This window comes from Flexivirga aerilata (assembly GCF_013002715.1).
GTDB classification, from domain to species: domain Bacteria; phylum Actinomycetota; class Actinomycetes; order Actinomycetales; family Dermatophilaceae; genus Flexivirga; species Flexivirga aerilata.
On record NZ_JABENB010000001.1, the window covers coordinates 1,135,121 to 1,582,539 of the forward strand.

General features: G+C 69.6%; 442 protein-coding genes, 8 tRNA genes, 4 pseudogenes and 3 riboswitches (2 of these 457 running past the window's edge). Of the genes and pseudogenes, 258 read left to right on the forward strand and 196 right to left on the reverse strand.

Going from position 1 to position 447,419, the window contains the following annotated elements; genetic code table 11:
- The 5 genes from HJ588_RS05335 to HJ588_RS05355 all read right to left on the reverse strand — a co-directional run.
- Positions 1 to 511, reverse strand: the 5' end (the start) of a protein-coding gene (locus tag HJ588_RS05335) for a class II fumarate hydratase (RefSeq protein ID WP_171155421.1). It extends 875 nt beyond the left edge of the window; only the first 511 of its 1,386 coding nucleotides appear in the window; its start codon is at positions 509 to 511; its stop codon lies beyond the left edge, outside the window.
- Positions 512 to 664: 153 nt separating this feature from the next.
- Complete coding sequence (locus HJ588_RS05340; RefSeq protein WP_171152756.1) at positions 665 to 3,040, reverse strand: glycoside hydrolase family 65 protein; 2,376 nt, start codon at positions 3,038 to 3,040, stop codon at positions 665 to 667.
- On the reverse strand, positions 3,037 to 3,774 hold the full coding sequence (locus tag HJ588_RS05345) for a beta-phosphoglucomutase family hydrolase (RefSeq protein ID WP_171152758.1): 738 nt from the start codon (positions 3,772 to 3,774) through the stop codon (positions 3,037 to 3,039). The genes HJ588_RS05340 and HJ588_RS05345 overlap by 4 nt, the downstream gene beginning before the upstream one ends.
- 182 nt (positions 3,775 to 3,956) lie before the next feature.
- Positions 3,957 to 4,742: a Clp protease N-terminal domain-containing protein gene (locus HJ588_RS05350; RefSeq protein WP_171152760.1), complete on the reverse strand. Its 786-nt coding sequence runs from the start codon at positions 4,740 to 4,742 to the stop codon at positions 3,957 to 3,959.
- A 68-nt stretch (positions 4,743 to 4,810) separates the two neighbouring features.
- Positions 4,811 to 5,017 (reverse strand): helix-turn-helix domain-containing protein, encoded by a 207-nt coding sequence (locus HJ588_RS05355; RefSeq protein ID WP_171152762.1) that lies wholly within the window; start codon positions 5,015 to 5,017, stop codon positions 4,811 to 4,813.
- A 280-nt stretch (positions 5,018 to 5,297) separates the two neighbouring features.
- Between HJ588_RS05355 and HJ588_RS05360 the strand changes: the two genes are divergently transcribed.
- Together HJ588_RS05360 and HJ588_RS05365 are read left to right on the forward strand one after the other, a co-directional pair.
- On the forward strand, positions 5,298 to 6,716 hold the full coding sequence (locus HJ588_RS05360) for a sugar porter family MFS transporter (protein WP_171152764.1): 1,419 nt from the start codon (positions 5,298 to 5,300) through the stop codon (positions 6,714 to 6,716).
- Positions 6,717 to 6,755: 39 nt separating this feature from the next.
- Positions 6,756 to 7,697, forward strand: a complete 942-nt coding sequence (locus tag HJ588_RS05365) for a GNAT family N-acetyltransferase (RefSeq protein WP_171152766.1) — start codon at positions 6,756 to 6,758, stop codon at positions 7,695 to 7,697.
- 3 nt (positions 7,698 to 7,700) lie between these two features.
- On the opposite strand, the gene HJ588_RS05370 is transcribed toward HJ588_RS05365, so the two are convergent.
- Positions 7,701 to 9,158, reverse strand: a complete 1,458-nt coding sequence (locus HJ588_RS05370) for an amino acid permease (protein ID WP_343036603.1) — start codon at positions 9,156 to 9,158, stop codon at positions 7,701 to 7,703.
- A 254-nt stretch (positions 9,159 to 9,412) separates the two neighbouring features.
- On the opposite strand from HJ588_RS05370, the gene HJ588_RS05375 reads away from it, so the two are divergent.
- Positions 9,413 to 11,950 (forward strand): S53 family peptidase, encoded by a 2,538-nt coding sequence (locus HJ588_RS05375; protein WP_171152773.1) that lies wholly within the window; start codon positions 9,413 to 9,415, stop codon positions 11,948 to 11,950.
- 12 nt (positions 11,951 to 11,962) lie between these two features.
- On the opposite strand, the gene HJ588_RS05380 is transcribed toward HJ588_RS05375, so the two are convergent.
- Complete coding sequence (locus HJ588_RS05380) at positions 11,963 to 13,024, reverse strand: 2-dehydropantoate 2-reductase (protein ID WP_171152775.1); 1,062 nt, start codon at positions 13,022 to 13,024, stop codon at positions 11,963 to 11,965.
- Positions 13,025 to 13,109: 85 nt separating this feature from the next.
- On the opposite strand from HJ588_RS05380, the gene HJ588_RS05385 reads away from it, so the two are divergent.
- On the forward strand, positions 13,110 to 13,667 hold the full coding sequence (locus HJ588_RS05385; protein WP_171152778.1) for a TetR/AcrR family transcriptional regulator: 558 nt from the start codon (positions 13,110 to 13,112) through the stop codon (positions 13,665 to 13,667).
- Positions 13,664 to 15,211 (forward strand): MFS transporter, encoded by a 1,548-nt coding sequence (locus HJ588_RS05390; RefSeq protein WP_171152781.1) that lies wholly within the window; start codon positions 13,664 to 13,666, stop codon positions 15,209 to 15,211. Before HJ588_RS05385 ends, HJ588_RS05390 begins: the two co-directional genes overlap by 4 nt.
- A gap of 66 nt (positions 15,212 to 15,277) precedes the next feature.
- Here the strand turns inward: HJ588_RS05390 and HJ588_RS05395 are convergent, their stop codons facing one another.
- From HJ588_RS05395 to HJ588_RS05425, 7 genes are all read right to left on the reverse strand, one after another.
- The gene (locus HJ588_RS05395) at positions 15,278 to 15,781 is read right to left on the reverse strand and encodes a GNAT family N-acetyltransferase (protein ID WP_171152783.1); all 504 of its coding nucleotides are present in this window, start codon (positions 15,779 to 15,781) and stop codon (positions 15,278 to 15,280) included.
- 53 nt (positions 15,782 to 15,834) lie between these two features.
- Positions 15,835 to 16,476, reverse strand: a complete 642-nt coding sequence (locus tag HJ588_RS05400) for a dihydrofolate reductase family protein (RefSeq protein WP_171152785.1) — start codon at positions 16,474 to 16,476, stop codon at positions 15,835 to 15,837.
- Positions 16,477 to 16,617: 141 nt separating this feature from the next.
- Positions 16,618 to 16,690: transfer RNA gene (locus HJ588_RS05405), tRNA-Arg, on the reverse strand.
- A gap of 86 nt (positions 16,691 to 16,776) precedes the next feature.
- A complete protein-coding gene (locus HJ588_RS05410; protein WP_171152788.1) occupies positions 16,777 to 17,646 on the reverse strand; it encodes an SMP-30/gluconolactonase/LRE family protein in 870 nt (289 codons plus the stop codon).
- Between the two features lie 25 nt (positions 17,647 to 17,671).
- Positions 17,672 to 18,247: a peptide deformylase gene (def, locus tag HJ588_RS05415; RefSeq protein WP_171152791.1), complete on the reverse strand. Its 576-nt coding sequence runs from the start codon at positions 18,245 to 18,247 to the stop codon at positions 17,672 to 17,674.
- A 55-nt stretch (positions 18,248 to 18,302) separates the two neighbouring features.
- Positions 18,303 to 19,073 carry a PH domain-containing protein gene (locus tag HJ588_RS05420; protein WP_171152793.1) on the reverse strand — a complete coding sequence of 257 codons (771 nt, stop codon included), beginning with the start codon at positions 19,071 to 19,073 and terminating at the stop codon, positions 18,303 to 18,305.
- 10 nt (positions 19,074 to 19,083) lie between these two features.
- Positions 19,084 to 19,257 carry a hypothetical protein gene (locus HJ588_RS05425; protein ID WP_171152795.1) on the reverse strand — a complete coding sequence of 58 codons (174 nt, stop codon included), beginning with the start codon at positions 19,255 to 19,257 and terminating at the stop codon, positions 19,084 to 19,086.
- Between the two features lie 156 nt (positions 19,258 to 19,413).
- Here HJ588_RS05425 and HJ588_RS05430 point away from each other — a divergent pair, with 156 nt between their 5' ends.
- From HJ588_RS05430 to HJ588_RS05445, 4 genes are all read left to right on the forward strand, one after another.
- Positions 19,414 to 20,469 carry a small ribosomal subunit Rsm22 family protein gene (locus tag HJ588_RS05430; protein WP_343036604.1) on the forward strand — a complete coding sequence of 352 codons (1,056 nt, stop codon included), beginning with the start codon at positions 19,414 to 19,416 and terminating at the stop codon, positions 20,467 to 20,469.
- A 316-nt stretch (positions 20,470 to 20,785) separates the two neighbouring features.
- Positions 20,786 to 21,361, forward strand: coding sequence for an ArsR/SmtB family transcription factor (locus tag HJ588_RS05435; RefSeq protein WP_171152798.1), 576 nt, complete (start codon positions 20,786 to 20,788; stop codon positions 21,359 to 21,361).
- A complete protein-coding gene (locus HJ588_RS05440; RefSeq protein WP_171152801.1) occupies positions 21,358 to 22,623 on the forward strand; it encodes an MFS transporter in 1,266 nt (421 codons plus the stop codon). Before HJ588_RS05435 ends, HJ588_RS05440 begins: the two co-directional genes overlap by 4 nt.
- An 84-nt stretch (positions 22,624 to 22,707) precedes the next feature.
- On the forward strand, positions 22,708 to 24,324 hold the full coding sequence (locus HJ588_RS05445; protein WP_171152803.1) for a M4 family metallopeptidase: 1,617 nt from the start codon (positions 22,708 to 22,710) through the stop codon (positions 24,322 to 24,324).
- A 90-nt stretch (positions 24,325 to 24,414) separates the two neighbouring features.
- Here HJ588_RS05445 and upp read toward each other — a convergent pair whose 3' ends face one another.
- On the reverse strand, positions 24,415 to 25,053 hold the full coding sequence (gene upp, locus HJ588_RS05450; protein WP_171152805.1) for a uracil phosphoribosyltransferase: 639 nt from the start codon (positions 25,051 to 25,053) through the stop codon (positions 24,415 to 24,417).
- Between the two features lie 16 nt (positions 25,054 to 25,069).
- Between upp and tadA the strand changes: the two genes are divergently transcribed.
- The gene (gene tadA / locus HJ588_RS05455; protein ID WP_425483529.1) at positions 25,070 to 25,537 is read left to right on the forward strand and encodes a tRNA adenosine(34) deaminase TadA; all 468 of its coding nucleotides are present in this window, start codon (positions 25,070 to 25,072) and stop codon (positions 25,535 to 25,537) included.
- A 2-nt stretch (positions 25,538 to 25,539) separates the two neighbouring features.
- Here tadA and HJ588_RS05460 read toward each other — a convergent pair whose 3' ends face one another.
- Entirely contained in the window at positions 25,540 to 26,031 is a 492-nt protein-coding gene (locus tag HJ588_RS05460; protein WP_212755303.1) for a MarR family winged helix-turn-helix transcriptional regulator, read from the reverse strand.
- A 282-nt stretch (positions 26,032 to 26,313) separates the two neighbouring features.
- On the opposite strand from HJ588_RS05460, the gene HJ588_RS05465 reads away from it, so the two are divergent.
- Positions 26,314 to 28,017, forward strand: a complete 1,704-nt coding sequence (locus HJ588_RS05465) for an APC family permease (RefSeq protein WP_212755304.1) — start codon at positions 26,314 to 26,316, stop codon at positions 28,015 to 28,017.
- Between the two features lie 153 nt (positions 28,018 to 28,170).
- Here the strand turns inward: HJ588_RS05465 and HJ588_RS05470 are convergent, their stop codons facing one another.
- The gene (locus HJ588_RS05470; protein WP_171152807.1) at positions 28,171 to 29,049 is read right to left on the reverse strand and encodes a crotonase/enoyl-CoA hydratase family protein; all 879 of its coding nucleotides are present in this window, start codon (positions 29,047 to 29,049) and stop codon (positions 28,171 to 28,173) included.
- Positions 29,050 to 29,238: 189 nt separating this feature from the next.
- On the opposite strand from HJ588_RS05470, the gene HJ588_RS05475 reads away from it, so the two are divergent.
- Positions 29,239 to 29,583, forward strand: coding sequence for a hypothetical protein (locus HJ588_RS05475; protein ID WP_171152809.1), 345 nt, complete (start codon positions 29,239 to 29,241; stop codon positions 29,581 to 29,583).
- Between the two features lie 17 nt (positions 29,584 to 29,600).
- On the opposite strand, the gene HJ588_RS05480 is transcribed toward HJ588_RS05475, so the two are convergent.
- The 4 genes from HJ588_RS05480 to HJ588_RS05495 all read right to left on the reverse strand — a co-directional run bounded on the left by HJ588_RS05480 (position 29,601) and on the right by HJ588_RS05495 (position 32,592).
- A complete protein-coding gene (locus tag HJ588_RS05480) occupies positions 29,601 to 30,275 on the reverse strand; it encodes a class I SAM-dependent methyltransferase (protein WP_171152811.1) in 675 nt (224 codons plus the stop codon).
- 68 nt (positions 30,276 to 30,343) lie between these two features.
- Positions 30,344 to 31,735, reverse strand: a complete 1,392-nt coding sequence (locus HJ588_RS05485) for an amino acid permease (protein ID WP_171152813.1) — start codon at positions 31,733 to 31,735, stop codon at positions 30,344 to 30,346.
- 54 nt (positions 31,736 to 31,789) lie between these two features.
- Positions 31,790 to 32,158 carry a CrcB family protein gene (locus HJ588_RS05490; RefSeq protein WP_171152815.1) on the reverse strand — a complete coding sequence of 123 codons (369 nt, stop codon included), beginning with the start codon at positions 32,156 to 32,158 and terminating at the stop codon, positions 31,790 to 31,792.
- Positions 32,155 to 32,592 (reverse strand): fluoride efflux transporter FluC, encoded by a 438-nt coding sequence (locus HJ588_RS05495; protein ID WP_212755306.1) that lies wholly within the window; start codon positions 32,590 to 32,592, stop codon positions 32,155 to 32,157. Before HJ588_RS05495 ends, HJ588_RS05490 begins: the two co-directional genes overlap by 4 nt.
- A 109-nt stretch (positions 32,593 to 32,701) precedes the next feature.
- Here HJ588_RS05495 and HJ588_RS05500 point away from each other — a divergent pair, with 109 nt between their 5' ends.
- Genes HJ588_RS05500 through HJ588_RS05520 form a run of 5 tightly spaced genes read left to right on the forward strand, consistent with a single transcriptional unit; the run spans position 32,702 to position 37,823 of the window.
- Positions 32,702 to 33,415: an ABC transporter ATP-binding protein gene (locus HJ588_RS05500; protein ID WP_171152820.1), complete on the forward strand. Its 714-nt coding sequence runs from the start codon at positions 32,702 to 32,704 to the stop codon at positions 33,413 to 33,415.
- Positions 33,412 to 35,418: an FtsX-like permease family protein gene (locus HJ588_RS05505; RefSeq protein WP_171152823.1), complete on the forward strand. Its 2,007-nt coding sequence runs from the start codon at positions 33,412 to 33,414 to the stop codon at positions 35,416 to 35,418. Before HJ588_RS05500 ends, HJ588_RS05505 begins: the two co-directional genes overlap by 4 nt.
- Before the next feature lie 48 nt (positions 35,419 to 35,466).
- Positions 35,467 to 36,045, forward strand: a complete 579-nt coding sequence (locus tag HJ588_RS05510) for a hypothetical protein (RefSeq protein ID WP_171152825.1) — start codon at positions 35,467 to 35,469, stop codon at positions 36,043 to 36,045.
- Positions 36,046 to 36,081: 36 nt separating this feature from the next.
- Entirely contained in the window at positions 36,082 to 37,182 is a 1,101-nt protein-coding gene (locus HJ588_RS05515; protein ID WP_171152828.1) for a sensor histidine kinase, read from the forward strand.
- A complete protein-coding gene (locus HJ588_RS05520) occupies positions 37,179 to 37,823 on the forward strand; it encodes a response regulator (RefSeq protein WP_171152830.1) in 645 nt (214 codons plus the stop codon). Before HJ588_RS05515 ends, HJ588_RS05520 begins: the two co-directional genes overlap by 4 nt.
- A 34-nt stretch (positions 37,824 to 37,857) precedes the next feature.
- Here the strand turns inward: HJ588_RS05520 and HJ588_RS05525 are convergent, their stop codons facing one another.
- Complete coding sequence (locus HJ588_RS05525) at positions 37,858 to 38,367, reverse strand: peroxiredoxin (protein ID WP_343036605.1); 510 nt, start codon at positions 38,365 to 38,367, stop codon at positions 37,858 to 37,860.
- 87 nt (positions 38,368 to 38,454) lie between these two features.
- Complete coding sequence (gene uppS / locus HJ588_RS05530; protein ID WP_171152832.1) at positions 38,455 to 39,174, reverse strand: polyprenyl diphosphate synthase; 720 nt, start codon at positions 39,172 to 39,174, stop codon at positions 38,455 to 38,457.
- Between the two features lie 146 nt (positions 39,175 to 39,320).
- Between uppS and HJ588_RS05535 the strand changes: the two genes are divergently transcribed.
- Positions 39,321 to 39,791, forward strand: coding sequence for a hypothetical protein (locus HJ588_RS05535; RefSeq protein WP_171152834.1), 471 nt, complete (start codon positions 39,321 to 39,323; stop codon positions 39,789 to 39,791).
- Entirely contained in the window at positions 39,788 to 40,312 is a 525-nt protein-coding gene (locus HJ588_RS05540) for an NUDIX hydrolase (RefSeq protein ID WP_171152836.1), read from the forward strand. Before HJ588_RS05535 ends, HJ588_RS05540 begins: the two co-directional genes overlap by 4 nt.
- Here HJ588_RS05540 and HJ588_RS05545 read toward each other — a convergent pair whose 3' ends face one another.
- The 3 genes from HJ588_RS05545 to HJ588_RS05555 are packed head-to-tail and all read right to left on the reverse strand — an operon-like array spanning position 40,313 to position 42,313.
- Positions 40,313 to 41,551, reverse strand: a complete 1,239-nt coding sequence (locus HJ588_RS05545) for a sigma-70 family RNA polymerase sigma factor (RefSeq protein ID WP_171152838.1) — start codon at positions 41,549 to 41,551, stop codon at positions 40,313 to 40,315.
- On the reverse strand, positions 41,548 to 41,934 hold the full coding sequence (locus tag HJ588_RS05550) for a YciI family protein (RefSeq protein ID WP_171152840.1): 387 nt from the start codon (positions 41,932 to 41,934) through the stop codon (positions 41,548 to 41,550). The genes HJ588_RS05545 and HJ588_RS05550 overlap by 4 nt, the downstream gene beginning before the upstream one ends.
- A 1-nt stretch (position 41,935) precedes the next feature.
- Entirely contained in the window at positions 41,936 to 42,313 is a 378-nt protein-coding gene (locus HJ588_RS05555) for a YciI family protein (protein ID WP_171152842.1), read from the reverse strand.
- Between the two features lie 182 nt (positions 42,314 to 42,495).
- Between HJ588_RS05555 and HJ588_RS05560 the strand changes: the two genes are divergently transcribed.
- Genes HJ588_RS05560 through HJ588_RS05570 form a run of 3 tightly spaced genes read left to right on the forward strand, consistent with a single transcriptional unit; the run spans position 42,496 to position 44,106 of the window.
- Entirely contained in the window at positions 42,496 to 43,152 is a 657-nt protein-coding gene (locus HJ588_RS05560; protein ID WP_171152844.1) for an isochorismatase family protein, read from the forward strand.
- Between the two features lie 21 nt (positions 43,153 to 43,173).
- Complete coding sequence (locus HJ588_RS05565) at positions 43,174 to 43,635, forward strand: phage tail protein (protein WP_171152846.1); 462 nt, start codon at positions 43,174 to 43,176, stop codon at positions 43,633 to 43,635.
- Positions 43,636 to 43,683: 48 nt separating this feature from the next.
- Complete coding sequence (locus HJ588_RS05570; protein WP_343036606.1) at positions 43,684 to 44,106, forward strand: mycothiol transferase; 423 nt, start codon at positions 43,684 to 43,686, stop codon at positions 44,104 to 44,106.
- Between the two features lie 66 nt (positions 44,107 to 44,172).
- On the opposite strand, the gene HJ588_RS05575 is transcribed toward HJ588_RS05570, so the two are convergent.
- The 5 genes from HJ588_RS05575 to HJ588_RS05595 form a co-directional block, all read right to left on the reverse strand.
- Positions 44,173 to 45,339, reverse strand: a complete 1,167-nt coding sequence (locus HJ588_RS05575) for a lysophospholipid acyltransferase family protein (protein ID WP_171152848.1) — start codon at positions 45,337 to 45,339, stop codon at positions 44,173 to 44,175.
- A gap of 18 nt (positions 45,340 to 45,357) precedes the next feature.
- Positions 45,358 to 46,278: a phosphatidate cytidylyltransferase gene (locus HJ588_RS05580; protein WP_343036607.1), complete on the reverse strand. Its 921-nt coding sequence runs from the start codon at positions 46,276 to 46,278 to the stop codon at positions 45,358 to 45,360.
- Positions 46,275 to 46,826: a CDP-alcohol phosphatidyltransferase family protein gene (locus HJ588_RS05585; RefSeq protein ID WP_343036608.1), complete on the reverse strand. Its 552-nt coding sequence runs from the start codon at positions 46,824 to 46,826 to the stop codon at positions 46,275 to 46,277. The genes HJ588_RS05580 and HJ588_RS05585 overlap by 4 nt, the downstream gene beginning before the upstream one ends.
- A gap of 137 nt (positions 46,827 to 46,963) precedes the next feature.
- Positions 46,964 to 47,383 (reverse strand): NUDIX domain-containing protein, encoded by a 420-nt coding sequence (locus tag HJ588_RS05590; RefSeq protein WP_171152853.1) that lies wholly within the window; start codon positions 47,381 to 47,383, stop codon positions 46,964 to 46,966.
- Between the two features lie 7 nt (positions 47,384 to 47,390).
- Positions 47,391 to 48,743, reverse strand: a complete 1,353-nt coding sequence (locus HJ588_RS05595) for an HNH endonuclease signature motif containing protein (RefSeq protein WP_171152855.1) — start codon at positions 48,741 to 48,743, stop codon at positions 47,391 to 47,393.
- Positions 48,744 to 49,129: 386 nt separating this feature from the next.
- On the opposite strand from HJ588_RS05595, the gene dnaK reads away from it, so the two are divergent.
- The 9 genes from dnaK (at position 49,130) to HJ588_RS05640 (ending at position 57,762) form a co-directional block, all read left to right on the forward strand.
- On the forward strand, positions 49,130 to 51,028 hold the full coding sequence (dnaK, locus tag HJ588_RS05600; RefSeq protein ID WP_171152858.1) for a molecular chaperone DnaK: 1,899 nt from the start codon (positions 49,130 to 49,132) through the stop codon (positions 51,026 to 51,028).
- Positions 51,029 to 51,086: 58 nt separating this feature from the next.
- Entirely contained in the window at positions 51,087 to 51,731 is a 645-nt protein-coding gene (locus HJ588_RS05605) for a nucleotide exchange factor GrpE (RefSeq protein ID WP_171152860.1), read from the forward strand.
- An 86-nt stretch (positions 51,732 to 51,817) separates the two neighbouring features.
- Positions 51,818 to 52,864 (forward strand): DnaJ C-terminal domain-containing protein, encoded by a 1,047-nt coding sequence (locus HJ588_RS05610; RefSeq protein WP_171152863.1) that lies wholly within the window; start codon positions 51,818 to 51,820, stop codon positions 52,862 to 52,864.
- Positions 52,861 to 53,289, forward strand: coding sequence for a heat shock protein transcriptional repressor HspR (locus HJ588_RS05615; RefSeq protein ID WP_171152866.1), 429 nt, complete (start codon positions 52,861 to 52,863; stop codon positions 53,287 to 53,289). Before HJ588_RS05610 ends, HJ588_RS05615 begins: the two co-directional genes overlap by 4 nt.
- Before the next feature lie 243 nt (positions 53,290 to 53,532).
- Positions 53,533 to 54,855, forward strand: coding sequence for an enolase C-terminal domain-like protein (locus HJ588_RS05620; protein WP_343036609.1), 1,323 nt, complete (start codon positions 53,533 to 53,535; stop codon positions 54,853 to 54,855).
- Positions 54,852 to 55,607 (forward strand): SDR family NAD(P)-dependent oxidoreductase, encoded by a 756-nt coding sequence (locus HJ588_RS05625; RefSeq protein WP_171152870.1) that lies wholly within the window; start codon positions 54,852 to 54,854, stop codon positions 55,605 to 55,607. Before HJ588_RS05620 ends, HJ588_RS05625 begins: the two co-directional genes overlap by 4 nt.
- A 3-nt stretch (positions 55,608 to 55,610) precedes the next feature.
- Positions 55,611 to 55,928: an L-rhamnose mutarotase gene (locus HJ588_RS05630; protein WP_171152873.1), complete on the forward strand. Its 318-nt coding sequence runs from the start codon at positions 55,611 to 55,613 to the stop codon at positions 55,926 to 55,928.
- Positions 55,925 to 56,917 carry an aldo/keto reductase gene (locus tag HJ588_RS05635; RefSeq protein ID WP_171152875.1) on the forward strand — a complete coding sequence of 331 codons (993 nt, stop codon included), beginning with the start codon at positions 55,925 to 55,927 and terminating at the stop codon, positions 56,915 to 56,917. Before HJ588_RS05630 ends, HJ588_RS05635 begins: the two co-directional genes overlap by 4 nt.
- Positions 56,914 to 57,762, forward strand: coding sequence for an amidohydrolase family protein (locus tag HJ588_RS05640; RefSeq protein WP_171152877.1), 849 nt, complete (start codon positions 56,914 to 56,916; stop codon positions 57,760 to 57,762). The genes HJ588_RS05635 and HJ588_RS05640 overlap by 4 nt, the downstream gene beginning before the upstream one ends.
- 78 nt (positions 57,763 to 57,840) lie before the next feature.
- Here HJ588_RS05640 and HJ588_RS05645 read toward each other — a convergent pair whose 3' ends face one another.
- Both HJ588_RS05645 and HJ588_RS05650 read right to left on the reverse strand, forming a co-directional pair.
- Positions 57,841 to 58,533, reverse strand: a complete 693-nt coding sequence (locus HJ588_RS05645) for an FCD domain-containing protein (protein ID WP_171152879.1) — start codon at positions 58,531 to 58,533, stop codon at positions 57,841 to 57,843.
- Between the two features lie 143 nt (positions 58,534 to 58,676).
- The gene (locus tag HJ588_RS05650) at positions 58,677 to 59,519 is read right to left on the reverse strand and encodes an SGNH/GDSL hydrolase family protein (protein ID WP_171152882.1); all 843 of its coding nucleotides are present in this window, start codon (positions 59,517 to 59,519) and stop codon (positions 58,677 to 58,679) included.
- 126 nt (positions 59,520 to 59,645) lie between these two features.
- Here HJ588_RS05650 and HJ588_RS05655 point away from each other — a divergent pair, with 126 nt between their 5' ends.
- The gene (locus HJ588_RS05655) at positions 59,646 to 59,918 is read left to right on the forward strand and encodes a ribonuclease E inhibitor RraB (RefSeq protein ID WP_343036610.1); all 273 of its coding nucleotides are present in this window, start codon (positions 59,646 to 59,648) and stop codon (positions 59,916 to 59,918) included.
- Between the two features lie 48 nt (positions 59,919 to 59,966).
- Complete coding sequence (locus HJ588_RS05660) at positions 59,967 to 60,971, forward strand: GNAT family N-acetyltransferase (RefSeq protein WP_171152884.1); 1,005 nt, start codon at positions 59,967 to 59,969, stop codon at positions 60,969 to 60,971.
- Between the two features lie 52 nt (positions 60,972 to 61,023).
- Here HJ588_RS05660 and HJ588_RS05665 read toward each other — a convergent pair whose 3' ends face one another.
- Complete coding sequence (locus tag HJ588_RS05665) at positions 61,024 to 61,914, reverse strand: LysR family transcriptional regulator (protein ID WP_171152886.1); 891 nt, start codon at positions 61,912 to 61,914, stop codon at positions 61,024 to 61,026.
- An 82-nt stretch (positions 61,915 to 61,996) separates the two neighbouring features.
- Here HJ588_RS05665 and HJ588_RS05670 point away from each other — a divergent pair, with 82 nt between their 5' ends.
- Positions 61,997 to 62,410, forward strand: a complete 414-nt coding sequence (locus HJ588_RS05670; protein WP_171152888.1) for a hypothetical protein — start codon at positions 61,997 to 61,999, stop codon at positions 62,408 to 62,410.
- A gap of 116 nt (positions 62,411 to 62,526) precedes the next feature.
- On the opposite strand, the gene HJ588_RS05675 is transcribed toward HJ588_RS05670, so the two are convergent.
- A complete protein-coding gene (locus HJ588_RS05675) occupies positions 62,527 to 62,991 on the reverse strand; it encodes an SRPBCC family protein (protein ID WP_171152892.1) in 465 nt (154 codons plus the stop codon).
- A gap of 253 nt (positions 62,992 to 63,244) precedes the next feature.
- Between HJ588_RS05675 and clpB the strand changes: the two genes are divergently transcribed.
- The gene (gene clpB, locus HJ588_RS05680) at positions 63,245 to 65,854 is read left to right on the forward strand and encodes an ATP-dependent chaperone ClpB (protein ID WP_171152895.1); all 2,610 of its coding nucleotides are present in this window, start codon (positions 63,245 to 63,247) and stop codon (positions 65,852 to 65,854) included.
- 70 nt (positions 65,855 to 65,924) lie between these two features.
- Here clpB and HJ588_RS05685 read toward each other — a convergent pair whose 3' ends face one another.
- From HJ588_RS05685 to HJ588_RS05695, 3 genes are all read right to left on the reverse strand, one after another.
- A complete protein-coding gene (locus tag HJ588_RS05685) occupies positions 65,925 to 66,758 on the reverse strand; it encodes a hypothetical protein (RefSeq protein ID WP_171152898.1) in 834 nt (277 codons plus the stop codon).
- Positions 66,759 to 67,161: 403 nt separating this feature from the next.
- On the reverse strand, positions 67,162 to 68,385 hold the full coding sequence (locus HJ588_RS05690; RefSeq protein WP_171152900.1) for an AGE family epimerase/isomerase: 1,224 nt from the start codon (positions 68,383 to 68,385) through the stop codon (positions 67,162 to 67,164).
- Entirely contained in the window at positions 68,382 to 69,233 is an 852-nt protein-coding gene (locus HJ588_RS05695) for an alpha/beta fold hydrolase (RefSeq protein WP_171152902.1), read from the reverse strand. The genes HJ588_RS05690 and HJ588_RS05695 overlap by 4 nt, the downstream gene beginning before the upstream one ends.
- 88 nt (positions 69,234 to 69,321) lie before the next feature.
- Here HJ588_RS05695 and HJ588_RS05700 point away from each other — a divergent pair, with 88 nt between their 5' ends.
- From HJ588_RS05700 to HJ588_RS05710, 3 genes are all read left to right on the forward strand, one after another.
- Positions 69,322 to 70,014, forward strand: a complete 693-nt coding sequence (locus HJ588_RS05700; protein WP_171152905.1) for a YdeI/OmpD-associated family protein — start codon at positions 69,322 to 69,324, stop codon at positions 70,012 to 70,014.
- 87 nt (positions 70,015 to 70,101) lie between these two features.
- Positions 70,102 to 70,821 carry an LppX_LprAFG lipoprotein gene (locus HJ588_RS05705; protein ID WP_171152907.1) on the forward strand — a complete coding sequence of 240 codons (720 nt, stop codon included), beginning with the start codon at positions 70,102 to 70,104 and terminating at the stop codon, positions 70,819 to 70,821.
- Between the two features lie 15 nt (positions 70,822 to 70,836).
- Positions 70,837 to 72,561, forward strand: a complete 1,725-nt coding sequence (locus HJ588_RS05710) for an MFS transporter (protein ID WP_343036611.1) — start codon at positions 70,837 to 70,839, stop codon at positions 72,559 to 72,561.
- 4 nt (positions 72,562 to 72,565) lie between these two features.
- On the opposite strand, the gene HJ588_RS05715 is transcribed toward HJ588_RS05710, so the two are convergent.
- From HJ588_RS05715 to HJ588_RS05725, 3 genes are all read right to left on the reverse strand, one after another.
- On the reverse strand, positions 72,566 to 74,053 hold the full coding sequence (locus tag HJ588_RS05715) for a flavin-containing monooxygenase (protein WP_171152913.1): 1,488 nt from the start codon (positions 74,051 to 74,053) through the stop codon (positions 72,566 to 72,568).
- 172 nt (positions 74,054 to 74,225) lie between these two features.
- Positions 74,226 to 75,818 carry an ABC transporter permease gene (locus tag HJ588_RS05720; RefSeq protein WP_171152915.1) on the reverse strand — a complete coding sequence of 531 codons (1,593 nt, stop codon included), beginning with the start codon at positions 75,816 to 75,818 and terminating at the stop codon, positions 74,226 to 74,228.
- The gene (locus HJ588_RS05725) at positions 75,815 to 76,732 is read right to left on the reverse strand and encodes an ABC transporter ATP-binding protein (protein WP_171152917.1); all 918 of its coding nucleotides are present in this window, start codon (positions 76,730 to 76,732) and stop codon (positions 75,815 to 75,817) included. The genes HJ588_RS05720 and HJ588_RS05725 overlap by 4 nt, the downstream gene beginning before the upstream one ends.
- 75 nt (positions 76,733 to 76,807) lie before the next feature.
- On the opposite strand from HJ588_RS05725, the gene HJ588_RS05730 reads away from it, so the two are divergent.
- Positions 76,808 to 77,290 (forward strand): GbsR/MarR family transcriptional regulator, encoded by a 483-nt coding sequence (locus HJ588_RS05730; RefSeq protein ID WP_171152919.1) that lies wholly within the window; start codon positions 76,808 to 76,810, stop codon positions 77,288 to 77,290.
- Between the two features lie 64 nt (positions 77,291 to 77,354).
- On the opposite strand, the gene HJ588_RS19275 is transcribed toward HJ588_RS05730, so the two are convergent.
- The gene (locus HJ588_RS19275; RefSeq protein ID WP_246242389.1) at positions 77,355 to 77,546 is read right to left on the reverse strand and encodes a hypothetical protein; all 192 of its coding nucleotides are present in this window, start codon (positions 77,544 to 77,546) and stop codon (positions 77,355 to 77,357) included.
- Between HJ588_RS19275 and HJ588_RS05735 the strand changes: the two genes are divergently transcribed.
- Positions 77,457 to 78,128: an SDR family NAD(P)-dependent oxidoreductase gene (locus HJ588_RS05735; protein WP_246242000.1), complete on the forward strand. Its 672-nt coding sequence runs from the start codon at positions 77,457 to 77,459 to the stop codon at positions 78,126 to 78,128. The genes HJ588_RS19275 and HJ588_RS05735 overlap by 90 nt on opposite strands.
- A gap of 3 nt (positions 78,129 to 78,131) precedes the next feature.
- Here HJ588_RS05735 and HJ588_RS05740 read toward each other — a convergent pair whose 3' ends face one another.
- From HJ588_RS05740 to HJ588_RS05755, 4 genes are read right to left on the reverse strand one after another with little or no spacing between them, the layout of a single operon-like run.
- Entirely contained in the window at positions 78,132 to 78,536 is a 405-nt protein-coding gene (locus tag HJ588_RS05740; protein WP_171152924.1) for a RidA family protein, read from the reverse strand.
- 9 nt (positions 78,537 to 78,545) lie between these two features.
- Entirely contained in the window at positions 78,546 to 79,250 is a 705-nt protein-coding gene (locus HJ588_RS05745; protein ID WP_171152927.1) for a dienelactone hydrolase family protein, read from the reverse strand.
- A gap of 17 nt (positions 79,251 to 79,267) precedes the next feature.
- A complete protein-coding gene (locus tag HJ588_RS05750) occupies positions 79,268 to 80,056 on the reverse strand; it encodes an exodeoxyribonuclease III (RefSeq protein WP_171152930.1) in 789 nt (262 codons plus the stop codon).
- A gap of 18 nt (positions 80,057 to 80,074) precedes the next feature.
- Positions 80,075 to 80,683, reverse strand: a complete 609-nt coding sequence (locus HJ588_RS05755) for an NAD(P)-dependent oxidoreductase (RefSeq protein ID WP_171152932.1) — start codon at positions 80,681 to 80,683, stop codon at positions 80,075 to 80,077.
- 90 nt (positions 80,684 to 80,773) lie between these two features.
- Between HJ588_RS05755 and HJ588_RS05760 the strand changes: the two genes are divergently transcribed.
- The 11 genes from HJ588_RS05760 to HJ588_RS05810 all read left to right on the forward strand — a co-directional run bounded on the left by HJ588_RS05760 (position 80,774) and on the right by HJ588_RS05810 (position 93,744).
- A complete protein-coding gene (locus tag HJ588_RS05760; RefSeq protein ID WP_171152934.1) occupies positions 80,774 to 81,148 on the forward strand; it encodes a winged helix-turn-helix transcriptional regulator in 375 nt (124 codons plus the stop codon).
- A gap of 49 nt (positions 81,149 to 81,197) precedes the next feature.
- Positions 81,198 to 81,965: an SDR family NAD(P)-dependent oxidoreductase gene (locus tag HJ588_RS05765; RefSeq protein ID WP_171152936.1), complete on the forward strand. Its 768-nt coding sequence runs from the start codon at positions 81,198 to 81,200 to the stop codon at positions 81,963 to 81,965.
- A gap of 7 nt (positions 81,966 to 81,972) precedes the next feature.
- A complete protein-coding gene (gene pyrE, locus HJ588_RS05770) occupies positions 81,973 to 82,533 on the forward strand; it encodes an orotate phosphoribosyltransferase (RefSeq protein ID WP_171152938.1) in 561 nt (186 codons plus the stop codon).
- Between the two features lie 182 nt (positions 82,534 to 82,715).
- Complete coding sequence (locus HJ588_RS05775; protein ID WP_171152940.1) at positions 82,716 to 84,146, forward strand: MFS transporter; 1,431 nt, start codon at positions 82,716 to 82,718, stop codon at positions 84,144 to 84,146.
- Positions 84,146 to 86,233, forward strand: a complete 2,088-nt coding sequence (locus HJ588_RS05780) for a molybdopterin oxidoreductase family protein (protein WP_171152942.1) — start codon at positions 84,146 to 84,148, stop codon at positions 86,231 to 86,233. Before HJ588_RS05775 ends, HJ588_RS05780 begins: the two co-directional genes overlap by 1 nt.
- Before the next feature lie 183 nt (positions 86,234 to 86,416).
- Positions 86,417 to 87,949, forward strand: a complete 1,533-nt coding sequence (locus tag HJ588_RS05785; protein ID WP_171152944.1) for an FAD-dependent oxidoreductase — start codon at positions 86,417 to 86,419, stop codon at positions 87,947 to 87,949.
- Positions 87,946 to 90,495, forward strand: coding sequence for a nitrite reductase large subunit NirB (gene nirB, locus HJ588_RS05790; RefSeq protein WP_171152946.1), 2,550 nt, complete (start codon positions 87,946 to 87,948; stop codon positions 90,493 to 90,495). Before HJ588_RS05785 ends, nirB begins: the two co-directional genes overlap by 4 nt.
- Entirely contained in the window at positions 90,492 to 90,875 is a 384-nt protein-coding gene (gene nirD / locus HJ588_RS05795) for a nitrite reductase small subunit NirD (protein WP_171152949.1), read from the forward strand. The genes nirB and nirD overlap by 4 nt, the downstream gene beginning before the upstream one ends.
- The gene (gene cobA, locus HJ588_RS05800; RefSeq protein ID WP_171152951.1) at positions 90,872 to 91,966 is read left to right on the forward strand and encodes a uroporphyrinogen-III C-methyltransferase; all 1,095 of its coding nucleotides are present in this window, start codon (positions 90,872 to 90,874) and stop codon (positions 91,964 to 91,966) included. Before nirD ends, cobA begins: the two co-directional genes overlap by 4 nt.
- Positions 91,967 to 91,970: 4 nt before the next feature.
- Positions 91,971 to 93,083 carry a uroporphyrinogen-III synthase gene (locus tag HJ588_RS05805; RefSeq protein ID WP_171152953.1) on the forward strand — a complete coding sequence of 371 codons (1,113 nt, stop codon included), beginning with the start codon at positions 91,971 to 91,973 and terminating at the stop codon, positions 93,081 to 93,083.
- Positions 93,049 to 93,744 carry a sirohydrochlorin chelatase gene (locus HJ588_RS05810; RefSeq protein WP_343036612.1) on the forward strand — a complete coding sequence of 232 codons (696 nt, stop codon included), beginning with the start codon at positions 93,049 to 93,051 and terminating at the stop codon, positions 93,742 to 93,744. The genes HJ588_RS05805 and HJ588_RS05810 overlap by 35 nt, the downstream gene beginning before the upstream one ends.
- An 89-nt stretch (positions 93,745 to 93,833) precedes the next feature.
- Here HJ588_RS05810 and HJ588_RS05815 read toward each other — a convergent pair whose 3' ends face one another.
- Together HJ588_RS05815 and HJ588_RS05820 are read right to left on the reverse strand one after the other, a co-directional pair.
- Positions 93,834 to 95,129 carry a hypothetical protein gene (locus HJ588_RS05815; protein ID WP_171152955.1) on the reverse strand — a complete coding sequence of 432 codons (1,296 nt, stop codon included), beginning with the start codon at positions 95,127 to 95,129 and terminating at the stop codon, positions 93,834 to 93,836.
- 152 nt (positions 95,130 to 95,281) lie between these two features.
- Complete coding sequence (locus HJ588_RS05820; protein WP_171152957.1) at positions 95,282 to 95,818, reverse strand: winged helix-turn-helix domain-containing protein; 537 nt, start codon at positions 95,816 to 95,818, stop codon at positions 95,282 to 95,284.
- Positions 95,819 to 95,981: 163 nt separating this feature from the next.
- On the opposite strand from HJ588_RS05820, the gene macS reads away from it, so the two are divergent.
- The 4 genes from macS to HJ588_RS05840 all read left to right on the forward strand — a co-directional run bounded on the left by macS (position 95,982) and on the right by HJ588_RS05840 (position 101,062).
- On the forward strand, positions 95,982 to 97,145 hold the full coding sequence (gene macS, locus HJ588_RS05825; protein WP_212755307.1) for a MacS family sensor histidine kinase: 1,164 nt from the start codon (positions 95,982 to 95,984) through the stop codon (positions 97,143 to 97,145).
- Positions 97,146 to 97,176: 31 nt separating this feature from the next.
- Complete coding sequence (locus HJ588_RS05830; RefSeq protein ID WP_171152959.1) at positions 97,177 to 97,836, forward strand: response regulator; 660 nt, start codon at positions 97,177 to 97,179, stop codon at positions 97,834 to 97,836.
- A gap of 147 nt (positions 97,837 to 97,983) precedes the next feature.
- The gene (locus HJ588_RS05835) at positions 97,984 to 99,720 is read left to right on the forward strand and encodes a DUF2339 domain-containing protein (protein ID WP_171152961.1); all 1,737 of its coding nucleotides are present in this window, start codon (positions 97,984 to 97,986) and stop codon (positions 99,718 to 99,720) included.
- A 133-nt stretch (positions 99,721 to 99,853) separates the two neighbouring features.
- Positions 99,854 to 101,062 (forward strand): MFS transporter, encoded by a 1,209-nt coding sequence (locus HJ588_RS05840; RefSeq protein ID WP_171152964.1) that lies wholly within the window; start codon positions 99,854 to 99,856, stop codon positions 101,060 to 101,062.
- Here HJ588_RS05840 and HJ588_RS05845 read toward each other — a convergent pair.
- The gene (locus HJ588_RS05845) at positions 101,049 to 101,726 is read right to left on the reverse strand and encodes a DedA family protein (RefSeq protein WP_171155442.1); all 678 of its coding nucleotides are present in this window, start codon (positions 101,724 to 101,726) and stop codon (positions 101,049 to 101,051) included. The genes HJ588_RS05840 and HJ588_RS05845 overlap by 14 nt on opposite strands.
- Before the next feature lie 150 nt (positions 101,727 to 101,876).
- On the opposite strand from HJ588_RS05845, the gene HJ588_RS05850 reads away from it, so the two are divergent.
- From HJ588_RS05850 to HJ588_RS05895, 10 genes are all read left to right on the forward strand, one after another.
- Complete coding sequence (locus tag HJ588_RS05850; RefSeq protein WP_171152967.1) at positions 101,877 to 102,824, forward strand: helix-turn-helix transcriptional regulator; 948 nt, start codon at positions 101,877 to 101,879, stop codon at positions 102,822 to 102,824.
- Between the two features lie 768 nt (positions 102,825 to 103,592).
- Positions 103,593 to 103,943, forward strand: coding sequence for a hypothetical protein (locus HJ588_RS05855; protein ID WP_171152970.1), 351 nt, complete (start codon positions 103,593 to 103,595; stop codon positions 103,941 to 103,943).
- A gap of 9 nt (positions 103,944 to 103,952) precedes the next feature.
- Positions 103,953 to 104,594 carry a TrmH family RNA methyltransferase gene (locus HJ588_RS05860; RefSeq protein WP_343036613.1) on the forward strand — a complete coding sequence of 214 codons (642 nt, stop codon included), beginning with the start codon at positions 103,953 to 103,955 and terminating at the stop codon, positions 104,592 to 104,594.
- Positions 104,595 to 104,696: 102 nt separating this feature from the next.
- Positions 104,697 to 105,053, forward strand: coding sequence for a YciI family protein (locus tag HJ588_RS05865; protein ID WP_171152972.1), 357 nt, complete (start codon positions 104,697 to 104,699; stop codon positions 105,051 to 105,053).
- A gap of 2 nt (positions 105,054 to 105,055) precedes the next feature.
- A complete protein-coding gene (locus tag HJ588_RS05870; RefSeq protein WP_171152974.1) occupies positions 105,056 to 105,418 on the forward strand; it encodes a YciI family protein in 363 nt (120 codons plus the stop codon).
- Positions 105,415 to 105,765 (forward strand): YciI family protein, encoded by a 351-nt coding sequence (locus HJ588_RS05875; RefSeq protein WP_171152976.1) that lies wholly within the window; start codon positions 105,415 to 105,417, stop codon positions 105,763 to 105,765. The genes HJ588_RS05870 and HJ588_RS05875 overlap by 4 nt, the downstream gene beginning before the upstream one ends.
- Positions 105,762 to 106,997 (forward strand): RNA polymerase sigma factor, encoded by a 1,236-nt coding sequence (locus HJ588_RS05880; RefSeq protein WP_171152978.1) that lies wholly within the window; start codon positions 105,762 to 105,764, stop codon positions 106,995 to 106,997. Before HJ588_RS05875 ends, HJ588_RS05880 begins: the two co-directional genes overlap by 4 nt.
- Before the next feature lie 114 nt (positions 106,998 to 107,111).
- Positions 107,112 to 108,140 (forward strand): class II fructose-bisphosphate aldolase, encoded by a 1,029-nt coding sequence (gene fbaA, locus HJ588_RS05885; protein WP_171152980.1) that lies wholly within the window; start codon positions 107,112 to 107,114, stop codon positions 108,138 to 108,140.
- Between the two features lie 15 nt (positions 108,141 to 108,155).
- A complete protein-coding gene (locus HJ588_RS05890) occupies positions 108,156 to 108,560 on the forward strand; it encodes a DUF3151 domain-containing protein (protein WP_171152982.1) in 405 nt (134 codons plus the stop codon).
- Positions 108,557 to 109,666, forward strand: a complete 1,110-nt coding sequence (locus tag HJ588_RS05895) for a substrate-binding domain-containing protein (RefSeq protein ID WP_171152984.1) — start codon at positions 108,557 to 108,559, stop codon at positions 109,664 to 109,666. The genes HJ588_RS05890 and HJ588_RS05895 overlap by 4 nt, the downstream gene beginning before the upstream one ends.
- Here the strand turns inward: HJ588_RS05895 and HJ588_RS05900 are convergent.
- The 4 genes from HJ588_RS05900 to HJ588_RS05915 are packed head-to-tail and all read right to left on the reverse strand — an operon-like array spanning position 109,590 to position 114,125.
- Positions 109,590 to 110,858, reverse strand: a complete 1,269-nt coding sequence (locus HJ588_RS05900) for a glycoside hydrolase family protein (RefSeq protein ID WP_171152986.1) — start codon at positions 110,856 to 110,858, stop codon at positions 109,590 to 109,592. The two genes, HJ588_RS05895 and HJ588_RS05900, sit on opposite strands and share 77 nt — an antisense overlap.
- 41 nt (positions 110,859 to 110,899) lie before the next feature.
- Complete coding sequence (locus HJ588_RS05905) at positions 110,900 to 111,760, reverse strand: carbohydrate ABC transporter permease (protein WP_171152988.1); 861 nt, start codon at positions 111,758 to 111,760, stop codon at positions 110,900 to 110,902.
- Between the two features lie 11 nt (positions 111,761 to 111,771).
- Entirely contained in the window at positions 111,772 to 112,731 is a 960-nt protein-coding gene (locus HJ588_RS05910) for a carbohydrate ABC transporter permease (RefSeq protein ID WP_171152992.1), read from the reverse strand.
- The gene (locus HJ588_RS05915) at positions 112,728 to 114,125 is read right to left on the reverse strand and encodes an extracellular solute-binding protein (RefSeq protein ID WP_171152994.1); all 1,398 of its coding nucleotides are present in this window, start codon (positions 114,123 to 114,125) and stop codon (positions 112,728 to 112,730) included. Before HJ588_RS05915 ends, HJ588_RS05910 begins: the two co-directional genes overlap by 4 nt.
- Positions 114,126 to 114,333: 208 nt before the next feature.
- Here HJ588_RS05915 and HJ588_RS05920 point away from each other — a divergent pair, with 208 nt between their 5' ends.
- Positions 114,334 to 115,842: an amino acid permease gene (locus tag HJ588_RS05920; RefSeq protein ID WP_171152996.1), complete on the forward strand. Its 1,509-nt coding sequence runs from the start codon at positions 114,334 to 114,336 to the stop codon at positions 115,840 to 115,842.
- A gap of 103 nt (positions 115,843 to 115,945) precedes the next feature.
- Positions 115,946 to 116,899 (forward strand): helix-turn-helix domain-containing protein, encoded by a 954-nt coding sequence (locus tag HJ588_RS05925; protein ID WP_171152997.1) that lies wholly within the window; start codon positions 115,946 to 115,948, stop codon positions 116,897 to 116,899.
- Between the two features lie 21 nt (positions 116,900 to 116,920).
- Here HJ588_RS05925 and HJ588_RS05930 read toward each other — a convergent pair whose 3' ends face one another.
- Entirely contained in the window at positions 116,921 to 118,345 is a 1,425-nt protein-coding gene (locus tag HJ588_RS05930; RefSeq protein WP_171152999.1) for an NAD(P)/FAD-dependent oxidoreductase, read from the reverse strand.
- 47 nt (positions 118,346 to 118,392) lie between these two features.
- Here HJ588_RS05930 and HJ588_RS19285 point away from each other — a divergent pair, with 47 nt between their 5' ends.
- The 5 genes from HJ588_RS19285 to lysS all read left to right on the forward strand — a co-directional run bounded on the left by HJ588_RS19285 (position 118,393) and on the right by lysS (position 123,568).
- Positions 118,393 to 119,781, forward strand: coding sequence for a TerD family protein (locus HJ588_RS19285; protein WP_171153001.1), 1,389 nt, complete (start codon positions 118,393 to 118,395; stop codon positions 119,779 to 119,781).
- 88 nt (positions 119,782 to 119,869) lie between these two features.
- Positions 119,870 to 121,174 carry an adenylosuccinate synthase gene (locus HJ588_RS05940; protein ID WP_171153003.1) on the forward strand — a complete coding sequence of 435 codons (1,305 nt, stop codon included), beginning with the start codon at positions 119,870 to 119,872 and terminating at the stop codon, positions 121,172 to 121,174.
- Positions 121,167 to 121,448, forward strand: a complete 282-nt coding sequence (locus HJ588_RS05945; RefSeq protein WP_171153005.1) for a hypothetical protein — start codon at positions 121,167 to 121,169, stop codon at positions 121,446 to 121,448. Before HJ588_RS05940 ends, HJ588_RS05945 begins: the two co-directional genes overlap by 8 nt.
- Before the next feature lie 45 nt (positions 121,449 to 121,493).
- Positions 121,494 to 121,817 (forward strand): hypothetical protein, encoded by a 324-nt coding sequence (locus HJ588_RS05950; protein WP_171153007.1) that lies wholly within the window; start codon positions 121,494 to 121,496, stop codon positions 121,815 to 121,817.
- An 11-nt stretch (positions 121,818 to 121,828) separates the two neighbouring features.
- Complete coding sequence (gene lysS, locus HJ588_RS05955; protein WP_171153009.1) at positions 121,829 to 123,568, forward strand: lysine--tRNA ligase; 1,740 nt, start codon at positions 121,829 to 121,831, stop codon at positions 123,566 to 123,568.
- A gap of 101 nt (positions 123,569 to 123,669) precedes the next feature.
- Here the strand turns inward: lysS and HJ588_RS05960 are convergent, their stop codons facing one another.
- Both HJ588_RS05960 and HJ588_RS05965 read right to left on the reverse strand, forming a co-directional pair.
- Positions 123,670 to 124,548 (reverse strand): hypothetical protein, encoded by an 879-nt coding sequence (locus HJ588_RS05960; RefSeq protein ID WP_171153011.1) that lies wholly within the window; start codon positions 124,546 to 124,548, stop codon positions 123,670 to 123,672.
- Between the two features lie 165 nt (positions 124,549 to 124,713).
- Positions 124,714 to 125,718, reverse strand: a complete 1,005-nt coding sequence (locus tag HJ588_RS05965) for a cation diffusion facilitator family transporter (protein ID WP_171153014.1) — start codon at positions 125,716 to 125,718, stop codon at positions 124,714 to 124,716.
- A gap of 88 nt (positions 125,719 to 125,806) precedes the next feature.
- Here HJ588_RS05965 and HJ588_RS05970 point away from each other — a divergent pair, with 88 nt between their 5' ends.
- The gene (locus HJ588_RS05970; protein ID WP_171153016.1) at positions 125,807 to 126,154 is read left to right on the forward strand and encodes an ArsR/SmtB family transcription factor; all 348 of its coding nucleotides are present in this window, start codon (positions 125,807 to 125,809) and stop codon (positions 126,152 to 126,154) included.
- 21 nt (positions 126,155 to 126,175) lie between these two features.
- Here HJ588_RS05970 and HJ588_RS05975 read toward each other — a convergent pair whose 3' ends face one another.
- From HJ588_RS05975 to HJ588_RS19935, 3 genes are all read right to left on the reverse strand, one after another.
- Positions 126,176 to 126,487 carry a chorismate mutase gene (locus HJ588_RS05975; RefSeq protein ID WP_171153018.1) on the reverse strand — a complete coding sequence of 104 codons (312 nt, stop codon included), beginning with the start codon at positions 126,485 to 126,487 and terminating at the stop codon, positions 126,176 to 126,178.
- A 58-nt stretch (positions 126,488 to 126,545) separates the two neighbouring features.
- Positions 126,546 to 128,774, reverse strand: coding sequence for a HelD family protein (locus HJ588_RS05980; RefSeq protein WP_171153020.1), 2,229 nt, complete (start codon positions 128,772 to 128,774; stop codon positions 126,546 to 126,548).
- A 117-nt stretch (positions 128,775 to 128,891) separates the two neighbouring features.
- A complete protein-coding gene (locus HJ588_RS19935; protein WP_171153021.1) occupies positions 128,892 to 129,911 on the reverse strand; it encodes a LuxR C-terminal-related transcriptional regulator in 1,020 nt (339 codons plus the stop codon).
- 305 nt (positions 129,912 to 130,216) lie between these two features.
- On the opposite strand from HJ588_RS19935, the gene purD reads away from it, so the two are divergent.
- Positions 130,217 to 131,488: a phosphoribosylamine--glycine ligase gene (purD, locus tag HJ588_RS05990; protein WP_171153024.1), complete on the forward strand. Its 1,272-nt coding sequence runs from the start codon at positions 130,217 to 130,219 to the stop codon at positions 131,486 to 131,488.
- Between the two features lie 81 nt (positions 131,489 to 131,569).
- Here the strand turns inward: purD and HJ588_RS05995 are convergent, their stop codons facing one another.
- On the reverse strand, positions 131,570 to 131,776 hold the full coding sequence (locus HJ588_RS05995) for a CsbD family protein (protein ID WP_171153026.1): 207 nt from the start codon (positions 131,774 to 131,776) through the stop codon (positions 131,570 to 131,572).
- A gap of 113 nt (positions 131,777 to 131,889) precedes the next feature.
- Between HJ588_RS05995 and HJ588_RS06000 the strand changes: the two genes are divergently transcribed.
- Positions 131,890 to 132,786, forward strand: a complete 897-nt coding sequence (locus tag HJ588_RS06000; RefSeq protein WP_171153028.1) for a phosphoribosylaminoimidazolesuccinocarboxamide synthase — start codon at positions 131,890 to 131,892, stop codon at positions 132,784 to 132,786.
- Positions 132,787 to 132,813: 27 nt separating this feature from the next.
- Here HJ588_RS06000 and HJ588_RS06005 read toward each other — a convergent pair whose 3' ends face one another.
- The 4 genes from HJ588_RS06005 to HJ588_RS06020 form a co-directional block, all read right to left on the reverse strand.
- Entirely contained in the window at positions 132,814 to 134,199 is a 1,386-nt protein-coding gene (locus tag HJ588_RS06005; RefSeq protein WP_343036615.1) for an MFS transporter, read from the reverse strand.
- A 45-nt stretch (positions 134,200 to 134,244) separates the two neighbouring features.
- Entirely contained in the window at positions 134,245 to 138,174 is a 3,930-nt protein-coding gene (purL, locus tag HJ588_RS06010; protein ID WP_171153030.1) for a phosphoribosylformylglycinamidine synthase, read from the reverse strand.
- Positions 138,175 to 138,259: 85 nt separating this feature from the next.
- On the reverse strand, positions 138,260 to 138,682 hold the full coding sequence (locus tag HJ588_RS06015; RefSeq protein ID WP_171153033.1) for a PPOX class F420-dependent oxidoreductase: 423 nt from the start codon (positions 138,680 to 138,682) through the stop codon (positions 138,260 to 138,262).
- Between the two features lie 34 nt (positions 138,683 to 138,716).
- Complete coding sequence (locus tag HJ588_RS06020) at positions 138,717 to 139,208, reverse strand: ArsR/SmtB family transcription factor (RefSeq protein WP_212755309.1); 492 nt, start codon at positions 139,206 to 139,208, stop codon at positions 138,717 to 138,719.
- A gap of 57 nt (positions 139,209 to 139,265) precedes the next feature.
- Between HJ588_RS06020 and HJ588_RS06025 the strand changes: the two genes are divergently transcribed.
- The gene (locus HJ588_RS06025; protein WP_171153035.1) at positions 139,266 to 140,123 is read left to right on the forward strand and encodes a S41 family peptidase; all 858 of its coding nucleotides are present in this window, start codon (positions 139,266 to 139,268) and stop codon (positions 140,121 to 140,123) included.
- Here the strand turns inward: HJ588_RS06025 and HJ588_RS06030 are convergent.
- The 5 genes from HJ588_RS06030 to HJ588_RS06050 all read right to left on the reverse strand — a co-directional run bounded on the left by HJ588_RS06030 (position 140,113) and on the right by HJ588_RS06050 (position 144,265).
- The gene (locus HJ588_RS06030; protein WP_171153038.1) at positions 140,113 to 140,949 is read right to left on the reverse strand and encodes an Fpg/Nei family DNA glycosylase; all 837 of its coding nucleotides are present in this window, start codon (positions 140,947 to 140,949) and stop codon (positions 140,113 to 140,115) included. The genes HJ588_RS06025 and HJ588_RS06030 overlap by 11 nt on opposite strands.
- A 3-nt stretch (positions 140,950 to 140,952) precedes the next feature.
- Positions 140,953 to 141,372, reverse strand: a complete 420-nt coding sequence (gene panD / locus HJ588_RS06035; RefSeq protein ID WP_171153040.1) for an aspartate 1-decarboxylase — start codon at positions 141,370 to 141,372, stop codon at positions 140,953 to 140,955.
- A gap of 119 nt (positions 141,373 to 141,491) precedes the next feature.
- A complete protein-coding gene (locus tag HJ588_RS06040; protein WP_212755310.1) occupies positions 141,492 to 142,544 on the reverse strand; it encodes an ABC transporter substrate-binding protein in 1,053 nt (350 codons plus the stop codon).
- A 31-nt stretch (positions 142,545 to 142,575) separates the two neighbouring features.
- Positions 142,576 to 143,469, reverse strand: coding sequence for an ABC transporter permease (locus HJ588_RS06045; protein ID WP_212755311.1), 894 nt, complete (start codon positions 143,467 to 143,469; stop codon positions 142,576 to 142,578).
- On the reverse strand, positions 143,459 to 144,265 hold the full coding sequence (locus HJ588_RS06050) for an ABC transporter ATP-binding protein (RefSeq protein WP_171153042.1): 807 nt from the start codon (positions 144,263 to 144,265) through the stop codon (positions 143,459 to 143,461). Before HJ588_RS06050 ends, HJ588_RS06045 begins: the two co-directional genes overlap by 11 nt.
- A 185-nt stretch (positions 144,266 to 144,450) precedes the next feature.
- Here HJ588_RS06050 and HJ588_RS06055 point away from each other — a divergent pair, with 185 nt between their 5' ends.
- Together HJ588_RS06055 and HJ588_RS06060 are read left to right on the forward strand one after the other, a co-directional pair.
- Positions 144,451 to 146,085: an ATP-binding protein gene (locus HJ588_RS06055; protein WP_171153044.1), complete on the forward strand. Its 1,635-nt coding sequence runs from the start codon at positions 144,451 to 144,453 to the stop codon at positions 146,083 to 146,085.
- A complete protein-coding gene (locus HJ588_RS06060) occupies positions 146,082 to 146,747 on the forward strand; it encodes a response regulator (RefSeq protein ID WP_171153046.1) in 666 nt (221 codons plus the stop codon). The genes HJ588_RS06055 and HJ588_RS06060 overlap by 4 nt, the downstream gene beginning before the upstream one ends.
- Position 146,748: 1 nt before the next feature.
- Here HJ588_RS06060 and HJ588_RS06065 read toward each other — a convergent pair whose 3' ends face one another.
- The gene (locus HJ588_RS06065) at positions 146,749 to 147,558 is read right to left on the reverse strand and encodes a fused MFS/spermidine synthase (RefSeq protein WP_171153048.1); all 810 of its coding nucleotides are present in this window, start codon (positions 147,556 to 147,558) and stop codon (positions 146,749 to 146,751) included.
- Positions 147,559 to 147,606: 48 nt separating this feature from the next.
- On the opposite strand from HJ588_RS06065, the gene HJ588_RS06070 reads away from it, so the two are divergent.
- Together HJ588_RS06070 and HJ588_RS06075 are read left to right on the forward strand one after the other, a co-directional pair.
- Positions 147,607 to 147,972 carry a sterol carrier family protein gene (locus HJ588_RS06070; protein WP_171153050.1) on the forward strand — a complete coding sequence of 122 codons (366 nt, stop codon included), beginning with the start codon at positions 147,607 to 147,609 and terminating at the stop codon, positions 147,970 to 147,972.
- Between the two features lie 10 nt (positions 147,973 to 147,982).
- Positions 147,983 to 148,861 (forward strand): LLM class flavin-dependent oxidoreductase, encoded by an 879-nt coding sequence (locus HJ588_RS06075; protein WP_171153053.1) that lies wholly within the window; start codon positions 147,983 to 147,985, stop codon positions 148,859 to 148,861.
- On the opposite strand, the gene HJ588_RS06080 is transcribed toward HJ588_RS06075, so the two are convergent.
- On the reverse strand, positions 148,854 to 150,485 hold the full coding sequence (locus tag HJ588_RS06080; RefSeq protein WP_171153055.1) for a glycoside hydrolase family 10-like protein: 1,632 nt from the start codon (positions 150,483 to 150,485) through the stop codon (positions 148,854 to 148,856). The two genes, HJ588_RS06075 and HJ588_RS06080, sit on opposite strands and share 8 nt — an antisense overlap.
- A 133-nt stretch (positions 150,486 to 150,618) precedes the next feature.
- The gene (locus HJ588_RS19740; RefSeq protein WP_171153058.1) at positions 150,619 to 152,346 is read right to left on the reverse strand and encodes a hypothetical protein; all 1,728 of its coding nucleotides are present in this window, start codon (positions 152,344 to 152,346) and stop codon (positions 150,619 to 150,621) included.
- Positions 152,347 to 152,673: 327 nt separating this feature from the next.
- Between HJ588_RS19740 and HJ588_RS06090 the strand changes: the two genes are divergently transcribed.
- From HJ588_RS06090 to purM, 3 genes are read left to right on the forward strand one after another with little or no spacing between them, the layout of a single operon-like run.
- On the forward strand, positions 152,674 to 152,958 hold the full coding sequence (locus HJ588_RS06090) for a hypothetical protein (RefSeq protein ID WP_171153061.1): 285 nt from the start codon (positions 152,674 to 152,676) through the stop codon (positions 152,956 to 152,958).
- 57 nt (positions 152,959 to 153,015) lie between these two features.
- Positions 153,016 to 154,605 (forward strand): amidophosphoribosyltransferase, encoded by a 1,590-nt coding sequence (purF, locus tag HJ588_RS06095; RefSeq protein ID WP_171153064.1) that lies wholly within the window; start codon positions 153,016 to 153,018, stop codon positions 154,603 to 154,605.
- A gap of 37 nt (positions 154,606 to 154,642) precedes the next feature.
- Complete coding sequence (gene purM / locus HJ588_RS06100; RefSeq protein WP_171153066.1) at positions 154,643 to 155,752, forward strand: phosphoribosylformylglycinamidine cyclo-ligase; 1,110 nt, start codon at positions 154,643 to 154,645, stop codon at positions 155,750 to 155,752.
- Between the two features lie 77 nt (positions 155,753 to 155,829).
- On the opposite strand, the gene HJ588_RS06105 is transcribed toward purM, so the two are convergent.
- From HJ588_RS06105 to HJ588_RS06115, 3 genes are all read right to left on the reverse strand, one after another.
- Entirely contained in the window at positions 155,830 to 156,027 is a 198-nt protein-coding gene (locus HJ588_RS06105) for a DUF3073 domain-containing protein (protein WP_171153067.1), read from the reverse strand.
- A gap of 179 nt (positions 156,028 to 156,206) precedes the next feature.
- On the reverse strand, positions 156,207 to 156,842 hold the full coding sequence (locus HJ588_RS06110; protein ID WP_171153069.1) for a copper resistance CopC family protein: 636 nt from the start codon (positions 156,840 to 156,842) through the stop codon (positions 156,207 to 156,209).
- A 135-nt stretch (positions 156,843 to 156,977) separates the two neighbouring features.
- Positions 156,978 to 157,223, reverse strand: a complete 246-nt coding sequence (locus HJ588_RS06115) for a DUF2630 family protein (RefSeq protein WP_171153071.1) — start codon at positions 157,221 to 157,223, stop codon at positions 156,978 to 156,980.
- A 96-nt stretch (positions 157,224 to 157,319) separates the two neighbouring features.
- On the opposite strand from HJ588_RS06115, the gene HJ588_RS06120 reads away from it, so the two are divergent.
- Entirely contained in the window at positions 157,320 to 159,170 is a 1,851-nt protein-coding gene (locus HJ588_RS06120) for a GMC family oxidoreductase (RefSeq protein ID WP_171153073.1), read from the forward strand.
- Between the two features lie 62 nt (positions 159,171 to 159,232).
- Here HJ588_RS06120 and HJ588_RS06125 read toward each other — a convergent pair whose 3' ends face one another.
- On the reverse strand, positions 159,233 to 159,988 hold the full coding sequence (locus HJ588_RS06125) for a DUF4352 domain-containing protein (protein ID WP_171153075.1): 756 nt from the start codon (positions 159,986 to 159,988) through the stop codon (positions 159,233 to 159,235).
- A 164-nt stretch (positions 159,989 to 160,152) separates the two neighbouring features.
- Here HJ588_RS06125 and HJ588_RS06130 point away from each other — a divergent pair, with 164 nt between their 5' ends.
- Positions 160,153 to 161,415: a sensor histidine kinase gene (locus HJ588_RS06130; RefSeq protein WP_171153076.1), complete on the forward strand. Its 1,263-nt coding sequence runs from the start codon at positions 160,153 to 160,155 to the stop codon at positions 161,413 to 161,415.
- Complete coding sequence (locus HJ588_RS06135; RefSeq protein ID WP_212755312.1) at positions 161,408 to 162,076, forward strand: response regulator transcription factor; 669 nt, start codon at positions 161,408 to 161,410, stop codon at positions 162,074 to 162,076. The genes HJ588_RS06130 and HJ588_RS06135 overlap by 8 nt, the downstream gene beginning before the upstream one ends.
- Before the next feature lie 114 nt (positions 162,077 to 162,190).
- On the opposite strand, the gene HJ588_RS06140 is transcribed toward HJ588_RS06135, so the two are convergent.
- The 4 genes from HJ588_RS06140 to HJ588_RS06155 form a co-directional block, all read right to left on the reverse strand.
- A tRNA-Phe gene (locus HJ588_RS06140) sits at positions 162,191 to 162,266 on the reverse strand.
- Positions 162,267 to 162,300: 34 nt separating this feature from the next.
- Positions 162,301 to 162,377: transfer RNA gene (locus HJ588_RS06145), tRNA-Asp, on the reverse strand.
- Positions 162,378 to 162,410: 33 nt separating this feature from the next.
- Positions 162,411 to 162,483: transfer RNA gene (locus HJ588_RS06150), tRNA-Glu, on the reverse strand.
- 103 nt (positions 162,484 to 162,586) lie between these two features.
- Complete coding sequence (locus HJ588_RS06155) at positions 162,587 to 163,633, reverse strand: PHP domain-containing protein (RefSeq protein WP_171153079.1); 1,047 nt, start codon at positions 163,631 to 163,633, stop codon at positions 162,587 to 162,589.
- Positions 163,634 to 163,670: 37 nt separating this feature from the next.
- Here HJ588_RS06155 and HJ588_RS06160 point away from each other — a divergent pair, with 37 nt between their 5' ends.
- Complete coding sequence (locus tag HJ588_RS06160) at positions 163,671 to 164,141, forward strand: hypothetical protein (protein WP_171153081.1); 471 nt, start codon at positions 163,671 to 163,673, stop codon at positions 164,139 to 164,141.
- Positions 164,142 to 164,180: 39 nt separating this feature from the next.
- Here HJ588_RS06160 and HJ588_RS06165 read toward each other — a convergent pair whose 3' ends face one another.
- From HJ588_RS06165 to HJ588_RS06175, 3 genes are read right to left on the reverse strand one after another with little or no spacing between them, the layout of a single operon-like run.
- Entirely contained in the window at positions 164,181 to 165,146 is a 966-nt protein-coding gene (locus tag HJ588_RS06165; protein ID WP_171153083.1) for a threo-3-hydroxy-L-aspartate ammonia-lyase, read from the reverse strand.
- Positions 165,143 to 165,652, reverse strand: a complete 510-nt coding sequence (locus tag HJ588_RS19300; protein WP_171153086.1) for a hypothetical protein — start codon at positions 165,650 to 165,652, stop codon at positions 165,143 to 165,145. The genes HJ588_RS06165 and HJ588_RS19300 overlap by 4 nt, the downstream gene beginning before the upstream one ends.
- A 28-nt stretch (positions 165,653 to 165,680) precedes the next feature.
- On the reverse strand, positions 165,681 to 166,934 hold the full coding sequence (locus HJ588_RS06175; protein WP_171153088.1) for an MFS transporter: 1,254 nt from the start codon (positions 166,932 to 166,934) through the stop codon (positions 165,681 to 165,683).
- A gap of 255 nt (positions 166,935 to 167,189) precedes the next feature.
- Between HJ588_RS06175 and HJ588_RS06180 the strand changes: the two genes are divergently transcribed.
- The gene (locus tag HJ588_RS06180) at positions 167,190 to 168,413 is read left to right on the forward strand and encodes a polysaccharide deacetylase family protein (protein ID WP_171153090.1); all 1,224 of its coding nucleotides are present in this window, start codon (positions 167,190 to 167,192) and stop codon (positions 168,411 to 168,413) included.
- A gap of 17 nt (positions 168,414 to 168,430) precedes the next feature.
- On the opposite strand, the gene HJ588_RS06185 is transcribed toward HJ588_RS06180, so the two are convergent.
- The gene (locus HJ588_RS06185) at positions 168,431 to 169,951 is read right to left on the reverse strand and encodes a glycerol-3-phosphate dehydrogenase/oxidase (RefSeq protein ID WP_171153092.1); all 1,521 of its coding nucleotides are present in this window, start codon (positions 169,949 to 169,951) and stop codon (positions 168,431 to 168,433) included.
- Positions 169,948 to 170,532: a TetR/AcrR family transcriptional regulator gene (locus HJ588_RS06190; RefSeq protein ID WP_171153094.1), complete on the reverse strand. Its 585-nt coding sequence runs from the start codon at positions 170,530 to 170,532 to the stop codon at positions 169,948 to 169,950. Before HJ588_RS06190 ends, HJ588_RS06185 begins: the two co-directional genes overlap by 4 nt.
- 56 nt (positions 170,533 to 170,588) lie before the next feature.
- Between HJ588_RS06190 and HJ588_RS06195 the strand changes: the two genes are divergently transcribed.
- From HJ588_RS06195 to HJ588_RS06205, 3 genes are read left to right on the forward strand one after another with little or no spacing between them, the layout of a single operon-like run.
- Complete coding sequence (locus HJ588_RS06195; RefSeq protein WP_171153096.1) at positions 170,589 to 172,163, forward strand: FAD-binding oxidoreductase; 1,575 nt, start codon at positions 170,589 to 170,591, stop codon at positions 172,161 to 172,163.
- Positions 172,164 to 172,200: 37 nt separating this feature from the next.
- A complete protein-coding gene (locus HJ588_RS06200; RefSeq protein ID WP_171153098.1) occupies positions 172,201 to 173,103 on the forward strand; it encodes a diacylglycerol/lipid kinase family protein in 903 nt (300 codons plus the stop codon).
- A gap of 42 nt (positions 173,104 to 173,145) precedes the next feature.
- On the forward strand, positions 173,146 to 173,457 hold the full coding sequence (locus tag HJ588_RS06205; protein WP_171153100.1) for a DUF1330 domain-containing protein: 312 nt from the start codon (positions 173,146 to 173,148) through the stop codon (positions 173,455 to 173,457).
- Positions 173,458 to 173,475: 18 nt separating this feature from the next.
- Here HJ588_RS06205 and HJ588_RS06210 read toward each other — a convergent pair whose 3' ends face one another.
- Positions 173,476 to 174,735 carry an isochorismate synthase gene (locus HJ588_RS06210; RefSeq protein ID WP_171155456.1) on the reverse strand — a complete coding sequence of 420 codons (1,260 nt, stop codon included), beginning with the start codon at positions 174,733 to 174,735 and terminating at the stop codon, positions 173,476 to 173,478.
- 92 nt (positions 174,736 to 174,827) lie between these two features.
- On the opposite strand from HJ588_RS06210, the gene HJ588_RS06215 reads away from it, so the two are divergent.
- From HJ588_RS06215 to HJ588_RS06315, 21 genes are all read left to right on the forward strand, one after another.
- Positions 174,828 to 175,532 carry a demethylmenaquinone methyltransferase gene (locus tag HJ588_RS06215; RefSeq protein WP_171153102.1) on the forward strand — a complete coding sequence of 235 codons (705 nt, stop codon included), beginning with the start codon at positions 174,828 to 174,830 and terminating at the stop codon, positions 175,530 to 175,532.
- A 371-nt stretch (positions 175,533 to 175,903) separates the two neighbouring features.
- Positions 175,904 to 176,782: a hypothetical protein gene (locus HJ588_RS06220; RefSeq protein WP_171153104.1), complete on the forward strand. Its 879-nt coding sequence runs from the start codon at positions 175,904 to 175,906 to the stop codon at positions 176,780 to 176,782.
- Positions 176,783 to 177,068: 286 nt separating this feature from the next.
- Positions 177,069 to 178,382 carry a geranylgeranyl reductase family protein gene (locus HJ588_RS06225; RefSeq protein WP_343036616.1) on the forward strand — a complete coding sequence of 438 codons (1,314 nt, stop codon included), beginning with the start codon at positions 177,069 to 177,071 and terminating at the stop codon, positions 178,380 to 178,382.
- 41 nt (positions 178,383 to 178,423) lie between these two features.
- Complete coding sequence (locus HJ588_RS06230) at positions 178,424 to 178,789, forward strand: NADH-quinone oxidoreductase subunit A (protein WP_171153106.1); 366 nt, start codon at positions 178,424 to 178,426, stop codon at positions 178,787 to 178,789.
- 12 nt (positions 178,790 to 178,801) lie between these two features.
- Positions 178,802 to 179,356, forward strand: coding sequence for a NuoB/complex I 20 kDa subunit family protein (locus tag HJ588_RS06235; RefSeq protein WP_171153107.1), 555 nt, complete (start codon positions 178,802 to 178,804; stop codon positions 179,354 to 179,356).
- Entirely contained in the window at positions 179,356 to 180,120 is a 765-nt protein-coding gene (locus HJ588_RS06240; protein ID WP_171153109.1) for an NADH-quinone oxidoreductase subunit C, read from the forward strand. The genes HJ588_RS06235 and HJ588_RS06240 overlap by 1 nt, the downstream gene beginning before the upstream one ends.
- 74 nt (positions 180,121 to 180,194) lie before the next feature.
- Positions 180,195 to 181,559: an NADH-quinone oxidoreductase subunit D gene (locus HJ588_RS06245; protein ID WP_171153111.1), complete on the forward strand. Its 1,365-nt coding sequence runs from the start codon at positions 180,195 to 180,197 to the stop codon at positions 181,557 to 181,559.
- Entirely contained in the window at positions 181,556 to 182,473 is a 918-nt protein-coding gene (nuoE, locus tag HJ588_RS06250) for an NADH-quinone oxidoreductase subunit NuoE (RefSeq protein WP_171153113.1), read from the forward strand. Before HJ588_RS06245 ends, nuoE begins: the two co-directional genes overlap by 4 nt.
- Positions 182,474 to 182,479: 6 nt before the next feature.
- Positions 182,480 to 183,805 carry an NADH-quinone oxidoreductase subunit NuoF gene (nuoF, locus tag HJ588_RS06255; protein ID WP_171153115.1) on the forward strand — a complete coding sequence of 442 codons (1,326 nt, stop codon included), beginning with the start codon at positions 182,480 to 182,482 and terminating at the stop codon, positions 183,803 to 183,805.
- Positions 183,802 to 186,348, forward strand: a complete 2,547-nt coding sequence (locus HJ588_RS06260; protein WP_171153117.1) for an NADH-quinone oxidoreductase subunit G — start codon at positions 183,802 to 183,804, stop codon at positions 186,346 to 186,348. Before nuoF ends, HJ588_RS06260 begins: the two co-directional genes overlap by 4 nt.
- Positions 186,345 to 187,718 carry an NADH-quinone oxidoreductase subunit NuoH gene (gene nuoH, locus HJ588_RS06265; protein ID WP_171153119.1) on the forward strand — a complete coding sequence of 458 codons (1,374 nt, stop codon included), beginning with the start codon at positions 186,345 to 186,347 and terminating at the stop codon, positions 187,716 to 187,718. The genes HJ588_RS06260 and nuoH overlap by 4 nt, the downstream gene beginning before the upstream one ends.
- A complete protein-coding gene (gene nuoI, locus HJ588_RS06270; protein ID WP_171153121.1) occupies positions 187,711 to 188,412 on the forward strand; it encodes an NADH-quinone oxidoreductase subunit NuoI in 702 nt (233 codons plus the stop codon). Before nuoH ends, nuoI begins: the two co-directional genes overlap by 8 nt.
- On the forward strand, positions 188,409 to 189,203 hold the full coding sequence (locus HJ588_RS06275; protein ID WP_171153124.1) for an NADH-quinone oxidoreductase subunit J: 795 nt from the start codon (positions 188,409 to 188,411) through the stop codon (positions 189,201 to 189,203). Before nuoI ends, HJ588_RS06275 begins: the two co-directional genes overlap by 4 nt.
- Complete coding sequence (nuoK, locus tag HJ588_RS06280; protein ID WP_171153126.1) at positions 189,200 to 189,499, forward strand: NADH-quinone oxidoreductase subunit NuoK; 300 nt, start codon at positions 189,200 to 189,202, stop codon at positions 189,497 to 189,499. Before HJ588_RS06275 ends, nuoK (HJ588_RS06280) begins: the two co-directional genes overlap by 4 nt.
- Before the next feature lie 21 nt (positions 189,500 to 189,520).
- Positions 189,521 to 191,416, forward strand: a complete 1,896-nt coding sequence (gene nuoL / locus HJ588_RS06285) for an NADH-quinone oxidoreductase subunit L (RefSeq protein ID WP_171153127.1) — start codon at positions 189,521 to 189,523, stop codon at positions 191,414 to 191,416.
- Positions 191,416 to 193,083, forward strand: a complete 1,668-nt coding sequence (locus tag HJ588_RS06290) for an NADH-quinone oxidoreductase subunit M (protein ID WP_171153129.1) — start codon at positions 191,416 to 191,418, stop codon at positions 193,081 to 193,083. The genes nuoL and HJ588_RS06290 overlap by 1 nt, the downstream gene beginning before the upstream one ends.
- The gene (gene nuoN / locus HJ588_RS06295; protein ID WP_171153131.1) at positions 193,080 to 194,624 is read left to right on the forward strand and encodes an NADH-quinone oxidoreductase subunit NuoN; all 1,545 of its coding nucleotides are present in this window, start codon (positions 193,080 to 193,082) and stop codon (positions 194,622 to 194,624) included. The genes HJ588_RS06290 and nuoN overlap by 4 nt, the downstream gene beginning before the upstream one ends.
- 10 nt (positions 194,625 to 194,634) lie before the next feature.
- The gene (locus HJ588_RS06300) at positions 194,635 to 195,645 is read left to right on the forward strand and encodes a polyprenyl synthetase family protein (protein ID WP_171153136.1); all 1,011 of its coding nucleotides are present in this window, start codon (positions 194,635 to 194,637) and stop codon (positions 195,643 to 195,645) included.
- Positions 195,646 to 195,730: 85 nt separating this feature from the next.
- Positions 195,731 to 196,381 (forward strand): TetR/AcrR family transcriptional regulator, encoded by a 651-nt coding sequence (locus HJ588_RS06305; protein WP_246241765.1) that lies wholly within the window; start codon positions 195,731 to 195,733, stop codon positions 196,379 to 196,381.
- Entirely contained in the window at positions 196,378 to 197,523 is a 1,146-nt protein-coding gene (locus HJ588_RS06310; protein ID WP_171153142.1) for an alanine racemase, read from the forward strand. Before HJ588_RS06305 ends, HJ588_RS06310 begins: the two co-directional genes overlap by 4 nt.
- Positions 197,516 to 198,814, forward strand: coding sequence for a D-arabinono-1,4-lactone oxidase (locus HJ588_RS06315; protein ID WP_171153145.1), 1,299 nt, complete (start codon positions 197,516 to 197,518; stop codon positions 198,812 to 198,814). Before HJ588_RS06310 ends, HJ588_RS06315 begins: the two co-directional genes overlap by 8 nt.
- 140 nt (positions 198,815 to 198,954) lie before the next feature.
- Here the strand turns inward: HJ588_RS06315 and rarD are convergent, their stop codons facing one another.
- Positions 198,955 to 199,950, reverse strand: coding sequence for an EamA family transporter RarD (rarD, locus tag HJ588_RS06320; RefSeq protein ID WP_171153148.1), 996 nt, complete (start codon positions 199,948 to 199,950; stop codon positions 198,955 to 198,957).
- Between the two features lie 385 nt (positions 199,951 to 200,335).
- Here rarD and HJ588_RS06325 point away from each other — a divergent pair, with 385 nt between their 5' ends.
- A complete protein-coding gene (locus HJ588_RS06325; protein ID WP_171153151.1) occupies positions 200,336 to 201,271 on the forward strand; it encodes a hydrolase in 936 nt (311 codons plus the stop codon).
- Positions 201,272 to 201,284: 13 nt separating this feature from the next.
- Here HJ588_RS06325 and HJ588_RS06330 read toward each other — a convergent pair whose 3' ends face one another.
- Both HJ588_RS06330 and HJ588_RS06335 read right to left on the reverse strand, forming a co-directional pair.
- A complete protein-coding gene (locus HJ588_RS06330) occupies positions 201,285 to 202,382 on the reverse strand; it encodes a 2-oxoacid:ferredoxin oxidoreductase subunit beta (protein ID WP_171153153.1) in 1,098 nt (365 codons plus the stop codon).
- Positions 202,379 to 204,250, reverse strand: coding sequence for a 2-oxoacid:acceptor oxidoreductase subunit alpha (locus HJ588_RS06335; RefSeq protein ID WP_171153155.1), 1,872 nt, complete (start codon positions 204,248 to 204,250; stop codon positions 202,379 to 202,381). The genes HJ588_RS06330 and HJ588_RS06335 overlap by 4 nt, the downstream gene beginning before the upstream one ends.
- Positions 204,251 to 204,394: 144 nt before the next feature.
- Here HJ588_RS06335 and HJ588_RS06340 point away from each other — a divergent pair, with 144 nt between their 5' ends.
- A complete protein-coding gene (locus HJ588_RS06340) occupies positions 204,395 to 205,786 on the forward strand; it encodes a chloride channel protein (RefSeq protein ID WP_212755313.1) in 1,392 nt (463 codons plus the stop codon).
- A gap of 34 nt (positions 205,787 to 205,820) precedes the next feature.
- On the opposite strand, the gene HJ588_RS06345 is transcribed toward HJ588_RS06340, so the two are convergent.
- The 3 genes from HJ588_RS06345 to HJ588_RS06355 all read right to left on the reverse strand — a co-directional run bounded on the left by HJ588_RS06345 (position 205,821) and on the right by HJ588_RS06355 (position 207,588).
- Positions 205,821 to 206,708 (reverse strand): sigma-70 family RNA polymerase sigma factor, encoded by an 888-nt coding sequence (locus HJ588_RS06345; protein WP_171153158.1) that lies wholly within the window; start codon positions 206,706 to 206,708, stop codon positions 205,821 to 205,823.
- Positions 206,660 to 207,103, reverse strand: coding sequence for a carboxymuconolactone decarboxylase family protein (locus HJ588_RS06350; protein ID WP_246241766.1), 444 nt, complete (start codon positions 207,101 to 207,103; stop codon positions 206,660 to 206,662). Before HJ588_RS06350 ends, HJ588_RS06345 begins: the two co-directional genes overlap by 49 nt.
- Before the next feature lie 83 nt (positions 207,104 to 207,186).
- Positions 207,187 to 207,588: a CoA-binding protein gene (locus HJ588_RS06355; protein WP_171155460.1), complete on the reverse strand. Its 402-nt coding sequence runs from the start codon at positions 207,586 to 207,588 to the stop codon at positions 207,187 to 207,189.
- Positions 207,589 to 207,693: 105 nt separating this feature from the next.
- Here HJ588_RS06355 and HJ588_RS06360 point away from each other — a divergent pair, with 105 nt between their 5' ends.
- Together HJ588_RS06360 and HJ588_RS20245 are read left to right on the forward strand one after the other, a co-directional pair.
- Complete coding sequence (locus HJ588_RS06360) at positions 207,694 to 208,422, forward strand: hypothetical protein (RefSeq protein WP_212755314.1); 729 nt, start codon at positions 207,694 to 207,696, stop codon at positions 208,420 to 208,422.
- A gap of 48 nt (positions 208,423 to 208,470) precedes the next feature.
- Positions 208,471 to 208,734 (forward strand): hypothetical protein, encoded by a 264-nt coding sequence (locus tag HJ588_RS20245; protein WP_171153160.1) that lies wholly within the window; start codon positions 208,471 to 208,473, stop codon positions 208,732 to 208,734.
- 93 nt (positions 208,735 to 208,827) lie between these two features.
- Here HJ588_RS20245 and lon read toward each other — a convergent pair whose 3' ends face one another.
- The gene (gene lon, locus HJ588_RS06370) at positions 208,828 to 211,230 is read right to left on the reverse strand and encodes an endopeptidase La (RefSeq protein ID WP_171153162.1); all 2,403 of its coding nucleotides are present in this window, start codon (positions 211,228 to 211,230) and stop codon (positions 208,828 to 208,830) included.
- A gap of 316 nt (positions 211,231 to 211,546) precedes the next feature.
- On the opposite strand from lon, the gene HJ588_RS06375 reads away from it, so the two are divergent.
- The 5 genes from HJ588_RS06375 (at position 211,547) to HJ588_RS06395 (ending at position 215,559) form a co-directional block, all read left to right on the forward strand.
- A complete protein-coding gene (locus HJ588_RS06375) occupies positions 211,547 to 211,948 on the forward strand; it encodes a DUF4186 domain-containing protein (protein ID WP_171153164.1) in 402 nt (133 codons plus the stop codon).
- The gene (locus tag HJ588_RS06380; protein WP_171153166.1) at positions 211,945 to 212,787 is read left to right on the forward strand and encodes an MBL fold metallo-hydrolase; all 843 of its coding nucleotides are present in this window, start codon (positions 211,945 to 211,947) and stop codon (positions 212,785 to 212,787) included. Before HJ588_RS06375 ends, HJ588_RS06380 begins: the two co-directional genes overlap by 4 nt.
- Positions 212,788 to 212,951: 164 nt before the next feature.
- On the forward strand, positions 212,952 to 214,310 hold the full coding sequence (locus HJ588_RS06385; RefSeq protein WP_171153168.1) for an HNH endonuclease signature motif containing protein: 1,359 nt from the start codon (positions 212,952 to 212,954) through the stop codon (positions 214,308 to 214,310).
- A gap of 40 nt (positions 214,311 to 214,350) precedes the next feature.
- Positions 214,351 to 214,830 (forward strand): VOC family protein, encoded by a 480-nt coding sequence (locus HJ588_RS06390; RefSeq protein ID WP_171153170.1) that lies wholly within the window; start codon positions 214,351 to 214,353, stop codon positions 214,828 to 214,830.
- A gap of 27 nt (positions 214,831 to 214,857) precedes the next feature.
- Positions 214,858 to 215,559 carry a hypothetical protein gene (locus HJ588_RS06395; RefSeq protein WP_171153172.1) on the forward strand — a complete coding sequence of 234 codons (702 nt, stop codon included), beginning with the start codon at positions 214,858 to 214,860 and terminating at the stop codon, positions 215,557 to 215,559.
- Positions 215,560 to 215,575: 16 nt separating this feature from the next.
- Here the strand turns inward: HJ588_RS06395 and pseI are convergent, their stop codons facing one another.
- The gene (gene pseI / locus HJ588_RS06400) at positions 215,576 to 216,625 is read right to left on the reverse strand and encodes a pseudaminic acid synthase (RefSeq protein WP_171153174.1); all 1,050 of its coding nucleotides are present in this window, start codon (positions 216,623 to 216,625) and stop codon (positions 215,576 to 215,578) included.
- A 152-nt stretch (positions 216,626 to 216,777) separates the two neighbouring features.
- Here pseI and HJ588_RS06405 point away from each other — a divergent pair, with 152 nt between their 5' ends.
- A complete protein-coding gene (locus tag HJ588_RS06405) occupies positions 216,778 to 217,653 on the forward strand; it encodes a LysR family transcriptional regulator (protein WP_171153176.1) in 876 nt (291 codons plus the stop codon).
- 46 nt (positions 217,654 to 217,699) lie between these two features.
- Here the strand turns inward: HJ588_RS06405 and HJ588_RS06410 are convergent, their stop codons facing one another.
- From HJ588_RS06410 to HJ588_RS06425, 4 genes are all read right to left on the reverse strand, one after another.
- Entirely contained in the window at positions 217,700 to 218,362 is a 663-nt protein-coding gene (locus HJ588_RS06410; protein WP_171153177.1) for a methionine ABC transporter permease, read from the reverse strand.
- A complete protein-coding gene (locus HJ588_RS06415) occupies positions 218,362 to 219,432 on the reverse strand; it encodes a methionine ABC transporter ATP-binding protein (protein WP_171153179.1) in 1,071 nt (356 codons plus the stop codon). The genes HJ588_RS06410 and HJ588_RS06415 overlap by 1 nt, the downstream gene beginning before the upstream one ends.
- The gene (locus HJ588_RS06420) at positions 219,429 to 220,400 is read right to left on the reverse strand and encodes a MetQ/NlpA family ABC transporter substrate-binding protein (protein WP_171153182.1); all 972 of its coding nucleotides are present in this window, start codon (positions 220,398 to 220,400) and stop codon (positions 219,429 to 219,431) included. Before HJ588_RS06420 ends, HJ588_RS06415 begins: the two co-directional genes overlap by 4 nt.
- A 92-nt stretch (positions 220,401 to 220,492) precedes the next feature.
- Positions 220,493 to 220,596, reverse strand: a riboswitch (SAM riboswitch).
- 70 nt (positions 220,597 to 220,666) lie between these two features.
- Positions 220,667 to 221,581: a DMT family transporter gene (locus HJ588_RS06425; protein ID WP_171153184.1), complete on the reverse strand. Its 915-nt coding sequence runs from the start codon at positions 221,579 to 221,581 to the stop codon at positions 220,667 to 220,669.
- A gap of 78 nt (positions 221,582 to 221,659) precedes the next feature.
- On the opposite strand from HJ588_RS06425, the gene pdxR reads away from it, so the two are divergent.
- The 14 genes from pdxR to HJ588_RS06495 all read left to right on the forward strand — a co-directional run bounded on the left by pdxR (position 221,660) and on the right by HJ588_RS06495 (position 236,502).
- Positions 221,660 to 223,162, forward strand: a complete 1,503-nt coding sequence (gene pdxR / locus HJ588_RS06430) for a MocR-like pyridoxine biosynthesis transcription factor PdxR (RefSeq protein WP_171153186.1) — start codon at positions 221,660 to 221,662, stop codon at positions 223,160 to 223,162.
- A 21-nt stretch (positions 223,163 to 223,183) separates the two neighbouring features.
- Positions 223,184 to 223,564: an NADH-quinone oxidoreductase subunit A gene (locus HJ588_RS06435; protein ID WP_171153189.1), complete on the forward strand. Its 381-nt coding sequence runs from the start codon at positions 223,184 to 223,186 to the stop codon at positions 223,562 to 223,564.
- Positions 223,561 to 224,148, forward strand: coding sequence for an NADH-quinone oxidoreductase subunit B (locus tag HJ588_RS06440; protein WP_171153192.1), 588 nt, complete (start codon positions 223,561 to 223,563; stop codon positions 224,146 to 224,148). The genes HJ588_RS06435 and HJ588_RS06440 overlap by 4 nt, the downstream gene beginning before the upstream one ends.
- On the forward strand, positions 224,145 to 224,675 hold the full coding sequence (locus tag HJ588_RS06445) for an NADH-quinone oxidoreductase subunit C (protein WP_171153194.1): 531 nt from the start codon (positions 224,145 to 224,147) through the stop codon (positions 224,673 to 224,675). Before HJ588_RS06440 ends, HJ588_RS06445 begins: the two co-directional genes overlap by 4 nt.
- A 117-nt stretch (positions 224,676 to 224,792) precedes the next feature.
- A complete protein-coding gene (locus HJ588_RS06450; RefSeq protein WP_171153197.1) occupies positions 224,793 to 225,758 on the forward strand; it encodes a complex I subunit 1/NuoH family protein in 966 nt (321 codons plus the stop codon).
- Between the two features lie 7 nt (positions 225,759 to 225,765).
- Positions 225,766 to 226,350 carry a 4Fe-4S binding protein gene (locus HJ588_RS06455; RefSeq protein WP_171153199.1) on the forward strand — a complete coding sequence of 195 codons (585 nt, stop codon included), beginning with the start codon at positions 225,766 to 225,768 and terminating at the stop codon, positions 226,348 to 226,350.
- Positions 226,347 to 226,877 carry an NADH-quinone oxidoreductase subunit J gene (locus HJ588_RS06460; protein ID WP_171153201.1) on the forward strand — a complete coding sequence of 177 codons (531 nt, stop codon included), beginning with the start codon at positions 226,347 to 226,349 and terminating at the stop codon, positions 226,875 to 226,877. Before HJ588_RS06455 ends, HJ588_RS06460 begins: the two co-directional genes overlap by 4 nt.
- Positions 226,874 to 227,179: an NADH-quinone oxidoreductase subunit NuoK gene (nuoK, locus tag HJ588_RS06465; protein ID WP_343036617.1), complete on the forward strand. Its 306-nt coding sequence runs from the start codon at positions 226,874 to 226,876 to the stop codon at positions 227,177 to 227,179. The genes HJ588_RS06460 and nuoK (HJ588_RS06465) overlap by 4 nt, the downstream gene beginning before the upstream one ends.
- Positions 227,179 to 229,227, forward strand: a complete 2,049-nt coding sequence (locus HJ588_RS06470) for an NADH-quinone oxidoreductase subunit 5 family protein (protein WP_171153203.1) — start codon at positions 227,179 to 227,181, stop codon at positions 229,225 to 229,227. Before nuoK (HJ588_RS06465) ends, HJ588_RS06470 begins: the two co-directional genes overlap by 1 nt.
- Positions 229,221 to 230,723, forward strand: a complete 1,503-nt coding sequence (locus HJ588_RS06475; protein WP_171153205.1) for an NADH-quinone oxidoreductase subunit M — start codon at positions 229,221 to 229,223, stop codon at positions 230,721 to 230,723. The genes HJ588_RS06470 and HJ588_RS06475 overlap by 7 nt, the downstream gene beginning before the upstream one ends.
- Positions 230,720 to 232,168 carry an NADH-quinone oxidoreductase subunit N gene (locus HJ588_RS06480; RefSeq protein WP_171153207.1) on the forward strand — a complete coding sequence of 483 codons (1,449 nt, stop codon included), beginning with the start codon at positions 230,720 to 230,722 and terminating at the stop codon, positions 232,166 to 232,168. The genes HJ588_RS06475 and HJ588_RS06480 overlap by 4 nt, the downstream gene beginning before the upstream one ends.
- 60 nt (positions 232,169 to 232,228) lie before the next feature.
- Entirely contained in the window at positions 232,229 to 233,110 is an 882-nt protein-coding gene (gene htpX / locus HJ588_RS06485; protein WP_171153209.1) for a zinc metalloprotease HtpX, read from the forward strand.
- Between the two features lie 567 nt (positions 233,111 to 233,677).
- On the forward strand, positions 233,678 to 235,678 hold the full coding sequence (gene pepN / locus HJ588_RS06490) for an aminopeptidase N (RefSeq protein WP_246241768.1): 2,001 nt from the start codon (positions 233,678 to 233,680) through the stop codon (positions 235,676 to 235,678).
- Positions 235,675 to 236,502: a serine hydrolase gene (locus HJ588_RS06495; protein WP_171153212.1), complete on the forward strand. Its 828-nt coding sequence runs from the start codon at positions 235,675 to 235,677 to the stop codon at positions 236,500 to 236,502. Before pepN ends, HJ588_RS06495 begins: the two co-directional genes overlap by 4 nt.
- A 5-nt stretch (positions 236,503 to 236,507) precedes the next feature.
- Here the strand turns inward: HJ588_RS06495 and HJ588_RS19745 are convergent, their stop codons facing one another.
- Positions 236,508 to 239,372 carry an AAA family ATPase gene (locus HJ588_RS19745; protein WP_171153214.1) on the reverse strand — a complete coding sequence of 955 codons (2,865 nt, stop codon included), beginning with the start codon at positions 239,370 to 239,372 and terminating at the stop codon, positions 236,508 to 236,510.
- A gap of 35 nt (positions 239,373 to 239,407) precedes the next feature.
- Positions 239,408 to 239,629 (reverse strand): hypothetical protein, encoded by a 222-nt coding sequence (locus HJ588_RS06505; RefSeq protein ID WP_171153216.1) that lies wholly within the window; start codon positions 239,627 to 239,629, stop codon positions 239,408 to 239,410.
- 125 nt (positions 239,630 to 239,754) lie between these two features.
- Between HJ588_RS06505 and HJ588_RS06510 the strand changes: the two genes are divergently transcribed.
- A complete protein-coding gene (locus HJ588_RS06510; RefSeq protein ID WP_171153218.1) occupies positions 239,755 to 240,417 on the forward strand; it encodes a VC0807 family protein in 663 nt (220 codons plus the stop codon).
- Positions 240,418 to 240,464: 47 nt separating this feature from the next.
- On the opposite strand, the gene HJ588_RS06515 is transcribed toward HJ588_RS06510, so the two are convergent.
- The 4 genes from HJ588_RS06515 to HJ588_RS06530 form a co-directional block, all read right to left on the reverse strand.
- Positions 240,465 to 240,917 carry a MaoC family dehydratase gene (locus tag HJ588_RS06515; RefSeq protein ID WP_171153220.1) on the reverse strand — a complete coding sequence of 151 codons (453 nt, stop codon included), beginning with the start codon at positions 240,915 to 240,917 and terminating at the stop codon, positions 240,465 to 240,467.
- Between the two features lie 3 nt (positions 240,918 to 240,920).
- Entirely contained in the window at positions 240,921 to 241,685 is a 765-nt protein-coding gene (gene fabG / locus HJ588_RS06520; RefSeq protein ID WP_171153222.1) for a 3-oxoacyl-ACP reductase FabG, read from the reverse strand.
- 78 nt (positions 241,686 to 241,763) lie between these two features.
- Complete coding sequence (locus HJ588_RS06525; protein ID WP_171153224.1) at positions 241,764 to 242,750, reverse strand: NADPH:quinone oxidoreductase family protein; 987 nt, start codon at positions 242,748 to 242,750, stop codon at positions 241,764 to 241,766.
- A 13-nt stretch (positions 242,751 to 242,763) separates the two neighbouring features.
- Positions 242,764 to 243,561: an SDR family NAD(P)-dependent oxidoreductase gene (locus HJ588_RS06530; protein ID WP_171153227.1), complete on the reverse strand. Its 798-nt coding sequence runs from the start codon at positions 243,559 to 243,561 to the stop codon at positions 242,764 to 242,766.
- Positions 243,562 to 243,739: 178 nt separating this feature from the next.
- Between HJ588_RS06530 and HJ588_RS06535 the strand changes: the two genes are divergently transcribed.
- From HJ588_RS06535 to HJ588_RS06545, 3 genes are all read left to right on the forward strand, one after another.
- Complete coding sequence (locus HJ588_RS06535) at positions 243,740 to 244,327, forward strand: TetR-type transcription factor C-terminal domain-containing protein (protein ID WP_171153229.1); 588 nt, start codon at positions 243,740 to 243,742, stop codon at positions 244,325 to 244,327.
- A gap of 127 nt (positions 244,328 to 244,454) precedes the next feature.
- A complete protein-coding gene (locus tag HJ588_RS06540; RefSeq protein ID WP_171153232.1) occupies positions 244,455 to 246,176 on the forward strand; it encodes a TIGR03767 family metallophosphoesterase in 1,722 nt (573 codons plus the stop codon).
- A 142-nt stretch (positions 246,177 to 246,318) separates the two neighbouring features.
- The gene (locus HJ588_RS06545; RefSeq protein ID WP_171153234.1) at positions 246,319 to 248,532 is read left to right on the forward strand and encodes a bifunctional metallophosphatase/5'-nucleotidase; all 2,214 of its coding nucleotides are present in this window, start codon (positions 246,319 to 246,321) and stop codon (positions 248,530 to 248,532) included.
- A gap of 206 nt (positions 248,533 to 248,738) precedes the next feature.
- Here HJ588_RS06545 and HJ588_RS06550 read toward each other — a convergent pair whose 3' ends face one another.
- Positions 248,739 to 249,695 (reverse strand): Dyp-type peroxidase, encoded by a 957-nt coding sequence (locus HJ588_RS06550; protein ID WP_171153236.1) that lies wholly within the window; start codon positions 249,693 to 249,695, stop codon positions 248,739 to 248,741.
- A gap of 80 nt (positions 249,696 to 249,775) precedes the next feature.
- Positions 249,776 to 250,273 carry a YajQ family cyclic di-GMP-binding protein gene (locus HJ588_RS06555; protein WP_171153238.1) on the reverse strand — a complete coding sequence of 166 codons (498 nt, stop codon included), beginning with the start codon at positions 250,271 to 250,273 and terminating at the stop codon, positions 249,776 to 249,778.
- Between the two features lie 163 nt (positions 250,274 to 250,436).
- On the opposite strand from HJ588_RS06555, the gene HJ588_RS06560 reads away from it, so the two are divergent.
- Positions 250,437 to 250,520: transfer RNA gene (locus tag HJ588_RS06560), tRNA-Tyr, on the forward strand.
- A gap of 77 nt (positions 250,521 to 250,597) precedes the next feature.
- Here HJ588_RS06560 and HJ588_RS06565 read toward each other — a convergent pair.
- Positions 250,598 to 251,413 carry a MerR family transcriptional regulator gene (locus HJ588_RS06565; RefSeq protein ID WP_171153240.1) on the reverse strand — a complete coding sequence of 272 codons (816 nt, stop codon included), beginning with the start codon at positions 251,411 to 251,413 and terminating at the stop codon, positions 250,598 to 250,600.
- Between the two features lie 125 nt (positions 251,414 to 251,538).
- On the opposite strand from HJ588_RS06565, the gene HJ588_RS06570 reads away from it, so the two are divergent.
- Genes HJ588_RS06570 through HJ588_RS06600 form a run of 7 tightly spaced genes read left to right on the forward strand, consistent with a single transcriptional unit; the run spans position 251,539 to position 257,674 of the window.
- Positions 251,539 to 251,841: an urease subunit gamma gene (locus HJ588_RS06570; RefSeq protein WP_171153242.1), complete on the forward strand. Its 303-nt coding sequence runs from the start codon at positions 251,539 to 251,541 to the stop codon at positions 251,839 to 251,841.
- A gap of 55 nt (positions 251,842 to 251,896) precedes the next feature.
- Positions 251,897 to 252,247 (forward strand): urease subunit beta, encoded by a 351-nt coding sequence (locus HJ588_RS06575; RefSeq protein WP_343036618.1) that lies wholly within the window; start codon positions 251,897 to 251,899, stop codon positions 252,245 to 252,247.
- Positions 252,240 to 253,937: an urease subunit alpha gene (locus tag HJ588_RS06580; RefSeq protein ID WP_171153244.1), complete on the forward strand. Its 1,698-nt coding sequence runs from the start codon at positions 252,240 to 252,242 to the stop codon at positions 253,935 to 253,937. The genes HJ588_RS06575 and HJ588_RS06580 overlap by 8 nt, the downstream gene beginning before the upstream one ends.
- Positions 253,938 to 253,954: 17 nt before the next feature.
- Positions 253,955 to 254,611, forward strand: coding sequence for an urease accessory protein UreF (locus HJ588_RS06585; RefSeq protein ID WP_171153246.1), 657 nt, complete (start codon positions 253,955 to 253,957; stop codon positions 254,609 to 254,611).
- A complete protein-coding gene (gene ureG / locus HJ588_RS06590) occupies positions 254,604 to 255,320 on the forward strand; it encodes an urease accessory protein UreG (protein ID WP_343036619.1) in 717 nt (238 codons plus the stop codon). The genes HJ588_RS06585 and ureG overlap by 8 nt, the downstream gene beginning before the upstream one ends.
- Entirely contained in the window at positions 255,289 to 256,005 is a 717-nt protein-coding gene (locus HJ588_RS06595) for an urease accessory protein UreD (RefSeq protein ID WP_171153251.1), read from the forward strand. Before ureG ends, HJ588_RS06595 begins: the two co-directional genes overlap by 32 nt.
- A gap of 55 nt (positions 256,006 to 256,060) precedes the next feature.
- Positions 256,061 to 257,674: a purine-cytosine permease family protein gene (locus HJ588_RS06600; protein WP_171153253.1), complete on the forward strand. Its 1,614-nt coding sequence runs from the start codon at positions 256,061 to 256,063 to the stop codon at positions 257,672 to 257,674.
- 36 nt (positions 257,675 to 257,710) lie between these two features.
- Here the strand turns inward: HJ588_RS06600 and HJ588_RS06605 are convergent, their stop codons facing one another.
- Positions 257,711 to 258,583 carry an EamA family transporter gene (locus tag HJ588_RS06605; RefSeq protein ID WP_171153255.1) on the reverse strand — a complete coding sequence of 291 codons (873 nt, stop codon included), beginning with the start codon at positions 258,581 to 258,583 and terminating at the stop codon, positions 257,711 to 257,713.
- A 78-nt stretch (positions 258,584 to 258,661) separates the two neighbouring features.
- On the opposite strand from HJ588_RS06605, the gene HJ588_RS06610 reads away from it, so the two are divergent.
- Entirely contained in the window at positions 258,662 to 260,116 is a 1,455-nt protein-coding gene (locus HJ588_RS06610; RefSeq protein ID WP_171153257.1) for an MFS transporter, read from the forward strand.
- Between the two features lie 192 nt (positions 260,117 to 260,308).
- Here HJ588_RS06610 and HJ588_RS06615 read toward each other — a convergent pair whose 3' ends face one another.
- Both HJ588_RS06615 and HJ588_RS06620 read right to left on the reverse strand, forming a co-directional pair.
- Positions 260,309 to 262,237 carry an acyl-CoA dehydrogenase family protein gene (locus HJ588_RS06615; RefSeq protein ID WP_171153259.1) on the reverse strand — a complete coding sequence of 643 codons (1,929 nt, stop codon included), beginning with the start codon at positions 262,235 to 262,237 and terminating at the stop codon, positions 260,309 to 260,311.
- Between the two features lie 32 nt (positions 262,238 to 262,269).
- Positions 262,270 to 262,980: a TetR/AcrR family transcriptional regulator gene (locus tag HJ588_RS06620; RefSeq protein ID WP_171153261.1), complete on the reverse strand. Its 711-nt coding sequence runs from the start codon at positions 262,978 to 262,980 to the stop codon at positions 262,270 to 262,272.
- A gap of 92 nt (positions 262,981 to 263,072) precedes the next feature.
- Here HJ588_RS06620 and HJ588_RS06625 point away from each other — a divergent pair, with 92 nt between their 5' ends.
- The 10 genes from HJ588_RS06625 (at position 263,073) to HJ588_RS06670 (ending at position 269,888) form a co-directional block, all read left to right on the forward strand.
- The gene (locus HJ588_RS06625; protein WP_171153263.1) at positions 263,073 to 264,350 is read left to right on the forward strand and encodes an acetyl-CoA C-acetyltransferase; all 1,278 of its coding nucleotides are present in this window, start codon (positions 263,073 to 263,075) and stop codon (positions 264,348 to 264,350) included.
- A 46-nt stretch (positions 264,351 to 264,396) separates the two neighbouring features.
- On the forward strand, positions 264,397 to 265,764 hold the full coding sequence (locus HJ588_RS06630; protein ID WP_171153266.1) for a 3-oxoacyl-ACP reductase: 1,368 nt from the start codon (positions 264,397 to 264,399) through the stop codon (positions 265,762 to 265,764).
- A gap of 78 nt (positions 265,765 to 265,842) precedes the next feature.
- Positions 265,843 to 266,712 carry a MaoC/PaaZ C-terminal domain-containing protein gene (locus HJ588_RS06635; RefSeq protein WP_171153268.1) on the forward strand — a complete coding sequence of 290 codons (870 nt, stop codon included), beginning with the start codon at positions 265,843 to 265,845 and terminating at the stop codon, positions 266,710 to 266,712.
- Between the two features lie 75 nt (positions 266,713 to 266,787).
- Positions 266,788 to 266,860: transfer RNA gene (locus tag HJ588_RS06640), tRNA-Thr, on the forward strand.
- 46 nt (positions 266,861 to 266,906) lie between these two features.
- Positions 266,907 to 266,980 (forward strand) — tRNA-Met (locus HJ588_RS06645).
- A 54-nt stretch (positions 266,981 to 267,034) separates the two neighbouring features.
- Complete coding sequence (gene rpmG, locus HJ588_RS06650; protein WP_171153271.1) at positions 267,035 to 267,205, forward strand: 50S ribosomal protein L33; 171 nt, start codon at positions 267,035 to 267,037, stop codon at positions 267,203 to 267,205.
- 194 nt (positions 267,206 to 267,399) lie between these two features.
- Positions 267,400 to 267,843 (forward strand): FAS1-like dehydratase domain-containing protein, encoded by a 444-nt coding sequence (locus HJ588_RS06655; protein ID WP_171153272.1) that lies wholly within the window; start codon positions 267,400 to 267,402, stop codon positions 267,841 to 267,843.
- Positions 267,836 to 268,297 carry a MaoC family dehydratase gene (locus HJ588_RS06660; RefSeq protein ID WP_343036620.1) on the forward strand — a complete coding sequence of 154 codons (462 nt, stop codon included), beginning with the start codon at positions 267,836 to 267,838 and terminating at the stop codon, positions 268,295 to 268,297. Before HJ588_RS06655 ends, HJ588_RS06660 begins: the two co-directional genes overlap by 8 nt.
- Positions 268,297 to 269,385 carry a UDP-N-acetylmuramate dehydrogenase gene (locus HJ588_RS06665; protein WP_171153277.1) on the forward strand — a complete coding sequence of 363 codons (1,089 nt, stop codon included), beginning with the start codon at positions 268,297 to 268,299 and terminating at the stop codon, positions 269,383 to 269,385. The genes HJ588_RS06660 and HJ588_RS06665 overlap by 1 nt, the downstream gene beginning before the upstream one ends.
- Before the next feature lie 41 nt (positions 269,386 to 269,426).
- Positions 269,427 to 269,888: a hypothetical protein gene (locus HJ588_RS06670; RefSeq protein ID WP_171153279.1), complete on the forward strand. Its 462-nt coding sequence runs from the start codon at positions 269,427 to 269,429 to the stop codon at positions 269,886 to 269,888.
- Positions 269,889 to 270,033: 145 nt separating this feature from the next.
- On the opposite strand, the gene HJ588_RS06675 is transcribed toward HJ588_RS06670, so the two are convergent.
- On the reverse strand, positions 270,034 to 271,074 hold the full coding sequence (locus HJ588_RS06675; RefSeq protein WP_171153281.1) for an adenosine deaminase: 1,041 nt from the start codon (positions 271,072 to 271,074) through the stop codon (positions 270,034 to 270,036).
- 70 nt (positions 271,075 to 271,144) lie between these two features.
- Positions 271,145 to 272,914 (reverse strand): RICIN domain-containing protein, encoded by a 1,770-nt coding sequence (locus HJ588_RS06680; RefSeq protein ID WP_171153283.1) that lies wholly within the window; start codon positions 272,912 to 272,914, stop codon positions 271,145 to 271,147.
- Positions 272,915 to 273,161: 247 nt separating this feature from the next.
- On the opposite strand from HJ588_RS06680, the gene HJ588_RS06685 reads away from it, so the two are divergent.
- From HJ588_RS06685 to rplA, 5 genes are all read left to right on the forward strand, one after another.
- Positions 273,162 to 273,234 (forward strand) — tRNA-Trp (locus HJ588_RS06685).
- Between the two features lie 36 nt (positions 273,235 to 273,270).
- Positions 273,271 to 273,516: a preprotein translocase subunit SecE gene (gene secE, locus HJ588_RS06690; RefSeq protein WP_171153285.1), complete on the forward strand. Its 246-nt coding sequence runs from the start codon at positions 273,271 to 273,273 to the stop codon at positions 273,514 to 273,516.
- Positions 273,517 to 273,877: 361 nt separating this feature from the next.
- On the forward strand, positions 273,878 to 274,804 hold the full coding sequence (gene nusG, locus HJ588_RS06695) for a transcription termination/antitermination protein NusG (RefSeq protein ID WP_425483545.1): 927 nt from the start codon (positions 273,878 to 273,880) through the stop codon (positions 274,802 to 274,804).
- A 100-nt stretch (positions 274,805 to 274,904) separates the two neighbouring features.
- Positions 274,905 to 275,336 (forward strand): 50S ribosomal protein L11, encoded by a 432-nt coding sequence (gene rplK, locus HJ588_RS06700; RefSeq protein WP_171153287.1) that lies wholly within the window; start codon positions 274,905 to 274,907, stop codon positions 275,334 to 275,336.
- A 248-nt stretch (positions 275,337 to 275,584) separates the two neighbouring features.
- Positions 275,585 to 276,313: a 50S ribosomal protein L1 gene (rplA, locus tag HJ588_RS06705; protein WP_171153290.1), complete on the forward strand. Its 729-nt coding sequence runs from the start codon at positions 275,585 to 275,587 to the stop codon at positions 276,311 to 276,313.
- 597 nt (positions 276,314 to 276,910) lie between these two features.
- Here rplA and HJ588_RS06710 read toward each other — a convergent pair.
- A complete protein-coding gene (locus tag HJ588_RS06710) occupies positions 276,911 to 277,303 on the reverse strand; it encodes a winged helix-turn-helix transcriptional regulator (protein ID WP_171153293.1) in 393 nt (130 codons plus the stop codon).
- Between the two features lie 153 nt (positions 277,304 to 277,456).
- Between HJ588_RS06710 and HJ588_RS06715 the strand changes: the two genes are divergently transcribed.
- The 3 genes and pseudogenes from HJ588_RS06715 to HJ588_RS20150 all read left to right on the forward strand — a co-directional run bounded on the left by HJ588_RS06715 (position 277,457) and on the right by HJ588_RS20150 (position 279,596).
- Positions 277,457 to 278,311 (forward strand): NmrA family NAD(P)-binding protein, encoded by an 855-nt coding sequence (locus HJ588_RS06715; protein ID WP_171153295.1) that lies wholly within the window; start codon positions 277,457 to 277,459, stop codon positions 278,309 to 278,311.
- A gap of 162 nt (positions 278,312 to 278,473) precedes the next feature.
- A pseudogene (locus HJ588_RS20145) lies at positions 278,474 to 278,920 on the forward strand (AfsA-related hotdog domain-containing protein); the annotation flags it as partial.
- Positions 278,921 to 279,158: 238 nt separating this feature from the next.
- Positions 279,159 to 279,596: an MFS transporter gene (locus HJ588_RS20150; protein WP_425483546.1), complete on the forward strand. Its 438-nt coding sequence runs from the start codon at positions 279,159 to 279,161 to the stop codon at positions 279,594 to 279,596.
- A gap of 67 nt (positions 279,597 to 279,663) precedes the next feature.
- Here HJ588_RS20150 and HJ588_RS06730 read toward each other — a convergent pair whose 3' ends face one another.
- The 7 genes from HJ588_RS06730 to HJ588_RS06760 all read right to left on the reverse strand — a co-directional run bounded on the left by HJ588_RS06730 (position 279,664) and on the right by HJ588_RS06760 (position 288,648).
- Positions 279,664 to 280,860 carry a GNAT family N-acetyltransferase gene (locus HJ588_RS06730; RefSeq protein WP_171153297.1) on the reverse strand — a complete coding sequence of 399 codons (1,197 nt, stop codon included), beginning with the start codon at positions 280,858 to 280,860 and terminating at the stop codon, positions 279,664 to 279,666.
- 13 nt (positions 280,861 to 280,873) lie between these two features.
- Entirely contained in the window at positions 280,874 to 282,208 is a 1,335-nt protein-coding gene (locus HJ588_RS06735; protein WP_171153300.1) for a lipase family protein, read from the reverse strand.
- A gap of 93 nt (positions 282,209 to 282,301) precedes the next feature.
- A complete protein-coding gene (locus tag HJ588_RS06740) occupies positions 282,302 to 283,207 on the reverse strand; it encodes an endo-beta-N-acetylglucosaminidase H (protein WP_343036621.1) in 906 nt (301 codons plus the stop codon).
- 143 nt (positions 283,208 to 283,350) lie between these two features.
- Positions 283,351 to 284,337, reverse strand: a complete 987-nt coding sequence (gene meaB / locus HJ588_RS06745; RefSeq protein ID WP_171153302.1) for a methylmalonyl Co-A mutase-associated GTPase MeaB — start codon at positions 284,335 to 284,337, stop codon at positions 283,351 to 283,353.
- A gap of 10 nt (positions 284,338 to 284,347) precedes the next feature.
- Positions 284,348 to 286,501, reverse strand: coding sequence for a methylmalonyl-CoA mutase (gene scpA / locus HJ588_RS06750; protein ID WP_171153305.1), 2,154 nt, complete (start codon positions 286,499 to 286,501; stop codon positions 284,348 to 284,350).
- Positions 286,498 to 288,207, reverse strand: coding sequence for a methylmalonyl-CoA mutase family protein (locus HJ588_RS06755; protein WP_171153309.1), 1,710 nt, complete (start codon positions 288,205 to 288,207; stop codon positions 286,498 to 286,500). Before HJ588_RS06755 ends, scpA begins: the two co-directional genes overlap by 4 nt.
- A 99-nt stretch (positions 288,208 to 288,306) precedes the next feature.
- Complete coding sequence (locus tag HJ588_RS06760; protein WP_171153312.1) at positions 288,307 to 288,648, reverse strand: hypothetical protein; 342 nt, start codon at positions 288,646 to 288,648, stop codon at positions 288,307 to 288,309.
- A gap of 311 nt (positions 288,649 to 288,959) precedes the next feature.
- Between HJ588_RS06760 and HJ588_RS06765 the strand changes: the two genes are divergently transcribed.
- Positions 288,960 to 289,160, forward strand: a complete 201-nt coding sequence (locus HJ588_RS06765; protein ID WP_171153314.1) for a hypothetical protein — start codon at positions 288,960 to 288,962, stop codon at positions 289,158 to 289,160.
- A 4-nt stretch (positions 289,161 to 289,164) separates the two neighbouring features.
- On the opposite strand, the gene HJ588_RS06770 is transcribed toward HJ588_RS06765, so the two are convergent.
- The 6 genes from HJ588_RS06770 to HJ588_RS06795 all read right to left on the reverse strand — a co-directional run bounded on the left by HJ588_RS06770 (position 289,165) and on the right by HJ588_RS06795 (position 296,137).
- Positions 289,165 to 289,986, reverse strand: a complete 822-nt coding sequence (locus HJ588_RS06770) for an ATP-binding cassette domain-containing protein (protein WP_171153316.1) — start codon at positions 289,984 to 289,986, stop codon at positions 289,165 to 289,167.
- On the reverse strand, positions 289,979 to 290,992 hold the full coding sequence (locus HJ588_RS06775; protein WP_171153318.1) for an oligopeptide/dipeptide ABC transporter ATP-binding protein: 1,014 nt from the start codon (positions 290,990 to 290,992) through the stop codon (positions 289,979 to 289,981). The genes HJ588_RS06770 and HJ588_RS06775 overlap by 8 nt, the downstream gene beginning before the upstream one ends.
- Positions 290,985 to 291,971, reverse strand: a complete 987-nt coding sequence (locus tag HJ588_RS06780; RefSeq protein WP_171153320.1) for an ABC transporter permease — start codon at positions 291,969 to 291,971, stop codon at positions 290,985 to 290,987. The genes HJ588_RS06775 and HJ588_RS06780 overlap by 8 nt, the downstream gene beginning before the upstream one ends.
- A complete protein-coding gene (locus tag HJ588_RS06785; protein ID WP_343036622.1) occupies positions 291,971 to 292,906 on the reverse strand; it encodes an ABC transporter permease in 936 nt (311 codons plus the stop codon). Before HJ588_RS06785 ends, HJ588_RS06780 begins: the two co-directional genes overlap by 1 nt.
- A complete protein-coding gene (locus HJ588_RS06790) occupies positions 292,903 to 294,597 on the reverse strand; it encodes an ABC transporter substrate-binding protein (RefSeq protein WP_171153323.1) in 1,695 nt (564 codons plus the stop codon). Before HJ588_RS06790 ends, HJ588_RS06785 begins: the two co-directional genes overlap by 4 nt.
- Before the next feature lie 109 nt (positions 294,598 to 294,706).
- Positions 294,707 to 296,137 carry an aldehyde dehydrogenase family protein gene (locus HJ588_RS06795; protein ID WP_171153325.1) on the reverse strand — a complete coding sequence of 477 codons (1,431 nt, stop codon included), beginning with the start codon at positions 296,135 to 296,137 and terminating at the stop codon, positions 294,707 to 294,709.
- A 426-nt stretch (positions 296,138 to 296,563) separates the two neighbouring features.
- On the opposite strand from HJ588_RS06795, the gene rplJ reads away from it, so the two are divergent.
- The 10 genes from rplJ (at position 296,564) to HJ588_RS06845 (ending at position 311,419) form a co-directional block, all read left to right on the forward strand.
- Positions 296,564 to 297,184 (forward strand): 50S ribosomal protein L10, encoded by a 621-nt coding sequence (gene rplJ / locus HJ588_RS06800; RefSeq protein WP_171153327.1) that lies wholly within the window; start codon positions 296,564 to 296,566, stop codon positions 297,182 to 297,184.
- A gap of 85 nt (positions 297,185 to 297,269) precedes the next feature.
- Complete coding sequence (gene rplL / locus HJ588_RS06805) at positions 297,270 to 297,659, forward strand: 50S ribosomal protein L7/L12 (RefSeq protein WP_171153329.1); 390 nt, start codon at positions 297,270 to 297,272, stop codon at positions 297,657 to 297,659.
- 181 nt (positions 297,660 to 297,840) lie between these two features.
- Positions 297,841 to 299,040: an acyl-CoA dehydrogenase family protein gene (locus HJ588_RS06810; RefSeq protein WP_171153331.1), complete on the forward strand. Its 1,200-nt coding sequence runs from the start codon at positions 297,841 to 297,843 to the stop codon at positions 299,038 to 299,040.
- A gap of 7 nt (positions 299,041 to 299,047) precedes the next feature.
- A complete protein-coding gene (locus HJ588_RS06815) occupies positions 299,048 to 300,145 on the forward strand; it encodes an acyl-CoA dehydrogenase family protein (protein ID WP_171153333.1) in 1,098 nt (365 codons plus the stop codon).
- Positions 300,146 to 300,329: 184 nt separating this feature from the next.
- Complete coding sequence (locus tag HJ588_RS06820) at positions 300,330 to 301,046, forward strand: S1 family peptidase (RefSeq protein WP_171153335.1); 717 nt, start codon at positions 300,330 to 300,332, stop codon at positions 301,044 to 301,046.
- A gap of 200 nt (positions 301,047 to 301,246) precedes the next feature.
- On the forward strand, positions 301,247 to 301,795 hold the full coding sequence (locus HJ588_RS06825) for an anthrone oxygenase family protein (protein WP_171153338.1): 549 nt from the start codon (positions 301,247 to 301,249) through the stop codon (positions 301,793 to 301,795).
- Positions 301,782 to 302,774, forward strand: coding sequence for an AraC family transcriptional regulator (locus HJ588_RS06830; protein WP_246241769.1), 993 nt, complete (start codon positions 301,782 to 301,784; stop codon positions 302,772 to 302,774). Before HJ588_RS06825 ends, HJ588_RS06830 begins: the two co-directional genes overlap by 14 nt.
- A 344-nt stretch (positions 302,775 to 303,118) precedes the next feature.
- A complete protein-coding gene (gene rpoB / locus HJ588_RS06835) occupies positions 303,119 to 306,613 on the forward strand; it encodes a DNA-directed RNA polymerase subunit beta (RefSeq protein WP_171153340.1) in 3,495 nt (1,164 codons plus the stop codon).
- A gap of 117 nt (positions 306,614 to 306,730) precedes the next feature.
- Positions 306,731 to 310,627, forward strand: a complete 3,897-nt coding sequence (locus tag HJ588_RS06840) for a DNA-directed RNA polymerase subunit beta' (protein ID WP_171153342.1) — start codon at positions 306,731 to 306,733, stop codon at positions 310,625 to 310,627.
- A gap of 84 nt (positions 310,628 to 310,711) precedes the next feature.
- Positions 310,712 to 311,419, forward strand: coding sequence for a TetR/AcrR family transcriptional regulator (locus HJ588_RS06845; RefSeq protein ID WP_171153344.1), 708 nt, complete (start codon positions 310,712 to 310,714; stop codon positions 311,417 to 311,419).
- 59 nt (positions 311,420 to 311,478) lie between these two features.
- Here the strand turns inward: HJ588_RS06845 and HJ588_RS06850 are convergent, their stop codons facing one another.
- From HJ588_RS06850 to HJ588_RS06875, 6 genes are all read right to left on the reverse strand, one after another.
- Positions 311,479 to 313,065 (reverse strand): DHA2 family efflux MFS transporter permease subunit, encoded by a 1,587-nt coding sequence (locus tag HJ588_RS06850; RefSeq protein WP_171153346.1) that lies wholly within the window; start codon positions 313,063 to 313,065, stop codon positions 311,479 to 311,481.
- 8 nt (positions 313,066 to 313,073) lie between these two features.
- Positions 313,074 to 314,600 carry a glycosyltransferase family 39 protein gene (locus HJ588_RS06855; protein WP_171153348.1) on the reverse strand — a complete coding sequence of 509 codons (1,527 nt, stop codon included), beginning with the start codon at positions 314,598 to 314,600 and terminating at the stop codon, positions 313,074 to 313,076.
- Between the two features lie 96 nt (positions 314,601 to 314,696).
- The gene (locus HJ588_RS06860) at positions 314,697 to 315,203 is read right to left on the reverse strand and encodes a GtrA family protein (protein ID WP_171153351.1); all 507 of its coding nucleotides are present in this window, start codon (positions 315,201 to 315,203) and stop codon (positions 314,697 to 314,699) included.
- Entirely contained in the window at positions 315,190 to 316,206 is a 1,017-nt protein-coding gene (locus HJ588_RS06865; RefSeq protein WP_171153353.1) for a glycosyltransferase family 2 protein, read from the reverse strand. Before HJ588_RS06865 ends, HJ588_RS06860 begins: the two co-directional genes overlap by 14 nt.
- Entirely contained in the window at positions 316,185 to 318,452 is a 2,268-nt protein-coding gene (locus tag HJ588_RS06870) for a hypothetical protein (protein WP_171153361.1), read from the reverse strand. The genes HJ588_RS06865 and HJ588_RS06870 overlap by 22 nt, the downstream gene beginning before the upstream one ends.
- Positions 318,449 to 319,141: a methyltransferase domain-containing protein gene (locus HJ588_RS06875; protein WP_171153363.1), complete on the reverse strand. Its 693-nt coding sequence runs from the start codon at positions 319,139 to 319,141 to the stop codon at positions 318,449 to 318,451. Before HJ588_RS06875 ends, HJ588_RS06870 begins: the two co-directional genes overlap by 4 nt.
- A 316-nt stretch (positions 319,142 to 319,457) precedes the next feature.
- On the opposite strand from HJ588_RS06875, the gene rpsL reads away from it, so the two are divergent.
- From rpsL to tuf, 4 genes are all read left to right on the forward strand, one after another.
- The gene (rpsL, locus tag HJ588_RS06880) at positions 319,458 to 319,832 is read left to right on the forward strand and encodes a 30S ribosomal protein S12 (protein WP_171153365.1); all 375 of its coding nucleotides are present in this window, start codon (positions 319,458 to 319,460) and stop codon (positions 319,830 to 319,832) included.
- Positions 319,832 to 320,302 (forward strand): 30S ribosomal protein S7, encoded by a 471-nt coding sequence (gene rpsG, locus HJ588_RS06885; protein ID WP_171153368.1) that lies wholly within the window; start codon positions 319,832 to 319,834, stop codon positions 320,300 to 320,302. Before rpsL ends, rpsG begins: the two co-directional genes overlap by 1 nt.
- 184 nt (positions 320,303 to 320,486) lie before the next feature.
- Positions 320,487 to 322,538 (forward strand): elongation factor G, encoded by a 2,052-nt coding sequence (gene fusA, locus HJ588_RS06890; protein WP_171155477.1) that lies wholly within the window; start codon positions 320,487 to 320,489, stop codon positions 322,536 to 322,538.
- 208 nt (positions 322,539 to 322,746) lie between these two features.
- On the forward strand, positions 322,747 to 323,940 hold the full coding sequence (gene tuf / locus HJ588_RS06895) for an elongation factor Tu (RefSeq protein WP_171153370.1): 1,194 nt from the start codon (positions 322,747 to 322,749) through the stop codon (positions 323,938 to 323,940).
- A 70-nt stretch (positions 323,941 to 324,010) separates the two neighbouring features.
- On the opposite strand, the gene HJ588_RS06900 is transcribed toward tuf, so the two are convergent.
- Positions 324,011 to 324,820: a TrmH family RNA methyltransferase gene (locus tag HJ588_RS06900; RefSeq protein WP_171153372.1), complete on the reverse strand. Its 810-nt coding sequence runs from the start codon at positions 324,818 to 324,820 to the stop codon at positions 324,011 to 324,013.
- A 70-nt stretch (positions 324,821 to 324,890) separates the two neighbouring features.
- On the opposite strand from HJ588_RS06900, the gene HJ588_RS06905 reads away from it, so the two are divergent.
- Positions 324,891 to 325,544 carry an ArsR/SmtB family transcription factor gene (locus HJ588_RS06905; protein WP_171153374.1) on the forward strand — a complete coding sequence of 218 codons (654 nt, stop codon included), beginning with the start codon at positions 324,891 to 324,893 and terminating at the stop codon, positions 325,542 to 325,544.
- Entirely contained in the window at positions 325,541 to 326,770 is a 1,230-nt protein-coding gene (locus HJ588_RS06910) for an MFS transporter (RefSeq protein ID WP_171153376.1), read from the forward strand. Before HJ588_RS06905 ends, HJ588_RS06910 begins: the two co-directional genes overlap by 4 nt.
- Here HJ588_RS06910 and HJ588_RS20155 read toward each other — a convergent pair.
- Positions 326,697 to 327,344, reverse strand: a complete 648-nt coding sequence (locus HJ588_RS20155; protein ID WP_425483530.1) for a DUF2785 domain-containing protein — start codon at positions 327,342 to 327,344, stop codon at positions 326,697 to 326,699. The two genes, HJ588_RS06910 and HJ588_RS20155, sit on opposite strands and share 74 nt — an antisense overlap.
- Between HJ588_RS20155 and HJ588_RS06920 the strand changes: the two genes are divergently transcribed.
- The 5 genes from HJ588_RS06920 (at position 327,229) to HJ588_RS06940 (ending at position 333,849) form a co-directional block, all read left to right on the forward strand.
- Positions 327,229 to 328,524, forward strand: a complete 1,296-nt coding sequence (locus tag HJ588_RS06920) for an aspartate aminotransferase type Ic (protein ID WP_171150733.1) — start codon at positions 327,229 to 327,231, stop codon at positions 328,522 to 328,524. The genes HJ588_RS20155 and HJ588_RS06920 overlap by 116 nt on opposite strands.
- Positions 328,525 to 328,585: 61 nt before the next feature.
- Positions 328,586 to 329,419 (forward strand): pyruvate, water dikinase regulatory protein, encoded by an 834-nt coding sequence (locus HJ588_RS06925; RefSeq protein WP_425483531.1) that lies wholly within the window; start codon positions 328,586 to 328,588, stop codon positions 329,417 to 329,419.
- 48 nt (positions 329,420 to 329,467) lie between these two features.
- A complete protein-coding gene (ppsA, locus tag HJ588_RS06930; protein ID WP_171153380.1) occupies positions 329,468 to 331,846 on the forward strand; it encodes a phosphoenolpyruvate synthase in 2,379 nt (792 codons plus the stop codon).
- Between the two features lie 99 nt (positions 331,847 to 331,945).
- Positions 331,946 to 332,629, forward strand: a complete 684-nt coding sequence (locus HJ588_RS06935; RefSeq protein WP_171153383.1) for a FadR/GntR family transcriptional regulator — start codon at positions 331,946 to 331,948, stop codon at positions 332,627 to 332,629.
- Entirely contained in the window at positions 332,626 to 333,849 is a 1,224-nt protein-coding gene (locus HJ588_RS06940) for a CynX/NimT family MFS transporter (RefSeq protein WP_171153385.1), read from the forward strand. Before HJ588_RS06935 ends, HJ588_RS06940 begins: the two co-directional genes overlap by 4 nt.
- 20 nt (positions 333,850 to 333,869) lie before the next feature.
- On the opposite strand, the gene HJ588_RS06945 is transcribed toward HJ588_RS06940, so the two are convergent.
- The 6 genes from HJ588_RS06945 to HJ588_RS06970 are packed head-to-tail and all read right to left on the reverse strand — an operon-like array spanning position 333,870 to position 339,200.
- Entirely contained in the window at positions 333,870 to 334,589 is a 720-nt protein-coding gene (locus tag HJ588_RS06945) for an ABC transporter permease (protein ID WP_171153387.1), read from the reverse strand.
- Positions 334,586 to 335,503 (reverse strand): ABC transporter ATP-binding protein, encoded by a 918-nt coding sequence (locus HJ588_RS06950; RefSeq protein WP_171153389.1) that lies wholly within the window; start codon positions 335,501 to 335,503, stop codon positions 334,586 to 334,588. The genes HJ588_RS06945 and HJ588_RS06950 overlap by 4 nt, the downstream gene beginning before the upstream one ends.
- Before the next feature lie 45 nt (positions 335,504 to 335,548).
- The gene (locus tag HJ588_RS06955; RefSeq protein WP_171153392.1) at positions 335,549 to 336,466 is read right to left on the reverse strand and encodes a hypothetical protein; all 918 of its coding nucleotides are present in this window, start codon (positions 336,464 to 336,466) and stop codon (positions 335,549 to 335,551) included.
- Positions 336,463 to 337,386, reverse strand: coding sequence for an ABC transporter ATP-binding protein (locus HJ588_RS06960; protein ID WP_171153394.1), 924 nt, complete (start codon positions 337,384 to 337,386; stop codon positions 336,463 to 336,465). Before HJ588_RS06960 ends, HJ588_RS06955 begins: the two co-directional genes overlap by 4 nt.
- A gap of 36 nt (positions 337,387 to 337,422) precedes the next feature.
- Positions 337,423 to 338,274: a DUF4873 domain-containing protein gene (locus HJ588_RS19940; protein ID WP_171153396.1), complete on the reverse strand. Its 852-nt coding sequence runs from the start codon at positions 338,272 to 338,274 to the stop codon at positions 337,423 to 337,425.
- Positions 338,271 to 339,200: an AurF N-oxygenase family protein gene (locus HJ588_RS06970; RefSeq protein ID WP_171153398.1), complete on the reverse strand. Its 930-nt coding sequence runs from the start codon at positions 339,198 to 339,200 to the stop codon at positions 338,271 to 338,273. Before HJ588_RS06970 ends, HJ588_RS19940 begins: the two co-directional genes overlap by 4 nt.
- Positions 339,201 to 339,270: 70 nt before the next feature.
- Between HJ588_RS06970 and HJ588_RS06975 the strand changes: the two genes are divergently transcribed.
- The 32 genes from HJ588_RS06975 (at position 339,271) to rplQ (ending at position 357,975) form a co-directional block, all read left to right on the forward strand.
- Positions 339,271 to 339,948, forward strand: a complete 678-nt coding sequence (locus tag HJ588_RS06975) for a TetR/AcrR family transcriptional regulator (RefSeq protein ID WP_171153400.1) — start codon at positions 339,271 to 339,273, stop codon at positions 339,946 to 339,948.
- A 484-nt stretch (positions 339,949 to 340,432) separates the two neighbouring features.
- Entirely contained in the window at positions 340,433 to 340,741 is a 309-nt protein-coding gene (rpsJ, locus tag HJ588_RS06980; RefSeq protein ID WP_006946210.1) for a 30S ribosomal protein S10, read from the forward strand.
- A 23-nt stretch (positions 340,742 to 340,764) separates the two neighbouring features.
- Positions 340,765 to 341,436, forward strand: coding sequence for a 50S ribosomal protein L3 (gene rplC, locus HJ588_RS06985; protein WP_171153402.1), 672 nt, complete (start codon positions 340,765 to 340,767; stop codon positions 341,434 to 341,436).
- Complete coding sequence (gene rplD / locus HJ588_RS06990) at positions 341,433 to 342,380, forward strand: 50S ribosomal protein L4, sunset domain variant (protein WP_171155481.1); 948 nt, start codon at positions 341,433 to 341,435, stop codon at positions 342,378 to 342,380. Before rplC ends, rplD begins: the two co-directional genes overlap by 4 nt.
- An 8-nt stretch (positions 342,381 to 342,388) precedes the next feature.
- Complete coding sequence (rplW, locus tag HJ588_RS06995) at positions 342,389 to 342,688, forward strand: 50S ribosomal protein L23 (RefSeq protein ID WP_171153405.1); 300 nt, start codon at positions 342,389 to 342,391, stop codon at positions 342,686 to 342,688.
- A gap of 45 nt (positions 342,689 to 342,733) precedes the next feature.
- Positions 342,734 to 343,570, forward strand: coding sequence for a 50S ribosomal protein L2 (gene rplB / locus HJ588_RS07000; protein WP_171153408.1), 837 nt, complete (start codon positions 342,734 to 342,736; stop codon positions 343,568 to 343,570).
- Between the two features lie 3 nt (positions 343,571 to 343,573).
- A complete protein-coding gene (gene rpsS, locus HJ588_RS07005) occupies positions 343,574 to 343,855 on the forward strand; it encodes a 30S ribosomal protein S19 (protein ID WP_171153410.1) in 282 nt (93 codons plus the stop codon).
- Position 343,856: 1 nt separating this feature from the next.
- Positions 343,857 to 344,261: a 50S ribosomal protein L22 gene (gene rplV, locus HJ588_RS07010; protein WP_171153412.1), complete on the forward strand. Its 405-nt coding sequence runs from the start codon at positions 343,857 to 343,859 to the stop codon at positions 344,259 to 344,261.
- Position 344,262: 1 nt separating this feature from the next.
- Positions 344,263 to 345,123, forward strand: a complete 861-nt coding sequence (gene rpsC / locus HJ588_RS07015) for a 30S ribosomal protein S3 (protein ID WP_171153415.1) — start codon at positions 344,263 to 344,265, stop codon at positions 345,121 to 345,123.
- On the forward strand, positions 345,123 to 345,542 hold the full coding sequence (gene rplP / locus HJ588_RS07020) for a 50S ribosomal protein L16 (protein WP_171153418.1): 420 nt from the start codon (positions 345,123 to 345,125) through the stop codon (positions 345,540 to 345,542). The genes rpsC and rplP overlap by 1 nt, the downstream gene beginning before the upstream one ends.
- Complete coding sequence (gene rpmC / locus HJ588_RS07025; RefSeq protein ID WP_171153420.1) at positions 345,542 to 345,784, forward strand: 50S ribosomal protein L29; 243 nt, start codon at positions 345,542 to 345,544, stop codon at positions 345,782 to 345,784. Before rplP ends, rpmC begins: the two co-directional genes overlap by 1 nt.
- Complete coding sequence (gene rpsQ / locus HJ588_RS07030; protein WP_171153422.1) at positions 345,781 to 346,092, forward strand: 30S ribosomal protein S17; 312 nt, start codon at positions 345,781 to 345,783, stop codon at positions 346,090 to 346,092. The genes rpmC and rpsQ overlap by 4 nt, the downstream gene beginning before the upstream one ends.
- 111 nt (positions 346,093 to 346,203) lie before the next feature.
- The gene (gene rplN / locus HJ588_RS07035) at positions 346,204 to 346,572 is read left to right on the forward strand and encodes a 50S ribosomal protein L14 (RefSeq protein ID WP_171153424.1); all 369 of its coding nucleotides are present in this window, start codon (positions 346,204 to 346,206) and stop codon (positions 346,570 to 346,572) included.
- 3 nt (positions 346,573 to 346,575) lie between these two features.
- Complete coding sequence (gene rplX / locus HJ588_RS07040) at positions 346,576 to 346,926, forward strand: 50S ribosomal protein L24 (RefSeq protein ID WP_212755322.1); 351 nt, start codon at positions 346,576 to 346,578, stop codon at positions 346,924 to 346,926.
- Positions 346,927 to 346,929: 3 nt separating this feature from the next.
- The gene (gene rplE / locus HJ588_RS07045) at positions 346,930 to 347,499 is read left to right on the forward strand and encodes a 50S ribosomal protein L5 (RefSeq protein WP_171153426.1); all 570 of its coding nucleotides are present in this window, start codon (positions 346,930 to 346,932) and stop codon (positions 347,497 to 347,499) included.
- Between the two features lie 2 nt (positions 347,500 to 347,501).
- Positions 347,502 to 347,687 carry a type Z 30S ribosomal protein S14 gene (locus HJ588_RS07050; RefSeq protein WP_171153428.1) on the forward strand — a complete coding sequence of 62 codons (186 nt, stop codon included), beginning with the start codon at positions 347,502 to 347,504 and terminating at the stop codon, positions 347,685 to 347,687.
- Positions 347,688 to 347,825: 138 nt separating this feature from the next.
- Positions 347,826 to 348,224: a 30S ribosomal protein S8 gene (rpsH, locus tag HJ588_RS07055; RefSeq protein WP_171153430.1), complete on the forward strand. Its 399-nt coding sequence runs from the start codon at positions 347,826 to 347,828 to the stop codon at positions 348,222 to 348,224.
- Between the two features lie 26 nt (positions 348,225 to 348,250).
- Positions 348,251 to 348,790, forward strand: coding sequence for a 50S ribosomal protein L6 (gene rplF, locus HJ588_RS07060; RefSeq protein ID WP_171153432.1), 540 nt, complete (start codon positions 348,251 to 348,253; stop codon positions 348,788 to 348,790).
- Between the two features lie 3 nt (positions 348,791 to 348,793).
- Positions 348,794 to 349,168 (forward strand): 50S ribosomal protein L18, encoded by a 375-nt coding sequence (gene rplR, locus HJ588_RS07065; protein WP_171153434.1) that lies wholly within the window; start codon positions 348,794 to 348,796, stop codon positions 349,166 to 349,168.
- A gap of 103 nt (positions 349,169 to 349,271) precedes the next feature.
- Entirely contained in the window at positions 349,272 to 349,946 is a 675-nt protein-coding gene (gene rpsE / locus HJ588_RS07070; RefSeq protein WP_171153435.1) for a 30S ribosomal protein S5, read from the forward strand.
- Positions 349,946 to 350,125, forward strand: a complete 180-nt coding sequence (gene rpmD, locus HJ588_RS07075) for a 50S ribosomal protein L30 (protein WP_171153438.1) — start codon at positions 349,946 to 349,948, stop codon at positions 350,123 to 350,125. Before rpsE ends, rpmD begins: the two co-directional genes overlap by 1 nt.
- Positions 350,125 to 350,583 (forward strand): 50S ribosomal protein L15, encoded by a 459-nt coding sequence (gene rplO, locus HJ588_RS07080; protein WP_171153440.1) that lies wholly within the window; start codon positions 350,125 to 350,127, stop codon positions 350,581 to 350,583. The genes rpmD and rplO overlap by 1 nt, the downstream gene beginning before the upstream one ends.
- 205 nt (positions 350,584 to 350,788) lie before the next feature.
- Positions 350,789 to 352,108 carry a preprotein translocase subunit SecY gene (gene secY, locus HJ588_RS07085; protein WP_171153442.1) on the forward strand — a complete coding sequence of 440 codons (1,320 nt, stop codon included), beginning with the start codon at positions 350,789 to 350,791 and terminating at the stop codon, positions 352,106 to 352,108.
- 2 nt (positions 352,109 to 352,110) lie between these two features.
- The gene (locus tag HJ588_RS07090) at positions 352,111 to 352,689 is read left to right on the forward strand and encodes an adenylate kinase (RefSeq protein ID WP_171153445.1); all 579 of its coding nucleotides are present in this window, start codon (positions 352,111 to 352,113) and stop codon (positions 352,687 to 352,689) included.
- Complete coding sequence (map, locus tag HJ588_RS07095; protein ID WP_171153446.1) at positions 352,689 to 353,531, forward strand: type I methionyl aminopeptidase; 843 nt, start codon at positions 352,689 to 352,691, stop codon at positions 353,529 to 353,531. Before HJ588_RS07090 ends, map begins: the two co-directional genes overlap by 1 nt.
- A gap of 230 nt (positions 353,532 to 353,761) precedes the next feature.
- A complete protein-coding gene (infA, locus tag HJ588_RS07100; RefSeq protein WP_006946284.1) occupies positions 353,762 to 353,983 on the forward strand; it encodes a translation initiation factor IF-1 in 222 nt (73 codons plus the stop codon).
- Positions 353,984 to 354,048: 65 nt separating this feature from the next.
- On the forward strand, positions 354,049 to 354,162 hold the full coding sequence (gene rpmJ / locus HJ588_RS07105; RefSeq protein ID WP_014742835.1) for a 50S ribosomal protein L36: 114 nt from the start codon (positions 354,049 to 354,051) through the stop codon (positions 354,160 to 354,162).
- Positions 354,163 to 354,378: 216 nt separating this feature from the next.
- Complete coding sequence (gene rpsM / locus HJ588_RS07110; protein ID WP_171153449.1) at positions 354,379 to 354,753, forward strand: 30S ribosomal protein S13; 375 nt, start codon at positions 354,379 to 354,381, stop codon at positions 354,751 to 354,753.
- A 63-nt stretch (positions 354,754 to 354,816) separates the two neighbouring features.
- Positions 354,817 to 355,221 carry a 30S ribosomal protein S11 gene (gene rpsK / locus HJ588_RS07115; RefSeq protein WP_171153451.1) on the forward strand — a complete coding sequence of 135 codons (405 nt, stop codon included), beginning with the start codon at positions 354,817 to 354,819 and terminating at the stop codon, positions 355,219 to 355,221.
- Positions 355,222 to 355,254: 33 nt separating this feature from the next.
- Positions 355,255 to 355,863 (forward strand): 30S ribosomal protein S4, encoded by a 609-nt coding sequence (gene rpsD / locus HJ588_RS07120; protein ID WP_171153454.1) that lies wholly within the window; start codon positions 355,255 to 355,257, stop codon positions 355,861 to 355,863.
- Positions 355,864 to 356,172: 309 nt separating this feature from the next.
- Entirely contained in the window at positions 356,173 to 357,195 is a 1,023-nt protein-coding gene (locus tag HJ588_RS07125; RefSeq protein ID WP_171153456.1) for a DNA-directed RNA polymerase subunit alpha, read from the forward strand.
- A gap of 51 nt (positions 357,196 to 357,246) precedes the next feature.
- Positions 357,247 to 357,975 (forward strand): 50S ribosomal protein L17, sunset domain variant, encoded by a 729-nt coding sequence (gene rplQ / locus HJ588_RS07130; protein WP_171153458.1) that lies wholly within the window; start codon positions 357,247 to 357,249, stop codon positions 357,973 to 357,975.
- Between the two features lie 76 nt (positions 357,976 to 358,051).
- Here rplQ and HJ588_RS07135 read toward each other — a convergent pair whose 3' ends face one another.
- Positions 358,052 to 359,713, reverse strand: a complete 1,662-nt coding sequence (locus tag HJ588_RS07135; RefSeq protein ID WP_171153460.1) for an HNH endonuclease signature motif containing protein — start codon at positions 359,711 to 359,713, stop codon at positions 358,052 to 358,054.
- 113 nt (positions 359,714 to 359,826) lie between these two features.
- Positions 359,827 to 360,984 carry an MFS transporter gene (locus HJ588_RS07140; RefSeq protein ID WP_171153462.1) on the reverse strand — a complete coding sequence of 386 codons (1,158 nt, stop codon included), beginning with the start codon at positions 360,982 to 360,984 and terminating at the stop codon, positions 359,827 to 359,829.
- Between the two features lie 81 nt (positions 360,985 to 361,065).
- On the opposite strand from HJ588_RS07140, the gene truA reads away from it, so the two are divergent.
- Complete coding sequence (gene truA / locus HJ588_RS07145) at positions 361,066 to 361,923, forward strand: tRNA pseudouridine(38-40) synthase TruA (RefSeq protein ID WP_171153464.1); 858 nt, start codon at positions 361,066 to 361,068, stop codon at positions 361,921 to 361,923.
- Between the two features lie 49 nt (positions 361,924 to 361,972).
- Here truA and HJ588_RS07150 read toward each other — a convergent pair whose 3' ends face one another.
- Together HJ588_RS07150 and HJ588_RS07155 are read right to left on the reverse strand one after the other, a co-directional pair.
- Positions 361,973 to 362,719 (reverse strand): CHAP domain-containing protein, encoded by a 747-nt coding sequence (locus HJ588_RS07150; RefSeq protein WP_171153465.1) that lies wholly within the window; start codon positions 362,717 to 362,719, stop codon positions 361,973 to 361,975.
- A gap of 65 nt (positions 362,720 to 362,784) precedes the next feature.
- Complete coding sequence (locus HJ588_RS07155; RefSeq protein WP_171153468.1) at positions 362,785 to 363,660, reverse strand: C40 family peptidase; 876 nt, start codon at positions 363,658 to 363,660, stop codon at positions 362,785 to 362,787.
- A gap of 157 nt (positions 363,661 to 363,817) precedes the next feature.
- On the opposite strand from HJ588_RS07155, the gene HJ588_RS07160 reads away from it, so the two are divergent.
- Positions 363,818 to 364,777, forward strand: a complete 960-nt coding sequence (locus HJ588_RS07160; protein ID WP_171153470.1) for an NBR1-Ig-like domain-containing protein — start codon at positions 363,818 to 363,820, stop codon at positions 364,775 to 364,777.
- Positions 364,778 to 364,780: 3 nt separating this feature from the next.
- On the opposite strand, the gene HJ588_RS07165 is transcribed toward HJ588_RS07160, so the two are convergent.
- The 4 genes from HJ588_RS07165 to HJ588_RS07180 are packed head-to-tail and all read right to left on the reverse strand — an operon-like array spanning position 364,781 to position 368,119.
- Positions 364,781 to 365,668: a 5-oxoprolinase/urea amidolyase family protein gene (locus HJ588_RS07165; protein ID WP_171153472.1), complete on the reverse strand. Its 888-nt coding sequence runs from the start codon at positions 365,666 to 365,668 to the stop codon at positions 364,781 to 364,783.
- Complete coding sequence (locus HJ588_RS07170; protein ID WP_171153474.1) at positions 365,661 to 366,335, reverse strand: 5-oxoprolinase subunit B family protein; 675 nt, start codon at positions 366,333 to 366,335, stop codon at positions 365,661 to 365,663. Before HJ588_RS07170 ends, HJ588_RS07165 begins: the two co-directional genes overlap by 8 nt.
- A gap of 1 nt (position 366,336) precedes the next feature.
- Complete coding sequence (locus tag HJ588_RS07175; RefSeq protein ID WP_343036690.1) at positions 366,337 to 367,083, reverse strand: LamB/YcsF family protein; 747 nt, start codon at positions 367,081 to 367,083, stop codon at positions 366,337 to 366,339.
- A gap of 43 nt (positions 367,084 to 367,126) precedes the next feature.
- Entirely contained in the window at positions 367,127 to 368,119 is a 993-nt protein-coding gene (locus HJ588_RS07180) for an alpha/beta hydrolase (protein ID WP_171153479.1), read from the reverse strand.
- Positions 368,120 to 368,261: 142 nt separating this feature from the next.
- On the opposite strand from HJ588_RS07180, the gene HJ588_RS07185 reads away from it, so the two are divergent.
- A complete protein-coding gene (locus tag HJ588_RS07185) occupies positions 368,262 to 369,635 on the forward strand; it encodes a WS/DGAT/MGAT family O-acyltransferase (protein ID WP_212755323.1) in 1,374 nt (457 codons plus the stop codon).
- A gap of 44 nt (positions 369,636 to 369,679) precedes the next feature.
- Positions 369,680 to 371,380: an ATP-binding cassette domain-containing protein gene (locus HJ588_RS07190; RefSeq protein WP_171153483.1), complete on the forward strand. Its 1,701-nt coding sequence runs from the start codon at positions 369,680 to 369,682 to the stop codon at positions 371,378 to 371,380.
- A gap of 10 nt (positions 371,381 to 371,390) precedes the next feature.
- Here the strand turns inward: HJ588_RS07190 and HJ588_RS19320 are convergent, their stop codons facing one another.
- Entirely contained in the window at positions 371,391 to 372,272 is an 882-nt protein-coding gene (locus tag HJ588_RS19320; protein WP_343036624.1) for an RNA polymerase sigma-70 factor, read from the reverse strand.
- Entirely contained in the window at positions 372,269 to 372,853 is a 585-nt protein-coding gene (locus HJ588_RS19325) for a carboxymuconolactone decarboxylase family protein (RefSeq protein WP_246241771.1), read from the reverse strand. Before HJ588_RS19325 ends, HJ588_RS19320 begins: the two co-directional genes overlap by 4 nt.
- 140 nt (positions 372,854 to 372,993) lie before the next feature.
- Between HJ588_RS19325 and HJ588_RS07200 the strand changes: the two genes are divergently transcribed.
- Positions 372,994 to 375,096: an acyltransferase family protein gene (locus HJ588_RS07200; RefSeq protein ID WP_171153488.1), complete on the forward strand. Its 2,103-nt coding sequence runs from the start codon at positions 372,994 to 372,996 to the stop codon at positions 375,094 to 375,096.
- A gap of 6 nt (positions 375,097 to 375,102) precedes the next feature.
- Here HJ588_RS07200 and HJ588_RS07205 read toward each other — a convergent pair whose 3' ends face one another.
- A complete protein-coding gene (locus HJ588_RS07205) occupies positions 375,103 to 375,675 on the reverse strand; it encodes a winged helix-turn-helix domain-containing protein (RefSeq protein ID WP_171153491.1) in 573 nt (190 codons plus the stop codon).
- A 215-nt stretch (positions 375,676 to 375,890) separates the two neighbouring features.
- On the opposite strand from HJ588_RS07205, the gene rplM reads away from it, so the two are divergent.
- The 3 genes from rplM to glmM all read left to right on the forward strand — a co-directional run bounded on the left by rplM (position 375,891) and on the right by glmM (position 378,414).
- Positions 375,891 to 376,340, forward strand: coding sequence for a 50S ribosomal protein L13 (rplM, locus tag HJ588_RS07210; RefSeq protein WP_171153492.1), 450 nt, complete (start codon positions 375,891 to 375,893; stop codon positions 376,338 to 376,340).
- 32 nt (positions 376,341 to 376,372) lie between these two features.
- On the forward strand, positions 376,373 to 376,882 hold the full coding sequence (gene rpsI / locus HJ588_RS07215) for a 30S ribosomal protein S9 (RefSeq protein WP_171153494.1): 510 nt from the start codon (positions 376,373 to 376,375) through the stop codon (positions 376,880 to 376,882).
- Between the two features lie 176 nt (positions 376,883 to 377,058).
- Entirely contained in the window at positions 377,059 to 378,414 is a 1,356-nt protein-coding gene (gene glmM, locus HJ588_RS07220; protein ID WP_171153496.1) for a phosphoglucosamine mutase, read from the forward strand.
- Between the two features lie 107 nt (positions 378,415 to 378,521).
- On the opposite strand, the gene HJ588_RS07225 is transcribed toward glmM, so the two are convergent.
- Positions 378,522 to 379,067: an NADPH-dependent FMN reductase gene (locus HJ588_RS07225; RefSeq protein ID WP_171153498.1), complete on the reverse strand. Its 546-nt coding sequence runs from the start codon at positions 379,065 to 379,067 to the stop codon at positions 378,522 to 378,524.
- A 117-nt stretch (positions 379,068 to 379,184) separates the two neighbouring features.
- Between HJ588_RS07225 and HJ588_RS07230 the strand changes: the two genes are divergently transcribed.
- Positions 379,185 to 379,787, forward strand: coding sequence for a TetR/AcrR family transcriptional regulator (locus HJ588_RS07230; RefSeq protein WP_171153500.1), 603 nt, complete (start codon positions 379,185 to 379,187; stop codon positions 379,785 to 379,787).
- A gap of 6 nt (positions 379,788 to 379,793) precedes the next feature.
- Here HJ588_RS07230 and HJ588_RS07235 read toward each other — a convergent pair whose 3' ends face one another.
- The 5 genes from HJ588_RS07235 to HJ588_RS07255 all read right to left on the reverse strand — a co-directional run bounded on the left by HJ588_RS07235 (position 379,794) and on the right by HJ588_RS07255 (position 384,690).
- Entirely contained in the window at positions 379,794 to 380,288 is a 495-nt protein-coding gene (locus HJ588_RS07235; protein WP_212755325.1) for a flavin reductase family protein, read from the reverse strand.
- Entirely contained in the window at positions 380,285 to 381,400 is a 1,116-nt protein-coding gene (locus HJ588_RS07240) for an LLM class flavin-dependent oxidoreductase (RefSeq protein ID WP_171153505.1), read from the reverse strand. The genes HJ588_RS07235 and HJ588_RS07240 overlap by 4 nt, the downstream gene beginning before the upstream one ends.
- Complete coding sequence (locus HJ588_RS07245) at positions 381,397 to 382,770, reverse strand: NtaA/DmoA family FMN-dependent monooxygenase (RefSeq protein WP_171153507.1); 1,374 nt, start codon at positions 382,768 to 382,770, stop codon at positions 381,397 to 381,399. The genes HJ588_RS07240 and HJ588_RS07245 overlap by 4 nt, the downstream gene beginning before the upstream one ends.
- An 11-nt stretch (positions 382,771 to 382,781) precedes the next feature.
- On the reverse strand, positions 382,782 to 383,987 hold the full coding sequence (locus HJ588_RS07250; protein ID WP_246241772.1) for an LLM class flavin-dependent oxidoreductase: 1,206 nt from the start codon (positions 383,985 to 383,987) through the stop codon (positions 382,782 to 382,784).
- Positions 383,988 to 384,054: 67 nt separating this feature from the next.
- Positions 384,055 to 384,165: riboswitch (SAM riboswitch) on the reverse strand.
- Positions 384,166 to 384,234: 69 nt separating this feature from the next.
- The gene (locus HJ588_RS07255) at positions 384,235 to 384,690 is read right to left on the reverse strand and encodes an RrF2 family transcriptional regulator (RefSeq protein ID WP_171153511.1); all 456 of its coding nucleotides are present in this window, start codon (positions 384,688 to 384,690) and stop codon (positions 384,235 to 384,237) included.
- Positions 384,691 to 384,828: 138 nt separating this feature from the next.
- Positions 384,829 to 384,941, forward strand: a riboswitch (SAM riboswitch).
- A 10-nt stretch (positions 384,942 to 384,951) separates the two neighbouring features.
- On the opposite strand from HJ588_RS07255, the gene HJ588_RS07260 reads away from it, so the two are divergent.
- From HJ588_RS07260 to HJ588_RS07285, 6 genes are read left to right on the forward strand one after another with little or no spacing between them, the layout of a single operon-like run.
- Positions 384,952 to 385,920, forward strand: coding sequence for an amino acid ABC transporter permease (locus tag HJ588_RS07260; RefSeq protein WP_171153513.1), 969 nt, complete (start codon positions 384,952 to 384,954; stop codon positions 385,918 to 385,920).
- 4 nt (positions 385,921 to 385,924) lie between these two features.
- Positions 385,925 to 386,683: an amino acid ABC transporter ATP-binding protein gene (locus tag HJ588_RS07265; protein ID WP_171153515.1), complete on the forward strand. Its 759-nt coding sequence runs from the start codon at positions 385,925 to 385,927 to the stop codon at positions 386,681 to 386,683.
- Between the two features lie 23 nt (positions 386,684 to 386,706).
- Positions 386,707 to 387,654: a transporter substrate-binding domain-containing protein gene (locus HJ588_RS07270; RefSeq protein WP_171153517.1), complete on the forward strand. Its 948-nt coding sequence runs from the start codon at positions 386,707 to 386,709 to the stop codon at positions 387,652 to 387,654.
- A gap of 15 nt (positions 387,655 to 387,669) precedes the next feature.
- Positions 387,670 to 388,467, forward strand: coding sequence for a DUF1684 domain-containing protein (locus HJ588_RS07275; RefSeq protein ID WP_171153520.1), 798 nt, complete (start codon positions 387,670 to 387,672; stop codon positions 388,465 to 388,467).
- Positions 388,464 to 389,597 (forward strand): LLM class flavin-dependent oxidoreductase, encoded by a 1,134-nt coding sequence (locus HJ588_RS07280; protein WP_171153522.1) that lies wholly within the window; start codon positions 388,464 to 388,466, stop codon positions 389,595 to 389,597. Before HJ588_RS07275 ends, HJ588_RS07280 begins: the two co-directional genes overlap by 4 nt.
- A gap of 24 nt (positions 389,598 to 389,621) precedes the next feature.
- Entirely contained in the window at positions 389,622 to 390,047 is a 426-nt protein-coding gene (locus HJ588_RS07285) for an organic hydroperoxide resistance protein (RefSeq protein ID WP_171153524.1), read from the forward strand.
- Between the two features lie 6 nt (positions 390,048 to 390,053).
- Here HJ588_RS07285 and HJ588_RS07290 read toward each other — a convergent pair whose 3' ends face one another.
- The 5 genes from HJ588_RS07290 to HJ588_RS07310 all read right to left on the reverse strand — a co-directional run bounded on the left by HJ588_RS07290 (position 390,054) and on the right by HJ588_RS07310 (position 395,972).
- Entirely contained in the window at positions 390,054 to 390,869 is an 816-nt protein-coding gene (locus HJ588_RS07290; RefSeq protein WP_246241773.1) for an MOSC domain-containing protein, read from the reverse strand.
- Entirely contained in the window at positions 390,869 to 391,753 is an 885-nt protein-coding gene (locus HJ588_RS07295) for an SCO6745 family protein (RefSeq protein WP_171153529.1), read from the reverse strand. The genes HJ588_RS07290 and HJ588_RS07295 overlap by 1 nt, the downstream gene beginning before the upstream one ends.
- Before the next feature lie 9 nt (positions 391,754 to 391,762).
- Positions 391,763 to 393,478: an APC family permease gene (locus HJ588_RS07300; protein WP_171153531.1), complete on the reverse strand. Its 1,716-nt coding sequence runs from the start codon at positions 393,476 to 393,478 to the stop codon at positions 391,763 to 391,765.
- A gap of 188 nt (positions 393,479 to 393,666) precedes the next feature.
- On the reverse strand, positions 393,667 to 394,296 hold the full coding sequence (locus HJ588_RS07305) for a carbonic anhydrase (RefSeq protein ID WP_171153532.1): 630 nt from the start codon (positions 394,294 to 394,296) through the stop codon (positions 393,667 to 393,669).
- On the reverse strand, positions 394,293 to 395,972 hold the full coding sequence (locus HJ588_RS07310; protein WP_171153535.1) for a fumarate hydratase: 1,680 nt from the start codon (positions 395,970 to 395,972) through the stop codon (positions 394,293 to 394,295). The genes HJ588_RS07305 and HJ588_RS07310 overlap by 4 nt, the downstream gene beginning before the upstream one ends.
- A 196-nt stretch (positions 395,973 to 396,168) precedes the next feature.
- On the opposite strand from HJ588_RS07310, the gene HJ588_RS07315 reads away from it, so the two are divergent.
- The 6 genes from HJ588_RS07315 to HJ588_RS07340 all read left to right on the forward strand — a co-directional run bounded on the left by HJ588_RS07315 (position 396,169) and on the right by HJ588_RS07340 (position 401,855).
- The gene (locus HJ588_RS07315) at positions 396,169 to 397,440 is read left to right on the forward strand and encodes an extracellular solute-binding protein (protein ID WP_343036625.1); all 1,272 of its coding nucleotides are present in this window, start codon (positions 396,169 to 396,171) and stop codon (positions 397,438 to 397,440) included.
- Between the two features lie 37 nt (positions 397,441 to 397,477).
- Positions 397,478 to 398,428 carry a carbohydrate ABC transporter permease gene (locus HJ588_RS07320; protein ID WP_171153539.1) on the forward strand — a complete coding sequence of 317 codons (951 nt, stop codon included), beginning with the start codon at positions 397,478 to 397,480 and terminating at the stop codon, positions 398,426 to 398,428.
- Positions 398,429 to 398,434: 6 nt separating this feature from the next.
- A complete protein-coding gene (locus tag HJ588_RS07325) occupies positions 398,435 to 399,295 on the forward strand; it encodes a carbohydrate ABC transporter permease (RefSeq protein WP_246241774.1) in 861 nt (286 codons plus the stop codon).
- A gap of 43 nt (positions 399,296 to 399,338) precedes the next feature.
- Complete coding sequence (locus HJ588_RS07330; protein WP_171153541.1) at positions 399,339 to 400,601, forward strand: ABC transporter ATP-binding protein; 1,263 nt, start codon at positions 399,339 to 399,341, stop codon at positions 400,599 to 400,601.
- A 62-nt stretch (positions 400,602 to 400,663) separates the two neighbouring features.
- On the forward strand, positions 400,664 to 401,383 hold the full coding sequence (locus HJ588_RS07335) for an SDR family oxidoreductase (RefSeq protein WP_171153543.1): 720 nt from the start codon (positions 400,664 to 400,666) through the stop codon (positions 401,381 to 401,383).
- Positions 401,384 to 401,387: 4 nt separating this feature from the next.
- Entirely contained in the window at positions 401,388 to 401,855 is a 468-nt protein-coding gene (locus tag HJ588_RS07340; protein ID WP_171153545.1) for a YbaK/EbsC family protein, read from the forward strand.
- 56 nt (positions 401,856 to 401,911) lie between these two features.
- Here the strand turns inward: HJ588_RS07340 and HJ588_RS07345 are convergent, their stop codons facing one another.
- Both HJ588_RS07345 and glpX read right to left on the reverse strand, forming a co-directional pair.
- A complete protein-coding gene (locus HJ588_RS07345) occupies positions 401,912 to 402,841 on the reverse strand; it encodes a PfkB family carbohydrate kinase (protein ID WP_171153548.1) in 930 nt (309 codons plus the stop codon).
- The gene (glpX, locus tag HJ588_RS07350) at positions 402,841 to 403,845 is read right to left on the reverse strand and encodes a class II fructose-bisphosphatase (protein WP_171153550.1); all 1,005 of its coding nucleotides are present in this window, start codon (positions 403,843 to 403,845) and stop codon (positions 402,841 to 402,843) included. The genes HJ588_RS07345 and glpX overlap by 1 nt, the downstream gene beginning before the upstream one ends.
- 144 nt (positions 403,846 to 403,989) lie before the next feature.
- On the opposite strand from glpX, the gene HJ588_RS07355 reads away from it, so the two are divergent.
- Complete coding sequence (locus HJ588_RS07355) at positions 403,990 to 404,673, forward strand: DUF4245 family protein (RefSeq protein WP_171153552.1); 684 nt, start codon at positions 403,990 to 403,992, stop codon at positions 404,671 to 404,673.
- 3 nt (positions 404,674 to 404,676) lie between these two features.
- On the opposite strand, the gene HJ588_RS07360 is transcribed toward HJ588_RS07355, so the two are convergent.
- A complete protein-coding gene (locus tag HJ588_RS07360; RefSeq protein ID WP_171153554.1) occupies positions 404,677 to 404,943 on the reverse strand; it encodes an exodeoxyribonuclease VII small subunit in 267 nt (88 codons plus the stop codon).
- Positions 404,944 to 404,952: 9 nt separating this feature from the next.
- A complete protein-coding gene (gene xseA, locus HJ588_RS07365) occupies positions 404,953 to 406,182 on the reverse strand; it encodes an exodeoxyribonuclease VII large subunit (RefSeq protein WP_171153556.1) in 1,230 nt (409 codons plus the stop codon).
- A 414-nt stretch (positions 406,183 to 406,596) separates the two neighbouring features.
- On the opposite strand from xseA, the gene HJ588_RS07370 reads away from it, so the two are divergent.
- From HJ588_RS07370 to HJ588_RS07380, 3 genes are all read left to right on the forward strand, one after another.
- Positions 406,597 to 407,559, forward strand: coding sequence for a phosphotransferase (locus HJ588_RS07370; RefSeq protein ID WP_171153559.1), 963 nt, complete (start codon positions 406,597 to 406,599; stop codon positions 407,557 to 407,559).
- A complete protein-coding gene (locus HJ588_RS07375) occupies positions 407,556 to 408,809 on the forward strand; it encodes an alpha/beta fold hydrolase (protein ID WP_171153561.1) in 1,254 nt (417 codons plus the stop codon). Before HJ588_RS07370 ends, HJ588_RS07375 begins: the two co-directional genes overlap by 4 nt.
- A 265-nt stretch (positions 408,810 to 409,074) precedes the next feature.
- Positions 409,075 to 410,130 (forward strand): 4-hydroxy-3-methylbut-2-enyl diphosphate reductase, encoded by a 1,056-nt coding sequence (locus HJ588_RS07380; RefSeq protein WP_171153563.1) that lies wholly within the window; start codon positions 409,075 to 409,077, stop codon positions 410,128 to 410,130.
- A gap of 36 nt (positions 410,131 to 410,166) precedes the next feature.
- Here HJ588_RS07380 and HJ588_RS07385 read toward each other — a convergent pair whose 3' ends face one another.
- A complete protein-coding gene (locus HJ588_RS07385) occupies positions 410,167 to 411,390 on the reverse strand; it encodes a DNA recombination protein RmuC (protein ID WP_171153565.1) in 1,224 nt (407 codons plus the stop codon).
- Positions 411,391 to 411,442: 52 nt separating this feature from the next.
- Complete coding sequence (locus HJ588_RS07390; protein WP_171153567.1) at positions 411,443 to 412,435, reverse strand: DUF389 domain-containing protein; 993 nt, start codon at positions 412,433 to 412,435, stop codon at positions 411,443 to 411,445.
- Between the two features lie 42 nt (positions 412,436 to 412,477).
- Between HJ588_RS07390 and ychF the strand changes: the two genes are divergently transcribed.
- The 4 genes from ychF to HJ588_RS07410 all read left to right on the forward strand — a co-directional run bounded on the left by ychF (position 412,478) and on the right by HJ588_RS07410 (position 414,713).
- A complete protein-coding gene (ychF, locus tag HJ588_RS07395) occupies positions 412,478 to 413,551 on the forward strand; it encodes a redox-regulated ATPase YchF (RefSeq protein WP_171153569.1) in 1,074 nt (357 codons plus the stop codon).
- 197 nt (positions 413,552 to 413,748) lie between these two features.
- Entirely contained in the window at positions 413,749 to 414,192 is a 444-nt protein-coding gene (locus HJ588_RS07400) for a helix-turn-helix domain-containing protein (protein ID WP_171153571.1), read from the forward strand.
- Entirely contained in the window at positions 414,189 to 414,530 is a 342-nt protein-coding gene (locus tag HJ588_RS07405) for a HepT-like ribonuclease domain-containing protein (protein ID WP_171153573.1), read from the forward strand. The genes HJ588_RS07400 and HJ588_RS07405 overlap by 4 nt, the downstream gene beginning before the upstream one ends.
- A gap of 75 nt (positions 414,531 to 414,605) precedes the next feature.
- The gene (locus HJ588_RS07410; RefSeq protein WP_171155487.1) at positions 414,606 to 414,713 is read left to right on the forward strand and encodes a helix-turn-helix domain-containing protein; all 108 of its coding nucleotides are present in this window, start codon (positions 414,606 to 414,608) and stop codon (positions 414,711 to 414,713) included.
- A gap of 34 nt (positions 414,714 to 414,747) precedes the next feature.
- Here HJ588_RS07410 and HJ588_RS07415 read toward each other — a convergent pair whose 3' ends face one another.
- From HJ588_RS07415 to HJ588_RS20160, 4 genes and pseudogenes are all read right to left on the reverse strand, one after another.
- Positions 414,748 to 415,362 (reverse strand): class I SAM-dependent methyltransferase, encoded by a 615-nt coding sequence (locus HJ588_RS07415; RefSeq protein WP_246241775.1) that lies wholly within the window; start codon positions 415,360 to 415,362, stop codon positions 414,748 to 414,750.
- A 78-nt stretch (positions 415,363 to 415,440) separates the two neighbouring features.
- Positions 415,441 to 415,953, reverse strand: a complete 513-nt coding sequence (locus HJ588_RS07420) for a VOC family protein (protein ID WP_343036691.1) — start codon at positions 415,951 to 415,953, stop codon at positions 415,441 to 415,443.
- Between the two features lie 31 nt (positions 415,954 to 415,984).
- A pseudogene (gene nhaA / locus HJ588_RS07425) lies at positions 415,985 to 417,544 on the reverse strand (Na+/H+ antiporter NhaA); the annotation flags it as partial.
- A gap of 79 nt (positions 417,545 to 417,623) precedes the next feature.
- A pseudogene (locus HJ588_RS20160) lies at positions 417,624 to 417,767 on the reverse strand (hypothetical protein); the annotation flags it as partial.
- Between the two features lie 75 nt (positions 417,768 to 417,842).
- Between HJ588_RS20160 and HJ588_RS07430 the strand changes: the two are divergent.
- A complete protein-coding gene (locus HJ588_RS07430) occupies positions 417,843 to 418,718 on the forward strand; it encodes an oxidoreductase (protein ID WP_171153576.1) in 876 nt (291 codons plus the stop codon).
- A gap of 35 nt (positions 418,719 to 418,753) precedes the next feature.
- Here HJ588_RS07430 and HJ588_RS07435 read toward each other — a convergent pair whose 3' ends face one another.
- The 4 genes from HJ588_RS07435 to HJ588_RS07450 form a co-directional block, all read right to left on the reverse strand.
- Positions 418,754 to 419,479: a maleylpyruvate isomerase family mycothiol-dependent enzyme gene (locus tag HJ588_RS07435; RefSeq protein ID WP_171153578.1), complete on the reverse strand. Its 726-nt coding sequence runs from the start codon at positions 419,477 to 419,479 to the stop codon at positions 418,754 to 418,756.
- On the reverse strand, positions 419,476 to 420,312 hold the full coding sequence (locus tag HJ588_RS07440) for a fumarylacetoacetate hydrolase family protein (protein WP_171153581.1): 837 nt from the start codon (positions 420,310 to 420,312) through the stop codon (positions 419,476 to 419,478). The genes HJ588_RS07435 and HJ588_RS07440 overlap by 4 nt, the downstream gene beginning before the upstream one ends.
- A complete protein-coding gene (locus HJ588_RS07445; RefSeq protein ID WP_171153583.1) occupies positions 420,309 to 421,448 on the reverse strand; it encodes a cupin domain-containing protein in 1,140 nt (379 codons plus the stop codon). The genes HJ588_RS07440 and HJ588_RS07445 overlap by 4 nt, the downstream gene beginning before the upstream one ends.
- A gap of 68 nt (positions 421,449 to 421,516) precedes the next feature.
- Positions 421,517 to 422,833: an MFS transporter gene (locus tag HJ588_RS07450; protein ID WP_171153585.1), complete on the reverse strand. Its 1,317-nt coding sequence runs from the start codon at positions 422,831 to 422,833 to the stop codon at positions 421,517 to 421,519.
- Between the two features lie 50 nt (positions 422,834 to 422,883).
- On the opposite strand from HJ588_RS07450, the gene HJ588_RS07455 reads away from it, so the two are divergent.
- Positions 422,884 to 423,681, forward strand: a complete 798-nt coding sequence (locus HJ588_RS07455; RefSeq protein WP_171153587.1) for an IclR family transcriptional regulator — start codon at positions 422,884 to 422,886, stop codon at positions 423,679 to 423,681.
- Here the strand turns inward: HJ588_RS07455 and HJ588_RS07460 are convergent.
- The 12 genes from HJ588_RS07460 to HJ588_RS07515 all read right to left on the reverse strand — a co-directional run bounded on the left by HJ588_RS07460 (position 423,659) and on the right by HJ588_RS07515 (position 434,356).
- Entirely contained in the window at positions 423,659 to 424,432 is a 774-nt protein-coding gene (locus tag HJ588_RS07460) for a DUF1295 domain-containing protein (RefSeq protein WP_343036626.1), read from the reverse strand. The two genes, HJ588_RS07455 and HJ588_RS07460, sit on opposite strands and share 23 nt — an antisense overlap.
- A complete protein-coding gene (locus HJ588_RS07465) occupies positions 424,425 to 425,741 on the reverse strand; it encodes a class I SAM-dependent methyltransferase (RefSeq protein ID WP_343036627.1) in 1,317 nt (438 codons plus the stop codon). Before HJ588_RS07465 ends, HJ588_RS07460 begins: the two co-directional genes overlap by 8 nt.
- Positions 425,738 to 426,997, reverse strand: coding sequence for an SAM-dependent methyltransferase (locus HJ588_RS07470; protein WP_171153589.1), 1,260 nt, complete (start codon positions 426,995 to 426,997; stop codon positions 425,738 to 425,740). The genes HJ588_RS07465 and HJ588_RS07470 overlap by 4 nt, the downstream gene beginning before the upstream one ends.
- Positions 426,994 to 427,713, reverse strand: coding sequence for a DUF1365 domain-containing protein (locus HJ588_RS19750; protein WP_343036628.1), 720 nt, complete (start codon positions 427,711 to 427,713; stop codon positions 426,994 to 426,996). Before HJ588_RS19750 ends, HJ588_RS07470 begins: the two co-directional genes overlap by 4 nt.
- A complete protein-coding gene (locus HJ588_RS19945) occupies positions 427,710 to 428,999 on the reverse strand; it encodes an NAD(P)/FAD-dependent oxidoreductase (protein ID WP_343036629.1) in 1,290 nt (429 codons plus the stop codon). Before HJ588_RS19945 ends, HJ588_RS19750 begins: the two co-directional genes overlap by 4 nt.
- A gap of 12 nt (positions 429,000 to 429,011) precedes the next feature.
- Complete coding sequence (locus HJ588_RS07485; RefSeq protein WP_171153595.1) at positions 429,012 to 429,440, reverse strand: NUDIX hydrolase; 429 nt, start codon at positions 429,438 to 429,440, stop codon at positions 429,012 to 429,014.
- Between the two features lies 1 nt (position 429,441).
- Complete coding sequence (locus tag HJ588_RS07490; RefSeq protein ID WP_171153597.1) at positions 429,442 to 430,215, reverse strand: anti-sigma factor; 774 nt, start codon at positions 430,213 to 430,215, stop codon at positions 429,442 to 429,444.
- A complete protein-coding gene (gene sigK, locus HJ588_RS07495; protein ID WP_212755326.1) occupies positions 430,212 to 430,772 on the reverse strand; it encodes an ECF RNA polymerase sigma factor SigK in 561 nt (186 codons plus the stop codon). The genes HJ588_RS07490 and sigK overlap by 4 nt, the downstream gene beginning before the upstream one ends.
- 81 nt (positions 430,773 to 430,853) lie before the next feature.
- The gene (locus tag HJ588_RS07500; protein WP_171153599.1) at positions 430,854 to 431,570 is read right to left on the reverse strand and encodes a fasciclin domain-containing protein; all 717 of its coding nucleotides are present in this window, start codon (positions 431,568 to 431,570) and stop codon (positions 430,854 to 430,856) included.
- A gap of 102 nt (positions 431,571 to 431,672) precedes the next feature.
- Entirely contained in the window at positions 431,673 to 433,193 is a 1,521-nt protein-coding gene (locus HJ588_RS07505; RefSeq protein WP_171153602.1) for a molybdopterin-dependent oxidoreductase, read from the reverse strand.
- Between the two features lie 46 nt (positions 433,194 to 433,239).
- Complete coding sequence (locus HJ588_RS07510; protein ID WP_171153604.1) at positions 433,240 to 433,860, reverse strand: SGNH/GDSL hydrolase family protein; 621 nt, start codon at positions 433,858 to 433,860, stop codon at positions 433,240 to 433,242.
- A gap of 7 nt (positions 433,861 to 433,867) precedes the next feature.
- The gene (locus tag HJ588_RS07515; protein ID WP_171153606.1) at positions 433,868 to 434,356 is read right to left on the reverse strand and encodes a glutathione peroxidase; all 489 of its coding nucleotides are present in this window, start codon (positions 434,354 to 434,356) and stop codon (positions 433,868 to 433,870) included.
- 61 nt (positions 434,357 to 434,417) lie between these two features.
- Here HJ588_RS07515 and HJ588_RS07520 point away from each other — a divergent pair, with 61 nt between their 5' ends.
- Together HJ588_RS07520 and HJ588_RS07525 are read left to right on the forward strand one after the other, a co-directional pair.
- On the forward strand, positions 434,418 to 434,945 hold the full coding sequence (locus HJ588_RS07520) for a CBS domain-containing protein (RefSeq protein WP_212755327.1): 528 nt from the start codon (positions 434,418 to 434,420) through the stop codon (positions 434,943 to 434,945).
- On the forward strand, positions 434,942 to 436,231 hold the full coding sequence (locus HJ588_RS07525) for an ArsB/NhaD family transporter (protein WP_171153608.1): 1,290 nt from the start codon (positions 434,942 to 434,944) through the stop codon (positions 436,229 to 436,231). The genes HJ588_RS07520 and HJ588_RS07525 overlap by 4 nt, the downstream gene beginning before the upstream one ends.
- A gap of 133 nt (positions 436,232 to 436,364) precedes the next feature.
- Here the strand turns inward: HJ588_RS07525 and HJ588_RS07530 are convergent, their stop codons facing one another.
- Positions 436,365 to 437,936 carry a DHA2 family efflux MFS transporter permease subunit gene (locus HJ588_RS07530; protein ID WP_171153610.1) on the reverse strand — a complete coding sequence of 524 codons (1,572 nt, stop codon included), beginning with the start codon at positions 437,934 to 437,936 and terminating at the stop codon, positions 436,365 to 436,367.
- A 163-nt stretch (positions 437,937 to 438,099) separates the two neighbouring features.
- On the opposite strand from HJ588_RS07530, the pseudogene HJ588_RS20165 reads away from it, so the two are divergent.
- Positions 438,100 to 438,192 (forward strand): annotated as a pseudogene (locus tag HJ588_RS20165) (hypothetical protein); the annotation flags it as partial.
- 611 nt (positions 438,193 to 438,803) lie between these two features.
- Positions 438,804 to 439,088 (forward strand): Lrp/AsnC ligand binding domain-containing protein, encoded by a 285-nt coding sequence (locus HJ588_RS07540; protein ID WP_171153613.1) that lies wholly within the window; start codon positions 438,804 to 438,806, stop codon positions 439,086 to 439,088.
- 11 nt (positions 439,089 to 439,099) lie between these two features.
- On the opposite strand, the gene HJ588_RS07545 is transcribed toward HJ588_RS07540, so the two are convergent.
- Both HJ588_RS07545 and HJ588_RS07550 read right to left on the reverse strand, forming a co-directional pair.
- Positions 439,100 to 439,807 carry a VIT1/CCC1 transporter family protein gene (locus HJ588_RS07545; RefSeq protein WP_171153615.1) on the reverse strand — a complete coding sequence of 236 codons (708 nt, stop codon included), beginning with the start codon at positions 439,805 to 439,807 and terminating at the stop codon, positions 439,100 to 439,102.
- A complete protein-coding gene (locus HJ588_RS07550) occupies positions 439,804 to 440,112 on the reverse strand; it encodes a 4a-hydroxytetrahydrobiopterin dehydratase (protein WP_171153618.1) in 309 nt (102 codons plus the stop codon). Before HJ588_RS07550 ends, HJ588_RS07545 begins: the two co-directional genes overlap by 4 nt.
- Before the next feature lie 91 nt (positions 440,113 to 440,203).
- On the opposite strand from HJ588_RS07550, the gene HJ588_RS07555 reads away from it, so the two are divergent.
- On the forward strand, positions 440,204 to 440,635 hold the full coding sequence (locus tag HJ588_RS07555) for an NUDIX domain-containing protein (protein WP_171153620.1): 432 nt from the start codon (positions 440,204 to 440,206) through the stop codon (positions 440,633 to 440,635).
- Positions 440,636 to 440,638: 3 nt separating this feature from the next.
- Here the strand turns inward: HJ588_RS07555 and HJ588_RS07560 are convergent, their stop codons facing one another.
- Both HJ588_RS07560 and HJ588_RS07565 read right to left on the reverse strand, forming a co-directional pair.
- Positions 440,639 to 441,283 (reverse strand): response regulator, encoded by a 645-nt coding sequence (locus tag HJ588_RS07560; protein ID WP_171153622.1) that lies wholly within the window; start codon positions 441,281 to 441,283, stop codon positions 440,639 to 440,641.
- Complete coding sequence (locus HJ588_RS07565) at positions 441,271 to 442,500, reverse strand: histidine kinase (protein ID WP_171153624.1); 1,230 nt, start codon at positions 442,498 to 442,500, stop codon at positions 441,271 to 441,273. The genes HJ588_RS07560 and HJ588_RS07565 overlap by 13 nt, the downstream gene beginning before the upstream one ends.
- 222 nt (positions 442,501 to 442,722) lie before the next feature.
- Here HJ588_RS07565 and HJ588_RS07570 point away from each other — a divergent pair, with 222 nt between their 5' ends.
- Entirely contained in the window at positions 442,723 to 444,846 is a 2,124-nt protein-coding gene (locus tag HJ588_RS07570) for an MMPL family transporter (RefSeq protein ID WP_212755329.1), read from the forward strand.
- Positions 444,847 to 444,997: 151 nt separating this feature from the next.
- On the opposite strand, the gene HJ588_RS07575 is transcribed toward HJ588_RS07570, so the two are convergent.
- The 3 genes in view from HJ588_RS07575 to HJ588_RS07585 are tightly spaced (at most 8 nt apart) and all read right to left on the reverse strand, a layout consistent with a single transcriptional unit that may run on beyond the window.
- Positions 444,998 to 446,182: an ABC transporter ATP-binding protein gene (locus HJ588_RS07575; protein ID WP_171153626.1), complete on the reverse strand. Its 1,185-nt coding sequence runs from the start codon at positions 446,180 to 446,182 to the stop codon at positions 444,998 to 445,000.
- Positions 446,179 to 447,213 carry an ABC transporter ATP-binding protein gene (locus HJ588_RS07580; RefSeq protein ID WP_171153628.1) on the reverse strand — a complete coding sequence of 345 codons (1,035 nt, stop codon included), beginning with the start codon at positions 447,211 to 447,213 and terminating at the stop codon, positions 446,179 to 446,181. Before HJ588_RS07580 ends, HJ588_RS07575 begins: the two co-directional genes overlap by 4 nt.
- An 8-nt stretch (positions 447,214 to 447,221) precedes the next feature.
- Positions 447,222 to 447,419: the 3' end of an ABC transporter permease gene (locus tag HJ588_RS07585; protein WP_212755331.1), read on the reverse strand. 777 nt of this gene lie beyond the right edge of the window; the window shows 198 of its 975 coding nt (coding positions 778-975); its start codon lies off the right edge, out of view; it ends in the stop codon at positions 447,222 to 447,224.

Here is a 447,419-nt window from a genome sequence, read left to right on the forward strand (position 1 = left end):
CAAACTCGCTCTCCTTGGCCTCCAGGGCTTCGGCGAGGTGCTCGAGTGCCGGGACCAACGTGCGTACGACGGCGCGGGTCGCGGCGATGTGGATCGCCGACGGGAACTGGTCGTTGGAGGAGAAGGGGTCGTTGACGTCGTCGTTGGGGTGCACCGGTGCGCCGAGCGACTCCTGCGCGAGCGAGGCGATCACCTCGTTGGCGTTCATGTTGGACGACGTGCCCGACCCGGTCTGGAACACGTCGATCGGGAACTGCCCGTTCCACTCGCCGCGGGTGACGGCCGCCGCGGCGTCGGCGATCGCCCGCGCCTTGTCGGCGTCGAGCATGCCGCGCTCGGCGCGTGCGGTGGCCGACGCACCCTTGATCGCGGCGAGCGCCGCGATCAGCTCCGGGTCGATGCGACGCCCGGAGATCGGGAAGTTCTCCACCGCGCGCTGGGTCTGCGCACGCCACTTGGCCTGGGCCGGCACGCGGACCTCACCCATCGAGTCGTGCTCGATGCGGGTCATCAGGGTGTTGGGGGTCCCGTCGCCCTGCGCGGTCTGCCCGCTCGGCTCACTGAGATTGCTCTGCGCGGTCTGGTCGTTGTGGTCGGTCTGCTCGTTCACGGGGGAGCGCTCCTCTTGGTCGACAAGCCTGCTCCCAGTCTGCGCCTGCCCGATCTAGTGCAGCGACCCGGCCACGATCGGCGCGCGACCGACCGGTTGCGTCGGCCGCGGGGTCAGCGGCTTCGGCGGCCGGGTCGGCTTCGACACCGGCTTGCCGGTGCGCAGCAGGAACTTCTTGCCGTAGTGCTTGACCTCGGTGTGGGCGTCCGGGCCGTCCTCGAGGTGGTAGGTCGTGTGGTCGTGGGTCACCTCGACCCGGATCTTGCAGCCGTGCCAGCGCACCGTGAAGGCAAGTCGCGTGATCGCCTCCGGCAGTGTCGGCGCGAAGCTGAGCTCGCCGTGGTAGTCGCGCAGCCCGCCGAACCCGCAGACCAGCGCGAGCCACGCGCCGGCGAGCGAGGCGACATGCACGCCGTCCTTGGTGTTGTGCTCCAGGTCGCGCAGGTCCATCAGCGCGGCCTCGGTCAGGTAGTCGTGGGCCAGCTCGACCTGCCCGACGTCGGCGGCGACGACGGCCTGGGTGCACGCCGACAACGACGAGTCACGGCAGTTGATCGCCTCGTAGTATTCGAACGCCCGCGCCTTCTGCTTGGGGGTGAATTCGTTGCCGCACCAGTGCATTGCGAGCACGAGGTCGGCCTGCTTGACGACCTGCTGCGGGTAGATGTCGACGTAGGGGTAGTGCAGCAGCAGCGGGTAGGAGTCGTTGGTGTAGGTCTCCTGGAAGTCCCACACTCGGTGGTTGGTGAAGTCGGCGTCCTGCATATAGACGTCGCGCTCGGTGTCGAACGGCATCGCGATCGTCTCGCAAGCCGCCCGCCAGTCGGCCACCTCGGCCTCGGTGACGTTGAGCGCCTTCGCCTGCTCCGGCCACCGCTCGGTCACGTCGGCGGCGTAGCGGAGGTTCCGCGCCGCCATCAGGTTGGTGTAGATGTTGTCGTCGACGATCGCGCTGTATTCGTCCGGGCCGGTGACGCCGTCGATGTGGAAGCGCCCGTCGTCGCCGTGGTAGCCGAGGTCGGCCCAGAGGCGCGCGGTGCGCACGAGCAGGGGCAGTGCGACCTCGTGGTCGAACTCCTCGTCGCCGGTCCAGAAGACGTAACGTGCCGCGGACACGGCGATGTCGGCGTTGATGTGGAAGGCGGCGGTGCCGGCCGGCCAGTATGCCGAGCACTCCTGGCCGCGGATCGTGCGCCACGGGAAGGTGATTCCCTTGAGCTTCAACGTCTTTGCGCGCTCTTCGGCGAGGTCGGCGATCGAGAGCCGCCACCACAGCGCGTCGCGCGCGGCGAGCGGGGCGGTCGCCGTCAGCACCGGCAGCACGAACATCTCGGTGTCCCAGAAGGAGTGCCCGTCATAGCCCGGCCCGGTCAGTCCCTTCGCCGGTATGGCGCGGCCTTCGGCCCGGGCACCGGCCTGCAGCACGTGCCACAACCCGAAGCGGACCGCCTGCTGCACGACCGGGTCCCCGTCGACCTCGACGTCCGCGCCGTCCCAGAACTCCTCGACATAGGCCTGCTGTTCGGCGACCAGTCCGTCCCAGCCGGTGTGCAGCACCGCGGACAGCGCGGCGTCGACCTGGTCGCGCAGAGCGGGCAACGTGCGCTGCGAACTCCAGCCGTAGGCAACGAATTTGGTCACCCCGACGGTCTCGCCCGGTTTGAGCTCGGTGCCGATGGTGGTGCGTGACCAGTTGGGTTCGACGTAGGTGTTGCTGTGCACCTTGTCGCCGTGCACGATGTGGTCGCAGGCGGCGGCCAGGCGCAGCTCACTCGCCCGGGTGCAGTGGATCAATGACGACCGGTTGCCGCTGAAGGAGTGCTCCTCCGGGACCAGCGGGTCCTTCAGCGCCGCAGCGACCCGCGGGTCCTTCGAGGTGACCGGAATCTCTTCGTTGGAAACCATTTCGGACTGGATGACCACGCGCAGCGGCTGGTCGACGGCCTCCACGGAGTAGTCGATTGCGAGGATCGCGCGCTGGGTGAAGGACACCAGCCGGGTGGACCGGACCCGCACCTTCTTGCCAGCCGTCGTCTCCCAGATCAGGTCGCGGTGCAGCAGCCCGGTGCGCATGTCGAGGGTGCGCTCCTGGTGCCGCACGACGCCGTAGCGCAGGTCGAGCGGCTGGTCGTCGACGAGCAGGCGGATGAGTTTGCCGTCGGTGACGTTGACGACCGTCTGTCCCTCCTCCGGGTAGCCGTAGCCGGCTTCGGCGTAGGGGAGGGGACGCTTCTCGTAGAACGAATTCAGATAGGTGCCAGGCAAACCCGACGGGTCGCCCTCGTCGTAGTTGCCGCGCACTCCGATGTGGCCGTTGGACAGCGCGAAGACGGACTCCGACTGCGCCAGGTTGCCGGGGTGCAGCCCGATCTCACGCACCCGCCACGGCTCGACCGTGAACTCGCTCTTGGTGTCGGGGCCGGTCGTCATGCGTTCTCCTGATCGATGAGTTCTGCGAGGTCCTGGACCACGATGTCGGCGCCGTTGCTGCGCAAGGCATCGGCGTGACCCACCCGGTCGACGCCGACGACATAGCCGAATCTGCCTGCACGCCCTGCCTGTACGCCGGAGACCGCATCCTCGAAGACGACTGCCTGGTCCGGCGTCGCGCCCGCGAGCTTCGCCCCGGCGAGGAACGAGTCGGGGGCGGGTTTGCCCTTGATGCGTTGCTCCGCGAGCGTCACGCCGTCGACGCGACCCTCGACATACTCGCCCAGCCCGGTGACGTCGAGGACCATGCCGGTGTTGGCGCTCGACGACACCACGATCCGGCGCAGGCCGGCCCCTTTGGCGAGCTGCAGGTAGCGGCGGCTGCCGTCGTAGACGGTGACGCCGTTCTGCGTGATGGTCGCCTGGACCAGGTCGTTCTTGCGGTTGCCGAGACCCCAGACCGTCTCCTTGGCGGGCTCGTCGTCGGGGTCGCCGTCCGGCAGCTGGATGTGCCGGGACGCCAGGAAGTCACGCACGCCGTCCTGCCGCGGCTTGCCGTCGACATATCGGTTGTAGTCGTCGTCGGTGAACGGCTGGAAGTCGTTGCCGTCCTTGCGTTTCAGGTAGTCATCGAACATCTGCTTCCAGGCGGTGCGGTGCACGCTGGCCGTGTCGGTGAGCACTCCGTCGAGGTCGAAGAGGCAGGTGGTGATGGTGTCCGGCAGACCGAGCATGGCGGCGGCTTCCCTGGTCGAGGCGTTCTTCCTGGGGCTGCCCGGAGTGAGGTCCGATGGAGCAGTCCAGCTGGCAGGCTAGCGCCGCGACCCGGGCCCGCCAAGGACGTGCGTAGCGTGGCGATGGCCGCGGTCGGCAGCGAACTGCCGAACGTGGCCATCGGTATGCCGGGGCGATCCGGTCAGGCGGTCGGCGCCTTGCCCGCGAGGTCGTCGGCATCCGTGATCAGCCGCTGCGGGTCGTCCGCGGTCTGCACCACCGCCGCGACGACGGGGTCTTCACTGTGCAGCAACGCCGAGAGCAGCCGCGCGCCGCTCATGCTCGGCGGCCGGCCGGTGCCGAGTCCGGCGACCGCGTCCGACCGGAAGTCCTCGCCGAGCCGGCGCATGACCTCCTGCAGGTGCGGATTGACGCCACCGAAGAACCGTCGGCTGCGCGGGCCCCGGCGGCCGCGGCCGCGGGGGCCGAAGTCGCCGAAGTCCTCCGCGAAGGGTCCCCACGCGGGTCCGGCGGGGCCGCGGTGCTGGTGGCCACCCGGACCGCGACCGCGCCCGCGGCCGCCACGCTCACCCGGTGCGCCGCGGCGCGGGCCGCGGCGTTCGCCCCAGCCCTGGGTGATGTCGTCGCCGAAGGTGTCCCGGACGGCGGCGCGGACCCTGTCGAGGTCGATGCCGATGGCGCGCAGCGCCTCCCGGTCGTCGTCAAGACTGCTTGACGCATCGTCGGACTGCGCATCGCCGTCGGTCGTCTCGTCGGGGTGCTCGTCGTGCGTGTCGATCACCACGGCGCGCGCGGACTCGTAGGTGACGCCGTGCTCGGTCAGCACCTTGTATGCCGATCCGCGCACGTTGCTCAGCAGCCCGAGCAGGAGGTGGTCGGCCCCCAGCTGGTCGTGGCCGAGCTCGCGCTGCTCGTCGGCTGCTTGCATCATGGCGATCCGGATCTCAGAGTTTGTTGGGTTGAACATGGTTGTGACTCCTTGAAGTTCGAGGTTTGCTCGGCGCTCATCGGCGCTCATCGGCGCTCATCGGGCGTTTATCGAGCGTGTTTCTGGTGGACGGCCTGCCGGCTCACGTGCAGCACGTCGGCGATCGCCTGCCAGCTCCAGCCCTGCTCGCGCGCATTGCGCACCTGCACGTCCTCGAGGCGGTCGGCCAGCGCTCGGAGCGCCCGCACCGCGGCGAGACCCTGGGCCGGATTGCTGCTGGCGGCTGCTTCGGCCAGTTTCTGATCGTCGTCCATGGATGTCAACTTATCCTGACGCCGCAGCGATGTCAACTAAACATGACAAGCAATCGCTAGCAACTCCTGCACCGACAGGCCCAACTCCGCATCGAGCGGCCCACGAAAACGGGCTCGCGTGCTGGGCCGGTCGGTGCCGTTGTGTGCCTGTCGAGACGAACGCCTGGGAGGTATGGCGAGGGCCTTCCCAACTGATGTCTCCCGTGCGGCCTACGGCGGCCGGTCCGTCGGTTAGCGTTGGCGGATCGAGCCGACCGGACGTGACCGAGGGGGACCTCCCATGACCGCGCAACCCTCCGACGCAAGTCGTGGAAAAGTAATAGCCGCAAGCGTTTCCGCCGCTGTCGGTGCCTTCCTCTTCGGTTTCGACTCGGCTGTCATCAACGGTGCCGTCGACGCGATCGGGAGCGGTTTCGAGCTCGGCGCGTTCATCAAGGGCTTCACCGTCGCCATCGCCCTGCTGGGTTGCGCGGCGGGCGCTTGGTATGCCGGTCAGCTCGCCGACCGGATCGGCCGCAAGAAGGTCATGCTCATCGGAGCGGGGTTGTTCTTCGCCAGCTCGGTCGGCTCCGGCCTGGTCGGCACGGTGTGGGAGTTGATGTTCTGGCGGCTCGTCGGCGGTCTCGGCATCGGCGTCGCCTCGGTGATCTCCCCGGCATACATCTCCGAGATCGCACCCGCCCGGATGCGCGGCGCACTGACCTCGGTGCACCAACTCGCAATCACCATAGGTATTTTCGCGGCTCTGCTGTCCGACGCAGTCCTCGCCAACTCCGCGGGCGACGCGGCCAACGAGCTCTGGCTCGGCCTCAGCGCCTGGCGGTGGATGTTCCTGGTCGGTGTCATCCCGGCGGTCGTCTACGGCGCGCTGTCGATCGCCCTGCCGGAGTCGCCGCGCTACCTGGTGCGCATCGGCGAGGGGCGCGAGGCGGAGCTGGTGCTCACCGACATGGGCGAGCCGCACCCGGCCCGCAAGGTCGAGGAGATCCGCGAGTCGATCCAGGCCGAGGACCGCACCAGCTTCGCCGACATCGCCGGCCCCCGATTCGGGCTGAAGCCGCTGGTGTGGGTCGGCATCATCCTCGCCGGTCTGCAACAGCTCGTCGGCATCAACGCGATCTTCTACTACTCCACCACCCTCTGGAAGTCGGTCGGCTTCTCCGAGGGCGACTCCTTCCGCACGTCGGTGATCACCTCGGTGATCAACGTGACCTTCACCTTCGTCGCGATCCTCTGGGTCGACCGGTTCGGCCGGCGGCTGCTGTTGCTCGTCGGCTCGGTCGGCATGACGATCGGGCTCGGGATGGCGTCGGCGGCCTTCTTCACCGCGCACAAGGTCAACGGCGAGGTGACCCTGCCGCACGGCTGGGGCATCGTCGCGCTCATCGGCGCCAACCTCTTCGTCATCTTCTTCGCCGCCACCTGGGGCCCGATCGTGTGGGTGCTGCTCGGGGAGATGTTCCCCAACACCCAGCGCTCCTACGCCCTGGCGATCGGCACGGTCAGCAACTGGCTGTGCAACTTCCTGGTCTCGGTGTCGTTCCCGTGGCTCTCCGACCGCATCGGGCTCGGCCTGATGTACGGCATCTACGCGGCGTTCGCGGTCGTGTCGTTCTTCTTCGTGCGCACCAAGATCCCGGAGACGACCGGTCAGGAGCTCGAGTCGATGACCGGGCAGACCTATCAGGCGCGCGCCTGATCAGTGGCGTGCAATAGACCAGTGCGGTAGACCACTGCCATGAGTGATGCTCGGTGGCGGCCGGTCGACGCGGCCGAGCTGCCGCAGTGGCGGAAGGCGGCCGCCGGGCATCTGCGGGCGGTCCGCCGCACCGCCGGCGAAGTCGGCTACGACCGCGCGGTCGACGACGCACTCGCGCGTGCGATCACCGCCGACGGTGGCCTCGCCCCCGAGCATGCCGTATGGCGGGTCACCGCCGCGGACACCGCGACCGGGTGGGTGTGGCTGATCCGCCGGCCGGACGTGGTCGTCGTCGCCGACCTGGCGGTGCCTGACGCGGCAGCCGCTGCCGTCGCGGAGAAACTGCCTGACGCCATACGGGATCTGGACCGAAATGCTCTCAGCTTCAGCGTGTTTCGCGGTGATCCGGTCAGTGCGGCTCTTCGCGCGCCCCACGACAAGCTGATCGCCTCGCACCAGCAGATCGACGTCGCCGGGGTGCCGCCCGCGGAGGGCCTCACGCTGCGGCCGATGACCCCGGCGCACTATGCCGACTTCGCCCGCTTCTCGGCCGACCACTACGCCCGGGAGCTGCTGGCCGCGGGCGCCGCGCCCAGCCTTGCCGCCGCGGAGAGTGCGGCGCGCGAGTCCTTCGCGCGGTTGCTGCCCGACGGTCTCGACACTCGCGGGCACTGGATGTGGACGGCCTTCGCGGGCGACGCCGCGGTCGGCATGCTCTGGATCGAGATGCAGCCCGAGCGTGCCTTCATCTTCAACATCGAGGTCGGCCCGGCGCACCGGCGCAAGGGGCACGCCACCCAGATCCTGCGCGCCGGCGCCGAGCAGACCCGCATCGCCGGCCGCGGCACGCTCGCGCTCAACGTGTGGGGTCACAACACCGGCGCGAAGCGGCTGTATGACGCGGCCGGTTATCTCACCACCGACCAGGTCTTCCGGCGCGACCTGCCGAAGCGGCCGCGCCGGAAGCCGGCGGGCGCGTAGGGGTCAGGCGACGCCGGAGCCCTCGTCGTCGAAGACGCTGGAGTCGATGCGTCCCCGCACCACGAACCAGCCGCCGACCATGGCCGCCGCGACCAGCGGCAGGGCCAGGCAGATCGTCCAGGTGCCGATGTCGCCGTCGGTGCCGATCAGCACCAGCACCGCCGCCAGGAAGACCAGCGTGACGATGTTGATCACCGGTGCACCGCCGAGGCGGAAGCCGGGACGTTCGATCTCGCCGCGTCGCGCCTTCCGGACGAACATCAGGTGGCTGATCATGATCATCGACCAGACGCCGATGATGCCGACCGAGGCGAGGTTGAGCACGATCTCGAAGGCCTTGCCCGGCTGCAGGTAGTTGACGACCACGCCGAGGATGCCGACCGCCGCCGTGGCGGCGATCCCGCCATACGGCACGTGGGTCTTGCTCATCAGTCCGGTGAAACGCGGTGCGGTGCCGGCGAGCGACATCGAGCGCAGGACGCGGCCGGTGGAGTAGAGCCCGGAGTTCATCGAGGACGCGGCCGCGGTGATCACGACGACGTTCATCACGTCACCGGCGCCGGTCACGCCGAGCTTGGACAGCACTGTGACGAAAGGAGATTCGCCGGAGCCGAACGACGTGTAGGGCAGCAGCATGCAGAGGAGCACGACGGAGCCGATATAGAAGATCGCGATGCGCCAGATGATCGAGTTGACCACCTTGGGCATCACCTTGCGCGGCTCCGGGGTCTCGCCGGCGGCGACGCCGACGAGTTCCATCGACGCGTAGGCGAAGACCACGCCCTGCATGAGCGCGAACATCGGCCAGGCGCCCTGCGGGAAGAAGCCGCCGTTGTCGCTGATCACCGAGAAGCCGGGTGCGGTGCCGCCGACGTGGTGGCCGGAGACGATGACGCCGATCGCGATCAGCATGAAGATCACGAGCGCGGCGACCTTGATGATCGCGAACCAGAACTCCAGCTCGCCGAAGAGCGCGACGCCGACCAGGTTGACCACGAGCACCACCACCAGGGCGACGAGCGCGATCAGCCACTGCGGGACGTTGTCGGAGAAGAAGCCCCAGTAGTGGAAGTAGAGGGCGATCGCCGTCGAGTCGGCGACCACGGTCGTCGACCAGTTGAGGAAGTGGAACCAGCCGGCGGCATACGCGCCCTTCTCACCGACGAACTCGCGGGCGTAGGACACGAACGCGCCGGACGAGGGCCGGTGCACGACCATCTCGCCGAGCGCGCGCACCACGAAGAGCGCGAAGACGCCGCAGATGGCGTAGCTGAAGATCAGGGAGGGGCCGGCGTCGTGCAGCCGGCCGCCGGCGCCGAGGAAGAGGCCGGTGCCGATGGCGCCGCCGATGCCGATCATCTGGATGTGCCGGCTCTTGAGGCCCTTTGCGTAGCCGGAGTCTCCGGCGTCACGCGGAGCGGCGGGCTTGTCGTGCTCGCGCTGGCTCGCGTCGATGCTCACTGCGGTGGTCCTTTCACACACGTCGACCCCGGCGTGAGTCCGTTGAGCGGAGCCGAGGTCGCCAGGCGACGGTACCCGGAAGTGACGCCGAACACGGAATCGGGCTGCTCCCGCACGAGGGCGAGGGGTGGTGGCGGCCCCATCTCGCGATGCGAGATTGAGGGGGACGAACCGGCCCCTGACGCCCGTCCGGGTCCATCGTGAAAACACACGCTGGTCTGGGGAGGCCGGCATCGGGCAAGAGGGGTCCGCAGATGTCCAGAAAGTCGCGCAGCTGGCTTGGTTGGTCGACGGCGGCGGTTGCCGCCGCCACGGCGGTCGGGGTGCCGGTGACCGCGTCCGCATCAGCATCGGCACCGGCATCGGCACAGATGCAGGTGCGGGTGCCGCGGGTGTGCACCGGTCAGTGGACGAAGGCGCCGATGACGGGGTTGGACCCGTCCTTCCGGGTGCGGTCCATGAAGGTCTTCGAGAGCGGCCAGGTCGTGGCCATCGGCCTCACCGGGCCGGCCGCGGACAAGGCGGCGGTCAGCCGATGGGACGGTGTCCGGTGGGTCCCGGTCGCTCCGCCCGGCATCGCTTTCCCGACCACGGTCACCGGCAGCTCGCCGAGCGACCTCTTCATCACCGGCATGAACGCCGAATACACCGATGTCGTCTCGCATTTCGACGGTAAGCAGTGGACGACGACGAGCCTGCCTCCGGCGTTCACCGATCTGGAGACCGTCACCAGTGCGGTGTCGAACAAGCCCGGTGAGCTGTGGATCGCCGGCGCGAAATTCACCAACGCCGGCGCCGCCCCGATCATCGCCCACCTGGCCAAGGGCACGTGGCAGATCGTGGAGCAGGACCTGGCCAACAGCCCGTATGCCGTGCCGCTCGCGCTCGACATCAGCCCCACCGGCGAGTTGTGGACGGTCGGCGAGGACGTCAGCTCGACGCCGGAGATCCCGATCGTGCGCACACCGTTTGCCGGCAAGCTGACCGGGCCCAACCGGATGAGCCGGGTCGAGCTGCCGCAGGTGCCCGGTCAGACCTCGACCATGCCGCAGGGCCTGGCCTGGAAGCCGGACGGGACGATGGTCGTCAACGGCTGGACCGGGGAGGACTGGGCCTTCCGCGGTTACCCCTACTCCTCGACGCGGAGTCCGTCGGGGCAGTGGTCGCTGCAGGCCCGGCAGGCGGTGACGCCGTCCGGGGTGATGCTCACCGGCGCCGCGCGCATCGGCAAGCGCGTCTGGTCGATGGACGACAACCAACTGCCGTTCTACGACTGGACCGTGCTGTCGGGGCTGGAGAGCAATGGCTGGAGCAGTCCGCAGAACCTGCGCGGCTTCGCCGGCCAGATCCCGGACGCCATCGCCGGGTCGCGACGCGGTGACGGCTGGCTGGCCACCACCGACGGCGAAGGGGACACGCTCTGGAAGATGTGCGACCCGCCCGCGCGCGGTGTGCCGCAGCCGGGCGCGACCGCGGGCGGATCATCCGTGGCCGCAGCGCCCTCCCGGCCGGCGCGCGCCTCCGCCGCGCCGCGCCTCGCCGTCTCTTCTCCGGAGAGCCGTCGCAAGCAGGTGGTCGGCGCGGCCGGTGCGCGGCAGGTGCCCGACGGGGTCGGCGCGGTGTCCGGGCGCGGTCAGAGCGCGAAGTCGCCGCTCGCCGGGCCGGGCATCAACAAGCTGCGCGTCGCCCAACGCGCCTCTGCCACAACGACTTACGTTGCCAAGGACGTGTGTCCTCCGACCGCGAAGGCGGGTGCGATGCGCTGTCAGGCGCAGGTCGTCGCCCGCCGGTCGGGCACGGCGACGACCGCGGCGTCGGCCGATATTCCTGCGGGGTATGTCGCCGAGGACTTCCGGGCGGCATACAAGCTGCCGAAGACCGGGGGTAAGGGCCGCACGGTCGCTGTGGTCGCGGCCTTCGGATATCCAAGCCTGGCAAGCGATCTGGCGACCTACCGGAAGGCGACCGGGCTGCCGCCGTGCACTGTGGAGTCCGGATGCCTGAAGGTCATGGGGCAGGACGGCGGCGCGCCGCCGAGCCAGGTCGACGAGGGCTGGGCCATCGAGCAGGCACTCGACGTGCAGGCGGTGTCGGCAACCTGTCCGGACTGCAAAATCGTTGTGGTGCAAGCAAATCAGCCGGACACGCCCAGCCTCACCGCGGCCAATCAGCACGCTGCCGCGCTGAAGCCGTTCGTCATCAACAACAGCTTCGGTGCGCTGGAGTCGAGCGACGACGTCGTCGGCGCGAAGGATCTTGTGCCGACCGGTGTGCCGCTCATCGCCTCCACCGGTGACGCCGGGCTGCAGCCCAACTTCCCGTCCACCCACCCGTCCGTCATCGGGGTCGGCGGCACCTCGCTGCTGGAGGCGCCGGGCACGGCGCGCGGTTGGAACGAGAAGCTGTGGTCGCTGAGTGGCGGGGGATGCTCGGCGATGCAGGCCAAGCCGGCCTTCGAGCGCCAATCCTTCTGTCTGCTGGGCAAATCCAGTGCTGTCAAGATCGCCGCGGACGCCGACCCGGCGACCGGCGCCGCGGTCTACAGCTCGCTCGGTCTCGGCGGCCAGCCCGGCTGGTATCTCTTCGGCGGCACCAGTCTGGCTGCACCGCTCACCGGGGGGATGTATGCCGTGCGCGGCATCCGTCCGTCGACCGCCGACCTGTGGGCCGGCACGCGCCGCACCAACCCGGTGATCGCGGGCGGCACCAACGGCTGGTGCAAGCCGGCGATCGAGTGCACCGCGTCCGGGAAGTTCAACGGGGCGACCGGATTCGGTTCGCTCGCAGGGTGATCGGGGCTCCCGTCATACGTCGGGGTAGAGGTGGTGGGCCCGGGCGAAGACTCGGGTGAGCCCCAGCAGCCCGTCGATGTATGGCGTTGGTTCCCCCACCGCGCGGGCGATCTCGGTCACCACACCGACGAGGGCGTCGAGCTCGATCGGGCGGCCGGCCTCCGCGTCCTGCAGCATCGACGGGCGCATCGCGCCCAGGCTGCGGGTGATCGCGTGCCGGTCGTCCGGCGCCATGTCGATCGCGAGGCCGAGCCGCTCGCCGACGCGTTGCATCTCGCGCATGCAGCGGCTGGCGAAGTCGAGCAGCTGCGGGTCGGCGAGCACCCGGTCGGTGCTGGTGCCGGTGACGGCGCTGAGCGGGTTCATCGTGAGGTTGCCCCACAGCTTGAACCACACGTCGTGCTGGATGGTGTCGCTGCGCCGGACGGTCAGGCCACCGGCCGCGAAGGCGGCGGCGACGCGATCGGCGACCTCGCTCGTGCGGGCCCGCGGTGCGGGCGAGCCGAGGATGAGTTCGTTGCCCGCATTGTGGTGCACGACACCGGCTTCCGGCCGGCTGGCCGCGAAGTGCACCACCGAGCCGAGCACCCGGTCGGCCGGCGCAACGGCACGCATGCCGGCCGGGTCCAGCGACGGGACCTCGGTCGCGTCGGGCGCGGCGGCCAGTCCGTCGAAGAACCACCACGGGATGCCGTTGGTGGCCGACATCACCACCGCGTCGTCGCCGAGACGGCCGGTGAGCGAGCGCGCGACGTCGGCGAGGGCGGTCGTCTTCACCGCGATGATCACCAGGTCCACGGAGTGCAGGTCGGCATCGGGGGCGAGCAGCTCCACAGGTATGACGCGCTCGGTTATGACGGGCTCGGTGATGACGGGCTCGGCCGGGCGCGCGTCGTCCGGTCCTATGTCGCGCAGTCGCGCGTCCCGCAGGCGCAGGCCGCCGGCGGCCCGGATCGCCTCGGCGTGCGGGCCGCGCGCGAAGGCCCGCACCTGCGCGCCGCCGTCGGCGAGGGCACCGGCGAGCACGCCGCCCACGCTGCCGAGACCGTGGACGAGGACGTTGAGTCGGGGCACCCGGCCAGGCTATTGCGCTCGGTCCCGGCCGACGGAGAGCGCGCGCGGGTGGACAATTACGTCGCACATGAGACATGATTGCCTCATGGAGACCAGTGAGCTGCTCGCCCGCGCAGTGGCCGTGCTCAATGCCAACCACGGTGCGTCGATGGCGACGATCGCCCAGCAGATCGGCATCAGCCGCGCGACGCTCAACCGGCGCTTCGCCTCGCGCGAGGACCTGTTGCGGCAGTTGGGTGAGCGCGCGTCGGATCGGTGGGAGCGCAGCCTGGAGATCGCCGACGCCGATGCCGCCGGAGCCTCGGGCGACCCGGCCCGGATCGAGCGCGCCCTGCACACCCTCCTTCGCGAATATGTCGCCGAGGCCGACGAATACGGCTTCGCGCTCACCGACGTCTTCCTCGAGCAGGTGCCCGAGCTGGCCGGGCGCTCGGAGGAGCTGACCCGGCGGGAGACGGCCCTGCTGGCCGCCGGGCAGCAGGCCGGACTGTTGCGCACGGACGTGCCGGCGCGCTGGCTGAGCTGGTCGATCTTCGGGCAGCTGGTCGCTGCACGCGATGCGGTGCGTTTCGGTGACCTTGGGCGTCGAGGGCTCGAAAACCTGGTGACCACAACGCTTCTCGAGGGGATCCGCCGGCGATGAGTGACGTCGTGACGGTCATGAAGGCCAGTGACGTGCAGGCCCATCCGCGGCGATGGGCCGGTCTGGTCGTGCTCGCCGGCAGCCTGCTGGTGGTCGCGATGGACATGACGATCCTCAATGTCGCGCTGCCGAGCATCGGGGAGAGCCTGCGCCCGAGCGCGACACAGACGCTGTGGATCGTCGACGTCTACTCGCTCGTGCTCGCAGGCCTGCTGGTCACGGTGAGCGCGCTCGGCGACCGGTGGGGCCGCCGCCTGATGCTGATCGGCGGATTCACCATCTTCGGTCTGGCCTCGATCGGTGCGCTGGTGGTCGACAGTCCCGCGGCACTGATCGCGCTGCGTGCGCTGCTCGGTGTCGGCGGCGCGATGATCATGCCCTCGACCCTGTCGATGGTGCGGGTGCTCTTCACCGACCCGCGCGAGCGCGCCACCGCCCTCGCGATCTGGGGGTCGATGGCCGCGGTCGGCGCCGCCGTCGGCCCGATCATCGGCGGCCTGTTGCTGGAGCACTTCAGCTGGCACGCGGCGTTCCTGGTTAACGTGCCGGTGATGGTGGCCGCCATCGTGGGCGCATTCCTGCTGCTGCCGAGCAGCGGGTCGGCCAGGCCGGCGCCGCTCGACCTGGTCGCGACCGCGCAGTCGATGGTCGGCATGGTCGCGCTGATCTACGGCATCAAGCAGGTCGCGAAGCACGGCCTCGACCCGGCCGGGGTCGTCGCGCTCACCCTTGCGGCCGTCGCCCTGACGATGTTCGTCCGCCGCTGCCTGCGCGTCGAGCGGCCGATCCTGCAGGTCCGCCTCTTCCGCCACCGCGGCTTCACCGCCGGCACCCTCACCGCGCTCGGCTCCACGATGGCGCTGGTCGCGGTGGTCCTGCTGGGCGCGCAGTGGCTCCAGCTGGTGGACGGTCGCTCTCCGCTCGAGGCCGGAATTGCGTTGCTGCCACTCGCGATCGGTGGCCTGGTCGGTGCCCTCAGCGGCCCGGCGATCGCGGCTCGCGCCGGCATGCGGTTGCCGCTCGCCGGAGGTCTGGTGCTGGCAGCGATCGGCTACCTGGTGCTGTATGCCGCGCCCGACCCGCTGCCCTACAGCGCCCTCGCGGTGGCCACGGCGCTCATCGGCGTCGGCGAGATGTCCCTCGCCGTCGGCTCGGCCGCGATCATGGCCAGCGCACCGACGCACGAAGCCGGCAGCGCCGCCGCGGTCGAGGAGAGCAGCTACGAGGTCGGCGCGACGCTCGGAGTCGCCGTGCTCGGCAGTGTCGCCGCAGCCGTCTACCGCGGCGAGCTCAGCACCGGGCACCTCGCAGAGCTCGGTGTCCCGGCCGACGCGGCCGGTGCGGTCCGCGAGTCCCTCGCGTCCGCAACCGCACTCGCGCCACAGCTCGGCTCCGGCCACGAGCTGCTGACCGAGGCTCAGACGGCGTTCACCCACTCGCTGACGACGACCAGCCTGTGGGCCGCGGTCGTGATGGCCGCCACTGCCGCGCTGGTGTGGTGGCTGACCCCGCGCGACCTGCAGGTCACCGACGGCCACCACTGACGCCCGGCCCCGGACGCGTCGCGGCGCGGCCGTCGGTCGGGAAGTGCGGCCGGTGCGGGGCTCCCGTCATACGGCCGGGAAGGCGGGGGCGTAACGGAACGCGCCGCCGCGCCGGTCGTCCCAGGCCGACAGGGTGCGCACCTGGAAGTGTGCGGCCCAGTGCGGGTTCGGCGGTGCGATGCCGACCTCGTTCGACAGGCGGAAGCCGAATCGTGAGTAGTAGGTGGGGCTTCCGAGCAGCACCACCTCCGGGAAGCCGAGAGCGTCGGCCGCGGCCAGCGCCGCGTGCATCAGCGCGCTCCCGACACCCTGACGCTGGACGGCGGGCAGCACACCGAGCGGACCGAGCCCGAGCGAGTCGTCGTCGCCGAGCTGCGCGCGGCTGACCACCACGTGGCCGACGGGCTCGCCGCCGGACTCGGCGACCAGCGACAGTTGCGGTATGACGTCGCCCGCGCTCCGCAGGTCGTCGACGAGCCGTGACTCGATCGACGGGTCGCCGTCGAAGGCTGCGTCGTGGATGGCCCGGATCGCGGGGGCGTCGGCGGGCAGCTCTCGGCGGATCAGCATGCGGGCAGGCTGCCGGACGATCCCGGTGGGGGCAACCGAATTGCCGCCGGGCGTCAGCGCCCCGTGCGGTTCCAGATCTGGTGGGTGCGGCCGCTCGGCGACGCGAACGTCTCGATGTCGAAGCGCTGCTCGATGCCGCCGAGGCCCTCCCACAAGGGGTTTCCGTGACCGAGCACGATCGGGACGGTGACGATGTGCATCGAGTCGACCAGGTCGGCCGCGAGGAACTGCCGGTAGGTCTGCGGGCCGCCGCCGATGCGCACGTCCTGCCCGTCCGCGGCCTTCTGGGCGAGCCGGAGCGCCTCGGCCGGGTCGGCGTCGACGAAGTGGAAGACGGTGCCGTTGTCGAAGGCGATCTCCGGGCGCGGGTAGTGGGTCAGCACGAAAACCGGTGTCCGGAAAGGCGGTTCGTCGCCCCACCAACCACGCCAGTCGTCCTCCGGCCAGGGCCCGGTCTGCGGTCCGAACTTGCCGCGCCCCATGATCTCGGCCCCGATGCCCTGCCCCCAGGTGGTGCTGAGCACGCGATCGAGCGTCACCGGGGCGTCCACCGGTCCGAGACCGTGGATGAAGCGGCCGTCGAAGTCCGCGAAGAGCGCCTGCGCGTCGCCGATCGGCTTGTCCGCCGTGACCTCCTCACCGGCGGCGTAGCCGTCGAGGGAGACGAAGAGGTTGTGGATCCTGCTCTTGGACATCGGCGGCCTCTCGCGGGCAGTGGGTCGCGATCTGCGACCAGGCGCACTCTAGCCACCGTCGCTGACCGCGCGGGCACAGCAAAGGCCCCGGTGAGCGCATCCGCTCGCCGGGACCTTCGTGCACTGTCTCAACTCAGTACGTGCACCCGTAGGGATTCGAACCCCAAACCTTCTGATCCGTAGTCAGATGCTCTATCCGTTGAGCTACGGGTGCCCGTCGCACGCTCACGCGGGCAACGACGAGACACTCTACCGGAGCAGTGGCGCAGGAACGAAATCGAGCCGGTGTGAGGGGTGACCTCAGGCTCCGAACGGGGCCACCGGCAGGCCGCCGACGCCCGGCTCGCAGCTGAACACGGCTCCGGCGAGCGGCTGCTCGCCGTCGGGCACGTTCTCCCGGCTGGTGGTGATGTAGAGCGTCTGCAGGTCGGCGCCGCCGAAGGTGCACGCCGTGACGTTGGTGACGCCCGGCACCTCGACGACCTCGGAGAGCTTGCCGTCGACATAACGGTGGACGGCCGAGCCGCCATACAGGGCGATCCAGACGCCACCCTCCTGGTCGACCCAGAGCCCGTCGGGGTTGCCCTTGACGTCGTCGGGCAGCGTCACCCACGGGCGGCGCTCGGTGAGCCCGGTCTCCGGCTCCCAGTCGAACGCGCTGACCGTGCGGGTCGGGGTGTCGTTGAAGTAGGCCGTCTCGCCCTCGGGCGACCAGCCGATCCCGTTGGCGATGGTGAGGTCGCCGAGCACCGGCGAGGCCATGCCGTCGGTGGTCAGCAGGTAGAGCGACGCGGCGCCCGGCGTCTGGTCGTAGGCCATCGTGCCGCAGTAGAAGTTGCCCATCGGGTCACAGCCACCGTCGTTGAAGCGGATTGCCGGATCGGACCAAATCGGTTGCATCACCTGCAGATCCGACAGGTCGTTGTTGTCCGACAGGGCGAAGCCGCGCTCCAGCGCGACGAGCGCGCCGCCCTTTCCGCGGGGCCGCAGCGCCGCCGCGATCTTGCCCACGTGCACCCGCTCGACGTCGTCTCCGCGCACGGTCAGCACGTCGCCGGCGAACATGTCGACGTAACGCAGCTCACCCGGCCCCTCCAGGGACCATTCGGGCCACCAGACCGGGCCCTCGGCGTGGAATGCGTGTGGTGTGGCGATCGGTTCGGCGCGCATGGTCACACCCTAAACCGATGGCAGATCAGACCTTTTCGGCTTCCTGCGTGGCAGGGTCCCACTTGGTGAGGTGGGCCGCCTCCCAGCCGCGCCGCTTGATCGCCTCACGCGCCTGCGTGCGGTAGGTGGGGGAGAGACGCTCGACATACAGCTTGCCGTCGAGGTGGTCGGTCTCGTGCTGCAGGCAGCGCGCGAGCGTGCCGCCGTGGCCCTCGACGACGACCTCGTTGCCGTCGAGATCGGTGCCGGTGACGCGCGCCCACTCCGAGCGCGCGGTCGGGAAGTGCTCGCCGGGCACCGAGAGGCACCCCTCGGCACCGTCCTCGGGCGAGGGGTCGCCCGGCGGCACGCTGCCCTTCTCGAGGACCGGGTTGATGACGACGCCGCGCTGGTCGATGCCGGAGTCGTCGGCGCAGTCGTAGACGAAGATCCGCAGCCGCACGCCGACCTGGTTGGCGGCGAGCCCGGCGCCGTTGGCGGCGTCGAGCGTGTCGAACATGTCCGCGACGAGCGTGCGCACCTCGGGCGTGATCTCCTTGACCTTCTTGGTCGGCTGATGCAACGCCTTGTGCCCGATGATCGTGATCGGACGGACCGCCATGAACCTCAACTCCTGCTGGTGAGCCGCGCACGCGCGCGGGTGTCGACACCGCAGATTAATCGTTGCGGGTGGTCCAGCCGGTGTCGCCCTCGTGGCCGAAGGGCACGTCGTCGTCCTCGGCGGGGCCGCGCAGGATGCGTCGCCGCAGTCCACCGCGCCGCGGCTTCTCCGGCCGCTGCACGAAAGCGCCGACCGGGCGCACCGGCACGTCGGTCGGGTCGTCACCGGTGTGACCCCTCCGGTTGCCGGCCAGCTGCAGGTGCAGATAGGGGTCGGTCGGGTCGTCCTCGTCGCCCCGGTCGTACGACGCCTCGTCCGGGTCGGGGTCGCCGAAGATCTCCCCGCAGATCCGCCGGTAGGTGTGCTCCGGGTCGCGGATGAAGTCGATCTGCCGCAGCGCCTGCTCCTGTCCGGCGCTCTCCAGCACGAACTGCCCGTAGCCGAGCGCCCTGCCGAGCGCGCTGCGATTGAACGACATGTCGGTGACCTTCGGCAGCGGCATCATCGCCACCCGGCGCTTGATCAGGCCGTAGGTGAGGATCAGCCGTTTGTCGGTGGCCGCGAACCAGTCGATGCGCCACATCAGCACGCGCGCCGCGGCATACAGCAGCAGGATGAACCAGAGCTTCCAGGCGAAGTCGGTGAGGAAGCCGAGGCTCGCGGGTGCGGTGAATCCGGCGATCAGCACGAGGAAGAAGCCGCCGACCGCCATACCGACCGGGCCGGCGAGGGACGCCCAGTGCTGCCCCTGCGCGACGACCAGGTGTTCGTCGTCGAGCAGGTAACGCGAGAGTGCGCGCTCGGCGTGTGGATCGACGTGATCCATGGGGGTGCGGCTAACGGTTGAGGATCCGGTCGAAGAACGTGCCGATGCTGTCGACGCCGTCGGACAGGATCTGCCAGATGCTGTGCACGATGTCGGCCGATCGGGACGGTGAGGTGAAGATCGCGTAGGCGATGAAGGCGACGACCACCCAGATCACGACCTTCTTGACCTTGTCCAGGGCCATGGGTTCCTCCGGGCGAGCGTGGTCGGTGCCTTCTTCGGGGGTGAGGCACACTTCGACAAGATTGTGGCAGATGTGGCGAAAGTGGCTAGGAGGCCGCGGCTTCGGGAGTGTCGCCCGAGCGTATGGCGCGGGCCTGCCGCTCAGTACGATGCCGCGGTGCCCGCAGAACCGCACCGATCGGCCGCGCTCCGGCTGCGTGACGCGCTGGAGGCGCAGAGTGCCGGCGTGCCGCTGGCCGCCCTCGCGGCGTCGGTCGACCGGCTGATCGGTCGCTACCGTGCCGGAGGTGCCGCGCAGGCGCCGATCCTCGCGTTCGACGTCGACGTGCTCGCCTACGCGCTCTACCGTATGCCGGCCACCTTCGCCGCCTGCCGCAATCTGTTGCAGCACAGCGCCTTCCGGCTGGGCCCGATCACCTCGGTCGTCGATCTCGGTGGCGGCACCGGCGCTGCGGCGTGGGCGGTCGCGCAGGAATGGCCGGACGCGACGGTGACCGTGCTGGACCAGGTCGAGGCGGCGCTGCGGCTGGGCGAGCAGCTCCGGGCCGGCGAGCCCGGCCGGGTGGACTTCCGGCGCTGGCAGGCGGGCGACCCCGTGCCGGCAGCAGATCTGGTGACGGTCTCCTACGTCCTCTCCGAACTCACCCCGGCCGATCAGCTGGGCGTCGCGCGTGCGGCGATGGGAGCGGCGCGGCGGGCGGTCGTGCTGGTCGAACCCGGGACGCCGGACGGTTACGCACGGATCATGGCGGTCCGCGACGAATTGCGTTCGGCCGGTTGGCAACTCGTGGCTCCCTGCCCGCATCAGCTCGACTGTCCGCTCGCGGCGCCCGACTGGTGTCACTTCGGCGCACGCGTCGAACGATCGGCGATCCACCGCCGGCTCAAGGGCGGCGAGCTCGGGCACGAGGACGAGAAGTTCGCGTATGTCGCGGCGCTCGCTCCCGACGCGGGCGGCGCGACCGAGGTCGCGGCTGAGGAGGCCGGGGAGGCCGAGAAGTCCGGGAAGGCAGAGGAGTCGGGGGAGGCAGAGGAGTCGGGGGAGGCCGGGGAAGCGCGGATCCTCCGGCACCCGGTGAAGCGGAAGGGGCTGGTGGAGTTGCAGCTCTGCCGCCCCGACGGCACCGCCGGCCGGTCCGTGGTGACCAAGCGGCGCGGCGGTGATTACAAGCAGGCCCGCGATGCCCGCTGGGGCGACGCCTGGCCAGTCTGACCCCTGTCTGGCCCGTCCAACTCATCTGGTCCGTCCAACCCGTCGGACCCGTTCCCGCGCTCCAGCGCTCCCCAGCACCCCTCGCCGAGAGGCTCACTTATCGCCGAGAGGCACACATATTTCGGGTCAGAACCCGCGAAATAAGTGGTCCTGTCGGCGATAAGTGGTCCGCTCAGCGGGGATTGGGCGGTCGCGGGGGTACTCGCCGGGGAGTGGGCGGTCGCGGGTGGGTGGCGGGTGCTGGCGGGGTGCGCAGGGGCGGCGCCGCCAAAGAAGTGTTTGACGGTATGCCGGGAGTCGCGTCATACTCCCCAACATGTCTTTGGAGGATGCCGACGCGAAGCGGCTCGGCGGGTTGCGCGCGGTCGCCCATCCGGTGCGGCTGCGGATGCTGTCCCTGCTCACCGGCGCCGAGTTGAGCGCGGCGGAGCTGGCGCGTGAGCTCGGCATCAGCCAGGCCAACGCGAGCTATCACGTGCGGATGCTCGCCGACACCGGCGAGGTCATCGTCGTCGGGACCGAGTCGGTGCGCGGTGGGGTGGCCAAGAAATACCGCTACAACTACCGCGACGAAGTGCGTTCGCACCGACGGCCGTCGGCGGGCGACGACGACGACCAGTTGTTGTATGCCGAGGCCGCCTATCAGGAGCTACGGCGCCGCCTCTTCCAACGCAAGCCCCGGACGAGGGCGATGAGTTCCGACGCCGAAGTCTGGCTGGAGCCCGAAACCTGGCAGCGCGCAATGGCGCTCGTGGACGAGGCCTCCAGGCTGGTCCACGAGCAGGCCCGGCCGCCACGCACCGAGGGCACCGTGCACGTCAACTTCCAGACCACGCTGTTCCAGCTCAGCGATGACACCGAGGACACCGAGACTCCCGGAGGCCGTCAGTGACCGGGCTGCGCGCATCGCTGAACGTCTTGCAGGAGAGGAACTTCCGCTGGTTCTTCGTCTCTCGCTCGATCAACATGCTCGGCAGCATGATGACGCCGGTGACGCTGGCCTTCGCCGTGCTGCACATCGACAACTCCGCCGAGTCGCTCGGCCTGGTGCTCGCCGCGCAGATGGGGGCCAACATCCTCTTCCTGCTCTTCGGCGGCGTGATCGCCGATCGGCTGCCCCGGCGCGCGGTCATGCAGGGCTGCTATCTCGCGATGGCGGCGATTCAGGCGACGATGGCGGTGTCGCTCGCGACCGGGTGGGCGAGCGTCGCTTCGATGATGGTCCTCGGAGCGCTTTCCGGTGGTGTCACTGCCTTTTCGATGCCGGCACAGCAGGGGCTGATCCCGCAGTTGGTCGACCGCGAGCAACTGCAGCAGGCGGATTCGCTGATGTCGTTCGTCCGCAACGGCGGCACCTTCGTCGGCCCGGTGGTCGGCACGATGCTCGTCGTGACGGCCGGACCGGCGCTCGCGATCGGCATCGACGCCGCGACTTTCCTCGTCGCGAGCGCGCTGCTGGCCAAGGTGGAGCTGCCGTCCGTGATCCGGCGCGGCACCCCGATGCTCACCGAGTTGCGTGAGGGCTGGAGCGAATTCACCTCCCGCACCTGGCTGTGGGTGATCGTCGCGGCGTTCGGTGTGCTCAACGCGATCCACATCGGAGCGTGGGTCGTCGTCGGCCCGGTCGTCGCCAAGAACGACCCGGACCTCGGCATCCGCGGCTGGGGTCTGGTCGTCGGCGCCGAGGCGGTCGGCATGCTGGTGATGTCGGTGATCCTGCTGCACTGGCGGCTGCAGCACCCGCTGCGCGCAGGTATGGCGGGGATGGCCTTCTTCGCAATCCCCCTGCTGATGCTGGGGATTCGGCCCGCGACGCTCCCGATGATGGCGGTCGCCTTCGTCAGCGGGATGGGCACACAGACCTTCAGCACCGGCTGGACGGTCGCGATGATGGAGCGCATCCCGAGCGAGGTGCTGTCCCGGGTTTCCAGCTACGACATGCTCGGCTCGTTCGTGGCGCTTCCGATCGGGACGCTCGCCTTCGGCTGGCTGGCCGACAACGTCGACGTGCGGACGCTGCTGCTGGTGGCCGGTGCGGCATACGCAACGCTCGCACTCGCGACCTTGCTCGTGCCGCAGGTCTGGGGACTGCGCCGACAGGGCGACGAGCCGGAGAGTTCAACGCTTCGACAGGACTTGACCAAGAAAGCGTAAAGACTTGCCAAGTCTGTTGTTTCGGACTCGCGGGTGCCACAGACTCAGCCCACCCCGATTCCGATCGACATCGATGGAGAACCCATGTCAGCACGACGTAACCGTCACGTTCGCGTCGCGATGGCGACCTGCGCCACCAGCGCAGTCGCCTTGATCGCAGCCAGTCCACTTGCCCTGGCTGCGCCGGGCAGCGGAAGCAGCAACGGCACGGACAAGATCACGTATGCCGCAGGTGGGGCGGTGCGAAGCATCACCCCGGGAGACAGCCGTCCGACCGTCGGAAACGCCGCTGTCTCCAAGGAACTCGCGGCGAAGTTCAACTCCGACAAGTCCGCGCAGTTCCGCAAGGTCCGCGGACAGGCACTCGGCAGCGGATCGGTCGCACGCTTCCAGCAGGTGATCGGTGGGCACGTCGTCTTCGGCTCCTCGATCACCAACGCGGTGGACAAGCAGGGCAAGCTCATCCAGTCGATGGGCAACGTCGCCACCGGCACCACCGGTGCGTTCCCGGCCGCGCAGACCCTGCAGAAGAACTCCGCCGCGGCCCAGCGCACCGCCAAGTCCGTCACGGAGGCCAAGGGCGCAACCGCCAAGGTCGTCGACACGGTGTGGTTCGCTCCGTCTGTCGCCGGCGCTGCCAGCGCGTCGGCACGCACCGAGGCCGAGCCTGCCTATCAGATCTCGGTTTCGGCGCCGAGCGAAGGCTGGAAGGTCATCGTGTCGGCGAACGACACCACCCGGATCCTCGCGGCCACGCCCACTCAGTACGAGATCAACCGGGCGGTCTGTGATGCCAATCGCTACCAGGCCATCGTCGTGTCCGACCTGCGGTGCGGGAAGGGCTTCCGCAACACGCTGACCCGGTCGGAGGGCTCGGCCCCCTCGAGTGTCGTCGACGCCAACTCGGTCTACACCTTCTTCGGCGACACGAGCTCCTTCTACGCACGCAACACCGCCGCCGGTGACCTGACCGCGTTGATCGGCGTCGACTACCGCGATGGCGTGGGCAAGGCGCTGCGGGCGAGTGTGCGGCAGTGCATCTCGGGTGAGGCCTGCCCTTACGCCAACGCGTTTTGGCGGGACGACATCTCCGCGATGGTGTACGGCGAGGGTGTCAGCACCGACGACGTCACCGGGCACGAGATGACGCATGGCGTGACGTCGAACACCAACGGCCTGGCCTACGAGAACGAGGCCGGCGCGATCAACGAGTCGATGTCGGACATCTTCGGTGAGTTCATGGATCTCGGCAACGGCAGTGCCGACGACACGGCAGCCAACCGGTGGAAGATCGGCGAGGGCAGCTCGCTCGGCGTGATCCGGGACATGAAGACCCCGACGTCTCACCAGCAGCCGGACACCTACAAGGGCACCTATTGGCAGCCCACCACCACCAACCCGACCGAGAACAACGACTACGGCGGTGTCCACACCAACTCCGGGGTCGGCAACAAGGCGGCCCAGTTGCTGGTCGACGGCGGCTCGCTGAACGGCACGACGGTGACCGGGATCGGCATCGGCAAGGCGTCTCAGATCTATTGGACCGCGCAGACCATGCTGACGTCGAACGCCACCTACTCCTCGCTCGGCACCGCGTTGAAGCAGGCGTGCTCGGCGAATGTCACCAACGGGGTGGCCGGCACGACGTCGGCCGACTGCACCCAGGTCGCCAACGCGCTGAGGGCGGTCAAGGTCGCCTGACCCGACCGGTCCGAAAGCAGCAGGCCGGGCGGCTCGCACACGCGAGTCGCCCGGCCGATCGCCGTCAATGCCGTTGTGGCAGAGGGAGATTCAGACCACGCCGTAGAGACGGTCGCCGGCGTCGCCGAGGCCGGGGACGATGTAGCCGTCGTCGTTGAGGTGGTCGTCGATCGCTCCGGTCACCAGGGTGACCGGCACGTGGATGTCGGCGAGCGAGTCTTCCAGGGCCTTGATGCCTTCGGGTGCGCACAGCAGCGTGACCGCGGTGATGTCGTCGGCGCCGCGGTCGACCAGGTAGCGGATCGCCATGGCGAGCGTGCCGCCGGTCGCAAGCATCGGGTCGAGCACGTAGCACTGCCGGCCGGACAGGTCGTCGGGCAGCCGGTTGGCGTAGGTGATCGCCTCGAAGGTCTCCTCGTCGCGCTGCATTCCGAGGAAGCCGACCTCGGCGCTCGGCAGCAGCCGCACCATGCCCTCGAGCATGCCGAGCCCGGCGCGCAGGATAGGCACGACGAGCGGCTTCGGCGAGGACAGCTTGATGCCCGTCGTCGGGCCGACCGGCGTCTCGATCTCGAAGGGCTCCACCCGCACCTCACGGGTCGCCTCGTAGGCGAGCAGCGTCACCAGCTCCTCGGCCAGCCGGCGGAACGTCGGGCTGTCCGTGCGCTTGTCGCGCAGATAGGTCAGCTTGTGGGCGATCAGTGGGTGTTTGGCCTGCTCGACGCGCATACCGCAGACTCTAGCCGTGACGATCCCTGCCGACGCCGGCCACTGGATGGAGGCCGCTCTCGCCCAGGCGCGCGACGCGCTGGCGACCGACGACGTGCCGGTCGGTGCGGTCATCGTCGACGCGGACGGCGCGGTGATCGGTGTCGGCCCGAACCGCCGGGTGGCCGACGCCGACCCGCTGGCGCACGCGGAGATCGTCGCGATCCGTTCTGCGGCAAGCAAACTCGGGCACTACCGCCTCGACGACTGCGCGCTGGTGGTGACCTTGGAACCATGTCTGATGTGCGCGGGCGCGATCATGCAGTCCCGCATCTCGCATATCGTCTTCGGTGCCTGGGACCCGAAGGCGGGCGCCTGCGGCAGCGCCTGGGATGTCATCGCCGACAACCCCAGCCCGCACCGGGTCGACGCCGTCGGCGGCGTACGACGGGACGAATGCGCACAGCTGCTCAGCGACTTCTTCCGCGACCGGCGTGGCCGCTGACGTCACCAGGCCGGACGGTGCGGGGTGGCCTCCGGTTCGCCCGCGGCGTCGTTGAACGCGAGGAGTGCCTGGACGATCTCGCGACGCCGGGACTGCGGCATACGGTCGACGATCCGGGCGAGTTCGGCCCGGCGCCGGGAGGTCGCCCGCTCGACGGTCTCGGCTCCGTCGGGGGTCAGGCTGAGGCGCACCTCGCGCCGGTCGTCCGGATTTTCGGTGCGGCTCACCAGGCCGGCCGCGATGAGCCGGTCCACCGTGCGCAACGCGGTCGAGGCGTTGACCCCGAGCGCGTCGGCGAGCTGGTTGAGCCGGACGGTGCCGGCGTTGGACAGCACCACCAGCAGACGGAACTGCGTCATGGTGAGCGACTCGGCGACGTCGGCGAGTGATCGGGCGGACACCCCGACCAACACCCGCGACGCCGTGAGCAGCGCGGTCACCAGTTCGTCGGTGCTGTCGGTCCTGTCCATCACGGAGTCGTCAATGTCGGACACGCCTGCATCGTACGATCCCGCGCCCGGCCGACCGCCGGATCAATTGCCGAGTGCAATTGTTGCGGGGAGATAACGTTTGGTGTGTAACTCCTGAGTACCCCGCGGGGCCGCGGCCCGGCGAGTAGCGTCGCCGTTCGGCATTGGCGGCCAATGGATTCGAGCGAACAGTTCGGGCGCGATCGGCGCGATCGACGCGATTGATTCGAGTTGTTCGAGGCATCCGGCAGGTCGCCCGTCTTCGAGCAGGCCACGGCATACGTGGCGGGAAAGGGATGAGTGCACTTGTCATCGATCCTTGACAAGGATTCACCCGGGGGCGCGAGCCCGGCAGACACCGGGGACACCAAACTCAATCGGCACGTCGGACGCATCGGCCTGCTCTTCGCCGGCGTCGGCTCGATCATCGGCTCCGGGTGGCTCTTCGGCGCGATGAACGCCGCCAAGACCGCCGGTCCCGCCGCGACGATCTCCTGGGCGCTCGGCGGTTTCATGATCCTGCTGATCGGCCTGTGTTACGCCGAACTCGGCACGATGTTCCCGCTGTCGGGTGGCGTGGTGCGCTTCCCGCACATCAGCTTCGGCTCGTTCGCGAGCTACATGACCGGCTGGATCACCTGGGTCGCCTGTATGGCGGTGGCCCCGATCGAAGTCGAGGGCGCGCTCACCTACGCGACCAAGTACGCCGACTTCACCACGGTCAAGTGCGTCGACGCGTGCAGCAGCGACGCGCCGGTGACGGTGCACACGCTCACCGGTCTCGGCATGGTGGTGGCGATCATCGCGATGGCCGTCTTCGTGGTGATCAACTACTTCGGCGTGCGCTGGTTCGCGCGGGTCAACAACATCCTCGTCTGGTGGAAGCTGATCATCATCGCAATCGTCATCGTGGCGTTCCTCGTGACCCACTTCGACGGTGGCAACTTCACCAGCAAGGGCTTCGCGCCGATGGGTGCACACGGCATGTTCACTGCCATCGCCACCTCCGGAATTGTCTTCTCCTTCCTCGGTTTCCGGCAGGGCATCGAGCTCGCCGGTGAGACCGACAACCCGCGTCGCAACGTGCCGTTCGCGGTGATCGGTTCGGTGCTGCTGTGCGCGCTGATCTACGTGCTCCTGCAGGTGGCGTTCATCGGTGCGCTCTCCGGCGGCGACCTCGCCAAGGGCTGGAGTCAGGTCAACTTCGCCGACGACTTCGGCCCGCTCGCGGCGATCGCGACGATCCTCGGCCTCGGCTGGCTGGCGACGCTCCTCTACATCGACGCGATCGTGTCGCCCGCCGACACCGGGCTGATCTACACCACGGTGACCTCGCGCATCTCCTACGCGATGGCGCGCAACGGCAACGCACCCCAGGCGCTCGCCAAGACCACCAAGAACGGCGTCCCGCTGATCAGCATGATCCTGGCGTTCTTCGTGGGGCTGATCCTCTTCCTGCCGTTCCCGAGCTGGCAGCAGCTGGTCGGCTTCATCACCTCCGCGACGGTGCTGTCCTTCGGCTCCGGCCCATTGGTGCTGATGACCTTCCGCAAGCAGATCCCGGAGCACGAGCGGCCGTTCCGCCTGCCCGGCGGCAAAGTCGTCGCGTTCTTCGCGTTCTGGTCGGCCAACCTGATCGTCTACTGGACCGGCTGGGAGACCAACTCCAAGCTGTTCATGGCGGTGCTGCTCGGTGTGGTCCTGCTCGGTGTCATGTATGTCGTCAACGCCGCGAAGGGCCAGCAACCGCAATGGGATTGGAAGGGCGGCAGCTGGTACATCCCGTGGCTCGGCGGCCTCGCGCTGATCTCCTGGCTGGGTGACTACGGCGGCGGCCAGGGTGTGCTGCACTTCGACACCGCGTTCCCGGTGACCTTCGTGTTCAGCATCATCGTGATGGCCTGGTCCTACTACGTGCAGCTGCCGCGCGACCAGGTCGATGTCTACATCGAGCACTCGCAGGCGGAGGCGCAGGCCGAGGAGGTCGAGCTCGGCGCGTCCGCGCACTGAGTGTCGTGTAACGCAAAGGAGCGCCCGGTGGCCGGGTGGCCGCCGGGCGCTGCGTCGTCGACTGACGTCGCTTGCAACGAGTGACGTCGGTGCAGCGTCGTCACTCAGTGCGGCGGACGTCACTCGCGGGAATGGGACGTCAGTCGCCGGGGCTCAGTCCTGCCACGGATAGAACGGCGGCATGTCGGTGGAGACCTTGGCGGTGAAGTCCGCGGGCCGCTTTTCGTTGAATGCCGCCACGCCTTCGACACCGTCGCCGAAGCTGGTGTAGTACATCGCCAGCGAGTCGACGCGGTGGGCCTCGACCGGGTGCGGCTGGGCGCTGTTGCGCCACATCATCTGGCGCGTGAGGGCGACGCCGACGGGGGAGTGGCCGTCGACGAAGCGGTGCGCCAATTCGTATGCCGCAGAGAGCAACTCGTCGGGTGCGTAGACGGATCGGACGAGACCCCCGTCATACGCCTCCTGTGCGGTGAGGATGTCGGCGCTGTAGGTCCACTCCAGCGCGCGCGAGATGCCGACGATGCGCGGCAGGAACCACGACGAGCAGGCTTCCGGCACGATGCCGATGCGGCCGAAGACGAAGCCGATGCGGGCCTTGTCGGATGCCAGCCGGATGTCCATCGGCAGGGTCATCGTCGCGCCGATGCCGACGGCCGGCCCGTTGATCGCGGCGATGACCGGCTTGGTGCAGGCGTAAATCGCCAGGCTGACCCGGCCACCGGTGTCGCGCACCTTCTCCACGATGCGCGGGTCGTCGAGCCGCTCCTGCATGTCCGCCATCGTCGGCTCGGGGTCGGTGCCGAGGCCGAAGACATTGCCCTCGACCGACAGGTCCATGCCGGCGCAGAACGCCCGCCCGGCGCCGGTGACCACGACCGCTCGCGCGTCGTCGTCGGAGTTGACCCGGGTGAACGCCTCGACCAGTTCGTTCGCCATCTGCACGGTGAACGCGTTGAGCTGGTCGGGCCGGTTGAGGGTGATCGTGCAGATGCCGTCGCTGACCTGGCAGTCGATCGTCTCGAAGCTCATGCGGCCCATCCTGGCGTATGCCGGGCCGAAGCTACGCTGCGGTCAGCCGGCGACTGACGCGTCGTTCGGCCACTGACGGTCGCATCGCGGGGTCAGTCGGCGAGGAAGCCGTCACTCGCGAGAGGGGCGGGAGGGGTTGGGGGTCGCGGGCGCGACGGCGCGGGAGGGGGCCGGGCTATCGTCGGGCGCATGGTCCAGGGGGCGCGGGGGTGGCACGACCGGCAGGTCGCGGAGGCAGCCGATGCGTGGCTCGCGGACGCGCGCGACGCCGCGGCCTATGGCCGGCTGGTCGACGCGGTGCAGCGGCGGCGGGAGTCGCTGACGCCGGTGCCCGATGTCGTGCCCGACGCGCAGCCGGCCGACCTGCCGACCGACGCGCAGCCGCCCGACCTGCCGACGGATCGGCCACTGACCATCGACGAGCTCGCCGACCAGCGGCCACCCAGCACGCTCGGCGACGTCGTCGGCGGCTCCGCGCTGGACGCCGACGGCGCGCGCGCCGCACTGGACCGGCTGCGCCGCGGGCTGGGCTGAGTCAGCGACCCAGCAACTCAGGGCTCGAGCACCGGCTTCTGCGCGAGCACGTAGGCGCGCTCGCTCGGGAACTCGGTGTCCGGGTGCGGCATGCGGGTGATCACCGACACGATGTCGAGGCCGGCGTCGGCGATCTCCTCGATGACCTCCTCCGGGTCGAGGAAGTGCCCCTCCAGGGCGACGGCGTGCCCGAACCAGGTGCGCACGTGATTGGTCTGGCCCGGCGCAAACTCCTCGCTGCGAATATGAAACGCCACCAACGCGATTCCGCCCGGGCGCAGCACCCGGGTCACCTGCGCGAAAGCGCGCGCCCGCTCGGCCTCGCCGAGGTTGATGATCGAGTAGAACAGCAGGGCCCCGGCCAGGCTGCCGTCGGCTTCGGACAGATCGGTCATCGACTCGACCTCGAACGGCACCCCGGGGTTGTCGGCGCGCGCAATCTCGATCATCGCCGGGGAGATGTCCAGGCCGATCACGTCGGCGCCGAGATCGGCCAGGTGCCGGGCGACGTGCCCCGGGCCGCAGCCGATGTCGGCGATGCGGCCGCCGTCGCACATCTCGGTGACCGCGGCGAGCAAGGCCCGGTCGAGCGGTTTGCCGCCGAGCTCGCCGCGGATCGCCTCGGCGTAGTCCTTCGCCACCGCGTCGTATGACGCAGCGACGTCCCCTGGGTCGGACTGTTCTGTGGTCATACGACGACCGTAACGCGGCGGGCCGGCAAGCGACCGCGACCGCGGTCGTGCCGACGCTTGCGGTCAGATCACGATCGCGCGTCCACCCGCGCCGGCGGGGTGTCCGCCCTCTCGCGCAGACCGTGCTTGACGATGCCCGCCGCGACCACGATCGCGCCCAGTGCGACCGACAGCCACAGCTCGAGCCGCTGGCCGTCGCGGACCGCCATCGTCACCAGCACGGCGACGATGAAGATCATCGTGGCGTAGGTGAGGTAGGGGTAGGCCCACATGCGCACCGGCGGCCGCACACCCTGCGCCTGCAACTGCCGGCGCATCACGATCTGCGAGCCGGCGATCACCAGGTAGACGAACAGCGCGATCGCGCCGGAGCTGGCCAGCAGGTAGCCGAAGATCTTGCCGGGCAGCAGGTAGTTGCCGATGACGCCGAGGAAGCCGACGACGGTGCTCATCGTGATCGCCCAGGCGGGGACGCCGCGTGAGGTGACCGAGGACCAGACCTTGGGCGCGTCGCCCCGGCGGGAGAGCGAGAACGCCATACGGGACGCGGTGTAGAGGGCGGAGTTGAGGCAGGACGCGACGGCGGTGAGCACGACGATGTCGAGCACCGTCGACAGGCCGCCGAGGCCCATCCGGTCGAGTGCGACCTGGTAGGAGCCTTCGCTGCCGAGCTTCGGGTCCTTCCACGAAACCAGAGCAACGACAACGAAGATCGAGCCCAGGTAGAACAGCGAGATGCGCCAGATCACCGAGTTGACGGCCTTGCGGATGCCGCCGACCGGGTCGGGCGACTCCGCGGCCGCGATCGTCACGATCTCGGTGCCCATGAAGGTGAACATCGTGGTCAGCATCGCGGCGATGACGCCGCCCAGACCGAAGGGCATGAAGCCCTCCGACGTCAGGTGCCCGACTCCGGAGGTGTGCGAGCCGGGCAGCACCCCGAAGATCGCGCACAGACCGATCGCGATGAAGGCGACGATCGCGATCACCTTGACCAGTGCGAACCAGAACTCGAACTCGCCGTAGTTGCCGACCGAGAGCAGGTTGCTGCCCATCAGCAGGGCGGTGATCAGCAGCGCGAAGATCCACTGCGGCCAGCCGGTCCAGTTGGTGAGGATCGCCGCGCCCGCGGTCGCCTCCACCGGGATGACGAGCACCCAGAACCACCAGTAGAGCCAGCCGATCGAGAAGCCGGCCCAGCGGCCGAGTGACCGGTCGGCGTAGGTCGAGAACGAGCCGGTGTCGGGCGAGGCGGTGGCCATCTCGCCGAGCATCCGCATGACCAGGATGACGAGGGTGCCGGCGAGCGCGTAGGCGATCAGCACGGCGGGGCCGGCGAGCTTGATGGCGCTCGCGGAGCCGACGAAGAGGCCTGCTCCGATGACTCCGGCGATGGAGATCATCGTGACGTGACGGGGTTTGAGGCCGCTGCCGAGGCCGTTCTCACTGGGAGGTTGCATCCGCACACGGTAAGCCGCGACTGATCAGTAGGGAGTGTTGGGCGTCACATCACTTCAGGAGGCGGCTATGGCTGCCCAGCCGAGGAGGCTCGCGGCGACCGCCAGGACCAGGCCACCGGCACCACTCAGGACGGCCACGGTGTAGCGGCGCTGCTCGATCAGCCGCATCGTCTCGTAGCTCGCGGTGCTGAAAGTCGTGTAGCCGCCGCAGAATCCGGTGCCGAGTATGGCGAGCGCGGACTCCCCGGATGCCGAGCGGTGGGCCCAGGCGGCCAGTCCGCCGAGGACGAGCGACCCCGAGACGTTGATCAGCACCGTCGCCCACGGCCCGTCCGGGAGCACGCGCCGGCGTAACTCGGCGTCGGCGACGAACCGGGCGACGGCGCCGAGCGCCCCGGCGAGGAAGGTGAGCACGAGGATCACCGTGCGCCTCCGCGGGCGGTGCGGGAGGCCACCATGAGGCCGAGCCAGGTGCAGACGAGGCCGGCGAGGACGGTGCCTGCGGCATACGCGATGCCGGCGGTGGTGCGGTGCCCGACCTCCCACAGCTGCACGGTGTCGGTCGCCAGCGCGCTGTAGGTGGTGAACGCGCCACAGAAGCCGGTGCCGGCGAGCAACCGGATCCGTCGGCGGCGTCCGTCGTCCTCGCCGGATCGTGCCAGGCCCTCCAGCAGCACGCCGAGGACGAACGCGCCGGCGAGGTTGATGCCGAACGTCGCCCACGGCACGCCGGATGCGCTGTGCGGGAACGCGTTCTGCACCAGGTCCCGTGCGGCCGTGCCGCAGAAACCGCCGACGAGCACCAGCGCGAGTGCCGTGGCCCGCAGGTGCGGCGGTCGCGCGGACTCGGTGCTCATTGTCTGCATCCTCTCGCGTGTCGGGTAGGCCTTTTGGCCGAGGTGTCGCCACGAAGACCGGCGATCTGGCCGATGTGGCGTGGGTATGCCGAAACCTACTGTCCCAGGCATGAATTCAACGAACACTGTGCTCATTGCGCACGGGATCGGTCACGCCTACGGCGGCCAGCCCGTGCTCCACGGCGTCGACTGCGTCATCCCGGAAGCGGCCTCGGTCGCCCTGATGGGTCCGTCCGGGTCGGGGAAGACGACCTTGCTGCACATCCTGGCCGGGATTTTGCGGCCTGATGCGGGGACCGTGACCTTCCACCCGCGCGGTCGCCGACGCGGCGCGGTCGACGTGTCCCAGCTCGGCTCCGAAGCGCGGGCCGCGTTGCGCCGCAGCGACTTCGGGCTGGTCTTCCAGTCCGGACAACTGCTGGGCGAGCTGACCGCCGTCGAGAACATCGCGCTGCCGCTGCTCCTCTCGGGTGTGTCGTATGCCGAGGCGAGTCGCCGCGCGCACGACCTCTTGGAGCCACTGGGACTGCCGGGGCTCGGCGACCGCCGCCCGGGCGAGCTGTCCGGCGGTCAGCAACAGCGGGTCGCGATTGCCCGTGCCGTGGTCACCCGCCCGGACGTGTTGCTCGCTGACGAACCGACCGGCGCCCTCGACCGGCGGACCGGCCACGAGGTGATGGACCTGCTGCACCGCACCCGGCGCGAGCTCGGCTCGTCGCTGGTGCTGGTCACCCACGACCCGGAGATGGCGGCCCGCTGCGATGTGGTGCTGCGCCTCACCGACGGACGGATCACCGACGTGCACGCAGGGGCGATGGCATGAACATCTCTGCTGTGCTCCAGCTCGCGCGACGGCTGCGCCGCGGTGGCGGGCCCGCCGACCGTCGCACCTGGTGGTTGTCTGCGGCGACCGTCGGCCTTGCTGTCACCGTCGCGCTGTTGACGCTGGGCGTCAACCTCGCGCTCGCGAACCGGGGCGATCGCACGGCGTGGCTGCGTCCGGCTGCCGCGTCGAATCCGGTTGCGACGCAGGTCACTTCGACGACATACCTCGACGAGAAGCCGGTGACCGTCATACGGCTCGCGAGCGACCGACCGCAGGCCGCGCTGCCCGCGCCGCCCGGGATGAACGCCTTCCCACGGGCCGGCACGACGTGGGTGTCGCCGGCGCTGGCCGATCGGCTGGCTGATCTCCGGGCGAAGGCGCAGCCCTTCGGGAAGGTCTCCGGGCGGATCGGCACCGAAGGGCTCACCGGTCCGGATCAACTGGTGGCCGTCGTCGGCACGACGACGGGCGACCCGACACTGCACGGTGCCGGCTGGAGCCTGGTCAGCTACCCCGGCGACTTCAGCGCGCCCACGCCCATCGCCGGCTTCACCGGCACGCCGGCCGGTGGCGGCAGCACGATCGCGCAGTACGTCGCGCTCGGCAAGGTCGCGACGGTGCTGCTCCTGGTGCCGGTGCTGACCCTGGTGGGTGCCGCCGCGCGCTTGGGTGCTGGGCGTCGGACCCAGCGGCTGGCGACGTTGCGGCTCGCCGGCGCCTCCCGTCGGCAGCTTGCCGGGCTGATCGTCCTGGAGGCGGGCGCGCCCGCACTCGCGGGTGGTCTCGCCGGGATCGTCGCATCGTGGTCCACGCTGCCGCTGCTCGCGCAGGTGTCGGTCGACGGTTCGCGACTCGAGGTCGGGCAGCTGTGGCCGGGGGTCCCCGGCACCGTCCTAGTGCTGCTTGGTGCCTTGGTCTTCACCGCTGCCAGTGCGCTGCTGCCGCTGGGCCGCATCCTGCGCAACCCGCTTGCGATCACCGCCGAGCACACCGCCCGGTTCCCGATCTGGTGGCGGATCCTCGCCGCGGTCGCCGCCTTCGGCGCATTCTTCGTGGTCACGCGGGACAAGGGCGCGGACCTCGCCGCCGTGATCGTCGTGTTTGCCGTCGTTTTCGCGGTGTTCGGCGCGATCGGTCCAGTGGTGCTGCGGCTGTGGGGAGCGTGGCAGGTGCACCGCGGACACCGCACCGGCAACGCCGCGGCCATGATCGCCGGCCGCCGGCTCCAGGCCGACCCGCGCAGCGGGTGGCGGGCCATCTCCGGTCTGGTGCTGGCCTGCTTCGTGGCCGGCTTCCTCGCGCTCTTCGCGCCGGCCGGCAACCAGGTGGTCTACGGCGCAGCCGACCGGTTGGACATCGCGGTCACCCAGTCGCAGACCGCTCCCGCGCTGACCACGGCACGGGCGGCGCTGCGGGACGCGGGTGTCGAGCCGCGGGTGAGTGCCGGGGATGGCTCCGGCGCAACGATTTTCGCTAGCACCGGTGACGGCGAGACGCGCTCGGTCATGGTGCAGCTGCCGCACGATCCGGTCGCCCAGCAGCGCGCGCGTGCCGCCATACAGCGGGCGTTCCCGGCGACACCGATGGCGACCGGCGCAGACGTCACTGCTCGGGATGCGTTCTACGGCAAGGATTTCCGCCGATCGAGTCTGGTCGTCCTCGGCCTGTCGTTCCTGATGGCGGCCGCCTCGACCGGCATCGTCGCGGCGGCGGCAGTGCTCGACCGACGGCGCACCTACCGCCGACTCTGGCAAGCGGGCGTCCCGCTGCGGGTCCTCGACCGGGCCCGGGTCGCCGAGAGCGTCGGACCCGCGGTGCTGTGCGCCGCGATGGGTATGGCGGCTGGCGCGTTCGTCGCGTTGCCGATCACCAAGGGCGAGGGTGCACTCGCCGGCGGCGGACTGCTGCAGCTCGCAGCCACTGCGACGGCCGGCGTCGCGGGGCTGTGCGTCGCGTTGCGCGGTAGCCGAGGGCTGCTGCACAAGACGGCCTCCGCCTGACCGTCGACTCATTCCAAACAACAATCACAACACTCTGAAGGACTCATCATGAAGTTTCGCTATTTCGTTCTGCCCCTTGCTGTTCCGGCAATCCTTGCCGGTGGTCTGGTCGGTGCCGAGAAGGTGTCAGCCGACTCGCTGACCGGTGAGCTGCGCAGCCGCATCACGCACACGCTGCCGGACAGCCGCGTCGAGGACATCAACCTGCGTGGCCGGCCCTACGTCGTGAGCCGTTTCAACGGTGAAGTGTCCACGGCATACCTGCGACTCAGTCCCCCCGAGGGGGTCTCGACCGAGCAACTGCTCGTGCAGGAGCTGGACCTGGAAACCGGTAAGGCGGAGCGGCTGACGTTCTTCGTCACCCTGCCCTACCCGGACGGATCTGCGGCAACGCCGGTGCTGCGAGCCGACGGCTCGTATACCGGGTTCGGCCGACTGAATGGTCAGAAAGTCTCCTATCCGGCGTCGCTGTACGATCGGCGTCTCACGGTTCGTCCCACGGCCGGTGCTGCACCGGAGGCGGTGCGGGTGCCCGCGGTGCCCGGTCTGCGGGTCGCACAGTCGTGGGCAGCCGAAGATGGCATCCACGTCGAGCTCACAGCCGACGACGTCGCGACCCGGTCGTGACTCGGCTCGCGGCCGCGTTCGTCATACCCTCCTGACATGCCCTGGTCGTTGCGTGTGCTTGTCGGTGCGCCGCTCGTGCTGTGCGCGTTGGTCGACCTGATCGCGAGTCCGGGTGTCGCTACGCTCTGCGGGGTCGTGCTGGCATTCGCCGTCGGCTGGCTTGCCGACCGGGTGGCGCGGGGTGCCGCGGTGGTGCCCGCATTGGCCGGCGTTGGCGCGGCCACTGCCGGCCTTGTGCTGGAAGTGGCCGCGGCCCAGGGCGGGTCCTGGTTGCTGTCGATCGGCTGGTCGCTGGTGGTGCTTGCCGGTTGTCTGGCATCGGTCGCGCGCAGCCGCGTCGCCTTCGTGTATGTCGGAATCATCGCCGCGGCAGGCATTCTCAGCCCGCTCGGTGTGCCGGACTTGAGCGTGTTGCTCGCCCTGGGTATGGCGACTGCGATGGCGACGGCTGTGGGCATTGGCCTACAGGTGCGCGCGTCGCGACAGCATGCGGAGGATGTGCGCCGTGAAGTGATGCTGCGCGAACGCACCGGTATGGCAAGGGAATTGCACGATCTCGTGGCGCACGAAGTGACCGGCATCGTGGTGTTGGCGCAGGCTACTCAATCGGTCACCGACCAACCAGTCGTGCGCCAGGCCCTGGCACGCATCGAGGCGTCCGGGCAGCAGGCGATGGAACAGATCCGGGGGATGGTGCAGACGTTGCGGACCGAGCCCACCGCGCCGCTGGAACTGCGTCCGACCGGCCACGGGACCTCCGGCCTGCGATCCCTCGCCTCGGATTTCACCGCGACGACACAGACACCGGTGGAGGTGGACCTTGCCGAAGTGGCTCTGTCCGCGCAGGTGGACGCCGCGCTGCAGCGAGTGCTCGCGGAGGCGTTGACCAACATTCGTCGGCACGCGGGCGCTGCTACGCGGGTGCGGGTGATCCTCACGGCGTTGTCAGCGGACGAGGCGCTGCTGCGAATCAGTAACGACGGCAGCGATGTTCGCGGGATCGGCCAGGGCAGCGGCTACGGCCTTGCCGGGTTGCGTGAGCGGCTGGCCGTCGTCGGTGGCTCGCTGTCCGCCGGACGACGCGACGGAGAATGGGTGGTCGAAGCGACGGTGCCGATCGGGGGTGACACGAGATGACGATTCGCGTCGTCCTGGCCGACGACCAGGAGATGGTGCGCATGGGCTTTGCGCTGATCCTCGAGGCGGCCGATGGCATCGAGGTGGTCGGGCAGTGCGGAGACGGCCTTGCGGCGCTGGAGGCAATCCGGCAACTGCGTCCGGACGTGGCTCTGCTCGACATACGGATGCCGAAGCTCGATGGTCTTGCCGTCACGCGGCAGGTCAGCGAGCTGACCAAGGTCGTCATCGTGACCACCTTCGATCATGACGAATATGTCGACACGGCACTGGAATACGGTGCTTCGGGCTTTCTGTTGAAGGATTCGGGCCCCGCGCTGCTGGTGGCAGCAATCAAGGCCGCGGCGAGCGGGGATGCGCTGATCAGTCCGGAGCTGACCGTCCGGCTGCTGCAGCGCACTCGCGCTGGTGGCGAGGTCCGCAACGTGCCCGGCGTCGACGATCTCACCGAGCGTGAGCTGGACGTCGCACGACTGGTCGCGCGCGGCCGGACCAATACCGAGATCGCCGCCGACCTGGTGATCGCGCTCGGCACCGTCAAGTCACATCTGACCAGCATCCAGACCCGGCTCGGCGTGCGGAACCGGGTGGAGATCGCGGCCCGCATGTGGGAGTCCGGTCAGTTGCAGAGACACCGATGACTTCCCGGGAGCCCGGTCAGCCGCGGAGTGCTGCCTACTTGAGCCGGGGCCACGCGCCGTTGCCGACAGCTGTGTTGTCCCGCAGCCACGAAACCACCTGCTCCGCGTGCGTGTTCGGCGGGAACACCGGATAGAACGCGTGCTTCACCTTCCCGTCCCGTATGACGAGGGTGAGCCGGCTATAGAGCCGCTGGTGACCCTCGGCGCTGAATGTCGGCAGACGGAGGGCGTCACCGAGTGCGAAGTCGGGGTCGGACAGCAGCGGGAACGGCAGGTGCAAGCGTTCCGCGACCTCGGCCTGGTAGTCGGTGGTCTGGCTCGACAACCCGAAGACGCGCTCGGCTCCGGCGTCCCGCAACTCCTGCAGATGGTCCCGGAAGCTGCACGCTTCCGGCGTGCAGCCACGAGCGCCGGGGATGTCGTCCCAGCCGGTCGGCAGATCGTGCCCGGGCTGGCCGGTCATCGGGTAGAGGTAGACGATCGACCGTCCGGCGCCCAACTGCGACACGGTGATTGACGACCCATCGGTGGCGCGCAGCGGCACCGACGGCACCGTGGCCCCGGGGCAGGTGGTCCGCCGCGCCGTCGTCCGTGGGGACCGGCAGGTCGGCGGGCAGATCCGTGTACTCGGTCATGGGTCTTCCTTCCGCCGGGCGTAGTCGGCGAGCGCCAGATCGAGGTCGTGCTCGGTGAACGCGGGCCACATCTTGTCGCTGAAATGGATCTCGGCACGTCCGCTCTGCCACGGGAAAAAGCCCGAGATGCGCCGCTCGCCGCTGGTGCGGATCACCAGGTCGATGTCCTTGATCGGACCGCCTGGCAGCGCCGCGGTGATTGCGTCGGGCAGGTCATCGGCTGAGAGGTTCCCGCAGGGGAGCAGTCGGCGTACCGCGTCGACGATCTCCTGCTGCGGGTCGTAACCGATGGCGAGCGTGAGGTGCCCAGGGCGATGCACCGTCTCGGCGACAGCCGCGTCGAGCGCGGCCCGGGACGCCACGGGAAGTAGGTCGAGGTCGCCGGCGATGTGCAGTTGCCAATGGCCGGATGCGCGAACCTTCTGCGGCACCACGGTTTCGATCAAGGTGAAGAGGTAGTCGAGCTCCTCACCTGTTCGTTTGCGGATGTTGTTCGCGGACAACACGTAGACACTCGCGTGGTCGATGTCGCGTGCCTGCAGCCATCCGAGCAGGTCTCCGAGGTGTTCGGCGCCCACGCGATGGCCGATGCTCGGACTCGCCATACCGGCCATGCGCGCCCAGCGACGGTTGCCGTCCATGATCAGACCGACGTGACGTGGTCGTGCTGCGGCAGGGGGCAGCTCGCGGTGGTAGCGACCTCGCAGATGGAGCATCTGGCCACTATCGCGCAACCACCCCGCCCGGGCCCGGCCGGCTGCAGAATGGCGGTGTGTTCCCGGAAGCGTTCGATGACGGCAGGTCGCTGTCGCTCGTGCCGCGACGGTCACCGCGCGTGCGCTGGTTCTGGAGAATCTTTCTGGTGTTCGCAGTCATTGTCGCGGGACGAGCGATCGTCACGCGAGATCCGGGCGCCCTCGTCAATGCGCTGATCATTCTCGCGCTTTCCTTCGTCGCCAACGTCGGTGTCGTCCGTGCCGCGATCACGCCCACCTTCTGGCGGCCGGCCGGTGCGTGGCGACGTCGCGCCTGGACCGAGGTCGACTGCGTGCTCGGCCCAGGGCGGTATGACGACACGACGGAGCTGCGGATGCGGGACGGTGCGGTCGTGTCCACCGGCTTCCCGGCGGACTTGGCGGCTCGCATCGCCGAGATCAGCGGCAAACCGCTGCAGGTGCCGGAGCCGAAGAAAGTGACGCCGGCCCAGGCGCCTTCGTCGCCGTGGCGACGGCCCGAGCCGACGATCCAGGAGCGAGCCGAGCGTCTGCACGCCCGGCATGTCGAGCTCATGAAGGATGCACCGCAGGGCACGCCGAAGGAGGACCAGACATGACCGCCGCACACCGCGCCGGCGACCAGCGGCTCGTCGCCGAGACCCCGGAAGCGCCCTGGTTGCCTCCGGGCAGCACGGCGGAAGTCTGGGCCGGGGCCGACTGCGACACACCCGACCCGAGCATCATCGTGCGCCTGCTGATCACCCGCCTCGGGGACGAGACCGAATTCTTCTGTGTGCCGACGCCGAAGGGTCCGGACCTGCCGACTCGGTTCCTCGGGCCTGGTGCCGAGCGCAGCTCCGCCGATGACGGCCTTCGGCACCTCCAGCAGGAGACGGTCGATGACGCCGAAAGCTCCACCCGTTGCGTGGGATTCGTGCGCAACGTCGTGCCACATCCCGATGGCGATTACCCGCACCCGACCCCGGACGCCTACGTGCCGGTCTTCGCGGCCGAGCGAGCACACCCGGTCGTCCCGGGCGAATGGTTCACGCTCGACTCGGCGCCCACCGCCCTGCACGGTCGCCATTGGTGGCCCATCGTGCGCCGCTATCTCGAGGCAGCGGGCGCCGGCCACTGATCAGCCCTCGAGCTCGGCCTGTCGCCGACTCAGGTAGGCGCGCTCGGCCGGGTTGCCGGCCAGCTCAATCGCCCGGTCGTATGCCGCGCGCGCCTCTTCGGTGCGCGACAGCCGGCGAAGCAGATCGGCGCGGGTCGCGTGAAACGCGTGGTAACCATCGAGTTCGGTTGCCAGAGAGTCGATTTCGGCCAGAGCGGACTCCTCACCAGCAACCTCGGCAACCGCGACTGCGCGGTTGAGCCGCACGATGGGCGAGGAGTCGAGGGTGAGCAGCCGGTCGTAGAGCGCGACGACCTGCGGCCAATCGGTCGCGGCAGCGGTGTCCGCATCGGTGTGCACCGCGTTGACCGCCGCGAGCAGCTGGTAGCGCCCAGGGGGTTCGGCTCCGGCGGCGACGGCCGCGATCCGCTCACGCACCAGCGCGTGCCCCTCCTTGATCATCGCCCGGTCCCACACCCCGCGGTCCTGCTCGCCGAGCGTGACGAGTGCACCGTCCGGTGACACTCGCGCGGCGCGACGGGCATCGGTCAGCACCATCAGCGCCAACAACCCGCAGACCTCACCGTTGTCCGGCAGCAGCGAGCGGAGCAGGCGCGTCAGCCGGATCGCCTCGTCGCTGAGGTCGGTCCGCACCGCGTCGTCGCCGGCGCTCGCCAGGTAGCCCTCGTTGAAGACGAGGAAGAGGACCGCGAGCACCCCGGCGAGGCGGGAGCGCACGTCCTCGGCGCTCGGCACCCGGTAGGGCACGTGTGCCGCCTTGATCTTCTTCTTCGCTCGCGTAATCCGTTGGGCCATCGTCCTTTCCGGGATGAGGAAGGCGTGTGCGATCTGCGCGACGGTCAGGCCGCCGAGCAACCGCAGAGTGAGCGCGACACGGGCGTCCATGGCCAGCGCCGGGTGGCAGCAGGTGAAGATCAGCCGAAGCCGGTCGTCCTCCACGGGGCCGGTCGGCTCCGGGACCGAATCGTCATACAGCATCTGAGCGGCCTGATGTTTGGTGTCGCGGTGGGATTCGCGGCGCAGCCGGTCGATCGCCTTGCGCGTCGCGGTGGTGGTCAGCCAGCCGCCGGGGTTCGGCGGTATGCCGTCAGCGGGCCACCGCTCTACAGCTGTCGCGAACGCCTCCGCGGCGGCTTCCTCGGCGATATCGAGATCGCCGAAGCGTCGCGCCAAGCCGGCGACCACCCGCGCCCACTCGTCCTGGTGTGCGCGGGCGACCGCCTCGTCGGCCGAGGTCACGAATCCAACAGACCCTGGAAGTCTTCGGCCGTCTGGAACGGTCGCACCTCGACCTTGCCGCGGCACGCCCGTGACGCCTCGGTAGCCAGGGCGAGCGCCTCGTCAAGGTCGACGGCCTCGATCACCCAGAACCCGCCGAGGTGCTCCTTCGACTCCAGGTAGGGGCCGTCGGTGAGCACCGGTTGGTCGGCCCGCCCGTCGACGACGGTAGCTGTCGTAGCTTCGGCGAGTCCGTCGCCAAAGACGAATTTGCCTGCCTTTTCGAGTTTTTCGTTGAAGGCACCAGTGTCGGCGAATGCCTGCAGCATCTCCTCCTTGGAGCCGTAGTCGCCGAACTCGGTGCGTTCGGTCGGTCCGAAGACCGACATCAGGTAGCGGGGCATGTCACTCACCTTCGTTGAGTTGCAGGATTTCTTCTCGACCGGGGAAGCGATGCACTTCCTGAGGCCAGTCCAGGGCGACCGCGAGCCGGCCGGCCCAGTCGCGAGCGGCAGCGTCGTCGTCGACCTTGATAACGCAGAAGCCGCCGAGGTGCTCCTTGGTCTCCACGAACGGGCCGTCGCTGAAGACCGGCTTGCCGTCCCGTGCCGACACGTTGAACAGCGCGGTCTCCGCACCGATGCCGCCGTCGCTGAAGACGAAGACACCGGCCTTCTCCATCTCGTCGACGACCTGCAGCGCCGCCTTGCTCTTGGCGCGCAGTTCCTCCAGCGTGTGTTCGCCCACCCACTCGTCGTTGAATGCGATCAGGTACTGCGGCATCTCGTCTCCTCTCCAAGCCCTCTCGCGGCCGGGTTGGCCGCCGTACATCAACTCCACGAACGCATGGTGCCGGATACGACACCTGTGCCCGATCCTTTCTCGGGACCGACGAGCCCGCCGGCGGCTAGGCTCTGCGACACCCGCCCCAGTCACAGTGTCGCCAGGATTGCCAGGAGATGACGATGTCCAAGACCGCACCCGAGCCGATCCGCGACCTGCAGACTGACCACCTGCTGACGCCACAGAACAGTGCGATCGTGCTGATCGACTTTCAGCCGGGGCAGTACGCCACCGTTGGTTCGGCCACCCGCGACGAGATCAACCTCGGTGCGATCACCCTGGCCAAACTCGCGCACGCCTACCAGGTGCCGACCGTGGTGACTACGGTCGCGGTCGACATGGGCGTCAACCAGCCGACGGTGCCGGAGCTGATGAACGAGCTCCCCGGCGTCGACCAGATCGACCGCACCGGCGTGAACTCCTGGGAGGACGCCGATTTCCGGGCCGCCATCGAAGCCACCGGCCGCAAGAAGATCATCATGGCCGGCCTCTGGACCGAGGTCTGCCTGGCGTTCCCGACCCTCGACATGCTCGAGGAGGGCTACGAGATCTACCCGGTCATCGACGCGGTCGGCGGCGTCTCGTCGGTCACCCACGAGTCGGCGATCACTCGCATGGTCCAGGCCGGCGCGCACCCGATCACCTCGCTCGCGCTCGGCTGCGAGCTGATGCGCAACTGGGCCCGCAGCGACGCCGACCTCTACCGCACGATCATCAACGACTACTTCCGCCGCAAGCGGGAGATCGGCGAGTCCAGCGGCGACCTCTTCCGGCGGTGACGGGCCGCTAGCCTGACCGTCATGTCGTATGCCGTTGACTTCCACACCGTCTCGACCGTCGGCCTGGAGTCGTCGCCGGTCACCGACGCACTCGCCGGGCTGCGAGCCAACGAGGCGCGCTACTTCAAGAACAAGTACGACCACACCTTCACCGTCGAGCCGGCCGCGGACGCACAGTCGACCGTCGACTGGGTGAGCGGCATCCTCAAGGACGAACGGGACATCGTCATCGCCTCGCCGGTGCTGGAGGCGACCGAGTTCGAGGTGGACGGCATCCGCATGGCCTACCTCTTCTACGAGAGCGGCTTGTCGATCAACGTGATGTACACACTCGCCGACGGGGGCAAGCGCGCCGTCGGCTTCAAGCTGTCGGACGGAATGGACGTGCCCGAGGAACTCGGCGCGTTCAAGTTCGCGCGGCAGAAGTCGAAGCTAGCCGGCACGATCCGTGGCTCCTACTTCGTGATCAAGGGCGAGCACTGAGCCCGTGGTCATCGCGGCGAAGGACGTCCTCAAGAACTCTCGCGTGCGATGAGTGCGTTCGAGGTGTTGGTCGCCGACGAGCGAACCCAGCTCGATGCGTTCGTCGAGGACTACCGCGGCATGATCGAGCACACCCTGGATGGGCTGACCGAGGAGCAGGTGCGCCGCCGCTTGGTGCCGTCGGCGACAACGCTGTTGGGAGTGGTCAAGCACGTGACGTGGATGCAGCGGGTGTGGTTCGAGGAGTGCATCGGCGGGGGCACCCGCGCGGCGCTCGGCCTGGTGCGGACGCCGGACCAATCCTTCCAATTGGCCGACAACGACACGATTTCCAGTGTGCTCGCCGCTCACCAGGACGCGTGTATGACGGCGCGCGCGATCGTCGCCGGCCGTGCGCTGGATGAAGTGGTGACCGGTCACCGATCCGGGCCACGCACGGTGCGCTGGGGTTTACCTCCAGGTGCTGCGTGAGCTCGCGCATCACGCGGCGCACGCCGACATCCTGCGGGAGCAGCTTCTCGCCGCCACCGATCAGGATCAGTGACGAACGAGCCTGCGCAGCGCTGCGGTGAAGACCGTGCCGGTGGCCGCCAGGTACGTCCCGTAGAACCGGCGTATGACGGGGCGCGGCGGGCGCTCGAGCAACATGATGAGTGCGGCGCACCCCGCCATACGGGCCGAACGCTCGGCTGCGGTGGCCGCGACGAATCTCGCTGTCGGTAGCCGGAGTTCGCCGGCCGCACGCGCGTAGACCTTGACCGGCACCCCACCGAGCGCCTGGTGCCAGATGCCGGCCGCACCGCCACGCAGGTGGTCGCGCGCGGCCGCACGCATCCTCGGGGTCGTCAGCGGCGCGGGTGGCAGGATCCCGCGCCGGGCGAGTGCGGCGGTCAGTGCCACTCCGCACACCGAGCCCGCGGCGGTCGATGCGGCGAGCACGGGAATGCGACGAGCATCTGCGACGCCGAAGAAGACCAACGCCATCTCGGCCATGATCGGCCAACTGATCGCCTCAGCGAATCCCCACGCGAATCCGACTGCAATTGCGCGGTTTCCGTCAACGAGATGCGCAACGGCGCGCTGAGCGGGTGAGGTGGGCTGCGCCACCGGGCCTTGCCCCAGAAGGCCGATCACAGCCTCGCGGAGCTGGTCGGCATCAGTGGTCGACGGGTCCAGCCGTGCTCCAAATCGCACTTCCATCGGGGTCGTGCGGAGTCGCCCGTGCTTGGCGAGCACGTCGCCGGTGCCGAGCAGTGCCACCGGGACGATCGGCACCCCGCAGTCCTGGGCCAAGCGCACCGCTCCGGAATGAAAGCGGCCGACCGACCCGTCGGTGCTTCGGGTGCCCTCCGGGTAGATGACCACCGTGCGGCCGTCCGCCAACGGTCCGCGCGCGGCATCGAGCAGAGCGGCGTAACCGCTGCCCCCGTTCCGTCGTACGGGCAGGCCGCCGGCCAGACCTGACATCAGTGCGCGCCGCCACCAGACGTCGAACCAGTAGTCGGCAGCAGCCGCGAACAACAGGCGGTTGGCGGCCGGCACCGCGGCCAGTAGCGCAGCGGTGTCGGCGTGCGAGGCGTGATTGGCGACGATGACCTGTCCGCCCGAACACCGTTGTGGCACACCGCTGGTCGTCAACCCACCAGCCAGTGAGCAGACGGCTCGCCACAGCCCGCGCCGCAGGACGCTTGCGATCGATGACATGAATGACTCCTCGAGTGGCTAGGCGAGTGCGACGGCGGCCAGGGGCAGGACGAGCAGGAGAGAGTCGATGCGGTCCAGCAGACCGCCGAAGCCGGGCAACCATTCCCCGGCGTCCTTCACTCCGGCCTGCCGCTTGAACATCGACTCCAACAGGTCGCCCAACACACCACCGAATGCGACTGCGAGCAGCAGGCCAGGTGTGATGGTGCCGAGCAGGGTCAGCACGATGAACGCGCCGATGACGGCGCCCGCGAGCCCGCCGACGGTCTTGTTGGGGCTGAGCGGGGAGAGCGGACGACGCGCCCAGCCGAAGCGACGAAATCCCTTGCCGCCGCACCACGCCGCGACGTCGGTGGCCGCGGCGGCGAAGCAGACCAGGAAGGCGTCACGCCAGATGAGCACCATGCTGGCGAGCGACCAGCAGATCCAGATCGAGCCGAATCCGGTGAATGCGGCCCGCCAAATGCCGTGTTCCAGATCCCCGGTCAGCACGGACGGCAGAGCGCACAACAACACGATGAGCGGCACCAGGTGCAGCAGGCCCGGTCGCAACCATGCGGCGAGTGGGTAGGCGACCGCCAGGACGTAGAGGATCGCCGTGTCCGCTCGGGGGAGCTGCACCAGCCGGACGTACTCCCGCACGGCGATCAGCGCCAGCACCGCGCAGAGCACCGCCGTCGGTCCCTTGCCGATCCAGATCGGGATGCCCACGACCGGCAGGATCAGCACCCAGGTCACCCACTTGGTGACCAATTCCCTCTTGCGAGAGGCGAATACGGCAATCCCGGCGACGGCCAGGATGCTGAGTGTGACCCAGAAGAAGAACACGCCCCGGCCGGTGATGTGCAGGTGCACGAACCAGATGTCGACGTCGAGCCGCATCGAGCGACGGTCGAGGTGCAGCACCCGCAGGTAGGTGTCGACCAGCCAGTTGTTCACCCGGTCACCCGCTCGATCAGCTCCCGGTGTGCGCCGAGCAGTCGAAGCGTCGCGGTGAGCAGAGAGCCGACGATGATGACGCCGCACACCCACCCGATCAGCGCTGGGAACGCGGTGGCGACAACCATGGCCAGGCACCGCTCGGTCTTGCCGAACGGACCGCCGTTGCGCCGCGTCGCACCGGCGCCGGCGCCGGCCAGGGAGGCAGTCGTGGGCAGGGTCGCGGCGACGGCGGCGGTTACAGTGAGCAGCGCGGACCAGCTGGGGAGGCCGTCGGTGCGGGCGGCCAGCGCGAAGAGCCCGGCGAAGACGATGAGATCCGAGACGCGGTCGCCGATCTCGTTGAGCACGAAGCCCCATGGCCGGCTGACACCTCGAGCCCGCGCGACCGCGCCGTCGAGATTGGCTCCGCCGAGGCGTGCCGCGAGCATCAGCAGTGCGGGCAGCCACCAGCCCATCGCGATGCAGATCGCGGCGAGCACGGCGCCGGCGACGCCGAGCAGGGTGAAGACGTCCGGCGAGATGCCTCGGTCAACCGCGAATTGCACTATCCGACCCAGGCGCCTGCTGTACCACGGCTTCAGTGCGTAGAGCCCTTGCACCGCCCCTCCTTGCGTCGCTTGGTCGCATACTGCCGGTTCCGACGTGGTGACGCGCGGAAGCGTTGCGTACCCGTCGTCTCGCTCTAGGTGGAGCCGGGTTCGCCGGTGCTCCCGGATATGAGGTCGATGGCAGTGATGATGTCGGGCAGGGACTCCGGGTGTGCGAGCTGCAGGTGGGCGAGCTCATCCGGCCGGCACCAGCGCAGGTCGTCGTGCTCGCCGGGCGCCAGGTTGGCTGGCTCACCGTCCCATCGGGTGACCACGAAGCCGTCTGTCGTCAGGTGCGGTGCGTGCACCGTCAGCGGCACCGGACGAGGATCGCGAACGTGAATGCCCAGCTCTTCCAGGCATTCCCGGACGACCGCATCGCGGGAGGACTCGCCGGGTTCGACGTGTCCGCCGGGGAGTGCCCACCGGTCGGGGTAGGCCTCGCGCGCCGGGTGGCGGTGTGTCATGAGCACACGATCATTGCGGACGAGCACCGCGGTCGCGTTCAGGATCATGCCGGGATCAGGCCGCCGTGTGCGCGTGGCCGGGCATGCGGCCGGGGGTGAGATCCCAGGTGACGCCGTCGGGACGGACGTGTGCCATGAACCCGTGTCGGTGGACTTCCTGATGATGTCGGCAGCACAGGATGGCCGAGTTGGTGAGGCTGGTTTCGCCGCCGGCCCACCAGGGTCTGACGTGATGGACTTCGCAGAAACCTGGCGGTCGATCACAGCCGGGGAAGGTGCACCCGCCATCGCGTATGACGACGGCCGCGCGTAAACCCTTGGTGACCAGGCGTTCTCGCCGGCCCACATCCATCGGTTGGCTGGGTCCGCCGAGGACCGCGGGGATCAGGTCCGCGTCACAGGCGGCGCGGCGGGCGGCTCCGGCATCGAGCACGTCACCGCCCGGGGTGGTCGCCCCGCCGAGCCCGTCGGTCAGCGACGTGAGGTCCATGGTCAGCAGGATTGTCGCCGCGGAGCCGACGGGCGCCACGTCACCGGCGGCAACCTTCGCGCCCGCAGCCACAAGCTCCATCAACGCATCCGCGCGGCGTTTGCCCGGAGGGCGTTCATCGCGCGCGGTTTCGCTGCGGCCACCCTCGGTGTCGACGGTGGCTGGTCGTGGTGCGGACCCGGCGGTGATCGCCGCCTTGAGCACCGCGGCATTCGCGGGTGCGAGCTCGGCCACGAGCCGGGTCATCCCGGTAGCGGTCGTGCCCCAGGTGAGGGTTTCGACCTGTTCGAGTTTCGCGTCCTGCACGGAGAGTGCTTCGGTGGCGTAGGTCGCCAGGATCTTCCGGGTCAATGCCTGCACGCCCTTTGCCCCGAGTGCCGGGTCCAGTTGCAGGAACCAGGCCAGCACCTCGCCCCGGTCGGCGGTCGGGATCACCGGCGCCACCTTGTCCGCATTGGTCAACGCCGCCCGCGCGGTCGACACCGTGCACGGCCCTCGTGCGACCGCTTCGGCGATGACGTCGCTCTTACGCTCCCGGCACGCCTCGGCCACCACCGCGATCGACTTCGCCTCGACCGGTTCGATGGGCACCCCGGATGCTTCGGCGTGACGGCATACCCACTGGGTGGTGTTCGCCGCCGTCGAGCCCGCGACCGCCCCACGCTCGACCGCGTCAGCGGTGACCACCGCGGCAATCTGCGCCGACCGCCCGTGCAACCGCAACAGCACCTGGGTCAGTGACTCCACCTGTCCGTCGCCGAGCTGGTGCACCACCTCCGGCACCTCATCCAGCAACGCGGCAAGCTCCCGCACTCGCTCCAGCACGGTCGGGCCACGCCCCGGCTCAGCGGGCGCGCGCAGAGCGCTATCCGACAACCCCGGACGCTCCGGCAGCGGCACAGCAGAATCGAGAGACATGGGTCTGAATCTCCTTCCGCCGCAATGCGTTTCGTCGTGTGATCAGGATACCTCCGACTGCTGACAATGTACATATGTTCGAGGAAATTCGGCACTGCGATCCGCGTGCCTCGCACCACCTGGGATTGGCCGCCGACGGGGGCTCGCGACACACGCCCGAGCCGTGTCGCGCGTGGCTCGACAAATTGTTCAGCCGTCCGGGAATGATCCGACCCATCCCAAAGTTGAGTCTAGTAAGCGCAACTTTTGCCGAGGGGTTTGACAAGCCGCCGAGACAAGAGTTGAGTCGGATGCAGTCAACCTCGCGAGGGCGACGGGGGGCGTACCGGCGAAGCGACATCCGGCATACGAAGACCGAAAATCGAGAACCAAGGGAGAACATCGATATGGGACGTGCGGTAGGCATCGACCTCGGCACCACCAACTCTGCGGTCGCAGTCCTGGAGGGCAACGACCCGGAAATCATCGCCAACGCAGAAGGCGGCCGCACCACGCCGTCCGTCGTGGCGTTCGCCAAGAACGGTGACGTCCTCTCGGGCGACATCGCCAAGCGTCAGGCGGTCACCAACGTCGACCGCACCGTCCGCTCCGTCAAGCGCCACATGGGCACCGACTGGAAGAAGGACGTCGACGGCAAGGAGTACACGCCGCAGGAGATCTCGGCGCGCATCCTGCAGAAGCTGAAGCGCGACGCCGAGTCCTACCTCGGTGAGCCGGTGACCGACGCGGTCATCACCGTCCCGGCATACTTCGACGACGCCGAGCGGCAGGCCACCAAGGAGGCCGGTGAGATCGCCGGCCTCAACGTGCTCCGCATCATCAACGAGCCCACCGCGGCGGCGCTCGCCTACGGCCTCGACAAGGGCAAGGAGGACGAGCTCATCCTCGTCTTCGACCTCGGTGGCGGCACCTTCGACGTCTCCCTCCTCGAGGTGGGCAAGGACGCCGAGGACGGCTTCTCGACCATCCAGGTCAAGGCGACCAGCGGTGACAACAAGCTCGGTGGTGACGACTGGGACGAGCGGATCGTCAACCACCTGGTCCAGCAGGTGAAGAACAAGACCGGCATCGACCTGTCCAAGGACAAGATCGCCATGCAGCGTCTGCAGGACGCGGCGGAGCAGGCCAAGAAGGAGCTGTCGGGCGCGACCTCGACCAACGTCAGCCTGCAGTACCTCTCGATGGGCGAGAACGGTCCGGTCCACCTGGACGAGACCGTCACCCGCGCCATGTTCGAGGACATCACCGACGACCTGCTGGCTCGCACCAAGGGCCCGTTCGAGCAGGTGATGAAGGACGCCGGCGTCACCATCAAGGACATCGATCACGTTGTGCTCGTTGGTGGTTCGACCCGTATGCCGGCAGTCACCCAGGTCGTGAAGGACCTCACCGGCAAGGAGCCCAACAAGGGCGTCAACCCGGACGAGGTCGTCGCGGTCGGTGCTGCTCTGCAGGCCGGTGTGCTGACCGGTGAGCGCAAGGACGTGCTGCTCATCGACGTCACCCCGCTGTCGCTCGGCATCGAGACCAAGGGTGGCCTGTTCACCAAGCTGATCGAGCGCAACACCGCGATCCCGACCAAGCGTTCGGAGGTGTTCTCGACCGCCGAGGACAACCAGCCGTCCGTGGAGATCCAGGTGTTCCAGGGTGAGCGAGAGCTCGCCAAGGACAACAAGCCGCTCGGCAACTTCGAGCTGTCCGGCATCGCGCCCGCCCCGCGCGGCGTGCCGCAGATCGAGGTCACCTTCGACATCGACGCCAACGGCATCGTGCACGTGTCCGCCAAGGACCGCGGCACCAACAAGGAGCAGTCGATGACGATCTCCGGCGGCTCCGCGCTCGCCAAGGAAGAGATCGACCGCATGGTCAAGGAGGCCGAGGAGCACGCGGCCGAGGACAAGAAGCGGCGCGAGCAGACCGAGGCGCGTAACACCGCCGAGCAGCTGGTCTACTCCACCGAGAAGTTCCTCGCCGACAACGGCGACAAGGTGCCGGCCGACTCCAAGAGCGAGGTCGAGGGTGCCCTCACCGAGCTCAAGGACGCGCTGAAGGACGAAAACACCTCTGCCGAGGACCTTTCCGCCAAGACCACCAAGGTCAACGACGCGTCGCAGAAGATGGGTGCTGCGCTCTACGCGCAGGAGCAGTCCCAGGGTGGCGCCGAGGGTGGCGACACCGCGGGGGCTGGTGCTGCCGGCGGTGCGGACGCCTCGGGCTCGTCGTCCTCGGGTGACGAGGACGTCGTGGACGCCGAGGTTGTCGACGACGAGGATGACAAGAAGTGATCACCCCACAAAGCTCTCCGCTCGTTCCTCGCTCCGATGCTTTGCGGGGGCCCCGATCATGACCGACCCCACCCAGGGTCCCCGTCCGGGCTCCTCTGCGGAGGAGCCCGGCGGGCGGCGCCCCGAGGAAGAAGAGCCCACCGGGCCGGTGATCCGCGACAAGCGACGCATCGACGAGAACGGCGAGCTCCGCGAATCCCCCTCGGACGCACCGCAACCCGAGGCCGCCGGCAGCGATGCCGGCGCCCCGGGCGCGGCCGGGGGAGAGCACCCGGACACCGTCCTCGCGGCCGAGCGACTCGCCGACCTGCAGCGGTTGCAGGCCGAATACGTCAACTACAAGCGACGTGTCGACCGGGACCGTGAGGCCAACAAGGACGCCGCGACCGCCCGCGTGGTCGAGGGCATCCTGCCGGTGCTCGACGACATCTACCTGTCCCGCCAGCACGGCGATCTCGAGGGCTCGCCCTTCGAGAAGATCGCCGACAAGCTGCAGGCCGCGCTGACCCGGCTCGGACTTGCACCGTTCGGCGAGGTCGGCGAGGCCTTCGATCCGGCCGAGCACGAGGCGCTCATGCACATCGAGGCCGAGGTGCCGGAAGGTTCCGAGGGCACCACGATCGTCCAGGTCATGCAGCCGGGCTACCGGCTGGGTGAGCGCATCATCCGTCCCGCACGCGTTGCCGTCGCGGATCCGTCCTGAGGCAGCCCAAGTCGACTTGATCGAGTGGGGAGTTGCCGCACGTGAATTCCCCACTCGATCAACGACTTTCATGAAGGAGCGATTGCATGGCTAGTCAGGACTGGCTGGAGAAGGACTTTTACAAGATTCTCGGCGTCCCGCAGGACGCCTCCGAGGCCGACATCAAGAAGGCCTATCGCAAACTCGCCCGCAAGTGGCACCCCGACCAGAACCCCGGGGACGAAGCCGCGGAGCAGAAGTTCAAGGACATCGGCGAGGCCAACTCGGTGCTGTCCGACCCGGAGAAGCGCCAGGAGTACGACCAGCTGCGCCAGATGGTCAGTGGTGGCGCACGATTCACGGCAGGCGGTCCCGGCGGGGCAGGCTCCGCCGGCGGCTTCGAGGACCTCTTCGGCTCGATGTTCGGCGGTGGCGGTGGCGGCAACGTCCGCTTCTCGACCGGCGGGCCCGGTGCCGGCGAGCAGATCAACCTCGACGACATCCTCGGCGCCTTCGGCGGCGGGGGCGGCGCGTCATACGGCTCGCCCTATGGCGGCGGTTATGGCGGCGGCTACGGCGGGTATGCCGCAGGCCCCCGCAAGGGTGCCGACCTCGAAGCACGCACGACCCTCAGCTTCCGCGACGCCGCGGCCGGCGAGACGGTCGAGCTGCGCGCCGCCGACGGGCAGACGATCAAGACCCGAATCCCCGCTGGGGTCAAGGACGGTCAGACGATTCGCCTGCGCGGCAAGGGTCAGCCGAGCCCCAACGGCGGACAGCCGGGAGACCTGCTGCTGCACGTGACCGTGCTGCCGCACCCGGTGTACGGCAGGGAGGGTGACAACCTCACCGTCGAGCTGCCGGTCACCTTCGCCGAGGCCGCGCTGGGTGCGACGGTCACCGTGCCGACGATGGACGGCAAGGGCGTGAAGGTGAAGATCAAGCCGGGCACACCCTCCGGTCGAAAGCTGCGGGTCAAGGGTCGTGGCATCAAGACCAAGTCCGGCTCGGGCGACCTGATCGTCACCGTCCATGTCGTGGTGCCCGAGAAGCTGACCGACGAGACGCGTGAGGCGGTCGAGAAGCTCGCCGAGCACGACCGTCAGCAAGGCACCGACCCACGAGCGGAGATGACGGCGAAAGCCGCGTCATGACAACCACATCCGACGATGCACCGGTCTACGCGATCTCCGCGGCAGCCAAGCTCGCCGGCATACACGCGCAGACGCTGCGCCAATACGACCGCCTCGGGATCGTGACTCCGTCACGAGCCCGGGGCGGTGGTCGTCGTTATTCGGTGCGCGACCTGGAGCTGCTGCGCGAGGTGCAGCGGCTGTCGCAGGAGGAGGGCGTCTCGCTCGCCGGCATCCGTCGCATCCTGGAGCTGGAGCACCAGATCGACGCCCTCCAGGCCCGGGTCGCCGAGCTCATGAAGGAAGCCGACCGGCTGCGTGACGACAACGCCGGCCGGGTTTTCGCCGCCGGCTCGGACGGCCAGATCACCGCGCTGCGCCCGGGGCAGCGTGCGCCCGTCAGCCGGGCGGACCGCGCGCTGGTGGTGTGGCGTCAGCGGAGCTGACTCGGGCTCGAGCCCGGTGCGGCAGTGATCGGATGTAAGTCCTGTCCCGTTGCTCCGCACTTCATGTCATGGACAGCCGCATCACGAGGTGCTACGTTGCACAGACCTCGAGAGATCGGATCTTTCGTCGTGGGCATGTGGGCGCAGCCCGCACGTCCTCTTCCACCCCACCTGGAGGAGTCGCCCGGTGCCTGCCTCGATCGCCCGTCAGCTCCTGACCGGCCACCACAGCGGAGCAAAACCGTGACGAGCACCGTAACGGCGTTGCGAACGCTCGATATTCGCTTCCCGACCTCGCGTGAGCTCGACGGCTCCGACGCGATGAATCCCGACCCCGACTACTCCGCGGCCTACGTGATCGTCGAGACCGATGCGCCCGACGGGCTGTCGGGCCACGGCTTCGTCTTCACCATCGGGCGTGGCAACGAGGTCGCGGTCGCCGCCATCGACGCCCTGCGGCCGATGCTCGTCGGTCACGACGCCGACGCCTTGCTGGAGGACCTCGGCGCCACCTCACGTGCGCTCATCGGGGACAGCCAGTTGCGCTGGCTCGGTCCCGAGAAGGGCGTCATGCACATGGCGATCGCCGCGGTGCTCAACGCGCTCTGGGACTTGCGTGCCAAACGGGCGGGTATGCCGCTCTGGCAACTCCTTTCGCGGATGACGCCGGAGGAGCTGGTCGCGCTCGTCGACTTCCGCTATCTGTCCGACGCGCTGACCCCGGAGGAAGCGCTGCAGCTGCTGCGTGCGGCCGAGCCCGGGCGTGCCGAGCGGGAGAGGCAGCTGCTCGAACGCGGCTACCCGGCATACACGACCACGCCCGGGTGGCTCGGCTACTCCGACGACAAGCTGGAGCGCCTGGCCAAGGAAGCGGTCGCCGACGGCTTCGGTCAGATCAAGCTCAAGGTCGGCGCGTGCCTCGAGGACGACATCCGGCGGATGAAGATCGCGCGCGCGGCGGTGGGCGCGGATGTCCGCATCGCGATCGACGCCAACCAGAGGTGGGACGTCGATGAGGCAGTCGAGTGGGTGCGCGCGCTCACGCCCTCCGACCCCTACTGGATCGAGGAGCCCACCAGCCCGGACGACGTGCTGGGGCATGCGCGCATCCGCCGCGGCGTCAGTCCGGTGAAGGTCGCGACCGGCGAACACGCCCAGAACAGAGTCATTTTCAAGCAGCTCCTGCAGGCGGGGTCGATCGACGTGCTGCAGCTCGACGCGGCCCGGGTGGCAGGTGTCAACGAGAACCTCGCGATCCTGCTGCTGGCGGCGAAATTTGGGGTGCCGGTCTGCCCGCACGCGGGCGGTGTGGGCCTGTGCGAAATGGTCCAGCACCTGTCGATGTTCGACTTCGTCGCGCTCACCGGGACGACGCAGGATCGGGTGATCGAGTATGTCGATCACCTGCACGGGGAGTTTGTCGACCCCGCCGTGGTCAGCGACGGTCACTACGTCGCGCCGACCGCCCCGGGTTTTTCCTCGCAGCTGCGCGACGACGTGCTGCGAGACTACGAATACCCGGCCGGCCCCGTCTGGCGGGCGATCGCCGAGGAGGATGCTCGATGACGGACTACGCCAGGATTCGCGCGCTGGTGACCGGCGGCGCCAGCGGCATCGGGAAGGCGGCAGCGCGGGAGCTGCAGTCACGAGGCGCTCAGGTCGCCGGGCTCGACCTCGACCCGTCCGGCGCGCCGGACGGCGCCATCGGGGTGCACTGCGACGTCGCCGACGACGCGTCGGTGCGAGCGGCCGTGCAGGAGGCGGCCGACCGGCTCGGCGGCATCGACGTCGTGGTCAACAACGCCGGCATCGGCGCCCAGGGCGCGGTCACCGACAACGACGACGACGAATGGCACCGGGTGCTCGACGTCAACGTGCTCGGCATCGTGCGGGTCACCCGCGCGGCGATGCCCCATCTGCAACAGTCGGACGCGGCTGCGGTGGTCAACACCTGCTCGATCGCGGCGTGGGCGGGGCTGCCGCAGCGTGCGCTCTACAGCGCGAGCAAGGGCGCGGTGCAGGCACTCACCCTCGCGATGGCCGCCGACTACGTGCGGGACGGCATCCGGGTCAATTGCGTCAACCCCGGGACCGTCGACACGCCCTGGGTGGGCCGGCTGCTCGACACGGCCGACGATCCGCGGGCCGAACGTGCCGCTTTAGAGGCGCGTCAACCGACCGGCCGTCTGGTGCAGCCGGACGACGTGGCCCGCGCCATCGCCTACCTCGCAGACCCGGCCCACGTGTCGACGACCGGCACCGTGCTCGCCGTGGACGGCGGCATGCATGGCCTGCGGGTGCGTCCTGCCCAGGCCTGAGCCATGGACCGGATTGCGTTGCACACCAAGGTCGCTCGCGGCAAGGAAGCTGAATACGCGGCGGCGCACGATGCGATCCCCACGGAGCTGGTCGACGCCCTGCGCGAGGCCGGCGTGCACACCTGGCGCATCTGGCGCGACGGGCAGGAGCTCTTCCACGTCATCGAGTGCGATGACTACGCCCACATGCGCAACTTCCTGCGCGATCACCCGGCCAACGTGCCGTGGCAGGCTCGCATGAGCGAGCTGCTGGAGGTGGAGGACGACTACTCCGGGGGCGACCGCGGCATCGTCCAGGTCTGGGAGCTTCCGGACGTATGACGCAGCGGCGCGCACCGTTGCCCCGTCGCCCGGGGGTGCAGTTGACCCGGCTGGGGCTCGGCGCGGCAACCCTCGGCAACCTCTACACCCCGGTGTCGGACGAGGCGGCGGATCTGACCTGCGCGGCCGCAGCCGAGGCCGGCATCGAATACGTCGACACCGCACCGCATTACGGCCTGGGGCTGTCGGAGCGACGAGTAGCTCGCTGGCTCTCCCGGGAGCCGGGAGTCGTCGTCTCGACCAAAGTCGGACGGTTGCTGGAGCCGGTCGATCCGCCCTACCTGCCCGACGACGAGGGCTTCGCGATCGAGGCGAGATTTCGTCGGGTGCGCGACTACTCGGCGACCGGGATCAGGCGCAGCCTGGAGAGCAGTCTCGAGCGCCTCGGCATCGATCGGCTGGGCATCGTGTTGTTGCACGACCCGGACGACGTCGAGGAGCAGGCGATGACGGAGTCGATCCCGGCGCTCGTGCGATTGCGCGACGAGGGGCTGGTCGACGCGATCGGCGTCGGGATGAATCAGTCGGCGATGCTCGCGCGGTTCGTGGAGCGCACCGACATCGACCTGGTCATGTGCGCCGGCCGCTTCACGCTCCTCGAGCAGGCGGCGCTCGGCGACCTGCTGCCGGCCGCGCTCGAGCACGGCGTCGGGGTCGTCGCCGCCGGCGTGTTCAACTCGGGCATACTCGCCGAGCCCAGGCCGCCGGACGATGCGACCTACGACTATTTCCCTGCGCCGAAACCCTTGCTGGACAAGGCTCGTCGGGTCGCCGCCGTCTGCGCCGACTTCGGCGTGAGTCTGCCGGCAGCCGCGGTGCACTTACCACTGCAGCACCCGGCGGTCGTGAGTGTCGTCCTCGGCATGAGGTCGCCGGACGAGGTGCGCGCCGATGCGTCATACGTCTCTGCGGAGGTGCCGGACGAGCTCTGGGCGGCGCTGGTGCGAGAGGGCTTGCTCCCGGACACCGTGCTGGGGAGCGGCGCATGACCCGAGTCGACGCGCACCACCATCTGTGGGATCCCGGGCGACGCCACTACCCGTTCCTCGACGGCGACGAGCTCGCGCCGATCCGCCAGGTCTTCGGACTCGACGAGTTGCGTGCGATGGCTGCCCAGCTGGGTGTCGACCACACCGTGCTGGTGCAGACTGTCGCCGACGAGAGCGAAACGCGCGAATTCCTTGCTCTTGCAGGGGCTTCCGGAGGGCTCGTCGCGGGTGTTGTCGGCTGGCTCGACCTCACCGCGCCGGACCTGGACGAGCGGATCGCCGCATTGCGGGCGTCGCCGGGCGGTGACCTCCTCGTCGGCATCCGGCACCAGATCCAGGACGAGTCCGACCCTCGGTGGGCGGAGCGGGAGGACGTGGTCCGTGGCGTCCGCACCGTCGGCGAGGCCGGCCTGGTCTACGACCTGTTGGTCCAGCAGCCGCAATGGGAGGCCGGCCGTCGACTCGTGGAGCGTTGCCCCGGCACGCGTTTCGTGCTCGACCATGCGGGGAAACCACCGATCGCATCGGGTGAGCTGGCCGCGTGGACGTGGTGGATCGCCGACCTCGCGAGGCTGCCCAACCTCGTGGTCAAGGTCAGCGGTCTGGTGACCGAGGCCGACTGGCAGCGCTGGACCGGCGGCGATCTCGCGCCCGTCGTCGATGCGCTCGTCCAGACCTTCGGACCGCAGCGGCTCATTCAGGGCTCGGACTGGCCGGTGGCCGAACTCGCCGGCCCCACCCCGACCTCCTGGGCGATCGTCAGTGAGCTGCTTGCGGCTGCGGGCGCTCAGGACGCGCTCGGTGACAACGCGGTCGGCTGGTACAGCCTCGCCGTGACGACGTGAAACCTATTGACTGACCTACGAATGCGGGAAATGCGTCGTGTCGGACCCGGACCTTGTCACCCTCGACCCGACCCGGACTCAGCTGCCGTCGCCGGTTGCGGCGGCGGCCTGCCGGAGCCACTCCTCGACACCGGCGATGTGCAGCGTCGCAGCCGCGTGTGCGACGTCCGGTTGGCGCGCGCGCAGTGCGTCCAGGATCTGCCGATGCTCCCGGTTGGTGCGCTCGACCGCCCGCTGCTGGGTCAGGCCGCGCCAGATGCGGGCGCGGTGAGTCGGCCCGGCGATGCTGTCGAGCAGCGACGCGAGCACCGGGTTGCCCGAGCCGGCCACGATGCGCCGGTGAAACTCGAGGTCTGTCTGCACGAGATCGTCGACCGACGCGTCCGCGGCCAGCGCGTCGAGGTGCTGCTCCAGACCGGTCAGCTCCTCGTCGGTCATCGCCAGGGCCGCCTTCGCGGTGGCGGCCGGCTCGAGGATGCGGCGCACCTCCAGGAAATTGAGCACGGTGTCGTCCTGGTGGAAGTCCACGACGAACTCCATCGCACCCATCAGCAGGGTGGGTTCGAGACTGGTGACGTAGGTCCCGTCACCCTGCCGCACGTCGAGCACGTGGATCAGCGACAGGGCCTTGACCGCCTCGCGCAGCGAATTGCGCGACAGACCGAGGCGGTCGGCGAGGTCGGCCTCCCGCGGCAACTTGCTACCGGGACGGAGCTCGCCGGTGACGATCATCTGCTTGATCTTGGTGATCGCCTCATCGGTGACGGCCACGAGCACCTCCAGTAGTCATTGGGTATCCACTCATCATGGCGCGCTGGGTGCGCTGGTGCCTGCCGGATCCGCAATGTCCGATCGCGGGCGCAGAACGCCCGAGCATGCCACGAACGGCTGGAAGGAGTGCGGCAGCCGCCGGATCAGGCTCGCCCCTGGTGCACGAGCGCCTCGGCGTGCACCTGCATTGCGTCACCGGCGCGTTCGCGGGCGAGCCGCTTCATGCCGTCGGCCGGATGCACCGGCTCGGGCCACTTCGGCAGCAGCGAGTCGCCCTCGCGCACCCCGCTGATCCGCCGCCGGAAGAGCGGGATGACCTCGTCGCGCACCCACAGCGACTCCTCGTGCAGTGCCTGCCGCCACGGGCGCGGCCGGAACGGCGGGAGCTCGGGGATCTTGAGCGTGTGCGGGATGCCGAGCTCCTGCAGCACGTGCCCGGCGAGCCGTTTGTGACCCGCCTTCGACATGTGGATCCGGTCCGCGCTCCACATGCGCCGGTCGTAGAACTCGGCATACTGCGCGTGGTCGACGAGCACCGCGCCGTAGTCCTTCGACAGGTCGCGGACGGTCTGGTTGAAGTAGACGAGTCGTCGGCGGACCGGCTCCAGCAGCGGTGTCGCCGTGGGGTCGAACGCCGTGAAGACGATGAGTTGCGCTCCGCTTGCTCGCAACCGGCGCACGGCGGCTTCGTAGCGCTCCATCACCGAGCCCATGTTGACCCGCACCGCGAGGATGTCGTTGCCACCGGCGTAGAACGACAGGTGTGTGGGCCGCATCGCTATCGCGGCGTCGAGTTGCTCGTCGACCACTTCGTCGAGCACCTTGCTGCGGATCGCCAGGTTGGCATAGCGCCACTCGTCGTCATAGCGTCCGAGTTGGCGGGCCATCCGATCGGCCCATCCGCGAACTCCGTTGGGGTAGAGGACATTCGGGTCCCCGACACCCTCGGTATACGAGTCGCCGACGGCGACGAACAGGCCAGCCATTGCAGGGCTGACAGTATGACGGCGCAGTCACGGCAGCACGAACCTCCCGTGGCCGTCCGGCGACGTGCACGCAACGGCTCGGTGACGTGCACCGCCCGGCACCGCGCTGCTGGCAGAGTAGGACTCGTGATCGAGTACTTGATGGTGTTCCCCGATCGTGATGCTGCCGAAGAGGTCGCCGAGGAGATCGCGGACGACGACTTCACGTCCGTGCGTGTCCTGTCCGAGGCCCTCGCCGGCGAGGATGATGCGGAGGACGTCGACTGGGTGGTCCATGTCGTGCAGGACACCGTCGACGACCCCGCGGGCGCGGTGGCACGCGCCTTGTCCGAGCGGTTCGCCGCGCTGGCCGAGGAGCACGACGGGTGGCTCGACGACGACCGGTCCACCGGCGACTGACCGAAAATCCGTTCGCCGCCCGGGTCGGGGATTGCCTACTGTGAGCAGGTGATTCGGCTTCTGGACGTCGCTGACGACGGCGAGATGCGATCGGCGTTCGACCTCGGGGTCGAGGTCGGTTCCGTGGACCGTCCGTGGTTCCGCCCGCCGGCGTTCGGGTCCTGGCTCATCGAGCGGCGTCAGCCCGATCAGGAGGAGCGGCAGGAGCTCTACGGAGTCTTCGACGGCGACCGGCTGACGGGCACGAGCCTGCTGTGGGTCCCGCTGACCGACAACCTCGACAAGGTGTATGCCGACGTGACCGTCCACCCGCAGGCGCGTCGGCGCGGTGCGGGCACCGCATTGGTGGGGCATCTCGTGGACCGTGTGCGGCAACTCCGGCGGCGGGAGGTCTGGGTCGAATCATTCGTACCCCCAGGCGATTTCGCATCCCATCCCTACAGCCGGTTTGCGCACGCGCATGGGTTCGAGACCGGGTGGGTGGAAGCAGTGCGGCACCTGCCGCTGCCGATGGCGCGGACCACGCTCGAGCGGCTCGCCGGGGCGGATGCCCCGTCATACGAGCCGGATTATGAGGTGCGCACGTTCGTCGGGCGCGTGCCGGACGCGCTGCTGCCCGGGCTGGCCGAGTTGATGAGCCTGCTCGCCGTCGATGCGCCGTCCGGCGATTTCGACTTCGAGGCGGAAGACATCACACCCGACCGGTTGCGCCGCGCCCACGCACGGGAGGAGCAGCAGGGCCGAACGCGCCTGTCCGCACTCGCGATTCATCGCCGGTCCGGGGTCGTCGCAGCGCAGTCAGACCTCGTTCTCGACGACGACCTAGCAGGGCCGGTGCGTCAGGAGGGCACGTTCGTGCACCGCGAGCATCGCGGCCATCGTCTCGGTATGGCGACGAAGGTCGCCAACCTGCAGCTCCTGCAACGGGCCAGGCCGGGGCGGCCCTACGTCGTGACGATGAACGCGGAGGACAACCAGCACATGGTCGACATCAACGTCGCGCTGGGTTTCGAGGTCGTCGAGCGTCTGGTCGAGTGGGTGCGGAGAGTCTGAATCTGCACAGTCTGAATGTGCAAGGCCTGAATCTGTAGGGTCTGAATCCGCCTCAGCCCGCGGCGATCTCGCGCAGCAACTCCAGGGCGCGGCAGGTCACCGGGTTGTTGCTCGCCGCGTCGCGGACATTGACCGCGATGCCTCGCCGCACCTCGGGGTCGCGCAGTGGCACTGCCTTCGCCGTGCGCGGGAGGGATCCGAGGGTGAGGGCGGGCACCAGCGTGACGCCGATGCCGGCCGCTGCCAGTGCGAACGTCGTGTGGTGGTCCTGGCAGCGCGCGACCAGGCGTGGGCGGATGCCGACCTGGTCGAGGGCCTGGCGCAGGATGCGCCCACAGGTCTGTCCCTCGATGCTCTCGTCGATCCACGGCTCGTCGGCGAGGTCGGCGAGGCTGATGGCGTCCTTCTGAGCGAGCGGGTTGCGCGCGTGCATCACCACGACATACGGCTCGGTGATGAGTGCGTGGCGGGTGTAACCAGCTGGGGACACTTGGTTTTCGCCGATCACCTCGGTGCGGATGTCGAGGTCGCACATCGGCTTGACGTCCTCGGTGAGCTCGTTGAGGTCGACGGTGATGAGCACGTCGCGAAACTCCCGCTGCAGTTTGGAGACCAGCTTCGGCACCCACTCCTCGCCGGCCGACGCGAAGCAGGCGATCGACAGGTTGCCGGTGCGCCCGTCGCGCAGGTCGGTGACGACGTCGTCGAGCCGGGCCAGTGCGCCGATCGCGTCATCGCTCCGGTCGGCCAGCAGGCGGCCCACCGGCGTCGGTGAGATGCCGCGGCCCGCCTTCTCGAAGAGGGTCAGCCCGGTCTCGCGCTGCAACTGGTTGATGTGCTGGCTCACCGCGGACGGCGTGTAGCCGAGGTGTGTCGCGGCGGCCTGCACCGACCCGCTGGCGACCACCGACCGGAAGACCCGCAAACGATGTACGTCCATCATGGGGCAAATCTACAGTGTTGCTTCACGGTTGTGAAGAAACATTCGCTGGTGCTTTCGGGTCGCGGCGGCCACGATGGAACACATGACCAGCGCACACACCTTCACCAGTCCCGACCCGATCGACCGCGACGCGGCCCGGGTGCGCCAGGACCTTCGTGGCCTGGATCGCACCGGTTCGCAACCGGCACAACGTGTTTCGGCATTGCGGCGGATTCTCTCCGCCGTGCGTGACGCCTGGCTCCAGCAGGAGGAGGCGCAGGAGCGGCTCGCCATACTCCGGGCGCCCTGGACCCATGACCAGGCCCACTGGGTGCAGGGGCCGAACGGTCCCGAGCTCCACGGCAGCATCCAGCCGCCCCGCGGCGGTCGTGGACCGGTCACCCGCGGTGGATGGTGCCCGTGCCATCTGCGCGATCACGACGCCTCCGCTGAGCAGGCGCGCCGCGCGGCGCGGCATACCCGCGGCAGTCGCCTGACCCTGGCCGGCGGTCGGTGACCCCGGGCCGAGCATGCCTCGGCGAAGAAGCAGCAGCGAAAAGGCGAAAAGGCGAAAAGGCCCGGAATGCACAGTGTTCCGGGCCTTTTCGCTCTTTCGCCTTTTCGCGTCGCGCCTCAGGACGAGACGAGCTCGGCGAGCTTGCCGAGCGTGTCGTCCATCTGCTCCTTGCTCACCAGCGGGAAGAGATTCTTGCTGAGCAGGTCCTTGTCGGTCACCTTGCTCCAGTCGTAGGTCTGCGTCACCAGGGTCTGGTCCGGGCCCTGGGGCTCGAGCTCCCACACCCACTCCCAGCCGGGCGGCTGGGTGCCGGCCGGCGCCGTCTGCCAGGCGAGCAGTTTGTCCTTGGCATAGCCGGTGACGTGGTTGTCGGTCCGGTACTCGCCGCCCATGTGGTCGCCCTCCATGTTCATCGTGAAGACGTCGCCGGTCGCCTGGATGCGCTGCGGGCGGTCGGCGCTGCGCACGAAGCCGGAGCCGTCGAGTCGCACATGGTTGTCGGGGTTGGTGAGCACGTCGAAGATCTGTGCCGCCGGTGCGTCGATGGTGCGCGAGGTCGAGATGCTGGTGTCCTGGCTCATACCTTCCAACCTGCCCCGGTCCGGCGAGCGATGCAATCACCCGATCGGGCGATGTCCGATAAAGTTGAGTGGAATAGACTCAACTTTACGGTCGTTGGCACTGGTGAGACGTGTTTTGCCAGTTCTCTTGCGGGCTGTCCGGGAAGGCGGAATGGTGGCGAGAGCCGGGAAGTCGCAAAGACCCCGCGGTCGGCATACGACAGTCAAGATTGCGTGAGCAGGACGTTCGAGGCGAGAAGGAGACCGATCAGACGTGGATCTGCAGCTGACCACCAAGGCCCAGGAGGCCCTTTCCGGCGCCGTGCAACAGGCGACCAAGAACGGCAACCCGCAAGTCGAGCCGGCGCACCTGTTGCTCGCGCTCGTCGACCAGACCGACACCACGACGGGCCCGCTGCTGGAGGCCGTGGGCACCACGCCGCAGGCGGTCCGCGCCACGGCGGAGAAGGCGATCCGTGCCCTGCCGAGCGTGCAGGGCCAGTCCGTCGCCCAGCCCAGCATGTCCCGTGCGCTCGCCAACGTGCTGGAGCAGGCACGCCAGGCGATGGCGTCGATGGGCGACACCTTCGTCTCGACCGACCACCTGCTGCTCGCGCTCGCGCGCACCGGAGAGTTCGGCCTCGACCCCGAGGCGATCGCGGCCGCGATCCCGCAGACGCGCGGCGGCGGCAAGGTCAACAGCGCCGAGCCCGAGGGCGCGTTCGACGCCCTGGAGAAGTACGGCACCGACCTCACCGCGGTCGCGCGTGAGGGCAAGCTCGACCCGGTCATCGGGCGTGACTCCGAGATCCGTCGCGTGGTGCAGGTGCTGTCCCGCCGCACCAAGAACAACCCGGTGCTGATCGGCGAGCCCGGCGTCGGCAAGACCGCCGTCGTCGAAGGCCTCGCGCAGCGCATCGTCGCCGGTGACGTCCCGGAATCCTTGCGGGACAAGCGATTGGTCTCCCTCGACCTCGGCGCCATGGTCGCCGGTGCGAAGTATCGCGGTGAGTTCGAGGAGCGGTTGAAGGCCGTGCTCGAGGAGATCAAGGCTTCCGAGGGTCAGATCATCACCTTCATCGACGAGCTGCACACGGTCGTCGGCGCCGGCGCGAGCGGCGACTCCGGCATGGACGCCGGCAACATGCTCAAGCCGATGCTGGCCCGCGGTGAGCTGCGGCTGGTCGGTGCCACCACGCTCGACGAATACCGTGAGTACATCGAGAAGGACCCGGCACTCGAGCGCCGCTTCCAGCAGGTGTATGTCGGGGAGCCCTCCGTCGAGGACACCATCGCGATCCTGCGCGGCCTCAAGGAGCGCTACGAGGCGCACCACAAGGTCGCCGTCTCGGACGCGGCTCTCGTTGCGGCTGCTGCGCTTTCGGACCGCTACATCACCTCGCGGCAGCTGCCGGACAAGGCGATCGACCTGATCGACGAGGCGGCGTCCCGGCTGCGCATGGAGATCGACTCCTCGCCCGTCGAGATCGATGAGCTGCGTCGCGGGGTCGACCGGCTGAAGATGGAAGAGCTGCATCTGCAGAACGAGACCGACGACGCCTCCAAGGATCGTCTCGCCAAGCTGCGCTCCGACCTGGCCAACAAGCAGGAGGAGCTGTCCGCGCTCACCGCCCGGTGGGAGCAGGAGAAGGCGGGCCTCAACAAGGTCGGTGACATCAAGAGCAAGATCGACGAACTCCGCACCCAGGCGGACAAATTGGAGCGCGACGGCGACCTGGGTGGCGCCTCGAAGATCCGCTTCGGGGACCTGCCCGCGCTGGAGAAGCAACTCGACGAGGCGCAGGCCGCCGAGTCGACGTCGTCGACCGCGGGCGGCGACGCCCCGATGGTCAAGGAGGAGGTCGGCCCGGACGACATCGCCGACGTGATCTCGTCGTGGACCGGCATCCCGGCCGGCCGCCTGCTCGAGGGCGAGACCGAGAAGCTGCTGCGCATGGAGGACTGGATCGGTGACCACGTCATCGGTCAGAAGCAGGCCGTGCAGTCCGTCGCGGACGCGGTGCGCCGCACCCGCGCCGGTGTCGCCGACCCCGACCGTCCGGCGGGCTCGTTCCTCTTCCTCGGTCCGACCGGTGTCGGCAAGACGGAGTTGGCCAAGGCTGTGGCCGACTTCCTCTTCGACGACCCGCGAGCCGTCGTACGCATCGACATGTCCGAGTATTCCGAGCGGCACGCGGTCGCCCGCCTGATCGGTTCGCCTCCCGGTTACGTCGGCTACGAAGAGGGCGGCCAGCTGACCGAGGCCGTCCGTCGCCGGCCCTACTGCGTGGTGCTGCTCGACGAGGTGGAGAAGGCGCACCCGGAGACGTTCGACATCCTGCTGCAGGTGCTTGACGACGGCCGGCTCACCGACGGCCAGGGCCGCACGGTCGACTTCCGCAACGTCATCCTCATCATGACCTCCAACCTGGGCTCGCAGTTCCTGGTCGACCCGACCATGGACGTCAAGGAGAAGCAGGAGGCGGTGATGGGCGTGGTGCGCAAGTCGTTCAAGCCGGAGTTCCTCAACCGGCTCGACGAGGTCATCATCTTCGACCCGCTGAGCAAGGACGAGCTCACCCGCATCGTCGACCTGCAGGTCGACGCGATCGCGATGCGCCTCGCCGACCGCCGCATCACGCTCAACGTGACCGCGCCGGCCAAGCAGTGGCTGGCCGACGAGGGGTACGACCCGGCATACGGCGCCCGACCGCTGCGCCGGCTGGTGCAGAAGGAGATCGGCGACCGGCTGGCCCGCGCGCTGCTCGCCGGTGAGGTGCGGGACGGCCAGATCGTCACCGTCGAGAAGAACCCCGACGGGGAGGGCCTCAAGCTCGAGTCCCCGGCGGAGGCCGCGGCCACCGCCGGCGCGGCCACCACCTGACCCTTCCCCGACAGGCCCACTTCCGCATCGAGGGGTACAGCAAAATCACCTATTTTGCTGTACCCCTCGTTCATGTCCTGTGCCGCTCGATCACCGTGACGTGCTTCGATTTTCGCGGGAGCGGCCCGTCGGGGATGGGCCATCCGTCGGATGCGCCGGGCCGTATGCCGGCAGCCGACATCAGGTCGTGGAAGCGCTGGACCGGAAGTGCGTCGTCCCAACCCCACCGGATCACCGCCTGCACCTTCGGGTGCCGACGCAGCCTGTCCTCGCGAGACTTCTCGGCGCGAAGTACCCGCGCAGCGGCCTCGCCGGTGTGACCTTCGGGCACGGCGTACTTGCCAGCGCCGTCCGCTTCCCCCACGATGCCGAGCTCGTCCCAATAGAAGTCGGTGCGTCCGATCAATCCCAGCGCATCGGTGAACTCCACCTGCAACTGCGGCATCGGCAGGTCGAGCTGGAACATCCGGATTCTGCTGAGGGACTCGAGCGGCGACTCACTGGCGCCGTCGGCGAGGAAGGTGGCGAGCTCCGCCATACGACAACCGCGCGAGCCGGCCGGGAGCGCTTTCGCGAACGCCATCAGCTGGGAACGCTGGGTGAGTTGCAGGTGCAGTGCGGCATCGCACATCGCCACGGCGGACTCGAGGCCGGCATACCGTGCGTGGTCGATGATCGTTTGCTCGACCGTGGTGACCTGGAGGCCTCCCAGGTCGGTTGTCACCGGCGGTTGCGTGTTGCGTCGACGGCGGGCTTGCGGTGACCGGCCACGCAACCCCGGCGGCGTCGCGTACTCCACCAGTTCGGTGCGCTCGCCGATCCTGGGCAGGCCCCAAATCGCGGCCGCTGTGCCCTGGGAGAAGATGAGCCTGCGGTCGGTCGACCGATCAATCGCGAGGGCCATCAGGATGATTCGTTCGTCCTGAGTCAGGGTGGCAGGGTCGCACTTGGCGAAGGCGGCTCTGCGAAGTCGGGTCCAGTGGACCGCGACTCCGCTCGAGCCCGGCATGCCGCCACTCTTCGCGTCGGAGACGAGTGTCAGCCGCGCGGACGGGACGGGCACCAGCAGCTGTCGCAGACGAAGCAGTGCATGCTCGCGTTCCGAGCGATAAGCAGTGAGCGGCGTCGGGCCTACCGGGTCATCGGTGAAAGACTCTATATGCGTCATACGTGAGGAGCCTGGCACCGAGCGGCGCCTCGCCCGCGAAGTTATCCACAGGCGGATCGATAGGCACACAAACGCATCGAGCGGACGGGCAAATCGGTGAGTTTTCGTGGGCCGGTCGGTGCGTTTGTGGGCCTGTCGGTCAGCGGCGGGCGAGGGCGGTGGCGAAGGAGGGTGCGAGGGGGAGGTGGTCGCCGACGAGGAGGCAGGCCTGGAAGGCGTGGTAGACGTCGGGCTTGCCCACCCACGTGTCGCTGGCGGGGGCATTGCGGGCGTCGAGTTCGTGGTGCCACGAACCGTTTTCGCGGTCGATCAGGTAGCGGTCTGCGTAGTCCCACCACGTCTCGACCGCGTCGTCCCAGCGCTGCTCGCCGGTCGCGATGCCCAGTGCGTATGCCGCGCCGATCGCCTCACAGACCACCCAGTGCATGCGGGCGTGGACGACCGGCTCGCCGGACCAGTCGGTCGTGTAGACGAAGCCGTCCGCGCCGTCCACCGCCCAGCCGTCGGTGACCGCGCGATCCGCCAATTGCGTTGCGGCACCCACCAGCCCGCCGTCGTATGACGCATCGGTCGCGCGCCGTGCGGCCCGCACCGACAGGGCCAGCCGCGACCACTCCAGCGCGTGCCCGACGGTCGCGCCGAAGGGCCGGAACGGGTCGGCCGGGCTGTCCCGGTTGTAGTCGGGCAACGGGATGGCGTCGAGGTCGAAGTGCTCGGGGATCCGCCAGTCGCGCTCGCGGGCCCACGACAGCACCTGCTGAGTCGTGGCTTCGGCGCGATCAAGGTAGGACTGCTCGCCGGTGACGTCGTGCACGGCGAGGAAAGCCTCGACCGTGTGCATGGCTGCGTTCACGCCGAGGTATGGCTCCGCTTCCACCCAGTCGGCCGAAAACCTCTCGTGCACAAGGTTTTTGTCGCCGATCCAGAAGCGCTGGTCGTGCACTTGGCGGGCCAGGTCGAGCAGCTCGTCCGCCCGTGGGCGGCGAGCGGCGACCGCGCTGCTCGCCGCCAGCAGCACGAACGCGTGCGCGTAGGCGAGCTTGTCGGAGTCGGAAGCGGCGCCGCTCGAATCGTCGATGGCGGCATACCAGCCGCCGTGCTCGGTGTCCTGGAAGTGGTCGAGCAGCGACGCGACCCCGTGGTCGGCCATCTCGGCGAATTCGCTTCTGCCGGAGAGTAGTCCGAGGGCCGCGACGTGGGTCATGCGGCAGTTGATCCACAACTCCAGCGGCCGGGAGATGAGCGCGCCGGAGTCGTCCAGCCAGCCGAAGCCGCGGTCGGTCCACGACCGTCGACCGAAGTCCAGAAGTCGATCGGCCTCCGCGCGCATCGCCCGGATCGTCTGCGGCGCAACGTGATTCATCGTGCGAGGGTGGTGATGGCCGTCGCCACGTCGTCGGATGCCTCCCAGGTGAGCATGTGTCCCAGGCCGTCGAACTTGGTCAGCTCCGCGTCGGGCAGCTCCTGGGCGAGCCGGTCGCCGAGCTTGTGCGGGGTCAGCAGATCGCGGGTGCCGACGAGGATGCGGACCGGCACCGAACGCAGCGCCGGCAGGGACGCGATCTCGTCGTGCTTCATGAGTGCACCGTAGAACCCACCGAGCACACTCGCCCGGGTGCCGCGCACGATCCTCGTCGCGTCGCGCACGTCCTCGGGTCGGGCGCCTTTGCCGAACGCCGTTCTGCGCTGGCCCTTTTCGGTCATCGCGCGCCCGAGCCGGAACGGCACGTGCCGCAGCGCGGCCATCAGGCCGGCCTCGCCCGCCCGGCCGGTGCCGCGCAGGCCGCCCGCTGCCGTGGACACCAGGGCGACGCCGCGCACCCGCTCGGCGAACTCGTCGGGGGCGACCCCGGCATACGCCATGATCGTCATGCCACCCATGGAGTGCCCGCCCAGCACGACCTTCTCGCCGTCGGGCACGGTCGCGCCGATCACCGCGGACAGGTCGCGGCCCAGCCGCTTGATCGACTCGTCGCCGACCTTGTGGCCACCGCCGGCGAGGGTCGAGCGGCCGTGACCACGCTGGTCCCACAGCACGACGCGCAGTGACGGATCGAGGCGATCGACCACCGGCAGCCACGAGCGGTGATCCAGGATCCAGCCGTGGCCGAGCACCACCGTCCCGCTCGGGTCGGCGGACGGCTCGCGCACGTAGACGGCGAGCCGCGCCCCGTCGTCGGTGGTCACGTTCTTCACCTGTAGTGCGGTCATCCCGCCATTCTGACCGAGATGGCCCACGCAGGGAGCGACTCCGGGGATACCGATCCGCGCGGGTTCACATTGCGAGATGATCGACCGCATGGTGAGCTCCTCTCCGCCCGGTCGGGCCGGTGGCACCCCCGACCGGCCCGCGATCTTCTTCGCCGACGCCGCGGAGTGGCGCGCCTGGCTGGAGCGCCACCACGCCACCGAGGACGAGATCTGGATGGGCCTGCGCAAGAAGCACGTCTCCGATCGCGGCCTGGAATGGGCCGACGCCGTCCGTGAGGCGCTCTGCTTCGGCTGGATCGACTCCAAGTCCGAGCGCATCGACGACGACAGCCGCCGCCAGCGCTGGACTCCGCGCCGGCGCGGCAGCACCTGGAGCGCGGTCAACATCGCCGCCGTCGAGGAGCTCCGCTCGCAGGGCCGTATGACGCAGGCCGGCCTCGACGCCTACGCGCGGCGCCGGCCGGAGCGCTCGGGCGTCTACTCCTACGAACAGCCGGCCGACGAGCTGCCTGCGGCATACGAGAAGCAGTTGGGCGGTGACCGGCGGGCGGCCGCGTTCTGGGCCGCGGCGACTCCCGGTTATCGCAAGCTCGCCATCCACTGGGTGCTGGGCGCGAAGCAGCAGGCGACCCGCGACCGGCGGATGGCGACGCTGGTCGACGACTGCGCGCACGGCCGGCTGATCCCCTCCCAGCGCTACGGCACCGAGCCGCGCTGGGTCGCCGCCGCCGCAGCCGCCGCCGCGGCGGCCGCAGCCAGCGACCCGCCCGGTCTCGCCTGATGAGTCAGGGGGAACCGGGGATGAATCTTCCGCGTCTATCGCACCGGCCCCACCACCCGACTCCAGATGGAAGATAGGTTGCCCTGCATGCGACGCACTCTCACCGCCACCGGCACCATCGCGGTCGCCGCATCCCTCGCGCTCACCGGGTGCAGCGGCGGTGGCAAGAAGAAGTCCGACGCCGCAGCATCGGCAGCCGCCAACCCGGCAGCGATGCTGGCGACGGCGAAGAAGACCCTCGACGAGACCGCCGGTGTGCACTTCAAGCTGACGTCCCAGAAGGTCCCCGACAAGGCGACCGGACTGCTCAGCGGTGAGGGCGACGGATCGCATGCACCGGCGTTCAAGGGCAGCATCAAGGTGCAGGTGCCGGTCGCGGGCGCGGTCGACGTGCCGGTCGTCGCGGTCAACGGCAAGGTCTGGGCCAAGACCCCACTCACCCCCAAGATGGCGCAGGTCGACCCGAAGCAGTTCGGGGCGCCCGACCCAGCGAAGATCTTCGCCACCGAGGGTGGCTTCTCCTCTCTGTTGACCGCGACGCAGAAGCCGAAGTTCGGTGACAAGACGCGCAGCGGCAAGGACGTGGTGCAGACCGTGACGGGCACGCTGCCCGGGACGATTGTGAAGAAGAACCTCACGATCGGTGTGGAGGCCGAGACCTACGACACCACCTACCTGATCACCGACAGCGGCGAGTTGCGCTCGGCGACGCTCACCGGGCAGTTCTACAGCCAGTCGACCGACACGTCTTACACGGTCGAACTCACCAAGTACGGCGAGCAGGTCACCGTCAGCCCGCCGTCCTGATCGGTGACCTCGGGGATGACGATGCAGCCACCTACTTCCGCACGCCCGCGCGCGTTGCTGGCGACCGCGTCGGTCGCCGTCGCGCTGGCCGCCGCCGACACGTATGTCGTGGTGCTCGCGCTCCAGGACATGATGAACGGCGTCGGCCTCGGCGTCGATGCCCTGCAGAAGGCGACGCCGATCATCTCCGGCTTCCTGCTCGGCTACATCGCCGTGCTCCCGCTGATCGGCAGACTTGCGGATCTCGTTGCGCGACAACGGATCCTGGTCGGCTGCCTGTTGCTCTTCGTCGTCGGTTCGGCGATCACCGCGATCTCGGTGGATCTGTCGGTCATGGTCGCCGGCCGCTTCCTGCAGGGCGTCGGCGGCGGTGGTCTGGTGCCCGCGACGCTCGCGCTGGTCGCCGACCTCTGGCCGCCGGGCAAGCGGGGCACGCCACTCGGCGTGGTCGGCGCCGTGCAGGAGATCGGCAGCGTGATCGGGCCGCTGCTCGGCGCGCCGATCCTCGCGGTCAGCGATTGGCGAATGATCTTCTGGCTCAACGCAGTTGCCGGTCTGGTGCTTGCCGCGGCAGTCCTGCTCGTGGGTGGGCGGGGGCAGTCCGACGCCGCCGACCGGTCGCGCGTGCCCTGGTGGTGGTCTGTGCTCACGGCGGTCGCCGCCCTCGCTGCCTTCGTGCTGCTGGGCCTCGCGCTGTGGGCGCCCGGCGCGCTGACCACCTCGATCCGGTGGGGCGGTCCCTTCGTGCCGTATGGCGACAGCACCGCCCGGCTGGCGACCCAGATCGGGGTGTGGGGTCTCATCGCGCTGGCCGTGCTGATCGCGCTCTCGGTGCGCTACTGGTGGCGGACCGTGCGTCGGATCGATGTGGTGGGAGCGCTGTTGATCGCGCTCGCTCTCGGTGCGCTCGTGCTGACCTTCGCCGCCTCCAATCCGGAGAAGCAGGTCGTCGGGCCGATGGGTTACTGGCTGCTGCCGGTGGCCGCGGTCGCCGCCGCGCTCTACGCCTGGCGGCAGCGCACCGCGCCCTCCCCCCTCATCGCGCGCGGCGTGGTCGTCGGCCGGGTGCGCCCGGCGCTGGTCGTGTCACTGTGCGTCGGGACGGCGATCGTCGCGATCGTGGTCGACATCCCCGTGCTCGCCCGGCTGACCGTCACCTCGTCGCAGACCGAGGCGGCGCTGATCCTGCTGCGGTTCCTGGTGGCGGTGCCGGTCGGTGCCCTGCTGGGCGGCTGGTTGCTGCGACGACTCGGCCCGGCATACGTTGCTGCGCCGGGACTGCTGCTGAGTGCACTCGCGCTCTTCCAGATGTCGACCTGGGGCACGAACACCCTTGACGCCTGGCCACTTCCGACCGTGATGCTCGCGCTGGCCGGTCTCGGTGTCGGCGTCGCGATCGCGCCCGTCAACGATGCCGCTCTGTATGACGCGCCGCGCTCCGCACACGGCGTCGTCTCGTCGCTGGTGGTCGTCGCCCGGATGATCGGCATGGTCGTCGGCCTCGCGCTGCTGACCGCGATCGGGCTGCACCGCTTCTATGCGCGGGTGCAGTCGCTGAGCAACCCCAGCGAGGAGACGGTGACGGCTGCGGGCATCGTGCAGGTGCAGACGGTCTTCCTCGGTGCGGCGATCGTCGCGCTCGTCGCGGCCGCGGTGGCGTTGCTGCTCGGCCGTCAGGTCAGCGAGGTCACCGACGAGCCCGCAGCGCGAGGCATCGGCGACGTCGCACTCGACGACTGACCGGTCACCGGTCGACTGCGCCGGTGAATTCGTAGTCGATGAGTTCGGGCTTGGCGAGCTTGCGTTCGTATTCCACGACCGAGCCGGGCCACAGGGTGCGGTTGCGGCCCTCCTCGTCGAGATACCAGCTGCTGCAACCACCGGCCTGCCAGACGGTGTGCTCGCTGCGCTGGTCGAGCTGCTCCATGTGGGCCGGCACGACCTGCGGGCGCACCGCGACGGCGGTCGCGCCGCGATGGTCGCGAGCGTCGAGCAGCTTTGCCACCAAACCGATCTGGGCCTCGATCATCAACACCACGGAGGTATGCCCGAGACCGGTGTTGGGGCCGAGCAGGAGGAAGAGGTTGGGGTAGTGGGGCACGGTGACGCCGTAGAAGGTGTCGATGCCGGCGTCCCAGTCGGCCTCCAGGGTGTGGCCTTCCAGGCCGGTCACGTTGAGGTGGCGGTAGGAGCCGCTGACGTCGAATCCCGTTGCCAGCACGAGCACGTCGAGGTCGTGGTGGGTGCCGTCGGCCGTGGTCACGCCGGTCGTGTCGGCGCTCGTGATCGACGAGGTCTCGACCGTGACGTCGTCCCGGGCCAGCGCCGGGAAGTAGGTGTTGGACATCGTGATGCGCTTGCAGCCCATCGTGTAGTCCGGTGTCAGCTTGGCGCGCAGCTCCGGATCCTTCACCGCCGAACGCATATGCGCCAGAGCGGCTTTGGATGCCGCCTTGAGGAGCATCGGCTGTTTGGTGAAGGCGAGCACGCGCAGCTCGTTGGCCGCCTTGATCTTGGCCCGGTGCGCCTTCATCAGCCACGGGCGCTTCTCGTAGGCGTCGACCAGCCACTCCGGGTAGGCCGGGTCGACCTTGGGCAGCACCCAGATCGGTGTGCGCTGGAAGACGGTGAGATGTTTGGCGTCCTCGGCCAGGTGCGGAATCGCTTGCACCGCACTGCAACCCGTGCCGATGATGCCGACGCGCTTGCCGATCATGGTCGCGCCGGGATCCCAGGAGGCGGTGTGCATCACCTCGCCCTGGAAGGTCCGAAGGCCGGGGATGTCGGGCAGCACCGGGTCGTGCAGCGCGCCCACGCCGAGCACGACCGCGCCGGCCACGATCTGGTAGCTGTCGCCGTCCGCGGTGCCGACCGTGACGTGCCAGGCGCCGAGACCCTCGTCATACGTCATGCGCTGGACGGTGCTGCGCAGCCGGATGTTGTCGCGGACGCCGTACTTCTCGACGCAGTAGAGCAGGTAGTCCTGGATCTCGTCGGACGTCGCGTAGGCCCGGGACCAGTAGGGGTTGGGCTCGAACGAGAACGAGTAGAGGTGGCTCGGCACGTCGCACGCGCACCCCGGATAGCGGTTGTCGCGCCAGGTGCCGCCGATCTCGTCGGCCTTCTCGAGGATGACGTAGTCCCGTCCGTCCCGCTGGGCGGCGATTGCCATGCCGATGCCGGAGAACCCGGATCCGACGATGACCAGGTCGTGGTCGACGCGCGCACTCATGACGTCAACGTTACTTCGCGGCGGCGGAGTCTCCGGGGAGGGCGCGGCTCGGGCGCCCCGTCGTGACCCTGACGGCGAGATTCACGTCTGACGGTCGAATGTGACCGTCAGATGTGAATCCGACCGTCAGGGTGGGTATGCCGCTGACCCGGGCGGCGCTCGCGGCGTGCCTCTAGCCCTCCGGGACCACATCACGGCGGGAGAAGAGCACGACGGCCGCCGCCGTGAGGAGGGCCGCGATGACGACGAGCAGCCCGAGCGGCACCAGATCACCGGCGGATGCCCCACCCACCGGCGGCAGGTGCCGGAACGGAGAGATGTCGAGCACCGCTTCCGGCAGCGAGACGACCGCGCCGAACCACTGCAGCGCGATCAGCAGGCCGAGGACGACGAGCCCGAGCCGGCCCCACCTGCCGCCGAGGCCCACGCCGAGCGCCGCGATGCCGGTCATCGTCCAGACCGCGGGCAGTGCGCCGAGCGACGTCGCGAGGATCGAGCCGACATCGCTGCTGTCGCCGCCGGCGAGCAGGTAGGCGCCCGCCAGGCCGGCGCCGAAGACCACCATCAGAGCGACCGCGCCCAGCAGCGCCCACGCGAGGTGACCGAGCAGGAGCCGGGTCCGCGGCACGGCCGCCGCCAGCACCTGTTCGGCCCGTCCCGATGCCTCCTCCCGGCTGAGCACGTCGAGAGCGAGCACACCGTGTGCGCTGAGCACGACGGCCGCGATCGGGATGATCGCCGCGAAGTAGACGTCGATCAGGCTCGATCCGCCGCCCATCCGGCGCAGGATGTCGACCGCCGAGCCGGAGTCCTTCAGCAGGGCGAGCAGGCCGGACGTGATCGCGCCGAGGGCGAGGCCCGCGACGAGAGCGCCGATCAGCCACGAAATCAGCGAACCTCGCTGCAATCTGGCGATCAACCCGGTCAGGCCGGAAAGGTCTCCGGTCGCCGGCCCGAGCCGCGGCTGCACCACACCGGCGCCGAGATCACGGTGCGACTCGAGCAGGAGCGCGACAGTGAAGAGGATCGCGGTCGTCGGCACGAAAAGCAGCAGCACGAGGGGGCGTTCGTCGGCATACGGCCTGGCCTGTTGCGCCCAGCCGATGGGGGAGAGCCACGGCAGGAAGCCGACTCGATCGTTGCTGTCACCGATCGCCCGCAGCAGGTATGCCGCGCCGAGCGTCGCTCCGACCACTCCACGCGCGGGTCCGACCCGCTCGAAGATCTGCGCTGCCACGGCGCCGACACCGGCGAAGAACAGCAAGCAGCCCGCCGCGCCGAGTCCGGTGATCAGCGATCCGCTGAGCGAAAGCCCCTGAGCCGCAAGCAGTCCCGCGGTGAACAAGGCGACCGCGAGTGCCCATCCGAGGCAGCTGAACGCGGTCGTCGTCAGTGCGGTATGACGGCCCAGCATCCCGGCGCGCAGCAACTCGGCCCGACCGGCCTCCTCCTCGGCGCGGGTGTGTCGCAGCATGGTGAAGCCGCCGACGAATCCGGCGAGGAGACAGGTGAATCCGAGCACTCGCCACGCCTGGAATCCGCCGGCGTTCGACAGGTCGAACGCCGGTCCGTAGAGCGCACGCAACGAGGGGTTGGCGTTGACCGTCCCGGTGGCGGCAGCCTGTTCGGCCGTCGTCGGATAGACGGTTTCGTAGGTGCCCACGGTCGCCGCGGGCATGGCGATCATGATCACCGCCCAGAGCGGCCACCAGATGCGGTCCCGGCGCAGCTCCAGGCGCAGGTAGGGCACGAATCCCGTTGTCATCGCGCCGAGTCCGACTCGTAGTAGGTCAGGAAGAGGTCTTCGAGACTCGGTGGCGTGCAGGTGAGAGTGTCCAGGCCGAGCGCCGACAGCTGGTGCACGAGCTGCCCGACGGCGGACGGGTCGGCCTGTGCCGTGATGGCGGTGCCGGTGCCGGCGCCTGCCGGCGCGATGTGGAGCTCGTGCACGCCGTCGAGGGCGCCCAGTGCGTGCGCGTCGGGTGGGTTGCGCACGACTGCGGTCACCGTCGACCGGCCGAGGTGGCGCAACTCGCCGAGCGTGCCGGTGTCGATGGTGCGCCCCGCGCGGATGATCGTCACCCGGTCACAGAGACGTTCGACCTCGGAGAGGATGTGACTGGAGAGCAGCACCGTGCGGCCGTGCGCCTTCTCCTCGGCGAGGGTGTCGCCGAAAGCCTTCTCCATCAACGGATCCAGACCGCTGGTCGGCTCGTCGAGGATGAGCAGTTCGGCGTCCGAGGAGAACGCGGCGACCAGGGCGACCTTCTGGCGGTTGCCCTTGCTGTAGGTCCGGCTCTTCTTGCGCGGGTCGAGTTCGAACCGCTCGATGAGCTCGGCCCTCCGGTCACGATCCAGGGTGCCGTGCATCCTGCCGAGCACGTCGATCACCTCGCCGCCGCTCAGCGTCGGCCACAGGCTCACGTCGCCGGGGACGTAGGCGAGCCGGCGGTGCAGGGTCGCCGCATCGCGCCACGGGTCACCGCCGAGCAGGGTCGCCGTGCCGTCGTCGGCCCGGCTCACCCCGAGCAGCGTGCGGATCGTCGTCGACTTCCCGGCGCCATTGGGGCCGAGGAACCCGTGCACCTCGCCGGTGCGCACCCGCAGGTCGAGACCGTCCAGGGCGGTGGTGCGGCCGAACCTCTTGACGAGACCCTGCACGTCGATTGCTGTCGTCATACTCCGACCGTAGCTATATTTCAGTAATTTGTGAAATATAGAAAATAACCGAAGGATCGCCTATCCTCCGCAGGTATGCCGCCCCGTAGCCGACGAACGCCAGCACCCGCCGCCGCGCGTCGTGCCTTCGTCGAGACGCTCGGCGACGAACTCACCCGCGCCGGCATGAACCGTATGGCGGCACGCGTCTTCGCCGCGCTCGTCTCGACCGACGAGGGCCGGTTGACCGCGGCCGACCTGCAGGAGTCGCTGCACGCGAGCGCCGGTGCGATCTCGGGGGCGGTGCGCTACCTCGAGCAGGTGCACATGGTGGAGCGCTCGCGCCCCTTGGGCAGCCGGCGTGACGAGTTCAGCGTCGCGGACGACATTTGGTACGAGGGGCTGCTGCACCGCGGCTCGGTGGTCGACCGGTGGCACGAGGTGATGGCCGACGGGGCGGTGCAACTCGGTGCGGACACCCCCGCCGGTGAACGTCTCGCCCAGATGGCGGACTTCTTCGCGTTCCTCCAGGTGGAGCTGCCCGCGCTGCTGGAGAAGTGGCGCTCGCAGCGCGACTGAGAGGTCTCGAGCGTCACGTCGCATTCGTGCCAGCGCTCCGCGTTCGGATCGGGTTCCATCGTCGCTAGTTGATGGTGCCGGAGCGTCCGGCCGCGGAGAGGCTGTTGTGCGAGTTGCGTTGGTAACCGGGGGAAACCGAGGTATTGGCCTCGAGGTGGCGCGGGGGCTGGCTGCCGCCGGTCATCATGTTGTGATCGGAGCGCGCAATGGTGCGACGGCTCAGTGCATCGCGGACGACCTTGTGAAACAGGGGCATTCCGCAACCGCAGTCCAGCTAGATGTGACGGACGAGAGCCAGGTTGTTGCCGCAGCCGAGCGGATCAGGCAGGCACACGGTCGGCTCGACGTGCTCGTGAACAATGCGGGGATTTTGCCCGAAGCCCGTGGTGACGCCGCGGAAATCGTCGACGCGCGGCTCTTCCGAGAGACGTTCGAGACGAACGTGTTCGGTGCCGTCGCGGTCACCGAGTCGTGTATGCCGCTGCTACGTGCGAGCGAGGGGGCGCGCATCGTCAACGTCAGCACGACGATGGGATCCCTGACGGATCAGACCGACCCGAGCTCGCCCTATTACGCATTGACGATGCCTGCATATCAGGCCTCGAAGGCCGCGCTGAACAACGTGACGATCGCGTTGGCGAAGCAACTTGCGCAGACGCCGATCAGGGTCACCTCGGTGTGTCCGGGTTTCGTGCAGACCGATCTGACGCCGATGAACCGCAGTCAGGCGCCGCTCACAGCCGCGGAGGCGGCCGAGGTCGTCATACGGGCGGCGACACTGCCGGCGAATGCGAAAAGTGGCACGTTCATCGATGCCGACGGTGTCGTCCCCTGGTGAAGCTCACGAAGGGAGTGCGGCGACTGCCTCGAGCTCCACCAGCTGGTCCGGATAGCCCAGCACGGTGACGCCGGTGAGCGTGCTCGGCACGTCGTGGTCACCGAATGCCTCCGCCACCACGTTCCACGCGCTGACCAGATCATCACGAGAAGTCGTCGCGACCAGGACCCTGGTGTAGATGACGTCCTGCAGTGTGACGTCGGCGTCCCGCATCGCGGTGCGCAAGTTGGCGAGGCACTGCCGCGCCTGACCTGCCACGTCACCGATCGCGACTGTTGCGCCGTCCGCATCGAGAGGACATGCACCGGCGAAATAGACCGGACGAGAAGGAGTTTCGGTCGTTGCGGCATACGCGTAGGGGACGGTGCCGGTCAGCGACGACGAACGGATCAGGTGCACCGGGCTCATGGCCCCAACTTAGGGATGCAGCAACTTCCGAGCGAGCCAATTGATCCACTCGGCGACCTCGGACTCCGCGACCGGCGTCGCGTGCGGTCCAGGCGTTTGGATCGCGCGTTTGCCGGAGCCGCCGAAGCACTCGAACAGCGCCACCTGGCCCTCCAGCGGGAAGATCTCGTCGTCCTGCTGCACGTGCAACAGCACCGGTGCGGTGATGCGGGTGGCGGCCTCCGCGTGCCGCCGCGGGGTGTCGAGAGCGGCCAAGGACGGCGGAGCTGCACGGAGGCCGAACTTGCCGAAAACCGCGCAACGCAAGCGATGTTCGAGGGCAGCCGCAAGGGGTATGCCGAAGCGCGCACCCATCGACAGGCCCACGACGCCGACCCGGTCCGGGTCGATCCTGCCGCGTGCGGCCAGCAGGTCGAGCCCGGTCAGCCAATCGCTGGTCATCCGGTCGAGCACGACGTCCATGCCGGTGCGCGCCAGCTGAGCCTGGTAGTCGCCGGACCCGGGCACGGCCGCGCGCTCGCCGTGCAACGGTCCGTCGATCGCGTATGACGCAACGCCCTGTCGCGCAAGGCGATCGGCGAGGTCCAGGTTGCGAGCCGACAGCTTGTGACCGCTGCCGCCGTGACCGAGCAACACGACCGGTGGGGGAGGAGCCGACGGGTCGGTCGAGGGTGTCCAGAACACCCCTGGCGCGGGCCCGTCGACCGCGTCCACCGGCTCAGTCCACCTGCTCAGTCCAGGGTGACGAGCACCGGTGCGTGGTCGGAGGCGCCCTTGCCCTTGCGCTCCTCGCGATCGATCTCCGCGTGTGTCACGCGCTCGGCCAGCGCGGGGGAGCCGAGCGCGAAGTCGATGCGCATGCCCTGTCGCTTCGGGAAGCGCAACTGCGTGTAGTCCCAGTAGGTGTAGACGCCGGGGCCGGGCGCGTAGGGCCGGACCAGGTCGGCGAAGCCGGCGTCGACGACCGCGCGGAAGGCCGCTCGCTCCGGCGCGGTGACGTGGGTCTTGCCCTCGAAGAACTCCACGCTCCAGACGTCGTCGTCGGTCGGCGCGATGTTCCAGTCGCCCGCGAGCATGATCTGCGCGTCGCCGTCGTCGGCCAGCCAGCCCTGCGCGGCGTCCCGCAGCTTGGCCAGCCAGTCGAGTTTGTAGGCGTAGTGCGGGTGTCCGACCTCGCGACCGTTGGGCACGTAGAGCGACCACACCCGCACGCCGTCGACCGTCGCACCGATCGCGCGCGCCTCGGAGACGGCCGGGTCGCCATACGCCGGCATCCCGGGGAAGCCGACCTCGACGTCGTCCAGCCCGGCGCGGGAGATGATCGCGACGCCGTTCCACTGGTTGAGGCCGTGCATCGCGACGTCATATCCGGCGGCGCTGAGCGGCAGCACCGGGAACTGGTCGTCGCGGCACTTGGTCTCCTGCAGCAGCAGCACGTCCAGGTCGTGCCGCTGCAGCACCTCGACGACGCGGTCGATGCGGGAGCGGATGGAGTTGACGTTCCAGGTCGCGATGCGCACGGCCCCAACCTACGTGGATCAGTTGGCGACGGTGAAGCGCGTCCGTCGGTGCTTCGGCTGCTCCAGCTCGTCGGCGATCGCGACCGCGAAGTCCTCTGCGGACACCCGGTCGCCGGCCGGGCTGTCGTCGCCCGTGCGGTAGGCGCCGGTGCGCTCGCCGGGAGCGATCTCCGGCGCCGGCGACAGGTAGGTCCAGTCGAGCGACTCCGGGGCGCGGCGCAGTCCGTCCAGCGCCTTGCCCTGGGTGACGGCCTCGGGCTTGTAGACCTCCGGGAAGCCGGGCTGGTCCACCAGCCGGGTGCCGTCCACGGTCAGCGAGCCCGCGCCGCCGACCACGAAAAGCCTTGTGCCGCCGATGTTCTGCTCGGCGCTGTGCAGCGCGTCGAGCCACTCCTGGTGGTCGCCGCCGGTGCGGCTCGGCCCGGTCGCCGACACGACCGCGTCGTTGCGCTCGGCCAACTGGCGGACGAAGTCGGCGTCCCCGAGATCGCCCGCGACGCTCTCGGCCGCCCCCGGCACCTGCGACCCGTGACGGGTGACGGCGGTGACCTGGTGCCCGCGTCCGGCGAGTTCGCCGGTGAGCCGGGACCCGATCATGCCGCTGGCTCCGATGACTGCGACCTTCATGGCTGCTCCTTACACATGGTGGGTATGACGACAACGGCCACGGTAACCATTGGTATCCTGGTACCTCAAGGTAACTAAGGGAGGGAATCCATGACCGATCCCGCATGGGTGGGCGACGGTTTCGATCCGGAGTGCCCCACCCGGGTGCTGCTCGACCGGGTCGGCGACAAATGGACCGTGCTGGTCGTCAGCGCCCTCGCCGACGGACCGATGCGCTTCACCCAGCTGCGCGATCGCATCGGCGGCGTGTCCGGCAAGGTGCTGACGGCGACGCTGCGGGCGCTCGCGCGCGACGGCCTCGTCATACGGACCGCCTATCCGAGCGTCCCGCCGCACGTCGAATACGAACTCACCGAGCTCGGCCGCTCCCTGTGCGAGCCGATCGACGTGCTGCGCGACTGGGCGGAGCAGCACATCGCGGCGGTCGTCGCGCACCGCGAGGGATTCGACGGCGTTTCCGCATAGACTCCCGGGCGTATCGACGCTGACCCGACAGATGGGCGGAGAAATCCCTATGGCGACCGCACTCGTCACCGGCGCGAGCGCCGGCATCGGCAAGACCTTCGCCACCGAACTCGCGTCCCGGGGACACGATCTGGTGGTTGTCGCACGCAACACGCAACGCCTCGAGGAGCTGAAGGCAGAGCTCGAGCGGCGGCACAACGTCGCGGTCGAGGTCCTGCCGGCCGATCTCAGCGAGCGACTCGACGTGCAACTGGTGGCCGACCGGCTTGCCGACCCGGCCCGACCGATCGACCTGCTGGTCAACAACGCCGGCTACGGATTGAAGAAATCGTTCCTGCAGAACGACATTCGCGACGAGGAGGAGCTGCTCGCCGTGCTCGTCCGGTCCGTCGTCGTGCTCTCCCACGCGGCCGCCACCGCCATGCGCGAGCGTGGTCACGGCGCGATCATCAACGTCTCGTCGGTGGCCGGTTTCCTCGCCTCCGGCACCTACTCGGCGGCCAAGTCCTACGTCACGGTCTTCTCCGAGTCCCTCGCCGGCGAACTCAAGGGCAGCGGGGTCACCGTCACCGCGCTCTGCCCGGGCTTCACCCGCACCGAGTTTCACGACCGGGCCGGCATCAAGGGCCAGGGCGCACCTGATTTCATGTGGTTGCAGGCGGATTCGCTGGTCAAGGAATGCCTCGACGACGTCGACAAGGGCAAGGTCGTGTCGATCCCCGGCGCTCAGTACAAGCTCATCGCCGGGGCCCTGCGCGTGCTGCCGCGCCCGATCGTGCGCACCGGCAAGCTCGTCCGCCGGCACCGTCCGAAATGATGCACCCATGACCGACAACGCGATTGAGACCATCCGCGACACCCTGCTCGAGCTGATCAAGCAGCAGGCGATCGTCCACCAGCGGGTCACGCTGTCATCCGGCAAGGAGGCCGACTACTACGTCGACCTGCGCCGCATCACGCTCTCCGGCGTCGCCGCGCCGCTCGTCGGTCAGGTCATGCTCGACCTCACCAAGGACCTGTCGTATGACGCAGCCGGCGGTCTGACCATGGGCGCCGACCCGGTGGCCACCTCGATGCTGCACGCCGCCGCGGCCGACGGTCGCGCACTCGATGCGTTCGTCGTGCGCAAGGCAGGCAAGGCGCACGGGCTGCAGCAGCGCATCGAGGGGCCGTCGATCAAGGGCCGGCGCGTCGTCGTCGTCGAAGACACTTCCACGACAGGCGGATCCGCGCTCGAAGCGGTGCAGGCCGTGCGCGAGGCGGGCGGTGAGGTGGTCGCCGTCGCGGTCATCGCCGACCGCGACACCGGGGCGCGCGAGCGCATCGAGGCCGAGGGCGTGACCTATCTCACGGCATACGGCCTGGCGGATCTCGGACTGGCCTGACCCGCGGCGTTTGCGCAGGTCAACGCCCCTGCTGCCCGACGTCTCACACGCCGCGCGGCACGGCCGTGAGGCAGCGGTGACGTCCAGGTAACACCAGCGCGACACCCGCCGAAACACGTCGTTCCTACCTTCGTCCGGCAAGAGCCCGTCACCCGACGGGCGCCTGCCTGACGGAGGACCACATGGCTGCGACGGCGCAAACGCGCACGCTGGCACCGCCCACTGACGACGGTCTGGTGCACGGCCCGGGCCGATGGATCAGCGGCTGGGACCCGGAGAACCGCGGCCAGTGGGAGACGGCCGGTCGCCGCACGGCCCGCCGCAACCTGACCGCCTCGGTCTACGCCGAGTTCCTCGGTTTCGGCGTCTTCGCGCTGTGGAGCATCGTCGTGCCGCAGTTGCCCAAGTACGGCTACACCGGCGCGGCGGCGCTCACCGACAGCCAGCAGTTCTGGCTGCTGTCGATCCCCACGCTCGTCGGGGCGACCCTGCGCATCCCCTACTCGCTCGCCGTTCCCCGCTTCGGCGGCCGCAACTGGACGGTCATCTCCGCGCTGCTCCTGCTGCTGCCGACGATCGGTCTGGCGCTCGCAATCGGGTCGCACGCCGGCTTCCCGGTGCTGCTCGCGATGGCCGCGCTCGCCGGCTTCGGTGGTGGCAACTTCGCCTCGTCGATGACCAACATCTCCTTCTTCTACCGCGATGCGGAGAAGGGAAAAGCGTTGGGCATCAACGCAGCCGGCGGCAACATCGGCACGGCCGCGGTGCAGTTCGCGGTGCCGGTCGTGATCACCCTGGGTGCGGCCTACTCGACACGCAGCCCGAACCTCCCGGTCGCCGGCTGGCTCTTCGTGCCGCTCGTGCTGATCGCGGCGCTCTGGGCCTGGCGCCGGATGGACAACCTCAGTGAGGCGCGCTCCGAGCCGGGCACGTATGCCGCGGCGGTCCGGGCCCGGCATACCTGGGTGCTGTCCTTCATCTACTTCGGCACGTTCGGCTCGTTCATCGGCTTCGCCGGCGCGTTCCCGAAGATCATGAACGACGCCTTCCCGGGCAACGGCAGCTATGTGATCCTCGGTGCCGGAGTGACTCTCGCCTTCCTCGGCGCCTTCGTCGGGTCGCTGTCGCGCCCGCTGGGCGGTGTCGCCGCCGATCGGCTGAGCGGCTGGCTGGTCACGGTCGTGTCGTTCGTGGCGATGGCCATCGGTGCCGTCGGTGTGATCGAGGCGCTGCAGGCGAAGAACTTCGGCTGGTTCATGGCGACCTTCCTGTGGATGTTCGTCTTCACCGGCATCGGCAACGGCTCGATCTACCGCATGATCCCGGCCGTATTCGCCGCAACGGCAACCGATTCGAGCGTCGCCGCACGCCATACGGCGCGAAAGGTGGCGGCCGGTGCGATCGGCATCGTCGGCGCGATCGGCGCCTTCGGCGGGTTCGTGATCCCGCAGGCGTTCTCGGTCGCGAAGTCACACAGCATCGACGCGGCGCACCCCACCGGCACGATCATCCCGGCGTTGTGGCTGCTCATCGTGCTGTATGCCGTGATGGCGCTCGTCACCTGGGCGGTCTACGGCAGCAAGCGCTCGTCCGTGGGCGGTGCGCGCATTTGATGACGCAAACCCATTGTCCCTATTGCGCGTTGCAGTGCGCCATGACCCTGACACCGCTGGCGGCCGGCGGGGTCGAGGTCGCGCCACGCGACTTCCCAACCAACCGTGGGGGCCTGTGCCAGAAGGGCTGGACATCGGCCGCGCTGTTGACCAGTGCCGACCGCATCACGACTCCCTTGGTGCGGGACGAGCAGGGCGAGCTGGCCCCGGCGACGTGGGAGGAGGCCTACGCGCGCATCGTTGAAGGTGTGCGCGCCGCGCAGGAGGCGGGCGGACCCGACGCGGTCGCCGTCTTCGGCGGCGGCGGTCTGACCAACGAAAAGGCCTACAGCATCGGCAAATTCGCCCGCGTAGCCCTTGGCACTTCCCGGATCGACTACAACGGCCGCTTCTGCATGTCGTCGGCCGCAGCGGCAGGAGGTCGCGCCTTCGGGCTGGATCGCGGATTGCCGTTTCCCCTCGAGGACCTCGCTGGCGCGGACAGCGTGATGCTGGTCGGCAGCAATCTCGCCGAGACGATGCCGCCGTCGGTGCAGCACCTGGCCGCCGTGCGCGAGCGGGGAGGATTGATCGTCATCGATCCTCGGCGGACGGCGACTGCCGCGCTCACCGAGGACGGCTGCGGCATGCACCTCCAACCGCTGCCGGGCACGGACATCGTCGTGCTGCTCGGTCTGCTGCACCTGATCGTCGCGGGCGGCGCCACCGACGACGCCTATCTCGCCGAGCGGGTCGACGGGTGGGACGACGTGAAGGCCAGCAGCGCCCTGTGGTGGCCGGAGCGGGTCGAGCGCGTCGCCGGCATACCCGTGGACGAATTGCGCGCTGCTGCAGAGCTTTTCGCGGCTGCCGCACCTGCGGGTGGTGGCGCCGGCGCCTTCCTGCTCACCGGCCGCGGTGCGGAGCAGCACGCCCACGGCACCGACACGGTCACGGCCGCGATCAACCTCGCCCTCGCCCTCGGCCTGGTCGGACGCACCGGCTCCGGCTACGGCTGCGTCACCGGTCAGGGAAACGGGCAGGGCGGACGTGAGCACGGCCAGAAGGCCGACCAGCTGCCCGGCTATCGCAGGATCGACGACCCGGCGGCGCGGGCGCACGTCGGGGCGGTGTGGGGGATCGACCCGGACTCCCTTCCGGGAGTGGGGCTTCCGGCCGTCGAGCTGCTTGATGCACTCGGGCGCCCGGGTGGTCCGCGTGTGCTCTTCGTGCACGGTGCCAACCCCGCAGTGAGCGGACCGGACGCCGGCCGGGTGCGGGAGCGACTCTCCGCGCTCGACCTGCTGGTGGTGGCCGACTTCGTGCCGTCCGAGACAGCGCGACTGGCGGACGTGGTGTTACCGGTCCCGCAGTGGGCCGAGGAGGAGGGCACGATGACTTCCCTGGAAGGGCGAGTGCTGCGGCGCCGCCGAGCCGTGCCGTCGCCGGACGATGTGCGGGACGAGTTGCAGATCTGGCACGACCTGGCCGAGATGCTCGGATCCCCAGTCGCATTCGAGACCGACCCCGAGCTGGTGATGCAAGAGCTCGCGCGAGCCAGTGCCGGTGGCGTGGCGGACTATGGCGGGGTCAGCCACGATCGCCTGGATGGCGAGGAGTCGATCTTCTGGCCGTGCCCCGACGGGCAGCACCCCGGCACGCCGCGTCTCTTCCTCGACCGCTTCGCGACCCCGAGCGGACGCGCCCGCATGGTCCCCGTGACGCCGCGACCGGTCGACGACGACCTGCGCCCCGACGCGCCGATCCACCTCGTCACCGGACGTCTCCTGCAGCACTACCAGTCGGGTGCACAGACCCGGCTGGTGCCGGAGCTGATGCGCGGCGAGCCCAGGGCATTCGTCCAACTCCATCCGGTGCTGGCCTCGCGCCTGGGCGTCGAGGAGGGCGCCGACGTGCGACTCACCTCGACACGCGGCACGATCACCGCCGCGGCCCGTCTGTCCGCCGACATCCGGCCGGACACGATCTTCATGCCGTTCCATTTCGCCGGCGAGCAGAGCGTCAATCTGCTGACCAACCCCGCCACCGACCCGATCTCCGGCATGCCGGAGTTCAAGGTCTGTGCTGTCGCGGTCACGACGGCATGAGCACCCCACGAAGTTCCTCCCCCGCTGCGCTCCTCCGGATACTTCGCGGGGGCCCCCGCATGAGCACCCCACGAAGTTCCTCCCCCGCTGCGCTCCTCCGGATACTTCGCGGGGGCCCCGCATGAGCACCCCACGAAGTTCCTCCCCCGCTGCGCTCCTCCGGATACTTCGCGGGGGCCCCGCATGAGCACCCCACGCATCGTCGTGATCGGGCACGGCATGGTCGCCGCGCGCCTGCTCGACCAGCTCACCCGCGAGGCAGACGCCGGCGCGCGCCTCGACATCACCGTGCTCGGCGACGAACCACACCGCCCCTACAACCGCCTCTTGCTCGGCGAGGTCGTCGCCGGCCGCGCCGACCTCGGCGGCCTGACCCTGCCCGAGCCGGCGCCGCACGCCGGCATCGGCGTGCGGGTGTGCCGCGGCGTCGCGGCCGTGCGGGTCGACCGCCCCCGTCGGCTCGTGTATGCCGACGACGGCAGCGTCCACCCCTACGACCGCGTCGTCTTCGCGACCGGTGCCGCACCGCGCATTCCGGTGAACAGCGAGCAACCACACGGAGTCCGGGCGCTGCGCGATCTCGACGACTGCCGTGAGCTGCTCGCGGCCGCCGCCCACCTGCGGCACGTCACGGTCGTCGGCGGTGGCCTGCTCGGCATCGAGCTGGCCTGCGCCCTGCGCACGCGCGGCCTCCAGGTGGCGCTGGCGCACCGGGGCGATCACCTGATGGACCGGCAACTCCCCGTCGACGCGGCGGTGGTCGTGCGAGAGCGACTGTCGCAGCTGGGGATTCAGGTCTTCACCGACATCGAGGAGACCACCGTCAGTCATACGCAGGACAGGCTCACCGGCGTCGTCCTGTCCGACGGCACCGCATATCAAACCGATCTCGTGGTCGCCGGTGCCGGAGTGCACCCGCGGACCGCGCTCGCTGCGGAGGCCGGGCTGCCGGTGCGGCACGGCATCGTCGTCGGTGCCGACCTCCACAGCCCTGCCGATCCGCGAGTCGCGGCAATCGGCGACTGCGCCGAGACGCCGGACGGTTGCCCCGGGCTGCTCGCACCCGGGTGGGAGCAGGCCGACCGCCTGGCCCGGGCGTTGCTCGGGCGCACCGATCAGGTGCAGCGGCAACCGGATCCGATGATCGTCAAACTCAAGGCCGTGGGCCTCGACGTGCTCACTCTGGGGCCTATGTCGCGCCCGCATCCCGATGCCCGCACGATCGCGCTGCACGACCCACAGGGCGGTCGCTCCGTCCAGGTGACCGTCGACGGTGAGCGCGTGCTGGCCGCGGTCTGTGTCGGTGCCCCGAAGGTCGCCGCCGAGCTCACGGTCCACTACGAGCGGGGCACACCGATCCCGGTCGATCCGGCGCTGTTGCTGGTGTCGGCGGCCGCCACCGCGGCCGTTCCGGTCAGCGACAACCCCACCACGATGCCGTCCGCCGCGACCGTATGCCGCTGCAACGGCGTCGACAAGAAGACGATCGTCGACGCGCACCTGGCCGGTGCGCGCGACCTCGACGCGATCGCCACTCGCACCCGCGCGACCACCGGCTGCGGCGGTTGCCGGGAGGTCGTGTGCGGTCTGCTCGCCTGGATGGACCAGGCCAACCCACCCGACCCGGATGTTGCACAGCCGAAACATGACGGCAACGGCAGTGGAAACACAGCGTTCGTAGATTCGCAGGCAGAGGCACAGGAGGCGTCCCGATGAGTGAAGTCGCACAGCACGTGGTGGTGATCGGCGGTGGCATGGTCGCCCACCGCTTCGTCGAAGCGCTGCGCAGCCGGGACGAGTCCGGCCGTTGGCAGGTGACCGTGGTCGCCGAGGAGCCGCGGCCGCCATACGACCGGGTCGCGCTCACCACCTACTTCACCGGCCGTGACCCCGAAGACCTCCACCTCGGCGACGACGCGCTCTGGCAGGACCCAAAAGTCAGTCTGCGCAAGGGGATCCGGGCCGTTGCTATCGACCGCGACGGCCGGCACGTCACCCTGGCCACCGGCGAGACGCTCGCCTACGACCACCTCGTGCTCGCCACCGGTTCCTACGCAGCGGTGCCGCCCGTCGAGGGCAGCGACCTGCAGGGCTGCTTCGTCTACCGCACCATCGACGACGTCGCCGCACTCCGTGGCTATGTCGAGGCGCTCCGCCGCGAGCACCCGGACCGACCCGTGCGCGGAGCGGTCGTCGGCGGTGGGTTGCTCGGCCTCGAGGCCGCGGGCGCGCTGCGCGAGCTCGGCGCGCAGAGCACGGTGGTGGAGTTTGCGCCGCGGCTGATGCCTCTGCAGGTCGACGACGGCGGCGGTGCCCAATTGCGTTCTCTCATCGAGGCGCTCGACGTCACGGTGCGCACCGACACCGCGACCGCCAAGGTGCTCGGCGCCCGGCGCGGACTGGTCACCGGCATGCGGTTTGCCGACGGCAGCGATCTCGACGTCGACGTGGTCATCTTCGCGACCGGTGTGCGGCCGCGCGACGAGCTCGGCCGCGGTGCCGGACTCGCTGTCGGTGAGAGAGGCGGGGTGGTTGTCGACTCTGATTGCAGCACAACGGATGCGGCGATCTCCGCCATCGGCGAGGTCGCCTGCATCGACGGCCGCGTGTGGGGCCTGGTGGCCCCCGGCTACGCGATGGCCGAGGTCGTCGCGGACCGGATGCTCGGCGGCACGGCGACCTTCCCCGGCGCGGATTCGTCGACCAAGTTGAAGTTGCTCGGTGTCGACGTCGCATCCTTCGGTGACGCCTTCGCCACCGCACCGGGCTGCCTCGAGGTGGTCTATGCCGATGCGGTCGCCGGCGTCTACAAGAAGCTGGTCGTCTCCGACGACGCGCGCACCTTGCTCGGCGGCATCCTCGTCGGCGACGCGTCGTCATACGCCGCCCTCCGCCCGCTCGTCGGCAGCGAGCTCGCCGCCGACCCCAGCGCCTACCTGGTGCCGGACAGCGGCGGCCTGCCCGCGGGCGACGACCTGCCCGACGAGGCGACCGTCTGCTCGTGCAACAACGTCAGCGCCGCGCAGATCCGCGGTGCCGTCACCGACGATGGCTGCTGTTCGCTCGCCGAGGTGAAGGGCTGCACGAAGGCCGGCACCAGCTGCGGATCCTGCCTGCCGCTGGTCAAGAAGCTGACCGACACAGCGCTCGAAGCGGCCGGTGTCGCCGTCAGCCGGGGCCTCTGCGAGCACTTCGAGCTGACCCGCGCGGAGCTGTTCAACGCCGTGCAGGTCACCGGCGCCCGCACCTTCAGCGAGATCGTCGAGCGGCACGGCCGCGGGCGCGGGTGTGACATCTGCAAACCGGTGGTCGCCTCCATCCTCGCCAGCCTCTACGGCGGCCACATCCTCGACGGCGAGCAGGGCACGCTGCAGGACACCAACGACCACATGCTGGCCAACCTGCAGAAGGACGGCACCTACTCGGTCGTGCCACGCATCCCAGGTGGTGAGGTCACGCCCGAGGGTCTGATCGAAATCGGCCGGATCGCAAAGGATTTCGACCTCTACACCAAGATCACCGGCGGTCAGCGCATCGACATGTTCGGCGCCCGGGTCGAGCAACTCCCGCTGATCTGGCGCCGGCTGGTCGATGCCGGCTTCGAGAGCGGTCACGCCTACGGCAAGTCGCTGCGCACGGTGAAGTCGTGCGTCGGCCAGACCTGGTGCCGCTACGGCGTGCAGGACTCGGTGGCGATGGCCATCCGGCTCGAATTGCGTTATCGCGGACTGCGGTCGCCGCACAAGCTCAAGCTCGGGGTGTCCGGCTGCGCACGCGAGTGTGCCGAGGCCAGGGGCAAGGACGCGGGGGTCATCGCGACCGACAAGGGCTGGAATCTGTATGTCGGAGGCAACGGCGGCTTCACCCCGCGGCACGCGCAGCTGCTCGCCGAGGACCTGGACGACGAGGGACTGATCCGGGCCATCGACCGGTTCTTCGTCTACTACATCCGCACCGCGGACCGTCTGCAGCGCACCGCGCCGTGGCTCGAGGAGCTGCCGGGCGGCATCGACCATCTGCGGGAGGTGGTCCTCGACGACGCGCTGGGGATCGCCGCCGACCTCGATGCGGCCATGGAGCAGCACGTTTCGTCATACAGCGACGAGTGGCGGGACGTGCTCGAGGACCCTGAGAAGCTCGCCCGCTTCACCTCCTTCGTCAACGCGGCCGACGTGCCCGACCCGTCGCTGCGCTATGAGCAGGAGCGCGGTCAGCGTCGGCCGGTGCTGGTGGCCGGGGAGCGGATCGAGGTGCGGCGATGACTACCGAGACCTGGCACCCGGTCAGCCGGCTCGACGTGCTGCCGCGCGACCGCGCGGTCCCGGCCTTGGTCGACGACCACCAGCTGGCCGTCGTGCGGCTGGCCGACGACCGTGTCTTCGCGGTCGACCACCGCGACCCATTCAGCGGTGCCCACGTGATCGCACGCGGCATCGTCGGCAGCGCCACGGTCGACGGGGTCGAGGTGCCGACCCTCACCTCGCCGATGTTCAAGCAGGTCTTCGACCTGCGCACCGGTCGCTGTCTGGTCGACGACAGCAAACGTCTCGCAACGTGGGACGTCCGTCTGCGGGATGGGATGATCGAGGTTCGGCCGCGAGCTTCCGGCGCAGCCGAGGACCAACCCGAGGTGGCTTCATGACCGAATTCGTCGCACTGGACCTCTCCGGCCGCCGCGCCGTGGTGGTCGGCGGCGGTCCCCGCTCCGCGCAGCGGGTGACCGCGCTGCTCGCCGAGGGCGCCGTCGTGCGGGTCGTCGCGCCCGCCCTCTGCGAGGAGCTCCGGACGAGGTATGCCGAGCCGACCTCCTTCGAGTGGACTGCCCGCGAGGCGGAGCCGGCCGATCTCGACGACGCCTGGTGGGTCGCGGCTCCGGAGGCGACCGACGCCGAGCGCGAGACGATCGCCGGGTGGGCGGCCGAGCGCCGCGTCTTCCTCGAGCAGCAGACGGCGCGGGTGCTCGACCAGGGCGACCTCGACACGCTGGTCACCGAGTCGGCGATCTCGCTGCGGCAGAAGGACTCCGGCGGGAAGGTCGTGCTCGTCGGCGGCGGCCCGGGCGCCGATGACCTGATCACGGTCCGCGGCCGGCGCGAGCTCGCCCGGGCGGACGTCGTGGTCACCGACCGGCTGGCTCCGGTCGGCCTGTTGCGTGAGCTCGGATCGACGGCCGAGGTCATCGACGTCGGCAAGACCCCGCACCATCACCCGGTGCCGCAGGCCGAGATCAACGAGCTGCTGATCGAGCGGGCGCGGCGCGGCGACTACGTCGTGCGGCTGAAGGGCGGCGATCCCTTCCTGCTCGGCCGCGGCGGCGAGGAGCTGCTCGCCTGCCGGTCGGCGGGGGTGTCCGTCGAGGTGGTGCCCGGCGTGACCTCGGCCTTCGCCGCACCGGCGGCGGCGTCGGTCCCGGTCACCCACCGCGGTGTCGCGCACGGTGTGCTGGTGATCTCCGGACACGACGACCTCGACGTGCCGACCCTCGCCGCGTGGCAGCAGACCATCGTGGTGCTGATGGGCATGGGCCGGCTGCGAGAGCTGGCCGCGGCCCTGGTCGGCGCGGGCAAGCCCGGGGACACCCCGGTCACCGTTGTGCACCGGGCCTGGACGCCGCAGCAGCGGGTGGTGACCGGTGACCTGCTCACCATCGCCGACCGGGTCGCCGAGGAGGGCGTCGGCAACCCGTCGGCCATCGTCATCGGCGATGTCACGCGAGTGTTCGACGAGGGCTGACCCGATGGCCGACCTGCAGGGCTGCCGGATCGTGCTGACCGGTCAACGTCGTTCCGCCGAGCTCGCCGCTGCGCTCGAGCGGCGCGGCGCCACAGTCGATCACGCGGCGACTCTGTCGGTGGTGCCGCACGTCGACGACGCCGAACTTCTCACTCGCACCAAGGAACTCATCGACTCACCACCCGACTCAGTGATCATCACCACCGGTGTCGGCTTCACCGGTTGGCTCGAGGCCGCGGATGCGGCCGGCCTCGCCGCGCCGCTGCTCGACCTGCTGCGGAGGGCGAGGCTCGTCGCGCGCGGACCGAAGGCGCGCGGTTCGCTGCAGGCAGCCGGTCTGACCGCCGACTGGGTCGCCGAGTCGGAGACCAGTGCGGAGATCCGCGACTTCCTGCTGACCGAGGGAGTGGCCGGCCGCCGCATCGCGGTGCAGCACCACGGCGCGGGCGCCGACGGTCTGGACGAGGCGTTCGACGAGGCGGGCGCCGACGTGTGCTCGCTGGTGGTCTACCGGTGGGGTCCGGCCCCCGACCCGGCCGCGGTCGTCGAAGCCGTGCACCGGGTCGCCCGCAAGGACTGTGACGCGGTCACCTTCACCGCCGCTCCCGGCGCCGTGGCCTTCCTCGACGCGGCCGAGCGCGAAGGTGTCCTCCCGGCTGTCGTGGCGGCGTTCGCCGACCCGGCGGGTGTGCTCGCCGCGGCCGTGGGGGACACCACCGCAAAACCGTTGCGGGACAAGGGCATCGAGCCGCTGGTCCCGGACCGGTTCCGGATGGGCGCGCTCGTGCGGGTGCTGGTCGCCGAGCTCGTCGAACGTCGCGGGCTGCGCGTGCAGACCAGTGCCGGAGAGCTGCGACTGCTGAGCGGTGCCGCACTGCTCGACGGGCAGGTGCTCGCGCTTTCACCGGCGAGTCTCGCCGTGCTCCGGGTCCTGGCGGAGGCCGGCGGAGCCGTCGTGTCGCGAGCCGACATCCTCGCGTCGCTGCCCGGAGGGTCGAGCGACCTGCACGCCGCCGAGATGGCCGTCTCGCGGCTGCGGGAGACGACCCGAGGGCACGACCTGGTCACTACCGTGGTGAAGCGTGGCTATCGACTCGACGTCCGCCGACCGGCCTGATCACGCGCTCGTCCTCGTCGCGCACGGTACCGACAACCCCGCCGGGCGCCGGGTGATCACGGACCTGCGCGACCTGGTCGCAGCGCAGCTGCCGCAGGTGCGGGTGCTCGACGCCTACGTCGACGTGCAGCAGCCCGCGCTGGACGACACCATGAAAATGCTTGCCAGCGAAGGGATTCCGACGGTTGTCGTCCCCCTGCTGCTGTCGGCCGGCTACCACATGCAGGTCGACGTGGCGGATGCCGTCGCCGGGCACCCTGCGGCCGTCGCCGCCACCTCGCTCGGTCCCCATCCGCTGCTCGCCGAGGTGCTCGCCGACCGCCTCGTGGCCGCGGGCGCCGATCGTAACGGGCCGGTGGTGTGCGCCGTGGCGGGATCCGCCCGGGCCGAGGGCGCGCTCGACGCGGAGCAGGCTGCGTCATACCTGCAGGAGGTGTGGGGCGGCCCGGTCAGTGTCGGATATCTCTCTGCCGCAACGCCTTCGGTGGCTGAGGCGCTCGCCGGCCAACCGGGCGCTGCCGTTGCGAGCTACCTGATCGGCCCGGGCTTCTTCCACGATCGGCTACGCGCCCTCGATGCGGTGGTCACCGACCCGCTCGGCGCCGACGCACGCATCGCCGCACTCGTCGTCGACCGCTATCGGACCCTCGCGGGCCGGTGAATCCGCCTGCGCGGTAACGACATACGAAAGCGGCGTCCACCGGGCCGAATCGGTGGACGCCGCTCGTTCGTGGAGGCCGGCCAGGCTCCTTACTTGGCGGCCGACCGGTAGGCCTCGATCGACGTCGGGGCGTCGGGCTTCACCAGCTCCGGCAGCACCTTGTCGAACTTCGTCGCCAGACTCATGCTCGGCAGCACCCGGTTGGGGTAGTCGGAGTAGGCGACCACGGCCGCGCCCCAAGCCGCGGCGGCCCTGCGCTGGTTGGGAGTGCCGTGGTGCCCGTCGTTGTCGAAGGCGCAGTCGCCGACGTCGTAGAACGACTCCTCGGTCTGCAGGATCTGCTTGGGCGTCATCGCCAGACCCTTCTTGTGGGTGACGAAGTAGGTGCCGAACGAGTCGGCCATCAGCTCGGTGCGACGGGTGGCCTCCGGCCCGGTGAGGTCGGTGTTGTCGAAGAGCGCGTCCTCGTATTGCACGTGGTGGGCCATCTCGTGGCCGAGCACCGCCTTCGGCCCGACCTGGTTGAGCCCGATCGCCTTCAGCGCGGCGAGGATGCCGTCGCCGAAGACCATCTTGTCCTTCTGCTTGCGGATCACCGGGTCGGGATCGCCCTTGCCGCTGAACGCGAACGCGTTCAGCGTGAAGATCGGGTTCTTCCCGTTCTTCAGCGCCGGGTCGGACCTGACCATCGAGATCATGTCGCGCGCGATGTCCTTCGCGTCCGCGGCGCCCACGCCATACATGTATTGCACGGTCGCGGCGAGGCGGTTCTCGTCGACGACCATCTGGCCGTGCATCGCCATCAGCTGCACGTCGTTCAGCCGCACGTCCCAGAAGCGCTGTGCGGTGCCGAAGGTCGAGGTCAGCGAGGTCTTGTATGCCGGGAGCAGCTGGTAGCCCGCGCCCTTGGCGGTGCCGAACAGGATGGCGTCGTAGGTCGGCGCGTCCAGCGCGCCGAGCATGCTGAGCAGCTGCAGGTTGCCCGCGTCGGTGCCCGCGAGGATCGAGTCGACGTAGGCGTCGAGCTTGGTCGGGCCGCACTGATATTGCGTCGGGTCGATCACGTTCGGGGTGCCCTTGCCGGCGGCTGCGGCCTTGGCCAGCTTGCTGCGCAGGGCGCGTTCGACCGGCGACTCGTCGATGTTGAGCTTGGTGCGGGCGGCGTCGCGGCGGGCCTGCCAATCGGCGGGCAGCTTCTGCACGATGCGGTCGAAGGTCGCCTTGGTGTCGACGGACTTCGCGGCCCGCGAGCCGGCGAAGGCGTCGGAGCTCTTGGTGACGGGTCCGTCATCGCCGGCCGCGGACGCCGCCGGGGCGATGGCTCCGCTCAGCGAGACGGTCAGTGCGGTCAGCGCGGTGACCGTCATGGCGCGGGTGTTCTTCACGTTCTTGCCTCTCCCTCGAGAAGGCCGCGACGGGTGGCGCGGCCCGGATCTCATGCTCGCCGGGCGGGCCGGGGAGGACCGGAGGACTTACCAAGTCCGGGAGCAACCCTTACCAAACGCTGAAGGTTGCCTGGGCGCTGCTTCCCGGCGTGCTACTCGCGGGCCGGCTCGTCGCCCGCGCCGGGGTGGGGGATGCTCAGCCAGTAGATGTCGCGCTCGGTCGCGGCGTCGGGCCGTGGGCCGCCGCGGCGGCGCTCCTCGAAGCGGTGGATCGCGTCGGCGACGACCTGGTCGAGCTGTTCGGCCTCCTCGTCGGTGAGCCAGGCGCCGCGCACCTGGCTGATGGTGGCGTGCTCGTTCGGGTCGTCGCGGTCGACCAGTTGCTGGATGGTCGCGGCGAGGCGCCGCACGAAACCGTCGAGCAGCGAGCCGGCCACCGAGCCGGCGGTGCCGGACCAGGCGGCGTCCTGGATGGTGATCCGGTCGGCAGCCATCCGCCACGGCCGTTCGCGACCGTCATGGGAGTCCACCCGCTCGACCACCCCCCAGCGCTGCATCGCCCGCAGGTGATAGCTCATCGCCGATGGGGTGATCCCGCTCAGCCGAGCTGCCTCGGTGGCGGTGAGCACCCGCCCGCCGCTCAGATGATCGAGCAGGTCCTGGCGGACCTCGTGCGCCAGCATGCGCATCGCACGCGGATCGGTGAGCGTCAGAACCCGCGCCGGACGTACCGTGTCCTCGCCAGTTTCCCCCTCGCTGACCATGAGCTAGTGCTCCTCCTCTGCAGGAAGTCGTCTGTCGCCACATCGTGCCTCACCAAGTGTCGACTGTGGTGATCTAATCTCAGAAACCGTGGATTCCATTGCGGTCGGGCGCGAATCGAACGCAATGTTGCCCTTTTGGCGCGGCGCGCAGGTGTTTCGCTTCGCGTCGGTGGTGTATGCCGTGGGCGCCCAGTTCGTGTCGGTCAACGCCGAGACCGCCAAGGGTTCGGGGGTTGCGGCATACAGCCACCCGACGATCAGCTGGGCATTGATCGCCCTGCTGGTCATCTGGTCCGGTGTCGCCGGTCTGGTCTATGCGTTCGAGTTGGCGCCGAAGCCGCCGATGGTGATTGCCGAGATCGTCATCACCGCGGCCCTGATCGCGTCGACGCTGTGGGTGGTGCGGCCGGAGTATTACCACCACCATCAGAGCCTGCCGTCGACGTTCTGGGTGACCAATGCGGTCGTGTCGATCGCGCTCTTGTGGGGTCCGATCGCGGGCGGCGTTGCGGGAGTGAGCTTTTCGGTGTTCAGTCTGGTCGTCGAGGACCAGATGAAGAACTTCCTCACCGACGCGACCACGCCGATCCTGCTGACCGTCGGGGTCACTCTCGGCATCGGCGCTCGCATCGTGTCGCGCGCGCAGCGGCAGTTCGAACTCGCGGTGCGGATGCAGGCGGCGACGCAGGAACGGGAGCGGCTCGCCCGTGAGGTGCACGACGGCGTGCTGCAGGTGCTCGCGCTGATGCGCCGGCGCGGCGCGGACGGCCATGGCGACACCGCGGAGCTGGCCGCGCTCGCCGGTGAGCAGGAGCGTGCGCTGCGTTCGCTGCTGAGCCAGCAGGCGCAGGCTCCCGGCGCCGACCGGGCGACCGACCTGCGCAGTCGTCTGCAGGCGGATCTGCCTCCGGAGGTTGCGTTTTCGGCGCCGGCGGACGCCGTTGAGTTGCCCGAGTCGGCCGTCACCGAGCTCCTGGCGGTCGTGCGCACGGCGCTGGACAACACGGCCCGCCATGCCGGGCCGGGCGCACGGTCCTTCGTCCTGCTGGAGGATCTCGGCGACGAAGTGGTGCTCACCGTGCGTGATGACGGCGTGGGCATCCCCGACGGGCGGCTGGCCGAGGCCGAGGCGCAGGGCCGGATGGGTGTCAGCAAGTCGATCCGTGGGCGCGTCGAATCCATAGGCGGCACAGCCCATCTCGACACCGCACCAAACCTCGGCACGGAGTGGGAGTTGCACGTGCGGCGATGACAGCATCTGCTCGGCGGGGCAGGATGGGCCTATGACCGAGCAGGGGAGTACGACCGTCATGGTGGTGGACGACCACCCGATGTGGCGCGACGGCGTCAGTCGCGACCTCGAGGCGGCCGGCTTCAGTGTCGTCGCGACCGCGGACAGCGTCGCCGCGGCCGGGCAACGGGCCAGGGCGACCCAGCCGGACGTGGTCCTGATGGACATGCAGCTGCCCGACGGCAACGGCGCCGACGCGACGACCGCGGTGCTCGAGGCCGTGCCGCAGGCGAACGTGCTCGTCCTGTCCGCCTCGTCCGAGCGCGACGACGTGCTCGACGCCGTCAAGGCCGGAGCGTGCGGTTATCTGGTCAAGAGCGCATCGGCGGCCGAGCTCATCGAAGCCGTCGAGGCGACCGCCGCGGGGCAGGCGGTGTTCACCCCTGGCCTCGCCGGGCTGGTGCTCGGCGAATATCGCCGGATGTCGAACGAACCCCCGGCACCGGACGGTCCTCAGCTGCCGAGCCTCACCCCGCGGGAGACCGAGGTGCTGCGACTCGTCGCGAAGGGGCTGTCGGCGAAGCAGATCGCCCGCCGGCTCGACCTTAGCCACCGCACGGTCGAGAACCACGTGCAGGCGACCCTGCGCAAGCTGCAGTTGAGCAATCGCATCGAGCTGACGCGCTACGCCATCGAGCAGGGCCTCGACTAGCAGCCGCGCCCGCCGGGGGTGTCGTCACTCTGGCGTTACTCCCTCGCACTCCGCGCGGTCCGCCCGGTGAGTGCTCGGCAAATCCTCATGCGGTGTTGAGTAGTCGTACTCAGGCCGACCGAGCCGCCCGCGAACAGGCTTGTCGGCATGAACATTTCAGGCACGCACTCAGCGAATACGTCGACGGGGTTCCGGCAGTCCACCGGAGCCCCGCCCTTTGCCGCGCCGGTCCCGCCGGCGCCTCCGTCCGGCCCCGCCTACGCCGGGTTCGCGGGCCCGACGCCTCCGCACCGGACTCCGTGGTGGCAGCGTGGGGGAGTCGTCAGCAAGCTGCTCGCTCTCACCGGCGGCGCGGTCACCCTGACCGGGGTCGTCATGCTCCTCGTGGTCGTGGCGGGCGCCGGACTGCTCACCCCGTGGGTGCGGGTCGGCGGTGGGGTCGCCCTGTCGCTGCTGCTCGTCGCGGGCGGCCTGCGGGTGCACGGCCGGCCGGGCGGCTGGATCGGCGGCATCGCGCTCGCGGCGACGGGCATCGCGGGTCTGTTCGTGAGCGTGGTGGCGGTGACGAGCTTCTACGCATGGATCCCGCCGGCCGCCGGGCTCGCCCTGGCCGGGGTGGTCGCGGCGGCCTCGGTCGCCCTCGCGCTGCGGTGGCGTTCGCAGCTGCTCGCCATACTCGTCACGGTCGGCGTCGCCGCCCTGGCACCGGTGCTCACCGACGGCCTCTCGCCCTCGCTCGCGTGGTTCCTGATCCTGCTGCAGGCCGCCGGCATCGTGCCGGAGCGGGCACATCGCTGGATCTACCTCGGCCTGGTCCGCACCCTGCCGGCCGCGCTCGTCGCCGCCGCGGTGCTGACGCAGTCGACCGGTTATGACCGGGCGCTCGCACCACTGGTCGTCGCCGCCCTGGGTCTGGTCTCGCTGGTCGTCTCGCGCGGCCACGACGACGACCTGAACGCGCTCGGCTTCGCGGTGGCCTATCTCCCGCTGCTCGCGGTGCTGCCGCAACTGGCCCACCAGGTCGCGTTGGCCGTCGGGCTGGGCGCGGTTGCGGTCACCGTCGCGGTTGCCGTGGTGTGCCGGCCGCTGCACGTGCTGCGTGTTGCCGCGGTCGCGGGAGTGACCAGCATCGCCACGGTCGAGTCGGTCGTCTCGCTGACCACCGGTAGCTGGCTCCCGGCCCTGCTCATGGTGCCCGCGGTCACGCTCACCGCGGTCGCCCGGCAGGCGCGTTCGCTGATCGTGGCCGGCGTGGCGGCGTGCTTCGCGGCGGCGGCCGTGGCGACCTACCTGGTCTTCGCCGGCCCGGCAGCGCTGAGCTTCGCCGACGAGGCGACCGCAGTGCTGAGCAGCGCCACCATGGTCGGCGGCCTGCTGCTCACGGTCTGGGCGGCGCTCGCAGTGAGTGTCGTGCAGCGCCTCGGCTTCGACCCGCGCGGCGTGGTGAGCGCGGTCGTGGGCAGCATCATCGGGCTGTATGGCGTGACCGCGGCCGTCCTCTCGTTCGGCACCGCGGTGGGGCGGACCGACGGCTTCCACACCGGGCACCTCGGGGTGACGGTGATCTGGATGGCGGCGGCGATGTCGCTGCTGGCGGTCGGGCTGCACCTGCCGGCATACGCCAAGGTCGCGCTCGGCGGTGGTCTGCTGCTGGCCGGTGCCGCGCTCGGCAAGTTGTTCCTCTTCGACCTGGCCACGCTGAGCGGCGCGACCCGCGCGGTCACCTTCATCGCCGTCGGCCTGCTGCTGCTCTTCGCCGGGTCTCGCTATGCCCAGGCGTTCGCCCGGCGCGGGACCAGCGACATCGGCGGCACCAGCGACCCCAGTGGCACTAGCGACATCAGCGACACCGGGGGCACCCGCGGCCCGGCGATCGCCGGCTGACCCCACCCCCACCGAAAGGCCCACATCCGCTTCGAGCGGCACACCAGATCACCCCGATCTGGTGTGCCGCTCGAAGCCGTTGTGGGCCGGTCGGTCTTGTCAGGCGGTTTATAAAGCACTACTTTCACATATCGTGAAACATTCGTTTCAAAACTCCGTATGGCGACATCGCGACGTCCGCATCGTCGTGCCGGCACGGGCCGTCTCCTTCGTCGGTGACGGGATGCTCGCCGTGGTGCTGCTGTTGCGGTTGCACGACGGCGGCGCCGGCCCGTGGGCGGTGACCGGCCTGCTGATCGCGACCTCCCTGCCGCTGGTCGTGCTCATCGGACCCGCCGGCCGAGCGGCCGACCGGTGGGACTCGCGGACCGTACTCGCGGTGGCGCTGGGTGCCCAGGCGCTCGCCTGTCTCGCGCTCGTGCCGACCACGTCGGTGGCCGGCACCTATGCGCTGGTCGCGGCGGTCCAGACCGGGCAGGCGTTCGCGGGGCCGACGTGGAGCGCGCTGGTGCCACGGATCGTCAGCGCCGCCGACGACGTTGGCCGCATGGTCGCGCTGCAGCAGGGGCTCGCCCAGGCCTTGCTGCCGGTGGGCGCGGCGCTCGGCGGCGTCGTCTACGGCCTGGCGGGCGCGCAGGTGGCGATCCTGGTGGACGCCGGGACGTTCGGCGCGCTCCTGCTGGGCGCGCTCGCGGTCCGCACCAGGCGCGGCGGCCGAGCCGACAGCACTCTCACCGGGCACCCGGCGATCCGGCGCGCGGGCCTGGTGACGTTACGCGCCGATCCGGTCGTCTGGCCGCTGCTGCTCGGCTCGCTCTTCATGGTGTTGCTGCTCGCCGGGGTCAACGTGGTCGAGGTGTTCCTGGTCCGTGACGAGCTCGGCATGTCGGCGGCGTGGTACGGCGTCAGCGAGCTGATGGTCATGGTCGGGGCACTGTGCGGCTCCGTGCTGGCCGGGCGGGTGGACGGCGACAGAGCGCGGGTGAGCACGACGATCGGCGGGTTCGGCGCGATCGCGCTGCTCGTCGTGGTCTGCGGCGTGACGCCGTGGTTCCCGCTCCTGCTGGTCTGCTCGGTCGGCCTGGGAGTCGCGAGTGCGGCGATGAGCGCGTGTTTCGGCGCGCTGCTCGTGATCCGGTCTCCGGACGCGGTGCGCGGTCGGATGTCGGCGACGGTCAACGGGCTCATGCAACTGGCGAACGTCGGGTCGCTGCTGATCTTCGGTGCCTTGGGTACGACGCTCGGTGTGCGCCATACCTTCGTCGCGGCGGCTGCCGTTGCGCTGCTGGTCGCGTTGCGGTTGCGGGCGGTGGCGCCGCAGCCGGAGCTCAGCGGTCGGTGAGGTCCTTCGCGGCCTCGACGGTCTCGTCGGCCATCGCCTTCGCCTCGCGGCGGTGCTTGAGGAACTCGTAGATCATCGGCAGCACCGAGACCACCACGACGACCATGATCGCCAGGTCGATCTTGTCGCCGAGGCCCGGGAACGCCCTGCCGAGCAGCACGCCGGCAAACACGATGATCGCGACCCACAGCACCGCGCCGACCGCGCTCCAGATGAAGAACCGCTTGCGGTCCATCCGGCTGGCACCGGCGACCAGCGTGATGAAGGTGCGCACGATCGGCACGAAGCGGCCGATCACCAGGGCCTTGTTGCCGTGCTTGTCGAAGAAGGCGCTGGTCTGCTCGAAGTACTTCTTCTTGAGGATCCGCCCGTCGCGCTCGTAGATCGGCTTGCCGACGGCCCGGCCGATCTCGTAGCCGACGACGTTGCCGGCGAACGCGGCGATCATCAGCGACGGCACCGAGACCCAGAGCGGGACGTGGAAGTTGTACTTGGCGCTGGAGCTGAACAGGCCGATCGCGAACAGCAGCGAGTCGCCGGGAAGGATCGGGAAGAGCACGCCGCACTCGATGAAGACGATCAGCAGCGAGACGAAGAAGAAGGCACCCCCGAACTGGTCGAGCAGATATTGCGGGTCCATGAAGCTCGGGCCGAGGGAGTGCATCACAGCGCCAAGGGTACGGGAGCCGCGCTGAGGGAACGCTTAGAGAAAACCGGCCCGGCGGCGGGGCGGCGAACCGCTCCCCGCGACAGCACCGCCGATCCGGCATGATCAGGACCGTTCCTGTCCGTTGCCCGGTGGAGGGTTGTCGACATGGCGGAAACCACGGCGCGGCTGCTGCACCTGCTCGGGCTGCTCCAGGCGAAGGCGGTCTGGACCGGCCCCGAGCTCGCCGAGCGGCTCGGCGTCACGACCCGCTCGGTCCGGCGCGACATGGAGCGGCTGCGCGAGCTCGGCTATCCCGTGCAGGCCAGCCGGGGCCTCGGCGGCGGCTACCAGCTCGGCGCAGGGCGGGCACTGCCGCCGTTGCTGCTCGACCAGGACGAGGCGGTGGCGGTCGCGGTCTGCCTGCGGCTGGCCGCCGGCGGCACGGTCGCCGGGGTCGGCGAAGCGGCGATCCGCACCATGACCAAGCTCGACCAGGTGATGCCCGCGAGCATCCGGGCTCAGGTCGCCGCGGTGCAGGAGGCGACCGTGACCGTCGAATATCAGGCGGCCACGGTCGACGCGGACGACCTGCTGGTGCTCGCCCGCGCGATCCGGGAGACCCACCAGGCGCGTTTCGACTACGTCGCGCGGACCGGTGCGGCGACCTCCCGGCGCATCGAGCCCTACCGGCTGGTCGCCACCGGACGCCGTTGGTATCTCATGGCTTTCGACCTCGACCGGGACGACTGGCGGTCGTTCCGGCTGGACCGGATGACCGAGGTGCGCGCCTCGACGTTCGGCTTCACCCCGCGCGCGGCGCCGGACGCCGAGGAGTTCATCCGCCGGTCGGTGCATTCCGGCTGGGACCAGGAGGCCACCCTGCGCCTGCGCTGCGCCGCCGACGAGGTGCGCGACCACGTCGGCGGCTGGGGCCGGCTGACGCCGGTCGACGAGCACAGCTGCGAGCTGCGGGTGGGCAGCCACGACGTCGAGCTGATGGCGTGGTGGCTGCTGCGGCTGCCGGTCGACTTCGAGGTGCTCGACAACGAGGAGCTGGTGGCGGCATACGGCCGGATCGCGCAGCGCGTCGACCGGTTGACGGCCGGCCGCTGAGCGGAGGTTCTTGCGGGCGCGACGGGCTTCTGCAAATTGCCGGTGGCGAGCACGCCGCGGCTCCATCATGTGCCCACGGTGTGGCCGGTGGCCGGGCGCTCCGGGAATCTGCCGCGGGGCCCGAAGCGACCAGAGAACGAGTGGACGCGGGTGGAGGACCTTCGCTCCTGTGCGGGCTGGCTCGCCTGGTCCCGCCGGATGGCCTCACCCTTCGGTGCGCTCTCGGCGGCGCTCCTCGAACCGGTGCTCGAGGAGCGTGGCATCGGGCTGAAGGGTTACGACCTCACCGGCTCGAGCGTGGCACCGGCAGCCACACCTTGGAGGTGGTGGGTGCCTACGAACGGCTCCTCGACCTGCCGTATGGCGAACTCCAGGCGCCCATCCTGTCGCTGGCACGGGTCGTCGACCCGTCGGCGCGGGCGGGCGACTTCCAGCCGGTGGTCGTGCCGCCGGCGGAGGCGACCGAGTGCGTCGACGGGCTCTACGAACGCTGGGAGAAGGGTGGCGAATTCACCGGTGCCGAGTGGTTGCGACTGGCCCACATCGTAGGCCCGCCGACCCATCATCCGGTGCCGATCGGCTTGCTGCGCAAGTGGCTTCGCCAATTGATATCGGAGTTGATGCGCAGTGTCCAGCTTGCCTACTTCCCGCGGGATGAGGCGGCGTCGGCATTTGCGGCATTCGACCGGACGGCACCGCTGGTCGTGGCTGCGGTGCTCGAACTCACCGCAACACCAGGCGTTTCCGGCGCGGCCTCCGCGGCCGCTAGTGCGGGCCGCGATCACGGTCGCTGCCGGGTCCGACGTCGAACCCCAGACGCGCATCAACGCCCACTATCTGATCGAGCGACTCGCCGGCGCCGGCGAGGAGGCCGTGCTGAAGAGGGAGCTGCGCGAGCCGCACCGGGTCGACCTGCGGCGGGTGTGTCTCATCGCGCTGGCGCACGCCGGGCTGGTGCGCCCCGAGGACGATCTGCGCGGTCTGCTCGCCGTCCCCGAACTGCGGGACACGGTCGTCTACGCGCTCGGCATCAGCGGCCACCCGCAGCTGTCACTGCCGGAGGCCGACGGCGACGATGCCCGATGGTGGCGCGCCAACGGTGGAGGCTTCTTCGCCTGATGCGGGCGCGTGGCACAGTTGCTGCCCGTGCAGGAGGAGATCGGAGTCGGCCCGTGGCCCGGGGAGTGGCCGACCACACCGGATGGCAGCCCCGATCCGAGGTATGACGAGGCATTGCTCGCCGACGGCGACCGGCGCAACGTCGAGGACCGCTATCGCTACTGGACGCAGGACGCGATCGTCGCCGACCTCGACCGGCACCGGCACGATTTCCACATCGCCGTCGAGAACTGGGGTCACGACTTCAACATCGGATCGGTGATTCGCACCGCGAATGCCTTCAATGCCAAGGCTTTCCACATCGTCGGCAAACGCCGGTGGAACCGCCGCGGCGCGATGGTCACCGACCGCTACCAGCACGAGTTCCATCACCCGGACGTCGCGTCGCTGCGGGAGTGGGCCGGCGGCATACCCCTGATCGGCATCGACAACGTGCCCGGGAGCACACCGATCGAGACCTACGAGCTGCCGCGGGAATGTGTGCTGGTCTTCGGCCAGGAGGGCCCGGGTCTCAGCGCCCAGATGCAGGAGGCGTGCGTCGACATCCTCCACATCGAGCAGTTCGGCTCGACCCGGTCGATCAATGCCGGTGCCGCGGCGGCGATCGCCATGCACATGTGGATCCTGCGGCACGTGCACGGCGTGGGTTAGCACCTTTTTCGCCGGACCTGTCGATTGCGGGGCCTCCCGCACGTCATCGTGCTGTCAGAAGAAGTCAACGGGCACGAAACGACGCATGACGAGAGGTCATCGATGAGCACGCGATTCCTGGTGTTGCTGCCGGCTCCGGAGGCGGAGTGGGCGAAGCTGCCGCCGGAGGAACACGAGAAGGGGCAGCGCGCCCACGAGCGGTTCCACAAGGAGTTGGCCGAGGGCGGGCACATCATCCTTGTCGCCGGTCCGTTGCAGCCGTCCGCGCAGGCGCTGTCGATGCGGCCCGACGGGCACGGCGGGACGACCGTCACCGACGGGCCCTTCACCGAGTCCGTCGAGCAGATCGTCGGGTTCTACCTGATCGAGAGCGACGACCGGGACGGCGTGATCGCCTGCTGCGAGCAGCTGTCCAGCACCGGTGACCTCATCGAACTGCGCGAGATGCAAGGAGAGTAGAGATGACCGAATACATGATCGTGATCCTCGGCGACGCCGACCGATGGTGGACGACGATGACGCCGGAGGAACGCAAGCACGGTTACGCCGAATACGGGCGGTTCGCAAAGGAACTCACCGCGCGCGGCCACCGCATCACCGGGGGAGCGGAGCTGCACGCCAGCGACGAGACCAAGCGCATCGCGCCGGGCAGCGACACCGTCACCGAGGGTCCGTATGCCGAGGCCGTCGAACAGGTCGGTGGCTTCTACCTCGTCGAGACCGACGACGTCGACGACGTGCTCGACTGCTGCAAGATCATCACCGCGCTCGGTGACGGCGTCGAGCTGCGCCGCACGGTGACCCAGCAGGAGCGGGCGTCATGACGAAGTATCTCGTGCTGCTGGCCGGTCGCGAGGGCGAGTGGGAGGCCGCCACCGACGAGCAGCGCGCGGGCTGGCACCGCGACCATCTCGACTTCGGGCGGGTCGTCGGCGACGACATCCTCGGCGGCGAGGCGCTCGCCGGCACCGACACCGCGACGACCGTGCGACGGCGCAGCGGGAAGACCGAGCTGACCGACGGCCCGTATGCCGAGACCGCCGAACAGATCGGCGGGTTCTACCTGGTGCAGGCGCCCGATCTGGACCAGGTGCTCGCCTGGTGTGAGCTGCTGCCGGAGATCTACACCCTCGAGGTGCGCCCCTGCATCGAGGTCGACCTGTCCGCATGACCACGCTCGAGCAGGTATGGCGCGACGAGTGGGGCCGGCTGCTGGCCCTGCTCGTCCGCCGGACCCGGCGGCTGGACCTGGCCGAGGACGCGCTCGCCGAGGCATTCGAGACCGCTGCCCGGCGCTGGCCGCAGGACGGCATCCCCGACAATCCCGCCGCCTGGCTGCTGACCGCGGCTCGGCGGCGGGTGCTGGACCGGCTGCGTGCCGAGGCGGTCGCGGCCCGCAAGCAGCCCCTGCTCGCGATGGAGGAGGACTCCCGGATGCGGCACCGCACGACGCCGGACGACGACCTGCTCCGCCTGGTGCTGCTCGCCGCTCATCCGTCGCTGTCGCCGGAGTCGGGCGCCGCCCTCACCCTGCGGCTGGTGCTCGGCGTGCAGACCGCCGACATCGCGCGGCTCTTCCTGGTCGGCGAGGCGACCATGGCGGCCCGGCTCACCCGCGCCCGCAAGAAGGTCGTCGCCGCGGGCGTGCCGCTCGCCATACCCGGTGACGACGTGCTGGCCGACCGGCTCGACACGGTCGCGAAGGTCGCCTATCTGGCCTTCACCGCCGGCTACGCGCCCGGCAGCGGGCCGGATGTCGTGCGTGCCGAGCTCGCCGGCGAGGCGATCCGGCTGGTGGGACTCTTGCGGTCGAACAACCCTGCCGCACAAGCAAATCCGTCATTGATCGCGCTGGAGGCGTTGATGCTGCTGCAGCATTCCCGCCGCGACGCGCGGGTCGACGGCAGTGGCCGGATCGTGCTGCTGCCGGACCAGGACCGCACGCGCTGGCACCGCGCCGAGATCGACGAGGGTATGGCGCTGCTGCAGTCGCTCACCGGAGGCGGTGCGGCGCGGCTGTCGAGCGCGCTCGCCGCGGACTACCTGCTGCAGGCCCTGATCGCCGCCGAGCACGCGCGCGCGGCCCGGGCGCAGGACACCGACTGGGTGGTGATCAGCGACTTCTACCGGCAACTGGACGACCTCACCGGCTCACCGGTGGTGCGGCTCAACCGGGCGGTCGCCGTCGCCGAGGCGGGGGACGTCCCGGCCGCGTTCGCCCTGCTCGACGGGCTGGAGGACTCCCTCGGGCGGACGCACCGGTTGCCCGCGGTCCGGGCGGAGCTGCTGCGTCGCGCCGGGCGCGACGAGGAGGCGCTCGCGTCATACCGGCTGGCGGTGGGGATGTGCGGCAGCGACGCCGAGCGCGCCGCGCTGCAGCGCCGGATCGACGATCTCGGCTGATCTCGGCTGGCCTCGTAGCCGTCGTCCCAGCTGGTGCGACCACCCCGCCGCGGACGGCCGCCGCATGGAAGGATGATCCGGAACGGCAATTCTGACGTCGAAACGGAGTTCACCATGCCGATTGCGACCCCCGAGGTCTACGCCGAGATGCTCGACAAGGCCAAGAAGGGCGGCTTCGCCTACCCGGCCATCAACGTCTCGAGCAGCCAGACCCTCAACGCGGCCATCAAGGGCTTCGCCGACGCCGGCAGCGACGGCATCATCCAGGTCTCGACCGGCGGCGCCGAATACTTCTCCGGCCTGGGTGTGAAGAACATGGTGACGGGTGCGCTCGCCATGTCGGCGTTCGCGCACGAGGTCGCATCGGCATACGACGTGAACATCGCGCTGCACACCGACCACTGCCCGAAGGACAAGCTGGACACCTTTGTGCGTCCGCTGCTCGAGGCGTCGACCGAGCGCGTGAAGCAGGGCGGTCTGCCCTACTTCCAGTCGCACATGTGGGACGGCTCGGCGGTCGAACTGCACGAAAACCTCCAGATCGCAGAGGAATTGCTCGAGAAGTGCAAGGCCGCCAAGATCATCCTGGAGATCGAGGTGGGCGTCGTCGGCGGCGAGGAGGACGGCGTCGAGGGCAAGATCGACGACAAGCTCTACTCCACCCCCGAGGACGCGATCGCCACCGCGAAGGCGCTCGGCACCGGCGACAAGGGCTACTACATGACCGCCCTGACCTTCGGCAACGTGCACGGCGTCTACAAGCCGGGCAACGTCAAGCTCCGTCCCGAGGTGCTCAAGACTGCCCAGGACGCGGTGCACCAGGAGTTCAAGACCGCCGACGACAAGCCGTTCCACCTGGTCTTCCACGGCGGCTCCGGCTCCGACCCCAAGGAGATCGAGGAAGCAGTCTCCTACGGCGTCGTCAAGATGAACGTCGACACCGACACCCAGTACGCCTTCACCCGCCCGGTCGCCGGCTGGATGATGAGCAACTACGACGGCGTGCTCAAGATCGACGGCGAGGTCGGTGACAAGAAGAAGTACGACCCGCGCGCCTGGGGCAAGGCGGCCGAGACCGGTATGTCGGAGCGGGTCGTCGAGGCGTGCGAGCACCTCGGCTCGGCCGGCAAGCACATCTCCTGATCGGCGGGATATCCGATGAGTGAGAACCTGCTCGGCATACCCGAGACGAAACTGCCTGTCGATCCTGCGAGTTCGGCCCTCGAGCAGGGCGTCGACCCGCGCGACGTCGCCCGCACCAACCCGAGCTCGTCGCTCGCCTGGGCGACCCTCGCGGAGGACGCACTCGCCGACGGTGACGTGATCGAGGCCTACGCGTTTGCCCGCACCGGCTACCACCGCGGGCTCGACGCGCTGCGCAAGTCGGGCTGGCGCGGCCAGGGCCCGGTGCCGTGGGAGCACGAACCCAACCGCGGCTTCCTCCGCGCGCTCGCGGCGCTCTCCAAGGCGGCCGACGCGATCGGCGAGACCGACGAGCAGCGGCGCACAGCCGACTTCCTGCGCGACTCGTCGGCCACCGGCGCCCGCGAGCTCGGCCTGTGAACCCCGGCGGCCACCCGACCTCCGGGGGTGGCCGCACGCCGCGTCGGGACGAGCGGTCGCCGGGCAAGCCGGCGACCGCTCTCGACGTGGCGCACCGCGCCGGGGTCTCCCGCACGGCGGTGTCGTTCGTGCTCAACGGCAAGAGCGACGGCAACATCGCCGAGGCCACCCGGCAACGCATCCTGGAGGCCGCGCGGGAGCTGGACTACCGGCCGCACCCGGTCGCCCGGAGCCTGCGCACCAGCCGGACGCAGCTCATCGGGCTGATCACCGACTCCATCGCGTCGAGCCCGTTCGCCGGGCAGTTGCTCGGCGGCGCCACCGACCGCGCCCGGGAGCGCGGTCACCTCGTCGCGGTCTTCGACAGCGGGGAGCGCCCGGCGCTGGAGGAGCAGGCGGCTGAGGAGTTCGCCGGGCGCCGCGTCGACGGCCTGATCTATGCGTCGATGGGACTGCGCGAGGTCGCGTCAGTGCCGGATGTCGGTCTGCCGACGGTGCTGGCCAACTGCTTCGATGCGCGCGGTGAGTTGCCCTCCGTCATACCGGCCGAGGAGGAGGCGGGTGCGACCGCTGCCCGGTGTCTGCTCGACATGGGTCATCGGCAGATCGGCGTGATCACCGGTGACCTGGTCGTCGCAGGGCCGCGCCGGCTGGCCGGTTTCACAAAGACGCTCGCCGAGTCGGGTGTGAAACCGGTTGCGGTGCAAGAGCTTCGGGGTGGATGGACGATCGACGCCGGCTTCCACGCGACCCGCGCGATGCTGACGCGGGCGGACGGGCAGCTCCGGCAGCGACGTCCGACGGCGATCTTCTGCGTCAACGACCGGGTGGCGGCGGGGGCGCTGCTCGCGGCTGCCGGCCTGGGGCTCGCGGTGCCCGCGGACCTCAGCATCCTCGGCTTCGACGACCAGGAGGAGCTGGCGGCCAACCTCGTGCCGAGCCTTTCCACCCTGGCCCTGCCGCACCGGGAGATGGGTCGTCAGGCCGTCGACCTGCTGCTCGACGTGGTCGAGCAGCCCGACGCCCCGGTCACGCCGACGTTGCGTGAGCTCCCGTCTCCGCTCGTATGGCGAGAGTCGGTGGCAGCTCCGCCACCCACGCGGTGACCGGCTGCGCTGTCTCGAGCAGCCAGTGCTCGCTGCCGCTTGCGCGCAGTGTCGTCGTGGGACCGCTCGGCGGCAGGATCTCCACCACCTCGCCGTCGGTCCAGAGGTCGACACCGGGACCGCCGAGCAGCCGGTAGGTGACGTCACCGGCTCGCAGCGTCAGGTCCGCGGCGGCGGACCAGCGGACCCGGCCCCGTGGGGGGAGCGACAGCGGCGTGTCCGGCGCGAGCGTGCGGTGAGTCTGCCGGTCGTCGGCGAGCCGGGCGAACTCGGTGGCGACCCGTTGCCGCAGACCCTCGGGCGTCAGCTCCAGCCGCCGGGGCAGGGTCAGGCAGCCGGACACCGCACCCGCGTCCGCCGGCTTGTCGACATCGCGAATCCAGCCGAACAGCAACGGTGTTGCGCCGTCCGACGCGACCTGAGGCGCGTAGAACCAGTTGTCGGTGTCGAGCAGCTGCACCGACCGTGGCGCGAAGCGGGGCAGGTCGCCATCGGCCACCAGGCGGCCGCGGAGTGCCTGCACCCGGCCGAGCACACCGTCGCGCTGCAGCGACACGATCAGCGCGCACTCGCCGGCGTCGCCGACGACCAGCTGCGGGCACTCCCAGATGTCCGCCTCCGACTCGATGCCGTCGGGCAGGTCGTCGCCACGCAGCCACACACCCTCGTAGTGCCAACTTTCCGGGTCGTCCACCGAGAACAGCAGGACGGCCGGCACGGCGTCGTCCACGCGCGCGCCGAGCAGCGCCCAGCGGCGGCCGCCCCAGGTGAAGCAGAAGGGGTCACGCATGACACTGACCTCCGGCGGGGTCCGGGCGACCACCCGGGGGGCCGACCAGAGCAGCAGGTCGTCGTCGAGCGCCTCCCGCACGCAGACCGTGCTGGCGTAGGTGTCGTCGACCACCCCGCTGTAGGCGACCGCCGGCCGATCGAGCCAGGGGAGGTGGACCCCGCTCCAGCATCCGGCTGCGTCCGGGCCGTCGGGCTCGGGCCCGAACGCGATCGGTTCGAGTTGCCAGTGCACCAGGTCGGCACTGCTCGCGTGGCCCCACTGGATGTCGCCGTGCACCGGTGCGTGCGGGTTCGCCTGGTAGAAGACGTGCCAGACGTCGCGGTGCCGGACGATGCCGTTCGGGTCGTTGAGCCAGCCGTGGGCCGGCCGGATGTGCAGTTGCGGCAGCGCGGGATTCACCCGGGGTCCTTTCGAAGTCGCTTGTGGCGCAGGAGGTTTCGTCACCGGAAGCTGCCGGTGGTCAGGCCCTCGCGGAGCGGGCGCTGGCCGAAGACGAAGACCAGCAGCGCCGGGATCATGGAGATCACCACGCCGGCGAGGACGACGGCGACGCTGCCGGTGCCCTTGTTGCCCTGCAGCGAGACCAGGCCGAGGGGCAGGGTGAAGTTCTTCTCGCTGATCGTCATGATCAGCGGCCGGAAAAACTCGTTCCAGTGGTAGTTGAAGGCGAGGATCCCGACGATGGCCAGGCCCGGGGTGGCGAGGGGCGCGTAGACCGACCGGAAGGTGCGCCACGGGCTGGCGCCGTCGATGGCCGCGGCTTCGGCGAGATCGGGCGGCAGCGTCATGAAGTACTGCCGCATGAGGAAGGTGCCGAACGCCGTGGGGATGGCCGGCAGGATCAGCGCGAGCAGGGTGTCCGACAAATGCATCCCGCGGATCAGCATGAAGACCGGGACGATCGTCACCTGCATCGGGACCATCATCGTGGCCATGATCATCGAGAAGAGCACGCCGCGCCCGCGGAACGGCACCCGGGCGAAGATGTAGCCGCCGAGGCAGGCGGTGAACATCTGCCCGACCGCGCACAGCCCGGTGACGAGCACGCTGTTGAGGATCAGCAGCCAGAGGTCCACCTGGTCGAAAACGGCTCGGAACGAATCAAATCCGAGATTGTCGAGGCTGAGCGGTGAGGAGCCGAGCGCCTCACTCGGCGGTCGTAGCGCGGTGAGGACGGTCCAGACGACGGGGCCGAGGGTGAGCGCCACGGCGACGGCCAGGAAGGCCACGCGGGGCGCGCCGGAGAGGAGCCGGCTGCGCCATACGGAACGAGGCGCGGGGTGCTGGGTGATCGTTGCCATGTCTCTCGTCCTCAGGAGTAGTGGATGAAGCGGCGCGACAGGCGGAACTGCAGCGCGGTGGCGAGCATGATGAAGACCGTGAGCACGATCCCGATGGCCGAGGCGCGGCCGAATTGCAGCTGCTGGAAGGCGTTTTCGTAGATCACCATCACCACGGTGCGGGTCGAGTCGCCGGGGCCGCCTCGGGTCAGCACGTAGGGCTGGTCGAAGATCTGCAACGCCGAGATCACCGCCATGACCGAGGCGACCAAGGTCGTGGGGGACAGCAGCGGGAAGGTGATCTGCCGGAACTGCCGCCAGCCGGATGCCCCGTCGATGGCGGCGGCCTCGTAGACGTCACGCGGGATCGAGGCCAGGCCGCCGACGAAGAGCAGGAACGAGAAGCCGAAGTTCTGCCAGACATAGACCAGCACGACCAGCAACTGGGCGCCCGGGCCGGAAGTCAGCCACGGCACGTCGGGCAGCCCGACGCCGGTGAGGACCTGGTTGACCAGACCGAAGTCCTGGTTGAACAGGTAGCTCATGATGATCGAGACCGACGCGGCGGACAGGATCAGCGGGAAGAAGAACACCGAGCGCAGGATGCTGCGCAGCCAGGTCGGCAGGTGCCCCTGCACGAGCACCGCGAGCGCGAGCGCGACCGCCAGTTGCAGGAGCACGGCGACCACCACGAACGCGATCGTGTTGGCGAAGGCGACGCGCAGGGTGCGGTCGGTGCCGAGCGAGGTGAAGTTGTCCAGGCCGACGAAGCGGGGGCTGGAGATGATGTCCCAGCGGAAGAACGCGAGCAGGAACGAGCCGACGATCGGCACCACGGTGAAGACGAAGATGCCGATCACGGTCGGCGCCAGGAACACCGTGGCCAGCAGTCGCTCCTTGCGTCGCTGCGTGGAAAGCGTTGCGGTCACGCGTTTTTCACCGACCTTCGACGTCGTCGACGGCTGGGTGCGGGAAGGTGCTGAGGTCGTCATCGGTCGCTCCCGAGGGCCGTGCTGAGGTCGTCCTGGAGGCGGTGCATCGCACCGCGGGTGCCGGCGGCGGAGCCGGTGACGGCTCCGACGACGTTCTTGATCAGGGCCGTCTCGACGGCCGCCTGCTGCGGTGGCGCCGGGATCGGGCCGGTGCCCGGGAACTTGTCGAGCGTGTCGTAGAAGACCCGCCAGTGCGCCGGGCCCTTGCCCCGGTAGAGCGCCGCATCGACCAGGGAGCGGCGGGTCGGGGTGGTGTTCGGATCCGGGATCGACAGCTGCATGCCGCGCCGGGTGGTGCAGAACTTGATCCACTCCCACGCCTCGTCCTTGCGGTGCGAGGTGCGCATGATCGCGTAGCCGGCCGCACCGAACTGTGCGCGCTGGCTGCGCCACCGCGGGAAGAACTGCACGTCGTAGGCGCTCCCCGGCATACCCGCCTCGTGCAGGCCCTGCACCCAGTAGCCGCCGGCGGGGGTCATGCCGACCCGGCCGCTCGCGAACTGCGGCACCAGGGTGTCGCCGCCGCCCTGGGCCGGACTGCTGCCGAGCCCCTCGGCGACGATCCGACGCAAGAAGTCGAAGGTCTCCTCCACGCGTGGGTCGAGCGCGTTCGGCTCCAGCCAGAGCGGCCCGCCGGCTCGCCCGGCAGCGGCTGGGTCACCGGAATAGAAGCGTTTCCAGAGCCATTCGCCGCCGGTGGCCTGCGTCTGCTTGAGGATCGAGGTGTCGTTGGCGTAGAGCCAGGGCACGACGCCACCCCACAGCCGGTTGGTCCAGTAGAACGGCACGGTGCCCGCCGGCGAGGTGCGCTTGATCGCGCGCAGCATCGTGTGGAAGTCATCCTTGGTCCAGTCGTCGGCGGGCCGCTCCAGCCCGGCCCGGCGCAGCGCGGCCAGGTTGAGGTACATGTCGGCCGCGTTGAAATCGCCCGGCACCTGGTAGAGGTGGCCGCGATACATGAAGGCCTCGACCAGGGCCGGGTGCACGTCGGAGAAGTAGTCCTGCATGACGTCGGCGTCGCGCAGGACGTAGCTGTCGAGCGGTTCGGCGAGCCGGTCGGCGAACAACTGCGCGCCCTCGGTCGCCACCATCACCACGTCGGGCGGGGTGCCGGCGGCGACCAGCGTCAGCACCTTGGCGAAGAAGTCGCTCCAGTCGGCGCCCTGGATCGCCTGGAAGCGGACCGGGATGTCGGGGTGCTCGGCGTGGAAGGCCTGCAACAGGCCCTGCCGGGCCGCGGCGTCCTGCGCCGTGCCGAGGATCGCGACCGTCAGGTCGTCCGAGCCGCGCCCCGGGATGTCGCGGCCGGTCAGCCGCGGGAAGCCGGCGGTGAGGGCGGCGATCGTGCCGACTCCGGCGATGCCGAGGGCGCTGCGGCGGGTGAATTCACTCATGGGTGCTCCAGATCACGTAAATCGTGTTAGGTAGCGTGCGGGAGCGCAGGTGCGGCTGTCAAGGGATGGCGCCTGATTCGTGTCAGGTCGCTTCCGGTGACGCGAGCCGCCGTCGATTTGAATTGCGAACAAATGCAACGGGATTCGGTTCGGGAACGGGTCGCCGGAAATGCCCCGTTCGCCCGGTCCCTGGGAATACCCTGACCCGATGGGACAGACGACCGGCAAGGCGCAGTCCTCACTGCTGCGCAAGAAGTCCGTGCAACAGGCGATCCGGGACACCGAGGGCGAGCACGGCCTCAAGAAGGAGATGGGCCCGCTCCAGCTGACCATCTTCGGGGTCGGGGTCATCGTCGGCACGGGCATCTTCGTGCTGACCGGCACCGCGGCCGCCGAGAAGGCCGGCCCGGCGGTGCCGCTGTCCTTCGTGGTGGCCGCCGTCGTGTGTGGCCTGGCCGCGCTGTGTTACGCCGAGTTCGCTTCCGCCGTGCCGGTGGCCGGCTCGGCATACACCTTCTCCTACACCTCACTCGGTGAGTTGTTCGCCTGGGTGATCGGGTGGGACCTGATCCTGGAGTTCGCGTTCGGTGCCGCGACCGTGGCGAAGGGGTGGTCGGGCTACTTCACCAGCCTGCTGGCCGACGTCGGCATCGACCTGCCGTCGTCGATCGCCGGCGAGGATGCCGTCTTCAACCTGCCCGCCGTGGTCATCGTCGGCATCGTCGCGGCGATCCTCGTGCTCGGCGTGCGGGAGAGTTCGCGGACCAACGTGATCGTCGTGGCGATCAAGCTGACCGTGATCATGATCGTGATCCTGGTTGGCTTCTTCTACGTCACCAAGTCCAACTGGACCCCGTTCATCCCCGACAGCAAGCCCGGCGACTCCGCCTCCGGCTTCGACCAGGCGCCGCTCATCCAGGTGTTGCTCGGCCAGCCGACGAGTTCCTTCGGGGTGCCCGGCATCTTCTTCGGTGCCAGCCTGGTGTTCTTCGCGTTCATCGGCTTCGACATCGTCGCGACCGCGGCCGAGGAGACCAAGCGCCCGCAGCGCGACCTGCCGATCGGCATCTTCGCGTCGCTGGCGATCTGCACCGTGCTCTACATACTGACCAGCCTCGTGGTGACCGGCATGGTGCCCTACGACAAGCTCACCGACTCCAACACCAACGGCGCGCCACTCGCCTACGCCTTCGATCAGGTGGGCGTCAGCTGGGCTTCGACGGTGATCTCGATCGGTGCACTCGCCGGCCTCACCTCGACGGTGCTGATCCTGATGTACGGCCAGTCGCGGGTGTTCTTCGCGATGGCCCGCGACGGGCTGCTGCCGAAGTCCTTCTCGGCCGTGCACCCGAAATTCAAGACGCCCTACCGCATCACGATCATCACCGCCGTGGTGGTGGCCGCGCTCGCCGCGTTCCTGCCGCTCCAGGTGCTCGGTGAGGCGACCAACATCGGCACGCTCTCGGCGTTCTGCCTGGTCTCGGTCGCGGTGATCGTGCTGCGCAAGAGCCAGCCCGACCTGCCCCGGTCGTTCCGCGTGCCGTGGGTGCCCGTTATACCGATCCTCGCGGTGATCACCAGCCTCTATCTGATGATCAACCTGCCGGTCGGCACCTGGATCCGACTGATCGTCTGGATGGCGATCGGGATCGTCATCTACTTCGTCTACGCGCGCCACCGCAGCAACCTCGCGCGCGGCGTCGGCGTCGACGAGTAGCCCCGCCTCCGCTCCGCCCACTGACGGCTTCCTCGGCGAACGACGGTCCCATCGGGGCGTCACTCGCCGAGGGAGCCGTCAGTCGCGCTCTAGGCTGGCCGGCATGGACGGTCGCCTCGGAGTGCTCGGTGTCGGACCACAGGGCGAACAGCTCTACCGCCACGTGCTGCGTGCCCCGGGACTGACGCTCGCGGCGCACGTTGCGCAGCTGGGCTGGACCGACTACGAGGCGGAGCACGCGATCGAGCAGCTGCGCGCGCGGCGGTTGGTGCGGGTCACCGACCTCGGCGAAGTGGTCGCCGACCATCCGCGCGCGGCGCTCGAGCGGGTGGTCAGCGCCGAGGAGGCGCGCCTGGCGACCCGGCGACAGGATCTCGCCCGGGTGCGCGACGCGATCGACAGCTTCGTGACCGATCACCGTGTCGGACAAGAGATTTCGGCGGTCGATCAGCCGGTGCGCGAGCGCGTCGACCGGGCGGTGCTCGCGTCGGTGCACGAACACCTGATGGCCTCGACGGTGGGCGTCGTGCGGCAGACGCTCTCGGTCGTGCCGGACGGCTCGGTCGATGACTACCCGACCGTGCGGCAACAGCTGGAGTCCGGGCGCGAGCAGCGCACGCTCTATCTGCCGAGCGCCCTCGACGGTGACAGTTCGTGGGTGTCCGACTGGGCGGCGCTGGGGGAGCAGCAGCGCATCGCCGGCCAGTTGCCTTCCGACTTCGTCTGTTTCGGCGACGAGGTGGCGCTCGGGTCGACCGACTGGGGTCGCACCGACGGCGACTCCGTCGTGCTGCGCGACCCGATGGTCGTGGCCGCGTTCGTCGCGCTCTTCGACCGGTTGTGGGCCGCGGCGTCCCCGATGGACGCGACCGCGGACACCTCGCAGGCACTGGTCGACTGGATGCGGCAGGGCCTCACCGACGAGGCGATCGCGCGGGCGATGGGCATCTCGCTGCGCACCGTACGCCGGCGCATCGCGGCGCTGATGAGCGACCACGACGTCGCCACCCGCTTCCAGCTGGCGCTGCGGATCGCCGAGCGCAAGCAGTCCGACTGACTCGCGCCCGGCCGACCAGTCTTACGAGTCGAATCCGAGACCCGCCCGGTCGAGGGTGCGCAACCAGAGGTCGCGCCTGCCCTCCGCGTGGTCGGCCCGGTCGAGCGAACGCCGCGTCAGCTCGATCCCGATGCTGGCCAACGGCTCGGGCGGGAACGGCAGTGGCGCCTCCCGGACCATCCGCAGCCGGGTGCGTTCGGTGTCGAGACCGTCCAGCAGATCCAGCATCACGTCGCCGGCGAACCTGCTGGCGCCGACGCCGAGCCCGGTGAAGCCAGCCGCGTGCGCGACCCGGCCCGCCCGGGCCAGGCCGAAGAACGCGCAAAATCTGGTGCAGGTGTCGATCGGGCCGGCCCACCGGTGCGCGATGCGAATGCCCTCCAGCTGCGGGAACGTCGTCAGCAGGTGCGCGGTGAGCCGCCGATAGGTCTCCGGCCGATGCTCGTATGACGGTGCGACCCGCCCGCCGCGGTGGTGCACCGCGTCATACCCGCCGAAGAGGATGCGCCCGTCGCCGGTCAGCCGGTAGTAGTGGAACTGGTTGGCCAGGTCGTCGATCCCGCGACGGCTGTGCCAGCCGATCGCGTCCCGCTGCTGCGCCGTCAGCGGCTCGGTGACCACGACGTAGTCGTAGACCGGCACGGTGTGCCGCCGATAGCGACGCAAGAGTGCGGGAAACACGTTGGTGGCCAACGCGACTCGGTCCGCGGTCAGCGTGCCGCCGGAGGTCTGCAGCCGGACCGGGCCGGTGCGACCGGTCTCGACGGACCGCACCGGTGTGCGCTCCACGATCTCGACCCCGAGCGACTCGGCGAGACCGGCGAGCGCGCGCACGGCTTTCGCCGGGTGCAGCAGCGCGTCGCCGTCGGCTGTCAGCCCCGCCAGATAGGTCGGGCTGGCGACCTCGGCGCGCACGGCGGCCTCGTCGAGGAAGGTCCCCTCATCGGCTGCCGCGGCGGCTCGCAGCCACTCGACCTGGTGCGGCTCGACCGCGACCGACAGTGAGCCGGTCTGCTCGAACTCGGTGTCGAGGCCGTGGTCGGCGAAGGTCGCCGCGATGCCGGCGAGGTTGTCCCGGCCGAGCCGGTCGAGCCGTGCCAGCTCCTCGGGCCAGCGGGACCGGCCGTTCTCCTCGCCGTGGGTGAGTGACGCCGCGCAGAAGCCGCCGTTGCGGCTCGATGCGGACCACCCAAGGCGCCCGCCCTCGATGAGCGTGACTGTGCGGTGCGGATCGCGTTGCTTGGCCCGCACGGCGGTCCACAACCCGGTGAATCCGCCTCCCACCACTGCGAGTTCGGTGTGTCGGTCGGAGCGGAGGGCGGGTCGCGGGTCGCCGAGCGGCGCGTCGTCGTTCCAGAAGCAGGAGTCGCGCGCGGTCGCGAGCGACGAGGTGACGGCCGCGGGGTGGGGTGCCTGCCGCTCGAAGACCGTGTGAGAGCGCGCCATACTCCGATCCTGCCCGACGCGAGCCGGTCGCATGTGAGGATGGCGGCATGACGCAGCTCAGCAAGGGTGCGAACACCGCCCTGCCCACAGCACGCGTGCGGGTCACCCTGCACTGGACGCCCAGGCCGGGGGTGCCGGACGTGGACGCGTCGGCGCTGCTCCTGCGCGCCGGTGGCCGGGTCGGCTCCGACGACGACTTCGTCTTCTACAACCAGCCGCAGCACGCGAGCGGTGCGGTGCGGCATACGGGCAAGACACCGGGCGCCGACTCGTTGGAGGTCGACGTGACCGCGCTGCCGGGTGACGTCGAGCGCGTCGTGCTCGCCGCCTCCGCCGACGGTGGCACGTTCGGCCAGGTGCCGGGGCTGACCCTGGTCGCCACCGACGCGGACAGTGGCGCGCAGATCGCGACCTTCCCGATGGAGGCGGCCGCCGAGACCGCCTTTGTCAGCGGCGAGCTCTACCAGCGCAACGGGCAGTGGAAGTTGCGCGCCGTCGGCCAGGGCTACAGCTCCGGGCTTGCCGGATTGGCAACGGATTTCGGCATTTCGGTCGAAGGCGACGACGGTGCGGCTCCGCAGGCGCCCGAGCCCGCGCCGGCCGCGCCCCCTGCGCCCGCTCCACAGACGCCGCCCGCTGCACAGACGCCGCCGGCCGCGCCCCCTGCGCCCGACTTCGGCGCGCCGCAGTTCGAGGCGTCCGCGGCCCCGCAGTTCGGCAGCCCGCCGCAGGGTATGCCGCAGCAGGCGCCCCAGGCAGCTCCTGCTCCGCCGCCCCAGCCGGCCACGCCACCGATCCAGCAACCGCCGGCACCCCAGCAGCACCAGGCCCCGCCCCAGCAGTCCGCCGGCGTGGTCAACCTCGACAAGGGCCGGGTCGATCTCACCAAGGGCGCCCGCGTGGACCTGGTGAAGTCGGCTGCGCCGCCGCTCTCCAACGTCGTGATGGGGCTCGGCTGGGACCCGGCGCCCGGCCGCAAGAGCATCGACCTCGACGCGTCGGTGATCGCCTACGACCAGGGCGGCAAGAAGCTCGAGATCGTCTGGTTCATGCACAAGAAGGAGTTCGGTGGCGCGATCCTGCACACCGGCGACAACCTGACCGGTGCCGGCGACGGCGACGACGAGCAGATCAAGGTCGACCTGCTGAACCTCCCGCCACAGGTGACGTCGCTGCTGTTCACGATCAACTCCTTCAGCGGGCAGAAGTTCACCGACATCCAGCGCGCGTTCTGCCGGCTGGTCGACGGCAACACCGGTGAGGAGCTCGTGCGTTTCGATCTGTCCGCATCACAGCCGGCGACCGGTGTGCTGATGGCGCTGCTGCGGCGCACCGGCCCGCAGACCTGGCAGATGCGGGCGATCGGCGACTTCCACGACGGCCGCACCGTCAAGAAGCTCGTCGGCCCCGGGCAGGCGCACGCGGTCGCGCCGTAAGGGCGGCGCGCGGCGCCGGGTAGCCTGAGGCACTGCTCTGCAACATCACTTCGGCAACATCACTTAAAGCAAAAAGGGGCAGCACCACATGCCAGCGATCGTGCTCGTCGGTGCCCAATGGGGCGACGAAGGCAAGGGCAAGGCGACCGACCTGCTCGGCGACCGCATCGACTACGTCGTGAAGTTCAACGGCGGCAACAACGCCGGCCACACGGTCGTGATCGAGCAGCCCGACGGCAGCCGCGAGAAGTACGCGCTGCACCTGCTGCCGAGTGGCATCCTCTCCCCGGGCGTCACCCCGGTGATCGGCAACGGCGTCGTGGTCGACCTGGGGGTGCTCTTCGAGGAGATCGACGGCCTGGAGGAGCGCGGGATCGACACCTCGGCGCTCCGCGTGAGCGCCAACGCGCACGTGATCCCGTCATACAACCGGGTGCTGGACAAGACCGTCGAGCGCTTCCTCGGGTCGCGCAAGATCGGCACCACCGGCCGCGGCATCGGACCGACCTACGCCGACAAGATGAACCGCGCCGGCATCCGCGTGCAGGACATCTTCGACGAGTCGATCCTGCGGCAGAAGGTCGCCGCCGCGCTCGACGTGAAGAACCAGATCCTGGTCAAGCTCTACAACCGGCGCGAGATGCCGGTCGAGGAGGTGACCGAGGAGCTGCTGCAGTATGCCGACCGGCTGCGCCCGATGGTCGCCGACACCTCGCTGGAGATCTCGGACGCGCTCGACGAGGGCAAGGTCGTGCTGTGCGAGGCCGGCCAGGCGACGCTGCTCGACGTCGACCACGGCACCTACCCCTACGTGACGTCGTCCAACGCGATCTCCGCCGGCGCGTGCACCGGCGCGGGCATCCCACCCACCCGCATCGACCGGGTCATCGGCATCTTCAAGGCCTACACGACGCGCGTCGGCGAAGGTCCCTTCCCGACCGAATTGCTCGACGACGCAGGCGAATTCCTGCGCAAGACCGGCGCCGAGTATGGCGTGACGACCGGCCGCCCGCGGCGCTGCGGATGGGTCGACACGGTCATCGGCCGCTACGCGTTCCGGATCAACGGCATCACCGACTTCGTGCTCACCAAGCTCGACGTGCTCTCCGGGCTGGAGACGGTCCCGGTCTGCGTCGCGTATGACGTGGACGGCGTGCGCCACGACGAGATGCCGGTCAACCAGACCGACTTCCACCACGCGAAGCCGATCTATGAGGAGCTGCCCGGCTGGTTCGAGGACATCTCGCACTGCCGCACCTACGAGGAGCTGCCCGAAAACGCCCGCCGTTACGTCGAGTTCGTCGAGGAACGCATCGGTGCGCGCATCTCGGTGATCGGTGTCGGCCCGGGCCGCAGTGAGGTCATCGTGCGCCACGACCTGCTGGGTGACTGAGGTGGTGCTCGCCGGTCTCGCCGCCCGCACGGTGAGCGGCAACACCCCGCCGCTCGCCTTCCGGATCACCCTGTGGGCGCTCGCGATCATCGTGCTGGGTGCCGCCGTCGCGGCTGTCATCACCTGGTGGCGCCTGCGCAAGGTCGCGACGGCGATGCCGGAAGGCCAACAACGCCAGGGCCGTTCGGCGCAGGCTGGCTGCCTGATGGTGGGCGCCATACCCGCGCTGTTGCTGGGGTTGTTCCTGCTCGACTGGGCGATCCAGGTCAGCTGAGCCAAACCGCTCTCCGGGCAGCGGCTTCTTCGCCATACTCCTCGCATGCGGTGGTGCGCGGCGTGCGAGACGGACGCGGAGGTCAGGGGTGGTCGCTGCGTCCTGTGCGGCGAGCCGGCGTCCGGGCCGGACACGGCACGGCGCGCCACGCCTGCGGCACGTCCGGTCGCCCGGCGCGGGCCGTCGGGCGTGGTGATCGTGCTCGCGATCGCGGCGGCCTTCGTGACGATGGCCTTCGTGTCCGTGCTGGCTGCGGTCGCCTTCCAGCAGCCGTCGAGCCGGCCGACCATCCAGGTGACCGACTACGTGCCGGCCAGCGAGATCGGACTTCCGCCGGGCGCGGACTCGGCGCCGGCTGCCCGCCCGTAAACTGAGCGGTCGTGACTGAGCTGCAGCTTGACGACTGGGTGTCCCGACTCGCCGACGAAGTGATCGCCGACGCGAAGGCCAAGGACACCAAGGTCGTCTGCGCGTCGGGCATCTCGCCCTCCGGCCCGATCCACCTCGGCAACCTGCGCGAGGTGATGACGCCGCACCTGGTGGCCGACGAGGTGCGCCGCCGTGGCGTCGAGGTCGAGCACATCATCAGCTGGGACGACTACGACCGCTTCCGCAAGGTCCCGAACGTGCCTGGTGTCACTGCCGATTGGGAGCAGCACATCGGCAAGCCGCTGACCGAGGTGCCGCCGCCCGAGGGTTCGACCGCGTCGAGCTGGGCCGAGCACTTCCGGCTGCAGCTGGAGCAGAGCCTGGCCGAGCTCGGCATCACCTACCGCGGCATCAGCCAGACGCAGATGTATGCCGCAGGCGCCTACACCGAGCAGATCCTCTTCGCGATGTCGCAGCGCGCCGAGATCGACAAGGTGCTCGGCCAATACCGCACGCTCAGCCCGAAGAAGGCCAAGCAGCAGAAGCTCTCTGAGGAGGAGGCGGCCGCTGCGGCAGAGGCCGAGGCGGGCTCGGGCGCAGCCGCCGAGGCCGACGGCTCCGGCTCGAGCGGTTACTACCCCTACAAGCCCTACTGCACGGTGTGCGGCACCGACTTCACCACCGTCACCGCCTACGACGACACCACCACCGAGCTGACCTACACCTGCCGGTGCGGTCACACCGAGACCGTGGTGCTGCGCGACTTCCGGCACGGCAAGCTGGTCTGGAAGGTCGACTGGCCGATGCGCTGGTCCTACGAGAAGGTCGTGTTCGAGCCGTCGGGCGTGGACCACCAGTCGCCGGGCTCGTCATACGTCGTCGGCAAGGAGCTGGCGCCGATGTTCGGCTGGGAGCGCCCGATCGGCCCGATGTATGCCTTCGTCGGCATCAAGGGCATGGCCAAGATGTCGTCCTCGCGCGGTGGCGTGCCGATCCCCGCGGACGCCCTGCAGATCATGGAGCCGCAGCTGCTGCGCTGGCTCTACGCGCGGCGCAAGCCGTCCCAGGCGTTCAACGTCGCCTTCGACGCCGAGATCCAGCGGATGTATGACGAGTGGGACTCCCTCGCCGGCAAGATCGCGAGCGGAGCCGGTCAGCCCGGGGACGTCGCGGCCTACACCCGCGCGGCCTCGGTCGTGCAGGGTCCGCTGCCCGCGACCCCGCGGCCGGTGTCCTACCGCACGCTCGCCTCGATCGTCGACATCACCACCGGCGACGAGGAGCAAACGCTGCGCATCGTGAGCGCGCTCGATGCCGACAACCCGGTCACCTCCCTGGACGAGCTGCGGCCGCGGCTGACCTGCGTCGAGCACTGGGTGCGCACGCAGATGGCCGACGAGGACCGCACCGTCGTGCGTGCCGAGCCGGACACCGAGCGACTGGCCGCGCTCTCCGACGACGAGCGTCAAGCCTTGCGAATCCTGTTGGACGGCAACGGATCCGACCTGCCGCGCCTGGACGACGCATGGTCGCTCGACGGCCTCACCCACCAGGTCTACGGCGTGCCCAAGGTGCAGCGCGGCCTCGCCGCCGACGAGATCGTCAAGGGCGACAAGGAGCTCGCAGCGGCCCAGCGGCAGTTCTTCAAGCTGCTCTACAACCTGCTGGTCGACAAGGACACCGGCCCGCGGCTGCCGACGCTGCTGCTCGCCGTCGGTGCCGAGCGCACCCGCGCGCTGCTCGGCGGCTGAGCGCGGCGCCGCGGGCCTCGAACCTTTCACCCGCCGAGGTAGCACTCGCGGTCGTTATGACGGCCGTTTAGCGAACGGGAGTGCTACCTCGGCGAGGGGAGTCAGCTCCCGGGCAGGCGCAGCGCACGGGCGAGGGCCCGCATGGCCGGCTCGGGATTGCGATTGTCGGCGCCGTTGAGCTCGATGACCGCCCAGTCGGCCGCGCGCATCGCCCGGCGGCGAGCCTGATCGAGCCGGCGCTGGTCGACGGTGAAGTGGTAGTCGCCGTCGTATTCCGCGACGACGCGCTGCTCCCGCCATACGAAATCGCCCATCCCGAGCCGGAACCCATGGGCGTCATGCACGTCGACGTTGAGCGCGGGCGCGGGGAAGCCGGCCTTGCGAAAACGCAAGCGCCACAACGTTTCCTGCGGCGACAGCACGCCGGGTTGGATGAGTGCGGCGGCAGCACGAGCGGTCCGTATGCCGCGCCGGCCAGCAGAGCTGTCGACGATCCTGGCGAAGCCCGGGAGCAGCTCGGGCGCCCGGTTCGCGATCGCATCCCCGAGGATGACGAGGTCGTCGATCGACAGCTCCGCCGCGAGGTCCAGCCAGGTGGTCAGCGCCGAAGTGACCGGAAGATCGCCGGTCCGACGGATCTCCCGCGAGTCCAGGCCGTGGTGCATCACGACGCCGCGCCGTCGCACGAACACCCCGCGGGGCAGCGTGACGTGCAGGCGCTCGTCGCGCGGTGCCGGAAGGTCGAGGAGTGCGGCGGCAGTCGCGTGGGAGAAGGCGACCCGGCCGGCCGGGAGGAGGAGCAGGTATGCCGCGGCGCGCTCGCGTAGCGCCCGCGTTTCGTCGGTCAGGCGGAGCCCGCGCGTCGGGATGACCAGCCCGCGGTGGCGCAGCCGGCGTGGGGTCAGGCCGCGCTCGCGGGCTGCGTCATACGTGAAGGCAGCGCCGAGCTCGGGTGGGAGCGGAGTGGCGCGCCGGGACATCCCGGAAGTCTGCTCGGAGACGACCTGCTCTCGCTGACGTCATCCACAGGGAGGTGCTGGGCCCCCACGAGGTAGTAGTCCCGGTCGGTATGGCGCTGTTCTTAGCGACCGGGAGTGCTACCTCGGCGGAGGAGAGGAGGCGAGGGGAGTGCGCCGCGGCCGGGCTCAGTGCGTGCCGGACTCGTGCGCGGCGTGACCGGCGGGCTCGAGCTGGAAGGTCGAGTGCTCCAGATCGAAGTGGCCGTGCAGGCAGGCCTGCAGCTCGTCGAGTGTGCGCGGGGCGTCGCAGTTGGTGAAGCACTCGTCGCTCACCACCACGTGCGCGGACACCGCGGGCAGGTCGGAGGTCACGGTCCAGACGTGCAGGTCGTGCACCGACAGCACGTGCGGGGTCTCGAGCAGGTGCTTCTGCAGGTCCTCGAGGTCGACGTCCTTGGGTGCGCCCTCGAGCAGCACGCGGCCGCTCTCGCGGAGCAGGCCCCAGGCGGCATACAGCATCAGGCCGACGACGATGAGGGAGGCGATCGGGTCCGCGCGGGTCCAGCAGGTCAGGAGGATGACGACACCGGCGATCACCGTGCCGATGAAGCCGTAGAGGTCGGTGAGGATGTGCTGGTAGGCGCCCTCGACGTTGAGGCTGGTGCGGTTGGCGCGGGCGACCAGCCAGGCGGCGCCGATGTTCACCGCGACGCCGACGAGCGCGACGATCAGCACCGCGCCACCCTCGACCGCGGGTGGGTTGATGAGGCGCCGGATCGCCTCGAACGCGACGATGCCCGACACCACGAGCAGCGTGATGCCGTTGCCGGCGGCGGAGAGGATCTCGGCGCGCTTCCAGCCGAAGGTCCAGCTGCCGCGGGCGGGCTTGGCCGACAGGTGCATCGCCCAGAGCGCGGCGCCGATCGCGCCGACGTCGCTCAGCATGTGCCCCGCGTCGGAGAGCAGCGCGAGCGAGCCGGAGATGAAGGCCACGACGACCTCGGCGACCATGAACGACCCGAGCAGCAGGAGTGCTCCCCAGAGGTAGCGCCGGTCGGCGTTGGAGCTCACGCCGTGCGTGTGCCCGCCGCTGCCGTGCGCGTGGCCCTTGTGGTCGTCGTGACCGGGGGCGACGGCATGGCTGCGGCTGCCGTCGTCCGATCCGGTGCACAGCGGTGCGCGCTCGCTCATTCGCCGGCCTTCCTGGGGGTGATGCTCGTTTTCATTATCGTTGCCTGCGCAACTGCGCATATATCGAAAATCACTATAATCCCGATGTATGCCGACAACCAACTCCGCACGGGCCGAATCCGACCGGCACGGCGACGAGCTCTCCGACGACCAGGTCGAGGCCGCCGTCACCACCTTCGCGCTGCTGGCCGACGCCACCCGCGTGCGGATCCTGTGGGCATTGCGCGACGAGGAACTCGACGTCGCGACCCTCGCCGACATCGCCGGCTGCCGGCCCACCGTGGCCAGTCAGCACCTGGCCAAGCTGCGGCTGGCCGGCCTCGTCGTGGGCACCCGCGACGGTCGCCGGGTGGTCTACCGGCTGCGCGGCGAACATACCCGTCCGCTGCTTACCGAGGGGCTCTTCCACGCCGACCATCAGGTCGACGAAGGCTGACCTGGGCCGCCCTGAGCTGGCCTACTCGCCGGCGGTTTCCCGGATGCGCTCGTGGTGGTGGATCACCTCGTCGATCACGAAGCGCAGGAACTTCTCACTGAACTCCGGGTCCAGCCCTGACTCGGTCGCGAGCGCGCGCAGCCGCTCGATCTGCCGGTCCTCGCGCGCCGGGTCGGCGGGCGGCAACTCGTGGGTCGCCTTGTATTCGCCGACCGCCTGGGTGATGCGGAAGCGCTCGGCGAGCATGTGGATCAGCGCGGCGTCGATGTTGTCGATCGACCGCCGGTATGCCGCAAGTGTCTCGTCCGGCGTCGGCTGCGGTGGCGTGCTCATGCGGGGTCCTCGCGAAGTATCCGGAGGAGCGGAGCGGGGGAGGAACTTCGTGGGGTGCTCATGCTTCCTTCATTTGGATGACGGTCATCCGGTGCGCGGCGCGGGTGAGGGCGACATAGAGCACCCGGACGCCGCCGGGGGATTCGGCGACGATCGCGTCGGGGTCGACCACGACGGTCGCGTCGTGCTCGAGGCCCTTGGTCGACATGGGGTCGGCGAGCACGACCCGGCCGGGCGCGACCTGCGGCAGGTCGGCGAGCAGCGCGCGGTGACTGTCGGGGGTGATGACGGCGATCGAGCCGTCGACCTCGTCGAGCAGGCTCTTGGTGGCGCCGAGCACGGTGTCGTGCAGGGTGCCGGCCGTGGCGACGAGTTCGACTGGCAGCACACCGGTTTCGCGCACCGCCTGCGGGATGTCGGCATCCGGCACGGAGCGGCGGATGACGTCGGCGGCGTAGTCGAAGATCTCGCGCGCGTTGCGGTAGTTGGTGTCCATGTGGAACACCTGCCGCGGCTTGGTGCCGAACGCCTCGTCGCGGGCGGCCACCGACTCCTCGGCGAGCGGCCACGAGCTCTGCGCGGCGTCGCCGACGACGGTCCAGGACGCGTAGCGCCCGCGCCGGCCGAGCGACCGCCACTGCATCGGCGACAGGTCCTGCGCCTCGTCGACCAGCACGTGCGCGTATTCGTCGGGCCGTCCGATCCGGCCGGCCAGCAGGCGCTCGCGACGATCGGAGGGGGTCACCTCGTAGCCGACCTCAACGGCCGGGATGCGCCGCGCCGGCTGGAGTTCGGAGACCCCGAGGTCGTCGAGCTCCTCAATCTCGTAGAAGCCACGTTCCTCGCGGGGCTGCTCGGGCACGACGCCGAGCCGGGCGGTCAGGTCGTCGACGAGCGCGACGTCGGCGACCGACCAGCTGCCCTCGTCGAGCGCGACCTGCATCGACCGGTGGAGCGCGTCGCGCTCGGCGGCGTCGAGCACGCCGTCGGTGTAGCGGCGCACCCGCTCCTCGTCGGTCAGCCAGAGCAGCACCTCCCGCGGGTCGATCGGCCGCCACCAGTCGCGCATGAACGCCTCGACCTCGAGGTGGTCGGTGAACCGGTCGACGAACTCCGACTTCTCGCCCTTGTCACCGCTGCGCACCTGCGCCCAGGCGGCGTCGGCGAGCGCGGACGTCGCGGCCTCGGCGGCCGCGTTGTGCTGGTGGTGGCGCAGCACCTGACGCCGCAGCTGGCGCAGTTGCGGCGCGTCGATGCGGATCGGGTGGCCGGCGACCATCGCCCGGAACTGGGTGGGCGCGTCGGGTGGCAGGTCACGGGCGGCGCGGGAGAGCACGCGCCGGATCCGCAGCGAGCCCTTCACCTCCGCGGCGGCCGGGGCGTCGAGGCGCGTTGCCGTCATACCGTCGACCAGGTCGCCGAGCGAGCGCAGCGTCACGCTGTCCTCGCCGAGGGACGGCAGCACTCGCTCGATGTATGCCGTGTAGGCCGCGGACGGCCCGACGACCAGGATGCCGCCGGACTCGTAGCGTCGCCGGTCGGAGTAGAGCAGGTAGGCGGCGCGGTGCAGCGCGACCACGGTCTTGCCGGTGCCCGGACCGCCGGTGATCTCGGTGACGCCGCGGCTGGAGGCGCGGATCGCCTCGTCCTGGTGGGCCTGGATGGTGGCGACGATGTCGCGCATGCGGCCGCCGCGTGAGCGGGTCAGCGCCGCCATCAGGGCGCCGTCGCCGACCACGACCATGCCCTCGGGCGCCTCGGGCACCATGAGGTCGTCCTCGACGCCGAGCACCGTGGAGTCGCGGCAGCGCAGCACGCGCCGGCGGACCACGCCCTCGGGGTGGACCGGCGTCGCCCGGTAGAAGGGGGACGCGGCGGGAGCCCGCCAGTCGATGACGAGCGGCTCGTAGTCGTCGTCGCGCACGCCGATGCGGCCGATGTAGCGCACCTCGTCGGTGCTGCCGTCGGCGGCGGGCTTGTCGTGCTCGAGGTCGAGCCGGCCGAAGACCAGGCCTTCGTACTGCGTCTCCAGTGCCTGCCGGCGGCGGCCGGCGTTGAAGACCAGGGCGTCGCGTTCGAACAGGCCGGTGATCTCCTCCTCGCGCGCCTCGCCGGTGCGGTCGGTGCGGCCACGGGCCAGGCCCTCGGCCTCGACCAGCTTGGCCCGGTCGCCGGCCTTGGCCAGCTCGGCGTAGACCCGGTCGACATACGCCTGCTCCGCGGCGATCTCCGCGGTCACGGCGGGCGGCACGGCAGGTGCACCGGCGCGGTCACTGGTAACGCTCAATGGATCCCCCAGGCTGAATGGGTCGGCACCCGCCCCGCACAAGGACAAGCGAACGCCAAAGTCTAGTAGGCGGGGCGGACGCCGGTCCGGCCCCGTCCGTCAGTCGGAGTGCAGAGGTTAGATCAATCCTTGACGGGCGGCCAGCACACCCGCCTGGAAGCGCGTCGTGGCGTTGACCCGGTCCATGATGACGCGCACCCGCCGCTCGACCGTGCGGGAGGAGATGCCGAGCTGCCGGGAGATGGCCGCGTCCGAGACGCCGTTGGCCATCAGGCGCAGGATGCGCCGGTCGCGCGAGTCGAGCAGGTCCTGGTCGGACGCGGGGTCGTCGGCCGGCCGCCACGGCACCCCGAGCCGCCAGGCGAACTCCAGGCAGGCGCGCACGACGTCGCCGCCGTTGGCGAAGTTGAGCAGCACGCCCACCGGAGTGCCGCCGCGGTCCTGCAGGTCCAGCATCGCCAGGCCGCGGTCGTTGACGGCGCCGGTGAAGGGCATGCCGGCGGTGAGCCGGATCTCGTCGCCCGCGGCGGCGCGCGCGTGCATGATCTCGCCGGCGTTGGGGTCGGTCAGCAGTGCCGGGTCGATGTCGAGCCGGACGTGCAGCGAGTCGCCCTGGCTGTTGAGGTAGGGCGTGGTCGAGACCGAGCTGGGCGCCTCCAGCAGGTAGCGACTGAGGGGGGAGTCGGTGCGGCTGGACAGCACCCACGACTGCGCCGTCGACGTCACCTGGTGCAGCGCTTGGGTGACCTCGACCAGTGAGGTGAGCGGCAGGATGCCGACATCGGTGTTGAGGCGCCGCTCGGACTGGGTGCGCGTGTAGACGCGGGACATCGCCTGGGTGGACGCGCGGACGAAGCGTGCGCGGTCCTCGAGTGCGGCGGCGTATGCCGGCATCGCCACCTCGGGCGGCACGACATACCAATTGTCGTCGTCGACGGACTGAATCAGCCCGCGCTGCACCAGGATCGGCAGCTGTTCGTCGAGTTGCTCCTGGGCGAATCCCTGCGCGCGCAGCCCCTCCGCAGTGGGGTTGGCGCACTGCAGGATCGCCAGGTAGAGCGAGGTGGTCTGGTCGTCACCGGACTGGATCGAGATGACGTCACCTGAGGGGGACGGGCCTTTGTTGCGATGCGGCACGGGTGGCTTCCGTTCGGGTCTGCGGTGTCAGAAACCGTAGGGTGCAGCCGACGCCGGAACGGCGAGTTGGCGGGTTTCCGACAAAGACGCTAGTCCGACACGTATTGATTAACAACATCCCAGTCGGACATGTCATAGTTGTTTCAACGACCCCTTGGGTCGTGCGAGCGTGGCAGCGTCGCCGAGTCCCCCTCCGGCCGACCACCATTGCTCGTGGTGGGTCCCTCCCGAGAGACCTCCCCCCTGACTTTCGGGAGGGATCCACCGTCACCTCCTTCGCTCCGCGCCCCGTAGGCTCGATCTCCGTGAGAGCACTCGTCATCGGCTCCGGAGCCCGCGAACACGCAATCGTCCACGGCCTGCTGGCGGACCCGTCGGTGACCGAGGTCGCCGCCGCGCCCGGCAACCCGGGCATCGCAGCGCAGGCTCGCTGCCTGCCGCTCGCGGACGTCACCGACGCCGACGCCGTCGTGGGCACGGCACGGGAGTTTGCGCCCGACCTGGTGATCGTCGGCCCGGAGGCGCCGCTCGTCGCGGGTGTCGCCGACGCGCTGCGAGAGGCCGGCTTCGCCGTCTTCGGACCGTCACGCGAGGCCGCCCAGCTCGAGGGCAGCAAGGCCTTCGCCAAGGACGTGATGGCCGCGGCCGACGTCCCGACTGCGCGTAGCTACGTCGCAACCTCCGAGGCGGAGGTGCGTGAGGCGCTGGACGCGACCGGTGCGCCATACGTCGTGAAGGACGACGGGCTGGCTGCGGGCAAGGGCGTCGTCGTCACCGAATCCATCGACGCCGCAGTCGATCACGCGCTCGCCTGTTTCGCTGCGGGCGGCAGTGTGGTGGTCGAGGAGTTTCTCGACGGGCCGGAGGTCTCGATCTTCTGTGTCACCGACGGCGATGTCATCGTGCCGCTCGCGCCCTCGCAGGACTTCAAACGCATCGGCGACGGTGACGAAGGCCCGAACACCGGTGGCATGGGCGCGTATTCGCCGTTGCCCTGGGCGCCCGAGGGGCTGGTCGACGAGGTGGTGCGTCGCATCGCTCAGCCGACGATCGACGAAATGCGCCGCCGCGGAACGCCTTTCGCTGGCGTGCTCTACGTCGGACTGGCTCTGACGAGTGCGGGCCCGCGGGTGATCGAGTTCAATGCGCGCTTCGGGGACCCCGAGACGCAGGTCGTGCTCGCCCGGTTGCAGGCCCCGTTGGGCACGCTCCTGCAGGCGGCCGCCGAGGGCCGGCTCGCCGAACAGCCCCCGCTCGTATGGCGCGACGACTTCGCGGTCACGGTCGTCGTGGCGAGCGAGGGCTATCCGCGCAGCCCCCGCACCGGCGACGAGATCAGCGGCGTGCCCGAGGCGGCGGACGATCGTTACGTGTTGCACGCGGGCACGGCCCGCGACGGCGACGGGACGCTGGTCTCCGCCGGCGGCCGGGTGCTGTCGGCCGTCGGGGTGGGCCCGGATCTGCCGGCGGCGCGAGCCGCGGCATACGCAGTGGTCGACGGCATCGCGCTGCGCGGCTCGCAGCACCGCACCGACATCGCGAAGGCGGCGGCCGAGGGGCAGGTCATCGTCTCCTGACGCGGGCCTGCCCGCAGGCATGACAACGGCCGGCACCCGTGACGGGTGCCGGCCGCTGTTGTCAGTGACCTCGGGGGAGCGTCAGCTCAGGCCGTCCTTGGTGTCGTTGAAGGCACCCTTGACATCGCCGTCCTTGAGGTTCTCGCCGGCCTGCTTGAAGTTGGCGTCGGACTGGGTGGCCTCACCCTCCGCCTGCTTCTGCTCGTTGCCGGTGGCCTTGCCGACGGCCTCCTGCGCCTTGCCCTTGGCTTCCTCGGCCATGTTGCTCAGGTTGTCCTTGAGACCCATGTCGTCCACTCCTCACTCATCGGGCGAATGTTATTGGCAATTATGCACAATACGACGGAGCTGTCGCTTCACCCGAAGGGGTGCCGCCCGGCAGGTGCTGGAACACTGTGCGCATGACGAGCCCGATCGCATTGCCCGGCTTCGCCCACGTCTACTCGGGAAAGGTACGCGACCTCTACGCCCCGCTCGACGAGGTGGGGCGCCCGCGCGAGGACCAGGTGCTGCTGGTCGCCTCCGACCGCATCTCGGCCTTCGACTTCGTGCTCCGCACCCCGATCCCGGACAAGGGCAAGGTGCTGACCCAGCTGTCGCTGTGGTGGTTCGAGCAGATCGAGTCGCTGGTGCCCAACCAGGTGATCTCCACCGACGTGCCAGCCGAGGTCGCCGGGCGTGCCGTGCTGGTCGAGCGGCTCGACATGGTGCCGGTCGAGTGCGTGGCGCGCGCCTACCTCACCGGCGGCGGCCTGGCCGAATACGAAGCGGACGGAACGGTTTCCGGGCTGGAGCTGCCCACTGGCCTCGTCGACGGCTCGCGGATCGAACCGCCGGTCTTCACCCCGTCGACCAAGGCGCCGATGGGTGAGCACGATCAGCCGATGCCCTACGCCGACGTCGAGGCCGCGGTCGGCTCCGAACGTGCTGCCCAGCTGCGTGACCTCACCGTGCGGATCCTGGAGCGCGCCAACGAGATTGCCGCACCCAAGGGGGTGCTGATCGCCGACACGAAGGTGGAGTACGGCGTGCGCCCGGACGGCCAGCTGGTGATCGCCGACGAGGTGCTGACCCCCGACTCCTCGCGCTTCTGGTCGGCGGCCGACTGGCAGCCCGGGCGCCGGCAGGCGTCATACGACAAGCAATTCGTGCGCGACTGGCTCACCTCGCCGGCCAGCGGCTGGGACCGCGCCTCCGGCGACGAGCCGCCGGCGCTGCCCGACGACGTCGTCGAGCGCACGCGCGCGAAGTATGTCGAGGCCTACGAGACGATCACCGGGCGCACCTTCGAGGCCTGATCACCGGCGCCTGATCAGACCGCCTGTTCACACCGCGTCGGCCGAGCGGCCGGTGCTGCGGTGACCGAGCACGCTCACCTCGATCATCAGCAGCACCATCGCGGCGGCGACCACGGCGAACACCGGGCCGCTGCCGTGGTTGTCGAGCACCGGCAACAGGATGAACGGCAGGAATGCCGTGACCAGCTTCGACAGCGAATAGGCAATGCCCGCAGCGGTGCCGCGGATCGCCGTCGGGTAGGAGTCGGCGAGGTAGACGTGGTAGGCGTTGGAGAAGAGGTTTGACGCCACGCTGTAGAGGAAGCCGGCCAGGATGATCTGGGTGCGGCCGTCGGCCAGGCCGAACCACAGCCCGAAGACGGCCATCAGCCCGGCGGTCGACACGACCAGCACCTTGCGCTCCACCCGCTCCACGATCGGCACGGCGAGGATCGACCCGAGCGGGTAGCCGAGGTAGGAAAGCGCCACGAACAGTAGGGAACTGGTGACGCTGTAACCCTTGGCGACGAGGGCGAGCGGCGCGACCGTGCCGAAGCCGTAGTAGCCGAACACCTCGAGCGCCGACATCAGCCAGAGCATCACGCTGCGCCTGGTGTAGGGCGGACGGAACAGCGACCGGATCGAGATCTGTTGTGCCCGAGGAGGTTTCAGGGCGGGGTCCGGATCCGCCAGTTGATGGCCCTCCGCGATCGCCTGCTGCTCGAACCGCGTGGTGATCGCGTCGGCCTCCGCGGTGCGGCCCTGGGTCTCCAGCCAGCGCGGCGACTCCGGCAGCCCGCGGCGGACGAACCAGACCACGACCGACCCGATCGAGCCGATCACGAACAGGTAGCGCCAGCCGTCGATCCCCAACGGCTGCAACGGCGTCAGCCACCGGGCGAGGAAGCCGACCGCCGGCACCCCGAGGAAGGAGACCGTGTAGGCCCACGAGATCAGCCGGCCGCGGGCGTTCTTGGGGAGGATGTCGGACAGGTAGGAGTCGCCGAGGGCGTATTCGGCGCCGATGCCGATGCCGGCGAAGAAGCGGGTGACGACCAGGAACGTCGCGTTGGGGCTGAATGCGCCGAGCAGCGAAAACGTCGAGTAGAACAGCAGATTGACCATGAAGGCCGAGCGCCGACCGACTCGGTCGGCGAAGCGTCCCATGAGGATGGCGCCGAGGAACTGCCCGATGAAGGCCGACGCCAGGAGCCACTTGAGCTGGTCGCCGCCGAGGTCGAACTGGTTCTTCAGCACCACCGAGATGGTGCCGGCGAGGAAGTTCTCGTAGGCGTCGAAGAACAGCCCGAGTCCGATGACTCCCGTCGCCACCCAGTGGAGGCGGGTGACCGGGAGCCGGTCCAGGCGTGCGGAGATCGACGGTGCGGCAGTGGTGTTCGGCTGCCCGGGAAGCTCGGGGTGCTGGATAGACACCCGAAGCAGCGTAGTGACGCCGGCCGGCGCGCGGGCGGGTGTGGGTCAGCCGATCTGGGCGCGGGCGTTGCGGAACATCCGCAGCCACGGGCTCGGGTCGGCCGGCGGCCCGTCGGTCCAGGACAGCTGGATGTTGCGCTGCACGCGCTCGGGGTGCGGCATCATCGCGGTGAACCGTCCGTCCGGGGTGGTGACCGCGGTCAGGCCGTCGGGGGAGCCGTTGGGGTTGGCCGGGTAGGCCGACACCGGTGCACCCGATGCGTCGACGAATCGCATTGCCCGGTGCACGTTTTCGAGGCTGCCACGGGCGGAGAAGTCGGCCTTGCCCTCGCCGTGCGCGACCGCGATGGGCAGCAGACTCCCCGCCATACCGGAGAAGAAGAGTGAGGGTGAGTCGAGCACCTCGACCTGGCTGAGGCGTGCTTCGTACTGCTCGGACAGGTTGCGGGTGAAGCGCGGCCACGCCTCCGCACCGGGGATCAGCTCGGCGAGCGCGGCGAACATCTGGCAGCCGTTGCAGATGCCGAGCCCGAAGGTGTCCGGCCGGTGGAAGAAGTCACCGAAGACCGCCCGCAGCCGCTCGTTGAAGAGCACCGAGCGCGCCCAGCCCTCGCCGGCGCCCAGGGTGTCGCCGTAGGAGAAGCCGCCGCAGGCGACCAGGCCGGCGACGTCGGTGAGGTCGTGGCGGCCGGCTTGCAGGTCGGTCATGTGCACGTCGACGGCCTCGAAACCTGCACGGTGGAAGGCAAATGCCGTCTCGACGTGGGAGTTGACGCCCTGCTCCCGCAGGATCGCGACCTTGGGTGCCGCACCGCGATTGACGTATGGCGCGGCGACGTCGTCCGTCGGGTCGAAGGTGGGGCGCACGACCAGCCCGGGCGACGGTGCGCCGACCGACGAGTGTTCCTCGTCCGCGCACTCCGGGTTGTCGCGGAGCGCGCTGATGCGCCAGGACACCTCGTCCCAGGCCTGCGCCAGGTCGCGGGTGCTCTCGGTCAGCGCCACCTCACCGTCGATCGCGACGGTGACCGACGCGTCCGTCGTCGGCTCGCCGATGAAGTGAGCGAGCGGCGTGAGACCGGAGTCGGCGATCGCCCGCTCGACGTCCGCGCGGCGGGCAGCAGGCACCTCGAGGACCGCACCGAGCTCCTCGGTGAGCAGGGCCTCGACCGAGGGGAGGTCGACGGTCAGACCGCATCCGCCGGCGAACGCCATCTCGGCGAGGGTCGCCCAGAGGCCGCCGTCCGACCGGTCGTGGTATGCCGAGACGAGCCCCTCGGCGCGCAGCCGCGCCACGAGGCGGACGAGTGCGAGCAGCCGCTCGGGATCGTCCAGATCGGCTGGGACACCACCGAATTCGCCATGGACCTGGGCGGCGATCGAGCCGCCGAGACGGTGCTTGCCGGCGCCGAGGTCGACCAGCAGCAGCTCGGTGCCGGCGTCCGGGTGCAGCTGCGGGGTCAGCGTGCCGCGCACGTCCGGCAGCGACGCGAAGGAGGTCACGACGAGCGAGACGGGGGAGCGGACCTCGCGGGCGTCACCGTCGGACTCCCAGCGGGTGCTCATCGACAGGCTGTCCTTGCCGACCGGCACGCTCACGCCGAGGGCCGGGCACAGCTCCATCGCGACCGCGTGCACGGTGTCGTAGAGCGCCGCGTCCTCGCCGGGCCGGCCGGCTGCCGCCATCCAGTTGCAGGAGAGCTTCACCCCGTCGAGCGTGTCGACCGGGGCCGCGATGAGGTTGGTGATCGACTCGCCGACGGCCATCCGGCCGGAGGCCGGGGCGTCGACCGCGGCGACCGGCATGCGCTCACCGGACGTCATTGCCTGACCGGCGAATCCGCTCAGATCCGAAAGGGTTACGGCCACATCGGCGACCGGCACCTGCCAGGGGCCGACCATCTGGTCGCGGTGGGTGAGACCGCCGACCGTGCGGTCGGCGATCGTGATGAGGAAGCGCTTGCTGGCGACCGTGGGGTGTCGCAGGACGGCGTAGGCAAGTTCGCGCAGGTCGACGTCCCGCACGTCGAGGTCGTCGCTGGTGTGCGGCAGGCGGGCCGCGTCGCGGGTCATCCGCGGTGGTTTGCCGAGCAGCACCTCCATCGGCATGTCGATGGGCAGGTCGGGGTGGGGGTCTCGATACGCGGGCTCCCCCGCTTCGCTCCTCCGCCCGCTACTCGACCGGCGCTGGTCGTCGACGACGAGCATGCCGTCGTCGGATGCGGTGCCGATGACGGCGAAGGGGCAGCGTTCGCGCTCGGCCAGCCGGGCGAACTCGTCGAGCGAATCCGGTGCGATCGCAAGGACATAACGCTCCTGCGACTCGTTGCACCAGATCTCCTTGGGCGACAGCCCGCGCTCCTCGAGCGGCACCGAGTCGAGGTGGAAGCGCGCACCGAGCCCGGCGTCGTCGACGAGCTCGGGGAAGGCGTTGGACAGGCCGCCCGCGCCGACGTCGTGGATCGCGAGGATCGGGTTGGCCTCGCCGAGCGACCAGCAGTGGTTGATGACCTCCTGCGCGCGACGCTCGATCTCCGGGTTGCCGCGCTGCACCGAGTCGAAGTCGAGGTCGGCGGCATTGTCACCGGACGCCATCGAGGACGCGGCACCGCCGCCCATGCCGATGCGCATGCCGGGGCCGCCGAGCTGCACGAGCAGCGATCCGCTCGGGAAGCGGACCTTCTCGGTCTGGCTCGCGCTGATCGCGCCGAGGCCGCCGGCGCTCATGATCGGCTTGTGGTAGCCGCGGCGGATGCCGTCGACCGTCTGCTCGTAGACCCGGAAGAACCCGCCCAGCCCCGGCCGCCCGAACTCGTTGTTGAACGCGGCGGCACCGATCGGGCCGTCCAGCATGATCTCGAGCGGGGTCGCGATGTGCTCGGGTGCGCCGTATTGCTGGGTCTCCCAAGGCTCTTCGGCCTCCGGCAGGTGCAGATTGGAGACCACGAAGCCGGTCAGTCCGGCCTTCGGCTGCGAGCCGCGACCGGTCGCGCCCTCGTCGCGGATCTCGCCGCCGGCACCGGTCGCCGCGCCGGCGAAGGGTGAGATCGCCGTCGGGTGGTTGTGCGTCTCGACCTTCATCAGCACGTGCACGTCGTCGGCGCGCTCGACGTACTTGCTTGGTGCGTCAGGGGATTCGGGGATCCACCGGGTGATCGTGCCGCCCTGCATGATCGACGCGTTGTCCTTGTAGGCCACGATCGTGCCGGCGCCCGCCACCTCCTCGGTGTGCCGGATCATCCCGAAGAGCGACTTCGCCTGCGGCTGCCCGTCGACGACGAAGTCGGCGTTGAAGATCTTGTGCCGGCAGTGCTCGGAGTTGGCCTGCGCGAACATCATCAGCTCGACGTCGCTCGGGTTGCGCTGCAGCCCGGTGAACGACTCGACCAGGTAGTCGATCTCGTCGTCGGACAGGGCGAGCCCGAGCTGGGTGTTGGCGGCCACGAGGGCGGCGCGTCCGCCGCCGAGCACGTCGATGCGCTCCATCGGTTCGGCGTCGGGTTCGTCGAAGAGGGCGCCGGCCTGCTCCCGGGAGTCGAGCACGCTCTGCGTCATACGGTCGTGGAGGAGTGCTGCGACGGCGGCGCGTTCGGAGTCGCTGAGTGGCCCTGTCTGCAGGGCGAACTCGGTGACCCGCTCCACCCGGTAGATGTCGAAGCCGCAGCTGTGCGCGATGTCGGTCGCCTTGGACGCCCAGGGGGAGACCGTGCCCACGCGGGGGCTGACGACGAACGTCTCGGTGGCGCCGTCGATCGGCTGGTATACCGGGCCGTAGCTCAGCAGCTCGGCGAGCTGCTGCTCGGCGCGGTCGTCCAGCGGCTGATCGGTCGCGACCAGATGCACGAATCGTGCGGTGACGCCGGTGATCTGCGGGGCGACGGCCCGCAGCCGGGTAAGCAGCGCTGCCGCGCGGAAGGGTGAGAGGGCGGCGCCGCCGTCGAAGGTGGTGAGCGACAGGCCGTGGGTCGGCGTCATGGGTGTGCGGGCTCCAAGGCTCTGGCCGGTATGACGCTCCAGGGTATCGACTCGCCGTGCGTGCGCGGAAAGCGCGCTCGCCGCTTCAGCGCGCGATGCCGTAGATGCGGTCGACGTGCAGGTGCAGCGGCACTCGCCGGTCGGCCACCATGGCCGCGCGGTAGTCGTCCCAGTCGGGGTGTTCGCCGCCGATGGCGCGGTAGATCGAGATGAGCTCCTCGACGGATGCGTCGTCCGGCGCCTGCGCCACCGGCAGCAGGGTCGCGGTCGCGTCGACCGCGGCGTAGGACCAGCCGCCCTTGCCGTTGACCAGCAGGGTCGCGCGCGGGTCACGGCGCAGGTTGGCGGTCTTGGCCCGGTCGTCGGTGATCGAGACCCGGATCAGGTCGCGCTGGGGGTCGTAGGTGTAACTGACGTTGGACAGCTGGGGCCGTCCGTCGCGGCGGATCGTCGCGAGCGTGGCGAGGTCGTGGTCCTTCACGATGTCGACGAGTGCCTGGTCGGTCATCCGGATTCCTTGGGGTGAGAACGGGTATGGCGGGTCAGCTGCGTTGGTAGACACCGACGAGCACGCCGTAGCTCGGCGCACCCGGTGGCGCCTCGGGCAGCTCGTCGACGAGTCGCTCGAGGTGGTCGGCGAGGTGCTGCGCCTGCTCGTGGGTCAGTCGCAGGCGCCGGTTGCTCAGCAGGTGATCGTCATCGTGCGGGATCTCGTCGGCGATTGCCTGCAGCATGGCCCGAGTGGCCGCACCATCCTCGCCGGTGGGGAACAGCAGCCGCCGCGCAGCGGGCAGGTAATAACGCTCGGTGCCGCCGCGGACCGTGCGGGTTGGTCCCTGGCGCACGAGACCGGCGTCGAGGAGCACGCGCAGGTGATGGGAGATGTTGCCCTTGTTGGTGTTCACCAGCCTCGACAACTGGCTGATGGTGGCGCCGTCGGGCGGCAGCGCACGCAGGATCCGGTGGCGCAGCGGGTGCTCCAGAGCCTTGTGCTGCGCGGGCCTGTCCACGACGAGTCGGTCCGGCAGGATCACACAATCAAGCGTTAAGACTTCTTGTCACTTTGTCAACGTCGTCGATCTACTGGCCATATGCAGCCGACGACCGAGCCGATCGACATCCTCCGCGCTCTGGTGCGCGACCACTACGTCTTCGTCGACCGCGGCGTGCAGATCGCCGGCGCGCTCGACGCTGCTGGTCTGCCGTCGCCGGAGCAGCGACCGGCCGATTTCGCGGCCGAGATGACGGCACAGCTGGAGGCGCTCAGTCATGATCGCCACCTGCGGGTGCGGCACCGACCGGCGGGCGCCGCGGACGGCTTCGGCGGGGATGCCTACCGGGAGCAGTTCGGCCGGGAAGCGGTCGCGAACGCCGGTGGGGTCAGGTGCGTTTCGCGCATCGGAGACGGCATCGGGCTCCTGGAGGTGGCGCCCTATCTGTCGCCGATGCCGATGGCGCAGCCCTATCTCGATGCCGCGTTCGGGATGCTGGCCGGGGTCGAGCGTCTGGCGATCGACCTGCGCGCCGGACGTGGCGGGACGCCGGAGACCGTCGCCTATGTGTGCGGCTTCCTACTCGGCGAGGAGGCCGTGCGCCTGCAGGACATGGTGGCCCGGGACGGGACGACCCAGCAGTTCTGGACCAACCCCCGCGCCGGCCGCCTGCCCGAGGAGGTGCCGGTTGCGGTGCTGACCAGCCGCGAGACCTTCTCCGGTTGCGAGGAGCTTGCCTACAACCTGCAATCACTCGGCAGGGCAACGCTTTTCGGCGAGGTCACCGGGGGTGGTGCTCACCCGGTCGAGACCTTCCGCCTCACTGACGTCCTCGAGGTGACGGTGCCGGTCGCGCGATCGGTGAACGCGACAACCGGCGCCAACTGGGAGGGGACCGGCGTCATACCCGACGTCGGGTGTGCGGCGAGCGAGGCGCTGGACCGGGTTACGGAGTGACCTTGCGTCGGCGGGAGCGCGGCTGACAATGCTTGCACCAGAAGAGGTTTCGCCCAGCAAGCTCCTTTACTGACACCGGCGTGCCACACACCAGACACGGCAGGCCGGCGCGGCGATAGACGTAGACCTCGCCGCCGTGCTTGTCCACCCGTGGATCGCGGCCCATCGCCTCGGGCGTGTGCTCGGGGTAGACGGTGTCGATGCGGCCGTCGCGGACTCCGAGTGGCATCAGCTCGGTGAGGTCGTCCCAGAGCGCGTCGAATTCGCTTCTGCGCAGGTACTTCCCGGACATCATCGGGTCGATGCGGTGCCGGAAGAGCGTCTCGGCGCGGTAGATGTTGCCGACCCCGGCAAAGATCTTCTGGTCCATCATCAGCACTCCGATCGGTGTGCTGGACCGGTGGATCCGCGCCCAGGCGACCTCGGGATCGGCGTCCGGGCGCAGCGGGTCCGGCCCGAGCTTGCCGACGATCTCGGCGATTTCGTCGGGCGAGCGCAGCTGACAGACGTTCGGCCCGCGCAACTCCATCGTCACGTCCGGGGCGTATGCCGTCAGACGCCACCGCGCGTTCTCCGTCGGCGGCTCGGCCTCGGCAAAGAAGAAGAACTTGCCGATCAGTCCGAGATGGATGTGCACCTGCTCGGGCACACCCGCGAACCTCAGAAACATGTGCTTGCCGAACGCCTCGGCACCCTCGAACTCGCGACCGTCGAGCAGCGCAGCTTCGGTGAACTTGCCCTGCGGGCTGGTGGAGCGGATCGTGCGATGGCCGAACTCGCGCCCCAGCTCACCGGCGATGCGGTGCGTGACGTGACCCTCCGGCATACGTCAGGTCGTCGCCGGGTGGCGTGGGTCCTGCAGCCCGCTGCCCTCGGGGGCCGAGGCGGGGTCGTGCCCGCAGTCGAACGCCTTGTTGTGCTCGTCGACGAAGACGACGTTGCCGGTGAACCCCCGCGCCTCGTCGTCGTCGACCTGCCCGTAACCGATGATGATCACCAGGTCGCCGACGTCGATCAGGTGGGCGGCGGCGCCGTTGATGCCGATGATCCCGCTGCCGGCGTCACCGGTGATGACGTAGGTCGTCAGGCGGTTGCCGTTGGTGATGTCGACCACGTCCACCTGCTCGCCCTCCAGCAGGTCGGCGTCCTGCATCAGCAGTGCGTCGATGGTGATCGAGCCGACGTAGTGCAGGTCGGCCTGGGTCACCGTGGCGCGGTGGATCTTGGACTTCATCATCGTCCGGAGCATGCTCCGATCGTAGTCTCGCCCCGGCATACCTCCTCATCGAGCGGCCCACAAACGCCTCGAGGGGCACAGCCGATCACGTGAATCGTCTGTGCCCCTCGAGGCGTAGCTGTGCCCGTCGATCACTTGGCGTTCTTGGCGAACTCCGTGGTGTAGGTCTTGGTGATGTCGATGGTGTCCTTCTTCGGCTTCACCGAGGGGGAGAAGGAGCCGAGCACCTCCAGGGCGTTCTTGGCGCCGGCCTCGTCGATCACGCCGGTGTCGTTGAACATGCCCTTGGAGTCGGTCAGCGCCTTGGTGTAGAGGCTCGGGTCGCTGCCCTTGTAGTCGGTCGGCATCTTGGCCGCGATCTGTGACGCATCGTTGGCCTTGATCCACTTCAGCGTCTTGACGAACGCGTTGGCGAGCTTCTGCACGGTCTGCGGGTTCTGCTTGACGTAGTCGCAGGACATGTAGAGCGAGCTCGCCGGGTAGAGGCCGCCGAGCGCGTCCTTCGTGCCGGCCTCGGTGCGCATGTCGAGCAGGATCTTGCCCTCGCCGGTCTTGGTCAGCTGGGCGACGGTCGGGTCGGTCGTCATGCCCGCGTTGATGCCGCCGGACTTCATCGACGCGATGAACGTCGAGTCGGCGCCCGCCTTGACCGTCGTGTACTGCGTGCCCGTGATGCCGGCCTTGCCGGTGAGGTATTGCGTGAGGAAGTCGGTCGAGCTGCCCTGACTGGTGACGCCGAGCTTCTTGCCCTTGAGGTGCTTGGTCGAGGTGATCGAGGCGGCGTCCTTCTTGGAGACCATCTCGACCTCGCCGGGCACGTTGGCGAACTGTACGACGCTCTCGAGGCACTTGCCCTTGGACTGCATGTCGATCGTGTGGTCGTAGAAACCGACCACGCCCTGCGCCTTGTTGGCCACCAACGCCGTCTCGGCGGTGACGCCGGCCGGGGTGTCGACGAGTTCGACGTTGAGGCCCTGGTCCTTGAAGTAGCCGAGCTGCTGGGTCAGCGCGGCCGGCAGGTAGATCACCTTGCTCATCCCGCCGACCATGATCTGGACCTTGTCGCTCGAGCCGCCGCCGCTGGCGCCGCTCGCCGCGTTGTCCTTCTTGGTGGCGCACCCGCCGAGGGCGAGGACTCCCGCCATACCGAGGGCGGCCACACCGGCAATTCGCTTGTGCATCATGAGTTTTCCTGACTTTCGTGAAGGGGAGGGGTCAGACCGCGACGGACTCGGACTGCGACGGGGGACGCCACTTGAGCAGGCGCCGCTCGACATACCCGAGGACGAGTTCGGCGATCAGGGCGAGCACCGTGCTGATGACCATGCCGGCGTAGATCGCGGCCGAGTCGAACGAGGCGAGACCGGTCGAGATGAGCAGGCCGATGCCCTTGGTGGAGCCGGCGAACTCGCCGACGATCGCGCCGATCAGCGCGAAGCCGAACGCGGTGTGCAGCGACGCGAGGATCCACGAGGTGGCGCTGGGTACGACGATCGAGCGCAGCACCTGGAAGCGGCTCGCGCCGAGGATGCGGGCGTTGTTGACCAGGTTGCGGTCGACCTCGCGGGCGCCCTGGAAGGCGTTGAAGAAGACCGGGAAGAACACCAGCACCGTCGCGGTCGCGATCTTGGACTCCATGCCGAGCCCGAACCAGATGATGAAGATGGCGGCGAGCACGATGCGGGGCACGGCGTTGGCGGCCTGGATGAACGGCGCGAGCACCTCCGACAACAACCGCGCCCGGCCGAGCAGGATGCCGAGGATGACGCCGGCGACGGCGCCGATGACGAATCCGTAGACCGCCTCCTGCATGGTGACCGAGATCTGCTCCCAGATCGAACCCTGCGCGGTGCCGTCGGTGAACCAGGTGACGAGCTTCTTCCAGATCAGGCTCGGCTTGGAGTAGAAGAACGGGTCGAACCACAGGTTGACCGAGATCTCCCAGAACGCCAGCACCGCGACCAGCAGCGCGACGCGCAGCGTGTAGACGAGGGCCTTGTGGCGGCGGATCTGGGCGCGGGGGTCCTTCGTGGCGAGCGGCGTCGCCATACGGCCACTGGAAGCGCTGGCTTCGTCGGTCCCCGGGGCGTCGAGGGTGCTATGCGACACGGGCTGCTCCTTGCTTGCGCGCCGTCTCCACCTCGGAGGACAGCGATTGCCAGACCTTGGAATAGGTTTCGATGAATTCGGGGGTGAGCCGCAGCTCCTCGACGTTGCGGGGACGCGGCAGGTTGATGCGGAAGTCGTCCTTGATCCGGGCCGGGCTCGCGGTCATCACCACGACGCGGTCGGCGAGGGCGATGGCCTCCTCCAGGTCGTGCGTGACGAAGATGACCGCCGTGCCGGTGCCCGACCAGAGGTCGAGCAGTTCGTTCTGCATGAGGGCCCGGGTCTGCACGTCGAGGGCGGAGAAGGGCTCGTCCATCAACAGGATGCGCGGCTCGTTGACCAGCGTCTGGGCGAGCGCGACGCGCTTGCGCATGCCGCCGGACAGCTGGTGCATGTAGGACTTCTCGAAGCCGGCGAGGCCGACGCGGGTGATCCAGTCCTGCGCGCGGTCGTGCGCCTCCGACTTGGAGACACCGCGCCAGATCGGGCCGGCGGCGACGTTGGCGATCACGTTGCGCCAGGGGAGCATTGCGTCCGCCTGGAACATGTAGCCGACGCCGTCGGGGATGCCGCGCACCGGCGATCCGGCGACGTCGACCGTGCCCTCCGACGGCGGCTCGAGGCCGGAGACGAGCGACAGGGTCGTCGACTTGCCGCAGCCGGTCGGGCCGACGACCGCGACGAATTCGCCTTCACCCACGGTCATCGAGATGTCCGACACGGCGGTGTGGGTGCCGCCGTCGGCCTTGAGGAATCGTTTGGTCGCGTGTGACAGCTCGACGAGCGGTGGTGTCATCGCGGCCCCCTTCCGTGGCGTTTTTGTGACCGCAGTCACATCGTTCGGTTCGGGGCTGGACGTTAGGGGCAGCGCGGGATGGCGCGGCAGTCTTGCTCGCGTTGCTGCGTTTTCGCGCGCTCGGCGCGTTTTGCGCGTTTCGCACCGAGGGGGTGTGAGCCGTGTCACGCACTAGGGTGACCGCCATGATCCGCGCCACCGGACGCGATCAGCGGGCCCGCCGAGTCCCCTTCACCCGCCAGATGGTGCTGCTGCAGGTTGCCGTCGTCGCGGCGCTCGGTCTCGGCAGCCTGCTGGTTGCCGGCTTCTTCCTGCGCAGCACGCTGTCGACGCAGTATGAACAGCGTGCGCTCGCGGTTGCCCGCGCGGTCGCGTCGGATCCGGGACTCGCCGACGCCGTGGTGCGCGAGGACCAGCCACGGGTGCAGCAGATGGCGATGGCGCAGCAGAAGTCGACCCACGCGCTCTTCGTGGTCGTCACCGACGATCGCGGCATCCGGCTGGCGCACCCGGACAGCGACGAGATCGGGAAGATGGTCAGCACCAACCCGCGCGAGGCGCTCGCCGGACGGGAGAACACCTCGATCGACCGCGGCACCCTGGGCCTGTCGGCGCGGGGCAAGGTGCCGCTGCGTGACGACACCGGCCGGGTGGTCGGCGAGGTGAGTGTCGGCTTCGCCGCGAGCGAGGTCGGCCACGCGCTGCGCAAGGCGTTGTTCGTCACCGCGCCCTGGACGTTGCTGGCGCTGCTCGTCGCGGTGCTGCTGACGACCATGCTCGGCCGCCGGCTCAAGCGGCTGACCCTCGGGCTGGAGCCGTCGGAGGTGGCCGACCTCGTGCGCGAACGCGAGGCGGTGCTGCACGGCATCAGCGAGGGTGTGCTCGCCGTCGACACCCGGCGGCGCGTCACGATGTGCAACGCAGAGGCAAAACGGCTGCTGGACAAGCAGATCGTGGTGGGTATGACGCTCGACGACCTCGAGTTGCCCGCCGGGCTGTCGCGATCGCTCTCGGCACCCAGCCACGGGGACTCCGAGCTCGTGACCGCCGTCTCGGGCAGCCGGGTGCTGGTCGCGAAGCATCGACCGGTGCAACTGGAGGACGGCACCGACCTGGGTGCGGTGCTCACTGTGCAGGACCGCACCGAGCTCGAGCAGCTCACCAGCGAGCTCGCGGCGGTGCGCAACCTGACCGGTGCGCTCCGGGCACAGCGGCACGAATTCGCCAACCGCATGCACACCGTCATGGGCCTGCTGCACACGCGCGCAGTGGACGACGCTATCGAATACCTTAGCGACAGTGCGAAATTCGCCACCACCGACCAGTCGGAGAACTCCTCGGCGGTGCAGTCGAACACGATCCGGGCTTTCTTCGCCGGCAAGCAGTCGTATGCCGCGGAATCCGGCGTGCGGCTCACTCTCTCGGAAGAGACCTGGGTGCCGCGCAAGCTGGTCGCGCCGGTCGAGGTGATCACCGTGCTCGGCAACCTGGTGGACAACGCGATCGAAGCGGCACGCACGTCGGCGGCGCGGCCCGCCGTCGTCGAGGTCGACCTGCTCGCGGACGGCCGGACGCTCGTGATGTCGGTCGCCAACACCGGCGACGGCATCAGCGAGGAGCGCGCGGCGGCGATCTTCGTGGAGGGCGTCAGCTCCCGCGGGACTGGGCGCGGCATGGGTCTGGCGATCGCCTGCAGGACCGCGGAGGCACTCGGGGGTCAGCTGCGGCTCACGGCGCGCGGCGACGACAACGGCGAGACGGTGTTCGTGGCACACCTGCCGGGTGTGCTCGCGGACGAGGACCTCCGGGAGGGTCAGTGAGGAAGGTGCTGGTCGTCGACGACGACTTCCGGGTGGCGGGCGTGCACGCGTCCTACGCCGCCGCGGTGGACGGGCTGGAGGTCGCGGCCGTCGCGCACACCGCCGCGGCGGCGCTGGAAGCGGCCGATGCGCTGCGGCCGGAGCTGGTGCTCCTGGACAACTACCTGCCCGACCGTCCGGGTCTGGAGGTGTGCGCCGAGCTCGCGGCGACGTCGTGCGACGTCATCATGATCACGGCCGACTCCTCTGCGGAGACGGTGCGCGCCGCCTTCTCGGCGGGGGCGCTCAACTATGTCGTCAAACCCTTCCCGGCCGATCAGCTGATCCGGCGACTGAAGGCGTGGCAGCGTTATCGCGGGCGCGTCGACCGCGGCCTGCTCGACCAGGATCAGATCGACACCGCGCTGCGCGCGCTGCACGAGGGTGATCGTCCGCAGACCCCGAAGGGGCAGTCGTCGGTCACGGCGTCCCTGGTGCGCGACGCGCTCGAAGCCGCCGACGGGCCGACGACCGCGGCCGAGCTCGGCAGCGAGCTGGGCGTCGCACGGGCGACTGCACAGCGCTATCTGGCGGCGCTCGTCGACGAGGGCGTCGCGTCCATGCGCCTCAGGTATGGCGGGACCGGTCGGCCGGAACACGAATATGTCTGGAAGCGCGGCTGATTCAGCGCACGCGCCACTTGCCCGGATCGGGCGGCGCCGGTGACGGTTGGATGTCGTCGTCGGTGAAGGGCTTCGCGGTGCCCCGCAGCGCAGCGGCCGGTCTGGCGGTCGCCGGCGCGGCCAGCCTGGGCAGCCGGCGCCTGACCTCGTCGATGTCGATCGGCGAATCCGACGCGAAGACAACGTAATTGCCGAAGCGCCGGCCTTTCATCACCTCGGCCGTGGCGAGCACGATAGCGTGCGGGAAGCAGGTGGCGATGGTCGCGAGCGCCCTCGCGAGGTGCCGCCGGTCCGGCTCGTCCGCCAGGTTGAGCAGCGCGAGACCGCCCGGCTTGAGGACGCGGGCGTAGTGGGCGATCGCGGTCGGGGACAACAGGTCCGCGGGCACGCGGCCTGCGTCATACGCATCGAGGACGAGGGTGTCGGCGGCATCGTCGCGGAGCGCGGGAAGTCCGGTTGCCCCGTCCTGCGGGCGGATTCGGATGCGGTGGCCGCGGGGGAGCGGCAGTGCACCGCGCACTGCGTCGGTGAGGGCGGCGTCGGGTTCGAGGACGATCTGCGTCGAGCCGGGACGGGTGTGCTGGACGTATCGCGCGAGGGTGAGCCCGGCACCGCCGATGTGGGTGGCCGCGACCGGCCCGGGTGGCAAGAGATCGATCCCGATCGCGAGCTGGGCGACGTACTCGAAGACGAGCAGCTCCGGGTCGGCCGGGTCGACGTGCGACTGCGGGTGACCGTCGCGCAGCACGGTCACTCCACCGCGGTCGTCCGGCACGAACTCGAAGCCGCCGTCGGCGCTCGTGGGGCTCACCGGATCAGGGTATGGCGCGGCGCGCGCCCTGCGGCAAGATGGTGCGACGTGGCGGCTCGGAAGATCGACGCGGAGCAGGGACGTGCGGCAGTGCTGGCGTGGTGCGCCGACGCCGCGGTCGATCGGGCGACCCTGGCGACGGCGGTGCGCTTCACCCTGCAAGAGCTCGCGCTGCAGGCGCCGGGCCGCAGCGTGGAGGTGCGGGTGCCGCCGTTCGGGGCGGTCCAGGTGGTGGAGGGGCTGACCCATCGTCGGGGCACGCCGCCGAACGTTGTTGAGTTGCAGCCGGATTCGTGGATGCAGCTGGTCGTGGGCGATGTCACCTGGGAGCAGGCGGAGGCGGCCGGCCAGGTGTCCGCGTCCGGTTCGCGTGCTGACCTGTCGGCATACCTGCCGTTGCTGCGTCGGCCGTAGGCTTGGCGGCATGCGCGTCGGCATCACGATCCTGCCCGAAGACCGCTGGGCGACCGCGGCCCCCAAGTGGGAGGCCGCGGAGCAGCTCGGCTTCGACCATGCCTGGACCTATGACCACCTGGTCTGGGGCGGCCTGCCCGACGCACCCTGGTTCGGGACGACTCCGACGCTGACCGCGGCAGCCATGGTGACCTCGACGATCGGCCTCGGCACCTTCGTCACCTCGCCGAACTTCCGCCACCCGGTGACGTTCTCCCGCGACGTGCTGTCGCTGGACGACATCTCGGGCGGTCGCTTCCTGTGCGGCATGGGCACCGGCGGAGACCTCGACTCGACCCTCCTCGGCGACTCCTACACGCTGCGGGAGCGGACCGACCGCTTCGCGGAGTTTGCGAGGCTGCTCGACCGGATCCTGCGTGAGGACCATGTCACGTATGACGGAAAGTTCTTCTCCGCCAACGACGCTCGCAGTCTGCCGGGCTGTGTGCAGCAGCCGCGCGTGCCGTTCCTGATCGCCGCGAACGGCCCGAAGGGGATGAAGCTGGCCGCTGAACTCGGTCAGGGCTGGGTCACCTACGGCAAGCCCGACGGCACCGAGGAGGAGTGGTGGGCGAGCCTCGCGTCGCTCGGTGCGCGGATGAGCGAGACGCTCGAGCAGGCCGGACGCGGCGACGAGGAAGGCTTCCAGCGGCACCTCAACCTGGACCCGTTCCGCAGGTCGTCGTTCGAGAGCGTCGGGCGTTTCGAGGACCTCGTCGGACGGGCCGGTGAGCTGGGGTTCACCGACGTGATCACGCACTGGCCGCGGTCGTCCGAGCCATATGAAGCGTCGGTCGAGACGATGGAAACCGTTGCGGCCGAGGTGCTTCCGCGGTTGAAGGTCAGCTGACCGCGACACCCGCGCTCTCGTTGCCGGCCCGGTCGACGGCACTGACGACGTAGGCGACGGGTGACGTGCCGGCCGGCTGCGGGTCGGTCCAGGTGCCGGCTGCGCCGGCACGCGGGATGACCGCCAGCAGGTGACGCGCGTCCGCCAGTGTCTCGCTCGTGGCGCGGGAACGCTTGGCCGGCAACGGGATGCGGTAGATGGCGAAGTGTGCGGAGTCGGCCGATCCGGCCCGCCAGCGCAGGGCGGCGCCGCCGGGTCCCGACCGTTTCAATGCCTCGACCGGCGCCGGTGGTCGCGGTTTCAGCCAGGGGCTGGCCGGCAGGAGGGCCGGGCGGGTGTACCACGTGTCGCGCACCAGGCTGGTCGCGCCGAGGGCGTCGGTGCGCACCGAGACCGCCGAGAAGTAGATGTTGCCCTGCACCTGGGGGTAGCGGGTGTTGAACCGCAGGTGGGACGAAAGCTCGTCAGGATGGGACCAATTGGGGTCGGCGTTGGCGTTGACCTTGTAGGTCGCTTGCCCGGTGTAGAGGTGCACACGGGTGCCGGAGACCGTCCGCGCCCACCAGTCGGTGACCTTGGCGTAGTCGGCCGCCGCGAAGCCGATCGACCAGTAGATCTGTGGGGCGATGTAGTCGATCAGCTCGCGCCGCACCCAGTCGCGGGTGTCGGCGTAGAGGTCGTCATAGGTCTGGGCGCCGGCCGTGGTGTCGGAGCCGCGCGGGTCCGTGGCCTTGTTGCGCCATACGGCAAACGGCGAAATGCCAAACTGCACAAGGGGTTTCGCGGCTTTGATGCGCTGCCCGAGCTCGGTGATGAGACTTGTGATGTTGGAGCGTCGCCAGTCGGCGAGGGGCTGCCCTGCGCCATACCGTGCGTAGGTGGCGTCGTCCGGGAAGGGCTTGCCCGCCACCGGGTAGGGATAGAAGTAGTCGTCGAAGTGCACCGCGTCGATGTCATAGCGCGTGACGGCGTCCATGATCGCGTCCTGGACGAAGCGGCGGACGTCCGGCTCACCGGGGTTGTAGTAGAGCTTGCCGCCGTAGGGGATCGTCCAGTCGGGGTGCTGCCGGGCGGGGTGTGAGGGGAGCAGGGTGGCTGGGTCCTCGGTCATCGCCACCCGGAACGGGTTGAACCAGGCGTGCAGCTCCAGGTTGCGCTTGTGCGCCTCGGCGACCGCGAAGCCGAGCGGGTCGTAGCCCGGGTCGGTGCCCTGCGTGCCGGTGAGCCAGGCCGACCACGGTTCGTAGGGCGACGGCCACAACGCGTCGGCGGTCGGGCGCACCTGCAGGACGACCGCGTTGTGCTTGTGCCGCACGGCCAGGTCCAGCCAGTCGATCAGCTCGGCCTTCTGTTGCGCCGCGGGCAGGCCGGGCTTCGAGGGCCAGTCGATGTTGGCGACGACCGACACCCACATCTCGCGAAGCTCGTGCTTCGGCGTCGTCGGCTGGGTCGGGAATTGGCCCGGAAGGGGTTGTGGCACAAGGTAATTGCGGCCCGGTCCGCCGGCCGTTCGGGCGGCTTGTGCTGAACTGGCAGGCGCCAGCGCTGCGGCGAGCGGCGCGGCGGCGAGCCCGCAGAGGATGGTGCGCCGGCCGGGGTGGCGGGTTGGCTGGTCGGCGGTCATCGGCGGCTCCTTCGTCGGGTATGCCGACTCTGCCACCGCGGGCCGCCCCGTGGGTGATTTACAGGGCGAGGAGTTTTGCTGGAAAGAACTCACCCCCGAGGCGCGTGCGGCGCCGCCCCGGGGAGTGAGTCGATCAGCCCTTTCCGCCCGGGTTCTCGAACTCGTCCAGGGGCAACGGCGGAGTGTCCCAGTCGTCGCGCGGCTTGGTCGGCGCCTCGGTCGGCGCCTCGGTCGGCGCCTCGGTCGGCGTTTCGGCCGGGTTTTCGTCCGGGGCCGGCGCCGGGGTAGGCGGCTCCTCGCGGTTGGGCTCGGCCTGCGTGGCCGGCGCAGCGGTTGCTGCGGGGGCTTGCGCCTCGGTCGCGGGTGCCGCCGTCGGTGCGGGTGCGCTGTCGTCCAGGGCCGGGGGCGGGGTGTCCCAGTCGTCGCCGGAGCCGGTGGATGCGGCGGGGGCGGCAGGTGCCGACGTCTCGGCGGCCGGTGTGGTGGCGGCGGGTTCGGCCGGCGTCTCGGTGGCGGGCGTCTCAGCCGCGTCGGGTTTGGCCGGAGTCGCTGTTTCGGCCGGCTTCGCGGGGGTGGAGTCGTCGAGCGCCGGGGGTGGGGTGTCCCAGTCGTCGCCGGAGCCGGAGGATGCGGCGGGGGCGGCAGGTGTCGACGGCTCGGCGGGTGCTTCGGCGGCGTCGGGCTTGGCCGGGGCCGCCGTTTCGGTCGGCTTGGCCGGGGCGGAGTCGTCGAGGGCCGGGGGTGGGGTGTCCCAGTCGTCGCCGGAGCCGGAGGCGGCAGCGGGTGCGGTGGGCTCGGCCGGTGCCGGTGCCTCGGCGGCCTCGTTCTTGGCGGCGGGTTCAGCCGGCTTCACCGGCGCGGAGTCGTCCAGAGCGGGCGGCGGCGAGTCCCAGTCGTCGCCGGAGCCGGACGATGCGGCCGGGGTGGTGGCGGCAGGTTCGGCCGGCGCGGCGGTTTCGGTCGGCTTCGCGGGGGCGGAGTCGTCCAGCGCTGGTGGCGGGGTGTCCCAGTCGTCACCCGAGCCGGAGGATGCGGCTGGGGCGGCAGGTGCCAACGGTTCGGCGGGCGGGGCGGTGGCGTCGGGCTCGGTCTTGGCGGCCGGCGCCGAGTCGTCGAGCGCCGGGGGCGGGGAGTCCCAGTCGTCGCCAGAGTTGGACGCCGCGGCGGGTGCGGCCGGTGCTCTGTCTGCCTCTGTCTTGGCCGCTGGTGCCGAGTCGTCGAGCGCGGGCGGCGGCGCGTCCCAGTCGTCGTTAGAGCCGGAGTCGGCAGCGGGTGCGGCCGGCGCGCTGGCTGCCTCCGTCTTGGCCGCTGGTGCCGAGTCGTCGAGCGCGGGCGGCGGCGCGTCCCAGTCGTCGCCAGAGCCGGAGGCGGCAGGGGATGCGCTGGCTGCCTCGGTCTTGGCGGCCGGTGCCGAGTCGTCCAGTGCGGGCGGCGGCGCGTCCCAATCGTCAGCGGCCGGCGCGGCGGGTGTGGCGGACTCGGTCTTCGCGGCGGGTGCCGAGTCGTCCAGTGCGGGCGGCGCTGCGTCCCAGTCGTCCGCGGCCGGCGCGGCGGGTTCTTCGCTCTTGCCCGCCGGTGCCGAGGCTGCCGGTGCCGCCGGCTTCGTGGCCGCCGCACCCGCACCCGCGGCTGTGGCGGTGCCGGCTGCCGCCATACCGGCGCCGACTGCCGCGGCTTCCTTGGCGGACTTCGCGTCGGCCTGCTCGACCTCTTCGGTGGCGACCTCGTCGGCGGCGCTGATCTTGTGCTTGCCGGTCACGCCGTGGATGCCGACAGACCCTCCCTTCTGCGGGTCGCGCAGGAAGAGCCAGAGCGCGACCGCGAGCACCACGATCACGATCGCCAGAATGAGCCAGGGCATGTCGATCACCTTCGAGCAGGAGCGGGCATGTGAACCTGAGGGTTCACCCTAGTCGGCGCCGGTCGCCCGCGGCGGCGACCCTACTGACGAGTAGGTGTGCACAAGTCGAAACGGTTGCGGCGTACGCACGCGGGAGCGGCCGGGGGCGTGCAGAAGTCGCAACGGTCGCGGGATGCGCACGCGGGAGGGGCCCGGGGCGTGCAGAAGTCGCAACGGTCGCGGGATACGCCCGCCGCCACGCCCGCCGCGGGACCGACCAGCCGACTCCACCCCCCTCCTCCAGCCCGCCTGGCGGAGAGGCCGAGACCGCGGGTTACCGTGGAAGGCGTGCCAGAACCACCGAAACCCACCGACGCGGCGTCGACCGGGCGCCCCGCCGTCGTGCGCCGCCGGGTGCGTCGTACGCCGAACTTCGGTGCGTTCATCATTACCGGCGCGGTCGTCGGCCTGATCGTCGGCATGCTGCTGGCTGCCGGCGGCCCAAACCAGGCGGACTACGCCGGCCGCACCAGCGTCGCGTTGCTCGGCGGGGTGGGCGCCGCGCTCGGCGCGTTGGCCGGCGCGATCGCCGGGCTGCTGCTGGAGTGGCTGCTCAACCGCGGCCGAGACTGACCGGTCGCGCGCGACGCCGGTTCGGCGTGACGGCGTCGCCGTGTCACACTGGAGCACGTGGCTCGCGGTGACGGACGGCTCTCCCACGACCTATCCCCCGACGACAAGGGCCCGCAGGATGCCTGCGGCGTCTTCGGTGTCTGGGCTCCCGGCGAGGACGTCGCCAAACTGACCTACTTCGGGCTCTACGCCCTGCAGCACCGCGGTCAGGAGTCGGCGGGCATCGCCACCAGCGACGGCGACAGCATCCTGGTCTACAAGGACATGGGCTTGGTGTCGCAGGTCTTCGACGAGTCCAGCCTCGGCTCGCTGCGCGGCCACCTCGCGATCGGGCACGCGCGCTACTCGACCACCGGCGGCAGCACCTGGGAGAACGCCCAGCCGACCCTCGGCGGCAGCGACCGCGGCACTGTCGCCCTCGCCCACAACGGCAACCTGATCAACACCGCCGCCCTGCACGACCTGCTCGAGGAGCGGCTCGACGGCCGCGCGGCACGTGGCGAGCTCGCCCGCGGCAACACCTCCGACACCGCGGTCGTCACCGCGCTGCTGTCGGAAAACCCGGACAAGCCCCTCGAGGAGACCGCGCTCGAGGTGCTGCCCCTGCTGCAGGGCGCCTTCTGCTTCGTCTTCATGGACGAGCGCACCCTCTATGCCGCCAGGGACCCGTATGGCGTGCGCCCCCTCGCGCTCGGACGTCTCGAACGCGGCTGGGTGGTCGCGTCGGAGACGGCCGCGCTGCAGACGATCGGCGCCAGCGTCATCCGCGAGGTCGAACCGGGCGAGCTGATCGCGATCGACGAATTCGGTTTGCGCAGCCACAAATTCGCCGAGCCGAAGCCGAAGGGCTGCGTGTTCGAGTACGTCTACCTGGCCCGCCCCGATGCGGTGATCCGCGGCCGGGTCGTGCACGAGGCGCGCGTCGAGATGGGCCGCGCCCTGGCCCGTGAGCACCCGGTCGACGCCGACCTGGTGATCGGCGTGCCCGAGTCGGGAGTGCCCGCGGCGACCGGCTACGCGCAGGAGTCCGGCATCCCCTTCGGGCAGGGCTTTGTGAAGAACGCCTACGTCGGGCGCACGTTCATCCAGCCGAGCCAGACGCTGCGGCAGCTCGGCATCCGGCTGAAACTCAACGCGCTGGAGCACGCGGTCAAGGGCAAGCGGCTGGTGGTCGTGGACGACTCGATCGTGCGCGGCAACACCCAGCGCGCCCAGATCCGGATGCTGCGCGAGGCCGGCGCCGCCGAGGTGCACGTGCGCATCTCCTCGCCGCCGGTGAAATGGCCCTGCTTCTACGGCATCGACTTCGCCACCCGCGCCGAGCTCATCGCCAACGGTCTCGGCGTGGAGGAGATCCGCGCGTCGATCGGCGCCGACTCGCTCGGCTACATCTCCGAGGACGGCATGATCGCCGCCACCGAGCAGCCGGCGAGCGAGTTGTGCTCGGCGTGCTTCACCGGTGACTACCCGATCGCGCTGCCCGAGGACGGCCGCATCGGCAAGCACGTGCTCGAGACCCTGCCCATCCAGGTGCGCACCGGCCACGACAGCTCGGTCGACGTCGCGCCGCAGGACCAGCGGCACGACGCCGAGGGCGTCTCGCTCGGCGTCGCCGGCGGGGCCGAAAACGCCCTGCTGCAGCCGTAATTCGCGGGGACTCCCGTCATACATGAAGGAAAACCAGATGCCGGACACCCCGCAGACCACGTATGCCGATGCCGGCGTCGACGTCGAGGCGGGTGACAGGGCCGTCGAGCTGATGAAGGCGTCGGTGCGCCGCGCCACGCGCCCCGAGGTGCTCGGCGGACTCGGCGGCTTCGCCGGGCTGTTCGACGCGTCCGTGCTGGGCCGTATGGCGCACCCCGTGCTCGCCACCTCCACCGACGGGGTCGGCACCAAGGTCGCGATCGCGCAGGCGATGGACGTGCACGACACGATCGGTTTCGACCTGGTCGGCATGGTCGTCGACGACATCGTGGTGTGCGGCGCGGAGCCGCTGTTCATGACCGACTACATCGCGACCGGGAAGGTCGTGCCCGAGCGGATCGCCGCCATCGTCGGCGGCATCGCCCGCGCCTGCGAGCAGGCCGGCGTTGCGCTGGTCGGCGGGGAGACCGCCGAGCACCCGGGGCTGCTCGAGCCCGGTGAGTATGACGTGGCCGGCGCCGCGACCGGCGTCGTCGAGCGGGCCGACCTGCTCACCCCCGAGCTCGTCCAGCCGGGCGACGTGGTGCTCGGCGTCGCGTCGAGCGGGCTGCACGCCAACGGCTTCTCGCTGGTGCGCCGGGTGATCGCCGACGCCGGGTGGCGGCTGGACCGCGACGTCCCGGAGTTCGGGCGCACCCTCGGTGAGGAGCTACTCACCCCGACCCGCGTGTATGCCGCCGACCTGCTGCGGCTGGTGCGCACCGTGCCGGTGCACGCGCTCTCACACGTGACCGGCGGCGGCCTCGCCGCCAACCTCGCGCGGGTGCTGCCGTCCGGCACGACCGCGGTGCTGGATCGCGCGAGCTGGACGCCGCCGGCGGTCTTCTCAGTGATCGGCGACCTCGGCAACGTGCCGCAGGCCGACCTGGAGCGCACCCTCAACGTCGGGGTCGGCTTCGCGGTCGTGCTGCCGGCCGATCAGGTGGACGCCGCACTTGAGGTGCTGTCCGACTGCGAACTGCCGGCGTGGGTGCTCGGTGAGGTCCGGCGCACCGATCAGGTGGACGGTGCGGCCGCCGAGGTCGTCACCGGCGCGAAGGGTGTCGACGCCGGCGGCGCGCAATTGATCGGGGTGCACCCGGCCTGAGTGGCTCCGGGGCCGTGGCCGGACGTGGCGCCCGGGCCAGTGCGGGCCGGCTTGGGCCGATGGTCGGCCGGATGTGGTCAGCGGTTGTGTGACGCCCAGTCGGCGTAGTCGCCGTAGTCGTCGTCGTCGCGAGAGTCGTCCGCGGTTACGTCGTCCGGCTCGTGCGACTTGGAGCGGAGTTCGCGCTCCAGCGCGTTCAAGTCGGTGTCGGGAGAGAAGTACTTCAGCTCCCGGGCAACCTTGGTCTGCTTTGCTTTGGCCCGGCCGCGCCCCATGGCGAGACCCCCTCGTGTGTGTTGCCGGGACGCTGGTGACGCGGACATGCGATATCGCATGTCACATCGTCCCAGGACCCCGGGATCCTCGGTCTATGTCGTGAGGTAAACGGTACCTCAGCCGTGATTCATTCCGGGCACCGACCGGCCGACGACTGCCCGCCCGGGGCTGCCGCCGCTCAGAGGTCGGCGTTGTCGCCCCGTGCGCGGGTGCGCAGCATCGCCACGACGCCGCCGATCACGAGCAGGCCGAGGACCACGCCGCCGGCGATCAGCCACGGCTGGTTGTTGGTGCTGTCGGTCGGTGTCTGGCTGGTCGGCACCGGGCTGAGGTAGCTGGTCGACGCGCTGCTGGAGACGGTGCCGCCGCTCCCGGAGGCCGCGCTGCTGCCGGTGGCCGGGGGTACTGCGGAGTTGGTGGCGGCGGTCGACGACGACGATGCCCCACCGGTGACGGTGAAGGCGAAGTTGCCCGAGATGGGGTGCCCGTCGGCGGAGCCGGCCCGCCATACGACCTGGAAGGTGCCGGCCGGCAGGCCCGCCTTCAACGGCTGGGTGACCTTCGCGCCGCTGACCTGCGGGCTGCCCTGCTGCACCTCGGCGCCGTCCGGTCCCTTGACCACGATCGCGGTGCCGGTCGTGCGGACGGTGTCGCTGAAGGTCAGCGTCACCTCCTGGGGAGCCGTCGCCACCGTGGCCCCCTTCGACGGCGTGGTGCTCGTCAATTCGTCGTGGGCGAGCGCCGTGCCGGTGCCGGTGAACCACAACACCGCGAGGACGGGCGTGAGCAGGAGCGCGAGGAGGCGTCGTGACATACCGAACATACGGAGGAGTATGCCGGGGCGCCTGCGCGCGACACGACGGTGGTCAACTGTCAAGACACGAACGGACAGCTTCCGGACAGCTTCCGGCGGCTCGCGCGGCTCGGGCAGCTCAGCAGTTCGGTCCGTTCAGTCCAAGTAATTCTCCACCGTCGACGCGGAGCGCTCCTCCGGCTGCGGTGCGGCGTCGGGGAACTCCCGTTTGGCGTCGCGCTGCCGCAGCAGATCCCAGAGCCGGTCGAGCTCGGCCTCCACCGAACGGAGCCGCTCCTGCTCCTCCGGGGCCGAGATCTTGCCGTCGGCCAGCTGCTGACGCAGGCTCTTCTCGGTGGCGACGAGGTCGTTGATGTGGTCGTGAATGCTGCGGTCATTCATCGTCCAAGCATGCACCCATCGGGTTTCGCGTGGGCGAACACAGGCAGGGGAGGGTGCGATAGCGTCGATCCCACACGAGCCGCAGGGGAGCATGGCATGGCCGAAAGTGCAGCAACCGCAGGCGAATACGACTTCGTGATCGTGGGATCCGGGGCGGGTGGCGGTCCGCTCGCGGCCAATCTTGCGCTGGCCGGACACTCCGTGCTGGTGCTCGAAGCCGGCGACGACCACGCGTGCCCGTACTACTCGGTGCCGATCATGCAGGCCTACGCCAGCGAGGACGCGGCGATGCGGTGGGACTTCTTCGTGCGGCACTGGGACGAGGACGCCGAGCAGCGGCGGGACGGCAAGTTCGTGCCGGAGCACGACGGTGTGCTCTACCCCCGCGGCAGCACCCTGGGCGGCAGCACCGCGATCAGCGCGCTGGTCACCATCTACCCGCACCCGGACGACTGGGACCGGCTCGCCGCGCTCACCGGCGACGACGGATTTGCCGCGACGGCGATGCGCGAGCACTTCCAGCGGCTGGAGGCGTGGCGTGGCGCGGACGCCGAGCCGCTGCCCGGCGACGACGCGGCCACCCGCGACGCCAAGGCGCTGCACGGCACCGACGGCTGGCTGGGCACCACCCGCGCCAACCCGAAGCTGGCCGGCCGGGAGCCGATGTTCCTGGACGTGATCGGCGCGATGGAGTCGACGGCGCGCGAACGCTTCGGCATACCGCAGGAGGTGTCGCTGCCACGCGACCCGAATGCCGCCGACACCCCTGCCGACTTCGAGGGGATGACCTTCATCCCGGTGGCCGTGCAGGACGGCCACCGCAACGGCAGCCGGGAGCGGTTGCAGTCGGTGCAGGCGCAGGTGCCGGGGAAGCTGGAGATCCGGCTGGGTGCGCTCGCCACCCGCGTCGTCTTCGAGGACGACCGCGCGATCGGCGTGGAGTATCTCGCCGGCGAGCACCTGTATGCCGCGAGCCCCGAAGCCGCCACCCCCGATCCGCAGCTGCAGTTCGTGCGTGCCCGGCGCGAGGTCATCCTCGCCGGGGGAGCGTTCAACACCCCGCAACTGCTGATGTTGTCCGGCATCGGCCCGCGCGAGCACCTCGACGAGCACGGCGTCGCGGTGCGCGCCGACCTGCCGGGGGTGGGCGCCAATCTGCATGACCGCTATGAGGTTTCGGTCGTCACGGAGTTGGCGAAGGACTACTCGATCTTCGAGGGCGAGGACCTCGACGTGCCGCACGGTTCGGAGCAGGGCGACTCGCTCTATGCCGAGTGGCGGGACGACGCCGACGGCCCCTACGCCACGAACGGGTCACTGGCCGCGATCATCGCGCGTTCGCAGTCGCGACGCCCCGGTGACGACTCGGACCTGATCGTCTTCGCGCTGCCGATCGAATTCCGCGGCTACTACCCCGGATATGCCAAAGACGCTGTCGCACACCATGATCGCCTCTCGGTGCTGGTCCTCAAGGGGCACACCAACAACCGGGCCGGCACGGTGCGTCTCCGGTCCGCCGACCCGACCGACGTGCCCGAGATCGGCTTCCGCTACTTCGAGGAGGGCAGCCCCGGCTTCGAGCAGGACCTCGACGGCGTGGTCGACGGCGTCGAGATCGCCCGCGACATCGTGGCGCACCTGCCGGCCGGGGTGCCGGTGAAGAGCGAATTGCTGCCGGGCGCAGCGGTTTCCGATCGCACGCAGCTGCGCGACTACGTCCGCGACAACGCCTGGGGGCATCACGCCTGCGGCACGGCCCGCATCGGCCGCGACGACGACCCGGGCGCGGTGCTCGACGGCGACTTCCGGGTGCGCGGGGTGCAGGGACTGCGGGTGGTCGACGCGTCGGTGTTTCCCGACATACCCGGGTTCTTCATCGCCACCGCCGTCTACCTGATCAGCGAAAAGGCAAGCGCGGCAATCATTTCCGAGTATGCCGACGGCTGATCGCCGCCTCCCGGCACAGTGGGAGACGGCGACCAGGTCGAGGCGAGTCTGAGCACGTCCGCTCAGCGCAACTGCACGGTCTCGGCGTCGTCGAACAGGCCGCCGCCCTTGAAGTCGATCGCGGTCGCCCGCACGCTGGCCGGCATGTCGTAGACGAGCACTCCGTCGACCGCGTTGCCGGGGTTGATCTGCTCGAGGAACAGGTTGTTGTCGGGGTTCAACGCGATCTGCGCCGTCGTGTCCGGCGAGTAGGTCTTGCTGTCGGCGTCCTTGATCTTCTGGTCAGAGTCCAGCAGCGTCTGCGACTCCTTGCCGACGTTGCGGACCGTGACATAGACGAGGGTGAACCTGCCCTGCGCCTTCTGGGCCAGGAAGTCCTGACCGACGCTCGCCTGGTCGCGAACCACCTTGGTGACGGTGAACTGCAGGTCTCCGGACTTCACCGCGGTGCCGACGCCGGGCTTGCCTTTGCCCTCGTCCTTGCCCTGGTCCTTCGGCGCACTCGTCGTGGTGGGCTCGCTCTCGGGGGCCGCGCTGTCGGTCGGCTCGGTCGTGGTCGACTGGGCGCCGGCCCCCTGCGCGGTGGCGGTGTCGGAGGCCGCGGCGTCGCCGGAGCTCTTGCCGCCCTGGCTCGCCACGCTGACCACGACGATGAAGGCGACCAGCGCGAGCAGGCCGGTGAGGATCTTGTGCCGCGCGAACCAGCTGCGCTTCCTGGGCGCCGGGCCGGGCGGGACCGGCGGGTACGGGCCGCCCTGCGGCGGCTGCCCGCCCCACTGCTGGGAGAAGTTCGGGTCCTGGCCGTTGTGGTTGCTCATGACGGTGCTCCTTGCTCGGGGTGTTGTTGTCGTGCCCCAGTAGGCCGTCCGCGCCCGGCGCCGCACCTCCCGCGACCGGCTCGTCATACCTCCGCCGATCGGGGGAGCAGGCCGGCTCCGATCGGGGGAGCCGCGGCGTCGGCCGTCGGCTCTAGAGTGCCGCCATGACCACCGCACCGACCGCCTCCTGGTGGCGTTCCCGCCGCCCGCTGGCGGTGCTGTGCACCGTGCTGATCGTCGTGGTGGCGATGAGCGCGCAGGTCATGGCGGCCGCATTCGCGCAATACCGTCACGACGGTGTCACCGACCAGCGGCTGGCCGACCAGACGCAGATCGACGGGGTGTTCCTCGCGGTCGGATTGCTGGGCATCTGCCTCGCGGTGCTGCTGATCTGGCGGCACCGCCGGCCGGTGTGGATCAGCCTCGGCATCAGCGCGCTCACGATCGTGCTCCCGCTCGACGGGCTGACCCCGCTCTTCGCCCTGTATGCCGTGGCGCTCGCGGTGACCGGTCCCTGGCTGTGGGGCTGCATCGCGGCCGCCGTGGCCGCCGAGGTCGCCGCGACGTGGCGCGACACCCGCGGCACCCAGGTGTCGTCGTGGCTGCGCGGCCTCGTGTCAGTGCGCGACGGCGCGCAATTCCCTTGGTGGCTGGTCGGATTGGTGGCGTTGCTCTTCGTCGCCGTCACCGTCGGCCTGGCGCTGCTGGTGCGCAGCCGTCGCGACCTCAGCGTCAGCCGTGCCCACGAAACTCGCAGCGAGACCAAGCTGCACGCGCTCGGTGAGGAGCTCGCGCGGCAGACCGAGCGTGAGCGCATCGCCCGCGAGGTGCACGACGTGCTCGGTCACCGGTTGTCGCTGCTGTCGTTGCACGCCGCCGGGCTCGAGCTCGTGGCCGACGACCCGAAGCTGGCCAAGAGCGCGTCGCTGGTGCGGCAGGGCGCCCAGGAGTCGATGAACGACCTGCGCTCGCTGCTCGCGGTGCTGCGTCGCCCCGAGGACCCGGACGTCAGCGAGACCGTGCCGACCCTGCGCGAGCTCCCGTCGCTGATCGACGAGTCGCTCGCCGCGGGCAGCCCGGTCGCGGCGTCGGTCTTCATCGACCAGTCGGCGACGCTCGACGACCGGGTCGGTCGCAGCGCTTACCGGATCACCCAGGAGCTGCTCACCAACGCCCGCCGGCACGCGCCCGGGGTGCCCGTGCGGTTGCAGATCGACGCCGGGCCCGAGCGCGGCGTCGAGATCAGCACCGCCAACCGGGCCGCGGACCCGAGCGACCGCCGGGTGCGCCCGGGCAACGGCCTGACCGGGGTGCACGAGCGGGTGCAGCAGGCGGGCGGCGAGTCGTGGGTGTGGATCGACGACGAGGGTGCCTTCCGCACGCTGGTGCGGTTGCCGTGGGAATGGAGAGGGGCCGGCAATGAGTGAGCAGGAGGAGCGCCCGATCCGGGTGCTGCTGGTCGACGACGACGCGCTGGTCTGCCAGGGCCTGGAGCTGATCCTGTCGAGCGCACCGGACATCGAGGTGGTCGGGTCGGTCGACGACGGCGACCGAGCGGTGCCCGCCGTGCAACAGCATTTCCCGGACGTGGTGCTGCTCGACGTGCGGATGCAACGGCTCGACGGCATCGCCGCGACCGGTGCGCTGCGTGCCCTCGCCAACCCGCCGAAGGTCATCGTGCTCACCACTTTCGACGCCGACGACGTCGTGATGCGGGCCATCGGGGCGGGCGCGTCCGGCTTCCTGCTCAAGACCGCCGCCGCGACCGAGATCATCGATGCCATCCGCAACGTAGCCGGTGGCGCCGGCGCGCTCTCGCCGCAGAGCATCCGCCAGGTGTTCCAGCAGGTGCAGGCGAGCAACGACCAGGACCGGCAGCGGGCGCGGGCGGCGCTCGCGACCCTCACCGACCGCGAACTCGCAGTGGTCCGCCTCTTGGTCAAGGGGTTGAGCAACCCCGAGATCGCCAGGGAGCTCTATCTCGGGGAGGCCACGGTCAAGACGCACCTCACGGCGGCGCAGCAGAAGCTCGGCGCGACCAACCGGGTGCAGGCCGCGGTGGAGGCGACCCGCGGCGGGCTGGGGTGAGCTTCGTCATACGGCATCGGACGCCGGGAGACACCCGGCACCAGAGGAGCTGACGGGAAAGAAAACGGACCCGCCCGAAGGCGAGTCCGTTTCGTGCGCGGCCGAAGCGACCGGTGGTGGCCAGAGACGGGGTCGAACCGCCGACCTAGCGATTTTCAGTCGCTCGCTCTACCAACTGAGCTATCTGGCCTTGAGCCCTATGGACTTGATTCCCAGGGAAGGGATGGCGACCCCGACGGGACTCGAACCCGCGACCTCCGCCGTGACAGGGCGGCGCGCTAACCAACTGCGCTACGGGGCCTTGCGGCCATACTGCATCATCGCGAACGATGCGTATCCCCAACGGGATTCGAACCCGTGCTACCGCCGTGAAAGGGCGGGGTCCTAGGCCGCTAGACGATGGGGACCTTGTCCTGCGACCCAGTCCTCAGCATCAAGCCGCCTCGGCTGGTGACGAGGACTAGATGACTATAGGGGAGGGAAGCGCGAACCACCAAAACGGCGGCGGCCTCACCCCTTCTTCGCCCACTCCAGCAGGCGATCGAGCGGCCAGGTGTCGACGATCCGCTCCAGTGGTACGCCGAGTCGCTGCGCGCGCTCGCAGCCGTATTCGACGAAATCCAGCTGCCCCGGCGCGTGCGCATCGCTGTCGATCGAGAACAAGCAGCCGGCGGCCATCGCCTGCTCGATCAGCTCGTCGGGCGGGTCGCAGCGCTCGGGCCGGGAGTTGATCTCGACGGCGACGTCGTGCTCCACGCAGGCCGCGAAGACCGCCGCAGCGTCGAAGGCCGACTGCTCCCGGCGCAACTTCTTGCCACGGCGTTCGCCGTCGATCATCCGGCCGGTGCAGTGACCGAGGATGTTGGTGCGCGGGTCGCCGATCGCGGCGACCATCCGCCGCGTCATCGGCGCCGACGGCATCTTCAGCTTCGAGTGCACCGACGCGACCCGGATGTCGAGGCGGTCCAGCAGCTTCGGGTCCTGGTCGAGCGCGCCCTCGTCGAGGATGTCGACCTCGATGCCCTTGAGCAGCCGGAAATCGGTCAGCTGCTCGTTCATCTTGTCGATGAGCCGCAGCTGTTTGCCCAGGCGTTCGGCGGACAATCCATTCGCGACCCGCAGGCTGGGGGAGTGATCGGTGAGCGCGATGTAGTCGTGGCCGAGTTCCATTGCGGTCGCGACCATCTCGGGGATCGGCGACCCTCCGTCGCTCCAGTCGGAGTGGCAGTGCAGATCGCCCTTGAGCGCAGCGCGGTACTTCTCGCCGCCCTCGACGAGCCGCTCGGGCGACTTGTCCTCCAGGCTGACCAGGTATGCCGGGCGTTTCCCCGCGAGCGCCTCCGCGACCACCGCCTCGGTCGACTTGCCGATGCCCGGCAGCTGGTCGAGGGTGCCGGTGTCGGCGAGGCGGCGCAGCTCGTCGGCGGGGGTGCGCAGCACGGTGTCCGCGGCCTGCCGGAACGCCTTGACCCGGTAGGTGCCGGCCCGGGATCGCTCCAGCAGGAAGGCGATCCGGCGCAGCGCGTCCACCGGTTCGATCGAGGCGTGAGTCGTCATACGGCGATTATCGGGTGTTCGCGTAGGGTTCGTGCCCGTGCGGGCAACGGTTCTGATCGCGCTGGTCGCGGCGGGCGTGTGCTGGGTGTGGTGGGCTCGGCGCCGGACCCAGGAGGGGCACCTGCGGCGCCTCGTGGCCGCCGCGCGCGGCAACCCCGGCCGCGGAGTGCGGGCGACGGTGCTCAGCCAGACGGTCGCAGCCGTGCTCGCGATCGTGGTGCTGGGCGTCGGCCTCTGGGCCGAGGACGCGCACCGGCTGTTCTGGGTGCGCATCCCGCTCGCGCTCGCGGTGATCGCGTTCTACGTGCCGTTCGCGACCGCGCTCGCGCAGCCGTCGTTCAACGTCAAGAACCTGCGCCGCACGCCCGAGCGGCGGCTCGTCGAACTCGGCGCCCCACCGGAGGTCGCCCGCCGCATCGCCGCGGTCGGTAAGCCGTTCGCCGTGCTCGGGTCGGTGATCTTCCTGTGCTCGGTGATGGTGCTCGTCTGGCACCACCTGCGTGCCTGAGCCGCGTGATCGCGCGCGGTAGCGCCCGATCGCCCCGCGTCAGCCGGCGTCGGCGACCAACCGCGCGAACCGGTCCAGGTCGACGTTCCCGCCCGAGAGGATGACGCCGACCCGCGCGCCCGGCATCGTCGGCGCGAGGACACGGGCCGCCGCGTAGGCGAGTGCACCGGTCGGCTCCACCACCAGCTTGCAGGTGTGCGCGAGGCTGCGCATGCCGGCCGCCAGCTCGTCGTCCGTCGCGAGCACGATGTCCTCGACCTGCTCCCGGATGATCGGGAAGGTCAGCGCGCCGAGTGCGGTCGTCTGGGCCCCGTCAGCGAGCGTCTCCGGCACGTCGATCGTGACGATCTCACCGCTGTCGAAGGACCGTTTGCCGTCGTTGCCCGCGGCCGGTTCTGCGCCGAAAACCCTTGTTGCAGAGCGCATTCCGTGCACCGCGACCGCCGTGCCGGAGAGCAGTCCGCCGCCGCCGAGCGGTGCGATCACCGCGTCGAGGTCGGCGACCTCCTGCATCAGCTCCAGTGCCGCGGTGCCCTGCCCGGCCATGATCGCCGGGTCGTCGAACGGCGGCACCACCGTGCGGCTCTCGCGCTCGGCGAGGTCCGCGGCGATCGCGGCGCGATCCTCGGTGCGGCGGTCATAGGGCACGATCGTGGCGCCATACCCTCTGGTCGCCACCAACTTGATCTGCGGGGCGTCCGTCGGCATGACGATCGTCGCGGGTATGCCGAGCAGCCCCGCGGCCAGCGCGACCGCCTGGGCGTGATTGCCCGACGAGAACGCGACGACGCCGGCGCGACGCTCGTCGGGTGACAGCTGGGCCAGCCGGTTGTAGGCGCCGCGGAACTTGAACGCGCCCATCCGCTGGAGGTTCTCGCACTTCAGGTGCAGCTCGATGCCGAGCTCGTCATCGAGCCGGCGCGAGGTGACGACGGGTGTGCGGTGGGCGACTCCGGCGATGCGCGACGCTGCCGCCTGCACATCGGCGAAGTCGATCGCGCTCACCGGGTGCCGTCGGCGATGTTCCGGTTGATCGTGGCGTCGGTCTTGCCGATCGCCGTCTTCTCGTCCTGCTCGGCGCTCTTGAACTGCTCGCGCATCGCCTCGGCCTTCTTGCTGCCGGCGTCCTGCAGCGTCTTGGCGAGGAAGACCACGCCCACGACGCCGACCGCCATCCACACCCGCGGGTGCTTGAAGCCGCGCTTGACGAGGAACTGCTCGATCTTGTCGTCGGCCTTCAGGCCGATGCCCGACGTGACGAGCATGAGGCCGCCGGTCGCGGCCGCGATGAGGTCGCTCGACGACACCGCGCGGTGCAGCGGGTGCTCGGGCGGCAGGTCGTCCCGGTTGCGGACGGTCAGGAAGACCGATCCGGCGGTGCCGGCGGTGTTGGCCCAGACCAGTCCACGCCGGGCCCAGCGCGGGAACCGGGCTGGACGCACCAGCGTCACCGCTCCGGCGAGGGCAGCGGACGCGAGGTTGAGGGCGGGAACGCTTTTCGAGGTCGCCATGGGGCAAACCCTAATCGCAGCCGCCGGGTCAGGCGTGTTCGCCCGCCGGCATCGCCGCTGCGGGAGCGACCCTCGCGGCGTGGGCGTCGAGCAGCAGCCGCCCGGCGACGGCCGCCAGCACGGCGGCGAGGGCTCCGGCGGTGACCGTCACCGCGAACGCCGGCGTCTCCCCGCCGAGGTCGGCCAGCCGGCCGGCCAGTGCGGCACCCACGGCATAGCCGAGCCCGGTGGCCGCGGCCAGCAACGTCATCGCGGCGCCGGTGCGGGACGGCGGCGTGAGCTGCTCACCGAGCGTGAACGTCGTGATCATGTATGGCGCAACGCAGCACCCGAGCAGCACCAGCGCGGGGGCGAGCGCCGCGAGCGAGTGGATGAGCAGCAGCGGAGTGGCGAGCACGAACAGCCCGACCGCGGTCACCCGCCACCGGGTGACGTAGCCGATCCGGGTGGGCAGCGCCGCCATACTGATGCCGGCGACGACGCTACCCACGCCGAGCAGCGCCTGCACCAGACCGGCGAGGCCTTCGTGCCCGGCGGCGGTCGCGATGACGGTCGTGCCGGTCTGCACCGAGCCGAAGACGTTGCCGATCACGAACTGCGCGAGCGCGAGCACCGCGAGCGCGGGGGTCAGCAGCCGTCCGGCCGCGGCGGTGTGCGCGCTCGCGGTGCGCAGCCGGGCGGTCGGGTGCACCGCGAACCAGGTGCCGAAGACGACCAGCAGCACGGCGGCGGTGCCGATGCCGACGCCCGGCTCGAGCAGCGCCGCGATGGTGCCGACGATGGCCGGGCCGAGCACGAACGACGCCTCGTCGGCCGAGCCTTCGTAGGAGAAGGCGGTGTCGATGAGCCGGCCGGACTGGGCGCCGCGGCTGCGGGCGCCGATGATCGGCCGCCAGCGCACCCGGGCGAGCGGACCCGCCTGCGGCATCGTCAGTCCCGCGAACGCCGACGCGGCCGCCGCCCAGCCCCACGCGATGCCGGTCTCGGCGGCCACCACGACCAGCGCCAGGCCGACCGCGCTCGCCCACGACTGCACGAGGACGACCGGGCGCTGCCCGAACCGGTCGGACGCCGCGCCCAGCACCGGGGCACCGATCGCGTTGGCGATGGCGAGCGCGCCGGCGCAGGCACCGCCCGCGCCGAAACTTCCGGTGGTGTGCGCGACGAGCAGCAGCACGCCCATCTGGCTCATCGCGAGCGGCAGTCGGGCGAGGAAGGCGACGAGGATGTAGGTGGGTCCGGTCAGGCCGAACAGGTGGCGGTATGACGCAGCGGGTGACACGGGGGTCGGACGCCTTTCGGGGGTAGCGCGATGCGGTGCGCGGCTTCCCTCCACCAGCCACGCGGGACCCTTGGCTACCCCTCGATTCTACGAACGCCGTCAAACCGGGGCGTCCCGTCATACGAGCGTCAGGTAACGGTGGAGGAACGATCGGGAAAACGCCTGTCGCGATCGTTGGTGCGCGCCCGGCGGTTTGTCATGGTGGATGAAGACGGTCACAACGGGGAGGCCGTCAGTCGACTATTCGGGGAAGTCATGGCACAGGTGGACAGGCGCACGGCCATCGCAACAGGGGCAACGATCAGCGCGACGGCCGCATTGGCCGCGTGCGGCACCCTGAAGAACCCGACCACGGCTCCGCCGACGAGCGCCCGTCCGGTCGGCAGCACCTCCAGCTCGGCCCCACCGAAGGCCCGGCTCATCGGGGACGGATCGACCTCGGACACCGGGCCGCAGCCCCACCAGCCGACGGCGGAGAAGTTGGAGCCGGGACAGGCGCCGCCGCAGTTCGTGGTGATCTCCTGGGACGGCGCCGGCGAGGTCGCCGGGCTCAACCTGCTGTCCCACTTCCGTGAGGTGGCCAAGGAGACCAAGGCGTCGATGACGCTCTTCCTCTCCGGGCTGTTCCTGCTGCCGGCCGCCAAGAAGGACCTCTACCGGCCGCCGCGGCACCAGGTCGGCGCCTCCGACATCGGCTACCTCGACGACCGCGACATCCACGCCACCATCGACAACATCGGCAAGGCGTGGCTCGAGGGGCACGAGATCGGCACTCATTTCAACGGCCACTTCTGCGGCCGGGGCGGCGTCAGCGAATGGTCGCCGGCCGAGTGGCGCAGCGAGATCGAGCAGGCGAAGTCGTTCGTGAAGAACTGGCGGACCAACACCGGCTTCACCGACCTGCCGCCGCTGCCGTTCGACTACGACAAGGAGCTCGTCGGCGGCCGCACGCCGTGCCTGGAGGGTGCGGACAACCTGCGGGTGGCGGCCTCGCAGCTGGGCTGGCGCTACGACACCAGCAAGACCGGCATCCAGATGTGGCCCGGCAGGGACCGCAATCTCTGGGACGTGTCCATGCAGTCGATCCCGTTCGCCGGGCACTCCGGCCAGGTGATCTCGATGGACTACAACATCATGTACAACCAGTCCGGCGGCACCCGTGGCAAGCCGTCGATGCGGCCGAAGTGGCAGCAGGAGGCGGTCGACACCTACCTGGCCGGCTTCCTGCGCGCCTACGACTTCAACCGGGCGCCGCTGATCATCGGCAACCACTTCGAGGGCTGGAACGGTGGCATCTACATGACAGCCGTCGAGCAGGTCATGCGCAAGATCGTCGATTATCCGGACGCGCGGATCGTGTCCTTCCGGCAGCTGATCGACTGGGTGGAGGAGCAGGACCCGGCCGTGCTGGCCAAGCTGCGCAGCCTGCCCTACGGCAGCAAGCCGACCGGTGGCTGGGCCCAGTTCCTCGCTGTATGACGGGAGTCGCGCCCGGCTCAGCCCTCTGATCTGACCGCCGAAAGCGCTTCTGCCGCAACGGGTTCGGCGAGCGCCCGGTCCGCGGGCACCAGGCCTACCCGGGTGCGCCGGTCGAGCAGGTCGTCGACGTCGAGAGCGCCCTCGTGACTGAGTGCGAAGTCCAGCTCGGCGGGCGTGGTCGGCACCGTGTCGCCGATCGGGAGGTTGCGGGCCGGGTCGGCAGACAGCACCTCGGCCGCCTCGGCGCCGTAACGGCGGACCAGCCGGTCGGGGAGCTCGCCGTTGACGGGACCAGCCGGATCTGCGCCGACGAGAGCTGTTTTCGCGGTCACGCAGGGCCCGGCGGTGAGGCTGCTCCGGCGGACTGCGGCGTCGACCGCGTCCTGCGCCATACGGCGGTAGGTGGTGAGTTTGCCGCCGACGACGGTGATCATCCCGCTCGACCCGGTCAGCACCGCGTGTTTGCGGGACAGGTCGGCGGTCGAGCCCTCGGCGGACAGCAGCGGCCGGAGCCCGGCGTAGGTGCCGATCACATCTGCCCGGGAGAGGGGCCGCCGGAGCGCGGTGTTGATGGTGTCGAGGAGCAAGGCGACCTCCTGCTCGGACGACTGCGGCACGTCGGGGACCGGCGGCGCGGCCGGCTCGTCGGTGAGCCCTATGTAGGTGGTGCCGTCCAGTTGCGGGAGGCTGAAGACGAAGCGGCCGAAGTGGCCTGGAACCGGGGCATTGACAATGCAATTCATCGATCCGAGCGCCGCGGACCGCACCACCAGATGGGTGCCGCGCGACGGGCGGAGCCGGATGTCGGGTGCGAGCGAGTCGGCCCAGACGCCGGTCGCGTTGACGACGGCACGCGCCGGGATGTCGTGCTCGGAGCCGGTCAGCTCGTCACGCACCCGCGCGCCGTCGCCGGTGGCGGAGACGGCACGCACCCGAGTGAGCACCCGCGCGCCGTGACCGGCGGCGGTCCGCGCGATGGCCACCACGAGCCGCGCGTCGTCGACCAGTTGCCCGTCCCAGCCGAGCGCCGCACCGGTCAGCCCGTGGTCCTGCACGCCCGACGCGAACGCGAGGGTTTCGGTGCGGCCGAGTCGCCGGGGCCGCGGCAGCACCGCGCGCGGGGTGCGCGCCGCGGCTCGCAGGGCGTCCCCGGCGAGGAAGCCGGCGAACGTCGCGGCCCGGTCCCGGCGCGATCCGCCGGCGAAGTGCGGCACCACCCACGGCATCGCCCGCACCAGGTGCGGCGCGGTGCGCGTCATCAGGATGCCGCGCTCGACCGCGCTCTCGTGCGCGATGCCGACCTGTCCGGAGGCGAGGTAGCGCAGCCCGCCGTGCGCGAGCTTGGAGCTCCACCGCGACGTGCCGAAGGCGAGGTCGTGCGCGTCGATCGCGACCACGTCGAGGCCCCGGCTCGCGGCGTCGAGGGCGACGCCGGCACCGGTCACGCCGAGTCCGACGACCAGCAGGTCGGCGACCCGGCCGTCGGTGGCTTCGACGAGTTCGCGGGCGCGGCGGGCCGCGTTGAGCGCGGTGTTCATCGCAGGTAGTTCTCGACGGCGATCGCGAGCTGGCCGAAGAGGTCGGTCTCGTCGATGTCCTCGTCGGACATCGTGGGCACCGAGAAGACGAAGCCGTAGGTCATCAAAAGCACTGAGCGGGCGAAGAGTTCGGGCTCGCCGGAGCGGACCGAGCCGGCTTCCTGCGCGGCCGTGATGCCGGTGGCCAGTGACTCCAGCAGCGTGGTCTGGGTGCGGCCGCGGCGGACCAGCAGGTAGGGCAGCAGCAACTCCGGGTCGACGTCGACGATCTTGCGGAACAGCTCGCCCTCGTGCACCTCCCGGGCCGCGGCGGCGACGGTGCGGGCGATGCCGGACGCGTCGAGGCGCATGCCGTCGCGCGCGGCGAGCCGATAACCGATGGTCGACCACTCGCGCACCATCAGGTCGGCGGTGAGCGCCGACATGTCCGGCCAGCGCCGGTAGACGCTCATCCGGGAGACGCCGGCCTTGCGCGCGACGTCGGTCATCGTCGTCCGGCGCCAGCCGACCGCCAGCAGGCAGGCGCGCGCGGCGTCGAGGAGGTCGTCGTCCTCGATCGGGCTGTTACGGATCGTCGACATGTGTCACACTGTAACACCGGAGCCCGAGAACCCGCCGTTCGATCGAGGAAGTCACCATGCACTGGTCCCGCTGGGGAGATCCGCACCGCACCGCCGCCCTGCCCGACAACGCCGGCGAGCTCATGGCGTTCGCCTTCGGTGAGGTGACCCCGCGTCCGGCGGTCGATCGCGCCGACGTGCGACTGCCCGCCTCGCGCCTGACCCCCGCACACCAGCAGGCGTATGCCGCGGCGGTCACTCCGGAGCAGGTCGCCACCGACGACACCGCGCGCGTCGAGCACACCCGCGGCAAGTCCACCCCGGATCTGCTGGCCGCCCGCGCCGGCGACTTCTCGGCCGCGCCCGATGCGGTGATCCGGCCAGGGAGCGTTGACGAGATCGTCGAGGTGCTGCGCGTCAGCGAGCGCGAGCACATCGCGGTGGTGCCGTTCGGCGGCGGCACGTCGGTGGTCGGCGGTCTCGCGCCGGACGGCGCGTCATACGCCGCGGTGATCGCGCTGGACCTGCGACGGCTCGACCGGGTCGTCGAGCTCGACGAGATCTCGCGGACCGCCACGCTGCAGGCGGGCATGCTCGGTCCGGAGGTCGAGAAAGCGCTCGCAGCCGAGGGATACACCCTCGGTCACTTCCCGCAGTCGTTCGAATACGCCAGCGTCGGCGGCTTCGCGGCAACCCGTTCCAGCGGCCAATCGTCCTCCGGTTACGGCAGATTCGACGCAATGGTCGTTGCACTGACCATTGCGACACCGTCGGGCACCTGGCACATCGGCCGGTCGCCGGCCAGCGCCGCCGGCCCGGACCTGCGGCAGCTGGTGCTGGGGTCAGAGGGTGCCTTCGGGGTGATCACCGACGTCACGGTCATGGTGCGGCCGGTGCCGCAGGCCAAGGCCTACGAGACGTGGCGCTTCGCGTCGTTCGCCGAGGGCGCGACCGCGATGCGCACGCTGGTGCAGGACCGCATCAACCCGACAGTGCTGCGGCTCTCGGACGAGACCGAGACAGCCATCAACCTCAGCGACCCCAGCGCCATCGGACTCAACGCCGACGGCGGCTGCCAGCTGGTCTGCGGCTACGAGGGCACCGAGCAGCGGGTGGCACGGATGCGGGCGGAGGCCGGTGAGACGCTGACCGGGCTCGGCGGCACGCTCGTCGGCGAGAAGGGCGGCGACGCCTGGGCGGAGGGGCGCTTCGACGCGCCATACCTGCGCGACACGCTGCTCGACGAGGGGGTGCTGGTCGAGACGCTCGAGACCGCGACCACCTGGGCCAACCTCCCGCGACTGTATGACGCCGTGCGGGCCGCGATCGACGCGGCAGCGAAGGGGCAAGGCGTGGATCCCATTGTTTTGTGTCACATTTCGCACGTTTACCCAGCAGGTGCGTCGCTCTACTTCACCGTCGCGATGCGCGAGACCGACGACCCGCCAGCGCAATGGGTGCCGGTGAAGCAGGTTGCCGGCGACGCGATCTCGCAGCACGGCGGCACGATCACCCACCACCACGCGGTCGGCCGCGACCACAAGCCGTGGCTGGCCGACGAGATCGGCGACACCGGCGTGGCGGTGCTGCGCGCGGTCAAGGAGACGCTGGATCCTGAGGGCGTCCTCAACCCAGGAGTCCTGATCCCATGAGCGCACCACGAAGTGCCCGTCGTCCTGCGGAGGCCCGATGACCACGGCCCGGACCTCCCCGACCTCTAGGTCCTCCCGGTCCTTTCATGTCCTGGCCAATCCGCTCTCCGGTGGCGGCAAGGCGGTCCACCTGGCTCGCCAGGTCGCGGCCGACCTCGGCGACGCCGGCGCCACCGTGCGCATCACCTTCTCGCCGGGGATCGAAGCAGCGGACGGCCTGGTGCGCGACACCAAGGCGGCCGGCGAGACCTGCGTGACCGTCGGGGGCGACGGCTTCCTCGGGTCGCTCGCGGCGCCGTTGATCGAGCACGACGTAACTTTCGGGATCGTGCCCAGCGGGCGCGGCAACGACTTCGCGCGCCAGCTCGGGATCCCTGAAAACACCCATGACGCAACACGATTGGCGCTCGCGGGTGCTCCGACCGGCGTCGACGCGATCCGGCTCGGCAACCGGGTCGTCGTCGGCAGCGTGTATGCCGGCATCGACTCCCTGGTGTCCCACCTGGTCAACACCGCGCCGCGGAAGCTGCCGGCGACGCTGCAGTATCAGGTGTCGTCGGTGCGCGGCCTGTTCAAGTTCCCGCCGCGGCACTACCGCGTCACCGTCGACGACGACGTCTTCGAATATCGCGGATTCACTGCGATTGCTGCCAATTCGGGCTTCTACGGCAAGGGCATGCACATCGCGCCCGATGCGGACGTGCACGACGGACTGCTCGACGTGATCATGGTCGGGGCCGGCAACCGGCTGAAGTTCGTGACCGCGATGCCGCAGCTCTATCGCGGTACCCACCTGAAGAACCCCGAGGTCACCGTCGCCCGCGGCCGGGTGGTGCGCATCGAGGCGGAAGGCGTCGAGGCCTACGGCGACGGCGAGCCGATCCAGCAACTGCCGGCGACCGTCGAGGTGCTGCCCCGGGCGCTCAGTGTGCTGTTGTAATGAACTCTGACAACGGATCGTCCGAGGAAAGGCTGTGAGCTGATGGCGGCATCGGGTTACTGGATCGCACGAGTGCAGGTCAACGACGAGAACGCCTACCTGCAGTATGCCTCCGCGGCGACCGCCGCCTATGCGGCGTACGGCGGAAAGCTGCTGGTGCGCGGTGGGCCGTACGAAGCGGTCGAGGGCGACTCCCGGCCGCGCAACGTCGTGATCGAATTCCCTTCGTATCGCGCAGCGCTCGACTGTTACAACTCTGCGGCATACCAGGCTGCGCGGGAGTATCGCGAGAAGGCGGCGGACGCCGACATCATCATCGTCGAGGGTTACGACGGGCCGCAGCCGAGCGCCTGACGCTCCGGAGCGGCCAGGTCAGTCGTCGGCGAGCGCGTGCCGCATCGGCACGAGCTTCGCCTCCGACTCGGTGAGCTCGGCGTCGGGCTGCGAGCCCGCGACGATGCCGCAGCCGGCGAAAAGCCTGATCTGCGAGGGCTTTTCGAGGTGCCCGCAGCGAAGGGCGATGCCCCACTCGCCGTCGCCGGACGCGTCGAGCCAGCCGACCGGTCCGGCATAGCGGCCACGGTCCATCTGCTCGAGCTCGCCGATCAGGTCACGCGCGGCGAGGGTCGGCGTGCCGCACACCGCGGCGGACGGGTGCAGCGACGCGGCGAGCGTCAGTGACGAGACGTCCTCGCGCAGGACGCCGGCGACGTCGGTCGCCAGGTGCATGACGTTGGGCAGGTGCAGCACGAACGGCGACTCCGGCACGTTCATCGACGAGCAGTGTGGCGACAGCGCGTCGGCCACCGACCGCACGGCGTATTCGTGCTCCTCGAGGTCCTTGCTCGACCGCGCCAGCGACGCGGCGAGTGCCAGGTCGTGCTCGTCGTCGCCGGTGCGGCGGATGGTGCCGGCGAGGATGCGCGAGGTGACCAGGCCCTTCTCGCGGCGCAGCAGCATCTCGGGGGTCGCGCCGACGAGGCCGTCGACGCTGTAGGTCCAGGTGTTGGCGTATGCCGAGGTGAGCCGCGCCAGCAGGTGCCGCGGATCGATCGGGCCCTCCGCGGTGACGACGACGTCACGCGCCATCACCACCTTGTCGAGCGCCCCGGACTGGACGCGCCGCACCGCGGCACCGACGGCCTGCGCCCACTCGGCGCCGGTCAGCGCACCGTCACGGGAGTCGGAAAGCACTGGTGCCAAAGGCTTCTCAGCAGGATGTATGACGGGGGCACCGCCGAGATCGGGCGCGCTGCTGATGCTCGTCACCCAGGCGACGCCGTTGCGGCGACCGACCACGATCGCCGGCACGTGCAGCACCCCGCCCGCGGCCGAGGCCGCCGAGAAGGCGAACGAGCCCACCGCGACCAGTCCGGACCCGGGCAGGTCGACCTCGGACCGGACGACGGCCGATCCGACCACGTCGCGCCACCACTGCTCGGCCTCGGCGAAGCGGGCGGTGCCCGCCGTGCGAATGCTCGCCGCGACGCCCCAGCCGACGAAGCCGTCGCCGTCGCGCAGCCAGCTGACGGGGGAGTCGGCGCCCGCGGGAATGACCGACACCAGGTCGCCGGGGTCGGCGATGCGGGTCGAGCGCACCACCAGCGCCGGGTGCGAGGCAGGCAGGGGCATGGTCACGAGCGGTCACCTTACGCCGGTGTCCTTCGCCGTGCGGCGAGTGCCGTCCGTGCGCGGGCGCTGCGTCATACGACAAGATGACGCGTATGAACCGTGCCAGCCTCGACAAGCAGCCCGCCGATGTTGCCCGCATGTTCGACGACGTCGCGGAGCGTTACGACGTCACCAACGACGTGCTGTCGCTGGGGCAGGACCGGCGGTGGCGCAAGCAGGTCGTCGAGGCGGTCGCGCCGAAGCCCGGCGACGTAATCCTCGACATCGCCGCGGGCACCGGCACCAGCAGCGAACCGTTCGACGCGATGGGCGCGCACGTCGTGCCGGCCGACTTCTCGCTCGGCATGCTGCGCAAGGGCAAGCGGCGCCGCCCCGACCTCGCCTTCACCGCGGCCGATGCGACCCAATTGCCTTTCGAGGACGGCGTTTTCGACACCGTGACGATGTCCTTCGGGCTGCGCAACGTGCACGACACCGACGAGGCGTTGCGCGAGTTCCGCCGGGTCACCAAGCCGGGCGGCACGCTCGTCATCTGCGAGTTCTCGACGCCGACCAACCCGGCGTTCCGCAAGGTTTACAGCGAATACCTGATGTCGGCGCTGCCCAAGATCGCCCGCCGGGTCGGCTCCAACGCCGAGTCCTACGTCTACCTTGCCGAATCGATCCAGGCGTGGCCCGACCAGGCCGGTATGGCGACCCGCCTCCAGGACGCCGGGTGGGGCAAGGTCGAGTGGCGCAACCTCACCGGCGGCATCGTCGCGCTCCACCGCGCGACCAAGCCGCGCAGCCTGGGCTGAGCCCGGCGCCGGGGGGCGTGCAGAAGTCGCGACGGTTGCGGCGTGTGCACGCGGATCGGGCTAGGGCCGTGCAGAAGTCGCGACGGTTGCGGGGTGTGCACCCGGATGGGCCTGGGGGCGTGCAGAAGTCGCGACGGTTGCGGGGTGTGCACCCGGATGGGCCTGGGGGCGTGCAGAAGTCGCGACGGTTGCGGGCTGTGGACGCGGAACGGCCCGAGGGCGTGCAGAAGTCGCGACGGTCGCGGGCTGTGCACGCCGAGTCGGCCGCCGAACCGGCGGCTGCCTGTGGATAACCGGCGCCGCGAATCGCGAGTTCCTGCCACGGTTGCGGGATGTCAGCTCTCCCATCACCCGCGCCCCGCAAACTCGGCGTGATCTTCACCACCGCGCAGGCCGAGCGCGCCGGAGTGAGCCGCCGGCAACTCGCCGGGCCCGACTATCGCCAGCTGATACGCGGCAGCTATTGGCGGGTCGGCTCAGCGCCCACTCTCGGCCAGCGGGTTCGTTACCTGCTCGCGACCTTGCCCGCCGCGCGGTTTGCTTCGCATCACACCGCCGCATCGCTCTGGGGAGCGGTGACGCCGATGGCCTCCGACATACACCTCGGCACTCGTAAACGCCGGCACACCGAGCATCGCGGGGTGCGGTTTCACTTCTACACGCATGCGCCGGAACTGTTGATGGTCAAGGGAATTGCGGTGACCAGCCCGCGCCAGACCTTCCTTGATCTGGCCGCCCATCTCGAGTTCATCGACTTGCTGATCCTGGGTGATTCGCTGGTGCGCCGTGCGCGGGTCACGCCGGCCCAACTCATCGACTTCGTCGCCGACAAGCATTCGACCGGTGCGGCGAAGGCTCGCGAGGTCGCCCACTTCGTGCGCGCCAGGGTCGACTCTCCCAACGAGTCGCGACTCCGTCTGCTGATGGTCAGTGCCGGTTTCCCGGAGCCGGTCGTCAATCACGTCGTGCGCATCGGCGCGCGGTGGCGCGAAATCGACATGAGCTATCCGAAGCTGAAGCTCGCGTTCGAGTTCGACGGTCGGCACCACATCGAGCGCGAGCAGCAATGGGAAGCCGACATACTGCGTCGCGAGGAAGTGGAGGCGATCGGCTGGCGCTTCATCGTGATCACTTCGACCTCGATGTATGCCGACCCGCTCGCCGTTCTGGGACGGATCGTCGATGCCGTCCAGCTCGCGTCCGGCGTACGGCTGCGAATCGGTGACGGGTGGCGGCGGCACTTCGGCTGATCGCAGCCGCTCGCGCCGGGGGCGTGCAGAAGTCGCGACGGGCGCGGGGTGCGCACGCGGATCGGCCTGGGGGCGTGCAGAAGTCGCGACGGTCGCGGGGTGCGCACGCGGATCGGCCCGGGGGCGTGCAGAAGTCGCGACGGTCGCGGGCTACGCACGAAGCGCAGGAAAGCGCAGGCAGCCCCCGCCCCAAGCGGTTAGGCTCGCCTAAGTAGGTCCGGATCGGCCGCTGGGAATACAGTGCATGGGTTAGTGAACGTCTTCACAAGGTAGAAAGATTCACCCCGTGAGCCTCCCCGGCGTTATCCCTGCCCCGGACGAGAGCGCCGACGTCATCGTCGTCGGCGCCGGCCCCGGTGGATCCGCAACCGCCGCCTACCTCGCGATGGCCGGCCTCGACGTGCTGTTGCTCGAGAAGACGCACTTCCCCCGCGAGAAGGTGTGCGGCGACGGTCTCACCCCGCGCGCGGTGCGCGAGCTGATCACGCTCGGCATCCCGACGCCGGAGGACGACGGCTGGATCAAGAACAAGGGGCTGCGCATCATCGGCGGCGGCATGCGGCTGCAGCTCGACTGGCCCGACGTGGCGAGCTTCCCGCCATACGGCCTGGTGCGCACCCGGCAGGACTTCGACGACATCCTCGCCAAGCATGCGGTCAAGCACGGCGCGCGCCTGCGTGAGGGCGTCAACGTCGGCGGCGCGATCCGGGACGACAAGACCGGCGCGATCATCGGTGTCGAGGCCAAGGAGATGGGGCAGAACGACCGCCCCACCGGCAAGCAGCTGACCTTCCGGGCGCCGCTGGTGATCGCCGCCGACGGCAACTCTTCGCGGCTGTCGCTCGCGATGGGCCGCGACAAGCGCGACGACCGCCCGATGGGCGTCGCGGTGCGGGCCTACTACACCAGCCCGCGCACCGACGACGACTATCTGGAGTCGTGGCTGGAGCTGTGGTCCAAGGACAAGCAGGGCAAGCGGGTCCTGCTGCCCGGCTACGGCTGGATCTTCGGTGTGGGTGACGGCACGAGCAACCTCGGCCTCGGAATCCTCAACACCTCCAGTGCCTTCGGCAAGACCGACTACAAGGACGTCATGCGTCAGTGGGTCGCGACGATGCCGGAGGAGTGGACCTTCAACGACGAGACCATCACCGGCCCGATCCGCGGCGCGGCCCTGCCGATGGGCTTCAACCGCCAGCCGCACTATGCCGACGGCCTGCTGCTCGTCGGTGACGCGGGCGGCATGGTCAACCCGTTCAACGGTGAGGGCATCGCCTACGCGATGGAGTCCGGCCGCCTGGCCGCCGAGGTCATCGCGCAGGCGTTCGGCCGCACCGACGACGCCGGTCGCGAGCGCGTGCTGCAGTCCTACCCGAAGGTGATGAAGGACGCCCTGGGCGGCTACTTCACCGTCGGCCGGCTCTTCGCGCAGCTGATCGGTCACCCCGAGGTGATGAAATTCGCGGTGCGCTACGGGTTGCCGCGCAAGACGATGATGCAGATGCTGCTGAAGGTGATGGCCAACCTCGGCGACGAGCACGGCGGCAAACTCGACGACCGCGTCATGGCGGTCCTGTCGAGGATGGTGCCCGCGGCATGAGCGGCACCGTGAGCAAAGACGCTCGGAAGGAGTCATAGGCGATGGACTATTCCTACGCACCGCTGCTGTTCTTCGCAGGCATCGGCGCGGCGTTCGCCATCTTCTCGGTGGTGGGCGCCGGATCCCTCGCGGGACCCAAGCGCTACAACCGCGCCAAGGTCGACGCCTACGAGTGCGGCATCCAGCCGAGCCCGCAGCCCGAGGGCGGCGGCCGCGTGCCGATCAAGTACTACCTGACGGCGATGCTGTTCATCATCTTCGACATCGAGTCGGTGTTCCTCTACCCGTTCGCGGTGTCGTTCGACCGTCTCGGCCTGTTCGCGCTGATCGAGATGGTGCTCTTCGTGCTGACCGTCTTCGTCGCCTACGCATTCGTATGGCGCCGCGGCGGCCTCGAGTGGGATTGAGGTAATCGCAGAATGGGAATCGAGGAGAAGCTCCCCGCGGGCTTCCTGCTGACCACCGTCGAGCAGGTCGCCGGCTACATGCGCAAGAGCTCGGTCTGGCCCGCGACGTTCGGTCTGGCCTGCTGCGCCATCGAGATGATGGCCGTCGGCACCCCCGACTACGACATCGCCCGCTTCGGCATGGAGCGCTTCAGCGCCACCCCGCGGCAGGCCGACCTGATGATCGTCGCCGGCCGGGTGAGCCAGAAGATGGCCCCGGTCGTCCGCCAGGTCTACGACCAGATGCCCGAGCCCAAGTGGGTCATCTCGATGGGTGTGTGTGCCAGCTCCGGCGGCATGTTCAACAACTACGCGATCGTCCAGGGGGTCGACCACGTCATACCGGTCGACATCTATCTGCCCGGGTGTCCGCCGCGGCCGGAGATGCTGCTCAACTCGATCCTCGAGCTGCACAAGCAGATCCAGGGCGGCAAGCTCGGCGTCAATCGCGTCGAGGCGGCCCGCGCGGCCGAGCAGGCTGCTCTGACCGCCACCCCGACCCACCAGATGAAGGGGCTGCTGGCCTGATGACTGACGACAGCAGCAAGCCTGACCAGCCGGCCGCCGAGGCGACCACCACCGACGCCGTCGGCGCCGGCGAACTCGCCCGCCAGGCCGAGCCGGGCGCGCCCGTGCGCGTGGCCGAGCGTCGCGGCATGTTCGGCTCCTCGCTCGGCAACGACACCAGCGGCTATGGCGGCCTCGACCGCACCGTCTACTTCCCGGGTGCCGCGGCGCGCCCCTACGGCGGCTACTTCGACCAGGTCGCCGACTCGCTGGAGAGCGCGCTGCAGGCGCGCGGCGGCGACTACGCGGCGGCCGTGCAGTATGTCGTGGTCGACCGCGGCGAACTCACCTTCTTCGTGGCCCGCGAGCACCTGCCCGCCGTCGCCCAGGCGCTGCGCGACGAGCCCGCGCTGCGCTTCGAGACCTGCATGGGCGTCTCGGGCGTGCACTACCCGCAGGAGACCGGCCGCGAGCTTCACGCGGTCTACCACTTCCACTCGATCACCAACGGCAGCAGGCGCATTCGCGTGGAGGTCGCCGTGCCCGAGGGTGACGCGCACATTCCGACGATCGTCCCGACCTACCCCGGCGCCGACTGGCACGAGCGGGAGACCTGGGACATGTTCGGGATCGAGTTCGACGGCCACCCGTCGTTGACCCGCATCCTCATGCCGGACGACTGGCCCGGCCACCCGCAGCGCAAGGACTACCCGCTCGGCGGCATCCCGGTGGAGTACAAGGGCGCCACCGTGCCGCCGGCGGACGACCGGAGGTCTTACAAATGAGCGCCGACCGAGCCGAGGACACGAGCGAGGTACGAGTGAGGCCCGCAGGCGAGGGCAGAGGCGCGACGGAAGGCATGAGCGCCGACAGCGCACAGGCACAGGCCCAGTCCGACCCGTATGGCGCCACCACGCACGACGTGGACGAGGACACCCCGGTGCTCAACGCCGTCGGCGGCGACTGGGACGAACTCGTCGACGAGGCCACCGCGCTCCACGAGGAGCGGATCGTGGTCAACATGGGGCCGCAGCACCCGTCGACCCACGGCGTGCTCCGGCTGATCCTCGAACTCGACGGTGAGACGGTCACCGAGGCCCGCGCGGGCATCGGCTACCTGCACACCGGCATCGAGAAGAACATGGAGTTCCGCACCTGGACCCAGGGCGTGACCTTCTGCACCCGCATGGACTACGTCATGCCGATCTTCAACGAGGCGTCCTACTGCCTCGCGGTCGAGAAGGCGCTCGGCATCACCGACCAGATCCCGGAGCGGGCGCAGACCATCCGGGTGCTGATGATGGAGTTCAACCGGATCGCCTCCCACCTGGTGGCGCTCGCGACCGGCGGCATGGAGATGGGCGCGACCACGGTCATGACCATCGGATTCCGTGAGCGTGAGCGCATCCTGTCGATCTTCGAGATGATCACCGGCCTGCGGATGAACAACGCCTACATCCGCCCCGGCGGTGTGGCGACCGACATCCCGGCCGGCACGATCGACAAGATCCGCGAGACGATCCCGTTGGTGCGCAAGGGGATTGGCGAGCTCGAGGCGCTGCTCAACGAGAACCCGATCCTCAAGGGCCGCACGGTCGACGTCGGCTACCTCGACCTCTCCGGCTGTATGGCGCTGGGCATCACCGGACCGATGCTGCGCGCGGCCGGGCTCCCGCACGACCTGCGCAAGGCCGAGCCCTACTGCGGTTACGAGACCTACGACTTCGACATCCCGACCCGCGACACGTGCGACGCCTACGGGCGTCTGCGGGTGCGCATCGACGAGATGCACGAGTCGCTGAAAATCGTCGAGCAGGCGGTCGACCGCCTGGACGCGGGCCCGGGCCCGGTCATGGTCGCGGACAAGAAGATCGCCTGGCCGGCGCAGCTGGCCGTCGGCTCGGACGGTCAGGGCAACAGCCTCGACCACATCCGCGAGATCATGGGCGAGTCGATGGAGTCGCTCATCCACCACTTCAAGCTGGTCACCGAGGGCTTCCGCGTCCCGCCGGGCCAGGCGTACGCCGCGGTGGAGAGCCCCAAGGGCGAGATGGGTTGCCACGTCGTCTCCGACGGCGGCACCCGCCCCTACCGGGTGCACTTCCGGGACCCGTCCTTCAACAACCTGCAGGCCGTGGCCGCGACCGCCGAGGGCGGCTCGGTCGCCGACGTGATCGTCGCCGTGGCCAGCATCGACCCCGTGATGGGTGGTGTGGACCGATGAGTCATCCCAGTGAGAAGGGTCTCGATACGGCCTCGCCGAGCGGCTCGGCCTCCTCGACCAGCGTGGGAGACCCGCAGGTCGAGCGCGACCTCGACCCGGCGTTCCACGAGCTGACCCCGCTGCAGCCGAGCTCGGAGCCCTACACCGAGCAGCAGCTGGCGCAGCTCAACGCCGACTCCGACGCGATCATCGCCCGCTACCCGGTGAAGCGCTCGGCGCTGCTGCCGATGCTGCACCTGGTGCAGAGCATCGACGGCTACGTCACCGGCCGCGGCGTCACCTTCTGCGCCGAGAAGCTCGACCTCACCGACGCCGACGTGGCCGGTGTGGCGACCTTCTACACCCAGTACAAGCGCCACCCCAACGGCGAGTACACCGTCGGTGTCTGCACCAACACGCTCTGCGCGATCATGGGCGGCGACCTGATCTTCGACGCGGTCTCCGAGCACCTCGGCATCGGGCACGACGAGACCACCGAGGACGGCAAGGTCACCCTCGAGCGCGTCGAGTGCAACGCGGCGTGCGACTACGCGCCGGTCGTCATGGCCAACTGGGAGTTCGTCGACAACCAGACGCCGGAGTCGGCGATCCGGCTGGTCGACGACCTGCGCGCCGGCAAGCCGGTCAGGCCGACCCGTGGCCCGGACCGCGTCTGCACCTTCAAGCAGGTCTCCCGCACGCTCGCCGGTTTCCCCGACGGCCTCGCCGACGAGGGCGTCGGCGCGGGCGGCCCGAGCCTGGAGGGCCTGAAGCTGGCCAAGGAGAAGGGCTGGCACGCACCGCGGTCGGCCGACGAGGTCAGCGAGCAGGACCAGGCGCAAACTTCCGGCGCGGATGCCAATCCGCAGCCGGGAGAAGAGTTTTCCAGCGCTGACAGCGACGGCTCCGTGCCGCCCGCGAAGGAAGCCGAGTAAGACGACATGGCAACGACGCTCACCCCGATCCTCACCAAGTTCTGGGACGCCCCGCAGTCCTGGACCCTCGACACCTACGTCGACAACGAGGGCTACAAGGCGCTCGACAAGGCCCTTGCGATGAAGCCCGAGGACCTGGTCGCGATGACCAAGGACTCCGGGCTGCGCGGCCGCGGCGGCGCCGGCTTCCCGACCGGCATGAAGTGGTCGTTCCTGCCTCCGCCCGACGGCGGCCCTCGCTACCTGGTGGTCAACGCCGACGAGTCCGAGCCGGGCACCTGCAAGGACATCCCGCTGATGATGGCGGCGCCGCACTTCCTCATCGAGGGTGTCGCGATCACGTCATACGCCATCGGCTGCCACCACGCGTTCATCTACCTGCGCGGCGAGACCGTGCACGTCTACCGCCGGCTGCTGCGCGCGGTCGAGGAGGCGTATGCCGCGGGTCACCTCGGCAAGAACATCCACGGCAGCGGCTTCGACCTCGAGGTCACCGTGCACGCCGGCGCCGGCGCCTACATCTGCGGCGAGGAGACCGCGCTGCTCGACAGCCTGGAGGGCCGTCGCGGCCAGCCGCGCCTGAAGCCGCCGTTCCCGGCGGTCGCCGGTCTCTACGCGCGACCCACCGTGGTGAACAACGTTGAGTCGATCGCCTCCGTGCCGCCGATCGTGCTGCACGGCCAGGACTGGTTCGGCGACATGGGCACCGAGAAGTCCAAGGGCTTCGGCATCTTCAGCCTGTCCGGTCACGTGACCCGCCCGGGCCAGTACGAAGCGCCGCTCGGCATCACGCTGCGCGAGCTGCTCGACATGGCGGGCGGCATCCGGAGCGGCCACCGGCTGAAGTTCTGGACGCCCGGCGGCTCGTCGACGCCGATCTTCACCGACGAGCACCTCGACGTGCCGCTCGACTTCGAGTCGGTGGCCGCGGCCGGGTCGATGCTCGGCACCCGCGCGCTGCAGATCTTCGACGAGACCGTCTCGGTCGTGCGCGCGGTCAGCCGGTGGATCGAGTTCTACGCCCACGAGTCGTGCGGCAAGTGCACCCCGTGCCGGGAGGGCACGTTCTGGCTGAAGCAGATCCTGGTGCGCCTGGAGCACGGCAAGGGCACCCAGGAAGACATCGACAAGCTGGTCGACATCTGCGACAACATCCTGGGCCGCAGCTTCTGCGCGCTCGGCGACGGCGCGACCAGCCCGGTGACCTCCGCCGTGCAGTACTTCCGCGAAGAGTTCGAGACCGGCATGCACACCCCGTGGTGGGAGGCGTTCCCGCCGGAACGCTCGGTGCTCTTCGATGCTTCGACCGCTAAGGAGACCGCGTCCGTATGACGACAGTCACGCAGGCTTCCGCCGGCGGCGCCACCCCGCCGCCCCCGCCCGAGCAGGTCACCCTGACCGTCGACGGCGTGCAGGTGAGCGTGCCCAAGGGCACGCTGGTGATCCGGGCCGCCGAGGAGATCGGCGTGCAGATCCCGCGCTTCTGCGACCACCCGCTGCTCGACCCGATCGGCGCCTGTCGCCAGTGCCTGGTCGACGTCGCGACCCCGGGCCCGGACGGTTCGATGCGTCCGATGCCCAAGCCGCAGGCGTCGTGCACCATCGAGGCGACCGAGGGCATGCAGGTGCAGACCCAGGCCACCTCGAAGGTCGCCGACAAGGCGCAGCAGGGCGTGATGGAGCTGCTGCTCATCAACCACCCGCTGGACTGCCCGGTGTGCGACAAGGGCGGTGAGTGCCCGCTGCAGAACCAGGCGATGAGCAACGGCCGCCCGATGACCCGCTTCGACGACGTCAAGCGCACCTACCCCAAGCCGATCAACATCTCCAGCCAGGTGCTGCTGGACCGCGAACGCTGCGTCCTCTGCGCCCGCTGCACCCGCTTCTCCGAGCAGATCGCCGGCGACCCGTTCATCGCGCTCATCGAGCGCGGTGCGCTGCAGCAGGTCGGCATCTACGAGGAGCAGCCCTTCAAGTCCTACTTCTCCGGCAACACCGTGCAGATCTGCCCGGTGGGTGCGCTGACCGGCGCGGCATACCGCTTCCGGTCGCGGCCGTTCGACCTGGTGTCGACCCCGTCGGTGTGCGAGCACTGCGCGAGCGGGTGCTCGCTGCGCACCGACCACCGCCGCGGCCAGGTGCTGCGCCGGATGGCGCTCGACACCCCCGCGGTCAACGAGGAGTGGAACTGCGACAAGGGTCGCTGGGCCTTCAAGTACGCCACGGTCGACCGGCTCGACACTCCGCTGGTGCGCGGCGCGGACGGCACCCTGCAGGTCGCCGGCTGGCCCGAGGCGCTCGCCGCGGCCGCCGCCGGCCTGGCTGCGGCCAAGCAGCGCGGCGGTGTCGGCGTGCTCACCGGAGGCCGGATCAGCGCCGAGGACGCCTACGCCTACAGCAAGTTCACCCGTCTGGTGCTCGGCACCAACGACATCGACTTCCGCGCCCGGCCGCAGTCGGCCGAGGAGGCCGACTTCCTGGCCCACCACGTGGTCGCGACCGGCCCCGGCGACAGCGACGCCCCGACCGACGCGGTCACCTTCGGCGACCTCGAGAAGGCGCCCTCGGTGCTGCTCGTCGGCATCGAGCCGGAGGAGGAGTCGCCGATCGTCTTCCTGCGCCTGCGCAAGGGCATGCGCAAGCACAAGACCAAGGTGTTCGCGGTCGCGCCGTTCGTCACCCGCGGCCTGGCCAAGGTCGGCGGCACGCTGATCGCGGCCGCACCCGGCACCGAGGCCGAGGTGCTCGACGCCATCGCGGCCGGCAGCGGCGAGCTGGCTGCCGCGGGCGAGGCGCTCGGCTCGGACAGCATCATCGTGGTCGGCGAGCGTATGGCGACCGTCCCCGGCGCCCTGTCGTCGGTGCTCGCCCTGGCCCAGGCCAAGGGCGCCCGCGTGGTCTGGGTGCCGCGGCGGGCCGGTGAGCGCGGCGCGCTCGAGACCGGTGCGATCGGCAACCTGCTGCCGGGCGGCCGCCCGGTGGGCGACGCCGCCGCGCGCGCCCAGGTCGGCACCGTCTGGGGCGAGACCGACCTGCCGGCGCAGCCGGGCCGCGACACCGACGCGATCCTGGCCGCCGCCGCGGCCGGCGAGCTCGGCGGTCTGCTGATCGGTGGCGTCGACGTCCACGACCTGCTCGACCAGCAGGTGGCGATCGCGGCGCTGGAGCAGGCCTTCGTGGTCTCGCTCGAGCAGCGCAAGGGCACCGTCCCGGCATACGCCGACGTGGTCCTGCCGGTCGCCGCCCAGCAGGAGAAGGCCGGTTCCTACGTCAACCTCGAGGGCCGCCTGCGGCCGTTCGAGCGGGCGATCGAGAGCACCGGCATCTCCGACTTCCGCGCACTCGACCTGCTCGCCGCCGAGATGGGCGAGTTCCTCGGCACCCGCACGGTCGGCGAGATCCGCGGCCAGATGGGCGAGCTCGGTCCCTGGACCGGCGAACGCCCGGCCCGTCCGCGGGTGCGGCCGACGGGTGTGCCGCGGCCGCTGATCGGCGAAGCCGTGCTCGCGACCTGGAGCCACCTGCTCGACAAGGGCGTGCTGCAGGACGGCGAGCCGTTCCTCGCCGGCACCGCCCACCCCGCCGTGGCCCGGCTCTCCGCCGCGACCGCACAGGCCGCGGGCGTCGTCGACGACGACCTGCTGCAGGTGTCGACCAAGACCGGTGCGCTCACCCTGCCGGTGGTCGTCACCGACATGCCGGACCACGTGGTGTGGGTGCCGACCAATTCGACGGGCAGCGCCGTGCGTGCCACCCTCGGTGCCGACGCCGGCACGGTCGTCGCCATCGCGAAGGCACCGGGCGGGGTCGTCCCCGGCACCGCGACCGCTGCCGCCATCGAGCAGGACCACGACATTCAGGAGGGCGTGCAGTGAACGTCGTCGCAGCCGCCGGGCCGGCGCTCGCCGCCGCCACCGACAACCCGGCCGCCGACTTCAGCGACACCCCCTGGTGGCTGTCGCTGATCAAGGCGTTGCTCCTCTTCGTCTTCCTGCTGCTCAACACGCTGATCGTCATCTGGTTCGAGCGGCGCGTGATCGGCCGGATGCAGCAGCGTCCCGGCCCCAACCGCACCGGCCCGTTCGGTCTGCTGCAGACCCTCGCCGACGGTGTGAAGCTGGCGCTCAAGGAGGACCTCATCCCGCGTCGCGCCGACCGGGTGATGTTCATCCTCGCGCCGATCATCGCCGGCGCGATGGCGTTCGTGTCGTTCGCGATCATCCCGCTGTCCGGCAACGTCTGGATGTTCGGCCACTACACGCCGCTGCAGCTGACCGACACCCCGGTCGCCACGCTGCTGGTGCTTGCGGTCGCCGGTGTCGGCGTCTACGGCATCGTGCTCGCCGGCTGGGCGTCCGGTTCGACCTACCCGCTGCTCGGTGGCCTGCGCTCCAGCGCCCAGGTGATCTCCTACGAGATCGCGATGGGTCTGGCCCTGGTCGCGGTGTTCCTCTACGCCGGGTCGATGTCGACCAGCCAGATCGTGCTGGCCCAGAAGAGCCTCTGGTACTGCATCCCGGCGTTCTTCTCGTTCGGCGTCTACATCATCACGATGGTCGGCGAGACCAACCGTCTGCCGTTCGACCTCGCCGAGGGCGAGGGCGAGCTCACCGGTGGTTTCCACACCGAGTACTCCTCGCTGAAGTTCGCGATGTTCTTCCTCGGCGAGTACGTCAACATGTTCACCGTCTCCGCGCTCGCCACCACGCTGTTCCTCGGCGGCTGGCAGGCGCCTCCCGGCATCGCCGCGATCGGCGGCGGCATGTTCAACGGCGGCTGGTGGGGCCTGCTCTGGTTCGTGGTGAAGCTCTGGGCGTTCATGTTCTTCTTCGTCTGGCTGCGTGGCTCGCTGCCGCGAGTCCGCTACGACCAGTTCATGCGACTGGGCTGGAAGGTGCTCATCCCGAGCACCCTGGTCTGGGTCGTCGCCGTGGCGTTCCTGCGCGCCGCCAACAACGGCTTCCTCGGCGACACGATGATCTTCGGCGGCCGGATGCACCGATCGACGCTGTTCGTGATCGTGGTGATCGTCCTGCTGGTGCTGGCCGCCGCCTGGATCTACGACTACAAGGCCGCCGCCAAGGAGAAGGTCGACCGCACCCCGCCGACCGAGGTCGACCCGTTCGCCGGTGGCCACCCCGTGCCGCCGCTTCCGGGCCAGACGCTGCGCGAGCCCGCGCCGGCGTTGACCCCGGCCGCGCCGCACCCCGACGTGACGTCCGACAAGGAGGACACTCGTGGCTGACAATCCCCGCTCGGGTAAGCACGAAGCACGCGAGCCCGAGTCCAACGGTTTCCTCGCCGACCTGTTCGCGCCGGTCGCCGGCTTCGGCGTCACCTTCGCGACCATGTTCCGCAAGGTGCAGACCGAGGAGTATCCCGAGCAGAAGCGTCCGACGCAGCTGCGCTTCCACGGCCGCCACCAGCTCAACCGGCACCCCGACGGTCTGGAGAAGTGCGTCGGCTGCGAGTTGTGCGCCTGGGCCTGCCCGGCCGACGCGATCCTGGTCGAGGGCGCCGGCAACGATGACGCCACCGGCCAGCGGTTCTCGCCCGGCGAGCGGTACGGCCGCGTCTACCAGATCAACTATCTGCGGTGCATCTTCTGCGGCCTCTGCATCGAGGCGTGCCCGACGCGCGCCCTCACGATGACCAACGAATACGAACTGGCCGACGACAACCGGGCCGACCTGATCTTCACCAAGGATCAGCTGCTCGCACCGTTGCAGTCGGGCATGCTCCCCGCGCCGCACCCGATGGTGGCCGGCATGGAGGAGCGCGACTACTACCAGGGCAAGGTCACCGGCGCGACCGACGCGCAGCGCGAATGGGTGGACGAGCACCGCGGCGACGACGCCGACGCGGCCGACCCGTCCGGCGCGTCTGACGCGTCTGACAACGCGGCGCGGGCCGGTGCGGCGGAAGGACGGACGGCATGAAGCTCGGTGGGGCAGAGGCCACGCTCTTCTTCTTCGCCGCACCGCTCGCGGTGATCGGCGCGCTCACGCTGCTGTTCGCCCGCAAGGCGGTCCACGCGGCCATGGGTATGGCGCTGACGATGGTCCTGCTGGGCGTCTTCTACATCGCCGAGCAGGCGGAGTTCCTGGGCATCATCCAGATCTTCGTCTACTCCGGCGCGGTGATGATGCTCTTCCTCTTCGTGATCATGCTGGTCGGTGTCGACTCCTCCGACTCGCTGGTCGAGACGATCAAGGGGCAGCGGGCCGCCGGCCTGCTGCTGTCGCTCGCGGTCATGGTCAGCCTGCTGGTGAGCGTCGCCAAGGTCGGCTTCGGCGCCGCGGTCGGCCTGGCCGGTCCCAACCGCGACCCGGGCAACGTGTCCGGCATCGCCAACCTGATCTTCGGCCCCTACGTGTGGGCGTTCGAGGTCACCTCGGCGCTGCTCATCACCGCCGCCCTCGGTGCGATGCTGCTCGCCCACCGCGAGCGCCTGGTGCCCAAGGCGTCGCAGGCCGACTGGTCGCGTTCGCGCATCCGTGAGGGCGTCAACGTCGCCGGTCTGCCGGCGCCCGGTGTCTTCGCGCGGCACAACGCGGTCGACACCCCGGCGCTGCTGCCCGACGGCAGCACCAGCGAGTTGTCGGTGTCGCGGGTGCTCAAGGCGCGCGGTCAGGTGGAGACGCCGACCACGTATGCCGAGGTGGCCGCCGAGATCGAGAGCGAATCGGGAGACATGTCGAAGCGGGAAGTGGGGGATCAGCGGTCATGACGTTGACGTCATACATCTATCTGTCGGTGGTCCTCTTCTCGATCGGCGCCGCCGTCGTGCTGCTGCGCCGCAACGCGATCATCGTGTTCATGGGCGTGGAGCTGATGCTCAACGCCGCCAACCTGGCGTTCGTCACCTTCGCCCGCATGCAGGGCAAGCTCGACGGTCAGGTGATCGCACTGTTCGTGATGGTGGTGGCCGCCGCCGAGGTCGTGGTGGGCCTGGCGATCATCATGGCCATCTTCCGGGCTCGCAGGTCGGTGTCGGTGGACGACGTCAACCTGCTGAAGCTTTAAGTCAGAGAGGTTTTCGTGACCATGCATGACGCCACCGGTGTGGCCTCGGTCGGCTGGCTGATGATCGCCCTGCCGCTGCTCGGCGCTGCCGTGCTGCTGCTCGGCGGCAAGGCGCTGGACAAGGCCGGCCCCTACCTGGCGGTCCTTCTGTCCTGGGCCGCGTTCGTGATCGGCCTGCTGATCGTGCTGCAGTTGCACGGCCGCGGTGCGGAGGAGCGGTCGATGCACCTGCACCTCTACTCGTGGATCCCGGCCGGCGCGCTCAACCTGGACGCCGGGCTGCTGATCGACCAGCTGTCGACCACGTTCGTGCTGCTGATCACCTTCGTCGGGTCGCTGATCATGGTCTACTCGCTGGGCTACATGGAGCACGACCCGGACAAGCGCCGGTTCTTCGCCTATCTCAACCTGTTCGTGGCCTCGATGCTGCTGCTGGTGCTGGCCGACTCCTACGTGCTGCTGTTCGTCGGCTGGGAGGGCGTGGGCCTCGCGTCATACCTGCTGATCGGCTTCTGGAACTGGAACCCGGCCTACGCGACCGCCGCCAACAAGGCGTTCTTCCTCAACCGGGTCGGCGACATGGGCATGATCCTCGCGATGGCCATCATGTTCTGGGCCTGGGGCAAGCTCGACTTCGCCGGCGTCAACGCCGCGGTCGCCGGCACCGGCAAGGGCACGCTGCTCGCGATCGGGCTGTGCCTGCTGGTCGCCGCCTGCGGTAAGTCGGCGCAGTTCCCGCTGCAGTCCTGGCTGGGCGACGCGATGGCCGGCCCGACGCCGGTGTCCGCGCTGATCCACGCCGCGACGATGGTCACCGCCGGCGTCTACCTGATCGTGCGCAGCAACGTCATCTTCACCGCCAGCGAGAACGCCCGGCTCGCGGTCTGCATCGTCGGCGCGATCACGCTGGCCGCCGGAGCGATCATCGGCTGCGCCAAGGACGACCTGAAGAAGGCGCTGGCCGCCTCGACGATGTCGCAGATCGGCTACATGGTCCTGGCCGCGGGGCTCGGCCCGGTGGGCTACGCGTTCGCAATCTTCCACCTGGTCACGCACGGCTTCTTCAAGGCCGGCATGTTCCTCGGTGCCGGTTCGGTGATGCACGGGATGAACGACCAGGTCGACATGCGCCGCTTCGGTGGCCTGTCGACGGTCATGAAGATCACCTGGGTCACCTTCGGGCTCGGCTTCCTCGCGATCATCGGCTTCCCGGGCCTGTCCGGTTTCTGGTCCAAGGACAAGATCATCGAGTCGGCATTCGTCGGGGAGGGCTGGAAACCCTGGGTGTTCGGCCTCACCGCGCTGCTCGCCGCCGGTGTCACCGCGTTCTACATGTCGCGGCTGTTCTTCATGACGTTCATGGGCAAGCGCCGCTGGACCGAGGACGTGCACCCGCACGAGTCGCCGCTCACGATGACCGTGCCGATGATGATCCTCGCGGTGGGTTCGGCCTTCCTCGGCCTCATCCTCGGCCCGACCAACATCATGACCGACTGGCTGGAGCCGGTCGTCGGCGCGCACGAGGAGGGCCACCCGGTGATCGGGCAGTACCCGCTGATGGCGATCACCGTCGTGCTGATGATCATCGGCGTCGCCATCGCCTGGAAGATGTACTGGCGGGACGACGTGCCGATCACACCGCCGGTGGGCTCCGCGCTCACCCAGGCCGCCCGGCGCGACCTCGGGCAGGACGACCTCAACGAGGCCGCCTTCCAGCGCCCCGGCCTGCACCTGACCCGCTCGCTGGTGTTCTTCGACAACAAGGTCGTCGACGGCGGCGGCAACGGTCTCGCCGCCGGCATCGGTGGCAGCTCCGCCCGCCTGAAGAAGATGCAGAACGGATACGTGCGTAGTTACTCCCTGACGATGCTGCTCGGTGTCGTAGCGATCCTCGGCGCCTGGTGGGTGGTGCAGTGATGTCGGACTTCCCCTTCCTCACGACGCTCGGCGTCATACCGCTCGTCGGTGCCGCCGTCGTGTCGCTGCTGCCCAAGGGTTCTGCGCGTCTGGCCAAGCCGGTGGCGCTCGGCTTCTCGCTGCTGACCCTCGTCGTCGGCATCGTCGCCGCGACCCAGTTCAAGACCGGTGGCGGTCAGCCGCAGTTCCAGCTGACCGAAACCCACTCGTGGATCCCGCAGTTCGGCGTCTCCTACGCGCTCGGCGTCGACGGTATGGCGCTGGCCCTCATCCTGATGAGCCTGGTGCTGGTGCCTATCTCGCTGCTCGCGGCGTGGAACGACGTGCCCGAGGGCGGCCGGCGCGAGCAGACCTACTTCGCGCTGCTGCTGGTGCTGGAGACGTTCATGGTCGGGGCGTTCGCCGCGACCGACGTGTTCCTCTTCTACGTCTTCTTCGAGGCGATGCTGATCCCGGTCTACTTCCTGATCGGGCTGTACGGCGGCCCGCGCCGGCAGTACGCCGCGGTGAAGTTCCTGCTGTTCTCGCTGTTCGGCGGTCTGATCATGCTGGTCGCGGTCATCGCGCTCTACCAGCAGGGCCCCGGCGGTGACCACGGCTTCCTGGTCAGCACCCTGACCGGGCTGCACATGTCGGCCTCGACCGAGCGGCTGCTGTTCGTGGGCTTCTTCATCGCGTTCGCGATCAAGGCCCCGATGTGGCCGGTGCACACCTGGCTGCCGGACGCCGCGTCGGAGTCCAAGCCGGCCGTGGCGGTGCTGCTCGTCGGCGTGCTCGACAAGGTCGGCACGTTCGGGATGATCCGCTTCTGCCTGCAGCTCTTCCCGGAGGCGAGCAAGTGGGCGACGCCGGTCGTGATCATCCTGGCGCTGGTCTCGATCGTCTACGCGGCGATCGCGGCCATCGGCCAGAACGACATGATGCGCCTCATCGCCTACACCTCGGTGAGCCACTTCGGCTTCATCGTGCTCGGCATCTTCGCGGTCACCCAGACCTCGCTGATCGGCTCCGAGCTCTACATGGTCAACCACGGCTTCACCACCGCGGCGCTGTTCCTGTTCGCCGGCTTCCTGATCGTGCGCGGCAAGAGCAAGAACATCACCGACTACGGCGGCTGGCAGCGGATCACCCCCGTGCTCGGCGGCGTCTTCCTGATCGCCGGCCTCTCCGGTCTGGCGCTGCCCGGCCTCAACTCCTTCGTCTCGGAGTTCCTGGTGATGATCGGCACCTTCCAGCGCTACCAAGTCGCCGGTGGCATCGCCGTCGTGGGCGTGGTGCTCGCCGCGCTCTACGTGCTGCTCATGGTCAAGAACGTGATGACCGGTCCGAAGCCGCAGCTGGTCGCCGGCCCGGACGGCACGCTCGCGCTCGGCGACGACGGCAAGCGGCCGCACACCGGCGTGACCGACACGCTCTTCGACGAGCCGGACACCCGCATCCAGGACATCCCGGCAGAGGCCAAGGTGCGCGGGTCCTCGATCCGCGACCTCGACCTGCGGGAGAAGACCGTCGCGGGAGTGCTCGTCGCCATACTCGTCGTGCTCGGGTTCTTCCCCAAGCCGGCTCTGGACCTGCTGCGCCCCGCGGTGTCGCAGACCCTGCACCACGTGGGCGTCGATGACCCGTCGCCGCACGCCGACGCCAACCCCGAGGGGAGCAGCAAGTGACCTCGCCCGCCACGTTCACGCAGGCACACATCTCGTATGCCGCTGTCGTGCCGATGCTCGTCATCTTCGGCGCGGCGCTGGTGGGTGTCCTCGTCGAGGCGTTCCTGCCGCGCGCCCAGCGTTACCTGGTGCAGCTCGGGGTGACGCTGATCGGACTCGTCGCCAGCTTCCTGACGCTGGTGCTGATCGCCCGCAACCACCGGGGTGTCACCGCGGCCAACGCGGTCGTCATCGACGCGCCCGCGCTGATGCTGCAGGGCACCGTGCTGGTGCTCTCGTTCTTCGCGGTGCTGCTGATGGCCGAGCGTTTCGACACCCGCTACCCCGACGCGTTCACCCAGTCCGGCGCCTCCGTGCCGGGATCGCCGACCGAGACCAACGCGGTGCGGCTGGGTGCGACCACGACCGAGGTCTTCCCGCTCACGCTGTTCTCGATCGGCGGCATGATGCTGTTCGTCGCCTCCGGCGACCTGCTGATCATGTTCATCGCGCTCGAGGTGCTCTCGCTGCCGCTCTACATCCTGACCGGGCTGGCCCGCCGCCGGCGGCTGCTGTCGCAGGAGGCGTCGCTGAAGTACTTCCTGCTCGGCGCTTTTTCCTCGGCGTTCTTCCTGTTCGGGTCGGCGCTGGTCTACGGCGCGACCAAGACCATCCAGTTCGGCGCGCTCGCCGACGCCGTCGCGTCCACCAACGGCCGCGACGACATCCTGATCCCGGGCGTCTTCCTGATCGCGGTCGGCCTGCTGTTCAAGGTGGGCGCGGTGCCGTTCCAGTCCTGGACCCCGGACGTCTACCAGGGCGCGCCGACCCCGGTCACCGGCTTCATGGCGACCACCGTCAAGGTCGCCGCGTTCGGTGCGATGCTGCGGCTGTTCTACGTCGCGCTGGACGGGCTGCAGTGGAACTGGCAGCCGGTGCTCGCGATCATCGCCGTGCTGACGATGGTCGTCGGGTCGGTCTTCGCGGTCACCCAGACCGACATGAAGCGTCTGCTCGCCTACAGCTCGATCTCGCACGCGGGCTTCCTGCTGATCGGCGTCGTCGCGCTCAACAAGACCGGCCTGTCCGGCACGATGTTCTACCTGGTCGCCTACGGCTTCACCACGATCGCGGCCTTCGGCATCGTGGCGCTGGTGCGGTCGGCCGGCTCGGAGGCGACCCACCTGTCGCAGTGGGCCGGCCTCGGCAAGACCAGCCCGGTGCTCGCGGCGGTCTTCTCCTTCCTGATGCTCGGCTTCGCGGGGATCCCGCTGACCTCGGGGTTCACCGCGAAGTTCGCGCTGTTCTCCTCGGCGGTCGGTCACGGCAGCACCTGGCTGGTGGTCGTCGCGGTCCTGATGAGCGCGGTCACCGCGTTCGTCTACGTGCGGATCATCGTGCTGATGTACTTCTCCGAGCCGACCGGTGACACCCAGGTGGTGATGCCGTCGGCGATGACCGGCATCGCCGTCACCGCCGGCGCGTTGATGACGCTCGTGCTCGGCGTGGCGCCCGCGCCGCTGCTCAACCTGGCCGAGCACTCCGCCCTCTTCATGCGATGAGCACCCTCCGATGAGCAACCCACTGCCGGCGCCCGCGCCGACCGCCAGCATGATCCCGCAGGCAAGTCCCGAGCTGACCGACCGGCTGCTCGCCGGGTTGGCCGCGGTCAACGAGCGACTCACTGCGGTGGTCGCCCACGAGGACGAGTTCATCGCCGGGGCGTCGCAGCACCTGCTGGCCGGCGGCAAGCGGTTCCGGCCGCTGCTGACCCTGCTGAGCAGTGAGCTCGGCACCGGCCGCAACGACGACGTCGTCGACGCAGCGGTCGGGGTCGAGCTGACCCACATCGCCTCGCTCTACCACGACGACGTGATGGACGCCGCCGAGCGGCGGCACGGCAAGGCCAGCGTCAACGCGACCTACGACAACATCACCGCGATCATCGTCGGCGACCTGCTCTTCGGCCGGGCCTCGGAGATCGTCGCGGGGCTCGGCAGCGAGGCCGCCCGCATCCAGGCGCAGACCTTCGTGCGGTTGTGCGCGGGCCAGATCCGCGACGACCGGCAGGCGCCGGCCGGGGCGGACCCGCTCGAGCACTACCTCGGGGTGCTCGCGGACAAGACCGGGTCGCTTATCGCGACCGCCGCCCGCTATGGCGCGATGTTCGGCGGCTGCGACCCGCAGACCGTCGAGCTCATGCGGCAGTACGGCGAACTCGTCGGCATCGTGTTCCAGCTGTCCGACGACGTGCTCGACGTGACCTCCGACGGCGAGTCCGGCAAGACGCCGGGCACCGACCTGCGAGAGGGCGTGGCGACGCTGCCGACGCTCTACGCCCAGGCGTCGACCGACCCGGCCGACGCGCGGCTGCAGGAATTGCTGTCGCACCCGCTCACCGACGACGCCGAGCACGCCGAGGCGCTGGCCCTGCTGCGTGCGCACCCAGCCTTGGACCAGGCTCGCCGTCATACCGAATCCGTTGCGGCGCAGGCTGTTTCGTTGCTCGACGGGCTGGGGGACAGTGACGCGTTGCGGGTGCTGAGGGCGCTGCCGGGGCAGGTCGCCGGCAGGTCGGTCTGAGGCGGAATTTGCGGATCTCCCGGGATTTTCCGGATTTCCCGGGATTTCATGGACGGCCGTCCATGATCAGGTCTAACATCTGGCCATGGGCCGGGTAGCAGCCGAGCAACGTCGCACCGAGCTGATCGACGCCACGATCAAGATCGCGGTGGCCGAAGGCCTTGAGGCTGCCACTGTACGCCGAATCGCCAAGGAAGCAGGCGTTCCGCTCGGAACTGTGCACTATTGCTTCGGGTCGAAGGCCGCGCTCATCGCGGCCGTCGCCGAGTCGATCGAGCAGCCGGATCTCGGCCCGGAGGACCTCGGGCATCTGCCTCCGGACCAGGCGATTTTGCTGGCGTTCCGCGAATACTGGCGCCAGGTCGGCTCCGATCGGCGACGACAACTGTTGATCTACGAGCTTGTTGCTCACCTGTCGCGCGGAGGAAGTGAGGCCCGGCCTATCGCGCAGCAACTGATGCAGCGTGCCTACGGCGCCGTGCTCGGAGTGCTCCGGACCTACGCGGCGACCAGCGGCCGGATCCTGCCCGATGACGGCCTCGTGCTTGCGCGCGGCATCGTCGCCCTCACCGACGGGGTTAGCCTGTCGTGGGTCGTCGACGAGGACGACGAGGCGGCCAATCGGATCTTCGAGATGGTGGCCCAGATGATCGGCGGCACAGTCGATTTCCTGATGCCCAAAATCGACGGCGGGGACCAGGCGACCCGGGCCGACTTAGCCGGTCCGCCAGCATGACCGTGCAGCTCTGGAGCTCGATCGGGGCGATCGGCGCTCCGACGGCGGTGCTCGATCTCGATGCAGCCGACCACAACGTCGCAGAGATGCGCCGGCGGGCGTCCGGCACTCCCATCCGGGTGGCGTCCAAGTCGATCCGGGTGCGCGGGCTGATCGATCGCATGCTGCGCGAGCCCGGTTATGCGGGTGTGCTCGCGTATTCCGCGGCGGAGGCGCTGTGGCTGGCCCGGTCGGGCGTGGACGACGTGCTGATCGCCTATCCGACCGTCGATGTCGAGACTGTGAAGCAGGTCGCCGCCGACTCCGAGCTGGCGGCCCGGATCACCTTCATGGCAGACCTGCCGGAGCACGTGCGGCTGCTCGACAGCGCGGGCTCGGCCCACCCGCTGCGGGTCTGCCTCGACGTCGACGCCTCGCTGCCGGTCGGCAAGGCCCTGATCGGCGCGCACCGTTCCAGCGTGCACGGCCCCGGCCAGGCAGCCGAATTCGCCCGGGCCACAGCGCGATTGAACGGTGTGCGGCTCGTCGGCCTGATGTTCTACGACGCCCAGGTGGCCGGAGTGCAGGACACCAACGCCGCCGTCCGGCTGCTCAAACGCCGCTCGGTGGCAGAGCTGGCCGAGCGGCGCGAGCAGCTGTGGCGGGCAGTTGCGTCATACGCGTCGATCGAGGTGGTCAACGCCGGGGGCACCGGCAGCCTGCATCTGGTCGGCGGCTCGCCGGTCACCGAATTCGCCGCAGGGTCAGGCCTTTTCGCGCCCACGCTCTTCGACCGGTATGACGGGGCCGACCTGCGACCGGCCGCCTACTTCGCGTCACCGGTCGTGCGCAAACCACGGTCCGACGTGGCGGTCACCTTCAGCGGTGGCTACGCCGCGTCCGGCGCGAGCGGGGCGTCCCGTGCGCCCCGGCCGGTCCACCCGGAGGGGCTGCGCTACTTCGCCCAGGAGGGCGCGGGTGAGGTGCAGACCCCGCTGCGCGGTGCCGCCGCGCGAGAGCTCGCGGTCGGCGACGCGGTCTGGTTCCGGCACGCGAAGGCCGGCGAGATGTGCGAGCGCTTTGACGAGATCCTCCTGGTGCGAGGCGGATCCGTGGTCGATCGGCTGCCGACCTACCGCGGGGAGGGGCACAACTTTGGCTGAGTGGCGCAATTGGTCGGGCACGGTGAGCAGTGCGCCGCGCGAGGTGGTGATGGTCCGGGACGTGCCGCATCTGCAGCTGCTGTGCGAGGAGTCCGGCCGTGAGGGTCGCCGGGTGAAGGCGGTGGGCGCCGGGCACTCGTTCACCGCCATCGCCGAGCCGACCGACGTGCTCGTGCGGATGGACCGCCTGTCGGGGGTGCGTTCGGTGGACCGGGCGACCGGGCGGGTCTGGGTGCACGCCGGCACGCCGCTGCACGTGCTCGGTCCGGAGTTGCAGCGACGCGGCCTGGCGATGACCAATCTGGGCGACATCGACCGGCAGACGATCGCCGGTGCGGTGTCGACCGGCACGCACGGCACCGGCGCCGGCTTCACCGGGCTCGCCGGGCAGCTCACCGGTGTCGAGCTGGTCACCGCGGACGGCGAGCTGCTGCGGGTCACCGACCGGGAGCGCCCGGAGCTGCTCGGGGCGGTCAGCCTCGGCCTCGGCGCACTCGGCATCGTCACCGCCGTGGAGATCCAGTGTGTCCCGCGCTTCCTGTTGCACGCGGTCGAGGCGCCCGCCGGACTCGACGAGACCCTCGAGTCGCTCGACGAAACCGTCGAGCGCGCAGACCATTTCGAGTTCTACTGGTTTCCGCACACCGACCGGGTGCTGACCAAGCACAACACCAGGGTGGTCGACGAGGAACGGCTCGACCCGTTGCCCGGCTGGCGCGCGAAGCTGGACGACGAGCTGCTGTCCAACACGGTCTTCAACGTCGTCAACAAGGCGGTCAGTCGCGCGCCGAAGGCGATCCCCGCGGTCAACCAGCTGTCCGCCAGAGCGCTGTCGCGGCGCGAGTTCACCGACTGGTCCTACCGGGTGTTCGCCACTGACCGCAGCGTGGTCTTCCGGGAGAGCGAGTTTGCGGTGCCGCGCGCGGCGGTGCCGCACGTGCTGAGTGCGCTGCGCGACTGGCTGGGCCGCCGGGAGGAGGTCGTCGCCTTCCCGGTCGAGGTGCGCTTCGCCGCCGCCGACGACCGCTGGTTGTCGACCGCCTACGGGCGGGAGTCGGGCTACATCGCCGTGCACCAGTTCGTGCAGCGTGACCACGAGCGCTACTTCCGGGCGTTCTGGTCGATGCTCGACGGACTCGACGCCCGCCCGCACTGGGGCAAGTTGCACGACCTCGACGCAGCCCGACTACGTTCGCGCTACCCGCGATTCGACGACTTCGTCGCACTGCGCGACCGGCTCGACCCGGGCCGGGTCTTCACCAACGACTACCTCGACCGGGTGCTCGGCTGAGCGCGTGCCGACCGCGTCTCTCCCGCCGAGAGGCTCACTTATCGCCCAGAGGCCCACACAATCACGCCGGGCAGGGCCGGATTAGGTGAGCCGCTCGCCGATAAGTGAGCCTGTCGGCGAGGGGTGAGTGAGGACTCCCGTCATACGGCTGCGCCCTCGGCGGCGCGGGCCAGACGGCGCGACCGGGCGTTGGCGGTCACGGAGTCGAAGGTCAGCAACGCCAACGCGACCCAGACGATCGCGAAGCCGATCCAGCGGGCGGCGGGCATGTGCTCGCCGAGCAGCACCACTCCGCAGAGCAACTGCAGCACCGGGGTGATGAACTGCAGCAGCCCGATCGTCACCAGCGGCACCCGGCTCGCGGCCGCCGCGAAGAGCAGCAGGGGCACCGCCGTCACGATGCCCGCGCAGAGCAGCAGCACCGTGTGCACGGCGCCGTGGGAGGCGAAGGTCGTGTCGCCGCGGGCGGCCAGCACGATCAGCACCACGACGGCGATCGGCGTGAGCACCGCGCTCTCCGCGGTCAGGCTCTCGATCGCCGACAGCGAGCCGCCGATGCGCTTCTTCATCAGGCCGTAGCTCGCGAACGACAGCGCCAGGATCACCGAGATCCACGGCGGGCGGCCGTAGTCGATCGCCAGGTAGACGCAGGCGATAGCGCCGACCGCGACCGCGACCCACTGCAGGAGCCGCAGCTTCTCCCCGAGGACGACGACGCCGAGCGCCACGGTGACGAGCGGGTTGAGGAAGTAGCCGAGGGCGGCCTCGACGGTGTGGCCGCTCACCACCGCCTGGATGTAGACCGTCCAGTTGACCGCGATCAGCAGGCCGGCGATCGTCGTCGCGCCGAGCTGCCGCGGGTTGCGCGCGAGCCGCACGAGGAAGCCGAGCTGACCGGTGGTGGCGAGCGCGATGAGGCAGACCGCGAGCGTCCAGACGATCCGGTGCGAGAGCACCTCCCACGCGCCCGCCGGTTTGAGGGCGTCGAAGTAGAGCGGGAAGATGCCCCAGATCAGGTATGCCAGGAAGCCGTAGAGCGCACCGTTGCCGGTCTTCGATGTCTTCAGTGTCTTCGGTGTCTTCGATGTTGTCGTGGTCGCCGAGGTCTGCGGCGGGGTGGACTGCACGGAGGCCATCCTCCCACTGTGCTGGATCGGACCGTGAAGCACCAGCGAGAATTACTGCAGCATCGTGCAGTCCCGCTACACAGTGCAAACCGGCCCGACAGGTCCACAACCGCATCGACCGGCACAGCACAGTCCGCCCGGGTAGGTGTGCCTCTCGGAGCGGAGGTGTGCCTCTCGGTATGCGCGCGTGTGAGCGCGCGTGCGCACGCGGGCCGGACCCGCAGGCCCGATCGACGGGCTTGACCAATCCTTGGCACGGAATTGACGAGGCTCTTACCCGCCCGTCACCCGATTCCCAGCCGGGCGCAGCAGGCTGCCGCCGACACCGTCACGCAACGCGGTGCCGGGCGCTCCCCGGCGGCGCGTGCACCCACGTCCCCCGTGAAGGAATCCCATGCGCACTCGTCCCGCTCTGCTCGCCGTCGCCGCGGTCCTGCCGCTCGTCGCCACCGGCGTCGCGGCCGCCCCGTCCGCGAAGGCCGCCACCACCGCCAAGGTGCTCTTCGACAACGGCCACGCCGAAACCGCCGGCAACGCCGACTGGATCATCTCCACCTCGCAGCCCAACCCCTTCAACCAGAACTCCGCCCCGACCCGGGAGACCGACTGGACCGGCGCCCTGTCGTCGTGGGGCGTCTCCCTCGCGCAATACCGCTCGACCTACACCTCGCTCGCGACCACCACCCGCGCGTTGACGTATGGCGACACCTCCAACCCGCAGGACCTGGCGAACTTCACCGAGGGCGTCGTCCCCGAGCCGAACACGTCGTTCACCGCGGCGGAGCGGACCGCGCTGATGAAGTTCGTGCAGAACGGCGGCGGGCTCTTCCTGATCATCGACCACGCGAACAGCGACCGGAACAACGACGGCATCGACAGCGTCGGCGTCGCCAACCAGCTGTTCAGCGCGAACGGGGTCGACAACACCAACCCGTTCGGCATCACCGCCGACGTGAAGAACTACAGCTCCGAGAACGAGACCAACATCCCGGCGGCGGCGAAGTCCCACCCGGTCATCAACGGTCCGTGGGGCACGGTCACCGGCTCGATCCTGCGCGGCGGCACGACCTTCACCATCGACAAGACCGCCAACTCCTCGGCCACCTGCCTGCTCTACCGCAACGCGGTCAGCAACACCGGCAACACCGGCTGCTTCGTGGCGGCGTCCACCTTCGGCTCCGGCCGGATCGTCACGTGGGGCGACTCTTCACCGGTCGACGACGGCACCGGACAGAGCGGCAACACGCTGTATGACGGGTGGAACGACCCGGCCGGCACCGACGCCGAGCTCGCGCTCAACGCCACCGACTGGCTGGCGAAGCTTTCCTGACCGGGGCCTCGCGTCAGGCGCGCGGCTCCATCGAGCCCTCGACGGTCCAGGTGTCCTTGCCGTGCAGCAGTTCCATCAGCTCGGTGTCGGACGCCGGTCCGTCGGGGGAGGCCGCGGCGACCTGCGCGCGGACGCCGTCGTCGTAGGTCGGGCGGTCGACGTTGCGGAAGATGCCCATCGGAACGTGCGCCATCGACGGGTCGTCGAGCCGGGAGATCGCGAACGCCAGCGACGGGTCGGCAGCGGCCACGTCGTGGGTGACGACCGTCGCCGGGTCGGCATCCTTCTCGGGTATGACGGCGAGGTTGCCGTCGGTGCCGCGCACCACGACACGGGCGGTGTGGCCCTCGCCGGCCCGGATCGGCTCGCCGTCGGTCAGGTGCAGGATGCGCGCCTGGCCGTCCTCGGAGTCCTTGAGCACGTCGAACGCCCCGTCATTGAAGATCGGGCAGTTCTGGTAGATCTCCACCAGCGAGCTGCCGCGGTGCTCGGCGGCGGCGCGCAGCACCTCGGTCAGGTGCGTGCGGTCCGAATCCATAGTGCGCGCAACGAAACTCGCTTCCGCGCCGAGCGCGAGCGACACCGGGTTGAACGGCTGGTCGACCGACCCGGACGGGGTCGACTTGGTGACGGCGCCGATCTCGGACGTGGGGGAGTACTGCCCCTTGGTCAGGCCGTAGATCTTGTTGTTGAACAACAGGATGGTGAGGTTGACGTTGCGGCGCAGCGCGTGGATCAGGTGGTTGCCGCCGATCGACAGCGCGTCGCCGTCGCCGGTCACCACCCACACCGACAGATCTGGCCGGCTGGTCGCCAGTCCGGTCGCGATCGCCGGCGCACGGCCGTGGATCGAGTGCATGCCGTAGGTGTCGAGGTAGTAGGGGAACCGGCTGGAGCAGCCGATGCCCGACACAAAGACGATGTTCTCGCGGCGCAGCCCCAGGTCGGGCAGGAAGCTCTGCACCGCGTTGAGGATGATGTAGTCACCGCAACCGGGGCACCAGCGCACCTCCTGGTCGGAGGTGAAGTCGCGCTTGGTCTGCTTCTCCCCGTCGGGCAGTTGCGGCACTCCTGCGACTCCGCTGGCCGGCATACCGAGATCGATGCTCATGGTGCACTCCCTTCGCTGAGGGCTTCCAGGTGCTCATTGATCACCGCAGCGAGTTCGACTGCGGTGAAAGGCAATCCACGCACAGCTGTGTGACTGTGTATGTCGACGAGGTATTCGGCACGCAGCAGCAGCGCGAGCTGGCCGAGGTTCATCTCCGGCAGCACCACGCGGTCGTAGGAGCGCAGCACCTCCCCGAGGTTGGCCGGCATCGGCGCCAGGTTACGCAGGTGAGCGCGGGCCACCTTCGCGCCGGTCGCCCGGGCCAGCCGGGTGGCCGCCGCGATCGGTCCGTAGGTCGAACCCCAGCCCAGGACAAGGAGTTTCGCGTCGCCGGACGGGTCGTCGACCTCCAGGTCGGGCACCTCGATGCCGTCGATCTTGGCCTGCCGCAGCCGCACCATCGTGTCGTGGTTGGCCGGGTCGTAGCTGATCTCGCCGCTGCCGTCGGCCTTCTCGATGCCGCCGACCCGGTGCTCCAGCCCCGGTGTGCCCGGCACCGCCCACGCCCGGGCGAGCGTCTGCTCATCACGCACGTAGGGGTGGAAGACCGGCTTGCCCTTGGCGTCGGTGGCGTTGGGCTCGGTGGCGAACTCCACGTCGACGGAAGGGATTTCGTCGAGCGACGGCAAGCGCCACGGCTGCGAGCCGTTCGCAAGGTAACCATCGGTCAGCAGGATCACCGGGGTGCGGTAGGTCGTCGCGATGCGCACCGCATCGATCGCCGCGTCGAAGCAGTCGCTCGGCGACGACGCCGCGATGACCGCCACCGGCGACTCGCCGTTGCGGCCGAACATCGCCTGCAGCAGGTCGGCCTGCTCGGTCTTGGTCGGCAGGCCGGTCGACGGGCCGCCGCGCTGCACGTCGACCACGACCAGCGGCAGCTCGAGCGACACCGCGAGGCCGATCGTCTCGGACTTGAGCGCCAGGCCCGGGCCGCTGGTGGTGGTGACGCCGATGGCGCCGCCGAAGGAGGCACCGAGCGCCGACCCGATCGCGGCGATCTCGTCCTCCGCCTGGATCGTGGTGACCCCGAAGTGCTTGAGCTTGGACAGGTTGTGCAGCAGGTCCGACGCCGGGGTGATCGGGTAGCTGCCGAGCACCAGCGGCAGGCCGGCCCGGTGCGCCGCGGCGGTGAGGCCGTAGGCGGTGGCGACGTTGCCGGTGATGTTGCGGTAGGTGCCGGCCGCCATGGCCGCGGGCGCGACGGCATACTGCACCGAGAACGCCTCGGTGGTCTCGCCGTAGGCATGGCCGGCGCGCAGCGCCGCGAGGTTGGCCTCGAGGACGTCGGGCTGCCGCGCGAACTTGGTCGTGAGGAAGGCCCGGGTGCCGTCGAGCGGCCGGGTGTACATCCACGACAGCAGCCCGAGCGCGAACATGTTCTTCGCGCGCTCCTTGTCCTTGCGGCCCAGGTCGAACTCGGCCAGCGCCTCGACGGTGATCGAGGTGAGCGGCACCGGGTGCACCTGCCACGACTCGAGCGAGCCGTCCTCGAGGGGGCTCTCGGCATACCCGACCTTGGTGAGGTTGCGCCGGGTGAACTCGTCGGTGTTGACGATGATCGTCGCGCCCCGCGGCAGGTCGCCCAGGTTGGCCTTGAGCGCCGCCGGGTTCATCGCCACGAGCACGTCGGGGGCGTCGCCGGGCGTCAGCACGCTGTGGTCGGCGAAGTGCACCTGGAAGCTCGAGACGCCCGGCAGGGTGCCCTGCGGCGCGCGGATCTCGGCGGGGAAGTTGGGCAGGGTCGACAGATCGTTGCCCAGCACGGCGCTGTCGCTGGTGAAACGGTCTCCGGTCAGCTGCATCCCGTCGCCGGAGTCGCCGGCGAATCGGATGACGACGCTGTCGATGTTCTTCAGGGTGCTCACGTAGGCTCTCCTGCTCGGCTCTCCCGCCCAATTTACGCGGCGCACTACAGGTGTTCGCACAAGGGCCGGATAGCGGACCCGTCATCATGGTGGCGACGGACCGCATCCGTGCATCACCGGGGAAGAACAAGGAGCCGCCCACTCGTGGGACACCGCCACCGCCGCACTCCCGTGCGCAGCGAACGCGAGCGGGTGCCGCCGCCACTGCTCAAACGGCGGCTGCCGTCCGGGCGGGCGGCGATGAGTCAGCCCAACGTGACCGGGGACGGCGAGGCCGCGCTGACCCCGCGCTTCTGGGCCGCGATCGTGGTCACCGGGGTCGCGGCAGGTCTGCTCGGCGGACTGCTGATGCTGCTGCTGCGGGCCGTCTCCGCCGTGGCGTATGGCGCGCGCGATCTGCCCGACTTCGCCCGCGCGGTGCAGGACGCGTCCCCGTGGGGGCGCGTCTGGCCGCTCCTCGTGGCGGGCGTGGTCGGGGGCATCGGGTGGTATCTCCTGCGCCGTTACACACCGGGCCGGCGCACCGATGTCGACGACATCCTCTGGACCGGCCACGGGCGGTTGTCGCTGACCCGCAGCGCCGGCACCTCGGTGCTGTCGGAGATCGTCGTCGGTCTCGGCGCGTCGCTCGGGCGGGAGGCGGCCCCGAAGCTGATGGGCGCGGTCGTCGGCAACCTGCTCGCCGAGCGGCTGCACTTCACCCCAGCGCAGGTACGGCTGATGGTCGCGTGCGGCGCAGGGGCCGGCTTCGCGTGCGTCTACAACGTGCCGCTGGGCGCCGCGCTCTTCACCGCCGAGGTGCTGGTCGGCGCGGTCAACCTGCCGATCGTGCTGCCCGCGCTCGCCTGCTGCGCGGTGTCGACCACCACCGCCTGGCTGATCCTGCCCAACCAGCCGGTCTACGTCGGGGTGCCGCAGGTGACCACGACCGCCGCGCTGGTCGTCTTCGCGCTGCTGGTCGGGCCGATCGTGGGTGCTCTCGCCGCCGGTTACGTGCGCCTGATCGGGATCGTGTCGCACCACGCCGTGCGTGGCCGGTGGCTGCTCGTCACCCCGCTGCTCGCCTTCTCGGCGCTCGCCCTGCTCGGGCTGAAATATCCGCTGCTCTACGGAAACGGTGCGGACACAGCGCATTTGGCGCTTCTCGGTGGCGGGTCGGTGTCGCTCTTCCTGGCGTTGTCGATCCTCAAGCCGCTGGTCACCGTGATGTGTCTCGGCAGCGGTGCATCGGGTGGCCTCTTCACCCCCGTGCTCGCGACCGGCGCGGCCCTCGGAGCCGTGCTCGGGTCGCTCTGGAACGACGCCTGGGGCGGCACGGCGATCACCGCCTACGTGCTGGTCGCCGCCGCCGCGATGATGGGAGCCGGCATGCAGGCGCCCCTCGCCGGGATCGTGCTGATGCTGGAGCTGACCCACACCGGTGTCGCGGTGCTGGTGCCGATCATCGCCGCGACGATGATCGCGACCACGGTCAGCCGCTGGATCGACGGCTACTCGATCTATTCGGCCCGGCTCGCGGGGCCCATCGAGAGCTGACGCACCGTCATACCGGCGTCGTCATGTGGCGACGTCATACGAGAGTGAGCTTGTCGGGGTTGCCGACGAACATGATCTCGGCGATGCGACCGTCCTGCACCCGCAGCGCGATCACCCGCCGGCTGGCGTCGCCGTAGAACTCCAGCGCCGGAAAACCGTTGACCTGCATGGGTGTCCAGCGCACGCCGGACCGGCAGATGCCGATCATGAAGCGAGCCACCTTGTCCGCGCCGCGCACCGGGTTGAGCGCCGACGACACGCGTCCGCCTCCGTCGGCCCACAGCACGGTGTCGTCGGCGAGCACCGCCTCCAGGTCGGCCAGCGCTCCGTCCCTGGAGGCGGCGACCAGGGCCTCGAGCAGCCGCCGATGCGTCTCGGCGTCGGTGTCGAAGCGGGCGTCCCCGCCGAGCCGTGCGGTCGCCCGGCGGAAGAGTTGCCGGCAGCTCGCCTCGGTGTGATCGATGACCGCGCCGATCTCCTGATAGGAGTAGGCGAATCCGGTGCGCAGCACGTAGGTCGCGCGTTCCGGAGCGGTGAGGCGCTCGAGCAGTTGCACCGCCGCGAGGGACAGCAGGTCGCGGTCGACGGCGGCCTCGTCGGGCAGCCGGTCGGTCGCCACCGGTTCGGCGATCCACGGACCGATGTAGTCCTCCTGGCGGCGCTGGCGCACCCGCAGCCGGTCGATCGCGAGCCGGGTGACCGTGGTGGTGAGGAAGGCCTCGGCGTTGCGGAGCGCACCGGCGCCGGCGAGCCGCAGCCAGGCCTCCTGCACGACGTCCTCGGCGTCCTGCCAGGAGCCCAGCATGCGGTAGGCATGGGCCAGCATCCGCGGCCGGCCGGACTGCCAGGCCGCGGCGCGCGCGTCGCCCGTCGTCACCTGATGGGCGGCTGCTGCAGCGTCGGTATGGCGATCCGGTTCCACACATTGATGGTCGCAATCGCCATGAGCAGGTCGGCGACCTCCTTCTCGCTGAACTCGTCGGCGACCGCATTCCACGTCTCGTCGCTGACGCCGCCCTCGCTGACCTTGGTCACCTCGTCGGTCAGTGCGAGGGCCGCGCGCTCGCGGTCGGTGTAGAACGGCGCGTCCTCCCAGGCCGCCAATCCATAGAGCCGCTGCGGCTTTTCGCCGGCCTTGGTCGCGTCGTGGCTGTGCATGTCGACGCAGAACGCGCAGCCGTTGATCATCGACGCGCGCAGCTTGACCAACTCGTAGAGCGTCGGATCGACGTTGGCCGCGCTGTATTTCTCCATGCCGTAGATCGCCTTGACGGCGTCGGGTGCGACGGTCGGCAGGTCCATGCGCTGGGTGGGCATCGGTTGCTCCTTCGTGGGGGTGGTGCGGTCTCGTGTGGGTCACCAGGTATGACGACCGGCACCCTGCGAAACGTGACAGCCCGTCAGGAAAGGCGCTGGTGCTCGACCTTGAGGCAGCGGTCCATCACGACCTGCAGACCCGCCGAACGCGCTGTGGTTGCGACGGTTTCGTCGGCGAGGCCGAGCTGGAGCCACAGCACCTTGGCGTGCGCGGCGATGGCCTCCTCGGCGACCTGCGGCAGCTCGGACGACCGACGGAAGACGTCGACCACGTCGGGTGCGCCCGGCAGCGACGCCAGATCGGGGTAGACCGGCCGGCCGAAGAGCTCGGTCAATCGCGGGTTGACGAACCACAACTCGTAGTCGGTGTTGCGGCGCAGGTAATCCGCCACCCCGTAGCTGGCGCGGTCCGGCCGGTCGGACGCGCCGACGATCGCGATGGTCCGCGCGTCGCGCAGGATGGCCCGGACGTCCTCGTCGCTCATGAACCCGACCGTACTGAGCCGAACGCGACTAGTGTCAAGCGGACCGGGACCGGCCGGAGGCCGAGGGGGAGGCATGACGCACGATTTCGCAAGCCCCAGCTGCCGTTGATCCTGTTGTTCGCGGCGTTCGTGGTGACCTTCCTGGTGACCCGCGGCATCACCCGGCTCATCCGCTCGGGCAAGGGCCCCTTCAAGGACAACGTCACCGACTCCGGGGTGCACGTGCATCACGCGGTGCCGGGGCTGATCCTGCTGCTCGTCGGCAGCGTGGTGACCACGGGTGCCGCGACCCCCGCCATACGGTGCCTGGGCGGGATTGCGGTCGGGGTCGGAGCGTCGCTGGTGCTCGACGAGTTCGCGTTGATCCTGCACCTGGAGGACGTCTACTGGGCGAACGAGGGGCGTGCGTCGGTGCAGACGGTCGCGCTCGCCACGGTGTGTCTGGCGTTGGCAGTGCTGGGTTTTGCGCCGGTCACCGGCGCCGACTTCGAGGGCGGACCGGTGGTCGTGATCGTGGCGGTGGTCGTGCTCGCGGTCTTCCTCTGGCTGAGCTGGATCTGCGCGATGAAGGGGAAGTACCGCGTCGTGTTGTTCGGCATCTTCCTGCCCGTCGTGACGGTCGCCGGCGCGATCAGACTGGCCCGCCCCGGGTCGCCCTGGTTCGTCAAGAGGTATGCCGGGGGCTCGCGCAAGCAGCGCGTCGCCATCGAGCGGGCGGCGCGCAGCGACCAGATCTGGGGGCGCCGCTGGCTGCGGTTCGCCGACGCGATCGCCGGCGCCCCGACGCAGCCGGTCGAGGTCAGTCCGCCAGCAGGCGACGTTCGCGAGCGGTGAGCCCGGCGCGTTCTCCGCAGCTGCGATGAGGGAGTTCATCGCCCGCAGTTGCTCGGGCAGCCGGTCCACGTCGAGTCCGAGTCGGCGCACCATGATCTGCGGGATGTGCTCGGCCCTGGCGCGCACCGCCTCGCCCTGTCGGGTCAGCGCGATCACCAGCACCCGCTCGTCCTTGCTGTCGCGCTGACGCGTGACGTATCCGATGCTCTCGATCCGTCGTACGAGTGGGGAGAGCGTGCCCGGGTCGAGCGCGACCCGCGCGAGCGGCTGCGGCGGGAGCGCGCGGCGAAGGTGGCCGCAGCCCACACATGAGCACGCGTGAGCACGCCTCAGCACGCATGAGAAAGGCCCCGTGAATCGGGAAGATCCACGGGGCCTTTCGGTGCCTTTCAGCGCCGTATGGCGTCAGGCCGCGTCCGCCTGGGCCTGCGCGGCCGCGGGCTCGAGAGCCACGGCGAGGATGTCGGCGACATCGCTCACCGGCCGGATCTCGAGCGCGTCACGCACCTCCTGCGGCACGTCGTCCAGGTCGGGCTCGTTGCGCTGCGGGATGAAGACCGTGGCGAGGCCCGCACGCTGCGCGGCGAGCAGCTTCTGCTTCACGCCACCGATCGGGAGCACCCGGCCGTTGAGCGTGACCTCGCCGGTCATGCCGACATCGCTGCGCACCGGGCGTCCGGTCGCGAGCGAGGCGAGCGCGGTGACCATCGTGACGCCCGCGGACGGGCCGTCCTTCGGGGTCGCGCCGGCCGGCACGTGCAGGTGCACCGAGCCGCTGAGCGTCGACGGGTCGATGCCCTGCTCGCTGCCGTGGGCCCGCAGGTAGGACAGCGCGATGTGCGCCGACTCCTTCATCACGTCACCGAGCTGGCCGGTGAGCGTGAGCCGCGGGTCGCCCGCCCTAGCGCCGGAAACGATTGCCTCCGAAGCGTTTTCGCTGCCTGCGGGAGTGCCGTCATACGGTGTCGTCAGCGGCTTGGCCGCCTCGATGAAGAGCACGTCGCCGCCCATGCCGGTGACCGCGAGTCCGGTCGCGACGCCGGGCACCGAGGTGCGCTCGGCCGACTCCGGGGTGAACCGGGGACGACCCAGGTAGTCGCGCAGGTCGCCGACCTCGACCTGCACCGGCGCGGTCGCCTTGTCGGTCGCGAGGTTGGTCGCGACCTTGCGCAGCACCTTGCCGATCAACCGCTCGAGCTGGCGCACGCCCGCCTCGCGGGTGTAGTTGCCGGCCATCTCACGCAGCGCGTCGTCGGAGATCGTGACCTCGTCGGCGGTCAGCGCGGCCCGCTCCAGCTGCCGGGGCAGCAGGTGCTGGGCGCCGATGGCGACCTTGTCGTCGTCGGTGTAGCCGTCGATGCCGACCAGCTCCATCCGGTCCAGCAGGGCCGGCGGGATGGTCTCCAGCGAGTTGGCCGTCGCGATGAAGAGCACGTCGGAAAGGTCGAGGTCGAGCTCGAGGTAGTGGTCGCGGAAGGTGTGGTTCTGCGCCGGGTCGAGCACCTCGAGCAGCGCCGCCGCCGGGTCGCCCCGGAAGTCCGAGCCGACCTTGTCGATCTCGTCCAGCAGCACGACGGGGTTCATCGAGCCGGCCTCCTTGATCGCGCGCACGATGCGGCCGGGGAGCGCCCCGACATACGTGCGGCGGTGACCACGGATCTCGGCCTCGTCCCGCACGCCGCCGAGGGCGACGCGCACGAACCTGCGGTCGAGGGCGCGCGCCACGCTCTCGCCGAGCGAGGTCTTGCCGACCCCGGGAGGGCCGGCGAGCGCCAGCACGGCACCCGAACCACGACCACCGATCACGTCCAGGCCACGCTCGGCGCGACGGGCGCGCACCGCGAGGTATTCGACGATGCGGTCCTTCACGTCCTCCAGGCCGTGGTGGTCGGCGTCCAGCACCTCACGCGCCGCCGAGATGTCGGTGGCGTCGGAAGTCTTGTCGTTCCAGGGCAGTTCGAGCACGGTGTCGAGCCAGGTGCGGATCCAGCCGCCCTCCGGGCTCTGCTCGCTGGAGCGCTCCAGCTTGCCCACCTCGCGCAGCGCCGCCTCGCGGACGGCGTCGGGCAGGTCGGCGGCCTCCACGCGGGCGCGGTAGTCCTCCGAACCCTCCGGCTCGTTCTCGCCGAGCTCCTTGCGGATGGCGTCGAGCTGCTGGCGCAGCAGGAACTCCCGCTGGCTCTTCTCCATGCCGTCGCGCACGTCATTGGCGATCTTGTCGGAGACCTCCTGCTCGGCGAGGTGGTCGCCGGTCCAGCCGATCAGCTTCTCAAGCCGGGTGTCGAGGTCGGCCTCCTCGAGCAGCTGCACGCGCTGCTGCAGGGAGAGGTATGACGCCCAGCCGGCCAGGTCGGCCAGCGCGGACGGGTCGTCGGTGGACTCGACGTGGTCGATCACCTGCCACGCGTTGCGGCGCTTCAGGCTGGCGACGACGAGTCGCTTGTAGTCGGTCGCGAGCTCGCGGGTGCGGTCGCTCGGCGCGGGGGAGTCGACGGTCTCGGCCTCCACCCAGAGGGCGGCGCCGGGGCCGGCGACACCGCGGCCGATCTTCGCGCGGCGGGTGGCGCGCAGCACCGCGGCGGGTTCGCCGTTCGGCATGCGGCCGACCTGCTCGATCGTGGCGATCGCGCCGTGGGTCGGGTACTGGTCGTCGATGCGCGGAGCCAGCAGCAGCTGGTCCTTGTCGGCCGCGCGAGCCGCGTCGACGGCCGCGCGGGCCTCGTCGTCCAGCTCGATCGGCAGGGTCATTCCGGGCAGGGCCACCTGATCGTGCAGAAAGAGCACCGGCAGCTCGAAGGTCGTGGTCATCGCTCTCCTACAAGCGTTGGTGCGGTCCGGGCGGGTTCGTCGGTCGGTGCCGGTGGACGAGCCGGGCCGCTCATCGGAAGTTGAGTCTTATGCACTCAAGGCTTGCGCGGGTTGTTTCATTCCCGAGTTGCGGACTTCGGTCCGGTTCGCGCGGGCAGTTGCCGATCGGTATCCGGGAGCGGATGGGGCGCGGCTCCCGTCATACGCGACGGGCCGGATCGAGAGAGGACTCACCGTCTCGTAAGCGAGGGTGACGTCAGGCGCACGGTTGGTCACGGGACGCCGGACTGTCACACCCGGCTTCTAGCCTCGAAGCATGTCCATCACGTGCATCGACCCGGCGACGATCGACGCGCGGCTGGCGGCGATCGGCCGCCAGCCGTTCCGCGCGCGCTTCCACCTGCGCCCGCCGGAGCGGGAGTTCGTGGCGCAGCGCGGTATGGCGGTGGTGCGCGCACACGCGCGCGACCTGATCGCGCGGCGACTCGCGCCTGCCTGGCCGGTGAAGGACGGCAAGCAGACCCCGTGGGGCGGCCATCCGGTGTTTCGGGCCCAGCACGCGACCGGCACGTGTTGTCGCAGTTGCCTGCAGCGCACGCACGGCATTCGCAAGGGTCACGATCTGACGCCCGCGGAGTTCGACTATGTGATCACGGTCGTATGTCGCTGGGTCGCGCTCGAGTGTGGTGCCGACCAGTCGGCACACTGCGAAGCATGACGTACAGCGTCGGGCCGGTTGAGGTCGAGCGCGTCGTCGAGCTCGAGTCGTGGCGATTCGCGCCGGCTGACATGTTCCCGGCCGTCACGCCCGAGCTCTACGCAGGCGACTCGCTGGATTTCACGATCGCCACCTATGTAGTGCGCACGCCCGACCTGACGATGCTGGTCGATGCCGGGAACGGCAATGACAAGCACCGGCCGGTCCTGACTGCGCACGATGGGTTCCACACCGACTATCTCGACCGGCTGGCGACGGTCGTCGAGCCGGAAGACGTCGATGTCGTGGTGTGCACACACCTGCATCCCGATCACTGCGGTGGCCTGACGCGTCTCGTCGATGCTTCCTGGGTGCCGGTCTTTCCCCGCGCCCGGCACCTGGTGCCCCGGGAAGAACTCGCCTGGCTGCAAAGTCTGGTGGCCACGGCGGATGTCGACGGGCCGGTGGCGGACCTGGCCCGCACCTACGAGGACAGCGTGCGTCCCGTGCTCGACGCTGGATTGATCGATGAGGTCGACCTGCCCGTCGATCTGGGGCACGGAGTGACCGTGCGTGCCGCCCCGGGTCACACCGCCGGGCATGTGGTCGTCGAACTGAGCCACGGCGATGAGTTCGCCGTCGTCTGTGGCGACCTGCTGCACCATCCGTTTCAGATGGCTGATCTCGCGTTGGCGCACTCCGGTGATTTCGACCCGGACCGGGCGCACCAGACGCGAAGGCAGCTGGTGGAGAAACTCGCCGACAGCGGAGGTCTGTTGTTGCCCTGCCACTTCGGTCCCGGCCACGTGACTCGCACGACCGCCGGTTTCGCTTGGCAACCCCTCCGCCGCGGACGATAGGCGCCGCGCGGCGACTCGTCGCCGATCTCCTGAGCGATCACGCTGCGTCGTCGCACGGGCAGACAGTTTCGCGAAGTTCGTTCGAACAGACCTCCGGTTGTCGGTGGTCGACGTTATGATGATCACAACGACGAAAACGACTGCGGCGGAAGGAGATTCGGGCTATGTCTCTTGATTCTGCTGTGCCGCTGCCGGAGCGTCCGGAGGTGCCGGACGGGGTATCGCGGGTGCCGGTTGAGCCGGGTCGTGGGCCGGAGGTTTTGGCGCAGTTGCAGGCGGTCGCGGCGTTGCTGGACGAGGTGCCGGAGGTGGTGCACCAACTCGGCGACAGACAGCTGGAGTCGCTGACCCAGGTGGTGTTGCGGCTGCACGGGCGGTCGGCTCAAGTTGCTGCGGTGGTCACCGCGGATGCGGTGGACCGGGGCACGGTCGCGGGCTCGACGGCGGCGAACACCACCCAATGGGTGGCCCGGCACGCTGCAGCGGCCGGGGTGCCGGTCGAACCAGCGGAGGCGAAATCGATCGCGGTGGTCGCCGAGGCGTGCCGGGAACCGAAGAACGCGGTGATCGCGGCAGCAGTCGCGCAGGGCAGCTGCACGGTGTCGACGGCGCGGGCCGCGTTGACCAACGCGGACAAGGTCGCGCCCGTGGTGCCGTCCGCGGACCGGGGTGAAGTGTTGTCGTGGTTCCTGCAACTCGATCCGTCGCTCGGGGTCAAGGGTGTGCAGGCGTTGACCCGGAAGATCCTGGCGACCTACGCATCGGAGGCGTTGTCGGCGCAGGACGCGAAACTCGAAGCCGTCGAAACCCTGACCTGGGGTACGACCGCTACCGGGATGACCCGACTCGTGGCCGAGTTGGCGCCGGCGAATGCTGCGGTGCTGAAGGCCGCGATCACCGCCGGTTCCGCACCCCGACCCACCACCACCGGTGGCGGGGATCCCGGTCGCGGTACTGAGGTCGTGCGGGATGACCGCACCCCGGGCAAACGCCGGGCGGATGCGTTGATCGAGTTGGTGACCGCGGGCGCGAAAGTCGCTGCCGGTGAAGTGGCACCGGTCGGGTCCGCGGCCACGGTCCTGCTGACGGTGGACCTCAAGTCGTTGACCGACGGGATCGGTGGGGCAATCACCCCGACCGGTGACATGCTCGATGCGGGAGCGGCCCGGAGGGCCGCGTGTGATGCGGACCTGATCCCCGCAGTGCTCGGCGGGCCGAGTCAACCGTTGGATGTGAGCCGGCGAGAACGCCTGGTCACCAAGGGGTTACGCGCGGCCGTGCTCATACGTGATGGCGGGCGCACCTTCCCCGGCTGTGACCGACCACCGGGTTTCTGCGAGGTTCACCACGTGACCCCCTGGTGGGCCGGCGGCACCACCAGCCTGACCAACTCCGCCATGCTCTGCTGCCGACATCACCAGGAAGTCCACCGCCACGGGTTCATGGCACAAGTCCGCCCCGACGGCGTCACCTGGGACCTCACCGAAGGCCGCATGCCCGGCCACGCACACGCCGCCGCGTAAATCACTGCCGTCCGAACCCGTTACCGAGCACACTGACGCCATGAGTGCTGCGACCCCGTCGAAAGCCGCCCTGCCGAAACAGCTTCGGCTGATCATCGAGACCGACGACTTCGACGAGGCGCTGCGGTTCTACCGCGACGTGCTCGGTATGCCGGAGCAGGCCGCCTACGCCACCGAGGGCGACGACCGGGTCGCGATCCTGCGCGCCGGCGTCGCGACGATCGAGCTTGCGACCCATCAGCACGCGCAAGCGATCGACGAGGTCGAGGGCATGCCACCGGGCACCACACCCACCCTCCGGATCGCACTCGAAGTGGACGACACGCCGGCAACCGTGGAGACCGTGCGACAGGCCGGCACCGAGGTCCTGGCGCCACCCGTCGAGACGCCATTCCGGAGTGTGAACGCCCGCGTGCAAGGCCCGGCCGGGTGGCAGGTGACGTTCTTCCAAGAGCTCGAAACCCTCGAGCAACGTTCGCAACAGCCAGGATTCACCACCGACGACACTCGCGAGCGCTGAACGACTCGCCATGACACCATGCCGACCGTGACCGACTTCGTCCTGCGCGCACGGGCCTTCCTCGCCGCCCACCACCCGGACGCCGACATCGCGTTCCTCGGCGGCAGCGCGGCGACGGGACACGCGACCGCCACCTCCGACCTGACATCCTGGTCCTGCTCGGCGACAGCCGGCCGGACGCGTCCTACGTCGAGACGAGCACGTATGACGGACAACTCGTCGAGGCGTTCGTCTACGGCCAGGCCGCGATCCGCACCTGGACCGCCCGCGGCCGCACCGAACGCCGCCCCGTGCTGGATCGCCTTGCGGCCGAGGGCATTCCGCTCACCCAAGGCACCAAGACCCAGGACTGGCAGGCCGAGGCGCGCGCGGTCATGGCAGCCGGCCCCGCCCCGCTCACCCGCCGCCGAGACCGACGCACGCCGTTACGCGCTGACGTCCCTGCTCGACGACCTCGCCGAACCACGGGACGACGTCGAAGCGGCCGTCGTCGCCGCAGCGACCTGGCGCGAGGCCGCCGAGCTCGCGCTCGGCCTGGACCGGCACTGGCTCGGCACCGGCAAGTGGCTACTCCGCGCACTCCGGGAGAGTGACGAGACCGACCGCTTCGGCCTGATCGCAGCCGCCCGACTCACCGACCGCGCGCAGGTCGCCGCCGCCGGCCACGCCGTGCTCGACGCGGCCGGCGGCCGACTGCAGGAGGGTCACCTGCGGTGCGAAAAGCCCTGATATCCAGCAGGTTTCGTCATACCAGCGCCCAGTCGAGAGCGGTCCCGCGCGGCACGTCCCGGGTGAAGGTGCGACCCTCGACAACACCGAAGAGCTCCGGCGCCAGCCCGCCCGCCGGCCGGATCGCCCGCACCGTCTCCGGGGTCACCCGGTCCCCGGCGCGCACGTCCGCGACCACGTAGAGCGACCTGCGGAAACGCAGGCCCTCGCGCTCACTCGCCACCGCGCCGATGCGCTCGTCGCCGAGCGCGCGAGCGGCAACCGCGGACTCCCGCACCAGTAGGGCGAGTTCGCCCGGCAGGAGAGAGAACGCCGAGTCGACACCGCCGTCGTCCCGGGACAACGTCAGGTGCTTCTCGACGATGCTGCCGCCGAGCGCCACCGACGCGAGAGCGGCGCCGACCCCGAGCGTGTGGTCGGACAGCCCCACCACGACATCGAAGGTGTCGGCGAGCAACCGCAAGCCGCGCAGATTCGAATCCGCCGGATCGGCAGGGTAATTGGCGGTGCAGGACAGCAACGCCAGCTCGGTGCAGCCTGCGGCACGGGCGGTGTCGACGGCCGCCGCGATCTCCGCGACCGACGCCATGCCGGTCGACAGGATCAGCGGTTTGCCGGTCTTTGCCACCCGCTCGATCAACGGCAGGTCGATGATCTCCGACGACGCGATCTTGTATGCCGGCACGTCGAGCGACTCCAGCAGGTCGACCGCCGTCGCGTCGAACGGCGAGGAGAACGCGACCAATCCGAGTGACCGCGCCAGCTCGAAGATCGGCGCATGCCACTCCGACGGCGTGTGCGCCTGCGTGTAGAGGTCCCACAGCGTCCGGCCGCCCCACAACTCGTGGCCGTCGGACAACCGGAAGCCGGGCGCGTCCGACTCGATCGTCATCGTCTCCGGGCGATAGGTCTGCAGCTTCACCGCATGGGCGCCGCTCTCCGCGGCGGCACGCACGATGTCCAGCGCCCGGTCGAGCGAGCCGCCGTGATTGCCGGACACCTCCGCGATCACGAACGGCTGCTCGCCGTCGCCGATCCGGTGGCTGTCGATGGTGAGGTGTCGCATGGCGCGGCCTTCCTGGAGTCGGTATGACGGGGGGCTTCGCCCGCCGGACCAGACTCAGCCCCGAGGGCGGCCCGCGTCCAAGTGCGGCCGCTGATCGTGCCATCAACGTCGTCTATCGCCGCAGGTCAGGAGCTCGTGGCACAGTGATCTGCGTGACCGGTCTCGACCCGCGACTGCTGCCGTCGTTCGTCGTGGTGGCGCGGGTCGGCAACGTCACCCGCGCAGCCGCGGAGCTCAACCTCACGCAGCCGGCGCTGTCGGCGCAGTTGCAGCGGCTCGAGGCCCAGCTCGGTGTCACCCTGCTGCACCGCACCCGCAGCGGCGTCGAGCTCACCGCGGCCGGTGAGGCGCTGCTGCGGCGCGCCGAGGAAGTCGTCGCGCTGACCGAGCTGGCGACCGCCGAGTCGCGGGCGGCGGCGGGACTGGATCGGCTGCGCGTGGACGTGCACGACGAGGCGCTTGCCGTCCCGCGGGAGATCCTCACTCGCCTGGGCAGGATGCGCATCCCGATGGAGGTCAGCGCGATCGGCACGTCCGAGCAGGACCGACTGCTCCTGTCGGGCGAGCTCGACCTGGCGCTCGGCGGCCGTCGTCGGACGCCACTCCCGACGCCACTTCCGACGGCGCTGGTCGAGACGCACCTGGTCGACGAACCGTTGGGTGTCGCCTTCGCGCGGGATCACCCCGCCGCGAGTGCGGAAGCGGTCGACCTGGCAGCGCTGCGCGACGAAGCCTTCTACCTGCCGCGCCGCAGCTTCTCTCCGGACTGGAACGACCTGGTCGAAACCCTGTGCCACGACGCAGGATTCAGCCCGCGCATCGCGGATATCGCGACGGAGTCGACACGGTTGCCGATGTCACTGGTGGCCGCCGGTCGATGCGTCGCGGTCAGTCTGCTGTCGACCCCGGTGCCGTCGACGGTGGCACTGGTGCCGCTGCAGGGTGTCGCCGACTTCGAGTGGACCGTGCGCCATCGCCGCGACGCGCGGCATACGGTCTATGACGCGGTCGCGGCGATGGGCGGGTGATGCCGCTGCCGGGCGGGCAGCTAACGGACAGTCAGGTACCGGGCTGTCAGCGGCGCAATGCCTTGCGGGCCAACGCATTTCCGCTGAACTGCGCCAGCTGCACCAGCACGATGATCGCGGCGACGGCGACCCAGGTGACGGCCCAGTCGAAGCGGTGGTAGCCGTAGGTGATCGCGAAGTCGCCGAGCCCGCCGCCGCCGACGGCGCCGGCGATCGCGGTCATGTCGACCACGGCGACGAAGACGAACGTGTAGCCGAGGATCAGCGGACCGAGTGCCTCGGGCACCAGCACCGACCGGACGATTCGCCAGGGGGAGGCGCCCATGGCCTCGGCTGCCTCGATGATACCGGGATCGACTGAAACCAAAGACTGTTCGACGATGCGGGAGACGCCGAAGGTTGCCGCGATGACCAGTGGGAAGGTTGCAGCGGTGGTGCCGATCGTGGTGCCCATCGCGCGCAACGTCAGCGGTGCGATCGCCGTCACGAAGATGATGAACGGGATCGGCCGGACGATGTTGACCAGCACGTTGAGCACGGTGTTGACCGCGCGGTTCTCCAGCAGGCCGCCGGCCCGGGTGGTGAACAGCGCGACCCCGAGCAGCAGCCCGAGCAGGCCGCCGAGCGCGATGGTCACGACCGCCATGACGAGCGTCTGCCAGATCGCGGTCTGGAAGGTCGGCCACAGGGTGGACCAGTCGGCGGTCATCAGGAGATCACCTCCGCCGTGCCGATGCCACGCAGCGACCCGATGGTCGCCTCGACGGCCTCCGGTGCGCCGGTGAGCGCCAGCGTGAAGCTGCCGAGCGTCTCGGCCTTCAGCTCGGTCACCCCGCCACGCAGGATCTCGAAGTCGACCCCGTGCTCGCGCGCGGCCGCACTCAGGGTGCGGCCGAGTCGCCGCTCGTCACCGACGACGACCGACACGAGCGTGCCCTGCAGATCCTGCGGAAGGTGTTGTCGCAGAGTCTCGTTCGTGCTCGTCCCGGTTGCGGCGGCGAGGAAGCGCTGGGTCGTGGGTGTCTGCGGCGCTCCCAGCACGTCGCGCACCGTCCCGGTCTCGACGACCCGCCCCGCGTCGAGCACGGCGACCCGGTCGGCGATGGAGCGGACGACCTCGAGCTCGTGGGTGATGACCACGATCGAGATCCCGAGCTCCTCGTTGACCCGGCGCAACAATCCCAACACGTCGCGGGTCGTCTCCGGGTCGAGAGCGGATGTGGACTCGTCGGCCAGCAGGAGATCGGGCTGGGTGGCGAGCGCCCTGGCGATGCCGACCCGCTGCTTCTGCCCGCCGGAAAGCTCCTCGGGATAGGACCACGCCTTGTCCAGAAGCCCTACGAAGGACAGCAATTGGGCCACCCGGTCCTCCCGCTCCGCGCGGTCCAGGCCGGCGAGTTCGAGCGGATAGGAGACGTTGCCCACGACCGTGCGCGACCGCATCAGGTTGAACTGCTGGAAGACCATCCCGATCCGTCGGCGCACCTCGCGCAGCGGTTTGCCCGAGAGGGCGGTGATGTCGGTGCCGTCGACGGTCACCGTGCCCGAGGTGGCGCGCTCCAGCCCGTTGAGCAGGCGCACGAGGGTGCTCTTGCCGGCGCCGGAGTAGCCGATCACCGCGAAGATCTCCCCGCGCGGGATGTCGAGAGTCACGTCCTCCAGGGCGGTGTGCGCGGAGTCGCCGCGACCGAAAACCTTGGAAACCTTGTCGATCCGGGCGATCAGCTGATCCGAGGATGCGCCTTCGGTGGAGGGTGCGGTCAGGGTCGAGGCGCTCATGACGATGCCTCGACGGTCTTCTGCAGCCCGGCCAGGATCTTCTGCAGGTCGGCCGCGGGCTTCACCACCGACACGCTGGTGCCCTTGCTTTCGGCGATCACCTGCTTCTGCACGCGCGGGTCCTGATAGAGCTTGACCACTTCGGCGTAGGTCGGGTTGTCCTTGTCCTGCGCGCGGGCGACGATCACGTTGATGTAGGGCTCGGACTGCGCCGACTTGGGGTCGTCGGAGAAGAGTGCCTTGCTCGGGTCGAGCTTGCCGTCGAGGGCGAAGTTGTTGTTGACGACCGCCCCGTCGACCGACGACAGCGAGGTCACCGTCTGCGCGGCGTCGACCGGTGTGACCGACACCTTTGAGGCGCTCTTGTCGATGTCGGCCGGGGTCGACAGCACGTTGCCGCCGTTCTTGAGTTTCAGCAGGCCGGCCGACTGCAGCACCAGCAGCGCCCGCGCCTGGTTGGTCGGATCGTTCGGGATCGCGACCTTGCCGCCGGCCGGAATCTGCTGCAGCTTCTGGTATTTCGAGGAGTAGAGGCTGAGCGGCACGACATACGTTGAACCGATCGGTGTCAGCGACTGGTGTGACGACACGTTGTAGTTGGCCAGGAAGACCAGGTGCTGGAAGAGGTTGAGGTCGAGTTGACCTTGCGCCAGCGCAGGGTTGGCCTGCGTGTAGTCCTGGAAGTTGACCGTCTTGATGCGGATGCCGTTGTCGCGGGCGAGCTGCTTGAACGTCGTCCAGTAGTCCTGGTCGGCATCGGTGACACCGATCGTCACGGTGCGCAGCGACTCACCCGAGCCGCTCGGCGCCGTGCCGCGGCCGGCGGCGAAGCCGCCCACGCCGCCGACGACGAGCCCGAGCACCGCGAGGCCGGCGACGGTGCGCCGGCTCGTCCCGCTGCGTGGGCGCGGGGGCAGTTGCGGACGGTTCGGGTCGTCCTGACCGACGCTCCCTGGTGTTTCGAACATCGTTGTCATCCCTCATGTTTCGTGTATGACGGGACGGCACGCACGAAACGCACCGCGCGCAGGATTGCTGCGCGCCGTGCGGTAGCCGGGAGCTGCCGTGCTTGCCGTTACGGCCTAGTCATCACCTGGAGCACCCCGCCACGTGCGTGAGGGTTGCCGTCCAACCAGCCAGGGCTTCGCGTTGGATCTCGTGACTGCTCAAAACATAAGGCGACGTTACGGGATAAGTCAAAATGCGTAACGTTGCTAACGGGTTGTGATCCGACTCACACCGGCGTTGGTTCGGTCGCCTCGCCACTGTGACGGGTCGCCGGCGTGGCGTGACGTGACCGCAAGCCGAGGGCCAATCCCGTTGCCACCACTGCGACTCCGGCCCAGACGCCGATGCCGGGGAAGGGGTGCCCGAGTGAAACGCCCGTCATCGCCGCGGCCACCGGTGCGATCCCGGTGAGCAGCCCGGCGCGAGCGGCGCCGAGGCTCGCGACGCAGCCGTACCAGAGCACGAACGCCCCGGCCGTCACGAACACCGCGAGGAAGGCGGTCGCCGCGAGTGCAGTCGCGTCGAGCCGCAGGACGGCGCGCGGCCCCTCGCGCCATACGCCGGGAAGTGCGAAGCCGGCCGCAGCCAGCCAGGTCGTGTGCACGGAGACCCCGAACGGCGAGTGCCGTGCGAAGAGCGGCATTGCCAACAGGGTGAAGCCCGCTTCGCAGGCGAACACGACGACCGCCCAGACCAGTCCGACCGCGTCGCTGCGACCGAAGCCCTCGACGAGCGCTGCGCCCAGCGTGACGACGGCCGCCGCGAGCACTGCCCGGGCGGTCGGCGACGATCCTTCGAGCAGTGGACCGACCGCCGCGAGCACCACCGGCACACACGCAACCGCGACCCCGAGCACGGCCGGCTCGGCGTGCTCGCCGCCGACGATCAGCGCGACGTTGAAGAGGATCAGTCCGCAGCCGGTGACCCCGGCCAGCCACAGCCACTCGACACCGCGCGGCCGCTGGATCCGTCGGCCGGTGAGTGCGCAGAGTGCCACCAGCAGGGCGGCGGCCACGGCATACCGCAACGCCTGGACGGTGAGGAAGGGCGCCCGCGACAGCCCGGCGCTGACCGCGACGCTGCCCCCGACGAACGACATCGCCAGCGCGCCACCGACTCCGGCTCGACCTGTTCGGCTCATGACAGTGACCATGACGATGACGATGACAGGCGTTTTGGACCTCTTGAAGGACCAATTCAACCTCGCCATAGTGGACCAATGACCGGTGCCGACTTCCTGCAGCTCGATCCGTCGCGGGCGCCGGCGCGCGGGGTCACCGAATGGCTGACCGGTCAACTGCGCGGCGCGATCGCCGACGGGCGGCTGTCGCCCGGAGCCCGGTTGCCCGCCACCCGCGAACTCGCGGCGGACCTGCGGATCGCGCGCGGCGCCGTCGTCGAGGCCTACCAGCGTCTCCGCGAGGAAGGGCTGGTCGACGGGCGCACCCGGGCCGGGACGACGGTGCGCTCGGCGCCGGCCCGGCCGCAGCGCGCGGGCCGGCGCAGCGCGGCCGTGACCACGCCGACATCGCCGCATCCTGGGGCGGCGCCGAGCGGCATACGGCTCGACCTCTATCCGGGGTTGCCCGATCTCACCGACTTCCCACGCGCCGCGTGGTTGCGACACGAGCGAGCAGTGCTGACCGAGACACCTGCTGCCGAGCTCGGGTATGGCGACCCGCGCGGTCACCCGGTGCTGCGCGCCGAGCTCGCCGCGTGGCTCTCGCGCACGCGCGGACTACGCGTCGGTGCGGACGGGATCATCGTGGTCACCGGCGTGGCGCAGTCACTCGCACTGCTGGGTCAGCAGCTCGTCAGAGACGGGAAAAACATTGTTGCAGTGGAGGATCCGGGATCAGCGGGCGCCGTCCAGCAGCTGGAGCACTGGGGCGTGCACGCCCGCCCGGTCCCGGTCGACGCGGACGGCCTGGTCGTGGAGCGCCTGGCGTCGACACGCGCCCGGAGTGTGTTCGTGACACCGGCGCACCAGTTCCCGACCGGTGTCGTGCTGAGTGCCGCACGGCGCCGCGACCTGGTGGAGTGGGCCGGTCGCGGCCGGCTGATCATCGAGGACGATTACGACGCCGATCAGCGGTACGACCGAGCTCCGGTCGCCGCGATCCAGCCCGCCGCCCCCGATCTGGTCGCGCACACCGGGAGCACGTCCAAGTCGCTCGCCCCCGGGCTGCGGCTCGGGTGGCTGGTCCCGCCGCCACGGTTGTATGACGACCTGGTCGTCGCCAGACGGGCGAGCGACCTGGGCGGCCCGGCGCTTGCCCAACTGGTGCTGGCCCGCTTCATCGCGTCCGGCGACTACGACCGCCACCTGCGCCGGCAGCGTGCCCGGCAACGACACCGTCGCGACGTCCTGCTCGAGGCACTTGCCGCCGCACTGCCCGACGCCGCGATCGGCGGTGTCGCGGCCGGACTGCACGTGCAGGTCACCTTCCCGCACCTCGCGGGCCGGCTCGACGACCGGGACCTCGCGGCCGACCTCGCCCGGCGCGGCGTGCGGGTGCAGCCGCTGCGCATGCACCGTCATACGCCGGGGGAGCCGGGACTGGTGCTCGGTTACGGCGCGGAATCCCCGGACGGCCTCGCCGAAGCCGTCGGGATCATCGCCCGCGTGGTCGCCGGCGCGGGCGGCTCCCGCGGCAGATCGTTATGTACACCTGTGTCGATTGGCGGTCACCTACCGCAAGAACCGGCCCCTGATCGTTAGTCTGCCGGGGTGTCTTCGGGTATGACGGGCTACTTGGTGCTGGCGGGCGTAGGCCTGGCCGGCGCCCTGCTGTTCGTTGCCGCGATGCTCGCGCGGCGGCTGCTGGCGCCGCGCGCGCCCAGCCTGGCGAAGCTCACGACGTACGAATCCGGCGTCGACCCCGTCACCGGCGGCTGGGCGCAGAGTCACGTCCGCTACGTCACCTATGCCTTCCTCTACGTCGTCTTCGCGGTCGACGCGGTCTACCTCTTCCCGTGGGCGCTGGTGCTGCGCGACCACCGGCTCGGCGTGGTGAGTCTCGTCGAGATGGGCATCTTCATCGCCGTGCTGCTCGTCGGGCTGCTCCACGCGGCCCGCCGCGGCCTGCTCAACTGGGGCGACTCGCCGGAGGTGACCAAATGACCACCGATCTGCCCATGCCCCGGGTCGGCGTCGGCCAGGCGGCCGCGCCCAAGCCGATGCGGCTCGTGCTCAACTGGGGCCGTCGCTACTCGCTGTGGGTCTTCAACTTCGGACTGGCCTGCTGCGCCATCGAGTTCATCGCGGCGTCGATGGCCCGCCACGACTTCATCCGGCTCGGGGTCATCCCCTTCGCGCCCGGGCCGCGCCAGGCCGACCTGATGGTGGTGTCCGGCACGGTCACCGACAAGATGGCGCCCGCGGTGCGCCGGCTCTACGACCAGATGCCCGAGCCCAAATACGTCATCAGCTTCGGTGCGTGCAGCAACTCCGGTGGCCCCTATTGGGATTCGTACTGCGTCACCAAGGGCGTCGACCAGCTGATCCCGGTCGACGTCTACGTGCCGGGTTGTCCGCCGCGCCCCGAGGCGCTGCTGCAGGGCATCCTGGTGCTGCAGGAGCAGATCGCGCAGGAGAAGCTGCGCACCAAGGGTCTGCGCGGTCGTCTGGGGCCGTATGCCGGGCGCCGCGCCTCGGCCGCCGAGGTCAGCCGGCCGCTCGTCGCCCCACCGGAGCAGACGACGTGACCTACGAGATCTCTGCTGTCAGCTGCGAACCCGCGGACTGGCGCGACACCCTCCTGGGCCTGCGCGACGACGGTTTCGACTTCTTCGACTTCCTCACGGCGGTGGACGAGACCGACGCCGGCGAGACCCCCGGCTTCGAGGTCGTCGCCCATCTCTACGACACCCGCCGCGGCGCGTTCCGGGAGACGCTGGTCCGCACCCGCATCGCCGACGGTGCCTCGATCGACAGCCTCACCCCGATCTGGGCCGGCGCCGCCTGGCACGAGCGGGAGACCTACGAGATGTTCGGCATCGACTTCAGCGGCTTCGACGACGGCACCGGCCTCGGATTGCGAAAACTGTTGCTGCCCGACGGTTTCGACGGCAACCCGCTGCGCAAGTCGTTCGTGCTGACCGCTCGGGTCAGCAAGCCGTGGCCGGGTGCCAAGGAGCCCGGCGGCGACAGCACCGACGGCAAACCGGCGCGTGCGCCGCGCCGCCGGATGCAGCCTCCCGGCATACCCGACGACAGCTGGGGACCGCGATGATCACCCCACGAAGTTCTCCGCTCCTTCGTCGCTCCGATACTTCGCGAGGACCCCGATGATCACCCCACGAAGTTCTCCGCTCCTTCGTCGCTCCGATACTTCGCGAGGACCCCGATAATGGCGGGCGACATCGTCGAGATCGTGCTGCGGGCCGTCTGCGTGCTCGCGGCCTTCCTCGTGCTGCCGCTGCTCGTCGGCCAGACCGAGCACAAGGTGATGGCGCACATGCAGGGCCGCCTCGGCCCGATGGAGGCCGGCGGCTTCCACGGCTGGGCGCAGCTGGTCGCCGACGGCATCAAGTTCACCCAGAAGGAGGACATCGTCCCGCTCGCCGCGGACAAGCGGGTCTTCCGCATCGCGCCGGCGCTCGGCATCGTCTCCTATCTCTTTGCACTCGCGGTGATCCCGCTCGGCCCGCACACCGTGGGCGCCGACGTGCCCGGCAGCCTGGTGTGGGTGCTCGCGGTCGGCGGCATCGGCACCGTCGGCACGCTGATGGCCGGCTGGGGCAGCGGCAACAAATACTCCCTGCTCGGCGGCCTGCGCACCGCGGCGCAGCTCGTCTCCTACGAGTTGCCGCTGATCCTCGCCTGCGCGTCCTTCGCGATCGCCGCCGGATCGCTGTCGCTCGTCGGCATCGCACATGCCTGGACCCCGTGGTGGCTGCTCTGGCAGCTGCCCGGCGCGATCGTCTTCCTCGTCGCCGCGACCGCCGAGTTGCAGCGGCCGCCGTTCGACATGCCGGTGGCCGACTCCGAGCTGGTGATGGGCCCCTACACCGAATACACCGGACTGCGATTCGCGCTCTTCCTGCTCGCCGAATACGCCGGCATCGTGGTGATGTCGCTACTACTCGGCGTGCTCTACCTCGGCGGCTGGACTGGCCCGTTCGACCACCAGATTGGTTGGCTCTGGACCCTGCTCAAGGGCGCGATCTTCGCGGTGCTGATCATCTGGATCCGCGTGGCGTGGCCGCGCCTGCGCGAGGACCAGCTGCAGCGGGTCGCCTGGCTCGGCCTGGTCCCGCTGGCGTTGCTGCAGCTGGCGATCACAGCTATCGGAGTGGTGGTGACCTCGAGGTGATGTCGCAATGACGAAGTTCCTGAGCGGTCTGGCCAAGGGTATGGCGACGACCGCGCGCACGATGACCACGCACGCGCACACCCAGCAGTATCCCCACGTCAAACCCGAACTCCCTTCGCGCAGTAGGGGAGTCATCGCCCTGCTGGAGGAGAACTGCACCTCCTGCATGCTGTGCGCGCGCGAGTGCCCCGACTGGTGCATCTACATCGACTCGCACAAGGAGACGACGCCGCCGGCCACCGAGGGCGGTCGCGCCCGGCAGCACAACGTGCTCGACCGGTTCGCCATCGACTTCAGTCTCTGCATGTACTGCGGGATCTGCATCGAGGTCTGCCCGTTCGACGCGCTCTTCTGGAGCCCCGAGTTCGAATACTCCACCACCGACATCCGGGATCTGTTGCAGGAGAAGGACACCCTGGGCCAGTGGATGCCGACGGTGCCGCCGCCGGAGCCGCTCGTGCCCGAGCTTCCCGAGACCGAGCTCCAGCAGCTCGTCGTCGAGGTCGAGCCCGAGGACGACCCGGCCGCCGGCCGCACCACCGAGCGCGGCACCGGCGAGGTGCCACCGCCGGGCGCCGGGGAGCAGCCGTGACGACCTACGACCTGCTCTTCACGCTCGCCGGCGCGATCAGCGCCGGCGCCGCCGTGCTGGCGGTCTCCACCAAGCACCTGGTGCACTCCGCGCTCTGGCTGGTGGTCGCCCTCGCGTCGCTCTCCGGGTGCTACCTGGTGCTGGGTGCCGAATTCGTCGCGCTGGTGCAGCTTCTCGTCTACGTCGGCGCGATCGTCGTGCTCGTGCTGTTCGCGCTGATGCTGACGCGGGCGCCCATCGGCCGCAGCCACGACCACGACACGCCGCTGCCGCAGCGCGCCGCCGCGTTGGTCGTCGGGGCGGCCACGGCAGCGCTGCTGTCAGCAGTCTTGATCTCCGCGTTCGGCAACGCGCCGGTCACGGTGCGCGGCGGCTCCACCCACGCGTTGGCCACCCAGATCTTCGGCACCTGGGTGTGGCCGTTCGAGTTGCTGTCGGCGCTGCTGCTCATCGCGCTGGTCGCCGCACTCGCGTTGTCGCGTATGCCGATCGGGCGTCGCGACGAGTCGGAGGCGGATGCCCGGTGATCCACCCCGTCCTGCCCATGCTGCTGGTCGGCATCCTCTTCGGAGTCGGCCTCTACGGCGTGCTCGCCCGCCGGAACGCCGTGCTCGTGCTCGTCGGCGTCGAGCTGATGCTGGCCGCCGCCGGGCTGCTCTTCGTGACCGTCGGGTCGCTCACCGGTGACCCGCTGCGCGCCGGCCAGAGCATGACCGTCTTCGTCATCACCATCGCGGCGGCCGAGATCGCGGTCGCGCTCGCGGTGATCCTCGCCGTCTTCCGGGCCCGCGGCAACATCGACGTGTCGCAGCAGGGGAGTGACGACTGATGCTCTCCGTCTCGCGGCTGGACTCCCACTCCCTGGCACTGGACCTGCCCCTGCAGCCGAGTCACCCCGTCGTGCTGATCCCGGCCGCGGTGGCCGTGCTCATCCTGGCGCTCACCCGGCGCAGCTCCCGCGGCGCGTTCGCGATCGCCGCGACCGGCGGTCTGCTCGGGCTGCTCGCGGCCGCTGCGCTGCTTGCCCAGCAGGCCCGCGGCGGTGCGGTGGCCGACCCGCGCACCATCGGCGAGCTGAAGGTGGGCCCGGCGCTCGGCATACCGCTGCGCCTGCAGGTCGACCGGCTCATGGTGCTGGTCGCCGTGGCGGTCGCACTCGTGTCGCTCGTGGTGCAGGTGTTCGCCCGCTGGTATCTCTACTCCGACCCGAGATACCGCCAATTCGCAGCAACGGTCGGCCTGTTCACCGCCGCGATGCAGCTGGTGGTGCTCTCCGGAGACGTCCTGCTGGTGCTGGTCGGCTGGGAGCTGATGGGGTGGTGCTCCTACCTGCTCATCGGTCACGAGTCCGAGCGGGGCAAGGCGCGACGCGCGTCGTACAAGGCCTTCCTGGTCACCCGCATCGCCGACGCACCGTTCGCGATCGGGCTGGCCGTGCTCGCGCTCGGCGCGCGCTCCACCTCGATCCCGCAGATCGTCCAGCACTGGCCGTCGGCGGCTGCCGGCCACGGCACGGCGCTCACCGCCGCGCTGCTGTGCATCATCTGCGCCGTCGCCGGCAAGTCCGCCCAGGTGCCCTTCCAGGACTGGCTGCCCGACGCGATGGAGGGCCCGACCCCGGCGTCCGCGCTCATCCACGCCGCGACCATGGTCGCCGCCGGCACCGTCGTACTCGCCAAACTCGTTGCCCTGCTGGAGCTTTCCGGCACCGCGCGCATCGTGCTGACGATCGTCGCCTCGGTCTCGATGGTCGGCGCGGCCGTGCTCGCCTTCTGCCAGCACGACCTCAAGCGCCTGCTCGCCTGGTCGACCGTCTCCCAGGTCGGCCTCATGCTGCTCGGGCTCGCCGTGCTGCCGGTGCGCGAGCCGGCCGACCTCGGCATCAGCCACCTGTTGTCGCACGCGATGTTCAAGGCGTTGCTCTTCCTGATGATCGGCTGGCTGTCGGTGCTGGTCGGCGGCACGATCGTCGAGCGCCAGTCCGGCGCGCTGAGCAGGCACCCGGCCCTGCGGCGGCTGGTCGGCGTCGGCCTGCTCGCGCTCGCCGGCGTGCCGCCGCTCGTCGGCTTCGTCTCCAAGGATCTCGTCGTCGACGAGGCAGCCCGCCGCGGCGTGGACGGCGACACCTGCGCGCGGATCGCGTTCGTCGCGCTCATCTGTGTGGTCGCGCTGACCGCGGCATACACGATGCGGATGTGGCTGATCCTGATCCACCGCACCGGCCGGCAGCGGGTCGTCGTGCAGGAGGCCGTCGACGACTCCTATGACGTGCGCGACGTCGGCATCGTGGAGATGCTCGCCGGCTCACCGCAGGTGGACGTGCACGGCCGGCCGCTAAACCGCGACGAACCGCCCGTGCCGGTCCCGGACGACGAGGACGGCCCGTCGGCCGAACCTCATCCGGGCACCGGCGCGCGAATCGGCCTGCAACTGCTGGCGATCCTGTCCGTGGTCGGCGGTCTGCTCGTGCTCAGCCCGATGCTCGAGGTCGACTGGAAGCACGCAAACCTCTGGCTGATCGGCGCCTCGCTGGTGCTGATGGCCGCGGTCGCCCTGCTCGTGCGGCTGATGTCGGTCGGCACGGTCTACGGCGACGCGGCCGCGCGGCTGCCGTTGCCGCTGCGCAGCTCGGCGTCCCGCGGGTTCGACGCCGACCAGGCGTATGTCGGGCTGGTCGCGCGCCCGGTGGTCGCGCTCGCCCGCGGCGTCGCCCGGCTCGACGACGGTCTCGACCGCCGCGTGCAGGCGCTGCCCGGGGTGTTCGCGAGCATCGCCGCCACCGGCTCCCGGCTGCACACCCGGCGACCGACCAGCGGCCTCGTCGCGGTCGCGCTGGGCGTCGTGCTCGTCGGACTGATGGGGGTGATCTGGTGGTAGCCGCACTCTTCGCCGCGCCGCTCGCCCCGATCGTCGCCGGCCTCGCCCTCGTCGCGGGGGACCGGGTGCCGCGCGCCGTCAGCCGGCACACCGCCTATGCCGTGTCGCTCGCCGCGACGCTGATCGCGCTGGTCGCCGCCGTGCTCGTCGCCTACGACCGGCCGAGCGTCAACCGGCAGTGGGTGCCCGAGATCGGCATGCGACTGCACCTCGGCGTCGACGGGATCAGCGTGCCGTTGCTGCTGATGACCGCAGCGGTCGGTGTGCTCGTCGTCGTCCACGCCCGTCACGAGCAACCCGGCGGCGGCACTCCCGGCACCTTCTTCGGCTGCCTGCTGCTGGTGATCGGCGGCGGCATCGCGACCTTCATCGTGCAGGACGCGATCAGCTTCTTCCTCGCGTTCGAGGTCGTGCTGGTGCCGATGTGGGTGCTGATCAACCGCTTCGGCGACCCCCGGGACGCCGGTGAACGCGCCCGGGCTGCAACAACATTCGTGCTCTACACGGTGCTCGGCTCCACGCTGATGCTCGTCGGCATCCTCACGATGGTCTTCGCGTCCGGCACCGCAGACCTCGCGACCCTCGCCCGGCACCCGCTGCCCGCCGGGCAGCAGACCGTCGTCGCCGCGATCCTGCTGCTCGGGCTCGGCATCAAGGTGCCGATCTGGCCGCTGCACTCGTGGCTGCCTCGCGCACACACGATCGCCCCGACCGCCGGCTCCATGCTGCTGGCCGCGGTGCTGCTCAAGATGGGCACCTACGGCATCGTGCGGCTGGTCATCGCCCCGCTGCCCGCCGGCGTGGAGCGACTCGCGCCATACGTCGCGACCTGTGCGGTGATCGGCATCGTCTGGGGCGGGCTCGTCTGCCTCGTCGAGGGCAGCCTCAAGCGGCTCATCGCCTGGTCGTCGGTCGCGCACATGGGCTTCGTCGTGCTCGGACTGATGAGCGGCACCGCGATCGGTCTGCAGGCGGCGCTCTTTGCCAACATCGCCCACGGGGTGGTGTCCGCGCTGCTCTTCGCGGTGGTCGGCGGGCTCAAACACCGGTGGGGCGGTGACGATCTCAGCGTCGCGCGGCGTGCCCTGCGCGACGTCTCGCCACGGCTCAGTCTCGCGCTCGTCGTCGGGTTCGCGGCCTCGCTCGGACTGCCCGGTCTCGCCGGCTTCTGGGGCGAGGTGCTGGCAATCTTCGGTGCGTGGAACCCCGGCGGCGACCGGTCCACCGGGTGGTTCCGGCTGCTCGCCGCCGCGGCCGCGTTCGGCGCGGTGCTGGCTGCGGCATACGCGTTGCGGGTGCTGCGGATCGTCTGGATGGGCGACGCCGACGGTGGCCGCCCGCTTGCGCCCGAGCCCGAATCCGACGCTCGCGGCAACGAACTCGTCGTCGTCACGGTGCTGGGCGCCGCGACCGTGGTGCTGGGAGTGCTGCCGATCATTCTGCTGAACACCACCTCCGGAGCGGTCGACCACCTGATGGCGGTGATCGGCCGATGACGCTCAGCTACGACTGGTGGCTGCTCGCCCCGGTGCTGATCCCGGCCGTCGGCGCGGTCCTCGTGCTGGTCGCCGACGCGGTCGCGCCGCGGCTCGGCCGGGCGCACTTCCTGGTCGCCGCCGTGCTGCTGCTCGCCGGCGCGGCCACCGTCATACCGGGCCTGCTGCCGTCGGCCGACAACCCGCGCCGCACGCTGTGCCTGCGGGACGGCAGTTGCCTGTATGCCGTGGACCACGTCGGTGCCGGACTGCAGTTCACCGCGCTCGTCAGCGCGGCGGTGATCGCGTTGCTGGCGTTGCCGATCCGGGTGCCGGCCGAGCGTGCACCGGTGCAGGCGGCGTTGCTGCTCACCGCCACCGCCGGTGCGACCGGAGTCGTCGCCGCGCGCGACCTCACCTCCTGGCTGGTCACCCTCGAGCTCGCGACCGTGCCGACGGTCGCGCTCGTCGCGCTGCGGGCGCGGCGCTCCGCCACCGACGGCGCCCTCTCGCTGCTGACCACCTCGCTGGTGAGCTTCGCGATCACCGCGATGGGTGCCGCGCTCTGGTTCGCCGCGACCGGCACCGTGCAACTCGGCGGTGACGCCGTGCTCGCCGCGTCGCACGACCCGGACTCGCGGCGCATCCTCGCGCTCGCCGTCGTCTTCATCGTCGCCGGCGTCGGCTTCAAGCTGTCGCTCGTGCCCTTCCACGCGTGGACGCCCGAGGCGTTCGGCGGCGCGTCGGTGCCGATCGGCGCCTTCCTCGCGGTCACCTCGAAGGTCGCCGCGCTCGGCGCGCTGCTCGTGATCTTCCGTGGCGTCACCGTGCTCGGCACGTCGGCCCTCGCTGCGATCGGGGTGCTCGCCGCGATCTCGATGACCGTCGGCAACGTGATGGCCCTGCGCGAACACCAGGCGCTGCGCTTCCTCGCCTGGTCGACCATCTCCCAGGCCGGCTGGGTGGTGCTGCCGCTCGCCGCGGTGTCCGGGCACGCGGTCCGGGCAGCGGCCGGCTACCTGGTCGTCTACGCGCTCGCCACGCTGGTGGCGTTCGCCGTGGTGACCGCGCTCGCCCACGCCGACGGACGCAACCATGCGACGCAGCTCGCGTCATACGGTGGCCTGCTGCGGCGGCGCCCGCTGCTCGGCGTGACCCTCGCGCTCGCGCTGCTCGCGCTGATGGGGCTGCCGCCCGCGGTCGTCGGGCTGGTCGCCAAGGTGCTCGCCCTCGGCCCGGTCGCCGGCGGCCGCCTCTGGCCGCTCGCGATCGTCGCCGCGGTCAACGCGATGCTGGGCGTCGCGGTCTACCTGCGCTGGCTGCGGATCCTCTTCGGCGCGCGGACCGATCCGGGCACCGACGACCGGCTCCACCCGGTGCACGCCGGGATCGTCGGGGTCGGACTGGCCGCGCTCGTGGTGACGAGCATCGCCCCGCAGGTGCTGCTCGGTCTCGTGGGGCGCTGAGTGGTGGCGCCGCCTGCGCCATACGGAACAAAGCGGGCCTGACCGCACGTTTTCCACTACATGCACCGTCACTACAACGGCCTGAAGACTGCCGCGCTCTTCGGCGGCATCTGGGCCATCCTGCTCGGCATCGGCGCCGTCGTCGCCGGTGGCAAGCTGATCTGGCTGTTCGCGCTCATCGGCCTGGCCACCACTGCCTACAGCTACTGGAACTCCGACAAGCTCGCGATCAAGGCCATGCGCGCCTACCCCGTGAGCGAAGCGCAGGCGCCGGAGATGTACCGCATCGTGCGCGAGCTGTCGACGAAGGCCGGCAAGCCCATGCCGAAGCTCTACATCTCGCCCACCGATGCGCCGAACGCCTTTGCCACCGGACGCAATCCGCAGCACGCGGCGGTCTGCTGCACCGAGGGCATCCTGCGGCTGCTCGACGAGCGGGAGCTGCGCGGCGTGCTCGGCCACGAGCTGATGCACGTCTACAACCGCGACATCCTCACCTCCTCGATCGCGGCCGCGCTCGCCGGCATCATCACCTCGGTCGCACAGATGATGATGTTCTTCGGCGGCATGTTCGGTGGCGGCAGCAACGACGACGACCGGCCCAACCCGATCGCGATGCTCGCCATGGCGCTGCTCGCCCCGATCGCCGCCACGCTGATCCAGTTTGCGATCAGCCGCACCCGTGAGTACGACGCCGACGAGGACGGGTCGAAGCTGACCGGCGACCCGCTCGCGCTCGCGTCGGCCCTGCAGAAGCTCGAGTCCGGCACCGCCCGCACGCCGCTCGCACCCGAGCCCAAGGTCGTCAACGCCAGTCACCTGATGATCGCCAACCCGTTCCGCGCCCAGGACGTCTCGCGCCTGATGTCCACCCACCCGCCGACCGCCGAGCGCATCAAGCGTCTGGAGAACCAGGCGTACGGCCGCGAGATCAGCCGCTGACCCACCCCACCCCGCGAGTGACGGCTTCCTCGCCGAGTGACGGCCCGATGCGACCGTCGCTCGGCGAGGGAGCCGTCAGTCGTCGGAGGGGGTGGCTTAGGTTGGCGGGATGGCGACCCTGCTGCGGACCGAGGCCGTCGAACGTGCCGACCTCGTCTCGGTCACGTCCTACGACCTCGCACTGGACCTCGATCGCGGCGACGAAGTCTTCGGGTCGCGGGTGACGATTTGCTTCGACTGTGCGGAGCCCGGAGCCAGCACCTTCGTGGAGTTCATGCCGGACGAGGTCGTCTCGATCACCTTGAACGGCAAGCCGGTCGATGGATCGGCGGTCGACGACGGGCGACTTCGTCTCGACGATCTGCAGGCCGACAACGAACTCCTGGTCGATGCGACCATGCGCTACGTCCGCGACGGCGAAGGGCTGCACCGCGCGGTCGACCCCGAGGACGGTCAGGTCTACCTCTACGGCAGCCCGGCGGCGTCGGCTGCGGGCAGGATCTACGCCTGCTTCGACCAGCCCGATCTCAAGGCCCCCTACTCCCTGACGGTGACCGCCCCGTCGGATTGGGCGGTGACCGCCAACGGACCGCTGGCCGAACACGAGGACGCGTATGGCGATTCGCGCCCACCCGGCCGATCGCCACCTACTTCTTCACCGTGTGCGCGGGGCCGTTCGTCAGCGTCAAGGATGAGTACGACGGCATTCCGCTCGGGCTCTACGCCCGGTCCACGCTGGGTGCGCAGCTGCGGGAGCAGGCTGACGAGCTGTTCGCCGTCACCAAGGAGGCGTTCGACTACTACCACCGGGTCTACGGGATCCGTTATCCCTGGGGCAAATACGACCAGGTCTTCGTGCCGGAGTTCAACCTCGGTGCGATGGAGAATCCGGGCTGCGTCACCTTCCGGGACGAGTTCGTCTTCCAGGGCGAGGTGTCGCACAGCCAGCACCTGCTGCGGGCGACCGTCATCGCACACGAGCTGGCTCACATGTGGTTCGGCGACCTGGTGACGATGCGCTGGTGGGACGACCTCTGGCTGAACGAGTCGTTCGCGGAGTTCGTCGCACACCAACAGCGCTCGCAGGCAAGCGAATTCACCGACGCCTGGGTGGACTTCTCGGTGATTCGCAAGAACTGGGGTTACGCCGCGGACCGGGCGCCGTCGACCCATCCGGTCGCAGGTATGCCGGCACCCGACGTGCACTCCGCGCTGCTGAACCTCGACGGCATCACCTATCCCAAGGGTGCGTCCGCGCTGCGGCAGCTCGAGGCCTATCTGGGGGAGGAGGCATTCCGGCGGGGAGTGCGGGACTACCTGCAACGGCACAGTTTCGGCAACGCGACGTTGGAGGACTTCCTCGGTGCGATGCACGCGGCGAGCGGGCTGGAGCTCGACGCCTGGACCAAGGCCTGGTTGCTCACTCCGGGCACCGACGTTTTCGCGGTCGACGACTCCGGGGTCCTGGTGCGCACGCCACCTGCGCAGTTCCCGGCCGACCGGCCGCATCTGTTGGACCTCGTCGGCTACCGCGACGGCCGGACCGTGCTTCGGGAGTCGGTCCGGGTGGAGCAGGAGCGGACGCAGCTCCCGTCATACGAGATCGAGCCGAAACTCCTGCTGCCCAACGCAACCGACACGACCTGGGGCATCGTCGCGCTCGATGCGTCGGCGCAGGCAGCGGTCGTCGAGCAACTGCGCCAGGTGCCGGATGCCACAGCGCGCGGAGTGATCTGGTCGTCGCTGACCAACGGGCTGGCGCTCGGCACCGTCGATCCGCGGTTGCTGCTGGACACCTTCGTCGCCAACTGGTGGTGCGAGACCGAGGACTCACTACTGGCCGGAGTCGCTAATGCCGTGACGCAACTGCTCCCCGGTCGCTACCTCGCGCCGGCAGAGACGCCTGACGGTCTGGCGGCGATCGCGGCGACCGGGCTCCGGGCGATGGCCGACAACCCGGCACCAGATGCGACGCAGCTGACCGCTGCCCGTGTCGTCGCGCGAACCAGCCCCGATGTCGGGCTGCTGCGGCGCTGGCTGACGGGCGACGGGCTGCCCGGCGCGCTGGAGCAGGATACCGACTTCCGGTGGCTGGTCATCCGGCGCCTGGCCGCACTCGGTCCGATGACCGAGGACGAGATCGCCGCACATGCCTTGCGTGACGAGTCGTCTCGAGGTGTGCTCGCGGCGCTCGGCGCGCGCACCGTCATGCCGTCCGAGCGGGCGAAGCAGTGGGCGTGGGAGCAGTTCATCGGCAACGAGTCGCTGTCCAATCGGGAGGCCGAGACCATCGCCGGTGCGTTCTTCGGCAGCGTCGACCAGGAGCTCACCAGCCCCTACGTGGAGCGCTTCTTCACCGAACTTCCCGTGCTGGCAGGGCGATTCGGCGACATGGTGCTGCGGCAGCTCGCGACGGCCGGATATCCACTCACCCACACGGACGCCGCGACGCTCGCATGCGCCGAGCGCGCGCTGGACGCCGATCTCCCGAGCGGGCTGCGGCGCGTATTGATCGACAGCACCAGCCTCCTTCGCGAGCAGCTCGCGTCGCGGCGGGAGTTCGCATGACCCTCTCCTGGAGCGCGTATGCCGTCTCACTCACCCGACCCGACGCCCCGCCGATCCTGGACGAGTCGGCCGACCTGGTCCTGAAGACCGCGTCCGTCGGCAAGTTGCTGCTCCTCGGCGAGGTGGCGCGCCGGCTCGAATCCGGTGTGCTGCAAGCAGATCGGCGAGTGAGCAAGCAGGGTGCACGATTCGTGCGTGACTCCGGGTTGTGGCACGTGCTCGACCAACAGGACCTGACCGTTCTCGACGCGTGCCGGCTGGTCGGGGCGGTCAGCGACAACCTCGCCACCAACGTGCTGCTCGACCTGGTCGGTCTCGACGCCGTGCGGGACTTCGGTGCCTCGATCGGTGCGCCGCCCATGGAGTTGCTCGACTACGTCAGCGACGTCCCGCGCGCGCAGCGCGGGCCGGGCACGCCGCCGACGCTGTCGCGGGCGAGTGCCCGTTCGCTCGTCGGCTTCCTGACGGCGCTACACAACGGCACGGTGTCGCCGCTGGTGGGGGAGTGGATGTCGCTCAACACCGACCTGTCGATGGTGGCCGCGGCCTTCCTCGACGACCCGTTGGCGCACAACGCGATCGGCGGTGACGGCGCCCCTCCGCTGCGCAACAAGACCGGCACCGACGACGGGATCCGGGCGGACGTCGGGATCGTCGGCACGGGCACGGGCACCGGCAGTGGCTCCGGCACCGGCACCGGCACTGACGCGGTGGCCTACGCCGTCGTCGCCAACTGGCAGAGCGACGACGCCGACCCGGGACTGGCGGCCGTGATGACACGAATGCGCGCGCACGGCACCATGATTCGCGACGTGCTGCACTGACGCGCTCAGCCCAGCAGACCCTGCTGTCGTGCCAGGTCCGCGGCCTCGGTGCGGGTCGCCGCACCGAGCTTGGCGAGGATGTTCGAGACGTGCACGCTGGCGGTCTTGGGGCTGATGAAGAGCTCCGCCGCGATCTGGCCGTTGGTCCGGCCCTCGGCGACGAGCCGGAGCACCTCGGCCTCGCGGCCGGTGAGCGCTCCGTCGGCCGCCGATCTCGGGCCGCTCACCTCGACGCGGGCCGCGGCGATCACCTGGGGCGCCCCGAGCGCACGTCCGGTGTCGGCCACCCGGGACGCGACGTCGCGAGCCTGCGCGCGATCGCCCGCAGCGAAGAGCGCACGCGCGAGCTGGATCTCGCACGCGGCGCGGTCGTAGGGAAAGCCGCACTCGTCGAAAAGTGCTGCAGCGGAGCGGAATTGGTCGATCAGCGCACCGTCGGGCGCGCCGACGCCGGCCCATGCGAAGCGCAGCAGCTCGGCGCGGGCGCGGGCCAGCCAGGCGCGGGACTCCAGGCCGAGGACCTGGTCGGTGCCACGGTCGGCCACGACGCCCTCCAGCACCGCTAGACCGGCGTCCGCCGCCGGCTGCCACTGGGAGCGTGCGCCCGGGTTTGCCCGGACGACGTCGGCCAGCACCTGCAGGAGCACCGCCGTCAGATGGAGCTGGGCGTCGAAGACGTGCAGCTTCCAGACGTCGCGCGCGGTGGCGAGGGTCTCGTCATACATCCGCACCGCGGCAGCGGGATCGCCCTCGGCGCCGAACACCTCGACCATCGCGGGCCCCGCGTTGACCAGCAGGAACATGTCCTGCGTCCAGACCGCGCGCACGGCCGGGAAGGCAGCGCGGGCGGTGGCGGTGTCACCGCGCATCAGGGCCAGCTGCATGCGGACGACGTCGAAGCCGGCCTCGAACATCGGCGAGACCGGGAAGTCCAGCTCCAGCAAGGCATTGGCCACAGCCCAATCGCCGCGTTTGGCGGCGAGCACGGCGCCGAAGGTGCGGCTGGACAAGGCGTGCGTGTCGCCGGAGGCGTGACCCTCGTCCGCGCGCCGGGTGGCGAGGGCATAGGTGTCGTAGGCGGCCTGGTGCTGCCCTGCGCGCGACTGGAGCCCGGCCAGCTGGTGCAGCGCCCGCAGCTCGCCCTGCACGTCGTGGTGGGCGCGTGCCTTCTGCCGGTTGGCCTCGAGTCCGGCGACCGCTCCGGTGTAATCACCGGTCAGGCCGTCCAGCTTGGCGCGGGTCGTCATCAGGTCGATCACCACCGCGGCGCTGTCCCCCTGCCGCGCGATCGTGAGCGCGTCGTCGACCACGACGGTCGCCTCGGCATAGCGCTCCTCGGACATCAGCGTCCGGCCCTTGAGGGCCAGCAGCGCGGCGTGCACGGCGGCATGCTCGGGGTCGTCCACCCAGGTGACCGCCTCGTCGAAGGCGGCGATCGGCAGCTGCGGCAGATCGGTGAAGAGCAGCGCGGAGGCAAGCAGTCGCACCAGCTCGGCGCGCTCGGGCAACGGCCCGGAGTGCTCGTGGAGCGCGTCCCGCATCAGGCTCGCCGCGCGGTGCGGGTCACCGCTGCGCAGCAACGCCTCCGCGGTGCGCTGCGGAAGGTCGACCGGGACGGCGCCCGCCAGCTCCGGGTGCTGACTGGCGAGCGACAGGGCGCGCTCGAAGTGCGGCACGGCGTTGGACGGCGCCGCCGTGCCCATCGCCACCTCGCCGGCCCGCACCGACGCCTCGATCGCGAGCTCGACCCGGCCGGCGCGCTCGGCGTGCAGGGCCACCGCGGCCGCCGCTGCGGGCTCGTCGCGATCGGCCCAGAGGTCGGCCAGCTTGCTGTGCAGACGCACCCGCTCACCGGGCAGCAGGTCGTCATAGAGCGCCTCGGACTGCAGCGCGTGCCGGAACGCGTAGCACTCGTCGTCGGTGGTGACCAGCACCTGCCCGTCCAACGCGGCCCGCAGCGCGGTCTCGAGCCGTGGCGCGTCGATGCCGGCCAGCTGCGCCAATGTCGTATGACGCACCGAACGCCCGGCCACGGATGCCGCGCGCAACACCTGCCGCACGTCGTCGCCGAGCGAATCGACCCGCACCAGAAGCAGATCCGCGAGCTCGGCCGGCAGACCCGCCGCGCCGACGGTCTCGCCGGACGCCGCGACGAGCTCCTCGGTGAAGAAGGGGTTGCCGCCGGCCCGGTCGACGATCGCCGCGGTCTGCACGTCACCGAGTTGCGGTCGCAGGTGGCGCACCAGCTCCTCGGCAGCGGCGGGCGGCAGCGGTTGCAGGCCGGTGCGGCGCACGGTCGGCAGCCGCGACCACTCCGCGAGCTGCGGTCGCAGCGGGTGCCGCCGGTGCAGGTCGTCGGCGCGGTAGGTCGCGAGCAGGTGCACGCCGTCGGGCAGACCGCGGGTGAAGAGGTAGGTGAGCAGCTCGCGGGTCGCCCGGTCGGCCCAGTGCACGTCCTCGACGACGACGAGCTGCGGCCCGTCGCCGGCCAGTTGCTCGAGGAAGCTCGCGACCGCGTCGAAGACCTCGGTCGGGTTGGTCGTGCCGCCGGGCCGCAGTCCCGCGAGGCCGGCGGCGGCATCGGCGTAGCGCTCGGGCTCCTCCTGGCGCAGCCGCCGCAGCATTTCGCTGAGCGGCAGGTAGGGGCCGGCGCTGTCGCCGAGATCCAGGCAGTGGCCGAGCAGCACGCGTCCCCCGAGGTCGCGGCAGCGCTGCGCCACCTCGGCGACCAGGCGGGTCTTGCCGACCCCGGCGTCGCCGCCGAGCAGCGTCACCGACGACTTCCCGCGATCGCCCAGCAGCGCCGCGAGGTCGTCGACCTCGGCGGCACGACCGAAGATCGGCCCGGTCGGCGCGAGCGGGGAGGACACAAAGGCATTCTGCCCGCCCGCACCGACATCCGCCGTCAGCGCCACGTCAGGGTGGGCAGTGGACGGGCAGTCGGCTTGCCTGCGGCCGGTCGGTCCTGCCCGCCGTTGCCGGCACCACCTCCGGCGAGGCGGCGGGCCCAGCCGGTCACCCGGCGCAGGCTGAGCTCCCAGCCGTGCGCGACGGCGAAGTCGTGGGCGATGCGCTCGCGGCGGTAGGCAAGTTCGGTATCGAGTGCGGGTCCGGTGAAGTTGTTCATGGCCACTCCTTGTCGGCTCGTGTGCTTCGACCTCGACATTCGTCGCCTGAGGTAGTGCCGCACATGGGGCGGATGCCTTATTCGTCCCGCCCCACGGGCCCGCGACCGCCTTAAACTGACCGGCCATGGAGCAGGCCGACACCGCTAAGCACGCAGGCGCCTACGGCAAGGACGTGCGCCTCGCCGGGCTCGTGACGATGCTCCTCTGGGACATCGGCCTGCCGGTCGTGGCCTACTACCTGGCCAGGGCAGCCGGCATGTCGACCTTCAACTCGCTGCTCGTCGGCACGGTCGTTGCCGGCATGCGGCTGCTCTGGGTCGCGTGGCGCACCAAGCAGGTGGACGCATTCGCCGGCTTCATGCTCTTCATCTTCGCGGCCGGCACCGCCGCGTCGTTCCTCACCGGAGACCCGCGCTTCATGCTGCTGAAGAACGCCGCCCTCACGCTCGTGGCCGGTGTCGTCTTCCTCGGTTCGTGCCGCTTCGGCAAGCCACTCACCTTCGCCGTCGCGACGCGGCTGGCCGGCAGCGCGCAGGACCGGGCCGACCTGCACCGCGGGTGGGCCGAATCCGCTGATTTCCGGCGCAAGTTCGTGCAGTTGGGACTGCTCTGGGGCATCGGCCTGATCGTCGAGGCGCTGATCCGCGTCGCGATCATCTACCTCACCTCGATCGACGTCGCGGTCGCGGCGTCGGTCGTCGTGCAGCTCGCCGCCTTCGCGATCATGACCGTCATCACGATCTCCGGCATCCGGCAGATGCGCGAAGAGGCCGACGCTCTCGCGTGAGCGCCGGCCTCTTCCTGCCCGATATGACGGGGTATGACGTCAGACCGTCACGGCACCACGACCGACAGTGTCTCCGCGACACACGCCGGCTTGTCCTGGCCGTCGATCTCGATGGTGACCTTCATCGTCACGGTGAAGCCGAGTGAGGACGGCTCGACCGACTGCAGCTCCAGGCCGCCGCGCACGCGGGAGCCGACCGGCACCGGCGTCGGGAAGCGAACCTTGTTGGAGCCGTAGTTGATCCCCATCTTCACGCCCTCGAGCGCGTAGACCTCCCACGACAGCATCGGGATCATCGACAGGGTCAGGTAACCGTGCGCGATCGTGCCGCCGAACGGTCCCTCCTTGGCCCGCTCGACGTCTACGTGGATCCACTGGTGGTCACCGGTCGCATCCGCGAAGAGGTTGACCTGCTCCTGGGTGATCTCGTGCCACTCGCTGTAGCCGAGGTGCTCGCCGACTGCGGCCTGCAACTCCTCGATTCCGTTGAAGGTGCGCATGATTCAGTCCCTCGGGCCGCCGGCGACATAGAGCACCTGGCCGCTGACGAAGCCGGCGTCGTCGCTGCAGAAGAACGACGCGGCGGCGGCGATGTCCTCGGGGCGGCCGACGCGCTGCACCGGGATCTCCTTTGCCGCCAGCTCCTGGAACTGGTCGAAGTCGACGCCCACGCGCTCCGCGGTCGCGGCGGTCATGTCGGTGACGATGAAGCCCGGGGCGATCGCGTTGGCGGTGACGCCGAACTTGCCGAGCTCGATCGCCAGCGTCTTGGTGAAGCCCTGCAGGCCGGCCTTGGCGGCGGAGTAGTTGACCTGGCCGCGGTTGCCCAGAGCCGACGTGCTTGACAGGTTGACGACCCGGCCGAACTTCGCCTCGGTCATGTGCTTCTGCGCCGCGCGGGTCATCAGGAAGCTGCCGCGCAGGTGCACGTTCATCACCGTGTCCCAGTCGTCGGCGGACATCTTGAAGATGAGGTTGTCGCGCAGCACACCGGCGTTGTTGACCAGGATCGTCGGTGCCCCGAGCTCGCTCGCGACACGGTCGACCGCCGAGGCGACCGACTCCTCGTCGCTCACGTCGCAGCCGACCGCCAGCGCCTTGCCACCGGCCTGCGTGATGCGGTCGACGACCGCCTGGCAGGTGCCTTCGTCGAGGTCGAGCACGGCAACGGCATTGCCGTCCTTGGCAAGTCGCTCGGCAACGGCGGCGCCGATGCCGCGGGCCGCGCCGGTGACGATCGCGGTGCGGGTGGGGGTGCTGTCGGTCATGCGTTCTCCTCAGTCGTTGCTATCGGTTTGAATGACGAGAGTCTTGTATAACGAGAGTCTCGTATGACGAGAGTCTCGTCAGGGGTTCGGGTGCCACACGAGACGGCCGATGGTCTTGCCGGCGGCGAGTTGCTCCAGTCCGTCGGGCAGTTCGCCGAAGGACAGCCGCCGGCTGATGAGCGGCGTGATCCTGCCGGCGTCGGCCAGGCTGGTCAGAAACTCGTTGCCCTCGACGATGACCGCGGGGCGCTTGACGTTGTAGTAGCCCCAGTGCAGCCCGAGGATCGAATAGTTCTTGATCAGAGCGTGATTGAGCGGTGGCGCCTGGATGCGGCCACCGGCGAAGCCGACCAGCACGATGCGTCCCTCGAACGCGACGCACTTGGTCAGCAGGTCGTAGGCGTCGCCACCGACCGGGTCGAAGATGACGTCGGCGCCCTTGCCGCCGGTCGCCTCCTTCACTCGCGCGACGACGTCCTCGGTGGTGCGGTCGATCACGACGTCGGCGCCGAGTGCCTTTGCCGCCGCTGCCTTTTCGGCTCCGCCGACGATCGCGATCACGGTGTTGCCGCCGATCTTGGCGAGTTGCACGGCAGCGGAGCCGACACCCCCCGCCGCCGACTGGACCAGCACGGTCTCGCCCGGCTTGAGCTCGGCGCGCCGGTAGAGCGCGGCCCAGGCGGTCTGATAGGCGATCATCAGCACCGCCGCGGCGTCGTCGTCGAGCGACTCCGGAGCCTTGAAGTTGGTCGCGGGCATCAGCGCAAACTCGGCGAATCCGCCTGCGGGGATTGCCGATGCGCCCATCAGCCGATCGCCGACCTGCACGCGCTCGACGCCCTCGCCGAGAGCGGTCACCTCACCGCACAACTCGACGCCGGGCGTGAAGGGCAGGTCGGGGCGCACCTGGTAGAGCCCCTGGCACATCAGCACGTCGGGGAAGTTGAGCGCGGCGGAGCGCACCTGCACCTGCACCTGACCGGCGCCGGGGTCGGGCGCGTCGAGCTCGATCTGTTGCAGCACGTCGCCCGGGTCGCCGAGCTCCTGCACCTGCCACGCCTTCATCGGGTTGTCGCCTTCACTTCTCGTCTGCTCCCAGTTGGTCCACGCGCGCCTGCAACCGCTGCATGCCGCCGAGCCATTTGTCGGTGTTGCTCGCCCGGAAGGCGAAATAGTCCTTGACCTCCGGGTGCGGCAGCACCAAGAACTCTTCGGCCGCAACGGCTTTCACCAGTGCGTCGGCGACGTCGGCCGGCTGCAGCGCACCGTCGTGACCGATCACCGCGGCGAGTGCGCCGTCGTTCGGTCCGGGGTACATGTCGGTGCGCACACCCTGCGGGCAGATCGCGTGCACGTCGATGCCGCGGTGGCCGTAGGTCGCGGCGAGCCACTCGGCGAACGCCTCGGCACCGTGCTTGGTGACGGCATACGTCGGCTGGCCGAGGATGGTGAGCAGCCCGGCGGCGGACGCGGTGACCACGAAGCGGCCGTGGCCACGCTCGAGCCAGCCGGGGATGAGCAGCCGTGCGGCGCGCACGTGCGCCAGCACGTTGATCTCCCACGACGACGACCACTCGGCCTCGGAGCTTTCCAGGCCTTCGCCGCGCGCGACGCCGGCGTTGCCGACCCAGACGTCGATGTCCCCGCCGAAGTGCGCGCGCGCCTGGTCGACGACCGACCGCACGCCGTCCTCGGTGCCGATGTCCGCGGTCACCGGATGCGCCCCGATCGCCTCGGCGGTCTCTGTCAGTTCGTCCGGCAGCACGTCGGTCACCACGACCCGGCTGCCCTCGTCGGTCAGCCGCTGCGCGATGGCGGCTCCGATGCCGCGCGCAGCACCGGTCACCACGACCGTGCGATCGGTCCATTCGGTCACGGGGAGTGCTCACTCCTTGGGGTGCAGGCTGGAACTGGCAAAGTAACGGGCAAAGCATCGGGCAAGTAACGGGCAAGACAGCAACCAAAACGCTGACTAAGCGCTTGCTTAGCGTCGCACGCTGGGGCATGCTCGTCAACGAGAAGCCGATTTCAGCGTAGAGGAAGCGAATCACCGAGTGTCCCTGCCGGCAGCGGAGTCGACCCGCACCAAGTTGCTCGACGCGGCGCGGGATGCCTTCGCGGCAAAGGGTTTTCACGGCACGACGACGCGCGACATCGCGGCCGCGGCCGGTATGTCGCCGGCTGCGGTCTACGTGCACCACCGCACCAAGGAGTCGCTGCTCTACGCCATCTCGCTCGCCGGCCACGAGGCGACGCTGCAGTCCCTGCGGGACGCCCGCGACGGTGCCGAGGGGCCGCCGGCGCAGCTGACCGCGATGGTGCACACGTTCGTCCTGGGACACACGACCGCACACACGATGGCCCGCGTGGTCAACTACGAGCTGGCCGCACTCACCGACGAGCACCGGGCCACGATCGATGGTCTCCGGCACGCCATCCAGCTGCTGATCCGCGAGGTCCTCGCCGACGGGGTTGCGACGGGAGACTTCGACTGCGCCGAGATCGGCATGACGACCAACGCGATCATGGGCATGTCGATCGACGTGGCGCGCTGGTATGTCGAGGACGGCGACTGGTCGCCGGAGCGCATCGCCGAGCACAACGCCCAGATGGCGTTGCGGATGGCCGGCCACCGGGAGTAGGCACCGCAAGGAGGCGGGAACGCTCGGCCGTCGTTCCGGAAACCGTGGTCGCCCGTTCACCCATCAGCACCGACTTTCTGGAAGTGTCGGACGGAGCCCCGCAACCGCCCCGAAAGGCCGCCCCGCCATGCCCGAGATCTCCCGTCGTTCGCTGCTCATCGCCGGAGCCGGGGCCGCCGGCGCAGGTGTGCTCGGCTGGGGCGCCCCTGGCACAGCGCGTGCCGCCGACACCGGCGCGCGCCGGGCCTACAGCGTGCGCGGCACCACCCTCGAGCAGGTCGCCACCCCGGTGAAGACGAGCGGCTACAGCCGGCTCGCGGCCGGCCCCGGCTACCCGCTCGTGGTGCGCACCGACCTGGCGGCCGGCACGGCGAGACGGGATGACACGCGGGTCGCGCTCGCGTCGTTCGTGCAGCTCACCGACCTGCACGTGATCGACGCCCAGTCGCCGATGCGGTTCGAATTTCTGCGCACCGCGACCGGATCGGCGTTCCGGCCGCACGAAGCACTCGGCACGCAGGGCACCAGCCAGCTGGTCCGCCGGATCAACGACATCGGCCGCGGACCGTTCTCCGGCCGCGTCTTCGACTGCGTGGTGTCGACCGGTGACAACACCGACAACCACGAGACCGTCGAGCTCGACTGGTTCCTCACCCTCCTGAACGGCGGCACCGTCACCCCCAACACCGGTGACCCGAAACGCTGGGAAGGCGCCCAGACCAGCGGCAACTCCTTCTACTACAACCCGCAGGATCCCGCGAAGGACGACTACAAGGACGCCGGGTTTCCTTACCTGCCAGGCTATTTCGCACGTGCCACGGCAGCTCACACGAGTCCGGGACTGCACACCAAGTGGTTCAGCGTCTTCGGCAACCACGACGACTCGGTCGAGGGCACGCTGCCGTCCGACTGGGGCCTGCTCAAGGCGGTCTACACCGGCGACTTCAAATTCACCGGCTTCTCCTCCGGCGGCGCCGACAGTGCCCTGCGGGCCGCGGTGCAGGGCGGCGCGACCGCGATCCTCGGCATGTCCTCGGCGCTCCGCACCGGCACCAAGGTGACTCCTGACCAGCGGCGAAAGCCGTTCACTCCCAAGGAATACATGCAGGCTCACCTCGCCGCGGGTGCGACCGGCGCCGGGCCGGTCGGGCACGGCTTCACCGCGGAGAACGTCGCGACCGGCAACGGCTACTACACCTTCGAGATCGCCCCTGGTGTCACCGGCATCGCCCTCGACTCGACCAACCGTGCCGGCTTCACCGACGGCTCGCTGGGGCATCAGCAGTACACCTGGCTGATCGACGTCCTCGAGCGCGGGTCGAGCCACTACTACGACAGCTTCGGCCGGAAGGTGACCAAGGCCGGAGTGCAGGACAGCTACTTCGTGGTGTTCAGCCACCACACGTCGGACAGCATGGGCAACCTGCTGATCGCCCCGGACCGCCTGGAGATCCGGCACTCCGGCCCGGACGTGCGCGGGGTGCTGTCCCGCTTCCCGAACGTCCTGGCCTGGGTCAACGGGCACACCCACGACAACCGGATCACCGCCCGCGGGCACGCGGTGCCGGAGCGGAGCTGGTGGGAGATCAACACCGCCTCGCACATCGACTTCCCGCAGCACGCGCGCATCATCGACGTCTGCGACAACCGCGACGGCACGATCTCGCTGTTCACCACGCTGGTCGAGTCGGCCGCTCCCTACCAGGCGTCGTATGGCGCAGGCGACGCCGCGTCACTGGCGTCGCTCTACCGGGAGTTCTCCTACAACGACCTGGCGATGGACCCTCAGCGGACCGGCGGTGCGGGGGACCACAACACCGAGCTCCTGCTCACCAAGCCCGGCAGCTGACCCTTCGCACCGGCACGGAAACCTTCGAAGAACATCGGCGCAACCGGGCCCGCAGGTGCAGGTCCTGGGCCAAGATGAGGGGCTGGAGCGGGTCCGAGGGGAGGGCCCGCCCCGCCCCCATCCATCACGTTCCGGAGGACTTATGAAGCACACCCGTGTTGCGGGCGCTGCCGCCGCGGTCGCCGTCGGCGCCGCGCTCGTCGTACCCACGGCGAGCGCGGCCACGAAGGTCGACAAGCTCGACGCTAACCTCACGCCGCTCAACTTCGTCAACACCAACGACTTCCACGGTCACTTCACCAAGGATTTCGCCTGCGCGGTGACCTCGGCCAAGCGGGAACTGCCCGGCACGACGTTCCTCTCCGCGGGCGACAACATCGGCGGCTCGCCCTTCGAGTCGGCGTCGCAGAACGACGACCCGGCGATCGACTACCTGAACGCCCTGGGCCTGCAGGCCTCCGCGGTCGGAAACCACGAGTTCGACAAGGGATTCAGCGATCTGACCGGCCGCGTGCAGCAGCGTGCGGACTGGACCTACCTGGGCGCGAACGTCTACAAGGCGGGTACGACGACGCCGGCGCTCCCGTCATACAAGATCATCGACGTGAACGGCGTGAAGGTCGGCGTCGTCGGCGCGGTGACCAAGGACGTGCCGAGCCTGGTCGCCAAGCCCGGCATCGCCGGCCTCGACTTCGGCGACCCGGTGCCCGCGGTCAGCAAGGTGGCCAAGGAGCTGAAAGATGGCAACCCGGCCAACGGTGAGGCGGACGTCGTCATCGCCGAATATCACGAGGGCGCGCCGATGGGCGGGGACGGCGTGACGCTGGCGCAGGACGAGGCGGCCAGCTCGCAGTTCAAGGAGATCGTGCAGCAGACCGACAAGTCGGTCGACGCGATTTTCACCGGCCACACCCACATGCTCTACGCGTTCGACGCGCCGGTGCCCGGTGGTCAGGGGACCCGCCCGGTCGTGCAGACCGACTTCTACGCGCAGTACCTCGGGGTGCTGCAGCTGGGCTACAACAAGCAGACCGGCAAGGTCGAGCAGTACAACGTGGCCAACCGCGAGGTGACCGCGCCGACCGCCGCGTGCGCGAGCGACCCGGCATACACCAAGGCCGCGAACATCGTCGACACCGCCAATGCCAAGGCCAAGGAGATCGGCCAGCAGCAGATCGGCACGCTGACCGCCGACATCACGACCGCCTACAAGGACGGCTCCCGCGACGACCGCATGCGCGAGTCCACGCTGTCCAACACGATCGCGCAGAGCTACGTCGACTCCCTCAACAAGCCCGGCCGCGACGGCGGCGTCACCATCGGCGTGATGAACCCGGGCGGGGTGCGCGCGGAGTTGCTCGCCAGCAACGGCGGCAAGATCACGTATGCCGACGCGGCCTCGATCATGCCGTTCAACAACACGGTGCAGACGATCGACGTGACCGGCGCGCAGTTCAAGGCCGTGCTGGAGCAGCAGTGGCAGCCGGCCGGCAGCTCGCGGCCGTTCCTGAAGCTCGGGCTGTCCAAGAATGTCACCTACACCTTCGACCCGAGTGCGCCCGACGGCAGCCACATCACGTCGGTCACGATCGACGGCAAGCCGCTCGCCGACAGTGCGACCTACAAGGTGGCGTCCAACTCCTTCCTGCTCGCCGGCGGCGACAACTTCACCGCGTTCGCCAAGGGCACCAACTCTCGCGACTCCGGCCTGATCGACCAGAGCCTGTTCGTGGAATGGATCAAGGAGCACAGCCCGCTCAGCCCGAGCTTCGCCAAGAACGGCGTGGCGGTGGAGAACCAGCCGACGCAGGTGACCGCCGGTCAGCAGACGAAGATCACCGTGTCCGGTCTGGACCTGACCAGCCTCGGGTCGCCGACCACGACGTCGGTGGAGGTGCTCCTCGGGGGCAAGAGCCTCGGCACCTTCCCGGTGACCAAGGCGCTGAGCAGCACGCCGCCGTTCCCCTCGCGCAACGAGACCGCGGACATCGTCGTCACCATCCCTGCCGATGTCGCTGCGGGACCGGCCGCCCTGGTCGTGAAGGCCGCGCAGACCGGCACGACCGTCACCATGCCGGTGACCGTGGTGGCCGGTAGCGAGCCGTCCCAGTCGCCGTCGCCGTCGGGCAGCGACACGACCTCGCCCTCGCCGTCGGGCAGCGACACGACGTCACCCACGGGCACTGAGACCGGCACCGAGACGGCAACCGGCAGCTCGTCGGTGACCGGGCCGCCGATCATCACCGACGGCGGTGCGGGCGGCAGCGGCAACGACCGGGCGCTGCTGCTCGGTGGCGGCGCGCTGCTCCTGCTCGGCGCTGGGGTGACACTGATCGGCCGTCGCGTACGCGGCTGAGCCGTCATACCTCCGCGCGGGCCGGGCCCGCCCCGAGCAAGGGGTGCGGACCCGGCCCGCATCGGTCGACCACGTGTAATGCTCGAAGGTCCGCGGGAGATCCTGGCCGACGATTCATGACGAGACCACACGACGAACCCGCCCGGAATCGGTTGATTCCGAGCGGGTTTCGCCGTGTGGTCGTCGCGTGGGCGGGGCAGGCCGACCTAGTCGTCGAGAGCCGCGAGGAAGCCGCGGGACGGGACGAAGAAGGTGTTGCCGGTGACTGCCGTCGAGAAGTCGAGGATGCGGTCGTACTTGCCGGGCGGGTCGCCGATGAACATCCGCTCCAGCATCTTCTCGGTGACCCAGAGGTGCCGGGAGTAGCCGATGAAGTAGGTGCCGTACTCGCCCTTGCCCGGCGTCGCGAACGGCATGTTGTCGCGCAGGATGTCGTGCTCGACGCCCTGGTCGTCGGTGATCGTGCAGAGGGTCTTGTGCGACTTCTGCGCGTCGCCCTCGGCGTCGGGCAGCTCGACGTTGTCGAACTTGGTGCGGCCGATGACCTGCTCCTGGTCCTCGGTCGTCTGCTTGCGCCAGTCGCCGAGCTGGTGCAGGTACTTCTGCGTCACGACGTAGCTGCCGCCGGTGTAGTCGGGGTCCTCGTCGCCGATCGTGGTGGAGAACGGCTGGTCGAGACCGGCCGGGTTGGCGGTGCCGTCGACGAACTCCAGCAGGTCGCGGTCGTCGAAGTAGCGGAAGCCCGCCACGTCGTCGACGGCGGTCACCGAGTCGCCGAACGCCTCCAGCAGGATCTTCTCGAACTCGATGATCAGGTCGGTGGTGTCGGCCCGCACGTGGTAGAGCAGGTCGCCGGGCGTGGAGACCGCGGTGTGCTTGGACCCCTTGATCTCCTGAAAAGGCTTGAGCTCCTTGGGTTTCGGCTTGCCGCCGGTCAGGCCGTCCCACACGCGGTCGGCGATGCCGACATTGGCGGTGAAGATGTTCTTCAGCGACCGGATGCGGACGTCCTTGATGAGGTCGCCGGTGCTGGCGACCACCGACCGGGCCTTCGCCATGGCCTCGTCGCCGTCGTTGACGGTGAGCACGAGGAACGCGGCAGCACGCGTCAGCGGGTTGTCGATGTACTGGGGCTGGCTGTCGATCTGCTTCTGATCCACCATGTTTCGAGAGCCTAGTTGGCCGGCTGGCCAGTGTGGGGCGAGTCCAGAAACCAGCTGGCCCGACCGCTTGTGCCCCGCGCCTACCGGTAGTTGGTGAACTGCAGCGCGACGTCGAGGTCGGCGGCCTTGAGCAGCCGCTGCACCTCCTGCAGGTCGTCGCGGGACTTGCTGGTGACGCGGAGTTCGTCGCCCTCGATGCGGGACTTGACCGACTTCGGGCCTTCGTCGCGGATGATCTTGGAGATCTTCTTGGCGTTCTCCTGGCTGATGCCGTCCTTGAGGGTCGCCTCCAGCCGGTACTCCTTGCCCGACACCTTCGGCTCGCCGTCGTCGGACAGTTCGAGCGCCTTCAGCGAGACGCCGCGCTTGACCAGCTTGGTCTGGAAGACGTCGAGCACCGCGAGCACCCGCTCGGGCGCGTTGGCCTTCATCAGGATCTTCTCGCCGGACCAGTCGATCTCGGCGCCGACGCCGCGGAAGTCGAAGCGGGTGGAGATCTCCTTCGCGGCCTGGTTGAGGGCGTTGCTGACCTCCTGCTTGTCGGTCTTGCTGACGATGTCGAAGGACGAGTCGGCCATGATCGTGTCGCTCCTTGCGTGGGTGGTGGGTGCGGGTGGTGCGTGCAGGTGGTGGGGTTCGGAGGTGGGGTCCGAGGGCTCGGTCCCCGAGTATGCCGCGTACGCCCGCGCGCGCTCGATTGGCACCGGTGGCGGCAGGCTTGTTATCCTCGTCCACGCACTCGCCAGGTTGCCCGAGCGGCCAATGGGAGCGGACTGTAAATCCGTCGCGAAAGCTACCAAGGTTCGAATCCTTGACCTGGCACCACGTGCACGAAGGCCCCGACCGGTTGGTCGGGGCCTTCGCCATACCCACGTCATACCCACGTCAGATCGAGGGCCGCCTCAGCCGATGGGCAGGTAGATCTCGGTGACCAACTGCTCCGGCGGGGTGCTGCGCACGTCGTTGAGGTAGACGTAGCGCATGCCGCCGGTGCCGGGCGTGCCACGGTCGGCCGCCCAGCGCGCGAGCTGGTCGCAAGCGTCACCGATCTCGGTGTAGGGGCCGGTCAGCGTCGCCCGCACCGCCCGCTGCTGCGGGAGGTCACGGGAGCTGAGCGGCGCAGCCGCCGTCGTACCGGCCGGCACCTGGACGAAGATCTCCTTGTCCACGTCCTGCTCCTGGAACTCGTCGTCCAGGTCGAGCGCGCCGCACGGCCCGTCGACCGCGATGCGCTGGCGTTCCACCTCCGGCAGCAGCCGGTCCCAGAGCCGGCCCTCGTCGGCATACGTCGGGATGGTGTCGCGCAACGCGACGACGTGGCGTGCCTCGAAGGGGTGTTCGTCGATGGTCACAGACATGGTCAGTTCCTTCCGATGCGTCTCGCGCATCTTGTCGAGTAGGTCCAGACGGTGTTGCGCGGCCCGGGTCTCGTCCACGAGAACCGCGCGCTGCTGCTCCAGCGCGGAGGTGAAGGTGGAGGTGCCGCGGGCGGCCAGAAGGGCACCGATGGCGGGCACGCCGAACCCCACGTCACGCAGCTGTCGCACGAGCATCGCGTCGCCGACCTGGCTGGGCGCGTAGAGCCGGTAGCCGGTGTCGGCACGGACCTGCGCCGGCACGAGCACACCGTGTGCGTCGTAGTGGCGCAGCATCCGCACGCTGAGGCGGGTGAGCGACGAGAACCTGCCGATCGGGATGAGGTTCGAGGTGTCGGTCATGGCACGAGCTTGGCCGCTGACACGGTGTGAGGGTCAAGCGGTCAGCGTTGACGTCGGCGAAACACGCCGGACACACGGCCTTGGTTGACTGGCGCGACGCCGACCTCGGAAGGAAACGTTTTCAGATGCACCTGTCCCCAGCGGACACCGAGAAGCTGCTGCTCTCGGTCGCCGGCATGGTGGCGCGCGACCGGCTGTCGCGCGGCGTCCGGCTGAACCATCCCGAGTCGGTGGCGTTGCTTGCCTGCTGGGTGATCGAACGGGCCCGCGAGGGTGCGACGGTCACCGCCTTGATGGATGAGGGTCGGTCGGTCCTGGAGCGGGGCCAGGTCATGGACGGCGTGCCGGAGCTGATCACCGACGTGCAGGTGGAGGCGACCTTCCCGGACGGCCGCAAGCTGGTCACGCTGCATCACCCGATCCAGTGAGCGATCCCATGCGAGAGGCGATGTGCGAGGCCATGGTGCGAGTGGGAGGTGCCCTGTGACAGGCGACGCAGCCGGCCCCGGCGCGATCCGCGTGCGGCCCGGCACGATCACGCTCAACGCCGGCCGCGCACGGCGTCGGGTGGTGGTGCTCAACACCGGTGACCGGCCGATCCAGGTGGGTTCGCACCTGCACCTGCCCGACGCGAACACCGCCCTGTCCTTCGACCGTGACGCGGCGCGGGGCTTCCGGCTCGACATACCGAGTGGCACTTCGGTGCGTTTCGAGCCCGGTGTCACCCGGGAGGTCGACCTGGTCGCCCTCGCCGGGCGCCGCCGGGTGCCCGGGCTCCAGGTCCCGGAGCGCCGCTCCTGGGACACCTCGGGGGAGGGCCGGATCGATGGCTGACCTCGACCGGGAACGCTATGCCGCGCTCTACGGCCCGACCACCGGCGATCAGCTGCGGCTGGCCGACACCGACCTGTGGATCGAGATCGAGGACGATCTGACCGTTGGCGGCGACGAAGCGGTGTTCGGCGGCGGCAAGTCGATCCGGGAGTCGATGGCGCAGGGTATGGCGGCACGCGCCGACGGTGCGCTCGACACCGTCATCACCAACGTCGTCGTGCTGGACCACTCCGGCATCGTGCGCGCCGACGTCGGCATCCGGGACGGCCGCATCGCGGGCATCGGTCACGCCGGCAACCCCGACATCAGCGACGGCATCGACGAAGACTTGCTGATCGGAGCGGGCACCGATGTCATCTCCGGTGAGGGGCGCATCCTCACCGCGGGCGGCATCGACGCGCACGTGCACTTCCTGTCGATGAGCCAGGTCCACGAGGCGCTCGCCGCGGGTCTGACCACACTGGCCGGTGGCGGCACCGGTCCGTCCGAGGGCTCGAAGGCCACCACCGTCACGCCCGGTCCGTGGCACCTGCGCGGTGTGCATCGGGCGCTCGACGACGCGCCGGTCAATCTGCTGCTGATGGGCAAGGGCAACACGGTCAGCAGGGACGGCCTGCGTGAGCAGGTGCTCGGCGGGGCCGCGACCTTCAAGATCCACGAGGACTGGGGAGCGACACCGGCTGCGATCGACGCTGCCCTCCGCGCCGCCGACGAGTTCGGGGTGCAGGTGACGCTGCACAGCGACAGCCTCAACGAGGCGGGGTATGTCGATTCGACGCTGCGTGCGATCGGCGGCCGCGGCATTCACGCCTTCCACACCGAGGGCGCCGGCGGCGGGCACGCCCCCGACATACTCACGATCGCGTCGCACCCGAATGTCCTTCCGGGCTCTACCAATCCGACGTTGCCGCACACGGTCAACACGGTCGCCGAGCACCTCGACATGCTGATGGTCTGTCATCACCTCAACCCGGCGGTGCCGGAGGATTTGGCCTTCGCCGAGTCGCGGATCCGCGCCACGACGATCGCGGCCGAGGACGTGCTGCACGACCTCGGGGCACTCTCGATCACCTCCAGCGACGCGCAGGCGATGGGCCGGATCGGCGAGGTGATCACCCGCACCTGGCAGGTGGCGCACGTGATGAAGCAGCGGTTCGGTGCGCTCGGCGGCCCGGCCGACAACACGCGCGCGAAGCGGTATGTCGCCAAGTACACGATCAATCCGGCGATCGCGCACGGGATCGACCACGAGGTGGGGTCGGTCGAGGCCGGCAAGCTCGCCGATCTGGTGCTGTGGGACCCGGGACACTTCGGGGTCAGACCCCAGCTGGTGATCAAGGGCGGCGCGATCGTGTGGGCGGCGCTCGGTGACCCGAACGCCTCGATCCCGACTCCGCAGCCGGTGCTCATGCGCCCCGCGTTGGTGACGGGTGCCGGTCATGACCACGCGGTGTCGTTCGTCGCCCCGGTCGCCCTGGCCGATGGTTTGGAGCAGCGGCTGGGGCTGCGGCGTCGCCTGGTCGGGATCACCCCGACCCGTGACCTGACGAAGGCGGACATGGTGCACAACGACGCGCTGCCGCGCATCGAGGTCGACCCCGAGACCTTCACCATCCGCATCGACGGCGAGGTCATCACACCTGCGCCCGCCGCCGAATTGCCTCTGGCCCAACTGTATTCGATGTTCTGACGGTTCTGACGGTTCTGATGGATGTGCTCGCTTCCCTTCTTGGTGACGCGAGGCTGCCCACCGGAGGTCACACCCAGTCGGCCGGGCTCGAGCCGGCGCTCGCGGCCGGACTGCCGGTCGCCGAGGTGCCCGACTATCTCGCCTTCCGGCTGCGCACGGTCGGGCTCGTCGATGCCGGCGCCGCCGTCGTCACCCGGCATCGACTCCTCGCCGGACTGCCCGTGCAACCGGTCGTGGACGCATGGGCCGCCCGCACCCCCAGCCACGTCGCGCGCGAAGCCGCCTTGGCGACCGGCCGCGGCTATCTGCGCTTCCTCCAACGCTTCTGGCCGTATGCCGCAGCGACCGCCGCGATGCTCGATCTGGCGACGCCGGTGCGTCCCATTGCGCTCGGGGCGGTTGCGGCCGCGGCTGGGCTCGATGCGAACGCTCTGGCGCGGTCGATGAGTTACGACGAGGCCCAGACGGTCACGGCGGCGACGCTGAAGCTGGAGCCGCTCGATCCGTTGGACGCGACCGGCTGGGTGCTGGCCGCGCAGCCGGAGATGGACCGGCTCACCGCCGCGGTGGTCGACCTCACCGATCCCGCCGATCTGCCCGCACCTGCCGCGCCCATGCTCGACGAGTGGTGCCTGGACCATGCCCGATCCGACCGGAGGTTGTTCCGTGCCTGAAACCCGAGAATTCACCGACCTGCCGCAGCGTGCGGTGCGGATCGGTGTGGCCGGCCCGGTGGGCACCGGGAAGAGTTCGTTGATCGCGACCGTCTGCCGCAGCCTCGCCGACCGGCTGCGGCTCGGCGTGATCACCAACGACATCTACACCGACGAGGACGCCCGATTCCTGCGCGCCGCAGGGGTCCTCGCGCCCGAACTCATCCGGGCGGTCGAGACGGGAGCCTGTCCGCACACCGCGATCCGCGACGACATCACTGCCAACGACCTGGCGGTCGGCGACCTGGAGGCCGACCACGGCCCGCTCGACCTGGTGTTGGTCGAGTCGGGTGGCGACAACCTGACCGCGACCTTCTCGCCGGCACTGGTGGACGCCCAGTTGTTCGTGCTCGACGTGGCCGGCGGTGGCGACGTCGTGCGCAAGGGCGGCCCCGGCATCTCGCGCGCGGACCTGCTGGTGATCAACAAGACCGACCTCGCCGTGCATGTGGGCGTCGACGTAGACCGCATGGTGCGGGAGGGTCGCGAGGTGCGCGGGGAGCGGCCGGTCATCGCGCTGTCGCGCAACGACCCGGCATCCGTCGATGCGCTGAGCGCCTGGGTGCTCGGCCTGGTCGACGCACAGCGGGCCGGCCGGCACACCCCGCACGATCCGGGGCCGATGGCGCCGCACACCCATGCAGACGACCACGATCACCGCCACAGCTGACGGGGCCGGCGGCTGCCGGCTCGTCCTGCGGTCCGGCCTGCTCGCCCCGCGCGTCGTCCGTCGCTCGGGCACAGCCGTCGAGGTCGCCCTACTCGCGACCACCGCGACCCTGCTCGGCGGGGACCACGCTCGCGTCGACATCCGGGTCGGCTCGGGCTGCCGCGTGACGATCGTCGACGTGGCCGCGACTGTCGCCTATGACGCGGGTGGTCAGAAATCCTTCTGGGACAACCTGATTCACGTCGAGGACGGCGGCGCGCTGTGCTGGCTGGCGGAGCCGCTGGTGGTCGCCGACGGTGCCCACGTGCAGCGGGCGACCTCAGCGGCGGTCGCGTCCGGCGCGCGCCTCGTGCTGCGCGAGGCGCTGATGCTCGGGCGGCATCAGGGAGTCGGCGGCGTGCTGGACGCCCGCACCCGGATCGACTACGACGGACGCCCTGCCGTCGTCGAGGATCTGGTGCTCACCCCGCAGTCGCGCCGGCAGCGCCCGTTGATCGGCGATCACCGCTTCGTCGACACGGTGACCGCGGTCGGCTTCCGGCCGGTGTCCGAGGGGCCTGCGCCGACCTACCGGCTGGCGGTGCCGGGCGCGCAGAGCCGGCGCCTGTCGAGCGCCGCGCACGCCTCCGACATACCGCGGATCGCGCGCGACTGGGCGGGTCAGGCGCTGTCGCCGGAGTCTTAACAAGCCTGTCGCGCAAGGTAACTCGGCCGAAACAAGGAGTCGGCACGCTACCGGAATGACAGTGACTGAGCAGGTCGAACGCGGCAACGCAGGTGAGACGCTCGAAGACTTCACGCTGCGCTTCGCGCCGCGCAGCTATCGGCGTTGGGGGCCGGGTGTGGTCGCGACCTCAGCCCTCGGCGGCATCGCCTACCTGGCCGATTTCGCCATCGGCGCCAACATCGGCATCCAGCACGGCACCGCCAATGCGCTCGGCGGGATCGCGCTCGCGGCGCTCATCATCTTCGTGACCGGCGTGCCCCTCGCGATCTATGCCGCGCGCTACAACCTCGACCTCGACCTCATCACCCGAGGCTCCGGATTCGGTTACTACGGCTCGATTCTGACCAATCTGATCTTCGCGTCGTTCACCTTCATCTTCTTCGCGCTCGAGGGTTCGATCATGGCCCAGGGTTTGCAGCTCGGCCTCGGGATCCCGCTCTGGCTGGGTTATCTCGTGTCGAGCGTGCTGGTGATCCCGTTGGTCGTCTACGGCATGCGGGTGCTGTCGAAGCTGCAGTTCTGGACGACCCCGCTGTGGCTGGTCCTGATGGGCGCGCCGCTCGCCTACCTGCTGCTCGCGCACCCGGGGAGTGTCTCGTCGTTCATGGACTATCAGGGTGAGAGCGGCCGGTCGGGGACCTCGCTGAGCGCGATGATGCTGGCCGCTGGTGTCTGTCTGTCATTGATCGCGCAGATCGCCGAGAACATCGACTACCTGCGGTTCATGCCGCCGAAAACCCCTGACAACGCGCGGCGTTGGTGGTCGGCCGTGCTCCTGGCGGGTCCCGGCTGGGTGGTCTTCGGGGCGGCGAAACAGGTCATCGGCCTGTTCCTCGCGGTCTACCTGCTCTCCTCGGCCGGTGCCGGCGCCACGGTCGCGAACGAGCCCGTGCACCAGTTTCTCGTCGCCTATCGCGAGATGATGCCCGGCTGGCTGGCGATGACGCTGGCCGTCGTGCTCGTGGTGGTGTCGCAGATCAAGATCAACGTGACCAACGCCTACTCCGGCTCACTCGCGTGGACCAACTCGTTCACCCGCATCACCAAGCACTATCCCGGGCGGCTCGTCTTCGTGTTCGTCAACGTCGGGATCGCGTTGGTGCTCATGGAAGGCAACATGTTCACCTTCCTCAACGACATCCTCTCGTTCTACGCCAACCTCGGCATCGCCTGGATCGTGGCGGTCGCGAGCGACATCGCGATCAACAAGTGGCTGCTGGGGCTGTCGCCGCGCGTCCCGGAATATCGCCGTGGCCTGCTGTATGCCGTCAACCCGGTCGGCTTCGGCGCGGTCGTGCTCGCGGGCGGGTTGTCGATCGCGACCTATTTCGGCGCACTCGGCGAGACGCTCAAGCCGTTCTCGCCGCTCGTCGCCGTGGTGCTCGCCGCCGTCCTGCCGCCGGCGATCGCCGTGGCCACCCGCGGCCGCTACTACCTCAAGCACGGCGACGACGGAATCCTCCTGCCGATGCTCGACGAGCACGGCAATCCGTCCGCCGCCGAGATCGACTGCATCGTGTGCGCCCAGGTCTTCGAGCGCCCCGATCTGGTCGCCTCCGCGACCGGCGCCGGGCCGGTCTGCTCCCTCTGCCTCGCCACCGACAGCTCGGGCGTGCACGTGCGCTGACGGCCACCGCGGGATGCGGGGTGGCCGCAGGCGGCCTCAGGCGGCGATCAGCGCGATCCCGGCGAGCACGACGACGGCGCCGGCGAGCTTGCGGGCCGGGCGGGGCTCCTTGAACAGCCACCAGGCGAGCAGCGCACCCACCACGATGCTCGACTCGCGGGCCGGTGCGACGAGTGCGACCGGGGTGGTCGTCATCGCCTGCAGCACCAGCACGTAGGCCAGCGGGGAGAGCACCGCGATCACGGCGACCTCGCGCCAGTGGTCGTGCAGGATCCGTCGCATCGTCCCGCGCTGCCCGCGCAGCGCGGGCGCCATCAGCAGTGACTGCCAGGCCGCGGTGAGCGCGAAGTAGGGGATCGGCAGCAGCGCGAGCTCGGTCATCGCGTGGTCGTCCCAGAGCGTGTATGACGCAATCGTCAGCCCGGTGAGCGTGCCCCACAGGATCCCGCTGTATGCCGAATGTCGCTGCACCGCATGGCCTTCCGGCGCCCGAGCAGTCGCGACGATCGCGACGCCGGCCACGACGACCAGACCACCGGCGACACCCAGCAGCCCGGGTCGTTCGCCGAGCGCGGCGATCGCGAAGACCATGGTGATCAGCGGACCGGTGCCGCGGGCGACCGGATAGACCACGCCGAGATCGGCGTTGTCATAGCCGGTCTGCAGGGCCAGACCGTAGAGGTTGTGGAACAGCCCGGACAGGGCGCTCGCGAGTAGCAGCGGCCAGTCGATCGAGGAGTCGCTGCGCAGCAGCACGACTGCCCCGATCGGCAGCCACAGCGCCGCCGACAGCAGCGCGTAACAGAAGACGAAGACCTGGCTGCCGCCCTGCACCCGTTTGGCCGCGATGTTCCACACCGCGTGCAGCACCGCGGCGGTCAGCACCAGGGCGAGGGCGGCTAGGGACACCGGACCGACCCTATCGATCGGCCGCATGCGGGACCGGGTCAGGGGAATGATGGCGGGTATGGCGACCTTGGACAGTCAATGACCGACGACGGACAGCCGACGAGCGACGAGCAGGCAGGCGACCGGAAGTTGCTCTCGCTGAGTGAGCCGGCCGGCAAACGGCTGCTCGCCACGACCGTGCTCGGCTCGGGGATGGGCTTCCTCGACGGGACCGTCGCCAACGTCGCCCTGCCGCACATCGGCGACGACCTGCACGCGGACCTCGCCGGCCTGCAGTGGGTGGTGAACGGCTACACGCTGTCGTTGGCGTCGCTCATCCTCGTCGGCGGCTCGCTCGGCGACCGGCTCGGCCGCAAGCGCGTATATGCCTGGGGGATAGCCGGTTTCGCGGTGGCCTCGGTGCTGGTCGCGATCGGTCCGACGATCGAGACCGTGGTGCTCGCCCGGGTGCTGCAGGGTGTCTTCGCGGCACTGATGACGCCGGGTTCGCTGGCGATGCTGCAGGCGTCCTTCCGCCCGGAGGACCGGATGCGGGCGATCGGCGCATGGACCGGCACGCTCGGCATCGCGACCGCGGCCGGGCCGGTGATGGGCGGCTGGCTGGTCGGGATCGACTGGCGCATCGCCTTCTGGATCAACGTGCCGCTCGCGGCGATCGTGCTGTGGCTGCTGAAGCCGGCGCCGGAGTCGCGCGACGAGGACGACGTCTACCGCTTCGACTGGTGGGCGGTGGTGCTCGCGCCGGTCACGCTCGCCGGCATCACCTGGGCGCTCACCGCGTGGCCGGACACCGGCCCGTCCGCCACGACCGTCGGAGCCTTGGTCGTCGGCATCCTCGCCGGCGTCGCGTTCGTACTCTTCGAGCTGCGGGAGCCGCACCCGATGCTGCCGCCCGCGATCTTCGCCTCCCGCGACTTCTCGGTGATCAACATCGTGACGCTGTTCGTCTATGCGGCGCTCTCCGGCTCGATGCTCTTCCTCGCGATCTTCCTGCAGGTGAGCGCCGGCTGGTCGCCGCTCGAGGCGGGCGCGGCAACGGTCCCCGTCTCGATCATCATGTTCTTCCTGGCGTCCCGTTTCGGTGCGGTGGCAACGAAATTCGGTGCGCGCACCCCGATGGTCGCCGGGTCCGCCGTGCTGACCGTCGGCTTCGCGTGGCTCGCGCTCGCGCCGGACGGCCCGTCATACGTCGGCCAGATCCTGCCGGGGGTGATCCTGATGGGCCTTGGGCTGTCGATGCTCGTCGCGCCGCTCACCGGCACCGTGCTGGCGGCGGTGCCCGACGAGGAGTCCGGTCTCGCGAGCGGCATCAACAACGCGGTCTCGCGCACCGCCGGGCTGCTCGCCGTCGCGGTGCTGCCGCTGTTGGTCGGGCTGTCCGGCACCGCCTACCGCGACCCCGCAGCCGTCGGCGACGCCTACCGCGCGTCGATGTGGTGGTGTGCCGCGCTCGTGGCGGTCGGCGGCATCCTCACCGCCGTCGCGCTGCGGTCGCCGGCCAGCGAGGCACAGCCGGCGACGACCGAGGGCTGACCGCACCCTCCACCCGCGTGCAGAAGTCGCGACGGTTGCGGGCTGTGCACGCGGGATCGGCGTACGGCGTGCACAAGTCGCGACGGTCGCGGGCTGCGCACGCGGGATCGGCGTACGGCGTGCAGAAGTCGCGACGGTTGCGGGCTGCGCACGCGGGACTCGCCCCGCTCGGCCACGCCCAACCCAGCCCACCTACTGCGCGATCGGCGCGGTGATCAGTTCGTCGGGTATGCCGAGCGCGTCCACGAGCGTGAGCGCGTGCGGGCGCAACTCGCGGCACAGGTCGTTGACCGAGGCGGTGACCGCGCGGGAGCGGGTGGTGTTGATCCGGCCGTGCTCGATGAACCACGCCTTGTCCTGCTCGATCGAGCTCAGCGCGTAGAGCGTGAGCACCCGGCCGAGCAGATCCTTGGCGGCTCCTGCGGTCATCCCCTCGTGCGCCTCCAGGGCAGCCTCCAGCACGCACCGGTCGATGTGCGCCCGCGCGGCGAAGAGCACGTGGTCCTGCGCCGCGTTGAACAGCTCGAAAGCGTTGTCCTTGGTGGCTTTTCGCAGCCGGTTGCCGAGGGTTTCGAGCACGTGCTCCGCGCGCTGCTCAAACATCGACAACGCCCAGGACAGACTGTCGGTGGCCGAGTCGTCGTCGCGACCCGTCGCGGTGTCGATCAGCCGCTGGAGGCCGGCGCGGCCGGCGGTGCGCTCCACGAGCCGGTCACCGAGCTGGCCGGCGATCTTGCCGACCATGCCCATCGCGTCCAGGTCGCCCCACATCTCCTTGTAGTCGGTGAGCAGCCCCTTGGCCGCGAGCTGCAGCAGCACGGTGTTGTCGCCCTCGAACGTCGCGAAGACGTCGACATCGGCGTGCATCTGCACCAGCTGGTTCTCGGCCATGTAACCCGCGCCGCCGCACGCCTCCCGGCAGGCCTGGATCGTGTCGAGCGCGTGCCAGGTGGTGACTGCCTTGAGTCCCGCGACTCGCGACTCCAGCTCCCGTTGTCCTTCCTGATCCGGCTCGGCGCCCTCGCCCTGCAGCTCCTGCAGGCGCTCGGTGACGGCGTTCTGCGCGAAGCTCAGTGCGTAGGCCTTGGCCAGCCGCGGGAGCAGATTGCGTTGGTGCGCAAGGTAATCGAGGATGACGTTCTCCTGCTCGGCGCCCGGTGCGGAGAACTGCCGGCGGCTGCTGCCGTAGCGAATGGCGATTGCCAGAGCCTTCTTCGCGGCCGCGCCCGAGCCGCCCCCGACGCAGACGCGCCCGCGCACGAGCGTGCCGAGCATGGTGAAGAAGCGCCGGTCCGGGTTGTCGATCGACGAGACGTAGCTGCCGTCCTCGCCGATGCCGCCGAACGCGTCGAGCAGGTTGTCCTTGGGCACCCGCACCTGCTCGAAGGCGAACGTGCCGTTGTCAACGCCGGGCAGTCCACCCTTGACGCCGTTGTCGCCGATCGTCACGCCCGGCAACGGATTTCCCGCCTCGTCGCGCACCGGCACCAGCACCGCGTGGACTCCGTGCCCTCTGTGTCCGCCGTCCGTGCCGTCCGTGCCGTCCTCGGTGCGCAGCTGCGCGAAGACCACCGCCATCCGGGCGTCCTTCGCGGCATTGCCGATGTAGGTCTTGACCGCGGACTCGGTCGGGGTGTCGATGATCAGCTCGTGCGTCGAATCGTCATACGTTGCAGTGGTTTCCAGTGCCTGGACGTTGCTGCCGTGGCCGACCTCGGTCATCGCGAACGACCCGAGCAGCTTCGCGGTCATGATGTCCTCGAGGTAGGCCTTGTGGTGGCGTTCGGTGCCGAGGCGCGCGACCGCGCCGCCGAACAGCCCGAACTGCACGCCGACCTTGACCAGCAGCGACAGGTCGCCGAGCGCCTGCATCTCGAAGAGCACGCACGACGCGGCGTAGTCGAACTCGCCGCCGAACGCGGTCGGGAAGCCGACCCGGCCATATCCCTCGTCCGCGATGCGCTGCAGCGATTTCGTTGTCAGCTCACGGTGTTCGGCGATGCTCAAGCCGTTTGGCGCAAGCATCCACTCGGCCGAGAGTTCCTCGCGGGCCTGCCGGCGCAGGTCGGCCCACCGGCCGTCGAGGGTGTCACGCAGCTCGGTGACGATCGGGTCGCTCATCACACTCTCCTTCGAGGTGGTGTTGCTGGCGGTCAGGCTTCTCGCGATGTTGCCGGGTCCTCTCCCGGGTCGATGCCGAGCACGCCGGTCAGGCCGACCGATGCGAACGCCGCAAGATGCCGCACGACGACCTCCCTCGGCGGGCGGTCGGGGTCGGCTAGCCAGCGGTCCGCCGACTCTCGCACGAAACCGATGAGTCCGTGTGCCCAGATGCGCGCAGCCGTGGTGTCCTGCCCGGCCGCACGCAGGGCGTCGGCGAAGATCGGCGCGAGCACCTGGGCGATCGTGTCGCTGATGCCGGCGACCGGGTCCTGCTCGGGGGAGACGTTGAGCGTCGGGCGGCGGACCACGAAGCGGTAGACCTCGGGATCGCGCTCCACCTGGCGCAGGTAGCTGTCGATGACGGCCTCGATGAGCGCACGCGCGTGGCCGGCGAACGGCGTGGCGCCGGTCGTCGTGCCCACGGCATCGACCTCGCTCAGCACCTTCTGCACGTCGCCGAGGATGCGGTTGTCGACGCTCTCGCAGACCGCGAGGTAGAGCCCCATCCGATCGCCCAAGTGGCGGTAGATGACGGTCTTGCTGGTGCCGGCCTCGGCCGCGATCTCGTCCATGCCGACCGCGGCCCCGTGGCTGCGGATGGCGCGCACCGCGGCGTCGATGAGTTCGCGGCGGCGCTGCTCGCGATGTTGCGTCCACCGCGCGTCGCGACCGTCGACGCGGGTCTCCTCCGGCATACCCATGACAGCCGAGAGTATCCGAAACTCGCTGTACCTGCTACTCTCGGTATCGGTAATTTCACCCGCTCAGTTCGACCCCCAAGGGAGACTCCCTCATGAGCCCTCGTGACGTTTACGTCCTCGGTGGCAACCGGATCCCGTTCGTGCGATCCGGTGGCAAATACCTCAAGGCGTCCAATCAGGACATGCTGACCAGCGCGATCGACGGGCTCGTCTCGCGCTACGGCCTGGCAGGCGAGCGCCTCGGGGAGGTCGCGGCCGGTGCGGTGCTGAAGCACTCGCGCGACTTCAACCTCACCCGCGAGTCCGTGCTCGGCTCGCACCTGTCGCCGACCACCCCGGCGTATGACGTGCAGCAGGCCTGCGGCACCGGTCTCGAGGCGGCGATCCTGGTCGCCAACAAGATCGCGCTCGGCCAGATCGACTCGGCCATCGCCGGCGGCACCGACACCACCTCCGACGCGCCGCTGTCGATCAACGACGGTCTGCGCCGCACGCTGATGAAGGCCAACTACGCCAAGACGCCGCAGCAGCGCATCTCGGCCGTGCTCAAGATCCGCCCGGCGCAGCTGGCGCCGGAGCAGCCGACCAACGGTGAGCCGCGCACCGGCCTGTCGATGGGTGAGCACCAGGCGATCACCACCAAGGAGTGGGGCATCACCCGCGAGGCGCAGGACGAGCTGACCGCGCTCAGCCACCAGAATCTCGCGGCCGCCTACGACCGCGGCTTCTTCGACGACCTGATCACGCCCTACCTCGGGGTGACCAAGGACAACAACCTGCGGCCGGACTCCACGGTGGAGAAGCTCGCCAAGCTGAAGCCGGTCTTCGGCAAGGGCGAGGGCGCCACGATGACGGCCGGCAACTCCACGCCGCTCACCGACGGCGCCTCCGCGGTGCTGCTCGGCACCAAAGAGTGGGCGGACGAGCACAAGATCACCCCGCTCGCCCGGTTCGTCGACGGCGAGACCGCGGCGGTCGACTACGTCACCGGCAACGAGGGCCTGCTGATGGCCCCGCCATACGCCATCGCGCGGCTGCTGCAGCGCAACAATCTGACGCTGCAGGACTTCGACTTCTACGAGATCCACGAGGCGTTCGCGTCCACCGTGCTGTGCCACCTGGCCGCGATGGAGAGCGCCGAGTTCTGCAAGGAGAAGCTCGGCCTCGAGGCGCCGCTCGGCTCGATCGACCGCAGCAAGCTCAACGTCAACGGCTCCTCGCTCGCCGCGGGGCACCCCTTCGCCGCGACCGGTGGCCGCATCATCGCCTCGGCCGCAAAACAGTTGCACGAGAAGGGTTCCGGCCGGGCGCTCATCTCGATCTGCGCCGCGGGTGGCCTCGGTGTGGTGGCCATTCTGGAGGCGGCGTGACGATGCACGAGCGACGCCCGCAGACGACGACAGAGGAGCGATAGACATGGCTGACACTTACTCGAACCTGGTCAACAAGAACCCCCTCGGCAAGAAGGTCGCGAGCCAGTTCGGGCTGCCCAAGCCGGCCCTGCTGCGCCGCTACAAGGAGGGCCAGCAGCTGATCGAGGGACCGGCCGCGGTCGCCGGCATCGGCTCCGCGCCGGCCGTCGCCTCCGCGTCGGCGATCGTCAAGGCGTCGGGCGGCGAGGTCGTCGAGGCCACCCCCGAGACGTCGTATGACGCCCGCCTGGCCGCGATCGTCTTCGACGCCACCCAGGCGCGCACCCTCGACCAGCTCGACGAGCTGCGCCAGGTCGTCGCCCCGGCGCTGAAGAAGACCCACTCGTCCGCGCGGCTGGTCATCATCGGCACCACGCCGAGCGAACTCTCCGACCCCGAGGCGGCCGCCACCCAGCAGGCGCTGGAGGGCATCACCCGCTCCATCGGCAAGGAGATGCTGCGCGGCGGCACCGCCAACCTGCTGTGGGTGGACGAGAAGGCGCAGGGCGACTCGGCCGTGCTGGCCGCCCCGCTGCGCTTCCTGCTGTCGAGCCGCTCGGCATACGTCTCGGGTCAGCCGATCCGGGTGCGGGACGCCGACGTGCCCGACGTCGAGGACTGGCACACCCCGCTCGCCGGGGAGACCGCCGTGATCACCGGTGCCGCCCGCGGCATCGGCGCCGAGATCGCTAAGGTGTTCGCCCGGGCCGGCGCCACCCTGATCCTGGTCGACATCCCCGCCTCCGGGGAGGCCCTGAGCAAGGTCGCCAACTCGCTCGGGGCGACCGCGTTGCAGCTCGACGTGACCGCGGCCGACGCCGGCGAGCGCATCGCCGAGGCGGTCGCGCGCAAGAGCGACAAGCTCGACGTGATGGTGCACAACGCTGGCATCACCCGCGACAAACTCTTCGTCAACACCGACGAAAACCGTTGGGGCAGTGTGCTGGACGTCAACCTGCGCGCGCAGTTCCGGATCAACAAGGTGCTGCTCGACAAGGGCGTCAAGGGCGGTCTCGCCGACGGCGGCCGGATCATCGGCGTCGCCTCGATCAGCGGCATCGGCGGCAACCGCGGCCAGTCCAACTACGCCGCGTCGAAGGCCGGCGTGATCGGCATGGTGCGCCAGCTGTCGCAGACGCTCGCCGACCGTGGCATCACCGTCAACGCGGTCGCGCCCGGCTTCATCGAGACCGAGATGACCGCCAAGATCCCGTTCGCCACCCGCGAGGTCGGCCGCCGGCTCAACTCGCTGCTGCAGGGCGGCCAGCCGGTCGACGTCGGCGAGGCGATCGCGTTCTTCGCCGAGCCGGGTTCGGCGGGCGTGACCGGCCAGGTGCTGCGCGTCTGCGGCCAGAGCCAGCTGGGCGCCTGACCACCCCACGAAGTTCTCCGCTCGTTCCTCGCTCCGATACTTCGCGGGGACCCCGACTCCAAGAACGGTGATGTCTCGATGAGTACGAAAGTGATCGAACTCAAGTCCGCGCCGTCGTTGGGCAAGCTCTATGCCAAGGCGGTCGCGTCGTCGCGCGGCCGCCGCGGCAAGGGCGGCCTGCCCGACGTCAAGGTCGTGCGCAAGGGCGTGAAGGTCGACCCCAGCGCGCTCGCCGACTACGACCACGTGTGCGGCTACACGCTGCGCGAGCAGCTGCCCGCGACCTACCTGCACAACCTGGTATTCCCTTTGCAGGTAACGCTTTTCACGCAAGGCAAGTATCCGTACCCGCTCGTCGGCAGCGTGCACCTCGACAACACGCTGACCGTCCACCGGCCGGTGACCATGGACGAGACGCTCGACCTGTCGACGTGGGCGACCAACGCCCGCCCGCACAAGAGCGGCGTGCAGGTCGACGTCGTCTCGCAGGTGCACGTCGGCGACGAGCTCGTCTGGGAGGGGCTGGCGACATACCTCTATCGCGGTCAGCGGATCGACGGCGACGTGCCGCCGCGGCCCGAGGAGGACGAGGCCCCGGACGGCCCCGGGATCATCTGGCGGCTGCCCGGTGACCTCGGCCGGCAGTTCTCCACGGTGAGCGGCGACGTCAACCCGATCCACATGCACCCGCTCAGCGCGAAGGCGATGGGCTTCCCGTCGGCGATCGTGCACGGCATGTGGAGCCAGGCGGCGATGCTCGCGGCCATCGACAACCGCCTCCCGGACGCGTATGTCGCGACGATGTCGTTCCGCAAGCCGGTCCTCATCCCGGGCACGACCCGCCTCGTCGCCCACCAGGGCGGGCAGGACGGATCGTGGGAGCTGGCGCTGCGCAACCACCGCAAGGGCACCGAGCTCGTGCGGGGGCAGGTGCGGCCGATTTCGTGATCGGAGAGGCAGTGAGGTAGCCTTTTCGCTGCGCTGCTCGGCAGGGTGACAGTCAGTCACGCGCCGGTCAGGCAGGCCCCTATAGCTCAGTCGGCAGAGCGTCTCCATGGTAAGGAGAAGGTCAACGGTTCGATTCCGTTTGGGGGCTCCGATGGGTCCGACGGTCCACCTCGCGTGGGCCGGGGCCCGTCCGAGGCGGGATAGCTCAGCTGGTTAGAGCGCACGACTCATAATCGTGAGGTCGCGGGATCGAGCCCCGCTCCCGCTACTGAACATTTCCGCATCACCCAAGACAGACACGTAATTTCGAGAGCAGGTTGCCGTGGCCAGCAAGAGCGCAGACATTCGCCCCAAGATCACCTTGGCGTGCACCGAGTGCAAAGAGCGCAACTACGTCACCAAGAAGAACCGGCGCAACAACCCCGACCGCGTCGAGTTCATGAAGTACTGCCCGCGGGACCGCAAGCACACCCTGCACCGCGAGACTCGCTGAAGTCCTCGGTCGCGGTTCCTCCTCGATCAGCGAACTCGTTCCTCGTTGCCTGATCCGATCGTCACCACGACGCCGGAATCGCCCGAACTAGTACCACTCAATGTGGACTTGTCACGTGCTCTAGCACGTGACAAGTCCACATTTCGTTGTACCAGTAGGTCGTGGGATCCGCCGTGCTCGATAGGCTCGCGGGCATGCCAGTCAATCCCGAGGTGGCGGGCCGCACTTACCCGCCGTCACCGCCGTATGTCGTGTCGCGCGCGAAGATCGCCGAGTTCGCCACGGCGGTCGGCGCCACCGATCAGGCCCACTTCGACCCGGCCGCGGCCAAGCAGCGCGGCTACGCGGACGTCATCGCGCCGCCGACCTTCGCGGTGCTGATCGCCCAGCAGGGCGAGGCCGCCGCGATGGTCGACCCCGAGGCCGGCATCGACTTCAGCCGCCTGGTGCACGGCGAGGAGTCGTTCACCCACCACCGTCCGCTGACCGCGGGCGACGAGGTGCAGGCGACCACCACCATCGAGAAGGTCCGGCAGGCCGGCGGCCACTCGATGGTGACGTTGGGCACGCAGTTGACCACCGCCGACGGCGAGGTCGTCACCGATACGACATCCGTGGTGGTGATTCGTGGTGAGTGACCTCCAGCCCGGCGACCAGATCCCGCCCCGCACCGTGCACGTCGTCCGCGCCACCCTGGTCCGCTACGCCGGGGCGAGCGGCGACTTCAACCCGATCCACTGGGACGAGCGCTTCGCCACCTCCGTCGGCCTGCCCGACGTCATCGCCCACGGCATGTGGACCATGGGCGCGGCCATCCAGCCGGTCGTGGACTGGCTCGGCGACGCGGGGCGGGTCACGTCATACGGCGTGCGGTTCAGCGCACCCGTCCCTGTGTCGTACGACGGGGGCGCCGACCTGCAGGTCGGCGGCACCGTGAAGGACGTCACCGACGACACCGCCACGATCGACATCACCGCCACCCACGGCGACGACAAGGTCCTGGTGCGTGCCCGCGCGACCGTGGCGCTGACGCCGAAGCCCGAGTCTGAGCCGGAATCCGAGCCGGAATCTGAGCCGGAGCTGCTGGCCTGATGCGCGAAGCCGACGGGGTCGAGCTGGCCCCGCTCACCACCATGCGCGTCGGCGGCCCGGCCGACCGGCTGGTCGTCGCCGAGTCCACCGACGAGATCGTCGACGTGGTGCGCGAGGTCGACGACGCGGACGAGCAGTTGCTGGTGATCTCCGGCGGGTCCAACCTGGTGATCGCCGACGACGGCTTCCGCGGCACGGTGCTGCGGATCGCGAACTCCGGCATCGAGGTCGAGTCCGCCGACGACTGCGGCGGCGTTCACGTGCGGGTCGCGTCGGGGGAGGAGTGGGACGACTTCGTCGCGCGCTGCTGCGTCGAGGGCTGGTCCGGCGTCGAGGGGTTGTCCGGCATACCCGGGCTGGCCGGTGCGACGCCGGTGCAGAACGTCGGCGCCTACGGTCAGGAGGTCGCGCAGACGATCGCGTCAGTGCGGGTGTTCGACCGGCAGGAGCAGCGGGTCGTCACCTTCGCCAACGCCGACTGCCAATTCGCTTACCGTCACTCGCTGTTCAAGGGCACACCGTTTCGCGGCGGCGGTCGCTACGTGGTGCTCGACGTGCTCTTCGCGCTGCGTCCGACGGAGTTGTCGCAGCCGGTCGGCTACGAGGCGCTGGCTCGCGGACTCGGTGTGGAGCTCGGCGCCCGCGTGCCGCTCGGCGACGCCCGCGACGCCGTGCTGGAGCAGCGTCGCCGTCGCGGCATGGTGCTCGACGCCGACGACCACGACACGTGGTCGTGCGGCTCGTTCTTCACCAACCCCATCATCAGCGGCAACGCGTTCGAGCAGCTGACGCTGGCTGCCGCCGACCGGTTCGGCGCCGACGCGCCACCGCTGCCGGGCTGGCCGACGGCGGGCACCGGGGTCAAGACGAGCGCCGCCTGGCTGATCCAGCACGCCGGCTTCGACAAGGGCTTCGGTATGCCGGGCCCGGCCGCGCTCTCCACCAAGCACCCGCTGGCGATCACCAACCGCGGCGATGCGAAGGCGGCCGACGTGGCCGCGCTGGCCCGGCAGGTCCGCGACGGGGTGCTCGAGGCGTTCGGGGTCGAGCTGGTCAACGAGCCGGTCTTCGTCGGCCACGAGCTGTAGCTCGCGCGAAAGTCTCCCCACCGGGCGGGTGCGGTGCGACCATGGAAGTCGGTCGCGGGCGCCGCGGCGGCGCATCGCGACCGGAGGAGGTCGCGATGATGCGCCTGGCCCAATACGCGTTGGCCTGCATCGCCCCGGCGGCGGTGCTGCTCGGCTGCGAGCGCGCGGCGCGGGTGATGAGCGGTGAGGCCGCCTGGCCGTGGCAGCCGCAACCCGTGCGCGGCAGGCGCGGCAGCGCGCCCGACCTGCCGGTGCGGCCGGTGCACGACATCGCCCAGCTCACCGCGGACCTGACCCGGCTCTACGCCGAGCTCGGTGTCCTGCGCACCTCCCGCGCGGCGGCGCGCGTGCACCGCCTCAAGGCGACCACGCTCGCCTACGACGACATGCTCGAAACCTGTTGTCGCTCCTTGCAACTGGACGATCTTCCGCCGCGCCCGTGGTCGGCGGTCGACCGGTTGGAGGTCGAGGCCAGCCTGGAGTCGGCCGGGCTGCGCTGGTGACCGCACACGCCGAGGCCACCCGGGCCGGGACCCGACCGGACCCTGGCGCCGACTGACGGCCCGTTTGTCGGCTGACGGTCCGATGCGGGCGTCACTCGCCGAGGAAGCCGTCAGTCGCGGGGGGGGGGGGGGGCGCTGCCGGCGGTCAGGCCGGGCGCGCGAGCCAGGCGTCGATGTCGCGCCGGGCGGCCGCCCGCACGTCGTCGGGCGCGAGTGACGCGTCGATGGACGACCGCGCGAGGCCGGCGAGTTCGGCGTCGGTGAAGTCGTGGTCGTCGCGTGCCGAGCGGTATTGATCGCCGAGCCGGTGCCCGAAGAGCAGCGGGTCGTCCGCGCCGAGCGCGACCTGCGCGCCGGCGTCGACCAGTCGCCGCAGCGGCACGTCGGCGGGGGTCGGGTAGACGCCGAGGGCGACGTTGGAGCCGGGGCAGACCTCGAGCGCGACGCCGGAGTCCACGACCCGCCGCAGCACCGCGTCCGACTCGGCCGAGCGCACCCCGTGGCCGAGCCGGGTCGGGTCGAGGGAGTCCAGCGTCTCGCTGACCGCCTGCGGCCCGAGCAGCTCACCCGCGTGTGGCACCCGCGCCAGACCGGCCTTGCCCGCGATCGCGAACGCGGGCGCGAAATCCGTTGTCGTGCCGCGACGTTCGTCGTTGGACAGGCCGAAGCCGATCACCTGTCCCGGCTGGTCGCCGGCGTGGTGCGCGGCGAGCCGGGCGAGCGTGCGCGCGTCCATCGGGTGCCGGAGCCGGGAGGCCGCCACGATCACCCCGACGCCGATCGGCAGGTCCTCACTCGCCGCCCGCGCCTCGTCGAGCACGATCTCCAGGGCGGGGGTGATGCCGCCCAGGCGGGCGGCATACGACGTCGGGTCGACCTGGAGCTCCAGCCAGCGCGAGCCCTCCGCCGCGTCGTCCTCGGCGGCCTCGCGGACGAGGCGCCGCAGGTCCGACTCGTCCTGCACGCAGGCGCGAGCTGCGTCATACAGGCGCTGGAAGCGGAACCACCCGCGCTCGTCCCTGGCCGACAGTTGCGGCGGCCAGCCGCCCTGCAGCAGCGCCTCGGGTAACCGCAGGCCGTGCTTGTCGGCGAGGTCGTGCAGGGTCGCGATCCGCATCGACCCGGTGAAGTGTAGGTGCAGGTGGGCCTTCGGCAGCGTCGTGACGTCACGCTCCCTTGTCCGCATACACCAGAACCTAGCGTCTCCGGCGCACACCGAGCTCGAGCGATATTGGCCAGTGCGACGACATGACGTGTTACTTCAGGCGCAGCTGCTGAGTGGCGGGATTGGCGGCGGCCGCGGCCGGATTCCCAGCAGTGCCAACCCAATTGCGGTAGGGCTGGGTGCGCGCGGCCGCTCCTGCAGTGCCGTTCAGGTCGAGCGCCAGGCCGCTGTAGCGGTTGACCAGCCGCAGGTTGCCGCGGTCGTCCGGCTGGAGGAACCACTGCTGCCCCGCGCTCGGTCCGGACGCCGTCGCCGTGCCGAGCGTGGCCGGCGCACCCCAGGCGCGACCGGCGGTGCTGCCGCTGTCGACGCCCAGCAGTTGACCCGACTGCAGGTTGCGCACGGTGTAGGCCCCGTCGCCGGTCGGCACGAACCGCCAGCGTGCCCGCGCCGTCCGGTCGCCGGTCGACACGACCGCCTGGTCGGTGCCCTTGCCCTGACTCAGCACACCACCGGATCGGGAAATCAACTGGTGCGGCTTGTCGGTCGCCACCGGCGCCGAGGCGGGGGCGGACGAGTCGATGGTGATTGTCGCGAAGTCACCGTCGGAGCCGCCGGCGCAGGCGATCGAGCAGTAGCTGCGGAAGGTCTTGCCGACGGTGTTGCCCTGCGTCTTGCTCACCGGGTCGATGAACCATCGATACCAGGAGCTGGTCCGGTAGGTCGGGCCGGTGTCACCGATCAGGGTCCACCGCGGGTTGGCCAGGTCGTCGGTGGCGTAGATCTTCTGCGGGGTGTCGTCGACCTGCCGCTCGGGCGTGCCGATGTACTTGCCGAGGTAGGCGTTCCAGGTGATGTTCAGGATGAACAGGTCGGAGTTCGGCGGCATCGTGCCGGCCGCCTGCTGCTGCTTCCAGGTGCCGGGATTCTGCGGGTCGTACTCCTTGGCCGGGTCGGTGTAACCGGTCGGTGACGTCTGCACCGAGACGACGTTGCTCTCCTTGCCGCCGACGCCCGGCTGCTGCCATGTGCCGTCGTAGTACTTCTGCCAGGATCCGGTCGCCATCTTGGCTGAGATCGAGGCCCGCGCGACGTGCTCGGTGAACCCGCCCCAGCTGCCGCCCTTGTCGACGATCCGCGAGCCGTAATAGACGTAGAAGTAGCCCGACTTCTGGTCCACGAACAGTCGTGGGTCCCCGTCGCCGTAGTAGTAGGTCTGCTGGGGGAAGGCGGCGAGGTCGTCGCGGTTGACGCTGTATGGCGAGCTCAGCGCCTGGCCCTTGATCTGCCAGGTTTTGCCCTGATCGGTGGACACCGCGTAGTCGATCGCGTCGTAGTGCAGCCCGTCGCCGAACGGCTGCGGGGTGAATTCGTTGTGCACCAGCCCGACCCAGTTGCCGGTGTCCGGGTCGACCCAGGTACCGACCAGGTCGCAGTAGTTGGCGAGGGCATAGCGGCTCGGCGCCGGCGCCCTGGTCGCGATCCGGCCGGTCGGGCCGTTCAGGCAGCGCCATACCGTGTTGTCGTTACGATCCTGCGGGTTGGCCGGGTCGGCCGAGGTGCTCAGCGGGACATCCTTGGCGGCGTTGTCCATGTCCGTGCCGCGGTAGAACTCCCACTCATGCGGGTCGTTCGCGCCATACAGCGCGGCGGACTGCTGGAAGTAGAACTGGCCGTTGCTGTCGATGAACGGGAACGCGGGGGTGTCGGTCGGGTAGCGGTACTGCCCGATGGTGCCCGTCGTGACGGTGTATGACGGCGCGGGCGCGGGTGCCGCCTGCGCGGCGGGCAAGGTGCCGGCGGCCAGCGCCAGCCCGGCCGAGCAGGCGCCGATGATGAGGAGGCGGTGACGGAGATCCATAGTCATCGAGATTAGGCCGTCCATGATGTTAGTTGACTGATAGCGATCAAAAACTTCAGCAAGAATCATCGGTGTGCGGCCTCGTCGGCGTCACTGTCGGCGCCACCCCGGGCGGCGGAACCTCCTGCGGTCGTTGCCGGTTGGCCTTGGTGACGGCCGGTCGCGTACACTCGCACTTCGGGTGGTTGACGACAACCAAGCTGAGTCATGTCCGCTTTCCAACCGGCGGACACCGGCCCAGCACTGAAGGGCACTAGCTCAATTGGCAGAGCACCGGTCTCCAAAACCGGGGGTTGGGGGTTCAAGTCCCTCGTGCCCTGCAAGACGCAGAACAACCGGCGGAAGTAAGGATCATCGTGAGCACGAGCACCGCGTCCAAGCGCGGCTCGGCCGAGGGCAAGGCGGCCTCGGGCGGCTTCTTCGCGAAGATCATCCTGTTCATCCGTCAGGTGATCGACGAGCTGCGCAAGGTGGTGCGGCCGACCCGCGACGAGTTGGTCAACTACACGCTCGCGCTGATCGTCTTCCTGGCGCTGATCATGGCGTTCGTGGTCGGGCTCGATCAGTTGATCGTGCGCCTGATCAGCTGGGTGTTCGGCTGACGCATCGGCACCACCCGTCGGATCCGCGTGATCCGACGGCACAACGGCGAGAGATATCAAGGGAAGCAGGGCAATGACAGGCGAGAGGACCTCCGAGCACCGCGTCGAGGACCCGCAGGAGCGGGACATCGAGGTGCAGACCGAGGACGCCCAGGCGCAGGCGTGGGACGCCGACCTGGAGGCCGAGGACGCACAGGACGCGGACGCGCTGGACCTTGCAGACGCGGACGAGCACCAGGCCGACGCCGACGACATGCTCGAGGGCATGGAGAACGACCTCGACATCGCCGACGGGGACAGCGACACCGAGCAGGCCGAGGGCGCGACCCGCGAGGGCGCCGACCCCGAGGACCCGGCCGAGATCGAGGCGATCAACCTCGACGGTGACGAGGCCGTGGACGCCGGCGACGCCGATGACGACGCGGCCGCCGCGCAGCTGGTCGCCGACGACCCGCAGGTCGACGCCGAGATCGCCGAGGCCGACGCCGACTCCGCCGCGGAGGCGGACGCCGAGCGCGACGAGGAAGAAGTCGACGGCGCCGAGACCGACGACGAGGCCGAGGCCGAGGTGGCCGGCGAGGCCGCCGACCTGGGCGAGGACGTCGCAGCCGACGACGAGGCTGCTTCGGAGGACGCCGAGGAGCCGGCGCTCACCGCCGAGGAGCAGCGCGCGGCGTTCATCGCCGACCTGAAGTCGCAGTTCGGTGACTGGTACGTCATCCACTCCTACGCCGGCTACGAGAAGCGGGTGAAGGCCAACCTGGAGACCCGCATCACCAGCCTCAACATGGAGGACTACATCTTCGGCGTCGAGGTGCCGATGGAGGAGTTCACCGAGATCAAGAACTCCCAGCGCAAGACCGGCACCCGCGTGCGGATGCCCGGCTACGTGCTGGTGCGGATGGACCTGACCGACGAGAGCTGGGGCGCGGTTCGCCATACCCCGGGCGTCACCGGCTTCGTGGGCAACGCCCACCAGCCGTCGCCGCTGTCGATCGACGAGGTCGTCACGATGCTCAACCCGGTCTTCGAGGACGCCACGACCGAGACCACCAGCGGTGCCGCCGCGGGTGCGCCGGCCGCCGCGTCGTCCGGGAAGTCCAGCGGGCCGGTCGACGTTGACTTCAGCGTGGGCGAGTCGGTCACCGTCATGGAGGGCCCCTTCGAGACGCTGCCCGCCACGATTTCCGAGATCAACACCGACACCCAGAAGCTCAAGGTGCTGGTCTCGATCTTCGGCCGGGAGACCCCGGTCGAGCTGGCCTTCAACCAGGTCGCCAAGATCTGAGCCGAAGGCTTCCACCCGCCCGCGAGGAATGCTCGTTCGGGCACCTGCAACCGGGTCATCGCCCACGGCGTAGGCCCACGGAAAAGGAACACCAAGAGATATGCCTCCCAAGAAGAAGGTCGCCGGCTTCATCAAGCTGCAGATCCAGGCCGGTCAGGCAACCCCTGCCCCGCCGGTTGGCCCCGCGCTCGGTCAGCACGGCGTCAACATCATGGAGTTCGTCAAGGCGTACAACGACGCCACGGCGGACAAGCGCGGCAATGTCATCCCGGTCGAGATCACGGTCTACGAAGACCGGTCCTTCACCTTCATTACCAAGACCCCGCCGGCCGCTGAGCTGATCAAGAAGGCAGCGGGCGTCGCCAAGGGCTCGGGCGAGCCGCACAAGACCAAGGTCGGCAAGCTGACCAAGGACCAGGTGCGCGAGATCGCCGAGATGAAGATGCAGGACCTCAACGCCGGCGACATCGACAACGCCGCGCGCATCATCGCCGGGACCGCCCGGTCGATGGGCATCGACGCGGAGGCCTGACGAAGGATGTAGCGGAGGTTGGGGGCGAGCGTGCGAGCACCCGGCCGAAGCGGAGTCCGAGGAAGGCCGACAAAGAAAACGGAGGCCTGACGAAGGATGTAGCGGAGGTTGGGGGCGAGCGTGCGAGCACCCGGCCGAAGCGGAGTCCGAGGAAGGCCGACAAAAGGCGCGGAGGCCTGAGCCTCCTCGTCATACCCGTGGAAGGGCTGCTTCAGCCCGCACAACCACAATCCCACTAGGAGAACCACATGAAGCACAGCAAGAACTACCGGGCTGCGGCCGAGCAGATCGACCGCGACAAGGTGTACGCCCCGCTGCAGGCGGTGCGCCTCGCCAAGTCCGGTGCCAAGACCAAGTACGACTCGACCGTCGAGGTGGCGTTCCGTCTCGGTGTCGACCCGCGCAAGGCCGACCAGATGGTGCGCGGCACCGTCAACCTGCCGCACGGCACCGGTAAGACCGCCCGCGTGCTGGTCTTCGCCAACGGTGACAAGGCTGCTGCGGCGGAGGCTGCCGGCGCCGACTTCGTCGGCTCGGACGACATGATCGACAAGGTTGCCGGTGGCTGGACCGACTTCGACGCGGTCGTTGCCACCCCGGACCTGATGGGCAAGGTCGGTCGCCTCGGTAAGGTGCTCGGCCCGCGTGGTCTGATGCCGAACCCGAAGACGGGCACGGTGACGATGGATGTCGCCAAGGCCGTCTCGGACATCAAGGGCGGCAAGATCGAGTTCCGCGTGGACAAGCACTCCAACCTGCACTTCATCATCGGCAAGGCGTCGTTCGACGAGAAGGCGCTGGTGGAGAACTACGCGGCAGCGCTCGAGGAGATCCTGCGTCTGAAGCCGGCCGCCGCCAAGGGTCGTTACATCTCCAAGGCGACGATGTCGACCACGATGGGCCCGGGCATCCCGCTCGACGCCTCGGTGACGCGCAACCTGCTGTCCGAGGACGCGGCTGCGACTCAGGAAGCCTGAGTTACGTTCTAGGTCAACACAATTCGGCCGCTCACCCCGTCAGGGGTGGGCGGCCGGTTTGTTCGGTATGGCGGTGCTCGGCTCGTGCCTGACCACGCGCCCGAGCATCTGCCGGCCCGGTCCCGTCGGTGCAGGTTTCATCCCGGGCCCGGGTTCCACCGGGGCCGACGAGTGCTGGTGCCGTGGATTGCTCACTCGGCTGGGCACGTATCGCTCCATGATGCTCGGCGCGAGCTTCGTGTGCATGGTTCGCCTCCTTCGGCCTCACCAGGACGCGGCATCAACCCGGAGCGATTCGTGGTTGGGTCATGCGCCACGACGTTCGTCGTCCGGGTGCGCTCGACGAGGGATGTGACGATCTCGATCATGTGATGGTGGGGCGTTGGTGGAACAGATGCAGCCCGTTATCCAGTCGGTGGTGCGGAAGAACGTACTTTCGGGTGCGTGATGCACTGCCCCGTTGTGCGCAGCAAGATCACGTGGTCACGCGCTGCGACCACGTCGCGATGGTTCGCCATGTCGCGGGCCGAGGATCCGGCGGCTCACCGCCGCAGCGGCGTCCGCGGCATTCCTTCCGGGTCGCACCGGTGGGCCGGGTCACGCGTTCGATTGAGACCGATCGTATTCCCGTTGTGCGATTTCGATCACATCGATGTGGGTTTCCGCCCAACTTTTCAACTGAGTGATTACGACGCTCAAGGACCTTCCGGATTCCGTCAGGTCGTAGTCAGTGCGAGGTGGAACCGAAGGTGTGACGGTCCGCACAACGAACCCGTCTCGCTCCAAGGCGCGCAGAGTCTGTGTGAGCATTTTCTCACTGATTCCCGCGATGTCCTTGGAGAGTTCTGAGTACCGCATCGATCTCTCGGATAGGCGGCTCATGATCAGCACCGCCCATTTATTGGAGATGCGCTCGAGAAGTTTCCGACTCGGGCAGCTTTCGAAATATGCGTTGAACTCTTCGATCTTCTCGGTTGCAAGGCGTCTCATGTGATAGGCACCATCCCTCCCCAGCAACGCACTTTGAAGTGCGCTCTTCCCCAGGGCCGTGAGCCTAGCAGATAGTTGCTGCGTGCCGACGCGGTCGAAAGAATCGTTTCGACTCCGCGGCACGGTGTGACGGATACCACAGCCAATAAGAGGGTGGATGAACAGATGATTACAGTAAGTGGGGCAACAGGAAACGTCGGTTCCGAGGTCGTTCGGATTCTCCGCGCGCAGGGCGTTTCGGTCGCTGGTCTGAGCCGGCAGGCGCATGCCGGCGAGCCGGACATGGCCTGGCGCGTTCTGGAGCCGGCTGACACCGGATCTGCTCGAGAGGCGTTGGAGGGCGCCGACAAATTGGCGCTGATCACCTCGGCCGGCGAGGACATGTTCGAGCGCGAAAGGGCCCTTGTGCAGGCAGCGGCGGACGCCGGAGTGAGCCACGTGGTGAAACTTTCCGGCCTGGGCGCCGGACCTGACGCGCCGATCAAGTTGCCGCAGCAGCATTTCAAGACCGAAGAGTTGATCAAGAGCCTGGGCCTGGTCTATACGTTCGTGCGGCCGAACCTGTTCATGCAAACGCTCCTGGCGTCGGCGCAGACCGTACGTGACAGCGGCACTCTGTACGCGCCTGCCGGCGACGGGGCGATCAGCTTCACCGATGTCAGGGACGTGGCCGCCGTGATCGCCGCCGCTCTCACTCAGACTGGACACGACAACGAGATCTACGAAATCACCGGTCCCGACGCGTTCACCTTCGCCCAGGTTGCCGCACTATTCAGCCAGGAGTTGGGCAAGGATGTCACGTTCGTCGACGTCGCACCCGACGATGCGCGAGAGGGGATGCTCAGCAGCGGGCTAAGTCCGTGGCTGGCAGACGCATTCGTCGAACTCTACGGGATCTACCGCGCCGGTTACGGGGCAGCGGTCTTGCCCGGACCCATCGAAAAGGTCACCGGACGGCCGGCAGCCAGCCTGACCACGTTCCTGCGCCAATTCGCTGGACAGTTCTAAGCCGCGCCGTAGTGGGGGGAAGTCGTGAATGTACTGCTCGTGGGCGACGCGTTCGCCGAGTTCGCCGTGTTGGATCGCGTATTGACAGTGGGGCAACTGGCGTCATTGTTGGATCACGGCGAGCCGGGCAGATTGCCCGAACGGGTGGTCGTCGGCGAAGGCGTGACCAGCGACGGACTGGAGGCGCTGCGGCGGCGGTCGCTCGAGCAGAACGCGAACATCGACTTTGTCGAGGCAACCTCACCTAGCGCGCGAACCGGGCAGGAGTTGTCGCACAAGCGAATCCAGCGAAACGTTTTGATTGGCGACCCGATTCGCGTCGATCAGAACCGCTTCCAGATGCAGCTGATCATCGATGGCGAGTGCGACATCATGGCCGACCACCGCACCGGCATGCACCTGCAGGGCATGGTGTTGACCGAGGCCGCGCGCCAGGCATTCCTCGCCGTCACTGAAAAATTCGTGCTGAGCGACTCCGCACCGGGGACGCACTACTTCGTGATTGACGCGATCACGATGACCTTTCTGCGGTTCGCTTTCCCAGTAGCGACGAGCATTACCGTCGATGTCGCGTCGTCGGCAGGCACCGGGGACGGCAGCCTGCGCGCAACCGTCGCAGTGTCGTTCGAGCAGGTCGGCGCCGAAGTCGCCAGGGCGCAAGTCCAGCACACGGCCGTGCCCACCAACCGTCTCGCACGGATCGAACGCGCCTTGGCCGCTTCGGTGCTGGGCAGGGCACTGGCCGATTCGACAGTGGCTGGGCGATCCCTACCGGCCCAAGCAACCGGTCCCCAGATGCCGCCAGCAGTGGGAGCAAGACATACTGACCGGAGTCGCCGAGATCCCGATGCTCGTCCTGTGCGTGCTGCTACCGCGGTGGGCAGGCAGGATCATCGGTCGTCGCGGACCATGGCCGCCTCTCCTATGGGGGATGGCAGTCCTAGCGGCCGCGTCGTTGCTACTCGCCCCGATAGGGTCGACCTCGGCATACCTGACCTGCGTCCCGGGCCTGTTGGCAATGGGGGTCGGCATCGCCCTAGCCGTCCCGGCAGTATCCGGCGCCGCGGTCACCGACGTTCCCCCCGCACTCACTGCCTCGGCGTCCGCAACATTGTCCGCCGCACGCCAAACTGGTGGAGTCCTCGGCGTCGCAGTCCTGGGAAGCGTGGTTGCCACCGACATCGAGTCCCGGATCGCAAGCGCCTTCTGTCTCATCGCCGCGGTCATCACAGCCGTCCTCATCCCAGCCGTCGTCCTGGACAGAAACAGCTCTCCAAACGTGTAGCTGAATGCTGTGGAAGGCTCTGCGTCCGGTTCGGTCGACACCGAGGTCTCCATGCCGGATGGAAGACTCAGAAGTAGTCGCGGATGTGTGTCGGCGTGCAGCAGAGCGCATCCCAGGCGGCGTCGTCGTTGCTCGGGCCCGACAGCAGGCCGGCCCGGCGCAGCTGAGCGCAGCGGAGCGCGCCGCCATACAGCGCCGCGAGACCGCGGGCGGTGAACGTCGGACCGTCGCCGGACTCTATTCTGCTGCAGGCGATTTGGCCGTCGCTGACTCCGAGCTGATAGCTGCCGTCGACGCCGTTGGCATATCCGCCGCTGACCTGGAACGGCAGGGTCGCGCTCAGGGCGCCGCTGGTCGCGCGCGCCTCGAACGCCGCCGCAACGTCGAGAATCGCCAGCATGTAACGGTGTTCGTCGACCACCTTGCCCGTCTCACCCGGGAGCACACTCATCACCGGATCGGGCAATGACGTCTCGACGCGCACCCGCCCCGCGACGGACGAGAAGCTGGCGAGCATTCGCCACAGGGCACGAGCCGCGTCCGGGGAGGCGGCGAGCAGGTCGAACACCTCGACGACGGCCACTGCCGGGTCGGCGCTGACACCGCGCTTCCACCAGGCGCAGCCGACCGGACCAGTGGCGTCCTCGGCGATCGTCACCGCCGTGACGTCGTCGAACATGCTCTCGGCGAAGATCGGCTCGGACGGTCCGCCGCGGGTGAGCGGGCCGAGCAGATCCGATGCCCAGGATGTGTAGAGCGCGCGGAGTGTATCGAGATCCGCAGGCGTGGCCCGGCGGAGTGAAATGCCTTCTGGTGGCCGAAGATTGGCCAGTTGACTACTCGTGAACTCCAGCGTGGTCAACGCGCCGACGAGCTCATAGCCGAACCGGCGATAGATGCCGGGTGCGGTCGGATAGAGCGTCGAGATGGGCTGGCCGACCTCCCGCGCCCGTGCGAATGCCGAGTCGAAAAGTGTTGACAGCAGGCCGATTCCGCGCTCTTCGGCACGCACGGTGACACCCGCGATGCCGAGTGTCGGGATGGTCCGCCCGTCCGGCAGGTGCGACTCGTAGTCGCGACAGCGCACCTTCGCGACCAGCGAATCATCTTGCCAGGCACCGAAACTCACACACCCCTTCGGAGGGTATGGCGCAGGCTCCGCCGGGGCAGGGGTGCCGATCGGACGCTCGCCGAACGCCTCGATCGACAGCCCGAGGTCGGCCTCCCGGTCGGCGGCGGTGAGCTGGCGGACGCTGATCGACATACCGCCAAACTACTCAGGGCTGAGCCGGCAGCGTCGCGCAGCCCGACGGCACGGTCTGACCGGCGAGCCGGCCCTTCATCCAGGTGAGCGCACCGGGCAGCCCTTCGAGGATGCCGGCGACGTGATGCAGGGCAGCCTTGTCACCGGTGGGGTCCGGCAGCCCGAACGGTCGGTAGGTCACGTTGGCGCCCTTGGCACACCAGTCGACGGCGAGCTGGCGCACCTGCGGGTGCGGCACCGTGCCGTCGCCGATGTCCGAGGTGACCAGCACCGGGGCAGCCGGTCGCGAGCGGCCGATCCGCTGCTCGTCGAGCACTTGCTTGGCGGCCGGGTTGGCCGCGATGATGTCGCTCATGCTCTTGCCACTGTTGGTCCACGAAGACGTCTTGCGGAAGGCGTAGGAGCCGATCGTGTCGCCGATGCACTGGGTCGAGATGTCCTGCAACGCGGCGCGGCCGGCGGCGTTGATGTTGGCGTCGACCACCGGGCGGATCTGCGGATAGGACTGGGCAAAACCGTTGAGGGAGTAGCCGATCACGCCGGCGATGAGATTGCCGTCGATGCCCTTCAGGGTCACGGCCAGGTCGGCGGGCGGGGCACCGGCATACGCGCCCTTGAGCGGCACATCGGGGGCGTAACCCGGCTGCAACTCGGCCGCCGAAGCAGCCGCGCCGCCACCCTGGCTGTAACCCCACGCACCGATCGGCGTAGTCGCCGGCACGCCGAGCGACCGCACCGCTCGGGCGGCGTCGAGTAGGGCATGCCCCTGGTCGACCCGGTTGACGTAGGTGTGCAGCCGGTCGGTGGCGCCGAGCCCGACATAGTCGGTCAGCGCGATCGAATAGCCCTGGTTGAGCAGCGTCGACATCTGAGTCATGTCGTAGTTGATGCCGAACGTGTTGCCGCCAGAACCGATCCCGAGCACGACCGGATGCTCCAAGCCGTATGACGGGGCACACTGATCACCCTGCCCGATGGTGCCGACCGCAAACGCCACGACCGGCCGAGGCCCGCTCCCGGTCCACGGCTTGGTCGATTGGATGAAGGCGCCGGTGACCGCGACCGGCTTCCCGGACGAGTCGATGGAGGAGTACATCATCCGAGTTGCCTTGCCAGGAAACACAACTGGCAGATTGACCGCGAGCGGCATCGGCTCGGAGCGGATCAGCGTGCCCGGTGCGGCCGGCACGCTCGCGGGCGCGTTGTAGAACGCGGGGATCTCGACGCCGCGCGAGGTCTCGGCGGAGGCGGGCGCGCTCAGTGAGAACGCAGCGGCGCCCACTGTGCCGAGTGCGACGGACGACGCGAGCAGCGATCGGGTGAACGGCGAACGGGCGGGCAGGCGCATGACGAATCCTTCACGGGTGTGTCCTGGAACACACTCAGGTTACTCACACGTAACCCGTAGGTGGACCTTTACGCCCGGCCGATCGGAGCGGACTCAGCCGCTGTAGACGGCCGACTCGCCATAGAGCGGGCCGGAGAAGGACGACAGGTAGGCGCTTTGATCGCCGCCGCGCAGGTCGTAGGTCAGAAACAGTCCGTAGCCGTCGCTCACCGTCCGCGTGGCGAACGACGCGGCCGTCAAAGACGGGGTCTCGGACAGTTTCACGGCCGCGGGGGAGAGCGCCGCCTTGCCTATGCCGGGCACGTTCGGCACCGAGTAGGTGCCGTAGATCGCGTTGCCGCACAGGTCGATCGACGGGCCGGCTTGCACGCCGTTGTAGGTGGTGCGGGAGGCTGCCGGCCCGTAGTAGTAGAAGCTGATGAGCTTCTCCGGCATCGCCCGACGCAGTGCGGTGATCAGCTGCACGAATGACGAGGCGTTGGGCTGCCCGGTGCCGCCCACGCCGTAGTCGGCGTACTCGTCGTCGAAGTCGATCCCGTCGAGTCCGTAGCGATCGACGATCGCGGCCAGCTGTTCGGCGAACGCCGACGCAGCCTGCTCGGTCGGGAAATTGCAGACGCCGGCGCCCTGATGGTTGCCGAGCACGGACAGCAGCACCTTGATGCCGCGCTGCTGCAGGGGGCGGATTTGAGTCGCGGCGTTGTCGAGCGTCGACTGCACCTGCGGGTTGCAATAGAGGTATGCCGCCCGGCCGTCGTAGTTGATGTTGGCGGCGAAGATCACCGCGACGTCGAAGAGCGGCGCCCCGCTGCGGGCGAGCGAGTAGCGACCGGCGTTGGCCAGTTCGTTGGAGTTGACCTCCACGTAACAGATCGTGCGCGGTCCGGACTTGGTGCCGGCGCCGCACGCGCGTGCGGAGGGCGCGGTGGCGACACTGCCGGCGAGGGCTATGCCGGGGACGGCGGCGAGCAGGGAGCGACGCGAGATGGCGAGGGGCACGGCGGCCTCCTTGGTGCGGGAACCGTTGGTGCCTCACCAGTGTACCGGTTTAGTAGTGCTGTGGGATCGGCCGAAGGATCAGGATTCGGTAAAAGGTCGTCGACCCAGGAAAGCTAGGTATGGCTCGTGGCCGTGAAGGCGCGTCAGTCCTCGTCGTATGCCGCGAGCAACCGGTCGGCCGCGGCGGTCGCGAGGAGCGAGCCGTCCAGCACCTCCTGGCGCACCTGCTCCCGGATCGCGGCCACCCCGGGGGAGTGGCGCAGGCGTTGCTCGAGCTCGTCGCGCACGAGCGCCCATGCGAAGTCGAGTTGCTGTTGGGCCCGCTTCGCGGCGAGTCCCTGCTCGCCGAGCGAATCCCGATGCCGCACAACGCGATCCCAGACCTCCTGGATGCCCTCTCCGGTGAGCGCCGAGCAGGTCAGGACGGGCGGGATCCAGTCGTCACCACTGCGCACGAGCCGCAGCGCGGCGAAGAGGTCCTTGGCTGCCGCCGACGCCTCGACCACCCGGTCGCCGTCGGCCTTGTTGACCGCGACCACGTCGGCGATCTCGAGGATGCCCTTCTTGATGCCCTGCAACTGGTCGCCGGTGCGCGCGAGGGTGAGGAAGAGGAAGGTGTCGACCATTCCGGCGACGGTCACCTCGGACTGCCCGACGCCCACGGTCTCCACCAGCACCACGTCGTAACCCGCGGCCTCGAGCACCGTCATCGCCTGCGCGGTCGCGCGGGCGACGCCGCCGAGAGTCCCCGCGGAGGGCGACGGCCTGATGAAAGCCCGGTGATCGGCCGCGAGCGTCGCCATCCGGGTCTTGTCGCCGAGCACCGACCCGCCGGTGCGCACACTTGACGGGTCGACGGCGAGCACGCCAACCCGGTGACCGGCTGCGGTGAGACGAGCGCCCAACGCTTCGATGAAGGTTGACTTGCCGACGCCCGGCACGCCCGAAATGCCCACTCGTACGACATCTTTCGAGGCGAGGGACGTCAGCTCGCCGATGAGTGCGCGAGCCGATGCGCGATGTCTCGGCAGCGACGACTCGACGAGGGTGATCGCCCGCGAGACCGAGGCGCGGTCACCGCGGCGCACACCATCGGCGAGCGCCCCGACGTCGACGGCGGGTCGTGCCATCAGGCCGCGCTCACTCGTGGTGCAACGACGCGGACAGGTCGTCGAGCAGTTCGAGCGCGGCGTCGGCGATCACCGTGCCGGGCAGGAACACCGCCGAAGCGCCCATGTCACGCAGGGTCGCCACGTCGTCGGGCGGTATGACGCCGCCGACGACGATGCGGATGTCCGGACGTCCACCGGCGGCCAGTGCGTCGCGCAGCGCGGGCACCAGCGTGAGGTGGCCGGCCGCGAGCGAGTTGACGCCGACGACGTGCACGTCGTTGTCGATCGCCTGCTGCGCGACCTCCTCCGGTGTCGCGAAGAGCGGACCCACGTCGACGTCGAACCCCATGTCGGCGAACGCGGTGACGATGACCTTCTGCCCGCGGTCGTGGCCGTCCTGACCCATCTTGGCGACCAGGATGCGCGGCCGGCGGCCCTCCTGCTGCTCGAAGCGGTCGGTCGCGTCGATCACCCGTTGCACGTTGCCGGCGCCGGCAGCCTCGTCGCGATACACACCCGAGATCGTACGGATCACCGCCTGGTGACGACCCCACACCTTCTCCAGCGCGTCGGAGATCTCACCGACCGTCGCGTGCGCCCGCGCGGCGTCGACGGCGAGCGCCAGCAGGTTGCCGTCCAGCCCCTGACCACCGCCGCGTTCGGCCGACGCGGTGAGCGCGGCAAGGGCCGAATCCACCTGGGCCTGATCACGATCGGCACGTAGCCGCTCCAGCTTGGCCAGCTGTGCGCTCAACACCGCGGCGTTGTCGACCTTGAGCACCTCCAGCGGGTCCTCGTCCGCCGGCCGGAAGGTGTTGACACCGATCACCTGCTGCACGCCCGCGTCGATGCGCGCCTGGGTGCGTGCGGCCGCCTCCTCGATGCGCAGCTTGGGGATGCCAGCCTCGATCGCCTTCGCCATGCCGCCGGCGCGCTCGACCTCCTGGATGTGCTCCCACGCGCGCTCGGCGAGATCGTGGGTCAGCCGCTCGACGTAGTAGGAGCCGCCCCACGGGTCGATGATCTGCGTGGTTCCGCTCTCCTGCTGCAGCAACAGCTGGGTGTTGCGGGCAATCCGCGCGGAAAAGTCGCTGGGCAACGCGATCGCCTCGTCGAGGGCGTTGGTGTGCAGTGACTGGGTGAGCCCCTGCGTCGCGGCCATCGCCTCGATGCAGGTGCGGCCGACGTTGTTGAAGACGTCCTGCGCAGTGAGCGACCAGCCGGAGGTCTGGCAGTGGGTGCGCAACGACTGCGACTTGGGGTTCTTCGGGTCGAAGTCGCCGACCAGACGCGACCACAGCAGTCGCCCGGCACGCATCTTGGCGACCTCCATGAAGAAGTTCATCCCGATCGCCCAGAAGAAGCTCAATCGCGGTGCGAATGCATCGATCTCGAGACCTGCGTCGCGGCCGGCGCGGAGATATTCGACACCGTCGGCGAGGGTGTAGGCCAGCTCCAGGTCAGCCGTCGCTCCGGCCTCCTGGATGTGATAGCCGGAGATGGAAATCGAGTTGAAGCGGGGCATGCGCGCCGCCGTGAAGGCGAAGATGTCGCTGATGATCCGCATCGAGGGCTCGGGCGGGTAGATGTAGGTGTTGCGCACCATGAACTCTTTGAGGATGTCGTTCTGGATCGTCCCCGCGAGCTGCTCCGGTTTCACCCCCTGCTCCTCGGCCGCGACGATGTAGAGGGCGAGCACCGGCAGCACCGCGCCGTTCATCGTCATCGAGACCGACATCCTGTCGAGCGGTATGCCGTCGAAAAGCGTTCTGGCATCGAGGATCGAGTCGATCGCGACTCCCGCCATACCGACGTCGCCGCGGACGCGTGGGTGGTCGGAGTCGTAGCCGCGGTGGGTGGCGAGGTCGAAGGCGACCGACAGGCCCTTCTGTCCCGCGGCGAGGTTGCGGCGATAGAAGGCGTTGGACTCCTCGGCGGTGGAGAAGCCGGCGTACTGCCGGATCGTCCACGGCTGGGTGGTGTACATCGTCGGGTAGGGCCCGCGCAGGTAGGGCAGCGCGCCGGGGAACGTGCCGGTCGGCAGGCCGTGCACGTCGTCCGGACCGTAGACCTGCTTGATCTCGATGCCCTCCGGCGACAGCCAGGGCTCCCCGGCGGCGACGGGCGTCTCCGCAGCGTCGGCCGACCACGGGATGTCGGCAAAAGACTTGGGAATGCTCATGATCCGAGCTCCTTCCGGACGCGACCCAGGAACGCGACGGCGTCGACCCCCATCGCGCAGCTGTCATCGACATCGAGGTCACCGGGCTTGCCCGCCACGATGACGTATGACGCGCCGGCCGCGCGCAGTGCACTGATCACCTGGGGGCCGGTCTCGGCGTAGGCGGCATCGGTGCCGGCGAGGCAGACCACCCGCTCACCGTCGTATGACGAGACGACCTCGTCCACCGACCCCGTCGCACCGACCGGTCGCACCTCGACGCCGCCCGCGGCGAACAGGTTGGCGGCGAACGTCGCACGGGCGGTGTGCTGCGCGACCGGGCCGAGGGTCGCCAGGAAAACCGGTGCGGCTGCTGGTGTTTCGCGCATGGCCTCGTAGTCGGCGTCATATGCAGCGACGTCCCAGCTGCCCGCGGGTCGCGGGCGGCGGTCCGGCAAAGTCTCACGCTGCTGCGGGAACTCGCTGACGCCGGTGATCGCGAGCTTCCGGGTCGCGACCTGCTTCCGGCGTTCGGCGGCCACCGCGGCGACCCGCTCGTCGATCGACCCGTCGGCCAGCGCAGCGGCGACTCCGCCCGCCGACTCGATGTGGGCCAACTCGGCCCATGCGGCAGCGGCCAGGTCGTGGGTGAACGCCTCGATCGCCGGTGCGCCCGCCGCGGGGTCGGCGACCCGTGCCACGTGCGACTCGCTGATCAGCAGGGACGAGACGTTGCGTGCGATGCGCCGCCCGAAGGCCTCGGGCAGGCCGAGCGCTGCGTCGAACGGCAAGACGGTCACCGCGTCGGCGCCGCCGGCGCCGGCGGCGAAGGCGGCGACCGTGCCGCGGAGCATGTTCACGTATGGGTCGTGCCGCGTCATCATCGGCCGCGATGTCACCGCGTGCACGTGCGCGCGGCCGGTCGTGCCGCTCTCCTTCAGCACTTTCGCCCAGAGCAGGCGGAGTGCGCGCAGCTTGGCGATCGTCGCGAACTGCTGATCGGTTGCGGCCACGCGGAATTCGACCAGTCGCACAGCCTCGTCCAGCGGCCGGCCGGCCGCGGTCAGCGCGCGCAGGTAGGCGACGCCGCAGGCCACGGCATACGCCAGCTCCTGGGCGTCGGAGGCGCCGCGGTCGTGCAGCAGGGTGCCGTCGGCGGTCAGCCCGAAGACCCCGGCGGCAGCCGCGAGGTCGGCGATCTCGGCGGCGACCTGCGCCGGGTCGGCGCCCGCCCCGATCGGATCCGCGCCGAGACTCGAGCCCGCCGGGGCCGGGCCGTCTGCGGCAGTGAGCAACTCGGTGTAGGCCCGCGCTGCACCCACCGGATCCTCCGGGCAGTCGAGCACGACCGGCGCGACGTCGAGCAGCACCTCACCGAGCAGTTGCGGCAACTGCTCGAGCGCAATGCCGGTGCGCCCCAGGCGGATCCACAGCGAGGTGGCGCCGCCCTCGAGTTCGGCGAGCACCTGCTCTGGGGTGGTCTGCGGGTCGTCGACCAGCGAGCGGATGTCCCAGTCGACGGCACCCCGGCCGTCGATCGCGGGATGCTGCGTCGCGTCGCCGGGCAGGCCGAGCGGCGTGACCTGGACACCGTCGAGGGTGGTGCGGGTCAGCGTGCGCCATACGGCGTCGTCAGGGTCGTTCTCGCCCAGTCGCCCGGCTTTGCGGAGCACGCCGGCGGCGGCGTGCTCCCACTCGCGGCGACCTGCGGAAGTGTCCGTGCTCACGTTCGCACCCTAGTCAGGGCGGATATTGCATGCAATTTCAGTCCGGTGGGTGACCGCGGCGTCCTGACGTGCCGACGGCGTGCCCGCCGGGCCCCCGGGTCACTCGATCGTGAAGCCCAGCCCGGCCATCAGCAGGTCCAGGTAGGACTCGAAGAACGCCTCCGCGTCGACGATCCCGGCTCCGCGGCACGGCTCGAGCATCAGGTAGCCGATGACGGCCGCCCAGAAGTGCATCGTCAGCTCGTGGGCGATCGGGCTGAGCGGGCCCTCGGCGGTGCGCCAGGCCTCGGTCGGGTTGTGCAGCGCGTGGGTCTGCGGGGGGCGACGCGAGCTGGCCGGTGGTGATGGCGTTGTCGAGCACCCGGCCGACCAGTGAGCCGGTCGAGATGCGCAGTCCGCGCACCCGCGGGTCGCTGCGTCCTTCGGAGTGGGTCTCGCCATACAGCAGGTAGAAGTCGTCGGGCGCGTCGCGCGACCACCATCGGGTGGCGCGTGCCGCGGCCCGGCACTCGGCCTGATGATCGCCCGGCGGGCAGGTGCCCAGCGCCTCCTGCACGCGCTCGGCGAGCGTCGCGTAGGCCTCCACCCGCAGCTGGTTCATCAGGGCCACGCGGTCCGGGAAGTGCCGGTAGGTCGTCCGCCTGACGTTCTCCTCGACTCCGACCCGGCGCCAGCCGACCTATCTGGTCCCGGCCGCCGACCCCGGTCGGCCGCAGCCGCTGACCGCTCACGCGTCGGTCGGCCGCTTCGCGGTGCCCGCCGCGACCGGCGGTCAGGGCTTCCCGCCTGCTGCGGTGGCGCAGCGGGCGGATGCGACCGGCAGCGTCCCGGCTGCGTCGGCTCCCTCGTCCTTGTCGTCGTTGCTCCTGCTCGGCGGGCTGGTGGCGATGACAGGTGCCGGTTCGGGCTACCTGCGGGTGCGCCGGCACGTCGCCGAACGACGCGCGGCGTGACGGGTCAGTCACCGCCGAGCGCAGGTAGGGGCCGCGCCCGGCGATGCGGGTCGGGCACCGGGATCGCCGCGAGCAGCGCCCGGGTGTAGTCCTCCTGCGGATCGGCGTACACCCGCTCCACCGGGCCGGATTCGACGATTCGCCCGGCCCGCATCACCGCGACGCGGTCGGCGATGCCCCGCACGACGGCCAGGTCGTGCGACACGATCAGCAGCGCCAGTCCGCGGTCCTGCTGCAACTGGTCCAGCAGCGAGAGGATCTGCGCACGGATCGACACGTCGAGGGCCGAGACCGGCTCGTCGGCGATGATCATCCGCGGCCGGGTCGCGAGCGCGCGGGCGATGCCGATGCGCTGCCGCTGGCCGCCGGAGAACTGGTGCGGATATCGGTTCAGGTGCTCCGGCGAGAGGCCCACCGACGTCATCAGCTCGTCCAGCGTTTCGTCGTCACGCGGCAGTCCCTGGTTGCGTAGTGGCGCGGAGACGATGCGAGCGACGGTCTGTCGGGGGTTGAGGGAGGTGTAGGGGTCCTGGAAGACGACCCCGAGTTCTCGACGCAGCGTGCGCAGTCCGCGGCCGTGCGCTCGCGTGACGTCCAGGCCGTCCCAGCGGACGGTGCCCGACGTCGGGTCGGTGAGGCGAAGGGCGATGCGGCTCAGGGTGGACTTCCCGGAGCCGGATTCGCCTACCAGAGCTACGGTTTCGCCCGGGGCGACGTCGAGGGTGACGTCATCGACTGCCTGGGTGACCGCGCCCCTCGCAAACGGGGTCGACCGTCCGCGGAACGTCTTGCTCACGTGCTCCAGGCTCAGGAGTGCTTCAGGCATCCGGCAGCTCCCGCTCTGCGGTGAAGTGGCAGGCCGCGCGGTGCAGCCGGCTCCCAGGGCGCGGCGTCAGCTCCGGCTCGATCGTGCGGCAGGCCTCGCCGACCTGCTCGGCGAACGGGCACCGCGGATGGAACGCGCACCCGGCCGGCCGGTCGGCGCCCGACGCCGGCACGCCGGGTATGGCGGCAAGTCGTCGCGACGGGGCGTCCAAGTTGGGGGTCGCCTGCAGCAGCGCCCGGGTGTACGGGTGCGCGGTGTGGTCGAAAACGTCCAGCACAGTGCCGGATTCGACGATGCGCCCGGCGTACATGACGGCGATGTCGTCCGCGGTCTCGGCGACCACCCCCAGGTCGTGGGTGATCAGCACCAGTGCCATGCCCAGGTCGTCGGTGAGCCCGGTCAGTAGGTCGAGCACCTGCTGCTGCACCGTCACGTCGAGTGCGGTAGTCGGCTCGTCCGCGATGAGCACGGTCGGGTTGTTCACGATCGCCATCGCGATCATCGCGCGCTGCCGCATCCCACCGCTGAACTCGTGCGGGTAGTCGTCGACCCGGCGTTCGGGGTCGCGGATCCCGACCCGGTCGAGCACCTCGATCGCCCGCCGCCGCCCGGTCTGCTTGTCGGCCGAGTGGTGGCGGCGGTAGGCGTCCGAGATCTGCCTGCCGATAGTCCGGTAGGGGTTGAGCGCGGCCAGTGCGTCCTGGAAGACCATGGCAATGCTGCTGCCGCGCAAGGGAACTCGCTGCGATTCTGGGGCGGTGAACAGGTCGACGCCTGCGACGACGGCACTGCCCGTGACGCGCGCCGAGTCGGGCAGCAGGCCGATCGACGCAAGGGCGGTGGCCGACTTGCCGGACCCCGACTCGCCGACGATGGCCAGCACGCGGCCCGGGAAGACCTCGAGGTCGACGCCGTCCACCGCGCGCACGGCGTGCTCGCCGCCGAAGGTGACGCTCAGATCGCGCAGCTGGAGCGCCGGTGTGGTCGGGTCCGTCGAGTCAGCCACGGCGCACCCTCGGGTCGATGAAGCCCTGCACGACGTCGACGATCAGGTTGCCGACGATGATCAACGCTGCGCCGAAAAGCGCTGTGCCGACCACGATCCCGAGATCGTGGGACGAGACACCACCGAGCAGGAGGTCACCAATGCCGTGCATGCTGAACACCTTCTCGGTGAAGATCGTGCCGCCCAGCATGAGCGCGAGATCGATGCCGAACAGCGTGGTGACGGGCACCCAGACACTGCGACGTGCGGTGCGCCGGACCCGTCGGGCCGACGCCCCGGTCGCGCGTTCGGCGAGCAGATAGTCCGAGCCGAGCTCGTCGAGCATCTGGTTGCGCGCATAGCGAGCGTATGCCGCGCCGTTGATCAGTCCGAGCACGCACCACGGCAGCACCAGGTGCCACGCCCAGTCCACGGGGCTTTCGGTCAGGGGGACGTATCCCGACACCGGCACCATGTTGAGCTGGAAGCCGAAGACGAGAATCGCCAACAGTCCCAACAGGTATGCCGGCATCGCGACCAGTAGGAGCGAGCCGCCGCGGACCAGCCCGTCCAGGACTCCGCCGCGGAACCGCGCGGCGAGCGGGCCGAGCGTCATACCGACGATCAGTGAGACGACCGCGCCGCCGATCGCGATCGACGCGGTGATCGGCAGGCGCGACCAGATGAGGCTGGTGACCGACTGGCGCTGGTCGAAGGAGAAGCCGAAGCACGGGGCGGCGCATCGCGCTGCCTCGGCTCCGGTGCCGTAGGTCCGTCCGACGAAGAGTCCCTTCACGAAGTCGAACCACTGCACGATAGAACTCTTGTCGGTGCCCATGAACTGCTTGATCTGGGAAAGGCGTTCGGGCTGACACGGTTTGCCGCACAGCACTCGGGCCGGGTCGGACGGGCCGCTGTAGAACAGCAGGAACACGCAGAACGAGATCGCCAGCAACACCAGCACGGACGCGGCGAGCCGGCGCACGAGGAACCAGGCCATCAGCGGGCTCCCTCCGTGCGCACGTCGAAGGCATCGCGCAGTGCGTCGCCGAGCAGCGTCGCGCCCAGGATGATCAGCAGCAGCGCGATCGAGGGAACGATCAGGTAACCGGCGTCGGCACCGGTGTAGGTCCAGGTGATCGACTGGCCGATCAGCACGCCGAGGTCCGGCGAACTCGGGTCGAGGCCGACGCCGAGGAAGCTCAGGCCGGCCGAGACCGCGACCGTCGCCGGAAAGCTCAGGGCGACCACGACTGCGAGGGTGCCGACCAGATTGGGGAGCAACTCGCTGACGAAGACGCGGTGCAGGGGAGTGCCGGATGCCCTTGCGGCGTCGATGAATTCGCGAGCCGCTAGCTGTCGCGTCTGCGTGTGGATCAGGCGTGCGGTGCCGACCCAGCCGAACGCGGCGAGCACCACGGTCAGCACGACGGGCTTGGGGATGCTGGCGGGCACGATGAGCTGGAGGGCGATCAGGAACAGCAGGGTGGGGAAGCCGAACATGAAGTCGACGAATCGACCGAGAGTCGCCTCGAACCAGCCGCCGAGATAACCCATCGCCATCCCGATTGTCGTGCCGATGATCACCGAGATCACGGTCGCCGCGATGGCGATGAGCACTGTGGTCCGGATGCCGTAGACGACCAGGGCGAAGAGGTCACGACCGGTGCCCGGCTCGGCACCGAACCAGTGCGCCCCGCTCACCCCACCGAAGCTGCCGAAGGGGTTGCCGCCGTTGTTGCCGTCGACCAGGTCTCCGTGGAAGGCGTGCGGATCCTGCCCCTCGAGCGCCGCGAGCAGTGGCGCGCACAACCCGGCGAGCAGCACCAGCAACAGGATGAGCGCGCCCGCCCGGCCGCTCCAGGACCGGCCGGTGCGCCGCAGCGCGAGGGAGAGCGGTGAGCGGGTGCGCGCCCGCACGACCGCCGCCGTCACTTGCGCAGACCCTGGATCAGCACGTTGGGGTAGGTGGGGAACGTCGGAATGTAGGTGTTGGTCACGTTGCTGCCGTTGAGGTATGCCTGGTGGGAGTAGTAGAGCGGCACGACCGGCGCCTGCTGCAGGATCTGCTGGTCGATCTTGGCCCACGCCTTCGCGGCCTCGTCGGGATCGGTCAGGGCGGTCGCGTCGTCGATCGCCTTGTCGACGGCCGGGTCCTTGAATTTGGAGAGGTTGAAGTTGCCGTTCCCGATCTGATTGGCCGCGAAGACCGGCTGCAACTGGGCGTAGGCGCCGGGGTAGTCCGCCTGCCAGCCGGAGATCGTCAGGTCGAAGTTGTTGCTTTGCGACACCGTCGCCTGCCAGGTGTCGCTGTCCTGGCCGGTGAGCTTGACGTTCACGCCGAGCTTCTTGAGGTCGGCCTGGATGGAGGCCGCCTGCTGCGCCTGCCCCGGCGAGGTCGAGTCGTAGACCAGGTTGAGGGTCGGCAGCTTGGTGCTGCCCAGGAGTTGTTTGGCCTTGGTGACGTCGCCGGTCGCGGGGGCGGGGTAGAGGTCGTACTTCTGGTAGCCCTGCACACCCGGCGGGATCAGCGTGGTCGAGATCGCACCGCCATACGTCGGCCCGCCGGCGATCGTCTGCAGCGACTGCTTGTTGATCGCGTACTCGAGCGCCTTGCGCACGTTGAGGTCGGTGAGTCCCGGCCGGCTGGTGTTGAGGAAGAGGTATTCGGCGGCGCCCGACGGCGACACCGTCGTGCGCGCCTTCACGGCCGGGTCGGCGTTGATCTTGGGCACGATCGCACTGGTGACTTGGACACCCGCACCGTTCTTGTCGTTGCCCTGGTCGTCCACCATGCGCTGCGCCAACGTGTCGGGGTCGAGCCCCATCTCGTAGGTGATCGTGTCGGGTGCCCCGAGGCGCACCGGGTCGGTCGCCTTCTGCCAGTTGGGGTTTCGCTTGAGCGTCACCTTCGACCCGACCGTGTATGACGCAACCTGGTAGGGGCCCGACGCGGGGGGAGTGTGGTCGTATGCCGGGATGCCCATGCCCTTGCCCGCCGGGACCGGGGCGAAGGCCGGCATCGAGGCGACCCAGGGGAAGTCGGCGAACGCCTTGTTGAGGTGGAACACGATCGTGGTCGCATCGGGGGCCTGGATCGAGTCGAGGTGCTTGCCCTTGGCCGGCCCCTGGTAGCTGTCGCCGCCGACGAGCAGCGCCTTGTGATAGCTGAGGCCGCCCTGCAGCTGCGGGTCGAAGCTGCGCTCCACGCCAAACTTGACGTCCTGCGCGGTGATGGGGCTGCCGTCCGCATACTTCAGGCCGCTCTTGAGCTTGAAGGTCCAGGTCTTGCCGCCGTCGGATGCCGTGCCAGTGCTGGTCGCCAGGTCCGGTGCGAGCTCGGTGGTGCCGGTCGGCGAGGTCTTCCAGGTGGTGAGGCCACGGAGGATGAGGTGGATGGTGCTGGTGCCCAGGTTCTGGCTCTTCGCCGGGTCGAAGTGGATCTCCTTGCTGGCGGTGTACTCGTAGAGCGCGCCGCCCTGCCGAGGTGCCGCCGTAGCACCCCCGCCGCCGCTTGCCGATCCCGAATTCGTCGCGCTGCCACGCGAATTGGCATTGCAGGAGGTAAGCGCCAGCGCGGCGGTCAGGGTGGTTGCGGCGATCAGGGCGGAACGGCGACGAAGCATGACGGCCTTTCTGGCTACTCACATGAAATTATGTGAATGCTAAGGGCGCGTTATGACCATACTGCACCCGGGTGGGTGCCGGGCCCGGCAGTCGGGCCCGGCACGCCCATCATTCCGCGGGTTGGTAGCCGATGACGGCTTTGGTCTCGACGAAATCGTCGAACGCCTTGTCGCCCCACTCGCGCCCGTTGCCGGACTGCTTGTAGCCACCGAACGGCGCGGTGAAGTCGACCGGGGTGCTGTTGAGGTTGACCTGGCCGGCCCGCAGGCGGGAGGCGACCTTGCGCACCTGGTCCAGATCCGACCCGGTGACGTAGGCGGCCAGCCCGTAGTCGGTGTCGTTGCCGATCTCCACGGCCTCGTCGACCGACTCGTAGGGCAGGATCGACAGCACCGGGCCGAAGATCTCCTCACGGGCAATCGTCATCTCGTTGTTCACGTTGGCGAAAACCGTTGGCTTTGCGAAGAATCCGCTGTCGATGCCGTCGGGTCGACCGGTGCCGCCCGCGACCAGCGTGGCGCCCTCGTCGATGCCCTGTTGGATGAGCCCCTGCACCTTGTCGAACTGCGCCTCCGAGGCGAGCGGGCCCATCTTGACCTCGCCGGTCGGGTCGCCGACGGTGACCTTCTCGGCCGCGTCCTTGGCGATGTCGATCGCCTCCTGCATTCGATGGGCCGGCACGAGCATCCGGGTCGGCGCATTGCAGGACTGCCCGGTGTTCTGCATGACCGATGCGACGCCGAGCTTCACGCCGCGGGCGAAGCTGTCGTCGTCCAGGATGATGTTGGGGCTCTTGCCGCCGAGCTCCTGGTGCACCCGCTTCACGGTGGGCGCCGCCGCCTGCGCCACCGCGACGCCGGCCCGGGTCGAGCCGGTGATGCTGATCATGTCGACCTGCGGATGGGCCGCGAGGGCGGCTCCAACAGTCGGTCCGTCGCCGCCGAGCAGATTGAAGACACCTGCGGGAACACCTGCGGCATCGAGGATTTCGGCAAAGATGTATGCCGTGAAGGGCGCCACCTCGGACGGCTTCAGCACCATGGTGCAGCCGGTGGCGAGGGCCGGGGCGACCTTGGCGGTGATCTGGTTGAGCGGCCAGTTCCACGGGGTGATGAACGCCCAGACGCCGATCGGCTCGCGCACCAGCAGGGTGCCGCCGCGCTGCTCCTCGAAGGGGTAGGTGCGCAGCGCCTCCCGAGCCGTCGCCAGGTGTGCGCGTCCCATCGCGACCTGTGCGTTCTTCGCGAGCTTCGCCGGAGCGCCCATCTCCTCGGTCACCGCCGTCGCGAGATCGCCTGCGCGCCGGTCGTATTCGGCGGCGATCGCGTCGAGCACCTCACCGCGTTGCTCGGGGGAGGTGGTCGACCACGAGTCGAAGGCCTTGCGCGCGGCGGCCACGGCCTTGTCGACGTCGCTGGTGTCGCCGAGCGCGATGTGCCCGGCCACCTGCTCGGTGGTCGGGTTGACGACGTCGTAACTGTTGGGCCGGTCGGGTGCGACCCACGCACCGTCGATGTAGAACTTGTCGTACTCACGCATCGGCGAAGTCATCTCCTTTGGAGGCCGGGTGTCGCCGGTCACATCGGCGACGACTCCGAGCATATGAACAGCGCATCTGAGCAGGGCATCTGAACAGGTGCAGATAGTCGTGGCCGATCGGTGCGGTGCGGCCGTCGCGCGACGTGGGCGCCGGCCCGATTTGGTCGTGGCCGCTCCCGCCCCCTACTCTGGATGCACCGAAGACCGCCGGTTGCCACCCGTGCTCACGCGCGAGTGGTCGAAGGTTCCGCAGCAGCGGGCGACCAGCGCAGGTGAGCTAGGCAGCACAGCACGGCCCCGTCATACCTCGTATGCCGGCAGGTCCATCACGTGAGCCCCGCGCATCTGCGCCGGGGCTCTTTTTGCGTCGCGGACTCCTTCGCCCGGTGATCCTCGGGCCAACATTCACCGATCAAGGAGGTCCGCATGGCCAAGTCCGACAAGTCGGCAGCCATCGCCGAGCTCACGGACAAGTTCCGTGACTCGGGTGCGGCCGTGCTGACGGAGTACCGCGGTCTGTCCGTGGCCCAGCTCACCGAGCTGCGCAACTCCATCCGTGAGCACGCGACCTACACCGTGGTGAAGAACACGCTGACCAAGCGCGCCGCCGAGGCGGCCGGTGTGAGTGCCTTCGACGAGGACCTGCAGGGTCCGTCGGCGATCGCGTTCATCACCGGTGACCCGGTTGAGGCCGCAAAGGGTCTGCGCGACTTCGCCAAGGCCAACCCCCTGTTGGTGATCAAGGGCGGCGTCATGGACGGCAAGTCCCTGACCTCGGACGAGATCACCAAGCTCGCGAGCCTCGAGTCCCGCGAGACCCTGCTCGCCAAGCTGGCCGGCGCGATGAACGCGTCGCTCAGCCAGGCGGTTTACCTCTTCGCCGCTCCGCTGTCGCAGACCGCTCGGGTCGTCGGCGCGTTGCGGGACAAGGTCGAGACCGAGGGCCCGGTTGCCACCGACGCCCCCGCCCCGGCCGCCGAAGAGACCGCTGCCGAGGCTCCGGCCGAGGCTGCCACCGACGTCGCCGAGGGTGGCGACGAGAGCTGAGCCGCATGGCCCAGTTTGCTTGACAATCAACGCCACTCACGGCATATGGCGCCCGCGCCATACGAACACACGAAAGGTTGCCGACATGGCAAAGCTCAGCACCGAAGAGCTCCTTGAGGCCTTCAAGGAGATGACCCTGATCGAGCTCAGCGAGTTCGTCAAGGAGTTCGAGGACACCTTCAACGTCACCGCTGCCGCTCCGGTTGCCGTGGCCGCCCCCGGCGCCGCCGGTGGCGCCGCTGCCGGCGAGGCCGCCGAGGAGAAGTCGGAGTTCGACGTCATCCTCACCGCCGCCGGTGACAAGAAGATTCAGGTCATCAAGGAGGTCCGCGCGCTGACCTCCCTCGGCCTGAAGGAGGCCAAGGACCTGGTTGACGGCGCTCCGAAGCCGGTTCTGGAGAACGTCGACAAGGACGCGGCCGAGAAGGCCAAGGAGCAGCTCGAGGGCGCCGGCGCGACCGTCGAGCTCAAGTGAGCTAATCCCTCACCAGCTTCATCGAAGCGGGTCCGATCCCTTGCGGGGTCGGGCCCGCTTCGTCGTTGCCTGCCAACTCGATTGACGCCGCACCGCGCGTAATCACTAAGCAAGCGCTTAGTCAGTGAGCTACGCTGGACCCGAAAGCCGCGCCGCCCACTACGAAAGGTCCCGTATCGCGATGCGCCTGCAACTGTCCGAGGAGGACGCTGCGTTCCAGCAGCAGATGCGTGAGTTCTTCACCACCAAGGTTCCGGCCGATCTGCGGGAGCGGTGGGCCGCCGGGGGTGAGCCGGCCGCCGACGACATCCGGCTTGCGCAGAAGACCCTGAACGACGCGGGTCTGGCCGTGCCGCACTGGCCCACCGAGTGGGGCGGTCAGGACTGGAGCCAGTTGCAGCGGCACATCTACCTGCAGGAGATGCAGGCCGCGAGCGTGCCGCCGCCGCTCGCCTTCAATGCCAACATGGTCGGCCCGGTCATCGCCACCTTCGGATCGCAGGAGCAGAAGGAGCGCTTCCTGCCGGGCACCGCGAGCCTCGACATCTGGTGGTGCCAGGGCTTCTCCGAGCCCAACGCCGGATCCGACCTGGCGAGCCTGCGCACCTCCGCGGTGCTCGAGGGCGACGAGTGGGTCGTCAACGGGCAGAAGACCTGGACCACGCTCGGGCAGCATGCCGACTGGATCTTCGCGCTCGTGCGCACCGAGCCGGACGCACCGAAGAAGCAGATGGGCATCTCCTTCCTGCTGATCGACATGAAGACTCCCGGCATCACTGTGCGGCCGATCCAGCTGATCGACGGCGGCCACGAGGTCAACGAGGTCTTCTTCGACAACGTGCGGGTGCCCGCCGACCAGCTGGTCGGCGAACGCGGCCAGGGCTGGACCATCGCCAAGTTCCTGCTCGGCAACGAGCGGGTCGGCGTCGCGCCGGTCGGCAGCATCAAGCGCAAGCTCGCCGATGCCAAGGCGTATGCCGCAGCGACCAACTCCGGCGAGGGCACCCTGCTCGACGAGCCGCTGGTCGCCGCTCGCCTGGCAGAGCTCGAATCCCAGGTCGCCGCACTGGAACTCACCGTCCTGCGTGTCGCGGGCAACTCCAAGGAGGGCAAGCCCGACCCGGCCTCCTCGATCCTGAAGCTGCGCGGCAGCCAGCTGCAGCAGGACGTGCTGGAGTTCATCGTCGACATCGCCGGACCGGCATCCCTGGAGTGGGCGAGCACCAGCGACAGCGACGGCAGGGACAGCACTGATCTGGCCGCCTGGACCGGCCATGCGACGCCGACCTACCTCAACTTCCGCAAGGCTTCCATCTACGGCGGCTCCAACGAGGTGCAGCGCAGCATCATCTCGTCGGGCATCCTCGGGCTGAAGGGCTGAGATACCAATGGATTTCACCTACGACGACGAACAGAAGGCACTGCAGCAGGCGGTGCGTGACCTGGCCGGCCGCAACGCGCCGGTCGAGCAGCAGGGCGACCAGCCGGTCGGTCCCGCCAAGCACGACCCGAAGGTGTGGAGCGCGCTCGCCGAGATGGGCCTGATCGCCCTGCCCTTCGCCGAGGAGCTCGGCGGCGCGGACGCCTCGGCCGTCGAGGTCGCCATCGCGTCGGCCGAACTCGGCCGGGCGCGGGTTGCCACGGCATACGCCGAAGCACTCGTGGCGGCCCAGGCGATCGCGCTCGCCGGTGACGACCAGCAGCGCAAGGAGCTGCTGCCGCCGCTGCTCGAAGGCGAATCCCTCGTCGTGCCAGCGCTTTCCGAGCCGGGCCGGGCCTGGTCGCTCGACGCGTACGACGTGACCGCGAGCGGGTCCGACGGCGACGTGACCCTGACCGGCACCAAGGAGCCGGTGCCGTTCGCCGATGCCGCCGAGCGCTTCGTGGTGAGCGCGCGGGTCGGCGACAAGACCGGACTCTTCGTGGTGGAGGCCTCCGACGCCGAGGTGTCGGGGCAGCGCGTCAAGCTCTCGGGCACCCCGGCGAAGGCCCTGGGCACGCTCGACGACGCACCGGCAGCGCTGGCCGCCGCGGTCAACCTCGGCATCCTCGCCGTCTCGGCGGAGGCCCTGGGCGCGATGGACGCCGCGCTGCCGATGACGGTCGAATATCTCAAGACCCGCAAGCAGTTCGGGGTGCCGCTCGCGGCGTTCCAGACCCTGACCCAGCGCGCGGCCGACATGTACGTCTCCGTCGAACTCGCCCGCAGCACCGTGCTGTTCGCGGCGATGCGCCTCGCAGAGGACGCCGGCGAGTCCGAGACGGCGTCCCGCCTCAAGGTCGTCACCGGGCAGTCCGGCCGGCACGTCGGGCAGGAGGCGATCCAGCTGCACGGCGGCATCGGCATGACGGCCGAGTATGCCGTGGGCCACTACACCGCCCGCCTGACCGCGATCGAGCACACCTTCGGCGACACCCGCTACCACCTGGCGCGGCTCGCCGCCGGCCTCGGCGACCACCAGCAGGTCGAGGTGCTCGCCGGCTGAGCGGTTTGTCACCGAACACGTCCCTTGACCGGGCAGAAAGTAAACGCCCGGTCAAGGGACGTGCTGTTTTTGGTCAGCCTTTGACCCAAAGCGTTGCCGATGCACCCGACCAGTGGACACAGTGGCGGGACCGTGGCGCCCCGCGTCGCGACCCAACCGAAAATCCCGTCAGAAGAGGAAGTTCATGCGCATCACGCATCGCCTTGCAGCTGCCACCGCCGCCACCGCGGCCCTCGTTGCAGCCGGCACCGGTAGCGCCATGGCCGACACCGCCAGCCCCGGCATCATCGGCGGCAGCAGCGGCTCGTCGCCATACATCGTGCAGCTCGTCTTCGGGCAGAGCGGCGGCACCTACGGCTGCACCGGTGAGGCCATCTCGTCGCAGTGGGTGCTGACCGCCAAGCACTGCATCGACGGCACCAACTGGATGGACGTCTACTACAGCAACTCGGTCACCAACCCGGGCACGCCGGTCGCGGCCGACCGTGTCGTCGGGTCGCCGTCGGGCGACGTCGCGCTGGTGCACCTGTCCACCGCCAAGTCGGTCTCCAGTTACGCGCCGCTCGCCTCGTCATACACCGCGCGCGCCGGCGACACCGGCACCATCTGGGGCTACGGCCTGACCGCCGGCGGCGCCCAGCCGACCCACCTCAACAAGGCCACCGTCAACGTCGTCGGCTCCAGCCGGGACGCGTATGGCGGCACCGCCGTGCACGTCAAGGGGCAGGACGGCGCCTCCAACCACGGTGACTCCGGCGGCCCGCTCTTCGTCAACGGGGTCATCGTCGGCGTCTGCTCGACCGGTGACGTCGCCGACCCCGGCAGCGACATCCACGCCGGGTCCAACTACGCCAACCTCACCGCCAGCCGCTCCTGGATCAGGTCCACCGCGGGCGTGTGACGGCGTAACCGCACCTGCCCCACCGCGCTGCCGCGGCCCTTCCTCCGGGGGCCGCGGCAGCGCCGTGTCCGGGCGTACGACGACCCGCGCGGGACGATCGCGTATGCGCCCCGGAGTCACGCCGATGGTCGCCGTGCCGGTGCGGCGATGGACTGTCGGTGAACGGATCGCAGCCCGCGGTCCCGGCACCGGAGCAACCGATGACCTCCCGAATCGCCCTCGCAGCAGCCACTTTCGGCACCGTCACCGCCGCGGTCACCGCCGGCGTCTACCTCAATTTCTCGGCGCGGGTCATGCCGTCCCTCGGCCGGATGGCGGGCTCCGCAGGGCTCGCCCGGATGCAGGGCTTCAACCGCACCGCGGTGCAGCCGCCGTTCATGATCTGCTTCTTCGGCGCCGCGTTCGTCGGCGGATACCTCGTCTACCGGGTGGTTCGCGGTGACCGATCGGGCGCCGACCTGCTGCTGGCCGCGGGTGGCACGGCATACCTGCTCGGCTTCGTGCTGACGATCGCCTACAACGTCCCGCTCAACGACAAGCTCGCCGCGCTCGACCCGGACGCCCCCTCCTCGATCCAGGTATGGCGGGACTACCTCACCAGCTGGACCGCCGCCAACACGGTGCGCGCGGTGCTCTCGACGCTCGCGGTCGGGCTGCTGATCGCGGGCACGGTGAGCGGCCTGCGCAGCGGCCGGAATGCCGCCACGCCGACGCAGCCGGACCAGGTGCGCAGCCATGTGGCTCGCTGAACTCGCGAGCCTCGCCGCGCGGCACGGCACCCCGATACGCTGCCCGACGATGGGGGAGACCGGTGACCTGCTCGACGGGCCGCGCGCACGCGGGGCCTTCCTGCTCCGTGTGCTGATGGAGCCGCCGTGGGCCCTGCAGATCACCGAGGACGCGCCGCTCACGATGGTCGCCGTGCTGACCGACGGGTCGTGGCTGCGGCAGCCGGGTGAGGAGTCGCGGCGGCTGACCGCCGGCGACATCCTCCTGGTGCGGGGCGCCACGCCATACGTGCTGAGCGACGACCTGACGACACCGCCGGACATCGTGATCGGGCCGGGTCAGAGCTGTTCGGCGCGTGACGGGCGTGACCTCTCGGGTGAGTTGGCGAGCGGCGTGCGCGCCTGGGGCAACCATTCGGCCGGGCGCGACACCATGCTGGTCGCGAGCTATCCGGAGCAGGCGCAACTCGGCACGATGCTCGGCGCGGCGCTGCCCGAGCTGACGCTGGTGCGCGGGTCGGACAGTCCACTGCTGCCCGTCCTGGTCGCCGAGGCCGCGCGGGACGCGCTCGGGCAGGAGGCGGTGCTCGACCGGATCCTCGACGTGGTGCTGATCGCGGTGGTCCGGGCGTGGGCGGCCGAGGCGCCGTCCGGGGTCGCCGGCCTGCAGGTGCTCGCCGATCCCGCCGTCGCCGAGGCGGTGCGGCTCATCCGGTCGCAGCCGGCGCATCCGTGGACGGTCGACGCGCTCGCCTCGCGCGCCGGTGTCTCCCGGTCTGTGCTGGCGCGCAGGTTCCAGGACGTCGTCGGCATCCCGCCGATCGGCTACCTCGCCCAATGGCGGCTCTCCCTCGCCGCCGATCTGCTCCGCGACACCGACCGCACGCTGGCCGCCATCTCCCGGGAGGTCGGTTATGCCAGCCCGTTCAGCCTCAGCACCGCCTTCAAGAAGGCGTATGGCGTGAGCCCCCAGGCCTACCGGGCCCGCACGACGGCCTGAAGCACCCGGACCGCGGTAGCCGCGACACGCCCCCGATTACTTCCCGGTATCGCTTGACCCGGCCGGTCGCCAGGGTGCACTCTCGTGGCGTCGAATTCGACAGGTCGGGGGGCCGTCCGGGATTCGACCGTTGCCACGTGTAGACATGTGGTCCATTTTCGGGTAGAGTGTTGCTTTGCGCTGCCCGTATCCAGCCAACCCACTTCAGTTCGCGCTCCGTTCGCATGCCTCGATGCTGCCGTCGAGGCCTTTCGAATCGCGACGCCTGCGTCAGAAGTGGCCGGCCGGCACTCGGGAGGCGTTACGAACCGCCCGCATAAGTTGGCCCGTGGAAGGACCCATCCTTGGCTGCCTCGCGCACTGCGACGAAATCCCTCTCCTCGGCAAAGATGGCCTCCGGCCGTCTGTCGTTCGCGAAGATCCGCGAACCGCTGGAAATCCCCGATCTGCTTGCTCTGCAGACCGACAGCTTCGACTGGCTGCTCGGTAACGAGCGTTGGCAGGCCCGCGTGGCCGAGGCCAAGACCGCCGGCACGGTCGGCGTTCCGGAGCGCTCCGGTCTGGAGGAGATCTTCGAGGAGATCTCCCCGATCGAGGACTTCTCCGGCTCGATGAGCCTGTCGTTCCGGGACCACCGGTTCGACGAGGTCAAGTACTCCATCGAGGAGTGCAAGGAGCGCGACATGACGTATGCCGCGCCGCTGTTCGTCACCGCGGAGTTCATGAACTCCGACACCGGTGAGATCAAGAGCCAGACGGTCTTCATGGGCGACTTCCCGCTCATGACCGACCGCGGCACCTTCATCATCAACGGCACCGAGCGTGTCGTCGTCTCCCAGCTGGTCCGCAGCCCGGGCGTCTACTTCGAGCGGACCCCGGACAAGACCTCGGACAAGGACATCTTCACCGCGAAGATCATCCCGAGCCGTGGCGCGTGGCTGGAGTTCGAGGTCGACAAGCGCGACCAGGTCGGCGTCCGCGTCGACCGCAAGCGCAAGCAGTCGGTCACCGTGCTGCTCAAGGCGCTCGGCTGGACCGAGGCGCAGATCCTCGAGGAGTTCGGCGAGTACGAGTCGATCCGCCAGACCCTGGAGAAGGACCACACCGCCGGCCAGGACGAGGCGCTGCTCGACATCTACCGCAAGCTGCGTCCGGGCGAGCCGCCGACCCGTGAGGCCGCCCAGAACCTGCTGGACAACCTCTACTTCAACGGCAAGCGCTACGACCTGGCCAAGGTCGGCCGCTACAAGGTCGACAAGAAGCTCGGTCTCGAGGTCGGCATCGACCAGTCGACGCTGACCGTCGACGACATCGTCGCCACGATCAAGTACCTCGTCGCGCTGCACGCCGGCGAGGAGACCCTGAAGGGCCGCCGCGACGGCGAGGACGTCGACATCCGCGTCGAGGTCGACGACATCGACCACTTCGGCAACCGCCGCCTGCGCAACGTCGGCGAGCTCATCCAGAACCAGGTCCGCACCGGCCTGTCCCGGATGGAGCGCGTCGTCCGCGAGCGGATGACGACCCAGGACGTCGAGGCGATCACCCCGCAGACGCTGATCAACATCCGGCCGGTCGTGGCCTCCATCAAGGAGTTCTTCGGCACCAGCCAGCTGTCGCAGTTCATGGACCAGAACAACCCGCTCGCCGGCCTGACGCACAAGCGTCGTCTGTCCGCGCTGGGCCCGGGTGGTCTGTCCCGTGACCGCGCCGGCATGGAGGTGCGCGACGTGCACCCGAGCCACTACGGCCGCATGTGCCCGATCGAGACCCCTGAGGGTCCGAACATCGGCCTGATCGGCTCGCTCGCGTCATACGGCCGCATCAACGCGTTCGGTTTCGTCGAGACGCCCTACCGCAAGGTCAAGGACGGCAAGGTCACCGACGAGGTGCACTACCTGTCGGCCGATGAGGAGGACAACTTCGTCATCGCGCAGGCCAACGCGCCGCTGACCGACGACAACCACTTCGCCGAGGACCGGGTGCTCGGACGCACCAAGGGCGGCGAGGCGAGCGACGTCCCGATCGAGGAAGTCGACTACATGGACGTGTCCGCACGTCAGATGGTGTCGGCCGCCACCGCGTTGATCCCGTTCCTGGAGCACGACGACACCTCGCGTGCGCTCATGGGCGCCAACATGCAGCGTCAGGCCGTGCCGCTCGTGCAGGCCGAGGCGCCGCTCGTCGGCACCGGCATGGAATACCGTGCCGCGCTGGACTCCGGTGACGTCGTGCGGGCCGAGAAGGCCGGCGTCGTGACCGAGGTCTCGGCCGACCTGGTGACCGTGATGAACGACGACGGCACCCAGACGACCTACCGGATCAGCAAGTTCACCCGCTCCAACGCCGGCAACTGCTACAACCACCGGGTCGTCGTCGAGGGCGGCGACCGGCTCGAGGCGGGCGCGGTGATCGCCGACGGTCCGGCGACCGACGGCGGCGAGATGGCGCTCGGCAAGAATCTCCTCGTGGCGTTCATGCCGTGGGAGGGTCACAACTTCGAGGACGCCATCATCCTGTCCCAGCGTCTGGTGCAGGACGACACGCTCAGCTCGATCCACATCGAGGAGCACGAGATCGACGCCCGCGACACCAAGCTGGGTCCGGAGGAGATCACGCGCGACATCCCCAACGTCAGCGAGGAAGTGCTCGCCGACCTGGACGAGCGCGGCATCATCCGCATCGGTGCCGAGGTCCGCGACGGCGACCTGCTCGTCGGCAAGGTCACGCCCAAGGGTGAGACCGAGCTGACCCCGGAGGAGCGCCTGCTGCGCGCCATCTTCGGTGAGAAGGCCCGTGAGGTCCGCGACACCTCGATGAAGGTCCCGCACGGCGAGACCGGCACGGTCATCGGCGTCAAGGTCTTCGACCGCGAGGAGGGTGACGAGCTGCCGCCGGGTGTCAACCAGCTGGTGCGCGTCTACGTCGCCAACAAGCGCAAGATCACCGACGGCGACAAGCTCGCCGGCCGCCACGGCAACAAGGGCGTCATCTCCAAGATCCTGCCGGTCGAGGACATGCCGTTCCTGCCGGACGGCACCCCGGTCGACGTCGTGCTCAACCCGCACGGTGTGCCGCGTCGTATGAACCTGGGGCAGATCCTGGAGCTGCACCTCGGCTGGGCCGCCTCCCGCGGCTGGGACATCGCGGCCTCGGACGGCAACACCGAGTTCGCCGAGCAGATCGCGCCCGACGCGCAGTCCGCTCCGCCGAACTCCCGGGTCGCCTCGCCGGTGTTCGACGGTGCCTCCGAGGACGTCATCACCGGTCTGCTCGACGCGACGCTGCCGACCCGGGACGGCGACCGCCTGGTCGACCACACCGGTAAGGCGCAGCTGTTCGACGGGCGTTCCGGCGAGCCGTTCCCCGAGCCGGTGTCGGTGGGCTACATGTACATCCTGAAGCTGCACCACCTGGTCGACGACAAAATCCACGCACGCTCCACCGGCCCCTACTCGATGATCACCCAGCAGCCGCTCGGCGGTAAGGCCCAGTTCGGTGGCCAGCGCTTCGGTGAGATGGAGGTCTGGGCGCTGGAGGCGTACGGCGCGGCATACGCGCTGCAGGAGCTGCTGACGATCAAGTCGGACGACGTGACCGGCCGCGTGAAGGTCTACGAGGCCATCGTCAAGGGCGAGAACATCCCCGAGCCCGGCATCCCGGAGTCGTTCAAGGTGCTGATCAAGGAGATGCAGTCGCTGTGCCTCAACGTCGAGGTGCTCTCCAGCGACGGCACCCTGATCGACCTGCGCGACTCCGACCAGGAGGTCTTCCGCGCGGCGGAGGAGCTCGGCATCGACCTGTCCCGGCGTGAGCCGAGCAGCGTCGAGGAAGTCTGAGACAGACAACCGGCGAGGTATGCCGGAAGTCGCTCGTGACTCCCGGCATACCTCACCAAAACCTTTAACCGGCAACTCTTTTCAGACTTTCGAAGCTTTAAGAAGGAAGGCATCAACGTGCTGGACGTCAACTTCTTCGACGAACTGCGTATCGGCCTCGCCACCGCTGACGACATCCGCCAGTGGAGCCACGGTGAGGTGAAGAAGCCCGAAACCATCAACTACCGCACCCTCAAGCCGGAGAAGGACGGACTCTTCTGCGAGAAGATCTTCGGCCCGACCCGTGACTGGGAGTGCTACTGCGGCAAGTACAAGCGGGTCCGCTTCAAGGGCATCATCTGTGAGCGCTGCGGCGTCGAGGTGACCCGCAGCAGCGTGCGTCGTGAGCGGATGGGCCACATCGAGCTGGCCGCTCCGGTCACCCACATCTGGTACTTCAAGGGCGTTCCGTCGCGCTTGGGTTACCTGCTCGACCTCGCCCCGAAGGACCTGGAGAAGGTCATCTACTTCGCGGCATACATGATCACCTCGGTCGACACCGAGCAGCGTCATGCGGACCTGCCGTCGCTCGAGGCGCAGATCGAGGTCGAGAAGAAGGAGTTGGAGAACTCCCGCGACAACGACGTCAACACCCGCGCCGCCAAGCTCGAGGCCGACCTGGCCGAGCTGGAGAAGGAAGGCGCCAAGGCCGACGCGCGCCGCAAGGTGCGCGAGTCCGCCGAGCGCGAGATGAACCAGATCCGCAAGCGCGCCGACCAGCAGATCGAGCGCCTGGAGCAGGTCTGGGACCGCTTCAAGAACCTCAAGGTCCAGGACCTCGAGGGCGACGAGGTGCTCTACCGCGAGATGCGCGACCGGTTCGGTCTGTACTTCGAGGGCGGCATGGGTGCCGAGGCGCTGCAGAAGCGCCTCGAGACCTTCGACCTCGACGCCGAGGCCGAGTCGCTGCGCGAGATCATCGCCACCGGCAAGGGGCAGCGCAAGACGCGTGCCCTGAAGCGGCTGCGCGTGGTCACCGCCTTCCAGCAGACCAAGAACAACCCGAGCGGCATGGTGCTCGACTGCGTGCCGGTCATCCCGCCGGACCTGCGTCCGATGGTGCAGCTGGACGGTGGCCGCTTCGCGACCTCCGACCTGAACGACCTCTACCGCCGGGTCATCAACCGCAACAACCGGTTGAAGCGACTGCTCGACCTCGGTGCGCCGGAGATCATCGTCAACAACGAGAAGCGGATGCTGCAGGAGGCCGTCGACAGCCTGTTCGACAACGGCCGCCGCGGTCGTCCGGTCACCGGACCGGGCAACCGTCCGCTGAAGTCGCTGTCCGACATGCTCAAGGGCAAGCAGGGTCGCTTCCGGCAGAACCTGCTCGGTAAGCGCGTCGACTACTCCGGCCGTTCGGTCATCGTCGTCGGCCCGCAGCTGAAGCTGCACCAGTGCGGTCTGCCCAAGCAGATGGCGCTGGAGCTGTTCAAGCCGTTCGTGATGAAGCGTCTGGTCGACCTCGACCACGCGCAGAACATCAAGTCGGCCAAGCGCATGGTCGAGCGGGCCCGCCCGGTCGTGTGGGACGTGCTGGAAGAGGTCATCACCGAGCACCCGGTGCTGCTCAACCGCGCACCCACGCTGCACCGTCTCGGCATCCAGGCCTTCGAGCCGCAGCTGGTCGAGGGCAAGGCCGTGCAGATCCACCCGCTGGTCTGCACCGCGTTCAACGCCGACTTCGACGGTGACCAGATGGCGGTCCACGTGCCGCTGTCGGCCGAGGCGCAGGCCGAGGCCCGCATCCTGATGCTGTCGAGCAACAACGTGCTCAAGCCGGCCGACGGTCGTCCCGTGACCATGCCCAGCCAGGACATGATCACCGGCCTCTACTTCCTCACCTCGCAGTTCGGTGAGGTCAAGGTCGACGACGAGCACCTGCGGGCGTTCACGTCGCCGGCCGAGGCCCGGATGGCGTTCGACCGCGGCGAGATCAAGCTCGGTTCGCTCGTCACCATCCGGCTCACCGACCAGGTCCCGCCGGCCGGTTTCGAGGCGCCCGAGGGTGCCGAGACCGACGAGCTGGGACGGCTGGCCTCGTTCGAGCTGGACACGACCCTCGGTCGGGTGCTGTTCAACCAGACCCTGCCGGAGGACTACCCGTTCCTCAACAAGGACATCGACAAGAAGGCACTGTCGGCGGTCGTCAACGACCTGGCCGAGCGCTACCCCAAGGTGCAGGTCGCCGCGTCGCTCGACGCGCTCAAGGAGGCCGGCTTCTACTGGGCGACCCGCTCGGGCAGCACGGTCGCGATCAGCGACGTGCAGACCTCGTCGAACAAGTGGCAGATCCTGGCCGGCTACGAGGAGAAGGCCGCCAAGATCCAGACGCAGTTCGACCGCGGTCTGATCACCGACGAGGAGCGCCGTCAGGAGCTCGTCGAGATCTGGACGCAGGCGACCAACGAGGTCGCCACGGACATGCAGCACAACTTCGACCCGCTGAACCCCATCTACCGGATGGTGTCCTCGGGTGCGGGTGGTAACTGGTTCCAGGTGCGTCAGATCGCCGGTGCGCGTGGCCTGATGGCCAACCCGAAGGGTGAGATCATCCCGCGTCCGATCAAGGCCAACTTCCGTGAGGGCCTGTCGGTGCTGGAGTTCTTCATCTCCACCCACGGTGCTCGTAAGGGTCTGGCCGACACCGCGCTGCGTACCGCCGACTCGGGTTACCTGACCCGTCGTCTGGTCGACGTGTCGCAGGACGTCATCATCCGCGAGGACGACTGCGGCACCGACCGTGGCCTCACGCTGCCGATCGCGCAGCGTGGTGCCGACGGTGAGCTGGTCGAGCACGAGAACGTCGAGACCGCGGTCTACGCCCGCACCCTCGCCGCCGATGTCGTCGGGACCGACGGCACCGTGCTGGCGAAGGCCGGCGAGGACCTCGGCGACGTCAACCTCGACAAGCTGCTCGCCGCCGGTGTCGAGGACGTCAAGGTCCGCTCCGTGCTCACCTGTGAGTCGCGGGTCGGCACCTGCGCCCTCTGCTACGGCCGTTCGCTCGCCACCGGCAAGCTGGTCGACATCGGTGAGGCCGTCGGCATCATCGCGGCCCAGTCCATCGGTGAGCCCGGCACGCAGCTGACCATGCGCACCTTCCACACCGGTGGTGCCGCGGGTGACGACATCACCCAGGGTCTGCCGCGTGTGGTCGAGCTCTTCGAGGCCCGTACGCCGAAGGGTGTCGCCCCGATCGCCGAGGCCAGCGGCCGCGTGCAGATCGAGGAGACCGACAAGACGCGTCGCATCCTGCTGACCCCGGACGACGGCTCCGAGGAGCACGCCTACCCGGTCAGCAAGCGCGGCCGTCTGCTGGTGCAGGACGGTGACCACGTCGAGGTCGGCACGCTGCTGGTGCAGGGTGCGATCGACCCCAAGCAGGTGCTGCGCATCCAGGGTGCGCGGGACGTGCAGAAGCACCTCGTCGACGAGGTGCAGGCCGTCTACCGCCAGCAGGGTGTGTCGATCCACGACAAGCACATCGAGGTCATCGTGCGGCAGATGCTGCGCCGCGTGACGATCATCGAGGCCGGCGACACCGACCTGCTGCCCGGCGAACTCGTCGAGCGTGGCCGGTTCGAGGACGCCTCGCGTCGTGCGCTCGCCGAGGGCGGACGTCCGGCGTCGGGTCGTCCGGAGCTGATGGGCATCACCAAGGCGTCGCTCGCGACCGACTCGTGGCTGTCGGCGGCCTCCTTCCAGGAGACCACCCGGGTGCTCACCGAGGCCGCGATGCACGCCAAGAGTGACCCGCTGCTGGGCCTCAAGGAGAACGTCATCCTCGGTAAGTTGATCCCGGCCGGCACCGGTCTGCCGCGTTACCGCAACGTGAAGGTCGAGCCGACCGAGGAAGCCAAGGCTGCGCTCTACGCGCTGCCGGACTACCAGCCCTACGACTACCCGGTCTTCGGCCCGGGTTCGGGCGAGGCGGTGCGTCTCGACGACGCGTCGCTCGGGTTCGACAGCTGATCGACGATTGCTGACGGCGAAAGGTCCCGGTCACCGCGAGGTGGCCGGGGCCTTTCGCGTGTCGGCACATGCGAGGATCCCGGTATGAGCGAAGAGGTCGGGGGTTCGTCGGTCTTCGATCGACCGGAGCCCACCGAGCGCCCTGCGCCGGTGCCGTTGTCCCGGGAGTTGATCGTGTCCGCGGCTGTCGCCCTTGCCGACGAGGAGGGCCTCGAGGCGGTGTCGTTCCGGAAGGTCGCCGCCGCACTGGGAGCCGGCCCGATGCGGCTGTACCGCTACGTCGACACCAAGGACGAGTTGCTCGACCTCATGGTCGACCACGTCTACGGCGAGCTCAGCGGCCAACCGGCGCCCACCGGCGATTGGCGGGCGCAACTCACCGGCTTGGCCGACGATCTGCGCGGGGCGATGCACCGCCACCCGTGGTGCGCCGACCTGCTCGGCGGACGGCCCCATCTGGGCCCCCACGCGGTGGCCTACCTGGAGCGTGGGCTTGCCGGTTTGGCCCCTGCGTTCGGCGACGACATCGTCGGTATGACGACGGCCCGCGCGGCCGTCACGGCGTACGCGCTCGGCCAGGTCCGCACCGAACTCGCCGGCGCCGCCGACCAGGACGATCGCACCTGGCAGGCGGCCTCCATCGGCGGCCTACGTGACCGGATCGCGAGCGGGGACTACCCGATGTTGTCGCGGATCGTGCACGAGAGCGGGCCGGTGGAGCCGGATCAACGGTTCGCCGCCGGACTGAGGCTGCTTCTCGACGGGGTGGCGATCCGACTCTCGCGCGACTGATCCGGCGCGTCCCTCCGCTCCCTCTGCCACCGATGTACGAGTGGGGATGAGTGCGCGGGTCAGCGGATAGCTGCGCCCGCAGGTGAGCGGTCGGTTGAAACGGGCGCGGCGTCGCTCGGAACTGGTGCTGGTTTGGCGGCCTTGTTGCTCGGGTTCTTCAGCAGCAGTACCACGATCACCGCGCCGGCCGCGAGGGTCGCGGCTGGCCACAGCGTGATGTGCGCCATCGCGCTGGAGGCGACCTCGTGGATCAGGGACTGCTGTTGCGCCGTGCCGTGAGCGGTGAGTTCGTCGAACTTCGGCTGGCCGATCTGGGCCCGCTCCTCGGCTGGCAAACCCGCCAGTTTGGCGGTGAATTCGTTCTTCAGGGCGGTCGCGAGAAGTGTTGCCGCACAGGCGGATCCGAGAGTCGAGCCGATCTGGCGAGAAGTGTTGAAGGTGCCGGAGGCCGCACCGATGAGCGGTCGGGGAGCGCTCTGCATCGCGGCAACCGCGAGGGGGCTCATCATGAGCACGCTGCCCGCTCCCATCATGGCCGCCTGGAGCAGCAGCAGGATGATCGGGCTGCTCGGGGTCATGAGGAAAGACCGGATGATCAGCGCCGCGCTGAAGATGGTCAGTCCGAGCGTCGCCGGCAATTTCGAACCGAAACGCTCGACGATCCGACCGACAAACGGGCCCATCGGCACCGAGACCAGAGCCGACGGAAGGGTCATCAGCGCTGCATCACGCGGTGACATCCCGCGCCCGGCCTGGAAGTACAGCGTGCCGGGCAGAGTGGCGGCCGTGAGGGAGAAGCCGGCGATCAAGGTCGCGACGTTGGCGACGGCGAATGTCCTGCTCCGGAAGATCTGCAACGGCACCATCGGCTCCGACCGGTTCACGGCTTGCCAGACGACGAACAGGACCCCGGTCACGACCCCGGCCGCGAGGACTCTCGGCACGGTCACGGCGATGCCGGTTGCACTGCCCAGGACCGTCAGGTCGTCGGTGATCGTCCCCCAGTTGTACGCCGGCGCCTCCTCGAGGCCGAACGCGAGGCAGAAGAGGGATGCGCCGCTGAGCAACATGCCGAGAACGTCGAACCGGTGTCGGTTGCGCTCGGTCACCGGCACGAACTTCGCGGCGACGGCAAATCCGGCGATGCCGATCGGTACGTTGATCAGGAAGATGGACTGCCAGCCGAAGGCATCGACCAGGAAGCCACCGGTGACGGGCCCGATGAGCATGGCGGCGCCGGACACCATGCCCGAATACGCCATCGCTCGTGCTCGGCGTTCGAACGGCACGAGCTTGCCGATTGTGGCCATGGTCTGCGGTGACATGAGGGCAGCGCCCAGCCCCTGTGCACCCCGCGCGGCGATCAGCGCCTCGATGCTGCCGGCGAGTCCGCAGGCGAGCGACGCAGCGGTGAAGACGGCCAGACCGATGAGGTAGATCCGTTTGGTGCCGTAGCGATCGCCGAGGCGGCCGGCGAGTAGCAACGGCACGGTGAACGTCAGCAGATAGATGCTGGTGACCCAGGTCGTGCCGCTCACGTCTGCGTGCAATTGGGTCGAAAGTGTCGGCATCGCGACGACGACGATCGTCGTGTCGAGCATCAGCAGGAAGAAGCCCACGAGGAGGGCCGCCAGTGCGACCTTCACGTGTGGTGTCAACGGCTCAGCCGGCTGAAGTCGCCCACGACGACGCCGGCGAGCACCACGATGATCGGCACGAAGGTCAGCACGTAACGGGAGCGGCCCTGCAACACCAGGATGAGCAGGGCGATGCCGATCGCGGACAGGGCCAACGCCAGAGTTCGCCGGTCGTAGCGGGCGAAGAGCAGCCCGACACCGAGCACCAGCAGGACCGCACACCAGAGGCCGGTGACCAGACCACTGCGCTCGTCCCACAAGCTGCCCTGCACTCGGTCCCACGGCTCCACCATCGGTGTCAGCACGGTGTGGGCGATCACCGGCTGCCACCGGTCCTCGCCCTCGCCGTAAGCCCAGAATGTCCCGTCGCCCCAGGTCCACACCTGCTTGTCCCACTCGAAACGCGCCGTGCCGGATAGGCCGCGCTGATGCCACTGATCCTCGATCACCTGCCAGGAGATCCGGTTGGTCTCATCGACCGGCTTGTTCCGGATCCTTTCGACGAGGGGGCCGTTGTACCCGCCGTACGACGGGGGATGGCCCGGCCCGTAGAGCAAGCCGCCGGCGACGAAGCTCAGCGGCGTTGCCGGGGTGACCTGATGCACCTGGTGTGCGTCGAGGCCGGCCGCGGTGCGGGCGGCTGCGCCGAGTCCGACGTATGACGCGGCGCACACACCGAGCCCTGCGGCGAACGTGAGTAGCGCGACCCCGATGCGGCGGAACGTGGCGCGGCGGGCAACCTCCACCAGGACGACGATGCCGACCGCGATCGGCACGACGATCGGCATCGGCTTGAAGACCAGGGACGCGCCGAGGCTGATGCACGCCGCCAGCGCCAGTGCGACTCTGCGCGCCCGGATTGACGCCCGGTCGGCGGCGATCAGGAGGCACACCGCGAGGGTCAGCAGGGCCATGGTGACGATGTCGGTGTAGCCGATGATCATCCAGGGGCTGAGCCCGAGCAGGAGGAAGGCGACCAGAAGCGCCACCATGCCCGCGCGATGCCCGACCAGCCAGCGGGCACTCAGGTAGACGCTGCCCAGGGTGACCAGCAGGCACAGTCCGTTCATCACCAGGAAGCTGCTGGTGTAACCCACGTGCACGAGCTCACCGGCTGCGCGCACCCGCCGCGCCATCCCGAGCACGGGGATGTTGTTGGGGTAGAGCCCGAAATAGTGCTGCAGGTAGGGCGCCGGGTGGGCGGTCGACGACGCCCTGCGGATGACGCTGGCGTCCCATGTCGGCCGATAGGTCACCGACCCCGCAATGATCACCGCCACGATCGATGCGAGCAGCGCGGTCGACAGGCCGATGATCGTCTGTCGGCGTCGAAGGGCGGGGGAGGCCGGACCGTGTGGCCTCGCGACCCACACCGTGATCGCGACGAGCGCTGTCGTCATCAGGGCCGTGACCAACGCCAGCGCTCTCGGATACCCGTTCACGGGCATCCGGGGCGTGAGCAGCACGGCGATCGCGGTGGCCGCGAATACCGCGCCGACCGCGGCCTGCAGACCGCGGCCGAGCAGTGTCGTCAGTGTCGACATTGTCGTCATTGTCGACACGCCGAAACCGGCCACTCGTCGCGTGACCTCGTGCTGGCTCACTCGCCCCCCCGGGGAACTGACCTGACTGATGCTGACTTAGGTTCTGCGGAAGGAGAACCGACCGTGACCCACCCAACTCCACACGGCTGTGAGAACCACGATCACCACCTGAACCGGAACCGTAGGCAGGTCGAGCACCGTAGAGCCGAGCCACAGTAGCACCGCGTTCACCAGCAGCCCGGACAGGTAGACGGTCTCGAAGCGCACCGCGTCGCGCACCAGGTTGCCGCGCACCCGGAAGACCAGGTAGCGGTAGAGCACGAACGCCACCACGACGCTCACGATGTGCGACGAGATCAGCGTGAGCATGCTGACCGCGGTCTTGCCCAGATCGGACCCGCTGTAGAGCCGGTGGAAGACCACGAACGCACCCAGCCCGACCACCGTGTTGACCCCGCCGACGACCAGGAACGCCGTACGACGGTCCTTCAGCAGCCGGACGATCGGGCCGGCGGGCAGATCCTCGTCCCCGGGGACGACCGGCACCCCCGACGGATCGCCGAACCCGTGATGGTGGGTCTGCTGATCCCTACCGCTCGACAACGTGGCGGTCCTCGTCGGTGGGCTGCAGTTCCGTCGCCCGCAGCGAGTCGTAGGCGACGTAGTAGGCGGGCCGTTGCTGCATCGCGTTGTAGGTGCGGCCGACGTACTCGCCGAGTATGCCGAGACAGAGCAGCTGCAGCGCGGAGAACGCAGCGACGATCACGACCGTCGACGCCCAGCCGGAGGCGACGCCGCCGTTGATCTTGCTGATCACCACGTAGATCATCAGCAGGATCGCGACCGCGAAACCGATGACGCTGAACCACGAGGCCAGGCGCAAGGGCGCCAGTGAGAAGCCGGTGACGGAGTCGACGCTCAGCCGGATCATCTTGGAGAGCGGGTACTTGGATTCGCCGGCTGCTCGCTCGTCGCGGCGATAGCCGACGGTGGTGGAGGGGAAGCCCAGCGTCGGCACGACCAGCCGCAGCACCCGGTTGTTCTCCGGGAGGGCGTTGACCGCGTCGACGGTGGCCCGCGACATCAGCCGGAAGTCGCCCGCGTCATGCGAGATGTCGAGCTTGGACAGTCGTCGCATCAGGCGGTAGAACGCGCCGGCGGTGTGCCGCTTGAAGGCGGAGTCGGTGCTGCGGTCGGTGCGCACGCCGTACACGACGTCGACGTCCTGCTCGAGCGCCGCGTGATACATGTCGGCGATGGTCTCCGGCGGGTCTTGCAGGTCGGCGTCGATGGTGACGATCCACTCGCCGCGCGCCGCGAGCAGTCCGGCCGAGATGGCCGCCTGGTGGCCGGCGTTGGCGCGAAGGCGCACCACGCGAAGTTGTGGCCAGTCCCGCAGGAAGCGCTGCAGCAGCACGGGGGTGGCGTCCTTCGACCCGTCGTCGACGGCCACCACTTCGTAGTCGGCCTGCAGCCCGTCGAGCACGGGACGCATCCGGTCGACGAACAACGGCAGGACATCCTCCTCGTTGTACATCGGGACGACGACGGTCAACGCGGGGGACGGTCCGATATCGGTGCTGCTCAAGGGCGTGTCAACTTCCATGCTGATGCGGTGCTGTTCTGGTACATCTCGGTGGCGAAGGGTCGCAGGTCCACCGACGGCGAGGTGCGCTTGTCGACATACACCCAACGCACTCCTTCATCCCACAGCGCGCGTGCCGCATGGGATGTCGGCGCTGTGTAGAAGCTGTCGTTGAGAGCGAGCAATGCGGGGTCGAAGAACGGAGCGGTGATCGAGGTGCGTCCCTCGACGTACTTCGCTGTGATGGTAGGAGCGTAGCCCCACCCCTCGACCAGCATCTGCCGACCCGAGTATGCCGCGACGACGTATCGCCGGCTCTCGCAGACGCCGCGCACCGGCCGGATCGTGGTGCAGTGCCGGTTGGTCATCACCAGGTCGTCCGGGGCGGAGTGGTTGCCGATGAACGTCGCGGCGTCGAGCTCGCCCTGGGTCACCGCGCCGGCCCGGGCGGCGGATCCGGGTCTGGACGGGGGTATGTCGGTGTCGCGCAGGCTCTGCACCAGCGAGACGACGCCGGTCAGGACGAGCGCACCGGCGCCCACCACGCACGCCGTCATGATGCGCTGGCGGCGGTCCAGCAGCGCGACGAGCACGCCGGCCGCGGCACAGATCAGCAACCCGATGAGGATCACCATGAATGGCCCGCTCGGGCGGTGCGGGTGGATGGTCACCAGCGCGACTGGCAGGCGCCAGGCCAGCACACCGGCGGCGACGGCGGCAACGGCGGCGGCCGCGATCTGCACCGCCGGCCGGCCGCGCAACCAGACGTAGAGTCCGGCGCCGCTCAGCACCGCGGCCAGCGGGATCGCCTGGATGCGGAAGTAGTTCTGGCTGAGGCCCGGCTGCACGAAGAGCGCCGGGCCGAAGGCGCCCGCGATGGCGCCGCCGAGGATGACCCACACCATCGGGTCGCGCCGGCCGAGTTCGCGGTCCGGTCGGAGCAGCAGCGCCACGCCCAGGCCGGCCTTGCTGAGACCCCAGACGACCATGAAGAGGCCGCCGGCGACCAGGAGCCAGGTCGACTGGCTGCCACCGATCGCCGAGATGGGCCAGCTGCGTTGCACCGCTTCCCGCGGGTTGAGTGCGAGGCCGTCGGTCGACCCGTTGAAGATCACCTTCATCGACACCAGCAGCCCGGCGGTCACCAGGACGAAATCGGTGATGAGCGGCCGCACGTCCCGCCGGGACCAGAGCAACGCGGCGACGACGGCCAGCGCGAGGCCGGCCACCACGAGCGGGGTCGCCGAGCCTTTCGCGCCGGCCGCGACGACCGCGAGCGCCACGACACCGACGGCGCTGCCGATGCCGCGCTCCCCGCGCACCCGGATCGCCACCAGCGAGACGAGGGCCAGGAGCACGATGAGGCTCGGGGCAAGTGTCGGGGACTCCGGCGTGATCGGGCCGGCGTTGCCGGTCGTGTGCCACAGGTTGATGTAGTTGGACCACATCGCGACGAGTACGGCGATGGTCGCGGCGAGCGCGCTGCCGGTCACCCGCAGGGCCAGCGCAGCGATGGCGCCGACCGCGACCACCGGCAGCACTGCCGGCGCGAAACGCAGGACGACCTCGGCGGCCGGCACGCCGGCGACCGACGACAGCTGACCCATCCAGGCGTGGGTGAACCAGTGATAGTCGAAGCTCTCGTCGACGATCATCGGCCAGTTGGCCGGACCGCGGAAGCGGAGCTCGTTGGTCATCGCGATCTGGAAGTACTGGTCGACGTGCGGCAGCCCGGACGGGGCCGGCCAGTCCAGGCGGTTCTGCCGGAAGTAGGTCCTCAGCCCGCGCACCGCGCCGAGTGCCGCAAAGCCCATCACGAGCGGCAGCCACCAGGGGGAGGGGCTCCACTCGGCGTGCACGATGCGGCGGCGCGTGGCCGGGACCGCGAGCAACGCGACCGTGATCGCCACCGGCAGGCCCGCGCTCACCAGCGCGCTGTCGGCATACCCGCCGATCACCTGGGCCGGCACGCTCACCGCGAACCCGGCGGCGAAACCGCAGGCGAGGTCCTCGATCAGCCAGCCCGCCCGGGGGCGCACGCTGCGCCACAGGAGTATGCCGGGCAGCCACTGCAACAGCACGAGCGCGACGACGAGACGCAGCAGCGACGCCGCCGGCAGCCCGGCGTGGACCGCGTAGCCGCAGAAGACGGCGAGTGCTCCGAGCAGGACGGCCGCGGTCCAGATGTCGCCCCACCAGCCGGTGATGCGAGGTGCGGTCAGGCCACGCGAGGCGGTCAGCTTCGGCGTGGTCGTCCCGTCGGTCACGGCCGGTGAGCCTTGACCCAGAACGACACTCCGGGCAGGGATCGGACCGGCAGGAAGCGCTCGGCGGTGACGATGCTGCGCAGCGCGGCGTTGACCACCGGCGACGGCCGGTCCAGGTCGCTGCCCTCGCTCGTACGGCGGCGCAGCGCGACCGCCGGTCGCAGCAGCACCATCCACGAGCGGCACTCGTCGACCACGAGCCCGTTGCGCTCCAGCACCGCGAGCAACGACTCGCGGGTGTAGCGGCGCACGTGGTTGACGGCGACGTCGTGCGACGACCACAGCTTCGGATCGGCGGGCACGGCGATGATCGCGGTGCCGCCCGGCCGCAGCACGCGGTGGATGTTGCGCACGGCAGCGTCGTCGTCCTCGATGTGCTCGATCATGTCCAGCGCGGTGACCAGGTCGAAGGACTCGTCGGCGAGAGGGAGCGCGGTGGCGTCCGCACGGGCGACCCGCAGACCACGGGATGCGGCGACCTCGGCGCCGTCCTGGCCGTACTCCAGGGCGATCGCCCGCCAGCCGCGGTCGATCAGCACCCTGGTGTTACCACCGCCCGCGGCACCCACGTCGCAGGCATCGCCGGGGGTCAGGTCACGGACGAGCCGCCCCAGCAGATGACGACGCTCGGCATACCACCAGTGCCAGTCCTCGACGGCGGTGAGCTTGCGTACCTCATGGCCTTCCACGGCCGACACCCTAACGGCCGACGATGGAAGTCTCCTGCATTCGCACCTTCCCCGAGCGTTCGCCGATTTTGCGGGTATCTGCGGGCCCGGTAGCATTGTGGACCGTGCGTGGGCTCTGCCCTGCCCGCTGGTCGCGGGCACCAGGCCGCCACACGCTCTCGCCGGGCAGCCAGCAGGTTGGGAAGTGCGGGGGAGAGCGCCGGTCCGACACTCCCGACCGCGGGGGTCGTAGCGACCGGTCAACACCAAGGAGTCGGCAGCGTGGTCACGGCCGCGCGTCGACGGACAAGATTCGATCAGTTACGGAGACAGTAGGTTGCCTACAATCAACCAGCTCGTCCGCAAGGGTCGGCAGGACAAGATCGCCAAGGTCAAGACGCCGGCCCTCAAGGGCAGCCCCCAGCGACGCGGTGTGTGCACCCGCGTCTACACCACCACCCCGAAGAAGCCGAACTCCGCGCTGCGCAAGGTCGCCCGCGTCCGGCTCACCTCGGGCATCGAGGTCACGGCATACATCCCGGGCGTCGGCCACAACCTGCAGGAGCACTCGATCGTGCTCGTGCGTGGCGGCCGTGTGAAGGACCTGCCGGGTGTGCGTTACAAGATCATCCGCGGCTCGCTCGACACCCAGGGTGTCAAGGGCCGTCAGCAGGCCCGGTCCCGCTACGGCGCGAAGAAGGAGAAGAAGTAATGCCTCGTAAGGGCCCCGCTCCGAAGCGCGCTCTCGTCGTCGACCCGGTCTACGGTTCGCCGCTGGTCACCCAGCTGGTCAACAAGATCCTGCTCGACGGGAAGAAATCGGTCGCCGAGCGCATTGTCTATGGTGCGCTCGAAGGCTGCCGTGACAAGACCGGCACCGACCCCGTCGTGACCCTGAAGCGGGCGCTCGACAACGTCAAGCCGAGCCTCGAGGTCAAGAGCCGCCGCGTCGGCGGTGCGACCTACCAGGTCCCGGTCGAGGTCAAGCCCGGCCGCGCCACGACCCTCTCGTTGCGTTGGCTGGTCGGTTACGCCCGCCAGCGTCGTGAGAAGACGATGACCGAGCGCCTCATGAACGAGATCCTCGACGCCAGCAACGGGCTGGGCGCCGCGGTGAAGCGTCGTGAGGACACCCACAAGATGGCCGAGTCCAACCGGGCCTTCGCGCACTACCGCTGGTGACAGCGACCGTGGCGGCTCCGTCGTTCGTATGACGGGGCCGCCGCGGAGCCGGCGCATCGCGCGAGGGCGCGGCTGCCGGCATACCGAAACCCCGAGTTACTCCACGTAAGCAGAGACGAGAAGAGACACCGTGGCACAGCAGGAAGTGCTGACCGACCTGACCAAGGTCCGCAACATCGGCATCATGGCGCACATCGATGCCGGTAAGACCACGACCACCGAGCGCATCCTTTTCTACACCGGCATCAACTACAAGATCGGTGAGGTCCACGACGGCGCTGCCACGATGGACTGGATGGAGCAGGAGCAGGAGCGCGGCATCACGATCACGTCGGCCGCGACGACTGCCTTCTGGAAGGGCTACCAGATCAACCTCATCGACACCCCCGGGCACGTCGACTTCACCGTCGAGGTCGAGCGCAACCTGCGCGTCCTCGACGGCGCCGTCGCGGTGTTCGACGGCAAGGAGGGTGTCGAGCCGCAGTCGGAGACCGTCTGGCGTCAGGCCGACAAGTACGGTGTCCCGCGCATGTGCTTCATCAACAAGATGGACAAGATGGGCGCCGACTTCTACTTCTCGGTGCAGACCATGGTCGACCGCCTCGGCGCGACCCCGCTGGTCATGCAGCTGCCGATCGGTGCCGAGTCCGACTTCACCGGGGTCATCGACCTGGTGCGGATGAAGGCGCTCGTCTGGCGCGGTGAGACCAAGCTGGGTGAGGACTACGAGGTCGAGGACATCCCGGCCGACCTGCAGGACAAGGCCGACGAGTACCGCTCGCAGCTGGTCGAGAAGGTCGCCGAGTCCGACGAGGAGCTGCTCGAGAAGTACCTCGGCGGCGAGGAGCTGACCGAGGACGAGATCAAGGCGGGCGTGCGCAAGCTGACGCTGGCCGGCGAGGTCAACCCGGTCTTCTGCGGCACCGCGTTCAAGAACAAGGGCGTGCAGCCGCTGCTCGACGCGGTCATCGACTACCTGCCGAGCCCGCTCGACCTGCCGCCGACCGAGGGCCACAAGCCGGGTGACGAGGAGACCGAGATCACCCGCAACCCCTCGTCCGACGAGCCGTTCGCGGCGCTGGCGTTCAAGATCGCCACGCACCCGTTCTTCGGCACGCTGACCTACATCCGGGTCTACTCCGGTTCGATCGCCTCCGGTTCGCCGGTGATGAACTCGACCAAGGGCAAGCGGGAGCGGCTGGGCAAGCTGTTCCAGATGCACTCCAACAAGGAGAACCCGGTCGAGAAGGCCTCCGCGGGTCACATCTACGCGGTGATCGGTCTGAAGGACACCACCACCGGTGACACCCTCTCGGACATGAACGAGCAGATCATCCTGGAGTCGATGACCTTCCCGGAGCCGGTCATCCACGTCGCCATCGAGCCCAAGACCAAGGGCGACCAGGAGAAGCTGTCGACCGCCATCCAGAAGCTGGCCCAGGAGGACCCGACGTTCTCGGTCCGCCTGGACGAGGAGACCGGCCAGACCGTCATCGGCGGTATGGGCGAGCTCCACCTGGACATCCTGGTCGACCGCATGAAGCGCGAGTTCAAGGTCGAGGCCAACGTCGGTGCGCCGCAGGTGGCCTACCGGGAGACGATCCGTCGTCCGGTCGAGAAGTTCGACTACACGCACAAGAAGCAGACCGGTGGTTCGGGTCAGTTCGCCAAGGTGCAGCTGTCGATCGAGCCGATGGACACGACCGAGGGCGAGCTCTACGAGTTCGACAACAAGGTCACCGGTGGTCGCGTGCCGCGCGAGTACATCCCGTCGGTCGACCAGGGCATCCAGGAGGCCATGCAGCTCGGCATCCTCGCCGGCTACCCGCTGGTGGGTGTCAAGGCCACGCTGCTCGACGGCGCCTACCACGACGTCGACTCCTCGGAGATGGCGTTCAAGATCGCCGGTTCGATGGCGCTCAAGGAAATGGCCCGCAAGGCCGACCCGGCGCTGCTCGAGCCGATGATGGCCGTCGAGGTGCGCACGCCCGAGGAGTACATGGGTGACGTCGTCGGCGACATCAACTCCCGCCGTGGCCAGATCCAGGCCATGGAGGACATCAGCGGTGCCAAGGTCGTCAAGGCCGTCGTCCCGCTGTCGGAGATGTTCGGGTATGTCGGCGACCTGCGGTCCAAGACCCAGGGTCGTGCCAACTACACGATGCAGTTCGACTCGTACGCCGAGGTTCCCCGGAACGTCGCGGACGAGATCATCAAGAAGATCCGGGGCGAGTGACGGTGCGGCGTCTGCGCCATACGAATTGAACGTCGTATGGCGCAGCGCTTATCGTCAGCCCGGTTTGTAGAAAGAAGCAAAATTCAGGCGCGTCGATGACAGCAGGGGCTCGCGAAGCGAAGCGAGCGGGGCCCTACGCGCGGAATCGACGCAAACAAACACGGCGCCGCCCCGGCGCTGAAGCAAGTCCTTGAAGGAGGACCCCAAAGTGGCTAAGGCCAAGTTCGAGCGGACCAAGCCGCACGTCAACATCGGAACGATCGGTCACGTCGACCACGGCAAGACCACGTTGACGGCTGCCATCACCAAGGTGCTGGCGGACAAGTACCCGGACCTGAACAAGGCTGCGGCGTTCGCTGACATCGACAACGCTCCCGAGGAGCGCCAGCGCGGTATCACCATCAACGTCTCCCACCAGGAGTACGAGACCGACAAGCGCCACTACGCGCACGTCGACGCGCCGGGTCACGCCGACTACGTGAAGAACATGATCACCGGTGCGGCGCAGATGGACGGCGCCATCCTGGTGGTCGCCGCCACCGACGGCCCGATGCCGCAGACCCGTGAGCACGTGCTGCTCGCGCGTCAGGTCGGCGTCCCCTACATCCTGGTGGCGCTGAACAAGGCCGACATGGTCGACGACGAGGAGATCCTCGAGCTCGTCGAGATGGAGGTCCGTGAGCTGCTGTCGAGCCAGGAGTTCGACGGTGACAACGCTCCGGTCGTGAAGGTCTCGGCGCTGAAGGCGCTCGAGGGCGACGCCGAGTGGGTCAAGTCGGTCGAGGAACTGATGGACGCGGTCGACGAGTCGATCCCGGACCCGGTGCGCGACACCGACAAGCCGTTCCTGATGCCGATCGAGGACGTCTTCACGATCACCGGTCGTGGCACCGTCGTCACCGGTCGTATCGAGCGCGGTGTGCTCACGGTGAACGAGGAAGTCGAGATCGTCGGCATCCGCGAGAACACCCAGAAGACCACCGTCACCGGCATCGAGATGTTCCGCAAGCTGCTCGACGAGGGTCGCGCGGGTGAGAACGTCGGTCTGCTGCTCCGCGGCACCAAGCGCGAGGACGTCGAGCGCGGCCAGGTCGTGGTGAAGCCGGGTTCGACCACCCCGCACACCGAGTTCGAGGCCAACGTCTACATCCTCGGCAAGGACGAGGGCGGCCGTCACACGCCGTTCTACGACAACTACCGCCCGCAGTTCTACTTCCGCACCACCGACGTGACCGGTGTCGTGAAGCTGCCTGAGGGCACCGAGATGGTCATGCCCGGTGACAACACCGAGATGACCGTCACGCTGATCCAGCCGGTCGCGATGGAGGACGGTCTGCGTTTCGCCATCCGCGAGGGCGGCCGCACCGTCGGCGCCGGCCGCGTCACCAAGATCCTCAAGTGATCTTGCGCTGAACGGCTGAAAGGCCCCGGATCTCACCAGAGATCCGGGGCCTTTCGCATGCCCGGGCTGGTCAGCCGCGCAGGTTGTACGCCGCGCGGGTGTACATCGCGATGCCGGCGGAGACCGAGACGTTGAGCGACTCGGCGTCGGGGTTCATCGGGATCGAGACCTCGAGCGCGGACCCCTGGTGGAGTTCGCTCGACGGGCCGAAGCGCTCACTGCCGAGCACCAACGCCAGCCGGTCGGGTATGTCGGCAAGCTCCTCCAGCTCGGTCTCCGCGTGTGCGTCGAAGGTCGCGAGGCGCACCCCGGTCGCCTGGTCCTGCAGGAACGACGCGAGCTGCTGGCGGGTGGCGAGGATGACCGGCAGCGAGAAGACGTAGCCGCGGCTGGCCCGCACCAGGCGGCGGTCGGCGATGGACGGCAGGTCGCTGTCGATGAGGACCACGGCGCTCACCCCGAAGGCGAAGCTGCTGCGGATGATCGCCCCGATGTTGCCGACGATCTTCACCCCGTCGAGCACGACCAGGTCCTGCCTGCTGTCCGCGACGTCACGCAGCCGCGCCGGCTTCGGCAGGTGGGCGATGCCGAAGACCTTCGGCTTCTTCTCGATCTTGAAGATCTCACCGGCGAGTTCCGTGCTGAGCAGCCGCACCGGAATCTGCCTGTCATCACACGCTTGCCGGATCTCGTCCGGGAAGTCGGCGGTCTGCAGCCCGTAGACCTCCACGAAGACCAGGCCCGACCGGATCGCCTGCAGCAGCGGGTCGAAGTCCTCGATCAACAGGCTGCGGACCGGGCCTCGCGCCTTACGGTTGAGGTCGGTCAGCCGCTGCACGGCCGGGTCGGATCGGTCGGTGATGAGTTCCAGGTCGGTCACCGTCGAATCGTACGGGAGACTTATACAAGTACTCTTGTGTATGCCGTGGCTGCCCGCGACGCTTGCAGTCATGCCGAGGAAGACCGCCGCCGAGCGCCATACCGACTCCGCACCCGAGCCGGAGCAGTCCTGGCCAGCCGAAGGGGCCGCGCTGATCGACGCGCTGCTCGCGGTGCACCACCCGGTGCGGCGCCGGATCTACGAGGTGCTGACGACCGACGGGCCGGCCACGGTCGGTGGGCTGGCGGCGCGGCTCGACCTCGCGGTCGGGTCGGTCAGTCACCACCTGAAGCCGTTGCACAAGGCCGGATTCGTCGAGCCTGCACCGGAACTCGCGCGCGACACCCGTGAGTCGTGGTGGCGCGGCCTTCACCGGCGGCTGTCGTGGAGCGGCGACGATTACACCGCCGGCAGCTTCGCCCGGCAGGTGACCGACGCCGCCGAGTGGGCCAACTTCCAGCACCTCAACGCGGCCACGGCCGCATGGATGCGCGGGCGTCACGAGCTGCCGGAGGTATGGCGTGAGGCCCGCGCCAGCGACACCTTCGTCGCGGCGACGGCCGAGCAACTGCGTGACCTGGGGGAGCGGGTCGAGGCGATCGCCCGCGAGTGGACCGACGAGGTGCGGGCCGACGCCGAGCTGCACCCGGACGCCGAGCGGCGACCGGTGCGCTTCATCGCCCGCATCTTCCCGAGCGAGCCCGGGGCGGGTGAGCGCCGATGACCGCAATCGTCGACGAGCCCGTCCTCGTCGCGGCACCACCGCCGCCGGTGCGGCGGGACCGGATGGTGCACGCCTACCTCGCCGCCTCGCTCGTATCTGCGTGCGGGGACACGGTTTTCACGATCGGTCTCGCCTGGACAGCGGTGCACCTACTGTCGCCGGGACTGGCGGGGGTCGTGCTCGGCATCGAGCTGCTCCCGCAGGCGGTGTGCACGCTCTTCGGCGGGGTGATCGCCGACCGCTTCGACACCCGGCGGGTGATGATGGCCGGGGCGGCCGCGCGGGTCGTCGTGCTGCTGCTCGCTACGGCAGCCTGGCAGCTCGGATTCCATTCCGCCGCAGTGCTTTTCGCCGTCGCCATCGCGTTCGGCACGGCCGCGGGGCTGAGCAGTCCGGCGTCGGCGACGCTGATGCGGCAGCTCGTCGCCACGCGGGATCTGGTGACCGTCGGTGGTTGGTCACAGACCGGCCTGCGCCTCGCGCGCCTGCTGGGCGCGCCGGTCGGGGCCGCCGTCGTCCAGTGGGGGTTCGGCGCGTCGATGGTCGTGGATGCCATCTCGTTCGGTGCCGTGCTCCTGGTGCTGGCCTTCGTCATACGTCCGCGGTTTCGTCTGCCGCGCGCCACTCACGAGCCCTGGCATCGGGCGCTGCGTGCCGGACTCTCCTACGTATGGCGCACTCCGGTCGCCCGGACCTTCCTCATCGGGCTGGCCGCGATGAACGTCTTCGTCTCCCCGGTCATGGCCGTCGGCGTCGCGCTGCGCGTGTCCGGATCGCACTGGGGCGCAACGTGGTTGGGCATCGGCGAGGCGGTGTTCGCGGCCGGCGCGATAGCGGGTTCGTTGGCCGGGATCCGCCTGCAGGGCAGCCATCTCGCGCGCCGGGCCTTCTCGGTCCTCGCGATCCAGGGACTGGGTCTCGCCGCCGTCGGTGTGCCCTCCCGGCTGGCCCTGCTCGCCGGCATGCTGACAATCGGCCTCACCGCCGGGCTCGGGTCGGTCTGGCTGGGCGGCACGTTCCAGCGGGTGATCGCGCCGGCCCAACTCGGCCGCGCCTCCTCGGTCAGTCAGCTCGGCGATCAGCTGCTCATCCCCGCGACCATGCCGCTCTTCGGAGTGCTCGCCGCTGCAAGCTCCGTGCTGACCGCGACGGTCACCTTCGGTGCCGGAATGTCGTTGCTGTGCGTGCTCTTCGCCACGCGCCCGCACATCCGCGCGATCCCGTGACCCCGTGACCCCGTGATCCAGGGTCAGCGGGCCCGCCACCTATGCCGTTGCCGGCCGCGGCCGGGAGCGGTCCCGGCTCGCCGGTCGCGAAGTAGGCCGCAACCGGCGACAGCAGCGGCTCGAGCGACGCGTCCGGGCCCGCGAAGCCGAGGGCGCCCACCGCGTCGGCGCCGTGCGCAACCGCGTGCACCCACCCGAGCTGCTCGTCGTAGCCGCGCAGATCCTGCTCGGCCGGCCACCAGGCGAGCACGGCGTCGGTCCATGCCGGCGGCCACGGCTCGCCTTTCGGCCACGTGTCCGCGAGGCGCCGACGAGCTGGGTCAGGCGCGAGTCGTCCATGCGCGGCAGTCTGGCACCTGACGATCCCGCGATCCGGTATGCCGAGCCGGGCCCCAGGCGGCGTTTGGGACAATCGCGGGGTAACCCCTTTGCGCCGCGCCAGGAGATTGCCGAAACCCGTGTCCACTGCACAGCCGCTGTCCGCTCTGTCCGCCGACCAACTCGCGAGCTTCCGCGAGACGCAGCAGACGGCATACGACGAACTCAAGGCGAGCGGGCTGAAGCTCGACCTCACCCGCGGCAAGCCCTCCACCGAGCAGCTCGACCTGTCCAACGGGCTGCTCACGCTGCCCACCCAGGTCAACGACGCCTCCGGCGCCGACACCCGCAACTACGGCAACCTGCAGGGCATCGCCGAGCTGCGCGAGATCTTCGCCGAGCTTCTCTGGGTGTCGCCGGATCAGCTTGTGGCAGGGGGCAATTCGAGCCTCACCATGATGAAGGACACGCTCGTCGACCTGGTGCTCTTCGGCGGTGTCGACTCGCCGAAGCCGTGGCGGCTGGAGGAGAAGGTCCGCTTCATCTGCCCGGTGCCCGGCTACGACCGGCACCACACGCTGCTCGACTCGCTCGGCATCGAGATGATCACCGTGCCGATGACCCCGGACGGCCCGGACGCCGACGCGGTCGCCGCGCTGGTCGCCGACGACCCGACGATCAAGGGCATGTGGCTGGTGCCGACCTACTCCAACCCGGCCGGCTCGGTGTGCAGTCAGGACGTCGCCGCCAAGCTCGCCGCGATGCCGACGGCCGCCCACGACTTCAAGATCTTCTGGGACAACGCCTACGCCTTCCACCACCTCACCGAGGACGAGGTCAAGAGCGCCGACATCCTGTCGCTCGCCAGCGCCGCCGGCCACCCGCACCGGCCGATCGTCTTCGCCTCGACCTCCAAGATCACCTTCGCCGGCGCCGGCGTCGCCTTCCTCGCGGCGTCGCCGGAGCAGGTGAAGTGGTATCTCGGCCACCTCGGCAAGGGGTCGATCGGCCCGGACAAGGTCAACCAGCTGCGCCATGCCGAGTTCTTCGGCAACGCCGAGGGCGTGATCACCCACATGCGGCGGCACCGCGACATCATCGCGCCGAAGTTCGCCGAGGTGCAGCGGGTGCTGCGCGAACGCCTCGGCGGTCTCGACGTCGCCACCTGGACCGACCCGGTCGGCGGTTACTTCGTCAGCCTCGACGTGCTGCCCGGCACCGCGTCCCGGGTGGTCGAGCTGGCCAAGGCCGCGGGTGTCGCGCTGACGCCGGCCGGCGCGTCATACCCCTACGGCAACGACCCGCAGGACACCAACATCCGGCTGGCGCCCACCTACCCGGCGCTTGCGGAGGTGACGCCTGCGATGGAGGCCGTCGCGACCTGCGTGCTGCTCGCCGCCGCCGAGAAACTGAGCGCCGGAGGGCAGGGCCGGTAATGGGCCCGATCCGCAGCGGGTGCCCGGCCGGGCGTCCGGCGGATATGGCAGAGTTCGCCCTGTGGACATCCCGGTGAAGGCGCCGCCGACACCCGTCTTCTTCGTGGCCGGTGGCACGGGCATTTCGGCCGAAACGCTCGGCAACATGATGCTGCAGCAGTTCCCGAGCGTGCGCTTCGTGCGGGAGAAGCTGCCCTTCATCAAGACCCCCGAGCAGGCGCGCGAGGCGGTCGCCCAGATGGACGCCGCCAAGACCAGCGAGGTCACGCCGCTGGTGTTCTCCACGGTCGCGGTCGAGGAGATCCGGGAGATCCTGTCGAGCACCGACTGCGCCTTCATCGACCTCTTCGGGTCGCACCTGGACATGGTCGAGCAGGTGCTGCACGTCAACGCCGCGCACAACTCCACCAGCGCCCACGGCGTGCGCGACGAGGGGCAGTACGACGCGCGCATGAAGGCCGTCGAGTTCGCGATCGAGCACGACGACGGGCAGAGCCTGCGTCAGCTCGACCGGGCCGACCTGATCCTCACCGCGCCGTCCCGCTGCGGCAAGACGCCGACCACCATGTATCTCGCGTTGCAGTACGGCCTGCGGGTGGCCAACTACCCCCTGGTCGAGGAGGACTTCGAGTCCAGCGACCTGCCCCGGCCGATCAAGCCGTATGCCGACAAGTGCTTCGGCCTCTTGTCGACGCCGGCCCGCCTCAGCCAGGTGCGCAGCGAGCGACGACCGGGCTCGGCATACGCCACGCTTGCGCAGTGCACCTACGAGCTGCGGCGCGCCGAGGCGCTCTTCCGCACCCACCGCATCCCCTACATCAACTCCGCCAACATGTCGGTGGAGGAGATGGCGGCCATGATCATGCAGACCCGCAAGCTGAGCGCGGCCCGCTGAGCGCGAGCCTCGTCATACCCCGAAGAATGGCTGGAAGGAACGGCTGGAATGAGCAACATCGAATGGTTCGCCGATCTCGGCATCGACGACGTCGAGTCGGTGGGCGGTAAGAACGCCTCGCTCGGCGAGATGGTGCAGCACCTGGCCAAGGCCGGCGTCAACGTGCCGACCGGCTTCGCCACGACGGCCGACGCCTACCGCCGCTTCCTGGTCGACACCGGCCTGAAGGACGAGATCGACGGGCTGCTCGCCGACCTCGACGTCGACGACGTGCGTGAGCTGGCCCGGGTCGGTGCGAAGATCCGCGGCGACATCGAGGAGCAGGACTTCCCGGCCGACCTCGAGGCCGACATCCGATCGGCCTACGAGAAGCTGACCGCCGAGCAGGGGCAGGACGCGACGTTCGCGGTGCGGTCCAGCGCCACCGCCGAGGACCTGCCGGACGCCTCCTTCGCCGGCCAGCAGGAGACCTTCCTCAACATCAGCGGGATCGACAACATCCTGCACGCGATCAAGCTGGTCTTCGCTTCGCTCTACAACGACCGGGCGATCGCCTACCGGGTGCACGCCGGCTACGACCACTCCCTGGTGGCGCTCTCCGCGGGCATCCAGCGCATGGTGCGATCGGACATCGGCGCATCGGGCGTGATGTTCACGATGGACACCGAATCCGGTTTCCGCGACGCGGTTTTCATCACCTCGAGCTACGGGTTGGGTGAGGCCGTCGTGCAGGGTGCGGTCAACCCCGACGAGTTCTACGTCTACAAGCCGGCGCTCAAGGAGGACCGGCCGGCGATCCTCAAGCGCGGCGTCGGCTCCAAGACCACCAAGATGGTCTACACCGGGGACGACACGGTCGGCGAGACGATCCACTTCGTCCCGGTCGAGCCGGAGGACCAGGGCCGGCTCTCGCTCACCGACGACGAGGTCACCGAGCTGGCCAAGTACGCCGTTGCCATCGAGGAGCACTACGGCCGGCCGATGGACATCGAGTGGGGCAAGGACGGCTCCGACGGCAAGCTCTACATCCTGCAGGCCCGCCCGGAGACCGTGCAGTCGCGCGCGAGCAGCTCCACCCTGAAGCGCTACGTGATGAAGGAGCGCGGACCGGTGCTGGTCGAGGGACGCGCGATCGGTCAGAAGATCGGCGCCGGCAGGGTGCGCAAGCTGACGCTGGAGACGATGCACGAGTTCGAGCAGGGTGACGTGCTGGTGGCCGGCATCACCGACCCCGACTGGGAGCCGATCATGAAGCGGGCGTCGGCGATCGTCACCGACCTCGGCGGCCGCACCAGCCACGCCGCGATCATCTCCCGCGAGCTCGGCATCCCGGCCGTCGTCGGCACCGGCACCGCCACCAAGGACCTCACCGACGGGCAGGAGGTCACCGTCTCGTGCGCCGAGGGTGACACCGGCTTCGTCTACGAGGGTCTGCGCGAGTTCGAGGTCAAGGAGACCGAGCTCGACAAGATGCCCGACATTCCGACCAAGATCATGATGAACGTCGGAACCCCCGACCAGGCCTTCGAGTTCAGCCGCCTCCCCAACAAGGGCATCGGCCTCGCACGGCTGGAGTTCATCATCAACCGGCAGATCGGCATCCACCCCAAGGCGCTGCTCGAGCTGGACGACCAGACGCCCGAGCTGCAGGAGCAGATCCGCTCGCTGATCTCGGCATACGACAGCCCGCGCGACTTCTTCGTGGAGCGCGTCGCCGAGGGTGTCGCGTCGCTGGCGGCGGCGTTCGCGCCGGAGCCGGTCATCGTGCGCATGTCGGACTTCAAGTCCAACGAGTACGCCGGGATGATCGGCGGCGAGCGTTACGAGCCCGACGAGGAAAACCCGATGATCGGCTACCGGGGCGCATCCCGTTATCTGTCAGCGGATTTCGAGGACTGCTTCGCGATGGAGTGCGAGGCGCTGCGCTTTGTCCGGGAGGAGATGGGCCTGACCAACGTGCGCATCATGATCCCGTTCGTGCGCACCATCGAGGAGGCCAAGGGCGTCACCGATCTGCTCGCCAAGTACGGCCTGAAGCGCGGGGAGAACGGCCTGCAGGTCGTGATGATGTGCGAGGTGCCGAGCAACGCGGTCATCGCCGACCAGTTCCTGAAGTACTTCGACGGCTTCTCGATCGGCTCCAACGACATGACCCAGCTGACCCTCGGTCTGGACCGCGACTCCGGTTTGGTGGCAGGCGGATTCGACGAGCGCGACCCCGCGGTCAAGGCGATGCTCACCATGGCGATCACCGCCTGCAAGGAGCAGGGCAAGTATGTCGGCATCTGCGGGCAGGGCCCGTCGGACCACCCTGACCTCGCCGAGTGGCTGGTCGACCAGGGCATCGAGTCGATCTCGCTCAACCCGGACACCGTCGTCGAGACCTGGCTGCGGATCGCCAAGCGTGGCGAGAAGGCCGGCGCCTGACGGTTCTTCGGCACGGCTGAGCGGGAGGTGGGCGAGCAGCCCACCTCCCGCTCGCGTGGTGAGACGCGCCCGTCATACATGGGATGTTAGGTTCAATGTATGACGCAGCCCATCACCCCGCCCAGACGCACCAGCGAGCTGGTGGTCGAACGCATGGAGCAGCTCATCCGCGGCGGAGAGTGGCCGGTCGGCACGTGCATCCCGGCCGAGCCCGAGCTGGTGCGCGACTTCGGGGTCGGCCGCAACACCATCCGTGAGGCGGTGCGGGCGCTGGAGCACACCGGCATGCTGCAGCCGCGCCGAGGTGACGGCACCTACGTGCGCAGCGCCAATCCCTTTGCCGCAGCGATGAGTCGGGGCGCGTCGTCGGCGGCGCTCGACCTGATGCAGGTGCGCCGGGCGCTGGAGTCCGAGGCCGCCGCGAGTGCCGCGCGCAGCGCGTCGGCGCGTACCCGCGCGAAGCTCCGGGCGGTGCTCGACCGGGCGGAGGCCGCGCTCGCGGCCGGTGACCTCGAGACCTACACCCGCGAGGACGTCGGCTTCCACACCCAACTGGTGGCGGCCGCCGGCAACCCGCTGATGGTCGAGATCTTCGACGGGGTCGTCGAGGCGATCGCGGCGACGCACGCCGAGATCACCGCCACGTCCGCGGCACACACCGGTCTGCACCCGCAGGGCCACCGCGAGGCGATCGACGCGATCGACGCCGGCGACCCCGAGGCTGCCCGCGCCGCGGTCAACCACTACATCGACGAACTCGAAGCGGAAATCAAGCGCGCATGACCGACACCGACCTCACGGCGCGCGGCGCCGTCCATCAGCGGCAGTCGACAAGCAGCGAACTCCGAGGTGCCGCAGCTGTTTTCGCGGCCGTCGGCATCATGCTCGTCGCGGCCAACCTGCGGCCTGCGGTGGTGTCGGTCGGGCCGCTGCTCGATACGATCTCCGAGGATCAGGGCTTCAGCAGCGCCGCCGCCGGCCTGCTCACCACCTTGCCGGTCCTCTTCTTCGGGCTGTCCGCGCCGGTCGCGCCCCGGCTCGCGGCCCGCTTCGGCATCGAGCGCACGATCTTCGGCGCGCTCGTCCTGCTGCTCGCCGCGATCGCGCTGCGCCTGGTGCCCGATGTCGTTGCGCTCTTTGCCGGTTCGATGGCGGTGGGTGCCGCGATCGGGGTCTGCAACGTGGTGCTGCCGGCGCTGATCAAGCGCGACTTCGCGCACCGCTCCGGCATGATGACCGGGCTCTACTCGATGACGCTCTCCGGCGGTGCCGCGGTCGCGGCCGGCGTCACGGTGCCGATCGACGACGCGCTCGGCGGCAACTGGCGCCTGACGCTCGCGGTCTGGGGTGTGCTGGCGCTGCTGGCCCTCGTCCAGTGGCTGCCGCAGCTCCGCCGGGTGCACACCATCCGCGACGACGCCGGCGGCGGCAGCCTCTATCGCGACCGGGTCGCCTGGGCGATCACCGTCTACATGGGTGCCCAGTCGCTGATCTTCTACACCTTCGGTGCGTGGCTGCCGACCTACCTGCTCGACCGGGGTATGACGCACGGCGAAGCCGGCACCACGCTGGCGCTGGGCCAGGTGGCGGGTCTGCTCACCTCGCTGACCGCACCGATGATCGCCGGCCGCATGCGCGACCAACGCGCAATTGCCTTGGCGTTCTTGGTCTTCTGCGCCATCGGCTTCATCGGGTTGGTCTCCACCGACGCCGTGCCACTGCTCTGGGTCTGCCTGGTGATGATGGGGCCCGGCTCCGGCATCAGCCTGGCGTTGCTCTTCATGGTGCTGCGCAGCAACTCCACCGCGCAGACCGGTCAGGTGTCGGGTATGGCGCAGTCGATCGGCTACGGTCTGGCCGCGATCGGCCCCATCCTGATCGGCGCCGTGCACGACGCCTCCGGGTCGTGGAACCTCGCCATGAGCGTGCTGGCGCTCGCGATCGTGCCGCAGGCCTTGTCGGCGTTGCGCGCCGCCAGGGCGGGCACGATGCGCGCGGGCTGAAATCGGCGCGGCCCGAGAGGCTACTCCTCGGAGATCGTCATCGAGGCGAGCCGCTTGCCGGCGAGCACGACGCCGAGGACGAGCACCACGGCGGTCGCGGCCAGCGCATACCAGAGCGGCACCGGTGGCGTGTCCGCGATGCCACTCGACACGTGTTGGATGACGGAGTTGCCCCACGTCCTCGGCGACAGCCACTTCACCGGCGAAAACAGCGACGCCAGAGTGGATTCCCAGATCAGCCAGAAGAGCAGGCAGCCGATGATGCTGCGTTTCATGGTGGTCGCGAGCGCGGTGAAGACACCGACGTAGGCGATGCTCGCGACGACCCCGCCGAGGAGGCCGGCCAGCGCCATCCGGTCGGCGGTGCCGCTCAGGATGAGACCGGCGATCAGCATCGGCACCGCGGCGAAGACAACTCCGGCGCCGAGGGTGACCACCGCCTTGCTGGCGATGATCGAGACTCGCGACACCGGTTTGGTGAGCAGGTAGATGATCGACCCGTCGTCGAACTCGGAGTTGATCAGCGTCGTCGTCGCGACCAGTGCTACGACCGGCACGGCGATGCCGATGCCGAAGTTGCGGAGCAGCTGTTCGGCCGAATCTGCGGGCACGTCACCGGAACTCGCCCGTCGTAGGACGAACGCGAGCACGACGAGGATCACCGGCATGGCGACCATCAGCCAGACGCGGGCGCGTCCGAAGAGTGACCGCAGGCCGAGGCGGAGGATGGGGGCGCTCATGTGGCGTTCACCAGGTAGCTGAAGACGCTCTCGAGTGACTCGTCGGTCGGAGTGAGTTCGAGGATGCGGATGCCGTGCTGCTGGGCGACCCGCGGCACCGCGTGCGCGAAGGCACCGAAGTCGTCGGCCTCGACCTCCAGCACGTCGTTGCTGCGCAGGCGCGCACCCCGCACCGACTGCTCGCCCAGCAGCAGCGTGGCGAGCCGCCGGTTGTCGGAGCTGCGCACGACATACTGATTGGGCCGGTCGGTCATCAGCCGTCGTATGGCGGCGAAATCGCCACTCGCAGCGTGCCTTCCGGCGACCACGACCTCCACCTGACGGGCGATCTGCTCGACCTCCTCCAGGATGTGCGAGCTGAAGACGATCGTCCGGCCCTGCTGCGCGAAGTCGGTGAGCAACCCCATCATGTGGCGCCGCTGGATCGGGTCCATGCCGTTGAAGGGTTCGTCGAGCAGCAGCACCGGCGGCTGGTGCACCAGCGCCGAGGCGACCTTGATGCGCTGCTTCATGCCCTTGCTGTAGGTGGAGATCTTCCGGTCGGCGGCGGCCGCCATGTCGACCAGCCCGATCGCGTGCTTGGTCGCGGCGTCGGGCTGGGGCACCTGTTGCAGATCGGCGTTGAGCCGGACGAACTGGCTGCCGGTCAGGAAGTCGTAGAGCGACTCCTGCACCGGCACGAGACCGATCTTGCGGTAGATCTCGACGTTGCCGCGGGTCGGTGCGCCGTCGATGGTGACGGTGCCGGTCGACGGCGGCAGCAGCCCGGCCATCATCGACAGCAGGGTCGACTTGCCGGCACCGTTGGGGCCGAGCAGGCCGGTGATGCCGGGGGAGATGTGCATCGAAACGTCGTTGACCGCAACGACATTGCCATACCAGCGGGACACATCGGTCAGGACGAGATCACTCATGAGATCGGGTCCGTCTTCGGGATTCCTCGGGATTGCTCGCAATGGTCACAGTGCCGCCGCCTTCCGGATGCGCTCGACGAGCACGAACGATGCGCCGAGGATCCACACCAGCGTGACCACGATGAACACCACGGTCCACCCGGCGCTCGGGTGCGGGATGGAAGGCACCGGCCGCGGCTGGTCGAACAGCCCGCTCACCACCTCGGCGACGAGGGTGAACGGGTTGAACATCGAGGCGATCATCGCGGCCGTCTCGTTGCCCGTGTCGTATGCCGAGCCCTGCACGATCGTGACGATGCCGGAGGTGAGCATGAGCGCGACGATGACCGCGACCACGGCGAGCCCGGAGCGGGTGGTGATCGCCGAGACCATGCCGCTGAACGTCGCGAGGATCAGCGACAGCACGAGCACACCGAAGATCGCGGCGAAGAAGTTCTTGGTGTGCTGGGTGCGATCGAGGCCGGAGGAGAGCGCTGCGGCATACCAGATGGTCATCGGGATGGCGATCACCGCAAAGAGGGCGGTGGCCAGCGCGGCGAGCCGGACCAGCACGTAGGTCGAGCGGTCGAGCGGCCGCGCGAAGTAGAGCACGATCGTCCGGTAGCGCAGGTCGCGGGCGAAGAGCACCGGCGCCTGGGACGCCGCGAACACGGTGATCAGCAGCTGCGTCCAATAGGGGTAGCCGAAGTAATTGGCAAGTGGCGCAAAGAGATTGGCCTGATCACCCAGCGACATCTTGCTCAGCTGTATGGCGAGGCCCGCGAGCACGAGGGCGGGTATGAGCATCAGCGCGGCCACGAGGAAGGGCATGATCTTCGACTTGTTCGAGCGGCCGAGGCCGAAGCAGTGCCGCAGCGAGGTGAGGTAGAGCGACAGCGCGATCGCGCCGGTGCCCTGCCGCCGCCCGGTGAAGGTGCGGTAGCCGATGTCGTGGATGACGCCTTGGCGAGGTGGGGTGCTCATGCGGGGACACCTCCGGTCGGCTGCTGGAAGACTTCCTCGAGGCTGTGGTGCACCTCTTGGATGCGGACCAGGCCGAGCCCCTGCGCGACCACCACGTCGCGGATGACATCGAGCGTCTCGGGGCGTTCGAGCCGCACCTCGATGCGGTCGCCCACCGGCCAGGCCGGGATGCCGCGGTCGACCAGCGCCTGACCGACCAGCTGGTCGCTGCCCGGCGGGCCGAGCACCTCGACCAGCACGTTGCCGGTGGTGTGGGTCAGGTCGGTCGTGGGGGAGGCGCGCAGGAGCCGGCCGGCGTCGATGACCACGACGTAGTCGACGGTGCGTTCGAGCTCGCCGAGCAGGTGGCTGGTGACCGCGACCGAGATGCCGAAGTCGTGGCCGATGCGGCCGATCAGGTCCAGCATCTCGTCCCGCGCCCGGGGGTCGAGACCGTTGGTGGGTTCGTCCAGCAGCACCAGCTGCGGGCTGTGCACGATCGCCTGCGCCAGCTTGGCCCGCTGCTTCATGCCGGTGGAGTAGCCGCCCATCGCGCGGTGCCGCTCCTCGGCGAGTCCGACGTGCCGCAGCACGTCGGAGGTGCGCTCGCGGGCGGCGTTGCGCGGCAGCCCGGACATCATCGCCATGTGCATCACGAACTCGGCGGCCGACACGTCGGCCGGCAGCACGTCGTGCTCGGGCATGTAACCGACGAGCTCGCGCACCTGCGCGCCCTGCGTGGCGGGGTCCATGCCGAGCACACGTGCGCTGCCGCCGGTGGGCTTCAGCAGCCCGAGCAGCACCTTGATCAGCGTGGACTTGCCGGCGCCGTTGACGCCGACGATGCCGGTGATGCCCTCGGGGATGCTGAGCGTCAGGTCGTCGAGCGCGCGCACCCGCGGATACTGCTTGGTCAGGTGCTGCGTGTCGACGACCCCCATGCGCGTCACCCTACTGATCCGGGCGCGCAGGTCCCGTCATACGGCCGGAATGTCGACTTCCAGGTCGTCGAGCGGGAACGGCGGCTGGCCCGCGCCGGTGATGTGCAGGCTGCCCCACGGGGTCAGCTCCGAGACGCGCCCGGGAGCGGGCGTCCCGCCTGCGTGTACGACGATCTTGGTGCCCGGCTTGAGACCGTCCGCCGCGGCGATGTGGCCCTGCCAGTGGTACTGGCCGTCGGTCGGCTGCATCGCGCCGGTCAGCTGGGCCTGCACGGTGATGCGCTCGCCGTCCGGCAGCTCGATCTCGGCCGGGCCGTACCAGGCGGCGTCGAGCAGCCCCGGCTCGGCGTAGCCGAACCACAGGTCGTCGCGGCGCGGGTGGCCGGCGTGCCCGACCTGCGCGATGCGCCGGGCGCGTTGCCACGGGAAGCGGCGCCGCTCGGTGACGCGCGGCCAGTCGGAGGTCGAGCGCGGACGGTCGGTCTCCAGCTGCACGGCCTCGCGCACGTCGACCCAGACGGCCTCGGTGACCCGCATCAGCTCGAGCGCGTCGGCGACATACGAGAGGGCCTCGCGGTCGCGCACGACGAAGAGGTTGGGGAAGCCGCTGCGCTGCACGCCGCGGTAGAGGCGGCCGTCCTGCAACGCGTCGTGCAGGACGCGGCCGCCCCGGCCGGTGGCGGTGGCGACCTCCGGGCCACCGACCAGCACCACTACGCCGGCGCCGACCCCGTCGACCAGCCAGTGATCGTCCTCCCAGACGGCCGTGGGCGGGGCAGTGTCGGAGGTGTCGGTGCGGCGCACCTGCACCTGCTCGATCCGGGAGAGCGCATCGGCCGCGCGCGACGTGCTGAGTGCGTCGGCGCCGATCAGGTTGATGGTGATCACGGCAGGAATCCCGCCTTGCGCCAGCCCTTTTCGGCGATCGGGCCCATGAAGCCGGTCTCCCGCAGGAAGCCTGCGAGGTCGGCGAAGCCCTCCTGCTTCATCGCATTGAAGTGCGGGTTGGACCGGGCGATCTTGGCGCACTGGTCGCCGTCGAGTCCGGCGCGGCGGTACATCGCCGGGTTGGTCAGCCACTGGTTGAAGAGGATGGCGACGGCGCCGTGCGCGTTGGCGAGGAAGTACTTCTCGCGCTTGTCCTTGGTGTGGGTACGACGGCGCAGTCCGTCGCGGGCGAAGCTGATGTGGCGCGCCTCCTCAGTCACGTGGATGCGCATCAGCCGCGACACGATCGGCTGCAGCTGCGGGTCGTCCAGCCCGCGGCGCTGCATCGCGTCGAAGATCTCCTCGCCGACCAGCGCGAACAGCCAGAGGCCGGAGCCGTGCAGGGTGAACGGCAGCAGTCGCAGCACCCGCCGGTTGAGCTCGGACATCCGGTAGACGCGGGCGCCGCAGCGGTCGATGACCTTGGCGAACATCGCCATGTGACGGCACTCGTCGCCCATCTCGGTGAGGGAGTACTGCGCCTCCTGGCCGGCCGGGTCCTTCTCGGTCAGCCGGTGCAGCAGCGCCAGGTCGAGCAGCGTCTCGAACCAGAGGCCGACCGACAGCACGTTGGCCATCTCCTCGCGGGAGACGTCGATGCGCTGCTGCTCGGTGAGCGAGTCCCAGAACGGCGTGCCGTAGAGGGTGAGCAGCGTGGGCGGGAGGAAGTATTTGCCCTCCTCCAGCGGCGCGTCCCAGTCGATGTCGACGATGGGTGCGTAGGAACGGCGGACCGACCCCTTGAGAAGGCGCTCGGAGACGGTCTCGCGGTCGGGCGACTGACGGTCGGCGGACCGGCCGGTGGAGGGCTCGAGAGTTGTCGTCATGGCAGTAAGCGTACCGCCGGTAACATCTGAATACCAGTGGTCCGGAGAGTTTGCTACCGTCATACGTCTGATGCCCGAGACCACGCCCTGGAATCGCGCGCGTGACGCGCAGCGGAAAACACAGCGCGACGCGCGCCGTGTGGTGCTGGTCGACGCGGCGATTGCGGCGATCGAGGCGGACGGCCCGGACGTGAGCGTGGCGCAGATCGCGCGCACCGCCGGCGTCACCAAGCCGGTGCTCTACCGCCAGTTCGACGACAAGGACGACCTGATGCGCGCGGTCGGCGTCGCCGAGGGTGAGCGGATCCTGGCCGCGATCCGCACAGAGCTGAACGTGCCCGGCGTGTCGTCGCTCGAGGTGGTGACCCGCGCGGTCGACGCGTTCCTGCACGCGATCGACCAGCACCCGCAGGTCTACCTGGCGCTGATGCGGCGGCGTTCCGGCGACGACCTGCGGCTCACCCAGCAGGGCGTCACCGACTATCTCTACCGGCTGATCCACGAGGTGTTCGTCGCGAGCGGCATCGACGCCGCCGGTGCGCAGACGTGGGCGCACTGCATCGTGGCCATGGGCGTCGCGGCGGGTGAGCTCTACCTGTCCACCCCCGAGCAGGCGGCCCGCGACCGCATCGGCCAGCAGGTCACCGACCTCATCATCGGGGGACTGGCCGGCATCGCCGGCTCCTCCGGCGTCGAACTCGACGCCGTCGCAACCGGATTGGGGCGCGCGTTCAGCGGCGTGAGCTGAGCCTGACTGCTTCGCTTCTGCTCGGTCGGTCCGCGCATCCCGTGAGCGAGGGTGCGTATGGCGTCACGGTTGCTTACGGGATCGCCGCAGACGCGCGGGCGGGGTGTGCGCAGCGTCATACGCCTCGGCTCTGCCTCGATTTGGCGCATGCTGCGGCCTCTGGCACACTGGTCAGGTTGCTTGACGCGCAGTGATCACGCGTGTGCCGATGACTCGGAAGGTTTCGAGGCCGGCGCGCGGCGGAGCTGCCGCCCCGAAAGCATGTCGATCCGGCCCTGGTGCCGAGGGTCGGATGAGGTCGGGAAGCGCAAGCTGCAGGCGCGAAACCATGCGGTATCGCCCGGCCAACCACGCCAGATATGTCGGCGTCGTGCTGCGGAGCACACCCGACACACCCGAGCGCGGGGGTCGGTTCGGATCGTTGGAATCACGGCAAACCAGACCTAGTAGTAACTGAAGTACGGCGAGAGAGAGACACGGGCGAATGGCGGGACAAAAGATCCGCATCCGACTGAAGTCGTATGACCACGAGGTCATCGACAGCTCGGCGCGCAAGATTGTCGACACGGTGACTCGTGCCGGTGCAACGGTTGTCGGCCCGGTGCCGCTGCCGACGGAGAAGAACGTTTTCTGCGTCATCCGTTCACCGCACAAGTACAAGGACAGCCGCGAGCACTTCGAGATGCGCACCCACAAGCGGCTGATCGACATCGTTGACCCGACGCCGAAGGCTGTCGACTCGCTCATGCGTCTCGACCTGCCGGCGGACGTCAACATCGAGATCAAGCTCTGACGCCCGGGAAGGAATGACTCGCAGTGACACACACAACTGAGCGCTCCGTCAAGGGCGTCCTGGGCGAGAAGCTCGGCATGACCCAGGTGTGGGACGAGGCAGGCCGCCTCGTGCCCGTCACCGTGGTGCAGGCCGGCCCCTGCGTCGTGACCGCGGTCCGCGGTGAGGGCGAGGGCTACCACGCGGTGCAGATCGGCTACGGCGCGATCGACCCCCGCAAGGTCAACAAGCCGATGACCGGCCACTTCGAGAAGGCCGGCGTGACCCCGCGCCGCCACCTCGCCGAGATCCGCACCGCGGACGCCGGCGAGTACGAACTCGGCCAAGAGGTCACCGTCGAGACCTTCGAGCCCGGACAGCGCATCGACGCGGTCGGCACCACCAAGGGCAAGGGCTTCGCGGGCGTCATGAAGCGTCACGGCTTCAAGGGCGTCAGCTCCTCGCACGGTGCGCACCGCAACCACCGCAAGCCCGGTTCGATCGGTGGCTGCGCCACCCCGGGCCGTGTCTTCAAGGGCATGCGTATGGCGGGCCGCATGGGCGGCGAGCGCCAGACCACCCAGAACCTGACCATCCACGCGGTCGACGCCGACAAGGGCCTGCTGCTGATCAAGGGTGCCGTCCCCGGCCCCCGCGGCGGCATCGTCCTGGTGAAATCAGCAGCCAAGTCGGCCGACTTCGTCAAGGAGGCCTGAGCCAGATGACGACCGTTGACATCGTCGCGCCCGACGGCGCGAAGGCGGGCACCGTCGAGCTGCCGGCCGAGATCTTCGACGTGCAGACCAACGTGCCGCTGATCCACCAGGTCGTGGTGGCGCAGCTCGCGGCTGCGCGCCAGGGCACCCACTCCACCAAGACCCGCGGCGAGGTCCGCGGCGGTGGCAAGAAGCCCTACCGCCAGAAGGGCACCGGCCGCGCCCGCCAGGGTTCGACCCGTGCGCCGCAGTTTGCCGGCGGTGGCACCGTCCACGGCCCGAAGCCGCGCGACTATGCCCAGCGCACCCCGAAGAAGATGAAGGCCGCCGCCCTGCGCGGTGCCCTCTCGGACCGGGCGCGCCACGGCCGCATCCACGTGCTGTCGACCGTGGTCGAGGGTGAGAAGCCGTCGACCAAGGCCGCGGCCGCGCTGCTCGGTGGCCTCACCGAGCGCAAGAACCTGCTGGTCGTGCTGGCCCGCGGCGAGGAGAACGCGCTGCTGTCGGTGCGCAACCTGGCCGACGTGCACATCCTGTTCGCCGACCAGCTGAACACCTACGACGTGCTCTGCGCCGACGACCTGGTCTTCACCCAGCCCGCGCTCGAGGGCTTCCTCGCGCGCACCTCGGGTGCCGAGCAGGCCGCCCCGGCCGCTGCGCCGGCGAAGGCCACCGAGGCGCCGGCTCCGGCCGCGACCGCCGAGGTCGCCGACGGCGGCTTCGGTGCCGACTCGGCCGCTCCGCTGGCCGACGGCGCGTCGCCCGACCCGGCCGTGTTCGCGGTCAAGGGCAACAAGGACTCGATGAAGTACCACGTCCCCGGCTCCCGTTGGTATGACGCCACGGTCGCCGAGGTGTGGTTCAAGACCGCTGAGGCCGCCGCGGCCGCCGGGTTCGCCCCGGCCGGTGGCGCCGCAGCGCAGCAGACCGAGAAGGACAAGTGATTTCGGTTATGACGCAACTGGGCAAGAACCCCCGCGACATCCTGATCGCGCCGGTCGTCTCGGAGAAGTCCTACGCACTGCTGGACGAGGGGAAGTACACCTTCCTGGTCGACCCGCGGGCGAACAAGACCGAGATCAAGATCGCCGTCGAGGAGATCTTCGACGTCAAGGTCGACTCGGTCCACACGCTGAACCGGCAGGGCAAGACCCGACGCACCCGCTTCGGCACCGGCAAGCGCAAGGACACCAAGCGCGCCATTGTCTCGCTCAAGGAAGGCGCGATCGACATCTTCGGCTCGCAGAGCTGACCGTCGAACCGCCCGAATAAAGAAGACTGACAAGGACTTTCACTCATGGCTATCCGCAAGTACAAGCCGACGACGCCAGGGCGTCGTGGCTCGAGCGTGGCCGACTTCGCCGAGGTCACCCGCTCGACGCCCGAGAAGTCGCTGGTGCGTCCCCTGCCGAAGACCGGTGGTCGTAACTCCTCGGGTCGCATCACGACCCGGCACATCGGTGGCGGGCACAAGCGCGCCTACCGGGTCATCGACTTCCGTCGCCTCGACAAGGACGGCATCCCGGCCAAGGTCGCGCACATCGAGTACGACCCCAACCGCACCGCCCGCATCGCGCTGCTGCACTACGCAGACGGTGAGAAGCGCTACATCATCGCGCCGACCCGGCTGAAGCAGGGCGACACGGTCGAGAACGGCGCGTCCGCCGACATCAAGCCCGGCAACAACCTGCCGCTGCGCAACATCCCGACCGGTACGGTCATCCACTGCATCGAGCTGCGGCCCGGTGGCGGTGCGAAGATCGCCCGCTCGGCCGGTGCGCGCGTGCAGCTCGTCGCCAAGGACGGTCCCTACGCCCAGCTGCGTATGCCGTCCGGCGAGATCCGCAACGTCGACGTCCGCTGCCGCGCGACGATCGGCGAGGTGGGCAACGCCGAGCAGAGCAACATCAACTGGGGTAAGGCCGGCCGTATGCGGTGGAAGGGCAAGCGCCCGACCGTCCGCGGTGTCGCGATGAACCCGGTGGACCACCCGCACGGTGGTGGTGAGGGCAAGACCTCCGGTGGTCGCCACCCGGTCAGCCCGTGGGGTCAGGCCGAGGGCCGCACCCGTCGCCCGAAGAAGGAGAGCGACAAGCTCATCGTGCGTCGCCGTCGTACTGGAAAGAAGCGGTAAGAGATGCCCCGTTCACTGAAGAAGGGCCCCTTCGTCGACGACCACCTCGCCAAGAAGGTGGAAGCCCAGAACGAAGCCGGCACCAAGAACGTCATCAAGACCTGGTCCCGCCGGTCGATGATCACGCCCGACATGCTCGGCCACACGCTGGCCGTGCACGACGGCCGCAAGCACGTCCCGGTCTTCGTGACCGAGTCGATGGTCGGCCACAAGCTGGGCGAGTTCGCGCCGACCCGGACCTTCAAGGGTCACGAGAAGGACGACCGGAAGGGACGGCGTCGCTGACATGTCCAGGACTGAGAACACCAACCCGACGGTCGCTGCCAAGGCGCAGGCCCGGTTCGTCCGCGTGACGCCGATGAAGGCCCGCCGCGTGGTCGACCTGGTGCGTGGCAAGAACGCCCAGGACGCGATCAACATCCTCACCTTCGCGCCGCAGAGCGCGAGCGAGCCGGTGCTGAAGGTGCTGAACAGCGCCATCGCCAACGCTCGCCAGAAGGCCGACGCGCAGTCGGTGGCCTTCGACGAGCGCCTCCTCGTGATCGACGAGGCGTATGTCGACGAGGGTCCCACGATGAAGCGGTTCCGGCCTCGTGCGCAGGGTCGCGCGAGCCGCATCCTCAAGCGCACCAGCCACATCACGTTGCACGTCGCCCAGCCCGAGGCCAAGAACCAGGAAGGACGGGCCTGATATGGGTCAGAAGGTCAACCCGAACGGTTTCCGTCTCGGCATCACGACGGACCACAAGAGCCGTTGGTTCGCCGACTCGCCGAAGCCGGGTCAGCGTTACCGCGACTATGTCAAGGAAGACGTCGCGATCCGCAAGCTGATGTCGACCGGCATGGAGCGCGCCGGCATCAGCAAGGTCGAGATCGAGCGCACCCGTGACCGCGTGCGCGTCGACATCCACACCGCCCGCCCGGGCATCGTCATCGGTCGCCGCGGCGCCGAGGCCGACCGCCTGCGTGGTGCGCTGGAGAAGCTCACCGGCAAGCAGGTGCAGCTGAACATCCTCGAGGTCAAGAACCCCGAGACCGATGCGCAGCTGGTCGCCCAGGGCATCGCCGAGCAGCTGTCGGCGCGTGTGAACTTCCGTCGCGCCATGCGCAAGGGCATGCAGACTGCCGAGCGCGCCGGTGCCAAGGGCATCCGGGTCATGGTCTCGGGTCGTCTGAACGGCGCCGAGATGAGCCGCACCGAGTTCTACCGCGAGGGCCGCGTGCCGCTGCACACCCTCCGCGCGAACATCGACTACGGCTTCTACGAGGCCCGCACCACCTTCGGCCGCATCGGCGTGAAGGTCTGGATCTACAAGGGTGACCTCACCGCCAAGGAGCTGGCGCGCGAGCAGGCCGTCGCACCGAGCCGCCCCGCCCGTGGTCGTCGTGACGACCGCCGTGGCGAGCGCGGTGGCGCGCGTGGCCGTCGCGACGGCGGTGCTGCCCAGCGCAGCACCGACGCCCCGCTCGAGGCGCCGGTCGCCGAGGACGCAGTCGTCGAGGGCGCCGCGCAGGCTCCCGCCGAGGCGACCACCGGAGGAGCTGAAGCCTGATGTTGATTCCCCGTCGTGTGAAGCACCGCAAGCAGCACCACCCCAAGCGTGGTGGCGCTGCCAAGGGCGGCACCGCCGTCTCGTTCGGTGACTACGGCATCCAGGCGCTGGAGCCGGCATACGTCACCAACCGGCAGATCGAGTCCGCTCGTATCGCCATGACCCGCTACATCAAGCGTGGCGGAAAGGTCTGGATCAACATCTACCCGGACCGTCCGCTCACCAAGAAGCCGGCCGAGACCCGCATGGGTTCCGGTAAGGGTTCGCCCGAGTGGTGGGTCGCCAACGTCAAGCCGGGCCGCGTCATGTTCGAGCTGTCCGGTGTGTCCGAAGAAGTTGCTCGCGAGGCGCTGCGCCTTGCGATGCACAAGCTGCCGATGAAGTGCCGCTTCGTCGCGCGTGAAGGTGGTGACCTCTGATGGCAGTGGGATCTGCAGACCTGACGCCGGCCAAGCTGCGTGAGCTCGACGACGAGGCTCTGTCGGCCAAGCTGGGCGAGGCCAAGCAGGAGCTGTTCAACCTGCGTTTCCAGTCGGCCACCGGCCAGCTGGAGAACAACTCCCGGCTGCGTGCGGTCCGCAAGGACATCGCCCGCATCTACACCGAGCTGCGTGAGCGTGAGCTCGGCATCGGCCGCGTGCAGGAGAAGGCCGAAGCATGAGCGAAGAGAGCAAGGGACAGGCAGTGACCGAGGAACGTGCCGGCAAGACCGACGGCGAGCGCAACTACCGCAAGACCCGCCGTGGTTACGTCGTCAGCGACAAGATGGACAAGACCGTCGTTGTCGAGGTCGAGGACCGCGTGAAGCACGCCCTCTACGGCAAGGTGCAGCGCAAGACCGCCCGCGTGAAGGCGCACGACGAGCAGAACACCTGCGGCGTCGGCGACCGCGTGCTGCTCATGGAGACCCGGCCGCTGTCGGCGCAGAAGCGCTGGCGCGTCGTCGAGATTCTCGAGAAGGCCAAGTAATCGTCCGTATGGCGGGGGCCCCGGCTCCCGTCATACGAACCACCGAAGAAGAAGTTCCATCAGGCTTGCGCGCCCGAGGGCGGCAAGAACCGATGAGACAGGAGAAGAAACGTGATCCAGCAGGAGTCGCGACTGCGCGTCGCCGACAACACCGGTGCCAAGGAGATCTTGTGCATCCGCGTGCTCGGTGGCTCGGGACGTCGCTACGCCGGCATCGGTGACACCATCGTGGCGACCGTCAAGGACGCCATCCCGGGCGGAAACGTCAAGAAGGGCGATGTCGTGAAGGCCGTTGTCGTGCGCACCCGCAAGGAGCGCCGCCGTCCGGACGGCAGCTACATCAAGTTCGACGAGAACGCCGCGGTCATCCTCAAGAGCGACGGTGACCCGCGCGGCACGCGCATCTTCGGCCCGGTGGGCCGCGAGCTGCGTGACAAGCGATTCATGAAGATCATCTCGCTCGCCCCGGAGGTGCTGTAAGCCATGGCAGGCAAGCCGAAGATGAAGATCAAGAAGAACGACCTCGTGCAGGTCATCTCCGGTAAGGACAAGGGCCTGCAGGGCAAGGTCATCTCGGTCGACCCCGAGCGTCAGCGTGTGCTGGTCGAGGGCGTCAACCGGATCACCAAGCACGTCAAGGCCGGTCAGCCCGGTGGTGGCGCTGGTGGCATCGAGGTCACCGAGGCGCCGATCCACGTGAGCAACGTGATGGTCGTCGACCCCGAGTCCAAGAAGCCGACCCGCATCCGCATCCGCGAGGAGCAGGTGGAGCGTGACGGCCGCACCAAGACCGTCCGCACCCGGGTTTCGGTGCGGTCCGGAAAGGACCTGTAAGAGATGACCGCGACCACGAACGAGAAGGTGGCGCCCCGTCTCAAGGCGCGCTACCAGGACGAGATCAAGAACAACCTGCAGAGCGAGTTCAACTTCGCCAACGTCATGCAGGTGCCGACGGTGACCAAGGTCGTCGTGAACATGGGTGTCGGCGACGCCGCCCGTGACTCCAAGCTGATCGACGGCGCGATCAAGGACCTCGCGGCGATCACCGGCCAGAAGCCGGCGGTCACCAAGGCCCGCAAGTCGATCGCGCAGTTCAAGCTGCGTGAGGGCATGCCGATCGGCGCGCACACCACGCTGCGCGGCGACCGCATGTGGGAGTTCCTCGACCGCCTGGTGTCGATCGCGCTGCCGCGCATCCGCGACTTCCGCGGCCTGTCGCCCAAGCAGTTCGACGGCAACGGCAACTACACCTTCGGTCTGACCGAGCAGTCGGTGTTCTACGAGATCGACCAGGACAAGATCGACCGGGTCCGCGGCATGGACATCACGGTCGTCACCACTGCGAGCAACGACGACGAAGGCCGGGCCCTGTTGAAGCAACTCGGCTTCCCTTTTAAGGAGAACTGAGCATGGCGAAGAAGGCCCTGGTCAACAAGGCCAACAAGAAGCCGAAGTTCGAGGTCCGCGCCTACACCCGCTGCCAGCGGTGCGGCCGCCCGCACTCGGTCTACCGCAAGTTCGGCCTGTGCCGGATCTGCCTGCGCGAGATGGCGCACCGCGGCGAGCTGCCCGGCGTCACCAAGTCCAGCTGGTGAGGCCCGGTATGACGGGAGCACGCCCCCGTCATACCGCCGCCTGACCGGCATACGAACACCCGATCCACGTAAGAACTACACCGAAGGTCCGGCCACGGACGTGACCAGAAACCACGGTGAGAAGGGCAAGAGCCCAACATGACGATGACCGACCCGATCGCGGACATGCTGACCCGCGTCCGGAACGCCAACTCGGCGCACCACGACTCGGCGACCATGCCGCACAGCAAGCTCAAGGCGCACATCGCCGAGATCCTCCAGGCGGAGGGTTACATCTCCGGCTTCCGCGTCGAGGGCGAGGGCGTCGACAAGACGCTCACCATCGACCTGAAGTACGGCCCCAACCGGGAGCGCTCCATCGCCGGCGTCCGCCGCGTGAGCAAGCCCGGTCTGCGGGTCTACGCCAAGTCCACCAACCTGCCCAAGGTGCTCGGTGGCCTCGGCGTTGCCATCCTGTCCACCTCGTCGGGCCTGCTCACTGACAAGCAGGCCGCGACCAAGGGCGTCGGCGGGGAAGTCCTCGCCTACGTCTGGTGACCCGGAACAGATAAGGAGTTAACGAGATGTCGCGTATCGGACGTCTTCCCGTTCCGGTGCCCAGTGGTGTCGAGGTGACCATCGACGGCCAGGCCGTCGCGGTCAAGGGCCCGAAGGGTCAGCTGGAGCTGACCGTGCCCGCCCCGATCACCGTGGCCAAGGGCGAGGACGGTGCGATCAACGTGTCGCGCCCCAACGACGAGCGTGAGTCGCGGGCCCGCCACGGGCTGACCCGCAGCCTCATCAACAACATGGTCGTCGGCGTGACCGACGGCTTCACCAAGAAGCTGGAGATCCACGGCACGGGTTACCGCGTGGTCGCCAAGGGTGCGGACCTGGAGTTCGCGCTCGGCTACAGCCACCCGATCCTGGTCAAGGCTCCCGAGGGCATCACCTTCGCCGTCGAGAACCAGACCCACTTCTCGGTGACCGGTGTCGACAAGCAGCAGGTCGGTGAGGTCGCCGCCAACATCCGCAAGCTGCGCAAGCCCGACCCGTACAAGGCGAAGGGTGTTCGCTACGAAGGCGAGCACATCCGCCGCAAGGTCGGAAAGGCTGGTAAGTAAGCCATGGCAAAGATTGTGAAGCGCTCCACGAGCAAGGCCGCCGCACGCTCGCGTCGCCACCTGCGTCTGCGCAAGCGGGTCGCCGGCACCGCCGAGCGTCCCCGCCTGGTCGTGACCCGCTCCTCGCGGCACGTCTTCGTGCAGGTCGTCGACGACACCGTCGGCAAGACCGTCGCGTCGGCGTCGACCATGGAGGCCGACCTGCGTTCCTTCGACGGCGACAAGACCGCCAAGGCCCGCCGTGTCGGCGAGCTGGTCGCGGCTCGCGCCAAGGAGGCCGGTGTCGACTCGGTCGTGTTCGACCGGGGCGGCAACAAGTACGCCGGTCGCGTGTCCGCGATCGCCGACGGCGCCCGCGAAGGTGGGCTGACGCTGTGAACGCACCCCACGAAGTCCTCGCTCCGCAGGCTCCGCTCGGTACTTCGCGGGGACCCCGCCGCAATGAGGGCAAGATTTTCACAATGATCGAGAGGAAGCACTGATGCCTGGACCCCAGCGTCGAGGCGCTGCAGGCGCAGCCGGCAGCAACTCGAACAACGAGAACAACAACGACCGTCGCGGTGGCCGCGGCGGACGTGACGGCGGCCGCGACAACCGTCGCGGCGGCGACGACCGCAACCAGTACCTGGAGCGCGTCGTCACCATCAACCGGGTGGCCAAGGTCGTCCAGGGTGGTCGTCGCTTCAGCTTCACCGCGCTCGTGGTCGTCGGTGACGGCCAGGGCACCGTCGGTGTCGGCTACGGCAAGGCCAAGGAAGTCCCGGCCGCCATCGCCAAGGGCGTCGAGGAGGCGAAGAAGAACTTCTTCCGCGTCCCGATGATCGGCGGCACCATCCCACACCCGGTGCAGGGTGAGGCCGCGGCGGGCGTCGTCCTGCTGCGTCCGGCCAGCCCCGGTACCGGTGTCATCGCCGGTGGCCCGGTGCGTGCGGTGCTGGAGTGCGCGGGCATCCACGACGTGCTGAGCAAGTCGCTCGGCTCGGACAACGCGATCAACATCGTGCACGCGACCGTCACGGCGCTGCAGGAGCTGGAGCGGCCCGAGGCCGTTGCCGCCCGCCGCGGCCTGCCGCTGGACGAGGTGGCCCCGGCCGCCATGCAGCGCGCGATGGCGGAGGCTGCCGCCTCGGCCAGCAGCGAGAAGGCAGGTGCCTGATGGCGACGTTGAAGGTGACCCAGGTCAAGTCGGAGATCGGCGGTAAGCCGCAGCACCGTGAGACGCTGCGCTCGCTCGGTCTGAAGAAGATCGGTCAGACCGTCGAGAAGCCGGACAGCCCGGAGTTCCGTGGCATGGTCCGCGCGGTGGCCCACCTGGTCACCGTTGAGGAGAAGTGATGGCTGAAGAGAAGACGCACGCACTGAAGGTGCACCACCTGCGTCCGGCTCCCGGTGCCAAGACCGCCAAGACCCGCGTGGGTCGCGGTGAGGGCTCCAAGGGCAAGACCGCCGGTCGCGGCACCAAGGGCACGAAGGCGCGCTACCAGGTGCCCGAGAGCTTCGAGGGTGGGCAGACTCCGCTGCACATGCGGCTGCCGAAGATGCGCGGTTTCAAGAACCCGTTCAAGGTCGAGTACCAGGTGGTCAACCTGGACAAGCTCGAGAGCCTGTTCCCGCAGGGCGGCGACGTGACCGTCGCCGACCTGGTGGCCAAGGGCGCGGTCCGCAAGGGCCAGCCGGTCAAGGTGCTCGGCACCGGTGAGATCACCGTAACGGTGAACCTCACCGTGGAGAAGTTCTCCGCCTCGGCCAAGGACAAGATCGAGGCTGCGGGCGGCTCCATCACCGCCGTGTGATGGACCCGCTCCGGCGTGAACGCCCCGCGGGGGCACGAGACCTGTAGCGGGTCTCGTCCCACCCGCGGGGCGTTTTGCACGCCCCGGGACCTCCGGCCGTAGCACCGGCCGGGTAATCTCACCCCGTGCCCCGCATCCGCTCGGGCGGACGGCACAAAGACTTTGAACCGGTAGCCCCGCCGCGGGCCGCCCAGGAGGATCCACGTTGCTCACCGTCTTCGGCCGCGCGTTCCGGACGCCGGACCTGCGGAACAAGATCTTGTTCACGCTGGCGATCATCGCGATCTTCCGGCTGGGCTCGCACGTGCCGGCACCCGGCATCAGCTACCAGGCCGTGCAGGCCTGCCAGAAGGCCGCCAGCGGCAACCAGTCGCTGCTCGGCCTCGCCAACCTGTTCTCCGGTGGCGCGCTGCTGCAGCTGTCGATCTTCGCGCTCGGCATCATGCCCTACATCACCTCCACGATCATCGTGCAGTTGCTGACGGTGGTGATCCCCAAGTTCGAGCAGCTGAAGAAGGAGGGCCAGGCCGGCCAGACGAAGATGACGCAGTACACGCGTTATCTGACGATCGCGCTGGCGATCCTGCAGTCCTCGACGCTGGTGACCGCGGTGCACAACAACCCGCAGTCGCTGCTCGGCAACGCCCCGGCGTGCGCCAACATCATGTCCGACGGCGCGATGCCGACGCTGGTCATCATGGTGCTGACCCTCACCGCCGGCACCGGCCTGATCATGTGGCTCGGTGAGCAGGTCACCGAGAAGGGCGTCGGTCAGGGTATGTCGATCCTGATCCTCACCTCGGTCGCGGCGCAGGTGCCGGCGCAGATCTGGTCGATCCGCGAGCAGGGCTGGGGCAAGTTCTTCCTCGTCGTGGTGATGGGCCTGGTCATCCTGACCGTCGTGGTCTACGTCGAGAACTCCGTGCGCCGCATCCCGGTGCAGTACGCCAAGCGGATGATCGGTCGCCGGATGTATGGCGGAACCTCCACCTACATCCCGCTCAAGGTCAACATGGCCAACGTGATCCCGATCATCTTCGCCAGCTCGCTGCTGTCGCTGCCGGTGATGGTCGCGCAGTTCACCAACCCGCAGACGTCGGCCAACCCGGCCGACTGGGCGGTGTGGGTCTACAACAACCTTGCGCGGAGCGACCACCCGTCATACATGATCGTCTACACGCTGCTGGTGCTGTTCTTCACCTTCTTCTACGTGTCGATCACCTACCAGCCGGACGAGGTCGCCGACGGCCTGAAGCAGTCGGGGTCGTTCATCCCGGGTGTGCGCGCCGGCAAGGCGACCGCGCAGTACATCAACTACGTCCTCACCCGGATCACCGTCGGTGGCGCCATCTACCTGGCCATCCTCGCGCTGATCCCGTTGATCGCCTTCGCGTTGGTCGGCGCCAACCAGAACTTCCCCTTCGGTGGCGCGTCGATCCTGATCCTCGTCGGAGTCGGACTCGACACCGTCAAGCAGATCGACTCCAAGCTGCAGCAGCACCACTACGAAGGGTTCTTGCGATAACCATGCGACTGATCATTCTGGGTCCGCCCGGCGCGGGTAAGGGCACGCAGGCCGAGCTCATCGCCGCGGAGCGGGGCATCCCGCACATCTCCACCGGCGACATCTTCCGCGACAACATCAAGCGGGAGACGCCGCTCGGCGTGCAGGTCAAGGGCATCCTCGACTCCGGCGGTTACGTGCCCGACGAGGTGACCAACGAGATCGTCGCCGACCGGCTCGCGCAGGACGACGCCAAGGACGGGTTCCTGCTCGACGGCTACCCGCGCACGCTGGCCCAGGTGAAGGCGCTCGACGAACTGCTCGCGGGGGACGGACACGCCCTCGACGCGGTGCTCGAGCTGCAGGTCGACGAGCAGGAGCTGGTGCAGCGCCTGGTCAAGCGGGCCGAGACCAGTGGCCGGGCCGACGACACCGAGGACGTCATCCGCGAGCGGCAGGAGATCTACCGCCGCGAGACCGCACCGCTGGTGCAGACCTACACCGAGCGTGACCTCGTCGTCGACGTCGACGGCATGGGCGAGATGTCCGCGGTGACCGACCGCATCCGCGCCGCGCTCGACAAGGTGGCCGCGGACCGCTGATGTTCGGCCGCGAGAAGCTGCCGGTCAAGACACCGGAGCAGATCCTGCTCATGCGCCGGGCCGGCCTCGTCGTCGGACGGTGCCTGGAGTTGCTGGCCGGCCGTGCCGCGGCCGGTATGACGACCGGCGAGCTCGATCGCGTGGCCGAGGAGTTCATCCGCGACCAGGGCGCGACGCCGAGTTTCCTCGGATACCAAGGGTTTCCGGGGTCCCTCTGTGTGTCGGTGAACGAGCAGGTGGTGCACGGCATCCCCGGTGACCGCCCGCTCGCCGACGGCGACCTGGTGTCGATCGATTGCGGCGCGATCGTCGACGGCTGGCACGGCGACGCCGCGATCACCCTCGTCGTCGGCGGCGACGCGGCCGCACGACCGGAGGACGTCGCACTGTCCGCCGCCACCCGGCGGGCGCTCTGGGCCGGCATCGGCGCGCTCCGGCCCGGCATCGGGATCTACGAGCTGGGCGGGGTCATCCAGGACTCGGTCGAGGCCAGCGAGCTCGAGGACGAACTCACCTACGGGATCGTCGACGGCTACACCGGTCACGGGATCGGCACGAGCATGCACATGGAGCCGACCGTCTACAACGAGCGGGTGCGCCCGCGCGGGCCGATCGTGCGCACCGGAGCCACCGTCGCGATCGAGCCCATGGTGACGCTCGGCACCCACGCATCTCGCGAGCTCGACGACGAGTGGACCGTGGTCACCGAGGACGGCTCGCGCGCCGCGCACTGGGAGCACACCGTCGCCGTCACCGACGGCGGCCTCTGGGTGCTGACCGCGGTCGACGGGGGAGCGGCCGACCTCGCGCAGGTCGGCGCGGCATACGGGCCGCTGGAGTAGGGTTCCCGCCCCGATTTGGGCGGGATGGGCTTCCCGCGTAGACTGGTATGTCGGGTCCGGAGTGTCTTCACTCACCCATCGCGAAACACCGAACGCCTCGCACCGCAAGGTTACGCCGAGCGGGCCGATGAGTCGTGTGTCCGCGCCGGGGGAGGGCGGCACGACGTACCCGCACCAACAGGGCGGCTCTCATCCGGAGAACCGCCCGCCGACAGCAGTTGAAGGAAGGCATGGCCAAGAAGGACGGTGTCATCGAGATCGAGGGCACGATCGTCGAGGCCCTCCCGAACGCAATGTTCCGGGTGGAGCTGACCAACGGTCACAAGGTGCTCGCGCACATCTCGGGCAAGATGCGACAGCACTACATCCGGATCCTCCCCGAGGACCGTGTGGTGGTGGAGCTCAGCCCTTACGACCTGACCCGTGGCCGCATCGTCTTCCGTTACCGCTAAAGGCAAATCCGCCGCAACGCCGCCCGCCTCACGGTGAGTGGCCTGACTTCGAGACAAAAGGTGCGATGAAGGTCCAGCCGAGCGTCAAGAAGATCTGCGACAAGTGCAAGGTGATCCGCCGTCACGGCCGGGTCATGGTGATCTGCGAGAACGCGCGCCACAAGCAGCGTCAGGGCTGAACACCCCGGCACGACTCGCGTCTTCGATTCGGACGCAAGAAGTGAACAACTGAAGATTTCGATTTGCGTGGCCCAGCCCCTCGTCATACGCACGCCGTATGACGGGGACGCCACCCCGGGCGCAGAGGCCCGGGACCTAGCACACATCCACTCCGGGATGCATGCGGGACAGGCCACGCACTGACACCTCTGCGAGACAACCAGGAGAAATGCCACATGGCACGTTTGATCGGTGTCGACCTGCCGCGCGAGAAGCGCGTCGAGGTCGCACTCACCTACATTTTCGGCGTCGGCAAGACCCGCGCCGACGAGACGCTGGCCGCAACCGGCGTCAACCCGGACACCCGTGTCCGTGACCTCACTGAGGACGAAGTCGTGAAGCTGCGCGACCACCTCGAGGGCAACTACCGCCTCGAAGGTGACCTTCGCCGTGAGGTGGCCTCCGACATCCGCCGCAAGGTCGAGATCGGTTCCTACCAGGGCCTGCGCCACCGCCGCAGCCTGCCGGTGCACGGTCAGCGCACCAAGACCAACGCGCGCACCCGCAAGGGCCCGAAGCGCACGGTCGCCGGCAAGAAGAAGGCCAAGTAATCCCGTCGCGTTCTGCGACCGGGACTTAAACCTCACGTATTCGCTTAGTTTTCAGGAGATTTCATGCCTCCCAAGAGCCGTCAGGCTTCCGGCGCGAAGAAGGTGCGCCGCAAGGAGAAGAAGAACGTCGCTGCGGGTCACGCCTACATCCGCAGCACCTTCAACAACACCATCGTTTCGATCACCGACCCGACCGGTGCGGTGATCTCATGGGCCTCGGCCGGCCAGGTCGGCTTCAAGGGCTCGCGTAAGTCCACCCCGTATGCCGCGCAGATGGCCGCCGAGGCCGCCGCGCGCCGCGCGATGGACCACGGCATGCGCAAGGTCGACGTCTTCGTGAAGGGCCCGGGTTCGGGCCGCGAGACCGCCATCCGCTCGCTGGCCGCCGCCGGCCTCGAGGTCGGTGCGATCTCCGACGTCACCCCGCAGCCGCACAACGGTGTCCGCCAGCCCAAGCGCCGCAGCTGACACCCGACGAGAGACTTGAAGGAGATATAGACCATGGCCCGTTACACCGGCCCCATCACCAAGAAGTCGCGTCGCCTCAAGACCGACCTCGTCGGTGGCGACAAGAACTTCGAGATGCGCCCCTTCCCGCCCGGCCAGCACGGCCGTGGCCGGGTGCAGGAGAAGGAATACCTCACCCAGCTGCAGGAGAAGCAGAAGGCTCGCTTCACCTACGGCGTGATGGAGAAGCAGTTCGTCCGCTACTACAAGGAGGCGGCCCGCCGCCCCGGTAAGACCGGCGAGAACCTGCTGACCATCCTGGAGTCCCGCCTGGACAACGTCATCTACCGCGCCGGCCTGGCCCGCACCCGTCGTGCCGCCCGCCAGATGGTGACCCACGGCCACTTCGAGGTCAACGGCGTCCGCGTCGACGTCCCGTCCTACCGCGTCGAGCAGTACGACATCATCACCGTCCGCGAGCAGTCGCGGCAGAAGTTCCCGATCGAGTTCGCTCGCGAGACCTTCGGTGAGCGTCCGGTGCCGGCGTGGCTGCACGTCGTCCCGGGCACCCTGCAGATCCTGGTGCACGCCCTCCCGGTGCGCGACCAGATCGACGTGCCGCTCACCGAGCAGCTCATCGTCGAGCTCTACTCCAAGAACTGACGCTCGTTCCTCGCGTCTGTTCTTGTCGTCGGGCTCTTGGCTACGGCTCCTCGCGCGGGTTGTCGCCAGCCTTCGGTGAGTGACGGCTTCCTCGCCGGTTGACGGTCGGATACGACCGTCAACCGGCAGAGGGACCGTCACTCGTGGCTCGTAGCTGGTCGAGTAGGGCGAGCCCCCAGGGGCGAGCCCGTATCGAGACCAGCTCCCGCCATACAGGACTGAAAACTCAATAACGCCAGGCGAATACAGAGTCGCCTGGCGGTTCACAGGGCTTCATATAGCGGTGGCCCTGAGGAAAGGAAACAAGAAGTGCTTATCGCACAGCGCCCCACTCTGAGCGAGGACGTTGTCTCCGACAACCGGTCCCGCTTCGTCATCGAGCCGCTGGAGCCGGGCTTCGGCTACACGCTCGGCAACTCGCTGCGTCGCACCCTGCTGTCGAGCATCCCGGGTGCCGCGGTGACCAGCCTGCGCATCGACGGTGTGCAGCACGAGTTCTCCACGATCCCCGGGGTCAAGGAGGACGTCACCGAGATCATCCTGAACATCAAGGGTCTGGTCGTCTCGTCGGAGCACGACGAGCCCGTGGTGATGTACCTGCGCAAGCAGGGCCCGGGCGAGGTCACCGCCGCCGACATCGCGCCGCCGGCCGGTGTCGAGGTGCACAACCCCGACCTGCACATCGCGACCCTGAACGACAAGGGCAAGATCGAGATGGAGCTGACCGTCGAGCGCGGCCGCGGCTACGTCTCGGCGCAGCAGAACAAGTCCGCCGACCAGGAGATCGGCCGCATCCCGGTCGACTCGATCTACTCGCCCGTGCTGGCCGTGACTTACAAGGTCGAGGCGACTCGTGTCGAGCAGCGCACCGACTTCGACAAGCTGATCGTCGACGTCGAGACCAAGAACGCCATCGCGCCGCGTGACGCTATGGCCTCGGCCGGTAAGACCCTGGTCGAGCTGTTCGGCCTGGCCCGCGAGCTCAACGTCGAGGCCGAGGGCATCGACATGGGCCCGAGCCCAACCGACGCCGCGCTGGCCGCCGACCTGGCGCTGCCGATCGAGGACCTGGACCTCACGGTGCGGTCCTACAACTGCCTCAAGCGCGAGGGCATCCACACCGTGGGTGAGCTCGTCGGCCGCAGCGAGGCCGACCTGCTGGACATCCGCAACTTCGGTGCCAAGTCCATCGACGAGGTCAAGGACAAGCTGACCGAGATGGGCCTGCAGCTCAAGGACAGCCCGCCCGGGTTCGACGCGAGCGCGATCGCCGACCGTTACGAGGACGACGACGCCGAGGGCGTCAGCTTCGCCGAGGACGAGCAGTACTGAGCCGCTGAATCACGTTGACGTTCAACGTGGTTCGAAGACCAAGGAGAAAGAATGCCTACCCCAACCAAGGGTCCCCGTCTCGGTGGTGGCCCCGCGCACGAGCGGCTCATCCTGGCCAACCTGGCGCAGGCGCTGTTTGAGCACGACCGGATCACCACGACCGAGGCCAAGGCCAAGCGGCTGCGTCCGCTCGCCGAGCGCCTGGTGACCTTCGCCAAGCGCGGCGACCTGCACGCGCGCCGTCGGGTCATGACCGTCGTGCGTGACAAGGGCGTCGTGCACCGTCTCTTCACCGAGATCGCGCCCGACATGGCCGACCGTCAGGGCGGCTACACCCGCATCACCAAGATTGCGCCGCGCAAGGGCGACAACGCCCCGATGGCCGTGATCGAGCTGGTCCGCGAGCCGGTCAACGCCAAGCCGAAGCGCGCCGTCGTCGCCGAGGCGGAGGGTGCCACCAAGCGCGCCGCCAAGGAGGACGCCGCCGCGGCCGAGGCTGCTCCGGCCGACGCTCCCGAGCTGGAGCCGCTGGACGAGGGCAAGTACGGCGCCGACTCGGCCGCTCCGGTCGACGGTGGCCTGTCGCCCGACCCGGAGAAGTTCACCGTGAAGGGCAACGAGGACTCGATGAAGTACCACGTGCCCGGTTCGCGGTGGTACGACTCGACCGTTGCCGAGGTCTGGTTCACCACCCCCGAGGCCGCGCAGGCCGCGGGCTTCGAGCCGGCCGGTGGCGAGAAGGCTCAGGAAGTCGCCGAGGACGGCGACGACGAGGCCTGATCGGGACTCCCGTCATACGGGAAGGCGGTCCGTCTGCACCATGGGTGCGGGCGGGCCGCCTTTTCGTTGCCCGCGGTCAGAAGGGCGGCGCGGGTGGTGCTGGTGGTGCGGGCTCGAGGCGGAATCCGTCAATCGGCCAATAGATTTCGTAGCCGTCGTGCCGCTCCACCCGCGGCCGGCGGCGAGGCGCCGGAAGTTCCTGCGCCAGGTGGTGGGCGGCGAGGTCCTTGAGGACGCTCGGCATCGCGTCGGTTTCGTAGTAGCGGGCCAGGGCCTTGCTGAGGTGTTGCTCGGCGCGGCTGACTGCCGGTGGTGCGTGGTCCTCGGGCCGGTGGTGGCCATAGGCGGTCGTGGTGACCTCCCGGGTGAGCGTTCGCCAGGTGACGCTGCCGTCGGCGTGTTGTCGTGAGGCCCAGAACCTCCCGGTCTTGGGGTTGTGATGGCCGCGGTGGACGGCGTGCAGGTTGTCGGGGTGCGTCTGACCGGGCTGGTGCTCGCCGGGTGTCGCGTGGTCGTAGGGATTGTCGTGGTCGAGGTCGCAGTCGCTGGCGGGGTGGTCGCAGTCGCCGGGGGCGCGGCAGGTGTGGTCGCGGGCCCGCACGAGGCGGGCCATGCCGGCCGGCACCTGGTAGGTCTTGGCAGCGTCGACGACCGCGCCGGTGGCCGGGTCGGTCACCAGACGGGTCCACAGCGATCCCGCCCGGGTGGCGAGGTCGCGGACCTGGGCGCCGGAGAGGAACCCGACGCCTGGGACCTCCGCGACGTCGGTGCTCGTGCTGCCGGGCACGATGGTGTCGAGGCTGACGACGACGTGCAGCCGTCCGGGCGGTGCGCTGCCGAGATCGGCGTCGCCGGGCACGATGCCGCGGGTCAGCAAGTCGGTGGCGAGGTCGGCTCGCAGCTGCGCCAGGGTGCGGGGATCGCCGGCGGCACGCGCGGCCTTGGCGAGGGCGGTGAGGCGCTGGTGGGCGGTGAACACGAGCACGCTGTCGCCGTCGATCTGCAGAGCGGCGGTGCCGTCGCGGCCTGGGCTGGTCGTCACGTCGCGTCGGTCGAGCGCCTCGGTGTGTTTGCGGTCGCGAGTCGCGTCGGCGGACTCGACAAGTGCGAGTTGCCGGCGCAGGCGGGCGCGGAACCCGTTGCGTGACAGGGGCACTCGCGCATCCGGATCGGTATGACGGGCAGGAGGTGCCAGCACTCGGGACGTGATGGCACCGGCCATGACGGGGTCGAGGTGCGCGGTTTCGGCGTGGACGGTGCGCACGCGCTCGAACGTGGTCGTGCCGTGCGCAAGCTGCGCACGAGCGGTGCCGGCCCGGTCGGGCATGCAGGTGGCGATCCTGACTCGGTCGCGGGCGGCGTGGAGGGTGCACCCGGTCAGGAGCTGGACCTCGTGGATGACGGCTTGCGTGGCGGCGTGCCGGTGCGCGGCGAGCTTCGCAGCGTGGCGTGGATCGTCGGGCGCGATGCGGGCACCGGCGACGACGTCGTCGGTCAGCGCGGCGATGGCCGACAGCGAGACCGCGTCCGCGCACGCCTTGATGGACTCGGCGGCCTGGATGACGTCACCGAGCTGCTCGCGATCTCGACGTACCCGCCCCGCCGGTGCGAAGCGGGCGACCCCCGTCGGGTCGGCGTGTTCGGCGCGCAGCCCCTTGACCAGCAGCCGCAGCGCGGCCGCGACGTCATCGGGCAGGCCTGTGACATCGATGGCGGTCGTCCGCTTGCGTCGGCTCATCGAGGTCACCTCCCTGCCCACGTGTTGCCTTGCGATGTATGTTCGATTCTAGGCGCGACCACTGACACCCTGCCGCATTAAGTTGGTCAGGTGGTCGAGGTGCGACCAACCAGTCACGCGAGCGACGCCAGCGTGCGCCGGGAGAACACCCGCGCCAACGGCAGCAACGCCAGCACGAGGACGGCGGGCACGGCATACCCGCTGCGGAGGGAGCCGGTGCCGATCGCGCCGGTCAGCACCGAACCGACAAGCGCACCAACGTAATTGAACTGATTGAAGCGGGCGATGACCGCATCGATGCGAGCCCGTTCGGCGTCGGCGTCCAGCCTGTCCCCGCGGGCGAGTAGCGCGGCGGCCGAGTAGGACAGTGGGGCGACGACCGCGATGCCGGCCCCGAGCACGAGGAAGCCGAGCACACCGACCGGCCACGAGGGCGCAACGACGATGACGATCAGACCGACGACGGCGACCACCGCGCCGACCCGCAACAACAGTGTGGCGCCGAAGCGGTCGGTGAGCCGGTCACCCGCGATGCGCGCGGCCAGGGAGGCCACCAGATAGGGGAGCGCCGCGAGGGCGACGAGTGCCTCCGGCGCACCCAGCGTGTGGTCGAAATAGACCGAACCCCACGTGGTCGACGCGGTGTCCACCGTGTAGAAGACCACGCACGCGGCGCCCACCAGCAGGATCGGCCGCCACGGGATGTCGCCCGCGCTCGTCGGGTCGACTGCACCCCCACGCCCCGGCAGGTATGGCGCAGCCGCCACCATCAACGGCAGCACCGCAACGCCGACGGACACCGCCGCGACCGAGGCGTGCGGCAGCGCGAGACTGACCAGCGTGCCCACGATGCCGCCCGCGGTCCACGCACCGTGGAACGACGGCAGCAGCGATCGCCGCACCCGGTGCTCGAGCGCGACCGCCTGCATGTTGCTCGTCGCATCGACCACCCCGAGCCCGAGGCCGTAGATCGCCATACCCACGACCAGCAGAGGTATGCCGGGAGCCGGCCCGCTCGCCAACAGCGCGACGCAGACCGTGAGCAGCCCGCCGCGCAGCACGGTCGCGCTGCCGACCCGGGGCGCCAGTCGCTCGGCGAGCAACGACCCCGCCCCGGCCAGGAGCACGATCATCAGCATGAGAAGCGTGAGGCCCAATTGGGAGAGGCCCCAATGCGATTCGACCTTCGGCAACCGTGTGGTCAGCGACAGGAAGGCACACCCCTGCGCGAAGTAGGCCGCCGCGATCGCGGCCCGCGAAGACACCCGCATCTGCGCATGGTGGCACGCTCCCGGCGTCCACGACGGCGAATTGAACGAACGTCCATGAAAGCCGCTCGATAGTCTGCGGCAATGCGCCTGCGGATCGACTTCGGGTATGACGGGACGGACTTCTCCGGCTGGGCGACCCAGCCGGGTCTGCGCACCGTCGAGCAGACCCTCTCCGAAGGCTTGGGCACCATCCTGCGCAGCGCCCCGCCGAAGCTGACCGTGGCCGGGCGCACCGACGCCGGTGTGCACGCCCGCGGCGCCGTCTGCCACGTCGATCTCGACCCCGAGCGCTATGCCGCACTCCGGGGTCGGTCCGAGCGCAGCCCCGCCGATGCGGCCGTGACCCGCCTCGGCGGCGTGCTACCGCCCGACGTCGTCGTCCATCGGGTGCGCGAGGCGCCCACTGGTTTCGACGCGCGCTTCTCCGCGACCTCCCGGCGTTACAGTTATCGCATCATCGACGACCCGGCCGCCGTCGACCCGCTGCGCCGGCGGGACACCGTGGTCGTGCGCGGCCCGCTGGATGAGCACGCGATGAACTCCGCAGCCCGGAACCTGCTGGGACTGAAGGATTTCGCGGCGTTCTGCAAACGGCGAGAGGGCGCCACCACCGTCCGCACCCTGCTCGACTACCGCTGGGAGCGCACGGCGGACGGAGTGCTCGTCGCGACGGTCGTCGCCGACGCGTTCTGCCACTCGATGGTGCGCTCGCTCGTGGGTGCCGTCATACCGGTTGGTCTGGGGCGCAAGCCGATCGAGTGGCCGGCGCAGGTGCTCACGGCTGGGCGGCGGGACCCCGGCGTCACGGTGATGCCGCCGCACGGCCTGTGCCTGGAGGAAGTCAGTTATCCCCCCGACGACCAACTTGCGACGCGCGCCGACGCCGCGCGCGCAGTGCGCACGCTGCCGGAAGAAAGTTTGAGCAACCCGCGCGGGTGAGGGAGAGACGATCGTCTTCTCCCGCACCCGCACGGACCGACGGAGCCGATCACTTGAAGTGGATCACGTACTGGAAGTCGGCTTGCGCGTCGGAGATGTTCACGTGCGAGCGGGTGCCGTAACCAAGCGGCGTGTTCCAGTTGTATTCCTCGACGTCGAACGATCCGTCGTCATAGACCTTGTTGATGTAGGCGACGTGACCGACCTTGTGGACGTCGTTCACCGCGATGCCGCCGACGACAGGCTGGGTGTCGACGACCAGTCCGGCGCCGCGAGCGGCGTCGTCCCAGGTGCCGGCATCACCGAAATGCTGTCCGCGCCAGTCGTTTGCGAAGTCGCCGATGCCGAGCCGATCGGCGATCCGGAAGGCGGCGAATGCGGTGCACTGGTCCTTGGCGAAACCGTAGGTCTGATGGTTGAAGTCGTCCCGCGGCTCCTCACCGGCGCTCGGTGGAGCAGGGTTGCAGTCGGGCACGCCGGGTGCTCGGCCGTCGGTGCCGGTGGTGAGGTATTTGTCGGGGACCCAGGTGTTGTCGGCGGTCTTGTCCCACAGGTCGGCGCCGGCGAATTGCTGGCAGACGACGGGCACCTGGGTGCCTTGGAGGTATTGGTTCTCGATGTGGCCGGGTGCGTCGGCCGGTTCGCCGATGTTCAGGCGGCCGTTGAGGTCGACCTTCGCCGGGAAGTTGGTGACCTGGTCGGCGCCGGCCGTGCCGCCGGCTGCGGTGAGCGCTCCGGTGAGCGTGGCGGCGGCGATTGCTAGGGACGTCGCGCGACGTCCTGTCTTGGTCAACATGGTGATTCGAGTCCTTTCGTTATGACGGTTGGTATGACGGTGCGTTCGGTGCTGCGCGCGCGACCTCAGGCGATCGGTCGCACTCCGGTGTCGAGCCACTCACCGGGGTTGAAGGTGTCGATGCGCACGCTGTCGGTTCCGCGCGGGGGCGCGGCCTGCGCGACCTGACCGTCGCCCAGGTAGATCCCCACGTGATCGGAGCCGCCTGCGCCCTTGAAGACGAGGTCCCCGGGCAGTAGCGACGACGTCGACACCTTCGGGAACTTGTCGTACTGGGTGCCCGAGTAGTCGGTGATGTCGACTCCCGCGCCCTTCCAATAGGCGTAAAGAGTGAATCCTGAGCAGTCGAACCCGAACACGTCGTAGTCGTTGTATCCGCCGGGCGAAGCATCGGCGATCCCGAACGACGGACCACCCTTGCCGCCGGCACCCCACGAGTAGCTCAGCCCCTGCCCCACCTGGGGGCGTGCCGCGTCGAGCACCCGTGCAATCTTCTCGTCGCGGGTCCCGTCCTGCGGGCCCGCCGGGCCATCATTGCGGCCGTGCACGGGGTCAGTCGTCGTGCCGCCGTTGCAGTCGGGCACGCCGGGTGCTCGGCCGTCGGTGCCGGTGGTGAGGTATTTGTCGGGGACCCAGGTGTTGTCGGCGGTCTTGTCCCACAGGTCGGCGCCGGCGAATTGCTGGCAGACGACGGGCACCTGGGTGCCTTGGAGGTATTGGTTCTCGATGTGGCCGGGTGCATCGGCCGGTTCGCCGATGTTCAGGCGGCCGTTGAGGTCGACCTTCGCCGGGAAGTCGTGACTGTCGGCCGCGTGCGCCGCCCCTCCCGTGGACACCGCTCCGACTCCTGCGAGCGCGCTGACGACTGCTACGCCGCAGATCCCGCGGCGCAGTCGCCGGCGCGGACGGCTCGTCGTACCGATGGTCTTTGTGCTGGACATGTCGTCCCTTCCTCTCGGTTGATCGGACGTCGCCAAACTCCCGGAGACCACCAGGTGTTCGGTACCGTGTCAGCCGAGAAAAACCGCAGCAGGACGGCGATCTGACTAGGGGATCTGACAGATCGCGCACGGCGCAGCCGGACTCAGGGGAGTAGTGATGGCGCACCAGGAGGATGCGGTGCGGCGTGCCCGCACCCGCACCGAGATTGAGGGCTTCGCAAAACTGTTGTCAGCTGCGCGTCAGGAGGCCGGGGAGCCGTCCTTTCGCAAGATGGCTGCGACATCGGGGTGCATCTCGCACACGACTTTGCACGAGGCGGTGCAGGGAAACCGCTTCCCGAGTTGGTCGACGACCGAGCAGTTCGCTACCGCGCTGCACCGCGACCCGGCGGATTTCAAGCCGCAATGGGAAGCCGTCAACGCGCTACTCGAACCAGCACAGCCGCCACTGCCGACGCCCGCTTCGCACCAGCCGCCGGAGCCGGTCGAGGACCGGCCGGCCGTCGCGAATGAACCGGACGGCCCGACACGGCGGCGGCCGCCGGTCTGGCTGATCGCGGCGGCTCTGGCCCTGGTGCTCGCGGTCCTCGTGGGTTCGTTGGTTGTATGGCGCGAGCGATCCGGAGTTGCGCATCCTGCTGCCGGAAACACCGCGGCGTTGCTCCCCGGTGGAATACCGCTGTCACCCGGTGGCGCCCACCCGTCGGCATACCCGTCGCCGACCGCTTGCCCGGTGGCGGACGAGCAACGAGAAATAGCGCCTCGGGTCGCCGGTGACCACGCGAGCTACGGAGCAGACCTCACCGTGCCCGACTGCAGCACGGTGGCTCCCGGTCAGACGCTCCACAAGAAGTTCACCCTGCGAAATTCGGGCTCGGTCGCCTGGAAGGGCCGGTCGGTGGTGCGCGTCGACATCCCCTTCACCGAGCGCAGTTGCACCAGCGAGCTGCAGACCTCGGTGCCCGACACTCGGCCGGGTGGCGAGGCGGTCATCGAGGTCGAGGTGACCGCACCTCGGCACAAGGGGCTGTGCGTCGCGCGGTGGATGATGGCCGACGGCGGCCATTGGTCGTTCCCGGGACAGCGGTCCTTCAAAACCCAGGTCTGGGTCCGCTGACCCTCAACCGGTAGTCGGCCAACTCGGCCCCGGCCGCCCCTGTAGCCGCACCCGGATGCCCGGCGGGGCCTGCGCCAGCCGGTCGACGTCGGTGTCGTCGACGACCGCGACCACCGGGTAACCGCCCGTCGTCGGGTGATCGGCCAGGAAGACGATGACCTCACCACTTGGCGGCACCTGTATGGCGCCACGCACGATCGGCTCGCTCGGCAGCGCCGAGTCATCCGCCAGTTGCAGTCGAAAACCGCTGAGGCGCACGCCGATCCGGTCACTGTCGCTCGTCACCGTCCACGCCACCTCGGTGAGCGCTGCCCGCGAGGCCGGCGTGAGTCGATCGGCCCGCGGGCCCCTGGTGACCTCGACGACGATCTCGCCGCCGGTGCTGACGGCCGGGATGGTGAGGTTGACCCGCGGCTCGGCCACGATCGCCTGCCCGATGGGGATGCGGTCACCGGCGTGCACCGGCTTGGCGCCCAGCCCGCTGGAGGTGTCGGTGCTCAGTGAGCCGCCGAATCTGCCAGGCGCCTCCAGGCCGCCGCGCACGGTCAGATAACTGCGCAGACCGTGCACCGCCTGCCCCAGCCGCAGCTCGGAGCCGACGCGCACCGTCACCGGCGCACCGAAGGCGACCGGCCGGCCGTCGACGGTGACCGGGCAGCCGGCACCCGTCACCGCGATCAGCAGGTCCTGCGGCGCGCGCACCACGAGACCGCCGAGCAGCACCTCGAGTCCGGCCGCGCCGACTTCGTTGCCCACCAACCGATTTCCCTGGCCGAGCGACACCCGGTCGATCGCGCCGGACGCCGTGACGCCCTGTCCGGCGAGGCCCGGGCGGCCGAGGTCCTGGACGAGGCACTGCGGGCCGGTGGCGACCACCTCGAGCTCAGCCACGGCCGCGCTCCGTGCCTTCCGACACCCGGAACTGCACCCGGTCGCCAGGAGTCAGCAGCGCGCCGTCACCGCCCGGGTCGAACATCACCGCCGACGTGGTCCCGATCAGTTGCCAGCCGCCCGGCGACGCGCTCGGGTAGACGCCAGAGTAGCGGCCGGCGAGCCCGACCGAGCCGACCGGGATGCGCGTGCGCGGTGAGGATCGGCGCGGCACCTCGAGCGTGTCGCCCGGCCGGGTCAGGTAGCCGAAACCCGGCATGAACCCTAGAAATTCGACTTCCCACGCAGACTCGGTGTGCCACCGCACCAACCCCTCGACCGACATCCCGAGGGCCTCGGCGGCGTCGGCGAGATCCGGGCCGTCGTAGACCACGTCGAGGTCGACGACCGGTGACTCGTGCTCGCTCCGCTCATGGTCGCCGGGATCGGCCTCGCGCAGGTCGCGCAGCACGGCGGTGAGTCGCTCGTGGGCCCCGGCTGCGCCGACCCGACGATCGCCGACCTGCAGCAGGATGGTGCGCTCGGCGGGCACCGACTCGACGCCTTCGTGATCGTGCTCGACCAGCCAGCGGGTGACCGCGCGACGCGTCCCCGAGTCGGGCAGATCGAGGAGCACGGCGCGCTCGCCATACGGACGAACGTCGAAGGTCAGCGCGCCGGTGCTCATGTCACCAAGCTTCGACGCTGACCCCCGCGGTGTCCAGCGCCGACCGCACCGCGCGGGCCAACTCGACAGCCCCCGGCGAGTCACCGTGCACGCACAGCGAGTCGGCGTCGACGGCGACCGTCGCACCGTCGATGGCGGTGACTTCGTGTTCGACCGCCATGCGCACGGCACGCGCCGCGACCTGCCCGGGATCGTGCAGCACGGCACCCTCCTGCGTGCGCGGCACGAGCGTGCCGTCCGCGCTGTAAGCCCGGTCCACAAATGCCTCTCGTATGACGGGAGTCCCTGCGGCAGAAGCCCTTTCGAGCACGACCGATCCGGGCAGCCCGACGAGGGGAAGCCGCGGGTCGACGGCCCGCACCGCGGCGACCACGGCCTCGGCCTGCGCCTGGTGGTGCACGATCGCGTTGTAGAGGGCGCCGTGCGGCTTCACGTAACGGACCCGCGTGCCCTGCGTCCGGGCGATCGCGTCGAGCGCCCCGATCTGATAGACGACGTCGGCGAAGAGATCATCGGGCGCGACCTCGATGAAGCGGCGGCCGAAACCGGCCAGGTCCCGATATCCGACCTGCGCACCGACCCGCACGCCGGCCGCCGAGGCCGCCGCACACGTGCGCACCAGCGTCGCCGGGTCACCGGCGTGGAAGCCGCACGCGACATTGGCCGAGGTGACGATCCGCAACAGCGCATCGTCGTCGCCGAGCTGCCATCGGCCGAAGGACTCGCCGACGTCGGCGTTGAGATCGATGCGCACCGCTGCAGGCTACTTCGGCACGCGGCCGGCAGCGGTCTCAGCCGGCTGCGCGGTGGGTGCGCACGAAGCGGCCGAGCTCACGCAGCGCCCGCCCGGCCTCGGGCACCAGGGGAGCAGCCGCCTGGAAGACGTGCACCTGGCCGTTCCAGATCTGCAGCTGGGTCGGCACGCCGGCCGCCGCGAGCCGGTCGGCCATCTCCTCGGCGTCCGGGCGGAGGATCTCGCGCGACCCCATCTGAATCAGCACCGGCGGCAGACCGGTGAGATCGGCGTCGATCGGCTGCACCCGCTCGCCCTGCACCTCGTGCCGGCGGTCGACCCGGTCGACCAATGCCCGGAGCGCCTCGCAGGCGCGCACCGTGAACAGGTCGCACTTGTCGCGGTGCGGGTTGGCCGCCTTGCGCTCGGTGTCGAGGTCGAGCAGCGGCGACATACCGGCGATCGACGACGGCAGCGGCAGCCCGTCGTCGCGCAGCGCGAGCGCGACGAGGAATGCCAGGTAGCCGCCCGCGGAATCGCCCACGATGCTGATCTTCTCCGGCGGGTAGCCCTTGGCGAGCAGCCAGCGGTAGCCGGCGAGGCAGTCGCCGACCATCTCCTCGACCGTGACCTGCGGCAGCATCCGGAAGTTGACGTTGAGCGCGGGCACCCGGCATACGCGGGAGGTGGACGCGACGAGCAGCCGGTGGGAGGCGAGGCTGCAGACGATGAGGGCGCCGCCGTGCAGGTAGAGCACCGCGCCCTCCTCGGTCGCCCGCGGGGCCCGGATCCACTCGGCGTCGCACGGCCCGAGTTGCACCGACTGCACCGACGTGCCGTCCGGCACGGTGAGCCGGTCGGCGGCGCGGTCCATGATGCGGGACAGCCGGGCGAGCGGCGGTGCGTAGCTCCACAGGTTGAGCGCCGGCTTGGCGACGGCGTGCATCCCGCCCGCGAGAGCCGCGGATCTGCGGCTGGTGCGGGGAAATCGGGTGCGGGCCGGGCCGGCGGGCAGGTCGTTGCCGGCGGCCGCGTGAGCCGACAGCGTCATGAGCGACTCCTTCCGGAGCGGTCCGGCGGGACCAGCACGTTGTGGTCCACTGTGGCGGGTGTCACAATCGACGCCCTAGCTTAAATCTACTGCTGCGTAAGTAGTGGGATCTTCGTGGAGAGGCGGCAGAGGTATGCCGGGAATGGGCCCTGTCGACTCCGGATTCCTGCTCGTGGAGTCACGAGAGCACCCGATGCACGTCGGGGGTCTGCAACTGTTCACCGTGCCCGAGGGCGAGTCGCCGTCCTGGGTGCGCGACCAGCTGACCGCGGTCGAGTCCGAGGAGATCAACCCGCGCTTCCGGCTGCGGCCGATGGAGCCGGTCGGGCTGCTCGGCAACTTCCGCTGGTCGACCGACAACGACCTCGACCTCGATTACCACGTACGCCGATCCGCGCTGCCCAGCCCGGGGCGGCTGCGGGAGCTGTTCGAACTCGCCTCACGGTGGCAGAGCACCCTGCTGGACCGCCACCGGCCGCTGTGGGAGGCGCACGTCGTCGAAGGCCTGGAGGACGGCCGGGTCGCGGTCTTCTCCAAGATCCACCACGCGATGGTCGACGGGGTGTCCGCGCTGCACCTGATGCAGCAGGCGTGCAGTCCCGACCCCGACGCGCGTGACTGCGTGCCGCCGTTCGCGCTGCCGGACGAGCAGGTCGAGGTGGCCGCGGCCGAGCAGAGCGCCGGGCGGGGTCTCGCGCTGCCCCTCGGCCTGGTGCGTGGCGGCCTCGACGTGGTCGGCGAGCTGTCGAGCATCGCGCCCAACTCGCTCAAGGTCGCCTACCGGTCCCTGCGCGACACGGGTCTGACCACGCCGTTCGACGCTCCGCGCACCATCCTCAACGGGAAGATCGGTGGCGCACGCCGCTTCGTCGCGCAGTCCTTCGACCTCGACCGCTTCCGGCGGGTGGCCAAGGCGTGCGACGTGTCGTTCAACGACGTCGCGCTCGCGGTCTGCGCCGGCGCCCTGCGCCGTTACCTCGGCGAGCTCGACGCGCTGCCCGACCGGGCGATGACCGCCATGTGCCCGGTCAACCTGCGCGACGAGACCAGCGAGGTGGGCGGCAACGAGATCGGCGCGATGATCGCCAACCTCGCCACGGACGTCGAGGACCCACTGGAGCGCCTCGAGACGATCCACGAGTCGACCACCGTCGCCAAGCAGACCATGCGCGAACTCACCCCGCTGCAGCTGCTGCTCATGTCGGGCTACAACGTCGCCGGGCTCGGTCTGTCGATGCTCCCGACCTACGGACTGGTCGGGCGGCCGCCGTTCAACGTCATCATCTCCAACGTGCCCGGACCGCGAAAGCAGTTGTATTTCAACGGCGCCCACCTCGAAGGCACCTACCCTGCGTCGATCCCGGTCGACGGGCTGGCGATGAACATCACGCTCGTGACGTATGACGACCAGGTCGACTTCGGCATCACCGCCTGCCGTCGCAGCGCGCCGTCGGTGCAACGGATGATCCACCACCTGGAGGACACCCTGGCCGAGCTGGAGGCCTCGGCCGGCTGAAACCGGTTCGACGCCCACGCGGCGATCGGCGATGCTTGACGACCGTGGGTCATATCGATGTCAACGGGGTTCACTACTTCCTGCCCGACGGTCGGCCGCTGCTCGGCGGTGTCGGTCTGCGGGTGGGGGAGGGCGCGAAGGTCGCCCTGGTCGGGCCCAACGGCACCGGCAAGACGACGCTGCTGAAGATCATCGCGGGCGAGCTCGACGCCCACGAGGGCGCGATCACCCGGTCCGGCGGGCTCGCGGTCATGCCGCAGTTCATCGGCCGCGCACTGCCCGAGGGCGAGGAGTTCGCGGTGCGCGACCTCCTGCTGACCGTGGCGCCGGAGCCGATCCGCCGAGCCGCCGAGGCGGTCGACGACTCCGAGCTGGCGATCATGGAGCGCGACGACGAGCCGGCCCAGCTTGCCTACGCGCAGGCGCTCGCCGACTGGGCCGAGGTCGGCGGCTACGAGTGGGAGACGCTCTGGGACGTGTGCACGGTCGCGGCCATCGGCATACCGTATGAACGAGCGCAATTCCGTGACGTGTCAACGCTTTCCGGCGGTGAGCAGAAGCGCATCGTGCTCGAGGCGCTCCTGCGCGGGCCGGAGGAGGTGCTGCTCCTCGACGAGCCGGACAACTCGCTCGACGTGCCCACCAAGCGCTGGCTGGAGCAGCGGCTGACCGAGTCGCCGAAGACCGTGCTCTTCATCAGCCACGACCGGGAGCTCCTGCAACAGGTCGCCACCCGCATCGCCACTCTCGAGCCGGCCGCGACGGGTGCGAACGCGTGGGTGCACGCCGGCCGCTTCGACACCTACCATCAGGCACGAGTCGACCGGAACAGCAAACTGGAGGAGCTGCGTCGGCGCTGGGACGAAGAGCACGCCAAGCTCACCCAGCTCGTCCAGACGCTCAAGGTGAAGGCCACTTTCAACGACGGCATGGCGAGCCGCTACCGCGCCGCGCAGACCCGGCTGGCGAAATTCGAGGAAGCCGGCCCGCCGGAGGTGCTGCCCTACGAGCAGCGGGTCTCGATGCGGCTGACCGGTGGTCGCACCGCCAAGCGGGCGGTGGTCTGCGAGGGGCTGGAGCTCTCCGGGCTGATGCAGCCCTTCGACCTCGAGGTCTGGTATGGCGAGCGCGTCGCGGTGCTCGGCTCCAACGGATCGGGCAAGTCGCACTTCCTGCGGCTGCTCGCCGGCGGCGGCAGCGACCCGGACGTCGAGCACCGACCGGTCGGTGACAACCCGCCGAAACCCGTGCCGCACAACGGGATCGCCCGCCTGGGGTCACGTGTGCGACCGGGTTGGTTTGCACAGTCGACGCAGGCCGGGGCGCACGGAGACCTGTCGCGGCGGACGCTGCTGGAGATCCTGCACCGCGGGGACGACCACCGCGACGGGATGCCGCGGGAGCAGGCGTCCCGTGCACTCGACCGCTACGAGCTGGCGCGCGCCGCCGAGCAGGCCTTCGGGTCGCTCTCCGGCGGGCAGCAGGCCCGCTTCCAGATCCTCCTGCTGGAACTGTCCGGGGCGACCCTGCTGCTGCTCGACGAGCCCACCGACAACCTCGACCTGCACTCCGCCGAGGCGCTCGAGGCCGGACTCGACGCCTTCGACGGCACCGTGGTCGCGGTCACCCACGACCGTTGGTTCGCACGGGGATTCGACCGCTACCTCGTCTTCGGCGCCGACGGCCGGGTGCGGGAGACGCCGGAGCCGGTCTGGGACGAGACGCGGGTCGAGCGGGTGCGGTGACCGGCGGCGGTCACAGTCGGCGTCGGAGCGGCACCGCCTCCTCGACCCGGCGCAGCTTCTCCGGGTTGCGCACCAGGTAGAGACCGGTCACCGCGCCGTCGTCGATGCGGATGGTCGCGATCGTGTCGAGCTCGCCGGCTGCATAGAGCCGCAGCCCGAGATCGCCGTTGATGCGGGCGACCTCGGCACGCGCGCTGCCATCCGCCGGGGTGACCGCGATGAGAAAGCGCAACACCTTCTCGACTCCCCGAATCGGTTGCAGCGCAGCCTTTTTCAGACCACCGCCGTCCGTCAGCATGACGACGTCCGGCGCGAGCACGTCCATCAGGCTCTGCAGGTCACCGCCGTTCACGGCCGCGACGAAACGGTCGATCACCGCGGTGCGCTCCGGGCTGCCCACCAGGTGCCGCGGCCGGCGCTGCGCCACCCGCTCGCGGGCCCGGTGGGCGATCTGGCGCACCGCCGCGGCCGACTTGCCGACCGCGTCGCCGATCTCGTCGTACGGCAGGTCGAAGACCTCGCGCAGCACGAAAACCGCTCTCTCCGTCGGCGAGAGCGTCTCCAGCACGAGCAGCATCGCCGTCGAGACGCTGTCGGCGAGCGCCACGTCGTCGGCCACGTCCGGCGCGGTGAGCAGCGGCTCGGGCAGCCACGGCCCGACATACGACTCGCGGCGGCGGGAGAGCGTGCGCAGCCGGTTGAGCGCCAGCCGGGTCGCGATGCGCACCAGGTAGGCCCGGTCATCGCGCACCTGCGAGCGGTCGACGTCGTCCCAGCGCAGCCACGTCTCCTGCAGCACGTCCTCGGCATCGGCCGCCGACCCGAGCAGCTCGTAGACGACCGTGAAGAGGAGCCCGCGGTGCGCCACGAAGGCGTCGGTGCTGTCGGTCACAGTGACGACCGTACGGCGAGCGGCAACTCGCACACGTCCGAATACCCCTGCGACTGCAGGCCGGCCGCCGAGTTGAAGCGGGAGCGCATGTTCTCCAGCGCGATCATCTGGGTCAGCTCGACGGTTGCCGCCGCGCCGAGCTCGTCGACGAGCGCGGCGACCATCTCGTCGGTGACCGTGAGCGGGGTCTGCGACATCGCCTCGGCATACTCCAGCACCCGCCGCTCCAGCGCGCTGAAGACGTCCGACTCGCGCCAGCGCGGCACCTGCCGCACCTTGTCGAGGTCGAGGCCGTCGTCGTGCGCCTTGAAGTAGCCGAAGTCGAGACACCAGCTGCAGCCGATCACCCCGGCGCTCGCGATCTGCGCATAGGACTTCAGGGTCGGGTCGAGCGCGCTCCAGCGGTCGACCTTGCCCTCGAAGGACAACACCGCCTTCAGGACCGGCTTGTTGTGGAAGTAGACGTATCCGTTGTCGGGGAACTCTCCGCCGAGCTTGCGCTTGGCGAACCACCGCATCGCGGCGCCGTACGCGCCGGTGACGGGTGCCTTCGGGATGCGGAGCGTGCTGGTGCTGGGCATGGCCTTCGCTTCCTTCTCGTATGACCTCGTATGACGTGACACTCACCAGACACCGGCCGCGCGGCGAGTGTGACAGGCCCACAACGCCGGGCGTGGGCGGATGCGCTGCCCGCGCGACGGCGCCACCTACCATGGCGTCGATGACTTCCCCGGCCACCACGCACCGGCGCGACCGCGCCGACATCCAGGGGCTGCGCGCCGTTGCCGTTCTCTCGGTCCTGCTCAGCCACGCGTCGCTGCTCGGTTTCAGCGGCGGTTTCGTCGGCGTCGACGTCTTCTTCGTGATCTCCGGCTTCCTCATCACCGGCGGCCTGGTGCGCGAGGTGCGTGACCGCGGACGGGTCTCGATCGCCGACTTCTACGCACGCCGCGCGCGGCGCATCCTGCCCGCGGCTGCCGTCGTACTCCTTGCGATCGCGGTGGGCAGCGCGGTCTGTTACACCGCCGGCGACCTGCGCACCGTGCTGTCGGAGGTGCGCTGGGCGACGTTCTTCGGCGAGAACATCAAGCTCGCCACGGCCCGCACCGACTACTTCGCCGAGAACTCCTTCGTCTCCCCGGTGCAGCACTTCTGGTCGCTCGCCGTGGAGGAGCAGTTCTACCTGGCCTGGCCACTGCTACTCGGCGCGGTGGCCTGGCTGACTTTCGGCCGTCGTGCGCGCACCCGGTCGCGCGGCCGCATCGCGGTGCGGCGGGCCGCCGCACTGGTCATCGTGCTCGGTCTGCTCAGCTTCGCCTGGTCGCTCTGGGACACCCGGCACAACCCGAGCAGCGCCTACTTCTCGACCTTCACCCGCGCCTGGGAGCTCGCCATCGGCGCCCTGCTGGCCCTCCTTGCCCCAGAGTTGTCGCGGATCCCGCGGCCCGTGCGGATCGCGCTCGGCTGGGGCGGCCTGCTCGCGATCCTCATCGCCTGCTTCGGGTATGACGCCAGCACCCCCTTCCCCGGCTACGCCGCCGCCCTGCCGGTGCTCGGGTCGGCCGCGATCCTGCTCGCCGGTGCCGAGCCGGAGCAGTTCGGGGTCGGCCGGGTCCTCGGCATCGCGCCGATGCGGTTCGTCGGCGACATTTCCTACTCGCTCTACCTGTGGCACTGGCCGCTGCTGATCATGGCGCCGGCCTACCAGGGGCACCCGATCTCGCTGCGCGGCCGTGTCGTGCTGCTGGTGGCCGCCGTCGCGCTCGCCTGGCTCAGCTACCGGTTCGTCGAGACGCCTTTCCGCCGGGCGCGGTGGGTCACCCGCACGCGGCTGCGCTCGCTGGTGCTCTGGCCGGGTGCCGTCGCGGTGCTGCTCGCCGGTGCGCTTGTCGTGCAGATCGGTTTCGCCACCGTGCCCAAGGTCGAGGCGTCCACCGGCACCACGACGGTGACCGGCACGCCCGCCCAGCAGGCGGGCGCCCTGCAGCAGGACGTCCGTGAGTCCGCGCAGTTCGCCACGGCGAACAAGAAGCTGCCGGAGGCGCTGGTGCCGGCGCTGCCGGACCTGCTGGCCGACGTGTCCCAGCCGGAGCCGGGGTGTTCGGTGTCGACGGCCGAGGGCCTGTCGCACAAACTCTGCCCGCTCGGCGACACGTCCTCATCGAAAGTCATTGCGCTCTGGGGTGATTCGCACGCCGGCCAGTGGATGACCACGCTGTCCGATCTGGCCAAGGCGAAGGGCTACAAGCTCGTGCTCTTCGCCAAGGCGACGTGCGTGCCGGTGCAGGCGCTGGAGGTCTACTACGGCAAGCCCTACCCGCAGTGCCTCACCTTCCAGCGCTGGGTGCTGGACCAGTTGCGCGCGATCAAGCCGGCCATGGTGATCATGAGCGGGAAGGTCGGCGGCGACCTCGTCGATCCGAAGACCGGCCAGGTCCAGTCGGAGCCGGCCGCCGACAAGCAGTTCCGCACCCAGGCGGAGAAGACGCTGCGCGAGGTGCGCTCCATCACCCCGCGCACGGCGGTCATCAGTGACATCAACCTGCTGCCGCAGGACGCCTCGCGCTGCCTCGGGTCCCGCACCTCCACCTACGGCACGTGCGCGCAGCCGCAGCACCCGGCCGTCGCGCGACGCAACGCGTTGTGGAAGTCCGCCGCCACCGCCACGGGCGCGACCTTCGTCGACATGGTGCCGTGGTTCTGCCAGTCGGGCACCTGCCCGGTCGTGGTCGGCAACATGATCGTCTACCGCGACAGCAACCACGTCACCGCGTCCTACGTCGACAAGCTGCGACCGGTGCTGGAGTCCCAGCTCGACTTCTGAGGGTCGTCAGCGCGCCGGCGGCGGGTCCACCGGCAGCAGGGCGGTGTATGCCGCGACCCGCCGCGCGCCGGGCGTCCCCGCGCCGGCGCGGCGGTAGCGCTCCATCACCTCGGCGAGTTCGGCGTCGAGTGCGGTGAGTTGCTCGGTGGTCACCACGACCGCGTGGTCGGTGAGCCCGCAATGCTCCTGCCAGGTGGGCGGCCACCGCGACGCGTCGTCGATCCAGGCGCCGGCGCGTTCGGCGAAGTGCTCGACGTAATCCCGCTGCAGCCACTGCTCGGCCGCGGCGTCGTCGGCGTCGAGCGGCTCGGGGGCGGCGGTGCGCTCCGGCGTCGTCGCGGTCCAGACCCGGCGACGGCCGGTGCCGGTGCCGGTGTCGGCCGCCAGTCCCGCTTCGGCGAGCTTGCGCAGGTGGTAGCTGGTGGCGCCGGTGTGGGTGCCGATCGCGGCGGCGAGCTCGGTCGCGGTGGCCTCACCGTGCACGCGCAGCTGAGCGAGCAGCCGGGAGCGGAGCGGGTGCGCCAGGGCCCGAAGGGGGCTTTGATTCGGGGACGGCGTGGCGGAGTCGGCGGGCGTCATACATGCACAATAGTTGTGCACACTTGCTGTGCACAAGGCCGCACAGCGGCCGGCGGGGGCGTGAAAACCGTTGGCAACGCATCGGATCGGCTCGATTTGGGGCCGCACCTCTCGGCCCCGTAAACTTGATGGTCGTTGTGCTTCGCGCAACCAGATTCTCGTGAGGCGGCCCGCCGGCTGCCTCGGCACCGATAGCAACCGAAGAGGGCAGAACCGTGCGTACCTTCACGCCCAAGCCCGCGCAGCTCCAGCAGGAGCGTGCGTGGCACGTCATCGACGCGACCGACGTCGTGCTCGGCCGGCTGGCCACCCAGGCCGCCACGCTGCTGCGCGGCAAGCACAAGCCGACCTTCGCGCCGCACGTCGACGCCGGTGACTTCGTCGTCATCATCAACGCTGACAAGGTCGCGCTGACCGGCGCCAAGCTGGAGAAGAAGAAGGCCTACCGCCACTCCGGTTTTCCGGGCGGCCTCAAGACCACCAGCTACACCGAGCTGATGGCCAAGAGCCCGACCAAGGCCGTCGAGAAGGCGATCCGCGGGATGATCCCGAAGAACTCCCTCGGCCGTCAGCAGCTGTCCAAGCTCAAGGTCTACGCCGGCCCGGAGCACCCGCACGCCGCGCAGCAGCCCCAGCCGTTCGAGATCACCCAGGTCGCGCAGTAAGCGCCCGCCGGACTTCCTAGGAGACATCACACATGACCGACCAGACCACGGTCGACGTCCTGGAGGACGACGAGCCGCAGCTGACCAGCTACACCTCCGAGTCCTCGGCCGCCCCGGCCGACGGCGAGGAGCCCACCCGCCGCCCGAGCGCCTCGGCGCCCGGCGCCGGCACCGGCCGCCGCAAGCAGGCCATCGCCCGCGTCCGCATCGTGCCCGGCACCGGTAAGTGGAAGATCAACGGCAAGACCCTGGAGGAGTACTTCCCCAACAAGGTCCACCAGCAGATCGTCAACGAGCCGCTGAAGGTGCTCGAGCTCGACGGCGCGTATGACGTGCTGGTGCGCGTCCACGGTGGCGGCAGCTCCGGCCAGGCCGGCGCCGTCCGCCTCGGTGTGGCCCGTTCGCTCAACGAGGTCGACGCCGAGCTCAACCGCCCGGCGCTGAAGAAGGCCGGACTGCTCACCCGTGACGCCCGCGTCCCGGAGCGCAAGAAGGCCGGCCTCAAGAAGGCCCGCAAGGCGCCGCAGTACTCCAAGCGCTGATCCACCCGCCGCTTTCGCGGCAATCGCAGGGGGCCCGCCGGCCGTTCCATGGCCGGCGGGCCGCTTGCTTTCCGGCTCCGTCGCTTACCCTGCAAGGAGCTTCCGCGCCGGACGGCGCGTCGCACAGCCTGATTCTCACGGCCTGATTTCTCGGCACGGAAGGTTTTTGGTGATCCATGGGTCGCTTGTTCGGCACGGACGGGGTGCGAGGCCTCGCCAATCGAGACATCACCGCGGAGCTGGCGCTCGACCTGTCGGTCGCGGCCGCGCGGGTGCTGGCCGAGGAGGGCGAGTTCGCCGGGCACCGGCCCACCGCCGTCGTCGGGCGAGACCCGCGCGCGTCGGGTGAGTTCCTGGCCGCCGCCACCGTCGCCGGGCTCGCCTCGGCGGGCGTCGACGTCTTCGACGCGGGCGTGCTGCCCACCCCCGCGATCGCATTCCTGACCGCGGCGTCGGGCGCCGACCTCGGCGCGATGCTGTCGGCCTCGCACAACGCGATGCCGGACAACGGCATCAAGTTCTTCTCCCGCGGCGGGCACAAGCTGCCCGACGCGACGGAGGACGCGATCGAGCAGCACCTGCGCGGCGAATGGACGCGTCCGACCGGCGCCGTCGTCGGCCGGATCAAGCCGTATGACGAAGGCGCGCAGCGCTACATTGCGCATCTGCTCGGCGCCATACCGCATCGCCTGGAGGGGCTGCACGTCGTGCTCGACTGCGCTCACGGCGCGGCGAGCGAGGTGGCGCCCGAGGCGTTCCGGCAGGCCGGCGCGCAGGTCACGGTCATCGGCGCCGAACCCGACGGTCTCAACATCAACGACGGCTACGGCTCGACCCACCTCGAGCGGCTGCGCGAGGCCGTGCCGGCCGCCGGTGCGGACTTCGGGCTGGCCTTCGACGGCGACGCCGACCGGTGCCTCGCGGTCGACGGCACCGGGGCCGAGGTCGACGGCGACCAGATCATGGCGATCCTCGCGATCGACCTGCACGAGCGCGGCGAGCTCGCCGGCGACACGCTGGTCGCGACGGTGATGAGCAACGAGGGCCTGCTGCGCGCCATGCAGCGCGAGGGCATCGACGTCCGGCGCACCGACGTCGGCGATCGCTACGTGCTGGAGGAGATGCGACGCAGCGGCTTCTCGCTCGGCGGCGAACAGTCCGGCCACGTCATCATGCTCGAGCACGGCACCACCGGCGACGGCGTGCTCACCGGCCTGATGCTCGCCGCGCGCGTCGCGTCCACCGGCAAGTCGATGACCGACCTCGCAGCTTGCATGACCCGGCTGCCGCAGTGCCTGGTCAACGTCCCCGGCGTCGACAAGCACGCGGTCGACGCGCACCCGGTGGTGCAGTCGGCGGTCAGCGACGAGCAGGCGCAGCTCGCCGGCCTCGGCCGGGTGCTGCTGCGCAAGTCCGGCACCGAGCCCGTGGTGCGCGTGATGGTCGAGGCGCCGACCGCCGAGCACGCCCGGCAGGTGGCCGACCGGCTTGCCCAGGTCGTCGCCCGCGAGCTCGCGCTCGCGCCCGCCTGACGTCCGCGCGCACCCGGCTTCTGAACCTTCCGCACGCGCGCGCCCGGACCAGCGCGCACCCGGCCTCTCGACGGGAGGGTTGCGACGGGCCGGGCGATGCGCTCTGGTCAGGCGGCGACGCGCTCGCCGGCCGCGCTGACCAGGGCCTGCACGGTCTCGCGCAGCGAGTCGGCGACGGGCGCGTGGCTGGCGACGTCGACGCCGTCGAGGTCCTTCAGCGAGAAGGTGGCCGCGGCGTCCGCCATCGGCTTGCCGCCGGCGATCGTCACCGCGAGGTGGGTGTGGTCGACGACCGTGCTGGTGTTGTGCGCGGCCGAGGACACCGCGACCGGCTTGCCGGAGAGCGAGGACTCGCCATACGGGCGGGAGGCCCAGTCGATCGCGTTCTTCAGGACCGCCGACAGGGTGCCGTTGTTGGCGGGTGCGAGCAGCAGCACCGCGTCCGCGGCGCCGAGCTGGTCGCGCAGCCGCTGCGCCGGGGCGGGCGCGGGCTGGGTGTCGATGTCCTCGTTGTAGAAGGGCAACTGGTCCAGCCCGTCCACGACCGAGACGGTCACGTCCTCCGGTGCGACCGTCGCCACGACGTCGGCGAGCTGCCGGTGGATCGAAGCTGCGCGCGGGCTGCCGATGACGACGGCGAGAGTGGTGCTCATGGGGTCAATGCCTTTCGGGAGAGTCTGCCGGTAGCTACCGAGCGGATAAACGGACCATAGTCCGCTTTTCTTCCCTCGCCAAGTCCTGCCCGGCGGGTGGATGCGAGGATGGGCGGCATGTCCGAGGTTCGCCGCTCCCTGCCGGTCGCCCAGGCCGCCCCCCGGGTGCGCCGGGACGCGGCGGCCAATGCCGACCGCGTGCTCGCCGCGGCGATGGCTCTCGTCGAGGCCGGCGGGGTCGACACCCTGACGATGGACCGGGTCGCGGCGGAGGCGGGCGTCGGCAAGGGCACCGTCTTCCGTGCCTTCGGCAACCGGTCGGGCCTGCTCGCCGCGCTCACCGACGAGACCGAGCGCGACTTCCAGCGGGCATTCCTCACCGGGCCGCCGCCGCTCGGCCCGGGCGCACCGCCGCTCGACCGGCTCCTCGCGTATGGCGAGGGTCGCCTCGACCTGCAGCGCGTGCACGGGGCGATCTTCCGCGCGATGCAAGGGGTGTCGATCGAGAGGTTCGGCGTGCCGGCTCGCAAGGTGTCGGTCACCCACGTGCGGATGCTGTTGCGGCAGTGCGGCATCGACGACGCGCTCGACGTGATCACCGAGGCCGTCCTCGGTCCGCTCGACTCCGACACCGCCTACCACCTGAGCGTCGAGCGCGGTCTCGGCCGGGAGCGCCTGATCGCCGACTGGAAGACCATGGTGCGCAGGCTCGTCGGCTGAGAGCGCTCACGACGCGAGACGACGGAACGCGCTGCCGTGGAAGACCAGTGGCTCGGCATCGCCGTCGACGCCGAGATCGAGCACCCGCAACACGACGATGTCGTGGTCGCCGGCGCGAATCACGTTGTCGATGCTGGTTTCCAGCCACGCGCTCGCGCCCTCGACGAAGACCGCGCCGAGACGCGAGCTGCGCCATACGACATCACGGAAGCGGTCGGCCGACGGACCGCTGAGGTCGCGGCCGGCCTGGTGCTGGTGGGCGGCCAGCACGCTCACCCCGAGATGTGGCCGGTCCCGCAGCAGCGGCCAGGTCGACGAGGTGTGCGCGACGCACACCGACACGAGCGCGGGCTCGAGCGACACCGAGGTGAACGAACTCGCCGCGAGGCCCCGGGGGTCGTCGCCGACCATTGCGGCGACGGCCGTGACACCGCTCGGGTATGCCGCGAAGACCTTTCGCAGCCGGACGGTTTCGATGGTCGAGTCGGTGGTGACGGTCATCGCTGCTGCCATTCCTTCGCGAGTAGTTGGAAGGACCGCACCCGGTCCTGGTGGTCGTGGGTGATGGTGGTGACCAGCAGTTCGTCGGCCCCGGTCGCGCGCTGCAGGGCATCGAGGCGGTCGGCGACGTGGGCGGCGGTGCCGACGAACTGGGTGGCGAGCCGGTCGGCGACCAGAGCGTCGTCGGCATCGGTCCAGGGCAGGGACCGGGCTTCGTCAGGAGTCGGGAACGGAATCGCGCCGGATGCGTTGCGAATGCTACGAACCCAGGGCGCGTAACCTGCGGCCAGCTCTCGCGCGGTCGCCTCGTCCTCGGCGACGACGACGTCGGCGGAGACGATCACCTGTGGCTCGGCGAGGGCACTGCTCGGCTCGAACGCCGCGCGGTAGGCCGCAACGGCGTCGAGCACCTTGGCCGGCGCGACGTGGTAGTTGGCCCCGAAGGGCAGCCCGTGGCGACCGGCGAGCCGCGCGCTCTCTCCTCCGCTGCTGCCGTGGATCCAGATCTGGAGTCCGGCTCCCTCGCCCGGGACCACCTGCGCGCGCTCGCCGTTCGGGTGCCGGTAGCCGCCGCGGAGAAGGGCCAACAGGTCGGCCACCTGATCGCCGTAGGGCGGCGGCGTCGCGCCGGGCTGGATGAGCAGGGAGCGCTGCAGCTCGATCCGCGGTGAGCCGGCCAGGTGAGCGAAGGAGAACGGCGGCGGGAGCACCAATCCTTCTGGGGTTGTGCGGGTTTGCGTCTCATCGGTCGGGCCGTCGCCACTGGGCGGCGCGCCGCCCGACCGGCCGAGTCCGAGATCCACGCGGCCGGGATGAAGCGCGTCCACGAGCGCGAACTCCTCCAGTACCGACAGGGCGGTCCGGTGACCCATCTGGACGGCTGCGGCGCCGAGACGGATGCTCGACGTTGCGGCCGCCGCGAGTGCGATCACGACCGCGGGTGATGTGCCGGCGACGCCTGGGTTGAGGTGGTGCTCGGCGAACCAGTAACGCTGATAACCGAATTCCTCTGCCCGGCGAGCGAGGTCGATGCTGTTGCGCAGCGCGTCGCCGGCGGTCGAGCCGCTCGGCACCGGCACCAGGTCGAGCACCGACAAGGGCACCCTGCTCACGAGGCGGCCTGCCGATCGGCCGCCGGCTCCTGCGGCCGCAGGCCGAGGTTGTCGCGCAGGGTGCCTCCCTCGTAGTCGGTGCGGAAGACGCCACGCTCCTGCAGCAGCGGAACGACCTGATCCACAAAGGAATCCAGCCCGGTCGGCGTGAGGTGCGGCACGAGGATGAAGCCATCGCTCGCGTCCTGCTGCACGAAGTCGTTGAGTTGCCCGGCGATGGTCTGCGGCGCACCGACGAAGCTCTGCCGTGCGGTCACCTCGATGATGAGCTCGCGGATCGACAGGCCACCGGCGGCTGCTCTCTCGCGCCAGTCGCGCGCTGTCTGCAGGACATCCTCGTGGCGGCGCACGCTGGCCCGTCCCTGCGCGACGGTGTTCTCCCCGGGCAGCGGGTCGACGTCGGGCAGCGGCCCGTCGGGGTCGTATGCCGAGAGGTCTCGATTCCAGAGCTGCTCCAGGAAGTTGATGGCGGTCGCGCCGCTCACCTGCTGGCGCCGCACCTCGGCGGCGAGGTCGCGTGCCTCGGCGTCCGAGTCGCCGAGCACGAAGGTGGCCGCCGGCAGGATGAGCAGGTCGTCCCGGGTGCGGCCGTGGGCGGGCAGCCGCCGCTTCACGTCGGCATAGAAGGCTTGACCCGCCTCCAGCGTGCTGTGCCTGCTGAAGATCGCGTCGGCACGCGCGGCGGCGAACTCGCGGCCCTCGTCGGAGTCCCCGGCCTGGAAGATGACCGGCCGACCTTGCGGGGATCGTGGCACGTTGAACTGCCCTGCGATGTCGAAGTGTTCGTCGCGATGGGCGTAGCTGCCGACGTCCGGGCGCCGCACGAACGTGCCGGCCGCCTTGTCCGCGACGAGGTCGTCGGCGGCCCAGGTGTCCCACAGCTCTGTCGCGGTCTCGAGGAATGCCTTGGCCCGCGCGTAGCGATCCTCCTGGCGCAGGTAACCGCCGCGGCGGAAGTTCTCGCCGGTGAAGGCGTCCCACGAGGTGACGACGTTCCACGCCGCGCGCCCGCCGGAGAGATGGTCGAGCGTGGCGAATTGCCGCGCCACCTCGTAGGGCTCGTTGAAGGTCGAGTTGATCGTGCCCGTCAGGCCGAGGTGGTCGGTGACCGCGGCCAGGGCCGCGAGCACCGAGAAGGTGTCGGGTCTGCCCACCACGTCCAGGTCGTAGATCTGCCCGCGCTGCTCGCGCAGCCGGAGCCCCTCGGCGAGGAAGAGGAAGTCGAACTTGCCCCGCTCGGCGGTCCGGGCGAAGTGACGGAACGACTCGAACTCGATGTGGCTGCCGGCGGCAGGGTCGCTCCAGACGGTGGTGTTGTTGACTCCGGGAAAGTGGGCAGCAAGGTGAATCTGCTTTGTTTTCTTGGACATTCGGCTGCTCCTCACGCGATCGCGTAGCGACTGACGGGCCGGTCGAGCCCGAAGTGGCCCCGCAGGGTGTCGGCTGTGTAGTGCGCACGGAACGCGCCGAGTCGCTGGAGCGCGGGCACCAATTGCTGGGTGATCTGCGTGAGGTCGTGTGGCACCGTCGCGGGCCGGAGCCGGAATCCGTCGACTCCGGACTCCTGCCAGGTGACCAGGTGCTCGGCGAGTTGCTCCGCGGTGCCGACGAAGACGCTCGCGTCGCTGGCGAACTCCTCCCCGTGCCAGTCGTCGAGCAGGTCCTTGCGGGCGCGGGCTGCGGGTGCGGTGTCGTCGAGGAAGACCACCAGGTCGGCGAGCACCGAGACGCTCTCCGGGTCACGCCCGGCATCGACGGCGGCACTGCGTATGACGGAGACGTCCGCGCGCGCCGCGGCCTCGTCGCCCGGTGCGATCAGTCCGATGTCGGCGGTGCGGCCGATCAGCTCCAGCCCGTCCCGCTGGTGCGCGAGGACGGCAACCAATGGCTGGCCCTGCGGCGGTCGCGGGGTGATCGACGGCCCGCGGACCGAGAAGTGAGATCCCTCGAAATCGATGTAGTGCAAGCGATCCCGGTCGACGAAGCGTCCCGTGGCGACGTCCCGGATCTCGGCGTCGTCCTCCCAGCTGTCCCACAGGCGTCGCAGCACCTCGATGTAGTCGGCGACTTCTCCGAAAAGCTCTCGCGTCGCCTCCGCGGTGGGTGCCGCACGGCCGCCGACCTGCGCAACGAGTGCCGGCGCGGACCGGCGGCCCACATTGGCGAACTCCTCCGGGCTGGCGCTCGTGCGCACCCGGACACCCGCCCGTCCGCCGCTGACGTAGTCGAGTGTCGCCGTCGCCTTGGAGATGTGAAACGGCTCGGTGAGTGGGGCCACCACCGTCGGCACCAGGCCGATGCGTGCGGTGACCGGTGCGACGCGCGCGGCGACGAGCTCGGCATCCAGTCGGCCGGTCACCAGGTCGGTGCGATGTGAGGGGCGAACATGGTGGTCGGCGGTGGCCGCCAAGCCGTCCTCGAACGTGACGAAGTCGAGCAGTCCGCGTTCGGCCTCCTGCACGACGTCTACCCAGTGGCGGGCCGTGAAGAGCTGGTCGGGACGGGCTTCGGCCGCGCGCCAGGCGGCGGGGTGTGCGCCGGCGCCGTCGAGGGCGACTGCGAGGTGGAGTGGGTTGCTGTGAGGCATCGACATCGCTTCCTTCTACGGGTGCGGAGTCGCGTCGTCATCACCGAATCATGCTGAAGTGAAAGACGATTCGCGCTTGCGGCATCGGGTGATGCCGCCGGGTCATCACCTGGAGCACCCCACCGCGGCGGAGGGTTGCCGGACGACCAGCCAGGGCTTCGCGTCGTCTCTCGTGACCAGTGCCGACCGTAGACCAGGATGGTCGATCTGTCGAATGTCTACGCGATCGGTAGGGATTGCGCGCGGGTCAGCGCGGCAGCCACGCGTCCTCGATCTCGTTGAGTCGGCGGACCTTCGCAGGGAAGTTCCCCGACAGCAGCTGCTGCAGACTCACCGTGTCGAGGACGGAGCGAAGGCTGGATCGCACGGCGACCCACAGATCAGGCAAATGCGTTGCTACGCCGTCGTATTCGGTCTCGTGCGGGCGCAGCCCCCGCACCTCGGCGAGCGGTCCGTCGACCGCGCGAATGATCTCTCCCAGATAGATCTGGGCGGGCGGTCGACGGAGCAGATATCCGCCGGAACAGCCGCGACGGGTCTCGACCAGTCCGGCCCGCCGCAGCTGCCCGAGGATCGATTCGAGGAACTTTCGGGGCAGCTCCTGCTCCGCCGCGATGTTCTCGACCTTGGCGAGTTCTGGGTAGTGGGAGGCGAGTTCGAGGGCGGCGCGGATCGCGTAATCGCTGCGAGCGGAGATCTGCACGCTGCCGCTCCTTCCTCGGTGCCGGTGAGCAGGCGTAGCCACCCACGATAGCGGCTCCGGGCACACCGAATGTCCACCATGTGAGTAGGGAATAGCCAAACCTTGTGTAAGACAAAACAACTGGTTATGTTCGGCGCAGGTGACGAGAGGCAGCGTCAAGCCCTGGCTTGCTGTCCGGCAACCCTCCGCCGCGGTGGGGTGCTCCAGGTGACCACCGGATGTGCCCGGCTCCGGGCGCATAAGCGCGAGAAAGGGAGACCCATGCCCCTGGTCACTGCCGCATCCTCGTCGGTGCGGTCCGAGAGGGCCGTGCCGGAGGACGATCTGCGGGACACCGTCCTGGTCGGTCGGCGTCGGCCGCTGCAGTGGGTGATCGCCGTCGCGGCGCTCGTCCTGCTGGCCATGCTGGTCAACACGCTGCTCACCAACCCGCGATTCGAATGGCACGTGGTGGGGGACTACCTCTTCAGTGCGGCGATCCTGCGTGGACTCGTGCTCACGCTGTGGCTCACCGCCGCCGTGATGGTGAGCGGCTACCTGCTGGGCATCGGCGTCGCGGCCCTTCGCCTGTCGGACAACACCGTGCTGCGTTCGGTCAGCTTCGGCTTCGTGTGGTTCGTGCGGTCGGTGCCGCCACTGGTGCAACTGCTCTTCTGGTTCGAACTCGCCTCCCTCTATCCCCGGCTCTCGCTCGGCATCCCGTTCGGTCCGGAGTTCGTCGCGGTGCAGACCACGCACCTGCTGTCGGCCGTCGCCGCGGCATACGTCGCCCTCACGGTCGACGTCGCGGCGTTCGCGTCCGAGATCGTCCGCGGCGGGATCCTGGCGGTCGAACGCGGTCAGACGGAGGCGGCCGACGCGCTCGGCCTCACCCGCGTGCGGACCTTCCGCCGGGTCGTGCTGCCGCAGGCGATGCCGGCGATCATCCCGGCCTCCGGCAACCTGCTCATCGGCATGCTCAAGGCCACCTCGCTGGTCAGCGTGATCGCGGTGCAGGATCTGCTCGGCGCCACCGAGCTGATCTACAACGACAACTTCAAGGTCATCCCGCTGCTCATCGTGGCGACGGTCTGGTATCTGCTGTTGACCAGCCTGCTGTCGGTCCTGCAGCTCGGTCTGGAGCGCCGCTTCTCGCGCGGCAAACGCGGATCGGCACACCGCTCAGCACTGGCCGTATGGCGGTCCAACCTGCACCCCCTCTCGCATCGCCGACTCCGAGTGGAGGCCTGAGGTCATGGCCGGAAGTGTGCGAATCCGCAGCCTGCACAAGAGCTTTGCCGGTCAGGAGGTGTTGCACGGCATCGACCTCGACGTGGCGGCGGGCAGTGTGACGGTCATCCTCGGGCCGTCCGGCTCGGGAAAGTCCACCCTGCTGCGGTGCATCAACCACCTGGAGTCACCGGACGCCGGCTACGTCGAGGTGGGCGGGGAGATCATCGGCTACCGGCGCGACGGTCACCGGCTGCGCGAGCGGTCGCCGCGGGAGATCGCCCGGCAGCGCAGTCGCATCGGCATGGTCTTCCAGCAGTTCAATCTCTTCGGTCACCAGACCGCGGCGCAGAACATCATGGAGGGCCAGCTCGCCGCCGGAGTGCCGACCGAGCAGGCGCGCCGGCGGGCGAGTGAGTTGCTCGCGCGGGTGGGCCTGGCCGGCCGCGAAAACGCTTATCCCAGTGCGTTGTCCGGCGGTCAACAGCAACGGGTGGCGATCGCCCGTGCGCTCGCGGTCGATCCCGACCTCATCTTGTTCGACGAGCCGACGAGCGCGCTCGACCCGGAGCTGGTCGGCGAGGTGCTCGCGGTCATCAAGGACCTCGCCGACAGCGGCATCACCCTGATCGTGGTCACCCACGAGATCGGCTTCGCCCGCGAGGTCGCCGACGAGGTCGTCTTCGTCGATCACGGCCGAGTGGTCGAGACGGGGCCGCCGGCCGCAGTGCTCGACCACACCGAGAACGACCGCGCTCGGGCATTCCTGTCCGCGGTGCTTTAACCCCTCCGAGAGGACCAATTGTCATGCATATCAGTCGATTTCGCCATGCCGTCGCGGCGGCCTCCATCGCTGCGACGACCCTCCTGGTCGCGGCCTGCGGCAGCAGCACGAGCTCGGCGGGCGCCGGAGGCGGAGGAGGCGCTGCCAAGGCCGTGCCCGCAGCAGACGTGACCTCCAAGGTCGCCGTCGACGGCGCCGCTCGCGCGCTGCTGCCGAAGGAAGTCCAGCGCAGCAACCAGCTCACGCTGGGCACCACCCAGGTGACCGGCACCGCCAGCCTTCCGCACGCCGGCATCGAGGGCGGCAAGCAGGTCGGCCTCGACCTCGACATCCGGGCGGCGGTCGCGCGGAAGCTGGGCATCGACTGGAAGGTGGACACCGGCACCTTCCAGACCATCGTGCCCGGGGTGCAGAACGGCAAATACCAAGTGGGACAAGCCAATTTCGGGGTGACGAAGGACCGGCTGCAGGTCGTGGACTTCGCGACCTACCTGCGTGACGGCCAGTCGTTCGTCGGGCGCAGCGGCCTGCCGGTGAAGAAGGTGCGCACCCTGCAGGATGTCTGCGGGCTCAAGATCGCCACGTCCCCCGGCACCACCTTCCAGAAACTCCTGCAGAGCGAGCAGGCCAAGTGCGCCGCGGCCGGCAAGAAGCCCTACACCGTGCAGTACTTCGCCGACACGGCCCCGATCTACCTGGGCCTGCAGAACGGCAAGGTCGACGTCTACTTCGGTCCGACCCTCAGCCTCAAGGTGTTGACCTCCAAGATCACCGGCACCACGTTCCTCGGCGAGGTCACCCACACCCCAGTCGGGTTCGTGACCGCCAAGAAGTCACCGATCGCGCCCGCGCTCGTCGCCGCCGTCAACGACCTCATCAAGGACGGCACCTACCAGCGGATCTTCGACAAGTGGCAGGTCGGATCGTCGGTCATCGACAAGTCCGCACTCAACCCGGCACCGACCTTCTGAGAACGGAGACACACCATGACGATCCACCAGGACACCGCGACCGCGACCGATCCTCTGCAGGAGGAGTGGGCGGCGTGGCACCGCGCCCACGAGGAGAAGCGGGCCGACCGCCACGGATTCCTCGCGATCACCGGCCTGCACTTCCTCGACGAGGAACCGCGCAGCTTCCCCGACGCGCCCGGCGAATGGACCAGCACCGAGGACGGCGTCGTGGTCGACCTCGGGCCCGGTGAGTCCCTCGACCTCGCCGGCCAGCAGCTGACGGGCCGGCACTCCTTCGGTGTGTTGCCCGAACGTGGAGGAGTCACAGTGCATTTCGGCGATATCGCGATCGAGGTCGCCAAACGCGGCGGCTACGACATCGTGCGTCCGCGGCACCCGGACAACCCGGTCCGCACGGCATACCTCGGGACGGAGGCATTCCCGGTGCGGGCGAGCTGGCGGATCCAGGCACACTTCACCCCGTATGCCGAGCCCGCGCCCACCCGCGTCGACGGGCTGGAGCACGTCTACGACGCGGTGGGGGAGGTCGGCTTCGAGCGGGCCGGCGCGCACTTCACGCTGCTCGCCTTCCCGGGTCACGCGGACGGCGAGCTGCTGATCCTCTTCTCCGACGCGACGGCCGGCGTGACCACGCATCCCGCCGTGCGCTCGCTCACGGTGACCCCCGACGCGGCAGGGCGCGTCGTGCTCGACTTCAACCGCGCGACCAATCTGCCTTGTGCCTACACGCAATTCGCGACGTGCCCGCTGCCGCCTCCGGCGAACAAGCTGTCGCTCGCGGTCACTGCGGGGGAGCGTCTGCCGCGATGAAGCTGCTTGCGATCACCCTCGTCGTGCACGCGCCCGACCCGGCGACCGGCACGCTGGTGCCGACCCGGGAGCGCTTCGCCCAGGTGGTGCGCTCCGCCGAGCTGGCCGAGTCGCTCGGCTTCGACGGTTTCGGCGTCGGCGAGCGGCACGAGCGGCCGTTCCTCTCCTCGTCGCCCACCGTGCTCCTCTCCCACCTGGCGGCGCTCACCCGCCGCATCCGGCTCTTCACGGCTGTGACCACGTTGAGCCTGCTCGACCCCGTGCGCGCATATGAGGACTACGCGACCCTGGACCACCTGTCCGACGGGCGGCTCGAGCTGATCATCGGCAAGGGCAACGGCACCGCCCAGCGCGACCTCTTCGGAGTCACGCCGGAGGATCAGTGGGAGCGCAATGCCGAGTCGTACGAGGTGTTTCGGGCTCTGTGGCGTGATCAACCGGTGACCGCCGAGACGAGGTTTCGCCCGCCGTTGCGGGACGCGGAGGTGTGGCCGGAGCCGTTGCAGCGGCCGATCCGCGTGTGGCACGGCAGCGCGACGAGCAGGGAGTCGGTGGACCTCGCCGCCCGCTATGGCGATCCGCTCTTCTCTGCCAATGTCACCGGCCCGATCGAGCCGTATGCCGCGCTCGTCGACCACTACCGCGAGCAGTGGGGGCACTACGGTCACGACCCGGCCCTGCTCACCGTCGGTGCCGGCTCCGCCGGCCTGTCGATCGCGGCGCGCTCGCAGGACGCTCGAGCCGCCTTCGAGCCGGCGTTCGCGGCATACCTCGCCATGCAGGCCAACATCGGTGTCGAGCCGGTCTTTCCGACTCTCGACGACTTCGTGCGTCGCAGCTCCGCCCTGATCGGCAGTCCGGAGGAGGTCATCGACAAGGTCGGCCGCTACCAGGAGCGACTCGGGCACTCCGTGCTGCACGTCGCGGCCGAGGGGCAGGGCGTCTCCGAGCAGACCCACCGCCACAGCCTGGAGCTGTTCGCGGCGCAGGTGGCGCCCGCACTACGCCGGCTGCCGGGCCCACCGGTCTGGGGCGGGGCCAGCGCCGACCCCGCCGCCGGGGTGTGTGAGAGTCGTGTCACCGACTCGGAACACCGCGCGCAGCGCGCGGTGCCGGTCGGCTCCGAGTGAGTTCTCCCGAAAGGTGAAGTGCACATGCCAGAGAAGGTCACCGACGTCCTCTACACCACCGCCGCCACGTCCAAGGGCGGTCGCGACGGCACCGTCAAGAGCGCGGACGGCGTCATCGACCTGCCGCTCGGCAAGCCGGGCAGCACGTCCAACCCGAAGGCAAACCCCGAAACCCTTTTCGCAGCAGGCTATTCGGCATGCTTCTCCGGTGCGCTCAACGCGGTGGCCGGGCGAGAGGGCCTCGACACGAGCGAGTCGACGGTCACCGCCGACGTCAGCTTCGGCAAGACCGACTCCGGCTTCGGCCTCGGAATCACCCTCACCGCGAAGATCCCCGGGGTCGACGCGGCCAAGGCACAGGAGCTGGTCGAACAGGTGCACCAGATGTGCCCCTACTCCAAGGCGACCCGCGGCAACATCGAGGTCACCGTCGTCGGCGAGCCTGCCTGAGGACGCTCAGCGGGATGCGATTACCTCGTCCCCGACGGCGAGCTGCCCCTCGCCGTCGGGGATCAGGTGGTGGCAGCACCAGGTCTTGCCGTCCCAGCGCCGGTGCCTGGACAACGTGCGGATCGGCTCCTTGCCCTTGGCCAGCGTCAACGGGTCGATCAACGTCATCACGCAGCGGTCCACCGGCTTCGCGGCCCGCAGCGTCACCGTGCCGAGTTGCACGCTCTCCCAACGGTCTTCGGCAAACGGCTCGTCCCCGTCGATCACGACGTTGGGCCGGAAGCGCTCGACCGGCAGCGCCTCGCCGCCCGCCTGCGCGATCCACTCGTTGAGCTGTCGCAGTGACGCGAGCGAGCACACCGACAGCGGGTAGCCGTCCTGCAGGCGCGCGTGATCGCCGGGCCGGGAGAACGCCGGGTTGAGCGATCGGCGCGTCGGGTCGTCACACCACACCAATCGCAGCCCCGGGACGCCAAGCGCCCGCTGCAGCCACGCGTCGGCTTCGCCCCCGGCCGGTATGACGTCCATCGGCGGCCGGGTGAACATCCGGGCCGACACACGCGGTCCGGCCGGCCGTGCCACGATGAGCGGCTCGACACCGGGTGCGCGCAGCACCAGTGGGTCCTCGAGCGCCGGCCCCGGCGCATCCGCGGAGATCGTGAACAACGCCGGCAGCTCGCGTGCGGTGACCGTCGCGCCCTCGGCGTCGACGACCATCCACTCACGATCGCCGCGCAAGCCGGCGCGACTGAGGTAGCTGCTCGAAACCTCACGCACCGCAGTGCTTTTCACCGGATATACCCGCAGCGACACGACCCGCATCAAGACTTCTTCGTGGTGCCGGGAAGCACGCCCGCGTCGATGACGCGCTTGACCAGCGGCCGGGTGTCGGCGAGCAGGCCCTCGCCGTCGTCGACCGACGTCCAGATGCCCGCGGCGGCGTCGTCGGTTGCCAGCTCGAGTGCGTCGTAGAACGCCACGCCGTCGGCGGTATAGCGCTCGGCGTCCGGCTCCAGCAGCCCGCGGGCCCGCAGCGACTCCGCGGCGGCCGCCCATTCATCGTCCGACCAGCCACGGCTGCCCTGTGCCATCTCCCGGCCGAGTGTCGACTTGCGAGCGGCCGGGTCGGGGTGTGCCGCCTCGTGGAAGACCAGCGCCTCGGCCGGCGTCAGACCCGACTGCACCAGCACCGCGATGTGGCCGTCGCCGCGCCATTCGCGCAGCAGCGCCGTCACGTGCCACAGCTGCAGCAACGGCGCATCGGGCCACGGCATCGCCGCCCACGCTGCCGCGAGCGGGCGGCCGACCGTGGGCAGCCCTTCCGCGATGGGGCGCCAGCGCTCCACCAGCGACCGGGCCACCACCGCGTCGTCGGCCCCGAAGATGTCGTCGAGGGTGCGGGTGACGGATCGCTCGCGGGACGCCATCACCTGGTTCAGGCCGCGGTCCTTGGCCGCCTGCCACCCCGGCTCGACGATCGCACCGTTGAAGTTGAAGAAGGTGGCGGTCAGCACCCGGCCCGGCACGTCACCGAGTGGGCCGCCGCGCGCCCCGACGTAGTAGGCCGTCCAGCGCAGCCCGAGCTCCTTCTGCGCCTCCCGGGCGTAGGGATTGAAGTAGGCGAGCAGGTGGAGCGGCTCCAGCGTGCGGTAGGTCTGGCGGGCGAGCCCGCGAGCGGTGTCGTCGTGGGCGAGCGGCAGCGTCATACGCAGAGGTTAATCGTCCAGCTCGTCGCGGCGGCGCGCTGTCGCGCCGCGCGGCAGGTTGCTGCGGTCGCCGCGCACGAGGATGTCGGGCAGGCCCGAGTCGGGCAGCCGCACCTGGTCGTCCTCGGCCGGGTCCATCGACGCGCGGACCAGCACGAGCTCGTCGGCCGCGAGGCGGGGCAGGGTGCGCTGGCGGAAATAGTCCGGCGAGATCAGCCACCAGATCACCATCACGACGACGCCGAGCAGCAGCGCCGCGACCCCGACGAAGGCGACCGCGCCGATGCCGAAGATCGTCACGTTGTTGCCCTTGTCGTCGGTCAGCCAGTCGGGCAGCGCGTATTGCTGCACGGCGTAGCAGAAGGCGCCGAGCAGGATCAGGCCGCCGAGGAACGGAATGACGCCCTGCATCACGAAATTGCGCACCGATGAAGTCAATTGGCGCCGGTAGAACCACACGCAGGCAAACCCGGTGAGCCCGTAGTAGAACGCGATCATCAGACCGATCGAGCCGATCAGCGCGTTGAGCAGGTTGGTGCTGATCAGGGTGAAGATCAGGTAGAAGAGGATCGAGGTGACGCCCATCGCGATGGTCGACACCGACGGGGTGAGGAAGCGCGGGTGGATGCGCGCGAAGCTCGCCGGGAACGCCTTGTATGCCGCCATCGACAACGACGTCCGCGCCGTCGGCAGCACCGTCGTCTGGGTCGACGCCGACGCCGAGGTCAGGATCGACAGTGACAGCAGCAGCATGCCGGCCTTGCCGATGAAGCTGTCGCCGAACAGGTCGGGGCTGATCGCCGAGAAGACGTCCTCGGCGTTGGCCGGGTTGCCGAGCCCGACACCCTCCTTGCCGACCCCCGCGAAGGCAACGGTCGCGACGGTCACCACGGCATACGTGGCGAGCAGCAGCAGGGTGGAGATGACCGCCGCACGGCCGGGGGTCGACTCCGGGTTGTCGGTCTCCTCGTTGATCGAGACGGCGCTGTCCCAGCCCCAGTAGATGAAGACCGCGGTGAGCAGGGCGGGGGCGATCACGTCGCCGAAGTTGAGCCCGCCCGGCCAGAACCACGACCACTGCGGGTGCAGGGAGTAGGTCTCGGCGTTGCCGGAGTAGACCTTGACCAGTGCGACGGTCGCGAACATCAGCAGCGTCAGCACCTCGATCGTGAGCAACGCGTACTGAATCCGCGCGCTGACCTCGATGCCGCGGTAGCAGATGTAGGTCATCACCGCGATCCAGATGATGCCGGCGACCGTCGACCAGAAGATGTCGCTGTCCAGCGAGTTGTGGATGCCGAGGTCGTTGGCGAACGTGAACGAATAGGCGCCGGCGATCTGCGCCAGGTTGGCCATCACGATCACGTCGGCGGCGATGATCCCCCAGCCGGTCAGCCATCCGGTGACCGGGCCGAAGGCGCGCGAGGCCCAGGTGAAGGAGGTCCCGCAGTCGGGCTCGGCCTTGTTGAGCTCGGAGTAGGCGACCGCGATGAAGTACATCGGGATGAACGCCAGCAGGATGATCGCCGGCGCCTTCACCCCGGCGAGCAGCGCGCCGCTCGAGGCGACGACGAAGCCGAGGCTCGCGGCGAGGCTGTATGCCGGTGCGGTCGACGCGACGCCGACCACGACGCTCGAGACGAGCCCGATCGCGCCCTTCTTCAGTCCCTTGCCGTGCGCGGCCTCCGGGTAGCCGAGCGGCGAACGATCTTCGGTCGTGGTCATGCGGGCTCCTCTCCACGGGCCCGCGGGTGACGTGACCTACCTCACCGCCCGGGCCGCGTTGCAGCGTACGCGCGAGTCGTGCCGATGTGGAGAGAAAACGAAGAATTCCGTTCCCATATCCAGCATGCGGACCGGTGAATCGTGGAGATCACCCGGAAAACGTCCGGAAATCGTTGCCGCCCGGAGGGTCAGGCGACGGTCACCGCACCGAGGGCGTTCACCGCGGAGGCCGAGCCCTCGCGCAGGTGGTAGGTCGCGCCGACGATGCCGAGCCGCCCCTGCTGCACCGCGTCGTGGATCATCATCGACCGCTCGGTGAGCAGGCCGGTGGTCGCCCGCACGTGCTCGGCCTCGAACTCCTCGGGCGTGGTCAGCCCGTGCCCGCGGCCGCTGATCACGCTCGGCATCACCCGCTCGACGATGTCGCGCACGAACCCGCCCGGCATGTCCCCGCTCTGCGCCGAGTCGAGGGTCGCCTTGATCGCACCGCACGAGTCGTGGCCGAGCACCACGATCAGCGGGACCCCGAGCACGCCGACGCCGAACTCGATCGAGCCGAGCACCGCGTTGTCGATGATGTGCCCCGCCGTACGCACCACGAACAGGTCGCCCAGCCCCTGGTCGAAGATGATCTCGGACGCCACCCGGCTGTCACCGCAGCCGAAGAGGATCGCCTTCGGCTTCTGGCCGGCCTCCAGCAGGTGCCGGCGGGCGATGTCCTGGTTGGGGTGCCGGACGTCGTCGGTGACGAACCTGTGGTTGCCCGCGACGAGTTCGTCCCACGCCTGCTGCGGAGTCGGCTCCGCGGCGGTGCTCACAGGCCCGGCCGGGTCGAGATGGTGAACGCCGCCGGCTTGGCGGTCGCGGCGAAGAAGTCGTTGCCCTTGTCGTCCACGACGATGAATGCGGGGAAGTCCTCCACTTCGATCCTCCAGATCGCTTCCATGCCGAGCTCCGGGTATTCCAGCACCTCGACGTGCTTGATGCAGTCCTGCGCCAATCGCGCGGCCGGGCCGCCGATCGAGCCGAGGTAGAAACCGCCGTGCGCCTTGCACGCGTCGGTGACCTGCTTGCTGCGGTTGCCCTTGGCGAGCATCACCATCGAGCCTCCCGCGGCCTGGAACTGCTCCACGTAGGAGTCCATCCGGCCCGCGGTGGTCGGACCGAAGGAACCCGACGCGTAGCCGTCGGGCGTCTTCGCCGGCCCGGCGTAGTAGACCGCGTGCTGCTTGAGGTAGTCGGGCATCTCCTCGCCGGCGTCGAGGCGCTCCTTGATCTTCGCGTGCGCGATGTCGCGTGCGACGACGAGTGGCCCGGTGAGCGAAAGTCGAGTCTTGACAGGGTGTTTGGTCAACTCGGCGCGGATCTCGTCCATCGGCCGGTTGAGGTCGATCTCGACGACGTCACCGCCCTCGAGGTCCTCGTGGGTGGTGTCGGGCAGGAAGCGCGCCGGGTCGGTCTCGAGCTGCTCGATGAAGACGCCCTCCGGGGTGATCTTGCCCAGGCACTGCCGGTCGGCCGAGCAGCTGACCGCGATCGCGACCGGCAGGGACGCGCCGTGCCGGGGCAGCCGCACCACGCGCACGTCGTGACAGAAGTACTTGCCGCCGAACTGCGCCCCGATGCCGAAGTTACGGGTCAGCTCCAGCACCTGCTCCTCGAGCTCGACGTCGCGGAAGCCGTGGGCGGTTGCCGCGTCACCGCTCGTCGGGAGCTCGTCGAGATATTTGGCGCTGGCGTATTTGGCTGTCTTCAGAGCGAATTCGGCGCTGGTGCCGCCGATCACGATCGCCAGGTGGTATGGCGGGCAGGCCGCGGTCCCGAGGCCGCGCAGCTTCTCGTCGAGGAATTTCATCATCGACTCGGGATTGAGGATCGCCTTGGTCTCCTGGAAGAGGAAGGACTTGTTGGCCGAGCCGCCGCCCTTGGCCATGAAGAGGAACTTGTAGGTGTTCTCGTGGCCCAGGGCGGTGTCGGCATACAGCTCGATCTGCGCGGGCAGGTTGGAGCCGGTGTTCTTCTCCTCCCAGGTGGTCACCGGAGCCATCTGCGAGTAGCGCAGGTTGAGCCGGGTGTAGGCGTCATACACGCCGCGGGCGATCGACTCCTCGTCCGGGGCGGTGCCGTCGACCAGCACCTGCGAGCCCTTCTTGCCCATGACGATCGCGGTGCCGGTGTCCTGGCACATCGGCAGCACGCCCGCCGCCGCGATGCCGGCGTTCTTGAGCAGGTCGAGCGCGACGAACTTGTCGTTGTTGCTCGCCTGGTCGTCGTCGAGGATCGTGCGCAGGAACGCCAGGTGCGACGGGCGCAGGTAGTGCGCGATGTCGTGCATCGCGGTGTCGGTGAGCAGCCGCAGCGCCTCGGGGTCGATCTCCAGGAACGTGCGGCCGCCCGGGCCGCTCACCGTCCGCACGCCGCTGTCGCCGAGCTTGCGGTAGGTGGTGTCGTCGTCGCCGAGCGGCAACAGGTCTTCGTAGGCGAACTCGGCCATGGGGCGCGCTACTCCTTGCGGGTGAGAGGGGATTTCAGGGTAATGCGGGCCCGGTAACCGTTTGTGCGCAGTCCGGACCGTTGACAAGACAGCCGGGCCCCATCGGGTGTAGACCGTGAACAACGTGTAACAGCTCACATACCCGATGGAGCGAAGGCATATGAAACGTATAAGGCCACCCCGCCGTGGCATCGCGGTGACCGCCGCGATGGTCATGGCGGCCACCGGTCTTGCCGCGTGCGGTGGAAGCGACAGCGGCTCCGGACCGGCGAAGCTCACCTGGTACATCAACCCCGACATCGGCAACGCCGACGCCACCAAGGGCGGCCAGGCGCAACTCGCCAAGGAGTGCTCGGACGCCTCCGGCGGCAAGTATCAGATCAAGGTGCAACTGCTGCCCAACTCCGCGAGCGACCAGCGGATCCAGCTGCTGCGCCGGCTCGCCGGCGGAGACAAGACGATGGACCTGATGAGCGTCGACCCGGCGTTCGTCAGCGAGTTCGCCTCGGCCGGCTACTTCGCGCCGGTGCCGCAGAGCATGGAGGCGACCTTCAAACAGGACCGGGTGCAGTCCTCGATCGACGCCTCGACGTACGACGGCAAGCTCATGTCGGTGCCGTTCTGGTCCAACACCCAGCTGCTCTGGTACAAGAAGTCGGTCGCGCAGAAGGCCGGTCTCGACATGAGCAAGCCGGTCTCCTGGGACCAGCTGATCGCCGGGGCGCAGAAGACCAAGATGCAGATCGGCACCCAGGCCTCGCTCTACGAGGGTTACGCGGTGTGGATCAACGCACTGGTCGCCGGCGCGGGCGGCAAGATCGTCGAGAACCCCAACGCCAGTTACGAGAACATCAAGCTCGGCCTGAACAGTCAGGCCGGCAAGGACGCCGCCGCCGTCATCCAGAAGGTCGCCTCGACCGGCGTCGGCGGCCCCGCGATGGGCAGCGCGACCGAGACCGAGTCGCTCAACCTGTTCATCAGCCCGGTGGGCGGCTTCCTGGTCAACTGGCCCTACACCTACGGCGCCTACACCGGCAAGGACAAGGCGGACGTCGCCGCGACGACCTACCCGCAGACCGTCGCCGGCAAGGAGGCACGCCCGCCGTACGGCGGCATCCAGCTGGCGGTCGGCAAGGACAGCCGGCACCCGGACGTCGCCTACCAGGCGGCGGCCTGCATCACCGACGAGAAGCACCAGGCCGACTACATGGCCGCGTCGGGCAACCCGGCGAGCCGGAAGGGTTCCTACGACACCGCCGAGGTGAAGAAGGCCTTCCCGAACGGCATCGCCGAGACCATCCGCAAGTCGCTGGACCAGGCCGAGGCCCGGCCGCTGACGCCGTACTGGGGTGACATCTCGACGGCCATCCAGGAGAAGTGGAGCCCGCCGAGCTCGGTCAACCAGCAGACGCCGGCGAAGACCCAGACGTTCATCCTCGACGTGCTGAAGGGGAAGGCGCTGCTATGAGTGACGACCGATTCGAGGACCTGAACGGAGGCCAGGCATGACGACCGTTGACACCAAACCCGAGGTCACCTCGGCGGAAGCAGCGCACCTGTCCGACCGGGCCAAGGCCGAGCGCAACCTCGGCTGGAAGCTGGCCGGCCCGGCCTTCGTGATCATGCTGCTGGTCACGCTCTACCCGATCTGCTACGCGGTCTACCTGTCGCTGTTCAACTACCGGCTGACCGACCCGTCGGCCCGCAAGCTGGTGTGGTTGCAGAACTACATCACCGCGCTCTCCGACCCGCTCTTCTGGCAGGCGTTCGGCACCACCTTTGCGATCGTGGTGATCACCCTGATCGTCGAGCTGGTGCTCGGTATGGCGATCGCCATGGTGATGAACAAGGTGGTCTGGCCGCGGCGCACGCTGCGCACGATCGTGCTCATTCCCTACGCGATCGTCACGGTCGTGTCGGCGTTCTCCTGGAAGTACGCCGCACAGATCGACACCGGCTTCTTCAACCACTGGCTGCACACCCTGACCTTCGGGGCGTGGGACGAGCAGTTCAACTGGTTCGGCGGCTGGTTCTCCTCGATCGTGATCATCTGCCTGTCGGAGATCTGGAAGACCACGCCCTTCATGTCGCTGCTGCTGCTCGCGGGTCTGGCGCAGGTCGACTCGGCGCAGGAGGAGGCGGCGAAGGTCGACGGTGCCACCTGGTGGCAGCGCTTCACCAAGGTGATCCTGCCGAACATGAAGGCCGCGCTGATGGTCGCGCTGCTCTTCCGCACCCTCGACGCGGTGCGCATCTACGACAACCCCTACGTGATGACCGGCGGCGCCAACAAGACCACGACACTGTCGATGCTGGTCGGCACCGAGACGGTGAGCCGCGTCGAGATCGGGATGGGTTCGGCGCTCGCCGTGCTGCTCTTCGTGATCGTGCTGATCATCGCGTTCATCTTCGTCAAACTCTTCAAGGTCGACCTCACGACGAGCGGGAGGAGCTGATCCGCAATGGACACCACCATGAGCAACAAGACCAAGAACGGTCTCGGCATCGTCTCGATCGTGATCATGATCTGGACGATCATCCCGCTGCTGTGGATCGTCGCGACATCGCTGAAATCCGATGCGGCGCTTGCCGATCCGAAGCAGAACGTGCTCGGCAACTTCTGGCCGAAGGACATCAGCTGGGACAACTACAAGCTGATCTTCTCCGGCGGCGCGTCTGACCTGTTCGTGCCGGCGCTGTGGCACTCGATCATCGTCTGTGTGGTCGCGACCGTCATCAGCGTCGCGCTCGCGACGTTCTGTGCCTACGCGATCTCGCGGCTGGACTTCCCGGGCAAGAAGCTGATCCTCACCACCTCGCTCGCGGTGTCGTTCTTCCCGGTCATCGCGATGGTGACGCCGCTGTTCAACCTGTGGCGGCAGGTCGGGTTGTTCGACACGCTCCCCGGCCTGATCATCCCCTATCTGGCGCTGACCCTGCCGCTGTCGATCTGGACGCTGTCGGCCTTCTTCCAGCAGATCCCGTGGGAGATGGAGCAGGCGGCGCAGGTCGACGGAGCGACCAGTTGGCAGGCCTTCGTGAAGGTGGTGGCGCCGCTCGCGGCACCGGGCGTCTTCACCACGGCGATCATCGCCTTCTTCACCGCCTGGAACGACTTCGTCTTCTCCTCCAACCTGACCGCCCAGAACGCGCAGACGGTGCCGGCGGCGTTGAACTTCTTCACCGGTGCCAGCCAGTTCGTGCAGCCGACCGGAGCCATCTGCGCGGCAGCGGTCGTCGTCACCATTCCCGTCGTGATCCTGGTGCTGGTGTTCCAGCGGCGGATCGTCACCGGCCTCACCTCAGGTGCGGTGAAGGGCTGAGGCCCTCCCGCCATACGCACTCCAGGACAAGGAGATTCGCAACATGACAACGATCAACCTCGAACACATCGTCAAGAAGTACGGCGACGGATTCCCGGCCATCAACGACGTCAGCCTGGACATCAAGGACGGCGAATTCGTCATCCTGGTCGGGCCGTCCGGCTCGGGCAAGTCGACCCTGCTGCGCATGATCGTCGGGCTGGAGGACATCACCTCCGGCGACCTGATGATCAACGACAAGCGGGTCAACGACCTCGCGCCACGGGACCGCAACCTGGCGATGGTCTTCCAGAACTACGCGCTCTACCCGCACCTGTCGGTCTTCGAGAACATCGCGTTCCCGCTGCGGCTGCAGAAGGGCAAGCACAGCGAGGCCGAGATCAAGTCGAAGGTCGAGGACGCCGCCGGCATGCTGGAGCTGACCGAGCATCTGGACCGCAAGCCGGGCAACCTGTCCGGCGGTCAGCGGCAGCGGGTGGCGATGGGCCGGGCGATCGTGCGCGACGCCGACGCGTTCCTCTTCGACGAGCCGCTGTCCAACCTGGACGCCAAGCTGCGCGGGCAGATGCGCACCGAGATCGCCCGCATGCAGCGCCGACTCGGCATCACCACCGTCTACGTCACCCACGACCAGACCGAGGCGATGACCCTCGGCGACAAGGTCGCGGTGCTGAAACGCGGTGTGCTGCAACAGATCGCGTCGCCGCGCGAGCTCTACGAACAGCCGGTCAACCTCTTCGTCGCCGGCTTCATCGGCTCGCCGCCGATGAACTTCCTGCCGGCCCGGGTGGACGGCAACACCCTGAAGCTGCCGTTCGTCGACGTGCCGATCGGCGGGGATCTCGCGGCCAAGGTGCAGGGCAAGGACGTGGTGATCGTCGGTCTGCGTCCCGAGCACTTGAAGGACGCGACCGTCGAGACCGCACCGCAGCACTCGGTGCACTTCAACGCGGTCGTCGACCAGACCGAGTGGCTGGGCAACGAGCAGTACGCCTACATCCCGTATGACGCGGACCCGTCCGTGCAGCAGCAGCTGGACGAGCTCGACCGCGACCTCGACGGTGAGGGCATGCGCACCCAGCTGGTGGTCAACCTCGACGCCCGGTCGCGGGTGCTCGAGGGTGACGAGGCGGAGCTCGCATTCGACCCGGCGGTGATGCAGGTCTTCGACCCCGAGACGGGTGACAGCCTGACCCGCGACGAGGCCAAAGCCGCTGAGATCGCTGCGGATTCGGAGAAGATGCGCAAGGCCGCCCTGGAGCGGGCCAAGGCGCGCGAGGCGTCGCAGGCCGAGAGATCGGCCTGATCGGTCGCCCCATCTCTCGGGGTTCTGACCGTGGGGCGGGAGGTTCGTCATACGTTTGACGTATGACGAATCCCCGCCCCACAGTTTTGATCACCGGCGGCACGCGCGGCATCGGCCGTGCCGTCGCCCACGCGCTGGCCCCGGACCACGATCTGCTGATCGGCGGCCGGTCGGCCGACGAGGTCGCCGCGGTGTGTGAGCAGCTGCCGTCCGCCCGGCCGTTCGTCGCCGACATCGCCGACGAGGCGTCGACCAACGCGGCGGTCGAGGCGCTCGGCCTGACCCGCCTCGACGGCCTCGTGCACTCCGCGGGCGTCGCGGTCGGCGTGTCCACGCCCGAGTCGACCCGCGACCTCTGGCGGAAAGTGCTGGAAGTCAACGTGATCGCCGTGTCCGACCTGACCCGGCTGCTGCTCGACGCGCTGGTCGCGGCGCAGGGCACGATCGTGATGGTCAACTCCGGCTCGGGTCTGCGCGCGAACGGCGAGGGCGGCCACTACCCGGCGTCGAAGTTTGCGCTCACCGCACTGACCGACGTGCTGCGCGAGGAGTTGCGGCCGAGCGGTGTGCGGGTCTGCTCGGTGCATCCGGGCCGGGTCGACACCGACATGCAGCGCGAACTCGTGGCGGCGGAGGGCCGCGACTACAACGCCGCGGAGTTCCTGCGGCCGGAGTCGGTCGCCGTCGCGGTGCGCACCGCGATCACCGCGTCGCCGGACGCCACCTACGAGACGATCTCGATCCGGCCCGCGCCGGCGGCGACCAACCAGCGGAAGGACTGACGCGGTGACCGACGGCGAGCAGCGGGTGCAACAGGCCCTCGAAGCGTCCGGCATCGCGCACACGATCACCCGCCACGGGCCGGTGAAGTCGCTTGCGGAGGCGGCTGCAGCCCGCGGCGTCGAGCCCGCGCAGATCGTCAAGACGATGGTCGTGCGCCGCGGCGACGACGACTACCTCTTCGTGCTGGTGCCGGGGGACCGGCAGATCGCCTGGCCGAAACTGCGCGACCTGCTCGGGGTCTCCCGGCTCTCGATGCCCGATGCCGCGACGGCCCGTGACGTGACCGGTTACGAGCGCGGCACGATCACGCCCTTCGGGTCGCTGCGTGCCTGGCCGGTGGTCGCCGACGAGCGGGTGCGCGGCACGGTGTCGATCGGCGGTGGCGGTCACGGCGTCGCGGCAACCGTCGACGCGGCCGACGTGGTGCGGGTGCTCGACGCGACCGTCGCGGACGTGACCGAGGCCGGCTGAGCGCGGCCGGTCTGCGTTGGCGGTGGCCTTCGTTGTCGGTCAGCCTGCGCCGTCGGTCAGGACAGCTCCGCGCGGGTCGGGGGATTGGCGCCCGCTCGCGAGACGGTGATCGCCGACGCCTGGATCGCGCGCTGCACCGCGGGCAACAGGTCCGGCAGGGTCGCGGCGCGCAATCGGGCACGGGCGTCGGTGCCGCCGAGCAGTCCGGCGTCCAGCAGCCCGGAGAGCAGCCCCGACTCGAAGGAGTCGCCGGCGCCGACCGTGTCGACCACCGAAACCTTCTCTCCGGCAACGGTTTCGGTCTCCCCGGTGGCGGTGACGTGCACGAGCGCACCGTCGCCGCCGCGGGTGGCCAGCACCATCGAGGGGCCGAGCTGCCCCCACAACGCGAGCACCTGGCGCAGGTCCGCGTCATCGCCATACAGCCAGTGGATGTCCTCGTCGCTGGCCTTGACCACGTCGGAGTAGCCGACGAGCTGCTCCAGCTGCGCGCGGACCTCGTGCGCGGCGCCGATGAGGGTGGGCCGCGGGTTGGGGTCGAACGAGACCGTCGCGTGCTCCCGGGACGCGAGCATCGCCTCGGCGACCACGGACGCACCCGGCTGCAGCGCGGCCGCGATCGAGCCGGAGTGGAAGTGACTGGTGTCGGTCGGCAACTCGTAGGGCAGGTCCCACGTCAGGTCGAATTCGTAGGTGGCAGCGCCGGTTTCGTCGAGGGTCGCCTTGGCGGACGGGGTGTGCGACGCGCTGAGACTGCCGGGCACGAGGTCGACGTCGGCGTCCGCGAGCTGCTGCTGGATGAGCTCGCCGTAGCGGTCGTCCGCGAGGTATGCCGCGAGACGCACGGGGTGGCCGAGCCGGGCGAGGCCGATGGCGACGTTGAGCGGGCTGCCGCCGACGTGCTCCTCGACCGCGCCCGCCGGGTGGTGGACGACGTCGATGAGTGCCTCGCCGACGACGAGCGTGCGGGCGGGGGAGTCGCTCATCAGCTGAACTGCGAGCCGGCGTAGCGCTGCAGCTTGGACAGCTGGTGGTGCGCCTCGATGGATCGGATCGTGCCGCTCTTGGAGCGCATCACCAGCGAGTGGGTGGTCGCTCCGCCGGCGCGGTAGCGCACGCCGCGCAGGAGCTCGCCGTCGGTGATGCCGGTCGCCACGAAGAAGCAGTTGTCGCTGCGCACCAGGTCGTCGGTCGACAGCACGGCGTCGAGGTCGAGCCCGGCGTCGATGGCCTTCTGGCGTTCCTCGTCGTCCTTGGGCCACAGGCGCCCCTGCAGCGTGCCGCCGAGGCACTTCATCGCGCAGGCGCTGATGATGCCCTCGGGAGTGCCGCCGATGCCGAGCAGCAGGTCGATGCCGGTGTCCGGCCGGGCGGCCATGATCGACCCGGCGACGTCGCCGTCGGAGATGTAGCGGATGCGCGCGCCGGCGTCGCGGATCTCCTGCGCGAGCTGCTCGTGCCGCGGTCGGTCCAGCAGCACGACGGTGACGTCGGAGACGCTGCCGTTCTTGGCCTTGGCGACCCGCTTGATGTTCTCGGCGACCGGCAGCCGGATGTCGACGACGTCGGCGGCCTCCGGGCCGACGGCGAGCTTGTCCATGTAGAAGACCGCGCTCGGGTCGTACATCGAGCCGCGCTCGCTGACGGCCATGACCGAGACGGCGTTCGTCATGCCCTTCGCGGTGAGCGTGGTGCCGTCGATCGGGTCGACCGCGACGTCGACGTTGGGGCCCGTGCCGTCGCCGACCCGCTCGCCGTTGAAGAGCATCGGCGCGTCGTCCTTCTCGCCCTCGCCGATGACGACGACGCCGTCCATCGAGACCGAGGAGATCAGGTGCCGCATCGCGGCGACCGCGGCCCCGTCGGCGCCGTTCTTGTCGCCGCGGCCCACCCAGCGGCCACCGGCCATCGCCGCCGCCTCGGTGACCCGGACGAGCTCGAGGGCCAGGTTGCGGTCGGGGGCCTCGGGACTGATGGCGTCGTCGGACATGAGTCCTCCTGGGTAGAGCCGCTTGAGGCCGGTGGGGCCGCTGGGCGCCGATGATGGGTTCTCCGCGACTCTATCGGGGACTCCGGCCGGCGGCCGGACGGCCCGAGCGCGCCGCGGGCGGCAACGGTTTGCGACGATGGACAGGTGACCACCCCGAGCACGCCTGCCGACCCGTCGAACCCCGACCCCGCCGCGCCCACCGGGGAACCGGCGACGCCGCCGCAGCCGCAGCGTCGGGGGATGGGGTCGGCCAAGAACATGGTCATCTCGGCCGTCGTCGTCGCGCTCGCCTGCCTCGCGTGGTGGGCGTTCGTGCCGCGGCAGGAGAAGGTGACCCGCCCCGTCGCGGACGTCGGCGGGATCGCGCGCGAGATCGGCATACAGCAGCACTGGGACCCGGCCGTGGCCGACGGCCTGCCGGCGGGATGGTCGCCGGTCAATGTGCGACTGCGCACGCAGAGCGGTGTGCCGCCGACCTGGCAGGCCGGGTATGACGCGCCGGGCGACGGTTACGCCGCGGTGTTGCAGACCAAGGATGGCAACGCCGGCTGGGTGAAGGCGCAGACCGGGTCGGGCGCGGACAAGGGGACCGTCGCGATCGCCGGCGGGCAGTGGACGAAGATCGAGCGCTCGGACGGCGAGCAGCGCAGCCTGGTGCGCGCCGCCCCGCTCGGTGGCCTGACCACCGTGGTGACCGGCACCGGCGACTGGACGCAGCTGCAGGGGTTTGCGGCGACCGTCAAACCGTTCAGTGCGAGCGCGCTCGCCACGCCCCGGTCGTCGGCGTCATCGGGGTCGTCGGCGTCCGCACCGGCGTCGGCCGGCTGAGCCTCAGGCGTCGTCCGGCTCCTGCGTCATCGCGTCGATCTTCTGCTGGGCGCCGTCCAGCCACTGCTGACAGTGCGCGGCGAGCGCCTCGCCGCGCTCCCAGAGCCGCATCGACTCCTCCAGGGTCGCGGCGCCGGTCTCGAGCTGCGCGACGATCGAGGCCAGCTCGTCGCGGGCTTGCTCGTAGCCGAGCTCGGCGATGTCGGCGAACTCGTCGGCGGAGTCGGCCGGCTCGTCGTCGGGCCCGGTGGCTGCGGGGTCGCTCGTCATACGGTCAACCTAGGACACCGGTCGGACGGCGAAGTCGCCCGTCGCCACGGTGACGCGGAGCAGCTCGTCGGGTTCGACGGCCGCGACGTCGGTGATGATCTCGCCCTCGGCGTGCCGGACGACCGCGTAGCCGCGTTCGAGGGTCTGCAGAGGTGACAGGGCGCGCAGTTGCTCGCGCAGGTGGGTGACCCGGTCGTGACTGCGTTCGAGCCGGTGACTTAGCCGGTATGCCGCGCGCTCGCGCAACGTGTCGATCTCCGCGCGGCGGGTGGTGACCATCGTCGCAGGCGCCACCAGCACGGGGCGGCTGCGCAGCTGCTGCAGGTGGCGGCGCTCCAGGTCGAGGTGGCGGTGCAGGGAGCGGGCGCCGGCCGCGCGCAACGCCTGCAGCCCCTGCTGCTCCTCGGCGAGGTCGGGCACGATGCGTTTGGCCGCGTCGGTGGGGGTGGAGGCCCGCATGTCGGCGACGAAGTCGAGCAGCGGGGTGTCCTCGTCGTGGCCGATCGCGCTCACGATCGGGGTGCGGGCGGCCGACACCGCGCGCACCAGTGACTCGTTGCTGAAGGGCAGCAGGTCCTCGAAGCCGCCGCCCCCGCGCGAGATGACGATGACCTGGACGTGCGGTGCCGCGTCCAGCTCCTGCAGCGCAGCGGTGACCTCGGCGACCGTGCCGGGGCCTTGCACCGCCACCTGCCGGATCTCGAATCTCGTGGCCGGCCAACGGCGTCGGGAGTTTTCGACGACGTCCTTCTCCGCTGCGCTCGCGCGCCCGCAGATCAGGCCGACGGTGTGCGGCAGGAACGGCAGCGGCTTCTTGCGGGAGATGTCGAAGAGCCCCTCGCTGCGCAGCAGCTGCTTGAGGTGCTCCAGGCGCGCGAGCAGGTCGCCGACCCCGACCGGCCGCATCTGCCGCGCATCGAGGTGCAGCGTGCCGCGCTTGGTCCAGAAGGTCGGCTTGGCGTGCACGACCACGCGGGCGCCCTGCTGCAGCCCCGGGCCCATGGCGTCGAGGGTGTTGACGTGCACGGTGACCGACAGCGACATGTCGACCTCGGTGTCGCGCAGCGTGACGTAGGCGGTGGGTGCGCCCGGCCGGCGGTTGAGCTGCACGATCTGCCCCTCGACCCACAGCGGCGACATCTTGGCGACGTAGTCGCTGATCTTCAGCGACAGCGTGCGCACCGGCCAAGGCGTCTCGGCCGTGGTGTCCGCGGCGCGTTCGGGCAGGGGCGTGCTCATGTGGTCAGCGTATGCCGGGCCGGTGACGGCCGCCGCGCGAGCACGAGGCGCGTGTGCACAAGTCGCGACGGTTGCGGGGTGTGCACGTGTTTTGGGCTTAGGGCGTGCACAAGTCGCGACGGTTGCGGGGTGTGCACGTGTTTCGGGCCTAGGGCGTGCACAAGTCGCGACGGTTGCGGGGTGCGCACGGGTTTCGCGCCTAGGGCGTGCACAAGTCGCGACGGTTGCGGGGTGCGCACGGGTTTCGCGCCTAGGGCGTGCACAAGTCGCGACGGTTGCGGGGTGCGCACGTGCTTCGGGCCCAGGGCGTGCACAAGTCGCGACGGTTGCGGGGTGCGCACGTGCTTCGGGCCCAGGGCGTGCACAAGTCGCGACGGTTGCGGGGTGTGCGCCGGGTTTCGCTACCGTCGGCGGGTGCGCGAACCCGACGGACGCTGGCTCGCCGGCCGGTACGGGCTGGGCGACGTGACGGAGCTGATCCCGGCGGCACGCGGCGCGATGGGTGAGGTGTATCGGTTGCGTTGCGTGATAGGCGATTTCGCCGCCAAACGCTACCTGCGTGACGAGTCGTGGCTGCCGCACGCGGACTTCTCCGAGCGGTTCGCGCAGCGCTGCCGTGCCGTCGGCGTCCCGGCACCCGCGGCGGTGCGGGACGTCGAGGGGCAGCTGCTCACCCGTGATCCGGACGGCGCCTGGTGGCAGCTTGCCGCGTGGATCGACGGTGTCGTGCCCTCCCCGAACGACCGCGCCGCCGCCCTCTGGCTGGCCACCCAGACCGGTCGCATACATGGCCTCGGGCAGGCCCCGGACTGGGATGCCGAGCTCGACCCGTTCTACGCCCGCTGCCGCGTCGACTGGCCGGCGCTCGCGGACCGGGCGATTGCGGCCGACGCGGAGTGGGCGACCGACCTGCACCGCCGCACGCAGGACTTCGCCGAGTTGGCTGCCTGGTCGTCCGCGGCCGCGGTGGGTGCACTGATCGTGTCGCACAACGACCTCACCGTCGGCAACGTGCTGGACACCGGTTCCGGTCGGGTGTTGATCGATTGGGACAACGTCGGCCCGCAGGATCCGGCACGGGAGTTGGGAGTGCAGTTGTTCGATCGGCTCTCGGACGTCGAGCTGACCAGCGACGTGCTGGCCGCATATCGTGCCGCGGGTGGAGTCGAAATCGATTGGGGTGCAGAGGTTTTCGCGTCCGCGGTCAATATCCGACTCAATCTGCTCGCGGAGATGGTCGGTTGGTTGCGCGACCCGGCGGCGGCCGCGCATCACGACTTCGCGTCGGCGCGCGTCGGATCCCTGCTGCGCACGACTCCCGATCTGAGCGCTCTCCTGCACCGGGTGCGGGCGGTCGAACTAGGCTCCCTCACATGACGATTCGCATCCCGGGGCTCGCGCTGACCGACCATCTCCTCCAGCTGCCGCTGGACCACGCGGACCCGGGCGGACGGAAGATCGACGTCTACGCGCGCGAGGTGGTCGCGGTCGACAAGCAGGACGACGACCTGCCGTGGATGGTCTTCCTGCAGGGCGGGCCGGGCGGTGAGGGGCCGCGGCCGATGAAGGCCGAGGGCTGGATCGGCGAGGTGACCAAGACCCATCGACTGCTGCTGCTCGACCAGCGGGGCACCGGGCTGTCCACGCCGCTCACCGCACGGTCCACGGCCGGCATGTCGGCGCAGGAGCTCGCGGCATACGTCAAGCACTTCCGGGCCGACAGCATCGTCGCCGACGCGGAGATCTTCCGCGAGCAGGTCGCGGGCGGCAAGCCGTGGAAGACGCTCGGGCAGAGCTACGGCGGTTTCATCACGCTGACCTACCTGTCGCAGGCACCCGAGGGGCTCGCGGGTTGCCTGGTCACCGGTGGGCTCGCCGGCATCGACGCCAGCGCGGACGACGTCTACGCCCACACCTTCCCGCGGATCGCGCGCAAGAACGCCGAGTACTACCGGCGTTACCCGCAGGACCGTGCCCTGGTGCGCCGCCTCGCCGACTACCTCGCGGCGAACGAGGTGCTGCTGCCGGACGGCTCACGCCTGACGCCGGAGCGACTGCGGCTGCTCGGCAGTGTCTTCGGGATGAGCTACGGCTTCGAGCAGGTGCACTGGCTGCTCGAGACGGCCTGGGACGGTGCCGAGATCTCCGACCGCTTCCGTGAGGCCGTGCTCGGCACGACCTCCTATGCGACGGGACCGATCTATGCGCTGCAGGAGTTCTGTTACGGCGCTCCCGGCAAACCCACCGGCTGGGCGGCGGACAAGGCGCTCGCGGCACGCCCGGAGTTCGCCGCCGATGCCGACCCGTTGCTCTTCACCGGCGAGACGATGTTTCGCTGGATGTTCGACCAGATCACGCTGCTGCAGCCGTTCGCGCAGGCCGCCGACCTGCTCGCCGAGACCGACTGGCCACCGCTCTACGACCCGCGGCGGCTCGCCGACAACGAGGTCCCGGTCGTCGCCGCCGTCTACTTCGACGACATGTATGTCGATGCCGACCTCTCGATCGACACTGCCCGCCGGGTGGGCAACGTGCGGCCGTGGGTGACCAACGAGTTCGAGCACGACGGCCTCCGCAGCGGCGCGGTCGTGGGCCGGCTGCTGGAGATGCTCGACGGGAAGGTCTGAGCGGGGACTGCATCGTGCCCTCGGGGCGGGATGAGTCGCGCGGGGACCGGATCGTGCCGTCGGAACGGGATGGTCTGCGCTGCGTCGCGCAACCTGGTTGCGTCCGGCGCAACCAGGTTGCGCTTCGCGGCGGGGCAAGTCCGATTCCGGCGGTGACGGCTCGGCCCTCGCGAGTGGTCGGGGTCGTCGCAGGTGTCGGAGGTGTCGGAGGCGTCGCCCGACGGTGCCGATGTGGGTGCGCAGCGGTGACGCTTAGCATGGGTGCATGACTTCCGTGCTTCCGACCGGCACCGACGACGCCGCCACCGGCGGCAGTGACGCGTCCGACGGCAAGCGGGTGCTGCTGGCCGCGCCGCGCGGCTATTGCGCCGGCGTCGATCGGGCGGTGGTGACCGTCGAGAAGGCACTCGACCTCTACGGGCCGCCGGTCTACGTGCGTAAGCAGATCGTGCACAACAAGCACGTCGTGACCACCCTGGAGAAGCGCGGCGCGATCTTCGTCGACGAGACCGAGCAGGTGCCCGAGGGCGCGACGGTGATCTTCTCGGCGCACGGCGTGGCGCCCGTCGTACACGACGAGGCGAAGGCGCTGTCGCTCAAGACGATCGACGCCACCTGCCCGCTGGTCACCAAGGTGCACCGCGAGGCGCGGCGCTTCGCCGGTGACGACTTCGACATCCTGCTGATCGGCCACGACGGTCACGAGGAGGTCATCGGCACCGCGGGCGAGGCGCCCGAGAACATCGTGCTGGTGGAGTCGCCGGACCACGTCGACACGATCGAGGTCCGCGACCCCGACCGGGTCGTCTGGCTCTCGCAGACCACGCTGTCGGTCGACGAGACGATGGAGACCGTGCGCCGACTGCGCGAGCGCTTCCCGAAGCTGCAGGACCCGCCGTCGGACGACATCTGCTACGCCACCCAGAACCGCCAGCTGGCGGTCAAGCAGATGGCACCCGACACCGACCTGATGATCGTCGTCGGCAGCCGCAACTCCTCCAACTCGGTGCGCCTCGTCGAGGTCGCGCTGGAGCATGGCGCCCGGGACGGGCACCTGGTCGACTACGCCGACGAGATCGACGAGTCGTGGCTCGACGGCGTGACCACGGTCGGCGTGACGTCCGGTGCGTCGGTGCCCGAGGTGCTGGTGCGCGACGTGCTCGACTTCCTCGCGCAGCGCGGCTACACCGACGTCGCGTCGGTGACAGCGGCCGAGGAGAGCCTGCTCTTCGCCCTGCCGACCGAGCTCCGCCGCGACCTCAAGGCCCGTGGCTCGGACGACTCCGGCCAGGTCCGGCACGACGCGGGCTCGCTGCACTAAGCGCCCGAAGCGCCCGAAGCGCACGACCCAAGCGCACTATCCGGCGTCGCGCTCGCCGGTCGTGTCGGTGTCGCCGGAGAAGGCGCCGCGGTCGCCGGCGGTGGTCCCGAAGTCGAGCATGGGGCGCTCGACCTCCTCATCGAGCGCGTCGATCAACTCCTGCGCGGTGAGTGGCCGCGGCGCCTTCTCCACCGGGGACACCGGCGCGGCCGGCGCGTCGGTGACGACCCCGAGGGAGTGCAGCTTGCGGGCGGTGACGAAGACCCGCGACTCCAGCGCCCCGACCATCGCGTTGTAGGCCTCTACCGACTTGGAGAGCGACTGCCCGAGCCCGGTCGTATGACGCCCCAGCGTGCCGAGCCGCTCGTAGAGCTGCTGGCCCAGCACCAGCAACTCGCGCGCGCCCCGGACCAGGCTGTCCTGCTGCCACGCATAGGCGGTGGTGCGCAGCAGGGCTAGCAGGCTGCCGGGGGAGACCAGCACCACCTTGCGGGCCATCGCCCGGTCCAGCAACGACGGGTCCTGGCGCAGGGCGGCGGCGAGCATCGCGTCGGCGGGCAGGAAGCAGACCACCATCTGCGGGGTGTCGACGAATGCGCTCCAATAGTCCTTGGCGGCGAGACCGTCGATGTGGCGCACCAGGGCGCGGGCGTGGTCGTCGAGCAACTCGTCGCGAGTGGCAGGAGGCAGGTCGACCGCCTGGGCGTCGAGGAACTTGCGGACCGGCGCCTTGCTGTCGATCACCAGCACCCGGTCGCCGGGCAGGCGCACCAGCACGTCGGGTCGCACGCGCGCGTCGTGCCTGCTCACCGCGGACACCTGCTCATCGAAGTCGCAGTGCGGCAGCATGCCGGCGTGCTCCAGCACCCGCCGCAGCTGCACCTCGCCCCAGGTGCCGCTGGTGGACGACGAACGCAGCGCGCCGGCGAGTCCGCTTGTTTCCCGGTGCAATTGGCCGGTCACCCGGCCGACCTCGGCGAGTCGCTCGCCCAGCTCGCCGAACTGCTCGACCCGGTCCCGCTCGAGCGTGGCGACCTGGCGCTCCACCCGGTCCAGTGCGGCGCCGAGCGGCGCCAGCACGGCCGCGGTCTGCTGGTCGTCGGCGACCGCCGACTCGAGGTCGACCACGCGCTCGCGCAGCAGGTCCCGCTCGGTGCTGACGGCGACGGACCTCGCGGCATACACCTGGCGCAGCAGCGCCCAGCACAGGCCGCCGGCGACGACGAGCCCGACAGCCAGGCCGAGCAGGAAAACGATCATGCGGGCAGCCTGCCAAAGAGGTCTGACACCGTTGGGATCACACCCCGCCCGGTCAGCCGCGGCGCATGTAGTGGGGGTGGCGCGGCCGGGACGGGCCACGGCCGAGCAGCCGCGCGCTGTAGCGCATCACGTGGTGCCAGCCGACCCGCTGCAGCGCGAGCGTGGTCACGCCGGCGAGGATCATCCCGGCCAGGTTGACCGCGAGCTGCTGCACCGAGCCGGCGATCTCCGATCGTTCCCAGGTGGCGAGGCCGAGTGCGAGATTGCCCGCGGCCGGCACGGTGGTGACCGAGATGAAGACGCCCACCATCGCCGAGGTCTTGTCGGTGGACATGGCGAGCACGCCGGCCGACCCGGCGACCAGCGCCACGAGGAACGACCAGACGTCCGGGTGCCAGATGAAGCCGGTCTGCGGGCGCGGAGCGGTCACGTCGGCGGGGGTGATGAGGCCGGTGCCGCGCGCGATCAGCCCCAGCAGCGCGACCACGAGGATCGCGAAGGCGAACGAGACGAGGAGGAGCCGGGCGCTGCGCCATACGAGATGCCAGCGGGCGAAGACGATGCCGGTGCAGATCGACGCCACCGCCGCGAAGTCCGGGCCGACGACCATCGCGCCGACGACCAGCACGGCGGAGTCAGTGATCACCGCGATCGCCGCCAGGATCGTCGCCATCAGCAGGAAGAGGTAGAAGGACAGCGTCGGCTGGCTGGCGTCCTCGGCGTCGTTGAGCACCGCGTCCCAGATCACCGCGTCGTCCGGCTCGCCGGGGGCGGCCTCCTCGAGCTCGACGGCCCGCTTGAAGGGTGTGCTCGACGGCCGGCTGAGCACGATGCCGCCCTGCTCGCCGAGACCGAGCTTGGTGAGTGAGTCGAGCAGTTCGCTCGCGGTCTCCCGGGCGACGTCGCACTCGATCAGGTCGCCTTTCGGGTCCACGCAGGCACCACGGAGTATGACGAGGTTCGTCACGCACTCGTGGTGCTCGAGCAGGTGTGTGACGGGCTGCGCGAGGTCGGTCGGCACGGTCAGCCGCAGGTGCACGAGCATGAGTGCAGACTACGAGCAATCACCATTTAGACTCTTGACCTCGTGGCACTCACCATCGGAATCGTCGGCCTGCCCAACGTCGGCAAGTCGACCATGTTCAACGCACTGACCAAGAACAACGTGCTCGCCGCAAACTACCCGTTCGCGACGATCGAGCCCAACGTCGGCGTCGTGCCGCTGCCCGACGAGCGGCTCGGCAAGCTCGCCGAGGTCTTCAGGTCGGAGAAGACGATCCCGGCGACCGTGTCGTTCGTGGACATTGCCGGCATCGTGCGCGGGGCGTCCGAGGGTGAGGGGCTGGGCAACAAGTTCCTCGCCAACATCCGCGAGGCCGACGCGATCTGCCAGGTGATCCGGGTCTTCAACGACGACGACGTGGTGCACGTCGACGGCAAGGTGTCGCCCGAGTCCGACATGGAGACCATCAACACCGAGCTGATCCTGGCCGACCTGCAGACCCTGGAGAAGGCGCTGCCGCGTCTCGACAAGGAGGTCAAGGGCAAAAAGACCGACAAATCGGTGCTCGAGGCGGCGCAGGCTGCGCAGGCGATCCTCGAAGCCGGGGACACGCTCTTCGCCAAGGGTTTCGACGTGGCGCCGATCAAGGAGCTCGGGCTGCTGACGGGCAAACCGTTCCTCTACGTCTTCAACGTCGACGAGGACCAGCTGACCGACGAGGACCTTCAGGCGTCGCTCCAGGCGCTGGTCGCCCCCGCCGAGGCGATCTTCCTCAACGCCAAGCTCGAGATGGACCTCACCGACATGTCCGACGAGGAAGCCCTGGAGATGCTGCAGGGCTTCGGCGCCACTGAGTCCGGCCTGCACCAGTTGGCGCACAAGGGTTTCAACACCCTCGGACTGCAGACTTACCTGACCGCCGGCCCCAAGGAGACGCGGGCCTGGACCATCCGGCGCGGCTGGACGGCTCCGCAGGCGGCCGGCGTGATACACACCGATTTCCAGAAGGGCTTCATCAAGGCCGAGGTCATCTCGTATGACGACCTGATCGCGCTCGGCTCGGTTGCCGAGGCCCGCTCCGCCGGCAAGGCGCGCATGGAGGGCAAGGACTACGTGATGCAGGACGGCGACGTGGTGGAGTTCCGGTTTAACGTCTGATTGCCATGGAGCGAAGTCGTCGCTCACGTAGTCTACTTCGGCAACGCGGCGTTTCGTCATCTCGTCGAGGTATCCCAGGGTGTCGTTGATGCCCGGCTCGTAGTCGCCGTGGCGGGCGCACTGGTGCGCTCAAGCGCGACAGCGCTCAACGGCGGCCCGTAACTCCACCCATCCATATCACGCGATATGATGGTCGCGTGACGAACGTCGTACGACGGCTGCGAGAGGCGGCCGGGCTGAGCCAAGCAGAGCTGGCTGCCCGGTCGGGAGTTGCGCAGCCCAACATCGCGGCCTATGAGGCCGGCAGGCGCAGCGCCTCTGCCGCCATGTTGGAGCGGCTGCACCGGGCCGCTCGTCCGCTTCCGCACGAGGCCTTGGCCGCACACAGGCGTGAGCTGGTGACTCTGGCCGAGTCCTTCGGACTCACTAACCTACGCGTCTTCGGATCTGTCGTGCGCGGCACCGACGGGCCGGGAAGTGATCTCGACATCCTGGTTGCACGCTCTCCCGGCGTGGGTCTGATGGCGTTGGCCGAGTTCACCGAAAGGGCTACGGAACTGCTCGGAGTCGAGGTCGACGTGGTGACCGATGGCGGCCTGCGCGCCGACCACGAGTTGCTGACCACGGCCGTTGCCGTATGACGCCTCGGGACGCAGCGGCGTTGCGAGAGATCGCGCGCCTGTGCGATGTCGGCGCTGGTTTGGTGGCTCGTGGTCATGAATGGTATGTCGGCGACCCCGACAACGTGCCGGGCTTGGCGGCGGAGTCGTTGATCATCAAGATCGGTGAAAACGTCGCCCGCTTGGGAGCTGACACGACCGACCGACACCCCGAGGTGCCTTGGTCTCGCATGAAGCGCATGCGCGATCGCTTGGCGCATCACTACGAAGGGACGGACTATGGAGCCGTCTGGGCCACACTGGTAGGTGATCTGCCGACGATCAAGCGCTATATCGAGTCATTGGACCACCTTGAGTGATGCCAGAGGTGGTTCGGCTACGGGACGTGGAGAGTTCCGGTTCAACGCCTAGCGGGGGAGGCCGGCGCCCAAACCCTGCGCACGCCGGTCGCCGACGGCTTCGTGGCTCGGGAGGCGCAGCCGGTGGTGCCGCCGCTGGTTGAATACTTACTGACGCCCCGCGGGCTGAGCGGCCCGCGCTGAATCGACGCTCATCGACCGGCGGATCGCCCGCGGGTCAGCCCGGTTTCGACCAGGCGATCGTATGGCGGAAGCCGAGTCGGTGGCGCAGCTGCGCGCCCGGCATGACGTCAGCCAGTGCCGACCGCAACTCGCCGAACGTCACCTGCGGGTCGCGCACCGGAAACGGCTCCCGGTCAGGAGGCTCCGGCGCGGCCCAGGGATGCTGCGCAAAGCCGATGATCGGGTTGGTCACCATCGACGCGACCTCCCAGGCGTGGTCGTTGAACGTTTCGGGGCGGGCTAGGCCGACGCACGCGAATCTGCCTGCGGGGCGCAGGATTTCGTGCACCTGCAGCAGCGCCGTGCGGAGGTCGAGGTGGTGCAGGACTGCGATCATCGTCACGAGGTCGGCGCTTTCGGCCGGCATGTCGTCAAGTTGCGTCGCGTCGACCGTGACGTTGGGCAGACCCGCGCACCGTGCCGCGCTGACCCGGCGCATCTCGGCGTCGGCGTCGGTCCCGTGCACGCGCTCGAAGCGCTCGGCGAGCACGGCGAGGAGTTCACCGCGGCCGCACCCGACGTCCAGCGCATCCGCACGGTGATCAGGCAACTGTGTGGTGATCCAGGTGTGGAAAACGTCGTTGTGGCTCCACGGGTGCCGATCATTCATTCGGCGCAGTGCGTTCGCCGCCCACGCGCCGTGGCGCGAACCAGATATCGCTCGAATCACCATGATCTGTAGGCGATTTCAGCGCAATGCCTCGGCCAGCCCGACGAGAATGCCCTCGGGTCCACGGACGTAACAGAGCCGGTAGACGTCCTCGAATTGGACGACCTCGGTGCTGACCAGCTCTGCGCCATACGGCTCGATGCGGGCGAGCGCGGCGTCCAGGTCGTCGAGCTCGAACATCACCCGCAGGTAGCCCAGCGCGTTGACCGGCGCCCGCCGGTGGTCGGCGACGACGGCCGGCTCGATGAAGCGCGACAGCTCCAGACGGCTGTGCCCGTCCGGCGTGACCATCATCGCGATCTCGACCTGCTGATCGCCCAATCCCGTTACCCTGCCTGCCCATTCGCCCTCGACCATCATCCGGCCCTCGAGCTCGAGCCCGAGCGCGCGGAAGAACTCGACGGTTGCGGTGAGATCCTCGACGACGATGCCGACGTTGTTCATGCGCACTGTCATGCCTGCAGCGTATGGCGGCCCGCGCCGACGACCGGCCCGAGGCGCGCAGCTCGGCGGCGAGGGTCGCTGCGTCATACGCCCCGATGTGGCGGCGGTCGCCGACGAAGAACGTCGGGGTGCCGTGCGCACCGCTCGCGTCGGCGCTGCGAGCGTCCTCCAGCACCCGGAGCTCGACCTCGGGCGACTGCAGGTCGGCGAGGAACTGCTCGACGTCGAGATCGAGTTCGGCGGCGTAGCCGATCAGGTCGTCGGTCGTCAGCTCGTCCTGGTGGGCGAAGAGCAGATCGTGCATCGGCCAGAACTTCCCCTGCAGCGACGCGGCCTCCGCTGCGTGTGCGGCCAGCTCGGCGTGCGGGTGCGGCTCGACGAGCGGCAGGTGCCGGAAGACGTAGCGCAGCTCACCCGCAAACTCCTCGCGCAGGTCGCGGAGCATGCCCGTGGCGCGGCCGCAGAAGGGGCACTCGAAATCGCCATACTCCACCAATGTGTATGGCGCGTCGACGTTTCCGCGGATGTGGTCCCGCTCGGGGTCGACCGGTCTGTCCAGTCTCACCGGCAGGGTCGCGTAGTGGTGCCCGAGCACCCGGCTGGAGACCAGGAAGATCAGGCCGCCGACGAGCGCGGCGAAGACGGCGGACAGCAGCACGCCGACCGTGGCGTCGCGGCGCAACTCCTCGGAGTCGAACGCGAGCCCGATGATCAGCAGGGACACCGTGAAGCCCATGCCGGACATCGCGGCACCACCGAGCACCTGCGACGGGCTGACGCCCTCCGGCAGCCGGCCCCAGTGCAGCCGCACCGCACCGATCGCGCCGAAGCCGACACCGACGAGCTTGCCGATGACCAGACCGGCGACGACGCCCCAGGTGACCGGGGAGCGCAGCGCGTCCTGCAGCACCCCACCCCGCAGGTCGACGCCCGCGTTGGCCAGCGCGAAGACCGGGACGATCAGGTAGCTCGTCCACGGGTGCATGCGCACCTGCATCCGCTCGTTGACCGACACCGCGCGCCGCAGCGTGGTCGTCGCGGCATGGCCGACATCGGGCATCGGCGACTGCCGGAACGCCCGGAACTGCTGCACGGCCCGGTCGACGTCGCTGCGGCGCGGGCCGAACGCCGGGACGAGCAGGCCGGCGACCATCCCGGCGATCGACGGGTGCAGGCCGGACCGGACGGTCGCGAGCCACAGCAGGGGGATCGCCACGGCATACGGCCAGGTCTGCCAGACGCCGAGCCGGTCGAGCACGAGCAGCGCCACGACGCACGCCAGTGCGCCGAAAAGGCCTGGTAGGTAGTTGTTCTCGGAGTAGACGACACCGATGATGCTGACCGCGACGATGTCGTCGAAGACGGTCAGGGTCAGCAGGAAGAGCCGCAACTGGCCGGGGCACCTGGGCCCGAGCAGGGCGACCGCACCCAGCATGAACGCGGTGTCGGTGCCGATCACCGTGCCCCATCCGGCGGCGGCGTCACCCGAGGAGTTGATCGCCCGGTAGATCGCGGCCGGCACGAGGATGCCGCAGAGCGCGGCAGTGAGGGGCACCACGATCCGTCGCCGGTCGGTGAGCTCGCCCATCGACAACTCGCGGCGCACCTCCAGGCCGACGACGAGGAAGAACAGCACCATCAGGCCGTCGTTGACCCAGAAATGCAGGTCGTGCTCCATGCCGGCCGACCCGATGCGCACGCCGGGCGGTGGTCTCCCAGAGCGACTCGTAACTGTGCGACCACGGCGAATTCGCCCAGGCCACGGCGATCACCGCGGCCGCGAGCAGGAATCCGGCGCTGCCCGCCTCGGTCGACAGGTAGTGGCGGGCGGCGCGCGGGATCTGGGCCAGCCCGCTGCCCGGTGATCGTTCGGAGGTGGTGCCGAGATCGGTCCGCGCCATGCCGGGAGTCTAGGTGGACGACCGGCCGGGGGAGTCGCCCTCGCCTCACCGGCGCAGGTGTGCTGTGGTGTGCGTATGACGAACGACACCTTCCCCCTGGCCGGCCACGACGTGCACCGCATGGGTTACGGCGCGATGCAGCTGCCCGGGCCGGGAGTCATGGGACCGCCGCGCGACCGGGACGCCGCGCTCGCGGTGCTGCGGCGCGCCGTCGAACTCGGCGTCAACCACATCGACACCGCCCAGTTCTACGGCCCGGACGTCGCCAACGAGCTGATCCGCGAGGCGCTGCACCCCTACCCCGACGACCTGGTGCTGGTCTCCAAGGTCGGCGCCCGCCGCGACGACGTCGGTGCCTGGCTGCCCGCGCAGCGGCCGGAGCAACTGCAGGACGACGTGCGGCACAACCTGCGCGAGCTCGGCGTCGAGCGCCTCCCGGTGGTCAACCTGCGGGTGATGCCGCGCGAGGAGATCGCCGCGGAGGACTACGTGCCGCTCGACGAACAGCTCGCGGCCATGCGGGAACTCGTCGACCAGGGTCTGCTGGAGGCGTTCGGCGTCAGCAACGTGCCGCCGGAGCAGGCACGCGTCGCGATCGACGCCGGCGCCGTCTGCGTGCAGAACGCCTACAACCTGCTCTTCCGCGACGACGAGGCCACCCTGCAGCTGTGTGCCGAGCGGAAGGTCGCCTACGTGCCGTTCTTCCCGCTCGGCTCGGCCTTCCCCAACATGCCGAAGGTCACCGAGGACCCGACCGTGCAGGCGGTCGCGGCCCGGCTCGGCGTCACGCCGTCGCAGGTCGGCCTCGCCTGGCTGCTGCAGCAGGCCGACAACGTGCTGCTGATCCCCGGCACCTCGTCGGTCGCGCACCTGGAGGAGAACATCGCCGCCGCCCAGGTGCGGCTGACCGACGCCGACATCGCCGAGCTGGAAGGGCCGCTCGCGGACTAGCCGCCCGCGGGACCGGCTCGGCCCCCTGCAACCAGTTACAGCCAGGGGCCGAGCTGCGGCAGCGCTGCGTCACCGGCGACGCGCAGCCCCGATGTGCCGCGGCCGGCGAGGTATGCCGCAACCGCCGCCACGCCACCGCTCACCTCGGCCGCGGTCTGCCCCTCCGCGACCGGTGCGGTGACGACCGCGCCATCGTCGACCGACAGCGCCACCCGCGACGCCCCGTCCGGTGCCTTGGCGGTGCGTTGTGCCGCGATGTCCGCGATCAGCGAAGCCAGGAAATCCGTTGGCAGCGAGGAAAATTCGTCTTCCGGTGCGAGGTCGACGGCGTGGATGAAGACCTCCCGGCAGCGCATCCACGGCACCTCCGATGCCGGCACCTCGCGGCCCTGCGCGGTGCGCACGGGCGCCTGCCAGTCGGCGTCGGGCAGCTCGCGGAGCCGGCCGAGGAGCACCGCGCCACGCTCGATCGTCAACGATCGCAACGCGGTTGGCGACTCTTGCGCGAGTCGCTCGATGTCGGCGTTGCGCTGGCCGGGCGAGGAATACATCGGCGTCTCGACTCCGGTCAGGGCCCACGACGCAAGGTTGCCGAGTGCGTCGGCGTTGGCCGCGACGTGCGCGACGACATGTGCGTTGGTCCAGCCGGGCAGGCGGCTCGGAGCGGCGAAGTCGGCGTCGGACAGGCCGTCCACGGCGCGCTCGAAGAGCTGCTGGCCGGTCCTCGCCCAGGGCAGTGTGGTGGCGACGGGCTCCGTCATACGGCTGCCTGTGCTGCGCGGCAGGTCGACGACCCGAGCCCGGTGATCGTGGTGGTGAGCACGTCCCCATTGTGCAGGTAGCGGGCCGGCTTTCGGGCGTGGCCGACCCCGCCCGGAGTGCCTGTCGCGATGACGTCGCCGGGCTGCAGGGTGATCATCGTCGAGACATATTCGACGAGCCGGACCGGGTCGAAGACGAGGTCGGCGGTGTCGGCCTTCTGCACGACCTCGCCGTTGACCTCCCCGACCAGCGCGAGTGCCGGACGGGTGCCGCCGGGCAGTTCGTCCGGGGTGACGAGGTAGGGGCCGAGCGGTGTCGTCTCCTCCCACGTCTTGCCCTGGAGCCACATGGGCGAGCGATACTGCCAGTCACGCATCGTCACGTCGTTCAGCACCGCAAACCCGGCGATCGCGTCCGACGCCTGCTGCGTCGTTGCCCGGCGGACCCGATCGCCGATGACGACCGCCAGCTCGGCCTCCCAGTCGACCGCGTCGGACTCGGGCGGCAGCACGATCGCGTCCTCGGCGCCGATGAGACTCTCGGCATACTTGGCGAAAAGGGTTGGAAACTCGGGGAGTTCGCGACTCATCTCGAGGATGTGATTGCGATAGTTGAGGCCGACGCAGACGATCTTGCCCGGTCGGGTGACGACGGGCGCATAGTCCACCGCGTCCGCTGCGTATGACGTGGCAGCCGCTGCCGCACGGTCCCGCCAGCCCGGCCGAGCCAGCAGCTCGTCCAGCGTGTCGCAGCCCAGGTCGACCAGCCGGTCGTCGTCGACGCGCACGGCCCGGGTGGCGTGCTCGGCGGTGCGGACGGTTGCCAGTTTCATCGGTCATCCTCTGTCTCGGAACGGAATTGGTGCATTGCCAGGTGGATCGGCGCATCGCTGAAGCGGAACAGGTCGAGCGCGCCGGAGTCGGAGTCGTCGGTCGATGCCTCGGACACGACAGACAGCGGCTGCCACGACGGCACGACGAAGAGGTCGCCCCGGCTCACCGACCACTCCTCGTCACCCACCCGGACGCGGCCGGACCCGTCGAAGACCTGCCACACCGATGAGCCGGTCTCGCGGCGCGGCGCGGTCTGCGCTCCCCGTCGCACCCGGTGCATCTCGGCACGGATGGTCGGCAGCACATCGCCACCGGTCTGCGGGTGCAGGAAGCGCACGGCCGCGTGGCCGGGCTCGATCGTGTGGGTCTCGCCCTGTGCCTCGAGCTCGAGCTGCGCGGTGAGCGCGGCGTCGGTGTGCTCCCAGCGGTAGGCGAGCAGCGGTGTCGTGCCGACGGAGGCGTCCGCAGCGGCGACCGGAGCGAGCCCCGGGTGGGCCCAAAGGCGTTCGGACTTGGAGGTTTCCGGCGCCGACCGGTCCTCGATGCGGTCACGCCCGAAGTCGAAGAAGGTCGTCTCGGCGTAGTGCGCATAGGGGATGTCGAGACCGTCGATCCAGGCCATCGGGGCATCGCCCGGGTTGAAGTGCGCGTGGAAGTTCCAGCCGGCCTGTGGCAGGAAGTCGCCGCGCCGCATGGCCACCGGGTCGTCGCCCACGACCGTCCAGACGCCCTCGCCCTCGACCACGAAGCGGAAGGCGTTCTGGGTGTGCCGGTGCTCGGGCGCCTCCTCGCCCGCGCCCAGATATTGGATGGCGGCCCACAGGGTCGGGGTGGCGAACGGGCGCCCGCCGAGGCCCGGGTTGGCGAGCGCGATCGCCCGCCGCTCGCCGCCCCGCCCGACCGGGACGAGATCGCCGGCCTGCCGGGCGAGTGCGTAGAGCGCCGACCACGTCCAGCGGTGCGGCAACGCGCGGGAGACGGGGGCGGCGGGCATCAGCTCGCCGATCTCCGCCCACAGCGGCACGAGCAGCTCCTGCTCGAACCCGCGATAGAGGGCGAGCAGCTGCTCGCTCGGGGCCGGCTGGTCGGGCGCATCCGTCATCTCGATGCGGACACCACCGATGGTGTCGGTCATGCGATCACTCCTGGTCTGGCTGGCCTGCATGGCCTGCCTGGTCTGCATGGTCAGAAGATGGTTGGAAATCAGTGGGCGACAACGGAGTCCAGCTGTTTGCGCGGCGCCGATGCCGCTCGCACGGTGCGCGTGGTCACCGCCAGCAGCGCCGCCGCCAGTGCGGAGGCAGCGGCGAACATCGCGATGTTGCCGCCGACCCCGTAGCCGCCGTCGATCAGCCAGCCGCCGGCCTGTGGCGCGACGATCGCCCCCACGCGCCCCGCGCCGAGCGCGAAGCCGAGCGCCGTGCCCCGGGCCACCGCCGGATAGCGGTTGGTGATCGCGGCGATGATGAGGCACTGCGTGCCGTGGGTGCCGATGCCGGCGATCACCAGCGCGGCATAGACCGGCACGGCGCTGGACGGGTAGGTGAGCAGGAAGGCCAGACCGGCCGCGGCCGCCAACGCGGCAACCGCCGCGCTGCGCAGGGGTCCGAAGCGGTCGCCCGCCCACGCGGTGAGGGCGGACCCGGCGACGGCCCCCAGGTTGAGAGCGAGCAGGAAGGTCAGCGGGTCGCCCAGGTCGAATCTGCCGTCCGGTCCCATGAGCTTGGGCAGCCAGGTGCCGAGGCCATACCACGCGAAAAGCGTTGCGATCGTTGCGCATGCGAACAGCACGGACGCAACGAGATAGGGCGGTCGCAGCACCGCGCTGAGCGGTGCGACGTGTCCGGTGCCGACCGGGTCGGCCTCGCCGGTCAAGCCGAACTCCTGCTCGATGCGGTGGGCCTGCTCCGGCCGGCCGTGCACCCGCAACCACGCGGGCGACTCCGGCAGGAGCACCGCAGCGGCCGGCAGCAGCACGACCAGCGCGAGTGCGGCGACGGCATACATGCCGCGCCACTCGATTGTCGGCATCGCCCACAGCCCGAGCAGCGCGGCGATCGAGCCACCGATCGGCACACCGGACATCATCGCGGTGGCGATGAGCGCGCGCCTGCCCTTGCCGACGAATTCGGCGGTGAGCGCGTTGGCGGTGGGCACCAGGCCGCCCAGGCCGATGCCCGCCACGAAGCGCAGGATCCCGAACGACGTCGGGCCGCCGGCGAAGGCGCACAGGGTCGTGAAGACCGAGAACCACGCGGTGCAGGCGAGGATCATCCGGCGGCGGCCGAGCCGGTCGGCGAGCACCCCGGCGCCGAGTGCGCCGACCAGCATGCCGGCGAAGGCCAGGCTGCCGATCGTGCCCGCCTGGCCGGCGGTCAGCCCCCAGCCGGGCTCGGCCAGGAGCTTCGGGATCGTCGTCCCGTAGACGATGAGGTCGTAGCCGTCGAAGACGACGATCGACCAGCACAACACCGCGACGAGCAGTGTGGACCGGCGCTTGCCGGAGGTGACCTGTGTCATAGCGATCGATGATTCAATGTGTTCCTCATCAAAGAACAGGACTTTCTGCCATGAAGAATCCACCGAGTTACGCGATCGCCAGCGTGGACCACGCGCTGCGACTGGCGGTGATGTTGCAGGTGGAGGGCCCGCTCGGCGTCAGCGACGCCGCGGAACGTCTCGGGGTCGCTCGCTCCACCGCGCACCGGTTGCTCTCGATGCTCGCCTACCGGGACTTCGCCGTGCAGCGCTCCGACCGTCGGTATGCCGTGGGACCCGTGCTGGCAGTGGGTCATTCGTCGGATCGCTCGCGCACCGCGCACCTTCGCGCGGCCGCGATGCCCTGGCTCGCGGCGCTGATGGAGGAGGTGCAGGAGTCGGCGAACGTCCAGGTCCTCACCGGGGAGCACTGCCGCTTCGTGGGCGCCGTCGAGTGCCGCCAGGCGCTGCGCGTGGGGGATCGGGAGGGCATGGCCTTCCCGGCGCACAAGGTGTCGGGCGGGAAGGTGCTGCTCGCCGAACTCTCGACCGCCGAGCTGAGCGCTCTCTACAGCGCCGAGCGCTTCGCCGACCGTCCGGAGGAACTGCCCAATGTGGCGAGCCTGCGGCAGGAGCTGTCGTGGGTCCGGCGGCGCGGCTACGCGATCAACATCGAGGGTGCGGAGAAGGGCGTGGTCGGGATCGGCCGGCCGTTGCGGCTCGGTGCCGAGCGCGCGGAGGCGGCGGTCTGCGTGTCGTTGCCGACCGTGCGATTCGACGATGAGCGGGTGCGGGTCATCCTGGGCGCGCTGACCCGCGCCGCTGTCGGCATCGAGGCCGACTTCGTCGCCCAGCGGCCCGGCGGGCTCAGCGCGCCGGCGGACGCATGACGAACATCGGTGTCCGGCTGCGATATTCGGCATAGCCCGGGCGGTCAGCCATCGCCTTCTCGAGCAACCGGGCACCGCTGCCCCAGACCAGCAGGCCCACCATGATCGCCGGTGACAAGACCGTCGCGACGCCGGGCCAGGCGGCGCACGCCACGAGGTAGACGCCCACCCAGAAGCACGCGTCGCCGAAGTAGTTGGGATGGCGCGACCACGCCCACAGGCCGGTGTCCAGGATCGGCGGGCGAGGTTGCTGCTGCTTGTAGTTGGTCAGTTGCGCGTCGGCGACGGCCTCGATGACCAGCCCGGCGACCGCGACCACCACGCCCAGCACGGCGAGGACGACGAGCGCGCCGCCCGGGTCGGACGTGACCGCCACGACCTGGATCGGCGCCGAGACGATCCACTGGATCAGGCCCTGCAGACCGAACACCCGCAGTGCAGTCGCAAGGGTCGAACGCCCTTGCGTCATACGCACATAACGCGGGTCGTCGTCGTGCGGCCGGCTCCGCCGCCCGATGTGTATGGCGAGGCGTGCGGCCCAGGCGGTCACCAACACCGCGAGCGCGACGCGCCGCCATACGCCGCCGTGGCCGGTCGCCAGGCCGAGCAGTGCCACGGCCGCGATGCCCGGACCCCAGACCACGTCGGCCACGTCCCAGCGGCCGGCCCGTCGTGACCACCAGAATGCGGCCGCCTGGATGAGCGCCACGAGGACGGCGCTGGCCAGTGCCATCCAGAGGAGGTCAGGCACGCGGATCGCTCCAGGACGCCGGGCGCACGGCGGGCAGTCGCGAGGGTCCGGTGCGGCGCCGCACGGCGAGGATCTGGTCGACACCCATCCGGCCCTGCTCGAAGGCGAGCAGGCCACCGGCGAGATAGAGCTCCCAGACCCGGATCACCTCCGGATCGACGAGTTGTTCGATTTGCGAGCGGTTTTGGTCGAATCGGCGCTGCCACGACCGCACCGTCCACGCATAGTGTTCGCGCATCGCGTGCACGTCGCGCACCTCCAGCCCGGCAGCCTCCAGAAGTTCGATCGTGTCACCGACCGGCCGCATCGTCATGTCGGGTGCGATGAACGCCTCGATGAAGGGACCGCCGCCCGGGTGCCGTCCGCGCCGGCTCATCTGCTGCACGAGGATGCGCGCGTCGTCGTGCGCGGCATCGTGCAGGACCTTCGCGTAGGTCGGGTAACCCTTGTCACCGGCGTGCTCGCCCATCTCCAGCGATGCGACGGCGTCGTAGCGACCCTGCACGTCGCGGTAGTCGCGCAGCTCGATCGTCACCCGGTCCTGCAGGCCGCGATCGTGAATGCGCTTGTCGATGAACGCTTTCTGCTCCTCGGCGATGGTCACCCCGGTGACCTTGGCGCCGTAACGCTCGGCCGCGTGGAGCGAGAGCGATCCCCATCCGCAGCCGACGTCGAGCATCGTCATGCCGGGTCGCTGGTCGAGGCCGATCTTGCGGCAGACCAGGTCGAGTTTGTCGGCCTGCGCCGCCTCGAGCGGGTAGGCGTCGGTCTCGGCTCCGTCGATGTCGCCCTCGGTGACGTAGGCGCAGGAGTAGGCCATGTGCTGATCGAGGATCATCTCGTAGAACCGGCTGTCGACGTCGTAGTGGTGGTGGATCACGTCACGGTCGCGGGTGCGGGAGTGCAGCCGGCCGCGCACCGCGATCTGGGTCTTCGGTGCGGTCAGGGGAGCACCGACGGCACCGGTGGTGAAGGCGGCCCGGAGCGCGCGGGGCAGCCGGGCGAGCAGTGTGCCCCGGTCCTTGAGGTCGCGGTCGGCGACGGTGCCCCACGCGTGCCGCAGCGCGTCGGCGACGTTGCCGTCGACCTCCAGGTCTCCGGCGACATAGGCCTGTGCGGCGCCGAGTTCGCCCGGGTGCCAGAGCAATCGGCGCAACGCATCGGGACTGTTGAGCCGCACGTGCGGCCCGTCGGCCGCGCCCGCGGTGCTGCCGTCCCAGGCGGTCAGCCGCACCGGGAGGTCACCGCCGACGACCGGGCGCAGCGCCTCGGCCAGGGTGCCGGCGACGTCGGCCGGCCTCGCGCTCACGCCTCGCCACCTTCGCGCACGAACGTCAGCTGGTGCACATCGAGGTAGCCGGCCCGGAAGCCTCCCTCGGAGTAGCGCAGGTAGAAGTCCCACATCCGCCGGAAGGTGTTGTCGAAGCCCAGCTCGGCCAGCTCGTCCGCCCGCGCGTCGAAGCGCTGTGCCCACAGGTCGAGGGTGCGCGCGTAGGAGTCACCCATGGCCAGGTCGTCCACGATGCGCAGCCCGGCCCGGCCCGCGCTGGCCTCGATGAGCTCCATCGAGGGCAGTGCTCCGCCGGGGAAGATGTACTTGTGGATCCAGGTGTAGGTGTTGCGGGTCTGCAGCACCCGGTGGTGTGGCATCACGATCGCCTGGACCGCGGCGCGCCCGCCCGGCCGCAGCACCGCCGCGATGCGGTCGAAGTAGGAGTCGAGGAAGTCCAGACCGACCGCCTCGATCATCTCCACCGAGACGACCGCGTCGAACGTCCCGGTCACGTCGCGGTAGTCGCTGAGGCTCACGTGCGCGCGGTCGCCCAGGCCCGTGCGTTCGAGGAGGTCGTTGGCCCATCGCTGCTGCTCGGTGGACAGCGTGATGCTGTCCACGATGGCGCCGCGCTGTGCGGCGCGCAAGGCCAAACCGCCCCAGCCAGAACCGATTTCGAGCAGGCGGCTGCCCGTGCCGACGCCGGCCTGGTCGAGCAGCCGGTCGATCTTGCGGCGCTGTGCCGTCGTGAGGTGGTCGCTGGTGTCGAAGAGCGCCGACGAGTAGGTCATCGTCTCGTCGAGGAAGGTCGCGAACATCTCGTTGGACAGGTCGTAGTGCCGCTCGACGTTGGTGCGCGATTGCTCCGGCACCGGCCGGTCGCCGGCCGGTTGCCGCTTGAGCACCGCGGTCCGGAAGGCCCGCAGAGGCGCCGGCACGAGTTGCTCCACGCTCGAGGCGAACTGGGCGATGAGTCCGGCCAGGTCGTCGCTGTCCCATTCGCCCGCGAGGTAGGACTCGCCGAAACCGATCAGGCCGCCGCTGCCGATCCGCCGGGCCAGCGCGGACGGCTCGTGGACGTACATCGTGGGAGCTGCTCCACTGCGGTCACCGCCGAGGACGGTGCCGTCGGGCATCATGACCCGAATCCCCAACCGGGAGACGGCATGCCGGAAGATGCGCTCGGCGACGACGGTCGCGACGTCGGCGCGCACGCCTCGCGGGATGCGGGCCACGTCGGGCCAGCGCACCGGGTCGACGAGTGATGACGGTGGGTTGAGCGCGGTGCTCATGACACCTCCTGGAGGTGGTCGGGTCGGGGTTGGACGGGAAGTCGTTTTGTCCAGAGGCGGATGCCCTGCAGGCGGATCCGGGCCGTGACGAGCTGGGACGCGAACGGCTGGTGGGCGAGCAGCCGCAGCCGGCCGGCGAGAGTGTGGGGCAGGACGCCCTGCCAGGTCGCGACGAACGGCCGCTGGCCGGGACGGTGCAGGGTGATGCGGACGTCGAAACCCTGCGGTCCGGGCGGTGGCACGCTCATCGTGTAGTCACCGGTGGTGTCGTTGAACGGCGAGACGTAGAGCCGCTTTTCGGTCCGGGCGACGTCCCGGTCGTCGGGACTGACGACATACGCATGACGCTGGCCGTAGGTGTTGCGCACCTCGGCGATCACCGTCACCAGGGATCCGTCCGGTGCGGTGCACCAGTAGAGCGTGAGCGGGTCGAAGGCGTATCCCAGCGTCGCGGCGCCGCTGAGCGCGGTGATGCTGCACGCCGACAGGTCCAGTCCCCGCTCGCGCCCGAACGCGACCAGGTTGGCGCGCCAGTCGTCGCCGTCGCCGAGATGGTCGGCGGCGCGGAACCGCACGAACGGCCGCTGCCACCAACGCAGCCCGGCGTTGGGGTCGTCGTCGAGTGAGACCGCCCAGGTGCAGGTGCGGTAGGTGAAGTCGTGGCGGACGGGGGAGGTGCGGGTGTGCCGGACCGTCGCGAGGTATGCCGTGCTCACCACCGGCCCCCGAGCGCCTCCGCGGCGAGCAGACCGGACAGGGCACCGTCCTCGTGGAAGCCCCACCCGTGGTAGGCCCCGGCGAACGCGAGCCGAGGCTCGGTGAGCAGCGGCAGCCTCGCCTGTGCGGCCACGAATTCCCTGGAATACAGCGGGTGTTCGTACTGCATGCGGGCGACGACCGTCGCCGGGTCGACGCGACCCTCGCCGCCGAGCGTGACGAGCACTCGCTGGTCCTCGGGCGACTGCAGCCGCATCAACCGGGTCAGGTCGTAGGACACCAGCACGCCGTCGGTCGCCTCCACCAGCAGCCGGTAGTTCCAGGACGCCCGCGCCGCCCGGGCCGGCGGCAGCACGGAGCTGTCGGTGTGCAGCAGCGCCGGGTTCTGCGAATAACGCAGGGCGCCGAGCACCTCGGCCTGCTCGGGGCTCGGCGACTTGAGCATCGCGAGGGCGGCGGACGGATGCGTGGCGATCACGACCGCGCTGAAGTCGTGCTCGGCCCGGTCGGTCTGCAGGGTCACGCTGTCGGCACGCGGGGCGACCGCCTGCACCGGGGTGCCGAGCTCCAGATCGATGCGCGCGTCGGAGAAGACCCGCTCGACATAGGTGCGGGAACCGCCGGCGACCGTGCGCCACGTCGGGGAGCCGGTGACGGTGAGCATGCCGTGATGCTGCAGGAAGGTGAGCAGGCTGCGGGCGGGATAGGACAGCGCGTCCTGCGGCGCGCACGACCAGACGGCAGCGACGAGCGGCGTGGCGAAATGCTCGAGGAACGCCTCGTCGAACCGCAGCCGGGCCAGCCAGTCGCCGATGCTCGTCAGGTCGTCCGCGGCGGCCTCGCTGAGGAAATCGGTTGCAGCAGCGTGGAATCGGCGCACCTGCCACAACATCTTCAGGTATGCCGGGCGTCGCACGGTGGCCGGGTCGGCGAGGATGCCGCGCACGCCCTGGCCACCGGCATACTGCCAGCCGGTGCGCTCGGAGAAGACCGACATGCTCATGTCGGTCGGTCGCGTCTCGACCGACAACTCACCGAAGAGCCGTTGCAGGGTCGGGTAGGTGCGGTCGTTGTGCACGATGAAGCCGCTGTCGACGGGCACGGTGGCGCCGTCGGCAAGCCGGACGTCGTGGGTGTGGGCGTGTCCGCCCGGGCGGTCGTCGGCCTCGAAAACCGTCACCCGGCCGGTGCGGCACAAGACGTGGGCGGCGACCAGACCGGACACGCCGCTTCCGATGACTGCGTAGTGAGGTGGCACGGTGGTGGTTCGGTGCGGCGCGCTCACCGGATGGGTCTCTCAGTCCTCTGACCGGACCGGGGTCCGATGGTCGTCGCGCAGTGCCGGGAAGACGTGCAGTGCGAGCAACGGCGCGAGGTCGGCCGGGATGGTTTCGACCGGTTGCCAACGGAGTTCGGCGATCTCAGCCGATGCTCCGGTGATGGGGGCCGGCGGGTGCAGGTAGACCGTGCCGTGCACCTCGTGGCCGGCTTCGTTCGCGGCCGGTGCCCGCCATACGCCGAGGAGGGTGAGGTGCTCCGGGCAGAGCACGGCACCCACCTCCTCGGCCGTCTCCCGGACGGCCGCCGTCGCGGCGTCCTCGCCGGGCTCGGGCTTGCCGCCCGGCAGCTGGAACCGCTCGCTGCCGTGCTTGCGCACAGTGAGCACGCGGCCGGCGTCATCGCGCAGGACGACGGCACTGACGGTCACGGTCGGCGCGGCGGTCATCTCAGGCCAGCGCGACCGTCATGAGCGGCTTGCTGGTCGGTTGCTGCGAGCCTCCCGCGGGTTCGACGGTCACTGCGGCGGCACTGGCGCCGGACACGGATCCGTCGAGCACGGTGGCGGTCCCGGGCGTGAGCAGGCCGGCGCTGACCGGCTTGCCACCCGCGATGAACCACGCCTGGTAGGCCTTCCCAGCCGGAGCCGGCGGCATCCCGCGCAGCGTCGCGACCGCCTTGCCGCGTTGTGCGGAGGTGACCACGACCAGCGACCCGCCGTCGGCGGAGACCGTCGTGCTGCGGGCGTCTGGTGCCTGCTCGACCTGCTGCACCGCCGAGACCGGTGCCTTGTCCTGCTGCCACGGCTGCGCCACCAGCGTCACGCCGCCCGCGATGAGCAGGACGGCAGCGGCAGCCGCGAGCAGCCAGCGTGCAGGGTGGTTGCGGCGGCGGCTCGCCGACACGGTCGTTGCCTGCGAGGTCCGGTCCGCCGGAGTCTCTGCGTGCGGCGCCGGTGATGGCGGTGCCGGTGTCTGCGGGGTCTGTGTTTGCGGGGTTTGTGCGACCGCGCTCAGCACCGAGTCGCGCAGCGCCGGTGGCGGGCTCACCGGCGCGGTCGACTCGCCGAGCGCCGCTGTCGCCTCCTGCAACTCAGCCACCTCGGCGCGGCACTGGGCGCAGTGCTCGAGGTGGCGGTCGGCCCATCGCCGACTGACCTCGTCCATTGCATCGAGCGCGTAGTCGAGCGTGTCGATGTGCTTGTCGTGCATGTCCTCGGTCATGATTCACCTCCCAGCGCGTCGCGCAGTCTGAGCAGCCCGTCACGGATGCGTGACTTGGCGGTGCCCAACGGTATGCCGAGGCGATCTGCCACCTCGGTGTGCGAAAGTCCTTCGAAATAGGCCAGTTCCACCGCTTCGCGTTGTCGTCCCGTGAGGGTGCCGATCGCGGCTCGGACTCGGTCTGCTCGCATGCGGTCGTCCACCTGCTCCGCCGTCGAGTCGTATGACGGGGCGTTCTGCTCCGCGGTGTAGGCCGTGTCGCGCCGACGGGACGCGTCGACGGCGCGCACCCGGTCCACCGCCTTGCGGTGCGCGATCGTGAACATCCACGACAACGCCGACCCGCGGCCGGCGTCGAAACCCGGGCTGCCGCGCCAGATCTCCAGGAAGACCTCCTGGGTGACCTCCTCGGCGAGCGTCCGGTCCACGACCACCCGGCAGACGAGACCGTGCAGCCGGGCGGCCGCCTCGTCGTACAACCGGGCGAAGGCGCGCTCGTCACCCTGTCCGACCTGCTGGAGCAGATCGGACAGGGTCGGTGCCTGGCCCACGGACATGGGGTCCATTGTGGCGGGCGGGGCTCCCGTGACGAGCACTGAGGTCATGGCATTTCTCGTGCGGTGACGAGCCGGCTGGTCCTACTTGCCCATCAGCACGGTGTCGACGATGTAGACCGTGGCGTTGGCGGTCTGCACGTTGCCGCAGACGACCGCCGAGTTGCCGTCGACCTTGAAGTTCTCGCCCGAGCCGGCGACGGTCACGGTGGTGCCGGCGAGCGACTTGTGCGTGCCGGCCAGCTGCTGCGGGCTCAGGCGGCCCTGCACGACGTGGCCGGTGAGCAGCTTGGTCAGCTTCGCCTTGTCGGCGAGCACCGCGTCCAGGTCGGCCTTCGGGATCTTGGCGAAGGCCGAGTCGGCCGGCGCGAAGACGGTCAGCGCCGACGCGCTGTTGAGGGTGTCGACGAGGCCGGCCTTCTTGACGGCCGCCGTCAGGGTGGAGAGCGCGGGGTTGTTGGAGGCGGCCGTGGCGACCGGGTCCTGCGCCATACCGCTGAAGGAGCCCTTGCCGTCCTTCGGCACCGTGGAGCAGGCCGGGCCGAAGGGCTGTGCGGCGTTCGCGGCACCGCTGCCCATGCCGGACTCGCTGGCCATCGACGAGCCCATGCCGGACTCGCTGCCCATCGCGCTCGAGCTCATGCCCGATCCCGCGTCGCTGGTCATGGAGGACGAGCTGGAGGCCATCGGGGTGCTGTTGCCGCTGCTGGCCGAGCCGCCCGAACCGGACGAGCCGCATGCGGTGAGCGAGGCGGTCAGCAACGTCGCGGCCGCGAGGGTGACGGTCGTGCGAGTCTTCATGGTCTTAACTCCTGAGGTTTTCGGTGCCTTACGAACACTGGTGATTCGGTGCCGCACGGTGATCGGATGGGTGTGGCGGCAGATGATTTGCGTCGGCCGGGATCAGCCGACGAGGAAGACGCGCTCCTCGATGCCGCTCGACCCGGAGGGAAACACCCCGGCCCGCGCGGACGTCTGGATTTCGTTGTCGCCGTAGACGACTCGGGCCCGCACGCTGTGCTGACCGGGCCAACTGCTCTGCCACGCGTAGTACCACTGCCGCCAGTAGTCGACGTTGACGTCCGGGCCGAGGGTCGCGGCCGTCCATGGGCCGCCGTCGATGCTGACCTGCACGCCCACGACACCGCGCCGTTGCGCCCACGCGGTCCCGCCGATGAGCACGCGCCCCGGCTTGACCGTGGCCAGACCGGCCGGAACATCAATGCGCGCAGTCGGTTTGATCTCGCCGTCGGTCGTCCAGCCGCGCTTGGTCCAGTAGGCCTTGCGGTCGGCATAGGTGGTGACGGTCAGCCTGGTGACCCATTTGGTGCAGCCGAGCATCCCGTAGAGGCCGGGAGTGATGAGGCGAGCCGGGAAACCGTGCTCACGGGGGAGCGGCGCGCCGTTCATCCCGATGGCGAGCATCGCTCCGCGGTCGTCGGTCATCGCGCCGAGCGGGGTGCTGATGGTGAAGCCGTTGAAGGAGGTGCTCAGCACCTGCAGATCCGGCCGGTCCGGGTTCTTCACCCGGGCCTCGGCGAGCAGATCCTTGAGCAGGACGCCGCGCCAGGTGGCACCACCGGCATACTTGCCGCCGACCTCGTTGCTCACGCAGGTGATGGTGATGTTGCGCTCGGTGAGGGGCCGGCGCAGAAGCTCCGAAAAGCTTATGGTGTAAGGGTTTTCGACGTCGCCATCGATGGTCAGCTTCCAGTCGGAAGCGCTGAGGTTGGGCACCGACAGCTCGGTGTCGACACGGTAGAACGACGAGTTGGGAGTGCGCAGCGGCGTGACGCCGGGCACGGTCTCGTCGAGCCCGGCCGGCAGGGCGGGAGCCGCCGGATCGGCGGCGGGCAGTTTCACGTCGATGGCGGAGCGGGAGTCGGTGATCGCCCGGCCGCTGGCGACGCCGAGCGCGGCCAGGGCCGCGGTGCCCCCGGCCGCAGCGACGAAGGTGCGGCGGCTCGCCCCCTGCGGCCCCGGCGACGGCGCGGCCAGCCGGAGCAGCACGAACAACGCCGCGATCGACACGGCACCGGCGCACACCGTCGGCACCAGGTCGCTCGCCGCCGCGAAAGGCCTTGTCAGCACGGCATATCCGGCGACGACGAGCATGGCGACCTGCACGGCGGCTCCGAGCCACGGGCGCGATCGGGCGAGCAGACCGGAGGCGGCAGCCACCACCAGGACGGCCACGACCACCGACGCCAGCAGCACCGGCTTGTCGTTGCTGCCGAAGGTGCGGATCGCCCAGTCCTTGAGCGAGGTCGGCGTGCGATCGATCACCGCGGAGCCGACCGCGAGCACCGGCGAGGTGGCCGGGTTGCGCAGCGCCCCGACGAGCTGGCCCGCGGCGAGTCCGACGCCGACCGACAGCAGGCCGATCAGGGCGGCACGGATCCGGGACAGTCGCTCGTCGGTCATGCACGTGGTTCGACGCGCGACCGCCCGCGGATGGGTGCGCGGGTGGCTACGGCCGCTCGTCGAGCACGCCCAGGCCCAGCTCGCGCAGCGTGGTGTTCGCCATCTCGCGATGCCCGACCGCGTTGGGGTGCGTGTGGTCGTCCATCCAGGCGGTGGGCGCCGCCGCGCCGAAATGGTCCAGCCAGTGCCGCTCGTGGTCGATCAGGGTCGAGCCCTCGGCCGCGGCGACCGCGCGCACGACCTCGGCGTATGACGGGAGCCACTCACGCCGGGCCGCGGGTGCGTCCGGCATGACCGGCACCGGCGTGTGCAGCACGACCCGGGCACCCAGCGCCGTCGAACGCCGCGCGATGTCGGTGAGCTCGTCGCGGAACGATGCCAAGCCGGCCTCACCGTCGAGCGCATCGTTGGTGCCGAGTGCGATGCTGACGACCGTCGGCGCGAACCTGCCCACCAAATGGTCGAATTCGGCGTTCACCTCTGCCGCGGTCCAGCCGGACACGCCCGAGTTGATCACGATGTCCATCAGACGGTCGAGCTCCCAGCGGACGCGTTCGTGGATCAGCTCCACCCACGAGCGAGCTCCGTGGGTGTGGAACACGCCCTGGGTGATGCTGTCGCCGGCAAAGACCCAGGTCGCCCGCTGCGGCAGGCCGCCGAGAGTCATCGCGTGCTCAGCCGAGGGCCGACTGCACCGCGCCGACCACACGCTCGTCGTCCGGGGTCACCGTCGGGCTGAAACGCCGCAGCACCGTGCCGTCGGCGGAGATCACGAACTTCTCGAAGTTCCACTGGATGTCGCCGGTCTTACCGCTCTCGTCCGTGGTCTGGGTCAGCTCGGCGTAGATCGGGTGCCGGTCGTCGCCGTTCACGTCGATCTTCTCGGTCATCGGGAACGTCACGCCATACGTCGCGCTGCAGAACTGCTCGATCTCCTCGGAGCTGCCGGGCTCCTGACCGCCGAACTGGTTGCACGGCAGGCCGACCACCGTGAAGCCCTGTGCTTCGTAGTCCTTCTGCAGTTGCTCCAGCGCAGTGTACTGCGGGGTGAGGCCGCACTTGCTGGCGACGTTGACCAGCAGCGCGGGCCTGCCCCCGGTGATCTCGCCGAGGGTGGACGCGGTGCCGTCGAGGCGGGCGATGGAAATGTCGAGGATGCTCATACCTGCCAATGTATGTCGCCACCGGGCCACGACCCGCCGGGGCACTACTAGCGTGGGTCACATGCGAGCACGTGAGCTGGCCAAACCCTTCCCGACCGTCACGCTGGAGACCGACGCGCTCGTCGCCGCGGCCACGATGGGCGAGCGCGACCTGCCCGGGCTCGTCGTGCTGGACAAGGACGGCCGGCCGTTCACCGTGGTGCCCGCATCGCAGGTGCTGCGGTTCGTCATACCCGGTTATGTGCAGGACGACCCGCACCTGGCCAGGGTGTATGACGAGGAGGCCGCCGACCGCTTCTGCCAGAAGCTCGCCGCGGTCACGATCGGTGACATCGTCGGCACCAAACGCCCGGACGACTACGACCACCTGCCGGTCGTCGACGCGGACGCCAAGCTCATCGAGGTCGCCGCGGTCATGGCGCGCAACCGCAGCCCGCTCGCCCTGGTCACCGAGGGGGACAAGCCGCTCGGCGTGATCCGCATCGGCGCGCTGCTCGGGCAGTTGCTGCCCACCTCCGCCGACCGGGTGCCCGACCCGCTGCCGGACTACCCGGCGTCCTCGCCCGATGCCGGCTCCGGCCCCGCATGATCACCGCGCTCGCGGTCGTCGCCTTCCTGGCGGCGTACATCCTCATTGCCACCGAGCGCATCCACCGCGTCGCCGCAGCCTTCTGGGGCGCGGCCGTGATGGTGGTGCTCGGGCAGGTCACCAGCGAGTCGGCCTTCTTCAGCGAAGAGACCGGCATCGAGTGGAACGTCATCTTCCTGTTGCTCGGCATGATGATCCTGGTCGGCGTCATCAAGCAGACCGGCGCCTTCGAGTTTCTCGCGATCTGGTCCGCAAAACGCGCACGGGGCAAGCCTTTTCGGGTGATGGTCATGCTCGTCGTCATCACCGCGGTGGCGTCGGCGCTGCTCGACAACGTCACCACGGTGCTGCTCATCGCGCCGGTCACCCTGCTGGTCTGCGACCGCATCGGCGCCCCGGCGATCCCGTTCCTGATCAGCGAGGCGATGGCGTCCAACATCGGCGGCGCCGGCACTCTGATCGGTGACCCGCCCAACATCATCATCGCCAGCCGGGCGGGCCTGTCGTTCAACGACTTCCTCGCGCACATGCTCCCGGTGGTCGTGCTGCTCATGGTCGTCTTCATCGGGTTGATGAAGCTGATGTTCGGCAAGCAGCTGGTGTATGACGCCGAGCGCGCCGCCGACCTGATGCGGCTGTCGGAGAAGGACGCGATCCACGACCCGCGGCTGCTGATCTCCTCAGGCGTGATCCTCGCCGGGGTGATGGTCGGCTTCGTCACCCACTCGATCACCGGCCTCGACCCGTCCATGGTGGCGCTGCTGGGCGCCGGTGCGGCCGTTGCGGTTTCGCGGCTCGAGCCACGCGACTATCTCGCCGACGTGGAGTGGTCGACGCTCGCCTTCTTCGCCGGGCTCTTCGTCATGGTCGGCGGCCTCGTGCACACCGGGATCATCGCCGACATGGGCGACTGGCTCACCGCTCGGCTCGGCACCAACTGGCTGCTCGGCTCGACCGTGCTGATCTGGATCTCCGGTGCTCTCTCGGCGATCGTCGACAACATCCCGTATGTCGCGACGATCAGCCCGCTCGTCGCCGACCTCACCCATGGGACGAGCGGCGCCGGCCCCGAATCCCTCTGGTGGGCCTTGGCACTCGGCGCCGACCTCGGCGGCAACGCCACAGCGGTCGGGGCGTCCGCCAACGTCGTCGTGATCGGCATCGCCGCCCGCAACGGCCACCGCATCTCGTTCTGGACCTTCACCAAATACGGCCTCGTCGTCGCCTCGGTGACCATCGCCGTCGCGTGGGCCTACGTCGCCCTGCGCTACTTTGCCCTCGCATGAGTCGCTCGCGCTCTACCTGGAGAACTCCCAGGGCTTCGAGGCCGAGATCGCGGTGGCCGATCCGCCCGGCCGCACACCCTGACAGCCGCACACTCTGACGGTCCGATTCACGTTTGACGGTCGAATTCGACCGTCAAACGTGAATGCGGCCGTCAGAGTCGGCCGGCGCATCGTCGTCCGCGTCGCCCGCTGCAGCGCCCGCCGTCCGGCTCGCTGTCTGGTCGGCCGCGCCGCGACGGGGGCGGATCAGCACGGCGGCGAGCAGCCCGCCGACCAGTCCGAGCACGCCCGAGATGAGCGCCGTCAGCCGCAGGCCGTCGACCGCGGCCAGGTGGATGGTGTGGTCGGCGGCCTGACGCGCGGCGGCCGGCACCTGTGCGAGCACCCGGCCCGACTGGCCGCCGGCCACGGCGTCACCGGCTCGCGACGCGTCGGGCACGGAGTGGGCCGACAGCACCGAGGTGATGCGCGCGGCGAAGACCGTGCCCAGCGCCGCGATGCCGAGCGCGAAGCCGAGCTGGCGCGCGGTGTTGACCGCGCCCGCCGCCATACCGCCCCGGTGCATCGGCACCGCGGACATCGCGGTCGAGCTGAGCGTCGGCGCCGCGAGCCCGACCCCGATGCCGGCGACCACCAGGCCGGGCACCAGCGCCACCCAGGTCGCGTCCGCGCCGTTGAGCAGCCAGGCGACGAGCAGGCCGCCGACGCCGGTGAGCGCGATGCCGAAGCCGACCGCCATCCAGTTGCGGCCGCCGTGCATCAGCCGGCCCACGCTCGCACTCGTCGCAAAGGACGCCGCCGCAAGCGGCAGGGAGGCCAGCCCGGCCTCCACCGGTGACATGCCGCGCACCGACTGCATCCAGATCGACGCGTAGGTCAGGTAGGCGAAAGCGCCTGCGGTCAGGACAAATCCGGCGATCAGCGAGCCGACGAACGGTCCGTTGCGCAGCAGCCCGAGATCGAACATCGGATGCCGCAACCTGGCCTGCGCGACGACGAAACCGAGCAGTGCGAGCCCGGAGAGCACGAACGATCCGATCACCACAGGGTCACCCCAGCCGTCCTCGTTGGCCCGGATCAGCGCATAGGTCAGCGCGCCCGCGAAGACCGTGAAGGTCGTCATCCCGACGAAGTCGAGCGGGGTGTGGTGGCGTTCGTCGCGCGGGAGCACCACGAAGCAGAGCACGATCGCCGCGATCGCGAAGGGCAGGTTGACGAAGAAGATCCACCGCCACGACAGGTGCTCGGTGAGCAGGCCGCCCGCGATCGGGCCGACCGCGGCGGCGGCGCCGGACACCGCACCCCAGATGCCGTATGCCGTGCCCCGGTCGCGGCCGTGATAGCTGCTGTTGAGCAACGCGAACGTGGTGGCGAACATCGCGGCGGCACCGACTCCCTGCACGCCGCGCGAGACGATCAGCACGGTGTCGCTGCCGGCCAGACCGCTCGCTGCCGACGCGAGCGCGAAGAGGGCGAGACCCACGACATACGTCGCGCGGTGACCCAGCCGGTCGGCCAGCGAGCCGATGCCGAGCAGCAGCGCGGCGAGCACCAGCGCGTAGATGTCGACCACCCATTGCAGGGAGGTGAACGTGGTGTGCAGGCCGGCGGCCATGTCCGGCAGCGCGACGTTCACGATCGTGACGTCGACGAGGAGCATGAGCGTGCCGGTGCAGATCGTGACCAGGGGAAGCCACTTGCGCATGACGGATCACACCTTCAAGAGGGGGAGAAGTAACTGGCTGCATCGGTATGACGATCGGCGACGCTGCGCATCGACATCCGAAGCGAACGCGCCCAGTCTGGCGCTCGGCTATGACAGCTTCCAACCCGCAGGCGGCGAGGCGTAGATTTCCGCCATGACTGCGATGTCATCCGACAGATCCGCCATCGCCGACGATCTCGACACCAGGATCACCCACAGCCTGCAGGTGTCGCCGCGCGTGCCGTTCGCGCTGATCGGCGGCGTGCTGGGCGTGTCGGAGCAGACGGTCGCGCGTCGCTACCGGCGGCTGCGCGAGGCCGGGGCCGTGCGGGTGGTGGGCCTGGTTGATCCGTCCGCGTTCGGCCAGCAGAACTGGAGCCTGCGCCTCGCCTGCCGCCCGGACGCCTCCGAACAGATCGCCAGGGCGCTCGCCCGCCGCGACGACGTGCACTGGGTCGCGCTGCTCTCCGGCGGCACCGAGGTGGTGTGCGTCCTCCGGGCGCGGAGCGCGCAGGAGCGCGACCACCTGTTGTTGCGCCAGCTGCCCCGCACCGCGCAGATCGACTCCATCACCGCGTATGGCGTGCTGCACGTCTTCCGCGGCGGGACGATCCGGGACTGGCGGGTCGGCGGCAGCCTGCTGACCCCCGAGCAGGAGGCGGCGCTGCTCGCGTCGGCCATCGTGCGCGACGGTCGCACCGCGTCGCTCACCCCGGCCGACGAGCCGATGCTGCGCGAGCTGCTGCGGGACGGCCGGGCGACCTATGCCGCGCTGCGCGACACCGTGGCCGACGGCCGGAGCGACGCGCAGCTGCGCCGGCGGATCGAAGAGCTCACCGCCGCCGGGGTGCTGACCTCGACGTCGACGTGGACGACGCACAGTTCGGCCGGCCGGTGCGTGCCTACCTGTCGCTCACGGTCACCCCGGCGCAGCTGCAGGCGGTCGGCGACGCGATGTCCGATCACAACGCCGTGCGCTATGCCGCGGCAGTCACCGGACCGGCGAGCATCGTTGCCAACACTGCGTTTGCGAGCGTGGACGACCTCTACCGGTTCGTCGCCGAGGATCTCGGCCGGCTGGACGGTGTCGCACAGGTGCAGGTGCTGCCGATCAGCAAGGCGATCAAGCAGGGCGGCAGCGTGCGCGAGTAGAGCGGGCAGGCTCAGACGGCGCGGCCGACGAGATGACCCACGCCATACGTGATGGCCATCGCGACCACCCCGCCGAGCACGTTGCGGATGATCGCCGGCCGGCTCGGGGCCTGGCCGAGCCGTGCGCTCACCGCGCCGGTGACGATCAGCGCCACGATGACGGCGGCGAAGCAGATCGGCACCCGCAGGCTGGGGGAGGGCAGCAGGATCGCGACCAGCGGGATGAGCGCGCCGAGCGTGAACGACAGGAACGACGCTCCGGCCGCCTCCCACGGGTTGGTGAGTTCGTCGGGGTCGATCCCGAGCTCCGCCTCGGCGTGCGCGCCGAGCGCGTCGTGCGCGGTCAGCTGCACCGCGACCTGGCGCGCGAGGTCCCTGTCGAGGCCCTTGGCCTGGTAGATCTCGGTGAGCTCGTCGAGTTCTTCCTCGGGCAGCTCGCGCAGCTCGTACTTCTCCTTGCGCAGCATCGCCCGCTCGCTGTCGCGCTGAGTGCTGACCGAGACGTATTCGCCTGCGGCCATTGACAATGCGCCGGCGACGAGGCCGGCGATGCCGGCGATCGCGATGCTGTTGCGATCGGTGGTCGCGCCCGCGACGCCGGCCACGATGCCGGCGACGCTCACGACGCCGTCGTTGGCGCCGAGCACGCCGGCGCGCAGCCAGTTGAGCCGGCCGGAGAGCGCATCGTCGTGTGGCTCCCCGGCATGGGCCGCGGTCACCGGGTCACCTCGGCACCGACCTGCGCCGCCGCCTCGGCGATGCGGTGCGCGAGCTCGATGTCGAGCTGGGTGATGCCGTGCTCGCTGTGCGTCGACAGGGTCCAGTCGATGTGAGTGTAGGAGACGGCGAAGTCGGGGTGATGGTTCATCTGCTCCGCGTCGTCCGCGACCCGCGAGATGAGGTCGACCACGCCGGGGAATGTCGTTGTGTCATATGACGATCGGAGCGTGTCACCGGCACGCGACCAGCCCGGCAGGTCACGCAACTGTCGCTCGATCTCCTCGTCGGTCAGCAAGCGGCTCATGAGGAGAGAGTGACCCTCGCCGGGCCCGCTGTCCACGAAGGCGAGGCTTGCCGCACCGACTCCTCGCGGCGCGTGTGCGAGGCTGACGGTCGTGACCAGACGTGCCGTGGTCGGCGCAGCGATCGTCGACGACCTCCGCCGGCCGACCCGGCTGCTCGCCGCGCAGCGCGCCGAGCCATCGTCGCTCGCCGGTGGGTGGGAGCTGCCCGGTGGCAAGGTCGAACCCGGCGAAGGGCCGATCGACGCGCTGCACCGGGAGGTGCAGGAGGAGCTCGACGTGCGGGTGCGGCTCGGCGACCAGGTGCCCGGTCCACTCACCGCGGCCGGTGCCGCGTGGCCGCTCGGAGCGTCATACGCGATGCAGGTGTGGTGGGCCGAAATCATCGACGGCACACCGGAGTTCGGCCCCGAGCATCAGGCGATCCGCTGGCTCACGCCCGATGAGCTGTATGACGTGGCGTGGCTCACCGACGACCTGCCGATCGTGCAACGGCTGGAGGCCGCGTTCCGGTGCACGGGATGACGCTCAGGCGCTGAGGTAGGCGAGCACCGCCAGCACGCGGCGGTTGTCGTCGGCGGAGACCGGCAGGTCGAGCTTGGTGAAGATCGCGTTGGTGTGCTTGCTGATCGCCTTCTCGGTGACGAAGAGGGCAGCCGCGATCGCGGCGTTCGAGCGCCCCTCCGCCATGAGCCCGAGGACCTCGCGCTCGCGCTCGGTGAGCCGGTCGACCGGGCTGCCCTCGGTGCGGCGGGCCAGCAGGTTGCGCACGACATCCGGGTCGAGCACGGTGCCTCCCCCGGCGACCTGGCGCACCGCGCTGACGAAGGCGCCGACGTCGGAGACGCGGTCCTTCAGCAGGTAACCGACGCCGCCGTCGCCGTCCTCGAGCAGCTCTCGGGCATAAAGCTGTTCGACATATTGCGAGAGGACGACGACCGGCAGTCCGGGCCGCTCGCGACGCGCCTCGATCGCCACGCGCAGGCCCTCGTCGGTCAGCGTCGGGGGCATGCGCACGTCGACGACCGCCACGTCGGGCCGCTCCTCACGCAGAGCGCGAGTCAGCGACGGCGCGTTGTCCACCGAGGCGACCACCTCGATCTGGTGGGCGCGCAGGATGCGCTCCAGCCCGTCGCGCAACAGCGCGTGATCCTCGCCGATCACCGCACGCACGGCACCTCCAGGTTGACGATGGTCGGGCCGCCGACCGGACTCGACACCGACATCGTGCCGTCGAAGACCGCCAGGCGCGAGGCGACGCCCCGCAGCCCGCTGCCCTCCGGCGCAGCACCGCCCACACCGTTGTCGCCGATCTCGATGTGCAGCAACCCGTTTCGCGGGTGCATGGTGACCCAGGCGGCGCTCGCGCGGGAGTGCTTGCCGATGTTGGCCAGGCACTCGGCGACGCTGAAATAGACCGCCGACTCCGTCGGCGCCGGCAGCGGGGGCGCCTCCAGCTGCAGCTCGAAGTCGACCGGCAGATCGACGGCGAGGGCCCGGATGGCGTCGACCACCCCTCGGTCGGCGAGCACCGGCGGGTGGATGCCTCGCACCACCGAGCGGATGTCCTGCAGCGCGTCCCCCGCGTTGTCGCGGGCCTCGAGCAGGAGCTGCCGGGCGCCCTCGGGGTCGCCGTCGACGAGCTCCGCGGCGAGGCCGAGGTTCATGCCGAGCGCGACCAGCCGGGCCTGCGCGCCGTCGTGCAGGTCACGCTCGATGCGGCGCAGCTCCGCCGCGGCGGCGTCCGCACCCCGGGCGCGCGAGATCGTCACTTCGTCCACCCGGCGTTGCAGGCGGACCTGGCGGGAGGGGCCGAGCAGGTAGCTGTCGACGCCGAATCGCCAGCGTGCCAGGGGTTTTGCGGCATACCACCAGAGAACGGAGCTGACCACGACGTTGACCGCGGTGAAGAGCAGCGCCTGGCCGGTGGTGTGGATGTGGAGCACCCCGAACGGCGTGCCGAAGACGTCCGGCATGCCGAGCCAGAGGAAGAACCACACGATCGACCAGAGCGGGTAGATCAGCAGGCTGAGGCTGAGCATCGACAGGAAGTGTCCGATGCTCACCGAGTAGAGCCCCCAGAGCAGGTCGCGCCACCGGGTCGGGTCGGTCGCCCAGCGCCGCACCCGCGCGACCGGGCGCAGCCCCTTGGCGTCGGCGTATTCCTGCACGACCGGCTCCCGCAGCACCACACGCGCGAGTGCACGTTGGCCGCTCGCGACGAGTTGGAGGGCAGGGACGGTCGCGAGCAACAGCACGATCCCGATGCCGATCGGGGCGGCGACGATGCCGACGACCGTCAGCGCGCAGAAGAGGAGCGTCGGCACCGAGAGCAGGATCGACACCCAGTGCGCGAGCACGATCAGGGGGCGGCCGGCGATGTGGTTCACGCTGCCATCCTTCCCGACATCGTGCGCCGAGTCCGGCGGGCAAGGCCCACGTCGATGGTGGGGTTAAGCCCACCATCGATCGGGGTGCTCACGACACTGACATCGCCAGTCGTCTGCCGAAGTCTGGTCGGTGCCGGCGGATCCGCCGGCGACCATCCGACCTCGAGGGAGGGACCAGGCGTGAAAAGGTCTGGTATCACACTGAATATCGCACGATGGAGCGTGCGGCACCCCTGGCGGTCGCTCGGGGTGTGGATGCTGCTCGTCGTGGCAGCCGTCGCCCTGGGCGCCGGCATCTCGATGAAAACGACCACCGACGCCGACTACCGCACCGGGCAGTCGGGCACCGCCGCCCGCTGGATCGACGAAGCCGGGCTGCGCGCGCCGGACAGCGAATACGTCGTCGTCACCGACGCCGCCGGCGGCCCGGTGACCGGCGCGGCCCGCTCGGCCGCCGACGCCCTGGGCGCGCGGCTCGCCCGCGACCCCCACGTGCGCGCGGTGGCGCCGCCGGTCGTCGCACCGGACCGCACGTCGGTCCTCGTCGCGGCAACCATGAAGCAGGTCGCCGACGACGCCACACCGGACATCTCGGGTCTCGAGAAGGCCGTCACGCAGGCACAGGAACGCGCGCCGGGCCTGCGCTTCGTGCAGACCGGCGACACCTCGCTCAACACGGCGATCAACGACCGGGTCGCCGGCGACCTCGGTGCGGCCGAGACGATCAGCCTGCCGATCACGCTGGCGCTGATGCTGCTGGTCTTCGCCGCCCTCATCGCGGCCGGCATCCCGGTGCTCCTCGCGATCACCAGCGTCTTCGCCACGATGGGGCTGATGGGGCCGATCTCGCTGATCGTGCCGATGGAGCCCACGGTCACCAGCATGATCCTGCTGATCGGCATGGCGGTCGGCGTCGACTACTCGCTGTTCTACCTCAAGCGGGAGCGCCAGGAGCGCCAGCGCGGGCGCGGCACCATCGACGCCGTCGAGATCGCGGCGGCCACCTCGGGTCACTCGATCGTGGTCTCCGGCTTCGCGGTCGCGGTGAGCATGGTCGGCCTGTATGTCGTCGGCGACGCCACCTTCAACTCACTCGCCACCGGCGCGCTCCTCGTGGTCGTGATCGCGGTCTTCGGGTCGCTCACGGTGTTGCCGGCACTCCTCTCGCTGCTCGGTCACACGGTCGATCGACCGCGAATCCCTTTGCTGTGGCGCGTTTCGGCCCGCATGCAGCCGGGCGCGATCAGCCGGAGGCTGCTCGGTCCGGCGATGCGCCGGCCGGTCGTCGCGCTGGTGGCCGGCGTTGTCGTGCTGGTGGGTCTCGCCGCCCCGGCGGTGGGCATGAAGCTGCAGACGAGCAGCCTCGAATCGCTGCCGCAGGACCTGCCCGCGGTCCAGGCGATGCAGCAGATCAGCAGGAGCTACCCGGGCGACGGGCCCACCGCAGAGGTCGTGCTGCGCGGCGACGACGCGGCCGCCTTGCGCCAGAGGGCCAAAGTCGTTGAGGGCAAGGCGGTTTCGACCGGTCACTGGAAGCGGGTCGCGGACGCGACACGGCAGTCCGCGGACGGCCGGACCCTCGTGCTCACCCTCGGCAGCACGGCGGCCGAGGGCTCCTTCGCCGCGGGTGACGCCGTGCAGCAGTTGCGGTCCGACGTGCTGCCCCGCGCCATACCTGACCGGGAGTGGGCGGTCGGCGGCGGCGTGGCGAGCAGCTACGACCAGATGGAGCAGCAGTCCGCGGGCCTGCCGAGAGTGCTGGTCTTCGTGCTCGGGCTGACGCTGGTGATGATGGCGGTGACCTTCCGCAGCGTGCTGATCGCGCTGCTCACCACCGCACTCAACCTGCTCTCGCTCGGTGCGGCCTTCGGCGTGATCACGCTTGTCTTCCAACATGATTGGGCGCAGTCGCTGCTGCACTTCAACTCCACCGGGGGCATCATCTCGTGGATCCCCATCTTCCTCTTCGTGGTGCTGATGGGACTGTCGATGGACTACCACGTCTTCGTGCTGAGCAGGGTGCGTGAACATGTCAGGGCGGGCATCCCGCCTCGGCTCGCGGTCCGTCAGGGCGTGCAGGAGACTGCCGGGGTGGTGACCAGCGCCGCGGTGGTGATGATCTCCGTCTTCGCGCTCTTCGCCACGCTGTCGATGATCGAGATGAAGGAGATGGGCGTCGGCCTGTCCGTCGCGATCGCCCTGGATGCGACCGTGGTCCGGCTGATCGTGCTGCCGTCGGCGCTCGCGCTGCTCGGACGCACCGCCTGGTGGCCGGCCCGCTCGACGCCCACCGCGGAGCAGCACCAGGTGACGCCGGCGCCGCCCCCGCTGACGCCCACCCGCTGACGCCCACCCGCTGACGCCCGCCCGCCACCACCCCCACCTGACCGAGAGGCCCACACACGGAACGAGGGGCACAAGAAATCAGCCAGACTTCTTGTGCCCCTCGGGGCGTAGGTGTGCCTCTCGGTGGGGTGCCCGCCGTACCGCCGGACGGTCAGACGCCGGGCGGTCGCGCGTCCGGGTAGGGATCGGCCCCGGGCGCCCCGTCCTCGATGACATCGGGACGGGGCTGGTCGGCGTCGGGGTCGACGGCGGTCGGTGCGACGCTGTGCGGCTGGAGTTCGCCCGAGGCGATCTGCTCGGCGAAGTGACAGGCCACCCGGTGGCTCGCCGGCACGCCCTCGATGCGCACCTCGCGCAACTCGGGCCGGTCGGTGTCGCACCGGGTGTCCTGACGCCACGGGCACCGGGTGTGGAAGCGGCACCCGCTCGGCGGCGCCGCGGGGGAGGGGAGATCGCCCGCCAGGATGATGCGCTCGCGCCGGTCCTCGACCTGCGGGTCGGGGATCGGCACGGCCGACATCAGCGCCCGCGTGTAGGGGTGCAGCGGGATCGCGTAGAGGTCGTCCGCGTCGGCCTCCTCCACCAGTGCGCCGAGATACATCACGCCCACCCGGTCGCTGATGTGGCGTACGACGGCCAGGTCGTGCGCGATCACCAGGTAGGTGAGACCGAACTGCTCCTGCACGTCCTCCAGCAGGTTGATCACCTGGGCCTGCACCGAGACGTCGAGTGCACTCACCGGCTCGTCGGCGACGATCAGTTGCGGATCGACCGACAGCGCGCGGGCGATGCCGATGCGCTGCCGCTGGCCGCCGGAGAACTCGTGCGGATACTTCTTCAACGCCGCCTCGGGAAGGCCTACGGCAGCGAGCAGTTCGCGCAGGCGGGCGTGCGCGGCCGCCTTGTCCTTGGTCAGGCCGTGCGCCCGCATCCCCTCCAGCAGCAGGGCCTCCACGGTCTGCCGGGGGTCCAGGCTCGACAGCGGGTCCTGGAAGACCATCTGCATGTTGCGCCGTTGCTTGCGCAGGGTCTCGCCCTTAAGGCTGGACAGGTCGGTGCCGTCGAAGGTGACCGCGCCCGCAGTCGGCTCCTCGAGCCGCAGGAGAGCGCGTCCGAATGTCGACTTGCCGCAACCGGATTCGCCGACCAGGCCGTAGGTCTCGCCGCGGTTGATCTGCAGCGACATGCCGTCGACGGCATAGACGTAACCGACCGTGCGGTCGAAGACCACACCGCGCTTGATCGGGAAGTGCACCTTGACGTCCTGCGCGTCGAGCAGCACGTCGGCGCGGTCTCCGGTGGTCTTCTTGTCGAGGATCGACGTCTGTTCACTCATGACTGGGGGTCCGTTCCGGGGAGGATCGGGTGATGGCAGCGCAGCGTGTGCCCGGGTGTGCCAGTCGGGTCCTGCTCGAGCACCGGTGACTGGTCGCGGCAGATCTCCGTCGCTTGCGTGCAGCGCGGCGCGAACGCGCAACCGGCGGTCCACGGGATGTTGTCCGCCACCGACCCGGGTATGGCGTGCAGCGCCCCCTCACGCGAACCGTCCAGCCGAGGGATCGACCCCAGCAGGCCGTGCGTGTAGGGATGCTCCGGGTGGGCGAAAATCTCGTGGCGAGAAGCACTTTCGACGATGCGCCCGGCATACATGACGTTGACCTCGTCACACAGTCCGGCGACGACGCCGAGGTCGTGGGTGATCATGATCAGCGACGTGCCGGAGTCGACCACGAGCTCGCGCAGCACCTCCAGGATCTGCGCCTGGATGGTGACGTCCAGTGCTGTCGTCGGTTCGTCGGCGATGAGCAGCCGCGGCTTGCAGGCCAGCGCCATCGCGATCAGCGCGCGCTGCCGCATGCCGCCGGAGAGCTGGTGCGGATATTCCTTCAGCCGCCGGGCCGGGTCGGGGATGCCGACCCGGTCGAGCAGGATGCGCGACTCCTGCATCGCCTGAGCCTTCTTCAGCCCCTGGTGCCGTTGCATGACCTCGGCGACCTGCACGCCGATCGGCACGACGGGGTTCAGCGACGACAGCGGGTCCTGGAAGATCATCGCGATGTCCCGGCCGCGCCGGTCGCTCAGTTCGCGCTGGTCGAGGGTGAGCAGGTCGGTCCCGTCGAACGTCGCGGAGCCGGCGACCTTGTTGCCGCGCGCCGGCAGCAGACCCATGATCGCGAGCGAGGTGACCGACTTGCCACAGCCGGATTCGCCCACCAGGCCTATGGTTTGGCCCGGTTTGACGTCGAACGAGACACCATCGACCGCCCGGAACGTCGGCCGGCCCTTGCCGCCGAACTCGACGACCAGGTCGCGCACGGAGAGCAGGGAGTCACCCCCCACCTCCGGTTCGTATGCCGCAGCAGTCATCGCGCGGGTCACCTCCGGCTCTTGGGATCGAGGGCCTCACGCAGCGACTCACCCATCAGTGTGAAGCCGAACGCGACGACGACGATGCAGGCGGCCGGCCAGAAGGCCAGTCGCGGTGCGACGTCGAAGTAGTCCTGCGCCTTGCCGAGCATCTGGCCCCATTCCGGTGAGGAGTCGTCGGGGTTGCCGAGCCCGAGGAAGCTCAG

Coding starts and splice junctions, on each gene's coding strand:
- HJ588_RS05340 (WP_171152756.1), bottom strand. CDS start 3,040: ATGACGACCGGCCCCGACACCAAGAGCGAGTTCACGGTCGAGCCGTGG.
- HJ588_RS05345 (WP_171152758.1), bottom strand. CDS start 3,774: ATGCTCGGTCTGCCGGACACCATCACCACCTGCCTCTTCGACCTCGAC.
- HJ588_RS05350 (WP_171152760.1), bottom strand. CDS start 4,742: ATGTTCAACCCAACAAACTCTGAGATCCGGATCGCCATGATGCAAGCA.
- HJ588_RS05355 (WP_171152762.1), bottom strand. CDS start 5,017: ATGGACGACGATCAGAAACTGGCCGAAGCAGCCGCCAGCAGCAATCCG.
- HJ588_RS05360 (WP_171152764.1), top strand. CDS start 5,298: ATGACCGCGCAACCCTCCGACGCAAGTCGTGGAAAAGTAATAGCCGCA.
- HJ588_RS05365 (WP_171152766.1), top strand. CDS start 6,756: ATGAGTGATGCTCGGTGGCGGCCGGTCGACGCGGCCGAGCTGCCGCAG.
- HJ588_RS05375 (WP_171152773.1), top strand. CDS start 9,413: ATGTCCAGAAAGTCGCGCAGCTGGCTTGGTTGGTCGACGGCGGCGGTT.
- HJ588_RS05385 (WP_171152778.1), top strand. CDS start 13,110: ATGGAGACCAGTGAGCTGCTCGCCCGCGCAGTGGCCGTGCTCAATGCC.
- HJ588_RS05390 (WP_171152781.1), top strand. CDS start 13,664: ATGAGTGACGTCGTGACGGTCATGAAGGCCAGTGACGTGCAGGCCCAT.
- HJ588_RS05395 (WP_171152783.1), bottom strand. CDS start 15,781: ATGCTGATCCGCCGAGAGCTGCCCGCCGACGCCCCCGCGATCCGGGCC.
- HJ588_RS05400 (WP_171152785.1), bottom strand. CDS start 16,476: ATGTCCAAGAGCAGGATCCACAACCTCTTCGTCTCCCTCGACGGCTAC.
- HJ588_RS05410 (WP_171152788.1), bottom strand. CDS start 17,646: ATGCGCGCCGAACCGATCGCCACACCACACGCATTCCACGCCGAGGGC.
- def (WP_171152791.1), bottom strand. CDS start 18,247: ATGGCGGTCCGTCCGATCACGATCATCGGGCACAAGGCGTTGCATCAG.
- HJ588_RS05420 (WP_171152793.1), bottom strand. CDS start 19,073: ATGGATCACGTCGATCCACACGCCGAGCGCGCACTCTCGCGTTACCTG.
- HJ588_RS05425 (WP_171152795.1), bottom strand. CDS start 19,257: ATGGCCCTGGACAAGGTCAAGAAGGTCGTGATCTGGGTGGTCGTCGCC.
- HJ588_RS05435 (WP_171152798.1), top strand. CDS start 20,786: ATGTCTTTGGAGGATGCCGACGCGAAGCGGCTCGGCGGGTTGCGCGCG.
- HJ588_RS05445 (WP_171152803.1), top strand. CDS start 22,708: ATGTCAGCACGACGTAACCGTCACGTTCGCGTCGCGATGGCGACCTGC.
- upp (WP_171152805.1), bottom strand. CDS start 25,053: ATGCGCGTCGAGCAGGCCAAACACCCACTGATCGCCCACAAGCTGACC.
- HJ588_RS05470 (WP_171152807.1), bottom strand. CDS start 29,049: ATGAGCTTCGAGACGATCGACTGCCAGGTCAGCGACGGCATCTGCACG.
- HJ588_RS05475 (WP_171152809.1), top strand. CDS start 29,239: ATGGTCCAGGGGGCGCGGGGGTGGCACGACCGGCAGGTCGCGGAGGCA.
- HJ588_RS05480 (WP_171152811.1), bottom strand. CDS start 30,275: ATGACCACAGAACAGTCCGACCCAGGGGACGTCGCTGCGTCATACGAC.
- HJ588_RS05485 (WP_171152813.1), bottom strand. CDS start 31,735: ATGCAACCTCCCAGTGAGAACGGCCTCGGCAGCGGCCTCAAACCCCGT.
- HJ588_RS05495 (WP_212755306.1), bottom strand. CDS start 32,592: ATGAGCACCGAGTCCGCGCGACCGCCGCACCTGCGGGCCACGGCACTC.
- HJ588_RS05500 (WP_171152820.1), top strand. CDS start 32,702: ATGAATTCAACGAACACTGTGCTCATTGCGCACGGGATCGGTCACGCC.
- HJ588_RS05505 (WP_171152823.1), top strand. CDS start 33,412: ATGAACATCTCTGCTGTGCTCCAGCTCGCGCGACGGCTGCGCCGCGGT.
- HJ588_RS05510 (WP_171152825.1), top strand. CDS start 35,467: ATGAAGTTTCGCTATTTCGTTCTGCCCCTTGCTGTTCCGGCAATCCTT.
- HJ588_RS05515 (WP_171152828.1), top strand. CDS start 36,082: ATGCCCTGGTCGTTGCGTGTGCTTGTCGGTGCGCCGCTCGTGCTGTGC.
- HJ588_RS05520 (WP_171152830.1), top strand. CDS start 37,179: ATGACGATTCGCGTCGTCCTGGCCGACGACCAGGAGATGGTGCGCATG.
- uppS (WP_171152832.1), bottom strand. CDS start 39,174: ATGCTCCATCTGCGAGGTCGCTACCACCGCGAGCTGCCCCCTGCCGCA.
- HJ588_RS05540 (WP_171152836.1), top strand. CDS start 39,788: ATGACCGCCGCACACCGCGCCGGCGACCAGCGGCTCGTCGCCGAGACC.
- HJ588_RS05550 (WP_171152840.1), bottom strand. CDS start 41,934: ATGCCCCGCTACCTGATGTCGGTCTTCGGACCGACCGAACGCACCGAG.
- HJ588_RS05555 (WP_171152842.1), bottom strand. CDS start 42,313: ATGCCGCAGTACCTGATCGCATTCAACGACGAGTGGGTGGGCGAACAC.
- HJ588_RS05560 (WP_171152844.1), top strand. CDS start 42,496: ATGTCCAAGACCGCACCCGAGCCGATCCGCGACCTGCAGACTGACCAC.
- HJ588_RS05565 (WP_171152846.1), top strand. CDS start 43,174: ATGTCGTATGCCGTTGACTTCCACACCGTCTCGACCGTCGGCCTGGAG.
- HJ588_RS05570 (WP_343036606.1), top strand. CDS start 43,684: ATGAGTGCGTTCGAGGTGTTGGTCGCCGACGAGCGAACCCAGCTCGAT.
- HJ588_RS05575 (WP_171152848.1), bottom strand. CDS start 45,339: ATGTCATCGATCGCAAGCGTCCTGCGGCGCGGGCTGTGGCGAGCCGTC.
- HJ588_RS05590 (WP_171152853.1), bottom strand. CDS start 47,383: ATGATCCTGAACGCGACCGCGGTGCTCGTCCGCAATGATCGTGTGCTC.
- HJ588_RS05595 (WP_171152855.1), bottom strand. CDS start 48,743: ATGTCTCTCGATTCTGCTGTGCCGCTGCCGGAGCGTCCGGGGTTGTCG.
- dnaK (WP_171152858.1), top strand. CDS start 49,130: ATGGGACGTGCGGTAGGCATCGACCTCGGCACCACCAACTCTGCGGTC.
- HJ588_RS05605 (WP_171152860.1), top strand. CDS start 51,087: ATGACCGACCCCACCCAGGGTCCCCGTCCGGGCTCCTCTGCGGAGGAG.
- HJ588_RS05610 (WP_171152863.1), top strand. CDS start 51,818: ATGGCTAGTCAGGACTGGCTGGAGAAGGACTTTTACAAGATTCTCGGC.
- HJ588_RS05615 (WP_171152866.1), top strand. CDS start 52,861: ATGACAACCACATCCGACGATGCACCGGTCTACGCGATCTCCGCGGCA.
- HJ588_RS05625 (WP_171152870.1), top strand. CDS start 54,852: ATGACGGACTACGCCAGGATTCGCGCGCTGGTGACCGGCGGCGCCAGC.
- HJ588_RS05630 (WP_171152873.1), top strand. CDS start 55,611: ATGGACCGGATTGCGTTGCACACCAAGGTCGCTCGCGGCAAGGAAGCT.
- HJ588_RS05635 (WP_171152875.1), top strand. CDS start 55,925: ATGACGCAGCGGCGCGCACCGTTGCCCCGTCGCCCGGGGGTGCAGTTG.
- HJ588_RS05640 (WP_171152877.1), top strand. CDS start 56,914: ATGACCCGAGTCGACGCGCACCACCATCTGTGGGATCCCGGGCGACGC.
- HJ588_RS05650 (WP_171152882.1), bottom strand. CDS start 59,519: ATGGCTGGCCTGTTCGTCGCCGTCGGCGACTCGTATACCGAGGGTGTC.
- HJ588_RS05665 (WP_171152886.1), bottom strand. CDS start 61,914: ATGATGGACGTACATCGTTTGCGGGTCTTCCGGTCGGTGGTCGCCAGC.
- HJ588_RS05670 (WP_171152888.1), top strand. CDS start 61,997: ATGACCAGCGCACACACCTTCACCAGTCCCGACCCGATCGACCGCGAC.
- HJ588_RS05675 (WP_171152892.1), bottom strand. CDS start 62,991: ATGAGCCAGGACACCAGCATCTCGACCTCGCGCACCATCGACGCACCG.
- HJ588_RS05685 (WP_171152898.1), bottom strand. CDS start 66,758: ATGGCCCTCGCGATTGATCGGTCGACCGACCGCAGGCTCATCTTCTCC.
- HJ588_RS05690 (WP_171152900.1), bottom strand. CDS start 68,385: ATGAATCACGTTGCGCCGCAGACGATCCGGGCGATGCGCGCGGAGGCC.
- HJ588_RS05695 (WP_171152902.1), bottom strand. CDS start 69,233: ATGACCGCACTACAGGTGAAGAACGTGACCACCGACGACGGGGCGCGG.
- HJ588_RS05700 (WP_171152905.1), top strand. CDS start 69,322: ATGGTGAGCTCCTCTCCGCCCGGTCGGGCCGGTGGCACCCCCGACCGG.
- HJ588_RS05705 (WP_171152907.1), top strand. CDS start 70,102: ATGCGACGCACTCTCACCGCCACCGGCACCATCGCGGTCGCCGCATCC.
- HJ588_RS05710 (WP_343036611.1), top strand. CDS start 70,837: ATGACGATGCAGCCACCTACTTCCGCACGCCCGCGCGCGTTGCTGGCG.
- HJ588_RS05715 (WP_171152913.1), bottom strand. CDS start 74,053: ATGAGTGCGCGCGTCGACCACGACCTGGTCATCGTCGGATCCGGGTTC.
- HJ588_RS05720 (WP_171152915.1), bottom strand. CDS start 75,818: ATGACAACGGGATTCGTGCCCTACCTGCGCCTGGAGCTGCGCCGGGAC.
- HJ588_RS05725 (WP_171152917.1), bottom strand. CDS start 76,732: ATGACGACAGCAATCGACGTGCAGGGTCTCGTCAAGAGGTTCGGCCGC.
- HJ588_RS05730 (WP_171152919.1), top strand. CDS start 76,808: ATGCCGCCCCGTAGCCGACGAACGCCAGCACCCGCCGCCGCGCGTCGT.
- HJ588_RS19275 (WP_246242389.1), bottom strand. CDS start 77,546: ATGCCCCTGTTTCACAAGGTCGTCCGCGATGCACTGAGCCGTCGCACC.
- HJ588_RS05740 (WP_171152924.1), bottom strand. CDS start 78,536: ATGAGCCCGGTGCACCTGATCCGTTCGTCGTCGCTGACCGGCACCGTC.
- HJ588_RS05755 (WP_171152932.1), bottom strand. CDS start 80,683: ATGAAGGTCGCAGTCATCGGAGCCAGCGGCATGATCGGGTCCCGGCTC.
- HJ588_RS05760 (WP_171152934.1), top strand. CDS start 80,774: ATGACCGATCCCGCATGGGTGGGCGACGGTTTCGATCCGGAGTGCCCC.
- HJ588_RS05765 (WP_171152936.1), top strand. CDS start 81,198: ATGGCGACCGCACTCGTCACCGGCGCGAGCGCCGGCATCGGCAAGACC.
- pyrE (WP_171152938.1), top strand. CDS start 81,973: ATGACCGACAACGCGATTGAGACCATCCGCGACACCCTGCTCGAGCTG.
- HJ588_RS05775 (WP_171152940.1), top strand. CDS start 82,716: ATGGCTGCGACGGCGCAAACGCGCACGCTGGCACCGCCCACTGACGAC.
- HJ588_RS05780 (WP_171152942.1), top strand. CDS start 84,146: ATGACGCAAACCCATTGTCCCTATTGCGCGTTGCAGTGCGCCATGACC.
- HJ588_RS05785 (WP_171152944.1), top strand. CDS start 86,417: ATGAGCACCCCACGCATCGTCGTGATCGGGCACGGCATGGTCGCCGCG.
- nirB (WP_171152946.1), top strand. CDS start 87,946: ATGAGTGAAGTCGCACAGCACGTGGTGGTGATCGGCGGTGGCATGGTC.
- nirD (WP_171152949.1), top strand. CDS start 90,492: ATGACTACCGAGACCTGGCACCCGGTCAGCCGGCTCGACGTGCTGCCG.
- cobA (WP_171152951.1), top strand. CDS start 90,872: ATGACCGAATTCGTCGCACTGGACCTCTCCGGCCGCCGCGCCGTGGTG.
- HJ588_RS05805 (WP_171152953.1), top strand. CDS start 91,971: ATGGCCGACCTGCAGGGCTGCCGGATCGTGCTGACCGGTCAACGTCGT.
- HJ588_RS05820 (WP_171152957.1), bottom strand. CDS start 95,818: ATGCGCATGCTGGCGCACGAGGTCCGCCAGGACCTGCTCGATCATCTG.
- HJ588_RS05830 (WP_171152959.1), top strand. CDS start 97,177: ATGACCGAGCAGGGGAGTACGACCGTCATGGTGGTGGACGACCACCCG.
- HJ588_RS05835 (WP_171152961.1), top strand. CDS start 97,984: ATGAACATTTCAGGCACGCACTCAGCGAATACGTCGACGGGGTTCCGG.
- HJ588_RS05845 (WP_171155442.1), bottom strand. CDS start 101,726: ATGCACTCCCTCGGCCCGAGCTTCATGGACCCGCAATATCTGCTCGAC.
- HJ588_RS05850 (WP_171152967.1), top strand. CDS start 101,877: ATGGCGGAAACCACGGCGCGGCTGCTGCACCTGCTCGGGCTGCTCCAG.
- HJ588_RS05865 (WP_171152972.1), top strand. CDS start 104,697: ATGAGCACGCGATTCCTGGTGTTGCTGCCGGCTCCGGAGGCGGAGTGG.
- HJ588_RS05870 (WP_171152974.1), top strand. CDS start 105,056: ATGACCGAATACATGATCGTGATCCTCGGCGACGCCGACCGATGGTGG.
- HJ588_RS05875 (WP_171152976.1), top strand. CDS start 105,415: ATGACGAAGTATCTCGTGCTGCTGGCCGGTCGCGAGGGCGAGTGGGAG.
- HJ588_RS05880 (WP_171152978.1), top strand. CDS start 105,762: ATGACCACGCTCGAGCAGGTATGGCGCGACGAGTGGGGCCGGCTGCTG.
- fbaA (WP_171152980.1), top strand. CDS start 107,112: ATGCCGATTGCGACCCCCGAGGTCTACGCCGAGATGCTCGACAAGGCC.
- HJ588_RS05890 (WP_171152982.1), top strand. CDS start 108,156: ATGAGTGAGAACCTGCTCGGCATACCCGAGACGAAACTGCCTGTCGAT.
- HJ588_RS05905 (WP_171152988.1), bottom strand. CDS start 111,760: ATGGCAACGATCACCCAGCACCCCGCGCCTCGTTCCGTATGGCGCAGC.
- HJ588_RS05910 (WP_171152992.1), bottom strand. CDS start 112,731: ATGACGACCTCAGCACCTTCCCGCACCCAGCCGTCGACGACGTCGAAG.
- HJ588_RS05915 (WP_171152994.1), bottom strand. CDS start 114,125: ATGAGTGAATTCACCCGCCGCAGCGCCCTCGGCATCGCCGGAGTCGGC.
- HJ588_RS05920 (WP_171152996.1), top strand. CDS start 114,334: ATGGGACAGACGACCGGCAAGGCGCAGTCCTCACTGCTGCGCAAGAAG.
- HJ588_RS05925 (WP_171152997.1), top strand. CDS start 115,946: ATGGACGGTCGCCTCGGAGTGCTCGGTGTCGGACCACAGGGCGAACAG.
- HJ588_RS05930 (WP_171152999.1), bottom strand. CDS start 118,345: ATGGCGCGCTCTCACACGGTCTTCGAGCGGCAGGCACCCCACCCCGCG.
- HJ588_RS19285 (WP_171153001.1), top strand. CDS start 118,393: ATGACGCAGCTCAGCAAGGGTGCGAACACCGCCCTGCCCACAGCACGC.
- HJ588_RS05940 (WP_171153003.1), top strand. CDS start 119,870: ATGCCAGCGATCGTGCTCGTCGGTGCCCAATGGGGCGACGAAGGCAAG.
- HJ588_RS05950 (WP_171153007.1), top strand. CDS start 121,494: ATGCGGTGGTGCGCGGCGTGCGAGACGGACGCGGAGGTCAGGGGTGGT.
- HJ588_RS05960 (WP_171153011.1), bottom strand. CDS start 124,548: ATGTCCCGGCGCGCCACTCCGCTCCCACCCGAGCTCGGCGCTGCCTTC.
- HJ588_RS05965 (WP_171153014.1), bottom strand. CDS start 125,718: ATGAGCGAGCGCGCACCGCTGTGCACCGGATCGGACGACGGCAGCCGC.
- HJ588_RS05970 (WP_171153016.1), top strand. CDS start 125,807: ATGCCGACAACCAACTCCGCACGGGCCGAATCCGACCGGCACGGCGAC.
- HJ588_RS05975 (WP_171153018.1), bottom strand. CDS start 126,487: ATGAGCACGCCACCGCAGCCGACGCCGGACGAGACACTTGCGGCATAC.
- HJ588_RS05995 (WP_171153026.1), bottom strand. CDS start 131,776: ATGGGTCTCAAGGACAACCTGAGCAACATGGCCGAGGAAGCCAAGGGC.
- HJ588_RS06000 (WP_171153028.1), top strand. CDS start 131,890: ATGACGAGCCCGATCGCATTGCCCGGCTTCGCCCACGTCTACTCGGGA.
- purL (WP_171153030.1), bottom strand. CDS start 138,174: ATGACGCCGACCCACGGCCTGTCGCTCACCACCTTCGACGGCGGCGCC.
- HJ588_RS06015 (WP_171153033.1), bottom strand. CDS start 138,682: ATGACCGACCAGGCACTCGTCGACATCGTGAAGGACCACGACCTCGCC.
- HJ588_RS06025 (WP_171153035.1), top strand. CDS start 139,266: ATGCAGCCGACGACCGAGCCGATCGACATCCTCCGCGCTCTGGTGCGC.
- HJ588_RS06030 (WP_171153038.1), bottom strand. CDS start 140,949: ATGCCGGAGGGTCACGTCACGCACCGCATCGCCGGTGAGCTGGGGCGC.
- panD (WP_171153040.1), bottom strand. CDS start 141,372: ATGCTCCGGACGATGATGAAGTCCAAGATCCACCGCGCCACGGTGACC.
- HJ588_RS06040 (WP_212755310.1), bottom strand. CDS start 142,544: ATGATGCACAAGCGAATTGCCGGTGTGGCCGCCCTCGGTATGGCGGGA.
- HJ588_RS06050 (WP_171153042.1), bottom strand. CDS start 144,265: ATGACACCACCGCTCGTCGAGCTGTCACACGCGACCAAACGATTCCTC.
- HJ588_RS06055 (WP_171153044.1), top strand. CDS start 144,451: ATGATCCGCGCCACCGGACGCGATCAGCGGGCCCGCCGAGTCCCCTTC.
- HJ588_RS06075 (WP_171153053.1), top strand. CDS start 147,983: ATGCGCGTCGGCATCACGATCCTGCCCGAAGACCGCTGGGCGACCGCG.
- HJ588_RS06080 (WP_171153055.1), bottom strand. CDS start 150,485: ATGACCGCCGACCAGCCAACCCGCCACCCCGGCCGGCGCACCATCCTC.
- HJ588_RS19740 (WP_171153058.1), bottom strand. CDS start 152,346: ATGCCCTGGCTCATTCTGGCGATCGTGATCGTGGTGCTCGCGGTCGCG.
- purM (WP_171153066.1), top strand. CDS start 154,643: ATGCCGGACACCCCGCAGACCACGTATGCCGATGCCGGCGTCGACGTC.
- HJ588_RS06105 (WP_171153067.1), bottom strand. CDS start 156,027: ATGGGGCGCGGCCGGGCCAAAGCAAAGCAGACCAAGGTTGCCCGGGAG.
- HJ588_RS06110 (WP_171153069.1), bottom strand. CDS start 156,842: ATGTCACGACGCCTCCTCGCGCTCCTGCTCACGCCCGTCCTCGCGGTG.
- HJ588_RS06115 (WP_171153071.1), bottom strand. CDS start 157,223: ATGAATGACCGCAGCATTCACGACCACATCAACGACCTCGTCGCCACC.
- HJ588_RS06120 (WP_171153073.1), top strand. CDS start 157,320: ATGGCCGAAAGTGCAGCAACCGCAGGCGAATACGACTTCGTGATCGTG.
- HJ588_RS06125 (WP_171153075.1), bottom strand. CDS start 159,988: ATGAGCAACCACAACGGCCAGGACCCGAACTTCTCCCAGCAGTGGGGC.
- HJ588_RS06130 (WP_171153076.1), top strand. CDS start 160,153: ATGACCACCGCACCGACCGCCTCCTGGTGGCGTTCCCGCCGCCCGCTG.
- HJ588_RS06135 (WP_212755312.1), top strand. CDS start 161,408: ATGAGTGAGCAGGAGGAGCGCCCGATCCGGGTGCTGCTGGTCGACGAC.
- HJ588_RS06155 (WP_171153079.1), bottom strand. CDS start 163,633: ATGACGACTCACGCCTCGATCGAACCGGTGGACGCGCTGCGCCGGATC.
- HJ588_RS19300 (WP_171153086.1), bottom strand. CDS start 165,652: ATGGCGACCTCGAAAAGCGTTCCCGCCCTCAACCTCGCGTCCGCTGCC.
- HJ588_RS06180 (WP_171153090.1), top strand. CDS start 167,190: ATGGCACAGGTGGACAGGCGCACGGCCATCGCAACAGGGGCAACGATC.
- HJ588_RS06185 (WP_171153092.1), bottom strand. CDS start 169,951: ATGAACACCGCGCTCAACGCGGCCCGCCGCGCCCGCGAACTCGTCGAA.
- HJ588_RS06190 (WP_171153094.1), bottom strand. CDS start 170,532: ATGTCGACGATCCGTAACAGCCCGATCGAGGACGACGACCTCCTCGAC.
- HJ588_RS06195 (WP_171153096.1), top strand. CDS start 170,589: ATGCACTGGTCCCGCTGGGGAGATCCGCACCGCACCGCCGCCCTGCCC.
- HJ588_RS06200 (WP_171153098.1), top strand. CDS start 172,201: ATGACCACGGCCCGGACCTCCCCGACCTCTAGGTCCTCCCGGTCCTTT.
- HJ588_RS06205 (WP_171153100.1), top strand. CDS start 173,146: ATGGCGGCATCGGGTTACTGGATCGCACGAGTGCAGGTCAACGACGAG.
- HJ588_RS06210 (WP_171155456.1), bottom strand. CDS start 174,735: ATGCCCCTGCCTGCCTCGCACCCGGCGCTGGTGGTGCGCTCGACCCGC.
- HJ588_RS06215 (WP_171153102.1), top strand. CDS start 174,828: ATGAACCGTGCCAGCCTCGACAAGCAGCCCGCCGATGTTGCCCGCATG.
- HJ588_RS06230 (WP_171153106.1), top strand. CDS start 178,424: ATGGACTATTCCTACGCACCGCTGCTGTTCTTCGCAGGCATCGGCGCG.
- HJ588_RS06235 (WP_171153107.1), top strand. CDS start 178,802: ATGGGAATCGAGGAGAAGCTCCCCGCGGGCTTCCTGCTGACCACCGTC.
- HJ588_RS06240 (WP_171153109.1), top strand. CDS start 179,356: ATGACTGACGACAGCAGCAAGCCTGACCAGCCGGCCGCCGAGGCGACC.
- HJ588_RS06245 (WP_171153111.1), top strand. CDS start 180,195: ATGAGCGCCGACAGCGCACAGGCACAGGCCCAGTCCGACCCGTATGGC.
- nuoE (WP_171153113.1), top strand. CDS start 181,556: ATGAGTCATCCCAGTGAGAAGGGTCTCGATACGGCCTCGCCGAGCGGC.
- nuoF (WP_171153115.1), top strand. CDS start 182,480: ATGGCAACGACGCTCACCCCGATCCTCACCAAGTTCTGGGACGCCCCG.
- HJ588_RS06260 (WP_171153117.1), top strand. CDS start 183,802: ATGACGACAGTCACGCAGGCTTCCGCCGGCGGCGCCACCCCGCCGCCC.
- HJ588_RS06275 (WP_171153124.1), top strand. CDS start 188,409: ATGAAGCTCGGTGGGGCAGAGGCCACGCTCTTCTTCTTCGCCGCACCG.
- nuoK (WP_171153126.1), top strand. CDS start 189,200: ATGACGTTGACGTCATACATCTATCTGTCGGTGGTCCTCTTCTCGATC.
- nuoL (WP_171153127.1), top strand. CDS start 189,521: ATGCATGACGCCACCGGTGTGGCCTCGGTCGGCTGGCTGATGATCGCC.
- HJ588_RS06290 (WP_171153129.1), top strand. CDS start 191,416: ATGTCGGACTTCCCCTTCCTCACGACGCTCGGCGTCATACCGCTCGTC.
- HJ588_RS06300 (WP_171153136.1), top strand. CDS start 194,635: ATGAGCAACCCACTGCCGGCGCCCGCGCCGACCGCCAGCATGATCCCG.
- HJ588_RS06305 (WP_246241765.1), top strand. CDS start 195,731: ATGGGCCGGGTAGCAGCCGAGCAACGTCGCACCGAGCTGATCGACGCC.
- HJ588_RS06310 (WP_171153142.1), top strand. CDS start 196,378: ATGACCGTGCAGCTCTGGAGCTCGATCGGGGCGATCGGCGCTCCGACG.
- rarD (WP_171153148.1), bottom strand. CDS start 199,950: ATGGCCTCCGTGCAGTCCACCCCGCCGCAGACCTCGGCGACCACGACA.
- HJ588_RS06325 (WP_171153151.1), top strand. CDS start 200,336: ATGCGCACTCGTCCCGCTCTGCTCGCCGTCGCCGCGGTCCTGCCGCTC.
- HJ588_RS06330 (WP_171153153.1), bottom strand. CDS start 202,382: ATGAGCATCGATCTCGGTATGCCGGCCAGCGGAGTCGCAGGAGTGCCG.
- HJ588_RS06350 (WP_246241766.1), bottom strand. CDS start 207,103: ATGCCCACCCAGCGCATGGACCTGCCGACCGTCGCACCCGACGCCGTC.
- HJ588_RS06355 (WP_171155460.1), bottom strand. CDS start 207,588: ATGAGCGACGAGGACGTCCGGGCCATCCTGCGCGACGCGCGGACCATC.
- lon (WP_171153162.1), bottom strand. CDS start 211,230: ATGACCACGACCTTCGAGCTGCCGGTGCTCTTTCTGCACGATCAGGTG.
- HJ588_RS06375 (WP_171153164.1), top strand. CDS start 211,547: ATGTCCATCACGTGCATCGACCCGGCGACGATCGACGCGCGGCTGGCG.
- HJ588_RS06380 (WP_171153166.1), top strand. CDS start 211,945: ATGACGTACAGCGTCGGGCCGGTTGAGGTCGAGCGCGTCGTCGAGCTC.
- HJ588_RS06385 (WP_171153168.1), top strand. CDS start 212,952: ATGTCTCTTGATTCTGCTGTGCCGCTGCCGGAGCGTCCGGAGGTGCCG.
- HJ588_RS06390 (WP_171153170.1), top strand. CDS start 214,351: ATGAGTGCTGCGACCCCGTCGAAAGCCGCCCTGCCGAAACAGCTTCGG.
- pseI (WP_171153174.1), bottom strand. CDS start 216,625: ATGCGACACCTCACCATCGACAGCCACCGGATCGGCGACGGCGAGCAG.
- HJ588_RS06410 (WP_171153177.1), bottom strand. CDS start 218,362: ATGACCGCCGACTGGTCCACCCTGTGGCCGACCTTCCAGACCGCGATC.
- HJ588_RS06415 (WP_171153179.1), bottom strand. CDS start 219,432: ATGAGCGCCTCGACCCTGACCGCACCCTCCACCGAAGGCGCATCCTCG.
- HJ588_RS06420 (WP_171153182.1), bottom strand. CDS start 220,400: ATGTTCGAAACACCAGGGAGCGTCGGTCAGGACGACCCGAACCGTCCG.
- HJ588_RS06425 (WP_171153184.1), bottom strand. CDS start 221,581: ATGAGCCGAACAGGTCGAGCCGGAGTCGGTGGCGCGCTGGCGATGTCG.
- pdxR (WP_171153186.1), top strand. CDS start 221,660: ATGACCGGTGCCGACTTCCTGCAGCTCGATCCGTCGCGGGCGCCGGCG.
- HJ588_RS06435 (WP_171153189.1), top strand. CDS start 223,184: ATGACGGGCTACTTGGTGCTGGCGGGCGTAGGCCTGGCCGGCGCCCTG.
- HJ588_RS06440 (WP_171153192.1), top strand. CDS start 223,561: ATGACCACCGATCTGCCCATGCCCCGGGTCGGCGTCGGCCAGGCGGCC.
- HJ588_RS06450 (WP_171153197.1), top strand. CDS start 224,793: ATGGCGGGCGACATCGTCGAGATCGTGCTGCGGGCCGTCTGCGTGCTC.
- HJ588_RS06455 (WP_171153199.1), top strand. CDS start 225,766: ATGACGAAGTTCCTGAGCGGTCTGGCCAAGGGTATGGCGACGACCGCG.
- HJ588_RS06470 (WP_171153203.1), top strand. CDS start 227,179: ATGCTCTCCGTCTCGCGGCTGGACTCCCACTCCCTGGCACTGGACCTG.
- HJ588_RS06480 (WP_171153207.1), top strand. CDS start 230,720: ATGACGCTCAGCTACGACTGGTGGCTGCTCGCCCCGGTGCTGATCCCG.
- htpX (WP_171153209.1), top strand. CDS start 232,229: ATGCACCGTCACTACAACGGCCTGAAGACTGCCGCGCTCTTCGGCGGC.
- HJ588_RS06495 (WP_171153212.1), top strand. CDS start 235,675: ATGACCCTCTCCTGGAGCGCGTATGCCGTCTCACTCACCCGACCCGAC.
- HJ588_RS06505 (WP_171153216.1), bottom strand. CDS start 239,629: ATGAACAACTTCACCGGACCCGCACTCGATACCGAACTTGCCTACCGC.
- HJ588_RS06510 (WP_171153218.1), top strand. CDS start 239,755: ATGGAGCAGGCCGACACCGCTAAGCACGCAGGCGCCTACGGCAAGGAC.
- HJ588_RS06515 (WP_171153220.1), bottom strand. CDS start 240,917: ATGCGCACCTTCAACGGAATCGAGGAGTTGCAGGCCGCAGTCGGCGAG.
- fabG (WP_171153222.1), bottom strand. CDS start 241,685: ATGACCGACAGCACCCCCACCCGCACCGCGATCGTCACCGGCGCGGCC.
- HJ588_RS06525 (WP_171153224.1), bottom strand. CDS start 242,750: ATGAAGGCGTGGCAGGTGCAGGAGCTCGGCGACCCGGGCGACGTGCTG.
- HJ588_RS06540 (WP_171153232.1), top strand. CDS start 244,455: ATGCCCGAGATCTCCCGTCGTTCGCTGCTCATCGCCGGAGCCGGGGCC.
- HJ588_RS06545 (WP_171153234.1), top strand. CDS start 246,319: ATGAAGCACACCCGTGTTGCGGGCGCTGCCGCCGCGGTCGCCGTCGGC.
- HJ588_RS06550 (WP_171153236.1), bottom strand. CDS start 249,695: ATGGTGGATCAGAAGCAGATCGACAGCCAGCCCCAGTACATCGACAAC.
- HJ588_RS06555 (WP_171153238.1), bottom strand. CDS start 250,273: ATGGCCGACTCGTCCTTCGACATCGTCAGCAAGACCGACAAGCAGGAG.
- HJ588_RS06565 (WP_171153240.1), bottom strand. CDS start 251,413: ATGACCGACACCTCGAACCTCATCCCGATCGGCAGGTTCTCGTCGCTC.
- HJ588_RS06570 (WP_171153242.1), top strand. CDS start 251,539: ATGCACCTGTCCCCAGCGGACACCGAGAAGCTGCTGCTCTCGGTCGCC.
- HJ588_RS06580 (WP_171153244.1), top strand. CDS start 252,240: ATGGCTGACCTCGACCGGGAACGCTATGCCGCGCTCTACGGCCCGACC.
- HJ588_RS06585 (WP_171153246.1), top strand. CDS start 253,955: ATGGATGTGCTCGCTTCCCTTCTTGGTGACGCGAGGCTGCCCACCGGA.
- HJ588_RS06595 (WP_171153251.1), top strand. CDS start 255,289: ATGCAGACGACCACGATCACCGCCACAGCTGACGGGGCCGGCGGCTGC.
- HJ588_RS06600 (WP_171153253.1), top strand. CDS start 256,061: ATGACAGTGACTGAGCAGGTCGAACGCGGCAACGCAGGTGAGACGCTC.
- HJ588_RS06610 (WP_171153257.1), top strand. CDS start 258,662: ATGACCGACGACGGACAGCCGACGAGCGACGAGCAGGCAGGCGACCGG.
- HJ588_RS06615 (WP_171153259.1), bottom strand. CDS start 262,237: ATGAGCGACCCGATCGTCACCGAGCTGCGTGACACCCTCGACGGCCGG.
- HJ588_RS06620 (WP_171153261.1), bottom strand. CDS start 262,980: ATGGGTATGCCGGAGGAGACCCGCGTCGACGGTCGCGACGCGCGGTGG.
- HJ588_RS06625 (WP_171153263.1), top strand. CDS start 263,073: ATGAGCCCTCGTGACGTTTACGTCCTCGGTGGCAACCGGATCCCGTTC.
- HJ588_RS06630 (WP_171153266.1), top strand. CDS start 264,397: ATGGCTGACACTTACTCGAACCTGGTCAACAAGAACCCCCTCGGCAAG.
- HJ588_RS06635 (WP_171153268.1), top strand. CDS start 265,843: ATGAGTACGAAAGTGATCGAACTCAAGTCCGCGCCGTCGTTGGGCAAG.
- HJ588_RS06655 (WP_171153272.1), top strand. CDS start 267,400: ATGCCAGTCAATCCCGAGGTGGCGGGCCGCACTTACCCGCCGTCACCG.
- HJ588_RS06665 (WP_171153277.1), top strand. CDS start 268,297: ATGCGCGAAGCCGACGGGGTCGAGCTGGCCCCGCTCACCACCATGCGC.
- HJ588_RS06670 (WP_171153279.1), top strand. CDS start 269,427: ATGGAAGTCGGTCGCGGGCGCCGCGGCGGCGCATCGCGACCGGAGGAG.
- HJ588_RS06675 (WP_171153281.1), bottom strand. CDS start 271,074: ATGCGGACAAGGGAGCGTGACGTCACGACGCTGCCGAAGGCCCACCTG.
- HJ588_RS06680 (WP_171153283.1), bottom strand. CDS start 272,914: ATGGATCTCCGTCACCGCCTCCTCATCATCGGCGCCTGCTCGGCCGGG.
- rplK (WP_171153287.1), top strand. CDS start 274,905: ATGCCTCCCAAGAAGAAGGTCGCCGGCTTCATCAAGCTGCAGATCCAG.
- rplA (WP_171153290.1), top strand. CDS start 275,585: ATGAAGCACAGCAAGAACTACCGGGCTGCGGCCGAGCAGATCGACCGC.
- HJ588_RS06710 (WP_171153293.1), bottom strand. CDS start 277,303: ATGAGACGCCTTGCAACCGAGAAGATCGAAGAGTTCAACGCATATTTC.
- HJ588_RS20150 (WP_425483546.1), top strand. CDS start 279,159: ATGCTCGTCCTGTGCGTGCTGCTACCGCGGTGGGCAGGCAGGATCATC.
- HJ588_RS06730 (WP_171153297.1), bottom strand. CDS start 280,860: ATGTCGATCAGCGTCCGCCAGCTCACCGCCGCCGACCGGGAGGCCGAC.
- HJ588_RS06735 (WP_171153300.1), bottom strand. CDS start 282,208: ATGCGCCTGCCCGCCCGTTCGCCGTTCACCCGATCGCTGCTCGCGTCG.
- meaB (WP_171153302.1), bottom strand. CDS start 284,337: ATGGCACGACCCGCCGTCGACGTCGGGGCGCTCGCCGATGGTGTGCGC.
- scpA (WP_171153305.1), bottom strand. CDS start 286,501: ATGAGCATTCCCAAGTCTTTTGCCGACATCCCGTGGTCGGCCGACGCT.
- HJ588_RS06760 (WP_171153312.1), bottom strand. CDS start 288,648: ATGGCGAGACCCACTCCGAAGGACGCAGCGACCCGCGGGTGCGCGGAC.
- HJ588_RS06770 (WP_171153316.1), bottom strand. CDS start 289,986: ATGCCTGAAGCACTCCTGAGCCTGGAGCACGTGAGCAAGACGTTCCGC.
- HJ588_RS06780 (WP_171153320.1), bottom strand. CDS start 291,971: ATGGCCTGGTTCCTCGTGCGCCGGCTCGCCGCGTCCGTGCTGGTGTTG.
- HJ588_RS06790 (WP_171153323.1), bottom strand. CDS start 294,597: ATGCTTCGTCGCCGTTCCGCCCTGATCGCCGCAACCACCCTGACCGCC.
- HJ588_RS06795 (WP_171153325.1), bottom strand. CDS start 296,137: ATGCGTGAGTACGACAAGTTCTACATCGACGGTGCGTGGGTCGCACCC.
- rplJ (WP_171153327.1), top strand. CDS start 296,564: ATGGCCAAGTCCGACAAGTCGGCAGCCATCGCCGAGCTCACGGACAAG.
- rplL (WP_171153329.1), top strand. CDS start 297,270: ATGGCAAAGCTCAGCACCGAAGAGCTCCTTGAGGCCTTCAAGGAGATG.
- HJ588_RS06810 (WP_171153331.1), top strand. CDS start 297,841: ATGCGCCTGCAACTGTCCGAGGAGGACGCTGCGTTCCAGCAGCAGATG.
- HJ588_RS06815 (WP_171153333.1), top strand. CDS start 299,048: ATGGATTTCACCTACGACGACGAACAGAAGGCACTGCAGCAGGCGGTG.
- HJ588_RS06820 (WP_171153335.1), top strand. CDS start 300,330: ATGCGCATCACGCATCGCCTTGCAGCTGCCACCGCCGCCACCGCGGCC.
- HJ588_RS06825 (WP_171153338.1), top strand. CDS start 301,247: ATGACCTCCCGAATCGCCCTCGCAGCAGCCACTTTCGGCACCGTCACC.
- HJ588_RS06830 (WP_246241769.1), top strand. CDS start 301,782: ATGTGGCTCGCTGAACTCGCGAGCCTCGCCGCGCGGCACGGCACCCCG.
- HJ588_RS06845 (WP_171153344.1), top strand. CDS start 310,712: ATGAGCGAAGAGGTCGGGGGTTCGTCGGTCTTCGATCGACCGGAGCCC.
- HJ588_RS06855 (WP_171153348.1), bottom strand. CDS start 314,600: ATGTCGACACTGACGACACTGCTCGGCCGCGGTCTGCAGGCCGCGGTC.
- HJ588_RS06865 (WP_171153353.1), bottom strand. CDS start 316,206: ATGGAAGTTGACACGCCCTTGAGCAGCACCGATATCGGACCGTCCCCC.
- rpsG (WP_171153368.1), top strand. CDS start 319,832: ATGCCTCGTAAGGGCCCCGCTCCGAAGCGCGCTCTCGTCGTCGACCCG.
- fusA (WP_171155477.1), top strand. CDS start 320,487: ATGGCGCACATCGATGCCGGTAAGACCACGACCACCGAGCGCATCCTT.
- HJ588_RS06905 (WP_171153374.1), top strand. CDS start 324,891: ATGCCGAGGAAGACCGCCGCCGAGCGCCATACCGACTCCGCACCCGAG.
- HJ588_RS06910 (WP_171153376.1), top strand. CDS start 325,541: ATGACCGCAATCGTCGACGAGCCCGTCCTCGTCGCGGCACCACCGCCG.
- ppsA (WP_171153380.1), top strand. CDS start 329,468: ATGAGCAACATCGAATGGTTCGCCGATCTCGGCATCGACGACGTCGAG.
- HJ588_RS06935 (WP_171153383.1), top strand. CDS start 331,946: ATGACGCAGCCCATCACCCCGCCCAGACGCACCAGCGAGCTGGTGGTC.
- HJ588_RS06940 (WP_171153385.1), top strand. CDS start 332,626: ATGACCGACACCGACCTCACGGCGCGCGGCGCCGTCCATCAGCGGCAG.
- HJ588_RS06945 (WP_171153387.1), bottom strand. CDS start 334,589: ATGAGCGCCCCCATCCTCCGCCTCGGCCTGCGGTCACTCTTCGGACGC.
- HJ588_RS06950 (WP_171153389.1), bottom strand. CDS start 335,503: ATGAGTGATCTCGTCCTGACCGATGTGTCCCGCTGGTATGGCAATGTC.
- HJ588_RS06955 (WP_171153392.1), bottom strand. CDS start 336,466: ATGAGCACCCCACCTCGCCAAGGCGTCATCCACGACATCGGCTACCGC.
- HJ588_RS06960 (WP_171153394.1), bottom strand. CDS start 337,386: ATGGGGGTCGTCGACACGCAGCACCTGACCAAGCAGTATCCGCGGGTG.
- HJ588_RS06970 (WP_171153398.1), bottom strand. CDS start 339,200: ATGACGACAACTCTCGAGCCCTCCACCGGCCGGTCCGCCGACCGTCAG.
- HJ588_RS06975 (WP_171153400.1), top strand. CDS start 339,271: ATGCCCGAGACCACGCCCTGGAATCGCGCGCGTGACGCGCAGCGGAAA.
- rpsJ (WP_006946210.1), top strand. CDS start 340,433: ATGGCGGGACAAAAGATCCGCATCCGACTGAAGTCGTATGACCACGAG.
- rplW (WP_171153405.1), top strand. CDS start 342,389: ATGACGCAACTGGGCAAGAACCCCCGCGACATCCTGATCGCGCCGGTC.
- rplB (WP_171153408.1), top strand. CDS start 342,734: ATGGCTATCCGCAAGTACAAGCCGACGACGCCAGGGCGTCGTGGCTCG.
- rpsS (WP_171153410.1), top strand. CDS start 343,574: ATGCCCCGTTCACTGAAGAAGGGCCCCTTCGTCGACGACCACCTCGCC.
- rplV (WP_171153412.1), top strand. CDS start 343,857: ATGTCCAGGACTGAGAACACCAACCCGACGGTCGCTGCCAAGGCGCAG.
- rpsC (WP_171153415.1), top strand. CDS start 344,263: ATGGGTCAGAAGGTCAACCCGAACGGTTTCCGTCTCGGCATCACGACG.
- rplP (WP_171153418.1), top strand. CDS start 345,123: ATGTTGATTCCCCGTCGTGTGAAGCACCGCAAGCAGCACCACCCCAAG.
- rpmC (WP_171153420.1), top strand. CDS start 345,542: ATGGCAGTGGGATCTGCAGACCTGACGCCGGCCAAGCTGCGTGAGCTC.
- rpsQ (WP_171153422.1), top strand. CDS start 345,781: ATGAGCGAAGAGAGCAAGGGACAGGCAGTGACCGAGGAACGTGCCGGC.
- rplX (WP_212755322.1), top strand. CDS start 346,576: ATGGCAGGCAAGCCGAAGATGAAGATCAAGAAGAACGACCTCGTGCAG.
- rplE (WP_171153426.1), top strand. CDS start 346,930: ATGACCGCGACCACGAACGAGAAGGTGGCGCCCCGTCTCAAGGCGCGC.
- HJ588_RS07050 (WP_171153428.1), top strand. CDS start 347,502: ATGGCGAAGAAGGCCCTGGTCAACAAGGCCAACAAGAAGCCGAAGTTC.
- rpsH (WP_171153430.1), top strand. CDS start 347,826: ATGACGATGACCGACCCGATCGCGGACATGCTGACCCGCGTCCGGAAC.
- rplF (WP_171153432.1), top strand. CDS start 348,251: ATGTCGCGTATCGGACGTCTTCCCGTTCCGGTGCCCAGTGGTGTCGAG.
- rplR (WP_171153434.1), top strand. CDS start 348,794: ATGGCAAAGATTGTGAAGCGCTCCACGAGCAAGGCCGCCGCACGCTCG.
- rpsE (WP_171153435.1), top strand. CDS start 349,272: ATGCCTGGACCCCAGCGTCGAGGCGCTGCAGGCGCAGCCGGCAGCAAC.
- rpmD (WP_171153438.1), top strand. CDS start 349,946: ATGGCGACGTTGAAGGTGACCCAGGTCAAGTCGGAGATCGGCGGTAAG.
- rplO (WP_171153440.1), top strand. CDS start 350,125: ATGGCTGAAGAGAAGACGCACGCACTGAAGGTGCACCACCTGCGTCCG.
- HJ588_RS07090 (WP_171153445.1), top strand. CDS start 352,111: ATGCGACTGATCATTCTGGGTCCGCCCGGCGCGGGTAAGGGCACGCAG.
- map (WP_171153446.1), top strand. CDS start 352,689: ATGTTCGGCCGCGAGAAGCTGCCGGTCAAGACACCGGAGCAGATCCTG.
- infA (WP_006946284.1), top strand. CDS start 353,762: ATGGCCAAGAAGGACGGTGTCATCGAGATCGAGGGCACGATCGTCGAG.
- rpmJ (WP_014742835.1), top strand. CDS start 354,049: ATGAAGGTCCAGCCGAGCGTCAAGAAGATCTGCGACAAGTGCAAGGTG.
- rpsM (WP_171153449.1), top strand. CDS start 354,379: ATGGCACGTTTGATCGGTGTCGACCTGCCGCGCGAGAAGCGCGTCGAG.
- rpsK (WP_171153451.1), top strand. CDS start 354,817: ATGCCTCCCAAGAGCCGTCAGGCTTCCGGCGCGAAGAAGGTGCGCCGC.
- rpsD (WP_171153454.1), top strand. CDS start 355,255: ATGGCCCGTTACACCGGCCCCATCACCAAGAAGTCGCGTCGCCTCAAG.
- rplQ (WP_171153458.1), top strand. CDS start 357,247: ATGCCTACCCCAACCAAGGGTCCCCGTCTCGGTGGTGGCCCCGCGCAC.
- HJ588_RS07135 (WP_171153460.1), bottom strand. CDS start 359,713: ATGAGCCGACGCAAGCGGACGACCGCCATCGATGTCACAGGCCTGCCC.
- HJ588_RS07140 (WP_171153462.1), bottom strand. CDS start 360,984: ATGCGGGTGTCTTCGCGGGCCGCGATCGCGGCGGCCTACTTCGCGCAG.
- truA (WP_171153464.1), top strand. CDS start 361,066: ATGCGCCTGCGGATCGACTTCGGGTATGACGGGACGGACTTCTCCGGC.
- HJ588_RS07150 (WP_171153465.1), bottom strand. CDS start 362,719: ATGTTGACCAAGACAGGACGTCGCGCGACGTCCCTAGCAATCGCCGCC.
- HJ588_RS07155 (WP_171153468.1), bottom strand. CDS start 363,660: ATGTCCAGCACAAAGACCATCGGTACGACGAGCCGTCCGCGCCGGCGA.
- HJ588_RS07160 (WP_171153470.1), top strand. CDS start 363,818: ATGGCGCACCAGGAGGATGCGGTGCGGCGTGCCCGCACCCGCACCGAG.
- HJ588_RS07170 (WP_171153474.1), bottom strand. CDS start 366,335: ATGAGCACCGGCGCGCTGACCTTCGACGTTCGTCCGTATGGCGAGCGC.
- HJ588_RS07180 (WP_171153479.1), bottom strand. CDS start 368,119: ATGACGCTGTCGGCTCACGCGGCCGCCGGCAACGACCTGCCCGCCGGC.
- HJ588_RS07185 (WP_212755323.1), top strand. CDS start 368,262: ATGGGCCCTGTCGACTCCGGATTCCTGCTCGTGGAGTCACGAGAGCAC.
- HJ588_RS19325 (WP_246241771.1), bottom strand. CDS start 372,853: ATGCCCAGCACCAGCACGCTCCGCATCCCGAAGGCACCCGTCACCGGC.
- HJ588_RS07200 (WP_171153488.1), top strand. CDS start 372,994: ATGACTTCCCCGGCCACCACGCACCGGCGCGACCGCGCCGACATCCAG.
- HJ588_RS07205 (WP_171153491.1), bottom strand. CDS start 375,675: ATGACGCCCGCCGACTCCGCCACGCCGTCCCCGAATCAAAGCCCCCTT.
- rpsI (WP_171153494.1), top strand. CDS start 376,373: ATGACCGACCAGACCACGGTCGACGTCCTGGAGGACGACGAGCCGCAG.
- glmM (WP_171153496.1), top strand. CDS start 377,059: ATGGGTCGCTTGTTCGGCACGGACGGGGTGCGAGGCCTCGCCAATCGA.
- HJ588_RS07225 (WP_171153498.1), bottom strand. CDS start 379,067: ATGAGCACCACTCTCGCCGTCGTCATCGGCAGCCCGCGCGCAGCTTCG.
- HJ588_RS07230 (WP_171153500.1), top strand. CDS start 379,185: ATGTCCGAGGTTCGCCGCTCCCTGCCGGTCGCCCAGGCCGCCCCCCGG.
- HJ588_RS07235 (WP_212755325.1), bottom strand. CDS start 380,288: ATGACCGTCACCACCGACTCGACCATCGAAACCGTCCGGCTGCGAAAG.
- HJ588_RS07245 (WP_171153507.1), bottom strand. CDS start 382,770: ATGTCCAAGAAAACAAAGCAGATTCACCTTGCTGCCCACTTTCCCGGA.
- HJ588_RS07250 (WP_246241772.1), bottom strand. CDS start 383,987: ATGCCTCACAGCAACCCACTCCACCTCGCAGTCGCCCTCGACGGCGCC.
- HJ588_RS07260 (WP_171153513.1), top strand. CDS start 384,952: ATGCCCCTGGTCACTGCCGCATCCTCGTCGGTGCGGTCCGAGAGGGCC.
- HJ588_RS07265 (WP_171153515.1), top strand. CDS start 385,925: ATGGCCGGAAGTGTGCGAATCCGCAGCCTGCACAAGAGCTTTGCCGGT.
- HJ588_RS07270 (WP_171153517.1), top strand. CDS start 386,707: ATGCATATCAGTCGATTTCGCCATGCCGTCGCGGCGGCCTCCATCGCT.
- HJ588_RS07275 (WP_171153520.1), top strand. CDS start 387,670: ATGACGATCCACCAGGACACCGCGACCGCGACCGATCCTCTGCAGGAG.
- HJ588_RS07280 (WP_171153522.1), top strand. CDS start 388,464: ATGAAGCTGCTTGCGATCACCCTCGTCGTGCACGCGCCCGACCCGGCG.
- HJ588_RS07285 (WP_171153524.1), top strand. CDS start 389,622: ATGCCAGAGAAGGTCACCGACGTCCTCTACACCACCGCCGCCACGTCC.
- HJ588_RS07290 (WP_246241773.1), bottom strand. CDS start 390,869: ATGCGGGTCGTGTCGCTGCGGGTATATCCGGTGAAAAGCACTGCGGTG.
- HJ588_RS07295 (WP_171153529.1), bottom strand. CDS start 391,753: ATGACGCTGCCGCTCGCCCACGACGACACCGCTCGCGGGCTCGCCCGC.
- HJ588_RS07300 (WP_171153531.1), bottom strand. CDS start 393,478: ATGACCACGACCGAAGATCGTTCGCCGCTCGGCTACCCGGAGGCCGCG.
- HJ588_RS07310 (WP_171153535.1), bottom strand. CDS start 395,972: ATGGCCGAGTTCGCCTACGAAGACCTGTTGCCGCTCGGCGACGACGAC.
- HJ588_RS07320 (WP_171153539.1), top strand. CDS start 397,478: ATGACGACCGTTGACACCAAACCCGAGGTCACCTCGGCGGAAGCAGCG.
- HJ588_RS07325 (WP_246241774.1), top strand. CDS start 398,435: ATGGACACCACCATGAGCAACAAGACCAAGAACGGTCTCGGCATCGTC.
- HJ588_RS07330 (WP_171153541.1), top strand. CDS start 399,339: ATGACAACGATCAACCTCGAACACATCGTCAAGAAGTACGGCGACGGA.
- HJ588_RS07335 (WP_171153543.1), top strand. CDS start 400,664: ATGACGAATCCCCGCCCCACAGTTTTGATCACCGGCGGCACGCGCGGC.
- HJ588_RS07345 (WP_171153548.1), bottom strand. CDS start 402,841: ATGAGCGACTCCCCCGCCCGCACGCTCGTCGTCGGCGAGGCACTCATC.
- glpX (WP_171153550.1), bottom strand. CDS start 403,845: ATGTCCGACGACGCCATCAGTCCCGAGGCCCCCGACCGCAACCTGGCC.
- HJ588_RS07360 (WP_171153554.1), bottom strand. CDS start 404,943: ATGACGAGCGACCCCGCAGCCACCGGGCCCGACGACGAGCCGGCCGAC.
- xseA (WP_171153556.1), bottom strand. CDS start 406,182: ATGAGCACGCCCCTGCCCGAACGCGCCGCGGACACCACGGCCGAGACG.
- HJ588_RS07375 (WP_171153561.1), top strand. CDS start 407,556: ATGACGATTCGCATCCCGGGGCTCGCGCTGACCGACCATCTCCTCCAG.
- HJ588_RS07380 (WP_171153563.1), top strand. CDS start 409,075: ATGACTTCCGTGCTTCCGACCGGCACCGACGACGCCGCCACCGGCGGC.
- HJ588_RS07385 (WP_171153565.1), bottom strand. CDS start 411,390: ATGATCGTTTTCCTGCTCGGCCTGGCTGTCGGGCTCGTCGTCGCCGGC.
- HJ588_RS07390 (WP_171153567.1), bottom strand. CDS start 412,435: ATGCTCGTGCACCTGCGGCTGACCGTGCCGACCGACCTCGCGCAGCCC.
- HJ588_RS07405 (WP_171153573.1), top strand. CDS start 414,189: ATGACGCCTCGGGACGCAGCGGCGTTGCGAGAGATCGCGCGCCTGTGC.
- HJ588_RS07415 (WP_246241775.1), bottom strand. CDS start 415,362: ATGAATGATCGGCACCCGTGGAGCCACAACGACGTTTTCCACACCTGG.
- HJ588_RS07420 (WP_343036691.1), bottom strand. CDS start 415,953: ATGACGCAGCGACCCTCGCCGCCGAGCTGCGCGCCTCGGGCCGGTCGT.
- HJ588_RS07430 (WP_171153576.1), top strand. CDS start 417,843: ATGACGAACGACACCTTCCCCCTGGCCGGCCACGACGTGCACCGCATG.
- HJ588_RS07435 (WP_171153578.1), bottom strand. CDS start 419,479: ATGACGGAGCCCGTCGCCACCACACTGCCCTGGGCGAGGACCGGCCAG.
- HJ588_RS07440 (WP_171153581.1), bottom strand. CDS start 420,312: ATGAAACTGGCAACCGTCCGCACCGCCGAGCACGCCACCCGGGCCGTG.
- HJ588_RS07445 (WP_171153583.1), bottom strand. CDS start 421,448: ATGACCGACACCATCGGTGGTGTCCGCATCGAGATGACGGATGCGCCC.
- HJ588_RS07450 (WP_171153585.1), bottom strand. CDS start 422,833: ATGACACAGGTCACCTCCGGCAAGCGCCGGTCCACACTGCTCGTCGCG.
- HJ588_RS07455 (WP_171153587.1), top strand. CDS start 422,884: ATGAAGAATCCACCGAGTTACGCGATCGCCAGCGTGGACCACGCGCTG.
- HJ588_RS07470 (WP_171153589.1), bottom strand. CDS start 426,997: ATGAGCACCGCGCTCAACCCACCGTCATCACTCGTCGACCCGGTGCGC.
- HJ588_RS07485 (WP_171153595.1), bottom strand. CDS start 429,440: ATGACCGCCGCGCCGACCGTGACCGTCAGTGCCGTCGTCCTGCGCGAT.
- HJ588_RS07490 (WP_171153597.1), bottom strand. CDS start 430,215: ATGACCGAGGACATGCACGACAAGCACATCGACACGCTCGACTACGCG.
- sigK (WP_212755326.1), bottom strand. CDS start 430,772: ATGTCCGTGGGCCAGGCACCGACCCTGTCCGATCTGCTCCAGCAGGTC.
- HJ588_RS07500 (WP_171153599.1), bottom strand. CDS start 431,570: ATGAAGACTCGCACGACCGTCACCCTCGCGGCCGCGACGTTGCTGACC.
- HJ588_RS07505 (WP_171153602.1), bottom strand. CDS start 433,193: ATGACCGACGAGCGACTGTCCCGGATCCGTGCCGCCCTGATCGGCCTG.
- HJ588_RS07510 (WP_171153604.1), bottom strand. CDS start 433,860: ATGACTCTCGGCGGCCTGCCGCAGCGGGCGACCTGGGTCTTTGCCGGC.
- HJ588_RS07515 (WP_171153606.1), bottom strand. CDS start 434,356: ATGAGCATCCTCGACATTTCCATCGCCCGCCTCGACGGCACCGCGTCC.
- HJ588_RS07520 (WP_212755327.1), top strand. CDS start 434,418: ATGCGAGCACGTGAGCTGGCCAAACCCTTCCCGACCGTCACGCTGGAG.
- HJ588_RS07525 (WP_171153608.1), top strand. CDS start 434,942: ATGATCACCGCGCTCGCGGTCGTCGCCTTCCTGGCGGCGTACATCCTC.
- HJ588_RS07530 (WP_171153610.1), bottom strand. CDS start 437,936: ATGCGCAAGTGGCTTCCCCTGGTCACGATCTGCACCGGCACGCTCATG.
- HJ588_RS07550 (WP_171153618.1), bottom strand. CDS start 440,112: ATGAGCCGCTTGCTGACCGACGAGGAGATCGAGCGACAGTTGCGTGAC.
- HJ588_RS07575 (WP_171153626.1), bottom strand. CDS start 446,182: ATGAGTGAACAGACGTCGATCCTCGACAAGAAGACCACCGGAGACCGC.
- HJ588_RS07580 (WP_171153628.1), bottom strand. CDS start 447,213: ATGACTGCTGCGGCATACGAACCGGAGGTGGGGGGTGACTCCCTGCTC.